Raw genomic sequence first — 461,373 nt, forward strand, 5'->3', positions numbered from 1 at the left:
CTCAAAACTCAATTCTATCAATGATCAAAATAACCAATCTCGAAAAAATCTATCGCACGGAAGAAGTGGAAACCGTTGCGCTGAACGACCTCTCATTCGAAGTAAAGGAGGGTGAGTTTGTAGCAGTGATGGGGCCTTCCGGCTGCGGTAAGTCTACACTGCTGAATATACTCGGGTTACTGGATGACCCCGATGCCGGAAGTTTTTTGTTTAATGGTGTTGAAGTGGCCAAATTCAACGAGCGGAAGCGTGCCGATATGCGGAAAAAAAATATCGGGTTTGTGTTCCAGAGTTTTAACCTGATTGATGAACTGACCGTGTTTGAAAATGTAGAACTGCCGTTGATGTATGCGGGTGTAAAAAAATCGGACCGCAAGGCCCGTGTAGATGAAGTGCTGGAGAAAGTACAGATCATGCACCGCCGCAATCACTTTCCGCAACAGCTTTCGGGCGGGCAGCAGCAGCGTGTGGCCGTTGCTAGAGCCGTTGTGAATAAACCCAAATTGATCCTGGCCGATGAGCCAACCGGTAACCTGGACAGCAGTAACGGAAATGAAGTCATGCAGATGCTTACCGACCTGAACGAAGCCGGCACCACCATTGTTATGGTAACACACAGTGAACATGATGCCCGCTATAGTCATCGTATTATCCGGATGCTGGACGGGCATACGGTTACCGAGAATATTCTGGTATAGCGATGGGGTAATAGGTAATGGTGAGTAGTGAATGGTCGATAGCGACGGAGACCGGCAATGAGAAGGAGCCTGGCGTTCCGGAGCGGTTCTGGTCTGAAATTATTGTAAAACCTGCAGGAATAAAGCAAAACGTGTAACATTTTTCAGCTTTATGGTACTATTAATAAATAGTAGTCCACTTTTAAAATGACATCATGATCAAAGGTTCCTGTACTTTCTTTCTGAGTTGCTTGCTCACCTGTTTTAACCTGACGGTTCATTTTCCGGGGAATGCACAAATCGCAAATACGATTTCTGCTGCCGATAAGGTTTATGGTTTGTCGAAGTTCTGGCAGGAGGTGAATTATAATTTTGTTTATCTCGATAAGATTGACCGCAAGGCATGGGATAGCACCTATAAAGCATTGATTCCCCAGGTTCAGGAAACGAAAAATGATTATGAGTATTACCGGTTGCTGGAAAAATTCTGCGCTATGCTCAATGACGGGCATACTAATATTTTCCGCCCGCAGATAAAGGGATTACAGATCATGCAGAATGCATTCGGCGATCACCTGGTGGTGGTAAAACAGGTTGCAGGTAAGCCGGTCATTGTGCGCTCATGGAAAAAGGATCAATTGATACTGCCAGTGGGAAGCGAAATTGTGGAAGTAAACGGAAGTTCCGCTGAACAGCATATAAGGGAGCAGTTGCTGCCCTATATTTCCAGTTCTACCGAATACGTAAAATGGAAAGGGGCCACCCACTGGATGCTTGCGGGTGCACCCGGTTCTGCCTTCCGTATCAGAATAAAGAAGCCCGATGGGAAAGCGTCGGTTGTAAACCTGGTACATGCAAAGGTAACCGACAGCATTTATTTTCCAGAACTGGGCGCCTATTATGATGAGCAGAAACGGGAATTACTGGAATTTAAAATGCTGGAAGGCGGCGTAGCGTATCTTGGATTGAATGGTTTTTCGAACCGGAAAATCGATACCCTGTTTGATGCTATCCTGCCGCAGCTCTACCAGGCTAAGGGTCTAATTGTGGACCTTCGTTTCAATGGTGGAGGAAGCACCGATATCGGCACGTACATCCTGAAATATCTGATTGCTGATACGGTTTTGGCAGGGGCAAGATATACTACCCGGGAGCACCTGCCGGCGTTTAAGGCCTGGGGAGGCTTTGTTACGGAAAAAGATACGGTTGGCAACGCATGGAATAAAAAGTGCCTGGAGGTCTTCAAAGGCGTATACACCTATAATTTTCCGTATGCACCAGATACATTCACGCTCCATAAGCCCCGTATTGTGGTTCCTACAGTGATCCTTACGGGAAATAATACCGCTTCTGCCGCGGAAGATTTCCTGATTGCAGCAGATGCTCAAAAGCATATGGTTCGTATGGGGGAGCCTAGTTTCGGGAGCACCGGCCAGCCGATGGTTTTTGATATGCCTGGCGGAGGTTCGGCAAGGGTGTGTACAAAAAAAGATACCTATCCCGATGGCCGGGAGTTTGTGGGGTACGGTATACAACCCCATATAACCGTAATCCCCACTGTTCAGGACTACCTGGCGGGCAAAGATGTGGTGAAGGATGCGGCACTGGGTTATCTGCTTAAAAAGATAAAATAGTCTTATACGGGCGGATCTTTTTGAAGCAGAACGGTAATTGCATACGTAAATCATGAATTGTATATAAATCAAACAACGTATCAGGGAATGCGAATGCCTCAAATCAGAACCCATGTTCAAAAATTATTTTAAAACCGCATGGCGGAGCCTTTGGGCAAATAAGTTTTACAGCTTGTTGAATGTAAGCGGACTTGCTGTTGGGTTGGCCGCAGGGATCCTGCTGCTGATCTGGGTGCAGCATGAGTTTGGTTACGACAAATTCCACAGCAGATCCCAGAATATCTACCGGATCAATGTGGAGATTCCTTCGGCTGATAAGCCACTGTTCTGGTCGGCAACACCTGGTTCGCTGGCAGTTATTGCCAAAAAGATACCCGAGGTTCAATCCCTTGTAAGAATATCGGGAGCAGGGCAGGTGCTGTCTGATGAATCCAATAAAAAAATACTAACCGGGAATGTGCTGGCCTGTGTAGACAGCAACTTTTTTTCCGTGTTTGATTTCGGAATATTAAAAGGGAATCTTCAAACCGTGCTTCCCGGGGTGCAGTCGATAGCGCTTACGCGTTCAACCGCCCAGAAATTGTTTGGTACGGAAGATGCACTGGGAAAAACCGTCCGGCATCATGAAACTGATTTTACGGTTTCGGCCATTCTCAAAGATGTTCCCGAAAATTCCACGCTTCGTTTCGACGCGTTGTTCCCGATGGCGCTTTATGCGCAGAACTTTACCCGGAACGGAGGTAACGGCAGCTGGAAAACGATTGATGAGGACATGGGGAATTATAGTTTCGAATCCTACGTATTACTACATCCCAATGCTCATATCCCGCACGTGGAGCAGGCATTTACCGGGTTGTACCAGCAGGCAAGAAACGACGATAATAAAAGCAAATTCCATCTGCAGCGTCTGCAGGACCTGCACCTGGTTGGTAATGATGGCAGTACTGCTGCCTTGCTGATTGTACAGGTGATCTTTGCGGTGGCCCTGCTGCTGCTGGTAATTGCCAGCATCAATTATGTAAATCTGTCTACAGCCCGGGCGCTCACGCGTGTAAAAGAGGTCAGCGTTCGAAAAATTGTAGGAGCCGGGCGGATCCAGCTTTTTTTTCAGTTTGTGACTGAAACCATTTTGTTGTTCTGTTTGGCCTTAATGCTGGCTGCCGGACTTATTGTGCTGCTGATGCCCTTATACAATACGATAGCCGGGAAAGAACTGGTGTTTCATCCGGGAGATGACGGCATCTGGAAGGCGGTTGGCTTGGCCGGGCTGATCACGCTTGTTTTGTCGAGTATTTATCCTGCCCTCTTGTTATCGTCTTTTAAACCCGTTCGCTCGTTAAAAGGAGCATTACCATCCGGTATCGGGATTGCTGCACTGAGAAAGGGGTTAGTGGTTTTCCAGTTTTTTGTGTCGATCGTGTTACTGATCGGCACGGTGGCCATGGGCCGGCAAATGCAATATATAAAAGACAAAAACCTGGGCTTCGATAAAAGCTATGTATTTACAGCGGATTTTCCTACAAACGATGCAAAGCACCTGGATGCCATCAAAACGGAATTGGGTAAAGAGCCGGCGATTCTTTCCGTTGGAAATTCTTCGGAACCGGATATTATGAATGTGACCAGCGGATCGGGTGATCTGGAATGGAAGGGAAAAACGCCGGATATGCAACTAATGATCAGCGAAGTGGCGACAGAGAAAAATTTTCTGCCCACCTTAAAACTGCCCTTCGTTGAAGGCGGCGATTTCTCGGGAACACCTGCAGACAGCAACAAGTATATAGTAAATGAAACGGCCGTAAAACAAATGGGATTAAAGCCGCCCTATGTAGGACAGCCGCTTACGTCTCACGGACGCCAGGGGCTGATAACCGGGGTATTAAAGGATTTCAATTTTCAGCCGCTTACAAAGGCGATAGGGCCGATCTTGTTTCATACATTCTGGAAGGGGAATATATTTTATATACGTACCACCGGTAACGGTGCGCAGGCCGCCATACAGGCGGTGGAGCGGGAGTATAAAAAATATGCGGATGGCCTGCCCTTCCATTATGAATTTTTGGATAAAAAATTTGACGCGCAATACCGGGCGGAGCAGCGTACCGGCATGCTGTTTAATGTGTTTGCGGGCATCGCGATCTTTATTTCATGTTTGGGCCTGTTTGGGCTGGCTACATATACGGCACAGCGGAAAGTAAAAGAGATTGGGATCCGGAAGGTATTGGGAGCCAGTGTGCCGGGTATTGTGGGACTGATTTCCACCGGTTTTTTAAAATTGATATTGGTTGCCGTTGTGCTGGCGATGCCGGTTGCATATATCGGAACCCATCGTTGGCTGCAAAATTTTGCTTACCACGCAAGCCTCCCATGGTTCCTGTTTGCGTTGGCGGCGGTCTTTGTTTTGTTGATCGCTTTTGCAACCATGTGCCTGCAGGCCGTGAGAGCCGCAATGGCTAACCCGGTTAACGCATTGCGAAGCGAATAAACGATGGTATAAAGTGAATGGTATATTAGAGGGCAGGATCAGCAGGAACGCTTACTGCTGGTATCCGGATGCCCGACTCTTAAATCTGGAAAATGATAAAAAACTATTTTAAAACCGCATGGCGGAACCTGGTCCGGAATAAAGCCTATTCCCTGATCAATATCCTGGGCTTAAGTATTGGCATGGCCGCCTGTATGCTTATTATTTTGTGGGTTCAGAACCAGGTCAGTCATGACCAGTTTCATAAAAACCTGGACCGGATTTATGTGGTGAATAACCGCGATATGAACGATGGGGTAAAGTTTGCCTGGGCCTGGACGCCGAATATTATGGGGCCTACATTGAAGAAAGATTATCCGGAAGTGGCCGATGCAGTACGGTACTCGGAGGGCCAGCGGTTCCTTTTCACGGTAGGCGAGAAGAAAATGGTGCCTTCCGGGGCATTTGCCGACCCGGGCTTCTTTTCCGTTTTCTCGTTCCCCTTATTGAGAGGGGAGGCCAAGAATGCTTTAAAGGAAGTGTATAATATCGTGCTGACTGAAAAGCTGGCCAGGAGCCTGTTTGGAACGGATGACCCCATGGGTAAGATTGTGAAACTGGATAGTACGGATCATTTCAGAGTAACGGGCGTTCTGAAAAATCTGCCGGATAATACTGCATTCGATTTTGCCTACCTGCTTCCGTGGGCGTATAAGGATAAATTGGGATGGACAGATAGCTCCTGGGGCAATAATGGACTGAATACCTACGTACTGTTGAAGCCGGGTGCGTCGCAGGCAGTCTTTGATCAGAAAATAAACAAGATCACCACCAACCATTTATCAGAGAACCCCCTGTACAAAAACAGGGAGGTATTTACGCAGCCGTTCAAAGACCAGTGGCTGTACTCCAAACAGGAAAACGGCCGGTACACCGGCGGACGTATTGATATGGTACGGATGTTTACCGCCATTGCTACGCTGATCCTGATCATTGCCTGTATCAATTTTATGAACCTGAGCACCGCGCGGAGCGAAAAACGGGCAAAGGAGGTGGGCATCCGCAAGGTAGTAGGGGCGCAGAAAAAAGGACTAGTTGCGCAGTTTATCGGCGAAAGTGTATTGCTGTCGGGTATTGCCTTTTTGTTTGCTTTAACCATCGTAATCATCAGTCTTCCCGGATTCAGCGCATTGGTGGATCAGCCGTTGCACCTGCCGTTTACGAACCCGTTATTTTGGGCTGCAGCGCTTGCCTTTATCTTCTTCAGCGGTCTGCTGGCCGGCAGTTATCCGGCCTTCTACTTATCTTCTTTTAACCCCGTAAAAGTATTAAAGGGCTTTTTTAAATCGTCTACAGCCGCAGTAAATCCCCGGAAGATCCTCGTGGTCATCCAGTTTACCTTTGCCGTGCTGCTCATCATCTCTACATTTATCGTGATGCAGCAGATCCGGCATGCGCAGGCGCGGGATAACGGGTATGATGCGCGCAACCTGGTTTTTGTGACGATGAATGGTGCTGTGGAGCGAAACTATAAACTTATCCGCAACGAATTGATCAGCCGCGGGGCCGCTGTTTCGGTTACCAAATCCATGAGCCCGATAACCGAACGTTACAGCGATAGCTGGAACTTTACCTGGACAGGAGGCACGGAGGAAGATAAAAAGGTCGATTTTGTAAGAATGGCCTCCGATGCCGATTTTGTAAAAACCCTGGGAACAAGACTGGTAATGGGGCGGGATATTGATATTTATAAATACCCCGGCGACTCTACTGCCATTTTACTGAATGAAACTGCGGCCAAAGTGATGCACCTGAAAGATCCGCTGACGGCGACGCTAAAGGCGGATGATATTGAATGGCGGGTGGTAGGCGTCGTAAAAGATTTTATATACCAGTCGCCCTACGAAAAAGTACAACAGCTGATCGTTTTCGGACCTAAATCCTGGTTCAATACCCTTCATTTTAAACTCAACCCGGCCAACAGCACTCAGAAGAACCTGGATATTGCAGCGGGCATTTTCAAACAGTTTAATCCTGAGTATCCTTTTGATTACAAATTTGTGGATGCAGAATATGCCCGCAAATTTAAGGAGGAGCAGAAAACCGGAACGATGGCGGCATTGTTTGCAGGATTAACAATTTTTATTTCCTGCCTGGGGCTTTTTGCACTGTCTACCTATATGGCTGAAACAAGGATCAAAGAGATCGGTGTTCGTAAAGTACTGGGTGCTTCGGTTTTTCATATTACTTCCCTGCTATCCGCGTCCTTTTTAAAGCTGGTGATCATTTCCTGTGTGGTAGCATCGCCCATCGCCTGGTTTGTGATGAGTAACTGGCTTAAAAATTATCAATACCGCATTTCGATCGGGTGGCCGGTATTTGCAGGGACCGCCTTGCTGGTAATGGTTATTGCACTGGCTACGATCAGCTTCCAGTCGGTAAGGGCAGCCCTGGCCAACCCGGTAAAGGCGCTGCGATCAGAGTAAGGGAGATTTCAGGTTTGAGGTTTACGGTTTCAGGTTGGATCCGTTCTACGTTTGGCGCAGCTGCGCCACTCCCGGTCTCTGCAACATCCTGATCGAAGGAAAGGTCATGAAGCCGCAACCGCATCCCTGCTTTTATATTTAATGTTTTACATTCCTTATTTAAAATCCCGAAAGGGTGCTTGATGCAAAAAACAGGCCGCCAATGACCAGACAAACAGCAGATAGCTAATAACTAAAAACTATAAATCTCAACACGATGATCCGAATGTATTTCAAAACAATGTTCCGGAGCCTTTGGAAGAATAAAACCTTTTCCTTCATTAACATCATGGGGCTTGCCGTGGGTCTTACCAGTTGTTTGCTCATTGCGTTGTATATAAAACAGCAGCTGGATTTTGATGCGTTCGAGGATAAGGGTGACCGGATCGCCCGGGTGCTCATGGAATATAGTTTTGAGGGGAGTGCTGTATCCAATAAAGGCAATTATACAAGTGTAAGGGTGCCGCTGGTACTTAAGCATAATTTTCCCGAGGTGGAAGATGCCGTGATCCTGACTCAGACCAGGCGGATCGTTCAAACCGGTACAAACCTGATTACCGAGAACCGGTTTATGTATGCCGGCGCCTCGTTCTTTAAGTTGTTCAGCTTTAAAATGCTGAAAGGAAATGCCAGTTCGGCACTGGCGGCCCCATTCCAGGTATTATTGACGGCCTCAACCGCAAAAAAATATTTTGGCAATGCGGATCCGATGGGGAAAACCCTGCGACTTACCGGAGACAGCAATCTATACCGCGTTACCGGTGTGCTGGCCGATTGCCCTGCCGCCTCCCAGATTCAGTTTGACTTTCTGGCCTCGTTTTCATCACTGGGCATCAGCAAGGAACATGAAGAAAGCTATTGGGACGCCAACTATACCACGTATATCCTGCTGCGGAACGGACAGGACTTAAAGGGATTGCAGGCCAGGCTACCTGCATTCATGAAAAAAGAAATGGAAGGCGCGCATGCAACGGTGAATTTTTACCTGGAACCGTTTCGAAATGTTCATCTGTACTCCGAATATGATGCGTTTGTACCCAATGTACCCATCCGTTATATCTATATACTGGCGGGTGTAGCCGCATTGATCTTGGTGATCGCCTGTTTTACTTATATCAATTTAAGCACCGCGCGGTCTGCTGAGCGTGCTAAGGAAGTGGGCATACGGAAAGTGGCGGGTGCCGATAAAGGCCAGCTCTTCTGGCAGTTTATTGGAGAATCGGCGCTCCTGTGTTTTATGGCGGTGTTTATTGGCCTCACCGCCGGCGCGGTATTGCTTCCGGCGTTCAGCCGGCTGACCGGTCAGTCCCTTACCCTTGCTTCCTTGTTTTCCTTGCCCATATTGGGTATTGCTGCGGGTATGATCATCCTTGTAAGCTTTACCGCCGGCTGTTATCCGGCCCTGGTGTTGTCTGCCTTTAAGCCTGTTACGGTTTTAAAGGGCGCATTTAAGAATGCAGGACAGGGGCAGTTGCTCCGCAGGTCTTTGATCGTTTTCCAGTTTGTGATTTCGGTCTTTCTGATTGTGTCCACCTTTGTCATCCAGCAGCAGTTATATTATATCCGGCATAAAAAACTGGGCTTTGACCGGGCGCATGTTTTAAAACTGCCGATTCCTTTTACTGCCGAAAATACAGACCTGATCAGATCAGAATTTAAGCAGGATGCAGCCGTATTGCATGTTGCCCGTACCAATAATACACCGGTAAATATGGTGAGCGGGTACAATATGCGCACACCGGATATGCCGCAAAACGCCCAGATAGCAGTAACAGCCAATCCGATCGATCATGAGGTGCTGCCAACAATCGGGTTACAGCTGGTGGCTGGTACCAATCTTACTGAGCAGGATATAAGAGATGTCAGCAACAATGAAACGGAAGGTGAACGGCGCTATCATTTTATCCTGAACGAGTCGGCCGCAAGACAACTGGGATGGAGTCCCCAGGAAGCGATCGGTAAAAAAATGTTCCTGGATGAATCCCGTCCCGGTTATGTGCGGGGAGTGGCAAAAGACTTTAATTTTCAATCGCTGCGCAATCCTATAAAGCCCATTGTACTTTTTTCGGGAGCATTTGGCGGAACTTTATTGATCAAGATAAGCGGAGCGCATATGTCCGAAACCCTTGCCTTTTTGCAATCGAAATGGAAGCAACTGATGCCCGAGCGGCCTTTTGAATACCGTTTCCTGGATGATGAGTACAACGAGCTTTATGAAAACGAACTGCGGTTTGGAAAGCTAATGAATGTCTTTGCCGCAATTGCTATTTTTCTGGCCTGTGCCGGATTATTTGGCCTGTCTGTTTACGCTGCTCAGCAGCGGGTTAAGGAGGTGGGGGTGCGCAAGGTATTGGGGGCGGCAACGGGTAGTATCATCTTCCTGTTGTCAAAAGACTTTATTAAGCTGGCGCTTATTGCGTCGCTAATCGCCTTTCCTTTTGCATGGTGGTTTATGCGCAGCTGGCTGCAACATTACGAATACCGTATTGACATGAAGTGGTGGGTGTTTGCTGCTGCCGCGTTGATAACCCTGGTCATTGCACTGGTAACGGTAAGCGTTCAGGCCGCCAGGGCGGCCCTGGCCAACCCGGTCAAAGCACTCCGGTCGGAGTAAGTGGTTTCGGGTTTAAGGTTCCATATTGGCCTCCTTTTGACGCATGATGTTGGCAGTCAGATCTCCGATCACCAGGGGGCTATGGCTGAAATCTGATAGTTGAAATCTGAAACTCAAATCTCAGCTCTATACTGTAACATTTCTTTGCTGCCTGCGATTATCTATTATAAACCGTGCTTTGAAGGACCGGTGTAATAAACGAACCTACGATTCTTACGGAAACAAAAAAGTTAGTATGAAAAAGAATTTTTTATTATTACTGCTGCTGGTGGGCGTGTGCTGCTCCCATGCGCAACGGTACTCCGGTGTTGCACCGTATCTTACAAAAAATTTCAGTGCGGCTGCTGTAAAAGAGATAAGGGCCGAAACCTCGGGCGGGTCTATATCCGTTGAAGGGGGTAAAACCTCCGGACTGGTGGAAGTGTATGTGGAACCCTCCAACGGCGGTCTGCGAAGAAAAATGTCGGATAACGATATTAAAACCATACTGGACCGGTATTACGACCTTGAAGTAAGCACTTCCGGTAATGTGGTGGTGGCGAAAGCTTCCCGGAGGGACCGTGGCTGGAGCGATCAAACGGGCCTGTCGATTTCGTTTAAGATCTATACGGGAACGAACGTCAACACGAACTTAAAGACCAGCGGCGGAAGCATTCACCTGAGGAGCCTGAAGGGCGATCAGTTTTTTAAAACCAGTGGCGGCAGTTTGCTGGTAAAAGAGGTGGCCGGAAAAATTTCCGGGAAAACCTCCGGTGGCAGTATCGATGTGTCGGATTCCCGGGATGAAATTGATCTGGTGACCAGTGGCGGTTCTATTAAGGCGGATCATCTGGAGGGCCGGATCCGGCTGAAGACTTCAGGCGGATCCCTGAATCTGTCGGACCTTTCCGGCAATATTGAAGCGCGTACGAGTGGCGGATCGGTTACTGCATCGGATATCAAAGGCGATCTGTTTACCAGTACCTCCGGCGGCAGCGTTACCTTAAGAGGGATTAACGGCAACCTGGATGCCAGCACCTCCGGAGGCCGGATCCGGGCGGAGCTTGTAGGTACAAAAGATTTTATAAAGCTGCATACCTCTGCAGGCGGCGTGGATATCGATATGCCGCGTACCACAAATGCACAATTCAATCTCAGGGGAAGTAAAGTAAATATCAGCCGTCTTGGTGATTTTAACGGTTCCATTGAAAAAGACCAGGTAAAAGGCGTAATTGGTGCCGGTAAATTACTGGTGGAGGTTTCAGCTTCCAGTGGCGTCGTTGATGTGAATATGTAATACAGACAGCTTCGGATAAAGCGGCTGCATCGTTGCCGTACATAAGCGTCATTCTGTTCCACCGGAATGACGCTTGCTGTTTTGAAGGCAACACATCGGTTCATGTACAGGATGCCAGAGGCTTTGTAAACCATTTTAGCGGTATACATGCATCGCTATTATAAGCCGTAGACGCCGGGCGATGCTGTTTAAAGGTGTACCAAAACCGGACAGTTTTTTGTTTTAAAAGCGGACATTTCAATCTTTGTTTCTTTGTTAATATATTGATTAGTAGTTTTTTAAATTTACGGCATTATCGTTGGTTCCATTTGTTTGTGGCACACAACAGATGTTAAATATGTTTTAAACAACCAGCCATGTTTAGAAACGATCTTAAAATTACCTGGAGGCAGCTAAAAAAACAGAAGATGTATGCGGCGGTCAAGATTGGCGGTTTCGCGTTGAGTATTGCAGCCTGTTTGCTGATTGCTCTTTATATCCGGGACGAACTAAGCTACGACCGCAGTTACCTGGATGTAGATCGTATATACCGGCTAATTGAACAATACCAAGACAATAGAAAGGTAGAAAAGGGCTGGTCGTTTCCTGCTCCTCTGGCAAAGATCATACGGGAAGATTTTCCGGAAGTAGAAAACACCGCGCGTCTGATGCCTAGTGCGCTTTTTGACGGAGCCGGCAGTAACCAGATACGGTCAACAGCCGTTTTAGAAAATGCCTATGAGGATAAATTCGCATATGCAGATCAAAGCCTGCTGGATATTTTAAAAATACCCATGATATATGGGAGCCGGGCTGCAGCCCTGGCCGAACCGAAAACGATGGTACTTACCAAAACAATGGCTGATAAATATTTCCCCCATCAGAACCCGGTTGGCAAAACGATGATCCTGAATGAAAATAAAGAACGGATCTATAAGATAGGAGGCGTGATTGCAGATTTTCCGGCCACATCGCACTTCCCGTTCCACTTTCTGCTGACACTTACAGGCCATGAGCTTTGGCCGGGCGAACAGGTGGAATGGAGGGCCAACAATTACAGTATATACACCCTTTTGAAAAAAGGGACCGATCCTGCGGTCTTACAACGCAAATTCAAACGGATACTGACCCAATATTATTTGCCGGCTTTAAAGAGCTCCGGGGCAAAGGACCCCGAGGTAATGATACGCGATATGCATATGCTATTACAGCCGTTAACAGATGTGCATTTGAAATCGGTAGACATTGATGACTGGCAATCAAAAGGGGATATCCGTTTTGTATGGCTGTTTGGCGCGGTAGCCGGCTTTATTCTGATCATTGCCTGTATCAATTTTATCAATCTTTCAACAGCCCGGTCGGCCAACAGGGCAAAGGAAGTAGGGCTGCGTAAAGTAGTTGGATCACGCCGGAGCGGGTTGATACGGCAATTTCTTACGGAATCCATCTTGTACAGTTTTGCTTCATTTTTGTTGGGCATGCTGGTGGCCGTTATCCTGCTGCCGTATTTTAATCACATGGCGGCAAAGACGCTGATCATTCCGTGGAGCAGCTGGTGGTTATTGCCATTGCTGGTTTTAGGAACTGTGATCATCGGTATTGTAGCGGGACTTTATCCGGCGTTTTACTTATCCTCCTTTAAACCCGTAAAAGTATTAAAGGGAACATTGGCAGGAGGAAGCAAAAGTTCCTTTTTACGAAACGGGCTCGTTGTTTTTCAGTTTGCCACATCCGTTACCCTGATCGTTTGTACCCTGGTGGTGTACCGGCAAACACAATACCTGCTGAACCGGAATGCGGGTTTCAACAAAGACCAAATACTGCTCCTGCAGGGTACGGGTACCCTGGATGCTAAAAATACATTGCCTCGCCTGAAAAGTGAATTATTGAATATAGCGCAGGTAAAACAGGTGTCCGTCAGTGATTATCTGCCGGTGTCCGGCACCAAACGCGACAGGAACCCCTTTTTTAAGGAAGGCAAAACAAAAGAAGAAACCGCGGTAGGCGGTCAAAAATGGTATGTAGATGTGGATTACATAAAAACAATGGGCATGCAACTGGCTGCCGGCCGCGATTTTTCGAAGGCCCTGGTTTCAGATTCCGCAGCGGCCATTATCAATGAGGCCATGGTAAAAGCACTGGCATTGAAAGGGCCGGCCGTGGGCCAACGCATTACGAATGCTTGGGAAACATTTACCATTGTCGGTGTTGTAAAGGACTTTAATTTTGAAACTATGCGTCAGCAGGTAGAGCCTTTATGCCTGGCCCTGGGCCGGTTCAATCCCTCATCCATAGTAGCGGTAAAACTATCGCCGGAGCAACTAAAGCATACGATTGCCTCCATTACTGCCGTCTGGCAAAAGTTTGCGCCCAATCAACCGATACGATATACTTTTCTTGATGAACATTTTGCCCGTATGTACGCAGATGTACAACGCATGGGAACGATCTTCAGCAGTTTTGCCGTACTGGCCATCCTGATTGCCTGCCTGGGGCTTTTTGCGTTGTCGGCATTTATGGCGGAACAGCGCACCAAAGAAATTGGTGTCCGGAAGGTATTGGGCGCAGGTATAGGGAACCTTATGATACTGCTGTCAAAGGACTTTGTAAAACTGGTATTGATCGCCCTCCTGATTGCCACTCCTTTTGCCTGGTGGATCATGGGGCAATGGTTGCAGGATTTTGCATACCGTATTTCCATCAGCAGTTGGATGTTTCTGTTGGCGGGCATATTGGTCATAGCGGTAGCGCTCATCACCATCAGTTTTCAATCGGCTAAAGCGGCGTTGGCCAACCCTGTAAAAAGCCTTCGAACAGAATAAGTAACGAAATACTTCCGGTAAAAGAACATATATGCTGAAAAACTATTTTAAAACGGCTTGGAGGAATATCAAAAGATCGCCCGGTTACAGCGGTCTGAATGTGCTGGGACTGGCTACCGGTATGGCCGTGGCGCTAATGATTGGCCTTTGGGTACAGGAGCAATACAGCTACGACCGGTTCCTGCCGGATAATGACCGGTTGTACCGGGTGCAGCGGAATTTCGATAGCAATGGCGATACCCTTACTTTCCAGACCACTTCTTTGAAACTGGCAGATGCGCTCCGCAACCAGGTACCGGAAATCGAGTATGTAGCGGAAAGCGACTGGATGGGACCGCATGGATTAATGGCGGGTGATAAAAAACTGTACCTCGACGGCGGGCTTACCGGTACTGATTTTCTGAAAATGTTCCGGTACCCGCTATTGCAGGGAAGCGCGGGCACGGTATTCCGCGATGCATATTCCATTGTACTCACCGAGTCTACGGCAAAAGCCCTCTTTGGCAATGACAACCCGATGGGTAAAACGGTACGCTTCGATAACCTGCACGATCTGAAGGTAACCGGCGTGTTAAAGGACCTCCCGCGGCAGTCGACCGTCCGGTTTAATTACCTGGTGCCCTTTAGCTACCTGGAGCAAACCCATCAGGAGGTACAGCAGCGCAAAACGGGCAGTTTCGCAGCCAACGGCTACCAGATCTTTGTGAAGCTGAAACCGGGTATTTCCTATGAAGCAGTATATCCCAAAATAAGAACCATAGAACACACCGAAAAGGACAATGTAAATGCTATGAGCTCTTATATTACCCTGCAGCCGCTGCGTAACTGGCACCTGTATTCCAACTATGTAAATGGCCAGGATACTGCTGGTTTCCTGGTGTATGTGCGGATGTTCAGTATCATCGGTGTGCTGGTATTGCTGATCGCCTGCATCAATTTTATCAACCTTACCACCGCAAGGTCGGAAAAAAGAGCCCGGGAAGTAGGTGTAAGAAAAGCCGTTGGCTCCAGGCGTAAGGACCTGATATTGCAGTTCCTTACAGAATCGTTGGTACTAACACTACTGGCTCTTGTGCTGGCATTGATAATGGTATGGATCTTACAAAATCCGTTTAACGCACTTACCGGCGGGAATGTTTCCATTCCTTTTTTAAGTGGTTATTTCTGGATGATGATGTTGGGAGGCGTATTGGTGACCGCTGTATTAGCTGGTAGCCGGCCGGCATTTTATCTTTCCGGTTTCCAGGCTGTGAAGGTATTAAAGGGCTCGGTCCGGACCGGCAACGCCGCTTCCGTTTCCCGGAAAGTGCTGGTGGTGCTGCAGTTCAGCTGTTCCATCGCGCTGATCATCAGCACCATTGTTATTTACAGACAGGTACAGCACGCAAAAGATCGGCCCAGCGGTTACCAGCTGAACCGGTTAATGTCCACGAACAGCAATACCGATCTTGATCGCAACTTCACCGCTCTGAAAAATGAATTGCTGCAAAAGGGTATTGTGCAGGGTATGACCAGCGCCAGCAGCCCGGCCACCAATGTATACTGGCATACAGATCTCGATCATTGGCCCGGAAAGCAGGCGGGTGAAACCGTGGAAATGGGCATGATCATTACCGGAGAAGACTATTTTAAAACCCTGGGTATGTCGATCGGGGCAGGACGCGATTTTGCAAATGCCAATGATACAACCAGCGTTGTGTTTAATGAGGCCGCCGTTAAACGGCTTGGTTTAAAAGACCCGGTAGGCCAAACGATAAAGTGGAATGACAATACTTACCGGGTTGTTGGGGTAGTAAAGGATGCGCTCATGTTGTCGCCCTTTGCTCCGCCGGATCCTACCATGTTTGCCATCAGCCCGCGGCCCAATGATGTGCTGTTGTATAAGCTGGCACCGGGCATCGGAACAACAAAGGCCATTGAACAATTGAATACGATATTCAGCAGGTACAGCCCCGCATTTCCTTACGAGTACCAGTTTGAAGACGAAAACTATGCCGGGAAGTTCCGGATAGAATTGCTGATTGGCAAGTTATCCGGCATCTTTGCCGCGCTTGCCATCTTTATTTCATGTCTTGGTTTGTTTGGCCTCGCGGCATATATAGCCGAGTTGCGTACCAAAGAGGTGGGTATCCGTAAGGTACTTGGAGCTTCCGTTTTGCAGATATGGGTGTTACTGTCGCGGGATTTTATCGTGTTGGTCCTGATCAGTTGTTTACTGGCTGCCCCTGTAGCCTATTATTTCCTGAACGGGTGGCTGCAGAAATATCAATACCGGGTCAATATCGGGTTGTGGATCTTCCTGGTGGCGGCGATGCTAGCGGTGGTAATTACAGTAATAACGATCAGTGCCCAGGCGATGAAAGCCGCAATTGCAAATCCGGTGAAGGCACTTCGGTCGGAATAGGCAATAATCAATAGGCAGCGGAGGATCGTAAATAAAAAGTTACACCATAGATTTCTCATTATAAACAGCTCACTTTGATACTCAAAAAAAATGATTAAAAACTATATACGAACCGCCTGGAGGAATCTTGTAAAAAGCAAGGTGTTCGCGGTTACCAATATTATGGGACTTTCCATAGGCATGGCTGTGAGCATGCTGATTGCCGTATGGATCTGGAATGAGCTATCCTATAACAAGCAGATAAATAACTATCAGCGCATTGCGCGGGTGATGCAGCATAAAACCAACAAAGGCGTGATTCAAACGGGTATACAAACACCCTACCCGCTAGGCGATGCCCTCCGGCAGGAATACGGTGACCTGTTTCAGCAAGTGGTGGTGGGTACGGGCATATATGGGCACCCGGTTAAGGCCGGTGAAAAGCAGCTGGACCTCAGCGGAGGTTTTTTTGAACCGGGAGCAGGTGCGTTGTTGGGATTGAAGATGATTGATGGGGTTCAAAACGGACTTGAAGATGTGAATAGCATTATGTTGTCGGCATCTTCGGCCCGTTCTGTTTTTGGCACCACTGCTGCTGTTGGGAAAGCAATTACGCTGGATAAAGACCTGGTAGTGAAAGTAACCGGTGTGTATGAGGACCTTTCGAAAAATTCCGATTTCGGAGCATTGCTGTTCATTGCTCCCTGGCAATTATTCCTGCGTCATACGGACTGGATCCGCACCGCAGAGGATCCCTGGCGCCCCAATGCGTTTGTAACGTATGTGCTGCTGAATAAGGGGCAGGACATACAGAAAGTGTCCCGGCAGATAAAAGACGTTCGGCTAAAGCATGTAAACGCCCGGTTGGCAATTCAGAAACCGGAACTGTTTTTACATCCTATGGAGCGCTGGTACCTCTACGATTCATTTAAAAACGGCGTTAATACCGGTGGGCGTATTCAATATGTGTGGATGTTTGGGATCATTGGTGTGTTTGTGTTATTGCTGGCCTGTATCAATTTTATGAACCTGAGCACAGCACGCAGTATAAAACGGGCGCGTGAAGTGGGGATCCGTAAAACGATCGGATCATTCCGCAAACAACTGATTGTACAGTTTTTTTGCGAGTCGCTGTTGTATGCGGTGCTGGCATTTGGAATAAGCCTGGTATTGGTGGCGCTCGCCATGCCGCTGTTTAACGCGATTGCTGGAAAGCAGCTGCCCCCGGTTTGGAAGGAGCCGCTGTTCTGGGCCGGTGGTGTCTTTTTCTGCCTGCTTACGGGAATGCTGGCAGGTATTTACCCGGCCTTCTACCTGTCGTCTTTCCGGCCGGTTAAAGTGTTGAAAGGAACTTTCAAAGCAGGACGTTCCTCCGCTATGCAACGCCAGGTACTGGTAGTGGTTCAGTTTACGATTTCTATTATGTTGATCATCGGAACCATTGTTGTGTTCAATCAGATCCGGTATACAAAAGACCGGCCGATCGGGTACGACCGGAACGGGCTGGTGATCATAGATGTAAATACTTCCGGGATTCATGACCATCTAGACGTGATCAAAAGACAATTGCAGCAACAAGGAAATATTGTATCGGTGGCGGAAACCAACGGATCGGTTAGCGGCGACTTTTCTACAACGACCGGCATCGACTGGCCCGGAAAGGAGGATGGCACCAGTGCGGAGTTCCCGTTTCTGGGTGTAGGCTATGATTTTGGCAAAACCATCAATTGGCAGGTGGTGGCGGGGCGTGACTTTTCGAGGGATTTTCCTTCCGACTCAGCTGGAGTCATCCTGAATGAGGCCGCTGTTAAATATATGGGCCTCAAGCAACCGATCGGAACGGTAATTTACGCAGATAAAGCACCCATAACCATTATTGGCGTCGTAAAGAATATGATTATGGAATCACCGTTTGCATCCGAACGGCCGGCTCTTTTTTATTTTGACAAAAATGCCGGTGGTTATCTGATGGCGCGGATCAACCCGGCGGCAAGCGCTTCGGCGGCGATTGCACAACTGCAGTCGGTATTTAAAACCTATGTGCCCGACCAGCCTTTTCATTATCAATTTGTAGACGACGCATTTAACCAGAAATTTGGAGATGAGGAACGTTTGGGGACGCTTGGCGGGGGCTTTGCTTTGCTGGCCATCTTTATCAGTTGCCTGGGCTTATTTGGAATGGCTTCTTTTATGGCGGAACAACGGGTAAAGGAGATTGGTGTACGTAAGGTACTGGGGGCTTCAGTACCCGGTTTGTGGAGATTATTGTCACAGGATTTTATACGCCTGGTTTTCCTGGCCTTGGTCATTGCTATCCCGGCGGGGTGGTATTGCATGCATAACTGGCTGCAACACTATAGTTACCGGGTTTCAATTTCCTGGGAGGTTTTTGTGATAGCTGCCTCCGGTGCGGTTTTAATTGCCTTGATCACGGTGAGTTTTCAGGCAATAAAAGCGGCGGTGGCCAACCCGGTGCGGGCGCTTAGGTCGGAGTAGGGAGTTGGCAATAGTGAATGGCGAACAGGCAATAGCGATAGGGAATGGAAGATTATAGATAGTACTTCTCACCCGGATACTCAAACAAAAAAAACAATGATCAAAAATTATATAAAGACGGCCTGGAGAGGGCTTGTGCGCAACAAGGCTTTTTCACTGATTAATGTGCTGGGGCTTTCGGTGGGGATGACGGCCTGCTTTATTATCTATATGTATGTTGGTTTTGAGCGCAGTTATGATACCTTCCATACCAGGGCTGACCGTATTTACAAGGTTGTTGCCGATGTAAAAACACCCACGGAAACGATCACCACCCAGGGGGTTACATCAGCGCCCGTTGCCATAAACCTGAAACAGGACTTTCCGGAAGTAGAAGAAGCCGTACGGTTTGCAGGCGACGGATTCCTGCTGCGCAAAGGAGATGTGTTTTTCCAGGAAAAAAAATCAGTGCTTGCAGACTCTGCGCTATTCGATGTATTTGATTTCCCATTGGTGTCTGGCAATAAAAAGACGGCGTTGAAGGAGCCGATGAGCATCGTCCTCTCGCAAACAACAGCAAAAAAATATTTTGGAAATACAAACCCTCTTGGGCAACAGGTATTGCTGACCGGCGCGGCCATTAATGCCACGATCACGGGAGTAATGAAAGATATTCCCGAAAACTCACAGATACAGGCGGATTTGTTTGTGTCCATGTCCTCCTATCGCCAGATCTATGGTGTTCCAACGGCCGACAGCGAGTGGACCAACCATGGATTTTACACATATATACTGCTGAAACCAGGTGCGGATGCAAAAAAACTTGCCTCAAAATTTCCGGCATTTATGGAGTATCATCATGGAAGGCAGGCCAGGGAGCTGCAAATGCAGGATTATTTAAGTCTTGAACCGTTGCGCGATGTCTACCTCAGGTCAAAGCGAGATGGCTTTGTATCGGGAAGTATCAATAATGTATATATTTTTTCAGTTATCGCTGTTTTTATCCTGCTGATCGCCTGCGTTAATTTTATAAATCTGACTACAGCTCGTAGCGCAGAACGTGCAAAAGAAGTAGGCGTGCGTAAAGTAATAGGAGCAGCGCGCTTTCAGCTGGCCGGTCAGTTTATTGGTGAGTCTGTTATGATTGCCCTGATGGCCTTTGTGGTTTCTGTGTTTTTGTCGTTCATGCTGATCCCTCTGTTCAATCAGCTTGCCGGCAAAATTATCACTCCTGGTATCTTCCACAACCCGCTGCATGTGTTGGAGTTGTTTGTGCTATCTCTTGTCATTGGTGTTATCGCCGGTATCTATCCGTCGTTCGTTTTGTCGTCCTTTAAGCCGGTAAATGTACTGAGAGGACACCTGGTGACGGGAACCCAACGACTCCTGTTAAGAAAAGGATTGGTGGTTTTTCAATTTGCAATATCCATTGTGTTAATGGTGGGTACCATCGTGGTAGCGGCGCAGCTAAAGTATATGCGTAGCCGGGACCTGGGGTTTAACAAAGCGCATACCCTGTTTATAAATACCAATTTTGACAAAAATAAAGACCGGTTTAAACAATCACTTTCGGGTATCCCCGGGGTGTTGTCCTCCTGTTATTCTGCATTTATTCCGGGGGGAGGAAATACCGCTGCCTATTCTGAACTGGAAAATAAGAATGGCGAAATGCAGAAAACCAATATGGATCTCTATTTTGTTGATTTTGATTATATTCATCAATACCAGCTGCAACTGGTGGCCGGGCGTGGATTTTCACCGGCCTTTAAAACCGACAGTACGCAGGCGATGGTGATCAATGAAACGGCCGTCCGTTCTCTGGGTTATGCCAATCCCAAAGATGCCGTTGGCAAAAACTATAGTCAATGGGGGAGCAAAGGGAAAATAATCGGTGTGGTTAAAGATTTTCATTTTCAATCATTGTTACAGCCCGTAAAACCGTTAACAATGCGCTACGATCCCGGTACGTTTACGATGATCTCCATAAAACTTTCTTCAAAAAATCTTCCCGAAACGATAAAGAATATTGAACAACACTGGAGGCAGATTGTTCCCAACCGGCCATTTGAATATGCCTTTTTAGATACGTTTTTTGATGAACAATATCATGCAGAAGACCGGTTCAGTAATTTGTTTTTCAATTTTGCAATACTTGCCATTTTTATTTCATGCCTGGGTTTGTTAGGACTTTCACTATACAGCACCCTTCAGCGTACAAAAGAAATAGGTGTTCGAAAAGTTTTAGGCGCCCGGGCTACCAATATAGTGATGCTGTTATCGTCGGGATTCTTAAAGCTGGTATTGATTGCTTTTCTTATCGCGTTACCCGTGGCGTGGTTGGGTATGAATAAATGGCTGGATGGCTTCGCATATCATATTCATATAACCTGGTGGATGTTTGCTGTGGCGGGGTTAACGGCAGTGCTGGTTGCGTTTCTCACAATCAGTATACAAGGGCTGAAAGCAGCCCTGGCCAATCCCGTGCGGGCGCTGAGGTCGGAGTAAACAATTGTGAATGGTGAATAGTGAATAGCGGGTGGGAGGTCGTACATAACATTTTTCTCTATAAACGTTTCACCCGAGAGTTCAAAAAATAAAAAAATGATCAGAAATTACATCAAAACAGCATGGCGCAACTTATCCCGGAATAAGGGGTTTATGTTAGTTAATTTATTGGGACTTTCCATCGGGATTTCTGCTACCCTGCTGATCCTGCTTTGGGTGAAGGATGAACTTACGTATGACCGGTTTCAGAAGCATTATGACGACATTCATATGGTGGTAGCCAATCGTGATTTTAAGAACCGCGTATTTACCGACTATAATATGGTACTACCTATGGCCCGGGAATTGCAGCAGGCTGATCCCCTCATCAGGAACGCTACGGTTACGACTCAGAACTATGATCTGCTGCTCCATGTAAAGGAGACCAAGCTCCGGAAGGGAGGCCTGACCGTAGGGGATCATTTTTTTGATATTTTTTCCTGGAAATTCCTGAAGGGTAGTCCCGCACATGCACTCAGCGATCCTTCGTCGATTGTGCTGACCGCATCCGCGGCCAAGGCATTATTTGGGAATGAAGACCCGGTAAACAAAACGATCCGGATTGTTGAAGAGAAACGGGATGCCAGGGTTACAGCCATCCTTGCAGATCCTCCGGGCAATTCAGCGTTCCGGTTTGATTTCCTGACGCCGTTTAATTATAATGATCCGGCGACAAAGCAAATGATGGAGAACTGGGTAGGATCAAGCTGGCGGGTGTACGTACAAACGGCCCCCGGTGCAGATATAAAAAGGGTGGACGCGGTTATCAACCGTGTAAAAAAACAGCATGACCCGGGCGATAAGATTAGTACCTATTTTACTTTTCCGATGAAGCGCTGGCATCTTTATGACGAATTTAAAGAGGGTAAAAACGTGGGCGGCATGATTGAATACGTGCGCATGTTCATTATTGTTGCAATCATCATCCTGCTGATTGCCTGTGTGAATTTTATGAATCTTTCCACGGCGCGCTCGGAAAAGCGGTCAAAAGAGGTAGGCATCCGCAAAACCCTCGGATCCGGCAAGTTGAGACTGGTATTGCAGTTCTTTTCAGAGTCGATGATGTTGGTACTGATCGCATTTGTGGTTTCCATAGGAATCGTATTGCTGTTGCTGCCTTCTTTCAATCAGCTGGTAAATAAAAAACTGGAACTCGAGTTCGGGCAACCGGTATTCTGGCTGGGAAGCTTGGCCATCATCATTATAACCGGTATCCTTGCAGGCAGTTACCCGGCTCTATACCTGTCTTCATTCCGCCCGGTGAAAGTGCTGAAAGGTGTTTTTGTATCCAGCGGTAAAACCGCATTGCCCCGCCATATACTGGTGGTATTCCAGTTTATGATCTCCATCCTGCTGATCTCCGCCACGATTATTGTATACCAGCAAATACAGCATATAAAGGACCGCAAGACGGGGTATGACGCCCACAACCTGCTGATGATTACCGGAACGGAGGAAACCGAAAAGAACTTTGCAGTTATCAAGCAGGAGTTATTGCAAAGCAGGACCGTTACCGCCGTTACGCGTTCCAGTTCGCCCATTACGCAGGTATGGTGGAAGTCTGGTGCACCGGACTGGAACGGGAAGCCGGCTGATCTGAATGTGATCATTTCGGGCATACGGACGGATCTCGATTTTACAAAAACAATGGGCATCCGGTTACTTCAGGGCCATGATTTTACCGGTAATCCCGCTGATTCCGCTTCCATACTGATCAACAAAGCAGCTGTAGAAGCTATGGGCCTGGAACATCCGGTTGGAATGGAAATGCGGTTTGGTGATGAAAAATACCAGGTGATCGGTGTTACCGGAAATGTGGTGATGGAATCGCCGTTTCAGCCGGTGGATCCCATGTTGACCTTCTACAAACCCAACGCCACCGGCGTGATCAGTTTGCGTATTGCCGATGAAATACCCGTGAAAAAAGCGCTGACTTCGATTGAAGCGGTATTTAAAAAATATAACCCGGCTTATCCTTTCGAATATCAGTTTGCAGATAACGAGTTCGGACAGAAATTTATAAGCGAAGAACTGATTAGCCGGATCACTAATATTTTTGCGGGGCTGGCCATTTTTATCTGCTGCATAGGACTGGGTGGACTGGCCGCGTATACAGTAGAGCGGCGGTTCCGGGAAATAGGCATCCGCAAAGTGCTGGGGGCAACCATCAGCCAGGTATTATTGCTGATCGGGCGCGAGTTCCTGAAACTGGTGATGATCGCATTTGTAATTGCAGTACCCCTTACCTGGTGGCTGATGTATCACTGGCTTCAAAAGTACACGTATCACATTCATATCAGCATACTGGTATTTGCGGCTGTAGGCGTATTGGTTTTGTTACTGGCGTTATTGGTGGTAGGATTGAATACGTTCCGTGCGGCTATGGCCAACCCGGTGCGTTCGTTGCGAACAGAGTAGCCTGGCTGAATGGGAGTAATGGGTGCGCCGGTAGGGGATGGTCAACCTGGGCCTGCGGTCAAAACAAGTACCCTTTACCACTTGTCACCGGTTCCCGGCCATGAAGTATTAAGACACATTGAAGCATGTTTAAGAACGACATAAAAATAGCACTCCGTAATAGCTGGCGCGACCGGTTCTACTCCGGTTTAAACCTCCTGGGGCTGGCCGTTGCCATCGCTACTTTTTTGCTGATCATAAATTATGTGCGTTTTGAACGCAGCTATGAAGCTTTTCATAAGAATGCCGCAAATATGTACCGGGTTACGGTGGATATGTACAAAGGCAGCGAATACGTTGGTACGGATTGTGAAACCTATCCTCCGCTTGGACCGATGCTGGTGCAAACCATGCCGGAAGTGATCGGCTACGTACGCCTGCAGGATCTGGGAACGGTTGAAGTGCAACACAGAGACAGGGCCGTGTTAATCAGTAAGGCCTATGCTGCAGATGCTTCCGTATTTTCTGTTTTTAGTTACAGTCTTTTACGGAAAAAGCAGGGCGTATTGTCCTCACCGGACCAGTTGGTGATCACGGCCGCCGTGGCTCAAAAACTTTTCGGTACGATTGAAGTATTGGATAAAACGGTACGGGTAAAGGACCGGTTGTTTACCATTGCCGGCGTAGCGGAAGACATTCCGGCTAACACGCATCTGAAGTTTGAAATGCTGTTGCCCTTTGACTACATCAAAACCTTGGGATTTGATCCCGGTAACTGGAACGGGAATAATAATTTTACGTACCTGTTGATGAAGCCCGGTACCGGGCTCAACCGCTTTAATGAAAAACTGCGTCAATTTTCCCATGCCCGGTTAAAACACGAAGTGTTAAAAGCAGAACCGGTAAAAGATATTCATCTCTATTCCAATAAATCCTTTGAACCGGAAGCAAACGGCAGCCATCTTGTTGTGGATTTTCTGATGATGATTGCACTGCTGATTTTGTTTATTGGAGTAGCGAATTATATAAATATAACCACGGCCCGTCTTGTAGAGCGTTCAAAGAATGTGAGCGTTCGGAAAGTGCTCGGGTCATCCCGCTGGTCCCTGGTAAAGCTGTTTTTTACAGAATCGCTGATCATGAGCTCGGTCGCCTTCGTTTTGGCGTTATTGCTGGTGCAGGTATCTATGCCTGCTTATCGCGCCATTACGGGAGTCGGTTCCGGCGGATGGTTATGGCGTAGTGCTGGTTTTTGGATGTTTTCGGGGGTACTGTTTGTGTTGATTTGCCTGCTGGCGGGGCTATACCCTGCATTGCTGGCATCCGCGGTAAAAATAACTGCGGTTACCAGGCGAACATTCACGGGCCTCGGAAAAGGAACCAGGCTGCGTAAGGTGCTGGTGTTGGGACAGTTTACTGCTGCCCTGGCCGTGAGCATGTGTGCGGCTGTAATTTATCAGCAGATCCGGTTTGTAAGAAGCCGTAACCTGGGCATGAATATGGAACAGGTACTGGTGATAAAAGGTCCCCTGATGCCGGCAAGTGATTCCCTGCAGCGGGTTTCAGGTCAGCGGTTCAAGAATGACCTGCGCCGGATCCCGGGTATAAGGATGGTGGCGTTTTCTTCTTCGCTTCCGGGTGCAGATGATAACACCCTGAATACCCAGACCGACGTGCGGCGACTGGCTGCATCTCAAACCACCGGGTATAATTATTATCTCTACGGTGTGGATGAAGACTTTCTGCCCGTACTGAATAACGGCTTGATTGCCGGACGTAACTTCTTTGAAGCACCCGTACAGCACAACGAGGTTATTATCAACGAAGAGGCCTGCCGCCTGTTGGGGTTTGAGACGCCGGCTGCGGCTATTGGTGCAAAAATAAAAGTCAATTCCGGACCTGTTAACGTGGCTACCGTTATCGGAGTGAACCGGAATTACCGTCAACAGTCGTTGAAGCAGGCGCAGCACCCGCTCATCCTCTGGCATGAACAGGGAATCTATGGATATTTTACCGTAAAATTGGTTACGGGTGAAGTGCATCAGGTGCTGCAGACGATTGCCGGCAAATGGAAAGAAGATTTTCCGGGCCATACCATGGATTATTTTTTTATGGATGAAATGTATAACCGGCAGTACCAGCAGGATATCAGGTTCGGAAAACTGGTCAATGTCTTCTCCGTGATTACCCTGTTTATCGCCTGTTTAAGCCTGCTGGGGTTATCGGTATTGAATACGTCCATGAAGACAAAAGAAATTGGAATACGGAAAGTGATGGGGGCCGGTTTTAGTGAGATACTCGCGCTGCTCTCCGTGGATTTCTTAAAGCTGGTGGTGCTGGCAGTGCTGCTGTCCGTTCCGGTTACCTTGCTGGCCATGCACGCTTGGCTACAGAACTTTTCCGACCGGATCAGTATACAGTGGTGGTTATTTCCGTTGATGGGTGCGTTCGTGTTGGGAATTGCCCTGGTCACCATCCTGCTGCAGGCATTCCGGACGATTAAAAAGAACCCGGTGGAAGCCCTGCGAACGGAATAACACCAACGGATCAGAATAAAATTCCTCTTTTTAAAAAAAGATAACAAATGTTCAAAAATTACTTCAAGATTGCCTGGCGGAATATTGTACAGAAAAAAATGTTTTCGCTGATCAATATTACGGGGCTGGCCATTGGTATGGCGGCGGCCTTACTGCTCTTTATTGTGGTGCGCTATGAGCTGAGCTATGATCGTAAGCAGCCGCAATACAACCAACTGTACCGGGTAGTTACCCGCGACCAGTTTTCAGACGGCATTACCTATAATCCGGGAGTACCCGTTCCGGCCCTGGAGCATTTAAGGACGCAGTTCCCCGGCCTGACCTTTGGCGCCATAAATGCTACCTATCAGAGTGCCGTTAATATTATAGATGAAAAGGGTGGCGAGAAGGCGTTTATTGAAAATACCGGCATCTTTTTTTGCGAGCCGCAGTTTTTTAACCTGTTCGAGACCGGTTGGGTCAACGGAAATGCAGCGGTACTGGATGCGCCGAATACCGTAGTGCTGAGCCGTTCCGTAGCAAAAAAGTACTTTGGGAATGAAGAAAACGGCCTGGGGAAAATGCTGAAGCTGGATCATAATATTCTTTTAAAGGTAGCGGGCATCATCGAAGATCCTGTGGCCAATACAGATTTTCCGCTGCAGGTGCTGATCTCCATGAAAACGATTAAACAGAATGCCGGGTTATATTACTATAATGAAAACTGCTGGGGATGCGTATCCAGTAATTTCCAGGTATATGTTCAAATCCCTCCAGGTGTTTCAGCAGCAACAGTAAATCAGCAACTGGAACGTTTCAGCAAAGAACAGTACAGCCGGGAAAACCGGGGCGGTTCCTCCATCAAGATGAACCTGCTGCAACCCCTTTCGGATCTGCATTTCAATTTGCAGTATGAAACCTTCGGTGATCATCGTATCTCCCGGGTTACGCTCGTTACCCTGTCACTCATCGCTGTGTTTATTTTGCTGATGGCCGGAATCAATTTCGTAAACCTCGCCACGGTGCAGGGCATTACAAGAGCCAAGGAGATGGGAGTTCGAAAGGTGCTGGGCGGCAACCGTAAACAGATCTTCTGGCAGATGATGGGCGAAACTGCGCTGCTGGTATTGATTGCCGTGGTTGCTGCGTTTTTACTGGCTTGGGCGGCCTTACCGCATATCCGGCATATTGCATCCATACAGGAACCGTTAACGTTGTTAAACGGTACCAACCTGGGCTTGCTGCTGTCAATAGGGCTGCTGGTAGCCTGTTTGTCCGGCCTGTATCCCGCGTTGATTCTTTCCGGCTTCAAACCCGCAGCCATATTTAATCAAAAAATAATAACATTAAAATCCGGGGGCGTTTCCGTAAGAAAAGTACTGGTCGTATTCCAGTTTGCCATTACACAGGTACTGATGGTAGGAACGATTGTTGCGGTTACACAGATGAACTTTGTACGGAAGGCTGATCTGGGCTTTAATAAGGAGGCCATCCTGTTGTTAAACGGCAGTACCGACAGCATCAGCCTGGCACGACAGGAGGCCTTTGCAGAAGCGTTAAGGAAACTGCCTGGCGTGCAGCAGTTTTCCTTTCAATCGGATGCTCCAACATCAGAAAATAATTCATCTACCAACTTTGCTTTTGACCATCGGCCAGATGAAAAGTTTCAGGTGCACCTGAAGTTTGCCGATACCGGTTATCTGAAAACCTATCAGATGTTGCTCCTGGCGGGCCGGAATTACAGCGCCAGCGATACCATTAAAGAAGGACTGATCAATGAAACACTGGCGAAGATGCTGGGAATAAGGGATGTGAAAGATGCAGTTGGTAAAACATTAAAAATTAGTGGTAATTGGCACCTGATTACCGGGGTGGTAAAAGATTTTAAAGCGAATTCATTAAAACGGGAAGTACAGCCCATGTTTATTTCCACCCAGAAAAGCCTTTACGGCCAGATAGGCATTAAGCTGCGCGCATCGGATCTGCAGGCTGCAAAAACACAGGTAGCGGAGGTCTGGAAACAGTATTACCCGGAATACGCGTATAATGCCGGTTTTCTGGACGAAAGCATTGAGCGGTTCTACCAGCAGGATGCCCAGCTGTCGCTGTTATATAAGATTTTTTCGGGTTTAGCGATTTTTATCGCCTGTCTGGGTCTCTATGGTCTGGTTTCTTTCATGGTGGTACAAAAAACAAAAGAAGTGGGCATTCGCAAGGTGTTGGGCGCTTCCGTTACGGGCCTTGTATTTATGCTTTCCAGGGAGTTCCTGCTGTTGATCGGTATTTCATTTTTACTGGCAGTTCCTGTCGCCTGGTATATGATGCAGGGCTGGTTAAACGATTTTGTGTACCGCATCCCGCTACATGCCGGCTTCTTTATCGCCGGGGCAGCCCTGGCGTTGGTCATTGCATTTTTGTCAGTAGCTTATAAGGCCTTCCGCGCAGCAATGGCCAGTCCTGTCAAAAGCCTGAGAACGGAATAAAAGTAGTGCTTACCGGTGAGTAGTAAGTGGCAGATCGCGGAGAACAACTAAGAACTGGTAACTGATCGCGGCTCGCTGACAACTGACAATTAATAACAAAACGTAAACCTGATACGATGCTTAAGAATTATTTAAAAACCGCATTACGGAATATACTGGGCAATAAATTTTATGCCGCCCTTAATGTAGGAGGGCTGACAATTGGTCTTGTGGTAGGCCTCCTTTTATTATTATGGGTACGGGATGAGTTAAGCTTCGATCGATTTCATAAAAATGAAAAGCAGATTTACCGGATAGGAATAGAAGGGGGCACCGGTATCAGTAAGCGGGTTTTTACCAGCATCATTCCACCGGTCGCTTTTTTTGCGAAGAAAGAATTGCCGGAAGTAGAGGACGGCGTAAGGATAATGAGTATCGGTGATGCGCCTTTTAAATATAAGGACAAGGTATTCATTGAAAGCAATTTTGCGTTTACGGATCCTTCCTATTTTTCGGTATTTGATTTCAACCTGATTCGTGGTGACCAGAGGAATCCTTTCCCTGATATCAATTCACTGGTGATCACCGAATCAACCGCCAGGCGTTATTTTGGAAATGAGGACCCCATCGGGAAGGTGGTTACAATGGGGCTGGATGAGCAATGTAAGGTAACGGGCGTGATCCGCGATTACCCGGCCAATTCATCGTTCCAGTACCATGTACTGTTGCCGATGAACCGGTTTAACGAGCTGAGCTATGTTAGGAAACAAACCTCCTACGACGGGAAAACAGTAGTGCCCTCAATGAATGCGGACTGGTCTTATTTTGGCTTTGCTACCTATTTGTTGCTGCGGCCCGGTGCCAGTGCTGCAGCACTCGAAAAAAAGCTGCAGGCGATCCACGAGCGCAATAAACCAGAGGACAAACCGGTTCCGTATGTTACGCAGCCTCTTGGTAAAATGCACTTGTACCAGATGGATGGTAATGACGGCGGCATTGATGCCGTTCGGATATTTGCAATTGTGGCAATCATGATCCTGGCAGTGGCATGCATGAATTATGTCAATTTATCAACTGCCCGCTCGATGTTGCGGGCAAAAGAAGTGGGGATGCGTAAGATCGTTGGCGCGGGGAGGGGACAATTATTGATGCAATTCGTCATTGAAACCCTGTTACTGTTTGCAATCGCAACCACCCTGGCACTGCTGCTGATATCCCTGCTGCTGCCTTATTTTAACCAGCTTTCAGGCAAACAGGTGGCATTCCGTTTGTCAGATCCTGGTATGGCATTCTGGATACTGATGGTGTTACTGGGCACTCTTGCGGCAGCCAGCATATATCCCGCATTGCTGCTTTCCTCTTTTAAACCCTTGCATGTGCTTAGAGGAAAAATTACCGCAACTATTGGAAAAAGCACCTTTAGAAGAGTATTGGTTGTGGTACAATTTTCCGTATCGATCGTTCTGATCATCGGTACCATGATCATTGGAAAGCAGCTTAGCTATATCCGGAACAAAAACCTGGGTTATGATAAGGCACATATCTTTTCGTTTGGTATGAGGCCGGATATGCAGCAGCACGCGGAGGCTGTTAAGCATGAACTGCTGAAGCAGAAAGCAATATTGGCAGTGGCGGGTGTAGGCAGAGATATGGTGGATGGTGGTTCTGCTACAGGCGATAACGACTGGGATGGGAAGCCGGCGAATTCAAATACCTGGTTCAGCCAGATATTTGCCGATGAACATACCATTGATTTTTTTAAAATGAAAGTCGTCGCTGGTAAGAATTTCACGGGTGCAGTTGCAGACAGTACGCATTTCCTGATCAACGAAACGGCGATGCGGGAAATGGGATTGAAGAATGCTATCGGAAAGCGGCTGCGCATTCAAACGGTTAACGGAACAATCATAGGAGTGGTAAAGGATTTTCATTTTTCGTCGGTGCATGCAAAGATAGAACCCGCCGTTTTTCAGTTTAAGCCGGCAAACTGTTGGAAACTGTATATAAAAACAACCGGCGCCGATGCCGCAAAAGCAATTGCTGCGGCACAAGCCGTTTGGAAGCAGTATAATAATGATATCCCCTTTCGGTATGCGTTTTTAGACGAAAGCTATAATAAACTTTATTTGAAAGAAGAGCAGCAGGAAATGATCTTTACATTGTTTGCCGCCGTTGCGGTGTTTATTTCCTGTCTTGGATTATTAGGCCTGGCAGCTTATACCGCACAGGTAAAAACCAAGGAGATCGGCATCCGGAAGGTATTGGGGGCCGGCGCCGTTGAAATTGTAAGATTGCTGGCAACAGAATTTGTGCTCCTGGTAATGGCTGCTAATATTATTGCAATACCGGTTGCCTGGTATGTGATGCGTGAATGGTTAAACGGTTTTGCCTATAGAACGGTAATGCCGTCCGGCGTTTTTGTTTTTGCCGGTGTATGTGCGGCGCTGGTGGCGATGGCAACCATCAGTTATCATGCATTAAAATCGGCAGTGTCCAATCCTGTAAAAGCGCTGCGAACAGAGTAATATTGGCAGCCGGAATAAACGGCCAAAGGGAATATCCATACTGCTGCAGGACCAACACCGATGACTTATAAATAAGAAACGATGCTCAGGAATTATATGACAACCGCCTGGCGGAATCTGACAAGAAATAAACTTTATTCAATCCTGAATATTTCCGGCCTGGCGATAGGTATGGCTGTTGCCATGCTGATCAGCTTTTGGGTGTGGGATGAGTTGCATTTTAACAGGTATCATCATAACCATGCAAAACTGGCACAGTTGATGCGTACCTATCGTGGTAACGACGGGGCGTTAACTACAGAGCAGGCCTCCTGCATACCGGTTGCAGCGGTTCTGCGCAATCAATACCGAGGTGATTTTAAAAATGTGGCTGCTGCTTCCTGGAATTTTGGTCATGTGCTCGCAGTGGCGGATAAAAGAATAGGCGCTTCAGGCCTTTGGGCAGAGGCGTCTTTTCCAGAGATGTTTTCTTTTAAAATGCGCGCCGGAAATATCAACGCGTTGAACGATCCTTCCGCTGTATTGCTCAGTGCCTCCCTGGCACAAAGCCTGTTTGGTAATGAAACGGCCATCGGGAAAACGATCCGGTTCGATAACAAGGATGATTTCAGGGTGGCGGGTGTATATGAAGACCTCCCCCGTAATACAACCTTTTATGAAACCAGGCTATTGCTGCCCTGGAAGAAATACATCACAACATCTGAATGGATCCGGAAGGCGGTTGCAGATTGGGACGAACAATCGTTCCAGGTGTTTGCAGAATTGGTTGAAGGGGCCGACATGAATGCCGTTTCCCGTAAAATAGAACAGGTGGTGATGGCGCACAAAGCTATTAAGAAGGAACAGGAACAGGCGGGGTTGTTTCCCATGGATCGCTGGCATTTGTACAGCGAATTTGAAAACGGAAGATCGGTTGGCGGCGCGATCCGGTTTGTGTATCTTTTTTCAGTGATTGGCGTCTTTGTGCTATTATTGGCGGGCATTAATTTTATGAATCTTTCCACGGCGCGCAGCGAGCAGCGCGCAAAAGAAGTAGGAGTCCGTAAAACGATTGGCTCCGGCAGGGTGCAGTTGATCCGCCAGTTTTTGGCAGAGTCTGTGCTGACGACTTTTTTTTCCTTCCTGCTTGCTGTTTTGCTGGTACTTTTGGCCATGCCCTTGTTTAATGCGCTGGCCGATAAGCAGCTCTTGTTTCCCCGGCATTCTATAGGGTTTTGGGTGGCTGCCGTGGGTTTTATGATGATTACGGGACTGGTGTCGGGGACGTATCCTGCGTTTTATCTGTCAAGGTTCCGACCCGTAAAAGTATTAAAGGGCCGGTTCATGGAGGGAAAGGCGGCCTCATTGCCACGCAAAGTGCTCGTTGTGCTTCAGTTCTCATTCTCCATAGCGCTGATCATTGGCAGTATGATCGTGTTTAAACAGATCCGGTATGCAAAGGACCGGCCCGTCAACTACCGGAAGGAGGGACTGATAACCGTACAGATGAACACCCCCGATCTTTACGGGCATTACGATGCATTGCGGAATGAATTACTGGCTACGGGCGCTGTGGCCAATATGGCCGCGTCTTCCAGTCCTACAATCGATGTGTTTAGTTTCAGCAACCGGTTTGAATGGAGCGGAAAAGCCCCGGATCTTTTGCCCACCTTTGGTATCATCGGGGTAACCGCTGATTTCGGAAGTACCATCGGCTGGAGCATAAAAGAGGGCCGGAATTTTTTTGGAAACGTTCCTGCCGATACCTTGTCGGTCATTCTTAATGAAGCCGCGGTAAAACAAATAGGCGGAACGGAACAGATGGTTGGCCGGGAGCTTCGTCATAATGACCGGGTATACACTGTCGTCGGAGTAGTTAAAGACATGGTGATGACATCGCCTTACGCACCGCCGGTACCTACTGTTTTTATGAACAACCCTGATTGGGCCAATGTGATTACTGTTGCCATAAAACAGGGTGCACCCTTGCACACGGCATTGGGTAAGATTGAAGCGGTCTTTAAGAAGTATAACCCTCATGCACCCTTCGATTATGCGTTTAATGACGAAATCTATGCCAGAAAGTTTGCGGTTGAACGGCGCATCGGACGGCTGTCTGCATTGTTTACCGCCCTGGCGGTATTTATTTCCTGCCTTGGGGTATTTGGACTGGCGGCTTTTACGGCAGAACAGCGCAAAAAAGAAGTGAGTCTGCGAAAAGTGATGGGCGCAAGTGTATACCAGCTTTGGCGCCTGTTGTCGGCAGAATTTTTCCTGCTGGTGCTTATTGCCTGTTTTATAGCCATTCCCTTTGCGTGGTATTACCTCCATCAGTGGTTGCAGCAGTACGCTTACCGGACTAATTTGCCTTTTTGGATATTTCTTTTGTCCGGTGCAGGAGCATTGTTGTTAACCATTTTTACGGTGAGTTTCCAGGCAATTAAAACAGCGCTGACGAGTCCGGCGAAAGCATTGCGGTCGGAGTAAAGGGCTGTCGATAGGCAATAGTGGATGGTGAATGGCGAATAGGGAATAGGATCCAAAACTTAAATGGCGATTAATGATAAAGAATTATTTTAAAACCGCCTGGCGGAATTTATGGCGCAACAAAGTGTTTACGGCCATTAATATTATTGGCCTTGCACTGGGTATCGGAGTAAGCCTTGTCATCATTCTTTTTGTGATGTATGAGCAAAGCTTTGATGATTTTCATACCCGGAATCTTTACCGGCTGAATGAAGTACAGAAACAGGAGGGGCTGGCTGCGTCCCAGAAAGTGCCTATATCGATGTTCCCGATGGCTTCCACGATGAAACAGGAGTTTCCGGAGATCGTTAATTTCACCCGGGTACGCCGGGCGGAAAAATACCAGGCTACCTATGGCGAAAAGCGCATGGACCTTCCAAGGGCATTTTTTGTGGATAGCGCTTTTCTTGACATGTTCAATTTTAAACTGCTCAGCGGCGACCGGCAACATGCTTTGCAACAGCCCCTAAGCGCTGTTATTACAGCATCTGCCGCCCGGAAGCTCTTCGGTTCTGAAAACCCCGTTGGGAAAAGGATCATGCATTATGGGGGCGACACGGCCAGCCTGATGGTTACCGGTGTGCTCCGGGATATACCCCGGAATTCGCATATGCAATTTGATCTGCTGATTTCTTTTGCTACAGACTACAAACAGCGGATGATGCGCAACTGGGGCGGCAACGGTTGGGTAACCTATTTTGAGCTGGCTCCACACACAGATATCCGGGCACTGGAACGTAAGTTTCCGGGGTATCTTAAAAAATATCTGGCAATGGAAGACCAATGGAAAAATTATGAACTCTTCCTCCTGCCGATAAAAGACATTCATGCCAGGACGGGAGATATCGTACTAGATTTGGTGAACTACCGGAAGTTTGACAAAAAATATACCGACCTGTTTTTTGTGATCGCACTGGTCATACTGGTTATCGCCTGCATCAATTTTATGAATCTTTCAACGGCGCGGTCTGCAGAGCGCGCGCGGGAAGTGGGGGTGCGTAAAACAGCGGGTGCCCGGCGCCTTCAGCTGGGATTGCAGTTTGTAGCCGAATCGGTATTGCTTTGCATGCTGGCGCTGCTGATTGCTGCAGCAGGAGTTGTGTTATTCCTGCCAAAGATCAACTTGCTGATTGACCGCGATCTTAGTCTACAGTTGTTGAATGGCTACACCTGGCTGGCACTTTTATCGGGAGCACTGCTGATTGGGATTATATCCGGATTGTATCCTGCCTTCTACTTATCATCCTTTGCACCGGTAAAAGTGCTCAAGGGATCGGTACAAACGGGAAGGAATAAACCGGCATTAAGGAATGTACTGGTGGTGATACAGTTTTCCAGCGCAGTTTTCCTTATTGTTACAACGATCTTTGCCGTGCGCCAGCTCAACTATATGCAGGAACGGGATCCGGGCTTCAACCGGGAACAGGTGCTTACTATTCGCCTGAATGGAATCACGTATAAAAAATACGATATACTGAAGGAAGAACTGCTGCGCAACAGCAATATCACCGGCGTTACGGGAGCCCAGGACCAGCTGGGAGGGCACCTGGATCAGTCGGGCGTTGGCTTTACCGCCCCCGGGGCGCCTGTGCGGACGATTTCTGCCACAAGACTGATTGTAGACCACGACTACCTGAATCTTTATAAGATTCCCCTGGTTGCCGGAACCAACTTTTCACCGGATCCCTCTTTAAGGGGAAGCGAATATATCATTAATGAAACGCTTGCCCGGGAGTTGATGAAAGAACTTCCACACGCGAAAATAAGTGATCTGCTGGGTAGTAAATTCGGATTCGATTCCCTGGGCAGGATTGTGGGAATCGCCCGGGATTTCAATTTTAATTCCCTGCATCATAAAATTGAAACCCTGTTTCTGTTCAATCAAAAAGATTTTGGTTTTAGTACGCTTTCAGTGAAGCTAAACGGCCGCCAGGCCCGGTCGGTAATGCCTTTCATTAAGTCGGTTTGGGAAAAGTATTGTCCGGATCAGACATTGGAGTACCAGTTCCTGGACGACCATTTTGCAGATTTATACCGGTCCGATAAACAGGTGAGTACGATCATTGCCATATTGGCAGCGCTTGCCATTGTCATTTCCTGCTTGGGATTGTTCGGCCTCGCCTTGTATGCGGCGGAAAGGCGAACAAAGGAAATCGGCATCCGGAAAGTGCTGGGCGCTTCCGTACGGGGCGTTGTAGCATTACTTTCTGCGGGATTTTTGAAGTATGTAGTAATCGCAATCCTGATTGCCTGTCCGCTGGCCTGGATCAGTGTACACAAATGGCTGGAAGGGTATGCCTACCGGATCGATATGGTCTGGTGGGTGTTTTTGCTGGCCGGGCTGCTGGCAGCAGGCATCGCGCTGATCACGATCGGTTTCCAGGTACTGCGCGCTGCAAAGGCCAACCCGGTGAAGGCATTGCGGTCGGAGTAGGGATGTCAATGGCGAATACTTAATAGGGAATGGGGCAATGAATGAAGGTATTATTTGAAACGTTAATAGTTGAACAATGATCAAAAGTTATTTCAAAACGGCCTGGCGCAGTATCCTGAAGCATAAGACTTTTTCAGGCATCAATGTACTGGGGCTGGCTATTGGCATCAGTGCTTCCCTGGTGATCTTTATGATCGTTTCCTATGAATTCGGATTCGATCGTTTTCAAAAGGACCGGGATCGCATTTACAGGGTTGTGTTGGGTGCAACATTTGGTGGCGGAACACAAGGTTTCAGTGCCGGTGTGCCGGCACCTCTTGGTAGTGCCATCGCAGAAGAAATGACCGGAGTGGAGCAGACGGTTCCCGTGTTTCAGTTCCAGGGCGATGCTTCCGCAGATGTGATGATCGGTAAAGACAAAGACGAGAAACTGCAGGTTTTTAAGAAGCAAAAAAATGTTGTTTTTACGAATAGTGATTATATGGGCCTGCTGGGATATCAGTGGATTGCCGGAAATGCTAAAGAGGCATTAAAAGATCCGTATGCCGTAGTGCTAACGGAAAGCAGGGGACGGCTGTACTTTCCCGGCATACCCGCACATTTGCTTGTTGGAAGACAGTTGCAATACAACGAGATCACGGCAACTGTAACGGGTATTGTAAAAGATCTGGATCAGTCTACGGATTTCAAGGCTAAAGAATTTATATCCCTACCAACTGTTGCGGTTACCGGTCTCAGGGACGACTTTATGATGAACGTTTGGGATGACTGGATGGCTTATTCACAGTTGTATATAAAGCTATCAAAGGGATATACAAAGGAGCAGGCCGCAGCCGCTGTGAATGCACTATTTAAGCGACACTATGACCCGGTGAAAAAGCCAGGGAGTACCATAACGCTGATGCTGCAGCCCCTGGCTGATATACACTTCAACAGCCAGTTTCAAAGCTTTGATTCCCGGTTGGCAAGCAAAACAACGCTTTACGGACTGTTGGCGGTTGCCGGGTTTCTGTTGATGATTGGGTGTATTAATTTTATAAATCTTTCTACTGCCCAGTCCTCGCAACGTGCGCGGGAAATTGGAATCCGTAAAACAATCGGTAGTTCCAGAATGCAGTTGGTTATGCAAGTGCTCAGCGAAATATTTTTGGTAACATTAATGGCTACGCTATTATCAGTGCTTTTAACGCCCTGGATCCTGAAACTGTTTGCGACGTACACGCCTGAGGGATTAACAACAGACTTTTTATACCATTGGCCGGTGATGCTTTTTTTGCTGGCACTAACCCTATTCATCAGCCTGGCTTCGGGCATTTACCCCGCACTGATCCTATGTAGCTATAAACCGGTATTGGTTTTAAAGAATTCGGTTGCTGTTGCGGCTCAGTCTAGACATGTTTGGATAAGAAAAATGCTTACCGTGGGGCAGTTTGTAATTGCTCAGTTTTTTGTGATCGCAACCCTGATGGTGGGGAAGCAGATCCGGTATTCGACACATGTCGACATGGGCTTCAATAAAGATGCGATTCTAACGTTTAATATCCCGCGGGATAGCCTGAATGCACACAGGGCTGTATTGATCCATCGGATAAAAGAGGTCCCCGGTGTGCAGTCGGTAAGTTCGGGCTTTTTCTCACCTGCGGATGCGGGTGCTGCTTTTGTAAATGTTTCCTATAACAACGGTAAGGAGACGGTCCATCCTCAGGCCCAGATCCGGTGGGGCGACACCGCCTATTTAAAAATATATGACCTGAAACTGGCTGCAGGAAGAAATGTTTCTGCAAATGACTCTGTAAATGAGTTTCTGGTAAATGAAACATTTACCCGGGAGATGGGTTTTCAACGTCCGGAACAGGCACTTGGCACTTACCTGAGATGGAATGATAAAGAATCGGTACCGGTTGTAGGCGTTATAAGAGATTTTCATGATATGTCGTTGAAATCTCGGATCAGTCCGATGGTATTTAAAAACGGAACTGGTTCCACTTTTCATGTGCGGCTTGAGCCGGCAAATGTGGGAATGCCGTGGGCTGCGACTGTTTCGAAGATACGGGGGGTATACAGGCAGCTATACCCTGAGGAACCTTTTAAATATTCGTTTGTGGATGATATGGTTGCCGGTTTTTATAAAAATGAGCGGGCTACGGAAGGGTTGTTGAAATGGGCTACGGCCCTCACTATAGCAATCAGTTGTCTGGGTTTGTTGGGACTGGTTATTTATACTACGAATAGCCGTACCAAAGAGATCGGGGTGCGTAAGGTATTGGGAGCGCCGGTAAAACAGATCGTAACGCTTTTGTCTAAGGAATTCATAGTACTGGTGGCGCTGGCTTTTTTAATTGCGGCGCCAATTGCTTGGTGGGCGGCTTATAAATGGCTGCAGAACTACGCATACAAAACAACGATGAGTTGGTGGGTATTTGCGTTGAGCGGGTTGCTGATGTTGATACTGGCAGCGGTAACACTCAGTATACGAACAGTACGCGCTGCAAGGGCCAACCCGGTGAAGGCATTGCGTTCGGAGTAGGGATGTCAATAGCGAATAGGCGATGGCGAATACTTAATAGGGAATGGGGCAATGAATGAAGGTATTATTTGAAACGTTAATAGTTGAACAATGATCAAAAGTTATTTCAAAACGGCCTGGCGCAACATCTGGAGAAACAAAATGCATGCGCTCATCCACATCAGCGGACTGGCCATCAGTGTTACCGTTTTAGGTCTTATCACCCTGTATGTGCTGGATGAATACAGCTACGACCGGTTTTACGCAAATGCAGACCGTATTGTACGGGTAATACAGCATACGAAATGGAATGGTAACGATCTGCACCAGGCCACAACCCCGGCTCCGTTTGCACCGCAGCTGCAAAAAAACTTTCCCGAGGTAGAAGCGGCAGTGCGGATCGATCTGGAGGGAGGAGGTGTGATTTCCTATAAAGAAAAAAAGTTTAAACAGGAGGATATTATTTTTGCGGATCCGTCCCTTACGAAGATTTTCTCCTATCATTTTTTATACGGGGACCCGGAGAAGGCGCTTTCAGATCCGCGTTCGATCGTGATATCGGCATCGCTCGCTGAGAAGCTTTTTGGTACGGCCTCCGGGGCAATGATGCAAACAATTTACTTTAACGACCAGCAGCCAGCGCGGGTTACCGGCGTTATCAGGGATATTCCCGCAAATACGCATTTACGCTTTAGCGCCGTGCGTCCGTTTCCCGGCCCTGTAACGGATGGATGGCAGAATTTTCATTTTTATACGTATCTGTTGCTAAGAAGGGGCGTACAGGTTGCAGACCTGGAAAAGAAGCTTCCGGGTTTTGCCGCAGCTACTATGCAGCAGCGCATGCGGGTGAATGATTACAAAATGGCTTTGCAGCCGCTTTCATCCATTCATTTACATTCGCATCTTGATTATGAACTGAGTCAGAACAGTGATGCAGGAAGGGTGTATATGCTTATCGTAATTGCTGTATTGGTACTAGCCATCGCTGTCATCAATTACCTCAATCTTACGATAGCGGGCGCAGCCATTCGTACGAGGGAGATTGCCGTGCGTAAGGTGGTCGGGTCTGGAAGAGGCGGGATCATTGGCCTGTTTATGGCAGAGTCTGTATTGATTACGGGCATTGCCGTGTTGCTGGCGGTTCTGCTGGTGCAGCTGTTGCTTCCGGGTTTTGGCCGTTTTGTAGAGCGGGAGTTGTATATCGGACCATCCGGATGGCTGACCGTATGCGGAGCGATGATCATTGTTACGGCAATTGTCGGCTGTTTGAGCGGCCTGTACCCGTCGTTGTTATTATTGACCCTGAAAACCGCACCGGCGCTTAAGGGAAACGTAACCGTTAAGGAGCGCCTTGGGCTGAGAAAAATCTTTGTCATTTTTCAATTTACCATTGCCGCAGCATTGATACCGGCATCGGTGATCATTTTTCGCCAGCTGCAGTATATGTTGCAGGCAGACCTGGGCTTTAATAAAGAACAGGTGCTTACCTTCCATATCGACAACGTAAAGGTTCGCAACCAGGTACCGGCACTTAAAAATCAATTGCTCCGGAATCCGGCGATTGAGGCAGTGGCCGTAGCTGGCAATCCCATTGGAAACAATGACCTTGGCGGGTTGAGCTATCGCTTTGAAACGCCCGGAGGGGGCTTTTCCAGGGCAACAACCGCTGCCCAGGAACTGATGGTTGATGCGGATTACCTCCCGGCAATGGACATCCGGTTACAGAGCGGCAGAAACTTTTCAGACAGTATCCGTACAGACCAGTATGGCGCTGCACTGATTAATGAATCCCTGATGCGCAAGCTTGGGTGGCAGGAGGCTGTGGGCAGGAAACTGCAGTTCGGCATCGACGATTCAGGACATACCGCTGAGCGTACGATTATTGGAGTGGTACACGATTTTCATACCTATTCCCTGCAGCACCGGGTAGCGTCGCTGGTGATGGTAATGCCCCCGGTTCCGGCAATGCAGGATAACCTTTATGTACGGGTGGCAAAAGGAAAAAGTCGCGAAGCTCTCGCATATATTGCCCAGATCTACCGGCAGTTTGATCCAACGAATGTTACCACGTATCATTTCCTGGGAGACAATTTCAGGCGCCAGTATGCCGCTGAGCAGAAACAGGAAAAAATGTCCCTGATTTTTACAGCAATAGCAGTGCTTATAGCGGGTATGGGATTATTTGGCCTGGTGAGTATTATGGCCGTTCAGCGTACCCGTGAAATCGGCATCCGGAAAGTACTGGGTGCTGGTGTAACGCGTATTGTCCGGTTGTTTTCTATCGGTTTTTTAAAGCTGATCCTGATAGCGACCGTCATTGCTATTCCGCCAACCTGGTGGTTCATGAACCGGTGGCTGGAAACATTCGCATACCGGACACCCGTTCCCTGGTGGCTGTTTATATGTACCGGGGCCTTGATGCTTGTGATTGCGCTGGTCATTGTGAGCGTTCGGGCAATCGGAGCTGCAAGGGCCAATCCGGTGAAGGCATTGCGGTCGGAGTAGCCAATGCTGAGGAATGAATAGTCAATGGGAAAAGAGGGGAGCTGGTGATATTGACTGCGGCTACATAAATAAGGTATTCAATACTCAAATCGACGTGGATAGCGATTAGAGCTATCTAAAGATCGAATAGAGAAATATTGCCGAACACCGTATCCCTGGCCCTTGCCCGGATTTTTAATTGACACAATGTTCCGGAATAGCTGTATCAAAACCGGACAGTTCCTGTTTTAAAAGCGCACAGCCTGCTACTTGTCTCTTTATGTAGTATATTTATTACCAGTTATTTATGTTCGTGGCACCAAGGTTGAAACCCTAGGTTGGATGGAGCTGTTTAAAACCGCTCCGGATTGTTAAAGAAAGCAGGCATGATCAGAAATTATATAAAAATAGCATGGCGGAATATCCGGAAGCATGGATTGTACAGTACCGTAAATATCATCGGGCTGTTTGCCGGCATCCTGTTTTTCTTTTTGATCGGCGCTTATGTGTGGAGCGAGTTGCAGGTGAACCGGCATTTAAAAAATGCGCCACAGCAGTATATCCTTACAAGTGAATGGAAGGATCCTAATATGGGATATGATCTGGCTACCCTGGGACCGCTTGCCAGCCGCCTGAAAAATGATTATCCCAACCTGATTAAAAATTACTACCGGTACGATGGGATCACTGCCATCGTTTCCAGGGGAGAAAAACTGTTAAAGCAGAATGTTCAGATGGGGGATAGCACGCTGCTGAATATGTACGGGTTTAAGGTGTTGTACGGAGATCCCGTAACAGCGCTTTACCAGCCTTTTACAGCTGTCATCACCCGGGAAATAGCATTACTGTATTTTAATCGTACAGATGTGGTGGGTGAAACGCTGGCCATTCGTAGTTTTAAGGATACGGTTCACGATTTTAAAATCACAGCTGTTCTGGATAACCTGCAGGAGAATAGCGTGACGGGGTTAACGCCAACTTATCCAGGCAAGGTCTTTGTTTCCATTACCAACGCAGGTTATTTTGGCCGTGCCGACTTGGACGCATGGCAGAATATCCAGGTTGCCTCATATATCGAATTGCAAAAAGGTGTAAAAGTATCGGATCTGACCGGACCAATCCGGCAGCTGCTTCAACAAAATACATCCGCTGCGATACAGGAAAACCTACGGGTAAACCCGGTATTACTTACCGATTACCACCTGCACCGGAATAACAACGCGGTATTGCGCACCATTTATACGTTAACACTGGCAGGCCTGTTCATTCTCTTAATGGCGGTCGTGAACTTTGTTAATGTAAGCGTTAGCAGCGCCGGTACGCGGATGCGGGAGATTGGAGTAAGAAAGGTGATCGGGGGACGGCGCCGGCAGCTGCTCTTCCAGTTTCTTTCAGAATCTATTATATTGGTGGCCATTGCTACCCTTATGGCCGTTGCTGCCTATCCTGTTGCCAGTGTTTTTTTTGAAGGAGCCGTGGGTAAGCCATTGCCGCCATTGCCATCCTTCCCCTTGTACTTTATTGGCATACCGGTATTGTTTATCCTCTTTACCGGTGTGGCTTCCGGGTTATACCCGGCGTTCCGGCTGTCTGCTGTAAATATGATCCATGCAATGAAAGGAACCTTGCGGTCGGTAGGCGAAAACAAGTTGCTGCACAAGGGGCTTATGGGCTTTCAGTTTGCGGTGGCGCTGATGGTATTGGTGGCTGCTTTTATAATCACCCGGCAGGTGGCATATTTTTTTGGCAAAGACCTCGGTTATAACAAAGCGTTTTTGGTATCGGCACAGGTGCCGCGCAATTGGTCGAAGCCGGGTGTAGACAGGATGATTGCTATCAGGGACCAGTTTGCAAAATTGCCTGAAGTTGCTGCAGTTTCATTATCATATGAAATTCCAAACGGAAACAATGGCGGCCAGGTTCCGGTATATAAGTCCGGAGCGGATTCAGCAACGGCGCTTACCCTTCAGCTACTGTCTACAGATGAACATTATTTGAATGCCTATCAGGTGCCCCTGCGTGCCGGTCGTTTTTTTGATGGATATCACCGCGATTCAGGGCAGGTGGTGCTTAACAAAACTGCGGCAGCGGCATTGGGATACCCGTTGGCTGCTGCAGCTATCGGAAAGCAACTGCGGGTTCCGGGTGACCCTACCATATTTACGATAAAGGGCGTTACAGACGATTTTCATTTTGGGGCCATGTCTGGCAAAATACCGCCACTGCTAATGTTCCATGTTGACTTTAACCCGATCTACCGTTTCCTTTCTTTTAAATTAAAACCCGGAAATATACCGGCTTCTTTGGCAGCGCTTCAAAAGACATGGACTGCATTGATTCCGGAGGCTTCTTTCGAGTACCGTTTTATGGATGAAGACCTGCGCATTTTGTATGCGAAAGAACTACAGTTGAAAAAAGCGGCTTATGTAGCCGGCATACTAACCCTGGTCATTGTATTGCTGGGTGTGTTCAGCATGGTTTCCTTAAGTATCCAAAAGCGGATTAAAGAGATTGGTATACGTAAGGTGCTTGGAGCATCTGCCTCCGGTATCGTTCAGCTTCTTGCCCGGGAGTTTGTGGTGATATTGCTGATTGCTGTGCTGGTTGCGGTGCCCCTGGGTTATTGGTTGATGAGTAGCTGGCTGCAGCACTATGCCTATCATATAAACCTTTCACCGGAAATATTTTTTATGGCCTTTTTGTTCATCGCACTTGTTACTTTTTTGCTCATTGTGGTGCAAACGGCAAAAGCGGCAAGAGCCAATCCGGTAAAGTCGTTGCGTTCAGAATAACCGGGTATCTAATAAAGCATATTTTAACAGATGGCGAATGATTGGTTGAACATGTTTTTAAGTAGTATAAATAGTGATAGGGGTAATATCATTGCAGCATTCCGTTGCTCCATACCTATTGCTTTATGTGTTGAACAAGTAGCCGCCTATATTACCTGCCGGGATCATCAAACCCGGTGGGTAGTTGCAGCGGAAGACGGAGCGTTGCTGATTGGCGATGGGTGGATTCCTGCTTCAGCCTGGCCGGCTACGGAAAGGAAGGGACTGCCCTTCGGAATATTTAATGCCTGCAACGTATGATCAGAAATTATTTTAAAACAGCCTGGCGGAACCTGCTAAGAGGTAAAATGTTTTCCGTTATCAATATTGTCGGATTGGCGGCAGGACTGGCTGTTTGCATATTGATCACATTATTTGTAAAGGATGAACTGAGTTATGACCGGTATAACAAAAAAATAGATCGCATTTACCGCGTGAACACGGATATTCAACTAAATGGAAGCCGGTTTCATGATAATACGACACCGGCGCCGATGGCTATAGCACTAAAAAATGATTTTCCCCAGATCGAGCAGGCTACCCGGCTAAGAAACGCAAGCGGGCTGTTGCTGAAAAAAGGAACGGAGACGCTTGCCGAGCAGCATGCTTTTGGTGCAGATGCAAACCTGTTTGATGTGTTTACATTACCCATGTTAAAAGGAGATCCGCATACGGCACTGCTGGAGCCGCATACCATGGTGTTGTCTGAATCTGCGGCAGAAAAATACTTTAATACTACGGATATTATTGGAAAAACCATTCTAACCAACAACACTACGCCCTATAGGATTACCGGAGTTATCAAGAATACCCCCGCTGCCGCTCATCTACATTTTGATGTGGTATTTTCTTTGGCAGGTGATGAGAACCTGCGGCAGGATACCTGGCTGAGCAATAATTATAATACATATGTACTGGTTAAAAAAGGTGTAACTCCGGAGACCATGAATGCTTATCTGCAGGCCACTGCCCGTAAATACGCCGAACCGCAAATTCAGCAGGTGCTGCACAGCAGCTTTAAGGACTTTGAAGGGAAAGGAGATTATTTCCGCTATTATAGTATTCCACTGGACCGGATTCATTTGTATTCAACACTGAATACTGAAATTGAACCGCAGGGAAATATTCAATATGTATACGTTTTTTCCATTATTGGGATATTTATCCTGATCATCGCCTGTGTAAACTTTATGAACCTCGCCACTGCCCGCTCTTCCAGGCGTGCCCGGGAAGTGGGCGTGCGAAAAGTGTTGGGATCCAACAGGCGGGGGTTGATATTGCAGTTTTTATCCGAATCGATCCTTACCTGCTTTATCTCCCTGGTGCTGGCGGTTATGATCGCCGTCTTATCGCTGCATTATTTTAACGGTATTACCGGCAAGGCCATACCAGCATCCGGTGTGTTGTCCGTTTGGTTAATACCGGTATATTTACTGATCGTCCTGGTGATCGGGTTACTGGCGGGTATTTACCCGGCATTTTACCTCTCCGGTTTCAATCCCGTTCGTGTTTTAAAAGGACGGGTAGGGCTTAAAGGCAGCTGGCTCCGGAATGGGTTGGTTGTGTTCCAGTTTTCTATCGCCGTTTTTCTTATTATTGGGGTGCTCGTTATTTATGCGCAGTTGAACTATATTCGCGAAAAGGATACCGGGTATAACCGGGAACAGGTGTTGGTACTTAAAAATGCGTATGCATTGGGCGATCACGCCATTGCATTTAAAAATGAAGTACTGAAAATACCGGGTGTAACAGCGGCAACCCGTTCATCGGCGGTGCCCACGTTGCAGCTGGGCGATTGGAACAGGAATGCTTATTCAAGGGACGCATCGTTCTCTGCTGTTCAGTCGGTAACCCTGGGCGACTGGCAGGTGGATGCTGATTTTCTCCATACAATGGGAATGCGGCTGGTAGCTGGCCGGAACTTTGCACCGGAGTTTGCCAGTGATTCCGGCGCGGTATTGCTAAATGAAACAGCGGCTCGTATGCTTGGTTACAGCGACCCGGTAAAGGAAGCCATTTATGATATTGGAGACGACAGTACCATTACCCGTCATCCCATCATCGGGGTGGTAAAAGACTTTAGTACCGGCTCTATGCGCTATAAAACAGAACCGGTTATTCTTCGGTTGTCCCGGTATGGCGACCGGTTTTCTTTCAGGATAAAAAGTGGCGATATCCGGGGTGTTGTGAATCAGATTAAACAGAAATATCAGGCTATGGATAAAATGGCCGGGCAACCGTTCCTGTATTCATTTATGGACGATGATTTCAATGCCCTCTACAAATCGGAGCAGCGTACGGGAACGATTTTTATAGCCTTTGCGATCTTTGCCATTGGAATTGCCTGTATGGGATTGTTTGGGTTGGTATCCTATGCAACGGAACAGCGGATGCGTGAACTGGGTATCCGGAAAGTATTGGGTGCGGGGCTTTTTAATATCGTTGGTTTGCTTTCGGGCGACTTTTTAAAGCTGATTGCAGCCTCGCTTTTTATTGCATTTCCGTTGGGAGGATTTTTGATGCACCAATGGTTACGTGATTTTGCATACCGGACAAGGATCGGGTGGTGGTTTTTTGCAGCGTCGGGACTGGTAGCGCTGCTTGTTGCGGGAGGTACCATTGCCACCCAGGTGATCAGAGCAGCGCGCATGAATCCGGTAAAATCGTTGCGAAGTGAGTAATGAATGTGGAAATGTGAGCATATGAAAATGGGCACAACAGTGAGTGATCATAGCATATAAAGCGGCTTCATCGGGAACACATCGGTAGGGAATAGATAACAGTTAATAGGAAGTTATGAATAAAGATCGTAGAGTAGTAAACAGGATTAGCATGAATGGAAATGGCTGACGCCTCAAATCTTAAATTTGAAATCTCAATTCTAAAATATGTTATTACAACTAAGAGGAATTTACAAATGGGTGAACACGGGTATTAACAGAACGTTTTTGCTGAAAGATATCAACCTGGATATTGATGAGGGCGAATTTGTTTCAGTAATGGGGCCATCCGGCTCCGGCAAATCGACCCTGCTGAATGTGATCGGGATGCTGGATGATTTCGATGAGGGCACCTACCATTTTATGGGAGAAGCGGTACAACAGTTAAAAGAAAAGCAACGTACGGCTTTGTATAAACAGTATATTGGTTTTGTGTTTCAGGCCTACCACCTCATCGATGAGCTTACGGTATACGAGAATATCGAAACGCCGCTCTTATATAAGGGTATCAAAACTTCCGAACGGAAGGCCCTGGTTGCCGATATGCTGGACCGTTTTCAGATCGTGGGAAAGAAGGACCTGTTCCCGACCCAACTTTCCGGTGGTCAGCAGCAGTTGGTGGGTATAGCAAGGGCATTGATCGGCAACCCGAAACTGCTGCTGGCAGATGAACCTACCGGGAACCTGAACTCCAAACAGGGGGAAGAGATTATGGAATTGTTTAAGCAGCTGAATCAGGAGGGGGTAACCATTATCCAGGTAACGCACTCTGAGAAAAATGCGGAATATGGTTCCCGCATCATTCACCTGCTGGATGGACATGTGGAGCGGAAGGGCAATAATTAATAGTCAATGGTTAATGGGTGATCGTCAGCAGGAAAGGTTATAGCAATGGTTGCGGAAAATAAAAACCTTCGGCTGATCGCCAACAACTGATCGCTGACGACTGATAACTCAATTCAGAATTCTCAATTCTCAAACTCATGAAGTTTTTTTTTGTTGGATTTTTTTTATCTATGGTTCCGCTGAGCCTCCTGTCGCAGCCGGTCAATTATAGCCTGGAACAATGCATCGACATCGCTCTTAAAAACAACCTGCAGGTAACCCAGGCCGCCAACCAGGCCGGGCGTGATGTGGTGGCACATAACCAGGCCCGCTTAAATATGCTGCCCAACCTCAATGCTTCCGCCGGCCACGGCTGGTCTTTTGGACGGAGTATTGACAATACCACCAACGCATTCGTTGACAATAATATTTATTCGGGAGATTATAATATTTCCGGTGGTGTAACGCTCTTCCGGGGAATGAACCTGCAAAATACCGCCCGGCAGGCTGCCATGACGGCCGCAGCTTCGGGTATGAGCTGGCAACAGCAAAAGGATAATATTACGCTCAACGTAATTCTGGCTTATCTGCAGATGATGAGCGCACAGGATATGCTTGCGCAAACGAAGGAGCAGGCCCTGCTTTCAGAAAAACAGGTACAACGCCTGAAAGATATGAATGCAAAAGGAGCAGTAGCACCTTCGGATCTTTTCGATATGCAGGGGCAATATGCGAATGATGAAGCCATTATCATCAACGCCAAACGCGATGTGGAAACGGCTAAGATCAATATCTGCGCCCTTATGAATATACCCTACGACAGCAGCGTGGTTTTTGAGCGAATGGCGGTTAAGGAGATCCTGGAAAAAAACAGCACCAATGCTGCGGATGCCTATCATACGGCTTTAGACCGCTTTGCCCAGGTTAAAGCGGCAGACTATTCGGTAAAAAGCGCCGTTTACGGATTAAAGGCGGCCCGTTCAAAGCTATTCCCAACCCTGGATTTTGGTTACGGCATGAACAGCCGCTATGCACAATCTTCTGCTGCCAGTATCATGGATCAGTTAAAAAACAACAACAGCAAGAACCTGGGCTTTACCCTGTCTGTACCGATTTTCAACAACCTCCAGGCTCGGAATAATATAAAGCTGGCACGGTTAAACCTGAAAGATGCGGTGCAAAACGACAAGGCCGTGAAAACGCAGCTTCAGCAAAATGTAGAAGGTGCCGCCGTTAATATGAATGCGGCCTTTGACCGCTATAAAAAACTGCAGGATCGCGTAAATGCCCTGCAGCAATCTTACCAGGCAGCGGAGGCCCGTTTTAATGTGGGTCAATGGAACTCGGTGGAATACCTTACTGTAAAAAATAACCTCGACCGCGCCAACATTGACCTGATCGGGGGAAAATATGAGTACCTGCTCCGGGTGAAGATTTATAATTATTACCAGGGGATCAGCGGGGAGTAGCGATTGGAATGTGAAAATGAAGATACTCTTACTGCTCCATGATCTTCCTCCGGCTGATATGCTATAGACCTTAGACGATAACTATCTGACATCTCGTATCTGACGTCTAATAGCCAACATCGTGCATCAAGCATAAAACCGGATCCAACTGCGCTTTAGATAATGTCCTCACTGCCGGCCAGGAAAGCGATAAACGCTGAACTTAATCAACATTCTGGGACGCAGATCACCCATCTGGAAACCGATAGCTGATAGTTGAAGGCTGACCGTTGCCAACAAAGCTCACTTCCCGCCATTAGCTTTCAGATCTGCGAGGCATCCCGCATCCAGCGAAGGTGCGGCGTTCCGCGACAGGAACCCGAATACATCTGTGGTTTCAGAAGCATAATACATCAAGCACTGATCGTTGCTGCAATGGCTGCCATGCTGTGTATCTTTATGAGACGATTGCATGGGAGCGCCCAGGTCTACCAGTCCTAAAAGATGGCCCACTTCATGTTCCAGAACGGTTGCCTCCAGTTTGGTACGGCTTACCTGGCCGAAACCTCCGGAATTTTCGTGAATCTTTTTGCCCATCAGGGCGGCCGAAGTATTCCGGTAGGCGATGCCTAAAGTACTGGCATCTGTAAAGTCACTGTTGCTATAAAGAACATATATGCTTAACCGGGTATCTGTGTTAAAAAGTGTACGGTTATTATTTTCAATTTCCCGGATCTGGTTCAATGAAAGGGTTGCTTCGCCCGGGTTTGGAACTACCTTGGTTGTGATGGTGATGCCGCCGGGCTTATTGAGCCGGGCATTTAAAAATTGCTGCAGCTGGTCCAGTGCGGCGGCATCAGGAGCATAGCCGGTTACATATTGGATTTCCACCGCCAGGGACGTAAAATGATTGCTGGTAAGAAAATCCCTGGAGGAGGCCCCCACCGGCTTATTATAAGCCGTGCCGTCTTTACCGGGGCTATTGATAAAAGAAGCGTCTTTTTTTGAACAGGTAGCGCTGGTAAACACTACAATGCCCAGCGCTATCGCGGTAATAACTCGTTTCATGTGGATGGATTAAAACTTGATGCTAAAAGTACGGGTTTTGCACCACTGTTGAAAGCTCAGGCTCTCTACCGCCGCATATCTGAAACGGGTACGCCGCGTTTTTTCAGCAGGTCTGCTGCAATCTTATCGATCGGAAGCGTCATTACTTCGGCTGAAAAATGTGCCCAGTCTACAAAACGGAAGTTTTCCGTGATGGTGGCCGGGTAAACCGGGGTGCCATTATTTACGGGAAAGGGCAAGGGCTTCAGCGGTTGCACAATATAATAGATGGAGATGAGCTGATGCGCTTCATTAAATGCCGATTGCTGAAAAAAGTCGGTGGTATAGAGGTGATCCACTACGGCTACGTCTGCATTCATTTCTTCTTTGCATTCGCGGATAATACACTCCCTGGTGCCTTCACCCAGCTCCAGCCCACCCCCAGGAAATTTGGTAACCTCCCGGTTATTAAAATAAATACGCTCGTCGCTTACCAGCACCTGTTTTCGTTCGTTTACCAGGATGCCGTAAACGCGGATGTTGAAGGATGTTAATGTCATTCCAGTATTTTTTTTCTAAATGCGAGTACACCCAGTACTACTGCCAGCAGCAGCGAAAGTACGGCCACAATGTAAAAGGCATAAGGGGAATGTTCAAAGCCGCTGGGCACATTCATCCCAAAGATACTGGCGATCAGTACCGGGAAGCTCAGCACAATGGTAGCAATAGCCAGCCGCTTCAATACCTGGTTTTGATTGTTGGCTATAATGCTGGCAAATGTATCCATGGTACTGCTGAGGATATTGGTATAAATATTGGCCATCTCCAGAGCCTGCGAATTGTCTACCATCAGATCTTCCAGCAGTTCCGCTTCGTTTTCGGTGAGCTGGAGAAACCTGGTACGCTGTATTTTTGCGAGCAGCAGCTCGTTAGAGCGGAGCGCGGTCACAAAATACACCAGGCTTTTCTGGATCTTCATCAGTTCCAGCAGGTGCTCGTTTTTGTTGGCGTCATACAATTTCTGCTCAATCACATTCCGTTTCTGATTGATCTCTTTCAGGTACTCCATAAAGTTCTGAATGATCTTTTCGATAATCTTGATCACCATCATATTCTTCTTATCCGGCTGACGGTTCTGAAAGGTATTCAGGAACTTTTTAATAGCGGGATTCTCAAAAGAATTTACCGTAACAATATGGTTGTGGGTGAGGATGACAATGATGGGAATAGTGATGTAAAAGGCATCACTCTCATTGAAAGAATTATTTTCGGTGGGGGTTTTAATGACAATAAGCTTTACATTGTCGTCTTCATCATAACGGCTGCGTTCATCGATATCCAGCGAGTCGGTCAGAAAATCGATCGGGATCTCCAGCTGGTCTGATAGTTCGTCAAACTCCTCCTGTTTCAACGGGGGAACAACATTTACCCAGCTGTCGTTTTCCGGCTCGGATATTTCAACAGTGTGATGATCGATATTTTTAAAGTATTTGATCATAACACTTCAGTGCTTATCTGACCTTCAAAAACCTTTATAGCAGGCCCTTTCAGCCAAATATTGTTAAAGCTTCCATCCGTTTCCCGCCGGTACCGGACTGTAAGTTTCCCACCCAGGGTTTCGATGTTCACCGCGTTGAACCCGTTATCGTTGTGATGAAAGACCAGGGCAGCAGCTGTAACGCCGGTACCACAGGAATAGGTTTCATCTTCCACGCCCCGCTCATAGGTGCGTACAATGAGGTGATCTGGCTCTTTTACTTCAACGAAATTTACATTAATACCCTCTTCTGCAAAATCCTTGCTGTATCTTATTTTTTTTCCTTCTTTAAAAACATCCAGCTGCATTACATCCGGATCGAGCTGCACATAATGCGGTGAACCGGTATTCAGGATCGAATCGGTTTTGTATGCACGGATGCCTTCCACATCTTTCATCTTTAAAGCAATTTCCCCATCCTCGATGGTGGCATCGTGCGGCCCGTCGGCGGCAATAAAATGATAAGTAGTTTTCCGGATACCCTGGTCATGGGCAAACTGTACTATGCAGCGGCCTCCGTTTCCACACATGGAGCCTTCACGCCCGTCTGCATTAAAGTATACCATTTCAAAATCATAGCCTTCTTTTTCATTGAGTAGCATAAAACCATCAGCCCCGATGCCAAACCGCCGGTTGCAGAGGTTTTTGATTTGTGATTCCGTTAATCCGGAGTATGCACCGTTGCGGTTATCTACCAATATAAAGTCATTGCCGGTACCCTGATATTTATAGAATGTCATATTTGTTGTTTTATCGTTCGTTGTTCCTGATGCGTCCTGTGCTGAGTTGTTGAGCCTGCCTGAAATTCCTGTTGCCCTGTGACCGGAACGATCAACTGAGCGTGCAAGATGGTTGGGCCTTGTACTGCAGCGGCTAAAAATTATTTTTAAATGTCTCTAAAAATTTTACAATCAGTCGTTCTACTGCCGCCTTCCCGTCCCGGGTAAATTCTTTTACGATCCGGTTGGCTACAATGGCGTTTAGCGCCAGGCAATGGTGACCGAGCAGTTTTCCCAATCCGAATATGGCAGAAGTTTCCATCTCAAAGTTGGTGATCCGGTGCTGGCCAAAACTGAAATCGGTCAACCGGTCGATTAGCTGCGGATTGCGTACTCCCAAGCGCAGCACTCTTCCCTGCGGGCCGTAAAAGCCCGGGCAGGTAACGGTAATGCCCTGGTGAAAATCAGTTACAAAATGTTTGAGGAGGGAAGGGGAGGCGCCGGTGATATACGGTGTGCTCAATCCCTGCATCTGCACATGGGTAACAAAAGAATGCAGCAATTGGGTTTCCTCGTCGGTTTCCTCCGGGCGGTAAAAATTCAGCAGGTTGTCCAGGCCCAAACCATGGGTGGAGGCCACAAAGCTGTCTACCGGGATATCGGCCTGTAAGGATCCGGAAGTACCCACGCGGATGATATTGAGGGCCTTCAGGTTGGGGCGGATTTCCCGTGTTTCGAAATCAATATTGACCAGTGCATCCAGCTCATTCATCACAATGTCGATATTGTCTGGCCCGATACCCGACGATAGTACCGTAAGCCGTTTGCCGCCTACCACTCCGGTGTGGCTCACAAACTCGCGGTGCTGGCGTTTGACCTCGATGGTATCAAAATATTTGCTAAACTCAGCCACGCGGTCAGGATCACCTACCGTAACCACTGTATCTGCCAGTTCCTCGGGGCGAAGATCCAGATGGTACACCGCACCCCTGTTATTGATAATCAATTCCGATTCTGCGATCCTGCTCATAAAAAAAGGTCTTTAATCTTTGCAAATATTTACCAAAAATATCCTATTTTTGCCAGCCTTCAAAGATTAAATGGCAGGATGGAAATGTTGTATTACCGGTGCCGGCGTTGAAGGATCAAGAATGGTCTCGTGGCCGAGTGGCTAGGCAGAGCTCTGCAAAAGCTCGTACAGCGGTTCGAATCCGCTCGAGACCTCTGGTTAAAAAAGTGAAACCCGCTCTGGCAGCGGGTTTTTGCATGTAATAGCGTTCCATGGCGGGTTGTGCCCTATGGTTAAATCGGATATTTGCTTGTTATTTGATAAGGGTTAAGTGAAAACGGGCCCCGGCGCGACCCGGGAAAACAATGTCAATACGAAGCTTGTTTACAATCTTCACGTGCTAGCTCCCGCAGGAGATGGCCGGGTTAACAGCGTATAATTGTTATAAAGTAAAGATCATTTCCTTCATGATTTATAGAAACTCCTCCGCTGCGGTTGGAGTGACGATGATTTTCTTTTGTAACGGAAGAAAGATCATCAATCTTCCCGTGGCGTCTCCCGCTGGGGACGCCCGGGTTTCAGCGTATGAATATTATAATGTGCAGATCATTTTCAGGGTCCCTTTCAGAAGACCCTGAAATGAAGTGGTGGGTTTGCTGCAGTGTTATCCGAAAGGTTGTTTTTTGTACCGGTTCTTCCCGTGACGTCTCCCGCAGGGGACGCCCAGGTTTCAGCGTATGATTATTATAATGTGCAGATCATTTTCAGGGTCCCTTTCAGGAGACCCTGAAAATAAATAGTAGTCTATAAATTTGGTGGACTAAAAAAATGCTGTTAATCTTGCAACTTATTATGAACTCCCCGGCTTTCAGCAACAGGATGAATCAAAAATCATTGATGTGGAACACAGGCTGCATGTTAAGTGCTTTTGTCTGTTGTTGCAGCTGTTAATCTGATGCCTTCTTTAAAGCCGTTCCCTTTTTAATTTTTTCTTTTTACTTAACCGATTTTTCGTAATGGACGACTCATAAAAATCACACAAAAATGCCGGGCCTGTTGGCGCAGAAACCCGGCTGCATCATAACGTGTTTCCTGTTAAAAGATCCGGTATGCATAGCATACAGGCCACCTTATTGTTTAATGCAAATCAAATGTAATGAAAAAAAAGTTTACGGTTTTTTTATTGCTAACCTCATTGTTGACACTGCTGCAAAAAAACGTTTCTTCACAGGAGCCGCACACGGTTATCAATACGCAGTTTAGCGGCCATGTATACGACTCACTGTCAAAACTCCCGCTTGATGGGGCTACTGTATTGATTAAGGGTACCACTAATCAGTCGCGGGCAGATGAGAAAGGCCAGTTCAAATTGAGAACGGGACAGACGCTGCCGTTTACCATCATTGTATCTTTTGTGGGATATGAAACCCGGGAAATTTATGTTACCGAGCCTGTGGTTACCGTTCCGTTGGAGCGGCGTAAAAATGATCTGGGCGAAGTGGTGGTAGTGGGGTATGGTACCCAGAAGCGCAGCAGTATTACCGGTTCCGTGGCTTCAGTGTCAAAAACAGGGTTATCGCAGCCGGCAGTGGCCTTGGATAACCTGCTGCAGGGTTCTGTTTCGGGTGTTGCAGTAACACAGTCATCCGGTCAGCCGGGCAGTACTGCCACCATACGGATCCGGGGCGGGAATTCTATTAATTTCGGGAACGATCCGCTCTATGTGATCGATGGCTTTATTGTTTACAATAATAATAATCTTACCAATACGGGGGCATCCAGCGGAGGCGGGATCAATGCACTGTCTACCATCAATCCGTCAGACATAGAATCGATCGATGTCCTGAAAGATGCGGCGGCTACTGCAATCTATGGTTCCAGGGGCGCGAACGGCGTGGTAATCATTACTACCAAGAAGGGGCGTAAGGGGCGAACCGAACTGAATTACAGCGGGTATTTCGGCAAGCAGGAGGCGGCCAAAACGCATCAACTGCTGAACGGTGGGCAATGGGCAGCGCTGATTAATGATATCAACAAGAGCGATAACCAGGCCGTAACCTTTACACCGGCGCAGATCCAGGCATTCGGCGAAGGCTACGACTGGCAGCAGGCGGCATTGCGGCGCACTTCAATGCAGAACCACGAGTTGTCCATATCCGGCGGAGATGAAAAATCGCGATTCCTGATTTCCGGTAATTATTTTGACCAGGATGGGGTGATTCTCCATACGGGGTTTCGGCGTTATTCCGGGCGCATTAATTATGAGCGGGAACTGAACAGTAAATTTACCGTAGCAGCCAATGTATACCTGAGCCGGGCAAGTCAGGATAAACTTACGGGTGCTAATTTTGGAAGCATCGGTTTTAATGGTGCCTTCCCTACATTGGTGCTCACACCTTCCATCGTAAAGATCTGGAACGAAGATGGCAGTTACAACAACCAGAATCCATATATTGCTACTCCAACAAATGCCCTCCGCGATATTGAAGCCACCAAAAACGAAACCCTGATCGCCCGCAGCCTGGCGAACGCTTTTGTGGAATACCGGATCATAGAGGGGCTGGTCCTCAAGTCTTCCTTTGGGATGGACCAGCTAACGACCAAACAAAATTATTATGCCCCTTCCTATACTTCGGCGGGTTATTCCGCAGGTGGCATCGCCGCCGTAGGAACCGTACAGGGAAGTTCCTGGCTGAACGAAAATACCCTGACCTATTCGAAAAACATCCGCGACCGGCATGCGTTGAATGGCTTGTTGGGTTACACTACTCAGTATTCAGAAGATGAGAGTGCAGTGGCGGGAGCACAGAAATTTGCGTCGGACCTTACGGGATATAACAACCTTTCCCTGGGAGGGACGGCGGTGCTGCCGGCTTCAGACGCACATGCGGCTGCGCTGAACTCGTTCCTCGGCCGGATCAATTACACCTTTGATGATAAATACTCGATATCCCTGACCCAGCGTGCGGATGGCTCCTCCCGGCTGGGAAAAAATAATAAATGGGGATTCTTTCCTTCCGTGGGCGTATCCTGGAATGCCGTAAAGGAACGTTTCCTGGAACAAAGCCATGCCATCTCCAATCTGAAGTTGCGGGCATCGTACGGACAAACCGGGAATTCTGAAGTACCGCCCTACAGTTCCCTTTCTGTGCTGGCCGCCAGTAATTATTTTTTTAACGGATCGCTGGTTACGGGCGTAGCTCCCGCACAGCTGGCCAATGAGAACCTGAAGTGGGAAACCACTACGCAATGGAACCTGGGTGTTGATGCGGGTTTTTTTAAGAACCGGATTAGCATATCCGCAGATGTGTACGGGAAAAAGACAAGCGACCTGTTGCTGTTTGTTCCTTTTCCTTTGTATACCGGATATAATACGGTATTGAAAAATGCCGGGAGTGTTTCCAACAGGGGTATCGAATTTTCCATCAACACCGATAATATCAGGGGCCGCCGCTTTAGCTGGAAATCTTCAATTGTTTTTGCGGCAAACAAGAACAAGGTGCTAAACCTGGGAGATGGGGTAGATTATTATTACCCCGTGGCACCCACGGGGTTCGTGTCACCGGTCATTGTGAAGGTGGGGCTTCCCGTGTCTACATTCTGGGGATACCGCACGGATGGATTGCTGACGGCTGCTGATCTTGAGGCACATGTACCCAAACTGGCGGGTGTGTCACAGCTGGAAGGCGACCGTAAATACGTAGATGCGAATCACGACGGCGTGATCACCACTGCGGATAAAGTGAACCTGGGAAATGCGCAGCCGAAGTTTACATTTGGGGTTACCAATAACCTGGCCGCATATGGGTTTGACCTTTCGGTTTTGCTCCAGGGCACCTACGGCAATAAGGTATTTAATTTCATCCGGCAAAAGCTGGAAATCCCAACCCTTTCATTGAATGCTTCGGCATCATTGCTGGACCGGTGGAGCCCGGAGCATCCAGAAGGCAAAGAGCCTCGGGCAACGAATTCTCCGGTGCCGCAGGTAATCGACCGGTATATCGAAGACGCTTCATTCTTCCGGATAAAGAATATCACCCTGGGATATACATTGCCCGCCAATCTGCTTACCCGCTATAAGATCACAAAATTGCGATTCTATATTACCGGGCAAAACCTGATCACGGTGACGCCTTACAGTGGTCTTGACCCTGAAGCCAACCTGTATGATGTGGACAATACCAAACAAGGAATTGATTATGGCATCTATCCTGCTACAAAAACCGTTCTTGTCGGATTAAATATCACTATTTGATCATTTAAACAATATACCTGTTATGAATTCCATATTGAAAGTAATCTTCCGGTCTGTTTATTTCATCGCTGCAATAGGAATGACCGGCTGCAATAAACTAAAAGAACTCCCCGAATCGGTGATCACCGAAGATCAGTATTATAAAACCGCAACCGATGCGGTCAGTGCGGTCAATGCGGCATATGGCAGTTTGAATGGCGATCCGGCCGGCGATTTTCCCATCTATGGCCGCAACCTGAACATCCTGATCAGCAACGGATCGGATGAACAGATCTTTAGTCCCTCCAATACGAACCCGGATGTGCGGGCCATTGGAACGATCACCTATGTGGCCGAGAATGACCGGGTGCGGAAAATATGGCAGCAACATTACTACGGGATCAACCGGGCTAATGTGGCTGTTGACAAGATCCCTGGTATTGAAATGGACGAAACGACCAGGAGCCGGCTCATCAATGAAGCCCGCTTTATAAGAGGCCTGTTGTATTTTAACCTGGTGCGCCTGTTTGGAGGCGTGCCGCTGGTGCTGCACAATCCATCATCTACGGATATTGAGGATGTAATGGTAAAACGCGCAACGCCAGAGGAAGTATATGCACAGGTGATAGCGGATTTCACCGCAGCAACGGCCTTACCGGCATCTTATTCCGGAGCAGACAAAGGCCGCGCCACATCCGGCGCTGCCTGGGGCTTACTGGCGAAAGTATATGTTACAAAAAAGAACTGGGAACTGGCAAGGACCACGCTGGAAAAAGTTCTTACAGCAGGCACTTTTACTGCAGCAAGGGGCACCTATGGTTACGATCTGTTTCCCGTTTTCAAAGATGCGTTTCAGAAACCCACGAAGAATGGAAAGGAACACCTGTTCTCCGTGCAATATGAATCGAACCTGGGGGCACGCAATGTGCAGAACTTTCTGAGCGGGTCCAATTTCAATTCTTTCAACCCTAAATCCTTTCCGGGTGATGTGCCGGATGAAAACCTTCCTAAGATCTTCGATGATGCTGATACCCGTAAGGCGGCCAGTTTTTTTACAAAGATGCTGAACCCGGTCACCGGTCAGGAAGTGGATTTTTCACCGGTAACCCGTTATGCCAAATTTATTGATTTCAGTCTGAACCCCATTACCAACCAGGCCCAGAGCGGGATCAATTACCCGGTATTGCGGTATGCCGACGTGCTGCTGTTGTATGCCGAAGTGTTGAACGAACTGCAGGGCCCCGTGGCAGAGGCCTATAAAGCGTTGAATATCGTAAGGGCGCGTGCTTATGGTTTTTATACCGGCAATGGAAGTTACACGGATCACAGCCGGGATCTTTCGGAGCTGGATCAGGCCGGTTTCCGGGAAGCAGTTTTCCTGGAGCGCCGGAAAGAACTGGTACAGGAAGGGAACCGGTGGTTCGACCTGGTGCGCAAAGGCTCGTTGGTTGAGGAACTGAAAAAAATACCGGCAAAAGCGAATAACGTGTCGGAGAAACATTATCTGTTCCCGATACCCCAAGTGGAAATTGATTTAAACAATCTGCTGATACAAAACCCGGGCTGGAGCCGATAGCCCGTAGATTTTTTAACATAAACAGCTTTAAAAAATGAAATTATGAAAATCAGGATTATTGCAGTTTTTACACTGCTGCTCATGACAACCATTTATGCAAGCGGCCAGCAAAGGCCACCGTTTCAAGGCCGGATCGGTAAAACACTGGCCGGCTCCGAAGAGTGGTGGCCGGAACCCGTAACGCCGCCGGCACAGGCGCCCAATGTGGTGTGGATCTTACTGGATGATGTGGGATACGGCGCCTCCAGTAGTTTTGGCGGACTGATTCAAACACCCACTTTTGATTCATTAGCCAATAACGGGCTGCGGTATACCAATTTTCACACTGCGGCGATCTGTGCGCCTACCCGCGCGGCATTGCTTACCGGCCGCAACTCGCATTATGTGGGCGTGGGCGGATTTTCACATGTGGCTATGTCGGCTGGTTTTCCCGGTTGGAGCGGCCGCATTCCCAACGATAAAGGCACCATTGCACAGATCCTGCAATCTAACGGCTACAATACCTTTGCTGTAGGAAAATATGGGTTGACTCCGGATGAAGAAGCCACCGATGCCGGCCCTTTCGACCGCTGGCCAGGCGGGAAAGGGTTTGAACAGTTTTTCGGCTTCCTGGGTTCCCAGACCGATCAGTACGATCCGGACCTGGTGGAGAACAATGCGCATATCAAAACCGATGGCCGGCACCTGAATGATCAGATCACCGATAAAGCCATCGGGTATATTCAAAAACAGCAACAGGCTGCTCCGGGAAAGCCTTTCTTTCTTTATTATGCACCCGGCGCTGTGCATGCACCGCATCAGGTGGCCCCGGAGTTTAGCAGCCGGTATAAGGGCGTGTTTGATGAGGGATGGGACCGGTATCGTGAAAAGGTACTGGCCAACCAGATCCGGCTGGGCGTAGTGCCAAAGAACGCCCAACTGCCCGAGCGCAATAAAGAGATACAGGCCTGGGATCAATTGCCCGCGGAAAAGAAAAAACTATATGCCCGGTTTATGGAAACCTATGCCGGCTATCTTACCTACACCGATTACTGCGTAGGCCGGCTGATCAGTTATCTTAAAGAAGCAAACCTGTTGGAAAATACCGTGGTTGTGGTCATGATCGGGGATAACGGTGCCAGTAAGGAAGGCACGTTCCAGGGAACCTTACAACCGCGGAACCAGATTGGCACACAAACGGAGGAAGATCAGTTCCGGTATAATCTTTCGCGCATTGATGATATCGGCCTGCCCCAGGGTAAGAATACCAATTACCCGTTGGGCTGGGCGCAGGCTACCAACACGCCATTCCGCCAGTGGAAGCAGGACGCCAACGCAGAAGGTGGTACGCATAATCCACTCATAATTTTTTACCCGAAAGGTATCCAAGAAAAGGGGGGCATCCGCACGCAGTACAGCCATGTGATCGATATCCTGCCTACCACATTGGATCTTGTAGGTATAAAAGCACCTGCCGCCATACGAAATGTTCCGCAGGATACTATACAGGGATATTCATTACTGAAAACACTGAATGATGCTGGTGCGACCGCAGATCATAAGATACAGCATTATTATATTTTTGGGGCGCGATCCATTTATGCCAACGGATGGAAAGCTGCTGCCGCCCATCATCCCAATGCCATTGATTATGTAAAAACGAGAACCACCGGCTGGAAGAATGATCCCGGCCGCTGGGAAAAGGACGAATGGGAATTATACAACCTGAATGAAGATTTTAATGAACGGGTGAACCTGGCTAAGAAATATCCGGAAAAATTAGAAGCATTAAAAAAACTGTTTGATCAACAGGCAGAAAAGAACCACCTGTATCCGCTTATCGACTGGGAGGATGTATATGAAAAACGGATTCATAGAAATTATAAACCGGCGGTGTACGGAACAGCTACAGCTACTGCCGGCAAATAAAATAAAAGTGTTATGAACGATCTGAATATACTCGCAAAAAAAATCATCATCAGCATCGGCATAGTATTGATACCACTGGCTTTTATAGCCGGTGGTCTATACCTGCTGCAATTGCTGCTGACACTTTAAATGATATTATATGCATTATAAAATTGAAAATCCCCGGAAACTCACCAGGGATATCCTGATAAGCGCTGGATTGTACCTGCTGCCTGTTGCACTGATGTTGCTCTATTTTTATGCATTGCATGAAAAACCCTGGCATCATAGTACCGCCGAAAACCTGCGGATCATGCAGGAGCATATTCCTGCCTGGCTGCAATCAACATTTACTCATCTCCGCAAATGGGGACTGATTGTTCTGGCGATTGAAGTGGGCATTATTGAAGTGGCTGCGGGGCTTTATGAAAACCGCCGCTGGACGCACAACGAGAAGATCCTGGATCTGGTTTGCTTTGTGGCGCCCAAACTGCTGTTTATTCCGGTGCTTACGTTCTTCAGCCTGAAATTGCTGCCCCTGGTGTTGCCGGCCGCCAAAGATGTTTTTGTGTGGGTACCGTTCTGGTGGGGCGCGCTGATCATTGCAGTGGCCGATGATCTTACCCAGTACTGGTACCACCGGCTGCATCACCAGGTGCCTTTTCTTTGGCGGTTTCACCGGACGCACCATTCAGCTCCCTATATGGGCATGTCGATGGCCAGCCGGCAGAATATTATTTATACGATTTTCTTTTCGCAGATCTATCTCATAGCGATCCTGACCTATCTCGGGCTGGGCTTGCCGGCGTTGTTTGTCGGAGGTGTAAAATCGCTGATCACGCTTTCTGCGCATAGCAGTATCAAATGGGACAAACCTTTTTACACGTACCGGTGGCTGCATCCCATTGGATGGGTGTTGGAACGGCTGATCTCCACACCCGCTACGCACCATGCGCATCATGCCGACTCAACGGATGATGGCATTGGTCATTATAAGGGCAATTTTGGAAATATGTTCTTCATATGGGATATTATTTTTGGTACCGGTATCATTACCCGGAAATACCCGGAAACCTATGGCATTAAATCGTACCAGGAAGAAGAGTGGTATGCGCAGTTCCTCTGGCCGGTGTTTAAATCCAAAAAGCAGGGAAGTGAGTTGGCTAAAGGAGGACCGGTGGTTGCAGAGGAGCCACAGTCCTGAGCATACGACAACGATCCGTTTAACCTTCCCGTGGCGTCTCCCGTAGGGGACGCCCGGGTTTGCAGGAATAACAGGTATCGATAATTTGCAGGGTCCCTTTCTGGAGACCCTGCAAAGAAGCTGGTCGTTTGTTTGGTTGCTGATCTTCCCGTGGCGTCTCCCGTAGGGGACGCCCGGGTTTGCAGGAATAACAGGTATCGATAATTTGCAGGGTCCCTTTCTGGAGACCCTGCAAAGAAGCTGGTCGTTTGTTTGGTTGCTGATCTTCCCGGGTGTCTCCCGCAGGGGACGCCCGTGTTTAAAAACCTATGGTATTTAGTCGCTTATCCACCAGGATGCCATCCACCGGTTTGAGCTCAAAATCCAGCTTGCGTTTTGCTTTCAGTTTGATGATGAACAGGTCCTGTGTGCCCTCCAGCCCGGATTGATCGCCAATGTTTACAAACGTGGGATACAAGGCTTTTTTACCATTACTATGCAGCCGGTCGTTGGTCATGTTTTCCAACTCCTTTATGTTTAACGGAGTGATACCGGCAAACTCGTAGTCCTGTGCATTGTAAGGCAGCGCAAAACTTAATCCGTTTACGGCTTTCAGGTTGATTCCCTTTACAAGAATTTCAATGATCTCGTCTTTATTGTATGTCTTTTTCGATGTGGCGATTTCGATCTTCCCCTGAAGCGTATCAACGGTGGTCATATCGGCACCGCCTTCAAGGCGTGTGGCCACATTGGAAATATCATAGGCATCGATCAGGCCGTTTTTATTAATATCTCCATTGCTGATATAACCTTCAAAGTCGCCGTCGCCGCTTCTTAACCCGGTATAGTTAATATAGGAGGTCAGATCATTGTTATCGATGATATGATCGTTATTGATATCGCCGGGGATATAACTTTCGGATCCAGGTACTTTAAATACGTATAGCTCGCGTCCGGAACCAAAATCACCCACTGCTTCTGTTACGGAAATTTTGATGTACCGGGCGGTTGGATGGTTACTGAAAGGGAAGGTTTTGGTATCTCCGTTCTTTGCCCATTCAAAACTGCCGGCATTGGTCCATTCTGATTTGTTGGTGCTGTACGAAATACTTCCTTTAAGCCATATTCCATTGCCCCGTGTGCGCGGTAGGTATTGTATCTTGTCGAGCTGGTTTACGGATCTTAAGTCGAGTACAATATCAAAAGGAACCGCTTTTGTGCCCCATTTGGTATGCCAGGTATTGCCTTCATCAAAATCAACCAGCTGTGCGATTTCACTGCCTTCCTGATCCGCAGCTGACCCGGTGGCTGTAATATCCTTAATGGCAAATTCAAGCGGGTTCACTTTTGTTTTTGCAGAGAAGGTGGTCCAGGGCGACTGCCCATCTTTATTTACCGCCCGGATCCGGAACTGGTAGGGCGTTTCAGGGGTTAGCCCGTCAAACAGCAGGCTGGTATCCCGGATGGTGGTGTATCGCTGACCGTTGAAATCGATCTCATAAAAATCGGCATTGACCTGCTTTTTCCAGCTGGGCGTCAGGGTATAGGCCTGGCGGTTGCTGTCGATGACCTGGGCCTGCAACGGAGCGGCCAGTCTGCCATGCTGTTTACGCAAAGGATCTACGGGTGTAAAGAAAAATCCATTTACCGTAAGTGTAATCGCATGAGCGGTAATATCGGTGGCTGCCAGCTTTACCAGCAGCTGGGGATTTTTAGTAATAGTGGTCTGAGCAAAAGGACTGCCTGCTGTAGCGAAGCGGTTCAGGTTGGGCGCCACATCATAATAGTAAACGTTTACCTGCTCTCGGAACGCTTCCAGGGACGAAGCCGCTTTAAGCTTCACCATTGCGGCACCTGTTTTTGCAACAATAGCAGCAGGCTTCCGGGTTACATTGATCCGGAACTCCGTAGTTTTATTTTTTACAAAACCGTCGTAACTGCCTTTGGTGGGCAGCACCGTGATGGTGGCGGTATTTTTTTGAACGGCCGACCGGATCTGCGTGGTGGTGCCGGCGCCGGATTTGTAGGCTTCTGTAAAACCGTCATCGTCATACTCGGTAAAGGAACTGCTGCCTGCGGGGTATAGTTCGTAAATACGGGCGGTGCGGTCTATCTGAGTAACATTATTATTAGGGTTGGTCATAGGAATAATGGCACCGGCTTTTACAAATACCGGCAGTTTCCAGATCGGGGCTTCGAAATTGTTCAGCACCCGGTTGCCCTCATAAACGTCGCCGGTAAAATAGTCGATCCAGGTTCCGGCGGGCAGGTAAATATTATTACGGATATCATTGCCTTTTTCATCGGCCTTTGTTTCCTGGTAAATGGGTGCAACCAGGAACCAGGGACCATACAGGTACTGGTACTGGGTGGCCTTGCCATAGGTAAAGGTATTGGGATATTCCAGGAACATTGCCCGGATGATGGGTAAATCGGTTACGGCCTGTTTGGCAATGCTGTAGGTATAGGGCAGCAGCTCTGATTTCAATTTCAGGTAGGTGCGGTTGATGGATGTAACCGGCTCGCCCAGCGCATAAGGGTATTTCTCATTAGCGCCCCAACCATCCATATTCAGCTGCATAGGAGTGAAGGCCTTCCACTGGAAGTCGCGGGTATTTACCTTAATGTTTTTGCCACCGAAGATACCATCCATATCGGAAGTGATATTGGGTTGTCCGGACAGTCCGGACCCCAGGTAGGTAGGAATGTGAAAACGGATGTATTCCCATACACCACCGGTCTGATCGCCGCTCCAGATACCGGCATAACGCTGGGTGCCGGCCCATCCGTCTAAGGAAATAATAAAGGGCCGGGCATTGTTTCCATATTTAGGCATGATCTGCCCTACGTCCGACACGCCATTTAAGCCGAATGAATAGCCGGGCCCAACCCAGGCTACATCGGTTTTCAACACCCGTACACCGGCAATGCCTACTTCTTTGATGATATCGCGCTGCAGCAATGCGGGAATACTGTCCTTGGGATGAAGATCCGATTGTGTCCAGAGCCCGATCTGTACGCCATTTCTCCGGGCGTAATCACCAAAAGCTTTCAGGTTCCGGATATTGCTGTCGAGTGTACTCGTTTGCCCGTAGCCCGCGCCGTATCCGTCGTTGGGGAGGATCCAGCCCAGCGGCAGGTCATGGGCCTTATAACGGTCGATCACGCCTCTTGCGGAAAACGGATAATTGTTTTTTTCACCGTTGAGTGATTCTTTAATGCCTCCGTTGTCCTTCTGGCTTTCTTTATAGCGCTTGCCATCTTCAAAAAGTACTCCGACTGTATCCGCCTTCCAGTAGTCGCGGTTATATGCATTCAGATGCCCTTCGTAAAACCCAAATTTGGGCAGCAGTACCGGGGTGCCGGTCAGCTGGTAAAAATCGTTCAGCAGGGCTACCGGCTCCCGGTCGATCATAAAGAATACATCGAGGTAGTTGGTTTCATGTGAAAGGGTGATTGTGTTTTTTTCTTTTGCACCGAAATCGTATTTGCCTTTTTTAAACGTATACCACATAAAGCCATACCCGTTGGTCGACCAGTAAAAGGGGGTAGGAGAGGCCACGCCGCCATCCGTCCAGCTGTTCTGGTTCTCGATGGAAATAAGTTTGCCTTTATGGGAAAACCGGCCGTTTTGCACACCGCCTCCATAGAAGTATTCAGATGGATTTTCTTTCAGCTTCAGACTGGTCGTTTTTTTATCAAATAACACCGGCGTTAATGTTTGCAATACGGTTTGTTTGCTTTTGATATTGGTTATTTTAAGCAATGCCGTTGCCTTGGTGAATTCGAGGGCTACCGCGTTGGTGGAAATTATTACATGCCCCGCATTATCTTTTACATCCAGCCTTGAAACCGTCTTGCGCGGATGATCTGTAAGGATCGATGCCGGTGGCGTGGCCTCAGGTGCGCGAAGGGCTCCGCCCGAAGGGTCTGTAAACATGCGGAAGATGTTTTCACCATAGAAATCCAGCAGTAATTCCTGCCGGTTGCTCAACCGGATCTTTACGGTGGTTGCATCCACCTTCGCGGCACCGGTAATGGCAACGGTGTCGGCTGCCGGTTTTATGGCAGCGGGTGCGGGAGATTTTACCTGTGCGGTAACTGTAAAGAGCGCGACTGTAGCAATTAGCATCGTAACAGCGCCTTTTTTAAAAAAGGCCATTCCAGACTTCAGGTTCATGATCGCTGAATTATATTAAAAATGATCCGGTAAAAGTAACAAAGCCCCGCCGTAAAAAACGGGTTTATGGAAACGATTGCGCAAGGTACATTGCTGGTACAGGCATCAAGAACAAACGATTGCATTAAGCGATAATCGATCCTGCAGGTGTTTTGGAAAGCTGCTTGTTCCGTTAGCAGGCGGAATTGTATACCGGTATTCCCTGCTTGTTGTAAACCTTGCAGTAAGTATCGATCATATGCTTATAATACCGGAATTTAACAGGAGGGGAGCGGCTCCGGCTTGTGTTTCCCGGGGCAGGGTGGTGTACCGGCATGAGTGAAACGGGATAATATAATGGCAAGCGGACGAATGACTTACACCCGGATCCTACCAGCGCCGATGCAGTGCATGCTGTATTACGCACCGGTTAAACCAGATACCAGCAGTTTATTTACGATCACCCCGATTACGATGGCAATCCCAAAACTCAAGAGGGTGCCAATGAGAATGTATTCGGTCAGTTTGCGGTCCTGCCCGACTTTCAGGTCGCTGAAACGAAAAACGGATTTAGCGGTTACCAGGAATCCGATGGCAACCCATTGCAAGTTCAGGATAAAAATAAGCACCAGTATGCGCTCAATATAGCCGATCATCATGCCGGCATGCTGCAATGATTTTGTTTCAATTACATCAGTCCGGATCTCCGTTGCCGGCGCCCACTTGGATAAGATCAGTTTGATGATTACCGAAACCGGAGTGGTCAGCAATACCAGGCCCGTTGTGGTGATCAGCAGTGCGTTCGTTTGCGCGGCCGTCAGGTGCCATGCAAAAGGTTCCATCCACCAGGCGGCGCATATGATCACAGCGAGGTGCAATACCTGGTCCAGGATAAAAAATGCTTTCCTGTTTTTAGCGGTTTGGAACTGGAGTTTTGCAAGATCGATCAGCAGATGGCTGCCGGCAATAAAGGCCGCCAGCGGCAGGTAGCGGGTATCCATGGTGATGAGCAGGATCAGCGCAAAATGAAGAAGTATGTGCAGGTACAGCTTGGGGCTTTTGTATTTTTTGCGTTCTTTTTCTTCCACCCAGCGGGATGGCTGCAAAACAAAATCGCCCAGTAAATGCGCCAGCAACAATTTTATGAGTAGTATCATGTGTTAAGGCCGGTTATCGTTGTTTGATAAAATGTATTAAAATCCATCAGGAGGTCAAAATGTGCCCGTTTGCGGCTCTGGCTTACGGCAGACTGGTTGATCTTTAATTTTTCCGCGATCTGTTGCTGGTTCCAGTCGGGCTTTTCCAGGAACAGCTGCACGATTTCTGCTGCTGCCAGGCTCCAGTTGTCCATGACCAGCGATGCAAACCGGGCCATAAGGTTCAGCGTGGCATCGGTGTACTCATGACCGGTGGCCAGGGCCAGGGTGGTTTTTTCTTCCTTCATGCCGTCAAATTTGCGGCCCGATCTTACAAAGGCTGTCCCATTCGATTCGGTGATCTTTTCTGTTTGAAAAGATGCGTCTCCCAAACCAATGCTGAGCCGCACATCCAGATCGGGTTTTTGTTTGATCATACTTTTTAACAGCATGCATTTAAAGAGGGCTTCTGCAGGCTGTACCCGGAGCTGAAAGGCATCACCCCGGTAAATTTCCCAGTCGACCGGGGTTTGGCCCTGCTTTTTTAAAAAGCTTTTTAAAATCGGCATCCACTCCTTCGGGTCCGTACTTTCCGAGCGAATAATATCTCCGGTAATGATCGCTATCATACTTCAAATATAAGCAAATAGACTTATAATTTAAATTATAAGCTTAAACGCTTATAAAATTAATTATTAGGGAAAGAGCTTATACTTAAAAAACAATAGTTTGCATAAAAATACTAAAATTATTAGTATTTTGAAAATTTTATTTCCTGTTTCCGGCAGCGGTTTATTTATTGAAAAAGCCCGATCATTCAATATAATATACCATTTCCTCCTCTTTTTTATCATTTATATGGTAAATTAGCCGCGCCATTTTAATTTTAGCGTATATATTCAATTATGTTTCAACTCATCAATAAGACCGCTGTCATAACAGGAGGTGGAAGTGGTATAGGAAAAGCTGTGGCTGTTCTGTTTGCAAAGGCAGGTGCCCGGGTAATAGTGGCGGATTTTAACAAAGAAGCCGGACTACAAACAATCGAAGAAATCAGAGCTTCCGGGGGGAATGCCGAGCCGATGTTCCTGGATGTATCCAGCCAGCAGGAAGTAGCAACAGCTTTCGGTCTGCTGGAAGCGATCGACATCCTGGTGAACAGCGCCGGGATCTCTCATATCGGAAAGGCCGACACTACCGGGGAAGCCGATTTCGACCGCGTTTATAACGTGAATGTAAAGGGGGTTTACAATACCCTGCATGCGGCCATACCCAAGATGAAAGCGCAGGGTAGCGGTGTGATCATCAATATGGCTTCTATCGCTTCCAGCGTGGGGTTGCCCGACCGGTTTGCGTATTCAATGAGCAAGGGTGCCGTGCTGGCCATGACCTTATCGGTTGCCAAAGATTATATCAACGATGGCATTCGCTGTAATTGTGTTTCTCCTGCAAGGGTGCATACGCCGTTTGTGGATGGCTTCCTTGCCAAAACCTATCCGGGCCGGGAAAAAGAAATGTTTGATAAATTATCCAAAACACAGCCCATCGGCCGTATGGCAAAACCGGAAGAGATTGCGGCACTGATCCTGTACCTCTGCAGCGATGAGGCTTCCTTTATTACGGGCTGCGATTATCCCATCGACGGGGGATTCATTAAGCTGAACAATTAAAAGGATTGGTGGTTTTTGGTTGATTATGTAACCTTAAGCAATAAACAATGAATAATAAACAATAAATTGAGCATATGAAATTAATCAGGTACGGACAACCGGGAAAGGAAAAACCAGGCGTGCTTATCGATGATGTACGTTACGATACATCTGCATTTGGAGAAGATTATAACGAAGCTTTTTTTGCAAATAACGGCCTGGAGCGATTGAAGCAGTTTGTGACTGAACAGGCTTCCAGTTTGCCAAAAGTGGAGGCACAGGAACGCTGGGGAAGTTGTGTGGCCCGTCCTTCCAAAATTATTTGCATCGGTCTGAACTATGCCCTGCATGCGAAAGAAACCAATGCGCCGATCCCAAAGGAACCGGTGGTGTTTTTTAAATCCACCACAGCATTGTGCGGCCCTTTTGATGATGTAATCATTCCAAAGAATTCGGTTAAAACAGATTGGGAAGTAGAACTGGCGGTAGTAATCGGGAAAAAAGCTTCCTACGTGGAAGAAGCCGAGGCCTTGGATTATGTAGCGGGTTATGCGCTGCACAATGATTACAGCGAACGCGAATTCCAGATCGAACGCGGCGGTCAATGGGTAAAGGGAAAGAGCTGTGACACTTTTGCACCACTGGGGCCCTTTATGGCTACTTCGGATGAAATTGCAAACCCGAATAACCTCAACCTCTGGCTGAAGGTAAACGGAACCATGATGCAAAATTCCACAACTTCAGATTTTATTTTTAATATCCAGCAGGTGATCAGTCATCTGAGCCAGTTTATGACCCTGCTTCCGGGTGATGTGATTTCTACCGGAACACCGGCAGGCGTGGGGCTGGGACAAAAACCCGAACCCTGGTACCTGAAGCCCGGCGATGTGGTAGAGCTGGGAATTGAGGGGCTGGGCACCTCAAAGCAAACAGCAGTGGCTTATCAGAAGCACTAGAGTTCAATTGTTACATACATAGCTGTATCAAAAGGTTGTTGAAATAGGGGCTTTTCCTAATACAATAAGACTTTTGATACAGCTTTTTTAGGTCTATAACGGCATCGCCGTGCTTGTTCCTGCCGTTTCCCCGGGGGCGGGCGCAGTTCATTCCCTACACCAGCGCCGTCGCTGTTTGAGCCTTCTTCTTTTCCTGCCGGATCTGCTTATCGCCCCACTGCTTCAAATGACTAATAAACGGGATCAGCTCTTTCCCGGTTGCTGTTAGTGCGTATTCTACACGCGGGGGCACTTCATGATAAACATGCCTGCTTATCAGGTGATCCTCTTCCAGCTCCCGTAAGGTTTGCGTAAGCATCTTGGGCGTAATGTTTTGCAAAAGGCGTTTCAGTTCGCCATAGCGCAGCACATTTTTATGTGCGTGAATGTACCATAAAATGCGTCCCTTGTACTTGCCTCCAACCCTTCGGAACGCATAATCCAGGGAGCAGACATAGTCTGTAGAAATTATTTTTGCCATTTATGCTCTTTTTAATCGCTGATAATCAACAATAGTATACTTTTAGTAGATAGGTTACTAAAAAGTGCATACTTGTTTTAAAGATACTATAAAAATAGATTTGCATGCTAAAATGATCAATCAATGAAAGCAATTTTATTACAAGAGGCCGGAGGAGTGGAGCAGCTGCAACTGACAGATCTGCCAGAACCGGTTGTAAAAAAGAACGAGGTGCTGATAAAAACAAAGGCCATCAGCATAAACCCGGTTGATGTAAAAGCAAGGGCAAACAGCAATACGATTAACTGGCTTTTTGGTGCACAGCGTCCCGTCATCCTGGGATGGGATATTTCGGGAGAAGTGGCGGCCACCGGCATTGATGTAACGAAATTCAAAAAGGGAGATGCGGTGTTTGGAATGGTGAATTTTCCGGGAAGTGGTAATGGCTACGCCGAATATGTAGCAGCCCCGGAAGACCAGCTGGCATTGAAGCCATCCGGCTGCACGCATGAAGTGGCCGCCGCAGCTACGCTGGCGGCTTTAACCGCATGGCAGGCCCTGGTACCGGCTAACCCTGTTGGCAAGGGAGATAAAGTGCTCATTCATGCAGGTGCCGGTGGGGTGGGGCATTTCGCGATACAGATTGCAAAATTGCTGGGGGCTTATGTGGTAGCAACTTCTTCTGCAACGAACCGGGATTTCATCCTGTCATTGGGCGCCGATGCACATATTGATTACACAAAAGATAAATTCGACGAGGTGCTGAAGGATATGGATTTTGTGCTGGACACTATGGGCGGCGACATATTGGTACGGTCGGTTGCTGTAACCAGACCTGGCGGAGGCATCATTACCTTGCCTACTCCGAATTTTTCTGCGGAAGCAAAGGCCGCCGCTGCAGCAAGAGAGGTTGACCTCCGGCAGATTATGGTACAATCAAGCGGACGGGATATGCAGTCTATTGCCGCACTGCTTGAGGAAGGAAAACTAAAAGCCCGGGTGGCTGCCGTTTATCCCTTCGGAGAAATGGCAAAGGCCCATCTGCAGGTGGAAACCGGAAGAACGGTTGGCAAGGTGATTGTTGCCTTGTAACGCGGCTAAACCCGGCAGTTGCAACCGGCAAAATAAAAAAGGAGTGGAGGCATCACAAGATGCCTCCACTCCTTTTTTATCGGAACGGCGGGAAATACGATTGTCCGCCATTGAGCTGCTGAATTACTGCATCGATTCCAATACCGCTTCCGTAACACCCGTAAAACTGAACCCTCCATCGTGGAAAAGGTTTTGCATGGTTACATAGCGGGTAAGATCGCTGAACATAACGGAAATATAATTGGCGCAGTCTTCTGCAGGAGCGTTACCTAGGGGGCTCATTTTCTCTGCATAGCTGATAAAATTATCAAACCCTTTTACGCCACTGCCTGCAGTGGTTTTGGTAGGCGACTGTGAAATGGTGTTGATCCGTACTTTTTTCTTAACACCATAGTAATAGCCAAATGTGCGGGTAATGCTCTCGAGCAGGGCTTTGGCATCTGCCATCTCACTATAGTCGGGAAATACACGTTGTGCTGCAATATAGGTCAGCGCAATTACGCTGGCGTGTTCATTTAAAGCGTCCAGATCCCATGCTGTCTTTAAGATGCGGTGCAGGCTCATGGACGAGATGTCAAATGTTTTATGGTTCCAGTCGTAATTTAAATCGGTATATCCTTTCCCCTTCCGCACATTTAAACCCATACCTACAGAGTGCAGGATAAAATCGATTTTTCCTCCAAAATGTGCTGTTGATTGTTCAAACAGGGATTTCAGGTCATCCATGCTGGTAACATCGGCGCCGATCACCGGGGCGTTACCGCACGCTTCGGCCAGCTTGTTGATTTCGCCCATGCGTAGCGCTACCGGAGCATTGGTCAGCACCAGTTCTGCTCCTTCGCGATAGCATTGCTGTGCCGTTTTCCATGCAATGGATTTTTCATCCAATGCACCAAAGATGATTCCTTTTTTCCCTTTTAAAAGATTATATGCCATACAGTTGAATTATGAGCGGTAAAAATAAGAATATAATTCATCTTTTAAGATTTTTATCCGGATGGCAACCGGAATCCCGTTACTCCTGTCTTACTTCTCATTTCTGGTGTCTGCCTTCTCATTTTTTAACGATTGAAGATCCTGGTAATGCCGGATGCCTTCCATAACACCTGCGGCCTGTTGCTCCCTGGCGAAGTATACGTGCCGGCTCTTTTTTAACGACTCCAGTTCGGGGCTGTGATTCGAAACGACGATGCCCCTGGTTTGACCGCGCAGCATATCGATATCATTGCCCCCGTTGCCGGCAGTTATGAAATGATCCAGCGGCAGCTGCCACTTATAGCTCAGGTAGCGGACGGCGTTGCCTTTACCCGCTCTTACTGGTAGAATGTCCAGGTACCGGTTGTCTGTCAGCAATATTTTTGCTCTCAGTTTGCGGTCATCCAGAAATTTGTAAAGATTTGCAAGATCGCCCTCCTTAAAGCGCTCATCCACGTAGTAGCTGAGTTTGTATTCCCACTGGGCATCGGGTTCCTGCAGGTGTAAACCCGGATAGTTTTCGAGCGCTGCTACCAACTCTTTCCGTTTCCATTGATGATTGATGTGGCTTTCCCATCCGGGGTCGGGGAGAAAATTGCGGGTATAGTAAATTTCCGTTCCGGCAGAACAAATGAGGATATCGGGCTCCGGAAACCGGAACTGCTGAAGTGCAGCACGCGTAAGTTCTTTATTGCGGCCGGAAGCGATCCCGAAAATCACTTTATTCTTATGATCATCTACCCATTGTTTTATTTGATCCAGGCCCGAATCATCATCGCCTTCCACAAGCGTTCCATCAAGATCAGAGATAAAGAACAGATCGGCCTTCATCAGCTTTTTACCAAAAGGCAGTTCCTGTGTTTCTTTTAGCTGAGCGGTTGGTTGATATATATCATCAATAGCATTGAGATAGTTTTTTACATGGGCTTCCCAGGAATAATCTTCCTGTCCGGCCCGTATCCCGTTAGCAGAATATCGTTCCCAGAGCGTGGTATCGGCAATGATTTTCTTTAAAGCGTCCGCCACCTCTCTGGTGTCCTGAACATTTACCAGCATACCGTTGCGGGCATTTCCGATAATCTCTTTCGGCCCCCCCGTGGGTGAAGCCACGATCGGCAAACCACAGGCTGCAGCTTCTACAATGGTTAGTCCGAAATTTTCACCAGGGGTGGCATTTACAAATACGCCCTTGCGCTGGGCTGCCAGGCGGTATATTTCGGGCACTTCCAGTGAAGGATCATTTTTTTTTGGTAATGCCATCTTACCATACAGGTCGTATTTGTCCATTAGCAGCAGCAGCCGGGTCAGAATTTCCTGCTCATCTTCCGGCATCTGTGTAATGTCTTTCCGCACCCCCGCAAAAATGGCCAGGTTGGCCATGCTTTGTAATTCTTTGTCCTGGCCGAAACAATCAATGAGGGTATCAAAATTTTTACGTTTGTCGGCGCGCCCGATCGAAAGAATAAGGGGTTTCCCCGGGGCGAAGAGAAAGCGCTCGATCTCTGAGTTTACCCGGTACATGGCCTGTTCCTGTTCCAGGGGCACCGTAAAAGAAGGGAGCCCGATGCGGTAAAAAGGATAAAACACATCGGTATTGATGCCCGGAGGAATGATCCGGAACCGGGCCTGGCCTTTGTTCCGGTAAGCGCTATATTGTGTATCGATTTCGTGTTGGGTGCTCGCAATAATGAGGTTGGCCTGCCGCAGGGTCTTTTCCTCTTCACTGACTCTGCGGACCATATTGAATTTCTGGTTGATCGTTTCTTCCGAAAGCCCGTCCTTTAAAAGGATACTTTTTTTGTTCAGCCCCAATGAATGGCCCGTAGCAATAAAGGGAATCTCGAAGATCTTGCTGATTTCACCCGCGATGTAATTGCCGTCTGCATAATGCCCGTGTACCACATCGGGGTAGTCATCCTGCTTCTCTATAAAACGGATTACCTTGTCTACAAATTCATCAAGGTTATCCCATAAACTTTCTTTAGGTTTGTATAGTTGACCGCCACAGGCGATGCGCACAATACGGGCCTTGGAGGATATGGTTTCTATCTCGTGATTGTATGTTTCTGATACCCGTTTATCTGCAATCCGCCTTGTGAAAAGATCCACCTTCCGGACCTGCGGATGATGAGACAGGGCCTCTAGTAATTCCAGTACATACTTTACCTGTCCGCCCGTGTCTTTATCTCTTCCGATTTCAGGTTGATGATAACGGATCAATCCATGCGGACTAAAGAGTTGTATATAATATTCCTGCATTGTGTATTATTTTAAAAGGGAAGGAGTCCGTACAGTTCCCGGAGGGCGGAAAGCACCGGTGTTCATCCAGGAGGAGGGCGTACTTAATAACTCCCAACCGCTACAGTGCGGTAATCAGACTTAAAACGGTTGAAATATAGTTAATTTTTTAAAAAATGGAGCGGATAACCGATAATTTATATTCAGGGTCAGGATTTAGCGAATGGGAGATCGGAGATGTAACCATGATCCTGCACAAAGATGTATACCATCTTTTTCACCTGATCATTCCCAATCATGACTATATCGCGCATGCGGTTTCAAAAGATGGTATTACCTGGCGAAGAGTAAAGAACGCACTGTTCGTAGGCGATCCGGGAGACTGGGATGATGATATGCTCTGGACCATGCAGGTATATGCGTCCAATAACCGCTTCGAAATGTATTATACAGGATTGCAGCGCAAAGACCGTGGGGTGGTATCCAAAATCGGACTGGCTGTTTCAGATAATTTGTTCGACTGGGAGAAGGTAAACGACGAAGTGTTTCCTTTTGGACCAAGAGCCCCTTATTATGAAACTTATGAGAATAATCCCCGGCTTTGGATGAGCTTCAGGGATCCGTTCCGGTACGACTATGAGGGAAAGACTTTCTTCCTCGTTTGTACACGGTCGGCTACAGGACCGGTTTCGCGGCGGGGGTGTGTAGGTTTGGTACAATTAATGGAAAAGGAGCTGATCTTCCATCCGCCGCTGCACTACCCGCGCATGTATGATGACGTGGAATGCCCCTGCGTATTTGAACTCAACGGAAGGCATTATTTGCTGGGCTCGATCCGCGAAGATATAAAAGTACGTTACTGGTTTGCACCCGACTTTATGGGCGAATATCATTGCTTTCATAACAATGTACTGCTGCCGCAGGGTAATTATGCCGCCCGTATTCAAAAGGACGGTGATTATTTGCTGATCTACAACTTTTTTTATGCAAATGGCAACGTCAATGCCCTGCGTATTTTTCCGCCGCCCAAGCAGCTGGAAACAGACGAACGGGGAAGGCTGGTGCTTAAGAGTTATTACCGCTGGGACCAGATGGTGATTCATACGCTTCTCCAGCGTGAGATGGGGTCCATCATTACGCTGTTCCAAAATCCTACTGCATCTTTTGAACAGGCACATGATAAGTGGACCTGCGGTTCCCGCAGCGGATACGAAGTGTTTGTGATCCAAAAGTCTGCGCCTAGTTTTATCTGGGAAGGAATACTGGCTGTGGAAGGTATGGGAAAATTAGGATTGGTAACCGATATCGATGAGGAAGGATCGGGGTATTATTATAGCTTTGACGTAATCAATAGTGTTGTACATCTGCAAAGCTGGGGTTTTAACGCGGCTAATACCCGGTCGAATTTTGTGTATAATGTTCTCCAGGATAATATTTTTCATTTAAAGGAAGAAAAGGAATTCCACTTCCGGCTAATCCGTTATGGCAATTACATTGAACTGGCCATCGACGGCATTGTAAAGCTGTCCCTGATCGATTATACATATTTTGGAAACGGCATTGGTTTGTATTCGGCTTCCTCGACGATTTCCCTCAGGAGTTCAACACTGAAAAACCTGCCGGTACCAGAGAGCGAATACAGCAGTAATCATTGATCCCTGGAACCTTCAACCGGCACCGGTCCGGGAGTGCATATTGCGGCTCTGGATAACGATTGTTTTGTGTGCTATGTTGTATTATTAAACAATTTTGCATTTAACCAGGCACCCCCAATCAGCAACTTGTGCCCGCTGGCTGATTGCTTTTTAATATGAAGGTTAGGTTTTGGAGCGGGGTTGTTTGCTTTCCAGGTCCGTCAACCGGGCCAGGTATTCTTCCTGGTTGGTGAGCAACTGGTCCAGCTTTTCATGAAGGATGCGCACTTCCAGTTCGGACTTCAGGTTTACCATATAATCCATTTTTGAGCGGACGCGGTCTTTTTCTTCCTGCCGGTTCTGGCTCATCATAATGATCGGCGCCTGGAGCGCTGCCAGGCAGGAAAGAATCAGGTTGAGGAGGATAAAAGGGTAGGGGTCGAAGCCCTTGTTATGCATCCAATATATATTGACAAAGATCCACGCCAGCAGGAAAATGATAAAAGCAATAATAAAGGTCCAGCTGCCGCCAAAACCAGATACGCGGTCGGCCAGCCGTTGTCCCATCGTTAATTGGTTACTGTCGTCTTCATCAATCATATCGGATATGATCGTTTGATTGGTCATGGATGAGATCACACTATCTTCCAGTTCTGAAAGCTGATGGATATCCCTCAGCAGGTATTTGGAGATATATTGCAGTTTGTATTCATTAAGTTCGTTGTAAGGAATACTGTCCGAGCGCTTAAGATCCGGGCGCTCCAGTTTGATGTATTCAAACAATGCTGGGCGCAGCTGCCTGCAAGGGATTTTTTCATTTTCCTTGCTTTGACTGGTTGATGAACCGGCGAATACAGAATCGTTCATACCTGTAGTTTTGATAAAGCTAAGCTTTTGACCGCGGATTTTAAAGTCTTTTAAAGCAGCTTCAGCAGTTGCACGCCATAATAGTTGCCGGAAACGGCGGGTACAAAGAAAATGGCATTGGCCCTGTCTGATCGCTCCTGTTTTTTAAATTTTTTATAGACCCAATAAGCCGTTGTGGTGGCGGCAATCCCAATTCCGGCGCCGGTTCCGGCATCTGCCAGCCAATGCTTGTTTTTGGTCACCCGCAAGGCTGCGGTTGCCGTAGCAGCGCTGTAACCGGCTATCGTATACCATGCCGAACGGTGTCCGTATTCCCTACGCAGGAACTCGGCGGTGGCAAAAGCAAGGGCAGTATGCCCGGAGGGAAAGGAGTGTGCATCGCTTTTGTCGGGTCGTACGACCCGGGTATTATTTTTCAAAGGGTAAACAAGGGATGAAGAAATTCCGGCCGATAAGGCCAGCAGCAGTGCCTGCTCCTGCGGTTTGTGGATTCCTTTTACGCCCATGACCTGCAGGCCAAATACAGCGGCAGCCGGCGCAAAGGCTGTATAATTTTCAGGTTCGAGGAGGGCGCTGGTTTCTTTTAAGGAGATGCGGGGTTCATCCACAAATCGTTCCGTTTTTTGTACGCGTGCAATTGTAGCAATGGTGCCATAGGCTACCAGGGCTGCCGGAAGTATGTAGGAACGCCCCGTAATTTTACGGGAATGGAAACATTGTGGTTTTAAGGCATAGCCGCGGCGCAGGGTGCTGTCTGCCGGCTTTTGCGCCAGGCAGCTGCCGGTGATCAGCAACAGGAAAAGGAGCTGAAAACGCGTCTTTAGATGAAGGTGATTCAATACCGTGATATTTAAACAGGTTTACAAGGATCAGAATATTCTGTGCAAAATACAGTGTTGCTGGTATAAACCGGCAGCTTTTTTCATTAATCTAGATTAAGTGCAACTCCGGGGAAGCCTGTTAAATTTGTATCTAAAACAAGAAATATGGAACTCGGTATCAGTATGTTTGGCGACCTTCATTTTGATCCTGAAACCAATTCGGTTCAGGCGCCGGGTGAACGGTTAAAGGAGATCATCGAAGAAATAAAATTAATGGATGAGGTAGGTCTCGATTACTTTGGTATTGGCGAGCATCACCGTCCGGATTACGCGGTGCCCAGTCCGGAAATTGTATTGGCAGCGGCTTCAACGGTTACAAAAAATATCAAACTGGGGAGTGCCGTATCGGTGGTCAGTTCCTCCGATCCGGTGAAATTGTATCAGAACTTCGCAATGGTAGACCTGCTTTCCGATGGCCGGGCAGAGCTGATGGCGGGCCGGGGGAGTTTTATTGAATCCTTCCCGTTGTTTGGATATGATCTTCGCAATTATGATGCGTTGTTTGAGGAGAAACTGGACCTGCTGTTAAAAATAAACAAGGAACCGGTGATCACATGGCAGGGAAAGCATCGGGCATCATTACAGGAACAGATGGTGTTGCCTCGAGCTACCAACAACCACTTGCCGGTTTGGATTGCTGTTGGAGGCACGCCCTCCTCTGTAGAGCGGGCGGGCCGTTTGGGCTTGCCGTTAATGATTGCCATTATTGGTGGATCGCCGGCCCAGTTTCAGCCCTTTTTTGAACTATATAAAGAAACCTATCAGCAATACGGGCATCCCATGGCGCAATACCAGGTGGGTATTCATGTGCATGGGTTTTACGGAGAAGATAGCGCGGCGCTTAGTGAAATGTATTACCCGCTGTATGCTGCCCAGATGGACCGCGTCGGACGTACAAGAGGATGGCCCCCCTACCACAGAAATCAGTTTGATTTTGGTAAAACCAGGAACGGAGCGCTGGTGATCGGGGATGCCAATGAGGCCATTGATAAAATTTTGTACCTGCAGGAACTGTTTGGTCTTACCCGTTTTGCCACACATATGGATACCGGGGCACCTCAGCATAAGGATATTATGAAATCCATCGAAATTTATGGAACCAAAATAGCACCCAAAGTGCGTGAAGCTTTACGGAAATAACGGGTGATGCCCCCTGATTCCTTACAGCAGATTTATTTGCCTGGTTGGCCCGTGGTATATCAACCTGAACCTGTCTCGTTTTTGCTGAACCTGATTCTGCATCTGCAGTGCTTCCCCGGACGCTGAAATAACGTGAGCTTTCAGGGCAGGGCGAGCAGCATAAAAAGGGAGTTTGATATTACGCAGAAAACGCATAACTGGCAGCGGGCATTTCCAGGTTGGGTTTGTAGTACTTGTTTCGATATTCAATAGGAGTAAGACCGGTTACCTTTTTGAATACATCGCGGAAAGCCTTGGTGTCCGTATAACCTACATCATACATCACCTCGTTTATATTCAGGCGTTTGGTTTCAAATTTTCGTTTAGCGGCTTCAATGCGCACGCGCTGAATATATTCCAGTACGGTGTTGTTGGTTGCCTGCTTAAACCGGCGTTCAAAACTTCTCCGGCTCACAGCGATCAGGGCTGCCAGCTGGTCGATGCTGATGCGTTCTCCAATGTTCTTTTCAATAAAATCCTGCGCTTTTATAATGTCTTCGTCATTATGGTTTTTTTGGCCCTTAAAGATGGAAAAAGCATTCTGGCTATTCCGGTCGATATCAATGGCAAAATATTTGGCGAGAAGAATGGCTGTTTCGCGGTTGGTATATTTTTCAACCAGATAAAGCAACAGGTTCCATATAGAATTGGCTCCGCCGCTCGAATACACTCCGGCTTCATCGGTAATAACCGTGCCATCGGTGACTTCAACATTGGGATATAGTTGCATAAACTCATCGTAATAAGCCCAGTGTGTGGAACATTTTTTATGATCAAGGATACCGGTGGCTGCCAGCAGGAAGGCGCCCAAACAAAGGGAGGCCACTTCTGTGCCCCGGGCATGGATAGCTGTAATAAGGGGTAACGCCGGCTCATTTAATGCCACGGCCTGGCTCATGTCTCCATCAATCAAAGCAGGGATGATCAGGAGGTCCGCTTCGGTTACATCCTTGAGTAAACGGTCTGTAGTTACCGTGTATAGTCCATTGGAAAGGGGAATCGTTTTTTTTAAGCCCACCAGTTCTACTTTGAATTTTGCAGAATAACCGTTGGCTGTAAGAAATTCATTGGCGGTCTGAAAAATTCTTGCCGCCGGTGTAATGGCTTCAATAACCCCGTTGACAGGGACGTAAATACAGATCCGTTTCATTTTGAAAAATTTTCGTAAAGATAAATAATGTATCTGTCGCTAACAACCCCTGTCAATGGCGTATATGCCACCAGTATAAACGCCCCGGTTTCTTGAATTTTGTAGTTGAAAGAATCGCCTGTGATCCGCATAAAATCATATTTAACATTTAACGGGAATTGCCGTGAGGCCATGCTTTTTTATAAAAAATGCCTGGGCGGGGAGTTGCATTTTCAAACACTGGGCGAATCGGTTGGCGCCGAACAGCTGCCCAAAGCGCTGGAAGCCTACATTTTACAGGCATCCTTGCGAAGCACCTATGCTGAAATTGTAGCAACCGATCTGGTACCGGACGAAGGCCTGCACCAGGGTAACAATATTGCCCTGTTGCTGGAATGCCGGAGTTTGAATGAGTTGATGCTCGTATATCAGCGTTTAGCTAAGGGCGGCACTGCCACGCAGCGGGTGATCCCCACAAAATCAGGCAGTTACTATGCATCACTGACTGACCGCTTCGGCATCCGGTGGATGCTGAATTTTACTCCGGAAGGTGCTACCGGACCGTAACGTGAAAGCAGCTGACATAATACTCCTTTATAAAAAGGATTTTTCCTCTGGCCTGGTAATTGGCCAACACCGCATGCAACGCACGTTCCAGCCTTTTGTTGGGCCCTTTGCGGCCATTGAAGCGGATATAAGAAATGTCGAAAGAACTACCATAGTTATGCGAACTCAGGCCGGAAGTGGCATTCCCGTTTACCCGCCGCAGCCGGCTTTGCGAATGCACGGTTCTTGTAAGCGAGGTAACCGTAAATGTACTTTTCGTTTGGGCATTGAAGGAACGGGCGATCTGGTTGAGCACCGCTTTTGCCCTTGGTGTGAGATAAGGGCTGCTATAATCCAGCTTTTGGACCCGGTATCCTTTCCCCGAATTGACCTTTGCCAGCTTTTTTTTGCCTACATAATTCTTAACCTGTGCGCTGCTTTTTAGCAAGGGTACACCATGCTGACGTGCCACATTCAGGTGCGCTTTGTAGCGGGCGCTCTGGGCAAAAATCGGGTACTGCGCAAACAGTCCCCAACACAATATGACCATGCAAATGATGCCGGGCTTCATAAATCGAGGATGTAAACCGCGGCAAAGATAGGGGAAAGCCGGTGCCGGATGTTTATAGGATATCTGCAAAAGTCCTTTGCGGAAGATTTTTAAATACTTTGTGAGGCAGGTTTGTGTTTGGGTTGATAATGGACCAGGCTGTAAGGAAGAGGATCCAGAAATCGACCTGGAGGCTTTTATTCCGGTTATACCACATTTCCAGCTCGCCTTTATAGGGGGCAATCACCCGTTCATAATACTCAACCCGGTCCATCTTGGTGTTAGTGAGTAATTGTTCTTCGTCACGGAAAATGATCGACCCGATACCGGTGATCCCCGGCACGGAGTCATACACCCTGTTCCGGATATCTTCGGGATATGCATTGAATGTTTTGTCAACCAGGGGCCGGGGACCGACAAGACTCATGTCTCCTTTAATGACATTGATGATCTGCGGAAGTTCATTAATCTTCGTCATTCTTAAAAAGCCCCCGATGGGAAGCAGTCTGGGGTCATTTCGAACAGTGATCAGCCCGGTACCCATATTCGGACTGTTTTTAAGCATGGTAGCAAACTTAATAATATTAAAGTATTTGTTTTTATATCCGATCCTTTTTTGCAGATAAAAAATGTAATGCTCCCCTGTCAACAGGAGGATGATGATGATCGGTATCATAAACGGCAGGATAATGACAAATAAGGTTACAGAAACAATAAGATCAAAGAGGCGCTTGAAAAAGGAATACATTGTTTAAAGATTGAAATCTAAAATAGGTTACCATACAGGAGCAAAGGCTCAAATGGCTAATGATTACATTTTTTGATCAAGGTTTATTCCTGTTTCAATATGTTCGAAACCAGGGATCATGGAGTTCAGCGCGGAGACGATATCTTTCTTCTCTGCTTTTGTATCTTCAAATACCTGTCTTAAAGTATATATGATTTTGTCCAGGTCTGCGATTTTTCTTCGTTTCGCATTTTTTACAATGCCGAACGATTGGAAGGAAGTGGCGTCCAGTTCTTCTTCGTCCGTATAAAACTCTTCATATAACTTTTCTCCACTCGTGTTACTCGGGAAAAAATAAACGGGGTAGTAACCATTCCTGATCTGATCGATGGCATTTTTTGCTTCTTCTTCCGATTGGCAGCCCTTCATTTGAAATCCCATTTCCGCCAGGAAAGCAGGAACTACATCGGCAAAATTTACCATACTGGAATCCTCCAGTTTCGGGAAGAAGATTTCTCCCGAATGTCCGAGGATACAGGCGCACAGGCAGATTTGCCCGGATTCATCTGGTGAAACAAAGAAGCGTTTTACATCTGAAGGGCAGGATAGGGGTTGTTGTTTCAGCACACGTTCTATAAAACCAGCCAGTAAACTGCCGTTTGAAAAGGCAACGTTCGCAAACCGTGCGGTGGTGATCTTCATCTTTTCGGAGTAGGCCAGAATAATTTCTTCCATTAGCTTTTTGCTGGCACCCATCACATTAACAGGGTTTGCAGCCTTGTCGGTTGAAACGCAGAAGAAATGCTTGGGAGGGTGCTCCGTCAGCAGTTCAAGCAGGTCTTTTGCCCGTGTTACATTATTTTCAACCATGGCTTCAATAGAAAAAATATCTTTTTCGGAGCGTACATGCTTGTGCGCAGCGAAATTTGCAACAATGTCAAAAGGGCCTTCATGCTCGAAAATTTTCCTGAAGGCCTTGTCGCTGAAGTTTACCGGGTAGGTTTTGAAATTGTCGGGCAATTTTAACCCCGGCCGGCTCCGGCAATCCCGCACCAGTTCGGTAAGCCCGTTTTCATTAATGTCTACGACGATTAATTTTCCGGGATGGTACTGAACCAGGGATCTGATGAAAGAAGATCCGATCGTACCGGCACCGCCGATTACCAGTACGTTTTTGTCCTTTATTTCCGTATGCAATTTTGTGGCATGGGCTTCCATGTCGGAGAGAAACAGGCTTTGAGAACGGCGGGTAATATGTTCTCCAATAAATTGCTCAATGTTGAAGTTTAGAGGCATGTTTTAACCGGTTATTTATATTTTAAATTCGGATGAGGGATATCAGGTACAAACTTACTTAAAAGAAACCTGCTTTGATCTATTACCTTAAATCTGATAATTTTTTAGAACATCAGTAGGTGTCCATCCCAAAGTTTGTTTTGCTTTTTCATTACTAAATGTTAGTGATCCTGTTATTTTTTTTAGTTTCCTGGAATTAATAGGGGCTCCCGCACCTAACAGGTTCCCAGCCATTGCCATTAATCGGGCGATCCAGAGGGGAATGGATGTAGGAGGTTTTTTACCCAGCTGTTTCGATGTCAGCAGCTCAAGCTGGCGGAATGAAGGATGGGTATCATCACAAATATTATAAATTCCGCCCTTATCTGCTACCAATGGAATAAGATGGGCGATATCCTCGACCATTAGAATACTTTTTCGTGCTTTTCCTCCTGCAATACTGAGATATTTTCCGGATCTTATACCCTGTACCATTGCTCCTAGGTTACCTGGAGCATCCGGGCCGGCAATCAACGATGGTCGCAGGATCGTTAATATGACCCCGTGCTCCTTGCACCAGCCTGTTAGAAATTCTTCGGCCTTTCGTTTGCTAAGCGCATAAGGGGATCCTCCGTTCAGGGAATGCTGCTCCGTAATATTTGTTCCTTCATCTAGCCCATATACCGCAACAGTGCTTATAAAAATAAATTGCTCGGGAATTCCGGCTTTTTCCAGGCTGCTGCAAAGGTTTTTAGTACCATTGAGGTTGACATCAAAAAAAAGCTGCTTTTCCTGATCGTTTTTCGGCGTAGTATGAGCCTTGCCTGCAGCATGGATTATAATATTGAATTTTTCAGAAAGAGCAGGTACTTCTGAAGTAATATCAGCGATGAAATCGTTCGATGGACCGCGCCCCAAACTCTTCACGTTATAATGCTTTGCGAGAATAGGCCTAATGTTCTTCCCTAAAAAACCTGAAGCTCCGGTAAGTAACAGATTCATTTCTCAGTGTTTATATTAGATGGAATTCATGATCTTTTTAAGGATCACTTCTTCGGAATAATTTTTTAGCGCGTAATCCCTTGCATTTTGCCCCATCTTTTTTAATTCCAACAACCGGCCCGAATCACATTTGTTAAAAAAATCTAACAGGCCGGGCGTATCGGAATGTTCAAAAGAATATCCGATTGCTGCTTCTTTGATCAGTAATCCAATTTCACTTTCTTTTTCTCCGATAAACAAGATCGGCTTACCAGCCATAAGTACATTGTAGGTTTTTGAAGGAACACCTAATCCATACATACCTTTTGCTAAAGTGATAATGGCGATATCAGAACTATTCAGAATTGTATTTTGATCATCTCTGCTGTAGGCATCCCCAAATTGGACGTTTGCTAATTGATGTTGATTTACATAACGGATCATGGCCGGTTTCATAGCGCCCGTTCCAATAAACTGGAACGCGAGATGGTCATTTTTTATTTTTCTAATGACTTCAAGAAGTTCCATCAATCCCTGGACCCGACCAAGGTTTCCGGCGTATTGAAATACTATTTTTCTCAATATTGGGCTATCTGCCCCGATCACCTCTTCTTTATTTCTGGGATGTATATTGGCTGCATCTCCCCAATTTTCAATAACCAGTAACTGTGGCTGATGTTTGTAAGGCGATACCTTTTCCTGTACTACCTGAAGCATATCTCGTCCCAATACGATCAATTTGTCGGCGCCGGCGTAAGCTCGGTCGAAAAGCCGTTTTAAGATCCTGTAATATAACGTTTCGGGGGAGCGGATCATTCCTGCAGGAATTGTGTTTTCGGGGAATACATCGTGGATCAGAATGATGAGCTTGAATTTTTTAATCTTTCTCAACAGTGCAACTAACAAAATAAAAGGTGCGGGATTGGTTACTGTAAATACGATGTCTCCTTTTTTTGTTTTTATCAGCGTGGTAATAAAAAAACGGAAGCTCAGTAAGATAAATCTAAGCATACGGAAAAAAGGCCGGTCCTTATTACCTTTAAAGCTACTTAACCGGTTTACCTGTATTTTGTTGTCAAGATAAAAATTTTTGTTGGATGGTGATTTTTTTTTGTCATAGACGGGCTCTCCGCAGATCACTTCTACCGAGTATTTTTCTGCGAGTTTGTTTGCAATTTTTGTGAGAATAAAGGATGTAGAAGTTTCCTCTGGAAAAAATAATTCAGAAATGATCCATAATTTTTTCATATCATGTTATTTGTTCCACACAACCCGATTGACATAGTCTGTATAGCTTATGATAATGCGCACTACTTTCTCTGATACGTTGGGCATGGAGTAGTCTGCTACATTTCTGAAATTTCTGTATGCTCCGGTATGTTGAGTCTGAAGCTGTGTTAAGCCCTGCATTACCCGCTCCGGCCGAAGCCCAACCATCATAACGGAGGCTTCTTCCATGGCCTCGGGCCGCTCGTGTGCCTCACGAATGTTAAGCGCCCTGAAATTCAAGATGGAAGATTCTTCAGAAATCGTGCCGGAATCCGATAATACCGCAAAGGAGTACTTTTGTAAAGCATTATAATCGTGGAACCCCAGGGGTTTTAGAAACTGTATTTCCGGCGCTACGGATAGTTGTTTTTTTTCGATCATATTGCGGGTTCTTGGATGGGTAGAAACAATAATCGGATACTTGTATTCTTTAGCGATGGTATTGAGGGATTCAATAAGCAAGACAAAGTTTTTTTCTGAATTTATATTTTCTTCGCGATGGGCAGATACAACGAAATATTGTTCCTGCTTAAGGTTTAAACGATGCAGGACGTCGGATTTTTCTATTGAGGCATGATAGTGATTTAAAACTTCGAACATCGGGGAACCAGTCTTGATGATTCGATCAGGGGACAAGCCCTCCCGCAGCAGGTATTCTCTCGCAATATCACTGTACGTTAGGTTTATATCTGAAATATGATCTACAATTTTCCGGTTTGTTTCCTCGGGTACGCGCTGATCAAAGCAACGGTTGCCGGCCTCCATATGAAAGATAGGGATCTGTCTTTTTTTTGCCGGGATGGCGCATAAACAACTGTTGGTGTCGCCCAGTACTAAAAATGCATCAGGTTTGAGTGATTCCAGGAGCGGGTCTATTTTGATCAGGATATTGCCAACGGTTTCCGCGGCATTACTCCCCGCCGCATTTAGAAAATGATCGGGCTTACGTATACCCAGGTCATTAAAGAATATTTCATTAAGTTCATAGTCGTAATTCTGACCGGTATGGACAATGACATGGTCAATTGCGCTGGATGCATCCAGTGCAGCCAACACCCGGGAAAGCCGGATGATTTCCGGCCGAGTACCCACTACGGTCATCACTTTTAATCGATTCATTGGGTTGCTATATTTTGAATAATTCGAGGTATTGCAAATTTACACGTTTTCGAAAAAGGTATCTGGATCTTCAGCATTATAAAATTCATTGATCCAAAAGACGGTATATAAATCATCGTTCCCGGTATTTTTTATATTATGCGCATACCAGACAGGCATATCCACATACCCCGGCTTGTCTCCCGAAAGAGTGAATTCGAGGGTTTCCTGCGTGCCGATTTTCCGGAGCCGGATCAATGCATTGCCTTTGATCACGGCAAAGCGCTCGATCTTCCGCGTGTGAAAATGATTTCCCCTTGTAACACCCGGCGCTGTAGTGGAAAATGAAATTTGTCCACCTGTGTTTAGCCGCATGAGTTCGACAAATGTTCCCCGGGGATCTGTATGAAGGGAATAGTCTACCGGAAAATGATTGCCAATGTCCATATAACAACGATACGTGTTAAATAAATTTAGCTCGAATTTGGTTTTGAGCTCAGGAATGATGCCCTTTTCCTGGTATTCGGTTTTGAAGCCTTGAACCAGCTGCAGGATTCCCGACACTTTCATTTCAGCTGTATGTGGCAGAATGTAGTCGGGTTCAAAAGCTCCGGTTCTTATTTTTTCTATTATTGCCTCAGCCAGCTCTCCGACGTAAATCAATTTTAAATCTCCATCTACAAGAATTTGGGGCGTTTCGCCTTTTGAAACCTGATGACAAAATGTTGCAATAACAGAATTGTAGAACGGCTTTCCAAAGGGGCCAAATACGTTGGGAATAATCATTCCTGTAAGAGATGCGTTATTGCGCTCAGCCCATTGCGTTAATAATTGCCGCCCGTCCTTTTTTGATTGCCCGTATCGATTTTCCTTTTCTTCCTGGGAAGAAGAAGAAAATAGTACATGCGGTTTTGAACCGGTTCGTTCAAGTGCGTCAATTAATAAATCTACGAGTTTTACATTTGTTTCATAGATGTGTTCAGGATTGTCGTGTCGGTTCATAGCCGCCAAATGCACAATGGCGTCGCATTGCGAAACAAATGCATCCAGCAACATGGCATCGTCAAAATAGTTCCTGTAAAACGGGATGACTTCAAATTCTTCCTTGTAGAGGTTGAGCGTATTGTATAGGTGTTTGCCTATAAAGCCCTCCTGTCCGGTAATGCCTATTTTTTTCATTTAATTGATATCTGGTAGGAAAATTTACAACATTTAAACGGGATAGTGAACCACATTCTGTTCGCCGAGAATGTCTTCTCTGATCACGGGAAGCTTTTTCAAAAGCTCTTTCATTCCTTCTACATCCAGTCTTCGTGTATTGTGTGAGTGATATTCTTCTATTGCGGATTCCTTGGTGTTCCCTTCCGAAAAATATTGCTCATAGTTCAGGTCCCGGGTATCAGCAGGAATGCGGTAGTAATCTCCCATATCTTCGGCTTTTAGCATGTCTTCCCGGTTTACCAGGGTCTCATACACCTTTTCTCCATGGCGGGTACCGATAACCTTTAGGTCACTGTTGGACTGGTACATTTCCAGCAGGGCTTTTGCGAGTGTTTCAATGGTTGCGCCCGGAGCCTTTTGTACAAAGAGATCGCCCTGTTTGCCATTTTCAAAAGCATAAAGCACCAGATCCACAGCGTCCTCCAGCGTCATCATAAATCGGGTCATTCCGGGATCTGTTATGGTCAACGGTTTCCCGGCCTTGATCTGGTCGATGAACAAGGGAATAACCGATCCTCTCGATGCCATCACATTGCCATACCGGGTAGCACAAAAAATCGTTTTGTTGTCGTCCAGGTTCCGGGACCGGGCAACGGTTACTTTCTCCATCAATGCCTTGCTCATGCCCATAGCGTTAATCGGATAGGCTGCTTTGTCGGTGCTCAGTACTACCACCTTTTTTACCTGGTATTTTTCTGCTGCATTTAAAACGTTGTCTGTACCCAGTACATTGGTTTTTACAGCTTCCAGGGGAAAAAACTCACAGGAAGGTACTTGCTTGAGGGCCGCGGCGTGGAAGATGTAATCAACACCGTTTACCACTGTTTCAACACTGGAATAGTCGCGCACATCGCCTAAGTAGAACTTGATTTTAGGATGGTTGTAACGTTTCCGCATATCATCCTGTTTTTTTTCATCGCGACTGAAAATGCGGATCTCTTTAAAGTGATCCGTATGTAAAAAGCGGTTCATTACCGCGTTGCCAAAAGAACCGGTACCGCCGGTAATCAAGAGGGTTTTGTTTTTTAATAACGACATATTCTATGTATTATTTATAATGCTCCAAAACAATAGGAGCGGTTTACATTATTGTTTTACAAGCCGGTTAGTTTTTGATATAAGTCCAGATATTCCTTGTTTTTTTCATTTTTGTTATAGAAGGTCTCGGCGCGGTTCCGGCATACAGCGGACCTGTTGTCGGTGCTGTTTTTAATTATGTTTATTATATTTCTTAATGAACCGAGGTTGCCCTTTTCAACTACATATCCTGTTTCTTCAGTAAGTGTTTCGGGACTTCCTCCGGTATTGTATGTAATGACCGGGGTACCGCAGGCCAATGACTCCAGATTGGTTGTAGGAAAATTGTCTTCATAGGTCAGGTTTAAGTATACATCTGCCAAACTATAAAGCCCCGAAAGCTCCTCAATGCTATCAGTTCGTGTTAATCCAACGATGTTTGAGGGAAGTTCTTTCAACTGTGTTCTGGTTAATCCTACCATAATCAGCATCTCGTTCTTTGAAAGCTGATGGCTAAGTTTAATAAAGTCACTAAGACCTTTCCTGTCGTCCCATCCCGAAGCAACACCTAACATGATAAAGACTCCGGCAGGAATCCGGTATTTGGTTTTTAGTTGCTGGATGTCCCGTTTTTTGAAGATATTCAGATCGATACCATTGTTGATCACCTTGGCCGGATATATGTTTAGAAAACTTTCTGCTACCTGATCTTTCAGCCATTGAGAAGGTGTGACCAGTGTAAGTGAATCTAGGGAAGTAAACAGCGCCTTTTTTTTGATATAATTTTTTTTAGAGTGGTCTGTATAGCTTTTGGGATAGGCGGAATGCAGCGGGCAGTTGAAACACTGGGTTTGCCATTTGTTGCAATTGACCGCCATGTAATGCGAACAATGACCGGTAAATGCCCAGCAATCGTGTAGGGTCCACACCACGGGGATTGCTGATGATGCAAGGAACGTGAATAATATTTCGACGTTGATATAATATCCATGAATATTATGGAGGTGGATGATGTCGGGTTGTATTTTGCGGATCTGGTCAACCAGGGTTTTAGTGGCTTTCTTAGATGCAAAACCATGGTTGTCGAATAAACGGGTTTGCATGCCATGATATATCAGATCCCACTTTGTACCGATTTTTATTTTGTTAGATACACTGGGTCGATCATCGCGACCGTATGCAATATAACTTTGCCAGCCATGTTCGGCGGCAAGTCCACCAATGTTTTCTGCAATTCGGCCCGTAGAGCCTGAATTGATGACAGAATTGATTTGTAACAGCTTGGGCATGATCTACGCGTAAAATGGGATGATATTCAATGAAACATTAGAACCTGATCCGGTTTAGCAGCGTCGCTTTGAGCTGGTTATATCTTGCTAGGTTCAATTGATTGGGTGTGCCATAAATACTTCTTGTTTTATCGGCATTAACCGAAAATATTCCCGATGCCTTTGTTTTATTGGTTATTGAAACGAGATTGGTTTTAATCTTCGAAACTCCATTAGATATGGTATTGTTGTATAAAATCAAGGAGTCGATTTCAGAAGCGCCATTTGTTACAATAAACAAACCGGATTTGGACTCAGGGATGCCAGATGATTTGGTGGACTTCGCCCCGTTATTCAATAGTCTGTTGGCGGAAATAATACAAAGAGTAGCATTGTCCACACTAATGCCGGAGCTGTAATTTTGTTCGCAGGTGTTGCTGTCTATCAGTACGTTGGCACAGCGGCTAATCGTTATTCCCATATCACCTCCGTCTTTTATAGAGTTGTTTTTGATGTGTAAAAAGTTGACTCCAAAACAGGAGATTTGGTCATATGTGCCGCCCGCATGTGCTTGGGCGGCATTGCCTACAAATGAATTTCCTTCTATTATGACATAGGAGTGCCGCTTGTCTGTTACATTCTTAAAGTCAAAATGCAGAGGATATGCATTCTTCATTTCGCTAAATCTGTTATTAGCGATCTTTACAAATGAACAGCTATCCACAAAAGTGACTCCTCCGGTAGCATTGAATGTGTTGTCTGTTAATTTTAACTCAGAGGATGCAAATATTGTAAGAATGGCTCCCATGGGGGACCGGGTATTGTTAAATCTGCAGTTTTGAATTGTTACATCCTTACAGTTTCTTAAAATAAGAGGTGTTTTAATGTTGAAGGTGCAATTTGTGAATCTGATCTTAGCTTTATAGAAGGTAGCAATGTTGCTTATTTGAACTGATTGGTCATTTTGTGTGATTTGTAAATCATTGATTTCGGCTGCAATGTCGGGTGTGGCATTGTAGAACAGGTTGTTTTTTACCTGGTCCCCGGTTAGGATGGTGGCTCCTTCTTCTCCCTGAATTATAAAATCAAAATTAACCACTACTTGTTTATTGATGAGATAGTTTCCTCTGGGTATAAAAACCACGCTGTTCTTTATTTTGCTGGCACTGTTAAGCGCGTTCATCAGGGGAAGGTAATTGTCAAATTGGCCATCTCCTTTTGCTCCGAAATCCAGTAAGTTAATTCTGACTGTGGGTTTGTGGATTACAGGCGCAGCAAAGAAGGTGCCGGAATGTAATGCGAAGAGGAGGATGAGTATAAAGCGTAACGATTTTTTCATGACTGATATATTTTATAAAGGTGAGGATGGGTGCCGGGCTTATTTACGTTTGTCGGATAATCGGGCCGCGGAATTTGTATCGTTTTCGTCTAAATGAAGCGGCCTTAAAGACTGCAAAGATAGCGAGTATAAAGCTTATTGTATAGGCAAAAGAACTTAATAAGTCACCTCTAAGTATAAAGAATAGCATGCCAATTAAAACAAAGTAACTCACCCGGGAAAAGTTATGTTTGCGGTTGGAAATATTCGACCAGTATAGTTTGTCAATGCGTGATGTGAAATAGGCAAGAATAATTGTAAATATTATTATTCCCGGTATTCCAAAATTAATATAACCTTCTGCGAAGTAATTGGCAGATACATTATCAAATTCGAAATGATTCTTTTCAGCTAATAAAACACCTGAACCTACTGGTTTGTCTGGCCATAAACTGCGCGGAACCCAAAATAGAAAAACTCCCAATAACTGTCGTCCCCAGGTGATTAGATTCTGAGACACGATTAAAGCAAAGTTTTGATAGCTGTCAAAATTTCCCGTGGTAAACATTTCGGTGTCAAGGCCCAGTTTCGCTGAAGAATATTTTGAATAAAACCTGAAACTGTTTAGGAAGGGAAAGATCACAAGTAACCCCATGATAAAGGTTAGGGAAAATATATTACTTCTGACAGAAAAGGCACGTATTGTTAGCAGCAGAAGGGGGATATATAATGCGGCAGCTGCAAACCTGGGCATGCCTAGAGGAGAGCAGGTCGCCAATGCTAAAATACTCAACAGAATAATTGTTAAATAATTTTTGCTTTTTGAAGTGATATAATAGAATAGACAAATAATAGATAATGGACGACAAAATTGATATATGATCAAGCTCAGTACCGAAGAACTGGATGCATTTTCTTCCTTATAATCGCCTCCTCTTATGAGCATACTCAATAGACTGCCGTTATTTGCATAAAGCACCAGACTGAATGATATCAGACTGATAATAACCAGTATAAACGATTGTGAAGATGTAAGCTCTCCAATTTCATATCTGTCAACCGATTTTATGGCTTTTTGACTTAAACTTTTCCTTAAAAAAGACATGTAGAAGATTTCATAGGCAATCATTATAGCAATAATTAACAGGTTTGTTGAAAAATAATCTTTTTCATTAAGGAGACGTGCTCCGAAAAAGCTTGCTCCGGAATAAAACTGAAGAATGGGTGCTACGCCGAAAAAGAAAAGACAGAATAAATAGAAAGCTTTATTAAGTGAATAGGGTTGTTTGGTTCTGCTAAAAATTCTGACGGTTGAAAATATTTGTATGAAAACACTTGTTAAATACACTTTCTCTGAAAAGTTGAATGCATTTTCATTGTATGAGATAATACAGCATAAAAAGGATATTAGTATAATCAAAAATAACCGCATATAAACTATTTCAATAGACCTGATTTTTTAAATACTTATCCGGGATTTGCATACAAGCACCCCTGATTGTTTCTTTAACGATCGGGAGACAAATATGTAAATTCCCGCCCATTCAAACACTTTAATGAGACAATAATAGAATATAAAGTCTTTATAGTTGAAGCCGAGAAGCAAAATGAATACCAGTCCCCATGCAACCAGGTCGAGCAGCACTACTAACAGAAAGTAATATTGGTATTTGTCCAATATCATAAGATACGGATAGGCAATTGCATAAAATTGGTACGTAAAAAAAAGAAATACGATTACGTATAGGTGAGGTCTTATTAACTGGTCGAACTGTGGGAAATGTAAAATCAAATACGGTTTTAAAAATAGCAATATTGCTGAAATTGCCAGGAATACAAGAGATAACGCGGAATATAAAATATGAGCCTTTTGGGAATATTTCCTTCCTGACTCAATGTTTCTGCTTAATGCTGACTTTAAACTGGGGGTATAAACCTGGTTAATTCCATTTGAGAAAAGTTGCAGAATTGTAAAGATATTCAGTATGATTCCGATCGTTACTAATTGCTTGGTATCATTAGAGTAAAATTTTACAAAATTGAGAAAGCCTAATCCTGTACTCCAGCCTAGCACTGCAATAAAGAAAGAGTATTTCGCTCTTTTGATAATCATGCCAAAATAGTACTTATTTGATTTTAGAAGGAGTTTATAGAATTTATTGTCAAAAATAGCATATAGAAAAAATATAAAAAGGCCTATAAATCTACCCAAAAAGAATCCAAGTATTTTATCCTTCAAAAGAAGAAAAAAAATCAATGAGAATATAAAGCTGGTAAAAAAGGGAATGGACTTGTAGGTAATTGCTTTTTTATGCTCTAATTCCATTTGGTATATTATAGAAAAGAACCTTATTATGTTAGAAGTAAAGCCATTTGCCAGGATAATGGGCATTAGCAACCACAAATCCAGTGAAAAATAGTTGTCTATATCTGATTTAAAAAGATAATAGAAAAGTAATAGAATAATATATTGAATTATTGAAACATCGAATGAAACCATCAGCCCTTTTCTGCTTTTGTTGTACTTCAAAGAGTAAACGACGTCCGAGTAATATGAAATGTACAACATTGTGCTGAGCGCCTGAAACGAAGTAAGCAGCATTATTTTTAAATACAGATCTGTACTTAAAAGGGAGACAATCAATAACAGCAATATTTGATTGCCACCTTTCGACAGACCTTCAAATAGGGTATAAGATATTCCTATTAATGAATTTTTATTGAGAATATAGCTGAATTTGTTGCTCATGATAATATTTCGTTAACTATCAGGTCTATAGAATTGAGTTCTTTGGTGATTTCCATTTCCTCAAGGTAATTGTCTATATTATCGATGTGCCGTTGATCTATTTTATCACCAATTTGCTCTTCAAATTCCGCAGGCGAATTGCAGTAGTATACGACTTCAGGCGGATACTTCTTGTATAGCTTTTCCGAAAGTCCCCAGTTGGGAACTAATGTCTTCTTATGAAACAGAAGAGCATATATGGCGGTGCTGGAATAGTGATTGATAACGAATTCAGAATTGAGTATGTAGTTTTTGAAATTTACATCCTGAAGAAAAATAATATTATTCCTCTTATTTGTATAACCTTGATGTTGTTTTATATCGATCCTTGGGTGTAGCTTTACAATTAAGTGAAGCTTGTTTTTAAGGAGTATTTCATTTATCGCGTCCAGATGATCGTACCAGTCCTCTGTTCTCCAAATTCCGCCAGCCAGCCCGTCGTCTAAGTAGGCCGCATAATTAATTTCGGGGTTTTGATTTATTGATAGAAGAAAATCTTTCTTGTCAATTGGTTTCTCATGAAAGAACTGAGCAATTTCCGGTGTTCCGATAATTTTTATTTTTTCATCAGGAAAACCCATATTGTCGCGTAAATGCTTTTTGTCGTTTTTTGAATAGACCAGCAGTCTGTCGACATCTAATTCCTTATCGTACTTTGCAAATGTTAAATATCTGGATGGCTCCTTTATGATTCCATTCATTAATTTAAGGAAAGATATTGTTTTACTTCCTTTTTGAGAATGCAGGTAGTTGAGTAGGTATATAAAATTTTTTTTTGAAAATATCCTTTTTCGATTGCTTTTTATTGATTTGTCGAGTTGATCCTTGTATTGAGTGTAGTTGCTGGCATCGACTAGTGCTCCATGCGAAAGATATATGATCTTTATGTTATGCCTTTTTGCAAAATTTACCACCGCACGATCGAATATGAATGATAAATTCAGAACTACTATTACATCTGGGTTTTCCTGTCTTATTACTTTACCAATAAGTTTTGTATTGTAATAGGAGATGTCTCTCATCAATAAATTGCCAATTCTTTTTTCTTTGGAATCAACAGGGTAAAAGAATGATGATGTGTGCACCAGCAGCGTTTCTATATTCCTGCTTTTTAATTCATTGTCGAAGAATAGAAAATTCCTGTATCCTTTGTCTACGGGGTCAATATATAATACCTTATTCATTTGGAATGATATCTTTTAAAGTTACTCGGTCGCCGGTTTTTACATCCCGGGCTACTCTTTTTCCCAATATTTCGTTATAGTACTTAGGGTGTAAACCGTACCCCGGTCTTACGGAGCGTAAATTTTTTTCCGTAAATTGTTCTCCCTTTTGAATGTCTTCAGCAATGTACAGCGACCTTGCAAAAGCTTTTCCTGATTTTTGTTTTTGGGTCAGCTCATAGGTCTCTACACCTATGGCGCTTTCCGCCTCCCGAACTGCCGTTACCATTTCTGTAAATTCTGTTTCATCAAGTGAAAAGGCTGCGTCGGGTCCGCCTATTGCTCTGTCGAGAATAAAATGTTTTTCGATAACGGAAGCTCCCAGCGCAACGGATACAACCGGAACAGTAATTCCCAATGTGTGATCCGACAGACCTATTTTAACGCCAAAATCCCGGGCAAAGCGCTTCATCATTACCAGATTGGCTTCTTCCACAGGAGCCGGATAGGAAGATGTGCACTTTAATAATGTAATGTCATTATTGCCGGCCATTTTACAGGTGTCAACCGCTAGCTTAATGTCTTCAAACTCTGCTATCCCGGTTGAAATGATCATTGGTTTACCCTTAGACGCAGCATATTCGATCAAAGGAATATCAGTAATTTCAAACGATGCAATCTTATAAATCGGGCAGTTTAAATTTTCAAGAAAATCCACAGCCTTTTTGTCAAAGGGGGAGGAGAAGCAGATTAATCCTATTTCTTTGGCCAGCTTAAAAATGGGCTCATGCCACTCCCACGGTAAATACGCCTCCGCGTAAAGGTCATAAAGCCTTTTTTTGTCCCAGAGTGTTCCCCCCTTGATAATAAAATCATCAGTACTGACATCCAATGTAATGGAGTCTGCAGTATAGGTCTGCAGCTTTATAGCGTCTGCCCCTGTACGTTTTGCAGCCCGAACTGTTTCGAGTGCTGTTTCCAGCAGACCGCCGTGATTAGCCGATAACTCAGCTATAATAAATGTATTATTCTTTTTCATAAAGATATTCTAAAGCATATGAACCATTCAGGATTACTTCTTTTTGAAAGGTGAAACCCGCACGTTCAAATGATTTAACAGATGCGATATTTTCTTTTTTTATATAAGCGTATATCACATTGTTTCCGGTTTCACTCAGGTACATCTTGCAGCTGCTTGTTAAAATCTTAGAGGCCAGGTTACGACCTCTGAAATGTTGATCGATCGTAATGCCGATAATAATATCAGTGCCGTTTTTATCAAACCTTACAAGTCCCGCAGGTTTATTATCTATTTTGCAGATATAATAAATGCAATTTTTATCACTTAACTTTTTGTCGAACCAGGTGGAGTGTGTTTCAAAAGCTATAGGCTCGGAATTGAAGGAATTTGCACGAGCCACTGTATCATTTGCCCAGTCAAAAGTGATTTGTTTGTCTTCAGGAGTGATCCTGGTGATTGTAAGCCCTGTGTTCAATTTAGAATGTATAATCACGCTAAGGTATCTGTTATGATACAAACAATGCTCTTTCAATTCAGCTTCTTTTATAAATCCCGTTGCCTCTATTGCTGCATACAGGTGTGGGCGGAGATCAAAGGCATAGGTGTAAATTTTGTGCAGGTTTAATTCCTGGAAAGCAACCCGTTCCAACAGTCCAAGATAAACCGCCCAGTGTTTATGAAATTCGGTTGCTTCAAGTTCCGTTTGCATAATAAAAGATATTTCTGCATTCTGATCGTGCCAGTTAATGTGCACAAGTCCTCCGTAACCGATGCATTGCCCGTCTTTAAGATATGAAAACAATATTTGTTCGGGTTGATCCTGGTTGAAAAGGTTTGCGACGATATTCTGAAAATAGTGCTCCTGATCTTCTCCTGTTAGGGGGCGTTTTTGTCTCAGATGATAGATTTGTTCGTTCCGCCAACGCATGATTAATTCCCTGTCCTCATAGCGGATCGGTACGATGGCATATGCTCCTGCGGAGAACCTGTTTTTGCTTAAGCAAATATATTTTTCAGGAAAGGTCATGCAATAATTTGTACTTTAGTTCGGCTAATTTCCAGTCTGTTTCGTTATCTATATCCTGAGCTTCAAGCTCTGATACCTTTATCGCACCGCTGTTTCCGGTGATCATCGTACTCATTGACTTCAGCATTTGTATGTTAAGCCAGTAAAACTGCCCGGCGTCGTAGTAAGACGGTTCCAGGTCCTGTGTCCGGCTATTTGCGAAGGATTCCTGAAAATATGTCACATGGTTGTCTTCAACTTTTAATGCCCTTTGAATTGGATGACCAAAGGCTATTGTTGGAAAAACCGTGTCAAATTTTCCGGTAGTCATTAGTTGAAATCCTTCTTTCAACCTGCTTTTTTTAATAAGTGGCGTGCAGGGATAAATGCAGCACACATAATGAAATGTTATACCGGATTTCTGATATTGATCTACTACTTCTTGAATAACACTTAAGGTTGTTGCAAAATCATTTGCGTTCTGCGAGCTTCTAAGAAACGGAATAGCAGCCCCATATTTTTTTGAGATTTCAGCAATCTCAATGTCGTCAGTAGAAACCATTACCTCATCGAAAAGCGCTGATTCAACAGCCAATTCTATAGCGTACGCGATTATCGGCTTTTCGAAAAATGGTTTTATGTTCTTCCTTGGAATGCGTTTACTGCCGCCACGGGCAGGTATGATGCAAAGCTTACGCATGGTAGAACTTATTTATAGTGTCAATTACGAATTCCTGTTCCAGGTCTGTCAATGTTGGGTACATTGGCAGGCTTATACAATGCCTGTAATAAGCTTCTGCGTTCGGCAGGTCGCCTTCGTTCCAGCCCTGCTGCCGGTAATAGGGCATAAGATGACAGGGGATGTAATGAATCTGGGCATAGATATTATGCTGACGCAGGTAGTTATATAGCCCCAACCTGTTCTCTACTTCAAGGATATATAAATGATAGGCGTGTCCCTCCACGACTCCAGACTGATTCAACACGAATGGCTTTTCGTTGAATGCGTTGAAATAATTAGCGGCAATAGCTCTTCTTCTTTCCAGCCCCTGGTCGGCTCTCGTTAATTGGCTGATACCCAGTGCCGCCTGTATGTCGGTGAGGCGATAATTGTAACCCAGTTGCTGCATTTCCATATACCATCCCGGAAAATCCGCTGCATTGGCAATGCCGGCTGCGAAATCTTTAGAGTTAATGTACTGGTCATCACCTTTTGTTATACCATGTGATCGTAACCTGTTAAGTTGTTTGAAAAGTTCTAAATTGTTGGTGGTTACCATACCGCCTTCACCGCAGGCTATATGCTTCACTGGATGAAATGAAAATATGGAGAGGTCTGCGAATTTACCATTGCCGCATAGTTGTTTATTGCCCTTACTATCTATAAAATATCCTCCTGGAGCATGGCAGGCGTCCTCAATGATCCAAAGATTGTATTTGGTCGCCAATTGTTTAAAAGCTTCCAGGTTTACTGCTCTGCCGGCAAAATCTACTGGAATAATCCCTGCATATGTTCCGGGGGAAGCTGCTTCCAATAGTTTCTCTACGGAAGATATATCAAGCAGATATGTTTGAGGATCGATATCTGCAAAAACAACCTCGCCGCCGCAATAACGCACACAATTGGCTGATGCAGCGAAAGTAATAGGTGTTGTAATTACTTTTTGCCCGTTTTTTACATTCAGGGCCATTGTGCATAAATGGAGCGAGGCGGTGCCATTAGATGTTGCAACAGCATAGGCGGCCCCTATATATGCAGCGAATTTTTCTTCAAATTCCTGTATTTTAGGCCCTTGTGTCAGATGGGTGGAACGTAAAACCTCTTGAACTGCGTTTAGATCATCTTCGCTGATATACTGTTTTCCGTAGGGGATGGGGCTTGTTATTTTCATATTATTTTTTTAATACTTGTTGTACGCTCATCATAAAACGGATGTCGCTTTATGATGAGCGGAAATGGTATTCGCCCGGGCTATTACTTATTGCAACTTTCCGGTGGTCATGTCTTTACGAGGTTTGTAAATTTATCGCCGGAACGCTTTTCGGATCCGGTTCCTGATGCTGCCAGCAGACTTGCGGTCTTCATTTCCATACCCGTATCCATACCCATACCCATATCCGTATCCATAGGAGTTTTTGGGTTTTGCATCATTGAGGACGATCATCAGGTTGTTCAGCTTTTTATTCGTATAAATATCTTGAACGATATTCAACTGCTCTTTAAAGGTATAATTATAACGCACCACATAAGAGCTGATATTCGCATAAGCCCCCAGGGAGAAGGCATCCGATACTTGCCCTACCGGTGGGCAGTCAATAATAATATGATCGTACTTTTCTTTTAATCCATGAATTAATTCCGCAATTCGTTCGCTGAGTAATAATTCAGAGGGATTAGGCGGTATGGGGCCAGAGCCAATAACATCTAGCCCTTTAAAACCTGGGACAGGAATGATGAGGTCTTTTATCTGAAGCTGGGTATCAATAACAAAATTGGAAATTCCTTTTGCAGTTGTTAGCCCCAGGCCTTTTAACAATTTGGGTTTACGTAAGTCGAACTCCAGCAACACTACCTTTTTACCACTAAGCACCAGGCTGGCGCCAAGGTTGGTGCAGAAAAATGTTTTGCCTTCGCCAGACATGGATGAAGTAGTAATGATAACCTTATCTTCCCGTCCGGAACACGCGAATTTGAGATTACTGCGGATCAGACGGAACATCTCGGAGATCGGGCTTCTGGTGTTTTCTTTTACTACCAGTTCTTCATCGGATTGGGCATGCATGATTTCGCCCAGGATCGGGATATTGGTGCGGGAGAGAATATCTTTTTGGAGACGTACTTTGTCATTCAGAAGATCTGATATGTACATTGTAGCGAAAGGAATGAGCAGGCCTATCAGAAACGCTCCCAGGTATACCAGATTCTTTTTGGGCGACACGGGAATCTTTCCCGCGGCGGTGTTGTCTATTATACGGGAATTAGAAACAGTAGCCGCCAGTGTAATCAGCGACTCTTCTCTTTTTTGCAGCAAGTACTGGTAGATGCTCTGTTTAATACCTTGTTCCCGCTGAATTTCCAATAGCTGGCGTTCTACGGCAGGAACAGTTTTTATCTTTGACTGAAACTGGCCATAATCCTGACTTACCTGGTTTTGGGCAATGGAAACACCCTTTTGTAAGGTGCGAATATTTTCAGAAATACTTTTTCTTACGTCGTTGATATTTTTTTCCAGGTTTTTTATAATCACACTCTCTGGCTCTACGGTGGACAGGGTTTGTTGACGCTTCAGTTGTAATTCATTAAAAGTTTGAATGAGTCCGTTAAGCGTAGGATCCTGTATGCCCAAGGAAGAGGGGACGAGACTGTGTTCATTGCCAGGTTTCCCAATGTAAGATTGAATAGAGTTTAGCATATTGGATTGAAGCTTTGACTCTTCTAATTTCTGGTAAAGCCCTTGTGTTTGGTTAAAATACTGGGTTATATCAGAGCTTACATCAGTGATTGCATTTTTTTCTTTAAAATCAGACACCCTTTTCTCCACCCCTGATAATTCACCAACCAGGGTCCGCAGGCGCTCGTCAATAAACCGGATTGTGTTCTGCGAAGTGATATTTTTGTCGTTGACTGCATCCTGATTATAAACTTCTATCAGCTTATTGATTATATCTTCGGCCCGCGCAGGTACAGCATCTGTTACTGAGATTAAAATCGTACTGGTTTGCTTGCCACTGACATCAATATTCATCCTTTTTGCATAGGAGTCTGCGTAACGAACGGGGTGATTAAACTTTAATATAATATTTGCGTTGTACAGGTTGCCATAAACAGGATTGGGGAATATTGTAAAACGCCCAAATGAAGTAGTTATTTTGTCGCCGAAATGATATGATTGCTTCCAGCTGCCATTCTTTAACGTAAATTCCTTTTTGTCTTTCTCTAAACTGAACCGTAGCTGACCGGATCCGGCTTTCAGCAAAGAATCGTCAGACAGAGTGTCAATTTTAATAATTAGGGGGGCTTTTTCTCCATAGGTCTCTGATGTGCGAATATTGCCTTCCACCAGTTGAGTTGGCTGGAGCGCGGGTAATTGCCGAAAAGCACGCTGCAGCAGGCTCTTGCTTTTCAAAACCCGGATTTCATTATCAACGTTTTTCGTACTATTAAAAATATCTAAATCCTGAAAGGTTTGCATCGCATCGGCCGCTGTTCCGCCCTTTTTGTCATCTTTCACCAGTAACTCAGCGCTGGCCTGGTACACCGGCGTAGTATAACGCAAGTATAAAAATGCGGCAAGTAAACAAATGATAACACCTAATGCAAACCAATACCAATTGCGGGTATATCTGGTAATCTCGGCTTTTAAATTAATTTCCTTGGGTTGTTCAACGGATATAATGGATTCTTCGTTCATCGAGAGGGAGTAAATGGTTAATCATCAAAATTTTAGATATACGGCATCTATGTGTACAGGCATTGCTAACGCAGCAATGTGGCCAGAATCACTGCTATTGCCGAAATTCCCGCAGTAGCAATAGGAATCCAACGATAATTGCTGCCATCGGCCTGTTTGGCCTTTAAATTATTTTCGGGCTGTACATATACGACATCATTCTGTTGCAAATAGAAGTAGGGCGAATTGAAGACATTCTTATCGGCGAGATTGATCCGCTGCATGGTTCGGGTACCATTTTTTTCGCGGATGACCAGTATGTTTTCGCGAATAGCGTAGGGGGTAAGGTCGCCAGCCATGCCCAGTGCTTCCAATACATTTACCCGTTCATCGGGAACGTTAAATGAGCCCGGGCGGGTCACTTCCCCGATTACAGTGACTTTATAATTCAGAAAGCGGATATTTACAATCGGTGTTTTAGCGGTTTTGGCCACTTCTACAGTGATCTTATCCTGCGCTTCCTGGCGGGTTAGTCCCAATACATCTACCTTGCCCAGAACCGGAAGGTTTACCTGGCCGTTTTCATCTACCAAGTACCCGTTCCGCATCGGTTCGGTGCTGCTAGTACTGGTTCCTGCGGCGGGTGCCGCTGTTGGAACCGTTGCAGTGGCCACCGGTACCTGAGGCACAGCTCCGGTACTGAAAAGTTGGTTGTATTCCGGGCTAAGCGTCATAATGGAAATGCCAAGGACATCACCCTTTTCAATCTTTGCGCTCATTTTATTGACAATCTGAGCAGTATCTCCCCCCGGGGGCAGGTTATTGAAATACACAAGATTCCTGTTCGTACTGCAGGACGATGCCACAAATACGCTGAGGAAGATGAGTAATCCACATACTCCTTCCCTGGATTTAAAGGGGGCGTTTTCGAGTATTTTCATAAATATCGAGGGTTTCGAGCATTGAATGCTGCAAAGATAATGTTGCAACTTTTAAGTACCGCTTTTTTTAGAAATGTTTTGTTTTTATCTTGTTATACATACATTTTAACGAAATGTCTGAGAGGGCTGGAAAAATAGCATTGAATGTTTTTAGCTAAAATTTCAGGTTATCCTTCAGAAATTCTTAATTTCGACGCGTATCAAGAAGAAAAAATTATGCCACAAGATCAGGTTAGACAATTTTTGGATTTTGAAAAGCCGATTAAGGACCTTTTGGAAGAAATTGAATTAACAAAAGAGCGCACCGAGAAGACAAAGATCGATCTTTCTGATCAGGTGGCTCAGCTGGAGCAAAAAGTGGCTGAAACGCGGAAAAGCATTACGCGGAATCTGACTGACTGGCAACGTGTTCAGCTGAGTCGCCATCCAGACCGGCCCTATACACATAAATATATCGAGCTGATGACCGATAATTATGTGGAATTGTATGGAGATCGCAATATCAAAGACGATAAGGCGATGGTGGGGGGATTTGCTACGCTTGATGATCAGACGGTTATGATCATCGGGCAACAAAAAGGCTCGAATACCAAAAAGCGGCAGCTGCGTAATTTCGGAATGGCCAACCCTGAGGGATATCGCAAGGCATTGCGGCTGATGAAGCTTGCTGAAAAATTTAACAAACCGGTCATCACCCTGATCGATACGCCTGGTGCTTTTCCGGGTCTGGAAGCGGAAGAACGGGGGCAGGGGGAGGCGATCGCCCGTAATATTTATGAAATGATGCGCCTGAAAGTGCCGGTGATCTGCGTGATTATTGGGGAAGGGGCCAGCGGTGGTGCGCTGGGTATTGGTGTAGGTGATCGTGTGTTTATGATGGAGAATACCTGGTATACTGTTATTTCCCCGGAGAACTGTTCTACTATATTATGGCGTAGCTGGGATTTTAAAATGAAAGCTGCAGAGCAGCTGAAGCTGACTTCTGCTAAAATGCAGGAGTTTGGCCTTATCGACGGCATCATACCGGAGCCGGATGGTGGCGCACATTGGGACTATTCCATTGCAGCGCAGCATCTCAAAAAACAGCTGATTGCTTCGCTAAAGGAATTAAAGCCGATGGATCCTCAACAGCGCATCAACGAACGGATCGAAAAGTTTTCAAAGATGGGCTTTTGGGAAGAATATAAATAGATTTCAGGTGTATGGTTTGCTGCCATGCCCGCTGAAATTCCAAATTCTAAATCTCGAATCTCGAATCTCAAGTCTAAATCTCAACTCATATCTCTTACATAAATGTCATTACAACAAAAATTTACAGGAACGGGCATTGCAATTGTTACGCCGTTTAATGAAGACCGCTCTATCGATTGGGCAAGTTTTGAAAAACTAATCCATTACTGGATTGAAAATAAGGTAGAGTATCTGGTTGCCATGGGTACAACCGGGGAAAGCGCTACACAAACCCGGGAAGAAGAACAGGAAGTATTTGATTTTGTAAAGCAGGTCAATTCCGGGCGGGTGCCACTTGTAGCCGGTGTAGGAGGTAATGATACCCGGGAGGTATTGGAGGCATTTGGAAATATGAAGCTGGATGGTTATGATGCCATTCTTTCGGTATCTCCCTATTATAATAAACCCCGGCAGGAAGGTATTTATCAGCACTATAAAGCATTAAATGATGCAGCTCCCTTGCCGATTATTATGTACAATGTTCCAGGCCGTACCGGTATGAGTGTTTCGGTAGAAACTACCTTACGTATTGCTCATGATTGCAAAAACATCTTTGCAACAAAAGAAGCCTCCGGCAGCTTTGAACAGGTAAACCAGATCATGAAGGGCAAGCCTGCTGATTTTATGCTGATCAGCGGTGATGATGCTATTACGCTTCCGATGATTGCCTGCGGCGCAAAAGGACTGATTTCAGTGATCGCCAATGCCTATCCAAAAGACTATTCTGATATGGTGCGGCTTTGTCTGGCGGGTAAATTTGCAGAGGCACTGCCGTTGCATTTGAAATACCTGGATTTGGTGGATGCGATGTTTAAAGAGGGAAGTCCTTCCGGTGTAAAATATGTGCTGAGTAAGATGGAACGCTGTAATAATATCATGCGGTTGCCGGTAGTGCCGATCAGCCAAACTCATGAGGCGTATATTGATCAGCTGATGGCTGCTGTGGCCGTTTCCTGACAAAGTAATTGATATCGTTTATATAAAGGTCTCCCCTGGGAGGCCTTTTTGTTGGGGATAAGGCGCTTATACTATTTCATCTTCTTCCGTAAACCGGATCCCGTTTTGTTGCAGCTCTGCGAGGATGGGCTCGTAAAGTTCTTTTGAAGTGGGGATTTGTAAGCCGGTTGTCCGGACCGTTCCGTTTAAGATCAGCTTTGTGGCAATACCCAGCGGAAGTCCCACTGTTTTGGCCATTGCGGTACGCATTGCATCATCTCCTTTTACCACCAGCGAACTAGTTATCTGCCGCTGTTGTTCCTGTACCTGGTAGGTTATCTCATGAACCATGATGATCATATCACGGTCGCCGGCCGCCAGCGGAAGTCTTGTTTCCAGCAGGTATTGAAGAATATCTGCAGAAACAGTTGCCTGCGGAGGGATGGGAACCAGGTCCAGTAACCCCAGATAACGGAACATCGTAGCAACGAGCTGCTGTTTCGTTGCCGGAACATAGCGGCTCAGGAAGTCATCAAAGGTGTTGGAGCGGGTATAGAAATTTAAACATGCGGTAAACCATTCCGCAACGGATTTATGGCGGTAACTGTTGATGAGTTCTGTATCGGTAAGGGCAGACAGCCCTGCTTTTACAATGAAACTCCAGGCCGTACAAAAATCAGGATGCCGGAGGGTTGTCCGGATAACGGTAGCTGCAGTCTCCAACCCGTACACCGGTATATAGGCTAAGGAGTTCCGGTTGGGATAGCAGGCCCAGGTTCCCAAAGAAGGGACTTCGAGTGTTGGACAGTTTTCAAAAATCAAATTATAAGGGAGCTCTTTGAGGACCCCGTTCTCTTTGTAAACGGCGCCGGCATATCCGGCCAATGCAATGTTGCGCGGATTCCAGCTGATTTTATAATGCCAGGGATTATTATCATTTTCAGGAGCGATCAGTCCTCCGCAATGAGATTTGAATCCCGTTATATGGCCTCCCTTATTCCGGATGCGGTTCAGGAGTTGCATAGCGCTCATATGATCAATGCCGGGATCTAACCCGGTTTCGCAAAGAAATAAAAGACCGCGGGTTTCAATGGATGCTTTTAACGAAAGCAACGCTTCATCAATATAAGATGCGGTGAGCAGGTTTCTTCCGATATCCAGGCAATCCAGGGCTACCAGAATGTGCAGTGCCGGAGGCAGCATTGAAATAACGATATCGGCTTCAGTGATCAGCGCTCTTCTCCGCACCCCATCTTCTGTATGCAATGCAACGGCCTTACCGCTGGTATGGTTATTGAGTTTGCTTTGTGCCAGCTGCAGGTTGGCTTCGGCAATGGTCAATTGCCAGTGTTCCGCTGCCGCGTGATCCAGCAGGTAGCGGATCAGCACTGTGGCCGATTTACCGGCTCCGAACAGAAGGATCTTTTTCATGTCCTACAAGTTAATCAATTCCTGTGAATCCCATTTCTTTTAACCGATAAAGGGCAATAGGTAGCGCATTCATGAATGCATAAAGATGGCGCTGATTCAGATCTGTTGCATACGCATTGTACCTGCATCTTGTTGTTCATGTTCCTACCGCAGCATGGAGCATACAGGACCGACAGGGATAGTACTTCCAAAAAATGTGGTCAAAAATGACCGAAGCTTCAAACATCCGTATAATAGTTTTTATACGACATTATTCCCAACCAAAAGAGGCGGCTCCAAACCGGAGACCGCCTCTTTAAAACAGAAAAACTGTTCGTTAAAGCTTTGTAATGACTCCGCATCCTACACGGGGGCCGCTGTTGCCGGTGGGCTGAGTTTTATAATCGTCGGTACCGCCATGAACAATGATTGCACGTCCGATAATTTCCTTATCACCCGGCTCAATGCTCCACAGATCAGTGGTTACACTTTTTGTTGCATGGCCGGTTGCGTCCAGTTTGATATTGCCGATATCACCAGCGTGGAAGGCTGCAGAGCCCCATTCTCCATGATTCGATTTGGTCGGATTCCAGTGGCCATGCGAGTTTTCGCCCTTCATACCACAATCTCCGTGTTCATGAAAATGCACGGCTACATTGCTGTCGGCCCGTTCCTTCATATTGATCTCCAGGTCCAGCCGGATCTTTCCGTCGGCGAGCTTGTAAAATTTTGCAGTACCAATGTTCCGGGTGCTGTCGCTGGTCAGCTGCAAATTAGCTGCGGCTACAGGCGTTCCTTCGGGGGCTGTGGCTTGAGGGGCTGCAGGTGCACTTGTGTCTGCCTGGGTAGTTGCAGTGGAGTCGGATCCGCTTTTTTCGGAAGCACTGTTTCCGCAGGATCCCAATACAAGCAGGGCGGCAACACCTGCGGAGAAGAAAACTTTTTTCATAATCATTATTTTTTAAAGTGTTAAGTAGTTCACTATTAATACGCAAAACTAACTGAATTATTGTTATAAAGGAGGTGGTGGTGTACAGATTTGTCAAAGGATAGCATCAACGGGAATGACCGGATTTTTATTTTTGAATGGATTCAGACTGCTCACTGAGATAATAATCATTAATTTTAGTCTTCAAAAAATGCAAAGAGATGGCTATGGCAAATCCATGGAAGGTATTGGGAAAGCAGGAAGTATATGATAATCCCTGGATCCGGGTAACGGAGTTTGATGTGATCAATCCTGGAGGAGGAAAGGGGATCTATGGTAAAGTACATTTTAAAAATATTGCTATCGGGGTTCTGGTATTGGATGAAGCACAGTATACCTGGCTGATCGGGCAATACCGTTTCGCTATTGACGCCTATACCTGGGAGATTCCCGAAGGCGGATGTCCTGAAGGCAGTGATCCGCTGGAAAGCGCGCGGAGGGAATTGCTGGAAGAGGCGGGTTTGGAGGCCCGGCACTGGAAGGAATTGCTGCGGATGCATTTATCCAATTCTGTATCAGATGAGCTGGCGATCGTGTACCTGGCTACGGGCCTGGTTCAAAAAACGCCGGAGCCGGAAGAAACGGAACAGCTCACCATCCGGAAGCTACCACTGAATGAAGCCCTTGAAATGGTGGAAACCGGATTGATTACAGATGCAATCTCTGTTGCTGCTTTTCAAAAGGCGGCGTTGCTGCAGCAAAAGGGCGTTCTGGTATAGGAACTCCATATTAACCGATATACTTATAAAGCATGGCAACACATCAAAACCGGTCACCGGCACCTTCTGCATCATCTGCAGCCACCGACCCTCGTTTAAAAACGGTGCGAACGATCAGTAAGCTGATGGACGAACAGTTTTCGGTTGGGGGCTTTAAATTCGGACTGGATCCTTTGTTGAATTTGATACCGGTATTAGGCGATGTAAGCGGCTACCTGTTGTCGATCGGGTTAATCATCACCATGGCGCAGCATGGAGCGTCGGGCAGGCTGGTAGCAAAAATGGTGGTAAATGCAACCCTTGATGCTTTTGTAGGCGCTATTCCTGTACTGGGCTGGGTCTTCGATTTTGTTTATAAAGCCAATACCCGGAATCTCAGATTGCTTACCGAGCACTATACGGAGGGAAAGCATAAGGGTAGTGCCGGACCGGTTATTCTTACGGTTTTGCTGGTAGCCGGAGCCATTCTGGTGCTGCTGGTAATCCTGGCTGTAAAGCTCCTGCAATGGATTCTGGAGTGGGATCAAAAAACGGCTGAGTTAAAAATCAATTTTTAAAAAGGGTTTTCTTTTCTTTGCGTGGTGAAAGATTTCAGAAAAAAACAACAAAGGCCCAAAAAATCCAGCCTGGTGTATGGCCGGGAAGCCGTATTGCAGGCGCTGGAGCGGGGCGATGCATTGGATCGTATTTATCTTGATCAGCAATTAAAGGACCCGGTAGCGGGTGCGATCCGCCGGCTGGCTGCCGACCGGCAGGTACCGGTAAACTATGTGCCGCCCGCCCGCCTGGCGCATTTTAATGTAGAAGGCCATGAAGGCGTGGTGGCTCAAAAATCAAAGATTATTTACCAGAACCTGCAGGACGTCATTTCTTTTGTAATTGAGAGCGGCCAGGTGCCGTTATTTTTAATACTGGATGGCATTACGGATGTACGGAATATCGGCGGAATTGCACGTACTGCCTGGTGCTGCGGGGTGCAGGCCATCATTATACCCGACAAGGGCGTGGGCGCACTGAATGATGATGCGATCCTTACTTCTGCGGGTGCCCTGGAAAAAATTCCGGTATGCCGGGTAAACAGTTTAATGAAGGCAGTAGATGAGCTGCATCTGAATGGCATTACCGTATTTGCCAGTGCGATGGATGCCACCATCCCAGTAGCTGCAGCCGATTTCAATGTGCCATCCGCTATCGTAATGGGAAGTGAAGAAAAGGGTATCTATCCGGCCCTGCTGAAAATATGCGATACCACGATCTCTATTCCTATGCAGCATCATTTTGAAAGTTTGAATGTATCGGTTGCTACCGGCATCATCCTGTACGAGGCCATGAAGCAACGGATGCATGCATGACCCATTCCCTTAAACCTGTTCGCATTTATATCTACATGATCAAAACATTGTTATGAGCATTTGTACAAAAAGTAACGGATGGCTTTTTCTGATCGGTCTTGCTATATGGGGGTGTACACCCAAAGCGGCTCCTTCAGCCGGCGCCGCTGAAAATGTGTTGTCCCGCAAAGAGCAAAAGGAGGGCTTTGTATCGTTGTTCGACGGGCACTCATTAAGCAACTGGATCGATGGAAATAACCAGTACGAGGTTTGTGAAAACGCCATTGTTAAAAAGACAAAGGGGTATGGTAATTTATACAGCCGGAAAGAATACCGTGATTGCATCCTCCGCTTTGAATTCCTGTTGACACCGGCGGCAAACAATGGCCTGGGCTTTCATCATAAACTGGTGGAAGGTACAAAAGGGTATGACGGAATCGAATTGCAGATCCTGGATAATGATGCCGCCGTTTATAAAGCACTTAAACCCTATCAGTACCATGGATCGCTTTATGGATATGTGCCCGCAATGCGGAAAGGATTGAAACCGGCAGGAGCCTGGAATGTTCAGGAAGTGACGGTACAGGGTTCTAAAATAAAGGTAGTGCTGAACGGGGCAACCATCCTGGACACCGATACCCGGGCATTGCCGGCAGCCGCACTGGCTAAGAATCCCCGGTTGTTGTATGAAAAAGGACATATCGCATTTCTGGGGCACGATTCAGAAATCCGGATCCGCAATATCCGCGTCCGGGAGTTGTAAACCGACGCGCTTTGAATAAGCGGTAATGGGGCTGTTGAAACGTGGCTGCGCAACCTACCGGAGTGTTTTCATAATACAGAAAGAACCATTGTAAGATAACCATTTCATCAATGGCAGCGCCAATGTGGTTTTTCAATGATGGAATGGGCATGGCTGTACGCATTGACTGAAGCGGAGGGTATCTATAGTAAGGCAATGATACCGGACCTGTTTTGCGCGCAGATACGGCTGGTATTTGTCCGGATTTGAGCCGGTAAGTTGAACGGCAGGTGGGGACCGGCAAAAATCATGTTTTCCGGAGGCGCATGAAATGAGGTAATAAAAAAGTATACAAAAGAAGGGAAACTTAAATACATTTGATGTCCAAATACTAAACACCGGATCCCGGCCAACGGGGAGCGGATTACCTCTATTCATCAAACCTTAAAAAATGCGTTATGAACTCTAAATTGGCTCGCCTGGCCCTTTTTGTCTTTTTACTGATGCCACTCTGCCTTACAGCCCAGGTGGTAACAACAATTGAACAGGGGGCATTTTACACAGCTCTTGCAATGGACAGGTCCGGAAATGTTTATGTTACACGTCACAACCTGGCAGTTGACCGGTATGAAGTGGTAAAATATATAAAAGGTACGGGAATTCCCCAGGTGCTCTATAGCGGATTGCAGTATAATAGTGTCGATTATCCATGGGGGTTAGCCATAGCCGGGAACGGGGATGTATATATTGCTGCTTCAAATATCGAAAACAAGATCATTAAATTACCGTATAACAGCAGTAATAACACGTATGGCATGGCAACAACCTTTGTAAGCGGTCATTATTATTCGGCGCTGGCTATGGATCAGAACGATAACCTCTATACGCTCGAATATGCTGCGGGGACTGCCGATTACGCTATTGTTAAATATCCCGCCGGCAGCAGTGCCGGTATCCAGTTGTATCATGGGTTGTTGTCTGGTCCCGGCTTCCAATATCCCACCGGGTTGGCCGTAGCACCCAACGGAGATGTATTTACCACGGAAAGTTTTGATGACGGTACAATATCCAGAGGAGCTGTTTACCGGTTTACAGCGTCCTCGGGTTATGCCACCAGGATCAATATCTCTTCTAATAAATATTCCACCGCTTTGGCACTGGATCCGCAGGGCACTTTATATGTATCCGAATATAATGGCAGCACCTATGTGCTGAACCGGTATATCAATGCAGCCGGCGGGCCGGTTAAAGTACAGGACCTGGAAATGAGTAACGGTTTTTATCCCTGGGGCATTGTGGCGCTTAACAGCCGCAACCTTTGGTTTGCTACCGGCAGTAGCAGCGGCAGTAGCCGGGGAGGAGCGCTAAAATATCTTATAGGTACCCCGGAAATGCAGGCAAGCAATATTACCTCAGACAATGTCGGCAGTTCCTCCATGACACTGAACTGGACCAATGGCAGCGGAGTGGTGAGGACCGTATTTATGGCAAAGGCGTCCTCCGGAACACCAGCACCGGTAAGCGGTGCCGTTTATCCGGCTGGTTCTGTATTCGGATCGGGGACGCAGATCGGCTCCAGCGGATGGTACAGTGTATACCGCGGAACCGGAAATACCGTTACGGTTAACGGCCTGGATGCTTTCACGACCTACCGGGCAATGGTTATTGAAGACAACGGGAATAATTACTACCAGACAATGACCTTCATAAATAACCCGGTCAATATAACAACCGCGGCAGCGCTGCCGGTTTCGTTTGGTGCGGTCAGTGCTTTGGTCAGCGAGGATAAATTAAATGTGAACTGGAGCACGGAATCGGAAACTCGAAACGACCATTTTGAAATACAGGCCTCCGTTGACGGTAAAAATTTTAGAAGCATCGGCACGGTTGCCTCACAGGCTGTCGGTGGCAACAGCAACACCCGCCTGGATTATCAATTTGAAAAAGCCCGTAATATGGTTGGCCTGGCCCTGTTCCCGTTTATAATCGGTCTGCTGGGTTTTGCCGGTAAACGCCGCCGGAGATATGCGCTGGCCGGTGTAGTAATGCTTGCGGTTGCAGTGAGCGTTATTTCCTGCACAAAACGGGAAACAACGGACACCGGGGAAATTGAAAAATTATTTATCCGCATTGCTCAGGTGGACAAGGACGGAATAAGAACGTATTCGAAAGTAGTGGCGGCGGTTCAAAAAAATTAATGTAGACTGGTTGGTCCGTAAGAACGACAACGGCAGGAAGGTATGGATCGTATATTTGCAACAGGCAAATTATTTCGGGTTCCGGATAAAAAACTGATAAAAAACTGATAAAAAACTGATAAAAAATTTTGACAGCAAAAAATCTACTCCTATATTTGCACTCCCAACGGAAATAACACAAGGATCGGTAGTTCAGTTGGTTAGAATGCCGCCCTGTCACGGCGGAGGTCGCGGGTTCGAGTCCCGTCCGGTCCGCAAAAAAGGATTATCAGCAATGATGATCCTTTTTGCTTTTTACCCCACTTTACTTTTAAGGGGCTGACTTTCAGTTTATAATAACAGAAGCCTCTAAAAATCCTTACTACCTTTAAAACAGCTTAACAATTTAAAAAAGTAGACTAAAAGTAGACTAAAATTTAGGCTACCGGAGTCGATTAAAATTGTTCAGGCTATGGCACTCCCAATTAAGCTAATTTGTCGTAAAAACCAGGTTCATGCTGACGGAACCTGCTCCATTTTTGTTCAGTACTGTTGCAATGAAAATCAGAAACCTTTATTTGGAACGGATGTCAAAATTCCACCCATCTATTGGGATAACGGAAGCCGCTGCATTAGTGACCGGCTACCTGCAACGCATGGTGATTACAACGAGCTCAATAATGAGCTAAAAAGACTGAAAAAAATCGTAGAAGACATAGTTACCTATGCCGGATTAAAGAAAATTCCAATTGAGGCCCGCGCTGAGTTTACAAAGAAACATTTTTCGCCGACCTTTGACTTTGATGATATTGAAGCAAAAGAAAAAGAAGCCGCTGACCAACAGGAAACCGAAAAGAAAAACAAGCTCAGTGTCTATTATCAATTTGATGAGTTTATAAAATCCAAGAAACGGAAGGTAAGTAACGCCACCCTCACAGTTTATGGCAATGTAAAGTCCCATTTACTCGCATTTGAAGCATTCCGGGATCAGGAGATCTCCTTTGATAGCTTCGATTTTAGCTTCTATGAAGATTTTGTGGACTACCTGACTTTTGAGCATGTACATATGCGCAGAAAAACGTTGCTAACCGGTCTTAAATTAAATACCATTGGGAAAACGATCAAGCATCTCCGGGGTTTCATTAAAGACCGGATTAAAAGAAAAATTATTAAGCCCATCGACCTGTCCGATTTCAGAATACCGGAGGAAGAAAGCGACGCCATATACCTCACCTATGAGGAGATCGCCAAAATCTATCAAACCGATCTGTCAGAACATCTCTATCTTAGAGAGTACAGGGATTTATTTGTCCTGGCTTGTTTAACCGGGCTGCGGTTTTCAGACTTTTCAACTCTTCGACCAGAGGATCTCCAAAGGGATATGCTCTATAAAAAGCAGGAAAAATCCGACCATTGGGTGATTATTCCTTTACGGCACGAAGCAAAACTGATCTTTACCCGTCAGTTCCGCGATCGCATACCGGAGTTGACAAATCCTGAATTTAATAGACATATTAAGACCATTGGGAAACTTGCGGGAATTACCCAAATAGTAAAATTCTCCTACAAAAAAGGCAACCAAACAATAACGGTGACCAAGCCAAAATATGAGTGGATCACATCTCATACTGCACGCCGTTCTTTCTGTACTAACGAGTTTCTAGCAGGTACGCCGGTTGAACTCATTATGAAGATCAGCGGTCATAAAAGAACAAAGGACTTCTACAGGTATATCCGCATTACTCCAGAGGAAGCTGCAAGGAAGGTTAAAGAATTATGGTTGGCTCGGAATGATATGAAATTGATAAAAGAAACGGTAGCTGAAATAGAATTGCAATATAATTAGAAATAAATATTGTTCGTTTTGAATTAATAAATTTTGGCAGAGCGGTTTCATTGAAAATCGTGTATTTAAATCCTGGGCAATTTACCAGAATTTATTCAACTAATTTAAATTACGGTACTTAATATGTGTTACGCTTGTTTTGTGCTTAAAAACGACACAAAATAAAAAAATGGATTAGTAGTATAGTAGCGCTGTGTTGGAAACGGTTTTAGAGCAAGGGAGTTCAACAATCTTTAAAAAACCACAATTTTCAATCCATAAATAAGTTTTTGTGCAAAAATCTTCTATAGTGTTTCAAGTATATGCCTGTCAATAAGTGAATTTAAACGATGGCCTGTTCTATGCATATTAATAATGATTCTGCGGAGAATACTTTTGTTCATGTAAAAAGAAAGTAAAGACAGTGATTTTATAAAAAGAAGATGACTGTTAACGACTCATTTGCAGGAACCGGATATAGCTGATAAATGCACAAAACCTGTGATATATGTAAGTCTGGCATATAAATATGTAAAGCAAATAACGATCAATTATAGACCTTTAGAGACTTTGACCCCGGGGCATCTGAATTTAAGGCAGTCTCAATTTATGAACATAAAGGCAACTAAAAGCAATCGCTTTTTTGAACCGGCAACAGACGGAAAAGGAAATCTGAAACAGGTAGAAAAGGAAACCATCGGGTTGAAAAAGCCCTGGTCCATGCTTGAAATGAAAAAAACAAAGAAGAAATCATCACAGGGGGTACTAGCTAACTATTCAAAGATGCGTGAGCGGATTCTAAAATTTGTAAGAAGCATACAGCTGTAGCAAATTTATTGAACAGGTGAAGATCTGTTATTAAATAAAAACAAATGTGAACCATAACCCTTTTCCTATATAAAGGTTGCATTATGCAAAAAATGCCTTTATTTAATACAAAAGATAAACTGAGTACGGTGTATAAAATAATGGCTGTAAATTTTATACGTATCGAAAAAGTGGCTCAATTTATAATAGAAGCGCCGGATGATTTTGTTTTTGAAGATGTTTGAAATGAGATACTACATCAAATGTGTAATAATGCAAAGCAAAGGATCAACCATCATTTTATAGCCGTTAAGACGACGTCCTTTAGCAGGTGCTACAAATTCATTCAAAAGAGGGCCTTTACATAAGGCCGGTTGTTAACATACTGTTCACCTGAGGATGTAAAAAAGACGTTTAAAGTCAGCGTCTGAATACATTTTCAAAAAAGTTAAGGGTTTAATAAAAGGAAATATGCATATTCCTGTTCAATTTGAATTTGAAGGAAGAAAAATCTTTGGTGAGCTGAGAAGAAGCAGGAAGATGAATTCCAGACATTACCGGTTATATATTAACAATCGGGAAGTGGGGGATTTTTTTAAAACAGAGCGTTCCGGATGGCAATATACAACCCAACAGGGGTACTTCCCGGTTATAGCCATGCAGCTATTGCCATATGTGGATGAAAGAAAAGACTGATAAAAATTGCTGCAGTTATTTTGGGTATCTGAGTTCTACAGAGTGGGGAAAGCGCTGCGCCTGATCCAGTTAAAAGCGGAAACCTCACTTTTCGCAGCATCCGGCAGATCCCGCGTAATGGCCTGCTCAATGATCCTGCCTTCTTGGAGGCTTGCTCGCCCGGCCAATGATGCGTAAAAGTTGATCAGGTAAAGCACCTGATCGCCATTATTTTTATCAAATCTTCTGCGGCTGGGCTGGCCACTAAAAGCAGGCTGTTCGTTGTTCCAGGTATAGTGGGTGCCCGACAGATCTTGTTTTTGGAAATGCATGGTACATGTTTTAAAATGAAGCACACTGAATACTCACAACAGTTATACTATTAAAAAAGAAGGGGCCGGACGGCCCCTTCGAACATTCATTACCATTTTCTATTAGACCGCTCTTCCCGTTCTTTTGCAGCCGAAACAGCAATTCTCCTGCCATCGACATCCTTACCGTCCAGCTCTTTCATTGCGAGTGTGGCATCTGAAACTGAGCCCATTTCTACGAAACCAAAGCCCCGGCTCTTCCCGGTGGTTCTATCCATAATTACTTTGGCAGAAGACACTTGTCCGAAGCTGCTAAAAAGTTCGCGCAAATCATCGTCAGAGGCATGAAACCCCAGGTTTGAAACATACATGTTCATTGTAAATAAATTTTTCTTTTAAAAAATAGAGGCTAAATGCGGCAGCAAAAAAAGAAGAAGGAGAAAAATAAATGCTATTGGTGCGTAGTAGATATGTAACTGATCCTGACTTGAAGTGATGGAGTATTTATGCCTATCCTTGTAAAGATAAGGCTTTTTAGGCAAATGTGATTTTTTATTTCTAAGGGATTAAGAGAATTAAAGCAGGGATGCCATTTGCATCCTATATCCACCAAATGCCCTGTGCCACAAGGTTGCAGGATTTTATAAACAAATGACTGACATCGCCCGGAAATGGAAACATACCACGCGCGTTGCCTGGTGTGATAAGTTCTATCATATCATTTTTGAGATTTATAGAGCAGATCTCAAATATATCCGTATCCTTTTTACGTTCTTCATCAAATTGTTCTTTAGGAGCTCCGCTGGAGGGAAATCTTTTTATAATATCTCCTTTCCGTAATAACGGCACCTGTGCTGCTGAGATCTTTTTGCTGGTCATATCAAACAATTTATCAAGTAAAAATTTTAATGATGATGGTAGCAGGCACTGGAAAGGAAGTAGTCAAAAGAAAAGGGACCTCGACTGGAAGCAATCTGCAGAAAAGGATACCGTAGTATAAATACAAAGGAATTTTTCTTTTGAGCAACCAATCACAATGCATTTCATTGCTAAGGCGAATAAAACTTTTTGTAATAATTCGTGAATCTCCTGGGTATCTGAATATTCTTTAAAGCCAGGAATAACCGATTTAAACCGAAATAGCTGCGTTTTTAATATCGGTAACAATGTAGTAGAGCGATCCGCTTCTTAATTCATTATAGCCATCCCAATCGTCTAAATGTATCGTAGTGCCGGTTGCCGCATAATTGTTTAACAATGCAATAGCGTTTCCGGTAAAACAGACATTCGTCGATATGTTTTCTTTATCCCCGCCCAGGATGTTAAGTTTGTTGCCTGCATGAAATTGATTTTTAGACATAAAAGTTGTTTTTAAATTATAGTAAATAAAGCGGGTAGAAAAATACGTTTCCTTAAGCCATTACCGGTTTTTTGGCAAAGCGTATAATGCGTAGCCATTTTAATAACAGGATAACCGGGTACACCGGATCTACCTCGTGCCAGCGGTTACCAAAATTTACAGAAGACTGATGTTTATGATGATTGTTATGATACGATTCTCCCAGCATCAACACATCTACCACCAGTAAATTGCGTGATGTATTTCTTAGTCTGAAGTTTATATATCCGTATTTATGTGCAAACCAATTTACCAAAGCTCCATGAAAAGCGCCCATTGTAATAACAACAGGTAACAACAGCCACCACCAGAACGAAGAAGCAAAAATCAAAAAAAATGAAATATAGATCGCTACCCAAAGTATACGTGACAGCGGGGAGTTTGCCCAGCGATCAAAACCGTGCCAGTGGGGCAGGTTCTTTTCAAATCGTTTTTCTATAGGATATCGCTGGTGTACGATCGCTGAATAGATTTTTTTAGTACGCCACATCATGCTAAACATATTGGAAGAAAAATTAGGTGAGTGTGGGTCTTTTTCCGTATCTGTATATGCATGATGCATCCGGTGCATGATTGCATAAGCCCGCGCACTCATGTAAGAAGATCCCTGGGTTAGGTAGGAAAACACGAAAAAGAAGCGCTCCCAGAACCTGCTCATCGTAAAGGAGCCATGCGCCGCATACCGGTGCTGAAAAAAAGTCTGACTGAATAGCGAAAGATACCACAACGCCACAAAAAAAATTAAAATCGTCATAATACTATGATGCGTAAAACAGGAATGCAGAAAACGGTATAAAAAGGAGCCGCTTTTGAATGAGAAGAAGAAGGGGAGCGGGAACCCGTGGATGTTTCGCTGTATCTGTAACCAGCTAAAGATACAACCTTTTGATCATATGGTCAAATAGAATGCAATAGCTGTAGCGATGAGCGATGGATCGTTTCGCCTTTTTAATGGCTATAATGCAACAACAAAAAAAGGCAGAATATTTCTTTCTGCCCCACGTTTTCAATAAGATGGATTTCTTTACTGGTATATAAAACAGATGAAGGGTTAGGCGCTGGGTTGTACTTTCCTGAGAATATTAATTACCTCATCTCTTTTTTTGTTAAGCCGGGTTCCTACCCTGGCGAGTAAGTCATTTTCTTTTCCTTTTTCAAATTTCAAATCGGCATCTACTAAAATCGGATATTTTTCTTTAAGCGTCTTTGACTGACTGGTCCAATCTCCTATCATTTTAAAATTCTCATTGCTTGTGATTTTACCTGTGTACATGACATTTTATTTAATTTGTAACGGAGTTGTTACGTAACAAAGGTCAGGTGTTTTTGGAGCGCTATTACTACACATGTGTTCATTAAACTTACAAATATCACAGGTTTTCTAGGTTTTGCTTACGTTTTAGCTTCAATTGCTTATAAAAAGAAGGAGTTAGTCCTGTGATCTTTTTAAACTGGTTAGATAAATGCGCTGCACTACTATAATTAAGTCTGTAAGAAATTTCTGTCAGGTTCAATTCATCATATAACAGCAATTCCTTTACTTTTTCAATTTTATGCATAATGATAAATTGCTGCAGGTTGATGCCCTTTACCTCTGAAAAGGTGTTGGAAAGATAAGTATAGCTGTATCCTAACTGTTTACTGATATAATCAGAATAGTTTACTTTAGGTAATTCGTCCGCATGGTGGATCATTTCCGTTACAACGTTTTTTATTTTCTCAATCAGGATACTCTTTTTGTCGTCCAGTAATTCCAGGCCATACCTAAGCAGGTTTATTCCAAGCAGATGGCGCTGGCCTTCGGTAATTGTTTCCTGAAGATCAACCACGCCAAGATCTACAGAACCGTGCTGAATGCCCAGTTTTTTCAATTCCTCTTGTACTACCATTTTGCATCGGAGGCTTACCATGTATTTTATATATATCCTCATTGCTACGCTTTACCTGGCTAAGATTCCTCCCCGGCCGGTTTCATCATGTACTCACACTTTATAGAGTTGTTATCCGGGCCTGATTGTGAGGCATGTTATCAAAAGACTCATTTTGAGGAAAAGATCGATGGCATGAATCAGGATTTACCCGGGATCCTTTGTGTGCGTTCCCTCATCAGGCAAATAGCCTGTTCCCTGGTTTCAAATGTATTATTGATGTTAACCAGATTACTGGCCAGTTTATTATATTGCCGGGTCATTAAATAATAAAAAACATGAAGATAATGGATGCCATCAAATACAATGGCTTTCTGCCGTGCAAACTCATCCTGTCGCTTTAAAAACTCCTGCGGCATGTCTGTATAATGCATACCCGGCCGCAAGTGATGTATGATATGGTACCCATCATTCCAGCAGGTGTGATTATAGGGCGTATTAATACAGTTAATTGAATTTGTATAGATGTTTTCAGGATTGCTGCCGTCTATAAACGAATGTTGTGCCCAGTTCCCCAGCATCATTACAAACCGGGCAAACAGCAACGGAAAAACACATACCATTAATGTGGCCTTCAAATTGACAAAGCAGAGCACAATACAAAAAATGATGTATGACCATTCTCCAACGGTTAACCGGGTGTACAATTTTTTCCTTTTATGGCTATATAAATACTGAAAGGTTTGCATCACTCCCAAAAACAGAAAGTTAAAAAAATAGGATAAGAAGCTTTTGAAACTATCCCTTTGGTAGTGCATCGTACTGCTGGAGTCTTCTTCGTTATTGTTTTCAACATGATGCATTCCCATGTGGTGGCTGAAATAACTTTCGGGAGTATGTCCAAACAGCGGGCAAATAATCCAGCTGATGTATCCATGAATTTTTTGCTGATGACCGGGCTTGAACATTTTCCTGTGGCACAGGCAATGGAACATTAAACCGAAGCGGCCCTTAAAATAAAACTGAGAAAAGTAAAAATAGATAAGCGCCACCAGCCACCATGCCCATCCTTTTAACAGGGGGGTAAAAAGCAGCAGTGCAACCGGCAATATGAAAATATGGATCCGGGTAAGCAGATACATAAAGGGAAGATCTCGTTTGTCATTCATAAAGCGGAGCCAGAAATTTTCGTAACGGCTAAAATGGGCTTTAGTTGTATAAACGGGATCCGTTAAGGCGGATAAAATTTTCATTCGTAAATTTTTATTGTTTTTAGACGCCCGATGTATTGGAGTAACCTTTGATTTGAAAAGCTCTCTCACATCGGATTTATCCGTATATTCTATTATTGTTCGCCGTTGGTGGAAGACTTTAGCAGCTGGTTTGAATTTCGCACATTGTGTTGTGTGGAGAATAATAATTGTGCTCCGTTTCAGGCAGACATTTTAAATATGTAGTTAAATATTTTCGTAAGATACTTATTTAAACCGGCATTATTAATATTTACTGGCTTTGCCGGTGTTAAAGAATCGCCATTATCGGGATTGTAATTGTTCTGATTATTTGCAATAGGTCAATAAGGTAACTTATTTATTACCCTGTTTGCTGCGGCCGGTATTCGATAATTGGCTGACCTCTAATGGCTGAGATGGATGCAGGCCTTTTTTTAAAATGAAATTTTCATTAAGCACCTGACTTTGATTTGCTTTTATAGACTACCAGGGTTTATATAAAACATTGATTATAAACAAAGCCAAGACCCACCTGTAATCAATGATTTCTATTTTTCAGAAAAAGCACAAAACGTCATCGCTGTGAAAATATAATGATCAATACCGGTTAAATGAACTACCTTCGGTTCTTTGTATGTTATCCTACACTGGATTTGTCTTCCTTCCCCCATTCAAATATAGTGATTGCTTAACGTAAGACAGGCATCGCCTTCGCACTGTTTGTGAATAGCATTGCCCTATTTTATCATTTTTTAATTTACTTAATTTTGTCATTTAACAATTTACAGCTCATTGCCCCTTTGCTAAAGGCGCTGAGCGACACATGCTATACTACACCCACTCCTGTACAGGAACAATCCATCCCGGTAATTTTGCAAAACAGAGATGTGCTTGCCTGTGCTCAAACCGGCACCGGCAAAACGGCCTCTTTTGCCCTTCCGCTGTTGCAACTGTTGCACCTGCAGGGAGCAACAAAGCAAAATAATTGCCGGGCTTTAATTTTAGTACCTACGCGGGAGCTGGCGCTACAGGTGGCGGAAAGTTTTGGTGTTTACGGAAAGTACCTTTCGTTAAAACACCTGGCAGTTTTTGGAGGCGTATCTCAATATAATCAGGTGAAAGCATTGCGGCAAAAGGCTGATGTTCTTATTGCAACTCCCGGCCGTTTGCTGGATTTACTTAACCAGGGCTGCCTTTCTTTAAGCAATATTCAATACCTGGTACTGGATGAGGCTGACCGTATGCTGGATATGGGCTTTGTGAATGATGTGCGAAAGATCCTGTCCAGATTACCTTTGCAAAGACAAACAATCCTGTTTTCTGCAACCATGCCTACGGAAATTCAACAATTAGCCGGTACGCTGTTGAGCCAGCCGGTAAAAATAACAGTAACGCCACCGGCAACAACAGTTGACCGTATACAACAATCGTTGTATTACACAGAAAAGCGGTTTAAGCCTTCGTTGTTGTTGCAGTTACTGAAAGATGAGCGCATTCAGACAGTGCTGGTATTTGCGAGGACAAAACATGGAGCCGATAAGATTACCCAAAATCTTACTGGTGCGGGTATAAAAGCTGCTGCCATACACGGAAACAAATCGCAATCTGCAAGGCAAACGGCGCTCCTGAATTTTAAAAAAGGGGCAATAAAGGTGTTAGTGGCCACGGATATTGCAGCCAGAGGGATTGATGTAGACCACATGGGACATGTGATCAACTATGAGCTGCCAAATGAACCGGAAACCTATGTACATCGTATCGGGCGTACGGGAAGAGCAGGCGCAGAAGGCATTGCTATTTCTTTTTGCGATTATGAGGAGAAATTGTATTTACGCGATATTCAAAAACTGATCCGTAAAACCATACCGGTTATAAAGGGGCATGCTTTTGATGTACCCTTGATGCACGGAGATGATTTTAAAGCAGCGGATTCGTTGCAGATACCGCGCCGAACAAACCGTCCGGCTAAAAGAAAGGGCCGGTCGCTTATGCAGCATATTTAATCAACAATGCAGTAGTGCCAGAGCTCCTAGCCATATTTTTATTTTAGGTGAAAGCTTTCCGGAAATAAGCCTGCATCATAAAATACAGTGGCATAAAAATGTATTAATGGAAAATATAAAAATCGGAGACACAGTTACACTGCAGTCTCCGTTCGATTCTAAAAGACAATATACCGTGTTAGAAATAAATGGTAATTATGTTACCCTGCACCTGGCTGGGCAGCGCAAAAACCTGGTTATTTATATCAAGTGTATAAAAGGCAAACAATAGATTTAAGGAATAGGGACGATTTTTTTTATGAATTGTATGGCCCCGGGTCATAAAACAGGTTGTTTGGCCAAATTAGTTAACAATTTTGGGGCCGCTCTTTGAGAACTGTTCGTATAAAGAGTAAACACGCTAAAAAGCTCAGCAATATATTAACGAGTTTGCCCTAAAAAAGCGGTATATTCAGGAACTGTAAATTACTCCCATGACCTGTTCTACTTTTTTAGGGATTCGGGTATCATTACAGGAAAAGCCAAGGGATTAGCTCGGCAGCTTTTTTCCCGGGATACGGGACTGAATAACAGGCTTAAAATCTCCAACAAGGCACAGTCCATTTTGGTGCCGGTAAGCGTTGGTATGGATATCAGTTTGCTATTATGTTTATTAACCGCAGAACGAAACAACATGGAACAAGATCCTGTTTTAATAATAACCAGCTTCCGGAAAACTGCGTTTCGATTGTTTGAAGAGCTTTACCACGATTTTAAAGAGCAGGCTGGGAAATTAGACCGTCAAACAGACGAAAATGTATTTCAACAGTTGTGCGGAAGATACGAGCGCCGGCTGCAATACCAATTGGGCCTGGAGGCCAAAGATTTGATACGCACTTATAAACGAAACGACATATTACAGTTACAGCAATCGCTTACTGAGCATATTACGTATTGCCTGTTGGAGTTTAAAAGAAAAGCCGGTAGCCTTTAGAAGGCGCCATTAGCCGGTAATCTCCAGCTTTGTAAATCCATCTCCATAAAAAACGCGGGCCAGATCTTTATTTCGGGTCTTGTCATATTCAGCAATCCTGCTTTCATCTACAATCCGCCAAAAATTTTTCAGCTTTAATTCATTATAGTCTGTTGTTTGTATAAATAGCCCTTTAATTGAAGAACGACTTTTAAACCAGATCTCGAATACGGGTCGGTTTTGTTTTTGTATGGCGCTGCCTATTTGTTCGGATGTCATATAAGTAAATATATTTATCGGGGAGGTTTGTTTATAATGATCAATGGTCTATAAGTGCATAATTATTGTTCAACGATTATGCCTGATAATATGGGCTTCATTCATCCAGCTAAACTGCATGTGAGGCCAGTGCTGCCTTTTAAAAATACATGGTATCAAATTCAAATAGTGATCAAAACACTTGGAGGACTGAAGAAATACCCAACTCCCCCAATTCTGTTATCAGGCTTCCCTATTGAAACCCAACCGTTATTTATGATTGATTTTGGTTAAACTGCGTGAATGAAAGCGGAAAGAGACAGGAATACAAAAAGTCAGAGAAATAAGAACCGTAGAAAATTTAAATTACTTTATGTGCTATTGCGTTGCTGAAGATACGCTATTAATAACATACTACAACAAAAAAAATATATTGCCGGATTACCTGGACTCAAAAAAGGAAATCAGGTATAAAGTTGGAAGATATCAGGTGGAGTTGCTTCAATATGGTTCCCTTTACAAAAAGAAGATTAAATACCTGCATCAGGAGATTGTTTTTCCTTTTTGAATCTTCGTATAATTTTAATTACAACAGGCACCGTAACCAGCACAATAATTGCCATCACTACATAATTAAGGCAAGGGCGTAAAAAGGGCATGGTTCCTATTACATAACCGGCAATTGAAAAACAAAGTATCCATCCTACAGAACCAATAAAGGCAAATAACAAAAAACGGCTGAATTTTTGTTGAATGATGCCCGCAACAATGGGAGTGAAAGTGCGAATCAAAGGAAGAAATGCACCAACAATCAATGCCATGCCGCCATATTTTTTATAAAAGTTTTCGGCTTTTGTTAAGTACTGTTTTTTAAAAAATCCTGAATCTTCTCTGCGATATAAAACAGTCCCTGTCTTATAACCGACAATATAACCCGTAATATTTCCCATTAGCGAAGCTAAAATTCCTAAGCTGCACAGCGTAAAAAAGCTATGGTTCAGCACATTGGTAGCAATCAATACGCCTGCCATAAAAAGAAGCCCTCCACTTGGAAGAAAGAAACAGAAAAAAAGGCCTACCTGCCCATAAATTGCCAGGCAAACAAGTAGTAACCCGCCATATTGAATTAGTGCCTCGGGATTAAACATTTGAATTTAGTTAAACAAACTGCTTTGAAAAGCTACTTAAAATTCTCTTTTGGAGAAAACAAATTTTTGTTTACGGCAAAATTTGACTGTAACAGCACGATATAAAGGCGCAATAATCGTAAAATCAAAATCCATTTTAAACTATATTTAGCCGCGGAAAGCGACCTGCCTCTTTAAATATAAGAGAGCTAATCTCTTTTAATTCCTGTATCGCCCGACTCACTTTCTGCCTCACGATTTCCAGCTGTGCATATCCAACCTCAAAATCTGCATCATACCTTGCCGAGCAATAGGACTTTTGAAGCAGCCTGAAAGCTTCCTGTTCTTTTTGTGTTGCACCCCAAAAATCGGCTGCAATGCCTGGAGCTAAAAAGCTGAGGTATTGATTAAGATGGTTGATGTTATGAATGTGCAGCTCCAGACCGGTTTGGGATTTTATAAAGGCCGTTAATAACAATTCTGTAGCCAAGTGATACATAAAAAGCGCCAACCGGTACTGTTTCCTTACGGTAAAAAGTTCTGCACCGGCAAGGTATTCATTACAGAGATCAAAACACTTTTGAAATGCTTTTTTATCCGTGGCCGGAATAATTCCTACCACGGTTTCTTTTTTCCATTCTTCCAGTTCGGGGTTAGTATTACAAATAAATGGGGCGTTTGATAAAACGGTTAAAGCAAAAGAATCCTTTTCATTGAACCAACGTACAAAAGTGCTTGTTTGCATTACAATACAACTTACCTCAGTGGACGAGTTACATTTTTGTTCAATTTCGTCCTGGTACATTTTGTGCCGCTTATCGTCGCCGGTAATCAATGTCAGCAGCCAAAATGCTGATGTGCGTGCGCCAGTACCGCATTCCGGCATAAATATGTTCTGAGCTGTATTTACTTTTTTGCCTAAAACAAAGATGGTGTCCACCTGCACAATTTTGGTAATGGAGGCCACCACCTTTGTGGCAATGGCTTTATCTACATCAGTCAGATAAAGCGCTTTATGGTTAGCAACGGTTTCTTCGTTCATGGTTAGCTGTTTTTAGTATGCCGGGGTTTACGAAACCATTTTTTAAACCACCAGGTTTGGTGTTTATCCCGCCATTTGGCGTACCGGTCTACCATTTTACCATTACTTTCCCGTGGAAACAGCAGACCAACGGCATCCATTTCTTTAAAAATTTGGCGGATGTCGGCTTCTGAATAATATTCTTGTCCGTAGCCGTGTGCAATAAAGTAATTGATGAGGTGTTCTTTGGCGGCGTCACGACCCTCACGTTTCCAACTGCCGCAGGACAGGTCATCCATAAAATCAGTTAGGACCTCCTGTGGCGTTACCCCCATCAGGCGGCAGAGCAGCAGGAATTGATACGGTAGAATGAAATTAAAATCAGCAAAACGCTCATAGGCCCCGGTTTGCCACTTTAGTTCCGGCATTGGCTTGCGCTGTTTTTGTTTGGGAGTGGGTTTCTTTTTCATAGTTTTTGCATTTGTGCCCTAAATCTCCACCTGCTGCGGCCGCTATCCTAACTTAAAAGGCGATAATTTATTGGGAAAATGAGGTATTTTAGCAGGGCGATTTATTTATCTTTGAAAAACGCCACAAAGGCATAAAAATCAAATCTTATGGAGAAAACAATACATCAGGGTAGAAATGTGAAGCGGTTCCGGGAAATGCTTGGCATAAAGCAGGAAGCGTTGGCTGCTGATTTGGGTGATGACTGGAACCAGCGCAAAATATCGCTGTTGGAGCAAAAGGAAGAAATTGAAGAATCGTTATTGAAACAAATTTCAGATGTATTGAAAGTGCCAGTGGAGGCGATTAAGAATTTTGATGAGGATGCCGCCATTTCTTACATAAATACCTTTAACGATAATAGTAAAGGTGACTTTAATTATAAATGCACTTTTAATCCCATAGATAAATGGGCTGAAGAAATTGCTGAAAACCGGAAGCTGTATGAGCGCCTGTTGCAGGCGGAGAAGGAGAAAATGGAATTGTTGCAGAAGTTGCTGGAAAAGGTGAAGTAGTGTTGCTTCTTTTTCAAATATTTACATTATTTCACAGTGATTAACTTCTTAGAACGCGATAATAGACTTCTATTTTTCTATCAGCCTGAAGACAAGGAATATAACTGGATTAGCGAACGTTTAAATGTAAGTATCCCTAAAAACCAGACAGTTTAAAATTAGAGAGATTTACTAAATTTAAACTGTAAAAAATGAAAAAGACAAGATTCACAGAGACACAGATTGTTTCAGCCTTAAAGCGCCAGGAAGGCGGTATACCGACCAAAGAACTCTGTCGTGAGCTGGGCATATCCGAAGCCACTTTCTACAATTGGAAGAGTAAGTATGGCGGCATGGAAGCCTCAGATGTGAAGCGCATGAAAGAGTTGGAAGAAGAGAATGCCCGATTAAAACGCATGTATGCGAACCTGGCAATGGATAACGAGATATTAAGGGATTTGTTCTCAAAAAAAGGCTGGGCCCTGCCACCAAAAGGCAATTAAGCAAGGAGCTTGTAAAGGAGCGAAAGATACCGGTGAGCCGGGCCTGTAAGATAATCTCATTACCACGATCCCAATATTATTATTCGTCAGTCAAGGACGACTCAGCAGTAATAGAAGCCTTGCAGGAGTTGGCATTTGCCCATCCATCGTATGGCTTCAGAAAGCTCTTTGCATATTTACGGCGCTCAGGAAAAAACTGGAACCATAAAAAGGTTTATCGTGTGTATAAGCAGTTAAAACTTAACAAAAAACGCAAGGGTAAAAGAAGGCTCCCGGCACGTATAAAACATCCCCTGCAACAACCCGAAACGGTAAATAAAGTATGGAGTATGGATTTTATGAGCGATAGCAAGACAGGTAACCGGAAGTTCAGAACCTTCAATGTAATCGATGATTGCAGCCGGGAGGCATTGGCTATTGAAGTGGATACCTCAATATCTTCAAGGCGGGTGATCAGGACACTCAACAGGGTTATCGAAAGCAATGGTAAGCCCATGGCCATAAGAGTGGATAATGGTCCGGAGTTTACCTCAAAGGATTTTGAGCTGTGGGCGAAGGAACAAGGGATTAGTATCCTGTATATCCAACCCGGAAGGCCTATGCAAAACGGCTATATTGAACGATTTAACCGACTTTACAGGGAAGCTGTATTGGATGCATATTTGTTTTTTGACCTCTACCAGGTAAGGGTACTAACACAGGAATGGATGGAAGAATACAATCACAAAAGACCACACGAGTCACTGGACAACCTGACACCGCTTGAATACAAAAAGTTGGCTGGTGAAAAGAAAAATATTCAACTTATAGCTGTCTGAAAAAGGGGGTACTTACAACGATACTTTTCAATACTGTCAAGCTTTATTTTTAGTTCTTTCAGCTGATCGTTCATCTTAGTAAACTCATCTAAAGCACTTTTACTATTCAAATATTCAAGTCTGGCATCTTTCAGCTTGCCCAATCGCTTAGATTTCGCAACTATTTCAGAAAGTTTTTTCTCGAAACCCAACTTTTCTTTCAATAAACGTTGGGATCTATTGTCCAGTATTTTTTTATTAAACTCCTCAACATCGGCCAACTGTTTTATAACAGCGTCTGGCAGGCTGACCATTGCCTCCTTATACAACTGTTCGATACGCTTCTTGGGAATATCGGGGGTAATATTTAAACTTTTTTCAATATTGGAAAGTGCTATTTTAATGGTTGCTGCTTTATTATCGAGTGCTTTAATTTGCAATTTTAATTCATCTGCCTCTCTCACTACTTCATGATAATCTTCTGCTACTTCAAATTTTGATAGACCTTGTTCAAGCTTTTGAATTTTCACCTTTAAATCGACAACATCAATTTCAAAGTCATCATCTTCATTCTGTTCAAAAAAAGACTTTATAATTGTATCTTTTTCAAATGCCTTCCGCATATCCTCAATCTTATCAAACTCATCTTTTAAGTTAAACTTCTTCAAAACAAGTGAAACATCAAGTCCTAAAAGAAAGGCATTGTTAATAATCTTTTGAAATTCTTGCTCTTCAGGGATAAAATTGTCGAAGGAGTTATAGCTGGCTTTTCGGGGACGAATAAACCGTGGTAGCAATGAACGAAAAGTTACGTACTTTGTATTCTCTGGAATTTCGAAAACCCTTGAAGAAAGAAAGTCTGTATATTCTTTGAGCGTTTTCTCTTCATTATTTAAATAAATTACTCCTTGATTATTACACTTGCGTGTAGCAGTAAATAAAATATCGCTAAGTTCGAACTGCAATGAAAACTCCCAGTCATTCAGTTTTGCTTCAAACTCAGGGTTCTTTTGCGAGCCCAAGCAAAAATTAATTAAGGCAATAGATAATGATTTCCCAACGCTATTGTAAGTGTCCTTTTTATTTTTTGTATAGTCATTGTTATGCCTTTTCCCCACAATAAGAGAAAGGCCTATCCTGTTAAATTCAATTGTTTTGAACCCAGGATTATTTGCTGATAGTTTTATTAACCGCATTATAAATTAGTCCTTCAGAATTAATATCAATAGCTCCAATAATAAATAAATAATTTAAAGCTAAAACAACATTATCAAAACCATGATACGAAAAAGCCTTTTTTGTATCATTTTGCTTGCCAACTTTAAACCAAAGCTGATCAACCGATTTTGGCCCATCATTTAGGTATTTCAAAAGATATGCTCCCAGCCCAATTAAAGATTCTGATATTCTAATATGCTTTGATGGTAGAATCATTGAAACAAAGTTTGTTGTTGTTTTAGAGGGGGCTCTTCAAAAATATCACAATAGCTGAAAAAGTAGGCCATTAGAACAAATACAGCATCCTGATAAACCTTCCCTTGTTTAGGATAAGCCTTTTTTGCAATATCAAAAAAGACTAAATCATTTTTACTATCTGAATCTGGGATTTCCTGTATAGCGTCTTTATATAATTTCGAAAACGTATTCTTGAGATCATCCTTAGCAAAGGTGCTGTTTATTTTAAAAAAATCTTTAAGAGCTCCATCTTGATAAGAACCATAACGCAAAAATGTTGCTGCCGGTGAGCTGAGGGAATTAAATACTATTTTTTCTTCGAAGTCAGGATTTACTGGAAAATTCTCGGGTGATGCGCCGTCTTTTAAACTTATTAAATACTCGATAACTTCATTAAGATTTGACACATTTAAGCTTATATTTTCTGCTGTGGGGATTTTGCCAAGTACATCTTCAATATTACTGTGCGGTAATTTTAGAAAGATATCTTCCAAATGTTGGCTTAAAAATGGCTTACATTTTACCCCGGCATGATTTTCTTCTATTTTTGTTAATTCCGGATGTAAGGAGGGATATGTGCCTTGATACTTATCATTTAATACAAAATTAAATTCTAAAATTGGCGTTACTTTGGTATTCCAATATGCGTATAGGCCATTGAAATCGGTCACAAGCTTTTCAATCGTGTCCTTTTCTTTGTGTGAAAGATTTTCCGGAGCATATACTTGATAATACTGCCCCGTTGATTTGATAAATCCATCATTTTTTCTATCACCAAATTGCCCCTGTGGCTTAATCTGAATGAAATCAATATTATGCAGCCTCATTATTTTTGAGAAGAAGTCTTCATAATTTTGCCCATTTCTTTTGTAAATCTCCAATTGAAATAGCTTTCGAGCAATATATAGATCATCAGCAGTTAAGGTTACAAACATTGCAGTTAATTTAGAACATATAAAATTTAAACATACGCCAATTCTTTCCTAGTGTTCATTACACTTGCATTTCTTAAATGTGCATTTTCAGGTACCGTTAATTTATAGGGACGGTTAAGCGCCTCCTGCGAAATTTTAAAACGGGCGGCCAGCTTACGGATCACTTCTTTTGAAAGCCCTTTTTTATAGTTCAAAATATCAGAAATATATCCTTTGCTTATATTTAAAACGGGCACCAGGTCTTTGGCCTTAAGATCATGTTCTTTCATAAGAGATTGCAAAAGTTGTATAGGGTTTAACTCTTCAAAAGTATTATGCACCTCATCCCATTTTTCAATAAGCAGGGTAAGCAATGCAATTTCATCTTTTGTATCCCGGTCTTTATTGCCGGAAAACAACAATTGCTCCAATGCGTTACAATAGTCCCGGTACTGGGTTTTACTGGTAATTACCTTATATTTTAATGCTGCCATAATTGCTTTTCTTTAATAGTCGCTTCTGGTGTATTGTTCATCATTTGCACATAACTTATCATACTGTGCATGCGTGCCAATCCAGCAAATGAATAAATGCATTTGTTTATCTCCAAAAGCATATTTGCCAATCATCCTGTATTTATTACCGCCAATATCAAATACCACTCTGTTGCTGCCATTGCCCAGCAAATCAGCACTGGGAAATGTGGCTAAAATATCCGCCGGATTGTCCCAATCTCCATACTTTACTTTTATAAGCCATTCTGCAAATGAGGTCCTGCTTTGAGCATTATGTCTTACAAAATCTTCTATGGTTTCTTTTCTTATCAGGTGAACTTTCATAGCAAAATTACGTTTTTTTATTTAAAAGTTCACATTTAGAGAACTTTTAAATACTGCAAGCTAACCAATTAAAAACAATAGCACTGCTAAAATACTTAGTTTTATTAAAAGCAGATAAGTAAGTTATACACAGGCCGTTAAAACTTGTTATTCCACCACTTGAACAAAAAACGGTTCTTTTAAAACAAAGCATCATTTAACAGGTAGCTGGTGCTTCTGCCACCCGCAGGCTCTTTCACCAACAGTTGCCGGTTTATCAGGTCCTGGATATCCCGTATAGCTGTGTCTTGGGAGGTTTTGGCAATTTTTGCCCATTTGGAGGAGGTGAGCTTACCGGTAAATCCATCCAGCAATTTATTCAGCATCAGCTTTTGCCGGTCGTTTAAAGTATGCGTGGCCGGCTGTTTCCAAAAGGTTGCCTTCTTCATTACCCCGGCTAGCGTAGCGCCTGCTGCCTCTATGGATCGTTCCAAACAGCCCAGGAACCAATGGATCCATGGGGTTATATCCATCCGGCCTTTTTGGGTTGCCTCCAGTATATCATAATAGGCCTTACGTTCAGCACGGATCTGGGTAGACATGCTGTAAAACCGCTGCCGCGTTTCATCTGCACGGGCCAGCTGCATATCCGTTATAGCCCGGGCAATACGGCCATTACCATCATCAAACGGGTGTATCGTTACAAACCATAAATGGGCAATAGCTGCTCTTAATACCGGGTCTGTTTTATCCGGAGCATTAAACCAATCCAGGAATGCTTTCATTTCAGCCGGAACCTGGTCTGCATCCGGTGCCTGGAAATGCACGGTCTCTCGCTCCATAGGGCCGGATACAACCTGCATAGGATCATCAGGCAGGTTATCCCGCCATTGGCCGGTTACGATCCGGTGCATACCACTGCGCCCTGCTGGGAACAAAGAGGCCTGCCAGCCAAAAAGACGGTCTTCAGTAAGTAACTCCTGATATTGCTGGGTAGCATCCAGCATCATTTCTACAACGCCCTCCACATTACGATCGGCAGGAACTAAACCGGCTATATCCATTCCCAAACGCCGGGCTACAGAAGAGCGCACCTGTTGAGCATCTAATAGCTCACCCTCTATTTCACTGGATTTGAGCACATCTAATGTAAGGGTTTGCAAGGTAGCTTCCTCCCGCAGGGTAAACCCCAGGTTTTCCATCCGCCCTAATAGCCGGCCCTGTTGATGGCGTACGCCTGCCAGCACGGAAGCTATTTCTCCCGTGTTCCATTGAAAATGAGGCCATTGGGTCAATTGATAGATATAAATTCTACGCATTTTATGCAACGAATATATTAAATATTCTCCGCATTAGCAATTTTTATACGCAAAAAACGCGAAGAATAGCGCTGTTGTTCTTCGCACACACTCTGAGTATAATATGAATTTTCATCAATGGCTCGTTGCTTTCTGTAATTTCCTGGCTTTAGATTGAAGCCCCTTGGGCTTGTTTTATAATGCAATAGGCCTATAGCCCGTAGCCTCCTTTTTTCTTTTTCTAATGTTCCGGTAGTATTCCCGCTCTATTTGTGATGTAGCATAGTCCTCTTGTAAATGAGCTTTTCTTTAACCCCTTCAACGGAACGAAGAGGAAATAAGATTTTATAAAATTCTGATTGTTTAAAACTCATAGGGATCGAGAGCACCGGGCATTCAATCTTCATAATAATTCCATAGGACGTCGATTCTTTAAAATACCGCTTAACACCATTCTGCACACCAATTAATAAAAGGTCTGTTTTATTTTCGATGCAGTACTTATATATAAAAACAAACCGCATCACCAACACGAGCAAAACCCTTCTCTTCTATAAAACATAAGGACACCCTGCACCAGCACATTCATATTGTGGCCAGCCGGATTGGCTATTAGCGGCAAGGTGATTTAGCTGCCCGGTAAAATCTAAAACTTCTTTGGGCAATGTTTTCTGCCGGCTGGCGATATGGCTGTTAAAAGCTGCTTCAGTTATTTCCAGTTCCAGTGCGGAGCAAGCCACCCGAAAACGGTAGCTGCGTTTAACTGGTTTGTTTGGCCTGTCGCCTTTGTTTTTTTTCATTTGGTGTATTCAAAGCAGGAGCCAGTGCATATTGGAAACTGGCTAAATAGTTTTATGCTGTATACTATTTCTTAGGCAGGAAGTTCTGATTGCTGAAGGGAGAGGAGAAGGATGGTAAATTTGTAATTAAGAAAGAGGTTATTTGATTAAAGCTACATGCGGCTACGGTGCTTATGTTTCATATGCCCCAATTTCATTAAAGCCGGGGATATCCGTAAATATACCTGCAGCGCCATGGGCGTTCTCCCATAAAATTCGTTCAATGTTGCAGGCGCTTTATAAATGCTCCATTGCCCGCCCACCGCAAACCGGGTATCCCGGCATTCAAACAGGTCATAATTCAATCCGGTGGAAAAAGCATGAATGCCCCATATTGCATGCGCGTTAAAATCAGGAGTCAATACCAATTCTTCAGCTGACTTTTCTGTAAACTCATAGCGTGTATAGATTGCAGCTTTTCTCTTTGTTAAGGAGCCCTCAACCATAAATGCATGCTGGCCGCTGTGATCCTTTTGCTTATTCATGCCCCAAAGCGCTGTGGCGTTTAAAAGGCTGCCGTTGTTTAGTTGAGTACTGAAGATGGCCGAGGCACTGCTTTTATATACATTTTCCTGCGGGTGCAAGGCCTCTGGGCTTTTTAAATATCCCTGGGAAATCTGCAGCGCCCAATGCGAAGAGGGATTGAAGGACAGGCGCCCGCTCCAGGAGTTAAACCTGGGCCTGTCAAATCCGTATCGTTCCTCATCGGGTTCGCTGCCTGTGAACGATGATCCCTCCAGTTTGAATTTCCCGATCCGCACACCTGCGGTAACCACGCCAAAGGTAATATGGGTGGCATCCACCCAATGGTGCGATATGGGAGAGTTGGGATTATCAAGCGCGGAAGGGCGATGCATAAAAGTAACGGGGCCTAATGCCGGCTCCCCCGGGTAGGCCGCATAAATAAAGGCATCAACATTTTTTGTAAAGGAATGGGCATAGCTAACGGATAATTCGGAAAACAGGTCGTGCGGGTGCTGCCGGTCAACCAATGGCTGCCCTTTATAGCTTTCTCCTGTTTGAAACAACAGGGGATATCCACGGCCGCCCTGTATGAGCGGATCTAATGAGAACATGGAGCTAAAATGAAGCAGCCCCTTATTGCCTGCCTTCCGCTGTCCCATTAACATAAACCAGGTGGGTGCATCAAACCGGTCTCCACCTCTTTTTTCGCTGTTATTTACATTTTGACTGTTGGAGCGCATAAATATATTCCCGTGTACCATATACATCCACTTTTTTGAATGGATCATATAACCATATATAGGAGCAGCATCCGGCAGCCATCCCGTACCGGAACCGTTCCTGCTCATAGGAAGGTTAAGGGAAAACGCATGTGTCATGGGAACATCGGTCTGTGGGTGAGGCATTTGTATCTTGTCTCCGGGTATGCTATCCGTTTTCATCCCGCTGGTATCAGCGGTGTTCTTTTCCCGGGGCTTTGAATGCTCATGCTGAGCGTATCCCAACGTTGCAATACTGCATATGATCACCATTAAGAAAACCCGGTTCATGATGCGGATATTTTATCCGGGAATACAACTACGCCCGGAGCTTGTTTATTGCACGTTGCTTCTATACCTGAATTCCAAGGGTTAAAGCACAAACACCCTGCCAATACGCTGGCCAGGTACAGCACCGGTTGCCGGCGGGTTTAAAGCCGTCCGATAACAGGGAAGCCTTCGGTAATGACGCTTCCGGGGAGCAGGGAAAATGGCTCTCAAAAGCCCGCATTGGCAGTTGGTAAAAAGCTACGGTTGTGGGAATGATATAAAAGGAACAATAAAATGTGTAAAATTTTTCCGTTTTTATTAATAGCTTTGTGGTGTTGAAATATTTAAGGCTCCATATTAGTCTGTTCGTGTTGTTTGGGTTGGGATTGTTTTTGGTTCCCAATTCAGGTTCTGCCTGTGCAACAAAAGCAACAAAGGCAGTGCATGCAGCCAGTGTAACCGAAAAATCGCACAAGCCAGAAAAGAAAAACTGTTGCAAAACAAAAACCTGTAAGAACGACAAAAGTCGTAAGCAGCATAATTGTAACGGTAATTGCAATCATAATTCCTGCCATTGCAGCTCTTCTGTTACGTCGCTGAGCTTACCTTTTCCCATTGAATTAAGTACAAAAGACCTTCTTACCCAATCGGATAAGAAAAAAAACGGGTTTAAGCAAGCCCGTTATTCTTCGGGCTTTCTCTCCATTTGGCTACCACCTAAAATAAGCTAAACCGGTGGCTTTACAGCCATCCGTATGTCTTGCCGGGAGCCGTATACCGCTTCGGGAAATGTTTATTTTCAACCACTCTTTAAAAGAAATCAAAATGAAATCAATATCAAAAATGTTGATGATGATCCTTGTATCATTATCGGCGCTAAACGGTTTTGCACAAATCAGGAATACGAAAACGGAAAACGTAAAGATTTATGGTAATTGCGATATGTGTAAAGCCACCATTGAAAAAGCCGGGAATCTAAAAAAAACGGTTAATGTAGTCTGGAACAAAGATACAAAAATGGCTACCCTTACTTATGACAGCGACAAAACAAACCCGGACGAAATTTTGAAACGTATTGCCTTAGCCGGCTACGATAGTGAAAAATTCCTGGCGCCGGATGATGTGTATGCAAAGCTGCCGGGCTGCTGCCGGTATGACCGTGCGGAAAAGCCCGTTGCCAGGAGCAAGGCGGCGGGAATGGATATGAAAGAAACACAGGGCAATCATAACCATGCTGAAATGACGCCATCAGCAACTGCGGCTCCTCAAACTGCATCGCAATTAAAAGCCGTATTTGACAGCTACTTTTTGTTAAAGGATGCTCTTGTAAAAACAGATGCAACTGCTGCCGCCACGAATGCCGCTGCATTGGCTGCATCCGTTAAAGCAGTAGAAATGAACAAGCTTTCCGCAAAAGAGCATACGGCCTGGATGAACGTATTTAATAACCTCGCGGCTCATGCAGGCAGTATCTCAAAATCAAAAGATATGGCTAAACAAAGGGAGGTCTTTGCTGCACTTTCCACAAATATTTATGAGCTGGCCAAAGCCTCAAAGCAGGACGTGCCTGTTTATTATCAACACTGCCCCATGTATAATAACGGCAAGGGCGCAAACTGGCTAAGTAAGGAAAATACGGTAAAAAATCCCTACTACGGTTCGCAGATGTTAACCTGTGGCAGTACAGTGGAAACCCTGAATTAGGATGCCCGTTTCTAGTAAAAAATAGTTTCGATTATGACAAAATATACCTGCCCCATGCACCCCCAGGTACTGAAAGACGAACCGGGCAGATGCCCGCTTTGCGGCATGGCATTGATTCCTGTGGGTAATGCGTCCGTTGCTCATGGACATAAGACCGAACAGGAACATCCCGGGCACGCGCACCGCCATCCGGAGAAAAGAAGCTTTAACAAACATGAGGGGCATCACTCGGGCGATTTCCTGAAGCGTTTTTGGATAAGCCTGGTGCTTACCATTCCCATCCTGCTGCTTTCGCATATGATACAACAGTGGCTGGGGTTTAATATTTCCTTTGTCGGTGATTCATATGTGTTGCTGGTATTGGGAACGGTGATCTATATCTATGGAGGCTTACCCTTCCTAAGGGGAATGATTGGGGAGGTCAGGGCTAAAGCCATCGGAATGATGACGCTCGTTGCCATTGCTATATCGGTGGCCTATGTTTATTCTGTTGCCGTTATTTTTGGCTTACCGGGAATGGACTTTTTTTGGGAACTGGCAACCCTTATTGATATAATGCTTTTAGGGCATTGGCTGGAAATGCGTTCCCAAATGGCCGCATCAAAAGCCTTGCAATCACTGGTTGCTTTACTGCCAAATGAAGTTACCGTAGAACGGGATGGAACGGCCGTTAAAATAAAACTCGAAGACCTGCATAACGGAGAAACGGTGATCATAAAACCCGGCGAAAAAATTCCAGCTGATGGCTTGGTAACGGAGGGGCTTTCCTACATAAATGAAAGCATGCTTACAGGGGAAAGCGTTCCGGTAAAAAGGGGAACAGGCAGTAAGGTGATTGCAGGGGCTATTAATGGAGATGGAGCATTGAGAATAAAAGTAACGGCCGTTGGAAAGGATAGTTACCTGAATAGGGTGATCAATCTTGTACAGGAAGCGCAGGCTGCCAAATCAAATACGCAGAATCTTGCGGACAGCGTAGCCAAATGGCTCACCTTTATTGCCATTGCCGTGGGTGCGGCCACCTTTATTTTCTGGTTTGTCAGCAAGGGCGATATGGCTTTTGCACTGGAACGGATGGTTACGGTAATGGTAACGGCCTGCCCGCATGCGTTGGGTGTGGCGATCCCTTTGGTGGTGGCCATTTCTACAACGCTTTCGGCAACCAATGGGCTGCTCATCCGCAACCGTACCGCATTTGAAACCACAAGAAAATTATCTACCATTATTTTTGATAAAACCGGAACGCTCACTAAGGGCTCTCATGCGGTTGAAAAAGTGATTCCGTTAACGGATGCCTATAATGCCGATGAAGTGATCCGCTATGCTGCCGCCGTACAACAACATTCCGAGCACCATATTGCAAAAGGTATCATGACCACGTTAAAGGAAAAAAAACTTGCCTTGTGGAGGTCGGACCATTTTAACTATATGCAGGGTATGGGCGTACTGGGCGTGGTGAATGGAAGAACGGTCGTAGCTGCAGGGCCAAATTATTTCAGTAAAAATCATTTGTCCTTACCGGAAATTCCTAGAGAAATTAACCAGGAAACGGAAACGGTGGTTTTTATCTTAATAGATCAGCAGGTGGTAGGTATCATTGCGTTGGCAGACACCATCCGGGAGGGTGCGCAGCAGGCAATTAATGAACTGAGGAAAATGAACATCAGATCCTTTCTCCTTACCGGGGACAACGGTAAAATAGCGGGCGCAGTGGCTGAAAAACTGGGAATGGACGGCTACCTGGCCAATGTGCTTCCTCATAATAAGCAGGAGCAGGTGAAAGCATTCCAGGAAAAAGGAGAAGTTGTTGCGATGACGGGTGACGGTGTAAACGATGCGCCGGCATTGGCACAGGCGGATGTAGGTATTGCCGTAGGCTCCGGCACCGATGTGGCTGCCGAAACTGCTGACATCATTCTGGTGGACAGCGATCCCAGGGATGTGGTAAAGCTGATCGGTTTTGGTAAACGTACCTATAAAAAAATGATTCAAAATCTTATCTGGGCGGTTGGCTATAACGTGGTGGCCATCCCTCTTGCGGCAGGGGTGCTTTACCCCAAATTTCTTTTAAGCCCTGCAATGGGCGCTGTACTGATGAGTGTAAGCACCATTGTAGTAGCTATCAATGCAAGTCTTTTAAAAATCAACAAACAATAAAATGAAAAATAGAATCGTATCAATTGTTGCTGTAACCATGGTATTTGCAGTAATCTCCTGTAATCAGGCCTCCAATAAAAATAATGACCAACCCGCAAATAATACAGCCGGGCTTTCTGATGTATCGGCTGCTGCTCCGTCAACAACAACGGATTCAACGGCACCGGCTGCTGGCAATACACCCGGCAGCGGGGACGCAAAAACAACAACGCAGGAAACAAAACGCTTTTCGGTTGCACCCATCGTAACCGCGTATCTGGCGTTAAAAAATGCATTGGTTGAAGATAATGGTAGTGCGGCGGCAGACGCCGGTAAAAAATTATTGGCAACCTTCAAAGGCGTAGATATGAAGGGCATCCCCGCAGATCAACATAAAGGCTATATGGATATTGCGGATGATGCCATGGAAAATTCGGAGCATATCGGTGATAACGCAGGGAAGATCGAACACCAGAGAGAACACCTGGCATCCCTGAGCAAGGATATGAATGATCTGATTGCCCTGTTTGGAGCCCCTCAAAAATTATATCAGGATAAGTGTCCCATGTTCAATGAGGGCAAAGGGGCCATTTGGATCAGCGAGACCAGGGAAATAAAAAACCCTTACTACGGCAGCAAAATGATCAGCTGCGGTTCTGTAAAAAAAGAATATCAGGATGCAAAAAAAGATTAAAGCCATAACGTTGGTTTTACTGATTCTTTTTATTGCCATTCAATGCTACCAGCCCGCCGGCAATGTTCATAAAGGCAAGGTTGCGGCTACGGATATTTCCAGATCTTATAATATACCTGCTGACGTAAAGGTTATATTGCAGAGTTCCTGCTATGACTGTCATAGTAATCATACTAATTATGTATGGTACGACTATATCCAGCCGGCGCGAATGGTGGTTGAAAGCCACATTAAAAAGGGGAAGAAAGAACTGAATTTTAATGAATGGGGCACTTATTCCGACAGGAAAAAGGAGCGGCTGTTAACTGCGATCAAAAAGCAAATAGAAACCAATGAGATGCCGCTCCCTTCTTATACATTGTTGCATAGGAATGCAAGGCTCGGTAAAAAGGAATTACAAACAGTGATTTCCTGGTTCAATCAACAAATCAACAATAATGATTAAAAGAATGCTGAAATGGATATACAAAACATTTTTTCAAAAAAACTGCTGCCGGTAGTGGCAGGTATGATGGTGTCGTCAGGCATTATGGCACAAAAGGTGGTCCGTTATGATTTATATGTGAAGGACAGTATGGTAAACTATGCCGGGAAAGTCAAAAGGGCGATTGCTGTAAACGGACAGATACCCATGCCGACTCTTACGTTTACCGAAGGTGATACCGCAGAGATCGTGGTACATAACCAATTAAAAGAAGGCACATCCCTGCATTGGCACGGCGTATTCCTGCCCAATAAAGAAGATGGTGTACCGTTCCTTACTCAAAAGCCTATAAAGCCCGGGGCTACCTATACGTACCGGTTCCCAATCATTCAAAATGGTACCCATTGGTATCATTCACATTCCGGCCTGCAGGAGCAGATCGGCATGTATGGCAGTTTTATAATGAAAAAACGTGGTGCGGATAAGACCTTCAGACAGGGGATTGACGATTTGCCCGCGGTGCCCGTTATTTTGAGCGAGTGGACCAACCTTAACCCGGATAACATACACCGGATGTTGCATAATGCAAATGATTGGGCAGCCATTAAGAAAAATGCTACCCAATCCTATGCCGAGGCTATAAAGGAGGGACAATTAAAAACCAAGCTTACCAATGAATGGAAACGGATGCTGGCAATGGATGTTAGCGACGTGTATTATGATAAAATCCTGATTAACGGAAATCAAGCTTCGGATCTCAGATCGGTTGACGGCAGAACTTTAAAAGCAGGGGATAAAGTGCGGCTTCGTATCTCCAACGGCGGGGCTTCCTCGTACTTCTGGCTGCGGTATGCCGGCGGTAAAATGACGGTTGTAGCGAACGATGGCAATGATGTGGAACCGGTAGAAGTAGACCGGTTGATCATTGCAGTTTCCGAAACCTATGATGTGGTCGTTACCATTCCCAATGATGGGGTGGCGTATGAATTTTTGGCAACCACGGAAGACCGGACCCAGTCTGCGAGCTATTTTGTGGGCAACGGCATAAAGCAATTGATCTCCCCGCTTCCCCGCTTAAAGTATTTTGAGGGAATGAAGATGATGAACGACATGATGAAGATGAACGGCGACCTGGACGATATGGGAATGAAAATGAGCCTGAATCAGATGGACATGAACGTGGTGATGTACCCGGAAATAACAGGCGAAGCGCACAAGAAAAAGGGCCACTCGCAACATAACCTGAACAAGGACGATGATCCCAATCGTTACAATGCAAATGCCCTGGCGGATATTACCACGCTGAACTACGCAATGCTGCAATCGCCTCAAATAACCACGCTTCCAAACGATGCTCCGGTTAAAGAATTAAAATTTACGCTTACGGGAAACATGAATCGCTATGTATGGAGCATGGACAATAAGATTCTTTCGGAGACGGATAAAATACCTGTAAAAAAAGGAGAGGTGCTGCGCATCACCATCTATAATAATTCGATGATGCGTCATCCGATGCATCTGCATGGTTTTGATTTCAGGGTCATCAATGGCAAAGGCGAAAGATCGCCACTTAAGAATGTATTGGATATTATGCCGATGGAAACAGATACTATAGAGTTTCTGGCGAACGAGGAAGGTGACTGGTTTTTTCATTGTCATATTCTTTATCATATGATGTCTGGTATGAACCGGGTATTTGCGGTAGGTGACTACAAAAATCCTTATCTGCCGGACAAAAAGCAGGCATATAAAGCCTTACAAAGAGAAAGCAACATGGCACATTTTATGGTACAGAATGATTTTGCTACCAATGGCAATGATGGCGGCGCTATGTTGCAAAATGCCCGCTGGTCTTTAGGTACGGAATGGCGTTTGGGCTACAATAGCATGCACGGTTATGAAGTGGAGACGCATTTGGGAAGATATATAGGCAGGATGCAATGGTTCATGCCGTTTATTGGTTTTGACTGGCGGCACCGTAAGATGGGGATGGACGAACATGAAAAGAATTTGTTTGGACAAAAAAACGAAAAAGATACCCGGAAGCAATTCAGCGTAGGTTTTATGTATACACTGCCGATGCTCGTCAATTTCCAGGCCGAAGTTTATCACGATGGTATCGTTCGGTTGCAACTGATGCGGGAAGATATTCCCGTTTCAAAAAGATTAAGAGCAGGTTTTATGGTCAATACCGACCTGGAGTATATGGCTGATCTGCAATACATCATTACAAGAAATATAGGGGTTCGCGCCCACTATGACAGTGATATGGGATTTGGGGCAGGGATTTCGGTTAGCTACTAGTGTCGTTCTACGGGCGGATGTACCTAAAGGGATTGGTCGGTTTTATATAAAACCGATCAATCTCCTCATTAAAAAGCCACAGGCTATGGGCGATTTGATGGAGTTTTAAAAACGGCTCGACCGGTGGTGTCTTCCATTTTTTAAATCGCCTTTTACACGCTCTGCGGAAGTGTTTTTCCGGAAGCCGGTACAGCTAAATTCAAAGAATGAACATACAAGTAATAGTATTTGAACATTAGACGCCAGGGACTAAAACCATTGCTGGTTTCGGGGTTTGACATGACTAAACTGGTGGAGCAGCGGCAAAACCTCGCGGATCCGCCCAAAAGCCAGCGTGAACTATCGAAATTCTATTATCTTATGCGCAACAAGATCTGAAACAAAATTGTCGGCATTATCATACCTGATGTTGATTTTATCAAATAGATGTTTCCGTTCCGAATACGCCTTCATAAACTTATGAACAGGTTCGATTGCAGTTATATCATAATCATTCTTTGTCATCCATTTTAAATTCCAATGTAAACGGACCGGCACGAAGGGTGATCGTGAACACCGGTTTAAGGTGACGGTGCATCCATCAGCTTCGGATACAGGGTGCTGGTAAGGTCTCAGGCTTCCGTGGGCTGTTCGTTTAGATCTGTTTCTGTATGCAGGGCACATACCCAGTTACCGTTTTCCTTTACCCAGGTAGATGCGCACACACACCTGAATGAAGACCGGTCATCCCCGGTGACATATTCAAACCCGACCTGGTAAGCGATGATAGCCGTGTCTTCATTGATCATTTGCGATTCGGCACCGGAAATATCCCCGAGCTTTAATTGCCGGCCAGCGCCGGATTCAAACATTTGTTGAAATGTGGCGGCATCCATTGTTCTTGCGCCGGTACGGCCGGCTACAATGCACGGAAACCGGGTAAGGCTTTCCACAGTTTTGAAATCATGGTCTTCCATGGCCTTCCAGTATTTTTTTTCCAGTTCGAGGAGCTGTTTTTCCATAATGAGTCCATTTTTATGTGTTACAGGATGTGCTTATTTCATTACAAAGATTGCTCCAGATCTGCCGGTTTCAGACGCTTTCGGATATGGCAACGCATGGGTCACTGCCTGCAAGGTGAAAAAATGGCAGTGTTTTTGAGCGCATCTTTCATTATGAACCCTTTAAATCTTTTGCTATGGCAAAATATTCAAAAAAGGCCGGGAGTAAAGTAGAAAGAGCCATGCATGAAATGAAGCATGGTGCATTAAAAAGCGGCAGAAGCGGTAAAAAGGTGACCAGCAGAAGACAGGCCATCGCCATCGGGTTGTCTGAAGCCCGGGAAGAAGGGGCAAAAGTGCCTAAGAAAGCAGCATCCAAGGAAGCTGCGCCTAAAAAAACGGCTTCAAAAAAGACCGCATCGAAAAAAGCAGCACCTAAAAAGGCTGCAGTCAAAAAAGCGGCACCCCGTAAAGCAGCAGCCAGGAAAAAGACCGCCCGGAAAACAGCGGCGAAGAAGACAGTCGCTAAAAAAAGAACATCAAAAAAATAAACCGCTACCGGAATATCCGCATGCTGGTGCGCCGGAAATGATGGAACATACCGTTACTCACAGGTACCTGTGGTTCGCTGCTGCAGGAAGTGGTGCAATGCATATTATTAACCTTAAAAGAAAAAATCATGAGCACATTACAGGACAAACTAAAAGGGAACTGGAATATCGTTAAGGGACACCTTAAACATAAATGGGCGGAGCTCACAGACGATGAATTACTTTATGAAGAGGGAAAAGAAGAAGAGCTGATCGGCCGCATTCAAAAGAAAACCGGCGAAACCAAGGAAGCGATCAATGCATACATTGAAAAAATGAAATTTGATTGAGCGGAAAATTATTAGTGACAATGCCTGGCTGATAAAGCACCTCAATAAATGAGCAGCCAGTGTTTGACAGTAGGCTGTCTCTCCCTGAAGTCAATTCGTAAAAGAACGTTAATGGTTTAGGGTTGAGGAGGGGAGCCTGCCAGGTACTGGTTGCTCATTTTCTGATATCCGTTGCGCGCAAATCTAAAATATCGAATCTTAATTCAATGCCGTTTATGTAAGCGTTTTTTTTGATAATTGCCACAGATACGCTGATGGCGCCTACGGCGCTCCCGCTATGCTATTTTTGAGTACGATTAAAGCCTGTACCAAATCTGCACATCTGCGGCCTTAACGGCAGGCCGGATGTGTATTTTAACTCCGGATCCGTTCTTCCTCCAGGTCAACCTGGTGAATGAGCCGGTTAATAATGTCGCTATGGATCTCCGGATCCTCATGGTGAAGGGTTGCCAGGAACCGGCGTTGCAGATCCAGTAATTCCAGGTAGGCATTTTTTGATGTTTCGGTTATCCTGAATTTCTCAGGTTCCTTGAGTTTGCGCTCCCATTGCTCCACCATATGCGACAGGTGCGGATCGTTCAGTCCTTCCTGCTCTTTTTCTTTCAGAATTCGCAGGGTTTCTTTTAACAGCAGGGTTTTGGCTTTATGTGTACCCTCTTCTTCGTTTAGCGTTCCGGAGAACTGTACGAATCCTACCCGTTTTATAAAATAAGGAAGCGTTAATCCCTGTAATAATAATGTGAGCAGGATAACGATGAAGGTAATAAACAAAATAAGATTGCGCTGTGGAAACGGCGAACCGTTTAATATGACAGGAATGGCCAGTGCTGCGGCAAGCGAAACCACCCCGCGCATACCCGTCCAGCCCATCAGCAATGGCAGGTGCAGGATGCTTCGCCAGCTGCGTTGAGGCGCCACCGGTATCACACTGCGCCGGAACAAAAATGTAGCCATCATGGCGGCATAAGAACTGATGATCCTTGCGCCGATCAGGATGCCGGTAACCAGGGCCCCATAACCAAAGGCTGTGCGTATTGAAATGCCGTCGGCACGCAGCCCGGCCACGACTTCCGGAAGCTCTAACCCAATCAGCATAAACACGATCCCGTTTAAAATAAAGATCAATGCCTCCCAGAAACTGCCCCCCTTAATACGACTGGCGCCGCTCAGGATCGTAAACCTTTTGGTGGAAAGGAATAATCCCCCGGAAACAACAGCCAGCACGCCGGAGCTGTGCATGTGTTCCGCGATCCAGTATAAAAAATAGGGCTCAATAAGGGTGAATACAATATCGGAAGGTGCATCGGTCGGCAGCCGCTTATGGGCCTGCATAAACAACCAGCCAAACAGGAGCCCGATGCCAACCCCACCGATGACCATCCATGAAAAATCGGTGATTGCATCCCGGAAAATAAATTGTCCGGTACCCACCGCTACCAGTGCAAACTTGAAAATGATCAGTGAGGATGCATCATTAAGGAGGCTTTCACCCTCCAGAACGGCCGAGGTTGACTTAGGGATTGCTACAAATTTTGTAATGGCAGCTGTGCTTACGGCATCGGGCGGAGATACAATACCGCCCAGGAGGAAACCCAGTGCAATCGTAAAGCCAGGGATGAAATGGTTGGCTGCAATGGCCACCGCAAATGCAGAAAAAAGGACTACGAGGAATGCGAAGCTGCCGATGATGCGCCACCATTTTTTCATTTCCTTAAAAGAGATCGACCAGGATGCTTCAAACAAAAGCGGCGGCAGGAAAATGAAGAAGATCATATCGGGATCGATTACCACCCGGGGTAACCCCGGAACAAAACTGATCAGCAAACCAGCAACCACCAGCAGCACGGGGTAAGCAACGCGCCATTTTTTTGCCAGCATTTCAATCAGTACAATTGCAGCTACCAGCGCCAACATGAAAGGAAGTTGTTCATGCATATCTGAATATCCGTTTTATGCAAACAAAAATAGGGCATATTGGAACTCGTTTCTTCCCGGGTTTTCCGGAAGGGATCCCGCAAAGTATCAGGTACAGTACATTATCTGCGGAACCACAGATCCCACAGGGGTGTTTATAGCGCTGGATGAGGTTTGCATGGTTACGAACGTTCTATTTTTTTTGTTCTCATAAATATATCGTAATATTGCAATAATAGATGGACGATGGGAATTACGAAATCCGAAATATTTAATAAGCAACAGAACCGGTTGGCCACGATCCTGAAGGCCTTGGCACACCCGGCACGTATCGCCATCCTGCAGCATATTATTAAATCTCAGGCCTGTATTTGTAACGACCTGGTGGAAGAATTGGGCCTGGCCCAGGCCACCATTTCCCAACACCTGCGGGAATTAAAAAATACCGGCATTATTAAAGGAAGTATTGAAGGTGCCAGTATCTGCTATTGTATTGATGAAAAAGTTTGGGCACAGATTGGCAAAGAACTTTCCGGATTTTTTACCTCGTTTACTCCTGCAAAGGGCTGCTGTTAAAATTTTTTAAGGTTATTCATCGTAATAATACGATATTTTAAACAATAAAAAAAGAAGTATGAAACTGTCTGAAATTAAAAATGTATTGGCCGGCCTGGACAATGTTGCGTTTGTATTGCCGGATGGCACCAAGGTGCCGGAACATTTTCATGTGACGGAAGTTGGGGTGGTAAATAAACACTTTATTGATTGTGGCGGAACGTCCCGTTACGAATCCAAAGTTAATTTCCAGCTATGGAATGCACATGACTATGATCACCGGTTAACGCCTGGCAAATTGCTCAACATTATTCATCTCTGTGAGCAAAAGCTTTCCATTAATGACAACCTGGAAGTGGAAGTAGAATACCAGGGCAGTACCATTGGTAGATATGCCCTGGATTTTGACGGCGCATCATTCGTGCTGGTTTCCACGGTTACCGATTGTCTTGCTAAAGATGGTTGCGGAGTGCCTGCAGCAAAACAAAAGGCATCTTTACAGGAACTATCCGTTAACCAGGAATCCTGTTGTACTCCCGGAGGCGGATGTTGCTAAACGAAATCCGCGGAACTAATCATATTTAAAATCGTTCAACAGGATAAAGAACAAATGAAAAAAGTATTGGTCCTTTGTACAGGGAATAGTTGCCGGAGCCAGATGGCCGAGGGTTATTTAAGGTGTTTTGCCGGGAATAAGGCAGCGGTTTATAGTGCTGGTGTGGAAACGCATGGTGTCAATCCAAAAGCGATAGCGACCATGAAAGCAGATGGAATTGATATTTCGGGTCATACATCCAATAATGTTACAGAGTATCGCCACATAGATTTCGACTATGTCATTACAGTATGCGATCATGCGCGGGAAAAATGCCCTTTCTTTCCTGCAAAAACGCAAGCCGTTCATCATAATTTTCCTGACCCTGCAAAATTTCACGGTACGGAGGCGGCAACGATAAAGGAATTTGCGCGCGTTAGGGATCTTATAAAAGCCTATGCCCGGGAGTTTGTGCAAGCCTACCTGTAAGCTTCTCAACAATGGCCGCCTGCTTCTCAAAAAATTCCTTTAGATAAGCTTTTTCCCGGGCACTGACCCGGGAAAAATAAGTATACGATTGTTTCCTGATGCCCGCCTGTAACCACTGTTTTATAAACCTGGTTGTTATTTCATGTACTTCTTTCCCTGCCCGGTATATGGCCTTCTATTTCAGACTTTTGGCTTCATAGACCGGGTGGTGAATTTTTTATGGCGCCCCGAGCCCCTGGTGACGGCGTTGAAATCGACCGTGGCGGCTAATTTCAGGTATTCCTCAAGTCTTCTTTTTATGGCCATCGAAGGGTCTTCGGGACTGGGTGTTATTGGGAGTGGGATCACTGTTTTATATAATGAGCTGTTTTTTTGCAGCGCAAGGCCTTGTTCCATTTGCTGAATAACCGTGGCCGGTAGTTTTTGCGCCTTCATTTTTGCCAGCCCGCTTTCCACTTCCTTTAATGAGGCTTTTAAACCTGCTACATCGATTGGTGCCGGTCTGGAAACAGGTCTGGCTGCCTCCCGGGCCTGCCTGTAAGCTTTAGCAAAATCGGCGCTGTTTAAGTAGTTCGCTATATACATGCAAAGCGCTTTTGCTGCGATACGTTGTCGCCGCTGTTGATCTGCGGCAGGAAGGAGGCTGCCGGAAGCCGGAAGGCCAGACGCTGTGCGTCGATAGAATGCACCGCATTACTTGCGTCTTCTTTTATTGATACATCGACAGGCTCGTGCCGGAAATCGCCGGTGATATTGTCCAGGATATGTTCCCGCGCCGCCTGTACCGATAAGCCGAGTTGTTCGATAATGCTGTCTGTTGTTTTAAACGCAAGAACACTTAGTGAAAAGCAAATAGTGCTGTTTTGTGCTTGTACATATTTTGTGTTTTAAGTCCGGATGCGTCAGCAATAATCTTCTTTGTTTATTGTTTATAGAAATTAAATTCCCCGGTAGTAGTGCCTGGGGCGTAAGCCGGAGGGGCATCCGGAGCCGGGTCACGGGTTTCTGTAAAGGTGCCGCTGATGAGCCCGGTATTCCGGTCATATGTACCCCGAAGCTGATGGGTATAGGGCGGATAACGGAACCGGATGGTAATGGCATTGCTCTGTATTACATAGGTGCCCGGCAGCCGGGTTACATATTCCCAGCCCTGCTTCACCCACTCAACAGTGCCGTTGGCATAAAAGTTTATGGAGCGCACGGAATCTACCCATGCTGCCGTAGGCGTATACCACACCCGTGCGCCGCGCCAGGTAACTGTGGTAATGTATTGTGCAAGGGGCGGTGTTTTGAAGGCTTTTAATGTTGCTGAAATTTGTTGCTGTGCGGCCGGGCGGGTGGAGGTCATGTCCGTAATCGCCGCATCTTTTTTGATACAGGAGCACAGTAATACCGGAATAAGAAGGATCGATGAAATAACCGTTTTCATGATTGATGGCTTTAAGTTTAAAATAAAAACATGTGTTATTGTGGCTTCTCTTCGCATATTTCCCATTTTTTGATGCTCACATCGGAGCTGGCGGTTGCGCCGGCAATGGGCAGGGTTCTTGCGGCTGAATAACAGCTAAAGCCGTATCTGATGTTTAAAAGGAAGCGCTTTTCCACCAACTCCTCACTGCTCAGTTGCCGGTTTGCTGTGTAGTTAACATACCAGATCACGGGGGCTACTACTTTTACAAAATGATCCCATTCCCACCAACGGGATGCATATGCTGTTTCGCTTACAGAAAGCCAGCCACCGGATATGGCCATTGCGCCTCCCAGCCAGTCAAATTCCTTTTTAATGCGCACGAGGTTGTCGTCTTGGGGGAAAGTGCCCGGTATGGTAACGTCGGTTCCTGCATCATTCCTGCCGAAAGATCCACCACCCGGGGGAAAGCTAGCGGCAGTAGTGAACAAAAAACGGCCCTGGTCCAGCATGGCGGCAGCCGTGGCGGCCAATCCCTTGTCGGTTTTCGGGATGTCGAAAATGGTGGCCCGTGCATCCACACATTTTAAGGAAGGGGCCGGGGGAGCCGGCTCCGGCTCCGGTTTTCGTGTATGGCCCTTCATGGTAAATCCCAGGAATTCGGGCTCAAACTCAATGTCTTCCCGGAGGCTATCCGGCAGCGCGTTGAGAATTTTTACCTGGTATTCTTTTTCATCAATGGCGGCTTTTTCCCAGGCTTCTTTTATAAAAGCGTAGTATTTTTCTTTAATCAGGCTCAGTGCTTTAGACCACTCTTCAATGGATCTGCGTTCGCTGATTTTTTGAATGTCTACAAGATAAGCCTTATAGGTGCCGGTTTCATCCTCGTTTAAAACGGCTCTCAAAGCCTCCTGGGCGGGCTTTACAATTTCGGCAACCCGCTCTTCGAAGTCTTTTGGAAATGGATAAGCTTTGTCCGGAAATGCTCCGGTATTGTCTTTTTCGTTGTCCGTTAATGTATAGATGCGTTCGGATTGCTGCGTGGTTCTTAACGGCTCCGTTTTTACATTATAGGGCTTGGAGCAACTGTATAAAAGCGGAAACGCTAACAACAGGAAGTGGGCGATACGTTTCATAATACGTTGTTTTTGATTTCTAGTTGATGCTGTAAAGCTAGGTTGGTCGGCGGTTGCAGGATATCCTGTAAAAAGGGGATTTTTATGGGCATCTTTGAGATATCCCTGAAATAGGGGATGCCGGCGGCAATAGCAATACCGTTTATTTGTAACATGAAGACAATGCAACCTTTCTTCTGCAGGGGAAAAAATATACTGCTGCTTGTTGTTCTGTTACCTTTGACATGCTTACAGGTGGATGCCCAAATCAATAAAGACAGCCTGCGCCATAATATCCGTCTGGCCTCAACCGACAGTCTTCGTATCCAGGCCCTGTATGCATACATGAAGGCTACCCTGAATGATAATACTTCCGATTTTGAGCCCTATCTCAGGGAAATGGTTCGTTTAAGCAAGAAGACCGTTTCCAAATGGGGATTGAGTACCGCCTATATTTTATCATTATCGTATTATAAAAATATCGGGAATTATGAAACCGCATTACGGTATGGTGATTCTGCAGCTGCGCTTTTAAGCCGAGACACCGCTTCAGGCCTGCTATTAAACAGAGGCCATTTATACAATAACAGGGGTAACCTGTATTACAGCATCGGAGACTTCCGTAAAGCGCTTGACGATTATTTTCAGGCGGAAAGGATTTTTAAGCAACAACGGTTCAAAACCATCGCAAGTGTTTATTCCTCGATTGCCAATTGTTTTACGGAGTTAAGCAATGATCAAAAGGCTACGGAGTTTTCCGATCGGGCCGTTGAAGCAGCAATGCAATTTGATGACCCGCGTTTATTGGCTACCTGTTTGATGAATAAGGCTACGATGCTGATGAATATTGACCGGTATGCTGCTGCGGATTCTATTTTAAGTATTGTTTGGCCCGTTGTGCAGCAACTGCGAAACACTAAAAGCCTGTTTGTTTATTACCTGAATAAAGGGGATGTGACCGCATATTATCAAAAGGATTCGTTGAAGGCACTAACGTATTATAAACAGTCTTATGCCTATGCTTCCGAAAACCACGATGTATCGCAGATTGCAAAAGCGCTGGTATCACTGGCGCAGCTCAAAACAGATATGAAACAGGCTGATGCGGTGACCTACATCGATTCCCTGTACCGGCTTGCCGATGAAAACGGGATGAGCAGTTTGAAGGCGGATGCGCTGGGGTTGTATGCCCAATGGAATGCACAAAGAGGCGATTATAAAAAAGCATATGCATATGAACGGGAGCAAAAAGCACTTTCTGACAGTCTTAATTCGGAGGAAAGCCGGCAAAAAATATCCATGCTGGAAGTGCGCTTTCGTATTGAAAACAAAGAGCAGGAAATTGCAAAATTAAAAACGCAGGATACGATCAACCGGCTCTCCATCCGCCAAAAAAGTACGCTCAATTCTATTTTGATAGGAGGCTCTATAGGGTTGGTGATCATTCTGGCGCTCCTCTACCGGAATTACCGCAACCGCCAGAAGCTTCAGCTGCAGCGGATTACAGAACTGGAAACGGAAAAACAGCTTACCGCTACGGAAGCGGTGTTGAAAGGAGAAGAACAGGAGCGTACGCGGCTGGCCAAAGACCTGCATGATGGGCTGGGCGGTATGTTGAGTGGTATGAAACATGCATTTCAGGCGATGAAAGAACATTTGATCATGACACCGGAGAACCAGCTGGCCTTTGAGCGCAGTATGGATATGCTGGATTGCTCTATTAAGGAAATGCGCCGCGTGGCGCACAATATGATGCCGGAATCGCTGGTGAAATTCGGTCTGGATACGGCACTGCGCGATTTTTGTAACGGCATTCAGCAGAGCGGTGCGCTGCACCTGGTGTACCAGTCTATCGGTATGGAGCAGGCGCCGGCCGGGCAAACGACAGCGGTTGCTGTTTACCGGATTGTGCAGGAACTGATCCATAATGTACTTAAACATGCGGCTGCCAGCAATGCCCTGGTACAACTAAGTTATGCGGAAGGAGCGCTTTCGGTTACCGTGGAGGATAACGGCAGGGGGATGGATATTGTGCAGCGCTTACATGCAGGAGGGATGGGCTGGCAGAATATTCAAAACCGGGTAGATTTTTTAAAAGGGACGCTGGATATACAATCGCAACCGGGGCGGGGGCTGTCTGTATTTATCGAAATACCAGCAGAAAATCAGTAAACAAGAAAGGAACTGTTTATGACATATCGTGTATTTATCGTAGATGATCATCCCATGGTGATCGAAGGTATCCGGTCTCTTTTAAGCGATGAAAAGGAAATTGAATGGGCGGGACATGCGATGAGCCTGGCCACCTGCCGTGCCTTTCTCCAACGGCAGGTGCCGGATGTGATTCTGATGGATATTAGTTTGCCAGACGGCAATGGTATAGAGCTTTGCGGGGAAGTCAGGCGCCGGTATCCTTCTGTATTTGTGATCGGGCTTAGCACTTTTAGTCAGCAAAGTTTTATTCACAAAATAATGGAAGAGGGCGCCTCCGGTTATTTATTAAAAAATGCAACCGAGGAAGAGCTGCTGGAAGCGATCCGGGAGGTTGTAAAAGGGAAGATCTACCTGAGCGAAGAGGCTTCCCAGGTCATGAAAAAAGATCGGATACCGGGGGTGGTACTTACCCGGCGGGAGCAGGAAGTGTTAGAGCTGATTGCTGAGGGACTCACCAATGTTGAAATGGCACATCGTCTTTTTGTGAGTGCTGCTACGATCGATACCCACCGCAAGAATCTGCTGACAAAACTGGATGCGAAAAATACCGCCATCCTGGTACGCAAGGCTGTTCAGCTGGAACTGATCCGGTTTTAGGTTGTACAATTATCGAGTTTAACGTTTAACGTTTCAGGCGTGCCCCTCGTGGCGGGTTAGAGCCGTTTTATACTCGATGATTTATGGGCTATTTACTGGTGCCCTTGTGGGACATGTAGATTGGAGGGCTATGGAGTTATTTCAGGTTTATGTTCCTGGCGTGCCCATCTTGGGATAGATTTATATTCCGGATCGTAATCATCTGAAAACTGTAAACCGATAGCTGACCGCTGCAATCTGATCGCTCAAATCTCGAACGTCAAACCGCTACTTGATATACTTTTTCAGATCGCGTTCTACATCCCGTTTTTTAATGCTCTCCCGTTTATCGTATAATTTTTTCCCTTTGGCCAGCCCGATCTCTATTTTGAAAAGCTGGTTCTCGTTCTGGAAAATACGCAGGGGAATCAGGGTGTATCCTTTTTCTTTGAGTTTGGCCTGTATTTTTTTGATCTCCCGTTTTTGCAGCAACAGTTTACGATCGCGGTCCGGATTGTGATTGTTGACCGTGCCATGAGAGTAGGGCGAAATATGCAGGCTTTTCAGCCAGATTTCTCCCTGGTGAATGATGCAGTAGCTATCGTTGAAGCTGGCCTTTCCTTCGCGCAGCGATTTCACCTCGGTACCCAGCAGGGCCATACCGGCCAGGTAGGTGGCATCGATGAAATATTCGTAGTATGCTGAACGGTTTTTTATGGATACCTGGTTGGCCAACGGGGATAAGGTTTAAAAAGTTGTGAAGTGGATCTATTGACGTGCCGCTAACCGCTGCTTTATGCACGGATGCACAAGTGTGCGACGCAACGGGGTCGACCCTTGCACCGCTGCCCGGCTAATATTAATTTTTAAAATGCCGGAGTACAACGGCCAGTTTATGTTTCAGATCTTTCCGGTTTACGATAAAATCAAGAAACCCATGCTCCAGTAAAAATTCGCTGCGCTGAAATCCCTCAGGCAGGTCTTTTTTGATGGTTTCTTTAATGACCCTGGGGCCAGCAAAGCCGATCAGCGCCCCGGGCTCGGCGATATTCAGATCACCCAGCATACCGAACGACGCCGTGATACCACCGAATGAAGGGTCGGTTAAAAACGAAATATAAGGAAGCTGCGCGTCGGTAAGCTGCGACAGTTTGCCGCTGGTTTTTGCCAGTTGCATCAGTGAAAAGGCGCTTTCCATCATACGGGCGCCGCCACTTTTACAGATGCACATAAAAGGCAGGCGGTGCTGGATGCAATAGTCTACGGCTCTTGCAAATTTTTCCCCAGCCACACTGCCCAATGATCCGCCGATAAACGCAAAGTCCATGGCGGCGACCACAAGGCCTTCGCCTTCTACCTTTCCAACGGCCACCCGCATGGAGTCGTCCATATCAGTATTGTTCCAGAAGTCTTCCAGTCTTTTTTTGTAAGGCTTCAAATCGGTAAAGCCGAGAAAGTCTCTTCCGCGGATATTGTCAAACAATTCTGTATATTCTTTATTGTCGAACAGGATATCGTAGTATTGCAGGCTGCTGATGCGGTGATGGTAGCCGCATTTCGGGCAGACATACTGCTGCTCTTTTAACTCCGTTTGCGTGGAAATATAGTTGCATTCCGGGCATTTTGTCCAAAGCCCTTCCTGTGTTTCCCGCTTTTCGGATGTTTTGGTAAGAATACCCTTTTTGATTCTTTTGAACCAACCTGCTTTTTCTTTATCCTGACCAGCCCCGCTCAGGTCGGCATCAAAATCTTCCATCTCTTTGGACATATTCAGTTTCCTTGTTTAATGTTTTGAGGAACAAATATAAGGATTGTTCATTTTTTACCAACCCGGATGCCTCCCGGCAGGAGAAAACCGCTTTCCGGATCAGACGGCGATGCCCGTTTTTTTTGCCAGCCAGCTGTCTTTAACCGGTATGATCCAGTCATTTTCCAGTTCTGCTTTGTTAAGCACCAGGTTGTTGAAATAAAGCGAATCCGGCGTCAGGATCTGGTGCTCCAGGGCATATTTTACCTGCGACAAGGGAAGTATTTCAATCTTGTCGTTTTTGACAAAGGCCAGGTTCTGGCGGTTGAAAAAATCCACTTTAAAGGTTTCTCCCAGTTTTTTTATAAAACGTACCGAGCTGTCGGTGCTGCAGCCGCTTACTTTTATATGAGTTTCGTCGGCCATCAGCACCACAAAGCGTCCAAAGAACAAATGGCCTTCCGCCTTAACATCGTCGGCATGACTCACCCAGGCCTCGGTAAATTCCCGGATCTGGTCTTCCGCATCAAAGGCCTCTGAAAGACTTAACAGCCGGGATGACTGGTAAACCCAAACCCTGGAATAAGGGGAGAAGCTGGAATTTAAAAGATGTTTATATTCTAAATTCATATTTCATTATCTGTTTCAGCTATAACAGGCGGAACGCCTGTTTCGTTCAATTCCGCTATTTTTTTCAATGCCTGAAGTACCGGGTTTTCGTCGCCCTGGGGTGGCTCCTGCCGGGCGCCCGGGCGGTTGTCGAGCTGCCGGATCTCCAGTTCGGTTTTCCCGTTGTTTTCAGTCAGGAGATAGTACATCGTAAAATAATGTTCCGGCCGGTCTTCCAGTCCGGGGCGCGGCGCAAACAGGTTGTAAACGATCTGCCGGTAAGGCTGCATTTCCAGCACGGTGCCCCACTGTTCGAAGACCTGGTCCTGCCATTTTGCGGTAAAACGGATGGGGCTGCCGGGTTGCCAGTCGGTGGTCAGCTCGCTTCCATATTGCCATTGTTTTACCAGTTCCGGCAGGGTGAGGGCATTCCAAACTTTTTGCGGGCGCGCATCAATGGTGATTTTAGAAATATTTGTAACCATAATATTGATTCGGATAACGGTTTATTCCAGTTCGCCGGCAATGATTTCCGCAATATCCAATACCTGAACCTTGTCTTCTTTTTCAGCGTTTTTAACACCGTCGGTCATCATGGTGTTGCAGAACGGGCAGGCCGAGGCGATCACCGAAGCTCCGGTTTCTATCGCTTCCCTGCTGCGATCGAGGTTGACGCGCGTGGTACCTTTTTCCTCTTCTTTAAACATCTGGGCGCCTCCGGCTCCGCAGCACAGTCCTTTGCTGCGGCAGCGTTTCATTTCCACCAGTTCCGCATCGAGCAATTCCAGTACTTTCCGGGGGGCCTCGTAAATATCATTGGCACGCCCAAGGTAACAGCTGTCGTGGTAAGTAATCTTTTTGCCCTTGAAAGCGCCGCCTTCTTTTATCTTGATCCGTCCTTCTTCGATCAGCTGCTGCAAAAATGTAGTGTGATGCATTACCTCGTAATTTCCTCCCAGCGCGGGGTACTCATTTTTAAGTGTATTGAAACAATGCGGGCAGGCTGTAACGATCTTTTTTATATTATAACCATTCAATATCTGGATATTCTGGTAGGCCATCATCTGGAACATGAACTCGTTGCCGGCCCGCCGTACCGGGTCGCCGGTGCACATTTCCTCTTTTCCCAGTATGGCATACCGGATGCCTGTTTTGTCCAGCATGGCTGCAAAAGCCCGGGTAATGCGCTGGGCGCGCTGGTCAAAACTACCGGCACAACCTACCCAAAACAACACTTCCGGGGTTTCGCCCTTTGCAAACAATTCCGCTACAGTAGCTATACTCATTCTTTTATCAATTCAATTGTACACGAAGGTATGATAAGAATGTGGAAATGTGAGAATTTGAGAATGCGGGGATGTTGAAATTTGGGAATTTGAAAATTTGAAAATCAAGGTTCCGGTCCCAGCGGGAATATTGAATATAAAGTGTGGAATGAGAAATGTAAAGTAGTAATCCCGCTTTGGTCAGGCATAATGAACGGGGCTTTACTTCTACATTTAATATTTTATATTGGTTATTTCATATTCCGGTCCCTGCGGGAATATTGAATATAAAATGTAGAATGAAAAATGTAAAAATAGTGATTCTGCCCCCGGCAAGCATTAATGAGCGGTAATGGGCCTTTGGTTTTACATTGATTGTTTTAAATTGGTTATTTTACATTCCCCACAGGGGGATGCTTATATTTGCGCATATTTTATTAATGAGTGTAAGGAAATTTTTTAAAAGAATCTTTAGCTGGGAATTATGGAATTTTAACGTGCTGTATGCGCCGATCAGCCCGGTTTGGCTCTGGTATTGTTTACGCAGCAGGTCTTTTTGGTTTTTTACACCCAGCAATCCTACCATCGCTTTTGGCGGTTTTGAGGGGGAAGGGAAAAAAGAAATGTATGAACAACTTCCCACCGAAGTGGTGCCGCTTACCATTTATATCCGGAACGGTCTTCCTTTTGAAACCGTACAGGCTCAGGTAGAACAATCGGGGCTTCAATATCCTTTTATTGTAAAGCCAGATGTGGGTATGAAGGGCATCCTGTTCCGGGTGATTGAGAATGAACAGCAACTAAAGAAATACCATGACCGGATGCCAGTGGAATATATTGCGCAGGCAAAGGTGGACCATCCGGTTGAAGTGAGTGTGTTTTATTACCGGTATCCCTGGGAGAAAAAAGGCGTGGTTTCGGGTTTTATTCACAAGGAATTGTTGCAGGTGAAGGGTGATGGAAAGAGCACGCTTGAGCAATTGATTCAGCAACATCCCAGGGCCCGCTACCGGTTGGAGGAGATGGAGCACCGGCACCGGCACCGTTATGACCGGGTACTGCCGGATCAGGAGATCTTTTACCTTTCCTATGCCGGTAATCATAACCGCGGAGCCCGGTTTACCAACCTGCATGCGGAGATCGATGACCGGTTACTGAGTGTTTTTGACAGGCTCAGTCATTATAATGAAAGTTTTTTTTACGGCCGGTATGATATCAAAGCCACTTCCATAGAAGATCTTAAGGCCGGAAAGAATTTTATGATACTGGAATTTAACGGGGCAGGAGCAGAGCCCAATCATATTTATGATTGCAATATGCCGCTGGGCGCGGCCTATAAGGAAATCCTCCGGCACTGGAAGGCACTATACACCATCAGCCGATATAATTACAAGCAGGGAGTGCCCTATTGGTCATTCCGAAAAGGAAAAGCATTCCTGCGTGCTTCCCGGAAGCATTTTAAAATATTGGAGCAATTTGATTAAGCCGTTAACTGCCCCGCTGGGAACCGGTATTTTGTTGTTTGCTTACAAACCCCGAGCTTTTGGGTTTTTGTATGAATTTTGAACTGGCAGCCGTGGCTGTACCCCCTTTTTTGTCTTTATTTTTTTTGTCCTTTTGGTTCTTTTGGTTCAATAATGACATGGATGTATCGTTTTCCGTAAAGGTAACCGCAAAATAGCAAATGACCAACTGATCTGCCTGTACCCGCATCCAACCTATTTGATGGAGCGCATTCTGCTTTTTTGCCGGCGAGGGGCGTAAGAGATCTGCACTGAGCGGACGGATCCTTGTCGAATGTGCGAATACACCTTTAGTTTTTTAACCAAAAAGGTCGCCGGGTGCCACCACCTTTCTGGTTATATAAGCGTGTACCGGTATAGCAGGAAATCCGTGTCTGGCTGTTGTTGCTGAAACCCGATCTGTTCGTACAGTTTTTGCGCTGTAAAATTATCGGTTGCGGTTTCCAGCTGTAAAAAATGGGCGCCGGTTGCAGCTGCAAACTCCATGGCTTTGCGGATCAGCGCTTCTCCAAATCCGTTTTTCCGGTAAGCGGCTTCCACGAACAGGTCGTTCAGGATCCAGTTCTTAACCGTTCTTACGGAAGAATAGGTGGGGTAGAGCTGTGTGAATCCAACAGGATGCAACAGGTCGTTTTGTTTTGCAAAGGCTACAAAAATTACTGATTCATGCTGCTGCAACCGTGCCTCTATAAACGCCTTCGCTCTTGGAATATCGGATGTTTGTTTGTAAAATACCCGGTACTGGTCAAAAAGCGGTACCACCAGGAAGGCTTCGCCGGACCGGATTTGCCGGATCTCCATGGATGCCGGTGTTGTTGTTTTCAGATTCATCGGTTCAAATGTAGCAAATTCCGCCGGTGAATCTTTTCCCGGGACTATTTCTGCAGATAATCCGGATTTAATGTAGACAAATGAATCGTCGATCAGCGGTGGGGCTGCTTTCGTGCCCGCAGATTTTACAGCGGTGTACAGAAAAGGCGGTTATGGGGTGCTTACTTTAAGATTTTCTGTGCGGAATTTGTACGGGGATAAAGAAACAAAAGATCGGCAGGAGGCGACCTGCAGGGATTGTTGCCATGATATTAGTCCGCAAACAGCTCTTTTTTTTCGGAGGTGTGGACGCTGAAATAACCCAGGGCCCCGCCGGCAATATTGGACAGTGGGTTACCGGGGTTGGAGCTGTTGCCCTCACCGAGCGCTCCGGCTTTCAGCTGACTGAAATAATCAAAAGTATCTTTGCTGATGCATTGCATTTCGACAATGACGCGGTCGTATGGATCAATAAAGGTTGGGGCATTGCTGTCGGTAAACACATCCAGCAGTTCTAGTGTCATTTTGTTGCCGTTAAACAAGCGGTCGTTTTCAATAAAGATGGTAGTGCTTTCGAAGCCGTCTACTGATAAAATGAACCGGTAATAATTGCCGCTGGCCGGCGGGTCGGTAAAAACGACGGTAGGGATCCGCAGGGTTCTTCCCAGGATGCTCCGTTGTGTAATAAAAAGTGAATCGAATGCCACTTTTGCCGGCATCGTGGAAACGGCACTATAGGTAACCCCTTCTACCTGGGCCTTTAAGGTGTAAGCGGAGCCGGCGCTGGTGGCAATATGTGCAGTATACCGGCCATTGCCCCGGGAATTGAGAATTACGGGTGCACTTCCGTTACCGGTAATAGAAACGATGGCGCCATCTTTTCCTGAGTAAGCATTGGGCGCATCCACCGCCAGGGTTTCGGAAATAAATACAACGGCAGAGTCCTTCTGATCGGTAAGACTGGCCTGTATGACGGTTTTAGGTGCTGTTCCGGCTTCATATTCCGGATAGATCACCTTTCTGCAGGAACAGCAGGCGAACAGCAGCAGCAGGAGCATATAAAAAGGTCGGAGATCAGGTGTCATAAACCGGTAAAACGGGCGCCGGATAGGCGCGGCCGGATTTTTTTTTGTAAAAATAATTCTTTTTCTTTTTTCTGATTTATTTTCTGTATCTTGCACGTGGTGTTTTTCATAGGTTAGCAACGGCCAGCTCTTTTCAGGGCAGGCCTTTTTTGCTTTACAGCGGTTTTGACTATTGAATGTCGTTGCTGAGGCGGGTGTGAGCGGGCCACGAAGACGGAAAGACACAAAGAAACACAAGAAGTATTAAACCTATTTGTTCCTTAAATTTTTATGATGGATGTTAAGCTGCCGCGTCGTTGCTTCTTGGCGTTGCTGCGTGCAATGAGGTGAGTTATGCCACTAAGGCTGAAAGACACGGAGAAGCACAAAGAAATGTTTAGTTGCAGTTCGAACCTTTGGTATGCTGTGATGGTGCGGAAGCAAACGATACCTGACAGCTACCTTTACCGGCAAAGGTACGGTATGATAAAAAGATGGAAATTAAAACAGCCGGAGCTGGTTACCCGCATGTGCATTGCCGGCCTCTTCCCCAGGAGAATCAAAGTTTGAAAGCCCTACACCCAATAGCCGTACTTTCCGGTCTAAAAAATCGGCTTTATCCAGGATGAGCCGCACGGTATCCATCAACCGGTCGCGGTCGTTGAAGGAGGTCAGCAGTGAGTGGCTGCGGGTGCTGATGGTAAAGTCGTGAAACTTGAACTTGACCGTTACCGTGCGACCCTTCAGACCGGCCCGAAGCAGCCGTTCCTCCAGCTTTTCAGCAAGTACTTCCAGTTCCCGGAGCATAGCCGTTTTTGAGGTGATGTCTTCCTGGTACGTGTCTTCCACGCTGACGGATTTTGTTTCCCGGTCTGACTCAACCGGCCGCTCGTCAATGCCTCTTACGATCTGGTAGTAAAATTTTCCTGGTTTGCCAAAATGCCGTACAAGGTCGGCTTCCTGCATCTTTTTCAGATCGGCACCGGTGTGTAACCCCATCTGTTTCATCTTTGCAGCAGTAACCCGGCCTACACCATGAAATTTTTCCACCGGCAATTGTTCCATAAATGCGGCTACTTTAGAAGGCCCTATAAACGTAAGCCCGTCAGGTTTTTGCATACCGGAGGCAATCTTGGCCACGAATTTATTGACTGATACCCCTGCGGATGCAGTCAGCTTCAGCTCATCCTTTATCGCCTGTTTGATCGCTTTTGCAATATCCATGGCAGACCCGATGCCCGGCTTGTCTTCCGTTACATCCAGATAGGCTTCGTCCAGCGAGAGCGGCTCAATCAGATCGGTGTACTGGTGGAAGATGGCATGGATCTGCCTTGATACGGCTTTGTAGGCCTCAAAGCGGGGAAACACAAAAATGGCCTCCCGGCAAAGCCGCTGTGCTGTTTTGGAAGACATGGCCGAATGGATCCCATATCTCCGGGCTTCATAGCTGGCCGTGGCTACCACACCGCCACGCCCTTCCGGCGAACCACCTACCACCAATGGCTTCCCGCGGTATTCCGGGAAATCGCGCTGCTCTACCGAAGCATAGAACGCGTCCATATCAATATGAATGATTTTTCGCTGCAAAACCTGGTTTTCACCGCAAAGTAAGGCTATCATTTCCTGGCCTAATTTTTTATTTTTTTGGAAAACTGGAAATTAATTGTTAGGATTGTATTTTTTTTAAGTTAGGGTCATCTAACAAAATGAATTGAAATGTCGAAAAATTATATACGGGTGATCGGGTTTGCCTTGCTGCTGATGGTCGCAATGATGGCTTGTCAGAAAATGCTGCCCGGAGCGCCGGCCAAAGATCAACTGCTGGATGGCCCCGTAGAGGGACTTACAACGGATCAGCACCTGCAGTTCCTGCGGGGGGATGTAGCGTTTAATGACGAAGTGTTTGTGGCAGAAACCGGCCTGGGGCCTTTATTTGTGGCTACATCCTGTGGCAGCTGTCATGCAGGCGACGGAAAAGGCCATCCGTTTACTACATTAACGCGCTTCGGACAACCGGATACATCAGGTAACCGGTACCTTCAGCAGGGTGGCCCTCAGTTACAACATCGTGCGTTGCCTGGTTTTTTACCCGAGCAGCTTCCCGCCGGAGCCACTTTCTCCCGGTTTATGCCTCCCGCAAATACAGGCCTGGGCTTCCTGGACGCCGTACCGGATGCAGAACTGCTGAAATATGCAGATCCGGATGACGCGGATGGCGACGGTATCTCCGGAAGACCCAACTGGATTACATTGCCCGGCTATTGTTCCCTGAGAACGGGTGCGGTACAACAGAATGGAAAATATATCGGGCGGTTTGGTAAAAAAGCTGCTGTGTATGATTTATTGCAGCAAACAGCCACGGCTTATAACCAGGATATGGGTATTACTTCTGCATATGAGCCGCACGATACCTATAACGGGCACGCCATTGACCCGGAGATCAGTATTGCCAAAGTACTGGATGTGGTCTTCTACCTGAAAACACTGAAAGTGCCCTTTCAACGCAAGCCGGAAAACGCAGTAGTAAAGGCCGGCCGGCAGCACTTCCTGGCGCTTCGCTGCAGCAGTTGCCATGTGCCGGAACTGAAGACCGGTTATTCGTCCATCGCTGCGCTTTCGTACAAAGTTTTTTATCCGTACACCGACCTGCTGTTACACGATATGGGGCCTGGCCTAAATGACGGATATACCGAAGGAACTGCCTTGCCGGAGGAATGGAGAACGCCTCCGCTCTGGGGGCTGGGGCTTTCAATGAATGCGCAGGGCGGAAGCTATTTCCTGATGCATGATGGCCGGGCGGGAAGCATCCGTGAAGCGATTCTCATGCATGGGGGAGAAGCACAGCAAAGCCGTGATCGTTTTCAGCAGCTAACGGAACCGGAGCAGCAAGAACTGATTAAATTTTTAGAAAGTCTTTAAATACGTGCATACAACCATTGCTTTTAACACAGAGATGGATAGCGCCGCCTGGTGACAACCTGCAGGTGCCCGGCCCGTAAAATGATAAAATTAAATTATGAAACGGCAGCAATTTTTACAACAATGTGGTTTTACCTGTTTGGGTATCCTGGGGCTGGGCGCGCTTGCGGAAAGCTGTACCACATCCAGGCATCTGCAGATGCCCATCAACGGCCATAACCAGCTACAGGTGCCGTTATCGGCTTTTATTGCGGAAAAAAAAGATTCTACTCAATATAAACGCTACCTGGTGGTTAGTAATGAGCGCCTGAATTATCCCATTGTTATCTACCGGGAAAGTGCTGCTGATTATACAGCGTTATTACTGCGCTGCAGTCATCAATATAACGAACTAAATGTTGCCGGAGCATTGCTTACCTGTCCAGCGCACGGCAGTGAATTTAATACAAAGGGGGAAGTTGTGCAAGGCCCAGCGGATGCGCCATTACGCGTTTTCCCTGTTAAGGTCGAAGAAAAAAGCCTGTTGATTGATCTGGCATGAGGGCATTACTGCCGGTGTCCGGACGCATACCTCTGCTGAAAATTTTATCAAACCTGTAATCGCCTGCCTGGACAGGCGTCCAAGAAACTTATCGGAATGAAACGTTTTTTTTTATTATTAATATTGCTGACAATGACCGGTATTGCCCGCGCACAGCGGGATACGGCCCTTTTTAAACGGATCGTTCCGGATACCGGCAGTCTCAAAATGAATATGGATGCCGTTTACAACCGGCCCTTTGTGCAGGCAGGAAAATTGCCAGCCATATTAGGAGGTTATGTGGAAGCGAACTCCGCCTACTTCAGTGAAGATGGCGTTTCGGAAGGATTGTCGTTCCAGCTGCCCCGGCTCACTTTGTTTATCGCATCTACCATCCGGAGACGGATCAAATTCCTTTCAGAAATAGAACTGGAGGAGGGCGGACGTGAGATCAATATTGAATTTGCATCGGTGGATGTGGAATTAAACCCATTGCTGAATCTTCGTGGAGGGGTTATCATGAACCCGATCGGCGCCTTCAACCAGAATCATGATGGCCCCAAATGGGAATTTATCAGTCGCCCGGTTGCAGCAACGACCATCATTCCTGCTACCTGGAGCACGGTTGGCTTTGGTGTATTTGGAAAATACGCCCGGGATAACTGGGTATGGGCTTATGAAGCTTATCTGACAAATGGGTTTGATAACAAGATTATTAACAACAATCAAAACCGTACCTGGATGCCCGCTGCAAAAGCCAATGCAGCGCGTTTTGAGGAAAGTTTTAACGGAGCGCCGTTGGTAACTTTAAAGGGAGCGGTGCGGCATCGCCGCTTAGGTGAAATCGGCATTTCCTGGATGGGCGGGGTTTATAATAAATACCGGGAAGACGGGATTGACCTGGATAAAAAGAGACGGGTGGATTTTTTAGCACTGGATTATAATACCCGTTTATCAAAATGGAATACGGCCATTACCGGGGAATGGGTATGGGCCTGGATCGGGGTTCCTCCTACCTATACGCAGCAATATGGCCGCCGGCAGCAAGGCGGGTTTGTCGATCTGGTGCAGCCCATTCTTCAACGGGAGCTGCTGGGGTGGAACCAGGCTGCGATCAATCTTGCTTTAAGAGGAGAATATGCCGACTATAATGTGGGACGGTTTATGGAAACCGGCGGGAAGATCTATGACCAGGTTACGGCCATTGTTCCGGGTATCAGCTTCCGGCCTTCGGCGCAAACGGTGCTGCGAGCCAATTACCGGTATGAATGGCACCGCGATCTGCTGGGAAACCCCGCTAAAAAGATCGCGGGATTTCAGTTCGGGCTCTCCACTTATTTCTAGAAGACGATATCCATAAAATGCACCGGCACCGCTCTATTCCGGCGGCCGCGGTTCCAGGTGCTGTTGTATAAATGCTTCCAGTTCTTTTCCATGAAGATTGATGGCAATGACCTGGTTTTGTTCGTTGAGCACCACGTTAAACGGAAGTGCTTCAATGCCGTAGTCCTTAGCTGCTGCGCTTTTCCAGAATTTAAGATCGCTTACCTGTATCCAGTTGATTTTTAAACGGGCCACCATTTTTTCCCAGGTACGTTTGTCTTTGTCTAACGAAACCCCCACCATTTCAAATTTGTTTTCTTTAACGGAGGCTGCGAATTTTTTATACAGTTCTTTTAGCAGCGGTTGTTCTTTTACACAGGGCGCACACCAGCTGGCCCAGAAATCAATCAGGATCAGCCGGCCTTTTAGCGCATTGAGTGTGAATGGCTGGCCGTCAATCCGGGGCATGCTGATTTCCGGTGCATGCTGTCCGGTTTTTAACAGGGAGCTCTGAGCGATACAGGTACCGGCAACCAGGCAAACGATGAATGTGCTGAAGACCCGGTACATCATTCTTCATTTACGGGGTACTGCTTATCCAGCCAGTCCGTCTTTATATTTTTAGGGATGTTCAGCAGCCATGCTTTTTTAAAGCCCATACCGGTTATTGTTTTGAAAGCCGGCCGGATATTGGGGCACCGGTCAAACGGACAACAGCCGCAATACAGAACGATCTCTTTAGTCCTGGGGATTTTTTTCAGGTAGCGCTTTAACTGCTTCAGGTGCTCCGGCTCATGGGCCGGCCCCATATTAACAGAACCTTTTATAACGGCATCGGGGCCCACTGATACAATCAGCAGGTGATCGTCTGTTTTTTTGCTGATCTGGGCCGCAAGGGTTTGCGTAGCCATTAGCTGCGCTTCGCTCCAAGGCTCTTTTGTAGGTTGCGCCGCGGCCGTTCCTTTTAATAAAAACAATACAATATGCAGGAAAAACACGTGCTTCATAATCCATCTTTTGGTAAAGATACAGGTTTGTGCTCCCCGACCAAAAGGCGATGGGCGGAAGGTATAACAGGACGGCTTCCAAAAAACGGGGATTTTGAAGGCGCAAAAAAAGCGAACCTGCAGCATTGATCCTGGCCGATCAAAAAAAAGCGCAGCCCGTTGGACTAAACTTTTCCTGATCTAATAAGCGCTGCATGCAGGCGCTGCCTATAATGAAGTGCCGCCGTTACATCCACCAATGATAATAATTATGTAGCCCGTCGTATTCAAATCCGCAACGGGGGTAGAGCTTATTGCCGATGGCGTTGGTTTTTTCTGTTTCGAGCATTAACCCGCAGGCGCCGGTTTCTTCGCACCATTGCTTGCAGCGGTCAATTAATGCCACGGATAGTCCCTTGCCTCTGTAATCGGGGTGTACAAACAGATCGCTTAGGAGCCACTGTTTTTTTAGTTTGGTATAGTGGAATAATTTATATAGCTGCACGAATCCCACGGCCTGTTCACCTGCCAGGATCAGAAAGATATCGGATTCATGATTCAGTAGCCGCTCTTTAAGAAAGGCTTTCCCTTTTTCTACATCAGGTTCCTGGCGGTAAAATATCCGGTAAAGATTGAAGAGAACGGCTGCAGCTTCCAGGTCTTCCAAACCCGCTTTTTTGATTTTGTAATCCATTGCTGTTTTTATTTGATTAATGCCGTAAAAGTATGCTTAAACAGGACTACTTTTGTGGTCCAGATTTTAGTTAATAAGTAGTCCAGAATGTTTCCATTAGAAAGTATTATTCTGATCGATAAAAGACGCAAAGTGCCGGTTTATCAACAGATCGTTTACGCCATTGCAGCGGCCATACGGAATGGTGTGCTGACACCAGGAGCGGGTCTTCCCGGCAGTCGTGAACTGGCAGGAGTGCTAGGCGTTCACCGGAAAACGGTGATAGCTGCCTACGATGAACTGCATGCGCAGGACTGGATACAGATCGTGCCGAGAAAACGGGTGTGGGTATCGGAAACTATCCCGTTATTAAAACCTCGGAAATGGAATCATACACCGCGTATTGCATCTTATGCACATTCATTTGCGCTTCCGTTCCGCATGGTAACGCCGGTAACGAAAGCGGGCGTTGCGGACGTCCCGCAAATGATTATTGATGACGGGCACCCGGATGTCAGGCTGTCTCCGATTGACGAGCTGTTGAAAACCTACCGGTCGTATACCTCAAGAACGTTCGCCATAAGGAACGCGCACTCCGGAACGGAGCAGGGCACCCTGCAGTTACGGGAGGAATTGGCTCGTTATCTGTCGGAAACAAGAGGTTTGAATAGCGCAGCAGAAAATCTTTTAATTACACATGGCGCACAGATGGGTATTTACCTGGCTGCCCGGCTGCTGCTTTATCCAAAGGCGGCTGTGATTGCGGGTGCACCCAATTACCCGGTTGCTAATGGAACATTCAAAGAAGCAAAGGCCCGCCTGGTTGAAGTGGCTGTGGATGAGCAAGGCATCGATACCGACGCAATTGAAGCGATCTGTATGAAGCGGAAGGTTGTTGCTGTTTATGCGATTCCGCACCATCATTATCCAACCACGGTAACCTTAAGCCCCGCCCGGAGGATGAAACTGCTTGAATTGTCAAAAAGGTTTGGTTTTGCAATTATTGAAGATGACTACGATTATGATTACCATTACACTTCGTCGCCTTATTTGCCACTTGCAAGCGGGGAACATGCCGGAAACGTGATTTATATCGGCTCGTTTTCAAAAATACTGGACCCTTCCCTGCGCATCGGGTTTATGGTGGCGCCGCGGAATTTTATCGAACAGTGTAAAGCGCTCCGGACCCTTATCGATGTAGGCGGAGATGGATATATGCAAAATGCACTGGCGGCTTTAATTAAAAGCGGGGAACTCAAACGGCATCTTAAAAAAGCAAAGAAGATCTATCATCAGCGGAGAGATTTTCTGGACCAACTTCTGAAAGAACACCTGGGAACGGTTCTTTCCTATACATTGCCGTCAGGAGGCATGGCCATTTGGATCCGGTTGTTACCGGAATACCCCGTAAACCGGCTTGAAGCCATCACGCAGTTAAAGATCCTGAGGATAGATACGGTGCAAAATGCCTTTCGTTTTGGTTTTGCTTCCATGAATGAGAAAGAGCTGGAAACGGCCGTGCATGTCTTAAAGGAGAGTTTAAGCCGCCTGTATAACCCGTAACTGCAGCAAAAATATATAAAGAAGACAAGAGCGTCTGTTGCTACCTGACACCGGATCTTTTTTGCGCTTTTTCCCGCTTCATGCGTTGACGGATATCTGTCTCTACCTGCCGGGGAGGAATGGATTGATACAGGTTGCCGGACGAGGGTTCCATAGAAGGAGCTTTCTTTACCTGGTATTTGTATACGATATTGGCCGATATCCGGTAGGCAAGCGTGGGGAACAAATGATGAAAAAAATAGGCTGCCTGTGTTTTCCAACCGACAGCGATGTCTCGGTTTTTGGATGATGCAGCCGCATGCAGCACGGCATTTACCGCTTTGGAAGTTCGGTCCATAAAACCCATACGGGGAGCACGGCCGCTATAGCTGGCGGCGTGATCCCAGATGGGGGTATTCAATGCCCAGGGATCTACGGATACGATCCGGATCGCTTTCATACCGGCCAGGCGCAGCTCCTGGCGCAGCGCAATGCCCATGTTTTTGATACCGGCTTTGGCGGCCACATAGCCTGTTTGGTAGGGCGTTGGCAGCCTGCTTTCTGCCGACACGATATTGATCAGTTGTCCGTAGCCCTGCTGCCGGAACTGCCTGATGGCTTCATAACTTCCATATAAAGTATCTTTCAGATTCACATCGATAACCCGGCTCTGATCCTTTAATGGTACTTCCCACAAACTTCCCATTGCCGTTACACCGGCATTATTTACCCAAACATCAATCTTCTTCCACCGGGCAACCGTACCCGACCGCAGCAACTGTACCGCCATGGTGTCGCTCACATCCGTTGGAGCAACCCAGGCTTCACCACCGTAACGCCGGATCTCTGTGGCAACGGCTTCAAGGGCTTCCCTGTTTCGGGCGGCAAGCACCACCCGGGCCTTGCATCGGCCTGCTTCAAGGGCTATGCCACGCCCTAAACCGCTCGAGGCCCCGGTGATCACCCATACCTGCTGATCAATCCTTTTTTGTTTGGAGCGACTTAAACGATGTGTGGTACACCCGGTCGCCAGCCATTGCACAAAAGCGAGCATCAATAACAGGTATGGTGATACCAAAGACCGCGGCTTTATGAATACGCGTTCCATTGCAGGGGACTTGCGGCTTCGGCTTCTGAAATTTCTTCTTTGCGCTCCTGTCCAAGCTCCTGGTCTGTTTCCGCTACTTCTTCGATTGTCCGGTCCGTACCCTCGATAGATTCCGTTGCCAGTCCTTCCGTGTCCCGCACATGGTTAATGGGATCTTCTATATATTGCCACTCCTCGCCGAGTTTGGTGCTGATGCCTTCATTCCAGGGGCCACGCATTTCTTCTCCGTTGGACATATTGTAATACTTATTGCTGTGGCGCGGATCACCCTGTAACGTGCCCTGGGGAAAATTAGGTTGCACGGTTTCTAATGCGGCTTCAAACATTTGGAAATGTGCAATCTCCCGGGTCATTAAAAACTGCAGCGATTCTTTTACATAAGGGTCATCAGTAAACTGCATTAAATATTCATAAACAATTTTAGCCCTTGATTCGGCAGCCATATTGGACCGGAGATCCACGGAAAGATCGCCATTGGCATTGATATAGGTGCCGCTCCAGGGGTTGCCACAACTGTCTGATAAAATTGGCGCGCCGCCGGAAAGAACGCCAAACTGCGGATTTACCATGGCTTCATGGATATAGCTTTCCTTGCCGGCCGTACCGTTCATAACCTGCATGATTTCGGAAGTGTCTGCAGCGTTTTTCAGTTCTCCGTTTACACCTGTAAGCAGCAACTGGATGGTGGCACCTACAATTTCAAGGTGGCTAAACTCCTCGGTGGCAATATCCATAAGCAGATCATACTTGTCCGGATAAGCCCGCTTACAGGGAAAAGCCTGTATAAAATATTGCATAGCTGCTTTCAGCTCGCCATTGGAGCCACCAAATTGCTCGAGCAATAATCTTGCAAAACGGGGGTCGGGCTTCGATACCCTTACATTAAACTGAAGTTCTTTTACGTGGTGGAACATAAGAATGCGTTTTATATTTTTTATTACAAACGGGATGCAAAAACAGGGCAGCGGGAAGTACTGCTTTGGAGATGATTGCATTAGTCGGAGCCTTCTGTTTTTACAATTTTGTTATAGATACCAAACAGCAAAAAAGGTGCAACCCATTGCCCGATAAAAAGCGCGCGGTGGTCCTGTTTAAATAGTTTAAAGGTAAGCGAAGTTGCCATTGCTGTTACTGCGGTCCACAGGTATACATCCGACGGGATTTTCGCCGTTTGCTGTTCAATACTCTTTGCGGTTTTTCCTTCTGAATGATTCATAATTGATCGTTTTGAGCGTTTAAAAAATTATTTACGCCGGGGAGCTTTTAAAAGCGCCCAGGCGATGATTACGAGGACAATAATGGTTGCCAGGATAATTACAAACATTTTTTGTCTGGTCCAAATTGCCTGCCATGATAAGCACCGGCGGCGTCGTTACGGATATAAAATCTTGTTGCGCTGCGATATGTGGCAGCGACCCGGGACATTTATATAAAAGTTGGATTTCTGTGTCGCATCTGCTTCCTTCAAATGGGAATACGGTTCTACATAGTGTGGTCCGATTTCCTGAACAACCGTTCCTGGCATTTATGATTGTGTGTAAATGGGTTCGCCGGACGGGGTGGTTAGACGCCTGAACGATTCGGGAAACTGATCTGATGAACGGGCGGCATTCCTGGCCTGGGGCTTGTTGTTAAAAACAAAAGGCGTGTTTCATAAACGATCCGGCCCGCCTGGAAAGCATGGCATTTTCTAACACTTAAAATACAATCTTATGTTGTACACAAACAGACTTGAAAAATCATTTTGCGGTATTATTGAATACGATGATACCAGGCTGTTGGCCGCTGTCATCCATAGGAATGAACCCGGGGAAGGTTGGGGTAAGGAAACGGATGGAGCAGCCGGTGCCGGATATGAAGACGACCCGGAGGATGATGAATCGCATTGGCAGGAGGCAGACGAGGAGGCGGATGCTGAGGGGGGAAGTACAGCGTAAATGACGGCATCGTTAACCAGACCGGAGTAGCAGGATTGCCGGAAAGCTTCGGACAGTCCTTTCATTATAGCGCACTGTATCCGCCTGCTGAGCCGAACTCCGAGCACGGGAAACCTATTAATAAAAAAACAGATGAGCAAACGGATCATCCTAAAATTATTTTTATGAAAACAACCGCTAAGCAAAAGCAAACCACCGGCACTGCAAAGAAGACCAATCCCGGGAAAAAAAGAAAACCCGGAGGTAACCCAGACGGTCAGACCTTTTCGGATGATCCGACGGTTATTGACCAGGCCTTAAAGGACCAGTCGGAGAATAAGACACAGCGTACAAACAGGTCTGCCTCAAAAAAGTAATAGGCGGGTACTTGGTCCGTTTTTAAATGGAATAAAAAATTATATATGAAGAAACAATGGTATGCAGCCGTAGCCGTACCGCTGATCATTTTAACGGGATCCTGTTCCCGGGATGAATCCGGCGATGTTAATCCCAACCCTGTAGATAGCAACTATGTTATCACTACATCGTATATCAATTTAGGAGAGGTAGACGCCGGTAATCTGGCTATAGGAAAGAGCAATAATCCCGTCCTGCGGGACTACGGACAGCAATTAGTAAATGATCATACCCAGGCCCAGGCTGAATTGGCCGAAACTACCCGGAATATGGGATACCGCCTGCCGGCAGAAACGGATCAAAAGCATAAAGAGATGGCAGCCATGCTGGCACAACTGGATGGTCGTACGTTTGACTCAACCTTTATATATAAGATGCTGGAAGGGCATCAGGAAGCGTTGGTCATACAGGAAAATGAAATTTCCGGCGGCCGGAGTCCGGCCCTCCGGAATTATGCATCCCGGATTCTGCCGGTGATTAAAAAACATGAGGCGCTTGCGGATAGTATAGCGCATCATTTATTTCCAATGAAAGAGTAAGGGGTATTGGCGCTTGCGAAGGCATCGCTCCCGTATTAGGTGTGGTCTGGTTGTACTGGTATATCAGTGTAACCAGACCATGCTTTTATAAAGCAAGTTCAATAACAGCTCCGGGTTGTCAGTGGTACCGGGTTTTTGAACGAAATCAGCCAAAACCTGTAAATGGCCTCAGTGCGGCACGGTACACATTTTGGGAGATTTCTTCTGCCGGTTGCCCTCAATCGGATGGATTATGTAAAGAACTCCTGCTCGGCCGTATAATAAGTGGGGCGGCCGCCCATTGTTGTTTTTTGAATCTCGGCCCCGTCCGGACTGTGCTTTTTATGATGGTTGTGCACGTTCATAAAATCTCTGACTTCACCGGATATGGCATCGGGTGCCTGCTTCAGGATCTGTTTTTCTGCATTTTTTAAAACATCTCTGATGGCTTTTGCAAGACGGGTTACGGCTTTTTCGGGTATTTTACCGGCGATGGAGCCGGGTGCTATCCTTGCAGTCCATAAGATCTCATCTGCATATGCGTTACCGATTCCGGAGATCCGCTGCTGATCCATTAACAGCGCTTTGATCTTTGACCGGCTTCCGGCAAGCTGTGCCTTTAGCCATTTTGTGGATAAAGCGTCTGACAGGGCGTCTATGGCTTTCGTGGGCTCCGGGTTTAACGCGAAGTGCGCCGCTTTTTGAAAATCAGTCAGAGCCAGGGTGTGTTCCGGAAACTCCAGGCGTGCAATGCAATGCTTTGGGCGTTCGCTCCCCGCTTCCATCCATACCAGCTGTCCGTGAAGCATCAGGTGTAAGGTTAGTTTTGCATCTTTTCCAAAATCAAACAGCAATTGTTTTCCTAAACGGGAAACTTCTTTTAATTTCTTTCCGGCAAGCACTTCATTAAGCGCTTTTTCCGAAGTCCGCGTTTTCCCCGCTGCATCCAGGTACAGGTGGCGAAGCTTTTTTTTTTGAAGCGCTTTATTGAGATTCCGGCTGAAGACCTGAAGGTCGGGTAGTTCGGGCATGAGATTATAGTTTATGCTCGGAAGCGTTTTTTTGTTATTCTGGTAATCACACCAAAAAATGTGCTAACCTACCGTTTTATATTGGGCTGATTTGATCAGCTAAATTATTAGCCAGTCAGGCTATTTGTGGATTCTTCATATTGGCGGGGAATATTTTCCACATAAATATGATGGCATGGATTGTGTCGCCATACATTCTCTTACATTTAGACTAAACAGCATACGGTCATGGGATTTTAAAAAAAGTTCATTGAAATTCCTGTATTGAAAGCGCATTTCAAAAGGAAACGAGGAAATTCCAGACCATCATTATTGAAGTTTTAACGAACATGCTGATGTTGGAAGTATGGAGGTTTACTGCGGCATGTTGAATGATGGAATGTTTTTTGTAACGTTTTAACAGTTAAAAAATACCTGGTGCGCCGTGATTGGGTGCCGGATGATGGTGTAATTGCCGTCTAAATATTTAAAAGGGTACGAAGTGCGTTTGTAAAATGTCTAATCAAAGGTCTGGTTTGGTTGCGGAAGAGAAGCAGGCCCTGCTGGCGGCTATCGTATCATCATCTCAGGATGCCATTGTAAGCAAAACGCTGAAAGGGGTTATTACGAGCTGGAATCCCGCTGCCGAGCGGCTTTTTGGCTACAAAGAACGAGAAGTATTGGGCAAGCATATCTCGCTGATCATACCGGAAGACCGGATACATGAAGAAGATTTTATCCTGGAGCAAATAGGCAGGGGGCAGCGTATCGAACATTTTGAAACAGTGCGTAAGGCAAAGAACGGAACACTGATCCCGATTTCGCTTACAATTTCTCCTGTATTTAATGAGCGGAAAGAAATCATCGGAGCTTCCAAGATTGCGCGCGATATTTCAGAAATGATTGCGTCCAAACTGGAAAAGGAGCGGCTTTACGAGGAGGTGAACGTGCTGAGCCGGAAAAAAGATGAGTTTATTGCTTTGGCGGCGCATGAACTGAAAACTCCTATTACTTCATTGCGGGGTTTTATGGAAGTGTTGCAGTTGCATGCCACTGCCGACAGTTTACAGGCTGGTTTGCTCGAAAGATGCGTCCGGCAAACGAATAAATTAACAACGCTGCTCAATGATCTTCTGGATGTGTCGCGCCTTCAGATTGGAAAATTGCTGCTTCGTTGTGAAAAATTTGACTTGGTGGCAATGGTGCAGGAAGTACTTTCAGGCTTTACGCACTCGGCCAGGCACCGATTCATTTTTAAAAACAAAAAGCCCGTTGTTATTTACGCCGACCGGATCCGCCTGGAGCAGGTATTGACCAACCTTCTTAACAATGCCGTTAAATATACGCCTGCAGGAGGAACGGTAACCATAAAAATGCGGGAAGCGGCTGGTAAGGTTTATGTATCGGTGCGGGATGAGGGTTTGGGGATTGAGCCGGAACACTTAACCAAAATTTTTAACCAGTTTTACCGGGCCGTTGATCCCGGGGCCAATATTTCCGGCCTGGGAATCGGGTTGTATATCAGTAAAGAAATTATTACGCGGCACGGCGGAACAATCGGGGTTAAAAGCCGGAAAGGTAGCGGATCAGTTTTTGTATTTTCAATTCCAAAGCAATATCAGCAATGATGATCCTACATAATTTTGACACGTGAAAAAGGATGTTTTAATCATAGAGGACGATGAAGACATACGTTACCTGATCGCCTATGTGCTAAAAAAAGCGCAGTACGAAGTCCGGATCGGCGCTTCCGCAGGTGATTTGAGCAGCGAACTATCAGTAAAAAGACCGGATATTATCATCCTGGACATCATGCTTCCTGACGGAAACGGGGTTGAACTATGCAGGAAACTGAAAGAAGACCGTTTAACCCGCCATATACCTGTGATCATTATGTCGGCGCACCAGTTCAGTAATCTGGAAGATGCCTGCGCCGACGATTTTATCAGCAAGCCCTTTAGTATTAAGCAGATTGTAGCTACAGTGGAACGGGTTTCCGGATAAACACGTTGGGGGCAGCAGCTGCTGGTAATATTTGCGGGGGCACGGGAAATTAAATCCATATCCGGATTGCCCTCTGCTAAATAAAAAGGTCCGCTTTCGCGAACCTTTTGCCCGGCAGGTGCTATTTACCGGGGCCTATCCTCAGTTTGAACAGCTTATGGAGTTCGTTTTGATGCTTCTATGTCCTGAACGGTTTTTTTACCGGTTTCAAGCGTTATTTCTTTTGTAGTAATGGCATAGTCATTGGGATGTATATCCGCTCCGTATTCCACGGCGTATGCCTTCGTGAATTCGGCACCCAGGTACAGAATGATGGAGGAGTAATAAACCCAAACGAGCAAAACCACCAGCGAGCCGGCGGCGCCATAAGTACTGCCCACTTTTGTCTGTGAAATGTAGAGCGAGATACCCGATTTGCCCAGCATGAATAACAGGGCAGTAATCACTGCGCCGGCGATAATGTCGCGCCAGCGGATCCGGGCATCGGGCAGCACCTTGAAGATTACTGCAAAAATGAGCGCGCTGGTAGCGAATGTGAGCAACAGGTTGAAAATATAAAATACTACCACTGTCACATCAGGATACCTTGCGCGGAGTCCGCTGCTGATGCTTTCAATAATTCCGGATATGGTTAGTGATACCAGCAGGAGAAACCCCAGGCTGATAATAACGGAAAACGACAGGAACCGGTTCCGGAGCATCTTTAACCAGCCTTTCCGGGGCTTTGCTTTTAATCCCCATATGGTGTTGATGGAGTCCTGGATTTCTCCGAATATGGTGGTGGCTCCAATTAAGAGTGTTATTCCACCAATAATGGCTGCAATCTTGCTTTTTCCCGTCAGGGAGGCGTTTTTTATAATTTCCTGCAGTTGAATAGCAGTGTCCTGCCCTATAAAGCCACGTAAAACCGAAAACACGGCTCCCTCAACGGCTGCTCTTCCTAAAAACAATCCGCAGAGGGAAATGATCATTACCAGCAACGGCCCCATTGAGAAGACTGTATAGTAAGCCAGGGACCCGCTTAGCTTGGTGATTTTATGCGCTGAAAACCCCTTAAAGGTTTCCTGTATCACCTTCCATATCCCTTTTGGGGTGATGGGCTTTCTTTTACGGGCTGCTGCTGTTGATTCCATCATGTTTACCAGCGTTAGAATAAACGATCTGTATCCTTACAGGCCTGCTTTTTCGCGGGTGGGCTTCATGTTGATAAAAGACAATAAATAAGTATGCCAATTCTTGCAGCCATAATGTGCAGGAAGCTGACAGATGCCACCGGGAGCTTTCAGGCGCGGCTTATATTCCCAGCGTATGGATGAGTTCCCGGGCTGCGGCAGCGCCGGCACGATTGGCGCCAATTGTGGATGCAGAAGGCCCGTAACCTACAAGATGTATACGGGGTTCTTTAGCCACCATGGTAGCTAACCTGCCGGCCATGATGATGCCGCCGTTGTTTTCCCTGGGTAAAACAGGCTTTAAATGTTCCAGGGCGCTTTTAAAACCGGTATTCCACAGGATGACATCCGCTTTTTCTTCACGTCCGTCTTCCCATCTTACGCCGTTCACTGTAATCTCGTCAAACATCGGGTACCGTTTCAATACCCCTCTTTTTTCCATGTCGATTACTTCCGGCGAAATGGGTAAGCCGGTAACAGAAACCACAGATAAAGGTGGTAACCCTTTTCTGACCCGCGCTTCCACCATTGCCACGGCGTTGTGACCGGCTACATCATCAAAGGGACCTTCTCTGAATTCGGGGGGGCGCCGTGTTACCCAGGTAGTAGTAGTAACTTTTGAAATCTGATCGAGTAATTGAATCGCGGAAATACCGCCTCCTACCACAATTACGTGTTTGCCTTTAAAATCATCGGCTGTTTTAAAGTCACGGGTATGTAATTGCTTCCCCTGAAAAAGATGGGCGCCCCGGTATTCCGGGATATAAGGATTTTCCCAGGTGCCTGTGGCATTAATAATGCCTGAGGCAGAAAACAAGAGGGTGGGGCTGTCGATGTAAAAACGCTGCTGATGAAGATAAACGGTGTGCACCTTCAATGGCCGGTACACCCGGATGTCCATTTTCTTTTCGTATAAATCATAGTAAAGCGGTACGGCTACATGGGCAGGCACGGCACTGTCATTTGTTTCAATGGCTTCTTTGAACGGCAAGCCCGGCAGATCATGAATGCGGTTAACCGTGCTCAGTGTAAGCGAAGGCCACCGGTATTGCCAGGCGCCGCCGGCACGGGGTGCTTCGTCCACCACCATAAAATCCGGACCAGCCCTCAGCCCCAATTTCTTTAAATGGTACGCCGCAGATAGGCCTGCCTGTCCGGCACCGATGACCGCGATCCTGGTTTTATACCGGATGTTAGTGATCATGAAATAATCTCTTTTACCGCCAACCCAGCCCGGGAGCCACATGCTCCAGTATGGCAGAAAGCACATGTATATTATAATCCACACCCAGGGTATTGGGGATGGTGAGCAGTATCGTATCCGCTTCCCGGATGGCCTCGTCTTTGGCCAGTTCTTCGATCAGCTGATCGGGCTCTGCTGCATAGCTCCGGCCAAAAATTGCCCGTTTATCTGCTTCCAGTACGCCGATCGTATCGGTTCTGTCTGCCTCATGACCAAAGTAGTAGCGGTCCTGGTCGTTTACCAATGCAAAAATCGACCGGCTTACTGAAACACGGGGCTTGTGTGGATGCCCTGCTTCTTCCCAGGCCTGTTTAAACAACCGGATCTGTTCCGCCTGCTGTACATGGAACGGCTTGCCGCTTTCATCAAATTTCAACGTAGAGCTTTGCAGGTTCATCCCGGTTTTCCCTGCCCAAACGGCCGTGGCATCGGAAGCCGATCCCCACCAGATGCGGTTGCGCAGGCCCGGGGAAAATGGTTCCAGGCGCAGCAATCCCGGAGGATTGGGGAACATGGGGTTGGGGTTCGGCTGAGCAAATCCCAGGCCTTTCAATTGCTCAAAAAACTCCAATCCTTTCCTGCGGCCCATATCGGCATCGGTTTCCCCGGCGGCCGGCTCATACCCAAAATAGCGCCAGCCGTCTATCACCTGTTCGGGTGAACCCCTGCTGATTCCCAATTGTAACCGCCCCCCGGAAATTAAATCGGCGGCGCCGGCCTCTTCTGCCATATATAATGGATTCTCATACCGCATATCAATGACGCCGGTTCCAATTTCAATTTTGCTGGTTTTGGCGCCGATGGCCGACAATAAGGGAAAGGGAGATGCCAGCTGCTTGGCAAAATGATGTACCCGGAAATAAGCCCCGTCTATACCGATTGCTTCTGCGGCCACCGCTAAGTCTATAGACTGCAGCAAGGTATCGGCCGCCGTTTTTGTGCTGTAGGCCGGATGATTTGCCCAGTGACCAAACGACAGAAATCCTATTTTTTTCATTGAATCTATTTATTTTTTCTTGGTAAAACCAACCATACAGCTCCTAAAAGAGGAGTTTAGAATGCTCAAATTTAGCAAATACCGGCATCATACGAATATAGTTCCTGGCCGTTTCCCCGGCCGCACCATTTATCCGTAAGTCCCATTCCATGATAAAGGTATGCCGCTTCCGACAAGCATCCACAGAAGTGCCTGCCTCCAGGTAACAACTGCCTGAGCGCTAAACTTTTGAAAAAAACGCTCCGGTTTTTCCGGTGGCTGATCAATAGCGTCCAACCGGGGCAGGTCGGTTTTTGGCATGCAATATGACGTAATAGTGGAGATATGATGCATTATTTTATCAAAAAAACAGAAACTATGAAACGCAAATTGACAATTGGAGCGATGGCCCTTTTCGGGATGATCGGTTTCGCTCATGCCCAGGGTTTTGCCGATGCAAAATTTGGGATTAAAGCGGGTTGGAACAACACAAATATTACCAATGGCCGGGAAGGAATGTTAGATGATAGTAAACGGTTGAATAGCTTCAACGCCGGAGTGATTGGTGCCATCCCTTTAGGGTCTACCTTTGAGATCAGAACAGGCCTGGATCTTACATCCAAAGGAACCGAATCCTCAACAGCGTTGGCAGAAGGTGTAAAGACTACTTATAAAGTAAACCCGTTGTACCTTGAATTGCCGGTGAATGTAGCTGTTATGTTGCCTTTTAATGATAAAGTAAAGGCTTATATAGGAGCGGGGCCTTATGCAGCCGTAGGATTGGGCGGCAAGCTGAAAACAACCGTGCAAACCGGTAACAGTACCACTACATCATCTGAAAATATCGAATGGGGAAATGATAACCCCCTGGATGGCAGCGACCGGAATGGTACGGTTGGATCCGGGCAGTTCAAGCGGTTTGATTTTGGCGCGAATATTATCGGCGGACTGGATTTTGGAAGAGTAGGAGTACACGCACAATATGGAATTGGTCTTACCAATACCGCTCCCGGCGGCAGCAATGATAATAACGCCAACAAAAATAATCAGCATCGCGCCCTTGGCGTAAGCGGGGTCTTTTATTTTTAATAAACCATAAAGGTACTCCGGATGGATCAGGATCACGGCTGCATGAAAGGTAGCTGTGATCTTTTTGATTTTGGGATACAATGCGTACCATGGCTACTGCTCAAATAATTGCTGATACTTCTTTAACGCGGACTCAAGATGAATTCCCTTGCCCAATACGGGCTTAAACAGGTCGCCGGTTTCTCTAACGCGATGCACGGCATTTTTAATGGTAAAATCCGTCATCTTCAGACCGGGTTTTAATTCATTCCAATGCAGGGGCATCGAAACAGTGGCCCCCGGTTTTGGACGCAGTGAGTACGGACAAGCCAGTGTGGCTCCGGGCCGGTTCTGCAGGAAGTCGAGGTACATTTTCCCCTTCCTGTTTTTTACGATCCGTTCCAGGCTTGTAAAAGACGGGTATTGCTGTTGCACCACGCCTGCTATCAAACGTCCGAACATTTGAGATTGGTCGTAGGTGTATTTTGCCCCTAAAGGGATATAGATATGGATGCCGGTGGATCCCGAGGTTTTGCAAAAACAGGGTACGTCGATGGCACTCAATACCTCTTTGATCGTCACCGCCACCCGTATCACCTGGTCAAAACTGTTTTTATCCGGATCCAGGTCGAGCACACAATAGTCCGGATGATCCGGTGATTGAATCCGGCTGAACCAGGGATTCATTTCAATGCAGCCCAAAGCGGCCATCCACAGCAATGTAGCCTCATCATCGCCCACCAGGAATTCTTTATTTTCCCCATCGCTTGTTGTATAAGGGAATGTTTTTACCCAATCGGGAGATTTGCCTTTTACATCCTTTTGGTAAAAGCCGGGCTTGTTGATGCCGTTGGGAAAACGGTTAAGCGATTGCGGCCGGTCTTTCAGGTAAGGAAGCATGTACTCTGCAACCTGGTAATAGTAATTAAACAGGTCTCTTTTTGTGTATCCCTCCTTTGGCCAGAATACCTTGCTCAGGTTGGTAAATTTCAACGCACGGCCATTGATCGTACGCACCTGCGTTTCGTTGGTTGGATTCAGTAAGGTTTTCCGGCGTTGATCTTTAGGTGGTTTCATCAGCACGGCGGCCGGCTGCTGCTGGTCATTAACTTCGTGCACTATTTTTTGGGTATTGGCTTCGGTTTCACGAATAACCTTCCCGGCCTTTTTATCGCCACGCATGCCTTCAAAGGAAGGGTGCCGGAAAACGCCGTCCTCCGTGACTTCCGCAAAAGAGATCTCGCAAACGAGCTTTGGCCTGAGCCAGGTTGGTTTTGCGCCCATGCGCTGCCTGAACCGGGAAGGTTTGTCTACGTCAATTTTTTCACTGAAAGGTGATCGGTCTGTAATAAGGGGCTCAAAGGTTTTCATCATGTCTTTTTGCAGCTTATCAGAAAAGCCGGTTCCAACCTTGCCGGCATAACGCAGCTTGCCCTTATCATACACTGCCAGCAGAAGGGCGCTAAACGTTTTGGAGGTGCCGGCGTTCTTTGTAAAGCCGGCAATGATCACCTCCTGTCGTTTATGAACCTTGATCTTCAGCCACTCTTTGCTGCGCAGGTCTGCTGTATAAACGCTGTCGGCCCGCTTTGCCATTATACCTTCCAGGCCCATTTTTTGAGCTGCTGCAAACATTTCCGTACCCGGCACATGGAACACATTACTAAGACGGATATGATCGTTGCCGGCGGGCAACACCGCCTTTAAGATAACCTGCCGTTCGGCAAGCGGTAGTCCCATCAGGTTTTTGCCATTGTACCAAAGAATATCAAATACGTAAAATGCCAGTTCCGCATCCGCTTCACTGCGCCAGTTCTGCAGGACATTGAAATTGGAACCGCCCTGTTCGTTTAAAGCAACAATTTCCCCATCGAATACAGCATTGAGCTTCCACTTACTGATAATATCATAAATCGGATAAAATTTTTTATCGAAAGATTTATTATTCCGGGACAATAGCCGGGCTTGTCCGTTTTTTATAAAAGCCAGGGTTCGGTAGCCATCCCATTTGATCTCATAAAGCCAGTCCGGATCGTCGAAAGGCTGATCCACGAGGGTTGCAAGCATGGGCTTGATGTCTGCAGGCATTTTGCCGCGTTTGGCTTTTGCCAGCAATGCGGTTGCATCTGCTGCCAACGTCTCTTCAAGGGGCGCACTGGCTGTTACGGAAGAAGCGCGTTTTGCGGATGATGTTTTGGACGCTGACTTTTTTTTTGTTGCGGTGCCCGGCGGCGCCTGGCCGTAAATATTCCTACTGGTTGCTGCTATTTTTTCAATGGTTTTGCCCGACTGGACGGATTTGTCCTTTAATAATATATCCTTTACAGAGGAATACCGGTCGTCCAGTTTCATCAATAACCACGCATTCTCTCCGCGGCCCGGCGCACGAACGAGCGCGAATGCTCCTTTTAATTTTTTGCCGTGGAGCAAAAATTTTATTTTTCCGCTAAGCAAACCATGAAGCAGGTGCTTTTCCTGCGCAGCCTTTGGTTGATCTTCCAGATCCGCATCCGTAAAAGTGCCTTCATCCCAAACCATTACAGTTCCGCCACCATATTGCCCTTTGGGGATGATACCTTCAAAATTGCGGTAATCATAGGGATGATCTTCCACCATCATTGCCAGCCGTTTTATCTTCGGGTCGGTAGACGGGCCCTTTGGCACGGCCCAGCTTTTCAATACCCCGCGCATTTCAAGACGAAAATCATAATGAAGATGTGAGGCTGCATGTTTTTGTACTACAAAGTGCAGCAAATTGCTGTCTGCTTTTTCTTTTCCAAAGGGCTCGGGCGTTTTGGCGGGATCGCGTTTTTGCCGGTATTTTGTGAGCGACATAGGGTCCGTTATTTATGATTTACATGTCTTTTTTTTAAGTATTGCTCCAGGATTTTCCGGTTGTTGGTGCCTGTTGCTTTTATGGCGCCGATCACGGCCTGGCCGGATACGCCCAGTTTGTCTTTGAAGAACTGTATTTCATATTTTTCGGATCCGCTTACGTTACTGCGGTCGCGCCCGTCGCGGATTTTTTTATTGTCTGCCATCGCGGAAGATTTATAAAGTTACACAAGAGTCAGGAACGGCATCCGGTCGTTTGCGGATTGCTCCCTGCACCGGTGGTTCAGCGGAAAGTATACTAGTATGTTATTTCGAAGCGCAAAATTGTTGCCAAAGGTCAAAGGCACCGGTAAAGTAGCCGGATAGCACCGTCATAGGACTGAACTTTCCGGGGGCGGTTGATAAACGTCCGGCTTTTGGTGAAGCAGACCGGCTCCTGGAATTTCGGGAACCGGCCGCCGGTGATGTGGAATTTTTGCCCGGGCGGCGGTGTAAACCGGGCATGGGGTTGCGTGGTTTCCGCCAATAGCCGTACAACTGTGCCGGAAGCATATCCGGAATGGTAATTGTAGCTGAAAACGACAAACCGGCAACTGCCGATGGTATCGCGCCCGGCGGCCGGTAAAAATCAGTAATCATGAAAGCGGAGGAATGGTTGCACAGGATGTATGCCTGGATGATAAAGCACGGACCTGCTGTGCTGCTGGCCCTGGTGGTATTGCTGCTAGGCTTATGGCTGATACGGCTCTTTTCAGCATATCTAAGTCGTGTGATGCAGAAACGGCAGGTCGACCGTTCACTAAAGCCCTTTCTTCAAAGTATGGTGATACTGCTGCTCCGGGTATTGTTGTTACTGGCTGTTATGCAGATAGCAGGCGTTACCATGACGCTGTTTGCCGCGCTCGTAACCTCTTTTGGAGTGGCAGCCGGACTGGCGCTTTCCGGTACCTTACAGAATTTTGCCAGCGGTGTGCTCATTCTTTTTCTAAAACCGTTCAGAGCGGGCGATCATATTATTGCCCAGGGCCAGGAAGGTGCGGTAACTGAAATCCGGATCTTTTATACGATCGTTACCACCTTCGATAACCGGATCGTAGTGATCCCCAACAGCAAACTGTCTAATGAAGTAATTGTTAACGTGAGCGCATCCGGCAATCGCCGGCTGGACATTGAGCTGAAGTTTACAAATGGCGTCGATTATGAACAGGTAAAGCGAGTCATCGATCAGGCCATTGACGATGCTGGCAGCATTCTTCATGAACCGCCCAAGCGGATCGGCATTTCTTCTTTGGAGCCGGATGGCTACAAGGTGATGCTGAACCTATGGGTCAGCGCACATGGTTTTATCGATATCAAGCTCCAGTTCCAGGAAAGGCTGCTGCAGCGCCTGAAACAATCAGGACTGCCACTGCCGGGGATGTAATTACTTTTCCGGTTGATACTGGCTGAGCGCCAATGCGTGCGCTGCAAGTGCGGCAGCGTTTTTGTGGGCAATGCCTTTGATCGCCTTAAGGGGCTGCCATTTACCTTTCTGGAGCTCCAGCACCAGGACATCATTCCGGCTATTGAAGATAACACAGAGCTCTGGTTTGCCGTCTGAGCGATAAAACGCAAAATGATAATGGACATGGCCGATCGCCATTTCGGCAGTGGGTGGTTCCGCCGCCTGGAGTTCCGTTGTTCCGGCCGTTTTTTTCTTTTTGAGCCCTGGTCGTTCCTTTTGTTTTCCGGAATGGCGCAGCTTTATAGAATCCGGGTTGTAATCCGGCACCATCAGCCGGATGGTTCTGCTCAGGTCTGCGCCTAAAACATCTTCTTCAACGGCAAATTGATCCTTAAATTTCTGCAGCACCGTTCCGGAGGAAGTACGCTTTAGTATAAACCGGCCTTTGAGCCGCTGGCCTTGAAAGATAAATGAGAAGGATCGTTGCTTGATGCCTGCTTTTACCTTCTTTTCAACAGCAGCCCGGTCATCTCCTTTGTTAACGGTGTACCGTCCTTTATCGTACACCTGTTTGCCGGGGATTTCTTTGGGAAGGATGGCTCTTAGCCGGATCACTTTTCGCGCAAACCGGGGGTCGCGGGTGGGAGGGTAGTTGCTTACCCAGGCATAATACATACCTCCGACCTCCAGGCAGATGTGAAATTCTTTTGCATTCGGCTGGTAAACGATAAATAGCGGTAAGTCTTTATCAGATCGGGCCATCCTCCGTTGTAAAGCGCAAGAACTGTTCCATATTGTTGACTGATAAATATGGCCGGTAGCGAAGCGGCCTTCTATTGGATCGTATTGCAGCTCAATCTACGGCGGCTGTTGCAGGGTCGCCGGAAGCGAGCGGCAATGTGAAATAAAAAGCACTGCCTTTTCCGGGCCAGCTTTCTACTGCAATTGTTCCGTCGTGCGCCTTTATAATTTCGCTGCATATAAACAGGCCGATGCCGAATCCCGACACGTATTTTGTCTGCGTGTTCCGGACCCGGTAAAACCGTGTAAAGATCAGGGGCTGGTCCTCAAGGCGGATCCCCGGGCCGGTGTCTTCAACAGTCAGTCGCAGCCGGCCGTTTGTTACATGACTTTCGATGGTGATGGCGGAGCCGCCCGGTGCATATTTAACCGCATTGCTGATCAGGTTATGAATAACCTGGGCGATCTTCTCCCGGTCGGCAGCAACCCAGGCTTCTACGGATTTAAAAGAAAGCGTATGGCTGGTAACGGTTGTTTTAAGTTCATCTTCCAATTCGTGTAACAGCTTACGAAAATCAAACCGCTCGATATGCATATGCATGCCAGGTGATTCAAAGCGGGCCGCATTCAAAAAGTTGTGGAGCATACGCGTCATCTTTTCAAGTTGTTTGCCAACAATGGTCAGCATTGCTGCAGTGGGCTGATCGTTGTCGGTTAAGGCCCTGGCCTGGAGTATTTCAACAAAGCCGGTTGCAGAGGTAAGCGGTGTTCTCAATTCATGACTGATGGTACTGATAAAATCATTTTTGCGTTGTTCGTTTTCCTTGATTTCGGTAATGTCAACCAATGAATGAATATAGCCTGCAAAGGAACCATCGGAATGGAAGCGGGGTGTTACCTGCAGCAGTAACCACAGGTAAGAGCCGTCTGCCCTGATCATACGGAATTCGGATTTCCGGCGAAGCTTTCTCCCGGTGTCCAGCTTAAGTAAGTTTTCAAGCCGGGCTTTGTCGTCCGGATGCACGAGATCGGTCCAGCCGGATGCTAGCAGGCTTGGTATCGAACGCCCCGTTACAACGGCCCACAGGCGGTTGAAATACCGATTTGACCCTTGTGCATCGGTTACGTTGATCATTACATCTGTGCCTTCCGCCATATTACGGAAGCGATTTTCGCTTTCCGCAATTTTCATCTCTGCATTTCGGATCTCGGTAATATCCCGGGTGGTGCCGGCAACGGCCTCCACTTCGCCCCGTTCATTAAATACGGGCGTAAAAATATAATCATAGATCCGCCGGCCTAAAACGGCATGCGGAAAGGACACTTCTCCCCGGATGGGTTGTTTTGTGTTTCGGACGGTGTCAATTTCTCTTTCGTGCATTTCTGCATGCCAATCTTCATAGCCGTTTTCCCGCAATCCTTTTCCGATGGCCTCATCCCATGATTTCCCCCACATGGTAAGCAGGGCCTTGTTGGCATAGGTGAACCGGTAGTTCAGGTCAAAAACGTAGATCAGGTCGGGTGTGCTTGCCGTAATGGTTTCGTATAAACGGATTTGCCGTTCTGCTACAAGCTTCGCTGTTTGCATCAAATCCGTAGCGCGGCGGCTTTCCGTAATATCAGTGATCCCCACAAACCATTCAAGGAATTGACCCAGGTGGTCCAGTAACGGAACGGCAGTGAATAGCGCCCAGCCGGTGTGCCCATCAGCGGTTAAAACGCGCTGTTCGAACCGGAATTTTTTCCTTTCCGGAATGCCCCTCCCGATCGCACCGGAAAGTGCGGCCTGTGCATTTAACGGAATGTACTTTTGCACCCAGTCAGCAGCAGGTGTGGCCGTTGTGGCCAGGAAACCGGTTCCTTTAAAACTGAGCAATTGATCCCAGTTGCTGCTCATTCTAAAAACAGCATCAAATGCGGCAATGATACATGCGGTTAAATGGGTTTCAGGCTCCATAAAGATCTATGTGTTTAGAGGCTGCACAAGATAATCAATCCATCGGTAATGATGAATTTTCTCTGTAAATCTTGAATGGCCCTTGCGCGCCTGACGAAATTTTGCCGCAGGTTGCGGTTTTAATTTTAGACGCAAAAAACGCAAGGAATCCGCGAGGAACGCAATGGTGGTATTCGAAGCCTTTGCGAACTTTGCGAAAACCCTTTTCCTCAATAAAATAAACAGTTGCGTTTGCTCCTCTTCTTTTAAGATCTTGCTAATCGCGGATCTTCTCAAAAACGGCTGCGTATCCTGATATGGCGCCTGATTATTTGGCAGATTTAGCCGGGACCCTTTTAGATGGCCCCCCTGTTTTATATATATAACCTCCAAAAAATGGTTTCCATGTGCTGTTTTTAATATAAATTCAATTATGTTTTTAAATTTGCGATAAGAATAACAACGTAACATCCTGTGGAGTACCTTTTCCTGCCACCTCCTTACGATCTTAACGCATATATTAGTCACTTTTGGGTGGGGATATGGGATGTGAATGCACGATCATCCAACACCAGGCATATCATTATTGCCAACAGTTTACTGGAAATTACCTTTGCGTTTGCGGATCATACCCGGCATGCGGAATTGCTGTTTGCCACGGTGCAGGGGCAAACCGATAAGCCGCGGCAGGATGCGGTACCGGGCTTTTATAAGTTGTTAGGCGTATCCATTTATGCGCATGCTATTCCGAATTTGTTTGGCTTGCCGGCCGCTGCGTTGCATAACGAACATCTTTCACTAAATACCTTTTTGTCGTCAAAAGCAGACGCGCTTAGCGAACGCATTGCCCTGGCAAATACGACTGAAGAACGAGTTGGCCTGCTGTCTGATTTCTTTAGAGCGCGGTTAAAAAAGACCGCGTTTAAAGACAAGCTGATGTTGCATGCTATGCATAAAATGAAATTGGATAGTGATGTTAAAATCGCTGAACTGGCACAACGGTCCTGCCTGTCGCAGAAGCAGTTTAACAGAAGATTTAAAGATTTTACCGGGTTCAATCCTAAACTATTTGCAAGAATTATCCGACTTGAAGCCGCGATCAAAAGTTATGTACCCAATGCTCCGCTCACGGACCTGGCTCACAGGAGTGGTTATTACGATCAGGCGCATTTCATTCATGAATTTAAAACGCTAACAGATTTTAGCCCCGGGGATTTCTGGAAGTTAACCGGGGATTAAAGGATGTCCATTTTTTACAATTTTGGGAAAAACAGTCGCGCTACGTTTGCCTAATCATTGATGCAAACGTTTTTTAAATGACATCCAACAGTAACATAAAAATGGCGGGTAGCTTTTACCTGCTTTCAATAGTAACGGGCTTGCTTAGCGTAGCTCCTTCGGTAGATGGGGCAGATTATCTGGTTCAGGCGGCAGCAAATGAATATCAGGTGATTATTGCTGCTGTTTTTCAATTCATCATATCGTTTGCGTATTTAGGCGTAGCGGTCTTATTATATCCCATTATCAAAAAATATAATAACCATTTAGCTGTTGGGTTTCTGAGCTGCCGGATAATTGCCGTAACCCTTTGTTTGATAGCTACAGTATTGCTGTTGGCATTTATAGCATTAAGTAAAGACTGTGAGCAGTATCCGTCTCAGGCCTCAGGAGCATTCCGGGCTATCGGAACTATATTAAAAACCTTAAGAGATTTGATCAATCACGTGTTTATGATAGGGGTATTGTGCATAGGGAATGTACTTTTTTTCTTTTTGCTGATTAAAGCAAAAATGATTCCTGAATGGCTTTCCTGTTGGGGCATAGTGGCCAATATATTGTCGATAGGTGCAAGCGCCCTGGTGTTGTTTAAAGTCGTGGATATTATAACGCCCGTCTATTTAGTGTTAAATGCGCCAACGGTTTTACTGGACCTGATACTTGGCTTATGGCTGATCGTAAAGGGGCTGAACCACGAACATTGCAATGGTAAATGAAAAAAATCTATACAATCGTAGATACATATTGAAGTGCCGGAAAGAGTTGGACTTAGAGGAGTGTTTATCGCCAATCAGGCGGTATGATCCTGAGTTCTCTACTCCAGATATGGTACGGTACCGGGGCGGGCAGGCAATCGTTTCAGCAGCCGCTACCCGTTTGCAGCCGAATACCGGTGCCCTTGACTGCCGGGATCCCGGCATCCGGCCTAAGAACCAGAACTGTGCAGGGGCGCTCAATGATGAACATCACAACAAAGGATGATGTCAATTATGCATTATTTCCATGGGAGTTTAGCCGTCATTGTGTATCTTTGAGGGGTGAGAAAATGGATCGCTATATGTATGCTTTCTGTTTACCTGGTTTCTGCCACCGAGGTCTCCCAGTTACTCAAAATACCCATACTGGTAAAACATTTTGTAGACCACAGGCAGCAGGACCCGGGAATGACGCTTTGGGCATTCCTGAAAATGCATTACGATCACCCGGTTAAAGATGCTGACTATCAAACGGATCAGCAGCTGCCTTTTGTAACCCATTCCGGAAGTCTAACGCTTGTTTTTACCACAGATACTCATTTTTCTCTGGAAATAAAAAAGTGGGTGTTTCCCTTTCCAAAGCGTATCACACCTTATAAAAATGTCTTTTACGATAAGGACGTTTTCAATGCTATCTGGCAACCTCCCCGGGCCTGCTGATCGCTTTTTTGTTGTTTTATTCCTATGAAGGGTATTGAATCATGTGTATTTGAAGCCTTTCAAAAATGTAACCGTATCGCCGGTCTTCATCTGCTGATGCATAGCGTCTGATGATACTTGTTTCCTGCATACCTGCGGATTCCTGCTGCCAGCCGCTCCGTATAAGGGATAAAGCAATTTTTATCACCCATTCTTTCATACTTAAGAAGTAAGAAATTACCATGCTTACTAAAATTATAACCTTTTCCGTAAGAAATAAACTCATTATTGCATTACTGATCCTGGCACTGATAGGCGTTGGTGCTTACCAGGTAACCCAACTGCCGGTGGATGCGGTTCCGGATATTACCAATAACCAGGTACAGGTCATTACAGTGGCGCCGTCATTCGGTGCTACCGATATCGAACGCCTGGTTACATTTCCGATTGAGCAGGCTAACAGCAATATCTCGGGGTTAAAGGAGATCCGGAGCTTCTCCCGGTTCGGACTTTCATTGGTTACGATTGTGTTTGATGATGACATAGATGTCTACTGGGCACGCCAGCAGGTTGCGGAACGGCTGCAACAGGTGCAGCAGGAGATTCCGCAAGGGATCGGAAGTCCTCGCCTGGGGCCCATTTCCACAGGCCTTGGAGAAATCTATCAGTATGTAGTGCGTCCCAAAAAAGGATACGAACAGAAATATTCTGTTACCGAACTGCGCACCATCCAGGACTGGATCGTGCGAAGGCAGCTGCTGAGTGTTAAAGGTGTAGCGGAAGTCAGCAGCTTTGGTGGAAAATTAAAGCAGTACGAAATAGCGGTGCATCCCGACAGGATGAATGCTTACGGCATTACCATTAATGATGTTTTTAATGCATTAAGCGACAATAATCAGAATACCGGCGGCGCTTATATTGAAAAAGGTCCCACGGTACTTTATATCCGCAGCGAGGGCCTGGTAGGAAGTACCGCAGATATCGAGCAAATCTCTATTACCGGCAAACAAAACGAAGTACCGCTTTTTATCAGGGATGTAGCGGAGGTCAAAGCCGGTTATGCCACGCGTTATGGAGCCATGACGTATAACGACAATGGGGAAGTATCCGGAGCCGTGGTCATGATGCTCAAGGGCGCTAATAGCAGCCAGGTGATCAAAGATGTAAAAGCCCGGGTTGCCGAAATACAAAAAACACTTCCGGAAGGGGTACTGATCGAACCCTTTCTTGATCGCACCAAGATGGTGAATCATGCCATCAGTACCGTTGAAACCAATCTCATGGAAGGTGCCCTGATCGTGGTTTTTATCCTCGTGCTGTTTTTAGGAAACATCCGTGCAGGCCTTCTTGTGGCATCCGTGATTCCCCTGGCGATGCTTTTTGCCATTTGCATGATGAATCTTTTTGGTGTTAGTGGAAACCTCATGAGTTTGGGTGCACTGGATTTCGGGCTGATCATCGACGGAGCTGTCATCATCGTGGAATCGGTATTGCACCAGCTGATGCTGCATCCAAAATTGAAACATCTTTTAAAGGTTCCGGCCGGGGAAATGGATGAGGTCGTAGAAGTGTCGGCGGGCCGGATGATGAATAGTGCTGTTTTCGGGCAGGTGATCATCCTGGTGGTATATCTCCCGATCCTTACCCTTCAGGGCATTGAAGGAAAAATGTTCAAGCCCATGGCGGAAACCGTTGCTTTTGCGCTGCTGGGTGCATTCCTGCTATCCCTTACCTATATTCCCATGATGAGCGCGGTTCTTCTAAGGAAACGGAACCCAAAGCCTTCGTTTTCGGATCGCATGATGAAGAAAACAGAAGCACTTTATCTAAAATCATTGTTCAGGGTGCTGCGAATGCCCAAGGCCATCTTTACGCTGGTACTGGCATTGTTTATACTGGCCATTTTTATCCTTAGCAGGTTGGGGGGGGAATTTATTCCTTCGCTGGAAGAGGGCGATTTTGCCGTTGATACCCGGGTATTGCCGGGTAGCAACCTGAATACCACGATTGAAAGCACCCAGAAGGCGGCCCATATCCTGAAAACCCGGTTCCCCGAAGTGGAGAAGGTGGTTACGAAAATCGGAAGCGGGGAAGTTCCAACGGATCCAATGCCTATGGATGCATCGGATATGATGGTGATCCTGAAAGACAAGAAAAAATGGACCTCCGCCAAAACCTTTCCTGAACTGGCCGATAAGATGACCCGGGCGCTAGATGATGTGCCGGGCATTACCGTTGGATTTCAGTACCCGGTACAGATGCGGTTCAATGAACTGATGACGGGTGCCCGGCAGGATGTTGTATTAAAAATTTTTGGAGACAACCTGGATTCCCTGGTTCAGAGCGCGCAGAAAATAGGCCGGATCATTGAAACGGTTAAGGGAACACAGCATCTGTATATTGAGCCCGTATCGGGGCTCCCGCAGGTGGTCATAAAATACAACCGGCCTGTAATTGCGCAATACCGTCTTTCAATAGCCGATGTAAACCGGATCATCAATGCTGCATTTGCGGGGCAAAGTGCAGGTCTTGTTTTTGAGGGGGAGCGGCGCTTTGACATGGTCGTACGTCTTGACGCCCGTGACCGGAAAAATATCAATGATATCCGGAACCTGCTGGTTCCGACACCTTCCGGCAACCAGATCCCGTTATCGCAACTGGCCAGTGTGCATATTGAGCAGGGGCCGAACCAGGTTCAGCGCGAAAATGCGCAGCGCCGGATCGTGGTTGGCTTCAATATCAAGGACCGGGATGTACAAAGCATCGTGGAAGAACTACAGGCAAAAGTTGAGAAATCCATAAAGCTTCCCGCAGGATATTCGATTAAATACGGAGGCTCATTCGAAAACCTCAATAATGCCAGACGGCGCCTGATGATCGCGGTGCCGATCGCATTGGCCCTCATCTTTATACTGCTGTTCCTGGCATTTAAATCTGTGAAGGAAAGTTTACTGATCTATACCGCCATTCCGCTTTCCATTATCGGCGGCGTCTTTCTGCTCGCACTTAGGGGTATGCCTTTTAGCATTAGTGCCGGGGTTGGATTTATTGCATTGTTTGGTGTAGCGGTGCTGAACGGGATTGTGCTTATTTCCGAGTTTAACCGCCTGCATAAAAGCGGTATCCGCAATATTGTGAGAATCGTAGCAGATGGAGGTGAAAGCCGGCTAAGACCGGTGCTGATGACAGCGTCGGTGGCTTCACTGGGTTTTATACCGATGGCGCTTAGTAACGGAGCGGGAGCCGAAGTGCAGCGGCCTTTGGCAACCGTAGTGATCGGAGGGCTGATGATTGCTACATTGCTTACACTGTTTGTGTTGCCGCTGCTGTATATCACTATAGAAAAAGGATTTAAAATGAAAAAAGTAAAATACAAAAATGGTCTGCCCATATTGATTTTGTGCACCTTGTTCCTGGGAGGGACTGTAAATGCGCAGGTGGCCGTTACATTGGATGAAGCCATTCAACTGGCCCTGCGGCAGAACCGGGAGCTCAAACAGGAGCAGCTCCGCTCCGATTACGCCAAAGCATTAATAAAAACATCTTCTGCCGATATTCCGCATGCCGGCATCACGATGGATTACGGGCAGCTGAACAGTGCTTATAACGATACACGGGTGGGCATTGCGCAAAGTATTGCATTTCCGGCTGTTTATAAACGGCAGAAAAACCTGTATACCGAAGAATGGAAAAAAAGCGAACTCAACGTTTCCCTGCGGGCGTTTGAGCTAAAAAAAGCTGTTAGTCTTACCTATTATAACCTGTTGTACTGGAAGGCAAAGGAGCAACTGCTGGAGGAGGCGCTTCAGCTCTATTCCGATTTCCAGGATAAGGCAGCGCTGCGCCTGAAAGCGGGAGAAAGCAACCTCCTGGAAAAAACCACGGCCGATAACCAGAAGGCGGCCATCAGCATCCAGTTGCAGCAGGTGCGGCAGGAAATACAAACCCTTCGTCTGCAGTTCCGGTGGTTATTAAATACGGAAACAGATTATCTCCCAGCCGATGACCGCAAAGCAGTAGTTGTAATGACTGAAACAGATATGCATCCCCTGCTGAAGCTGCTGGAACAACAGCGGGTGGTAGCGGAACAGCAAACCGCACTGGAAAGATCCAGGCTGCTTCCGGGCCTGGAGCTGGGTTATAACCTGAATAGTTTCAAAGGGATCGGCCCGGATGAAAAACTGTATAATGCAACGCCGCGTTTTCATTCGGTTCAGGCAGGTATATCGGTTCCGTTGTTTTCCCGCGGACAGAAGGCAAGAGTGGAGACCTCAAAAATGGCGGTACAAATAGAAGCTCATCATTTTGAGAATGCACAGGCCGCTTTAAAAAAACAATATGAGCAGCTTTTGCAGGCCTATAAAAGCAACGAGGAAATCGTCCGTCAGTATGAAACATCGGAGCTGAAAAATGCACAGGTCATTGCTGAAACTGCAAAAAAACAGTTTTTAAACGGAGCCATCAATTACCTCGAATTTGTGGTGCTGCAGAACCAGGTCGTTTTGCTAAGGAGCAACTATGCAGAAGCCCTTTGGAAACTGAATGAAAATGCTATTGCGCTTCAATATATCACTGTAAACGAATAGAAACGAAGTAAAAGGGCGTTGTCCCTGTGATCATTAAAAACAAACGCATGAAAACAAAAATATTGATCTATATATCCCTTGCCCTGGTATGTTCAGGAATGCTGACCGCCTGTGGCAGGAAAGAAGAAACAACGCAACCAGCAATGGTTCCCAAAGATGAATACAGGGTTACACTGACGGACGCCCAATTGCGGAATGCGCCGGTTGAAACCAGACAGCTTGCTGCACAGCCGGTTGCTGCAGTGCTGAAGCTGAACGGAAAAATTGATGTTCCGCCGCAGAATATCATTTCCGTGAGCACGCCATTGGGTGGGTACCTGAAAAGTACCCGGTTGCTGCCTGGTATGAAGGTCACAAAAGGCGCAGTGATCGCAATCGTAGAAAATCCGCAGTTTGTACAATTGCAACAGGCTTATTTGGAGGCGAAATCAAAGTTGCATTTTGCCTCCCTGGACTACGATCGTCAGAAATTACTGAATCAAAGCCAGGCCAGCAGCGATAAAATAATGCAGCAGGCGCAATCTGAAATGAACAGCCAGCAGATCCTGATGAATGCCGTTGCCCAGCAATTACAACTGGTTAATATAAGTCCTGCAAGCGTTACCCCCGACAATATCCGCAGAAGCATCCCGGTTTACAGCAGCATCAATGGCTATGTTAGTAAAGTAAATGTCAATATCGGAAAGTATGTAAATCCTTCAGACATTCTTTTTGAATTAGTGAACCCGGATGATATCCACCTGAATCTGAAAGTTTACGAGAAAGATCTTGAATTCCTCAGGCCCGGGCTGCGACTGGTGGCCTACACCAATACCAATCCCGACAAAAAGTACGAGGGGGTGGTACATCTGATAAGCAGGAATGTAGATGCCGGCGGGCTGGCGGAAGTGCATTGCCATTTTGAAAAGTATGATCGCGATCTGATCCCCGGCATCTATATGAATGCCGAAGTTCAGACCGAAACAACCCTTACGCACGTACTACCAGAAGAAAGTGTAGTGGAGTTTGAGGGTAAAACCTACGTTTTTATTGAGGAAAAGACTAAAACATACCGGTTAACGCCGGTTACGGTCGGTACTATGGAAAAAGGATTTATACAGGTGCTGAATGATCAGGATTTTTCGGGGAAAAATATCGTAACAAAAAATGCCTATACGTTGCTGATGAAGCTAAAGAATACCGAAGAAACAACCGAATAAAAAACGGATCCGGCGCTTTCGCTCTTTTTTAAGAGGAACGCTAAAAGAATTTTAGAATGCGTTAAATTTAGTATAATGAAAAAGAAACCTGTTTTAAAAAAAATCATCATCGCCTTACTGGTATTGCTCGGGGTAATACAGTTTTTTGGTGCGGAGAAGAATCGTACGGCCGTGGTTTCAGAAAATGCCCTTGAGAAGCATTATGCAGTACCCGCACATATACAAACATTGCTGAGGACCGGTTGTTACGACTGTCATTCCAATAATACCGAATATCCCTGGTATAGTAAGATACAGCCGGTGGGGTGGTGGCTTGCCAATCATATCAGCTCCGGAAAAAGGCATTTGAATTTTGACGAATTTAATACCTATCCGGCTAAGAAAAAATTACGTAAACTGGACGAGGTGACGGAAACGGTCAATAAAGGCGAAATGCCCCTGACTTCCTATGTGCTGATTCATCGCAAGGCTAAGCTGTCGGATGTGGATCGGAAGGAAATTGAAGCATGGGTAAAAGAAGTTAAAAAGCAAATTCAGTGAGATAATTGTAAGGCACAACAAAAATGAATGGTTATGCTGGAATTCGTAATAATAAAGAATACTGATGCACTATAATATTCCGGAGCATTTAAAGGGACTGACAGCGCACCAGATCCTTGCTTCAAGAAAGCAGTACGGTTACAACCAAATGGGAGGGGTGCACAAAAGCAGCGGACTTGAATTATTGATCGGAATACTGAAAGAGCCCATGCTGATCCTGCTTTTTGTCGTTTCGATCATATATGTGTTGACCGGGGATTATGGAGAAGCCGCATTTATGTTCCTGGCGATCATTGCTGTTTCGGCCATTTCCTTTTACCAGGACAATCGCAGTAAAAAAGCGTTGGAGGCGTTGGAAAAACTGAATGAGCCGTTGAGCGTGGTGATCAGGGACTCGAAAATGGTACAGATACCCACACATGAAATAGCGGTAGGAGATCTCTGCATTACGGAGGAAGGAAAAATGATTAACGCCGACGGTCGGATTGTGCATAGCAACGATTTTTCGGTAAACGAAGCCTCACTCACCGGGGAAAGTTTATCTGTGTTTAAAAGCAGTGATACAACGGACAATAAGGTGTATAGCGGAACCATTGTGGTTTCCGGATTGGCCATTTTTGAAGTGGAAAAGATAGGCGATGAAACCCGTATTGGTAAAATTGGTACTTCAATAGCGGGGATAAAAGAAGAGATATCCCCCCTGCAGCTGCAGATCCGGAAGTTCGTTAAAGTGATGGCGGTCACAGGCGTAATCATCTTCCTGATGGTCTGTATCTTCAATTATTATCATACCAGGGATCTTGTTGAAAGCCTGCTTAATGGTCTTACGCTGGCCATGTCTGTACTTCCTGAAGAAATTCCGGTTGCCTTTACCACTTTTATGGCACTCGGCGCCTGGAAACTGATGCGGGAAGGTGTTATTATCAAGCGAAGCGCCATTGTTGAAACACTGGGCAGCACAACGGTGATCTGTACAGACAAAACCGGAACCATTACTGAAAACCGTATGGAACTGAAGTGCCTCTATGATTATGCCTCAGGCGAAACCTTTAGTGTGGATGGATTTGACGATGACCGGCTGAAAACGCTGATCAGTTATGCGATGTGGAGCAGTGAGCCCGTGCCGTTTGACCCGATGGAAAAAACACTGCACCGGGTATATGAGCAAACACGGCAACCGGATTTGCGCAAGGGGTATCGGCTTTTTTATGAATATCCCCTGGAAGGAACGCCTCCGATGATGACCCATCTCTTCGAAAATGCTGATAAAAAACGGATCATTGCAGCCAAGGGCGCGCCGGAAGCAATTATCGCTGTTTCCCGGCTATCGGAGGACGCAAAAACCAAGATAAGAAATGTTGTTGAAGCGTTTGGACAAGAAGGCTACCGCGTGCTGGGTGTTGCCCGATCGGATTTCGAGGGGAATGCCTTTCCGGAAAAACAGCAGGAATTTGAGTTTGGATTTGTTGGGCTGGTTGCATTTTATGATCCTCCCAAAAAGGGCATTAATGAGGTGTTTCGTCATATTTATGAAGCAGGTATCAAAGTAAAAGTGATTACGGGCGATAATACCGGAACAACAAGAAGTATTGCTGCGCTGGCCGGAATTCGCAACACCGAAGCAACCGTTGAAGGAAAAAAGATCATCGGATATACGGAGGCGGAACTGATGCAGGTGGCTGAAGAAAAAGTACTGTTTACCCGTATGTTTCCGGAGGCGAAGCTGGCAGTGGTTAATGCGCTCAAAAAGAGGGAAGAAGTGGTGGCAATGCTGGGTGACGGTGTAAACGACGGCCCTGCGCTTAAAGCGGCGCATGTGGGGGTGGCCATGGGCGATAAAGGAACGGAGATTGCAAAGGCTGCAGCTTCATTGGTGATTACGAATGACGACCTGGGAAAGCTGGTTACCGGCATTGCAGCCGGCAGACGGATTTATTCCAATATCAAGAAGGCGATCCGGTATATTATTTCAATTCATATCCCCATTATACTTACCGTGTCATTACCCTTATTTCTTGGATGGGTATTTCCCCAGATATTTACTCCGGTTCACGTCATTTTCCTGGAGCTGGTGATGGGCCCTACCTGCTCTATTGTATATGAGAACGAACCGATGGAAAGAAATACGATGCAGCTGCCACCAAGGATTATGACGGATACGTTCCTGAACTGGAGCGAGCTGGTGATGAGCATTGTTCAGGGTGTGGCAATTACCGCGGGTGTGCTGTTTGCGTATCAGTTAACCGTCCGGAACGGGGGCGATGAAGAAAAGACCCGGGCCATGGTTTTCAGCACGTTGATTTTTGCCAATATCCTCCTAAGCCTGGTAAACCGCTCATTCTTTTATAGTATGTTTGAAAGCTTTAGAAATAAAAACCCGCTTTTTTTGATCATTAACGGAATGACATTGGGACTGCTTTTTGCGATGTTGTATTTTAGTCCACTGTCTGTTTTTTTTAAAATTACCGGGTTAAGCCTTCCCGAACTGACTGTTGCTGCGCTGATTGCCGCGGTGTCAGTTTTGTGGTTCGAATTTTATAAATTGATCAAAAGAATCCGCTTGAGACAAGAGGAGCCATGGAGCAGGTCATGACAGATTTGTGAGGGCCGCACCTTCATGCATGCAGTGTATTCTTATAAACTTTTAATATGGAGTTACTCGAACAGATCGTGGAATTTAAATCCTCCCCGGGGTTAATAGCGGAATTATATAAATACGGGATCCAGAAAAATTATAAAGCCGGAAGTATTATCCTGAATGAGCACGCTTCTGTTCGCTCGATCCCGATTGTTACCAAAGGAATGCTAAAGGTAATCCGGACGGAAGAAGACGGCCGTGAAATCCTGTTGTATTATATTAAGGCCGGGGAGAGCTGCATCATGTCTTTTTTGGGCGGACTGCACAACGAAACCAGTAAGGTCAAAGCCGAGGCGGAAGATGATGTTGAAATCCTCTTCCTGCCCATTGAAAAAGTGTCTCTGTTCATTAGAGAGTACCCGCAGTGGCTGGATTATATTTTTCGACTGTACCACAAACGTTTTGAAGAACTGCTTGAAGTTGTGAATGCAATGGCTTTCAAAAAGGTGGATGAACGGTTACTGCTACTGCTTCAGAAGAAAAAAGAGCTGACCGGAAATAAAGTAATAAATATTACACATGAACAGCTGGCCAACGAACTGGGAACGGCTAGAGTGGTGGTGTCGCGGCTGCTAAAACAGCTGGAAGAAAACGGGATGGTTCAGTTGGGCAGAAATAAAATTATACTTATGTAACCAAAGTAGCTGTACAGGTTTTGGAATTGCTGCAGTTTTGCTGTATCAATTTCAGGCATTAATGATTATAGCGGGTTATTTAGCATCTGTTTTTATTGGTATTTCCCTGGGGCTCATTGGTGGCGGCGGCAGTATTCTTACTGTTCCGGTATTGGTGTATTTGTTTGGGATCGATCCGGTGCTGGCCACAGCGTATTCACTTTTTATCGTAGGCATTACCAGTGCAGCCGGCTCTTTTTCTTACCTGGAAAAAGGATGGGTGCATATCAGGGCGGCTGTTGTATTTGGGATTCCGTCTGTAGCCGCAATTTTTTTTACCAGGGCCTGCCTGCTTCCGTTGATTCCGGAGGAGCTTTTTAGTACCCCGGATTTTAAGGTTACGAAAGGTGTTTTGTTGATGTCGCTTTTCGCAGTGCTGATGTTAGTCGCTTCTTATAGTATGATTAAAAAGGGAAAAGACGAAAAAAAACATCGCATGCAACAGCAGCCGAACCGGTATCCCCAACTGGTTCTGCAGGGTGTTCTTATCGGCGGCGTTACCGGGTTAGTGGGTGCAGGTGGCGGATTTCTGATTATTCCTGCCCTGGTACACCTGCTGAAATTGCCAATGAAAACGGCTGTAGGCACATCGTTAGTAATCATTTCAGCCAATTCATTGCTGGGGTTCCTGTTTTCCTTACCCCATATCTCCGTGCAATGGGGACTGCTGGCCGCTATCACATTCATTGCAATAACCGGCATCCTGATTGGCAGCTATCTCTCCACGAAAATTGATGGTAAAATATTGAAACCGGCCTTTGGCTGGTTTGTGCTGGCGATGGGGGTGTATATTCTAATGAAAGAAATTGCTTTATAACAGGATCCAGAAGGGATGGGCATATGGTTTTAGATAATGTAACAAAAGTAACCGTACAAGATAAATAATCGTCGGACATTTACCACATCAACGTATAGCATCATTAAAATAATCAGTATGTTTTTTCAACACATTTTCGACAGGAGTTTGGCACAGAGCAGCTACATAGTTGGTTGCCAGGCAACAGGAGCGGCGATCGTAATCGACGCAAAAAGGGATATTGACGTGTACCTGGAAATCGCAGGCCAAAATGATCTTCGTATTACACATATTACGGAAACACATATCCATGCAGATTTTCTTTGCGGCTCAAGGGAACTTGCTGCTGTTACAGGCGCGGCCATGTATCTTTCAGATGAAGGCGGTGAAGCATGGCAGTACGGGTTTCCGCACCAGGGCCTGAAAGACGGTGATGTTATCAAAGTGGGCAACCTCGCTTTAAAGGTCATGCACACACCCGGTCATACCCCCGAAAGCATCAGCTTCTTGCTGACAGATATGCCTGCTACAGACAGGCCTGTGATGGTTTTTACCGGTGATTTTGTTTTTGTGGGAGATGTTGGCCGGCCTGATTTACTGGAGAAGGCGGCAGGGCTTATCGGCACAAAGGAAACCGGCGCCCGGCAACTCTTTCAGTCTTTAAAGAAATTTTCAGATTTACCGGAGTATGTTCAGGTATGGTCGGCACACGGTGCCGGTTCGGCCTGTGGTAAGGCTTTGGGCGCCGTGCATAGCAGTACCGTGGGGTACGAAAAGATCCGGAACTGGGCATTCCAGTTTGGCGAATCAGAAGCAGGTTTTACGGAGGCGCTTTTAACGGGTCAGCCCGAACCGCCGGCCTATTTTGCAATGATGAAACAGCTGAATAAAATAAATCGTCCCTTGCTGATAGAAGTTCCGCAGCATCCAAAGCTATCGGCCGGGCAATTTATTGCAGCCTACAAAAAAGGGATTAAGGTAATCGATACGCGCAATAAGGCAGATTTCGCCAGGGGATTTATTCCGGGAAGCCTGAATGTCCAGGGAAATAATTCTTTTTCCACCTGGTGTGGCTGGCTGTTGAATTACCAGGAACAGTTTATGCTTATTGCTGATGATCATCAAATGGGAGACCTGACCCGTAAGCTGATGCGGATCGGTCTCGATAATCTGTATGGCTATATTTCAAACATCGATGATCTGGGCATCGAACTTCAAATCGCGGATACCATCTCCCTCGACACCTTTAAGACATATATTGGTAAAGCTGATGTGCAAATCGTGGATGTACGGGGCGTAACCGAATACGACGCCGGACACGTAGAAGGTGCCGATCATGTTTTTGTTGGAACGCTTCCGGATAACCTGGATAAAATCAGTAAGGAGAAGCTGGTGGTCGTCCATTGCCAGGCGGGTGACCGTTCTGCCATTGCTTATTCCATACTGGCCAGGAGCGGTTTTAAAAACATAAAAAATTTCTCGGGTGGAATGAAAGAGTGGTTGGATGCCGATTACCGTTAAGTAGATATGGAGCATTAACGTTTAAAAATTATATAATTATGGGATTTTTTTCATCCTTGCTTGGAAAAACAGACAACAGCAAGTTAACAGCGTTCATAAAAGCGGGTGCTTTTCTGGTAGATGTACGAACGCCTGCTGAGTTCTCAGCCGGAAGCGTTAAAGGCGCGGTAAACATTCCGTTGGACAAGATGCAAAGCCGGTTAGCGGCATTTAAAAACAAAAAGTATATCATCGTCTTTTGCAGGAGCGGCGGCCGCGCCGGCCAGGCTAAATACATACTGGAGCAAAATGGGTTTCAACAGGTGATGAATGGCGGAACCTGGCAAATGGTAGAAACGCTGGTACAAAAAAATTTGGAAGTATGAAAAAGAATATAGGAACAACAGACAAAATTGTGCGCCTGCTGGTGGCAATAGTGATTATTGCCGGTTATTGGACCAACCTGATTTCAGGCGTTGCAGCCATTATGCTGGGGATACTGGCCGGCGTGTTGCTGCTTACAGTATTTATCGGTTTTTGCCCATTGTATGTGCCGTTCGGGATCGACACGAACAAAAAGAAAAAGCAATGAAAAAATACGGGATGCACTGGAACGTTGTAAGAGTGCTTCGATTGGTGTCTGGTGTCTTTATCATTTTCGCCGGGGTTCAGGTCAGTGATGGCTTAGTGATGACTGGCGGGGCGCTGCTTTCTTTGATGTCTTTGCTGAATATCGGATGCTGCGGTACTTCGGCATGCTATCGGTTGCCCCGGCAAAAGAACAAAAAGGGAGAATCAATTATATATGAAGAAATTCGTTAGGAAACAATTGCCAGCGCTCATTGGCGTGATGGTGGGAGCAGCGGCCGGTTATTTCTATTGGAAATATATCGGGTGCCGCTCGGGAACCTGCGCCATCACTTCCAAGCCATTGAATAGTGCGATTTATGGCGCAATACTAGGTGGGCTTCTATTTTCAACATTCAAAAGAAATAAAGGACATGACATTTCAGGAAATGATCAGCAGTGATAAACCGGTGCTGGTAGATTTTTTTGCCAGCTGGTGCGGGCCTTGTAAAATGATGGCACCGATTTTAGAAGAAGTAAAACAGCGGATCGGCAAGAGCGCGCATATCATTAAAATTGATGTGGATAAAAGTCCGCAGGCGGCGGCAGCCTACCAGGTGCGCGGCGTTCCCACGTTAATACTTTTTAGAAAAGGAGTCATACAATGGCGACAATCGGGGGTTTTGCCGGCCGGTGAGCTGGAACAGATCATTAATGAAAACAGATGATAAGGATGATGGAAGCGATACAACAACCATGGCCCTGGTATGTGGCGGGGCCGCTGATCGGCCTCACGGTGCCGGTACTTTTATTAATTGGAAATAAATCGTTCGGTATCAGTTCATCGCTGCGGCATGTTTGTGCAGCCTGTATTCCCTGTCGTATCCCGTTTTTTCAGTACGACTGGAAAAAGGAACTATGGAATCTGCTTTTTGTATTCGGAATATTTTTAGGCGGAGCAATCACCGTAGGCCTGTTATCAAATCCACCTGGCTTCCAGGTTGATGCTGAACTGCTAAAGGAATTGTCGGGATACGGTCATGTCGACTACGACAATTTAGTTCCTGAAGCAATTTTTAGCTGGCGATCTCTGTTTACCTTACGGGGATTTATAATAATGGTTGCGGGCGGATTCCTGGTAGGCTTTGGAACACGATACGCCGGAGGCTGTACCAGCGGGCATGCCATAATGGGCTTATCAAATTTACAACTGCCCTCGCTGGTGGCCACCCTCTTCTTTATGGTTGGCGGATTTATTATGGCCAACCTGGTTTTACCGCTGATCCTTTCGTTATAATAAAAAAGAACTGAATATGAAGCAACAAGACTCCCCGGATAAATCTGTTGATGCGCGTTCACAGGACGCGATGTGTTTCAATCAAAGTGCATTAAAGCATAAATGGTATCACAATGTGAAATACCTGGTTGTGGGAATGCTGTTCGGGATCGTGCTGGTGAAAGCCGAAGTAGTCAATTGGTTCCGGATACAGGAAATGTTCCGCTTACAATCGTTTCATATGTATGGCGTCATCGGAACTGCGGTAGTTACTGGTATTGTTTCGGTGTGGCTGATAAAAAAATTTAATGTTAAAACCATTTATGGGGAGCCGGTTAAAATAGCATCAAAAACGTTTAATAAGGGTCAGATCTATGGTGGTTTGATTTTTGGCCTGGGCTGGGCCATGACCGGAGCTTGCCCCGGGCCGCTTTTTGCTCAAATCGGAACGGGTAGCACAGTTGTTGTGGTTACGCTTTTGAGCGCCGTTGTAGGCACCTGGGTGTATGGATTGGTAAGAGAAAAATTACCGCATTAAATTGGAACGTCTGTAGTTTGAATTCAACGAAATCAAGCCCTGTAATATAAGGCAGCAAGCGGGAAGCGCTCCCTAATGCCAGCAAACATAACTGCAAAATTCCGTAATAAAGGCCTACTTCTAGCGTGCTAGAAATATGGGAGCCACCTGCTCCTGGATCGCCTGCTCCGCAAAACTCTTTTGAAAAAAGTTGGAAACCGCCGATCGCCCAAATGATCCGGCTATGATGACTGAATTTTTATGACACTCCACCCAGGTTGTAAAAAGTTGTTTATGCTCCCAGTGTAGTTTTTTTATTTCCACGTTTTTGAAATGTGCATTAACATATTCTTCCAGCAATGCTAAATCGGGAATCGCATCACTATTTTCGTCTTTGATATACACAAAACTTGCCGGTAAATGACTGTATTGAGGAAATATTTTGCAAAATGCTGTTAGCGCATGCATGCATTCCTCTGAACCATCATATGCACCGATAATCTGTTCAACGCTTATTTTTTTTTCGGGAACCGTCAATACCGGGCAATCTGTCCAGCGCAGCAGTTCCAGCATATACATATTTGGCTGTTTTGCTTCAATATTTGCACAAAGCATTTTCTGGCTGACGATCATAAGGTCGGCAAACCTGCTTTCTTTTTCCCAGAATTCCCGGTTCCAGTCGGCAGCGGTTTTTTCATCAACCAGGTACTGGATGTGGTTTGCTTTACATTGATTGACAAAACGCTCGGTTACCTGGGGCGGAATTCCATTTTCGGCATCCGGCAGTTCGTTATTAATATCCAGGGGATAGCTGGCGTAGCGAAGCTCAGTTATTTCAATGGTGGAAAAAAAGATGCCCTTTGCCAATACGGACTCATGTTGCTGTATCAACTTAATGAACTCAAAAGCTTCATGCGAATAATTATCGCCGTCGCAAACAAAAAGTATTTTCTTCATCAGAAAGGTATGATTAGATGATGGTTTTAGGAATTGTTTAGGATTACTTTCAGTGCTTTTTGGGAAGCGGCATGCTGAAAAGTGTCGTATGCGTTCAGGATATCGTCCAGCCTGAAATAGTGGGTGATAAGCTTTTTGGCATCGATTTTTTTCGCGGTTACCGTTTTCAATAGCATCGGAGTAGTAACGGTATCTACAAGTCGGGTTGTGATGGTTATATTTTTTGACCACAGGGTCTCCAGGTGCAGGTCCACGCTTTTTCCATGTACTCCGATATTAGCGATTGTACCGCCCGGCGCGATAATGGATTCACAGAGCTCAAATGTTGCTGGTATTCCAACCGCCTCAATAGCTGTGTCTACACCTGTATTTGCGGTGAGCGCCATCACTTTTTCTATCCCGTTTCCCAGCCGGTTGTTGATGGTGTGGGTGGCGCCAAATTGCCGGGCGATGGCCAGCCGGTTGTCGTCCGGATCCATCATGATAATGGCAGACGGTGTGTAAAACTGGGCGGTTAAAAGAGCCGCCAATCCGATGGGCCCTGCGCCTACAATCGCAATCGTACTGCCTGGCTGCACTTTTCCATTTAAAACACCGCACTCAAAACCTGTTGGTAGTATGTCGCTTAGCATTACAAGGGCATCCTCGTCGCTTCCTTCGGGAATCGGATAAAGGCTTGAGTCTGCATACGGAATTCTGACATACTCGGCCTGTGTGCCGTCAATTAAATGCCCCAGTATCCATCCGCCATTTACGCAATGCGAATACATCCCCCGTTTGCAGTAGCTGCATTTGCTGCAAGCGGTGATACAGGAGATTAAAACCCGGTCACCTTTCTTGAAATTACTGACGGCAGCGCCGGTTTCTGCAACGATGCCCACTCCTTCATGACCGAGTATACGTCCCTCTGCTACCTCGGGTACATCTCCTTTTAAAATATGAAGATCGGTTCCGCAAATGGTTGTTTTGGTGATGCGTACAATTACGTCTGTGGGCTCAAGAATCGTAGGTTTGGGTTTTTCTTCCCATGATTTATTTCCCGGCCCATGATAAACTAATGCTTTCATTTCAATATTTTTTTTCTGCAATCTAATCGCATTTACTTGCAGATACCCATGATAAGGGTCAAGAGGCGTAATGATTGTTATCATCAGGATGAAGCTGCATACGCATGAACTCTTTTTGATAGCAGTCAGCATTGGAAGTGATGATTATCATTGATTTTGCTATGTGACGGGAGATACATTTGGAGCGGAATTTCAATGACGTTTAAGGGTATGTCAATCACTGAGCTTTTAAAATGGTAGTTATGAAGAAAGTATTATTTATCGCGGATGCTTCTTTTTTAGATTGCAATGCTTTGGACGTTGCTTGTTATATTGCGGGAAATACAAAGGCGTCTATAAAGGGACTATTTTTCGAAGATACCGATGCGTCAGATGGAACCGTGTTGCCGGATTTGAGCGCTGCTCCCTGTGGAGATATACTGGGAGCTCCGGACACCATCGGTTTCGAGACCATTACCGAAATTCAGGCGCTTAATATCCGGCGTTTTAAGGAGTACTGCACAAAAAGGAATGTAGGTTGTACGGTTCTTTGTTTGGGGAAGGGGGATTTGGATAATGCTTTGATAGAGAGCCGTTTTTCTGATCTTATTGTTGCGGGAAAAAAAACGGCTTTCCCCGATGATAAAGGCCGTTTTCCCTCACCCATGTTAAAGGAGCTATTACAAAAAGCCGAATGCCCGGTATTGATTTCGTCTGAATCGGTGAGGTATATTGAAGAAATTATTCTGGCCTATGATGGGTCTGCATCGTCCGTATTTGCCATCCGGCAATTTGCCTATCTGTTGTCTTTTTTTGACAGTAAACGCATGATTGTAGTTCAGGTTGGCGATATGACCGAAGTATCGTACAGACGCCAAATTGGCGAACTATTAAAGGGATATTATTCACAAATAGGGTATGAGGTATTGCAGGGGAAAGATCCGGCCTTTGAATTGTTTAATTTTTTGAAAAGGAGAGATCATTGCTTTGTTGTTATGGGCGCTTATGGACGCGCCTATTTGTCGCAGTTGCTTAAAGACAGCACCGCAACACCGTTGATTCAATTGCTGAAGCAGCCCGTTTTTATTACACATTGCTGAAGCTGTCTGGATGTTGGCATGATGAATGTAAATCGAACAAATGATTGGAATCATTTTCCTGAGTGTTGCTGGAAGGTAGCTTTGCATATGAAGCGTGTCTGAAAACGAACCTATACGTTGTTTAAGACGGGGCCGGTTAAATGTACATCGCTTTCAGAAGTTAGAAAAATATTTCATAAATCAATATAAAAAAAATGAAAACCATTATTGCAGCCACAAATTTTTCTGTTGCCGCCAACCATGCCGTTTCTTTTGCTGCAGATGTAGCACGGCAGCTGAAAGCCCGCCTGTTGATTTTTAATGTGGTGGATTTGCTGCCGGCAACCACAGATGCTCAGGTTCCCATAGATTTTTATGAAGTTGCGGAAGATGAAGCCGATAAACTATTGTCGGAACTGGTGTTGGAAATGAAAAAGAAAACCGGCAATGAGATTAAAATCGAAGCGGTTTATAAAGTAGGAACAGTCGTTAATCAACTGGATTCCCTGTGTGCGGATGAGGATCCAATAGCAGTATTCATTGCCTCTGAGTTTGTTACGGTGTTTGAGCGCGTTTTATGGGGAACGCATTCTATTCCCATCGTAAAACGGAGTACCTGCCCGGTTGTTGTGGTGCCGGAAATGGCAACCATGAGTACGTTTAAAAAAGTTGCCATTGCGGTTGACCTGGAGGGACACGATCCTATTCAATGGCAGGTTTTGCGGGATTGGCTGAGGCCCTTTGGATCCGAGGTCGACATCGTGGCGGTGTCGCCTACCGGTGAGTTGTCTTCAAGGGAATTGCCCCTTACAATTGATGTGCAGCAGCAGTTGGGCAGTTTCAAGATCAATTATTTTTTTCTCGCCAATAGTGACGTGGAAGATGGTATAAGAACCTATGTGGCTAAAAATAAGCCGGATTTATTGATCATGTTCGTTCAGAAACATGGCATCTTTCATAAAAGTATAACAAAGCGCTTTATTTTATTGCCCCCGGTGCCGATTATGTTCCTTTCATCTAAAGTTGCGGTAAATGCGCAATGAGCTAAATGGTACGTGCTGATGTTGGGGAGGGATACAGGGCGCAGATAATATAAAATTAATGTGTAAAAATTACGGATGAAATATATTAGGCATTTTTCTGAGATTGGGGTCGCTGATACCGGTATTGTGGGGGGTAAAAATGCTTCCCTCGGGGAGTTGTATAATCATCTGTCTCCGCTTGGCATTAAAGTTCCCGGAGGCTTTGCCACTACCGCTGAAGCTTTCCGTCTTTTTATACAGGAAAATCAACTGGCATATCCCCTAAAGCAATTATTATTGAAGTTGGACCTGGCAGCTTACGATAACCTCGCAGAAGTAGGAAAGGCTTGCCGGGGCTTGTTGCTGGCTGCCAGTCTCCCGGACGCCCTACAGGAGGAATTGCTGGCAGCTTATAGGGGCATGGATGCATCGATGACGGCATCTGTTGCGGTAAGAAGCAGCGCTACGGCTGAAGATCTTCCTGAAGCTAGTTTTGCCGGGTTGCATGAATCGTTTTTGAATATACATGGTGAACAGGCGTTGTTGCAGGCTGTAACCAGGTGTTTTGCGTCACTATATACCGATCGGGCGATCAAATATCGTATTGAAAATGGCTTCCCTCACAGTCAGGTGGCATTGTCGGTAGGTGTACAGAAAATGATCCGCTCCGATTCATCCTGTTCAGGTGTTTGCTTTACGTTGGAACCTGAAACCGGTTTTTCAAATGTGGTGCATATTTCGGGTGTATGGGGCCTTGGAGAAAATATGGTGCAGGGAACCGTCATACCTGACGAATTTCTGGTTTTTAAACCAACGCTTAACGCAGGCAAAAATGCGCTCTTGCAAAAGACCCTGGGCAGCAAAGAAAAATGGATGCGGTTTAGCGATGATAAAAGCACCGCAGGAATTGTGAATACAGACACTCCTGAAGATATGCGGGGTGAATTTGTTTTGAAAGACAAAGAGGTACTTCAACTTGCGCGTTGGGCTGTAACAATTGAAACACATTATGAAAGGCCTATGGATATAGAATGGGCTAAAGACGGACTTACCCATGAATTATTCATATTACAGGCAAGGCCGGAAACCGTCCATAGCAAAAAACGCGAGCCCGTTTTTAATGAGTACCGGTTAAAAGGCAATTATCCCCTTATTACCAAGGGCATGGCCATTGGTGGTAAAATTGTTTCAGGCACAGCCCGTATACTCAATACTCCTTCAGAGGCAACGCGGCTGCAGCCTGGGGATATACTGGTTACGGCATTGACCAGCCCGGATTGGGACCCTTTTTTAAAAAAAGCGGGTGGTATCATTACCGACAAAGGTGGCCGCACCAGTCATGCATCGATCATCGCAAGAGAAATGGGTACTCCTGCTGTGGTTGGTTGTGGCGATGCAACACAGAAAATTACGGAGGGAATGCAGGTCACCATCAGCTGTGCGGAAGGAAAGGAGGGCTATATATATGCAGGCCGGGGTGAGTGGACGGAGGAAGTCATAACGCCGGGCAGCATACGGATGCCGGGCCAGGTTGCACCGATGTTGATCATAAGCGATCCGGATAAGGCTTTTCTTTGGTCGTTCTATCCCAATAAAGGGATTGGCCTGTTACGCATGGAGTTTATTATCAATAATGTGATCCGCATTCATCCTATGGCCCTGGTGCAGTATGCGGCGTTACAGGATGTTAAAGAAAAGGAGCAAATTGAGCGGTTGACAACCGGGTATAAAGATAAGCGTCAGTATTTTGTTGAGAAGCTGGCTGAGGCGGTAGCAACGATTGCAGCGGCCTTTTATCCCAAGGATGTGATCGTGCGAATGAGCGACTTTAAAACCAATGAATATGCGCATTTGCTGGGTGGCAGCAGGTTTGAGCCGCGGGAAGAGAACCCGATGCTGGGTTTCCGGGGAGCGTCGCGTTACTATCACCCTTTATACAGAGACGGTTTTGGGTTGGAGTGTGCGGCAATGAAAAAAGTGAGAGACGAAATGGGGCTGACCAATGTGAAGCTGATGATCCCTTTTTGCAGAACAGTAGATGAGGGAAGAAAGGTAGTGGCGGTAATGAATAAGGAAGGACTGGTGCAGGGGATGAATGGGTTGGAAATATACATGATGGCGGAAATACCATCCAATGTACTGCTCGCTGCTGAATTTGCCCGGATCTTCGATGGTTTTTCGATTGGCTCTAATGATCTGACCCAGCTGGTTTTAGGAGTAGACCGGGATTCGGAAATCATTGCACCGCTCTTTTCCGAAAGAGATCCCGCAGCTATGAAGATGATCGCGGAAATGATACATCAGGCGAGAAATAAGGGAAAGAAAATTGGCCTTTGCGGCCAGGCGCCCAGTGATGATCCCGGCTTTGCCGAATTCCTGGTTAAAGAGGGCATAGACAGCATTTCGTTTAACCCCGATGCGTTGCTGAAGGGTATTGCCAATATGGTAGATGCTGAGCGAAAAAAAATGTCCCTGTCGGAATAGCAATCATGATCGTTGTTGACCCGCGTCATTGCTTCGAACCCCTTTGTCCGGCTATTTTTACGGGGCTATCGCCTTAATCAACGCGTTTAAAATAAATTTTAATCATAAAAAAGGAGGATTTTATGTCTAAACAATCATTAATCAATTTGAAGGAAGTTTTTCCCGGAATTGTCGACGATTTTTTTACTCCCTGGAGTGAGTGGTTCCGGAGAAATAATCTTTTTAGCCAGGACACTGTACCGGCCCTGAACGTTGCCGACGAGAAAGACCAATACAAGGTGACAGTAGCGGCACCTGGATTGGAAAAGGGTGATTTTAACATCGATGTGGATGACAATGTACTAACCATTAGTGCCAGCTCGGAAAAAGAGCACGAGGAAAATGAAAAGAAATACCGCCGTAAAGAGTATAGCTATTCTAGTTTTTCCCGTACGCTGACCCTTCCTGCAGATGTAAAAGCAGATGCCATTGAGGCGTACTATGATAAAGGCATACTTACACTGGAGCTGCCTAAAAATACGGATGGCGAGCAGCGGGTTGAGAAAAAGGTGGTAGTAAAATAGCGGGGGAACCGGCTTGCTTCTATTGTAATATTAACCCGGTATTTAATAGCAACGCTGCAATATAAGCGGCTGTCTCAAAAGTCCGTCATTTCGAGCGTAATGTAGTGAAGCCGAGAAATCTCCCATACATAATTTCCAGGCAATGAGATTTGTCCGCTTCGCTTCAGTCGAAATGACGGTTTTGGACTTTTGAGACAGCCACTTCTGCATTAATTGCTATCCCTCTTTATAAAAACGTAGAAGATTGATTTGTCGTTTATGATTGCACCCGGAAGTTAAGTTCAAAAGTAGTTCCTGTATCCAACTGACTATTACAGGTAATCGTACCGTTTAACAACTCGACATATTTACTTACAATATGAAGCCCGAGTCCCGTTCCCTGGATATTCGTTGCATTGGCACCGCGAAAAAAACGCTCAAACAAATGATGCTGATCGTCCGGGGAAATGCCAATGCCCTGGTCCGCAACTGATATTTTCAGGTTCGCTGGTGTAAGGCTGCTTCGGAGTTCGATCACGCTTCCCTCGGGCGAGAACTTTATCGCATTGGAAAGCAGGTTTATCAAAATGTGTTTCATTAAGGATGGGTCCTGCTCTATTTCAGGATCACCTTCATGCTGATAACGGATTTGCTGGTCTTTCTTTAATAGACCGGTTAATTCATTTGCAATCTGCTGCAGGTGTTGGCTGATGTCGAAGATGTTTCTTCTTAACTGGATTTTGCCCTCTTCAATCTTTCCCACCGAAAGGAAGTCGTTTAATATATCGGTAAGCATATTCACCGAAGAAACAATGCGTTGTATGTGTTTATCTCTTCGAAGCTGGTCTTCCTTTTCAGTATACTTTGATATCAGATAGGCTGATGAGAGCACCGTGCTGAGCGGTGTACGGAATTCGTGGGAAGCAATTGAAACAAATCTTGATTTTAATTCACTCAGCTCTTTTTCCCGCTGCAACGCAATGATCAGTTCCGTTTCAGCGTTCTTTCGTTTAGAAATATCCATGGCGATAATCAAATACCCCTCGATTTCTCCCTGGGTATTGCGCATTGCGGTAAAGGTTTGAGAAACAGGCAAGAGGCTTCCGTCTTTCTTTTTATAATGTAGTTCGGCCTCAACGGATGTTTCCTCATTTGCTTTGTCGAGCAGGCTGGCCAATGATTTTTCGGTTTCATCCAGGAATATGGCCGGTGTCTTTTTGGCGATTAGTTCTGTATGGTGATAATATAATAGCCGTTCGGCAGCTGGGTTCATCATATTGATAATGCCGGTATTGTCTGTTACTATAATGCTGGCTGCAGCATGATTCCAGATGTTTTTTAAGAAGATATTGACCCGGTTTAACTCCGTGTCCTTTGCTTCCGTTTCCGCGATGAGTGCTGCTAATTGTTTTACAGTACTTTTTAGCGTTACGGTTCGTTCTTCAACCTTTTGTTCCAGTGCTTCATTGAGCTGTTGCAGGGCTTGTTCCGCTTCTTTTCTTTTGGAAATATCACTTAAGAATGCAATGACATATTTGCCCTGATCGGTCTGATAACTTCCCAGGCTTACTTCAACCGGAAATTCCGTACCATTTTTCCGGATGGCGTATAGATCTAACCCCAGCCCCATAGGCCTGGTTTTAGGATGTTTGTTATAATGATGAACATGGGTTGTATGTCGCTCATGATAGCGTTCGGGGATCAGTTTTTCAATCTTCTGACCAAGCAATTCGTTTTCCGAATAGCCAAATTGTTTGAGAAGGAAGGGGTTTGCCAGTACAATGGTGCCCTGTTCATTCGCTACCATTATACCCAGTGAAGCATTGGTGAACAGGACGTCGAAACCAATGCCGGTATCCTTATTCATAACTGTTGATTTGGTAGTTTGAAGGTACTAATTATTTTTTAATAAAATAAAATATTAATGTGTTTATAATCAATTGAATGTGATCGAATACTTGCGGCGGTTAACCAATTTAAATGGGAATAAAGATGATGATAATCAGCAAAAAATTGACCCTTGTCATTTATTTGGCCCGCTTTTCGGGCTTATATTTATATCAGATTCAATTCAATTGCGGTCGGAAAGTAAGAAGTTCAGATATACCTGTTTAAAGAGCAGTAAACTGGATATTTTAAAAGCAGAAAAAAAACTGTTAGCTTAACCAGGATACAACTGAATTGAAGTAGCTGCCACAGAATAAAAGTTGCAAAAGGCTATAACACTGTGGTCATCGTTTTAAGGCGGGCTGAAAAGCCTGCCTTTTTTTCCGGCCAACCAGTCTAAAACCTGCAACTATTTAAAGACATAAATGCTTTTGAATGATTGAGGGTCATGCACGCCGGATATTTGCCGGTTCTTGATTTCAATTGTCTATCCCCGGTTGATTATTAAGTGACAAATTCAATGACCCTGCTGTGGCATTAATTGTGTGCAACAAACAACGGGTATTTCATTTCTTTCATCAATACATCAGCCATACTGACCCGGAACCAGCGGCTGACGGCTCCCCGGCTATATGCCCCCAGCGCTATAAATGCTCCGTTTTTTGCCTGTTCGAGGTATTGAGGGATTTCTGTTTCCGGAGTGCCTTTCAGAACCGTGTATTGTACTTTTGGAAAATGACGTTTCAGGAATTCTTTAAGCAGTTTATGGTCAGGGAGATGAAATGTTTCATCTACGGTGTTTACCGTAACTATGGTGGTTGGTAATTGTTTTAATGCATCCAGTGTATAGCTCAACATTTTGATCGCATGTACAGACGAAGGGGCACCATCGTATAATAATATCAGTTTATTGATAGGATTAAATGTATGCGGTACCAGAACAACCGGGCAATGTACACCACTTAAAAGATCCCGGATAAACAAACTTGGCGTTTTTTCGGTATAGGATGTAAAGGTTTCGGTACTGTCGATTAATAACAGGTCGGCAAAAGTGCTTTCGTGTAAAAGTTCTTGTATTGCAACGCATTTATCCCGGTGAATCGAATGGTTTATCGCGGCGTCCCGGCAGGCATTTTCAAAATCTGCTAGTGACTGGTTCCGCGTCTTTTCGTCTTTTTGGTCGTGTTTTTTTCGTTTGGCTTCAAAATCTCCTCCCTGTTTCAACAGCTCCGTCACTTTGTAACTGTGATGCATAAAGTCGTCGAGGAAAATACCGGTTAAATGTGCATTGTTCTGCTTCGCGAGTTGGATGGCGTAGTCTCTTGCGCTTTCTGAATATTTAAGACCATCAAATGCCACAATATATTTTTTCATAAAAGAAAATTTTCTTTTGGCTGCGTGACGAACGCCGGCCTCGTATTTTATGCAAAGCTATAAATGCTTCTATAGCTTAGCAATGAGCATCATTAATGCCCCGGCTGATTGTGGTCATATTGACAAGGCACAGGCATCCGAGTGATCTGCGTCATTTAAAATATCTATTGGCTGTTTTAATTTGTAATCAAATTTGAAGGACTTTATGACAAGGTGGGGCGTATTCGCTTTTGGGGTTTTTGATTTAGTGAGTAATCATGTCAGGCCCGGGATTAATAAATAATAAGATTTGGAACGTTTTTGGCTTCAGGATGTAAGGGTGCTTTTAACGCAGTTGGGTAGCAGTTGGGAAGGCCTGAGTGCGCGTTCGGTAAGCACGCTTCAGAAGCAGCAAAAGGCCAGGGAGAAAATTGGTGACCGGAAACCATGGGTAAGCAACTTGCTGTTACTGGCGGCTCAGTACAAGAGCCCCTTGGTAATGCTCTTGATTTTTGCTGTTTTTCTATCCATTTCTTTACAGGAATATTCTGAAGGCGTCATTATCGCCATTGTATTATTACTTACAGGGGGCTTGAGTTTTTTCCAGGAACGGACTGCTGGAAAGGCGATTGAGCATTTAAAACAGTTAACGCGTATTAAGGCTTGTGTAAAAAGAGACGGCATTATCCGGGATGTTTATTTTGAAGAAATAGTGCCGGGCGATATTGTATTGTTGAATGCAGGAGACATTATTCCGGGTGATGCCTGTATTTTGGAATCGAATGACCTGCATCTAAACGAAGCGGCGCTTACCGGGGAGTCTTTCCCTGTAGCGAAATTTGCTGGTAACTGTTCGGTCACAGGGCCGCTGTCGAAAATTTCCAATGCTGTTTTTAAAGGCACAAATGTTACCAATGGATCGGCAACGGTTCTTGTTGTAAATACCGGCAGGAATACAGTTCTGGGAAAAATAGGTCGTTCGCTGCAGCAGGCAGAAGGGCCCACTTCCTTTGAAAAAGGGATCTACAAATTCGGCTATTTGCTGATGTACCTGACTTTTGTTATTTCCGGGATTATACTTATTGTAAATGTATTGCAAGGCAAGCCGATCTTTGATTCCGTTTTGTTTGCCCTCGCTTTGGCGGTAGGGCTGACGCCGGAGTTGCTTCCTGCAATTATGACCATTACCCTGTCTGCAGGGGCCAAACGCATGGCCCGTAAGAAAGTGATTGTTCGGAAGCTAACGGCACTACAAAATTTGGGTGAAATGGATTTGCTCTGTTGTGATAAAACAGGAACCATTACCACCGGCATCATGGCTCTTAATAATGCCGTAGACATCGAGGGGGCGCAGAGCGCAAAGGTTTTGTTGTATGTATATCTGAACGCGTTCTTCCAGTCGGGCTTTTCCAATCCGATAGACGAAGCGATTATGAAAGTCACCGGCTGCGATGTAGCGGACTATCGGAAGATTGGCGAAGTACCCTACGATTTCCATCGCAAGCGGCTGAGTATCCTGGTCGGAAATGAGCATCAATGTATCATGATCACAAAGGGCGCCGTCCACAATATTGTTGGCGTTTGCAGTATGATTGAGACGAGAACCGGAAAGATTGCGCTTGACCATGCCACGGCCCGCCAAATTGAAAACGCTTTTGAAACCTTCAGTTCCCAGGGATACCGTACCCTGGGCGTCTGTTATAAAAACCTTGCTGCAGATTCCAGGCTTTCAAAAGATGACGAGGCTGACATGGTTTTTTTGGGATTAATAACGCTGTCTGATGTTCCTAAAAATGGTATTGCGGAATCGATTAGCCGGTTGAAAGCGATCGGAATCGGCCTGAAAATCATCACCGGCGATAACCGGTTTGTTGCAGGTCATTTAGCCACACAGATCGGGGTGAACACCGAATCCCTGATTTGCGGAGGAGATATGGAACAGCTGTCTGATGACGCACTTCGTGAAGCGGTGAACCGGACGCATGTATTTGCAGAAGTCTTGCCAGAGCAAAAAGAAAAGATTGTAAAATTGCTGCGCCAAACCGGGCATGCTGTAGGATATTTAGGAGATGGTATTAACGATGCCAACGCTTTAAAAACCGCCGATGTGGGGATTTCCATCGACAACGCGGTGGATGTAGCAAAGGAGGCTGCGGATATAGTATTGCTGGATCGGGATATTGATGTGATCCGGCAGGGAGTGGAGGAGGGCAGAAGAACGTTTGGTAATACCATGAAGTACATTTATATTACTATTAGCGCAAACTTCGGTAATATGCTCAGCATGGCGGTGGCTTCGCTGGTGCTTCCTTTTTTACCAATATTACCAGTACAAATTTTACTGAACAACTTTTTGAGCGACTTGCCGGCCATTGCCCTGGCCTCAGACAATGTAGACAAAGAGACGCTGCTCAAACCCGCAAAATGGAACCTGAAATTTATCAGCCGTTTTATGTTTGTTTTTGGACTACAGAGTTCAATATTTGACTTTATTACTTTTGGAGTGCTGTATTGGTATTTTTATACGGCTCCCGCGCTATTAAGAACGGGCTGGTTTATAGAAAGCCTTTTGTCTGAAATCGCTATTTTGTTCGTATTGAGAACCCGGCTTTTTTTCTTTAAAAGTAAACCATCCAAAGCCTTACTTGCATCAAGTGCATTTACGCTTTTGTTGTTTTTATTCATCCTTTGTACGCCGGTGTCCCGGAAGTTTGCATTCTATTCCTTACCCGCAACGATCCTGGGGATTATCATCCTGATTGTAATTGCCTATATGACCGCCGCTGAAATGACTAAAAAATGGATGATGAATAAAATCCGGTAGCTGGGTTTTTTATCCCCTCCTTATACTTTTTTGAATTTGGTGTTAAATATGCTGATTAGCGTCAAAGTTTTGATCAACCACAATCATCGGAAGCAGGATTCCTATGTTCTAAATTTAGGGTTAAAGAATCATGCAATGAACACGGAAATCCAGGTGGAATTTTTAAAAGATAAAATCAGAGAATTGGGTACGGCGTTGTTTTACGACCAGAGCGACCAGGTGCTCCTGTGCCCGACCTCCTTCATAAAAACATTTGATTTTGACCTGTGCGGTAATATCTGTTTTTTTGTAGAAAGGCCCTATGTCGATATTAATGGTATGCATACGCAGTTTCCGGCGCAACTGCATTTTCATAAGAAGGGCGTTGAGTGGAGTATTGATCTTAACGGTACTGCTTCTATTGACGGGGATACAAATGCATTACAAAGCAGGATTTTAGTCAGGTTTAAGATCTTACAGGCAAAGTGCTTTTATGTTCGTGGGCAATATTCCTCGGCTGTTTCCAACTTAAAACGGCACATCGGCTATTTTATAAAAAAACTTTACCAGGATACGCCCGGCTGTTTCGAGATGGCCTTCGAGTAATGGTGCGTTTTGATTCAATGATTTTGAATCCGCATGAATACCGCCAGGTCTTGCAGGGCCTAATAAATATTAGTGCTGTTGTTGACGGCGATCATTGTAATCCGGTTGCTGTAGCGCTCAACTTTACCTGAACGGGTTTTGTGTTCGGAAAAATGGGGGGCTTATTGGTGGGTATATGTAGTTGTTGGGTAATTAAATCTTTAATGTATTAAGTTTAAACGATGTTCCAGGAATTAAGCAACGATCAAATTGAAAGCGTATTACAGCGGAGGATTTTCGGTCATCTCGGTTGTCATGCGGATGGACTGACATATATTGTGCCTATTTGTTATGCCTACCATCAGGGTTGTATTTTCGGCCGGACGGCTGAAGGGTTAAAGCTGAAAATGATGCGTGAAAACCCGGATGTGTGTTTCCAGGTTGAGCATGTTGAGACCATGGCGAAATGGGAGAGCGTGATTTGCTGGGGCAAGTTTAAAGAGCTAAGTAAAGCAGAGGACCGGCTGAACGCCATTCGTGTGTTGCAGGGGCGGGTTGCCGCCAAAGTGGAAAGCGACGACTTGCTACAGTCTTCTTACTGGCCGTTTGCTATTTCCGATTCGGATAACGATGGAGTGCTCTTTTGTGTGGAATTGAAACAAATGACCGGCCGTAGTTCCATTTGTAGAAATGAAGCGAATAGATGGAGAGGGCGATTGCCGGATACCCGTGAAAACTATTTCGAGTCGTTGTGATGGAGCCGTATTTACCCCTGGCAGGTATGCAGTTCCCGTTACATGCCGTTCAATAAATTTTGCCTGCCGCGCGCTACATTAGAATGATCTGAGATTATACCTGCACAGATTTGACCCAACAGCAGCCCGTTGAAAACTGAACCGGAGAGGGCTTTTGTGATAAAGAATCAAACCGCCGGGAACCACAACTTTTATCACCAATCAATATGACGAAGTTCATTGTATGACGAGGGGTTCTGGTGATAGATTTGAGTATTATTTCACTTAAATGAACGGATATCATGCAAGCATATTCAAATATAGACAGAGAAAGACTAATGGCATTTATAACGAGCACATTCATTATCCTTTCCATGTTATTTTTTGGTCGCCACGTAATCAGGGATGCTTTTGTTCAACTATTTTGGAAGTTATACGACCTGGTTGTTAAGGAATAAGCAACCAAGATGCTGATGCAACAAAATCAACTGTATTCTGTTAAAAGCAGCGCTGCTTTCCTTGGATATAAATTGAAGGTAATGCCGGTAAATACGAAATTAAAACCCGGAGCCTGCAGACAAAATGTCTTTCTGGGGTGTTTCATCTTTGTTTTTCTGTTGTCGGGTGGTTTGGGTCATAAAACGGATCCCATAGCTGCCGGAACCCGGGTTGACAAAGCATATACGGCCGGTTATAAATTTGCCACAAATGTTACCGGGAGTGTTTCCTCCAAAACCCGTTTTCGCCAACCCCCTGTGTTATGTTATCATCAGGTGAGGAATTGGGTGGCCTCGGATGCAAAGGCCGACCGGTCCTATATCGTGCCGGTAAAAACTTTTCATGAGCAAATGAGCATACTAAATGACTCCGGGTACAGGGCTGTTTTACCCGATCAATGGATTGCTTACCGGCAGCGTAATGAGCCGCTACCGCAAAAAACCTTTATTCTTACATTTGACGATGGAACCCGGAGCCAGTTTGATCATGCGCTTCCCGAACTGGACCGCCTCGGTTATAAAGCCGTTTTTTTTATTATGACAGTCGCCATGGATAAAAACCGCTATATGACCCGCAAGCAAATACGCCGTCTGGCAGAGGAAGGGCATGTGATCGGTTGTCATACCTGGGATCATCATGATGTTCGGTTTTACAAAGAAGCAGATTGGCAGGTTCAGTTGGTGCAGCCGGCCCGTTTGCTTGAAGCGGTAACTGGCAGGCCGGTTCGGTACTTCGCCTATCCATTTGGGAGCTGGAACGCGGCCGCTGTTAAACAGCTTATAAACAATAATTATAAAATGGGCTTTCAGCTTTACGGACCGTTGGATCGGGAAACCCCCGAGTTTACAGTTCGGCGTATCCTGGTGGATGGGGGCTGGAGCGCAAACCGGTTGATGAAGGCGATGGCGCAGTTTAAGGCCCAAAATCCATAGATATGCGATTACCCGCCACGATAAACGCAATGGTATTGTATCAGCAGGGAAAGCCCCTGCAATACACCACACTGCCCATGCCGCAACCTCAGGAAGGGCAAGTGCTGGTAAAGGTGTTGGCCTGCGGTGTATGCCGCACCGATCTGCATATCACGGACGGAGCGTTGCCGGATCCCAAGCTGCCGCTTGTGCCCGGTCATGAAATTGTTGGATATGTAGTGCGCGCCGGGCGTGAGGTGCAGCAACTGAAAGAGGGCGACTGGGTTGGAATTCCCTGGTTGGGGCACACCTGCGGAGCATGCAGCTATTGTTGCAGCGGCCGGGAGAATCTTTGCGATCGGGCAATTTACACAGGATATAATATAGACGGTGGGTATGCTACCTACACTGTAGCCTGGGAGCAGTTTTGTTTTCCATTGGTAGAAAGCTTTCATAATGCGGCGGCGGCACCTTTGTTATGTGCAGGACTGATTGGTTACCGGTCTTACCGGAAAGTGCCGGATACCGCTCGTCGGATCGGATTTTACGGTTTTGGAGCAGCCGCCCACTTGTTGTTGCAGCTGGCGCGCTTTGAGGGTAAAGAAGTGTATGCTTTCACCCGTGCCGGTGATACGGGCGGCCAGCAGTTCGCCCGCGATTGCGGTGCCACATGGGTTGGGGATTCTTTGCAGGACCCGCCCGTGCCTTTAGACGCAGCAATTATCTTTGCCCCTCAGGGTGCGCTGGTTCCAAAGGCCCTGGCCGCTATCGATAAATCGGGGGTTGTGGTATGCGCAGGCATTCATATGTCTGATATACCATCGTTTCCGTACCATCTTTTATGGCAGGAGCGTGCGATTTGTTCTGTAGCCAATTTGAAACGTAATGATGGGCGGGAATTTCTGGCATTGGCATCCAAGGTTCCGGTAAAGGCTTCCGTTCGGTTTTTTGAGCTTCGGCAGGCGAATGATGCGCTTGATGCGCTCCGTAATGGTAGTTTGCAAGGTGCTGCCGTGTTGGTGATGCCGCAGGGTGGCCAGGCTGGTTGGTAGCTGCACCCGGGCGCCGGCAATTTTTAAGGAGCCCTATTGATATTGTATATAAATCGGAGCCGGGTATAAAGCAAGCACTTCCGCGGGCTGCATGATTTGATGATACCCTTTGGTAAGATCATTCCGGTAAAAAAGTTTAAAACCGGTAAACTGAACCGGTTCTTTTGTGATAACACCCTGGTAGCTGTCGATCTTTTTTGCCGGAAACCCAAACCCATCCATATTCATTACAATTTGTACCTCCGGCCGGGTAATAATATTTCTGTAGTTGGTGACCATTTGGGAGGTAAAGCGGTGAACAACGAGTATTTTTGGACCACAATGGATTTTTCTAACTAAACCAGCCAGGTAGGTGGCCGCATGATTAATATCAACGGCATCAAAACTTCCAATGACGGAACAGGGTACCTGTCCTGTTTTCATCGAATATTCGGGATCTATGCCCAGGTGTACATCTGGTAATTGAAGGTAGGGCATCAACGGCGGAAGTTCGTCCTGTATGTTGCTTTGCCCGACCTGGACATCAAGAAACAAAAGGCCTTTCAATTGCCTGGCCAGGGCCAGGGCCTTATCGATTTCTGTGTGCGGCATGCGCAGCCGATACATTCCCGACGGCCCCGGTTGGCGTTGGGCGGTTACGGCAACGTAATGTATGGCCGGCAAAACCGGAATTCCGGGATCCGCCTGCTGCCATTTTTGAACCTCGTTTTTGAGCCTTTGAATCATTTGCTGTTCTGGCAATTCACCAAGAATGCCCATGCCTTTTGAATAAAAATTTCCATAATAGGCCACAATCCGGTGAAAAGGAAGAACCGCGCCCGCCAGGGGTAATGGAGCTTTTGCCGGCCAGTTATGGGTGGGTTTCTGGTGTGCCAGGTCCAGCAGCAGCGCGTTGTAGCGCGACGTGTCCAGTCTTTCAGGGATGGTATCCGGGGCGGTGCCTAATCTGGCAACGGATGTCTGTGTGGTAGCTGGCTGATCGGATCCTCGTGCATCAGGCCGGAATTTATGGTCATACAATAGCAGGAAACAAAGCAAAGCGATCGAAATAACGGCAACGGATTTCAGGGAGAAATGACGATTATTGGGCCGATTTATTGATTTCATCATCGTAGTATTTAAAGAGTAAAGTTGCAAAACCGGGTTTTGCAAATAAATGAGTGGGGTTACAAAAGGTTATGATCGTTGTCAAGCTGATAAAAGAGGAGCCTGGATAGATGTCTGTATGGCCAGCGAAGGCCTCCCGTCGGGTGACCGTAGGATCGGTATAGCAATGATTGTAATCTTTATATTGATGACGGATATTAGCGGTGTGCGCGCTGTCCGGCAGTACCTTTAAAAGATAAAGAAAACAGAATAACCCTAAAGAGTGTTTGTAAAAAACCGGATTTTATGAAGGAAAGCGGGAAATGGCTCACCATTTTATCAGAGCTTAAAATGGATAACGTACTGCTCAAGAACCGGCTTTCAAAAGCCATTAGCGGGAAGGTGCCTTCTGGTTTTGTTGAGCAGGCAGAACTGTTCCAACAGCAGTTTGTTGACAAGGACCAGGTGATTGACCTGCTGCGAAGGGATGTTATCCTGCTGCAGGAAGAAATATACAGGAAAGGGATGACAGAGGCAAATAGCATACAACATGCCGTTTTGGGAAAAGCGGCAAAGCAGTTGCAATTCGAATTTCAAAAAATGAAATCTTCATTTATTAAGGTTCTTAATGAGCATCATTTTAATTGAACATGGTTTCAAGCTTCGCGTAATTCAATATCCGGATCTTACGTCCCTCCAGGTTAATTAAGTTTTCCTCTTTCAGTTCGCTCAGCATACGAATTAACGATTCTTTGGCCACACCAGCTATCGCTGCCAGGTTTTCGCGCGACAAATCAATGTGAAAACTTTCGTCCTGGTCCTTATTGTATTTCCGGTTCAGCGTGACCAGGGTGTCCGCCACTTTTTTTCGTAAGGAATTGTAAGCAACAGCCAGCAATTGTTCTGCTTTTTCATCCACATTGCGGGCCAGTATACCCATGAATTTTTTCATTACCGCAGGATTACTTCCGAGTAATTCTTCAAATTCGGATCGGGGGATAATTGAAAGCTCAACATCTTCCATGGCTTCAGCCGTTTCATGATAGGTTCGCCCTTCCATTAGCGGCAGATATCCCAGGAAATCGCCTTCTGCATAGAGTCCCACAATGAGTTCTTTTCCGTCATCGTTGCGCTTGAATGTCTTTACTTTTCCTTTTTGAATATAGTAGATGCGGGAAGGATGGTTGCCTTCTGCGTAAATGATCTGCTTCTTTTTATACCGGTTAATATTCCGGTCCTTTCTGAGTTCTTCAAGATAATCTTTACCGTAAGTAACCGAGATGAGTTCATTGACGCCTTCCAGGTTGCCCTGGAATGGCCGTTTCAACAGTTCCACCTTTTTTAAACGTATTTCGATTGCATTCAGTAACTCGATGCTGTCAAAGGGCTTGGTAATATAATCGTCTGCTCCCGATTCCATTCCTTTCCGGATCTCATTTCTTTCGGATTTTGCAGTGAGAAATATAAACGGAACGCTTTGCAGCTGGGCATGTTTCTGTACCAGGTGCAGCACACCATAACCGTCCAGTACCGGCATCATAATGTCACAAAGGATCAGGTTGGGTAGTTCTTTGAGGGCTGCGTCGATACCTTCTTTGCCGTTTGGAGCAGTAAAAACTTCGTAGCCTGCAAGCTCCAGAATTTCGGTCATGTTTTCCCTGATTTCGGGATTGTCTTCGATAAGCAATATCTTTGTCATTATACAGATGTTCTTAATGTCCAAAAATTTCCCAAAGGTTAAGTGGGCGTGAGATTAATTTAAAATTGGCTGATCCAAATCCTGTCTTTATAAATAATCAAAATACGATGGTCCGTCCGACATTCAAGAGGGGATTTTAACCAGGAGAGCTCCGATGAGCACCTGGACAAAACCGATCGTATAACCGTTTTTCTGATATCCTTTGGTATAACAAATATACCAAAAATAAGCCGTTAGTTTATGTTTTTTTAATATTTGATGAGTGCGTTTGTTTGCCGTGATCCTCGTTTTATGCATCCTGTTGTGCCTGTAAATGAATAGCAAACAGCAGTTTTGCCGGTTATCCCTGGATTACCGGATTTCAATTTCATCAACCACATTGGTAACTCCCGGAGAGCACCATGCGGCATTCTCAATCAACGATCGTTCCTGCCAGGTTCCGACGGATCCTTTAAGGATTACTTTTCGGCCGGAAATATCGATATCTATTTTGTTGGATTTAATGTCGGCATTCCGGGTTAACGCCTTTTTGATCTGGTCTTTTACCAATGCTTTGCTGACAACAGGTTTAACGGATAGCAAATTATACACCTCTTTAACCCCAAGCAATGGTTTAACGGCATTGTATGCTTCTTGTTTTTGGTATTGCCATTCTACCTGGCCTTCCAGCGTTACATACCCGTGTTCCACTTTGACCTTGATTTTGTCCTGTGGAATCAGGCTATTCCAGCGAAAAGCGTTTATAACCGCCTGACCAATTTCCGTGTCGTTGCTGTTGTCTGTAGCAGAAATTTCAACTGAAATATTGATTGCAACTGCTTTTACATTTTTAACCCTTTTTGTAACCGATTCGGCCTTCCATTTCTTGATGTATTGATTTACATGACCGCTTAGGGTTACAACCCCATCCGTTACTGCCACACCGATTTCTTCGGCGTTAAGAATGGGTTCCCATCGAAGTGCTGCTATGACATCCTGCTGGATTTTTTTATCTGATTTCATTTTTGTACGGTTTATAAATTAGAAAATGTAGTTGCTTTCAGGCCTGAATAGTCTGGCTTTTTTGGCAGAAAAATGGAAAGTATCCCTTCATTCAAATGATGGTTAATCCTGTTTGGATGTACTTCCGGCGGTAAGCCGATGGTGCAGGAAAACCCAGAATGTTTTCTTCCCCTTAATGCCTGCGCTTGTACAACCGGTATGTTTTCTTTTAATATTTTAATAATGAGTTGATTGTGTTTTGTCTTTAGGAGAAAATCTATTTTTTGCATACCAGGTGCTGCAACTGTAATGCAGTACAGATCTTTTTCATCAGAAACTTTTAACGCCGGTATCACGGTTTGGCCAATGAAGCCGTTTGTTCTTAACCATGCAGTCCACGGAAGAAAAAAATGATCGATAACCCAGGGCATAAAGTTGCGTTTTTGAAAAAAGGAATCTTTAGACATAGCGGCCGGCATTTGCAGGAAAACGGGATCAACACATTATTTTTCGGTGGCTCTAAAATACGGGTTTACTAAAAGGGATTGCAATGATCAAAATCATTGATTTGTTTGACGGATATTAGCTATCGTGGGCAATAAATGGTTGAAATCTTGCCGGAAGTATGATGTTCCTTCAGGCTGTCTGCTGATACGGGTTAGAAAATGATTTGACCGCGCTCATTGACTAAGAAATCATGCAGGCCTATTTTTGACATACTTTAACGACGCAACCGGGTAATGTATGTACCCGGATATTTTCGTCTGGGTAAAATACTTTTATGAAAACGATACTGGTTCTCGTTGATTTTTCCAAGGCAGCTTTAAATGCAGTTAACTACGGCGTAGAAATAGCCATAGCCAGTAAAGCCAGCCTGTTGCTGTTATATGTATGTGATTTGCCTGTTAACTTTACCCAGGTGCCCGTTTCCCTGGTTATGGATGATGATCGTCTGAACGCCGAAGCAGAACTGATAAAATTAAAAGTAAAAATTCACCGGAGAACACATGGCGCGCTCAGTATCTTTAGTGAAGTGCGCAACGGTAATTTTTTTCGGAAGTGAAATCGTTTGTGAGCACGTCAGGCCCTATATGGTCATCATGGGCAGCCAGGGAACCTCCATGGGCAGAAAAACTGGTGTTTGGGAGGCATACGGTCTATGAAATGCGGCATCTACCCTGGACATTGCTTGCAGTACCCTACAAGACAAGGTTCTCAGGAATAAAGAAAATTGCTCTTGCCTGGGATTTCCGGAACCCGATGAGTATGGTATCTGTTGAAAAAGCGAGTCAGCTTGTGCTGGATTTTGGTGCGGAATTGCATATCGTCAGCGTGGCCGGCGGGAAGGATGCTTTATCATTTGATAGCGAGGTGCTGAAATCAAAAATCGGTTTTCGCGCCTTACTCCCGTAATTCACTACCTCGAAGGCAAAAAAGTTGCGGGAAACATAATAACCTATGTTGAGAATAACGGATTCGACTTATTAATGATCTTTCCTAACGAATACTCCCTGCTCGAAGATCTGATATTCGCTTCCCATACCAAAAAATTTGTTCTTCATTGCAGTGTGCCTGTTGTGGCGTTACATCCGTAGTTAACGTATGCGTTGCGGACTGTTCCATGAAAGATGTTTACGGTGAAACAGGCGAAACAGCGGCAGAAGTACTGATGCCTGTAATCTTCGGGAATGATGCATGTCATTAAAATCCAGCGCCCGGCAGCATAGCTTTGAATGGTAAAATAAATATCATGAACATGAACCTTGCTCAACAGCGATCCATCGCCGATATTCAGTCGGACTTTAGAAAGCGGTATCCCTATTTAAAGCTTAATTTTTACAAGCATCCCCATTTGCAGGGGAAGGGTCGCGGCTCAACGATAAATTAGATGCGCAATCGCCGATCATAACCACAGAATCCTCAACAGGAAACCTGCCGATCAGTTTAGAAGCTGATCAGACAGTGGCGGACTTCGAATCTGCGTTTTTCCAAAAGACAGGTATCGCTGTACAGGTTTTGCGGCTGGCCGGTACCGTTTGGATACAGACAACAGAAACGGACGATTTAACCCTGCAGCAGCAGAATAAAAAGGGATATGAAGATAGCACGCGCATCGTAGCTGAAGAAGCGAAGGATTATGGTTTACAGGACGATGATTAGCCGTTATGGAGTAGATGGAAATAATATATAATAATTACAGCGGGCTGACGCAGCTGATTTTTAATGGTAAACAATAATGGCGCAGATGACGATTGAATATAAGACTGCAGACAGTGCATTGGAGCTAATCAAAAGCGGGGACCGCGTCTTTGTGCATGGAAGTGCTGCAACTCCCAGGTTTCTGGTAAACAAATTACTGGCAAAAGCCGGAACACTCAAGAATATTGAACTGACCTGTATTAGTACATACGGCGAGATTGACTGGAATCGACCGGAAGTAATTGATAACGGCTTTTTTATAAATTCATTATTTGTGTCTTCAAACGTTCGGGAATGGGTGAACGGGCCTAATGGGAATTATGTACCCGTTTTTTTAAGCGAAATCCCGAACCTGTTTGAAGAAGGTTTTTTGAAACTCAATGTTGCCATTGTACAGGTTTCACCCCCCGACCGGCACGGCTATTGTACCTTAGGGACTTCTGTCGATGCGGCGCTTTGTGCGGTAAGAATGGCGCCGGTGGTAATCGCACAGGTAAACCCGCAAATGCCAAGAGTTATGGGAGACGGTGTGATTCATTATTCTGAATTTACGGCGATGGTTTGGCAGGATAGTTCGCTCCCCGAGGTTGATTATAGCCTGGATACAGACGAAACAGCAGTCAGAATCGGCAAGCATGTAGCTTCTTTAATTGAGGATGGAGCGACTCTTCAAATGGGCATTGGGACGATTCCGGATGCGGTGCTGAAGCAGCTTTCGGGGCATAAAGGGCTTGGTGTGCATACCGAAATGTTTTCTGACGGGCTGGTGCCGTTGGTAGAGCAGGGGGTGATTACCAATGAATATAAAAAAGTGCAACCGGGCAGAATTGTTACCAGTTTTATTCTTGGCACACGAAAGGTATATGACTTTGTAAACGACAATCCATTTGTAAACTGTATGGATGTTGCTTTTGTAAATGACAGCGACGTCATCCGCAGAAATCCAAAAGTGGTGGCCATTAACAGTGCTATTGAAATTGATCTTACCGGCCAGATCTGTGCCGATTCGATCGGTACCTACCAGTATTCGGGAATTGGCGGGCAAATGGATTTTATGCGGGGCGCTTCTTTGTCTGTGGGCGGGAAGCCCATTATTGCAATGCCATCGGTAACACGAAATGGTGTTTCCCGAATTGTATCTTTTTTAAAGCCCGGTGCCGGTGTTGTTACTACAAGAGGGCATGTGCACTTTATTGCTACCGAGTTTGGTATTGTAAATCTGTATGGCCGGAATATGGAACAGCGGGCCCGGCTGCTGATTAGCATTGCACATCCGGATCACCGGGAGCAGTTAGAGCAGGCTTACTATGAACGATTCCAGAAATTGTATACTGCAGTAAAATAAAAACTGCTTGATGCTTCATGCCTGCAGGTTACCGGCTTGGCTTAAAGAATGATGGGCGCATTTCTTTTAAATGCGTTGTTTTTAAGTTGATAGATATATTCAAAATGCTTATAAGCAGTAGTAGCAGGGCGATCCATTGAATGATTGTTCGTGTTTTCATAAACGGAAGGTTCAGTAGCAATACCCCGATCAATACAGCACATAAGCCTTCTGCAGATAACAGGTACCGACTTTTTAGTTCTTTTTTTTGAAGCAGGGATTGGATCATCTTTAAACCGCCCCAACAGATGGCCCAAATGCCGGAGAAATATGCGAACAGGAAAAAGTTTAGTAATGGATTAAACAGCATCAGTATGCCGAACAAGCTATTTAGTATACCCTCGGCAAGCATCCAGTCGGATCGGTTAAACAGGGCGCCCTCAATGTAGTATAAAATTATGAGCAGTAGTCCGTTTAGTAGAATGCCGATCCCTGAAAGCTTGATCAGTTGAAGATAGCTGTTCCATGGATAAGCGAAGATATAAAAGCTTATGCCAATCAACAGAAGACTTGCAGCGAGGGGTATGATCCATAGCGGCAGCTTATTTATCCCGGATTTAATGGTAGTTGAATGCATATCGAAGTGTTATTTGAGTAAAACTGAAGTCTTGATTTTTTTTCGTTGAGCAAGCTATGTTTTATCGAAGTGGTGATCAATGAGGGGCATTGGAACGGCTGATGATACGGTCATGGTTGTTGGACTGCCCCTAATGAACCAAACTGTGTTTTAATAAGCATCATTTGACAGGTTGATCGTTGTCATAGGTATTGCACCGAACGTGGTCGTATTTTTAATTCACAGGTATGTTGAAAGTATTGTTTATATCCAACGGTATTGATATTGAGCGTGGAGCATTTGAGTTTGTAAAGGAAATGAATCGAAGAGTGCCAGTGTTTTTGTACGAGGTCTTTTTGCCAAAACGTTCCCCGGGGGATTGGTTGCTGCGTGCGGACCCCTTTTTCCTGCTTCCCCCTTATAAATCTCAGACGCAGGAGCGGCTGGTTATGGCTGCCTGCAGGTTTTCAGATTTATGCCGGGAGTATGATATCCGGCATTCCAGCTATTTGGGGAAGGGCGAGGCCCCGGTATCTAAACTTGAAAATGAAAGCCGGTATGCGGATCTGCTGGTACTTGGCGATGCACTTTTTCAACAGAGAAGCACGTCATACAGGTGGCCGCATCTAGCTAAAATACTACGCTATTGCGAATACCTGGTAATCGTCGTTCCCGACCATTTTCAATTTTCCAACGGGAACGTCATTGCTTTTGACGGAAGCGCTTCCGCGGTTTATGCCCTTAAACAGTTTTCTTATTTGTTGCCTGATTTGGTGGCCACACGACAGTTCTTATAAATGTTGGCCTTAGGCATTATAAAAATGAAAGGCAGAACAGAAGCGATTTAAACAACCTTGCGATGAATCATTATCCTTCGCTTGATTCGGCTTATTTGAAGCTGAACACGGACCTCGAATTGACGGAATGGATGGCCGGCCAGCAGTCGGTGATACGCATTGTCGGTGCCTGTGGCCGATCGTGGGGAGCGCAACTGGTTATAAAGAGCTTTATTTCTGTATTGCTTAAGGATAAAGGCGTTCCTCTGTTTGCTGCGCATAGATAAAGATTACAAAAATCAAACCGGCTTAAAATTTAATTTATGGAGAATCTTCTTTTAGTGATCAATGATGGCACTTTAAATGATAAACCTCTGAGGTTTGCCTGTTACCTGGCGCAGATAACCCGGTCCCGGCTTCAGGGGATACTGCTGACAAACACTTCTGAGAAGGAGCTGTATCCGGAAGAAATGATAAAAAAGAAAAGCAATGCGTCAGCGATGCTGGTTCAAATGCAGCATGTCGGAAGTGATAACGAGGAAGATATCCAGTGTTTCCGGCGGATTGCGAAAAAGAAGGAATTGCTTATGATATAAGATGCCTGAAAGGCGATCCGCTTCGCGAAGCTGTGTCAGAAAGCCGTTTTGCCGATCTAATGGTAATAGGAGGAACATCCTCACCCGACGCAGAAGACGATGAATATCTTACGCCATTTGCCTGGTCGTTACTCCAGGTTGCCGAATGCCCGGTTGTGGTTGTTTCTGATCAGACACCGGATATAGAAGAGATTGTATTGACTTATGATGGCTCTGCCTCTTCGTTATTTGCCTTCCGACGATTTGCGCACCTGTTTCCTTGCTTTGAAAGTAAGCGAGTTATTGTGGTGGCTGCAGACCGGTTCCGGAGTTAAAACATGAGCGTTGATAAGGGACCAATGGAGGAATTTTATTCGCAGATTACCTTTGAGATGCTATATTCCAGGGACTTTGACAAAGAACTGTTTGACTTCTACCAGCGAAGACGTAATTGTTTTATAGTAATGGGTGCTGCCGGAAGAACAAGTCTTTCAAGGTTGATGTCAGATGGAAAAATGTATTTAAACCGGGAGGTGATGGAACATCCGTTTTTTATTGCTCATTTCTGACAAACTCTTTTTTTATTTATGCAAAGCCCGGAACAAAATAATAATCAGGCAATTGCCTTCATCTTTCAACAGATGGCGCGCTGTTATCGCTACCTGGGCGGAGAGCCATTCCGGGCATCTGCCTATGAAAAAGCGGCAGCGATGCTATCGAATATGCAAGAAGATATTGCTGACTATGCCCCGGATCTAAAACGCCTGGAAGCCCTGGGTAATATTGGTGTCAGTATAGCAAAGAAAATAACAGAATACCTGCAGACAGGGAAGATCGGGCTGCTCAGTCGACTGAAAAAGCGGGTGCCGTACGAGTTGCTGGAATTGATGGATATTGCTGGCTTTGGCCGGCAACTCTAAGAGTGCTGTATCATCAATTTGGTATAAAAAACGAACATGAGCTGGCGGAAGCTTTAAACAGTCACCGCCTCGATGGAGTTAAAGGGATCGGTAAACGAAGGATTGAACGTATGAAAGTGTTGTTGGCGTTAACGAGAAGCGGGCAGCCGATGTTATTAAAGGATGGCCGCCGGATTGGAACGGCGCTTGTGAATTTGATTAGAAAAATACCCGGCGTACAACAGGCTGAACTTTGCGGTAGCATTCGCAGAAAAAGCAAATTCATAGGCGATATTGATATACTGGTGATTGCAGCGCCTGAAGACCGGTTGGCTATTGTACAACGCTTTATTACATCCAGGCATATTCTGAGGGTATTGGTTAAGGGAGCCAATAAAGCGAGCGTATTATTGCGGTACCAAAACATTCAGGTAGATATACGGCTCATGCACGCGTATGAATATGGTGCGGCCTTGCTTTATATGACGGGTTCACGGGAACACACCATTCGCCTGCGTACGATCGCCAAACAGAAAGGCTATACGATGAATGAATACGGGATTTTTGAAGTTGCAACGCACAGACGAATTGCCGGGTTAACTGAGGAGGAAATGTATCGTGCGTTGGGGCTGAAGTACATTCCTCCCGAGTTTCGCTTAAACAACGGCGAAATTGAGGCCGCCGCTTTGAGTGGCCCAGGTGTTGCCGTAAAATAATAAAATAATTGGTGCTGGCCGGCCCGGGTTGAAAGTGTGGAAAGGGCTTTAGCCGGAAGGTTCCTATCGTGGTTTCAACGAAGTAAATATGCGGATAAAGAAAAGATACGAACTGAATGTGATAATTACAAGAATCGCGGGGAGCTTAATGATTCTGTGTGCGGTACCCATAACAGCAGTAAATGCACAGCAGCGTTTTGCTGTCAGACCATTATCAAATCCTTCCTGGGTGGATGCATTTTATCGTCAACAGGAGGGCCGTTTATATTGGTCGCGATCCGGAATTGAAACGGGTGATACAATGCGGTCTGAATTGGTCAGGATATTTAAGGAAAATGCGGTCTTCCAGGGGCTGGATTCACTGAAATACCTGTCCATGTTGCCGGATACTGCTGCAGATCTCGATTCAGCTGCAATCCAGGTATATGACCGCATGATTACCGATGCTGCGTTGTCCTATTTTATGGACCTCTACCGGGGTGACCCGAAAACACGGACAAAAGTTGGAAGCGACGAGATTTCCGGGAAATATGAACTGAGCGATCGTCAATACATCACCGATCTTTTATACAAGGCAAGTAACAGCAGCGCGCGGTTGAGGGAAATGGTACAGACGTTGGAACCATCACAACCGCTTTACCTGACGTTAAAAAATGAGTTACAAACGCAACTAGAGTCGGGCGACCGGAAAAAAGTTGCATCGCTGGCCATCAGTCTCAATAACTTCCGCTGGTTTCTGCATTTCAGGTTTCAGCATTTTATGGTGGTTAATATTGCCGCTGCAAGTTTATGCTATTTTGAACAGGATTCGGTGAAGTTGACGATGCGGATTGTGGCCGGAAAGCCGTCAACAATGACGCCGCGGTTTGTGACCTATTGCAATGAAGTAATTCTTTATCCATATTGGAATGTGCCCCGAAGTATCGCGGTTAATGAAATCCTTCCGTTTTGCAGGAAAAACCTGGTTGTATTGGAAGTACTGAGGATGCAGGTGATTGACAGCAAGGGGGCAGTTGTTGATCCGAAACGGTTGGACTGGAAGAGGTTTACGGCGAAGAACTTTCCCTATCGTTTCCGCCAATCTACGGGTTGTGACAATGCATTAGGTGTTATTAAGTTCAATTTAACCAGTCCCTATAGCGTATACCTGCACGATACCAATTTGAAGTCCGCTTTCAAGGAAGCGAAAAGGTATCTGAGTCACGGTTGCATCCGGATCGAAAAGCCGCTTGAGCTGGCAAATGAAATACTGGACGATAAGCTTGACGAACGTTTTCTGAATGCCAGCATCAAAGGTCAGCAGCCTGTAACAAAGAAGGTTGGGAAACCGGTTCCTGTTTTTGTTTTGTATATGACGGCAGATGACGCCGCAAACGGCACGGTGAACTATTTCGAAGATATATATAATTTGTTGTAGTTGACACCTGTGATTGTTTTGACATTTTTTGACAGGTTGAATTGCCGGTATTTGGGTGTTGATAAGGCTCAAACAGGCCGGTGATGAGCGTCATTGAAATGGGGTTGCACCAAAACTAAATTTGTTGAAAGCGGTTGAGATAAGGCTTAACGGCTGTATTTTAAAAACATTTAAAACAAAAGTTATGAAAAGTGACGTTCAAATTCAAAAAGACGTAATGGAAGAATTGAATTGGGATCCGATTCTACGTGCTGCTGAAATCGGAGTGTCCGTAAAAGAGGGGGTGGTGACGCTTGGTGGTCAGGTTAGCACCTATTCTCAAAAACTTGCAGCAGAAAAAGATGCAAAAAGGGTTTCAGGCGTAAAGGCAGTGGCTGAAGACATCCAGGTTGGTATTTCTCCCGCCTATCGTAAAACAGATGCAGAAATTGCAGAGGCAGTATTGAGTGCTTTAAAATGGCATTCGGCTGTACAGGAGGAGAAAATCAAAATCAAAGTTGAGGATGGCCTTGTGCAACTTGACGGAGAAGTGGAGTGGGAGTACCAACGTAGCAATGCCCAATCTGCAATAGAGCATTTGGCCGGCGTTCGCAGTGTGCTGAATTTGATTACTGTAAAGCCTAAGGCTACGACCTCGGGTATTCTGCAAAAAATTCGGGATGCATTCGAGCGCAGCGCGACGGTCGATGCAGAGCGAATTGGTGTCGATGTTTCCGGCGGTAAGGTTACCCTGCATGGGAAAGTGCGCTCATTTGCGGAAAAAGAAGATGCTGAACAGGCCGCCTGGAATGCCCCGGGCGTTTCCAGTGTAGAAAATGAACTGGAAATTGATTTGGTCGAGTTTGCCTTTGATTAAAGACTGTTGGCGGAAGGTAAGTTTCTTTTACTGCTTAGGTGCATTTGATTTTCCCGTAATTGATAGCGGGTATCCGGAACGTTTGTTTCACAAGTTGAATCCCGGTTTAGTGTTTTATATCGGTCAATGAACCATAAACCCTTATTGTCATCCAGGCAGGCTTCGTTAGGGGTCTGCCCTTTTTCAGCGCCAATGCCAGGCAGCAATGACAGAACCTGTCATCATACAACAACAAATTAAGCTAGTCAGGCCACCACTATACGGTTGCGGCGGATTGAGGCCCCGCATCTTTAAAAAATAAGAAGAAGGATAACTAGATATAGCTGAAACCTCCTTTATCCACCGGTTAGCCGGTAAATAAAGGAGGTTGAACGATGAGCCTTGTAGCGGATCTGCGTTTTATAGTGTATTGCACAGCCGGGTACGCGGCGTCAGGTTTTTGATTCTTGAGGCTCAACTTCAAAGCTGAGCTTGGCAACAATGCGGTATTCCGTAATTTTATTGTTTTTTACTACAGCACTGTGATCCTTAATGTATACAGCGCGGATGTTTTTGACGGTTTGGGAAGCTTCATGTACTGCCTGCAATGCGGCATCCTCCCAACTTTTGGTAGAACTGGCCATTAATTCCAGTACTTTAACGATTGCCATAAAAAGAATTTTCGATTTGAGAATTTGATGATATTATGCGTAGCTCCTACGCCGTTTCCTGCCTTGTTGCTTTTGGCCGCCCAAATAACCCCTCCGTTTTAGCGGTCATTTTTTTGCAGGCGGCCATTATTTTCTTTCTGGCGTCACTACCCTTTTCCGGGGCGAATAGGCTGCCTAAGGTAGCGCCGACGGCCAGGCCCGCAGCAACTGCTGCCAATGTTTTACTAAAATGATTCATGATTTTTTTTTATTGTTAATAACTTTCAAGTTAACCTGAATGCCTGCTGGTAAAAATGATGCGACTCATCGGGAGGGATGATGTCGGTCAATTTATTGCTGATCCGGTGATGGAGCGCAGTAATCATGACCGGCGATGATTGCGGTCATTTATTTCGTCTGGATATTTCCTGTATTTTATTTCCATTATTACACTAAGATTTCACTTTTGTGAATACCCATGGAAAGTATAAGAGAAATGGCTACAGGCCTCAGGCCCGGTTATCACTTGTGAAGGGAGGCGTTGAATACTTTGATTTATTGCATCATTTAATCCTCACGGCAGAACAGAGTATTCATATTCAAATGTATATTTTTCGTGATGATGATACGGGTAAAATGGTTTTGGAATGGTTGAGCCAGGCTGCCGCCAAAGGAGTACATATCTACCTGCTTATTGACGGGTTTGCATCACATGTATCTTCTGATTTAATGAATCGCATGGAAGCAGCCGGGGTGCAACTGGTACGGTATGCTCCGCTGTTTAAAAACGGAACGCTTTATTTCGGCAGGCGACTGCATCATAAGCTCGTGGTAGCCGACGGCTACCGCGCGCTGGTGGGGAGCAATAATATCGACGACGATTATTATGGCCGCCCGCAGCATCCTGCATGGCTGGATTGGGCATTGCTCGTAGAAGGACCAGCTGCGGGGGAGCTGGAGCGGATATGTGTACAGCTGTGGAACAAAGAGGCAGCCGCTAATCAGCAACTGCGCCTGCCTGCGCAGGAGATGAAAAACCTTGAGATGGGAGTCTCGGGTATTTCGGTAAGAGTTCGCCGGAACGACTGGGTGCGTAATCGCAATGAAATCTGGAGGAGTTATTTTAATCTGCTGAGTGAAGCCAGGAAGGAGGTATATCTTGTCAGTAGTTATTTCCTCCCCGGCAGGCGTTTGCGCAGGCAAATGAAACTAGCCGCACGCAGGGGAGTGAAAATTAAAGTAATTACTGCAGGCCGCTCAGATGTGTTGATAGCCAAGCAAGCCGAGCGCTATCTTTATCCATGGCTACTTCGCAATCGTATAGAAGTGTTTGAGTATCGTGATAGTATCCTGCACGCGAAGATCGGAATCAGAGACGGCCGGTGGCTCACCCTGGGCTCTTTCAATATAAATAACATCAGTACTTACGCCGGTATTGAATTAAATCTCGATGTGCGCAACCGTTCCTTTGTTCGTCAGGCGCAGCAGGAATTAGAACAGTTGATCGCTGCCCATTGCACGCCGGTCAGCGGGGATGATTATCGCCATCAGAAACGGTTCATAAGATTTATACAGCAGCTTTCGTATAATCTTATCCGGCTTCTTCTCTATGTCAGTACTTTTTACTTCAGACGAGCGCATTTTAGCAAACAATAAGCTTCGATTTGCTGGGTGAAGGAGGTGGGTAGCGGAGCCCGCCTTTGAGCGGTCGAGTCAGTCGCCGGTGATTTAAAGCAGTACTGTCAGTTGCTTAGATGATGAAGGTCATCGGTCTTTGGCGTCGCAAGCGATAATTTCGAAGGAGATAAATTAATGGCGTGAAGCAAATCAAAAATATAACCTCTGCGATGCCTCAAGTTGTTTCCATGAAACGGTTCCTGGGCGAAGCCGGCGATCTGGCCCGGTTTGCCGGAAGGTTCTTTCGTCAATGTTTCCAACCTCCTTTTGAAGCGGCTGCATTTGTCAGACAGTGTTTTGTAATTGGTTACCGTTCGCTTGGCCTGGTGAGTCTTACCACCTTTATTATGGGATTGGTGTTAACAATGCAGTTGCGCCCTTCGATGGTAGCCTATGGCGTTGCGTCGCAGATTCCTGCAATTGTGGGTATTGCAATTGTACGCGAGATCGGCCCCGTGATTACGGCTTTAATATTTGCAGGAAAAATCGGCAGTAGTATTGGTGCAGAACTGGGTTCTATGAAGGTTACAGAACAAATAGATGCGATGGAAGTAAGTGGCACTAATCCATTTCGGTATTTGGCAGTGACCCGGATTTGGGCGGCAACGTTGATGTTGCCCGTATTGGTGATGCTGGGTGATGCGATTGCTTTGTATGGGGCGTATCTTGGCGTGAATATCCGTGGAGTTACAAGCTTTAACCTGTTCTGGTCTGAGGTGCTCGATAGCCTTACATTCAGTGATGTGTTGCCGGCGTTTATTAAAAGTTATTTTTTTGGGTTCGCTGTGGGCACCGTTGGCTGCTATAAAGGATATAGTAGCCGAAAGGGAACGGAAGGGGTCGGACGTTCCGCTAATTCGGCGGTGGTCGTTTCATCGGTGGCAATTTTCATAATTGATTTGCTTACCGTGCAAATAGCAGACGCGATGGGTCTTAACTAAAAAACGGGGCATGCGTATGGATACTCAAGCAGAGCAGCAGTTGTCAGATCAGGCACCCGTATTGATCGTAAGTCACTTATACAAGTCGTTTGGAGCGAATGATGTGCTGGTCGACTTCAACCTGGAGCTTAAAAAAGGGGAAAGCGTAGTAGTGCTGGGCAGATCCGGGTCGGGTAAGTCCGTTTTGATAAAATGCATTATCGGTTTGTTAAAACCGGATCAGGGCGATATCGTCGTTTTAGGCGTACATGTACAAAATGTAAAGGGTGGTAGCTTGGACCAGCTAAGGGCAAAAGTAGGCTTCCTGTTTCAAAGCAATGCATTGTATGACTCGATGACGGTGCGGGAAAACCTGGAGTTTCCGTTGCGCCGGCACTGGATGCGTCTCTCGGCCCGGCAGGTCAGTGAACGGGTATCGGAGGCATTGAACGACGTTGGTTTGGCACATACGAAGGAAATGATGCCCGAGGAGCTGTCCGGAGGGATGCGTAAACGGATCGCGCTGGCGCGTACATTGATCCTGCGGCCGGAGCTGATCCTGTACGATGAGCCTACAACAGGCCTGGATCCGATAACCGGTAAAGAAATTATTGGTTTAATGATGGATATACAACGGAAATATAATACAACATCGCTGATTATCTCGCACGATATGAATTGTGTAAAGACCGCGGGAAAAAGAATTGTGATACTGATCGACGGGAAATGTTACGCCGACGGGGATTATGCATCGTTCTGCCGGAGCAGCGACGCCAAGGTTAAACAATTTTTTGAATAAGAAATGGCAAATCGAACTTCTGATAATATAAGACTGGGGGCTTTTGTATTGAGTGGCCTGCTGGTACTGGTTTTACTGCTGTATATGATTGGCAGGAATGAACACCTTTTTGGAGCAACCTACGTATTGAAGGCACGTTTTTATAATGCGCAGGGGCTTATGAAAGGCAATAATGTCCGCTTTTCCGGAATACAGGTGGGAACCGTAAGGAGGATTACGATAGAGGCGAACACTCAGATAGAAGTAGTAATGTCGGTCGATAAGAAAATGCGACAGGTGATCCGCAAAGATGCCGTTGTATCGATTGGTACAGATGGTCTGGTGGGGGACAAAGTGGTGGATATTACGCCGGTTACCCTGAGTGCAACTCTTGCACTGGATGGAGATACGCTGAGGACGAGGGCTTCGGCAAACCTGGCTACGATGTTAGACACCCTCGATCATTCAAATAAAGATATTTCGGTAGTGGCATCGGAACTGAAGATAGCAGCGCAGCGTATGAACAGGAGTACTATATGGTCCCTGTTGGAGGATCCTACAATTCCCGACGGTGTAAAAGCAACCCTGTCCAATATCCGGCAGGCCAGCAGCCGGGTTTCAGTTATAGCTGGAAGGCTGGATCAGATCGTAAAGGATGTTCAGAAAGGACAGGGGGCGGCCGGAATGATCTTAAATGATTCCCTGCTGGCAGGTAATATACGCCTGGCGGGCAATAAGATCCGGTCGGCCAGCGAAACTGCCGACTCCCTGATGAAAGGGCTTAAAAATATAGCAGATGGGGTACAGGATGGGGTTACAAAAAAGAACGGAACAGTTCATACACTGCTTTATGATACGGCAATTGTGCAGAAACTGAATTCCAGCCTGGATAATATTCAGAAGGGAACAGATGGGTTCAACCAAAATATGGAAGCGCTGAAACACAATTTCTTATTGAGAGGATATTTTAGAAAACAGGAAAAGCAGAAGCATAAGAAAAAGTAGGTGGCGCTTTGATAAAGAGAAATGGCTTTCCCGCTGGCCTGTAGGAATTAAATAGGTTTTGCAGATTTTTTCATGCAGGATATGGCCTCGGTATCACTCACCTGGGTAAAATCATTATAGAAGGCACCTACTCCGGAAAATACTTCAGGACTAAGTACCGTTACCACTTCATCGGCTTGTTTTGATAATTTCTGTATGGCATTTTGTGATGCTACCGGAACAGCTATGATGATTTTACGTGGGTTGCTATGGCGTAAAAGATTTATGGTAGCCAGCATGGTGCTGCCTGTGGCGATACCATCGTCAACGACGATCAAGGTTTTCCCCTCCAGTTTTTCAGGGGGCCGCTTTCCCATAAGCTTTTCATGCATTTGGTTTAACGCAATGCGGATACTTTTCAGTTCCTCCTGGATATATTGTTCGGAAACATTTTCATGTGGGACCAGGAAGTAGTCAGTCAAACTAGCCGCACCGATCGCATATTCTTTGTTCAAGGGATGCCCTATCTTTTTGGTAAGCACAACACTCATCGGAAATTTCAACTGCTTCGCTACGATGCAGGCAACGGGTATCCCGCCACGCGGTATGGCCAATACAATACCCGGCTCATTCTTATATTTTTTTAACTGAACCGCTAACAACGATCCTGCTTCTGTTCTGTCTTTAAACATGCTAATATATTTTAGGCATCACTGCCGGCTTTAAATATTTTTCAAACCAGGCTAGTGCGAGTTTGGCCACTTCATTCAGCTTGCCCGGCTCCTCAAATAAATGAGTGGCGCCATCTACAATTGCCAGCTCTTTAGGGCACCTAAGCTCATTAAAAGCCTGTCGGTTTAATTGCAACACAACGGTGTCAAGGCTTCCAATGATTAGTAACACTGGAGCCTTTACATGTTTCAACGTGTCTTCCGGTGCAAGATCAGGACGACCACCTCTTGAAACGACCGCCCCAACCTGGGTGAGCTCGGCCGCCGCTTGTAGTGCAGATGCGGCACCGGTACTGGCGCCAAAATAGCCGATGCGAAGCCCCTTAGCTACAGGATGCTTTGCAAGCCACTCTGTTGCGCCGGCTAATCTTCTGGAAAGTAATTGGATGTTAAAACGATTGTAATACGCGCTGTCTTCCTGTGGCGTAAGCAGGTCAAAAAGCAGCGTTCCATACCTTCTTTGATGAAGAAAGGATGCGACCTGCTGGTTGCGCTTGCTGTAACGGCTGCTTCCGCTGCCATGGGAGAAGATGACCAGACCGTTTACCTCTGGTGGTATGAACAGGGTTCCGCTAAGCCTGGTCTTATCAACCGGTATCTCTATTTCTTGATGAAACAGATTTTTCATGTGCCTGTTTTAATCGGTAATTACGATCGGTGTTCGTGCGTTTCTATTGATCTCATATTCTGCCAGCTGCGAAAGCCGGTCATCGATCTGCTTTTCATTTATCTTCATTTTATGAAATATCGGGCAGACTTTTTCCATATCCAGTTCCTTTGCGAAGGCGGCGGCGGTTCCATAAGCACTTATTTTAAAATGGTTGATAAGCTGTATGCTGGCCAGGATGCACGCATCGCGCACTTTGACATTCGTACATAACTGAATTTTTTCATTTGTCTCCTTTATACAGATTTCCATAATTGGGTCAACAATAATCGAAGCATCGGTGGCTGATTCCTCCATTATGTCTTCAAGATCCTGCTTGTGTTGGGTAATAAAAGCGTGATATTTTTGAAGTATCGCTTTTAATTGCATAGAATTTGCCGTTGCAATCCAATTCTCCAGACATTCTTCCAGTTGTACTTCGGTTGATAGTAAATTCTCCAAACCATTAATAAGCAGCTGGTGAAGTGAAGTGATCTTTCTGTAATAAGGTTCCATTTTTTTTATATAAAAGTAGCCGCCATAGCACACCGGGAAAAATGATGCCGGTCAAAGCATGTGTGACCATTGTCATTGTTTTGACTGGTGGTAACAAAGTTATTTTGGATGTAGAATTGAAAATGACATTATCCATGGGTACCTATTTTACAAAACGTCCGATGCTGGATAGCCAGGAGGTGGTGAATCTTGTTAAACAAAAGGCTTTTCCGTTGAAAAGCAAGGCCGACCTGAATCCACTTATCGAGCGGATCGGCGATGCCCGGATCGTGATGCTGGGAGAGGCAACGCACGGAACCCATGAGTATTACCAATGGCGGGCTCATATTTCCCGGAAACTAATCGAGGAAAAAGGGTTTAGTTTCATTGCCGTGGAAGGCGATTGGCCGGATTGTTACCGGCTGAACCGTTTTGTGAAGGGATATGATACAAATAGTAAGAGTACATTCCAGGTGTTGCATGCTTTTAATCGCTGGCCTACATGGATGTGGGCTAATTGGGAGATTGTGGCGCTGGCTGACTGGATGCAGCTGCATAACAAACGGTTGGCTAAAAGTAACAAAATTGGGTTTTATGGCTTGGATGTGTACAGTCTTTGGGAAAGTATGGACAGCATCATACAATATTTGAAAAAGACGGATCCGGCTGCTCTGAAAATAGCGGAGGAGGCATTTCGCTGTTTTGAACCCTACAGAATAGACGAAGGGCGCTCTTATGCAAAATCTACCCTTTTCGTGCCGGAGGCCTGTCAGCAGGAGGTAGTTCGCTTATTGCAGGAAATTCAACATCGGCTTCCCCGGTATAACACGGATCACGAGCATGTATTCAATGTGGAACAGAATGCTGTGGTGGTGAAGAATGCAGAGACCTATTATCGGGCTATGATTAAAGGAGGCAGTCGTAGCTGGAATATCCGGGACCGCCATATGGCGGATACCCTAGACCGTCTGCTGCTTTTTCACGGTTCGGGCTCGAAAGCCATTGTTTGGGCACATAATACACATGTTGGAGATGCCCGGGCAACAGATATGACGGAAGATGGCCTGTTCAATATCGGGGAGCTTGCCCGTCTTCGGTATCAAAAGGAAGTGGTGTTGGTTGGTTTTGGTGCTTACAAAGGAACCGTAACAGCGGGGCACAGCTGGGGCGCGCCCATGCACAGTATGATTATTCCGGAAGCGGAAGCAGGTAGCTGGGAGTATTTGCTGCACCAATCAGGGGAGGAAAATAAATTATTGCTAATGGATGATTTTATTAATAATAATGTGCTGATGGAGAATCATATTGGTCATCGCGCGATTGGTGTGGTGTATAACGCACAATACGAGCGATATGGGAACTATGTGCCAACCATTTTGCCACTTCGATATGATGCCTTTATTTACCTGGATGAAACGCATGCCCTGCATCCGCTTCATATGAAGCCTGACGGAAACCAGATGCCGGAAACCTATCCATTCGGAGTCTGAAACTAAAACAGTAAAAGGATTGCTGCGTTTCTCGCCAGTTAGTGTGTTCCGGGGGATTGAGAACATACCGGTTCAGATGGTATATTAAAATATATAATTTTTAAAGTATGAATACTGAAAATCTTGCAAGTAATGCGCTTTCCATTTTACGGAAGGAAAAAGGAAATACCTGTATATCGGTTATACTGCCCGCGGGCCGTTTTTTAAAGGGAAAAGGCCTGGTTAAAAATGAGGTAAACGATGCGCTGGCTAAAGTACGGCAGTTGTTGGATGATGAGGGCCGGGAAATGGAGATAAAGGCGCTGATGCGATACGCGGATGAATTACTGGAAACTGTTGATTTTACAAATAACAGTGAAGGCCTGGGGCTGTTTATATCTTCCGGAGTTAAACTGGCTATAAGATTTCCATTTCCGGTGGAGGAAAAAATATTAGTAGCCGATCATTTTGAATTACGGGAATTAATGTATGAAGCAAGTCTTGCAACTCCTTACTACATATTGTTGCTCAGTGAGCAGGGCTGTCGCTTGTTTCAGGGAACCTGGAATGCAGTTTCCGAGATAAAAGATTCGCATTTTCCGATGCTTTATACAGATGACTATATATATGCTAAACCCGCACATAGCTCGTCGTATGCCGGGTATGCGCACGTAAAGGATTATGAAAGGGATAAATCGGAATTAGAAGCCATACGTTTAAAGGATTTCTTCCGTCATTTGGATGCGGCACTGGGTACTTACCTGGTCAATAATACATCGTTGGTCGTTTTTGGTGTAAAAAAGGATTTGTCTCTGTTTGTTCAGGTGAGCGGTCATTTGAAACAAGTTATCGATAAAATTGAAGGTAATTATAATCACAACACTCAAAAGGAGCTAGGCGGTCTTGCCTGGCGTGTAATGCAACGGCATTTTGAAGAGAATGCAAAGAAAATGCTGGATTTATTTGAGGAGAAAACCGGAAAGAACCTCGGTCTTTCAGGTATTCAGGATATCTGGATTGCGGCACGGGAAGGGAAGGGGCTAAAACTGCTTGTGGAAAAAGATTACAGGCGTCCGGCATTTCTCACAGAGAACGAGTACCATCTATATTTGCATCCTCCAAAAAGAATAAAAAGAGCATTACCGGACGCAGTTGAGATGATTATCGAAACTGTTTTAGAAAAAAAAGGGGACGTTTGTTTTGTTGAAAACGGGTTCCTGAAACAGCACCATAGGATTGCGCTGATGTTGCGGTATTGAGTGGATATGCAGTTCCGGCTAAATGCGCCGGCGCAATTGATTCCGGATATACAAGACAAAAAAAGAAAGCCATGCCAAACAGGAGAACGGATCCCATGCCTGAACGAGTATCTCCCATGCTTTGTAAGTTAGTGAAGACGCTTCCTCTCCTGGAAGCCTATTTGTATGAGATTAAATGGGACGGTTATCGCGTGATATCGTTTGTCCGGCAAGGTGATGTGCGTATGGATTCGAGAAGCGGGCTGAATTACACCGCCCGATACCCTGAAGTTGAAAAAGCATTAAGGGCGTTAAAACATGATGTAGTTATCGATGGCGAAGTAGTGGTGTTTGATGATGAGGGAAAACCCGATTTTGAAACGCTGCAACAATACAATGGTGAGCATACACCCATCAGCTATTGTGTCTTTGATTTGCTCTGGATAGACGGGCAGAACCTGGAACAACATCCACTTACTGAAAGGAAAAAAATCCTAAGGAAGCTCGTAGATAAGAAAGCAGCCTTTAAATTCAGTAAAAGCTATAATGATGGGGCGGCATTATATAAACAAATGAAGTCTTTGGGTCTGGAAGGCATTGTGGCGAAGCGTAAAAATAGTTTATACAGGGAAGGTGAACGCGGTAATGACTGGTTGAAGATTCCAACGCGGAAGCGACAGGAGTTTGTAATAGGTGGATGGGCCGAATCTACAAAAGGCCGTTCCTTTAAAAGCCTTCTGTTTGGAGTTTACGAAAATGGCCGGTTTACCTGGATCGGCCGTAGCGGAGGCGGCTATAAAGAAAAGGAGATGGCAGGGATCCTGGAAAAGCTTAAAACATTAGAGACAGGAGCAACACCCTTTGTTAATCCAGTGCTGGATGCGGGGGGAGCGGTTTTGCATTATATACACCCGGAACTCGTTGCTAATTTTGAATTTGCTACCTGGACAAAAACGGGGCGAATCCGGAAACCGGCCACATTTTTGGGATTCCGGAATGATAAAAGGCCAACAGAGGTTGTCCGGGAAATACCTGTAACCGCTAATGCTATCCGTAATGAGGCTGGGGAGATTAAAATTAAGTTACAAAAGACATCTTAATGGTTGATTGCATGTCAGATTTGCTGAAATGTTTCGTTGCGCATTTTCCTGTATACAAAAAAACCAATGATCATTGGCAACCAAAATGATAATGCCCTGTATAATAGTGTGATTATCAATGCTGAGCTGAAATGTACGCCCAGCCTGGAAAAGAAATAACTCATTCCTCCTTCGTATATGATGAGGCCCCCGGGAGATATCGGCAAGAGCGAGACAATCCTCGTTAGTAAAAACCCTGCAGATACCGTAAGTATATTGATCGGCAAACCCAGGCCATGAAACAGCGCCAGGATCGTAAAAGCATCTGAGAGAAAAATGAGCAGTTGTAACCCCACAGCCCGGTATACAACATGTGCGTGCTCCCGAAAAAATTTGCTTGGACGTTCCACAAGTTCTTTTGTAGTAAAAAATGTTTGGAGCTTATTCCTGAGTTTTGCTAAGATTTTAGCGGATGCTATTTTTCTTTGAAAAATACCTATTGCATGTTGGTTGGAAAGGATATTTACGCTCAGACCAAACAGAAAATATACAACAAAGCCGATGCCCCAGATGATATATAGTGTGCCGGGAATGTTTAGCAGAAATATACTGAGGATTACTGTCAGAATAATAATGATTTCTATGGAAATATAGAAACTAATGAGCTCAACGGAGATAAGCGAAATAATGTTATTGACAGCAATTCCGTTTTTATGCAGGTAATTAAACAAAAAAGTATTGCCGCTTATTCCGGCGCTTGGAATGGTTTGATTGAAAAATAAGGTGATAAAGCTTATTTTGAATAATTTCCAGACCGTTTGACGGACACGAATATGAAACCCGAGTAATAGCTGCTGATACACGATTGCCCCAAAAAAATAGGTGCCAATTTGTCCAAGAACAGCAAATAGCAACCAATAAGGTTTGATCTTCCCGAAAAGCTCAATATCTGTTTTTATCTCGCTAAAATAATATACGGCAAATATGGAAAAGAGGACAACCAGTCCATAGAAGATGATGTTTCCTGTTGAAAATAATTTTTTCTTTTCTTGTTGCTTAGCCATGAGTTCAACATATTTTACAATGAGGCCAAATTCGCCAGCTAAGCCGGGCGGGAAAGACTGTTATGAAACCGTATAAGGAAAATGACGCGCTGGAATACTGTTTATTTGATATTTTCGATGGTAATAATTTTTTTCCGGGTTTATTATGTACTGCTCCTGATCACAATTCATATTGATATCCAAGGTTGATTACCGCAGCACCGGTTCTGTTTCTTCCGTTGACACTGTTTTTCTGAATGACAACAAAGCCATAATTCCCGCCCACTTCAAGAAAAATGCTGCCTGTGACAATTTTATAACCTAAGCCCAGGTGTCCTGTTATGCCGGTATTGAAGCGATGGAAATCTCTGCTGATATGATTCTCATTGTCGAATGACTGCGGAGCCTGGCCGAGTGGCTGCGTTTTTTCTTTGTCGAGATAGACCATGCTGTACCCCGTTGTGATATTTTTTGCATTCAAAAGATAACTGGCAAAAGGCCCCGCTGCAATGTATGCGCGCCATTTGTTCTTTTGAGGAATAAAATGATATTTGATGAATATAGGTAAGATAAAATAGGTGATTCGTGTTTCTCTTTTATAATCTGCGTAAAGGAAAGACGGCACTGCCCCGGGCGCAAACTGTGGCGCCGTAATATCCGGCGTCTTAAAGGCCTGTACTCCATTTTTTTTACCGCCCTGGATCGAGTATTCCAGCTGCGGTTGGATGGAGAGGGATTTGTTGGCCGTGATTTCGACATGTAGTGCAGCATCCTGATAGGGTAACGTGCGATATCCGGAACTGACAGGGTTATTTGATCCCGCAGCGGTTAATTTGGGGATGCTGACACCGGGTTTGAAAGCGATTTCGATATTTCTTTGCGCATTGGAAAAGCTGGTTATTGCGATGAATATTATAATAAGAATATGCTTTTCCATTTCATCAAGTTTTAATTGCGATATGAGCCCTGGTTTGATAGAATTGGTACAATGTTCTGTATTTCATTGTCATAAAGTTATCACCATATTTAAGGGTTTTCAATGATGTTAGTCACCATGGTGTATGATGTTAATAGGAACGCCATTTTATAGCTTTTGAACCGGGGGGCGCAAAAAGAACCGATGCGGCGGGTAAATTACAGGCGCCACTCATTATAAAGTCTGTCAACACCGGTAAGTGCATAAAACACAAAGAGGCCGTCCTTCATCTGTTCCGGGCGGCCTCTTTAAAAATGTACTTTAAGATTGGGTCTGCAGCCCAAAGATTATTTTTTCAGCGGACCCAAATGTTTGTATGTATTGATGAGCAAACCTGTGGGTGTGGTTTTTGAGTCAATAAAAGCAAGCTCCCGCGCGTCAACGCTGTCGGACAATAAACGTTTGCCCCGGCCCAGCAAAACCGGGTAAGTGATCAGTATTACTTCGTCAGCCAAACCCTGGTCGAGTAATACAGAAGTGAGCGTAGAACTTCCCACAATAATCAGGTCCGGGCCGTCTGTTGATTTGAGATCACGGACTGCGTTTACGACATCAGCGCTTAAACTTTTTACGGGCCCCCAATCCAAGCGCTCCGGACGGTTGGTTACAATGTATTTTGTTGCGGCGTTAATTGCATTTGCCATAGGAAAATCGCCTGCATTCGGCCAAAAGGCACTGAATATATCATAGGTGTGCCGGGCAAGCAGCAGGTCGAAATTGGATCCATATGCTTCAAGGAGCATTGCCGCCCCGGCAGGACTTCGGTATGGTGTTGTCCATGCGCCATAGGTATACGCTCCATCATGTTCGATTACGCCATCCAGCGAAATATGCTCGAAAATTCTGATCTTTCTCATTTGTCTAATCATTTAATTTGTTGTCCAAAATTAAAAGAGATATGCCTGCCGTTTAAGGTACAATTGTGTCAAACTGAGGGGGCTTTTTACCGTTTGTATATGTATTAGGGGGCATTTGGATCGTTCTAATATTCCCATTTCCAGTGTTTGATTTCCGGTAAATCATCAAAATAGGTGCTGATATATGCTTTGTGATCGTTTAATTTTTGCTCGCAATAGGCGTTGAAGGTATCTCTCTGATATACCATCGCCGGAACACGTCTGACGGCCTCCATTGCCAGTTGATACCGGCTCATGTGATTTAACACTGTCATGTCAAACGGGGTAGTGGTAGTACCTTCTTCCATATATCCCCGTACGTGAAACCTTGAGGGATTGGGGCGCCCATGAACCAGGTCGTGAATAATGCGGACATAACCGTGAAATGCGAATATCACCGGGGCATTATCTGTAAATAGCTCAGTAAATTGTTCGTCGCTTAAACCATGGGAATGATACAGCACCGGCGATAAAGCCATTAGGTCAACAATATTTACGAGCCGCACTTTTAGGTCTGGAAGCTGGCTGCGCAAAATTGAAACAGCGGCCACGGCTTCCAGTGTAGGAACATCCCCGGCGCAGGCGATGATCACATCTGGCTGGGCTCCGTCATCATTTCCTGCCCATTTCCACACAGAGGCACCACGTGCGCAATGCTCCACTGCCGCTTCCATGGTCAGCCACTGCAATTCAGGCTGTTTGCCGGCCACAACGAGATTTGCATAATCTTTACTGGAGAAACAGTGATGCATTACTGCTAAAAGGGTATTGGCATCAGGCGGAAGATAAATGCGGGTGACGTTACTTTTCTTATTAATCACCGTGTCAATAAATCCGGGTCCCTGATGGCTGTATCCATTGTGGTCCTGGCGCCAGGAATGCGATGTTAACAGATAATTTAATGAGGCTACCGGTTTGCGCCACGGCAGTTCTTTACTGGTTTTTATCCACTTTGCATATTGGCTGAACATGGAATCAATGATGGTGATAAAAGCTTCGTAGCAGGAGAAAAGACCGTGTCTGCCTGTTAAGAGATATCCTTCCAGCCAGCCTTCACAAAGATGTTCGCTCAATACTTCCATTACCCGGCCTTCGGCGGAAAGATGGTCGTCTGTATCCAGTGTTGTTTCAAGAAAGCAACGGGTTGTCTTTTCAAAAACAGCTTGCAACCGGTTTGAAGCTGTTTCATCCGGGCAAAATAGCCTGAAATTCAGGTTTTCCTGGTTTAGTTCGAAGATGTCCCGCAGGTAATTGCCAAAATTACGCGTACTTTCTGCTTCTTTGGTTCCCGGATGAGTAACGTCAACCGCGTATTTTTTGAAATCCGGGAGCTTCAGTTCTTTAAGGACCGAGCCTCCGTTGGCGAGGGCAAGCATGCCCATTCTTTTTTTTCCTACAGGTGCAAGGCTTTGTAGTTCAGGAACCAGCTTTCCATTTTTGTCAAATAATTTTTCGGGAGCATAGCTTCGCATCCAGGTCTCCAGAAGTTGTAACTGTTCCGTATTTGTTTTTACGTCGGTCAGCGGCACCTGGTGCGATCTGAAGGAGTCTTCGATGGGGTGATGATCCCACTCTTTTGGGCCTGTCCAGCCCTTTGGCGACCGAAGGATGATCATGGGCCAACCTTTGATAACGGGTTCATTCATGGAACGGGCCTGTTGTTGCAGGGTTTTGATCTTGGCATAAGCCTGATCAAATGCCGCTGCCATTGCATGATGCATGGGATAGGGATCGCTTCCCTCTACGAAAATCACCTCATACCCATAGCCGGTAAATAATGCCTGGAGCTCGGTGTCTGATTTCCTGGCGAGTATCGTAGGACTCGCAATCTTATACCCGTTCAGATGCAGGATGGGAAGAACCACGCCGTCGCGTAGGGGGTTTAGAAAGCTTATCGATTTCCAGCTGCCCTCAAGAGGCGCGGTTTCAGCTTCTCCATCGCCGATGATGCAGGCAACAATAAGGTCTGGATTGTCAAATGCAGCTCCAACAGCATGTACCAATGCATAACCCAGTTCGCCTCCTTCATGTATAGATCCGGGTGTGTGCGCACTTACATGGCTCGGAATGCCCCCCGGTGTTGAAAACTGCCTGAATAGTGCTTTTAAACCATGTTCATCCATCGATATTTTCGGATATATTTCAGAATAACTCCCCTCAAGGTAGGTGTTGGCGACGATCGCCGGAGCCCCATGGCCGGGACCACATATGTAAAGAATATTAGCATCCGTATCCTTTATGAGGCGGTTCAGGTGTAGATAAATAAAGCTTAATCCCGGCGATGTTCCCCAATGGCCCAGTAACCTTGGTTTAATATGCGTTGCCTTTAATGGCTCGCGCAGCAGCGGGTTATCCTGTAAGTATATTTGTCCGGCCGCGAGATAATTGGCTGCCTGCCAGTACCGGTGCATGTTTTGTAATTGTTGTTCAGTTATCATGACTTATAGCTTTAAAAAAAAGAAAGCATATGTTTTGCAATCATATAGGCTTCATCTGTTTTTACCACCCGTACTTTTACCGCAGAGCCGGCCGATGAGATGAGCTCACCGCTATTGTTATTGCCGGCATGGATCCTGATTCCCAGATATTCCAAACCATCGCAAACCCGGTTTCTGATAACGGCGGCGTGCTCGCCGATGCCCCCGGTGAAGATCAGGGTGTCAATGCCGTTTAAAGCGGCTGCCATCGCCCCGATCATTTTTTTTATATTGTAACAGAACAGATCAAGGGCTTCTGCCACCTGGCTGTTTTCCGACTCCAGGCCCAGCAGTATTTCCAGGTTGGCACTTACTCCTGATACACCCTTTAGTCCTGATTCATGGCTCAGGACCTGCTCCAGGTCGGATGCGGTCATTTTCTTTTGTCTTAAAAGGTATAGCAGTACTCCCGGATCGATATCGCCGCATCTCGTGCCCATCATTAGTCCTCCGATTGGGGTCATTCCCATCGTAGTATCCACACATTGACCATCTTTAACAGCGGCGAGGCTGGAGCCGTTGCCCAGATGTGCAATGACTATTTTGCCGCTGGCCTCACCGGCAACCGTTTTTTGAAGATGGTGCATCACGAATTCAAATGAAAGGCCATGAAACCCATATTTTTGGATGCCTTCTTTCCATAATGACCTTGGCAGCGGATAGTATTTTGCACGGGGAGGGATTGAATTGTGAAAAAAGGTATCAAAACAAGCAATGTGTTTAACCGCCGGAAATGCATCCATAAATATGCTGATGACATCGATCTCATCCGGGATATGGGTTGACGCCAGCGAACGTATGGATATCAGATATTCTAGAAAATGATTGTCGATACGCTCCGGCCGGCGATGGGCCGGGCCGCCCTGCACCATTCTGTAGCCAATCGCATTTACCGGGATTTCGTCAAGCAATAGCCATTGAACAAACAACTTGGCAGCTGCCGCAAGGTTGGAACAGCGCTCCTTTGTGTTTTTCAAAACCCGTTCCTTTTCTGTGGTTACCAAAAATGGGCTTTCGTCGTTGCCGATGTCCTGTATACTCCCCTTTAATACCAGGCTTAAACCCGAATCAATTTTAAAGATATTGATCTTCAGGCTGGAAGAACCTGCATTTACGGTTAAAAAATATAAGTTCTCGATGGATGTCATGTTTTGCTCCGGTTTTTAATGAGCCATTTATGAGACGGGGCGCTGGAAATTCCGCCAACAAAGAGAATCAAAAAGTTATTATCCCGAAATGATCTATATCATTGGACGGGATGTGTTCAATCATTAATCAGCGGGCCTTAAAATTACTAATTTGTATGCGTTATCAAATGCAATTTAACAATGAAAACCATTGTTGCAGCAACAAATTTTTCGGAAGTTTCGAACCATGCGGTGGCTTTTGCGGCGGATGTAGCCAGAATGATTAGGGCCCGCCTGGTCATTTTTAATGTAATCGGCCTCCTGCCTGCGATGTCAGACGCGCGGTTACCACTGGTAGCCTGTGATGCCACTATTGAACAATCGGAACAGTTACTGCAGCAATTGTTGTTAAAAATAAAAGCAAAAATCAACAGTGAAATAGAGGCGAAGACGCTGTACAAAGTGGGCTCAGTGATTAGCGAGTTGGATGCATTGTGCCGGCGCGAGGAGCCGTTTGCTGTTTTTATTGCGTCTCAGTTTGTTACCGCATTTGAGCGGATTATACTGGGTACTTATGCCGTTTCCATAGCAAAGTACAGTGCTTTTCCGGTTGTTGTGGTGCCGCCATCCGCCACGATGAATGGATTTAAAAAAGTGGCGATCGCCATCGATTTGGCTCAAAATAGTGCTGTGCAGTGGCCTTTTCTAAGAACCTGGTTGGAACTGTTTCATTCACAGGTGGATATTGTATATGTAAGTTCCGGTGTAGCTGATCCGGCGAAGGAAACAATAATGACAAGCATTGTGGATGTGCAATTAAGAAATTTTGATCTGCATTATTGTTTTTTAAAAAATGACAAGATTGTCGATGGTATTAAAGAATATGTAGCGGAAAACAAACCGGAGCTATTAATCATGTCCGTTAAAAGGCATGGACTTTTTCATAAAAGTGTAACCCGGCCTTTTATTGAGACGCCAAAGGTTCCTGTACTTTTTTTATCTCCAAAATTCCGGGGAGATATGATGTCTTCTGGTTTGGAAGAATCGGCTACAGGTATTTCTTAGAGTAAAAAAAGGGATGAATCCATTTACACGAGCATTTCTGTTATGACTGATCAGCCACCGTTAAATACTGAAAATTTCTGGAGTCGCACTGCTGAAGACCTTTTCACGCAGCTTTCCTGTACAAAGGATGGTTTAAGCAGTGGGGAAGCGGCTGACCGGTTAAAAAAATATGGTCTCAATTTAGTAAAAGAACGTAACCGGTCTTCTGTTTTACTACTGTTTTTAAGGCAATTTAAGAGCCCGATAACGATCATGCTCATCATAACAGCAGTTTTATCTGCTTTTTTAGGCGACGTTTCAGATATGATGATCATATTGGTGATCGTGCTTTCCAGCAGTTATCTGAGCTTCTGGCAGGAAAAGGGAGCCGACAAGGCGGTGCGGGAACTGCTCCGATTGGTGCAATTGCGTTTTTCTGTTATCAGGGACGGATGTAAACAGGAGGTTCCGTTTGAACTGGCTGTTCCTGGCGATATTGTTGCTCTTTCGGCTGGCGATATTATCCCCGCTGATTGCCTATTACTGGACTCAAATGAGTTGTTTGTTGATGAGGCTACATTTACGGGAGAAACATTTCCTGTTGGAAAAAGAAAGGGAAGCGTTGCATTGGATGCTCCATTGATGAACCGGGTAAATACACTTTTTATGGGTTCGAGTGTTGTAAGCGGAAAAGCCAGGGCCCTGGTCATACATACCGGGGTAAATACCGAGTTTGGCAAAATTGCTAATAGTCTCCAGACAACTTCTCCCGAAACAGATTTTGAAAAAGGTATCCGGCGGTTTGGATATCTGCTCATGGAACTTACATTGCTGCTGGTGCTTTCCATTTTTGCAATCAATGTATTGCTTCATAAACCGGCACTGGATTCTTTTTTATTTTCACTTGCGCTTGCGGTGGGGCTAACACCTCAGTTGCTTCCGGCCATTGTTAGTATCAATCTTTCTACGGGGGCGTCAAGAATGGCTGCTCAGAAAGTAGTTGTAAAGCGCTTGTCGTCTATCGAGAACCTTGGAAGTATGAATGTGCTTTGTTCTGATAAGACCGGTACACTCACAGAGGGAAGGGTGGTGTTGAAAGAGACCCTGGATGCCAAAGGGAATGGTAGTCAAAAGGTAGCGCAATACGCCTGGATCAATGCGGCACTGCAACAGGGATTTCACAATGTCATTGATGATGCGATAACAACGACTTTAGCCGGGGACGGCAAACAGTATAAACTGATAGGAGAAGTTCCCTATGATTTTATTCGTAAGCGTTTGTCCGTTCAGGTTTTGGATGATGAGGGAAGCTTAATGGTGACCAAGGGTGCTTTTAAAAATGTACTGGACTGTTGCAATAGTGTTGAAACTGCCGACGGAATTGTGTCCATTAATAAATTCGCAGCGGAATTACGCCAACGCTTCGAAATGCTCAGTGCCGGAGGAGTACGTATACTGGGAATTGCTTACCGGCGGTTTTCGGCCTCATTTGTAGCAAAGAAAGAGGATGAAATAGAAATGGTGTTCCTGGGGTTTGTTACTTTTTTCGATCCGCTTAAAAGTGATATCGTTGAAGTTTTGAAAAAAATGAATGCATCGGGCGTTTCCCTGAAAATTATTACAGGTGATAATGCCTTCGTAAGTGCCCGGGTTGCGGCGGATATCGGGTTTAAATCTGTGGCGCTACTCACCGGCATGGAGCTGCGCGAAATAAGCGATGCGGCGTTGCTTCACCGGGTTCGCCGGGTTGATGTATTTGCTGAGATGGAACCCAATCAAAAGGAGCGCGTCATCCGGGCTCTCAAGAAAACGGGATGCGTTGTGGGGTATATGGGAGACGGTATTAATGATGCATCTGCATTACATGCAGCAGATGTGGGCATATCGGTTGATTCCGCAGCTGATGTAGCCAAGCAGGCCGCTGATATTGTATTGATGGAGCGGGATTTGGGAGTTTTATTAAATGGAATTATTGAAGGGCGGAAAACCTTCGCAAATACAATGAAGTACATATTTATTGCTACAAGCGCCAATTTCGGTAATATGTTTAGCATGGCCGGCGCTTCATTGTTTTTGCCCTTTTTGCCGTTACTGCCGAAACAAATATTGCTTACTAATCTTCTTACTGACTTTCCGGAAACAGCAATTGCCCGCGATAATGTTGACCGGCAATCAATAAAACACCCCCAACGCTGGAATCTCTCATTTATCCGCCGATTTATGATTGTATTTGGGTTGCTGAGTTCTGTTTTTGACTACCTTACTTTTGCAGTGCTTATATTCTTACTGCATGCCAGCGAAAAGGAATTTCAGTCGGGATGGTTTACCGAATCCGTTGTATCGGCGGTGATGGTGCTGCTCATAGTGCGTACCCGACGTTCTTTTTAAAAAGCAAACCCGGGAAATTACTTGCGCGGGCCGTTATTGCTGTTATGCTGGGTGCACTGATATTGCCTCTTACTCCTGTCGGCTTTTTTTGGGTTTTGTAGCATTGCCTTTTTCCTTTTATAGTTGGATGGTGCTGATTGTGGGAGGGTATGCAATTACTGCAGAATATGTAAAACGAAGATTCTATCGTAGAATTATACAGAAATAACCAGGATGCCAATTGGTATTTTTGTAATTGGGGGAAGGTAAAGGCACTGTTACTGGGATTGCGCTCCGGATTTTTTAATTTGAGGCTCCGGAACGATCAGGAACAGGTATACGGCTACTAAGAAACTCATGATTGCGCACGTCCAAAATGCTGTTGCCGCACCAAATTGAAACCAGAGCCACCCGCTAAGCGTACTGGCTAATAAGGTACAAATGCTTTGCAAACCTGTATAGGTTCCAATGGCCGTTGCAGTATCGTCCTTGCTGGAAATATTGCTGATCCATGCTTTTGAAATGCCTTCGGTTGCTGCTGCATACAGACCGTAGAGAAAAAACAGCAGACCGTACCAATACCAGTTACCCGGGCGCGACATTCCTGCATATACCACTGTAAAGAGCAGTAACCCGGTAATAAATATTTTTTTTAAACCTATGCGGTCTGCCAAAATTCCAAATGGGAAGGCAGCGGCTGCGTATACAAGATTGTAAAAAATATATACTCCGATAGTTTCAGTATCACTTGTTCCGCCCTGTTTGATTTTTAAAAGCAGGAATAGGTCAGAACTGTTACATAAAGTAAAGACCAATAATCCTGCCAGTAATTTACGGTAGCTGGACGGACTGCTGTTCCAGTAACGCAAAAAAGAAAAGAAGGCCGAGATGCTTTGTTGATCCGGGATGATGTGGCGTTGTCTTTTAGGTAAAAAGAAAGACTAATTGCAAGCAGACCTGGGAGAAAAGCGATCAGGAATAACGTTTGGTAATGGTTGGGATAAAAATACAGGTACAGTAATGCCAATAGTGGGCCGGCTACGGCGCCCAGTGTATCCATTGAACGGTGAAACCCAAAAACACGCCCCTTGTTGTCGGATAAGGCTTCGTCAGACAACAAAGCATCTCTTGCTCCCGTACGGATGCCTTTTCCCAGCCGGTCCACCGTACGGGCTATGAATATCCAGAATGGATATGTCATTATTGCCATCATTGGCTTTGAAATGGCACTTAATGTATAGCCCAGACGGATAAATGGCGTACGCCTGCCGGTATAATCCGATAGCTTTCCAAAATATCCTTTGCTTAAACCGGCCGTGGCCTCAGCCACTCCTTCCAAAATGCCTATTAATAGTACTGAGAAGCCGATGCTTCTTAAATAGATGGGCATAATTGGGTAAAGCATTTCACTGGCTACGTCCGTCAGCAGGCTGATAAAAGATAATATCCATATCGTGTGCGTTAAATATTTCATTTGCCTGTTGCCGGTAAGTTGTTGCTGGTTCTTTATTAAAGTTACGCTTTTCTGTGTTTTGTATATGTCTTTAAAGTTCCGGGCTTTTTAATTTTACTGTGCACCTGCGGTATATAAACCATTCGAGTACTACTTTTCTGCTGACGGGATGCACAACCCATCAGCGCCAGGTTAGGATGAGGACGGTGAACAAAACGGGTGATTGCTGTCATTTTTTTGTGGAATATGGAACTATATATTTGAACTCGTAATGATAAATGCTAAAACAAGCCCGGTATTATAATATGAATTTTTGAATGCTGTAGTATTAAATAGTTAGCAATGAAGACAATTATCGCAGCTACCAATTTTACGGATGCCTCCAATCATGCTGTTGCTTTTGCTGCAGATGTAGCATGTATACTGAAGGCCCGCCTGATTATTTTTCATGTGATCGATGTTGAACCGGCTACGGACGTATTATTTCCTGAAGACTTTTTTGAAGTTGCAAGGAAAAAGGCTGCTGAGTTGCTCGCGGTGTTGTTGCTGGAAATGAAAAAAAGAACGAACGGTGTGATCGAAATAAAAACAAATTACAGAATTGGAACCGTTGTCACTCAGTTGGGAATTTTGTGCAGTCACGAAGCGCCACTCGCCGTTTTTATTGCTTCTCAGTTTGTTTCGTCTTTTGAACAGGCGCTTTGGGGTACGCATGCTGTTTTTATTGTAAAACACAGTGCTTATCCCGTTGTGGTTGTCCCGGCAAATGCATCTATGAATGGTTTTAAAAAGGTGGGAGTGGCACTGGATCCAGATGGTAATGATTCTATTCAGTGGTCCTTGTTAAGAGATTGGCTAAAGCTCTTCAATGCGGAGGCGGATATCGTCGTGGTATTGCCTCATGCTGCGTTGTCTGCAGCCGAAGAACTCCAGGCAATTGATGCGAGGGAACAACTGAATGGGATTATGGTTCGCACCCATTTTGTGACCAATGATGATGTTGAAGAGGGGATTAAAGCACATATCGCAGCAAATGCCCCGGATCTGCTAATCATGTTTGTGAAAAGGCACGGAATCTTTCATAAAAGTATAACAAGGCCATTTATTCTGTTACCCCCGGTTCCGATAATGCTGATTTCCTCTAAGGTAACATATGAACAAGAGTTCCCGGAAGAGGAAGCCGCTGAATGATTGGTTGCATTTCCATGCCACGGAAGCCGGAAGTGCCATGTAATCAGCGTTCCTATGAAAAATAGCAACGTAAAAGTAGGGTGGATAATGACATCAGCGCGTGAGAAAGCGCTTAAATACGTACCTGTTTTTGTTGGATAATTGTAAATACTGCATTTTATGAAAAAGGATTTTAAGGGTGCATCACTTCTTTTCCCGTTCCTGTTATCGTGTTTGTTCCTGTTTATTGGTTGCGGAACTTCTGTTCGGTTAACAGCTTCCTGGAGCAGTGGCAGTAAGGAGGCGCGATTGTCTAAAATATTAGTGATGGCTATTGGGAAAGATCTGGAGAAAAGAACGCTGGGAGAGACGTCCGTAAAAAAGGAGTTGCAGCGAAACGGCATTGCCGGATTAACGAGTATTGAAGAATTTGGTCCTGATTTTGCACGACAACAGGATTCAATAAAGATACGGCAGGCGCTGTTGAGCAAACAATTTGACGGTATATTGACGATAAGAGTGCTGGACATTCATGAGCATGACCGGTGGGTACCGGGTGATGATTATTATGGTCCCATCAGTTTTTACCATCGGTTCTATAGCTATTACTACAAGGTCTGGAAGCATTATATAAACCCGGGCTACTTTGTTACGGATGTAGAGGTTCTGCTGGAAAGTAATCTTTATCGCGTGTCAACAGGCGTGCTTTTGTGGTCGGGGCAATCAAAGGCGTTCAGCAGGAACCCAACTCCAGCCATGGCTGCCCGTTATGCGAAAAATATTGTCGAGGATATGCTTCAGAAAGGAGCGATTTCCAGGTAGTAATACCCCTGGATAAATAGCGATCGGTTGCTTTACAGTGCCGCGATCGTTCAGTAAAGCTTTAGGCGAGTTGTCAATTTTTCATTCATGCTGCCGAAAGCCAGTTCAAACTACCGTATATAACAACGAACCGGTATCGCCGGTTTGTTGGGGCAGATCCGCCGGAATTGTGATTCTTGGATGTACAAAACTTTTTATTATAAAGAATATTTACAGGTGTCCTGGCCCTGCCACCTTTCCAGCACTGTTTTGATACTGATGATTAACGGGATCCGTTGATCTTAGAAATACTTCGGAATTTTAGCAAAACCTGGTAAAGCACTGTTATATGCGCTGTAAACAGTAGTATATTTTATTCTTTGCTCAACTCGCCAAAATTGGATGTAAACACCCAAACTACTGAGCTAATGAATGCTGAATCTCCGAACGGACCTGCCGTTCATTGAGCAGACCTTTACAGGCTGGTGCAATCTGCATATGAATTGCTATTATTAAATGGCGACTGGAAACCTTGAAATATTGCGCACTATTAAAAAGAGGCGTTACGTTCTCAAAACATTGTTCCAAAAAGGGAAGGCTGGATCATTTATTGAGGCTATGGCATTATTATTAAAGGGAGTAATCTCCGCAATTGCCGTGAGGGATTAAGTTAAGTAAGTTTGTCGGCGATTGTGAAAAGGTGATTCAGGAAAATGAAGAAAGATGCCCCGATAGTTTGCATAGAACGCCGGCAATTTAACCCTTGCACCATCCTGTTTATAATTTGCATTGATACCCAATATATATAACAGCAGCGCCCGTTTTATTCTTCCCATTGCTGCTGTTCTTCTGAATATCAACTAAGCCATAATTTCCACCGGCCTCTATGAAAGCACTACAGCCACCCGCAATTTTATAATCGACACCCAAATGGCCGCTTATGCCGGTATTAAAGCGGTGTAAATCGCTGGTAATATTATTCTTGCTGTCAAATGACTGTGCTACTGGATTCAGGGGCTCCGCTTTGTATTTATCGAGATAAATGATGCTGGTGCCCTTTGTAATGTTTTTAGCGCTTAGGAGATAGCTGGCAAAAGGTCCTGCAGCAATATATGTGCTCCATTTCTTTTTGAGGTTTAGGTGGTATTTGGCGAGTATGGGTAACATAATGTAATGCATTTCTGCCCGGCTTTTGTAATCGGCGTAGAGAAAAGCAGGGGCCATGCCGGCCGGGAATTGCTGGGATATTTCCGTGGGCGTTGTAAAAGCCTGTATCCCACTTTTTTTGCCCCCCTGAGGAGAATATTCCAATTGTGGCTGAATAGAAAAATAGCGGCTTGTATAGAATTCAGCATGGATTGCGGCACTTCCGGCCAATAGCGAACGGTACCCGAAACTTAAGGGATTATCCGAATTTCCGGAGGTTAGATTGGGTATTGTAAGACCCGCTTTGACGCCGATTTTCATTTTTATTTGTGCAAAGGTGAGGCTGGTAACAGCGGTAATTGCCAGTGCAAGAATAAATTTTTTCATTCTAATTTTTTTATACTGTGTGCTTCAAGAGGCAACAGGAAACCATCGGGGCGATTCGGGGCGGACAACTAAAATGCGTCATCATGCCATATATGTGTGCCGCCGAATCAGCAAATGATTTCGACAGCAACTGCTTCAAACCGAATGGCTGGATGTGGAACCACTAGTTAATATGAACGGGCATCTGATCGGATCCCCTGATCTCTCTAACCCTTTTTTAGTAATGTCTGGCAGTTCTTGTGGACGGCCCCTTTTGCATCGCAACATTCGCCGCTTTTTAGCTTTATGGTTTTCCCGTCTTTCATTTTGCAGGTTCCATCGGGTGAAACGTTCATATGATTGATCTCCTCTTCTTTAGTTATGGGCGTTTCTTTACCATCTTTGTAGTGAAACATTTTTTTGCCCTTCATGATACAGCACTCAGCCAGGGTTTGTTTTTGTTGTGTTGTTTTTTGAACAGCTTCCGGCTTCTTTTTTGATTCCTGCGCTGTTGCAGCCGAAGTAATGAAGAACAACGCCATCATTGCCAATGTTACTTTTTTCATTTCTTTGTTGTTTTTGTTATAAACAATGGATCACCGGTAAAATTATCGATGCTGATCCGGCGAAATCAATGATGTTAATCACGCTCAACTATGACATGGGTTAAAAATAGCTGTTCGACCCGACCCGGCCTGTCGGGCTATTACGGGTATTGTAGCCAGCTTGGTTTGGGATCTTGCTGGCCACTTTTGCAGCAGTTATCGAAACATGGCTGTGCAGGCATTTAAGCTGCCAACCATGAAAGCGCCGGTGTATTTTTGTGTATAGCCGGCAAAAAGTGCGGGCGCATAAAACCTGGCTAAGATCGGGTTGATTTTGAAAGGGATACGAGCCTTGCAGGTAACGTACCTAGTCCGCGTTTAATTTTCTGAAATAGACCATCAGGTGTTTTCGCATTTGGGTTCTGAATGTTTCCAGTGTTCCGTCTTTAAGGGTATTTACCAGGTCCTGGTGGGTTACGGGCTCTTTTTCTTCAATTTTGTTCTTTGAATAGGCATCCGAGGATTCACTAAGTTTGGCGTATACATGGTCAAAGATCGGGAGCAGCATTTTTTGAAAGCGCATAATTGTTTTATTGCCCGAAAATTTATAGAGCATTGAATGAAATTCGATATCATATTTTACTATTTCGAGCTTATGAGTGGCTTTCTGTTCATTTTTAATGATATCATTTAGCTTTTTGAAATCAATATTATGCCTGCGTAAGAAGAGCAGGTCGCCAAGCCCGACCTCAATGACCAGTCGCATTTCAAAAATTTCATTTAGCGTGTCTTCATCCAACAGTTGGGGAGTGAGTATGCGGCCTACAATATTAAAAACGTCAGGACGAGCAATCAGCATGCCCCGGTTTTTGCGTGATTCAATAATGCCCAGGGTCCGGAACCGGGAGAGCGCCTCCCGTATTGCGGTGCGACTTACACCCATTGCCTTGGCCAGCTCCATTTCTTTAGGTAATGGATCTCCAGGTTGAAAATTTTCGGTACGCAGGTATTCCTGTAAACTCATTTCGATCTTGTCGACCTGGCTTAGGTTTTCTATGCGTCGTAGTTTTTGTATTGACATCTTATTTTCTAAGGATTTTGATTGCGAAATTATAAAAATTACTTAAACTTAATGGGAACGAATAAGACCGGAAAAGCCGGAACGACAGGGTTATAAGGAATAATCATAAGCGCTGCGTGATTCATAACGGGTTTTTGGAATGAGCTCCTGAAAGCTGCAACGGCTGCTGCACCGCTGCATAGTATCTGGGCGCATTGCTTTTTTATAAAGCGGTATTCGAAGAAAGTGCAACTGCAATACCTTTCGAATACCGCCTGTTTTTAAGCCACCAGCGCTCATTGCTCCTTTTAAAGCAGAGCGAATCTGGCTGCGGGATATCGGATGATCAAAAATTATGGTCCATGTTGAGGGATTAAAAACTTTCGTATCCGGGCGTTTGTACCAGGAGCCGGTTGTTGGTTAAGGTATTCCGGTCTACCGGCCATAACAGTTTGTAAGCCTGGTCCGATGGGATATTGGTATTGGCAAAAACATACGGATCTCCCATTCGTCTCAGGTCATACCAGCGCTTTCCCTCGAAAATGAACTCGAGGTAGCGTTCGTTTAACAGGGCCTCCTTCGGATTGGCGTCAATTGGTTGGTTGGGAAAACCCAGTGTTGCTGCGTTATAATTGCTTCCATATGCCCGGGACCGTACTGCGTTGATTTCGGCGGCAGGATTTTCACCTAACGCAATCTTGGCTTCGGCAAGCAGCAGCAGGAGGTCCGCATACCTGTAAACCGGAAAGTCGTTTGTGAACTGACGTACGCCGGCGTTTTGTTCCCCCTGGTATTTATTGACAAAGGCACCGGCAATCCGGTAAACGCCGTTTACAAGGTTATAGGCACCCTGTATGCTAACCCATTTCCGGGAATCAAGGTCGCTGAATTTCCGGTACGCTGCAATTTTTACAGGAGCGCTTAACAGGCCGCCCCAGTTATCGGTTGTTACGTTAAATTTCCGGTTCCCAACGGAGTCGTAAAAATTGGCAATCAGCCCGGACTGGGGAAAAAACGGGTTTGCAAAGGGCAGCTGCGCTTCGTCCAGCTTGTATTTCAGCGCAAATAGTATTTCATTATTGCCCTTGTTAGCCGGTGAAAATACACTGGCATAGTTGGGCTGTAATGCTAATTGCGGAGCATGTGTCTGGATGTCGGTAAGGGCTGTTTTTGCAATAGTAGCATCGGCTGCGCCGCCACCGCGATAACTGGTCCAGAGATAAACTTCGGATTTAAGCATTAAGGTGGCGGTCTTTGACCAGAATCCCTTTTGGCTTTTAAACGTGTAATCATTACCAAAACTTGCAACGGAACTTTCAATATCCGATTTAATCTGCGTCATTACCGAGTCCTCTGGTGCAGCAGCTTTTGCTAATTCAGAAATGTCGATATTCAGCGTTGGGGTTGTTTGCAAAACGGTCTTCCCCCAGCTACGTAATAGATGGAAGTAGTAGTAGGCCCTCATGCCATAGGCGATGCCCAGGTAATAGTTTTTGGTGCCGGCATCCATTAACGGTACCGTGTTGATCTTATTGATCAGCAGATTGATTTGATTGATATTGAAATAAAAGTTGGCGTAGTTGGCCACGCCGGCGTTGTCCTGGTTGAGGTTGTTGGTCCACATACGTTCCAGGCCGGCGGTAGACTCCCCGGTAAAAGCAGAGCTGGATCCGGGGTCTGTTCCAAAAATATCGGCTCTCATTTCTCCCAGTAAGATAAGCTGGTAATTGCTGCTCCTGAGTGCAATATGCATTCCGGTAACAAATACATCGACCTGATCCGGGGATTTCCAGAAACTGGCATCGCTGTAAGTACTAACCGGGGTGAGATCTAATTTTTTATTACAAGCTGTGAAGAACAACAAAAACATGCAATAACATGTGATGCCAATAAAATATTTTTTCATAATAGATGATTTTAGCTATTGCTGAGTTTAAAGCGTTAATTGAATGCCCAGGACGTATGATTTGGGAGTAGGGTAGGTACCCGTATAAATCCCTGTGATGGTATTGGTGCCTGGTGTTACGGGGGGCTCGGGTGTGGGACCGCTGAACTTGGTAAAATAGGCAAGATTGCTTCCTGTTACGTATATCCTTGCTGCTGTAAAAAATTTTGTCCTGGAAACAATGGATTGGCCTAGGTTGTAGGCAAGGGTCACTTCACGTAAGGCCAGGTAGTCGCCGCTTTCATAAAACCGGGAATTGTTGCTATTCAGGGCAACAGCGGCATTATTGCTCCGGGTGTAGTTTTTTTTGCCCAGCGGGGCAGCCACCTGGTCGGCATAATATACTTTGGGAATATCGGTATCGGTGTTTGTTGGCGACCATGCCTGTTTTTGGAGGTCAAAATAATTGAAGGTGCCCTGGTAGTTGCCCAGTGTTCTTGCAACAAGATCGTTATAAATGGTATGGCCGAGTGCATATTCAAAGCGACCGTATAAGGAGATGCCTTTATAGCCGGCAGAAGCCCAGAAGCCGCCCGTCCATTTTGGATAGATATTGCCCACGCGTACCTGGTCTCTGGAGTCAATTGTATCATTCCGGTCGACATCCAGCCAGTTGACATCACCCGGAGTAATCTTTCCACTTCCATAGGTGGATCCGGGCCCGCTGATGTTGGCAATAATATCGATCCGGTTATTGGCAATCTGCCGGATCTCCTCATCGTTTTTAAAGATCGATACCTGTTTATACGCATAAATATCTCCCAGGGTACCTCCTTCCTGAAGGCCGCCAACCCAGATCACCCGTTGCGTATTGGGGTCGTATACCTGTAACCCGCCCTGCCGGTTGTTTTGATTTCCGTTATACGGTAATTTTTTGATCTTGTTCTGTACATAGGAGGCATTGCTGCCCACATCTATTTTCAAGCTATTGTCTTTGTTAACCAGGTTGGCGGTAACGGAGAGCTCGTATCCTTTATTTTGAAACACACCGAGATTGGTTCTGAAGCTACTGAAACCGGTATAGGTGGGAAGTTGTAACTGGGTGAGCAGATCGCTGGTGTTGCGTATATAATAATCGAATAAGATGTTGATCTTGTTCCGGAATAAGCCCAGATCCAGTCCTGCGTCAGCCGTTGTACTTTTTTCCCACCGCAGGTTGCTGTTGACCAGGCCGGTATAAGAGAATCCGGAAGCACCGTTATAAAGACCTTGCGAACTATAGCTGCCCTGCACCTCATACCGGCCTAAACCTGCCACGTTCCCGTTTACGCCATAGCTAAAGCGGGGTTTAATGATTGAAACGATGTCTGACAGGCCGCTGTTTTTGAAGAAGGGTTCATGATGCAGATTCCAGCCGGCAGACATACCTGGAAAAAAGCCAAACTGATGGCCTTCTGCTAAACTGGAAACGCCATCCTGACGGAATACCAATTGCAATAAATACCGGTTATTGAAATCATAGTTGAGCCGGCCAAAAGCGGAAAGAATACGGTATTCCGATCTTGTGGAGTAATTAGCACCCGCAGCAAAAGCCGTAGCTGCATTAACCGTATAAATATCGTCGGTAGGCGACTTGGTCCCCGAAACCTGCATATCGAAGTTCCGGATACCATAGTATTCCACACCCAGCATGGGGTTAATTGAGTGGTTGCCAATCTGTTTGGTATAATTTAAAATGGCATTGTATTGCTGCTGGAAGAACCTGGAGTAAGCGGCGTAGGATGGCCGGGTGGTACTACTGTAAGTAGGTACGGGCTGGAAGATATTGGTGTATAGCTGGGTGGCTTTTGTGAATCCTTCCGATAAGGATTGATAGAGGTATCCGGCTCCCGTAGCCTGGAGATATAAGCCCCGGGTAATGTCCCATTTTACGGCCGCATTGGCGGTAACCCTTGTAACCTCATTGTTCCTGATATTTTTGTCCAGCCAGTAAAGAGGGTTGCCGTCTGAAATGGAGTTGCCAGGATTGGGCATTGTTTTGGCGCTGTCTATCCAGGGGTTGAATGTGGGCCAGATGGCCATGCTCCGGTATAGTGTATTCACATCTCCTCCGATGGTGCCATATTGGGAGGAAGTGGAAATGGTGGTTCCGGTAGTTATCTCCAGGTTGGGCTTTATTTTATAAGAGCCATTCAGATCCAGTGCATAGCGCTTATAGTCCGATCCTATAATGATGCCTTTTTCCTTATAATAATCAAAGCTTGCAAAATATTTGCCCCGGTCATTACCGCCAACTACATTAATATAATGGTCGTGGGTTTGTGTATTCCGGAATACGATGTCTTCAATTTCACCGGAATGGTCTTTAAAAATTATGGTGCCACCATATGGATCCCCTACGGTGTCCCATCCCATATTCAGTAAATAAGCCGTGGCTGAATTATAGGGCCGGATATCAAAAGATGATAAGTTGGCGCTGTCGGTAAAGAGGCCGTAGCCCCGGCCCTGGTTAACTTCTGTAAGTTTTCTGCCGGAATTTAGATTGCCCGTCCGGTTGTAGTAGATATAATCTTTGGCATTCATGTAATGATACAGGTCCCTTCTTTTATTGTAGCCCGCTGTGTATTTATAGGTGATTTCGGCTTTGCCGTTCTTTCCCTGTTTGGTAGTAATAAGGACAACGCCATTATTCGCTCTGGCACCATAAATGGCCGTTGCTGCAGCATCTTTTAAAAGTTCGATCGATTCGATATTCTGAGCCGGAATATCGTTGTAGTCCCTGATTACGCCGTCCACAACAACGAGCGGACTTCCGGGGCTGTTAATGGATGCACCTCCTCTCAGCATGATCATAGGAGTGGCGCCCGGTTGCCCGGTTGAGTTGACCACCTGTACACCGGGAATGGTTCCCTGGAGCGCATTGGCAACATTTGAGCGGGGGGCGTTTTGCAACACTTTGTTATCCAGCTTGGATATGGCGCTTGTTACATTGCGCCTGTTTTGTGTGCCGTAACCCACCACCACTACTTCTTCCAGTTTTGAACTGCTAGCCTTCAGGTAAATGGTTGGCATGGTTTCACGGAGCACCTTCCACTCCTCGGTGTCGTAACCGGTATAAGAGACCTCCAGGACCTGGTCAGCTATGGCATGAATCTGAAATTTCCCGTTTTCATCACTAACGGCTGTTGTCGTGCTGCCTTTTAGATGAATGGTGGCACCTTGCAACGGACTGGAAGTAGCTTGATCCAGAACCGTTCCTTTAATAGGGGCGTTTTGTGCCATTACCCCGGAAGTGGCAATAGCCAGCAAAAACAAAAATCCCGTTTTTAAGTAAGCTTTTAGCATAATCGTTCATTTTCTCTTTGGTATTAATATGTATGACATAGTAAATGTAAATATTTTTTAAATACCGTTATATTTTAGTCCGATTTTTTTTGGCCGGAGCGGATATTGCCGGTTGCTGATGCTCTTTCTAAAAAGCTGTTGGGTTTTTAGGCGGTTGTATGCTTTTGGCAGGGGAAGATGGCGATTGTTGCTGGTTTTTGCTGTAATGCAGTAAGGGTCTATGTTTTGACCTGTTTATCTTGTTGTGGAAAGGGTTGGGAAAGGCCTGTTTTCAAAAAAGTAAGGAGGTGTTCGTTTCCTGGAGGTGTGGTCGGGGTGCCGGGTATTGCGTGTTTTATAAAGTGTTTTTAAGGCTGAAAATTTATTTGGATGGAAAAACGGGGTTGTTTATATTTGTTTAAATATGTAATACATAAAAGTGGTTTAGCGATGCCTTGCCAGGTGGTACCGGCACATGGCCTTCACCGGGCAACCAGGTTGTTCGATTTGGAAAATAAAAACAAACAGTTCTTATATAACGATGAAAGAAATATTTAAAGGTTTATGGTCGGCCATGTTTACACCGACTGATGAAGCAGGTTTGCCGCAAATGGAACAATTGGAGAAGCTGGTTCATTTATTAATTGCTCAGGGCCAGGATGGCTTGTATGTGTTGGGTTCCACCGGGCAGGGGGTCTTGTTCACCGAGGCGCAACGAAAAATGGTATTGGAAATGGTCATAAAAACAGCAGGGGGGCGTGTGCCGGTAATGGTGCAGGTGGGCGCACTTACTACTGCGGAATCCATAAGACTTGCCGTACATGCAGCGGAATGCGGAGCCGATGCTATATCATCGGTTGCTCCTATTTATTTTTCCGGTTCGGTTGCGAATGCCTTGCAGCATTACCGGAAGATTGCAGAAGCCACAGATCTGCCTTTCTTTCCCTATCAGCTTGGTAACAATACCATGGGGGATATACCCAGTTTTATTGAACAACTGCTGCAGATTCCTAATGTAGCTGGTATGAAGCTCACCACGGGACAGCTTATGGAAATAAGCGCCATTCACCTGCAGGCAGGCGACCGGTTACAACTGTTTAGCGGTGCCGATGAACTGATGTGTCATGCCAGCCTTTGTGGTGCAAACGGAGCAATCGGATCTTTTTATAATTTATGGGGTGTAGCTTGCAAGAGAGTATTGGAAGCATTTAAAGAAGGCGATTTTGGACGGGCTAAAAATTTCATGCTTGAATTTCAGAAGACGATCCTGTATGTATTGCCCAATATCTGGACTTTTTTCAGAAAAGCAATGCAATTGAAATACGGGATTGATATCGGCCCCACCAAGGCTCCGCTGGGTCTAAACCAGGAAGAATGGTCGGATGCGGAAGTGCTTGCTTTATCAGACAAAATTGAGGCAGCCGCCGGTATAACGAATACGGGCAGCCAATAGCCGTATTGTACAGGCTCCTCGTATACCGTAATTTTTATTATATTAACTTCTATCAAACTTGCCTTATGTTGTACCTTCTATTCAATTCATTTAAAAGCCGGTTGTTTATCCAACCGGTAACCGGTGTACTGTTGATATGCGCGCTGTGGAGTGCCTCCTGCTCCGTAAACCGGAATAGCTCCCATGTTTCTCCGTTGCGCCAAGTGGTGCTGAAACTGGCGCCCGGACCGGATAACCCCCGTAACAGCGAGGGCTCATTCGTAACGTTGAAAGATGGCCGTATCCTGTTTGTCTATTCCCGGTATACCGGTGATAATTCCGGTGATCATGCGCCTGCTTACCTGGCGGGCCGGTATTCGTCTGACGGTGGCAAAACCTGGTCAGACAAGGATGAAGTGATCGTAACACAGGAGGGCAATATGAATGTGATGTCGGTTTCTTTACTACGGTTGCAAAACGGAACCATTGCCCTGTTTTATCTCAGGAAGAATTCGACGGTAGACTGTATTCCCGTGGTGCGCTTTTCCACGGATGAAGCAAGGTCCTGGACGGAACCCATTGATTGTATTACGGATCAGAAAGGCTACTTCGTGCTGAATAACGACCGGGTGATCCAGCTGAAGGATGGCCGGCTGATGATGGCCGTAGCCCGGCATTCCCATCCTGCGGATGCAAAGTGGCAGGAATCCGGGGCATTATTTGCCTATTACTCCGATGATAACGGGAAAACCTGGGTGTCGGGAAAACAGGTAAATACTCCTAAAGGAATCATTACACAGGAACCTGGCCTGGTTGCGTTAAAAAACGGACAGGTTATGATGTATATCCGCGCCAGCGGCGGCACCCAGTATGTTTCCTATTCCCGTGACCGGGGCGTTACCTGGAGCGAGGCGGTACCGTATCTTTTAAAATCGCCCCTTTCACCCGCCACCATTGAACGGATCCCTGCCACCGGCGATCTGCTGGCCGTATGGAATAATAATGATGGTACGGATCCGGTGACCAAAGGCAAACGCACTCCCTTAACAGTGGCTGTTTCAAAAGACGAGGGAAAGTCGTGGCAGAAGATCACCAATATTGAAACAGATACGGACGGATGGTATTGTTATATCGCGATCCATTTTTACAAAAAGTCCGTGCTGTTATCCTATTGTGCCGGCAGTCAGAAGGCACATACCCATTTGTCTGTCACGGATATTTCCCGTTTTAATTTGAGCGATCTCTATAAAAGATAGATCATGCAGAACCGGAGGCAATTTCTGGGAACAATTGGTTGGACAGGTATGGCTGCCCTGAGCACCACCGGGTATCTTTTTGCCGGAACGGAAAGAACTTCTTTAAGTGATGCGGCGCTTATTGCAGCCATGTTCAAGCAACGGGATCCCGTAAAATGGCTGTTTACGGGGGATAGCATTACACAGGGAGCCAAACACACGCATGGCATGCGTGCTTATCCGGAGATTTTTGCCGAACGGGTACGATGGGAAATGGGCCGCCCGCGAGACATGATGATCAACACTGCCGTTAGCGGGAATACGACTGCTGATGTTAAAAGCGATTTTGAATGGCGGGTAGGGCAGTATCATCCCCAGGTGGTCTTCTTCATGCTGGGAACAAATGATGCCGCCATACAAAAGGGAATTGCGCCAGATACTTTTAAGGCAAATATGACGGATCTTATAGAACGGGTACGGAAATTACATGCCATTCCGGTGCTCCTGAGTCCGAACCGGATTGTGGTATCAATGGCACAGGAGCGTGCGGCGCTGGGCGACTATGTTGCCGTGCTGGGCGAACTGGCGGCTTCGCAATCGCTTGTTTATGCAGATGTGTGGACGGCATGGGACACGGAATTGCAGCGCAAATACAAGGGCCGGCAAAATGACCGCCTGCTCAACGATCCGCTGCATCCCAATGGTTATGGCCATCAGGAGATAGCAGGGCTGCTGTTCCGTACGCTTTCCGTATACAACCCGGATATGCCAAGCTGTGGAGGACCTTATTATGAAAATAAATGCTGGTAAGCGGATGGAATTAAAAGGCAAAGAAGAGGGGCCGCATGTACTGATCATTGCCGGTGTGCATGGGGATGAGTATGAGCCGATGATCACCATCATGGAATTGCACAAAAGGCTGGTCAATGCGTTGAAAAAGGGACGGGTGACTTTAATTTGCTGTGCAAATGAAACGGCTTACCTCGCAGGCCAGCGAATGGGTGCCGATGGGTTGGACCTGGCAAGGATTTGTCCCGGAACGCCGGCCGGAACCGTTTCGCAACAGGCTGCATTCGGGCTTTCTGAGCAGATCCGGAATTGCGATTACCTGGTGGACCTGCATACGGGTGGCGCTTTGTTTGATCTGTTCCCGTTAAGTGGTTATATGCTCCATGCCGACCCGAAGGTGCTGCAGGTACAGCGGCAAATGGCAGCCGCTTTTAATTTGCCGCTGGTTTGGGGTACGGATGCTGCTCCAGACGGAAGAACCTTATCGGTTGCCAGGGATGCGGCCATTCCCGCGATCTATGTGGAATACGGAGGCGGTAACGTGGTTCAGGAACCGGTTATTGAAGCCTATACAGAAGGTTGTTTGGGTGTGCTGGATCATTTGAATATGCTGCGGGAGGAAGCAAGGGAAGAGCGTGCCTCTAAAGTGGTGTATACCGTGGAAGACGCCACTCCGGATGGAGGCTTTTTGCAGGGGAAAATGTTGTCTAGATTTGACGGGGTCTTTTTGCCAAAAGTGCAGCCGGGCAGCATGATAAAGAAAGGCGATATATGGGGTGTTATTTACGATCCGCTGTTCCGGCGCCAATGGACAGTGGAGGCTGATTGTGCAGGACTGGTACTGTTTGTGCGCAGGCATCCCCGAGTATACCCGGGGGATTCCCTGGGGGGAATTTTACTGCTTGATAAATAAAAACAATGGAAGAGAAAAAAGATGTTGTTTTAATTACAGGAGCCGCCGGCGGCATCGGGCGGGCGGTCGCAAAAGTATTTGCAGGAAAGGGATTTGCTGTAGCGATGACGGATGTAGATGCAAGCGGCCTGCGGGAAACAGAAATGCAGGTAGCATCCCTTACAAAAGAATACATGAGCCTGGCGGGTGATCTGCAGCAGATTGAATTTTTAGAGCAATTGGTGGATGCCTGCCTGGCCCGTTGGAGCCGGATGGATGTACTGGTCAATAATGCCGTGTGGCGTTCGGTGGAAACCTTAACGACGATTTCGGTTGAAGACTGGGAGAAAACCTTGCGGATCAATCTCACCGCGCCGGCGTTCCTGTCGAGGATTGCCGCCAGCCGGCTTATAGAACGGAATTTGACCTGTGTAATCGTAAATATTTCCAGTATCATGTCGGCATTGGCGGGGGGGTATGCACCGGCCTATACGGTTTGCAAAGGAGCGATTGAAAGCCTTACGTATGAGTTAGCCGTTTTGTACGGACCAAAGGGATTCAGGGCTGTAGCGGTAAGGCCGGGTAATGTAGCTACCGTATTAAGCAACGGTTATGAAAACGAAGCACAACAAAATATCAGTGCGCAAATGATATCGGAAATTAACGGAAGAACGCCCTTGAACAGGGCTGCAGATCCGGAGGAGATAGCGGCTGCGGTTTTTTGGGTGTCTTCCTCCGAAGCCGCATTTGTTACCGGAACTTGTATTACGGTAGACGGTGGTTTATCGCATAATTTCAACGCTTATTTTATAAAGCAACAATTAAAGGCAAAAGAATTTTGAAGGGTATTTGGAAATACGAGGCATTGCTTCCCGAAATTGCTGTAAAGCATCGCATCACCATGGGGGAAGGAAATACGCCACTGGTATCGTCAAAGAATATTGGTGCGCTTTTGGGATTGGATGCGCTTTATTTTAAATTGGAGAGCTTAAATCCAACGGGATCATACAAGGATCGTTTTGCAGCAGTGGTACTGTCGGCATTAAAATCGCGGGGCACTTCTTTTTTCCTGGCCACATCCAGCGGCAATACCGGAGCCGCCCTGGCTGCCTATGGTGCTGCAGCATCGATTCCCTGTTTTTTGGCTGTTGTGGATGGGGCACCTGCAAGCAAGCTGGAGCAAATGGGCATTTACGGCGCCCGGATCTTTATGGTGAAAAATTTTGGTCTTACGCAATCGGTTACGGAAGAACTGATGAAGGAACTAAAGCGGCTGGCTATGGCGCATCATACAGATATTGCCATCAGTGCCTATTGCTATGCCCCTGCAGGAATGTCGGGTGTGCAAACGATCGCCTACGAAATAGCGGAGGAGCTGCCCGATGTGCATGCGGTGTTTGTTCCCGCCGGTGGTGGCGGTTTAACACTGGCGATGATCAAGGGCTTTCAACGCTGGAAAAAATTGCATAAAGTATTTAAAACACCCACCGTTTTTTGTGTGCAGCCCCAGGGTAATGATACAATTGCCGGAGCCCTGATGGATCGGCAAAAAACGGTAAAAGGACTGGCCCGGTGTACGAGCAGCATCAGCGGATTGCAGGTGCCGAACCTGCTGGATGCCAACCAGATCCTGGAGGCGGCAAAACGCGCAAAAGTAAGGGGGGCGCTTGTTTCAGACGCGGAGGTATACGAATGTCAGCAACAGCTGGCCGCAATGGAGGGCATCTATTGTGAGCCCGCAGGAGCGGTTGCGTTGGCTGGTTTAAAAAGGGCGGTTCAATCGGGACAGATCCGTAAAATGGACCGGGTGGTCTGTTTAGTTACCGGTCATGGGTTTAAGGATGTCCGGGGACGTCTTTTCCCTGCAGATAACTATATCCGGTTTGAACATACGGCCGAATCTATAAACTTTATCAAAAAATATATTTAAACAATGCATATAAAAAAAGAACCGCTGTCGGGCGATGCGATCCCCAAGAGTCATTTGCCTTTTTCACCGGCCATCAAAAGCGGCGATTTCCTGTTTATTTCCGGTCAGGCCTCGGTAGACGGAGAAGGGAAAATAATAGCAGGAAGTTTTGAAGAAGAATGCCGGCGCTCCTTTGATAATCTGAAAAAGATTGTGGAAGGCGCAGGGTTAACCATGGATCATATCGTACAGGTGCGGAATTATGTTGCAGACCAGGAAGATCTTGCTGCATTTAATGAGATCTACCGTAGCTATTTTTCAGCGCCCTTTCCTGCAAGAACGACATTGATCGGTTGTTTGGGAACCATTTTGAAATTTGAAGTAGAAGCTATTGCACGTTATGAATAGGGTGCTGCAATCCGATTAAGAAACAGGTTAAGGCAATTAAAATATTAGGATGAAAAAACGGGTGGCACTGGTCGGCATTTATCACGAGTCGAATACCTTTAATAAACGGCTGACGGTTTACGAAGATTTTGTAAACAGTCGCTTATTGAAAGGTGCAGCCATTATTGAGCAGTATAAAAATGCCTATCATGAGATCGGCGGATTTATCGAGGCACTGGATAAGGACGCAATAGAGCTGGTTCCTGTTTTTTATGCAGAGGCAACACCGGGTGGAACGATTGGTGCCTCCGCTTATCTGCAATTGAAGCAGGAATTATTGCAATTGCTGGAGGCTGTGCTTCCCGTAGATGCGGTACTGGTAGCGCCGCACGGAGCCGGAGTTTGCGAAACCTGCCCGGATATGGATGGCGATTGGCTGCTGGCCGTGCGTCAATTGGTAGGACCAACAACTCCCGTTGTGGGTACCCTGGACCCCCATGCCAATGTAAGCGTGCAAATGATACAACAAACGACGGCCTTGATTGCATATGCTACAAATCCGCATTTAGATCAGCGCCAAACCGGCATAAAAGCAGCGCAATTGTTAAACCGGATATTGCTGGAAGGTTTAAAAGTGCAACAGGAATTACTCCAGTTGCCGCTTTCAATCAGTATTGAACAGCAAAATACGAATACGGAGCCCTGCCGGTCCTTATACCGGGAAGTTCAGGATATAGCCACCGCTGAAGGAGTTATACAGGTGAGCATTATTCTCGGATTTCCCTACGCAGATGTATACGAAATGGGCACCGCTGTAATTGTGGTTACCAGGCAGGGCGAAAATGCTACGCAGTTGTTTCCGGAATTAAGTGCCTGTTTCATGAAACGCCTTCCGCAGTTTCGAGGGGAAAAACTGAATCCTGAAGAACTCCTTGAGCAGGCCCTGACAGCGGAACGGCCGGTGTTATTACTGGATATGGGCGATAATGTAGGCGGAGGTTCAGCCGGAACAAGCATGTTCCTGATGGATTTGTTAGAAGCCGCTGGTGCAACGAAGGCGGTGATCTGTATGCACGATCCGGCAACGGTAAGGGCTGTTTCCGGCTTGAAGGCTGGAACAAGATCAGCGATCGCCTTTCATAGGCTGAATCCGTTAAACCGGGAACAAGCTTATAAGGTTACGGTGCTTGATCATCGCGATGGATCTTTCCGGGAACCTGCCCCCCGGCATGGCGGACAGGTACAATATGATATGGGGAAAGTGGCGTTGCTGAAAACGGATCAGGGGAATCTGATTGTTGTGACCACGTTTCGCGTACCGCCTTTTAGCAGCAGGCAGTTGAGCAGTTTGGGAATTGTACTGGAGGAGCTGAACTGGATTATTGCCAAGGGCGTCAATGCGCCTGTTGCTGCTTACCGGGATATTTGCCCGGTTATGCTACAGGTAAATACGCCCGGTGAAACCTGTGCAGATGCAACCCGATTTGATTTTAAAAACCGCAGGAAACCACTTTATCCATTTGAAACAATTACCGGTAATGAAACAGGAAACCTTGCAGGAATTTAATGGACCAATGGCTGTTTGGCAGCATCCTTTTTATACAGAGGGCCCCGTGGTGGATGCTACCGGTACACTGTTCGTAACCAATTTACAGGGCGGCCAGATTTTACGCATCACGCAGGAAGGAATTGCAGCAGAATGGGCACGTGCTTCTTGTCCGAACGGTCAAATGATTGCTGCCAACGGAGCGCATTGGGTTTGTGATAGCAAAGACGCCTGCGTAAAGTGTTTCGATCCTTCCGGTAAATGTTCAGGTGTTTTAGCCGAAGGAATGGTTTCGGGTCATCTCATACAATGTCCGAATGACCTGGTTAGCGACGGCGATGGTGGGTTCTTTTTTACCGATTCGGTGCGGCATACCGGCATTGTATGTCATGTAGACCGCCATCGCAAAAAGCGGGTCATTGCAGCGCATCTCGATTATCCGAACGGGATCGCATGGCACCCGGGGACTAACCAGCTTTTTATAGCAGAAAGTTATCAAAACAGAATCCTTGTGGCAGACCTGAACCGGGGATCATCAGTTCCCGTTGTTTTTAGTGATCTGCCCCGGCATCCTTCGGGTAAGGCAATCGCTAACCTGCCGGACGGGCTGGCTTTTGACTGCTTTCATAATTTATGGGTAGCGCATTATGGGATGGGCTGCATCCAGATCCTGGACCAGCGCGGTGTATTAATCCGGAAGCTGGCAACGGAATTTCAACTCACGTCCAATCTGTTTATACAGGACCAGCTGTTGCTGGTTACCGGAGGGGCAGGGGAGCCCGGCCCGGGCTTTGTACAACGGTTAAAAACCAAAGAAGGTGAACTATAGAAGCATCGGGAAATTTGAAATATCTGCATTAACATTGGGAACGGTTTCCCTGGGCATACCCTATGGGGTGTTCAGCGGTCAGCAGCAGCCCGATATTGATGCGGCAGGCCAGCTGCTGCGCACGGCATTACAGCTTGGAATCAGGTCTTTTGATACAGCAAGAGAATATGGGATCGCCGAACAGCTGCTGGGTGCACTGGTAGCAGAAGGAGTACCCCCTGGCACGGCCATTGTCAGCAAGTTTAAAATAACAAGTGCAGCTGTTGCCGATCCTGCGCTTGCAAAGCAGCAGGCATATGATAGCGTGCGCGCTTCACTGCGCTGTTTAAACCTGGATCAGCTGCCTATTTGTTTGTTTCATATGGTGTCTGGTTACGATCCCGGCGCCGTTTGCGCAATGGTACCAGAAATCATAGAATCCCTGGTGCAGGAGGGGCTGATCGCTTACGGGGGTATATCGCTGGATCATCTACTGGAATTAAAAAGATTTGCGGCACTTCCGGCAATCAATGTATTGCAGATACCCGTTAACATCTGGGATCAGCGTTTGGCTGATGATCCCATTTGGGATGCACTGGCGGCTGAAGGAAAGATTGTTTTTGCCAGAAGCGTTTTTCTTAAAGGGCTGTTGCTGCGGCATCCGGGAGAACTTACCGGCGATTTGAAGGCCGCGGCTTATTTTATTGAACAATTGGGCACCTTCGCAAAAGCCTGCGACATGAGTGTTGCCGAATTTTGTTTTTGTTATGTGCGCGATCTGCCGGGGATTACCAGTATCGTATTTGGAGCAGAAACCCTGCAACAGCTAAAAGAGAATACGGGGCTGTTGACCGGCCGGAAAATTCCCGCTGAAGTATTGGAGAAGGCCAAAGCCTGTTTTCGCAATGTTCCCGAAAATTTACTGGCTCCCAGAACATGGAAATTATAGAAATATGAAACAATTATTTAGTCTTGAGGGCCGGGTAGCAGTGGTTACAGGCGGCGCCGGTCTTTACGGAAAGCCCGTTTCACTGGCCCTGGCTCAGGCCGGGGCGCAGGTGATCATTGCTTCCCGGAATTTTGAGGAATGCAATGCATATGCGGCAGTGCTGCAGGAAGCAGGCTTGAAAGCCGCCGGCCTGCAGCTGGATCTGAAAGATGAAAGATCGATCATCAGTTTTGTGGCATCGGTCATCCGTGATTTTGGAAAAATTGATGTATTGATTAATAACGCGGTTTCCCGGGAAGGGTTTAAAAACCTGGACGAAATGAGCAAGGCCGAATGGGAAGGTGCACAGGCCGTTAACTCCACAGGCCTGATGCTGCTGACAAAAGAAGTATTAAAGGATATGTGCTGTAGAAAAGCCGGTAATATCATCAATATTGGTTCCATACAAGGCGCGGTTGGTCCAAATTTTCCGGTGTACGGGGAAACGGGGATGACAAGTCCCGTGAACTACACCTATGATAAATGGGCAATGGTGGGGTTTACAAAATGGGTTGCTAACTATTACGGGAAATTTAATATTCGATGCAATTGCCTGAGCCCGGGTGGTTATGGCCCGGGGGTGAACGAAACGTTTGGAGAAACGGAGTTTACAGAAAATTATAAGCGGCTGACGCCGTTGGGAAGATTTGCCAGTGATGAAGATATCAAAGGCCCGGTCATTTTCCTGGCGGCTGATGCGTCGGCCTTTGTGACCGGTCATAACCTGCTGGTAGACGGGGGCTGGACGAGTTGGTAGTTTTAATAATGATTTATGCAAGGATTGATCTTAAAAATTAGTTGGATGGTGATGTTGTTGCAGACCGGTGCTATACAGGCACAAACGGGAAGGATGCTGATAAACAAACAGGTTGCCCCCATTCCCGACAAAGAAGGGTTTGCCGGGATGTTTGCCGGCTTAAGCAACGGAACGCTTATTGCCGCTGGTGGTGCAAATTTTCCGCACGGGCGTCCCTGGCAGGGTGGGGCGAAGGTTTGGTATGATCAGATCTACCTGCTGCATGCAGAGAGCGGGCAATGGATCAAAGCAAAAACCAAATTGCCCGTAAAGCTGGCTTACGGGGTATATGGCACCTATCGAAACAGCCTGATTATTGCCGGGGGAAGTGATTCCGAAAAGCACCACCGGGAAGTGTATCGTTTACGTGTTGAAAATAATGATGTGGTCATAGACACACTGCCGCCGATGCCCTATGCATTGGCCAATGCTGCAGGTGCTGTGGTGAATGATATTTTTTTTATAGCGGGCGGTATGGAAAATCCGGACGGAAGTCCTGCACGGCTCTTTATTGCTTTGGATCTGAAATGCAATAAATGGACCAGGCTGGAGCCCTGGCCAGGCCCGGAACGCATCAATGCTGTAGCAGCTGCGTTTGATCGCCAGTTTTATTTATTCAGCGGTATCCGGCTTTTGGAAAATAAAGAGCGGGAAGTGCTGGCAGATGCATACCGGTTTGTGCCGGCATATAAAAAAGGAGTTTTTACCGGAGGGCGGTGGCAGCAATTGCCCGCAATGCCGCGGGGAGTGGCCGCAGGCCCGGGACCGGCACCGGTTGCCCGGGAACGGTACATTATTTTCCCCGGCGGATTGGATCAGCAAACCGCACAACATAAAGATCCGCTGACGCACCCGGGTTTTTTAACCGGTGTGATGGCCTTTGATACGCGAGTAAAACGATGGCAGGCTTGGGGCGATCTTCCAAAAACCGAAATGAGATTGACGGCGCCTGCCGTACAATGGAATGATGCCTGCTTTATTATTAACGGGGAAACAGGCCCCGGTGTACGAACAAATACTGTTTTATGTTTCCCGCTACAATAACAACGGGGAACTTCAAAATAAAGACGGATTAAAATAACGATTAAACAAAGTTGACATGAGCAGGTATCAGCATTCAAAACAATTATTAGAACGTGCCGCAAAAGTGCTTGCAGGAGGGGTTTCGTCAGAATTTAGAAAATATAATCATCCGCACGCGTTGTTTTATTCGGAGGGAAAAGGAAGCCGGATTACAGACGTAGATCGTAACGTGTACCTGGATTTTACACTGAGCCAGGGGCCCCTGATCCTGGGGCACTCGCATCCGGAAGTGTTAGCAGCCATCGGGTCTTATTCAGAACGGGGACAACTTTATGCCGGCCAGCATATACAGGAAATTGAGCTGGCCGAAAAACTGGCGGCCCTGATTCCATCCGCTGAATTGATCCGCTTTTGTCTTGATGGTTCAACAGCTGTTCAAACGGCCTTCCGTGTGGCCCGGGCTAAAACAGGAAAACAGAAGTTTTTGCGTTTTGAGGGACATTATCACGGCTGGCTCGATGATGTAGCCTGGGGTATTTCTACTCCGTCGCCGGAGGCATTGGGCAGCAGGGAAGAGCCGGCAGCCCACCCCTGGTCGGCGGGTATTGCCGCAAATACAAGAGACGAATTTATTATATTGCCCTGGAATGATCTGGAGCTGGTAAAGAAGACCCTGGAACAGCAACATCAGGAAATTGCGGCCGTCATCACTGAACCGGTGATGTGTAATAACGGATGTATTCAACCGGTGGAAGGATTCCTGGAAGGCCTTAGGGCACTCTGCGATCATTATGGAATTGCGTTAATCTTTGATGAGGTGATCACCGGCTTCAGGCTCGGTCTGGGCGGCGCACAAAGCTATTTTAATGTAACGCCCGACCTGTCGGTATTTGCAAAGGCGATGGGAAGCGGTTACCCGGTGAGTGCCGTTGTTGGCCGGCGTGAATGGATGGAGCCGATTGAACAGTCGGTGGTGATTCATGCCGGAACCATGAATTCCAGTTGCCCGATGATTGCTGCAGCCCTGGCTACTGTACAGGTATTGGAACGAGACAAGCCCTACCGGCGGATGTTTGCCCTGGGGCAGCGGCTGATGACCGGATTGACGGAAGCTGCCCGTGAATGTAAGCAGAACTTATTCGTAAACGGCCCCGGGCCCATGTTTAATACCTGCTTTACGGATCTGGAAAAAATGCGGGATTACCGCGATACGCTGAAAACCGATAAGCCAAAATTAAACCGGTTTGTTGCAGCCATGCACGACCGCGGCATCCGGGTTATTGGCCGGGGGCTTTGGTATATCAGCGCCGTTCACACAGAAGAAGAAATCGATACTGCTATACAGGTAGCCAAAGAAGTACTAGCGGAATTATAAAGAGATGTTTGAAAATCGTCTTGGCAGCAATCAGCTGGAAAGATTTAAAATAATAGAACGTTTATGAAGGGTTCGGGTAAAACAATGGCGGCAAAAGCCTGGATGGTGGTGGGACTCCTGTTTGTGATCGCAATGCTTAACTATATAGATCGAACCATGATCACAACCATGCGGAGGTCCATCGTAGATGCAATTCCGATGACAGATGCAGAGTTCGGTTTGTTAACAGCTGCATTTCTTTGGGTATATGGCTTGTTTAGCCCGCTGGCCGGTTTTCTGGCCGACAGGTTTAGCCGGAGCAAAGTGATCCTGGTGAGTTTGCTGATCTGGTCGCTGGTAACCTGGATGACCTCCTTTGCAACCTCGTTTCATGAATTGTTGCTTACAAGGGCATTAATGGGATTAAGTGAAGCCTGTTATATTCCGGCGGCATTGGCATTAATAATGGACTATCATAAAGGAAGTACCCGGTCGCTGGCTACAGGGATTCATATGGCGGGTATTATGGCCGGGCAAAGCCTGGGCTTTTTGGGGGGATGGATCGCTGAAAATCATCAATGGAATACCGCTTTTTTCGCTTTTGGCGTTTTTGGAATGGCATACGCCCTGGTATTGTTATTTATTTTGAAAGATGCTCCGCGTGAGCCGAAGCCTGATGAAGAAAAGCGCGGATCCACCCCGGGATTTATAGCTACCCTGAAGCTGCTTTTCGGGCAAAGATCGTATATACTGCTGGTTATTTTCTTTGCACTGGTCAGTTTGATGGCCTGGCTGGTAGTGGGATGGCTGCCTACGTATTTTCAGGAAAAATTTCAACTGTCTCAAACCAGGGCGGGTATCTATTCCACGGGCTATGTTTTTACTGCCGCTATTTTCGGTGTACTTGCCGGTGGGGTATTGGCCGATCAATGGAGTAAGATCAATAAAAGAGCCCGGGTATGGGTGCCGGCAATCGGCTTGTGTATAGCAGCTCCGGCAATTTTCCTGGCCAGTTATACGTCCCTGCTTTTTGTGGCGGTTGGATGCTTTGTTGTATATGCATTTACCAAGTCCTTCACGGATACGAACACGATGCCCATACTGAGCATGATTGTTGACGCGGAATACCGTGCTACCGGCTATGGGATTCTTAATTTTTGCGGAACACTGATCGGTGGTATCGCTTTATATTTTGGTGGAGCGCTGCGGGATGCGCATATTTCGTTAGGCATCATCTACCAGTCAGCCGCCTTTCTGATTGTGCTGGCGGCACTGGCTTTAATGGGCATCCGGACAAAAACATAAACAGAAAGACCGGGTACCCGAATTGTGCTTGCCGGGAGTGTTGGAATGGAAGATGGCGCCATGCTGCGATCCCTGTCAGGTTAGGGAATACGGGCATCACTGGTTAACTTTGCCACAAAACCGATACAGGGCTGCCTTTAAACAGCAACTGTTTTTTGTTATAGTAAATGCCGATAAATACGAGCGATTCTAAACTGGATAAAAAATGATGCAACCCGGTAAACGGTTCCTGATCAACCGTCGTCAGTTTCTTACTGCTAATTCAGCACTTGGTGTTTTTTTTCTTTTACAGGGAGTGCCGCTTCAAACGTTTGCCGGCAAACAGTCAGGAAAAAGGGCGCTTGAGTTCAGGCATTTTCCCAATGCCCTTTATGCGTTTGTGTGGCGCAACTGGGGATTGGTACCTTTGGAGCGGATGGCGGCAACCGTGGCCGCTAACCCGCGGCAATTGGAGGAGATCGCCCGGTTTATGGGATTGCCGCCGGCGCCGGAAGTTACAGACGAACAATGGCAGCGCAGCTATTTAACGGTTGTGCGCCGGAACTGGCACCTGCTGCCCAATGACCAGTTGCAAACGCTGATGGGCTGGGATGAAGCACAAATGGATTTTACATTAAAAGAGGATGATTTTTTTTACATCAAGCTGGGCAGTCTCAAACCCGAATGTTCACCGGTCCGTTATCAGCAGCTGGCGAAAATTCCGGAGGAGGTGAAGCGGCAATTTTCGCGGCTTTTGCGGCAGGCCTTTCCAAAGGGATTGCCGAAAGTACAGATGCCGTATTTTCATTTTATAAAGGAGCTGTCGGCGCCGTTTAAAGCGGAGCGCATGCCCGGGGAGCCTGCTTCCACAGCGGGTTTTACTCCCAGGTTAACCTATCCTTATTTTGCGCTGTTTGGCGATCCGCTATTGAATACATCGATCGATTCTTACCCGGATGCTTACCTGCAACGGCTTGCAGCATCCGGGGTGGATAGTATCTGGATGCATATTGTGCTTAGTAAGCTTACGCCGTTTCCCTGGGATCCCTCTATCAGTGAACATTGGGAGCAGCGGTTAAAAAACCTGCAACGGCTTTCGGACCGTGCCCGGGCGCACGGTATCGGTATTTACTTATACCTGAATGAGCCGCGGCATCAACCTGAAGCTTTTTATAAAAAGTACCCGGGGCTGCGCGGCCAGGGGACAGCGCTTTGTACCAGTCACCCCGAAGTGCAGCGGTACCTGGAAAATGCCATAGCACAAATAGTGGAACATGCGCCTTCAATCGCGGGCTTTTTTTCTATCACCGCTTCTGAAAACCCTACCAACTGCTGGTCGCACGGCCAGGGAGGCGCATGCGCGCGATGTGGCCCGGCAGGGCCCGGAACCGTGATTGCTGCTTTGAACAATACCTATATCCAGGGTATTCGCAGGGGCTACGAAACCGCTTTGGCTGCCGGGAAAGTAGCGACGCGGCCCCAACTGATCATTTGGGATTGGGGCTGGCGCGAAGACTGGGCAGGGGCGATCATTCCAAACCTGGTAACTACAGGCAGTTTGTTGATGAGTGTAAGTGAATGGGAGCTGGATATTGAACGGGGAGGGGTCAGAAGTAAGGTGGGCGAATATGCGATCTCGGCGGTTGGACCGGGTCCGCGGGCAAAGCGCCATTGGAAGCTGGCGAAGGAGCATGGGTTGCGTACGATGGCAAAAATACAGGTCAATAATTCCTGGGAAATAGGCGCCGTACCTTATATACCCGCTTTGTACAATGTAGCCGGCCATATTGACCGGCTCCGGACCGAAGGTGTGTCCGGACTGATGCTGGGCTGGACGCTTGGAGGGTTTCCTTCTCCGAACCTGGAAGTAGTTGCATTAATGGGGAATGATAAAAACCTGCCGGCAGCAGATGCTGTACGGCTGGTGGCGGAGAGAAGGTTCGGTGCGGCTGCTTCGGTTATAACCCATGCATGGAAGCAGTTCAGCGAAGCGTTCAGCAAATTTCCGTATCACATAAGCGTGGTTTATACGGCTCCTTTACAGGTAGGACCAGCTAACCTGTTATGGCAGGCGCCTACGGGCTACAAGGCTACAATGGTGGGACTGCCTTATGATGATATCAATAGCTGGCGCTCCATTTATCCGCAGGAGGTCTTTACCCGGTTGCTACAGGAGTTGGGCGATGCCTTTGCCGGAATCGTGCAACAGGTGGAGAAGGCTTCTGAAAAAATAGCATTGTCTCCGGAGGAGCAGCAAGCCGTGTTCTCGGAATGCCAGATTATAGAAACCATTTCCATACACTACCGGAGCATTGCCAACCAGGTTGAATTTACGGTATTGCGGAATGGGCTTACAGAAGCAGCTACCGACCGCCGGAATATCAAGGCCCGGCTTGCTGCATTGTTAAAGCAGGAAGCGGTACTCGCCGGACGGATGGCAGCCTTGCAAATCAGCGATCCGCGCCTGGGGTTTGAAGCTTCGAACCATTATTTCTATACGCCGGCCGACCTGTATGAAAAAGTGCTGAATTGTCAATACCTGCTGGAACATTGGCTGCCAACAGTGCCGGAATGAAACCGGGCAGTCGAGGTAAACAAGGCCCGGATGGGGTATTGACGGATCGTACATAGGATGCATCTCGCCAAAAAAACGATTATCCGAAATGCCTGGATTTAAGCACCACGTCGTCAGGAGCAGATGACTTCAGCGTCCCAGTAACAAACCAAAACCATACCCGGCTTCTCTGCCCGGTATAGGCTTCAACCGGGGGAAGCAGTATTTACATACCAACTATTACACCATGGTTTCCGAAGCCTGGAAGTTCAGAGCCATTGCGATCAACAAAAGCCGGTTGCGGTCTGTAAAGCAATTATACTTAAATTTGTGCAATCGATTTCATTTGTTTTCCGGAAATCGGTAAATTCTTTTGCGGTCGGTTGCTTGCATAATAAAGCTAAAGCTCGAAAAGCTTTAGAAGCTGCCGCCGCGGCTTTGAAATGCTTGATCGGGAAATGAAGTTTTGAAAATTGACGATGAGGATTGCTTTAGTTGTAATAAATCTGTTATTAGGGTGTTTTGCTTGGGCTCAGGATTTTGTGTTTGCCCCATTGGACCGGAGGTTTGAATTGCTCGAAGACCAGGTGCGCTACTTGTCACAATTTCCTGACGGAAGACTGGTTGTTTTTACAGAAAGCACCATTAATGTATTTAACGGCGGTGGTTTCAGAACCATTGATGTGGATGAGAAAGATGTGATCCATATTGCCAAATATACGCCCTATCAATATAAAGGTTACCTGGCCGAAGGGCGGCTGTGGGTGAAGAACCAGAACCGGCTGGTTGTTATAAACATTGCCACAGAAAAAGGGCAAACGAATCCTTTAGGATATCTGAAGAAACTGGGGTTTCCCGAGCCTCCCGCAAACTTCTTCGTAGATACCTATGGCGATATCTGGGTGCTGACAAAGGCAGATCGGTTGTATCGCTACAACAAAAGGCATAAACGGGTGTCCGTTTTTTTGCAAACCGTATCCGGCAGCGGCTTTAAGGAGGATGAGCTATTTGATATTGCAAGACTTCCGGACCGGGTATATCTCTTTTACAGGTCGGGCGTTATGCGTTGCCTGGATGAAGTAACGGGCCGGGAAATGTACCGGGAGCATTTTCAAAAGGAGGCCGAGCCGGATTACCTGACGCGGCTGTGGGTGAATGTGGTGGGGCCGTATTTATACCTGGTTCGGAATGGTTTCAGCAAGGGTCAGTTAGTGCGGTTTGATACCCGGAACCACCGTTCAACGGTGTTGCTGGAAACAGACCGGTACTGGCTCAATAATCTTATGGCAGACAGCTCCGGAAATTTCTGGATCCCTGCAAAAGTGGGCATGTGGTATTTCCGGTCCGGGTCCGACACCGGCAGCTATTACCCGGATCTTTCCCTCACAGACGGGCGCAGGGAGGATAACGAAGTATATACACTTTTGTACGACAAACAGGGTGGCCTTTGGGCTGGCACGTTTAACAAAGGCCTTTACTATTACCATCCGGCAAGGAGCCGTTTTTCAAATGTTGGTAAAGGCTTTTTCCGGCAGCCCGGCACGGATGATCTGCGCATTTACAGCATCCTGCGGTTGCCGGACCAGCTTTGGCTGGGCGCGTTGGATGGATTATATGCAGCCGGCTGGAAAAACGGCGCTTTAGCCGGTACGTTTGAGCAGAAAATGCCCGGTTCGGATGTCCGCGCCCTGTATCGTTCAAAATCGGGGATGATATGGGTGGGAATGTCGAACGGCTTATATGCATTCGATTCCCGGGGGAATCCGGCTCGCCACCTGGATATTCCCGTAAGTTATATTTCGGAAACGGAAGACGGAAAACTTTGGATTTGCACCCTTAACAATGGTCTTTACCTCTACGATCCGGTGTTAAGGAAAAACAGGTTGATGTTTTCCGCCGCCGTGGTAAGCAACGTTAAGCAGGTGATTCCCTGGAACCGTTATTGGGCCGGCATTTCGGCAAGGGGACTGTTCTTTATCGACAGGGAAACGTATGCACTCCATTTTGCAACGGATAGCGTAAACAACAATACGCGCAATTACCCGGCGGTAAAGGATTATTTCATTTGCCTTTTTACAGATGATGAGGGGTTACTTTGGATGGGTTCCTTTGGGAGTCTGTATGTTTGGGATCCTGTAAAGAAAAAACAATACCAGCTTGGAACCAGTGAAGGGCTGATCAGTAAGAATATTAAGGCCATTACCCAGGGGAAAGATAAAACGTTTTGGCTGACCACTTCCAGGGGCATCAGTAATATAAAAAAAATAGCGACCGATACCGGGTATCATTTTATGATACAGAATTATAACCGCTATGATGGTGTGATGGAGCATACTTTTTCCGAGCGCGCCATATATGCCGACGATGCACATACAGAGCTCTTTTTTGGTGGAATAGACGGCCTGAATATTTTAAATGAAAAGGCTGCGGTTTCAACCAGCGAAATATTATCGCCGGTACTGTATGGCTTTAAATTATTCGGGAGGCCGGTTGTGGAGGGAACAGCCTATGATGGCAGGATCATTTTGGAACAATCTGTAGCAAGCTCCCGCAGGATTGTTTTAAACCATAACCAGAATTTTTTTAGCATCAATTTTTCGGGCCTGAATTATATCAATCCGCTGAAAACCTATTTCAGGTACAGGCTGGAAGGGGTGGATGAGGACTGGCGTATTGAAAAATCGGGTTCGGGCATCGGAGAAGCAACATATACCCGGCTTCCGCCGGGAACCTATTTATTTAAGGTTTTGGCCAGCGCCGATGGCATTGTGTGGGGAGCGCGGCCGAAGTTGCTGGAGATCGTGATCCGTCCCCCGTTTTGGCTGACAGTTTATGCAAAACTGATCTACGCGGTTTTAGCACTTGTTGCCGGCTGGTTTTTATATCGCTATGTTAAAGAACGCAACGCGTTGAAACGGCAAAAGCAGCAGCAGGAGGCGATCGAAGATGCGAAGGCTGCCTTTATCACGAATATAAGTCACGAATTAAGAACGCCGTTAACTTTAATTGTAACGCCCTTAAAATCGCTGATAACACGGGTGCCGGATAGTGAGGTAAAGGACGACCTGCAGCGGATCAGCAATAATGCAGATTTGCTGCTCGATCATATTAACCAGTTGCTGGCGTTTAAAAAAATAGATGAGGCCGCAGAAGTGCTGCAGTTAAAATATGTGACCAGTCTTGTTTTTTTAAAGGAGTTGTTTGCCGTATATGAATTGCAGGGAAAGGAGAAAAAAGTATACTTTGATGCCGTGGTAACAGATGCTACCACTGAAATGTGGATCGATACCTCAAAGGTAGCGCGTCTGGTCACCAACCTGTTATCGAATGCATTTAAGTTTACACCGGCAGGAGGGCGGGTGCGGGCAACAGCAGGCCTTAATACGGAAACCGGTATGCTGGAGATCTGCGTGGAGGACAGCGGAGTAGGGATATCGGGGGAAGATCAGGACCGGATTTTTGACCGGTTCTATCAGTCGGTCAATCAGATCGATGGTAATACCGGCAGTGGTATTGGCTTATATATGGTAAAGCAATACGCAGCAATGCATGGAGGAACAGTTGCCGTTGTCAGCAATCCGGGCGAGGGAAGCCGGTTTGAGGTGCGGTTGCCGGTGAGGGAATATAAACCGCAGGCCGACATAAACGGGCCCCAAACAGGCGATAAAAAGAAAGTGCTGATCGTAGAAGACTATGAAGGCCTAAGGGCATTTTTGGAGAAAGAACTGGAGGGTGTCTATACGGTAATTACAGCGGGAAACGGAACCGAAGGCCTGAAGATGGCGCTGGAGCACCAGCCGGACCTGATTGTAACGGATATGATGATGCCGGGGATGAGCGGCGATGAGCTGTGCAAAAGCATCCGCAGCCAGATCGCCATCTCGCATACGCCGGTCATTATGCTTACCGCCCGGAGTTCGGACCAGGCAAGGTTTGAAAGCTACGAATCAGGAGCGGATGCATACCTGGTAAAGCCTTTCGATATGGAACTGCTGCGGCTGCGCATTCGCAAGTTATTGCAGATGTTCGACGCACGCCGGCAGCTGTTTAACACGGAAAAAGAGGTTAAAGTAGAACAGATTACTACCAACCCGCTTGACAAGGAGCTGATGGAAAGGGCTATGCAATGCGTACAGGCAAATTTGTCAAACCAGGAATATTCAGTAGAAAAATTCAGTGCCGATATGCATATGGATCGTACCGGTCTGTATCGCAAACTGATGGCGTTAACCGGGCAGTCGCCCACCAATTTTATCCGGACGATCCGGCTGATGAAGGCCGCCGAACTGCTGGCGGAAAAGAAATGGTCGATCACGGATATCGCGGATGAAGTGGGCTTTAACAGCGTTTCCTACTTTTCCAAATGTTTCCATGAAAAATTCGGTAAATCGCCCAGCCAGTATATCGAATAATAAAGCCTGGTTCAAAACAAAACATGTATTCCCCAGCGATGCAGGATAAAGCTGCCGCATGGGGCTTTCACCCCTGCACCAACAGTAAGGCAGGAGCGGCAAAGCCACGCACATTCCGGTTCCCGGCGTGATTGTGTAAAACGGGCAGGTCCAGTAATGAAGCGCCGTTATCAAAAGGGGGTGTTATTTCGATCGGTACGCACACCATTGCCGCCAGCTTAAGCAACCGCAACATTTACACAAGAATCCGCTGCAAAGCGTTGTGGCCAGGCCAGCCTTTTGGCATGGAGGAGATCCATTATAACAGACTCGTGTTACATAAATGCCTGCCTGCAATTTGGTATATGGGTATGCCCGGAACCTGCCGCAAAGATTGCAACAGCAATGTAACCGATTCCGGAAATTTTAATGCCCATCGGTTTTTCAGCACGGCAAAAGGACGATCCGTAATAGGCGAAAAATGGAAAAAGAAAGCGGCGCTCTCCGGTATCTTTTTTATGATGTGCTTTCGTGGCTGATCCGGAAAGAAGGTGGTTTTGGTGTTTATTATTTGATAATCATTGTTTTATGAGTGGCTGTGCAACATCTGTGATAATCATTTTTCAACATTTCTTACAATTGTTTCAACATCTCTTAAAGCCTTTTTTGAATGCGGGGTATAATTTCGTTCCGGCAGTAGCGATTGTTGAACCTGCGAAAAGATGAATTGCTTAGAGACCGGATGTGCTCAATACCGGTTTTTTTTAACCTCAAAATGTAATCGGTTACATTTTGAGACGCCGATTCAGATAAAGCTTGCAACGACCGGCTCCTTTTTAAATACTCAAATTCAAAATGATGCTTGCTTCTTTCATTGCCAATGAGAAATCAGACTGCTTCCCCCAGTCAGCAAAACGTTTATTGCTGCTGCTGTGTTTTGGGGTATTCCACATCCTGCCGGGCTTTGCCCAAACACCGGTAATAGTGACCGGAAAAGTGATCGGTGATCAGAATGAGCCCGTGGGCGGAGCCAGCATTAACGAGGAAAATACCCGGAATACAGTGGTCACTTCAGCGAACGGCCGGTTTAGGATTGTTGTTTCCGGCAACGCTGCCCACCTGGTCATCAGCGCTGTATCGCATATCACGAAAACGATTGCCGTTGCCGATAGCGCCCGGGACCTGCTCATCCAGCTGAGCATCAACCAGCAGTCGATGGAAGATGTGGTGGTTATCGGCTATGGCCGGCAAAAAAGAGAGGGAATGGTGGCGGCAATCAGTCAAACGGGAGCCAGGGAACTGGAGCGCACGGGAGGTGTAACCAGCCTGGGAGCAGCACTTACCGGAAACCTTCCCGGGTTAATCACCGCCCAGGGATCGGGCACACCGGGGGAGGAGGATCCCCGCTTTATCATCCGTGGGGTCAGCAGTCTCAATGGTTCCGACCCGTTGATCCTGGTAGACGGGGTGGAGCGTACCATTTCCAACCTGGATATCAGTTCAGTGGAATCGGTAACCGTTTTAAAGGATGCTTCGGCCACGGCGGTATTCGGTTCCCGCGGTGCCAATGGCGTGATCCTGGTGACCACCAAAAGGGGAAAAGTGGGAAAAGCCGATATCCGTGCCACGGTTAATACCATTATGAAGCGTCCCTCCAGGTTACCCGCCAAACTGGATGCTTACGATGCGTTCCGGGTAAGGAACGCGGTTATCGAATACGAGTTGCCACGGGCGCCGGAAGCCTGGGCCGATATTATGCCCGGGGCCATCATGGATAAATACCGCAATCCAGCCAATGCGGCGGAGGCAGAGCGGTACCCCAATGTCGATTGGATCGGCGCATTGTTTAAAGATCATACCTGGTCGCAAAATGCCAACCTGAACATACAGGGCGGCACCCGTTTTGTAAAATATTTTTCCAGTGCCGATTATACACGGGAAGGAGATATCTTCAAAGTGTACGAAAACCGCAGAGGATACACGCCGGGCTTCGGGTTTAATCGCATCAACGTACGCAGCAACCTCGATTTCCAGATCACGAACAGTACGGTATTTAAAGTAAACCTGGCAGGCACCTATGGTGTACGTAAAAGCCCTTATGCCGGCACCGATCAGCCGAGCGTATGGAGCGCGGCCTATTTTGCATCGCCCGCCGCTTTCTTACCCGTTTATTCGGATGGCGCCTGGGGGTATTATGCTCCCAACGAGGCCACTTACCAGAACTCAGCGATGTTATTAAGCAAAAGCGGCATTCAGTACCTTACAACCGCCCGCATCACAACGGATTTTACATTGGAACAGAACCTCGATATGCTTGTTAAAGGGCTGAAGTTTAACGGAACCCTTTCCTTTGATAATTCCTTTGTTGAACGGAACCGGGGGCTGAATGATGCAGACGACATGCAACGCAAATGGATCAACCCTCTTACCGGAATTACAGAATACCGGTTTGCCAATGATAATTCCACCAACTTCGATTTTCAGTCCTTCGATAAATGGGCTGCGAGCGGAGGCACGGTTGACGGCGCATACCGCAGGGTGTTTTACAGCCTGCAATTGAACTATACCCGGCAAATTGCAAGAGCGCACCAAATAACGCTGATGGGATTAATGAACCGTAACCAATACTCAACCGGGAGTGAGATCCCTCATTACCGTGAAGACTGGGTGTTCCGTACCACGTATGGTTTCCGCAATAAATATACGGTCGAATACAATGGCGCCTACAATGGTTCGGAGCAATTTGCACCGGATAAACGCTTTGCCTTCTTCTCTTCGGGTGGCCTGGGCTGGATTGTAACCAAGGAACGGTTTTTAAAAAATCTGAAATTTCTTGATCTGTTGAAACTACGCGCTTCTTATGGTACCACCGGTAACGATAATATCGGCAACTCCCGGTTTCTCTACCTTACCGAATGGAGCCGCGGCGGTAATGCCATAATGGGTATTAACCAAGAGGGAGCTGAATCCAGTACCTATACCTGGTACCGGGAGACCCGGGTAGGCAATCCCAATGTGCAATGGGAGGAAGCCACCAAGTACAATATCGGCGTAGACCTTGAACTGCTCAAAGGATTTATTACCGGTAAGTTCGACCTCTTTTGGGACCATCGTACCAATATCCTTTTACAGGGCGGAGCCCGCGCCGTTCCTTCCTATTTCGGAGCGCTCAATGGCGCCCCCCCGGTAAACCTGGGCGAAGTAAAAAATAAGGGATATGAATTGGAGCTGCATATCCGGAAAAACCTGGCCCCCAACCTGCGTGCCTGGTCCGACCTGATCATGACACATGCTCAAAACAAAGTGATCGAAGCCGATGATCCGGCACTCAGGCCGGCGTATCAGAACCAGGCCGGCTATGAAGTGGGCACCTGGAGGGGAAAAGTGAGCAACGGCTATTACAATACCTGGGATGCGCTTTATGGAAGTGCTTTGTATAATGCGAATGATAACTATAAACTTCCGGGCAACCTGTACCTTGTTGATTACAATGGCGACGGTATTATTGATGATAATGATAATATTCCCTGGGGGTATGGCGACTGGCCGCTGAACAGCTACAATGTCAATTTTGGGATCGACTGGAAAGGGCTTTCGTTGTTCATACAGTTTTATGCGGTCAACGATGTAAACCGTGATGTAGCGTTCAACAGCCTGAATAATAAAAATCTTACTGTTTACGACAACGGAAGCTACTGGTCGCCCTCAAACCAGGATCCTACCCAGCCCATGCCGCGCTGGTCAACCACACCGGCAGGCTATTACCGGGGCAATTTTAACCGGTACGATGCTTCCTATATACGCTTAAAGAACGCGGAAATCGCCTACACATTTACCAGCAAATGGGGCTTTATAAAAAGAACCGGCTTCGACAATATCAGGCTTTACCTCAATGGTAACAACCTGGTTACCTGGACAAAAATGCCCGATGACCGGGAACAGAACATCGGCGGTGCCTCGTACCAGGGAGCGTATCCCACTATGAAGCGCTTTAACCTGGGAGCTAATATCACTTTTTAAAACGATGATCATTATGAAAAAGTATATAAAAACCATCTGCTGTATCGGCGCTATTACCGTATTGGCGGCACTGGGGTCCTGCAAGAAATACCTGGACCGGGAGCCCGGTTCGATCATTTCCAGTGATGAAGCGTTTAAGAATTTTTCCAATTTCCAGGGATTTACAGAAGAACTCTATCAATGCATCCCGGATTTTACCAATGCCTACTGGACCAATTCCTGGAACTGGGGCGAGGATGAAATACAGTCAACCGCGCAATCTTTTCACTTTATTGTAAAAGTAGATAACGGAGATTTTTGGGGATGGCAAAGAGGTTTTGACAGCTGGGGCGCCGGGTTTATGGACGGTTATAGCTGGAATACCGGTAATGACCGGATGACCAAAAAGTTATGGCCGCTGGCCTGGTATGGCATCCGCAAATGCAATCTTGGCCTGGAGAATATGGATAAGCTGACGGATGCCACACCCGAAGAGAGAGATCTTATAAAAGGCCAGTTGCTATTTTTCAGAGGATGGTTCCATTTTATGCTGATCCAGTACTTTGGCGGGCTGCCCTATATTGATAAAGTGCTGCCCAGTGATGAAAAGCTGATGTTGCCCAGGCTTAAATACCAGGAATGCGCCGACAAGGCTGCAGCTGATTTCCGTGCCGCTGCCGATCTGTTGCCGCTGAACTGGGACAACACTGTGGCCGGGCAAAGAACAGCCGGTAAGAACCAGCTGCGCATAAATAGAATAATGGCATTGGGCTATCTGGGCAAGAACTACCTGTGGGCCGGCAGCCCTTTAATGAACGGGGAATCGACCGGTAACGCATCATATAATACGGAGTATTGCAAAAAAGCAGCCGCCGCATTTGGAGAGTTGTTGAACTATACAGAAAGCGGCCAGGTAAAAAACGGGTCGCAAACCTATGGCTTGCTGGCCTTTTCAAATTATTACAAGAACTTTTACACGAATTTTGAAAACTGGGCCATGCCAGGCACAGGAGTGGGGCTGAATAATGCCGCTGCTATAGAGGCGATATTCAGAGGGCCTTACTGGTCGGCAAATTCATCAAACTATGGAACCAGCCGTCAGTACCAGCCCCAGTTCCTGATCGGGGAAGGCGAGGTTAAGTTCTTCCCAACGGCCAATTACGTAAATTATTACGGGATGGCCAATGGCCTGCCGATTAATCCCGCTAACAGTGCATCGGTTGCCGATGCTGCATCGGGTTATGATCCGCAATATCCCTGGAAGGGGCGGGATCCCCGTTTTTATAACGACATTATTTACGACGGATGCAAGATGGTGGAGGCCGGCATTCCCAATCCTTCCGAGGAAAAATACCGTTATGCCACCTTATACACCGGTGGCGATTACCGCGTACCCATTACTACCAGCAGCCGTACGGGCTACCTGCTGTTCAAATTCATTCCCCGCACAGGAAATAAATACGATCTGGGTACCAGCTATAATAAATCCCTGAACGTGCACCTTCCTTATATGCGGCTGGCTGATGTGTATTTAATGTACGCAGAAGCGGCATCAGAAGGCTATAATGCGCCCACCGGTAAAGATCCTTCATTTAATAAAACAGCGGTCGATGCCATCAATGTGATCCGCGACCGGGCCGGCGTGGGGCATGTAGCCGCGCAATTCCTCGCTTCCCAGGATGCCTTCCGGAACGAATACCGGCGCGAACGTGCCGTGGAATTATCGTTTGAAGGGCACCGGTTTAACGACCTGCGCCGCTGGCGGTTATTGATACAACGTCCGTATACATTGAAAACATCGCTGGAGTTCGACCGGTCCGGTACATTTTCCACAAGCAATTCAAAGAACAACAAGGTCGCAAACCTGCGGGAGCAGGTGATCCTCGAACGGCAGTTTTCCGAAAAGCATTACTGGCTGCCTTTAAGAAATGTAGACGTTATGTTATATGCAGAATTCCCTCAAAACCCCGGCTGGTAACGTTGATCCCCTAATAAATAAACATGAAACGAATGAACTATAAAAAAACAGGGGTGGTATTGTTCGCACTGTTTGCATTTTTACCGCTTTTGCTGAATGCCCAACCGGCGCCGGAGATAACGGTCAAAGCCATCGTTTATGGCGCAGGAAACCTTCCGCTGGCAGCGGCCCGCGTGAATGCCGTAACAGATGATGCTGCGGCCGTAACAACAGATGCCTCCGGTGCATTTACGATTGTTGTACCGGAGCATACCGAACTTGCAATCGCGGCTGCCGGGTACAAAACCAGGTATGTAAAAGCCGTTCTGGGCATGCGGGAAATCATACTTGATGAAGCTGCGGATGTGCCGGTGCTGTTTGGGAAAAAACAAAAGGAAGACCTGATCACCGGAGTAGAAGTAGTGAATGTGCAAGCGCTGATGAAGAAAAATTATTTTACATATAGTCTCGATGGAATGGAAGCGCTGGTGCCGGGGTATAACGGGAACAGCCTGTGGGGAATGGGCAGTTATCTGACATTGGTTGATGGCATTCCCCGCGATGCCAATAACGTAATGCCCACAGAAATCGACCAGATTACCTTTCTTAAAGGCGCTGCCGCCGTAGCACTTTACGGAACACAGGCCGCCAGGGGAGTAATTATGATTACCACCAAACGGGGAGAAGCCAATACCCGCAAAACCAGTATTACAGTGAATGCCGGGGTAAATGTTGCCAAAAGCTTTCCCCGGTACCTGGGTGCGGCCGAGTACATGACCCTGTATAATGAAGCCCGTGTTAACGATGGAATGACGCCGCTGTATAGTCCATCCGATATTTATAACTTCGCATCGGGTAATAACCCGTATCGCTATCCCGATCTGAATTTTTATAATCCCCGCTATATAAAGAAAACCTATAACCGGTATGATGCTACTGCTGAAATTTCAGGCGGCAATGAACGGGCCAGATATTATACCAATATTAATTATTATACCGGCGGTTCGTTCCTGAATTTCGGGGAAGGAAAAAATAATGACCGTACCAGCCGTTTTAGCGTACGGGGAAATATCGATGTCAACATCAACCCGTTTATCTATAGTAAAATAGATGCGTCCGCCACATTTTACGACGACCGGAGTCCCAATGCTGCATTCTGGCAGGGCGCAGCAACGGTTCGCCCCAACAGGTACGCGCCGCTGATCCCGCTTAGCTTTCTCGAAAAGGAGGATGAGGCTTCCTGGGCCCTGATACGCAACAGTAACTATATTATCGATGGTACGTATTTCTTTGGTGGTACACAATTGGATCAAACCAACCCGTTTGCGGCAATGTACGGGGCCGGCTACAGTCAATTTGTGAGCCGTCAGTTCCAGTTCAATACTTCAGCGGGAGCGGATCTGCGTAATCTGTTAAAAGGATTAAAGTTTCAGACAGATTTTGCCATTGACTATCGTACTGCTTACAGTCAGTCGTACAACAATACCTATGCAACCTACGCACCGGTATGGAACAATTATTCGGGCAAAGACCTGATTACATCTTTGACCAAATATGGCGAGGATGCTTCAAGCGGGGTTCAGAACGTAAACGGAACTACATACCGGCAAACCCTGGCATTATCCGGGTATTTCAGCTATGACGATATCCTGGCAGGCGACCATCACCTGACGGGGCTCCTGGTGGCGAACGGGTTTCAGCAAACCACATCCGGTGTTTATCACGCGCTGGGCAGCGTAAACCTGGGCTTGCAGCTGGGTTATAGCTACAGGAATAAATACATGTTCGATTTCAGCGGTGCACTGGTGCATTCAGCCAAACTGCCGGAAGGAAAACGTAAGGCATTTTCTCCAACGGTTTCACTGGGCTGGCGCATCAGCAGGGAAAATTTTATGAAGGCGGCAACCGCCGTTGTGGATGATCTCAAACTGGTGGCAAGCGCCGGCAGGATCAACACCGATCTGGATATTCCCAACTATTACATGTATGCCGGCTATTACCGGTTAGATGATAATTCACCCTGGTGGGGCTGGGACGGGGGTGGATATTCCGGGCGTGTTACGGAAGCAAAGGGTGGCGCCAATCCGGGTATGACCTATCCCCGGCTTGAAAACCTGTCGGCGGGCTTTGAAGGATCTTTCTTTAAAACGTTCCTGAAACTGCAGGGCAGTTTCTTTGCAAACAAAATGAAGAACATGCTGGTAAGCGCCACTACCATGGCCTCCGTTATTGATCCCAGCTGGTTCGTGGCCGGTAACTCCGTTTTTGGCGCTGCGGTGAACAGGGATGCAGAACTGCGCACCGGTTTTGATTTTGGCGCTACGTTCAACAAAAAAATTTCCGCCATGCATTGGACCTGGGGCATCAATGGTACGTATTACACCACAAAGGCGGTTAAAAGAACAGAGATTGCCAATGAGCCATACCAGTACCGGCAGGGCAAGGTGCTGGATGGTATCTGGGGATATGAAACCCTTGGTTTTTTCCAGGACGCCGGTGATATCTCCCGGTCTCCCGTACAGTCGCTGGGCGCCCAGGTAAAGCCCGGGGATCTTAAATACAGGGATCAGAACGGGGATGGGGTTATTAACACAAACGACCAGGTATTGTTAGGCCGCGGAGGATGGTATGGCGCGCCGCTTACCATCGGCACCCATCTTACGGTACAGTGGAAAAAACTGAGCCTCTTTGCCTTGGGTGTGGGCCGCTATGGGGCGGACGGGGTTAAGAACGGCTCCTACTACTGGATCGGCGGCGAAGATAAATATTCCGTGGTGGTGCGAAACCGCTGGACGCCGGAAACGGCTGCAACCGCTACCTACCCAAGGCTTACCACGCAGAGCAAGGCCAATAATTTTGTTACCTCCGATTTCTGGATGTACAAAGACAACCGTTTTGATCTGGCCCGGGTGCAGCTCTCATATGATCTTAGCGATGCAGTAAAACAAGGGCACTTTGTAAAAGAACTGGGCTTGTATATCAGCGGAGCCAACCTGCTTACCATTTCTAAGGAGCGGGCGTTGATGGAAATGAATATCGGCAGCGCTCCGCAGGCCCGCTTTTATAACCTGGGGGTAAAAGCCCTGTTTTAAATGATAAGAAAACTTACGTAATTGATAAAGGAAGTAATTATGAACAAGATAACAGGGATAACGCTTGCTGCGGCCATCCTGCTGGCAACCGGTTGTAAAAAAGATCTTTTTGAACCGGCCATTGAGAACAACCGCCAGGTGGACGATCCAAACGCGCTCATGCCCAGTCAGGCAAGGTTCATGTACGGCCTGCTGGGTAATGCATATACCCGCATGCCCAATACCAGCTGGTATCACTCAGATGTAGCTACAGACAATGCGGTTTCCAATGATTATACCAATGAATACCTGAGGATCGCCCAGGGGCAATGGTCGCCGCTCTTTATCCCTTTTGGTTTCAACCGCTGGGCCAACAGTTATGCGGCCATTCAATACATCAACCTGATGCTGGAAAAAGTAAGCGCCGTAAACTGGTCGCTCGATGAAAAAATTGCAGCTATGTTTGCACGCCGGATCACCGGCGAGGCCTATGGGCTGCGGGCCGTTTTTTACCAGGATCTGTTGAGACTGTATGGGGGAGAGGGCGCCAACGGTGAATGGCTGGGAGTGCCGTTGCTGCTGAGTGCACAAACACCGCAATCCAACATGAACCTGCCCCGGGCTACCTACCAGCAATGTTTACAACAGATATATAAAGACCTGGACTCGGCCACGGCGCTGTTGCCGTTTGATTACGGCGACATACCGGATGGCGGTACGGTACCTGCCCGGTTTGGCGATATAAGCCGCACCGATTATAACCGGGTATTTGGGAACAATTTCAGGGGCGGACTGATCAGCGGCCGTATCGCCCTGGCGGTAAAGGCCAAGGCCTCCATTATTGCGGCCAGCCCGGCTTATAAAGGAGGAACCACCACTACCTGGGCCGATGCAGCCAATGATGCGGCAGCCATTCTAGACCTGGTAAACGGGGTCAGTGGTTTGGCGGTAAACGGTCTTGCCTGGTATGGCGGAACCGATCCGGCTGTTGCAGAGATCACCGGTTTAGCGGTAGGCGTTAACCCTCCGGAGGTTCTTTGGAGAAATAGCTGGACGGATAATGATGCCGGCATTGAGCGGGATAATTACCCACCCACAATGTTTGGCAATGGGCGGATCAACCCCACACAGAACCTGGTAGATGCATTTCCGGCGCTGAACGGGTATCCCATAACGGATCCCGCAAGCGGTTATAATCCTTCGGATCCTTATAATAACCGCGATCCCCGGTTAAAAACATTTATCCTGGTAAATGGCGGTACATTAGCAAACAGCGCTACAGTGATCAATACCGCTGCAGATGGTACAACAAATGACGGGCTGAACAAAGTGGCTACCGCTACCCGTACCGGTTATTATCTTAAAAAACTTTGCCATAAGAATGTAACCTTTACCTCGACCACCACCAGCGGGCAGCGCCACATCAAGCCGATTATCCGCTATACGGAAGTATTCCTCAATTATGCAGAAGCGGCCAATGAAGCCTGGGGGCCGTTGGGTACCGGCGGGCATGCCTATTCCGCATACGACGTAATAAAAGCCATCCGCAAAAGGGCGGGCATCGGTACCGCCAATGGCGACGCCTACCTGGAATCGGTTAAAAACGACAAGGATAAAATGCGTGCGCTGATAAGGAACGAGCGCCGGTTAGAGCTTTGCTTCGAAGATATCCGTTTCTGGGACCTGCGCCGCTGGGGCGCCAACCTTGGGGAAACGGCAAGAGGCGTAAGCATTACCAATACCAGTAACTACAGTTTTATAGATGTGGAAACCAGAAAGTTTGAAACGTATATGACCAGCAATCCCATACCCAACAGTGAAGTGCTGAAGTTTAATGCGCTGGTTCAAAACAAAGGATGGCAATAAAACAAAAATGAACAATGATGGAGCAGGATCGCATAACTTTAAAAACAGCATGGATGAATAAAAAAATAATACTACCCTTTTTATTGCTGGCGGTGTTCACTTCCTGTAATAAAGACCGCGATTTTCCGGATTATAATTATCAGACGGTCTATTTCCCCTACCAATACCCGGTAAGAACCATTACGCTGGGAGAAGACCTCACCGTAGATAATACACTGGATAACCGGCATAAGTTCCAGGTATACGCGGCAATGGGCGGTGCCTATAAAGCAAGGAATGATATAAACGTTTCGTTTGTGATTGATGAAGCGCTGGTGGGGACTGGGATGTTGTTCAGCCCTGGCGGTAATGCTATACAGCCATTGCCCGCTCATTATTATCAACTGGCCGGGAACCGTATCACCATTCCCAAGGGCGCACTGGCAGGCGGGGTAGAAGTGCAGCTTACAGACGCTTTTTTTAATGATCCCGGGGCTGTTAAAAATACGTATGTATTGCCGGTAAGAATCACAGGTCTTGTAAACGCCGACTCCATCCTTTCTTCCAGGAATTTTACCCTGTACGCCGTAAAATTCGTAAACGAGTGGCATGGGAATTATCTGCGCCGCGGCACGGATATGATGACCGGTGACGTGAACAAAACCGTAACCCGTCATGCGCTCTACGTGGAGTATGATGAAGTAAACAAGCTAACCACAAGGTCGCTCAATGAACTGGAATTCCCGGTGACGTTTAAGGATCATAATAACAACAGCTTTTCCTGTACGCTGGTGCTGAAATTCGATAACTCAGGAAATTGCACGATTGCTTCAGGCACAACCGGGTTTACGGTTGCCGGAACCGGGGCTTTTATAAAGAAAGCAGAAAAAAACAGCTGGGGTAATAAAGACCGGGATGCGCTTTACCTCAATTACCAGGTCGGCTATAAAGATATTACTGTAGGTTCGGGGGCTGACTCAAAAATGATCAGCGGCAGCATTGCTACAAAAGACACATTGGTAATGCGGGACCGGGCGGTTACAATGGAAACCTTCACCCCGGTAGTTAAATAGCAGTTTAATCTTTTATATCGTTATATTATGTTAGGTTCAGGTAAAAAAATATTGGCGGGCTGCGCCGGGTTGGCAATGCTGGCCTCATGCGCTAAATTCAGTCAGCTTACGTATGAAGCGGATATGCCGGAAACGATCCTGGTACAGCAGTCCATCGATTCACTGGCTGGGCTCAAATCCTATATCAACCCCGGTTCAAACCCCGGTTTTAAACTCGGTGTGGGAGTGTCGCTCGATAATTATGTAAATAAAACAGTGATGTACCGGTTGGTCAACAGCAATTTCGATGAACTGGTACCGGGGTATGAATTGAAGCATGGAGCGGTCGTTCAGGCCGATGGAAGCCTGAATCTTACAAAGGTGATCAAACTGCTACAAACCGCTAAAGATGCAGGTATGCAGGTATACGGACATACGCTTACCTGGCATGCCAACCAGAATGCAACCTACCTGAACGGGCTCATCACCGGGGCCAGTGGTACAACCGCAATCGATTTTGAAAAAGATGATATCGGGAGAACCTACCCGATGACGGGAAACAGCACGGCTGCCGTAGTGCTCGATCCGAAAGGAAGCGGCGGTAAGGTATTGAATGTTGGTACTGCTGCCACACCGGCAAATCAATCGTTTCCCAAAATCCCCGTTACCCTGCCTGCGGGTATAAAGCTGGGCAATTGTCAATCTGTAACGCTTGATTTTCTCGCTACCGGATCTACAGGCCTGTTTGGCAGTGGCGTGCGATTGGGCCTGGAGGGTACAAGCCCTACCGTTTACAGCACTCCCTCCGGTTTTGGAGCTACTGACAATGTTTGGGCTGTAGGCAAAATTGTGCTGCCCATCGCAAACCTGAATCTGACGGCAGCCCAGAAAGAGCTCAACAGTTTTACCTTGTTTTTGGGGTCCGGAACCGGATCCGGTAATTACTACATCGACAATATTGTTTTAAAATGGAACGCAGAGAAAACCCCTGAGGAAAAGAATGCCATCATCACCGGGGCGCTCACAAATTTTATCGGGGCAATGGTAGATACCTGTAAATTTTATGTAAACGCATGGGATGTGGTGAATGAACCGATGGATGATGCCAGTCCTTATGCATTAAAAACCGGTGTTGGAAAAACATTGGCCGCAGACCAGTTTTACTGGCAGGATTATATGGGCAGGGATTATGCGGTAACGGCATTTAACCTGGCCCGGCAGCATGGAAATGCCACAGACAAATTGTTTATCAATGATTATAACCTGGAGTATAACCTGGATAAATGCCGGGGCCTTATTGAGTATGTGCGGTATATTGAAAGTAAAGGCGCAACGGTTGACGGGATCGGCACCCAGATGCATATAGATATCAATACCAGCAGGGAGCAGATTGCAGCACATTTCCGGTTGCTGGCTGCAAGCGGAAAGCTGGTTAAAATAAGTGAATTGGATATTGGTCTGGGGGGCGTAAAAATGGCCAATGCAACAACCGCGCAATACGCGGCCCAGGCAGAAATGTACCGGTATGTTCTTGAAACCTATTTTGAGTTGGTACCCGCGGCACAACGTTATGGCATTACCCTCTGGAGCCCGCTCGACAGTCCTGCAGATTCCGGCTGGCGGCCGGGAGAACCGGTGGGCGTATGGACCGGGCAGTATACCCGTAAGCTTGCCTATAAAGCCGTTGCAGAAGCCCTTTCCCGGAAATCCGGCAATTGAGAAAGCGGATAACGGCATTCAAAAACTGTATTATAAATGGATAAAATGATGAAGCGCTATAAGTACAAAGCCGGTTGGGGCCGGTTTGCAGCATTGTTGTTTCTTGCCTGCATTTTTTTTAAGGCATGCCGGAAGGAAGATGCCACCAACAACGGGCAGGGTAATACCTACGCAAAATTTGCAACAGCTGAGACTACCGCAAACGGTGCTTTGGACAGCATACCGGTTGGGATCCGGTGGTCGCAAACAAAATGGAAGCTTTCTGCTGCACCCGGCGGATTTATTACCGGTTTTTCAAGGGAAACAGGTGGCGGAGTCGAGCAGCAGCGCATCCTGGGCGAAGCATTTGTTCGGTTACAACCCAATCTTACCGAGGAGCGCCGTACACAGGAGATTTTTATTGAGGACCTTACCACCGGGAAAGAAGAGAAAATGGTGATTGTTCAATCACCCTATTCCGGTGTGAACCGGTTTGTTTTAAACCCCGGTATCCGGTATCAGAAAATTACCGGTTTCGGGGGGATGATGAATGCCTCCTGGGCCGGCGCTTCACAGCTTTCTGTTGCCGATATTGACAAGCTGTATGGCCCGGATGGGTTGGGGCTCAATATCGGGCGGCTGATGCTTTATCCCAACCCCGCCGACTGGAGCCGGGAGCTGGCCATCGCTAAAAGAGCGCAGCAGTACGGAGCCCTGTTGTTTGCATCACCCTGGACGCCTCCGCCCTCCATGAAGTCGGCCAATGTAAACAGCAATCAGAACGGGGAATACCTGCTGCCTGCAAATTATGGCGCATTCGCTGCGCACCTGAAGTCTTATGTAGATTATTATAAAGATCAGGGTATCCCTGTTTATGCTGTTTCCGTTCAGAATGAACCCGATTATAAAGTGGGATACGACGGGTGCTCTTATACGCCGCAGCAGATGCTCGATTTTGTTAAAGGGTACGGGCGCGCGGTTGGCACCCGGCTGATGACTGCCGAAACCGTGCAGTTTAATAAATCCTATACAGATCCTTTATTAAACGATCCGCTGGCGGTGAACAATTTTGATATTGTTGCCACGCATTTATATGGGTTTAACTTCAAAACAACTTCCGCAGATTACCCGCTTGCAAAACAGCATGAAAAAGAAGTATGGGTAACCGAGCACCTGTTTAATGAAACCGCAAAGGGGCCCGACTGGCTGTGGGAGCCCTCGTTAAGAACAACGCTGGCCCAGGAAATTCATGATTGCATGGCTTCCAATGTAAATGCATATGTGTACTGGTATTTAAAAAGATATTATAGCTTTATGGGTGAGGACCGGGATGCCAACAATCCTGCCGACTGGTATACTGCGGCCAATGGGGCGATCACAAAACGCGGGTATATCATCGCCCATTATGCAAAGTATGCCACCGGCAGAACACGCATCGCGATGACACCTTCTGCTGTAAGCCCGCTGCTGGCAACGGCATACGCCGGAGCGGATGATTATACGGTTGTACTTACAAATCAGGGCGACCGGCCTGTCATCATGGAACTGGCAATACCTCAAAGTATGGCAGCGGCTGCTGCGGTGGAAACAAATGCCATCAATAATATGACCCCTGCAGCCCTTTATATTACAAAAGATAAAAAGAACCTCAGGCTGCAGATGTCTGCAAACAGCATGGTGTCCGTTAAGATGCAGTTGTAAAATCAGGGCAATATATTGGAAGAGACAGGATGGAAGAAATGGTGCAGGTAAAAATGAAAAACAACAGGAAATCGTATCATGGTAAGAAAATATGCACTTATAGCATGGGCTGTACTGCTTTCCGCAGCAGCATATGCACAGGAGTTGATTGTTGAAAAGAAAACGGCCACCGTTTTCCCGGTTGCAACAAATGATGGCGCCGCCTTTATTTACATAGATGCAGGAGAAGACAGCCTTGTACATAAAGCGGCACGTTTGCTGCAGGATGATATTGAGCGGGTGACCGGCAAAAGACCGGTGGTAACGAGCGGGCTTGGCGGGTCTTTAAAAAATGTAATCATGATCGGTACTGTGGAGCGGTCGGCAACCATTCGTACGCTGGCTTCCCGGGGAAAAATAAATACCCGCAGCCTGGAAGGAAAATGGGAAGCCTTCCAGCTGCAGACGGTTCGCAATCCGGTAGCGGGTGTGCAAAACGCCTTGGTGATTACGGGGAGCGACCGGCGCGGCGCGGCCTATGGTGTGGCTGAGCTTTCGGCAAAGATGGGGGTCTCTCCCTGGTACTGGTGGGCCGATGTTCCGGTAAAAAGGAAGCCGGAACTGTTTTTTAAGAACGGTATTTACCACTATCCGTCGCCGTCCGTAAAGTACCGGGGTATCTTTCTGAATGATGAAGCGCCGGCATTGAGCGGATGGACAAAAGAAAAATTTGGCGGGTTCAATCATAAAATGTATGAACGGGTTTTTGAATTGCTGATCCGTTTAAAGGCCAATTACCTGTGGCCCGCCATGTGGGGAAATGCTTTTAATGACGATGATACCCTGAACCCCGTGCTCGCCCATCAATGGGGCATTGTAATGGGAAGCTCCCATCATGAGCCGATGTTGCGCGCGCAAACCGAATGGAAACGTTATGGGAAAGGTGCCTGGAATTATGAAACCAACGAGGCGGGGCTAAAGACTTTTTGGAAAAAGGGCATTGAAAATATGCGGGATCACGAAAGCATTGTTACAGTTGGTATGCGGGGCGACGGGGATGAACCGATGACACAGGGCACGGCGATTCAATTGCTTGAACGGATTGTGGCCGATCAGCGGAAAATCATCACACAAGTAACCGGTAAGCCGGCCTCGGAAACGCCGCAGTTGTGGGCTTTGTATAAGGAGGTGCAGGATTATTATGACGCCGGTATGCGTGTGCCCGGAGATGTAACCCTACTGCTCTGCGATGATAACTGGGGCAATATCCGCCGATTACCCAAATTGGGGGATCCGCCAAGAAAGGGCGGGTACGGGGTCTATTATCATTTTGATTATGTGGGCGACCCCCGTAATTATAAATGGATCAACACCAACAATCTTGCAAGGGTTTGGGAGCAGATGCACCGGGCTTATGCATACAATGCCCGCCAGATATGGATCGTAAACGTGGGCGACCTGAAGCCGATGGAATTGCCCATATCGTTCTTCCTGGATTATGCATGGAATGTGCATCGCTGGAACGAAGACAACCTGTTTTCCTATTATACAAAATGGGCCGGGGAGCAATTCGGAGGTGCGCATGCGAAGGAGATCGCAGAAGTGCTGGAGCGGTATGCAGAGTACGCATCCCGGAAGAAGCCGGAATTACTGGATGCCGCAACCTATAGCATTGAAAATTATAATGAAGCAGCGCGTATTACAAACGACTGGGATCAGCTGTTAAAAAAAGCCGAAGCGTTAAAGCATAAACTGCCGCAGGAGCAGGGTGCTGCCTTTTATCAGCTGGTCTTACACCCGGTGCAGGCTTATAGCAATCTTCAGCACCTGTACACCGCTGTTGCCCGGAACCGGTATGATGCAAAGCAGGGTAACGTACAGGCCAATAAATATGCAGACGATGCAAAAAGATTTTACAGGAATGATTCCTTAATTACGCTGGAGTATCATCAGCTCAATAATGGCAAGTGGAACCACATGATGTCGCAAACCCATATAGGGTATACCTACTGGCAGGAGCCCCGGGTGCAAAAAATACCGGAGCTGGTATATGTGCCGGATAGAGCGCGGGCAGCCGCCATAACAACAGGGGCCGCGGTTACAGCGGCGGCGCCGGTACCTGCAGGAGGGAATATTTTTTATGAAAAAGATGGATATGTATCCATCTCAGCCACCCGTTTCACCAGGAAAACAGATGCCGCAGGGGTGCAGTGGAAAATAATACCGGGCATTAGCCGGGAAGGCGATGGCATCACCACATTCCCGGTGACCAAAGAGATTGACCGGCTCTCCAAAGAAACACCGCATCTGCAGTATGATATATATACCACCAGTGCGGGCAACGCAACGTTACAGGTCTATTGCTCCCCAACACTCAATTACCAGGATGCAGAGAGGGGCTTGCAATATGCGGTTTCCATTGATGACGCGGTACCGCAGATCGTTTCCATTAATAAATTTAAGGTAGGTAGCCGGGAATGGGCGCAAACGGTTTCGGATAATATCAATATAACAGCTACGGACCATAAAATCCTTGGCAAGGGAAAACATACGGTGCGCTACTGGATGCTAAGCCCGGGCATCGTATTGCAAAAACTGGTGTTGGACCTGGGTGGGTTAAAACCTTCTTATCTGGGACCTCAGCCAACGATTGGTTCAAACAAAAAACAGATCTTTAGGTAAAGTCCTCTTCCATGTTACTAAATAAAAAAAACATATGAAACGAATGCTACCAGCGGTTTATATGCTGCTGCTCAGTTATTCCTTGACGGCCCAGGAAGCCGTGCAGCCCGCAACAGCGGGATTTGACCAGTTACGGGAAACCGTGCCCAAAGGAAAGGTGGATACGGTTCACTATCCCTCCCGCACCGTTGGCGTTGAACGGAATGTAACGGTTTACACGCCGCCGGGGTTTTCAAAAAACAAAAAATATCCTGTGCTGTACCTGTTACACGGCATTGGCGGTGATGAGTACGAGTGGCTGAATGGAGGAACGCCACAGGTAATCCTGGATAATTTGATTGCCGGTGGGAAAGCTGTTCCGATGATTGTGGTGATGCCAAACGGCAGGGCTATGAAGGATGACCGTGCCGGTGGTAATGTGATGGAGCCTGCAAAAGTACAGGCATTTGCCACTTTTGAAAGAGACCTGTTGGATGATCTGATCCCTTTTGTTGAAAAGAACTATCCCGTCAGGACAGATCGTGAAAGCCGGGCAATTGCCGGTCTGTCGATGGGGGGCGGACAATCGTTGAACTTTGGGTTAGGTAATTTGGATCGGTTTGCCTGGGTAGGAGGGTTTTCTTCGGCCCCCAATACAAAGCCTCCGCAAGACTTGCTGCCCGATCCCGGGAGGGCAAAAGCGCAATTGAAATTGGTATTCATTTCCTGCGGCGCCAGCGATGGTTTGATAGGTTTCAGCAAGCGCACGCACGAGTACCTGGAAGAAAAAGGTGTTCCGCATATTTATTTTATCGAACCGGGCGGACATGATTTTAAGGTTTGGAAGAACGGTTTATATATGTATGCACAGTTATTGTTCAAACCGGTCGACCCGTCAACGTTTGCAGCCTACCGTAAAATGTCGGTTGAGCCCATCGCAGGTACCCATGCCGGTATGGGTAGCCAGCCCGGGGAAAAGGCGCCTGGCGCAGCATCGCCCGTAATAGAAGATTTCAGACCCTCTTTACGCAATCAGCCGGGGCAGGCGTACCCGCAGGTAAACTCACAGCGTTATGCCCGCTTCAGGATTATGGCACCCGGCGCCGATAGCGTAAAAGTAAATCTTGGACTGGGCGGAAGCGGTGGTACGGTTTTGAAAAAGGCCGCGGACGGAAGCTGGATGGGCACTACGGCCGGTCCCATGGATGAAGGGTTTCATTATTATCATGTAACCGTCGATGGCGGCGTATTCAATGATCCCGGAACTTTAAATTTCTTTGGATCCACCCGTTGGGAAAGTGGTATAGAAATACCCGCGCAGGACCAGGATTTTTACGCCCTGAAAGAAGTGCCGCATGGCCATGTATCACAAATATTGTTCCCTTCTCCAAGTACGCATACGTCCCGCAGAGCATTTGTGTATACACCGCCGGGCTACGAAAAGGATATCCATAAACGTTATCCCGTATTATACCTCCAGCACGGATGGGGCGAGGATGAAACCGGCTGGACCAACCAGGGGCTGGCGCATTTAATAATGGACAACCTGATCGCTGCAGGAAAAATAAAGCCCTTCATTATTGTAATGACTTATGGCATGACCAATGAAGTAAAATGGGGAAGGATGAATGAATTTAAAATTGAACATTTTCAAACGGTTTTAACAGCCGAACTGATCCCGTATATTGATCAACATTTCCGTACACTAAGTAACCAGCCCAACCGGGCCATGGCAGGACTTTCCATGGGAGGTATGGAAACAAAAGCAATTACCCTGAACCGGCCCGATCTTTTTTCTCACTACGCGCTTTTAAGCGGCGGCCTGTATGCCCCCGGGGATATTAAAGACCGGGCAAAACTGAAATTGATTTTCCTGAGCGCCGGCGGGCGCGAAAACCCCGACCGGGTAAAAAAAGCGGCAGACGATTTAAAGGCTGCCGGCATTCCTGCCGTTTCATATATGTCCCCCGGAACAGGCCATGAATGGCAGTCCTGGAGAAGAAGTTTGTATGAGCTGGCGCCTTTATTATTTAAAAACTAAGGACGTTGTTGTTCCGTGCACTTCTGGCAGATAACAGTATACCTTACATAAATTTATTTCAATATGAAAAAACGAACATTGTATTTGTTGCTTTTAAGTATGGCCATCGCTGTTGCCGGTAATAGCGGGGCGCAGGACAAAAATTTTCATATTTACTTATGCCTTGGGCAGTCGAATATGGAGGGCGCTGCCCGGCCGCAGGTGCAGGACAGTGCGGGCATCAGTGATCGCTTTAAAGTATTGGCGGCGGTAACCTGCGATAACCGGGGACGAACAATGGGCAGCTGGTACGCGGCGGTACCACCCCTTACACGTTGTTATACCGGCCTTGGCCCGGCAGATTATTTCGGAAGAACAATGGTGCAAAACCTTCCGCCTGAAACAAGGGTAGGCATGATCAATGTTTCCGTTGGCGGATGCCGGATCGAGTTATTTGACGAGGATAGCTGTGCGTCTTATGCAGCAAGACAACCCGGCTGGATGAAAAATATGATTCAGGAATATGGCGGAAATCCATACCGGCGATTGGTAGAAATGGCTAAGCTGGCGCAGAAAGACGGTGTGATCAAAGGTATTTTATTGCATCAGGGGGAATCAAACACAGGCGATACCCTGTGGCCGCAGAAGGTAAAGAAGGTATACGAAAACCTGTTAAAGGAGCTGGGGCTTGCGGCAAAAGAAGTGCCCCTGCTGGCCGGTGAACTGGTACCTGAAGACCAGAACGGAGCCTGCGCCGGCATGAATAAAATCATCCGCACCCTGCCTCAAACCATTCCTACGGCCCATATTGTTCCGTCTGCTGGTTGCGAAGGTGTCGGTGACCGGCTGCACTTCAGCGCCGCGGGTTACCGGAAGCTGGGCAAACGGTATGCCGCGGTAATGCTCGGGTTAACGGGTAAGAACATTGCAACAGAATAAAATAAGACAGGATGAATGATTCAGGGAACATAAAAGTAGGGCAGAGGCTGCTAGGTATGATATGGGCAGTGGCCATCCTGTTTTCCTGCGCGGGCAGTAAACAGATGATCACTGCAAAACCCTCAAACTGGGTGGGCTCCTGGGCTGCAGCACCACAACTCGTAGAAGCCCATAATATGCCTCCACCGCCTGGTTTGGCCAATAACACGATCAGGCAGGTCGTACGTGTATCAGCAGGTGGCGAAACGCTGCGCCTCCGTTTTTCCAATATATTCGGCAAACAACCGGTTACGATCAATAGCACAGCGATTGCCCTGGCTGGGGAAGGCGGCCGCATTGAAGCTTCCACGCAACAATTGCTGAAATTCGGCGGCAACGGATCGGTAACCATACAGCCCGGAAGCGAGGTGTTTTCCGATCCCTTATCTTTTAAACTTACACCCGGCGTAAGGCTGGCCGTTACGACCTGTTTCGGCCAGGTAGCGTCCGCTGTCACGGGTCACCCCGGCTCGCGCACCACCTCCTATATCCTTAGCGGCAACCATGTTACTGCTGTTGACTTTAAGAACGCCGTTAAAACCGATCACTGGTATGTGATCAGCGGCATAGATGTAATTGCCGCTCCGGGCGCCTTTGCCATAGCGGTTTTAGGCAATTCCATTACCGATGGACGGGGTTCTGGTACCAATAAGCAAAACCGGTGGACGGATATTTTATCTGGAAGATTGTTACACAACGCGGCCACAAAAGACGCTGCGGTGCTTAACCTGGGTATCGGAGGTAATTGCGTGTTGCGGGGAGGCCTCGGGCCCACAGCGTTAAACCGGTTTAACAGGGATATCCTTTCACAAAGCGGGGTTAAGTACCTGCTGATACTGGAAGGGATCAATGATATTGGCGGCATCAAAAATGCGGGAGAAGCGCCCGGAATCGCACAGGAACTGATAGCGGCCTACACGTTGATGGCGGATAAAGCCCACGCGAAAGGCATTAAAGTATATGGCTGTACCATCCTGCCTTTTGAGCAATCTTTTTACGATACCGTTTTCCGGCAGCAGGCAAGAGATGTGGTAAACGAATGGATCCGGACTACCGATAAATTTGATGCGGTGATCGATTTTGATAAAATCATGCGCGATCCGGATGATGTGAAGAAAATATTGCCTCACCTGCATGATCACGACTGGCTGCATCCGAATGAAGCCGGGTATAAAAAAATGGGCGCAGCGGTTGATTTGAAATTATTCACCAGGTAAATAATAATACGATTTTGTTTTCGATATAAAAAAACACTTATTAAATTGAGTATAATGATGAAGTTTAACTTGTTCCGGTTGCTGCCGGTGATATTCGCAGCCTTGCTGATGTTTTCGCCGGATGCATCCGCCCAAAAGAAAAAAAATGGACCGGCGGCGATGGGCACCGGCGTTCCGGTCTTTACCCGTTTTTCCTATACCGGGAACGATGCCGTTTATGCCGGTAATCCGTTGAAGGAGGATGAATTTTATAGCCCGGTTCTCCAGGGCTGTTACCCCGATCCCAGTATTTGCCGCCGGGGTGATGATTATTTCCTGGTAAATTCATCCTTTTCCATGTTCCCGGGTGTGCCCATTTTTCATTCTACCGACCTGGTCAACTGGAAACAGATCGGCCATGTTCTGGACCGGCCCTCGCAGCTTAAAGTGGATAAGGCCGGTATTTCGGCAGGCATCTATGCACCCTGTATCAAATACAATCCCCACAACCAGACTTTTTATATGATCACCACGCAAATTGCGGGCGGCATCGGCAATATGGTGGTTAAAACAAAAGATCCTTTTAAAGGCTGGGGCGAAGTAAAAAAACTCAATTTCCCCGGGATTGATCCGTCGATGTTTTTTGATGATGACGGCAAGGCCTACGTGGTACATAATGATGAGTATGCCGACCGGTCTAAGATTTTGTACAACGGACATAGGATCATCAAACTATGGGCGTATGACCTGGAGAAAGATGAAGTAATCCCGGGCTCTGATGTGGTGCTGGTGGATGGGGGAGTCGATCTATCCCAAAAGCCCATCTGGATCGAAGGACCACATATGTATAAGAAAAACGGAAAATACTATTTGATGTGTGCCGAGGGCGGTACCGGCGACTGGCATAGCGAAGTGATTTTTATGAGTGATAGCCCCAGGGGACCATTTGTGCCTGCACCGAATAACCCCATTCTTACGCAACGGTATTTTTCTAAAGAAAGAAAAAATAAAGTAGACTGGGCGGGTCATGCCGACCTGGTGGAAGGTAAAGACGGTAAATATTACGCCGTTTTTTTGGGCATCCGTCCCAATGCCAAAGATCGCGTAAACACCGGCCGGGAAACCTTTATGCTGCCGGTAGACTGGAGCGGTACTTATCCCGTTTTTGAAAATGGACTGGTACCGCTTAAGCCCAAATTGAAAATGCCCGATGGTGTCCGGAACCAAACCGGCCGGAGCGGATTTTTTCCCAACGGTAACTTCACGTTCACAGATCTTTTTACAGCACCGGATCTGGACCACAGGTGGATCGCGATGAGAGGCCCGCGCGAGGATTTCATTACGATTGTTCCAAAGGGCGGGGTAAGCATCAGGCCGTTTGAGGCGAACATTAAAGCCGTAGCGCCGGTTTCTGCTTTATTCCACCGACAGCAGCATGCCAGTTTTGAAGCCACGGTAACGATGACCTACACACCGGGGTCTCCTAAAGATCTTGCGGGTATCGTCTGTTATCAAGGTGAAGCCTTTAACTATGTATTTGGAGTTACCAAAAAGGATAACGGGTATTACCTGGTATTGGCGAAAACGGAGCGGGAAAAACAGGCAGGTCCTCCGCGTCCGGGTGGTACTGTGCGGTCAACCGTCATCGCCAGCACAAAAATTGATATAAAGAAGCCGCTTCAGTTAAAAGTGGCCGCTTCTCAGCAGGATGAATATACGTTTAGCTATGCAACAGGCGGTATCAACTTTCAAAATGTCGGAGAGCCGGTATCGGGCGATATTCTTTCAACCAACGTCGCGGGCGGCTTTACGGGTGCTTTGATTGGTTTGTATGCTACTTCGGGCAACGACCTGCAGCCCTGATCCACTCATTTAATGGTAAAAAGAACGCATATGGAATGCGTTTCGCGGCCGGTAAAAACAGGGCGTTCTATCCGGAAGAAACGCAGCCACGCTACAAACTAAAAAATCCACGGATGAAAAATTTTTTTAGCGCGCTCCTTTTTTTAATAGCTTCTTTTGGGGGGCTTTATGCACAGGTAAAAGAACAGGCAGCCAACCCCGTCATTTTTGCCGATGTCCCGGACATTTCTATCCTGCGTGTAGGTAAAAACTACTATATGAGCAGTACGACCATGCACATGAGTCCGGGCCTGCCTGTTATGAAATCTACAGATCTCGTAAATTGGAAAATAATTGGTTATGCATACGATACCTTAAACCGTGTGGGCGTGGATGCAATGAATCTTGATAACGGCAAAAGTACATACGGCCGCGGATCATGGGCCAGCAGCATTCGCTATCATAGCGGTACTTATTACCTATCTACTTTTGCACAAACCACGGGAAAAACCTATATCTATTCAACCAGGGATATAGAAAAGGGGCCGTGGAAGGCGGTGGCTTTTAAGCCCATGATGCATGATCATTCATTGTTTTTTGACGACGATGGTAAAATTTACATGTTATATGGCGGGGGTAAATTAAGATTGGTGGAACTGAAAGATGACCTTAGCGGTATTAAGGAAGGAACCGATCGCGTGGTCATTGAAAATGCTACATTGCCTGCGATCCCGGAAGGAACCCGCGGTGGCCTGCCGGCAGAAGGTTCGCAGTTATTTAAAGTGAACGGCAGATATTACCTGTTTAATATTGCCTGGCCTCCGGGCGGACAGCGCTCTGTAATTATTCATCGTGCTGATAAAATTACCGGCCCCTGGGAGGGAAGGGTTGGCCTTCAGGATAAAGGCGTGGCGCAGGGCGGATTGATTGATACGCCCGAAGGGCGATGGTTTGCCTACCTGTTCCGGGATTATGGAGCAGTGGGGCGGATACCTTATTTGGTGCCGGTAAAATGGGTGGATGGCTGGCCGGTAATTGGAGACGAAAACGGTAAAGTGCCGGATACATTGGATCTTCCGGCAAGTAAAGGATTCATGCCGGGCATTGTTGCTTCTGATGAGTTCACCCGTAAAAAAGAGGAACCGGCTTTGCCCCTGGTTTGGCAATGGAATCATAACCCGGAAAACAGCCTGTGGTCGGTGAATGCAAGAAGCGGATACCTGCGTTTAACCGCCGGGCGGGTAGAAAATGATTTCCTCCAGGCTAAAAATACACTAACACAGCGCACGATCGGGCCGGTATCTTCAGGCATTACTGCGCTGGATGTTGCCGGAATGAAAGATGGTGATTTTGCCGGTATTTGTCTCTTGCAAAAGAACTATGGTTTACTGGGTGTCAGGATCAGCGGTCATTCAAAAGCTGTTGTAATGATAAATGCAACAACCGGTAAACCGGAAGAAGCGGCGCGCATACCCTTAAATCATCAAAAAGTATACCTGAAAGCGACCTGCGATTTTACCAATAAGAAAGATTTAGCCAACTTTTTTTATAGCCTTGACGGACAAAAATGGAATCCAGTAGGCACACCATTAAAAATGGCCTATACCATTCCTCATTTTATGGGATACCGGTTTGGTTTGTTTAATTACGCTACTAAGCATATTGGCGGACACGCCGATTTTGACTATTTCCGGATCGATACACGATAGGGTGGCTTTCCGGCAGTGAAGCTGCGAACTAAAAATACATACGAATGAAACTTTTTAAGAAGAACGGGTTCCTGCTATCGCTGATGCTTTGCGGGATAGCCGCAAGCACACAGAACCCTATCGTGCAAACCATGTATACCGCTGATCCCGCCCCGATGGTTTACAACGACAGGCTTTATGTGTATACAACGCACGATGAAGATGAGTCTACCTGGTTTACAATGAATAACTGGAAAGTATATTCAACCAACGATATGGTGAATTGGACCGATCACGGCATTATATTGTCGTACTCGGATTTCGAATGGGGAAAAGGCGATGCATGGGCCGCACAATGCGTTGAAAAAAACGGCAGGTTTTACCTGTACACGCCCATGATCTCGAAAGTTAATAATCGCGGAGCCATCGGGGTGGCTGTCGCCGATAGTCCTTTCGGTCCCTTTTATGATCCTTTGGGTAAGCCGTTGGTGCAAAGCGACTGGGGGGATATCGACCCGACTGTTTTTATCGACAATGATGGGCAGGCGCATATGTATTGGGGCAATCCCCAATTGAAGTATGTAAAACTCAATGAAGACATGATCTCTTACTCGGGAGCTATTATAGAAGTGCCGATGACGGAAGCCGCTTTCGGAAAACGGGAGGGGGATCCCAAAAGACCCGCAAAGTATGAAGAAGGACCGTGGCTGTATAAACGGAACAGCCTTTATTATCTTTTTTGGCCGGGAGGGCCGTTGCCGGAATTTATAGGCTATTCTACAAGCAAAAGCGCCCGGGGGCCCTGGACCTATGGCGGCATTATCATGCCTGCGGAGGGCAAATCATTCACCAATCATCCGGGAGTGATCGATTTCAGAGGCAAGACCTATTTTTTCTATCATAACGGAGCCTTGCCCGGGGGGAGTGGTTTTAACCGGTCTGTTTGCGTAGAAGAATTGAAATTTAATAAGGACGGATCGATAACGCCCTTTAAAATGACGGGCGGAATTCAAAAGGGTATTGCTACGCTCAATCCTTACCAGCTGGTTCAGGCCGAAACCATATCCTGGTCCGAGGGAATGAAGGCGCTGCAAAATGAAAAAGTAGGAGTTTTTGTTATGGCAACGAACAACGGCGCCTACAGCAGCGTTCAAAATGTAGATTTCGGCAGCCGGGGCGCATCAGCGTTTTCTGCCCGGGTGGGCACCACGCATAACAGCGGCGTTACAATGGAAATAAGGCTCGATAGCCTGCAAGGGCCGTTGGCGGGGATACTAAAAGTTCCAATGACCGGCGGCAGCGACCGCTGGGCCTTGCCGGAGATAAAACTCGATAAAAAAATAACTGGCGTTCACAATATCTACTTCGTTTGTAAAGGAAAAGCGGCATCCGGTATCCTTTATTTCGACTACTGGCGGTTTATTTGAGTTTGGATTTTCCGGCAAGGGACCGCATCCTGCTGGTTGTTTTTCTTCGTTCGGGCGCAATTCATCTGGGGCCGGCTATGCATTAAGGGTTTGCAGTTCATCTCTGAACGGTTAGCAGATGTCGAAATAATTGTAATGTGCAATAAAACAGGGATTTATGATTTGTTGATCAATGATTTCAACATTTGTTACAATGATTTCAACATTTGTTAAACAGGATTTTTGACGGGCGCTCTATTTTTGGAATGGAACAAGTGACAAACAACAGGACTCCCGCGGGAGCATTTTTTTAAGTTAAAATTGTAATCGATTACATAATACGAGGCTTGCAGTGACAAAAACCCGTTTGAGGCCATTGGACAAAATGCTTGCAGTTAAAAGGCGTCAGGGATGGAAGGGTGGTTGTAACCGATTGACATCCGGTTTATTTTAAACGTTCCGGCCCAGGTTTTTTTACACACGCTTTCTGAACAGGTAATGATGATAACGAAAATGCAGCGCAGGATATTTTTCCCATAAAGCAGAATGAGCTATGCGAATTTCCCCAAACCTTCGGGGCGGGCACTACTTTGAAAAAGAATAACCGGATAAAGCCGGCACGGGAAAGTGTTCATTTTATCCGAAAGGAAATGAAAATTTTTTGTCAAAGCTGGCATTCGATCAAATCAATAAATAGTTACGAATGAAAAAAGTACTTCGAAAACAACGAACGATTTGCGGTTTCTACGCTACGCCGGCAACCCGGCTGAAACGCTTGCTGTACCTGCTGGCCTTACTCGTTGCCCCATGGATTGCTTCAGCGCAAACCATCCGGGTGAGCGGAAGGGTTACCAATGCGGAAGGCGGGCCGGTATCCGGCGCTTCCATCCTGGTAAAGGGAACCTCCGTTGGCACAAATGCAGACAAAAATGGAGCGTTTAGAATTGAAGCACCGGCAACAGGCGTGTTGGTGGTCAGCGCTGTTTCCTATGCGCAGCAGGAAGTGCCCGTTTTAAACCAGTCCCAGGTTACGGTCGTACTGGAAGCGCTGCAAAAGCAAATGGATGAGATCATCGTGGTGGGATATGGCACACAGCGGAAGGAAGCGGTTACAGGATCCGTGGCATCCATCGGCGGTGATAAAATGAGGGAGGTGCCGGCACCCAATATCTCCCAGGCATTGCAGGGGCGCCTGGCGGGCGTGCAAATGAACCAGACTTCTACTAAGCCGGGAGCTGCCATGCAGATCCGGATCCGCGGAACGCGCTCGCTAACGGCGGATAACAACCCGCTCATTGTGTTAGACGGAATCCCTTTTCCGGGGTCTGTCGCAGACCTGAATCCAAATGATATAAAAAGCATTGATGTGCTTAAAGACGCATCCGCAACGGCCATCTATGGTTCAAGGGGCGCAAACGGTGTGATACTGATTACCACCAATAAGGGTCAAACCGGAAGAAAGGCCACCCTTTCTTATAATCCGTATTTTGGAGCGCAAACGGTATTTGCCAGGTACCCCATGATGAATGGAAGCGAGTTTGCAGCGCTGCGAAAAGCGGCCGGGCTTTTTACCAACGGGGTCGATGAGGCAGATGATGTAAATGTAGACTGGCAGAAGCTTCTGTACAGAACGGGCACGGTAAACAGCCATGATATAACCCTTACCGGCGGTGCTGAATCGGGCAGCTACAATGTAGGGCTTGGGTACTACCGGAACCAGGGTGTGATCCCAACGCAACGTTACACGCGATATTCGATACGGTCAGCTGTGGATCAGCAGGTTGGCAAATATTTTCGCTTCGGGTTTACAACCAATAATAATTACAGTATAAACGAGAGCGACCAGCTGGGGTTATTTGGCGCGCTTGCCAATTCGCCGCTTGCCAATCCGTACAAAGAAGATGGAAGCCTGAAACGCACGGTAAAAACCTCCCTGGGGGAAAGCTATGTACTAACAAGATCTATTGTGGAGCGCCTGCAGCGGGAGGGGCTTTGGCTGAATGAGACCAGAGGGTTTGCAACCTATAACGCATTGTACGGGGAAGTAAAAATTCCCTGGATCCGGGGGCTGAAATATCGGATGAATCTTGGGCTTGATTTTATACAGAGTAACAACGGCAATTTCACAGGTGAGGGTATCAATGCCATAAATCCTGCTACGGTGTCCACTGCCGGTATCAGCAATGCGCATACCTATCACTGGACGTTGGAAAATTTGCTTACATACGACAAAACAATTGCACAAAAACACAATATTAACCTTACGGCGCTTTATTCTACAGAACAGCAGAAATACAATCGATCCTCTATGTCGGCAAAAGATATCCAGGCGGAAGATTTCCAGTTTTATAACCTGGGCCGTGCTGATGGGGAAATTACGGTAGACCCCAATAACCAGGGCTATTATATGTGGGGGCTTATGTCATGGATGGGCCGTGTGATGTATGCTTATGACAACCGGTATATGATAGCGGCCACATTGCGTTCTGATGCTTCTTCGCGGCTTGCCAGGGGGCATCAGCGGCATACCTATCCTGCGATATCGGCGGGCTGGAATCTGTCAAGCGAACGCTTCATGCAAAATATAAGCTGGCTGAATGCATTGAAACTGCGTGCCGGTTATGGCCAAACCTCGAACCAGGCCATTAACCCATATGCTACCCTGGGGCAATTAAGTACCCGGCCCTATAATTTTGGCGACGACACCTATGCCACCGGTTATTATGTTACGCAATTGCCGAATTCCAACCTGGGATGGGAATACTCGGAAACGTATAACTATGGCCTGGATTTCAGGTTGTTTAACAACCGGCTCTCGGGTACGATTGAGTACTATGTTACCAATACAAAGGATCTTTTATTAAGCCTCGATCTGCCGCCTACTTCGGGGGTTAGCAATTATACCGCGAATATAGGACGTACGCAAAACAAAGGACTGGAGTTTAGCCTGAATGGTACCATTATTGACAACCGGAACGGATGGACATGGGATGCCGGCTTCAACCTGTATGCCAACCGGAACAAGCTGGTGGCACTGGCCTCCGGACAAACCCGCGATGTGGGGAATGCCTGGTTTGTTGGCCATAATATTAATGCCATTTACGACTATGAAAAAATTGGTTTATGGCAGGAGGGGGACCCCTACCTGAATATATTGGAGCCTGGTGGAAAAACAGGAATGATCAAAGTAAAATATACCGGCGGGTATAAAGAGGATGGCACGCCGGAACGGGCGATTGGTGCAGACGACCGGCAGATCATGGATGTGGATCCCAAGTTGGAAGGCGGCTTTAACACACGCGTGGGCTATAAGGGTTTTGACCTGAGCCTGGTGGGATTGTTTAAAAGCGGCGGGCTGCTGGTGAGCACGCTGTACGGATCCGGGGGGTATTTAAATACCCTCACCTCCCGGAATAATAATGTGAAGGTGGACTACTGGACGCCGGAAAATACCGACGCAAAATATCCCAACCCGGCAGGGCCGCTTAGCGGCGATAATCCCAAATACGGCAGTACGCTTGGATACTTTAACGCCTCGTTTTTAAAACTGCGCACCATCTCCCTGGGGTATGATTTTAATCACAGCCTGTTGAAAAACACCGGAACAAGATTGAGAACCTACTTCACCGTTCAGAATCCGTTTGTTTTATTCGCTCCGTACTACAGGGAATCGGGCATGGACCCGGAAACCAATTCCTATGGAAATGAAAATGCGGCGGTAGCCTCCTATCAATCGAGAATTCTTACGATTGGTACCAATACACCGGCTACAAGAAATTATATATTGGGTTTGAACCTGACATTTTAAAAATCAGAACACATGAAACAGATGCGGCTACAAAAAATATGGGGTATCCTCTTGGTTAGTGCTGTACTTGCCGGCTGCTCCAGGATACTGGACGAACAACCCCGCAGCACCTTTACTCCCGAATATTTCAAAACCGAAAAAGGCGTAAGGGGAGGCATTACGGCGCTTTATGCCAATTTGCGCTGGGTATACGGACAGGCTTATTATTACAATGCATGTCTCACCGGTACGGATGAAGCTACCTGGGCGCAGAGTGCAGACGGTAATTTTAAGGATATGGATATGTCGGGTGCAGGCAATATTACCCCCACCAGTTTTCCTACCAGTATCGTGTGGGACAATACATTTGCCAGCATCAATACGGCGAGCGGTATTATCGAAAACGCAAACTCCGTGGGCCTTTCCGCTGCATTGATAGCAGAGGCACAGTTTTTTCGAGCATTTGATTATTTCCTGTTGGTGCAAACCTACGGCGGCGTTCCGCTCGACCTGGGAAGCGGGGAACTGCGCTTTAATATCAATCCTGTACGCGTATCAACGCGTAACACGGTTCCGGAAGTATATACAAAGGCCATTTTCCCCGATCTGAAAGCAGCGGTGGATCAGCTGCCCGATGCGGGACGTGTAAAGGGGGGCGCTACCAAAACGCTGGCCCGTTTGTACCTGGCGAAGGCGTATCTGACTTATGGCTGGTGGTTGCAGAATCCCGGCAATATACCTACCTATCCGGAAGCAACAAGGACTGATCCCAACGGGCATGATGCGCAATGGTATTTTCAGCAGGCCTACGACATGGCGGCGTTTGCCATCGATAATCCAGGCCCTTTTGCCTTGCAGCCAACTTATTATGATGTACATCTTGGCTCGAACGACCGGAATAGTGAAATGCTTTTATACGCCGATCATACGGAAACCAGTGAGCTTTATAATGGCAGCAGTCTTACGTATGGCAGCGGCGGTGCGCCAGACAACTTCGCAGTCTGGATGATGACCTGGAACTATACCAATATCCGGAGCAGCTCCAGCGCCTCTTCATGGGCTGCCGTCAGCTCGGTACAGCGTGCTGCCACGCAGGATCTGGGCCGGCCCTGGACACGCATGGCGCCCCCGATCGATGTATTTACAAAAACCTTTGCCGATAAAGTAAACGACTCCCGGTACGACGGTACCTTTGTTACCACCTACCGAGGAAACTGGGACAAGGCGGGCATCAGCGGGCCGCTGTATAATGCAAACTTTATGCAGGTGAACCCGGGCGAAGCAATTTTAACGTTTTTGAATAATGAGCCGGCAACAGCAATCGATTATTCCAATTCGGTTTATAAAAGCAATGTAGGAGCCGGTGTATTGCCTGGCCGGGCCGATTTCGTAATATCACCTGAAGGCATCAGCCGGTTGCGGCACCCCGGCCTTTGGAAATTGGGCACTTACAGAACAGACAATGGTGGTGGTTTGGGCCAGCCCAATGCAGCGTCAACCCGCCCCTTTAATATTGCTGAATTTTCAGAATTATACTTCGTTGCTGCTGAAGCCGCAGTTAAGGGTGCTGCTGTAAAGCCCGGCAAGTCTGCCAGGGAATTAATCAACGTGATACGCGCAAGGGCCGGTAAATGGCGGTTTGACAACAATGGCAATAAGGAAAAGATTGCGGATAACAGCGCCGCAATGACAGCTGCAACACCCGCAACCATCGACATCGATTATATCCTGGCAGAACGCTCCCGTGAATATTTCGGTGAGGGATACCGGTGGTATGACCTGGTACGTACACAAAAATGGACAGCCCTGTCCGCTACCTACCGGATCGGGGGGGTAAATGCAACAGATCATACGCCTGCAACGGTTACGCGTAATATTCAGCCCTTCCATTATCTCCGGCCGATTCCGCAGGGTCAAATAGACCGGATGCAACTGTCAGATGCCGAAAAGAAAGCCTATCAAAATCCCGGGTATCAGTAATATACCGGGCCTGGTTCGGATAAGTACCGGTGTTCGCTGAGGGAGCTTGCCCGGGTATTTGCCTGCCGCCCGGCAACACCGTGAAGAAGAGGGAAAGGTGAAAAATAAATGGATATACAAACAAAAAATTTAAATAAGTAAGTTATGAGCGTTTTATTCGGTAGTAAAGAATATTTCAAGGGTATTCCGCAGATAAAATATGAGGGAACCGGATCTGATAACCCGCTGGCATTTCGCTGGTATGATGAAGACCGGGTGGTGGCCGGAAAAACGTTAAAAGAGCATTTCCGTTTTGCCTGTGCCTATTGGCATTCATTCTGCAACGACGGTAATGATCCCTTCGGACCCGGAACACACCTGTTTAGCTGGAATGCAAAGGCAGATCCGGTGGATCGTGCAAAGGAAAAGATGGACGCGGCCTTTGAATTCATCACTAAGATGCGGCTGCCGTTTTATTGTTTCCACGATGTGGACCTGGTAGATTATGGCAGCGATATCAGGGAGAACGACCGCCGCTTGCAGGCGTTGGTGGACTATGCCAGGCAGCAGCAGGCCGCAAGCGGAGTAAAGTTGCTATGGGGAACTGCCAATGTGTTTTCCAATCCCCGCTATATGAACGGGGCCGCCACCAACCCGGATTTTCTTGTATTGTCGCATGCGGCAGCACAGGTAAAAACAGCCATTGATGCCACTATTGAGCTGGGCGGTGATGGATATGTATTCTGGGGGGGAAGGGAAGGTTATATGACCCTGCTGAATACGGATATGAAACGGGAGAAAGCACATTTGGCGCGCTTCCTGCATATGGCAAAAGACTATGCAAGACGCAATGGTTTTAAGGGTACTTTTCTCATCGAACCCAAGCCCATGGAGCCAACCAAACACCAGTACGATTACGACAGCGAAACCGTGATCGGCTTTTTGCGCCAATGGGACCTGCTGGATGATTTCAAAATAAATATAGAAGTCAACCACGCTACCCTGGCGGGCCATACCTTCCAGCATGAGCTACAGGTTTCGGCCGATGCGGGGGTGCTGGGCTCGCTGGATGCGAACCGGGGTGATTACCAGAACGGGTGGGATACAGACCAGTTTCCCAACAATCTTAATGAACTTACAGAAGCCATGCTGATCTTTCTGGAAGCCGGCGGGCTGCAGGGAGGCGGCATCAATTTCGATGCAAAGATCCGCAGGACCTCTACCGACCCCCAGGACCTGTTCTATGCGCATATTGGCGGTATGGATGCTTTTGCCAGGGCATTGATCACTGCGGATGCCATATTGAGCAGTTCCGGTTATAAGCAACTGCGTAAAGACCGGTATGCATCCTTTGATACAGGAAAAGGCAGCGCGTTTGAGAAAGCTGCTTTAACGCTCGAGGAGTTACATGCCTACGCTATTGAATCCGGCGAGCCGCCGAGGGTTAGTGGTAGACAGGAATACCTGGAGAATATGATCAACAGGTATCTTTAGATTGCAGTTGCTGGTTTCTTGTCGATCAGGTACCGTCCTGCGTAATACGGATCATTAAAACGACTGCTATCGCATGCGTTACCCAATTATTTTAAGTCATTTCAATGTTATGGAGTATTGATATGGACGCATTGTCCATAAAAAGATCAGCGGTGCACAGCTGTGCAACAACAGCGCGGAGAGCTGGATTCCGGGAGCATCGGTATAAAAGGGGTATGATGCAGCTGTATTTTATCTTTATTTTTAACAAGCACGCCTTCTATGTCTAAAAAGAAAGAGATTACTATTTATGACCTTGCAGACAGCCTGAACATCTCGGTTGCAACGGTTAGCAGGGCATTAAAAGATGATCCTGTTGTAAGTAAAAAAACCAGGAAGAAGATTTTCGAACTTGCTGAAAAAATGGGGTACAGGGCCAATCATTTTGCCCGGAACCTTCGTGTGCGCGAAACCAATACGATTGGTTTTATGATTCACGAGCTGAAGAGTAACTTCAGCAATGCCGTATTGTCTGGTGTAGAAAAGATCGCCACTGAAGCCGGTTATGATCTGATCATTGCTCACTCGGCCGAACGGTATGAAAAAGAGGTAGCGAATGCCCGGAATCTTTTCAATAAACGGGTAGACGGTATTATTGCATCATTGGCATTCGATACCCGGAATTATGACCATTTTAAATGGTTTTCGGATAAGGGCGTACCGGTTGTTTTTTTCGACCGGGTGGAGCGGGTGCGGGGCAATACGGTTGTTGTGATTGATAATTACCGGTGCGGTTACGAAGCTACCCGGCATTTAATTGAGCAGGGTTGCCGGCGTATCGCGCATGTAACTTCCAACCTGGCCCGGAATGTTTATACCGATCGTTTCAAAGGATACAGGGCTGCATTGGATGAGGCTGGACTGGCTTTTGAAGACCACCTGGTGATGGTTGATAATTTAAGCGAAAATGCTGGGATCAGCTCCGCGGAAAAGATTTTGGGAATGCAGCCGATGCCAGACGGTGCGTTTATAACCAACGACTTTGTTGCGGCGGCCTTTATCAAAACATTAAAGGAAAACCAGGTAGCCGTACCGGGGGATATAGCCGTAGTTGGATTTAATAATGACGCCATTGCGCATCTGATAGAACCTTCGCTCACTACCGTAAACTACCCGGGTATCGAAATGGGAGAGGTGGCCGCCCGGGCGCTCATCAATCATTTAAAGGGGGCAAGCGATATAAGACAGATCGATACGGTGATCATCAACTCGGGTCTGATCGTTCGGCGATCATCCTTAAAGAAAAAGCCCCTTATCGGGTTGGGTAAAAAATAAATCTCCCGGTTGGCGGGTATCTATCATAATGAATCATGTATGAGATCTGAAAACAGAATTGCGGTAATAACGGGTGGAGGTTCAGGCCTGGGCTATGCCATAGCCTCCGCATTCCTTCAAAACGGCATTGAAACCATTATTGCCGGGCGCGATGCCGGTAAACTGCATACGGCCAGAAAAGCCCTCGGAGCCTTATGCCACGCACGAACACTTGATGTAACGGACCTGCAAGCCATTCCCGCATTTGTTGATGAGGTGGTAAAAGCGTTTGGGCACATAGACATCCTGGTAAATAACGCCGGGATCAATATGAAGAAGGATATGGAAGCCGTTACCGATGAAGAATTCCAAAACGTGATGTGCACCAATGTAAATGCCGTGTTTGCGTTGAGCCGTGAGGTGATCCGGTACATGTTGCCGGCCGGAACCGGGTGCATTATCAATATCAGTTCTATGGCCGCCCTGTATGGTATCCCCAGGGTAATTGCATATAGTGCCGCCAAAGCGGCTGTTGACGGAATGACAAGAGCAATGGCCGTGGAACTCGCGCCTGGGGGGATCCGGGTTAATTCCATAGCGCCCGGGTTTATATATTCAGCCATGACGGATAAAGCGTTGAACAGCGATCCGGATCGCAAGGCGCGCGTATTTGCCCGCACGCCAATGGGAAGGATGGGTGAGCCGGGTGATGTGGCCGGTGCAGCGCTTTACCTGGTAAGCGATGCTGCAAAATATGTAACCGGAGTTGTATTACCCGTCGATGGCGGCAATAGTATAGGGTTTTGACGGCATCCGTGATAACAGTCTTACGTTCGGCCCCTGTTTGGGCAGGTGCAGGTCTGCAAAAACAACAAGCGGTTAACGGTAATAAAATAATTGATAGCTTTAAAAAAAACAGGATCTTCTATGAAAAGAAAATGGTCTCTTTTAATAATAGCTGCTTTGATCAGCGGCTGTGCAGGCAACCGGAAGATAGGTCGTGCCCCGGCAAGCCTGAAAGAAGCCTTTAAAAATGATTTTTTAATCGGTACAGCGCTTAGCGCAGGTCAGATCGGGGAAAGGGATGCCGGTGCCCGCGTATTGGTACCGCAACAGTTTAACGCCATTACGCCCGAGAACGTCATGAAATGCGAAGCCATACATCCGCAATGGAACCGGTATGATTATAAACTGGCGGATGAATACGTAAACTATGGAAGCCGCCGGCAAATGTTCATTGTAGGACATACGCTTATCTGGCATAGTCAATTGCCCGGTTTTGTGCACCGGATTAAAAGCCCTGATTCGCTCCGTTTATTTATGCAGCAACATATCCATACCATTGCGTCGAGATACGCCGGCCGGGTAAACAGTTGGGATGTAGTGAATGAAGCGCTGAACGAAGACGGCACGCTGCGCCGGTCGGTCTTCTTTGAAAAGCTGGGCCCTTCTTATATTGCGGAAGCATTCAAACTCGCTGCGGAAGCAGCGCCCGGAACGCTTTTGTATTATAACGATTATAATATCGAGCAGCCGGCAAAACGCAGGGGCGCAATTGAATTGATCAGGAAGATACAGGCCTCCGGCGCGAGAATTGACGGTGTGGGTATACAGGGGCATTGGCACCTGGGACAGGTACCTTTCAGGGACCTGGAGCAAAGTATCGCCGATTTTTCCGCATTGGGCATTAAAGTAGCGATTACAGAACTGGACATTAATGTACTTCCAAGACCCAAAAATATGAGCGGCGCGGAGGTAAGTCAGAAATTTGCGTCGGACCCGGAAATGAATCCCTATCCCAATGGGTTACCGGCAGCCCTGGAGGAGCAGCTGGCAAAGGATTATGAACAGCTGTTTAAAATATTGGTAAAGTACAAGCAGCAGATCAGTCGTGTTACTTTTTGGGGAGTGCATGATGGGCAGAGCTGGCTCAATAACTGGCCCATACCCGGAAGAACCAATTACCCGCTTTTGTTTGACAGGCAGGGCAGGCCCAAGCCGGCCTATTACAGGGTATTGGCCGTTGGAGAAAAATAACCGGTCCGGTTCAAAACTTTTTAAATAAATAGCATGACTACAAAACGAATTGCCGGAAACGGGCATCTTTCTGTAATGGAAAAGGCAGGCTATAGCCTGGGTGATCTGGCTGCCAACCTGGTGTTTCAGACATTGATGACCTACCTGGCCTATTTTTATACAGATATCTATGGGTTATCGCCCGGGCACGCCTCACTGGTGATGCTGATCGTGGGCCTGGTTGCCGCCTTTGGCTTTAACCCTGTCATTGGGGCATTGGCAGACAGAACGCATTCCAGGTGGGGGAAATTCCGTCCCTGGATCCTTTGGACCTCGGTTCCCCTGGGCCTTATAGCTATACTGGCTTTTAGTACGCCCGACTTTTCCTATAAAGGGAAACTAATCTATGCCGTTGTTACCTATACGCTATTACTGTTGTTCTATGCCGCAAACAACCTTCCCTATTCCGCATTAAGCGGCGTTATTACCGGCAGCATGCAGGAACGCAACAGCCTTTCATCTTACCGCTTTGTTGCGGTTATGTTTGCCCAGTTCTTTGTTCAGGTATTTATGTTGTCTATAATCGAAAGGGCCGGTGGCGGCAGTAAGGCGGCCGGCATAGAAAAAGTAATGACCTGGCTGGCCGTTATCGGAACGGTAATGCTGATCATCACCTTTCTGACCACAAAAGAACGTATTATTCCCAAGCCTGAACAAAAGTCTGGTTTGAAACAGGATCTGCAGGACTTATTAAAAAACAGACCCTGGATCATTATGCTGCTCCTTACAACCCTGGTATTTGTGACACTGGCGATGAAAGGCGGCGCCTACGTTTATTATTTTAAAAACTATGTAGACAAAGAACGGCTTACCATCTTTCTGCGTCCCATTCTTCAGTTTCTGTCGGAAATCGGGATGGATTTTTTTGGAGAAGATCCCGTGTCTGCGGGGTTTGGTTTATTTAATGCCGGTGGAATTATTTTTATGATTGTGGGCATTACACTATCCAAACGTTTTGCCGACAAGTATGGGAAGCGGGATGTGTTTGGCATTTGTCTTTTTATTTCAACCCTGTTTATCCTGGCATTTGTTTGCTATCCGCCCCGGTTTATAGGGCTGATGTTCATCTCCCAGATATTGCATGGTTTTTTTTACGGGCTTACCATTCCCCTGTTATGGGCAATGATTGCGGATGTTGCAGATTACAGTGAATGGAAGAATAACCGCCGGGCCACTGCTATTATTTTTTCTGCGATGATGGTGGGACTGAAAGTAGGCCTGAGCCTGGGAAGTGCGTTGCTTACATGGATACTGGACCTGTATCAATATGTTCCTAATGGCGGTGCGCAACCCGTTGCTGCGGTTAACGGGGTAAAAATGCTTGTAAGCGTTTTTCCTTCGATCCCGTTTTTAACAGGAGTCGGTTTGCTATGCTTTTACAGGATTGATAAAAAAACAGAGGCGCAAATTGAAAATGACCTCCGACAAAAAAGAAATTCATAAAATTAAACCTGAATCATATGCCGGAAAAACGTGTTGACCATATCAATTTTGAGGAACTGGAAAAGAAAGCCATTTCCCGGCCGTTGCTAAAACACATATATACCGCTGATCCGTCGGCGCATGTTTTTAACGGCAAGATTTATATTTATCCTTCGCATGATATAGATGCAGGCGATGCCTTTGATGACCTGGGAAGCCACTTTGCTATGGAGGATTACCATGTGATCTCAATGGACAGCCCTGCCTCGGAGGCTATTGACAACGGGATGGCCTTGCATATAAAGGATATACCCTGGGCCGAAAAACAGTTATGGGCGCCCGATGCCACCGAAAAAGACGGGAAATATTACCTGTTTTTTCCGGCAAAAGGCTACGATGGCATTTTTAAAATCGGTGTAGCCACAAGCGCTTCACCTACCGGACCTTTTAAGCCACAGCCGCAGGCCATTAAAGACAGCTTTTCGATAGATCCCGCTGTCTTTAAAGACGATGACGGTTGTTGCTACATGTATTTCGGCGGCATATGGGGCGGTCAGCTGCAACGCTGGCGGAGCGGTAGCTTCAACGCGGAGGATTCTGAAAATCCCTTCGCGCATTTGCCAAAAGATGATGAGCCGGCCCTATGTGCAAAAGTGGCAAGGCTTACCGGTGATCTGCTGGAATTTGAGGAATCGCCGCGGGATGTGATCATTACCGATGTGGATGGCACTTCTTTATTGCAAGGTGATCGCGAAAGAAGATTTTTTGAAGCCAGCTGGATGCATAAATACAACGGGAAGTATTATTTCTCCTGGTCAACGGGCGATACCCATTTTATTTGTTATGCCATAGGCAACCATCCTTACGGGCCATTTACCTATGCCGGAAGAATCCTGAACCCGGTAGTCGGGTGGACCTCGCACCATTCCATTTGCGAATTTAAAGGAGCGTGGTATTTGTTTTACCATGATAGCAGTTTAAGTAAGGGTATAACCCATCTACGCAGTATCAAGGTGGCAAAAATGGAATACGATGAACACGGGTTTATAAAGACGATAGATCCTTATAAGGACTTAACGGTGCCCGGGTAGCCGTATAAAGCGTCTTTGGTCAATGGATATTGCTCTTTTTTTTTGTGTGGTTGGTTCGCTGTTTTTTGAATTGCCGGGAAAAGAAAAGCCGTAAATTCGATAAATGATTTTGATAAAATGATATCGAGCGGTTATAACTTAAGTTCTGTTTTAACCGGCGTAAAAAAAAGAATATTCACAATCTCAAAAAGATGAAATCCATATACCTGACACTTTTTTTGTCTTTTGTTTTAGGAAATAGTGCTCAAGCGCAATGTAACTGTACAACAGACGTAAAGAACAATAACGGAACGGTCGCCACCCGGATTTTAATCCTCAGTAATGGTCATGGTAAGTCCCTGAGTTTTCGCTGTGTGAGTGTCAGACGGGAATATTACAATAACGAGCAAGGGCAGGAAGTAGAAAAATCGGTTATAGATTGTATTTCCAAAAAATCAATAAATCTAAGGCTTGCTCCTGATTTCCGGTATTATAGTTCCGGAATCCAGGATGAAAAAATCGCGATCAGCGAATTGCAAAAGCGCTTTTTTGCCAAAGCAAAAGCCGATCCGTATAAATTTTATCAGTTGGACTTTAACGAATCAAAGCAAATTATAATGATCAGTGAATATTACCTGCCGGTAAAAGAAAAGAAATAAGCCTGGTTGCTCCGCTATCGGTTAGCGTTTCCCCTTCCAGAATTGCCACCATTGCTTTTTCCTGTACCGCACTATCTGAATTTCGCCAACTACTACTGCCTTTTTTTTGATGACCAGGTCTTTCACCGGAAGCGCTCCTCTTGAGACGGTTATTTCGGTGTCGCTTTCCCAGCCATTTGCTTTTACGACCAGCATGATTTCCTGTTCCGGGTAGTTGTCCGGAAGCACAATTTCAAAGTTTCCCAAGCTGTCGGTTTCCGTCTTCGTGCGGGTTCCTTTAACATAGACAGTAGCCGAAGGCACCGGCTTTTCCGTATACGCTTCAATTACGACCCCCGCTATGATATTTGTTGAACTGTCGGTTTGAGCAACGGCTGACCGGCGGCGATTACTAATTGTTGAATTGTTGCAGGCTGACATTCCGGTATCAATGTCATAGGAGATAACCTGCCCCGGGCAGATGGTCTTTTCCGTGCCAGCAGATGCGTGCCCGGCTGCCGCCAATAACAGGAATAATCCACCAATTCTATAAAAAATCGGGTTGGTAGTTGTCTTCTTGTTTTCAATGATACGGTTGAGCTGACGGTGTGTCAATCTGCCGCAAACCGGTTCATTTTTTTGATTTAAATAGGAGATGATCGCTTCTTCGTTCCAATCGGCGAAGTCTACCACCGTTTTGATACAAACGGCGCAGTGCCTTCCCTTTTCTTCCTTAGGCATCGATGCCCAGGTATTGTTGAAACAAGGGTTGTCAATAGCTAATTGGTATTTGTTGCTCCCCATTGCTTTTTGATGCAAAAATAAAAAAATCATAAATCTGGAAAAGCGGTTTGTTATATTTCGCTCCGCAAACTGCACCGCCAAGCAAAATGAAAAAGCCCATTTGTGCAAACCTTTTAGACGGATGCCCCGGGGCGGGACCTGGATAAGAGTTGGCGCATTGTAGAAAAGGTTCCCCGACTTTTAAAATGCCTGTCCGCGAGTAAGCGAAGGAGGTCGTATCAGGCCGGGATAATGAACCGGAATTCGGTACCCTTTCCCGGCTCGCTGTGTACATCAATGGTGCTATGATGTAGTTCCAGTATCTTTTTTACAATCGCCAGCCCGATCCCCATGCCTTTTTTGGGAGCGGTTTCTTTATAAAGCTGCTTGTAGCGCTCAAATATGTACACCTGATCTTCGGGTGCAATCCCGATACCGGTATCGATGACCTGCACTTTTACGCCCGCTGCTGCTTCTGATAAAATGATCCGGATGCTGCCGTTATCCGGAGTGAATTTAAACGCATTGTCCAGCAGGTTTTGAAATACCCGCTCGGTAAGTGCGATGTCTGCAAAGACCTGCGGCAGATGGTGGGCGGCATCCAGGCTCAGAAGGATACCGCGCTCTGCTGCTTTTAACTGATAAGCCATTAAAATATCCGAGGCTAGTTCATTGATTAAAAAAGGTTCCTTTTCCGGTATAACAAGGTTGGCTTCCAGTTTTGCGTACTGAAAAAGCTGCTCCACAAGCCCGGATAGTTTTTGGGCGCTCGCATGCATTACAGACAGATAGCGTTCCCGGCCAGCATCAGTAAGTTCGTCTTTTTTGATCATCAGGGTTTCGATATAACCCTGCATAATGGAAAGGGGAGTGCGCAGGTCGTGCGATACATTGGCGATCAACTCCTGCCTGAATTTATCGGTAGCGGTTATTTTATCGATATTGCTTACAATGACATCGGCCATTTCATTGAAGGTGCCGGCTAGCATTCCCAGCTCCCCTTTGACGTTGCCTTCGATACGGGCGGAGTAATCGCCTTCTTTAAAGCGTTGCACAACAGCGGCCGTTTTGCGGATGCTGGCAGTTATGAGGAAGAATGTAGCGAGCCCAACAATTAACGCTACTACCAGGGCGGAAAAAAAAATAGCAGCACCCAGGCGGAAATACAGATGATTGTTTAGAGAGGCAAGTACTTCCCCTTGTTTTTCACTGGCCAGCACTGCATATACATACCCCGATAGCCGCCCGTTTTCTGCAATCGGTGCCACCGAAAAGATGGCAGGTTCACCGGGCTGTTTGGGGTTGTCGCCCATCGGCCGGGCTTCATTCTTTGCAGCGAGCCATTTTTTTACAATGGCCATATTTACCTGGCGGATTTGTACGGTTGTGTCGGGCACTACAAAGTCGGTAATATGGCCTGCCGTATCCAGCAGGTATATTTCCACACTGGGATTGGCCACCATGGTGGAGTGGATGATGTCATGCGTAACAGCAGTATCCGGCCTTCCGTTTTTGATGGGTTGCGTAAAGGTAGCCAGGTGACGGGCCAGGTCTCCATACAACTGCTGGTGGGCTGCTGTATAGTAAGACCGCGAGAACCGGGAAGCGATGAATATAAATACCAGGCCGAGCACCACGAGTACCGTGGTAAATACGGCAGCGATCTTCCAGAACAACAAATTACCTTTGATGTATTTTCTTTTTGCCATCACAACTCTTCATTAAAGCGGTAGCCAATCCCCCAGGTTGTTAAAATATATTTTGGTGCAGACAGGTTGGCCTCTATTTTCCCACGCAAACGGTTGATATGACTATTTACCGTATGCTCATAACCTTCAAAGTCATATCCCCATACCAGGTTTAGCAGCCGCTTGCGGCTGTAGCTTTTTCCAGGGCTGGAAGCCAGCAATGCCAGTAGCTCAAACTCTTTAGGTGAGAGGTCCACACGGAGGTTGTTAAGCGTGACCTTCCGTTTATCCAGGTCTATTTCCAGCTCGTCATACCGCATCACGGCGGATATATAGCTGCCCTGCTCAGCTGTGGTACCTTCTTCGTTTCTTCTGAAGATAACCTTCACGCGGGCGATAAACTCTCTTATGCTGAACGGCTTGGTAAGATAATCATCTGCGCCGGTCTCCAGTCCCATTACCTTATCAATTTCTTCTGAACGGGCGGTGAGCATCAGGATGGGCGTGTGCCGGTCAGTTTGCCGGATTTTCCTGCATACTTCCATGCCGTTGAGACCGGGTAGCATCAGATCCAGGATAACCAGATCAAAACGAGCCTGCATTGCTGCCTGCAACCCATCATTACCGTTACCAATGGCGGTGATGGCGCACCCCAGGTCTGTTAAATGGATATGGAGTAACTCAACGAGCTCCGGATCGTCTTCAATAATGAGTACTTTTTGCATATTATGTGTTGCGGATACAAATTTCTGAAAAAAACGGTTCGAAAAACGCCTGTGATACTTTTGTTATAACTCTGTTACGGCTTTGAGAACTTGTTTGGATTGTTTTGTGGTCTAAAATAAGTCAGATATGAAAAAGAACATGACCCGTATGGTAGCCGTTGTATCCTTAATGACATTCACGGCATCCTGCAACAAAGGCGACGATATGCCACCGGCGCAGTCAAGGACCATTACCATTGAAAACGTATTGGATAGCAAACCCCTTGTTGAATCCGGTTCGTTTAAAGGCAGCGGAATACCACCGGTAATTCTTCCCGGGCAGTCGGTATCCTTTTCGTTTTATGCTGCAAAGAATCAACGGCTCACATTTGCAACAATGTACGGATGGAGCAACGATTTGTTTTTTGCGCCCGAAAACCCCGGTATTCAGTTATATGATGGCAGCGGGAATCCTGTAACGGGCGATGTTTCGGCGCAAATAAAACTCTGGGATAACGGTACCCGGATCAACCAGGCTCCGGGGGCTGCTGTCATGCATCCCGGTACAGCAGAGGCCAGCGTCAAAAATGTTAAAGAGGTAAACGGGATGGACGACTATGGCCATACCTACCTGGCTGCATCGCAATTGATGCAGGTTGTATTGAACTATGAAGGCAATTCTAAATTTACACTTACTATTAAAAACAGCTCCGGTGGTACGGTCAATGAAACACCTTTTAGCCCGGGAGTATGGGCGGTGTCCTATGTGGCCGGAGGAAACTTATTACTGCCGGAACCCGTTTATTCAGCCGGCAAGCTTTCCATGAACGGTCTGACCAATATTGCGGAAATGGGTGATATTACCCCGCTCAGTAACTACCTTACTCAGCAAACCGGTATTTTTACCCCGTTATCACCGGTATTAGTAGTGGTTTATGAAGGTGCTGTAAACCCCTTTTACAAAGTTGGGGAAAGCGACCGGGGAGAAGGCCTGAAAGAGCTGGCTCAAAAAGGGAATGCGGATATCCTGGCAGCGGCATTAAAAACCAAACCGGGCGTAAGAAATGTGTATGTATTAAAAGATGCGGCCAACACCGTATTGCTGCCAAAGATCAATGGTGCCATGGGGGGCAAAGTGTCACAGCAACTGTCGTTGTTGCCGGGCGACCGGATAGCACTTGCAACTATGTATGGTTTTTCCAATGACTGGTTTTTTGCCACAACAGGAAATGATATAGACGGCGCTCAGAACGGCAATGTGTCTGCATCTGTTGGTTTGTTTGATAATGGAACGGCGATAAGCCAGTACCCCGGTGCCGGCATTACCCAGGCAAATTTGGCCGGTACACCTTTGGCGGAAAGCAAAAATATTCAGGCGGTACCCAATCCCAATGCGTATAATACCTTACCATCTGTTGCCGGCATCGTTGAGGTGACCCTTCAATAATACTAAAAAATTATAAATAAAATGCGTATCCAAAAGAGCAGATGCAAAGACAAATGCCTGTATTGTATGGCGGTCCTGTTTTGGTTGGCTGTACTTCCATCCTGTGGTCAGCAACAAGCCTCTATCGAGCATTCAAAGGCATTTATTGAAATGGCCGGCGGAAATAAGATGCCCGGTACTGATAAAAATAAAAATGTAAGAACCGATACCGCTACTTTTGCCGCGGGGTGCTTTTGGTGTGTTGAAGAGCAATTCAGGCAACTAGACGGTGTGCTAAACGTAACATCGGGGTTTACCGGCGGGCATACGGTCAATCCAGGTTACGAGCAGGTGTCTGATGGTACGACCGGTCATGCAGAGGCCTGCAATATTATCTACGACCCTGGAACGATTTCCTATGACGCGCTGCTGGCTGCTTTTTTTGTAGCGCATGATCCCACGCAGTTAAACCGCCAGGGTAATGACATCGGTACGCAGTACCGGTCGGCTATTTTTTATCACAATGAAATGCAGCGAAAACTGGCCGTCTACTACATTAAAAGACTCAATGCGGAAAAAATATATCCGGCTCCGGTTGTTACCGAAGTAAACCCTTTCTCCGTTTTTTATAAAGCGGCGGCGGATCATCAGAATTATTATGCCAATAACAAGGAGCTGCCGTATTGCCGGATGGTGATTCAGCCAAAGCGGGATCGGTTCCGGGCGGTTTTTAAAGATCGGCTAAAGCAATAATGTAATGTAAAAAAGAAATTGATATGAAGACGATCACGATGCAAATGATTTGCATGATACTGCTCTGCTGTAGCTGCAATGCACAGCCGGGCGGTGCCGGAAGGCGGGAAGTAAACCCATATTATTCCCGGACAGATACCACACATCTGAATGTAAGTAATAAAGAGTGGAAGCGGATTCTTAATCCTGATCTATATGCCGTGGCAAGGGAGCAGGCTACAGAAGCCGCATTTACCGGTAAATACTGGAACAGCAACACGAGGGGTACCTATTACTGTGCCGTTTGCGGAAACAAACTTTTTCGGTCAGATGCTAAATTCGCAAGTACCTGTGGCTGGCCCAGTTTTTTTAAAACAGTGCGGTCAAACAGTGTACTGTATAAGCAGGATGATTCGCATCATATGCACCGTGTTGAAGTGGAATGTGCGCGTTGTAATGCCCACCTGGGTCATCTATTCGACGATGGACCGCCGCCTGCGTATAAACGGTATTGCATGAACTCCATTTCCCTGGATTTTGAGCCGGATAAATAATTGAGTGGCGAAAATAGAAACAGGGTTGCCTCAAAAGTCTGTCATTTAAATCCCACCCGTTGTAGGACGAAGAGGAACGGAGCAATTTCATTATTATCTAAAAATCAAATACAGAAGATTTTCCGGCTTCCCTTCGTTATGTTCGAAATGACAGACTTTTGAGACAGCCACATTGGAGCAGCCCGTATTTTTTTGTCGCTTTTGAAACATCCGGGCGATGTCTTTCGGGGTTGCCATTTTACCGGATTTATGGCGTATGCTGGAGTTTCGTAAATCGAAGTTGTCAAACCGGTTGCCCGTTATATCGTTGCTGCCGGCAATTCAAAGGAGAACAGGACCGACGCTTCAAAATATGTAATATTTAAACTGCTGCCATTTTTTTTGAGATAGTCTTTGCAAAGGGCAAGGCCCAGCCCAACGCCTTTTTCATTGGCGGTGCCATAATTGGAGGTAAACGGGCGATCATTTACTGGTTGATTTGTTTGGCTATTTGTTCCTGGCGGGGTTTTATTTTCGATGCTGAATTGAATATGAGAAATTTTATCGGATAAGATGATGCAAATCGAATTTTGCGGCGGAGAAAATTTTATCGCATTATCAAACAGGTTTCGTAAAACCAGTAAAATATGGTTTCTGTCGGCGTTGACCAACGTAAATGAAGTAGGTGCAATTATTTCAAAAGACAAGGCCTTTTGTTGTGCAATCGTTCTGTAGGTTGCCACAAGTTCTGTTGTAACTTTGGCTAAATCGAAATGCGTTGAATGAGTTTGTACTTCGTTCATTTGCAACCTTGCCCAATGTAAAAGATTATCAAGAAGGTTTTTCAGGTGATAAAAATTATCTTTGCTTTCATCAATGATTAATTTTAGCTCATCACGGGATAACTCATCCATTACATGGGATGAAAAAAGCCCCAGGATGCTGTTAAAGGGCGTTCTCAGGTCATGAGCAACAATTGAAAACATCGTATTTTTTATATTGTCAGAGGTTTCCAGTTTGGAAATAGTGTTTTTAAGTAACTGGGTACGTTGCTCTACTAATCGCTCCAGCTTTTCATTTTGATCTTTCGCTAATTGATAATTTTCAGCTTCTATTTTTCGTTGATTATCGAGTATTGCATGGTATCGCTTACCTAAGGCAAAGGCGAGCAGCAAAAATTCGACCATAACTCCGGCCTCCAGTATAAGCCGGCTGTATGACCGGTATTCTAATATACCTTCCAAACTCAGCACATAAAACACGGCAGCTGTAATGATTGCCAGCCAGGCAACGGTAAAATAGGCCGTTGGCTCTTTGCTTTTTTTTGCTATTATAACTCCACAGGCAAGAAGTGTTAAGGGTATTACTAATCCAAGTATTTGTGAACCTGTGGCAGCAACCGCTTTAAGTCCCAATAAGCTGATTACTAACAGGCATATAGCAGCAATAAGCAGGGTATGCGCAACAATAAAAAGCCTTTTTGTTATTATTTTTAGCTGGTATACCTTGTTGGTAATTAAGATTGATGCAATAAGCGCCAAGCAAAGAAATACATGCGGGTATTTATTAAAAAGAATCCGGGCATCTGTTCCTAAAAAATAAATATATCCGCCCAGGTATCCGAGTATATATAATCCGAAACATACTATATAAAGGCAGTAGTACAGGTATGAACGATCGCCAATGCCAAAAAATAAAAATAGATGAAATGCAAAAAGTATTAAAAAGGCCCCTACAAGGCTTGCTTCAACGGTCTTGGCCGTTGAATTCTCCAGATGCAGGAGGCCGTTTGCAGTTGCTAATTTTAGGGGCACCAGCATTATATTCCTGGTTTGTATTCTGATCCAGATAGTTCTGTTTATTCCATTATTTACAGTTTTGGGAATGGGGAAAATGTAATGATTTGTACTGATTACACCCGGTGAAGGTTTTCTGGTTGATCCCGCCTGTAATAGTTGCCAGCCAGTGTCGCCGGGCATAAAACAATCAATTTTTTCAAGGGAGGCCGCATCTATGATAAGAAACTCAGCGGAATCAACGGTTGATTTGAATGCGCAATGAATCCAAATGGCGGACGGGCTATTGCCGAAGTTTAATATATCGGTTGTGCCCTTCTTAAAAAGACCGTTTTTATAGGCGCTTTGTATATCGATTAAAGATAGAGCACCGCTTCTGTCTTCGTAATAACTTAAGTTTCTGCCGGTATTTTGATTATAGTTGTGCTGTGAAAGATCAATCAGCTGAGTATTGCCGGCGATGGGGAATAATAAAAATATAATTAGAATAGTTCGCATGAAAACAAGAGGGCATTTTACATCAGCTGTTACCCAGGTTGTTGCCTGATCCGATGCTGAATGCAGGTGCAAGTGCAAAGGTAATCAATCATTAACGAAGAAGCGCACTAATTCGAATGCCGGTTAAATGGCAAAATTAATTTCAGGTTCATGAAGTATTTTATCGCTCAGTTAATTCCCTGAAACAATACCTCACAGGTCCGGCCGGTTATATAATTTGAGTTAACAAAAATAAATACCGATAAAGAGTTCCGGCTAACCGCATTTTACGCCCGGGGGCGGGATTTGTTTTTCCATGCTTTGCGGCCAGATAAAATCGCAGATATGCCCTTAAATGGGATAGCGCCATAATAAAGTTCGTCTGCGAATGGAGAAAACGAGGAGCGCGTAAGGCAACAAACAATATTAATAAGTAGAGCAACGAGCTGTTAGGTAAGTTTTGCTTCTAAAAGAGGTGTCAGGCAATGCCTATACAACATTTATGTCTTCCCTACAGAAGTTGTTTGCTCGCTTGCAGGATTGGTTTGAATAGTGGTGAGCAGGCCGTTTTGTGTAAGGAAGGGGGCAAATATTGTAAATCAGTTTTATGACAAGCATTTTTGTGCCTTAATTATTTTCGTACGAGATGAATGTGTCATCACGTAAATCAACAGGGAAACGTTTCATTTTGAGCAACTCAATTGAATGACACTACTTCAATACAAAAAGTGCTTGGCAAAGGTTGTTTGATGAGTACAGGATCAATGAACCATAAGCGGCTTGCTAAAAACGCAAACAGTGTCTGGGATAATGATGAATATCCTGTTGAAAATGTGGTCGCGGCAGTGGACCAATCTTTGGCCCAGAGTGATCGTAAAGGCAAAGTGTCTTTTACGAATCTGAAACCTTCAACTCATATGCTACGTATCCAAAAGGGGAGTGGATGGTGGCTGATGGAGCCACTTGAAGTATCTTTGTTCCGAAATCGAACGCTGAAAGTTGCTCTTGTAAAAACGGTATCGGTTTCGGGTAGAATCATTGGGCACCAAAATGAATATATACAGGATGCGCCGGCGCTGGAGGGTATAAGGGTTGTAGCGACCGGCCAGCGGGGCGAGTGATTTACTGTTGTGACCGATGAGCACGGTAATTTTTCGTTTAATTTACCCACCGCAATTTTTTCATTTTCAGCGGAGCCGCAAAACGGCAGCCAGTTCATCTCAAACCAGCCTCAGTCGTTAAAAGTAAGTATTCAAAACAATCCTTTCATTATTTTCAATCTCGTTGATCGTTCGAGAAATGTAGATGTCAAGCAATTTTAAACTACCGAAAGGAACAAAAAAGCTCAAAATTTAAGTAGTAGTCTTAAAATTTTGAGCCTTAAAAAATCGGTTTATAATGCAACCAGTGTAAAGATAGATAACAAGAGCGTATATTTTTAACAGATCCCCTATTTAGGCTATGAAGACTATATGTCGGGAGTTTCTTTTCCTGTTGTAACGGATGGTGCCGGTTCTATTCCTGTTCAGTGCGTCGGCCAAAAGTATCAGATTTCGGGGAACGATTCGCTGAATGCAGGCGGGGTAGAGGATTTGTGGGAATTTATATTTTGGAGACGCCTGCATGTGCATAAAAAGGCCTTGTAAATCGATTGATGATTATCAGGCGAAGTTCAATTTGCTATGAAGGCTTTGTGTCAAAAAGTGTCCTTTTCTAAAGCTGCTTTGGCGCCGGCCACTTTTTGCACGCTTTTCCGCTCTTGTACCACCAGGTATAAAATTTTGAAATCTCCTGCCATACGCTTGGACTTTATTTCATTTTCGATCGTTCTGGTCGATCTTCAGCCAAAGTGCAGGTTATCCGCTGAGCCGAAAAAGTTTGAGATGCTTCAGGCGATTAGATAACCCCTTACTTTTTTCGACATCCAATGTTCTTCCTCAATTAATATCAATCGGCTTTTTCATTCGTCAATAATTTTTAGAGCGATGAAAAAACGGCCAGTAACCGGGCCGTTCAGTCCAACCGGCCGATATCTATCCATAGCTGAGAACCCAATATAGACCAGGGCTGTTTACAATACCGAAATCCAACGTACAAAAATATCAAATCTACATCTGCGAATAGTGTTTGGCATTTTGATCGTGAATGCCAGCTGATTCATATAAAAGCCTATTTTGAGCTGTTGACTCAAGATTGTCTTTCCGGATATTAGATGCAGTAAATAGATTTGTTGCGAGCTAAAGGGGCGCTCCTGTGTCATGAGCCGGAGCGCTTCCAGTTCCTGTACAGGCAGTTTACCGGGCGCCAGCGGATTTCTGTGTCATTTGAACATACTTAGCAATCGGGAAGATGGCTTTAAGCGCATCCAAAGCCGCTTGGAGTTTCTTGTCTGCAAAGGCTGTGTACATGACCATGCCTTTGCGGTAACAGTAGCAGGTATTTCGCCCAATGGACTATTAGCATAGCAAACTAAAGGATTTCTTCTTCTATTAATTTACGGATATTCATATAATTTTCATGTCTTTCTTTAGCATTGATGTTATAAGAAAAGAGTATGGCGCAATATTTTTTTTGATTGTCGATCCAGGGATAACTGCCAAACAATCCAGGGCTGGAAATATAATTTCCGTCACTGCCCACCCATTCGCCGAATCCATATCCCAACTTACCTCCCCCTGCCGGCGAATAAGTAATGCTTACTTCTTTTGAGATCCGGTTTGCCTGCATTTCGGCAATACTTTTTTCTGATAATATGCGGTTGCCCTTATAAAGACCTTTATTCAGGAGCATTTCAAGAAAATGCATGTAATCTCCGGCCGTGCTGAAGGCGCCGCCTGCAGGTAAGGGGGTTTTTTTATTTCCGAAGTCTGTGTTTTTCATTTCCAAAGGCCCTGCAATGCGCTCTGTAAATAAGGTTTCAAAATCCTTTCCGCTGATTTTCTCTATCACTGCCCCTGCAATCTGAAGTCCGGCATTGCTGTAATGGAATGTTTTCCCAGGTGCGCCTTCCATTGGCAATGTTGCAATCCGGGCAATCGCCTCTTCCATACTGTTGAGTTGGCGCATTGCAGCGAGATCTTCTTTCAGCGATTGTGTTTTAATGCCTGTAAGATGGGATAAACATTGACTGATGGTTATATGCCCTTTGCCACTTTGAGTCATCACGGGAAGATATTTGCCTACTGTATCACTCAGTTGAAGTTTGCCTTCGTCTACAAAAGTCATGACCAACGCAGCACTCAGCCATTTGCTGCAGCTGGCAATTGGTATTTTTGAGCCGGTTGTAAAGTCGTTGCCATTCAGCTGATTTCCGCGCCGCTTTGCCAAGAGATTTTCAATGCGTTTTTGGCGGTCCGACATTTTATTGACCCCCTTACTATAAATAATATTTCCATCTTTGTATACCAAGAGGTACAACCTGCCGCCCATATCCGGTGCTTTCGCCGCCAGCCAGGCGTCTATTTTGGGTGATGATTGCTGCGCAACTGCTTTTTCAATTCCTGCACAGGCCACCAGAAAAATTATTATAAAAACGTATGTTCGCATATCTGTTTGTTTTTATTGATTACTCACAATGATCAGACCTCGGGTTCATGGGATCTCCGCATTTAAATTCATACTTATCCTGTTTAAAGCGTGGGGTAGGATTATCCGTTACTTCCAGTGGCGGCAGGGTTTGTCCGTTATAACCCGGCATGGTTACCTGAGCTGCCGAGCCGTTACCCAACGCTGTGTTTTTTGCAGCAGGATTTTGATTAAATGAATAATCCATAAGTGCATCCAGCAAACGATACACCGCATGATAATCGTATGCATCGTAGGCCGTTCTGGAACTGGGAACCGCGTGGTCTGCAACATAATGATAACCATTAATTACACCCGCTTTTACATACACAAAATCCTTTTCACTGTTGGGGATACTGATGTGCTTGAAAATGTCAATGGCCATTCGGTGATCATTGACGTTGTCATCATCATACACCTGCGTAATGAATTGGGTATTGGCAGGGAAATTTTCGAGCTCCGGGTCTGTGATCTGGTAGCTGTACCATGGAGCCATTGTAAAAATGAAACGTCCTTTGGCGCCCCATCCTTTTTCCGTAAAGGCTTTGTATCCAAGTCCAATGGAAGCGCCACCACCAAATGAATGCCCTGCAAAACCAACTTTGGTAAGATCCATTTTAGGTCCGTATAATTCAACGGCTTTATTAAAGCCCGTCCATAGCGTATTGTAGCGGTCGGTCACACTAACGCCAAAAGTAGGATATGGTACAAACACAAGGATATAGCCTTTCCTCGCTACAAATTCGTATAGACCACGGTTATATTCCTTACTTTGGCCGCCGTAAGGATGGGAATAGAAAATTACTGGGCGTGGAATACTCATGTCTGACGGATAAAAAACGGTGGCCTGTGCGGCCGGGTATCCGGGATTGAAAAAGTCCTGCTCACCGGCAACGTGTGTCCCGTTAGCACCATAACCGGAAGAGGGACGGGAAATGGGGCCATCAAGATCGTCATCAACAACAACAGGCGGGGCCGTATCCTTATTACAGGAAATCAGGGAAGCGACACAGAGGCAACTCAAAATGCAAAACATGTTCATAGCACTACTTTATAATTTTTGACTGGAATCATTTGGTAGATCAAAAATAGACGAATTAAGTACCCGGATCCTGCGTCATAGTAATCAAGCAGGCACAATATGGAATGAAATATCAGTATTGCATTATGATTGAAGCCATTTTAAAAACTCAGACGCTTTAGCCTTGCTTACGACAATGGTTTCCGGCACCTCGCATTTCATCTTAATGGATAGCTTTCTTCCGAAATGCTGATGAACAGAAAGAATTAATTCTTTGTTGATGATGAACTGGCGGTTGGCTTTGAAAAATAAAGTAGTTGGGAGCTGCGCTTCCAGCTCGTCCAATGTTTCATTTATGAAATATAACTTGTCTCCAGCTGCGTATATCCGCACAATGCCTCCTACGGCGTATATGAGCCGGATTTCAGTAACCTTAAGCGGAATGATGTTGTCCCTGTAGTATACAAGCAAGGCCGATTTTGGCTGCGTTATGATTTGGTCGGCGGCTTTTTGTATGGATAGGGCCGGTTTGGCCGGAGGCTGGAAATGGCTTTTTAATTTTTGCAGCTTTTGTACTGCTCGCACCAATTTTTCCTCATCAATGGGTTTTAAAAGATAATCGATACCGTTTGCGGTGAACGCATCTATCGCGTATTGGTCATACGCCGTGCAAAAAATGGCAGGGCAGCTAATATCGGCTTGTTTAAAGATTTCAAAACTCAATCCGTCCGAAAGCTGAACATCGGAAAAGATCAAATCCGGCATCGCATTTTTCTGAAACCAGTCCAGTGAAGATTTAACGGAGCCCAATATTGCCGGTACACAGGCACCCGGAATGCCATTTTCAATAATTTTTTTTAAGCCATTGGCTGCTTTCGCTTCATCTTCTATAATAACAATATTCATAACCGGAGACATTAGGCAATAAATGAACACTTACCCGAAAATACCCATCCACGTTTTCTATACAAATACTTTTGCCTGCCAGTAACCGGTAGCGATCTTCGATAATTTTAAGACCCATTCCGGTTCCTCGCTCCACCGAAGACTTTAGCTGTAGCTGGTTTTGAACAACAAGCAGCCCGCCCTCATTTTCCACATAGATTTCAATTTTAAGCGGGTTTTCCACATCCACTATATTATGCTTCACTGCGTTCTCTATCAATAGTTGAATGGTAAGCGGTGGCAGTTGACTGGATAAATACGTTTCATCAATTTCAATTTGAACCAAAAGTGCTCCCTCAAATCGTTCCTGCAAGATATGCAGGTATGCATTGGTAAAATCCAGTTCTTCTCTTAGCGTTGCAAGGGGTTTGTCGTTTTTGTTCAACTGGTACCTGAAAACCTCGCTGAAATTCAATACGTATTTTTTGGTTTCCTGATCCTGGGCGATATGAAGCAGCGTGTTCAACGCGTTAAATAAGAAATGTGGATTGATCTGCTGTTGCAACGCATAAAGCCTCGCCTCCAGTTGGTCTCTTTTGGCGTCCTCTGCCTGTTGCCTTAACTTTTGTGACTGATCGGAAATATACAATATATAAGAAATGAAAAACAGGAACAAAGAGAAAAGTATTCCACGTGCTAAAAGAAATCGTATTTTGCCATATTCCTGTACATCTTCTATACTCGAAACCAAATCTATGTTTATCCAGTGTACTGCCACCCAATACAGCAACAGGGAAAGCAACATTCCCACAAGTATCGAGCTGAGCATTTTAAAAGCAAACGTTTTGAAAGAGGACCTGTAAATGATCCATTGGACGGCGATCCAGCACAAAAATGAGAATAAAAATGATATAAAGGCCGTATCCAATCCTCTGGCATAACCTGTGACATACTTTCTTGGCATAAGCGCAAACACGGCCAGGAAAAGGCAAATGCATATGCCCGTTGCCAGTCTGTATTTTCTAAATATGCTGCGATAACTCATTTATGATTTGAAAGTTCCATAAAGAAAAGTAATTTTGAAAACATGCAGCCATTTTCTTCAATGAAACGGGCAAAATCGTTTTATAGGTGGAAAAAGAATAAGACCTGCAGGTTTGGTAACTCTTTAACCGCAAAGGCGGTGTTGTCCGGTGTATTAAGACAACTCCAAATATTGTTCTGCTTCAAGATTGGAGTTGGTGGGTTCTTTTGAACAATGTTTCCGGAAGGGTTGTGCGATAATAATGATCTGCAGTGGCTGTACACACCACCCTTCGAAAGGTAAAGCTTTTGCTACCCGTACTTCATCCTTCTTGCTTGCGAACTTTTTGCGCGTTTAGTTGTACTTTACAAGCAAACAACTATATGGACAATAAATTTCTTTCCTTCCTGGTTCCGGAAAATGAATTTGCGGAACTTTCGGTGGGAGACCTGTCAAAGGATGCGTTGCTTGAGCTGCTTTTGGGCAACGGGATACTACATGTGGCGGATTGGAAGGGCGAGGAAAATGAAGGCGGGATAGGAACCTTTGTACAACTGCGCGCTGCGGCGTTAAAGCCTGGTTTGCAGGTTGATTTAAGAAACGCTTATGAAAAAGCACATCGAACGGGTAAAAGCCCTGGAGACTTCATTCCGGCGCTCCTTAAGGAAACGACCGCTGTACTAAAAAAAGAAGGCCTGGAGATGATACTCCTCGACCGAGGCAACGATAGCTATTATATTGGCGTGATTGAACAAAAAAACAGCAAGACGATTCAGCGCAGCAGTACTGATTTCTGGAAGTTCCGGCCTTTTGGTAGCCAGACCGGGGAGGTGCTGTACACGGTCTATTGTCGTTGTGGAAGCATGAACGTGTGGCAGCTTAAACGGGGTGAGAAGCTTACCGATGATGTCTGCCAGGATTGCGGCACTGTATTGTTTGATGCACAGGGGAATTCGGATTTCGAGGTCATAAGGGACTATATCTAGTTGTCGGACCCAATCCTGACTTTTATAGATAACGGTACTAAAGCCGGCAGCCAGGAGCGGCTTTAGATTGTTGCCCGGCTATAACGGCCCTGTCTGATTAAATTTTAATCAAGGAGCAGCAACCCCTTTACTGACGTTCTTTACAGTCTATTGGATGTTCGTATTCAGCCCGTAAAAAAGCATTAATCCGGGCTTCCAAGTCGTTGTTACCGGTGCCCATATTTTTAGGATCGCGATCCGGATAAATAAATAATTCTACCGGGTTAACAAAAGATCAGCAAATTTGGCTTTTGCGCCGGTGTTTCGGAATCCTTCTGCTTCCGAAAGGGTTGGGTTCTATAACCAGAACAGGCGTTTGTCTGAAATGGCCGGATTGATTTTTTAGACCATTGATAAAGATGAAGTGCTTTTTATGTATATTTCGTTAATGAAGTTCATGAAATGAATTGAACCGCATACTTACCTCTTCAGATCCTTCCCCTAATTGAAGTGTCACAATTCAAGCCTTGTTGAATGTGTTCCTTTTTGAAAAAAATATCAGCCATAAACATATAGACATGAGCGAAAACTCAGCCAAGGAAAAATTAGTAAACCTAAGTAAGGAAAGTAAAATCAAATTTACCCTGTCATTATTCATAAGAGCTAAAGACTTATATAAACTCTTTGAGAAAGAGATTGAAGATGATAACTATGATTATGCCCAACGCTTTAAAAATGGAAGTATACAACTTACCGGGTTTTCAGACTATATTTTAAATCGGATTTTCACTGGTAATGAATTGAATCCTGCGGATGTTGAGCGTTTCAATACGTTCAGGAGCCTGGCTCCCGAAGAAGATGCATATAGTGGTTATCAGGCAGCAATTGCTGTGAATATTGTCTTGATTGCACTCAATATTATTAAAATGGTAAAGGGAGAGAAGGTTGACGTAAAATCAACAATAGATTATATTTTGGATTTAATCAATAACCTGAAATCAGAAGCATTCTTTGTCAATGACCCTGATGGAGACGATGAAGAATGCGAAAAATATCTTGAGCAATTTTATGATAAAGAAATGCTCGTAGAAGACAGGTTGCTAGGGTTAATTGATAGCATGTCACAAAATGACTTAATGGTGTTTAATGCGGAAAATATGATCCATTAAAAGGTGATATAGGGAGTGTTTGGGTTTCGCATAATCCCGGTTAGTGGCTAAATGCTTTCCTGATGGCGCCGGTTCCTTCCCTGGTCAGCGCCGCCGGGCAAAAGTGTCAGATTTCGGAGAATGATTCGCTGAAATGCAGACGGGGTATTGGATCATGGAAATTGCATTTTGGAGACGCCGCATGCCAATAAAAAAGGCCTTGTAAATCGACTGATTACAAGGCCTTTGAGTGCCCCAGGCGGGACTTGAACCCGCACGGACATTGCTGCCCACAGGATTTTAAGTCCTGCGTGTCTACCAATTCCACCACCAGGGCGAAAAAAAAAGTTATCAATTATCCGTTAGGAGCTATCAGCAAATCATTCTAATAACAAATAACGTATAACGAATAACTTTTTTAAAGAGAGCGGAAGACCGGGCTCGAACCGGCCACCCCGACCTTGGCAAGGTCGTGCTCTACCAAATGAGCTACTTCCGCGTGAATAAGAACTTTTTGTTTTTTCTTAAGTATTGGCTTGTTACTTAAGGGGTTGCGAAGATAAGGGATTTTTTTAAACTACAAAAAAAATCGGTAACTTTTTTTTTATTTATACTTTGGAGTATACAAAGTGCTCTCCTGAACCTGAACAGCCGGCTTTTCAAAACGCTTGGTGTAAAGACGGTAGCAGCCTCCCCAGGTAAACAGGATCAGGCATGCAAAGGTCAGGTAAAATAAAAAGGCAGAAGTAGAAACCCAGCTGAATTTGAAATCCTTTTTCTGGCTTTGCTTTAACTCTTCCTGGTATTCCTGCTCTTTTATCTGCTCAACGTCGAAATTATGTTCCATTCTGTATCAGTAATATTGTGTCGCAAAAATAAGGATCTATTCATTAATTTGTCACTTCTTTGTCAACAATTTCGGAGAACTTTTTTTTCCCTTTTACAAAATGCGCCCATGCAATGTTCTTTTTCAGCAATCCCTGCAGCGGAGTCCTTTTGTTTTTAGGAAAGATACTTTTCTTCTTATCCATCAGCATCCATTTTACAAAAGAAAGATGCGCACTGGCAACCGCCACAAAATAACCACCATCTCCGCCGAAAAGGCTTTTAAAGGCTGAAGCACCATCCAGTACCGCTCTTAAGAAAATAACGTACAGCCGCCGCCATCCATACATGTTCTTGTACATCATGATATGGTTATTCCGGAAATTAAGATAGGTCTTTAAGGAATTGCCTTTGGGAAGCGTGCCGCCGCCTACATGGTAAACGACGGATTGGGGACAGGAGCGGATCCCGTAGCCCAGCAGCTGAATGCGCCAGCAGAGATCAATCTCCTCCTGGTGGGCAAAAAAGTACGGATCGAAACCTCCGGCTTCATGAAATACGTTGGCGCGGATAAATAAGGCCGCCCCGCTGGCCCAGAAGATCGGTGAAGCATCATCATATTGCCCTTCGTCTGTTTCCGTAAAATCAAAAACCCGGCCTTTGGCAAAAGGGTAACAAAAATGATCCATCCAGCCGCCGGCCGCTCCCGCATATTCAAAGTACCGGGGATGATGGTAGGAAAGGATCTTGGGCTGACAGGCGGCCAACGAAGGATCGGACTCCAGCATGCGCACCAGGGGATCGATAAAACCCGTAGTAACCTGTACATCGGAGTTGAGTAACAGGTAATAGTCGGCTGTTACCTGCTCCAGCGCCAGGTTATACCCTTTGGCAAACCCGTGGTTCTCTTTAAAACGGATGATGCGCACGCCCGGGAAATGCTGTTCTAAAAACAGAACCGAATCATCCGTAGACCCATTATCGGCCACCACCACCTGCAACGGGGCATAAGCGGTTTGTACCACACCCGGAAGGAATTGCTCCAGGTATTTTTTACCATTCCAGTTGAGAATAACAATAGCGACGGACGGTTGCATCATGGGGTGCAAAGATTCAAAAATAATGCAAGCAAATCATCATCAAGCCCTTTTATCTTCGGCCGGAGCCTGCTTTTTAACAAAAAGGTGGTAAAGCTGAATCACCGCGATCAACCCGTTAGAAATAATAATGGGCCATTTCCAGCCCAGCAGGACGCCATAAATCACAAAAAAGATACAACCGGAAAAATTAATGATCCGTATGGCTTTTAGTTGTTTTGGAATAAATGAAATCACCAGCAGGGCCATGGCTAAATAACCGATATACTCAACGGGGTCAGGCATCATGTGGATTATCTTTCTGCAAAAAACGGACTTCTGTTTTTATTTGCATAAAGTTATTGATTTGTAGCATTATTTTTGTTGCAACTTATTCCGGTTTCCGTCAATCTGTTTAGAAACGGCGCGTCGTTCAGAGATGATTGGCCGGTAATATATAACCCAGTAATATATGAAGTACGTATTACCTCTTTTGATGATATTCCTGTGTTCCCGGTTAGGGGCGCAAACCGGGGGTGTGGCGGTGTATAAAGACCCGAGGATCGACCTGCTGCTCAAGAAGCAATCGGAAGTGAACAATTTGTCTACCCGGAATTCCTCCAAACGAAGAACGGCGCCCGGTTACCGGTTGCTGGTGATCAGTACCAATAATAAAGCGGAGGCCATTGCTGCGCGCACAAAGATCTATGCTAATTTTCCAGAACTAAAACCCTATATGTGGCACCAGGCGCCCTATTTTAAGGTAAAAGTGGGCAATTTTACATCCAGGCAGGATGCGCAGGCCTACCAGAAACGGCTGGGTGGTTTTTTCCCGGGAGGTGTCTTTATCATGAATGATATAGTGGAAGTAAACCCGGATAATACTGAAAGCGAGGACTGATGGTTGACCGCGATGCCAGGGATCCCGCAGATGAAACCATTTCTCCTGTTGTGAGGTTTAACCATAAAGGCAGCAAGATGACCGTAATATACACGACGCATTTCAATAGCAATCCATTGCGATCTTAACGTATTCTTTGCTTGGCGGTTAAATCATAAACATCGAGCTGCGCAACGGCCCATAAGGAAATGCATAACACGATGTGCTGCTTTGAAAAGGCCCTTTTTCCTGCCTTTCTGTAGCCTGTTAACGCAGTATGCGGTACCTGTTTTTTCCAATGACCGGATTATCAGTTATTTTTGCCGGATGAAGGATAAAATACAATTGCTGGCAAAACAGTTTGCACCGGAGTTGATTGAAGTGCGCCGGTACCTGCATGCACATCCTGAGCTAAGCTACCAGGAATTTGAGACCTCAAAATATATACAGGCACAGCTAAAAGACCTGGGTATCCCCTTCGAAGTAAAAGCCACTACGGGGGTGATCGGGTTGCTGAAAGGACGCAATCCTGAGAAAAGGGTGATTGCCCTGCGGGCAGATATGGATGCGCTGCCTATTCAGGAATTAAATGAAATAAGCTACCGCTCGGTTCACGAAAATATCATGCATGCCTGCGGGCATGATGTTCATACCGCCTGTTTATTAGGTGCTGCAAGGATTCTGAATGCCTTAAAGGATCAGTGGGAGGGTACGGTGAAGCTGATCTTCCAGCCTGGCGAGGAAAAAAATCCAGGCGGCGCCAGCCTGCTGATAAAAGAAGGTGTGTTGGAGCACCCGGCCCCCGCAGCCATATTCGGATTGCATGTGCACCCGGGGCTTGAGGTGGGCAAACTTAGCTTCCGGGGCGGAAAAGTAATGGCCAGCGCCGATGAACTTTATATTACGGTAAAGGGAAAAGGAGGCCATGCCGCAGCACCAAACCTTTGCATCGATCCGATCCTGATCGCGTCCCACCTGGTGGTGGCACTGCAGCAGGTGATCAGCCGGCGTAATAACCCGCAAAACCCAATGGTATTATCCATTACGGCGATCAACGGAGGTACTACTACCAATGTAATCCCCGATGAAGTTAAACTAAAAGGAACCTTCCGCGCCATGAATGAACAGTGGCGGTTTGAGGCCCACGACATCATGCGGAGTATTGCCAAAGGCGTGGTGGAGGGGATGGGCGGAAGCCTTGACCTCCATATTGATGTGGGCTATCCCAGTGTATACAATAATGAAGCACTTACCGAACAAGCTGCTGAACTGGCAGTGACTTATGCCGGCCAGGCACAGGTGGGTGAAACGGAAATCCGTATGGGAGCCGAAGATTTTGGCTATTATACACAACAAATACCCGGTTGTTTTTACCGGCTGGGCGTGATGAACGTAGCGCGCGGGATCACTGCCGGTGTGCATACGCCCCTTTTTAATGTAGATGAAAATGCGATTGAACTGGGTATGGGCGTCATGGCCTGGCTGGCTGTTGCCACGGATTTAACAAAACGGAAAGGTTAATCGGCGGCCTCCTTGCATCATTCAGAAAAAGAAATCATGATTAAAGCTACAATCTCCGGTGTGTTATTTACAATCTGTGCTTTAACAGCGGCCGGGCAGTCGAAAAGCGATTCTTCAAAAACAGCGCGTGATTTTTTGATTGAACAGGAGGAAGCGCATGGAAAGCACCCGGACAGCCGGAATAAAAACAGAATCGAAAAGACCAACCCGGAAAAAGAGGGGAATCCTGTAACAACAAAGCCAAAGGTAAAGCAAAAGAAATGCTGGTTTAGACGGAAGCATAAAAAGAGTGCCAGCCCCTCCGCCAAAGAAGCGTTGGAAAACAGGAACACAAAGGATCCAAGAATCGATAAAGGCCCGGAACCTAACAAAAAAGCAAACTCATCGGCGATCAAAGACGCAAAAAAATAAGGGGGGTGGAGGTCAGTACCGCCTGGTTTTCTGATCTGCCGTAACGATCATATCGTGAATAGCTGTTACTTGTCCTATACTGCGCCCAACCGGACGAAATGCTCCGGCCGATGTTGCGGGTTGGGTTTCGGTGGTTCTTGCCATGGACAATAATGTGGGCGTATAGTTATCGTTACCGGTGATCTTGCGTATCGCATATTTAAAACAGGCTTCGTTTGGATTCCCAAAATCATAACGCAGGTCGTCCAGTACCTGTAAGTTTGTGCTGAGCCCGTCATAGTAGCTTCCGGTTTGGGAGCCGTTGATCTGGTTTTTGTTTTTGGTTTCAAAATTGGCCATATACACACTATAATTCCCAAGACGGATCTCAAAGAAACCAACGGGCTTTCCATAGGTTTTTTTTCCATTGTCGCTAAATACAGCCCCAATCAGGTAAACATTGTCAAAATACGGTTTTAAACTATTGATCAATAACTCGCTGGCTGAAGCTGTAGCACTGCTTACAATAAAGTACAGGTTTTTAATAGTACTGTTACTATTGAAGGGGCCCTTTTTGTTTATGAAGGTTGTGTTTTCTGCAACAGAATAATCTACGTCAAAATAGGTGTATCCCTTAAGAACGTTATTGGCATCGTATACCTGTTGGTTCTTTAATAAAGTGGCCTGTCTGTTTTGCATAATTTGGTTGTAGTACTCAGCAAATAATACCTGGTTGTTCGCATTGGCAGGAGCCAGGAGGTTTCCCAAATATGCTGCTGTTTTTACAAGACCGCCCCCGTTATAACGGAGATCAACGACGATGTCCGTTATATTGCCGAACCTGCCAAATGCGTCATCCAGCGCCGGCTGGGCATTGCCCAGATCAGTAAAAGACTGGAAAGCGATATAACCGATTTTCTTTCCTCCAATATCCAGGGTAGTGTCTCTGAACACCGGGTTGAATGTGTAAAGTGTTTTCTGTACCGCAACATCTCTGCCCGACGCTGTGGCGGGATTATACACCGTAACGGTAATGCTCGAGGCATTAAATGCGGCATTGATTCTGGATTGATCCGTTTCAAGTCTCCAGCTGTTGCCATTGATTCTTGAAATGATATCGCCTCTTCTAAGCCCGGCCTGGTAGGCGGGTGAGCCTTTGGTTACATAACGTACCAAACCAACGAGACTGTCTTTATTGGTGTAGGGGATAGGGTTTTGCGGTGTGGTTGCTTCAGACACGGGCATATAACCCAGGATAAAACCCAGGCTGTTTTCTTTTCCGTCCAGGGTCATTTTTATATCTTCTGCGCGGATATTGTTAGCAGCTGTGAAGCTCAATCCCCCGGAGTAGGCATCGCTTGTTTTTATAATATAAGAAAACTTACATTCAGAATTATCATTTACAGGGTTGCCGGCGCTGTTATAAGAAATTTTTTGTTCGTAAGAAAAACCGGTGGCTGGATTGGTTGCAAACCTGCTGATCGCAAACATTTCATCATTCAGACCGGTTATGGTATCTGGGGAGACCAGTTGCCTCGGGTTGAACGAACCCGTGCCGGGCAGGGTATTGTTCCAGTAGTAGATTTGTTTGGCGTATAAAAAAAGCGAATCTGCCAGTAGTTCGGGACTAATACCTGTTTTAACCGGCGGAATCATATCTTTTTTTGAAGGACAGGCGGTTAATGTAAGGAGGCAAATGGTAGCGGCAGTCAGGCGTTTGCTGAAATACATGAGCGCTTTTTTTTTGAAAAGATAGGGATTATTTTTCGCTCTTATTTGAAATTTTCATCATTTTATGTTGTTGTGGGGTGCCATTTCTGCAGCCAACAATCTGCGTTAAAGAAGAATTGCTATCTTTCGCGCTTGTGCCGTATAAGCCGATTACCTGAGCATATTGTCGTAATATTGCTTTTTGAGCTGGACGCCCGGTTGAAGAGTGGCAGCCCTTGGACTTGCCGTCTCAGTGGCGGCGAGTAGTCCCGGGTTGTCGATAAGATCTAAAGCCTTCTTTGTACATTCTTCCGTTTTATCTCCCCAGGCTTTATCTACGCCGTCATAAGCGGAATAGCCCGGTGTGATACCGCTAAACGGTACCGGTTGATCCTGGCTGTTCTTCGTCATAAAGGAAACGGTCCAAAAAGTGACTTTTTTAAACAGATCGATGGGGAAGAAACCGACCGGTTTGCCATAAGTATTACCATCTCCTATAAGTTTCATATTCCCGTTGAAGTAGGGCTTCAGATCATTGATCAGCAACTCGGCGGATGAGGCGGTTTGTGCACCGATAATGACGTATAAATTAGTAGGGTTGATCGAAAACCCTTTTGAAAGATCAGTTTTATTAAAGTTGATGGTATTGGATTCTGGTTTATAGTAGGTGGCGCTGTAGGAATGCCGGGTGCGCATCAGCGTATAGTTGCCCGCCTGCAGGTCTGTGTTGTAGTAATACGTATACATTTTATTTCCGGTGCTTACGGTTGCGGGCGCCAGGCTGTTGGCCAGGAAGTCCTGTGTACGGGTGAAGCCGCCATTATTGTATCTAAGGTCCAGGATAATGTTCTTGATTCCTGCGTTTTTAAAGGATGCCAGCGCGGCTTCAATGGCGGCGCGCGAGTCTTCCAGCCGGTCGAAAAATTTGTAGACCAGGTATCCGGCGTTTGTGCCCCCTGAGGACCGTAATATATCCGAGTATAAAACAGAAGTTGGGACGAAGGATTTTATCGACAGATCCAAAGGAACCTGTGTACCGTCCGGCTTTTGAAACGTAATACGTGCTGTCTTTTTTGTTTGGTCATAAAACATATTATTTAATATGTCTATGCTGTTGACCGTTAAGGTCGTATTGTCTACCTTGATCAGTTTCCATCCCCGTTGTACTCCTTGCTGACCGGCTTCGGAATTTGGAAATACATAGGTTACGAACCAGCCTGTAAAACTGCCTGATCCGGACATGCGGTTACTCCAACCCCGTTTTACAAAGAAACCATAGCTGCTTTCCGGTTGGGTGGCCTTATTGGCTGCTTCGCTGTCGTAATAGTCGGTGGCGTAACTGTATTTTTTATCCCGATCGTAGGCATTGGTGTTTCTTACTGCTTCGATAGTAGCTTCTGCCGTTTCAAGATCCGTGCTTTTAACATATTGCCGGGGGTTAAAAGATCCATAACTGGTGCTCCGGATCTCATCCCATAAATAAATCTCTCTTGAGAACAGATATACCGAGTCGGCAACCCGCTGCTGTTCGGTACCATCAGGTTTTACATCTACATCCTTGTTTTTATCCCCACAGGAAACGGCTAATACCAGGCAAACAATCGTGCCAACGTTTAATACACGCATAGGGTCCGGAATATTTACGAAAAGATAGGGATAGTTATTTTTTTTTATGTGAAAATTTTGATAACCTTTTGAAACACCTGTTCGGGGGTTATTTCCTGCATACAACCCGCTTCGCCATGAACCGGGCAGGGTTTATTGCCAAAAACGGAAGAAGGGCGGCAGGGAAGATCGGTCTGAATCACGTGATCCGGGTCTTGTCCCCAGCCATAAAAGCCCAGCCAGGGATGGGTGCCCCCCCAAATGGAAACCACCGGGACGCCGTAAAGCGAGGCCAGGTGCATATTGGCAGAGTCCATTGTCAGCATTACATCCATCTGGGCGATCAGCCGCAGCTCTTCGGTAAAGGAATACCGGCCGGCAACCACCCGGATGTGCTCATGTCCTTCAGCCCATTGTTCCAATACCGGTGCTTCGGTCTTGCTGCCAAACAAAAAGATCCTGTGTTCAGGGGCTTGTTGTAATAACCGTACCACCTGCTTCATCTTTTCCAGGGGGTACATTTTGGCCGCATGCTTTGCAAAAGGCGCAATGCCGATCCACAATTCCTCACGGCTGGTTTCTGATTCCTGATTTCTGATGGCTGATGGCTGGTTGGAGATTGCTACCGGCATTCCCAGTTTTGCAAACACATCTGCATAGCGCTGAAACGTGGTTTTTAGCGGACGCAGTTTCTTATTACGGGGCCTTGTCAGTTCTTTTTTTTCGTTGCGGCCCTTGTCGATCACAGCTACCGGAACGCCGCCCAGGAACCGGCGGATAATCTGGGTGCGCAGCACATCATGCAGGTCGGCCACTGCATCAAAGCGGAGCTCTTTTTTTAACCGGCGGGCCAGCTTAATCAGTCCGCCCAGTCCTTTGTATTGATTCCGGATATCCGCACCATAGAAATGAAGTCGTTCTACGCCTTCGAAAAGGGGCTGATGGAACGGTATGGATACAATCGTAACTTCCAGTTGCGGGTGTTGCGCCAGCAATAGCCGGAGCACCGGAACAGTCATGGCTACATCGCCCAGCGCAGAAAACCGGAACACCAGTATATGTTCGGGAACGGTTCTCATTATTTTTTTTGCTGGTAAAGTACCGGGTTCAGACTTTCATCATTGTACATTTTCATTTGTTTGTATACTTTCATGTACTTTTTACCGGCAGCGATATCATCAAGTAACTGGTCAATAGCGGTGGAAAGGTCCTCCCGCTGGGCCAGCAATACGTTTAGCTTGGCGCTACAGGCCGCGCGGTGCCCTTCGGAAGCATCTGCGCGGGTAGCCTCCTGTTGCATATGATAGATCTTGAGCTCCAGGATCGACAGGCGGTCGATGGCCCAGGCCGGGCTTTCGGTGTTGAAGCCAGCACCTTTCACCGGAACTACCTGGCTGTATTGTTGCAGGAGCCAGCTGTCGATATATTCCACCATATCGGTACGGTGTTGGTTCGAGCTGTCGATCCGTCGTTTAATCTCCAATGCCTTCACCGGGTCGATCTGCGGATCTCGGATGATATCTTCCAGGTGCCATTGTACGGTATCAACCCAGTTTTTTTCATACATCAGGAACGCGAGGGTGCCTTTTGCATAAGGGTTCTGAACCGGGGTGTCTACATCATCCGTTTTATGATAATCGGTAATACTTTGCTGAAAAATAAGAATCCAGTCTGCCGTGCGCATGATCAAATTTATTTTGAATTAAAATCTCCCGCAAATGTAAGCTACAGGGGGCAGATTGGGATTTGAAAATGTGGAAATGTGATAATGTGCGAATTTTAAATACGGTCACAAATTTCAAATCTCAAATGACAAATATCAAAACGCAGTAGTGCAGATTCCGTTACCATTCGCAACGTTCTTTGGAATCTTGGCATTTGAAGCTTGGAACTTTGAATTTCAATTAGGCTTCTTCATAATTCAGGTCCTTATGAAAAGTTTCCGGCAGGGTGATAACGGCGATGGTGGAGGCGATCATTACGATAACCGCAGTAATAATTGCACCGTTTACATAGCCGATGGTTCCGATTCCGCGTATTTCTTTAAACAGGAAGAGGATCAGCGGAAGCAGTCCCCTTACAAAATTAGGAACGGTAGTAGCCGCCGTAGCCCGGAGGTTGGTACCGAATTGTTCTGCTCCAACGGTTACAAAAATGGCCCAGAAACCGATGCTGAAACCCAGGAAGAAACAAAGGGTATACATCCACCCGGCGCTGCCATTCCATTGTGTGGTAAAATAAAGAAGGATTGAAAGCATGGTTAGTGCGTAATAAATGTATAGCGCTTTTTTCCGGCTTTTCAGCCATTGGCTTACCAGCCCGATGGTGATATCGCCCAGGGCGAGACCAATATAGGCATACATGATCGACCGGCCGGGGTCAATATCTTCCTGGATGCCGAATTGGCGGCCAAATTCACTGCTGAATGTAATGAGCACGCCAATTACAAACCAGGTGGAAAGGCCGATAAAAATGCTTTTCAGGTATTTACTGAAACGTTCCCTGCTGTTGAACAACATAAAAAACTGCCCTTTTTTTACATTGCTTTCGCTCATGCGGTGATACATACCCGATTCCAGCACCGAAATCCGGAGCAATAATAAAAGAATACCCAGTCCGCCTCCTATAAAATAACAGGTACGCCAGTGAAATTCTTCCTTTATGAAAAAGGCAACGGCTGCGCCCAGCACACCAAAACCGGCAACAATAGAGGTGCCGATGCCACGCTTTTCCTTGGGCAGCAATTCGGCAACCAGGGTAATGCCGGCGCCCAGCTCGCCTGCCAGGCCAATGCCGGCCAGGAAGCGGATGGCCGTATATTGTTCAACAGTTTGAACAAAACCATTGCAGATATTGGCGATGGAATAGATAAGGATAGAGCCAAATAATACTTTTACCCGTCCCTTCTTATCGCCCCAGATTCCCCAGAGAATACCGCCGATGAGCAATCCGGCCATCTGGGCCGAAAGGATCCATTCGCCCTTGGTGGTAATTTCGTCGGCGGTTAATCCCAGTTCTTTCAGACTGGGAATGCGGATGATACCAAAGATGAGGAGGTCGTAGATATCAACGAAGTAACCCAGTGCGGCCACAATTACGGTCAGACTGAGGATGGATGCCTTTTTTTCTTGGTTCATATGGCGTTGAATGATTATTGGTTTTGATCCTGGAAATAATTTACGGCGAGTTCATAGCCTTTTAATCCCAGCCCGATGATACTACCGGCAGCCTTGGCGCTTACGTGAGAGATCTTTCTGAAATCTTCCCGGGCATGTACATTGCTGATATGTACTTCCACCACCGGTGTGCGGATGGAAGCGATGGCATCGCCGATAGCAACGGAGGTATGCGTGTAGGCCGCCGGGTTCAGGATGATACCGTCTGCTTCAAACCCGTATTGCTGCAGGGCATTTACCAGTTCGCCTTCGATATTGCTCTGGAAATAATCAAAGCGGATCCCGGGGTATTTTGTCTTTAGCTGATCAAAAAAAGATTCAAAACTGGAGCTGCCGTAGATGCCCGGTTCCCGCTTGCCCAACAGGTTGAGATTGGGGCCATTGATGATAACAAGATGCATGGATGATATTTTAATGGGCTAATATAAACATTTGGAAGAGGAAACCATCTATTTGGAATTGAAATTTTAGCAGCGGGAACTAACCGCAATGGCCGCAAAACACCCCGCGATGGACGCAATGAAAACCTGCACAAATCTTAGTGCCGCTTCGTGAACCTTGCGGAACCCTGGCGCTCTTTGTGTTCAAACGTTAACCGCAATGGCCGCAAAACACCCCGCGATGGACGCAATGAAAACCTGCACAGATCTTAGTGCCGCTTCGTGAACCTTGCGGAACCCTGGCGCTCTTTGTGTTCAAACGTTAACTGCAATGGTCGCGCAAAGCACCCGCAACGGACGCAAGAGAACCGGTGCAACTCTTAACGCCCCTTCATAAACCTTGCAGTGCCGGCTGCGCTCTTTGCATTTAAAACGCTGCCGCGGTTTTGTTTTTTGGTCGGGTTCGGCTATTTTTAACCAAACCTTTTTATAATGACCATTCAAAAAATCGGACTGTTGGTGGGGAGCCTGCGGGCGGCCTCTTATAGCCGTAAAGTAGCGGAAGAACTCATTCACCTGGCGCCCTCAAACCTGCAGTTGGAAATCGTGGAAATCGGCGACCTGCCGCTATATAATGAAGACCTGGAACAGGCGGTTCCTGCATCCTGGCACTGTTTCCGGGAAACCATCCGTGCAAAGGACGGCGTGGTTTTTATAACCCCAGAATACAACCGTTCCGTTCCCGGCCTGTTGAAGAATGCCATAGATGTAGGCTCACGTCCTTACGGAAAAAGCGTATGGAACGGGAAGCCCGGGGCAGTGATCAGTGTTACACCGGGCGGACTGGGAGCTTTTGGCGCCAATCATCACCTGCGCCAGTCAATGGTATTTTTAAATGTGCCGATGATGCAGCAGCCGGAAGCTTACCTGAGTCATATAGCGGTCTGCTTTAACAACCCCCAATCGGAGGAGCGGGAGCGTCTTGACCAGTTTTTAAAAGGGTTCCTCGATGCCTATGCTGCATGGGCGGTTGAAACCGCACGAAAGGAAGCTTAATATCACAACTGGAATAGGGCCCTGAGCTCTGCGGCATCAATGGGTTTCATCTTGCCACCCAGGATCAGCCGCAGCTGCCGGCGGCGGAGAGCTCCTTCAAAAAGCAGGAGTTCTTTTTCCGTCACCGGCTCCAGCGCCGGTACGGAAGCAGGCCTCCCATGTGGATCCAGGCCTACAAAAGTGTAATAGGCTTCATTGCTCTTATACCGGTAACGGTTAACCAGGTCCTCGCCATGCACCAGCATATGCACTTCCATAGAAGAGTTGAAGGCACGGGTCACTTTGGCTTCAATGTGCACAGCGTTACCCAGTTTAATGGGATTTTCAAAGGAGATATTATCAACCGATGCTGTTACTACAGGAAGGTTCGCATGTTTCTGCGCGGATAAAGCAGCGGCAATATCCATCCAGTACATCAGGCGCCCCCCCATCAGGTTGCCAAACGTATTGGTATCATTCGGCAATACCAGTTCCGTCATCACAATCAGGCTGTCTGCAGGATTCTTTGCCATTTTTAATTTTTTGCAAAAGTAACGGGATACAGCTAATTTAGAAAACCCGGCCCAAACGGTACGGAGCACCGACAATCCACTGGGGGTGTGTTTTACCGGTAAAAACCAAACCATCGGCAAGGCGCTGGCATCAGATCCCGGAATTAGAGGCCCCGTGCCCTGACACTTTCTGTTGTTCAAACGGTTGCGCCGGGTCAATTTTTTTTCAAACGGAACAGGCGTCGACCTTACCTTTGCCGGATATTCTAAAAGGTTATATGCAAGAGAAACAATTACCGGTATCATTCGATAATACGGAATTTGCGTTTAAATATAAATCGGATCGTGAGCTAAAAAAGGCAAGGCTGTTGTTTTCGATGATGGGCCAGCCTATGCTGGTAAAACTGGGCACCCGGATCACGCCCTGGGCCATCAAAAATAAACTGCCGGTTAAGGGGCTGATACGGAGCACAATCTTTAAGCAGTTTGTAGGAGGCGAAACACTGGAAGAAACCGCAAAAGTGGCCACCCGCTTAGGGCAGTACCAGGTACAGGTGATCCTGGATTATGGAGTAGAGGGGGGAGAAGACTCCGAAAAAGAATATGACCATGCTGCGGATGAGTTTATCCGGGTCATTGATTATGCCGCTACACAAACCAATATTCCCTTTATGAGTGTGAAGGTGACAGGTTTTTCGAGGTTTTCCCTTTTGGAAAAGATCGACGGGCAGATGACGGCGGCCAGCGGAACCCTGATCAAACGTTACCTGCAGGTGATCGACCAGCTCGGTACGGCTGAAAGAGAAGAATGGCACCGGGTACGAACCAGACTGCTGCGCATTTGCGAGCGGGCCGCAGAGAAAAAGGTAGGCGTATTGATCGATGCCGAAGAAACCTGGATCCAGGATCCCGTGGATGCCCTAACCATCCTGATGATGGATTCCTTTAATAAAACAACACCGGTGATCTATAATACCGTGCAATTATACCGGCATGACCGGCTGCAGTTTCTCAAAGACTGTTATGAGGCTGCGGCAGAACGGAATTTTTTACTGGCGGTAAAGCTGGTGCGCGGTGCTTATATGGAAAAAGAGCGGGCCCGGGCGGCAGAACGGGGTTATCCGTCGCCGATACAGCCGGATAAAGCCAGCTCCGACCGCGATTATAATGCCGGTGTACAATTCAGCCTGGAGCGCCTGGACCGCATGGCACTGGTAATTGCCACCCACAATGAGAAAAGCAACCTGGACGCTGTGGCCTGGTTGCAGCAACACCAGGTGCCGTTCAATCATCCGCATGTACATTTTAGCCAGCTATACGGCATGAGTGATAATATTACGTTCAACCTGGCTGCTGCCGGGTGCAGCGTTAGTAAATACCTGCCGTTTGGCCCCATTGAAGATGTAGTGCCCTACCTGATGCGGCGCGCGCAGGAAAATACTTCGGTGAAAGGACAAACAGGGCGGGAGCTGGGATTGATCCAAACCGAATTGCAACGCAGGCGGGAGGGCTGATCCTGCTGCATGCCGGAAACAATCGGCTTATCCATCGATTTTAAAGTTGCATATCGTTCGCGCAAGACAGGTTACACCTGTGCCACATGCCCGGGCGGCCTTCCACTATAATTATATACGCGATTGCCGGATGCCCGGACTTCACCGGAGCCGCTGAGCACATTGCTGATTCACTTCCGGAGATGCCCGGAAATAAAGTTTTAAACTTATTGCTGGACTAACGCTGTCTCGATGTTGGCTTTTTTCAGGACAAGTCAACTTTGTGAACCGGATATTTGTGAACTTTTTTTGTTCACAAATATGGAGTTCACAAATTCTGTAGCGCATATATCGATGAATCGCTTCTGATCGCTGGTGTTTACCGGTTTACCGGATGGGCGCCCGGTATAAGCGGGCTGAAGCGGACAATCAGCTGCCACATTAAACACAGTTTACAGGGCCGGGTTGCCGCCGGATCAGCAGCCGGAGCGATACAGATCACGGATCCGGATGGAGCAGGCATTGAAGCAGACAATGGCCATGCGATGCCGGTTTTGCAGATTTTTTTGCTGAAATTATGTAATCGATTACATAATTTGAAAAAAGTATTATATTTATCCCTGAGTGCAGACAGATTGCCTGCTTTGGGCCGGCATTTCTTTTAAAAATTCAATTTTAAATCGTTATGGAGCAAAATCGTTATGATGCAATTGTGATTGGTTCCGGTATCAGCGGCGGATGGGCGGCTAAGGAACTGTGCGAAAAAGGGCTGAAGGTATTGTTGCTGGAACGTGGTAAAGATGTAAAACATATAACCGACTATGTACATGCAGGGAAGGCCCCCTGGGAATTTGAACATCGTGGCGATATGACATGGGCGCAGAAAAAACAGTACCCCAACCGCATTCGTGGCTTTGGCCCCAGCGAAATCAATCTTGATTGGTGGGCCAATGATGCAGAAACGCCTTACACCGAAACCAAACAGTTCAACTGGTTCCGGGGATACCAGGTAGGAGGCCGTTCTTTATTATGGGGTAAGCAGACCTATCGGTGGAGCGACATTGATTACGAAGCCAACGCCAAGGACGGAATTGCTGTTGATTGGCCGGTACGCTATCATGAAATTGCTCCCTGGTACGATCATGTAGAACGCTTTATTGGTGTGAGCGGCAGTATTGAAAATCTTCCGCAATTGCCGGACGGGCAGTTTCTGCCGCCGATGGAAATGAATATTGTTGAAAAAGACATTGCGGCCCGTATCAAACAGGCGTATCAGGATCAGCGCCGCATGATCATCGGTCGCTGCGCCCATCTTACAGAAGCGCTGCCGGGGCGTAATAAGTGCCAGTACCGCAATAAATGCCACCTCGGATGCCCCTATGGCGGTTATTTCAGCACGCAATCCTCCACGCTTCCGGCCGCCATGAAAACAGGTAATCTTACACTGCGGCCCTGGAGCATTGTGACCCGGATCCTTTATGATAAAGACGAAAAACGGGCAACGGGAGTGGAGGTGCTGGATGCCGAAACCAATAAAACTTATGAATACAAAGCAAAGATCGTTTTCCTGAATGCTTCCACGCTGAATAGTACCTGGGTATTGCTGCACTCGGCTACGGATGTGTGGCCTGGTGGCCTGGGCAGCAGCAGCGGGGAGCTGGGACATAACCTTATGGATCATCACCTGGGCTCCGGTGCAGGCGGCCGTGTAGAGGGGTATGAAGATAAATATACCTATGGCCGCCGGCCCAACGGCGTGTATATTCCCCGCTACCGCAACCTGAACGATGAAAAGCGGGATTATATCCGGGGGTTTGGTTACCAGGGTGGCGCCGGCCGCGGAAGGGGTACCCGGGCAGCTGAAGAAATAGCGGTGGGCGTTGCTTTGAAGGAAGCGCTAACCGAACCCGGCAACTGGAACGTATGGATTGGCGGCTTTGGTGAAGTATTGCCTTATCACGACAACGTAGTAACATTGGATAAGAGCCGGAAAGATAAGTGGGGATTGAATGTATTGGCGATCGATTCGGAATTAAAAGAGAACGAAAGAAAGATGCGGAAGGAAATTGTAAGCGATGGGAAGGAAATGCTGGAAAAGGCTGGTATAAAAGACGTGTATGGTTTTGATAACGATGGCATTATGGGGCAGGGCATCCATGAAATGGGCACTGCGCGTATGGGACACGATCCCAAAACCTCCGTACTGAATAAATGGAACCAGGTATGGGATGCACCCAATGTATTTGTAACCGACGGATCGTTTATGACCTCTGCGGGCTGCGTAAATCCCTCACTTACCTATATGGCATTTACGGCGCGGGCGGTAGCGCACGCGGTGGATGAATTAAAGAAACAGAACCTTTGAGCGTTTATAGTGCCTCCCGGTCTGCATCTGATGGTTTAAAGTAGGACCACGAGTACGTCAAGCCATGAAAAAGTTCGAAATAATACAAGCGCTTCGTGTGTCTTAGTGTCTTCTTGCTTGTGGCCAACACATCTGCCGTAGCGCCCCTGCTCATTGCGCCGTTGCGTGAAATCGGGCTTAAGGCCTGCGGCAACATGCCTACACCCGCCGGTCATCGGCCTTCCAGTTTTGGATTTGCTGTTTGATCGCATGGGAAGATAATCCTTCTTTCAATGTTTTTTCAATCAGCGGTTGCAATTCTTCATCTGAAGCAAACCGCAGTGCAGCAATTTGCGGAAAGGATAACTGCTGTTCCAGCGGATCAAAATTTTTTCCGCTCAATACCAGATACCGGTACCGCATTTCCAGGACTACAATCCGGTTCTGCAGGGTTAATGCATAATGCTGGCGCAGCATAAAGGACAGCCATCCGATCAGTAAAACCAGCAGGGCTATAAAGATCCATACGGCCCTGAACGGCGGATCATTGAAAACCTGGTAAAGAGCCCCGGCCTCCAGTACCAGTATAACCGGGTAAAAGACAAAGTGGTGTGGCGGGTAGTAGCGTACATGATTACTGAATTGCTGAATGGGCATAAACGAATTTTGCTGTTAAGATAACGGAAATTATACCGTAACCACAAAAATGCGGGGAAATAAAAATTTAACATTCCGGTTTTGATTTTGTAAAAAACTTATCTCTATCTTTGTTCTGTAATAAAAATAATTACAGAATGATCAATGGGCGTTTTGCAACGGTAATCCATATTCTGACATTGCTGGGCAGGGAAGAAGGAGAAGTGGCTTCCTCCTATATTGCGGGCAGCATTAATATTAACCCGGTATTGGTGCGGAAGGAGATCAGCGCATTAAGGGATGCAGGATTTGTGGTAACACAGGAGGGGAAGAACGGCGGAAGCCGGCTGGCCATGTCGCCTTCGAAGATCCGTCTTTCTGATCTTTATAAAGTAGTGTATCAGGAGGGGCTGTTTGCACATTCCAAGAACCTGCCCAACCAGCATTGTGCCGTAGGCCGGCGCATCAGCAGCATTATGGATGATCTTAATGCAGAGGCAGAACAGGCCCTGCTAAAAAAGCTGCACTCCATTACCATCCGGGATCTGCTGGACAAGGTATAATTTTTTTAATCTAAACTGTAATAAAAAATAATACATTTAATAAATAAAAACAACAGCGCATGAAAATCGTTATTATCGGGGCTACCGGATTTGTGGGTAGCGCTATTTTAAAAGAAGCCGCTCAGCGGGGACATACGGTTACAGCGTTGGCGCGTAATACGTCAACCATCAGCAACACCGGGGGACCGGTGAAAACAATCGACATCGATGTAGCAAATGAAACAGCACTGGCAGCGGCGATCCGGGGAAATGACGTGGTAATCAGTGCTTTTAATGCCGGGTGGACGAATCCCAACCTGTATAACGATTATCTTTCGGGGGCACAGCATATTGAAGCGGCCGTTGCCGCCTCAGGCGTGAAACGCCTGATCGTAATCGGCGGTGCCGGCAGCCTGGAGATTGATGGCACGCAACTGGTGGACGGTCCGGATTTCCCCGAAGCATATAGGGCCGGCGCAAAGGGCGCCAGGGACTACCTGACACAGCTGAGAGCGAATAAGCAGCTGGATTGGACCTTCTTCAGCCCGGCAATCGAAATGAATCCGGGTATTACCACTGGTCGTACCGGCCATTACCGGTTGGGTACTGATGCTCCGGTTTTTGACGCAAACGGAAGAAGCTCCCTGTCTGTTGAGGATGTTGCAGTGGTGATACTCGATGAAGCGGAAAAGCCGGCCCATACCCACCAGCGGTTTACTGCTGGGTATTGATCCGGAAACGCAGGAATACGTAATGCCGGAGGCTGTCTCAAAAATCCGTCATTTCGAGCGTAATGTAGTGAAGCCGAGAAATACATAATTTCCAGGCAATGAGATATCTCCGTTTCGCTTCGCCTCAGTCGAAATGACGGTTTCGGACTTTGAGACAGCCACCTTTAGTTTGATGAACCCGCTCCATATAGCCGGGAGTTGTAACTTTGAAAGAAATGCCGGCAATGAAGCAATGCTTATTATTAGCGGGAATGTTAAGCAGCGGAATTGGGCTGTACGCGCAGGACTCTGTTCGGGTAAAAAACCTTATCATGGAAGGTATCCGCTTACATGACCAGAAACAATATGCAGCAGCCATCAAAAAATATGATACAGTGCTGAATATCGATCCTGTTAACCTGGTGGCGCAGTATGAGAAATCCTATTCGCTGATGGCCTCAAAAAATTATAAGGAAGCAATGCTGTTAAGCCAGGCCATTATTGAGCATAAAAATGCGGAGCCGGGGATGATCGGCAATGCATACAGTACCTGGGGCGCTGCACTGGATGAGGTTGGTGATCATAAGGGGGCACTGAAAATATATGACGAGGGCATCAGGAAACTGCCGGATTTCAATATGCTCAATTATAATAAAGCGGTTACTTATTTCCGGATGAATGAAATGGAGCAGGGGATCGGCGAATTAAAGCAGTCGTTGCTCAAAAACCCACACCATCCGGCCTCCCATTTTATACTCGGGCAAATCATGTACCACCGGAAGCATAAAATTGCTGCGCTGATGCCTTTTTTAGCATACCTCTTATATGATAACAAAAGCAAACGCGCGGAAGCGGCGCTGACCAATGTACGTGCCATTATTGAGGGTGATGAAAAGAAGCCGGATTCCGGGAAGCATACCGTTGAGCTCGACGTTCTGATACGAGCAGGACGGAAGCGGGTAACAGCAGATGACGACTTCAGTTCCATGGAACTGCTTCAGGAACTGGGTGCAGCATCGGCCATGACCGAAACAAAAGATATGCTTCCGGCCGACCGGTTTGCGTACCTGCTAAAGCAGGCAATCAGGAGATTGGCAGAAGCAAAGGGGCATACCGGTTTTTACGGAACCTTTTATATGCCATTTTTCACCGGCATGCACCGGAAGGGGCTTACGGAAAGTTTTGCTCATTTGATTTTCTTCCCTTCAGGAAATGTGATGAACGAAGTGTGGATCCAGGACCACCGGGAACAAATGGAACAGCTGGGCGCATGGACGCAGGCCTATCAATGGCCGGTAATGAAGACAAGGATGCCTTAAGGAGTTGTTTCGGGCTTGAGGACGTTGGCTCCAGGGGTATCTGCTTTACACTCGATAATCCGTTGGTTATTCGGATTTCAGACATCAGAAACCAGATTTCAGAGATCAGACATTCAGGCATCAGATTTCAGAGATCAGATATTGGATAGAGGTCGGTTTTGGCTACCCGTTTCTGTTATATCCTGTTTCCTCGAATACCGGCCGGGAGAAAATCACCGGGCTGTAATGGCATTTTCGCTTCCACAGCCGACATTTTGTTGCTATTTGTTATTTGCCATTTGCTATTTATTATTTCAAATTCCCAAATGCACAGGTTTCGCACGGACCCCACAGCAGATTTCCGGGATGGCGTTAGAATGATTATCTTGCAGTCATGCAGCAATACTTAGATTTATTACAACATATTCTGAATGAAGGCGTTGAGAAGACCGATCGCACGGGTACAGGTACCATCTCCACCTTTGGGTATCAAATGCGTTTTGATCTTCAGCGGGGCTTCCCGATGGTGACCACGAAAAAATTGCATTTGAAAAGCATTATATATGAATTGCTTTGGTTTTTAAAAGGTGATACGAATATTGGTTATCTCAAAGAACATGGAGTCCGCATTTGGGATGAATGGGCCGATGAGAACGGCGACCTGGGGCCGGTATATGGCAAGCAATGGCGGAGCTGGGAAGGAAAAGATGGCAAAGTGGTGGACCAGATTACCGACCTGATCCGGCAGATCAAAACGAACCCGGATAGCCGCCGTCTGATCGTTAGTGCCTGGAATGTTGGGGAGCTTTCAGAAATGGCGCTGATGCCCTGTCATACTTTATTCCAGTTTTATGTGGCGGCGCCAAAGGCGGGCGGAAAACCGCGGCTCAGTTGCCAGCTTTACCAGCGCTCGGCCGACGTATTCCTGGGCGTGCCCTTTAATATTGCATCCTATGCCCTCCTTACCCTCATGATTGCACAGGTATGTGACCTGGAACCCGGTGAATTCATACATAGCTTCGGGGATGTGCATATTTATAACAACCACCTGGAACAGGTAAAACTGCAATTAACACGCACTCCTTACCCCTTACCGCAAATGAAGATCAACCCGGAGATAAAGGACATTTATGGTTTTTCGTTTGAAGATTTTGAATTGATCAATTACCAGGCACATCCCGGTATTAAGGGAGCGGTAGCGGTCTGAATAATAAATCTAAAATTATAAATATTGAATGTAGAAGGTAACCCATGGAGAACGCTCGAAAATTTGATCTGGAAGATCGATTGGTTAATTTTGCGATTCTCGCGCTGAATGTCTGTGACATTTTGCGCCTACAAAAGCCGTAAATAATCTTGAGCATCAGTTGTCAAAAAGCAGTACTGCTCCGGCATTGATGTACGGAGAAGTTCAGGCGGCCGAATCGCAAGCCGATTTTATTCATAAAATGAAATGTGCATTGAAAGAATTACGTGAAACAAAGATTAATCTCAGAATTATTAATGAAAAACCCGTTGTTGAACATCCATCGGTTGCACAGCGCTGCAGGAATGTAACGAATTAATTGCGATTTTTGCTGCCAGTGTATCTACCGCTCAAAAGAACCGGGCACGATAGTTTTATATTTTTAATTGGATATTTAATATTCTACATTTTATGATTATCTCTTTAGTAGCCGCTGCATCCAACAACAATGTCATTGGTAAAGACAACAAACTCCTGTGGTCCCTGCCCAATGATATGAAACATTTTAAAAATGTAACCTGGGGCATGCCCGTGGTAATGGGGCGGAAGACCTTCGAATCTTTTAAGCAGCCCCTGGCGGGCCGGAAGAATATTGTACTCAGTACGAATAAAAACCTGAAGATCGATAATGCCATCGTAGCCCGCAGCATGCAGGACGTGGAGTTGCTGGTAAAAGAAATGGATGTAAAGGAGCTGATGGTGATCGGGGGGGGAGAGATCTACAAATTATACCTGCCCAAGGCCAATCGTATTTACCTTACGCGGGTGGATACAGCCCTTGAGGGAGATGCCTTTTTCCCCGTGTTTGACCAGAATGAGTGGACTCTGAAAAGCAAACAGGCGTACCAGGCCGATGAAAAACATTTATTTGATTATACATTTGAGCTTTGGGAACGCAATTGAATATAAAAGATCCAATGATCAAAATCCAATGACCAACGTAAAATTTAAAGTTCCGCTGTTTAATGAACGTTCCGGTGCGTCCGGGGGAACAGCCTGAGTTTACATTTTACATTTAAAATTCTGCATCCTACATTTCCATGGTATATTCTCCCTTAATTGCCGCATCGAAATATTTCAGGTATTATATCCATGCTTCCAACAGCAAGGGGCACGGCATGCATTCTCCGTTCGTGTTTGAATTTATCACCAAAGTGATGAATGATTTTACCCCGTACCCCGAGTACGACCGGATCGAAACCCTCCGGAAGACATTGCTCAGTGATCCCTCCGTAATTACGGTGGAAGATATGGGCGCGGGATCTGCAAAAACACGAACCAACACCCGGAAGATCGCCTCCATCGCAAAAAATGCCGCCAAGCCGGCAAAATACGGGCAATTGATGTACCGGATGGTCCGTCATTACGGCGCAAAGCGGATCCTGGAGCTGGGTACTTCCCTGGGGATCACGAGTGCTTACCTGGCGGCCGCCGATGCTGAGGCCCGGGTGATCACGCTGGAAGGAGCGCCGGCGGTAGCACAAAAGGCACGTGAAAATTTTGCGGCATTGGGACTAAAGAATATCGAGCTGGTAGAAGGAAATTTTGATAACACATTGCCGGCTGTCCTGGATCAGCTGTCAAAAATTGATCTTGTATTCATCGATGGCAACCACCGCCAGGAGCCTACCGAACGTTATTTCCGGCAGCTATTGCCTTATATACACAACGACACCCTGCTGGTATTTGACGATATTCACTGGAGCCGGGAAATGGAGGCGGCCTGGAAGCACATAGTGGCACAGGATATCGTAGCCTGTGATATCGATCTGTTCTATATCGGCATTATTAGTTTCCGCAAAGAATTTAAAGAAAAACAGGCGTTCACGGTCCGGTTTTAGAGCTCGTGATCATCGGCATAAAACTTTTCAATCCGTTTATCAGGAATAAACCAGATAATTGCTACAATGGTATACAGGGCGATACTGAGCCAGGTTGAAATAAAACTGGCCCCAATACCCGCCAGGTACAGGATCCCTGAAAATTTTCCTTTGGCATCGGAACCTACAGCCTGTGAAAGCCTACAATCCGGCCCGCCGGCCTTTATCAGTTCTTTCTGAAGAATCAGGTAGGCCACGGCTGCCATGGCCAGCACAATACCATATACCGCAACGGGCAACGGCTCCATATAATTTTTATCCATCCATGCCGTTGTAAACGGAAAGAGCGATAACCAGAACAACAGGTTCAGGTTTTTCCACAACACGGCTCCGTTTATTTTATCGGCCAGGTGGAACATATGGTGATGATTGTTCCAGTAAATGCCTACATAAATAAAGCTTAATACATAACTCAGGAAGGTAGGCAGTAACTCCAGCAGCGATTTGAGGGTATGCCCGTCTTCCGGAGGCCGCAGCTCCAGTACCATTATAGTAATGATGATCGCCAGTACGCCATCGCTAAACGCTTCAAGTCTTGATTTGGTCATAGATATCAAATAAAAAAGGTGTATAAATATAAACAGAATTTATACACCTTGAAATTTTTTACAAAACCGGCTTATTGTAAAGCAGCCAGTGCCAACGCATAATCGGGTTCTGTGGTGATTTCCGGAACCTGTTCGGTATACACCACTTCGCCGTTTGCATTAGCCACTACTACTGCCCGGCTCAACAGCCCTTTCATCGGGGAATCGGCAAATGTAACCCCGTAGTCATCGCCGAAATGTCCTCTGAAGTCGGAGAGGGTTTCCACATTACTGATGCCTTCCGCCGCACAAAAACGGTTGAGCGCAAAGGGCAGGTCCTTGGAAACATTCAACACGACCGTATTGTCCAGTGCAGCTGCCTTTTCGTTAAACTTTCTCACAGATGTGGCGCAAACGCCGGTATCCACGCTGGGAAAAATATTCAGCACAATTTTTTTACCGGCATAATCCGACAGTTTTTTCTCTGCCAGTCCGGAATTTACAAGCGTAAAATCTTTCAGTTTGCTACCTTTTTCAGGCAAATTGCCTGCTGTTTTAACCGGGTTTCCTTTCAATGTAATTTCAGCCATAATATAAATATTTATTAATAGATCGCATGTGTACAGGGGCACAAAGAAAATAAATTTATTTGTGAAAGCGGCGGCCGGGGAAAAGAAAAAGGAACAACTGCCCGGCTTACTGATTGCTTCAATAACTATACCGCCTTTTAACAGTTGTGGCCTTGTATTTGTTGAAGTGCTGTTTATATGTGTTGCGGTACATGGTTCTTGGGAAGGAAAAAATAAATCAACGAAAGCCTTCGGTTTTACGATTTTAATTACTAACTTACTTACTATAACCCTTGTTATGATCATTGGAGTTTTGCGGGAACCTTCTTTTGAAACAAGAGTGTCATTGCTGGCGGAGGCGGTGGTGCCGCTGGCCAAAAAGAACCTTACCGTTTATGTGGAAACCGGAGCGGGAGCGGGTGCTTTTTGTACCGACACCGACTATGAAAAAGCCGGTGCACAGATAAAAACAAGATCGGAGGTGTTGGCTGCTTCAGATGTATTGCTGGCGATTCATCCGGTTGAACGCCCCCCGGCTTTCTCCCGTTTGCCTGCAGCACAGCGGCACCCGGTTTTTATCGGGGTCTATCAGCCCTTGTCCAACCCGGGCATGATCGGCAGCTGGGCGCAGCAGGGCGACACGGTATTTTCCCTTGACCTGCTACCCCGCACTACACGTGCACAGGCAATGGATGTACTCAGTTCACAGGCCAATATCGCAGGCTATAAGGCCGTGCTGCTGGCGGCAGGAATGTATCCACGTTATTTCCCGATGTTCATGACAGCTGCGGGAAGCATTGCGCCGGCAAAGGTATTGATCCTTGGTGCGGGTGTGGCCGGGTTGCAGGCAGTGGCCACGGCACGCCGGCTGGGTGCGGTGGTGGAAGTTTTTGACACGCGTCCATCGGTGAAAGAAGAAGTGATGAGCCTGGGGGCAAAATTTGTTGAAGTAGAAGGCGCCGCCGACGCCAGCAGGGCGGGGGGCTATGCGGTGGAACAATCAGCGGAGTATCTTCAAAAACAACAACAGCGGATTGCAGATAGTGTTGCAAAATCGGATATAATTATTACCACGGCGCAGATTCCCGGAAAAAAGGCGCCGGTACTGATCAGTGTGGATATGTTGAATTCCATGCGGAAAGGATCTGTAGTCGTTGATCTGGCGGCCGCTACCGGGGGCAATACGCCCCTCACCAAAAACAACGAAACGGTTTTGTATAACGGCATTACCATCGCCGGTCATTCAAACCTGGCGGCTACTATGCCCGCCGATGCCAGTAAATTGTATGGAAAAAATATCCTGAACTTTCTTCAGTTGCTGATCGATAAGGATGGTTCCTGGATCATGAACCTTGAAGACGAACTGGTGAAGCGCTGCTGTGTAATCCATGAAGGAAAAATACGCAACGAAAAAATGAAGACGGATGATCCCGTTCCCCGATCGGAATCCACTACCTAAGCACCCCGTATTTTTTAGAACGCAGGATTTTTATTTGGATTTTTAGGATTTAGAATTTAACAATAAAAATTTTAACCAATGAGCCTGTTCAGCTGGATCGCCGAAAATCAACAACTTATCTATATCGTTATCCTCATGATCTTCGTTGGTATCGAGGTGATCGGGCATGTGCCCAGTGTATTGCACACGCCGTTGATGAGCGGTGCCAACGCTATACACGGGGTTGTGCTCATCGGCGCCATCATCGTAATGGGCCGGGCCGAACCCGGCAATTACCTGGCCCTGGTGCTCGGGTTCCTGGCGGTCGTTGTGGGTACGCTGAATGTGGTAGGCGGTTTTGTGGTAACGGACCGGATGCTGGAAATGTTTAAACGGAGGAAGCCTAAGCTCTAAATTCTAAAATCTAATACAATGACCTGTTATGCTGGGAAAAAAAATATGATTTGGAAGAAAGAACAGAACAGTTTTCGATGCGGGTACGGGAATTTTGTTTATGACTAAGGATTGATATATTTAATAGGGTTTATATTTCTCAGGTACTTCGGTCTGCAGGATCGGTAGCGGCAAATTATATAGAGGCTAGCGAAAACTTGGGAGATAAGAATTTAAAGTATAAGATCAGGATTTGTAAAAAGGAATCTAAGGAAACAAAACTCTGGTTGAAGCATCTTCTGATCTATGATCAAACAGAATTGGAGCAGGAGCGGGCGGATCTGATCCAGGAAGGTGAGGAGTTGATGAGGATCTTTGCCGCTATTTTACGAAAATTAGGAAGCTAAACAGATCTTAAATTAGTATTTAGAATTTTTAAAATTAGCATTTAGTGAATATGCTCGCGCTCTGCTACTTACTTGCTTCGATAACATTCATAGTGGGTTTAAAAATGTTATCCAATCCGGCAAATGCCCGCAAGGGGAATCGCGTGGCTGCTGCCGGAATGGGGATTGCTGTGCTGGGAACGGTGTTTTTATACCAAGATGGTGCAGGACAACGACTGGGGAATTACGGCTGGATCTTCGGCGGCATTTGCGTTGGCGCACTGATCGGAACACTGGCTGCCAGGCAGGTTAAGATGACGGCCATGCCGGAAATGGTGAGTATGTTTAACGGGATGGGCGGGCTTTGTGCTGCATTGATATCGGTTGTGGAGTTTTATTATCTCGTGGCTTCAGAGAACCAGGCCCCCGGAGATACCTATGGCGGGCCGGTTGTTTCAGGGCACCTGGTTATCATACTGCTGGGATTGATCATCGGGTCGGTTTCCTTTTCAGGAAGTATGATTGCCTGGGGAAAACTGAACGGTAAGATCAAAGACCGCTCTTTCAGAGGGCAGCATATCATCAACCTGCTCGTACTACTGGCCATTGCAACCGCCGCTGTATACCTGGTAATGCAGTTCCAGCCTTTGTTAAGCTGGTTGTTTGGATTGATCCTGGCGTTGGCGCTGGTATACGGACTGCTGTTTGTGCTGCCCATCGGCGGAGCCGATATGCCGGTGGTCATTTCGCTGCTGAATTCGTTTACCGGTGTGGCCGCAGCCTGCGGCGGGTTCTTATACAATAATAATGTAATGCTTACCGGCGGGATACTGGTGGGCGCTGCCGGAACCCTGCTTACCATTTTGATGTGCCGGGCAATGAACCGTTCGTTGGCCAATGTGCTGATCGGGGCTTTTGGCGGCGGCAATTCGGGAGTATTGAAGGCCGGAGCGGAACAGGGGGCTATTAAAGAGATCAGTATACCGGATGCGGCTATTGTAATGGGTTATGCCAGCCGGGTACTGATCGTTCCCGGTTATGGGCTGGCAGTGGCGCAGGCCCAGCACGCCTGCCATGAGCTGGAACGATTGCTGGAAAGCCGGGGTGTGGAGGTACTATATGCCATTCATCCCGTTGCGGGCCGCATGCCTGGTCATATGAACGTATTGCTGGCTGAAGCAGATGTGTCTTACGACAAGCTCCTGGAAATGGAACAGGCGAACGAACGATTTCCACAAACAGATGTAGTACTGGTGCTGGGCGCCAATGATGTGGTAAACCCCGCTGCCAAAACGGATCCAGCTTCGCCGATCTACGGCATGCCCGTATTGGAGGTGGAGCAGGCCAAAACGGTGATTGTTAACAAACGAAGCATGAAACCCGGTTATGCCGGGATTGATAATGCGCTATTTTCCGGGCCTAAAACCTCTATGCTGTTTGGGGATGCTAAAAAAGTGCTGCAGGACCTGGTAACCGAACTGAAAAACAGCTGAGCCTGCGCTTCCATTGAAGCGGATGGTGATTTTCTGCCGGGAAAGAGGGGTTATTGAAAAATAAAGGGGATTGATAAAACTGTTGCTGCGTTGTAAATCCTGCCTCCAGGTTCCGGTAGATCGGAACAGAAAAATGTTGCTTACCCAACAAGCGCGCCTGAAGGATAAGTTCACCGGTTTTTATACTTTTGCTTCGTGCAATTACCATCCGCTTTATTACAGTCTTTACAAGGCCTTCCGGGTTTTGATGAACCGGCATTTATAAACACACATCAATCGGGCGCCCAGGTTACCTCCGTGCGGATCAATCCCCTTAAGGTTTCGCAGGTGCCGCTTGCCGTGGAGCATGCACCCATTCCATGGTCGCGGTACGGTTATTATTTGTCCAAACGTCCTTCCTTTACCTTCGATCCCTTATTCCATGCCGGTTGTTATTATGTGCAGGAAGCCAGCAGCATGTTTTTGGAGCAGGCACTGCAACAGGCCGTTGATCTTACACAGCCGGTAACGGTACTGGATCTTTGTGCCGCTCCGGGTGGGAAAACAACCCATCTGCAATCACTGATATCTGAAGGTAGTCTGCTGGTAAGCAATGAAGTGATCCGCAGCCGTGCGGCCGTATTAAAGGATAATGTGATAAAATGGGGGGCGCCCAATATTGCGGTAACCAATAATGATCCTGCTGATTTTTCGGCATTGCCCGGCTTTTTTGACGTAGTAGTGGTGGATGCTCCCTGCAGCGGTAGTGGTTTATTCCGCCGCGATGAGGCCGCCATAACAGAGTGGAGTCCGAATAACGTGGAGCTTTGCAGTCAGCGACAGCAGCGCATCCTGGCGGATGTATTGCCGGCGTTAAAAGAAGACGGTGTATTGATCTACTCCACCTGTTCCTACTCCCCGCAGGAAGATGAAGCGATCCTGCAATGGCTGAATACGATGGGTATGGAGGGGGTGGAACTGGTTACGGAGCCGGGATGGAATATCGTTGCCGTAAAAACGGGGAATAGTTTCGGGTACCGGTTCTGGCCGCATCGTCTGGAAGGAGAAGGGTTTTTTATAGGCGCATTCCGGAAAAGAGCCGTTTCTGCGCAACCGGAAAAATACCGGCCTAAAACAAAACCGCTTGCTTCAAAGGATACTGCGGCGTTGCGCCCATGGATCCTTATGGAAGGGCAGCAGTTTGTGGTGTTCGGCGAACGTATTTATGCCTGGTCTGCAAGTCTTTTTGAGGCATTGGATCGTTTGGCAGGGAAAATGAAAGTACTGTATTCGGGGGTGCTTGTGGGCACGCTGATCCGTGATAAACTGATCCCGGATCATGCATTGGCGCTGAGTAAACAACTGCCGGACACGATTGCCGGCAGCGGATTGTCTGAAGAAAATGCCATTCGTTACCTGCAGCGAAAAGATTTTACACTGGAAACGACGCAAAAAGGATGGCAGCTGGCCTCATGCTGCGGTCATCCGCTGGGATGGATGAATGTGCTGCCCAACCGGATCAACAATTATTATCCGAAAGAATTGCGGATATTGAAGGAACAGGCGCCGGACATATAATATAACAGTTGAATTAAACTACGGCATATATGAATCAATCGTTACCCTTTTTAACCAAACTGGCACTGGTGCTTTTTTGCATGATCAGCCTGGGCTATCTGCTGATGCTGGGACAAACTTTATTGGCTCCCATGTTCTTTTCTTTTTTAATGGCCTTGCTGTTTTTGCCGGTGGCCGTGTTCCTGGAGCGGAAATGCCGGTTCCGGCGAACCCTGGCCACAACCCTGGTGATTGTACTGATGCTGCTGGTATTTGCCGGGGTGATCGCTTTTTTTAGTACCGAAGCCCGGTCGTTTACGGAAGACTGGCCGCGATTGAAGCAGAACGGCATGCAGGCATTTGAAACAACGCAGGACTGGATTCGTTCAAAGTTTCATATCAACGCAAAAAAGCAATGGGATTATATCAACCAGGGTGCGGAGAAGTTGTTTTCCCAGAGTGCAGCCATTGTAAGCACCACATTGTCGACCGTTTCGGCTACATTTATTTTTGTTGGTTTTACGGTACTATTTACTTTTTTTATTCTTAATTACCGGAAGGTATTGTACGCGTTCCTGCTTTCTGTGTTCAGTGATGCACATAAACAGCGGGTGGAGGAAATTGTACGACGGGTAAAGACAATTATCAAAAAGTATATCATCGGATTACTGATCCAGATGCTGATCGTTTCTGCAATGCTGATCCTGGTGCTGTCACTTATCGGCGTTAAGTACGCGGTTCTGCTGGGCTTTATGGGCGGAGTCCTGAATGTGATCCCGTATCTCGGAATCATAACGGCGCTTTTATTTAGCTGCCTGGTCACTTTTGCCACGGTGGGGAGTGGAAAAGTGCTGCTGGTGGTTATTGCTTTTATCATTGTGCATGCTATTGATGGTAATATCGTGATGCCCCTGGTAGTGGGCTCTAAAGTAAAACTAAACCCCATGATCGCGTTTATCGGTATCATCGTAGGAGAGATGCTCTGGGGAATCTCCGGTATGTTTCTCTGTATTCCGTTCCTGGCCATATTAAAAATCATTTTTGACCGGGTAGATGGTCTGCATGCCTGGGGAATGCTGATGGGAGAAGAGGGTGAGCTGGACAGAGGCATGCGGCGTATTGTAATGGCCCGCGAAAGAGGCAAAAAATAGAGGTTGGGTTTTGGTAGCAACGCGCAAAGGCATCCTTGCTGTGGCGCTTTGCGAACCATTGTCCATTGCGGTTTAACTGTTACCGCAACGCGCACAAAGAATCCGCGAGGGGCGTTAGGAATATCCTTGCGGCATTGCATTACGGGCCATTACGTTCATTGATTACCCTCATGCAGTTTGCGTTCCAATACTGTTCCGTGGTTCAATTTTCATCAGTTTGAACAATTTTGATTAACTATTGAGACATTTTGAAGTATTTAATTGTATTTTTTTGGGGAATTTCGCCGGAAGGTCTGATTAAACAGCCCGCCATATGATGGATTGCTGATCGCTGTTCCGCGATCCGGTTGCGCCCATTCTAAACGGCAGGTCTATTCAGTAATGACCGCTTAAAACAATTTTAAACGAAATCTATAGTTCTATGGTTCAGCTATCAGGAATCCGATCGCGTCTTTTATTAATGATCCTAATGTTTTGGGCAGTCGCCGGCCACAGCCAGCAAAAAGCACCTGCTTACCCGCTGATCACCCATACCCCTTATTTTAGTATTTGGAGTAATACAGACCAACTGAATGAATCAGTAACCACCCACTGGTCGGGAACAGAACAGGCGCTGCTGGGTGTAATTAAGGTAGACGACCGGTTTTACCGCTTCCTGGGCCGGGAACCACAGCAATTTGCGGCGGTCGTTCCCACCAGCGATGAACAGGCGTACACCGTACAATATACCGAGCAGCAACCCGGTGAAGGCTGGAACACACCGGGTTTTGACGACCGCAGCTGGAAGACCGGCGCGGCTCCCTTTTCCGACGACCGGTCGGTTGCCAAAACCTATTGGGGCTCCAACGACCTTTGGGTGCGGCGTACCTTCCAGATTGAACGCCTGGTTGACGATGAACTGTATCTCAAGATCAACCATGACGATAATATTGATGTGTACCTGAATGGCACGCTGATTTATCATAAAACCGGTTGGGTCAACCGTATGACCTATCTGGATCTCAATGATGTTCTGAAAGCAAACCTGAAGACCGGTAAAAATCTGTTGGCAGTACACCTGCGCAATACGGCCGGCGGCCGGCACCTGGACCTGGGCATATCCCGGAATGTGCCACCTCCTTCCGCTGAACAGTTGCTGAAGGCCACCCAGCAGAACGCCACAATAAAAGCCATGCAAACGGTCTATGACTTCAAAGCCGGTGGTGTAGATCTGAAGGTCAGTTTTATATCTCCGCTTTTGATAAAGGAGATCGACCTCATGGCCCGCCCGGTCTCTTATATCACGTATGCCGTAAAATCAAACGACGGCCGGGAACACGATGTAAAAGTATACCTGGGTGCCTCTTCCAATATTGCGGTTAATGAGGCTTCACAGGAAGTAATGGCTAATGTGGTGAACAGCGACAGGCTAAAAATGCTGCAGACCGGCACTACCAGTCAGCCGGTGCTGGCAAAAAAAGGAGATGATCTCCGGATCGACTGGGGGTATTTTTATGTTGGAGCCGATAAAGGCATCACCACACAATACATCACCGGCAGCCCGGGGGAGGGCATAACCCGCTTTATTCAAAAAAGTGCGGCGGCCGAACGCTCGGGTATCCGTGGGAAAAACCTGGTGCTGAATACCGTACTAAACCTGGGAAAGGTAAACACAGGCAGCCGGGAACAGTTTATGTTGCTGGGCTATGACGAATTGTATTCCATCCAGTATTTTCATAACAACCTCCGGCCCTGGTGGAATAAGAATGGCGGCAAAACATTTACATCCGTGATGGATGAGGCAGCCGTTACGTATAAAACCGTTATGCAAAAAGTCGATGATTTTGATAAGGTCGTGCATGCTGATGCGGTAAGAGCAGGTGGCGAAGACTATGCGAAGCTTTGCGACCTGGTTTACCGGCAGAGCATTGCGGCCCATGCGCTTGTTGAAAGCCCGCAGAAAGACCTGTTGTTTTTATCCAAGGAAAATTTCAGCAACGGATCCATTAACACCGTGGATCTGACCTATCCTTCGGCGCCGTTGTTCCTGATGTATAACACCGCTTTGCAAAAAGGCATGATGAACGGGATTTTTTATTACAGCGAAAGCGGAAAATGGACCAAACCCTTTGCGGCACATGACCTGGGCACCTATCCGCTGGCAAACGGTCAGACTTATGGTGAAGACATGCCCGTGGAAGAGGCCGGTAATATGATCATCCTGATGGCAGCCATTGCAAAAGTAGACGGGAATGCTGCCTATGCAAAAAAGCACTGGAAAACATTAACCACCTGGGCCGAATACCTCGCTAAAGAAGGGTTTGATCCGGCCAACCAGTTGTGTACGGATGATTTTGCCGGACATATGGCACGGAATGTAAACCTGTCTGCAAAGGCGATTATGGCCTTGCGCAGTTATGCCATGCTGGCCGACATGCTGGGTGAAGCATCAACCGCCCGGAAATATAAGACGCTGGTAACGCCCATGGTGTCTAAATGGATGAACCTGGCCAATGACGGCGACCATTATACCCTGGCCTTCGAAAAGAAAGGAACCTGGAGTCAGAAATACAACCTGGTTTGGGATAAGGTATTAAACTTTAACCTGTTTCCTCAATCTGTATACGATAAAGAGATCCGGTATTATTTAAAACAGCAGGAACTACAGCCCTACGGACTGCCGCTGGATTCCCGGAAAACCTATACCAAGTCTGACTGGATCATGTGGACGGCCACCATGACGAATAACCGCAGCGATTTTGAAAAGTTTATCGCACCGCTTTATCGCTATGCCACAGAAACCAAGAGCCGGGTGCCGATCAGCGACTGGCATGAAACAAAGGACGGAAAACAGGTGGGCTTCCAGGCGCGCAGTGTAGTGGCCGGTTATTATATGAAGGCTTTTGATTATAAACTGAACAACCGGTAGGAAGTACAGGATATTTTTTAAGCGGCATATGTTTACGGGATATCGATAGTGTATGCATCAACAAGTTTGTTTAAAATTTAAAGCAACCGGTAAAGAAAAGCAAACCGGTTGCTTTGCCTTTAATACATGCAGGTATGAGTGATAACCGATACAGGATACTAAAAAAAATGGTGAGCCTGGTCATCGCCCTTTGTTCTTTTTATGCATCCGGCGCACAGGTGCAGGCAACGGGTTACCTGAACAACAGGGCTCCGCTGCAGCCGCTTCAGTTTTTGGAACTGCCGATCGGATCTATTGCGCCGGAAGGATGGCTGCGGGAAATGCTGGTGCGGCAAAAGAACGGGGCAACCGGCAAGCTGGATCAATGGTATCCCCAGGTAATGGGCGCCCGCAACGGCTGGCTGGGCGGGGATGGTGATCAATGGGAGCGGGGACCGTACTGGGTCGACGGACTGCTGCCGCTTGCGTATCTGTTAAAGGACAAGGAACTGATTGCAAAAGTAAAACCCTGGGTGGAATGGTCGCTAAACAGTCTGCAGCCGGATGGTTATTTTGGTCCGGCAAAAGATTATCCGGCAGAAAAAGGAATTCAACGTGATAACAGCCGGGATTGGTGGCCCAAGATGGTAATGTTGAAAGTGCTGAAACAATATTATGATGCAACGGGCGATCAGCGGGTCATCCGTTTGATGACGGCCTATTTCCGCTACCAGCTGAAAAATCTGCCCCAACAGCCGCTGGACCACTGGACCTTTTGGGCCCGGTACCGCGCGGGCGATAACCTGATGGTAGTGCTTTGGCTTTATAACATTACCGGGGATGCCTTTCTGCTGGATCTGGCGGATCTGATCCATAAACAAACCTTTGATTATACCCAGGCATTTTTATATACCGACTTTCTAAGCCGGCCCGGCAGCATTCATTGTGTGAACCTGGCACAGGGGATCAAAGAGCCGGTGGTCTATTACCAGCGCAAACCGGAGGCGCTCTATCTGGAGGCCGTAGATAAGGGATTTAAAGACCTGCGTACGTATAACGGATTGGCAAACGGGTTGTTTGGCGGAGACGAAGCCCTGCATGGCAACGACCCGGTTTTTGGTTCCGAGCTTTGTACCGCGGTTGAAATGATGTTCTCCCTCGAAAGTATTTTAAGGATCACAGGTGCGGTAACCTATGCAGACCATCTGGAAGAAGTGGCTTTTAATGCGTTGCCCGCCCAGATCGACGAACAGTTTATGAACCGCCAGTATTATCAGCAAACCAACCAGGTAATGATTACCCGCCATATGCGGAATTTTAGCGTGGACCATGATGGCGCAGATATTTGTTACGGGTTGCTGACGGGTTATGCTTGTTGTACTTCCAATATGCACCAGGGATGGCCGAAATTTACCCAGAATCTTTGGTATGCCACTGCCGATAAAGGCCTGGCGGCCCTGGTTTATGCGCCTTCATCGGTTACGGCAAAAGTGCAGATGGTACCGAGGTTAGGTTTAAAGAGCAGACCACGTATCCCTTTGATGCGTCGATCCGTTTTGTGCTGGAAACAAAAAAACGCAATGGCATTCGTTTTCCTTTATACCTGCGGATACCGGCCTGGTGTAAAGAGGGATCTGTTAAAATAAACGGCACTCCCTGTCAAAATGGAAAAGGCAATACCGTTGTAAAGATCGACCGCGAATGGAAAAGTGGCGATGCGGTAACGCTGGAGCTACCCATGCGGATCCGGAAAAATACCTGGCAGCAAAACTCGGTTTCCATCCAGCGGGGACCGCTTACCTATGCCCTGAAGATCGCGCCGGAAAAGAAGCTGGTCACCAATACGCAGGACCCGGTTGAAAATGGGAGCAGCTATTATGAAATACGTCCGCTGACACCCTGGAACTACGGTTTGCCCGATTTTTCAGAAACACAATTGAACGAACATTTCAAAGTAGAACAGTCTGCACTCACAGATAACTATCCCTGGACGCTTGCAACGGTACCCATATCCATTAAGGCCACCGGAAAACGCTTCAAGCGCTGGCAGCTGTATAACGAATCGGCGGGGCCGCTGCCTTATAGTGTTACGTACGGGCTGCACCTGGATCCGGAGGATTCCATAACCCTGGTTCCTTACGGTGCTACGCAGTTGCGGGTGGCGCAGTTCCCGGTATATTAATGTTCGTTGTATTTTCGGCTATGGAATACGGTTATGCAGGAGACGCTGCATACTATTAAAATCGGTTTATTCATATGAAGATTTGGAAGAACGTTTTTTTTGCAGGATTCAGTTCCGCAGTGGTTGCAGGTACCTTGTTTTCACAGCCTCGTCAACTCGTTCAATATGTAAATACCTTGCAAGGCACCAACTCATCGCATGAGCTAACCCACGGCAATACGTACCCAACGACTGCATTACCTTTTGGAATGCATACCTGGACGGCCCAGACCGGGCGCAATGGTGATGGCTGGAAATATCAATACTCAAAAAATACCATCCGGGGGTTTCAGCAGGCGCACCAATGCAGTTCCTGGACCAATGATTATGCGGTGTTTTCCCTGATGCCGGTGGTCGACAACCTGGTTGTGAATGAACAGGACCGGGCGGCGGTATTCCGCCATGAAAAAGAGATCGCCCAGCCACATTATTACCGGGTGGCGCTGGAAAACGGGATCACTACCGAAATGTCGCCCACCGAAAGAGGCGTACATCTGCGGTTCCGTTTCCCGCAAGGACATAAAAGTTTTTTGGTATTGGATGGATATACCGGTTTAAGTGGCATAGAGATCCATCCCGCCGAAAATACGATAACAGGATATGTAAATAACGGCCATGGGTTTCAAAAAGGATGGAAAAGTTTTTTTGTGATCCGGTTCAACCAGCCTTTTACAGCATACGGAACCTGGGAAAACCGCGGGGATAGCATCAGTGCTGGCAGTAAAAAAGCGGAAGGAGCCGGCCGGGGTGCTTATATCCGCTTTGCAGACGGTGTTACCGTGCAGGCAAAAGTTGCTTCTTCCTATATCAGCCCGGAGCAGGCCGCACGCAATCTTGAAAGAGAACTGGGCGCCGACCGGACACTGGAGCAAACAAAGGAAAAAGCCGCAAAGATCTGGAATGCACATTTGTCGAGGATCCTGGTGGAAAGCGATTCCGAAGCAGACAAGGCAACCTTCTATTCCTGCTTTTTCAGGGCCAGCCTGTTTGCACGTAAATTCTATGAACTGGATAAAGACGGGAATCCTTATTATTTCAGCCCTATGACGGAAAGATCCATAAAGGGTACCTGTTTACAGACACAGGCTTCTGGGATACATTCCGGGCACAGTTCCCATTAAATGCGCTGTTGCATCCCACCATGCATGGCCGTTATGTAAGTGCCCTGCTGGACGCACAGGAGCAATGCGGCTGGCTACCTTCCTGGTCCTTTCCGAATGAACAGGGAAGTATGATCGGCAACCATGCCATTTCCCTGCTGGCTGATGCCTGGGCAAAAGACATCCGCACCTTTGATCCGGTAAAAGCGTTGGATGCTTATGCACATGAAGCCAATCATAAAGGTCCCTGGGGACCGGCCAACGGCCGGGATGGATATAAAGAATATAATGAAATGGGATATGTGCCTTATCCAAAGTACCGGGAGGCTACGGCTAAAACGTTGGAGTATGCCTATGACGATTTTTGCGGGTACTATCTGGCAAAAGCTGTTGGAAACAAAAAATACATGGACCTGTTTGGTGCAAAGATGTTTAATTACAGGAACGTTTATGAACCCGTCAGGGGATTTATGCTGGGTAAAGATGCGGAAGGCAACTGGATCAAAAATTTTGATCCCACAGAATGGGGTGGTCCGTATACCGAGGGGAATGCCTGGCACTGGGTATGGTCCGTATTCCATGATATGGCCGGGTTGAAGCAATTGCTGGGGGGCGACCAGCGCTTTACCGCCAAGCTGGACTCCGTCTTTTCCGTGCCCAATACCGTTAAAGTGGGTACCTATGGCGGCCTGATTCATGAGATGACGGAAATGGTAATGGCCGATATGGGACAATACGCGCATGGCAACCAGCCCATACAGCATATGGTATACCTGTACAATTATGCCAATGAGCCCTGGAAATCCCAGTATCATGCCCGCGAAGTCATGAAGCGGCTGTACAGCGCTTCGGAGAATGGTTATCCCGGCGATGAAGACCAGGGGCAAACCTCCTCCTGGTTTGTACTAAGCGCCCTGGGACTTTATAGCGTTACACCCGGAACGAATGAGTATGTAATCGGCAGTCCCTTGTTTAAAAAAGCCACCATTACCCTTGAAAACGGAAAACAATTTATCATTGAGGCGCAGCAGAATTCGGAAAAAAATGTGTACATCAGCAATGCACTGCTTAACGGCAAACCCTATACAAAAAATTTCATCACCTACCAGGATCTTGTAAAGGGCGGCCGCCTGTCGTTTATAATGAGCGGAACGCCCAATAAGAAAAGAGGGCTGGCTAAAAGCGATCAGCCGTTTTCGGTTTCGGGGGGATTATAAGAGGGGATAGTGTTCCCGGCGGATTCTGCGGGCAAGCGCATGGCCACGTAAATCAGCGAAAAATCAGCAGGAAAGTATAGACCGCAGGTGGCAAAAAAATGATAACGAACCGGTATCCGCATTATTTTATCAATTTCCTGGCGGTGCAGTGAGGACACTGCCCGGGGTGTGGGAATGCATTCCCTCTTGGAAAATCAGCGGGTTTTCGTAATTTACGGGTTTGTTGAACGTAAATCACCAATCAAATAAATTACGGGACACTATTTGAAATGGAAGCATGGATCACCGATCAAAAAGAACTGCAACCGGCCATACTGCTGGTTGATGATAATGAGGAAATACTGGATTATCTTGCCGCAGACCTGAAGGACCACTATACGGTATTAACGGCACGCGATGGCCGCGAGGCCTGTGCGATCCTGGATACCACATTGGTGCAACTGGTCATCAGCGATGTAATGATGCCACATATGGACGGGTTTGAATTTTGTGAAAAAATTAAATCCAGCCTGGAATACTGTCATATTCCATTGATCCTGCTTACGGCAAAAGATACCCTGCAATCGAAAATCCAGGGATTGAAGACCGGGGCCGATGCGTATATTGAAAAACCGTTCTCGCTGGAATACCTTTACGCCCAGGTGGAAAACCTGCTCGAAGGCAGGGCCCGCCTGAAAGCGTTTTATGCAAAATCACCCATGGCACATATCAGTAGTATGGCGTATTCAAAAATGGATATGGAGTTTTTGGAAACCCTGCATGCGCTGATCGTTCGAAACCTCGACGATCCTGACCTCGACGTAGAACAGTTGGCGCAGGGAATGAATATGAGCCGCCCTACCTTGTACCGCAAGATCAAATCCATTTCCGGCCTGGCACCTTATGATATCATTAACCTGACCCGGTTAAAAAAAGCAGCAGCCCTGATTGGTGAAGGGAACCACCGTATTAACGAGGTAGCCGAACGGGTGGGCTATAATTCTTCGAGCCAGTTCAAACGGAACTTCCTGAAGCAATTTAAAATGACTCCCTCGGAATATATTGAAAAAGTGGAGAGCGCTTTCAATAAGAACAAAGACCTTTGATGTTTATGTACCTGTATCTGCGCCGGCGGCAGCCGGCAGTGTTAGTATAAAGCTGTTCAGATCATTTTCTGCCCTGTATTCCAATGTTCCCTGGTGCAGTGCCGCCAGTGAGCGGGCCAGGGACAAGCCGATCCCGGCACCTGGTTGCGGGCCACCTTCTTTTGACCGAAAGAACGGGGTAAAGATCTTGCCGCGGATGTCTTCCGGAATCAGGCTGCCATCGTTGGATACCGTAATGATCACGTTCTTTAAGGTTGCGGAGGTTGCAACAGACACCTCACAACGCACCAACTGCTGTCCGTACTTGATAGCGTTATCCAGTAAGTTGCTGATGATTTTCGTGCAAGCATCTTCATCGGCGTATAAAGGAAGCACTGCTTCGGTGGTATGAAACTGGCAGACCATGCCCTTTTTTTCGGCGGCCGGTCCAAAGCTTTCCCAGATCGTTGCTGTTAGCTCTGCAATATTAATTGTAGCCAGGTGGAGGTCATAATTTCCCGACTCAACCCGCCGGAAATTCAGGAGTTGGTTGGTAAGCGTCAGCAGGCGTTCGGTATTGCGGTTCATTACGGATAATTCGCGTTCGGCCTCCGGCATTTTTCCTGCCATTTTCAATAGCTTATCCATAGGTGCTTTTATCAGTGTAAGCGGCGTGCGGATCTCATGCGCAACGGTTGTAAAAAAATCTACTTTGGCCTGGTTGAGCTCTCTTTCCTTATTCAGGGAAAAGAGCTGCATTTGCCGCCGCTGCTTTTCTTCCTGCCGCCGGTGCAGCAGTTTCAGTATACTGAAGAGTAATAATATGGTAACGATCACATAGAGTGTGTAGGCTGTCCGCGATTTCCAGAAAGGCGGCCGGATCTGCAGCCCGATGGATTTTTCATTGGATACCCACAGTCCGCTGCTGTTGGTGGAACGTACTTTAAGCAGGTATTTGCCCGGAGCCAGGTTATTAAAGTGAATCCTTCGCTCTGTACCAATTATGTTCCAGTTCTTATCCAGCCCTTCCAGTTTGTAGGCGTACTGCAGGTTATCCGGGGAAGTATAGCTGAGCGCTGCAAAATCAAAACTGAAAGTGGCCTGGTTATAATCCAGGACAATATCGCGCGTATTTAAAATAGAAGTACGGAGCGGGGAGCCGGGAGCCCCGGGCTCTACGTTCTTATTGAAAAGCTGCAGTTTTGTAAAATAGATAGTGGGAATATGGTGATTCGTGTTGTACTGGTTGGGATTAAATTGGATCAATCCCTTTACACTGCCAAAATAGAACATACCACTGCTGTCTTTATAGGCAGAACGGTGGTTGAACTGTTCGCTCACCAGTCCGTCGGTCTTTTTGAAGACCTTAATAGCCCCCGTTCTGCCATTGATGCGCACCAGCCCCATTGAGGTACTGGCCCAGATATGATGCCCCCGGTCTTCCAGGATCGCATATACCATATTGCCCGGTAAACCCGTACTGGTATTGAATAAACGGAAGGTTTTCCGGAGCAGGTCAATACAGTATAGCCCATTTTCGGTACAGATCCATAGTTGCTGCCGGTGATCTTCATAAAGGTTGAGGATGCGGCTTTCTTTCAGGAGGTCTTTTCCCCCGGTTGTCAGTGAAAGCCGCACCGGTTGTTGACGGCTATTGAGGTAAAACACACCTTCATGATGCGTGCCCAGCCATAAATGGTGCTGATGGTCTTCCATGATCGCGGAATAAAAAGCCTGGGTCGGAATGCGGTTGAAGGGAAGGAACTGCTGCGTACGGGTATCATACCGGAACAGCCCGTTGGCCGTACAGATAATGATATGCCCGGCCTTTGTTTTGTAGATGATATTGATGTAATTGCTGCCGATGCCTTTACCCGTACCATCTGTTTCAAAATGCGCCCGTATTTGTTCCCGCTCCAGGTCCATGATGTAAAGCCCGTGTTCAAAAGTGCCGATATACAGATAGCGCCCGTCTGCCAGTAATCCGTGAATATTTGTGGAGGCGATGGCCGGCTGCATCTTCTTTTCAATAAAGTTTTCAAACTGCCGGGTATGCCCGTTAAGTTTGATCAGTCCTTTATCCTCAGTGCCGATCCATAGGTTGCCATTGCGATCTTCAGTGATTTCCCGGATCACATTACCCGCGATCCGGTGTTTGCCTGGCGAAGGAAAATCTTTTTCAAAATGAAGGGCTGCATTCGGATGATAGTTGATACCTCCAAAATAGGTGCCGGCCCAAATACCGCCTTCGGTATCCTTGCACAGGGAATAAACGGCGTTGTCGGAAAGCGCATACGGATGGTGCGCAATCTTCTGGATATGCCGCGCCGTGTCGTACCGGCTGTTGTATATAAAAAGGCCGGACTCCGTAGCAACCCAGTATTCGCTGTCCCCGGTTTGAAGAATGCCCCGTACAAATAATTTTTTCCCGTTAAAAGTTGTCAGCCGGCTTGCCGCCCAGGTGCCGGTAGCGGGGTCAAACCGTTTTAACCCTTCCCGCGAAGTTCCGACCAGCAGGATGCCATCACTGCCTTCATAAATTTTTTCAATAGAGTTGTTATGCCCGGCCCCGGGGATGGGAGGCAGTATTTCAAAGCGATCCGTCGTTGCATGATAACGCGCCAGCCGTCCCTCGCCATAGCCCACCCACACTGTTCCATTGCGGTCGCAGAGAATGGAAGAACTGTTTTTGATGATTCCCCTGCCGGTTGCTGTAACCTTCTTTGTAGCAAAGTGGTATTGATAAAGCCCGGTGTCTTCTGCAAACCAAAGCCGTCCGCTGCCATCATCCTGGATGGCCCGTATCGTTTTGCCGGAAGAGCCTGGAAGCTTTTCGAAGTTTTCACCACTGGCGTTAAAAGAATAGATGCCTTTTTCAGTACCCACCCAAAGTGTTCCAGCTTTGTCTTCGTGCAGGTAAAAGATCGCGTTACTGCTTAATGAATGGGTGCCTCCGCTGCGGTAGATCTTAAACGCGTATCCGTCGAACCGGTTCAGTCCATCCGGGTGCCAAACCACATAAAGCCTTTTCTGTCCTGCAATGCGGCAATCACCGAGTTATGGGAAAGCCCCTGCTCCACCTCATAGTGCCGGAAATAGATGGATTGGCCACGCCCGCATACGGCCGTCAATGTAAGCAAGCACCATCCGATAATACGTAGCAGGTTCATCAAAAAAAAGATTGAAAAATGAATGCAACCGCTTTCTGCAATGACCAACTACCGGTACCTCTGAAGCCCGGTAGCAGCGTTGCTCATTACAGGAAGCGGCGTAAATTAATAAGATCTGCGTAAATATTAAAAAATGAGACGATTTGAAATGTTTTTGATCAGAAATGAAGGAAGGTATTTTTAGCGGCCGGTTAATTTTGACCTCCGGTTGCCGATGATTAAATAAACTGAATTTCTTGCATATGAAAGGGATCACTCCTTTAGGGATTGTGGCGATACTGCTTATACTGCACGTTTGTTCCATAGTGTTATTTCCGTTTAAAAGGCTGCAGCCTGGTCATGAGCGCATTTCGGGGTGATATTTTGTTCCGGGATTCAGTACAATAAATATGTTGAATGATATGATTAAGTCAGAACCTGCGATTGCTGTTTGGAAGCATTCCCTTACTGCCCGTACGGGAAAAATAACAGACGCTTAAAACCGGCCAGCCTGGAATTTTCGCTGTAGTCCCGCAGACGGCCTGGCCCGGGAATGCGTTACCGGCAGGCCCATCATAAATAGTGGTGATCCGTCCAACACTCCGCAGCCCGGCCCGTGGTTTGGCTTGTAAATAATGCTAAAAATAAAATACATACAAATGAAAAGATCTGGTTCCTTATTATTCAAATGGCTGTTTGGCCTGCTGGCGGTAATGGCGATGGCGGTTGCCTGCAAGAAAAAAGGTATGGTTGATACCACAGGCGGAACGCCTTATAACCCGGCAGAAGAGGTGCTTGTAACAGATTTCTTTCCCAAAACAGGGGGCAGCGGCCAGCAGCTCGTTATTTACGGGAAAAATTTTGGGAACAACAAGTCCATCGTCTCTGTCAAAATAGGTGGCAGAAATGCAACCACCATTAATGTGCACGATGATGCCATTTATTGTATTGTTCCGGATAAGGCGTATACGGGTGAGATACAGGTAAGCGTAGGAACGGGTACCGGGCAGGCGGTGGCTGTGGCAAAAGAAGCGTTCAGTTACCAAAAAAGAATGGTGGTAACTACCCTGGCCGGTAAGAAAGATGAAAGGGGCAATTACGATATAAAAGACGGCACTTTTGATGATTGTGGAGGCTTTTTAAATCCTTCATGGCTCACCTTCGATCCAAAAGATCCCAACCTGCTATATATAGGACAGGACGGAGGAGATATAAGACTGCTGAACTTTAACAGTAAAACAGTGACTACCCCGATCACGCGAGGCATGGGTGGTTGGGAGCGCATCCGGACAATTGCTTTTACGCCGGATAAGAATTATATGATTATTGCCAATGACCAGGGCGATGTGAATGGCAAGAGCACCTCCATCTTATCCCGGGCAACTGGCTTTAAAGACCCGCAGGTGCTCACTTCCTACAAGCAATGTAACGGGGCCTCTATACATCCTGTAAACGGCGAACTGTATTTTAACAGCTATGAAAAAGGACAGTTTTACCGGTTTGACCTGAACCGGTATTTGGCAAATCATGACCTGGGTATTAAAGATTACCAGGAGCTGTTTAAGATTCAGGACAATAGCTGGGAGTTTAATATTAACATTGCGCCAACCGGAGACTATGCGTATATCATCGTCATCAACCAGCAATATATATTAAGAACCGATTATGACTGGAATAACAAAACCTTTACGCAGCCCTATGTAGTGTGCGGGAAGCCGCGTTCGGCGGGGTGGGTTGATGGGGTAGGCACAACAGCCAGGTTATCCAATCCTTATCAGGGCGTATTTGTTAAAAATCCGGACTACGCGGGAAAAAAAGATGAGTATGATTTTTATTTCACCGAGCAATACAATCATGATATCCGTATCCTCACGCCTCAGGGAAAAGTGACCACTTTTGCAGGAAGGGGCAGTTCCAGTATTAATCCTGATCCGTTTGGCCATATTGATGGCGGGCTTCGCACAGAAGCCCGGTTTGACCGGCCGGAAGGGTTGGCCTATGACTCGGTAAACCATGTGTTCTATGTGGGCGATTGGATGAATCGTTGTATCCGGAAAATTTCATTAGAAAACTAAAAGATGATTGCTATGAAGAAATCGCTGATAAAAAAAATTACTGTTTTTTTCCTGCTGTTTTTTACCGTGATGACGGCCTTTTCCCAAAATGAACGGATGACGATTCATGGGAAGATAAGCGACAGGGAAAGTGGGGCGCCTTTGTCGGGAGTAAGCGTTTCGGTCATTAACTCGGCCGGGTTGGGTACGTTTTCAACAAAAGAAGGTTTATTCACCATTAAAGTGGAAGCCTACCATAAATTATTGTTCTCGTATGTGGGCTACGACACGGTGGAAGTACAGATAACCGATCAGGATAACGTGAATGTTTTGATGCAAAAGTCGAGCGCCAGCGTTATGGACGAGATCGTGGTTACCGGTACCCGCCTTGAGAAAAAAATCAATGTTACCGGCGCCATTACCACGGTGGATATGGACGCCATCCGGAAATCGGCCCCAAGCGCCAGCATCGTAAATTCACTGGCGGGCAATGTACCGGCATTATGGCGATGCAAACTTCCGGGCAGCCCGGGAAAGATATCTCGAATTTCTGGATCCGGGGCATCTCTACATTTGGAGCCAACAATAACGCCCTGGTGCTGATCGATGGATTTGAGAGAGACATTAATGAAGTAAACATTGATGATATTAAATCCATTTCTATACTCAAAGATGCTTCTGCTACCGCAATGTATGGGTCTAAAGGAGCCAATGGGGTGGTTTTGATTACCACAAAGCATGGGATCATGGTAAAACCAATATAAACGCCAAAGTCGAATCCTCTTATAACACCCGTACCATCACTCCTGAATTTGTGGACGGAAACACCTACGCCCATTTAATTAACGAAGCGCAGATAACCCGGAATCGTGCACCCATATATAGCCCTGTTGAGCTGGAGTTATTACGTTTAGGCCTGGATCCGGATTGTATCCGAATGTGGATTGGTCGCGTCAGTTATTAAAAGACGGAGCGATGACCTATAACGCGAATCTTAACCTGAGCGGAGGCGGTACTACGGCCCGGTATTTTGTGTCCGGTGCCTACCTGGATGAGAAGGGTATGTATAAAACAGACGATGCGATAAGAAAGGATTATAACACGAATGCTGATTTTAAAAAATGGACATACAGGCTCAATACCGATGTGAATGTTACCAGAACGACAATCTTGAAACTGGGTGTATCGGGCTCCCTGAGAAAAAGGAACAGCCCCGGTTTGGGGGATGCGGATGTGTGGGGAGAGCTGTTCGGCTATACCGCCGTTCGCACGCCCATCTATTACTCCAACGGATATGTACCGGCTGTGGGTACCGGCAATAAAACCAATCCCTGGGTAGCGGCCACCCAAACAGGTTATAATGAAACCTGGGAAAATAACATTCAAACAAATCTAACGGTGAACCAGGACCTGAACTTTATAACAAAAGGGTTGAAATTTGAAGGTAGTTTTGGCTACGATACTTATAATTCCAGCACGATCGAACGCCGCAAATGGCCGGAGCAATGGAGGGCAGAGCGGTATAGAGATGCTGCGGGTAACCTGGTTTTTACCAACATGTCTGGCCCAAGCGAACTGCAACAGTCAAGCAGCTCTAATGGCAGCCGCAGGGAATTCCTCATTGCGTTGCTCACTTATGGGCGCACTATAAAGAATGACCATAATATAGGGGTGGACCTGCGATATACACAGGAAGCCAATACCTTCACACAAAACCTGGGAACGGATATTAAAAACGGGATTGCCAAGAGAAACCAGGGCGTTGCAGGCCAGGTATCCTACAACTGGAGAAATAAATACTATGCAAATTTTAATTTCGGCTATACCGGATCGGAGAATTTTAGTCCCGGGCACCAGTTTGGTTTCTTTCCCGCGGGTTCAGTGGCATGGAATATTGCCGAAGAACGCTTTATTAAAGATCACTTAAAATGGATCAATTTCTTTAAGCTCCGTTATTCTTATGGTAAGGCAGGTAACGATAACCTGGGGAATAACCGGTTCCCGTATTTATATACGATTGCAGAAGGGCTGGGCGGATATGAATGGGCCGAATATGGCAACAATAAGAACTACGGAGGCTTAGGGTTTACCCAGGTGGCGTCGCCGTATGTGACCTGGGAAGTGGCGACCAAACAAGACGTTGGTCTGGATTTATCGCTTTGGAATGATCAATTTTCTATGACCGTTGATGCCTTTAAGGATGAGCGTACGGGCATTTATATGCAACGGAACTTCCTGCCTGGTTATGTTGGTCTTACCAGTGTGCCAAGTGCAAATGTGGGCGCTGTGCGTTCCATGGGTGTTGACGGGAATGTTACCGTGAAGCATAATTTTAATAAGGTAACTGTAACCCTGCGTGGTAATGTAACGTACAGCAAAAATGAAATATTGGATCGGGACGAGCAGCAAAGTGTATATCCCTACCAGATGCAAAAAGGATACCGTGTGAATCAAACGCGAGGGTTAATTGCATTAGGACTGTTTAAAGATTATGAGGACATCAGAAACAGCCCTACACAAACGTATGGTGTTTATCAGCCCGGCGACATTAAATATAAAGATGTAAACGGGGATGGCGTCATCAATGATGATGATATCGTTGCCATAGGCTCAACCAGCACCCCGAATTTAATATATGGCATGGCTGCTTCCGCAAGCTGGAAAGGGTTAGATGTGGGTGTACGGTTTCAGGGTGCGGGACAATCCAGTTTCTTTATCTATGGAAAAACCGTGTATGCATTCAGTGAAGGCGAATGGGGCAACATCCTGAAAGGTATGGTTGAAGACCGGTGGATATCGGCAGCTATTTCCGGAGATCCGGCAACCGAAAACCCCAACGCATCCTATCCAAGGTTAAGTTATAACGGAAATGGCAATAACTATCGCAATTCCACTTATTGGCTGCGTAACGGGGCCTATTTAAGGATTAAAAATGTGGATATTGGCTATTCGCTGCCTAAACAAATGCTCAACCGGATTCATATGAGCAGTTTGCGTGTGTATTGTTTGGGTACGAATTTATTAACCTGGGCGCCTTTCAAATTATGGGATCCGGAAACAGCAGATCCAAGAGGCGAAACCTATCCTTTACCCAAGTCGGTTACTGTTGGACTAACAATCGGTTTATAATATAAAACGTATTTTGATGAAAAAAATAACAACCATATCCGTTTTTGCTGCGGTGGTGACGCTGTTGATTTCCTGTAAAAAATATTTAAATACCGATCAGTATTTTAAGGATCGGATGACTTTAGATAAATCATTTAATAATGAAAAATATATTGAAGAATGGCTGGCAAACTCCTACTCCTATATTACCGAGATTAATGCCGATGTGGCCAGTAAAGGCTACGAGCCATTCAACTTTGGCGATGATATGTATTACGGCGACAGGGATGGAGCGTATGACCCGCAGAATGCCAACTCTTTGAATTATAATAAATTTAGTCTTGGCAATTATCATGAGGGCGATGTTCAGTCCTGGGCCAAATGCTTCCAGGGAATCAGGAGCGCTTCTATATTTATACAAAATATTGACCGGTCTACTGTAATAGACGCGGCCAGAAAAGCGGATTACAAAGCGCAGGCCCGGTTCTTACGCGCTTATTGTTACTGGATTTTACTCAGGAAGTACGGCCCTGTTCCCATTCTTCCTGATGAGGGCGTGGATTATACGGACAGTTATGCCGATTTAGCGTTGCCCAGGAATTCCTATGAACAATGCGCTGAATATATTGGCAAAGAAATGGTGCTTGCCGCCAGGGATCTGCCGCAAAACCGTGGTCAATTGGCCATTGCCCGGCCAACCAGGGGCGCCGCATTGGCAACCCGTGCCAAAGTATTTCTATATGCGGCAAGCCCCTTGATGAATGGAGGTAAGCTGAGTATGGACTATAAAGCACAATTGGTAGATGATAAAGGAACGCCGCTGCTTTCACTTACTTATGATGAGCAAAAATGGGCGCGGGCAGCCGCTGCGGCAAAAGATGTGATGCAGCTGGGTGTTTATTCTCTGTTTGTTTCGCCCTATAAGTCGTCGGGCACCATAACCCATCCTGCCACCATAGCACCTCCCTATAACGCAGCGTATTCGGAAAAGCCATGGCCGGAGGGATGGGCTGATATCGATCCGTTTGATTCTTATCGCGCTCTTTTTGATGGCGAAGTGCCGGCCTCTTCAAACCCGGAGCTGATCTTTACACGCGGGCAGAATCAATCCTCCGAGGGGATCAACGTAATGGTAGTGCACCAGTTACCACGTATAGCCTCCGGTTGGAACACACATGGATTAACATTAAAACAATGCGATGCTTATTATATGAACGATGGTGCCGATGTGCCGGGGAAGGGTATGGAGTATGGCAGCGGGGATGGCAGCCAGCGGGTAGGAGGTTTTGTAACCGATCAGGATGTTGCAGATGGGAGATATAAACCCCTGGCCTCCGGCGTGTCCTTACAATTTGCGAACAGGGAACCGAGGTTTTATGCTTCGGTAGCCTATAACGGCAGTGTATGGCATCTTACCAATGAGTCGCAGGTCAATAACAGGGAAAAGCAGGTTTTTTATTATCGTGGATCCGGTAATGGCTATACCAATACCATGTTTTGGCTGAGGACTGGTATCGGGGTAATGAAATATGTAAATCCGCAGGATACCTATGAAAATGGAAATTTGGGTAAAGTGGTGCCAAAGTATGAGCCGGCCATTCGCTATGCCGATATATTACTGGCCTACGCCGAATCTTTAAACGAATTGAACGGTTCCTATTCGATACCCAGCTGGGATAGTTCGACGGTTTATACCATTGCCAGGGATGTAGATGAAATGCGCAAAGGCATCAGGCCGGTCAGGATCAGGGCCGGGTTGCCCGATTATCCCGGTGCCATCTATTCAAGCAGCGCTCAACTACGCACGGCGATAAAGCGTGAGCGGCAGATTGAATTGATGGGTGAGCAGCAACGGTATTATGACTTGCGCAGATGGGAAGACGCAGCTATTGAGCTAACCGTTCCTATATATGGCTACAATACACTGATGACCGCAACTCAAAGAGATTTATTTCATCAGCCGGTGGCTGCTTTTGCACTCCAAAGCACCTTTGCCTCTAAAATGTATTTCTGGCCAATTGCCATCGATGAACTGAGGCGTGATGCCCGTTTAACGCAAAACCCGGGCTGGCAAACTTATAAATAATTAAAACAGCTATGAATGAACCGTTCATTATAAAATTTCATTTTATTACAAAAGGAATGAAAACTTTATACCGGATAAGTTCCATTCGGCCAAAATCAATAAAATAGTTACGAATGAAAAAGATCGCTGCATTCCTGTCTGTCCTGTTTCTTTTGGGAAGCATAGCCTGTAACAAGGATTGGGTTTCCGAACAATTTAAACATTATGTTTCTTTTAAAGCTCCCATTAATGGCGATGATGTTACGCCCATTCATATCCGCTACAAGCCGGACGGCGCTGTTAATTATCAATTGCCGGTAATCGTTAGTGGTTCAACGAACAACGACAATGATTTACTGGTACATATCGGGGTAGATTCCGATACCCTGATCGCCTTCAATAATGCGAATTTTCAAAACCGAACAGATCTCTATTACAAAGAGCTGACAAGTCAGTATTTTACGATTCCTGGTACCGTGTCCATACCAAAAGAGGCCAATACCAACACGATAAACATCGGGTTCTCTCTTAAAAATATTGATCTGGTAAACAAATGGATTCTCCCGCTGACCATTCAGCCTTCGGATGGTTACACACCCAACCCGAGAAGGAATTACTCGAAGGCATTATTGAGGATCGTTCCTTTTAATGATTATTCGGGGGTGTATAGCGGTACGGCCCTCAAAATTTATTTGAAAGGAGAGGAAAACGGATCAGCAATCGTGAAGAGCGAAATAGAAGCTTATGTTGTTGATGAAAATTCAGTATTTTTCTACGCCGGCACTGTAGACGAAAACAAAACCGACAGAAGATATTATAAAGTATACGCCCATTTTGATGATCAGACCAAGGAAGTTACGCTTCGTTCTGATAACCCTTCGATGAAGTTAAATGTAAATCAAAAAATTTATTATACGGTTGAAGATGTTAAAGATGAGCTTCAGCCCTACCTGGTTCACCGGTATGTGACCATCAATAATATTGATTACAATTTTACCGATTATACATCTGCAGCCAATGCGTCCATCGATTACACGGTTCGCGGATCGCTGATTATGGAAAGAAAGATCAATACACAGATACCGGACGAAGATCAGGCCATCCAGTGGTAAACGCTACTACCGGAAGTGAACCTGCAGGTGGATATTGATATTCGGTTTGATACCTGATTAAGTTTTAAAAGCGTTTTGAAAGATTATATGTATTGTTTACGTCTGCAGACCGAACCGTTTAACAGCATTCCCGATATCATTAGGAGGTTGAGGGGCTGCACAAAGCTGGGAAAGCAGGCCGTCACAATGCATGATTTTACGAAAACAGTGATATGAAAAAATATAGAACGATTGCTTTATTGTTGGCGGTATTTTATTTTTTGCGGGTGCTCGGCCAGGAAAAATCAACCGCGCAGTTTTGGGGCGTTTGGGAATTAAAAGAGCGAAAAGTGCCGGGGCAATCTGATTTTACACCCGTAAGTCCCGGGCAATACAAATTGTTTACCAATGATGGTACTATGCAGTTGTTCCAGGTTACCGGAAAGGGAACAGTGATTACCTCTTATGGCACTTACCGGTTGTTGACGGACTCAACATTTGAAGAATCATTTACAAAATCGATCTATTTTAATAATCCCAAGCCGGGTATTACCGGGTATAAATTTTTAACACCCGGAAAATTGAGTTCGAGGTTTGGCAGGCCCGTGCGTATAGTGAGGAAATATGGGCGCGGATCCCTTATGCAGGTGATACAAAATAAAGGTGGCCTGCCTGTCAGAGGCTTGCTTTTTGAATAGCGTGGAATATTGTCTTTCTCTTTTCTTGTTTCCTGAAAAGAAAGGGATACGCTTCGTTTGTACATTTGTGCTTTACCTTGTTGTCACACCATACGGGTAAGAACCGGTACGGTGTCCTCTTATTATGTAATCAAAAAATGAAAAGAACGGTGGCCTGCCTGCGGATAATCTTTTTAGTGATCCTCTGTTTGGGACTGTGTTTTCCCGGAGCTGCACAATCCAAACGACCCAATATCGTACTGATCCTGGCTGATGACCTGGGCTATTCGGACCTGGGTTGTTATGGCGGCGAAATTGCAACGCCTAACCTGGACCGGCTGGCGGCAAACGGCATCCGGTATGCCAGTTTTTACAATACTTCGCGCTGCTGTCCTACAAGGGCGGCCCTGCTTACCGGTATGTACAATCACAATGCCGGTATCGGCGAAATGACTACCAACCGCGGGCTGCCCGGGTACCAGGGGGCGCTGGCGGTCGGTACCGTAACGCTCGCAGAAGTATTGAAGGCGGCCGGTTATCATACGGCTATGGTTGGCAAGTGGCATGTAAGCAATACACTGGAACAGCCCACTGCCGAAGCCCAGCTCCGCTGGCTCAATCACCAGGATATCCATCCTTATTTTTCACCGGTGGAACAATATCCCGTCAACCGCGGGTTTGAGCGGTATTTCGGAAACATCTGGGGAGTGGTGGATTATTTTGATCCCTTCAGTCTGGTAAGCGGCACCACGCCGGTAACCCGGGTGCCGGATCATTATTATCATACGGATGCCATTAACGATACTGCCGCTCAATACATCCGTTTATTGAGCCGGGAAAAAGCCCCGTTTTTTCTATACGTGGCGCATACCGCACCGCACTGGCCGTTGCAGGCCCTGCCGGAAGACATCCATAACTATGAAAACACCTATACGGCTGGTTGGGACGCCATCCGGAAACAGCGTTATCATAAAATGGCGGCGCTGGGATTAATTGACACTTTTATTACCAAACTTTCACCGCGCGAAGCCGGCACTCCGGACTGGAACGATAACCCGCATAAGGACTGGGAGGCCCGTGCCATGGCGGTGCATGCAGCGATGGTAGACCGGATGGACCAGGGCATCGGACGCATTATTACGGCATTGAAGCAGGAGGGGCAACTGGAAAATACGTTGATTATTTTCCTGAGTGATAACGGTGCCAGCCCGGAGAATGCAATGGCCTACGGTCCGGGTTTTGACCGCCCCGGTACTACCCGCAAAGGCGAACGCATCTGCTACCCGGTGAATAAGGAGGTGCTGCCCGGACCACAAACGAGCTTTACTTCTATCGGAGCCGCCTGGGCCAATGTAGCCAATACGCCCTACCGTTTTGCAAAAGCATCTTCATTTGAAGGCGGAGTGCGCACCCCCGTGATCGCCAGCTGGCCTAAGGGAATTACGGGCAAAGGCCGCATTGAGCGCACCACCGGGCACGTGATCGATTTTATGGCCACCTTCCTGGAGCTGGCATATGCCCGTTACCCGGCGCAGTATAACGGGCATGTCATAAAACCCATGCAGGGCATGAGCCTCGTGCCTTCATTCAACCAGAAGGCGGCCCCCGCATCGCGTATCCTTTTTAATGAGCATTTTGGTGCCCGTTACGTGCGGGATGGCAACCGGAAACTGGTTGCAGCACCGGGCAAGCCCTGGCAGCTTTTTGATCTGCAACACGATGCCACAGAACTGCATGACCTGTCTGCCCGCTTTCCGGAGCAGGTGCAACGCCTGAGCGCACTTTGGGAGCAATGGGCTCAGCAAAACCATGTCTTTCCTAAAAAGAAGTAAACAGCGGCTTTCAACGGATGCAATAGTTGCAGGAGCCTTGGTTTTTACGTGCGCAATCGTTTCCACTACCATTGGATTTAAGAGGAGAATGATGTATTTTGCCTCCTACTCAATTCATTGTCATGCGTTATCTTCTAACAACAGTCTTGCTAAGCACTTTTAGTATGTTATCGGCACAGGATGTCAGCCTTGCCCTGCAGAAAGCTCCTCCAACGACCACCACGGAAAAGAACACGGGTTGGCAGGTCCTGAAAGGAGGCACCCGTGTCGGGTTTCTCAATAGTAATAAACGATACCCGCAAGATCGGGTGCCGGAAGGGACTCCCAAAAGTATGGAAACATTAGTGGCCTGGAAAGGAGAGCGGGTGCATACACAGTTGGGCGTATGGTCTGCAAAAGAAGTTCCGGTAACAGCGGCGGCGGGCGCGCTCAAAACAAAAAATGGTGCAGTAATTCCCGCTGACCAGGTTCAGATCGGGTTGATGGGTTATGTAATGACGGATGAATTCCGTAATGGCTGCGGGCACCGTAAACCGGAGGATTTTGATTCTTCGCTGGTGGCCGATGCCATTCATTTTGAAAAGACCAGCGGCACGGTAAAGCAAAACCAGGTACAACCCATCTGGGTAAGTGTGGATATACCTGCCGGTACAAAGGCCGGTAATTATGAAGGTCTGATCACCGTAAAAGCGGATAAGGAATATCAGTTAAAGCTGATGATAAAAGTACTGGATAGAACCCTGCCTGCTGCTGCAGACTGGGCGTTCCGGCTGGATCTGTGGCAGCACCCGGCGGCCGTGGCCCGGATACACAACGTGCCCTTATGGAGCGATGCGCATTTTGAACTGATGCGTAAGTATTACACTATGCTGGCAAAAGCCGGGCAAAAATACATCACTGCCAGTATTGTGAACGAGCCCTGGGGACATCAAACCTATGATGACTATCCCAGCCTGATCCAATGGACTAAAAAGAAAGATGGCAGCTGGAGCTTTGATTACAGTCTCTTTGATAAATACGTAACATTTGTAATGAGCACCGGCATCAACCAGCGCATCAACTGTTACAGCATGGTACCCTGGAAAGTGGCCTTCCAGTACTACGATGAAAGCCTGGGACGGGATACTGTATTTGCCGGAAAGATCGGCTCGGAGGAATACAATGCCTTCTGGACGCCGATGTTGAAAGATTTTACCCGCCATCTTAAGGCAAAGGGCTGGTTTGGTAAAACCACCATTGCCATGGATGAGCGCCCGATGGATGCGATGAAGGCCGTGATCAAATTGTTGAAGGGTATTGATAAAGACTGGAAGGTTGCTCTGGCAGGGGACTATCATGCCGAAATTGAAAAGGATATTGATGATTATTGTCTTGCTTCTGCACACCAGTTTCCCGCAGATGTACTGACGGCAAGGACACAGCGCGGACAACTAAGTACCTGGTATACCTGCTGCACCGAAAAATATCCCAACGGGTTTACGTTTTCGCCGCCGGCGGAACATGTATGGGTAGGCTGGTATACAGCGGCAAAAAATATGGAGGGCTACCTGCGCTGGGCTTATAACAGCTGGGTAGCAGACCCGGTAAACGACAGCCGTTTCCGAACCTGGCCTGCAGGAGATACCTACCAGGTATACCCCGGACCCGCAACTTCCATCCGTTTTGAAAAAATGATCGAAGGGGTTCAGGATTTTGAAAAGATCCGCATCCTGAAAAAGCAATACCAGGAGAGCGGTAATACTGCCAGGCTGCAACAACTGGAAGCAGCGCTGGCAACATTCGAAATTTCAAACCTGGCACACCAATCTGCAGCAGATATGGTTTTAAAAGTAAAGCCGTTGATTAATTAGCAGAGAACTGTTTCTGGTTTAACGTTCAAGGTTTAAGGTTGGCTCCGTATTTATGCTTGTTGCGAGATGATAGATATTAGACGTTAGATATTTGATACCAGGCACCAGATGTCTATCGTCTAATATCTGGGGCCTGGCGTCTATAAAATATCGATCGCAGATAGAGCATGAAGCAGTAACGGCATCTTTACTTTTATATTTAATATTTCTTATTGGTTATTTTACATTCCCGAAGGGTAGTTCCAGCTTGGCTCGTTTTTTATACTCGCTGCTTACTACTCACTTTTTTCTACTCCTGCAGATATTAAACGGAGCACAGATCATGGAATAGGAGCGGTATCTTCATTCCCATATTTCCACATTTTCACATTTTCAAATTACCAGACAACATCTTCTTCATCATAATATCCGTCTGCTCTTCGTTCCCCAGCCTGAAAATATGTTTATCGAAGGCCACAAATCCGTTCTTCTCATAAAAGCGGATGGCGCGCCGGTTCTCCTCCCAAACCCCCAGCCAAAGGTATTCCAGGCCTTTATCTTTGGCCACCTGGAGGGCTTTGTCATAAAGCAGCTGACCTACTTTTTTACCAAGGAAAGCCTGGAGCACATAGATCCGTTCGATTTCAAGCGATTTGTTATCTTTTATTTCGGTTTGAGCGCTGCCGGTATTTAATTTTAAATAGCCAATCACCTGTTGATCCAGCAGGGCAAAATAAAATTCGCAGTGGCTGTTTTCCAGTTCGCCGGTAAGTTTTGCTGCTGAAAATCCTTCTTCCAGGTATTTCCGCATGTTTTCTTCTGTATTCGATGCGGCAAATGTTTCAGCAAATGTTTCCCGGCCGATCCGTTGCAGCCGGGGCACGTCGCCGGGAGCTGCTCTTTCGATTGTTATTTGTTTCATTACACAGGTGTTGATGTCAACGATAAAGCCGTCTTCAAACGCCCATCCGGAGATGCGCCTTTAAAGACGGCTTTATTTAAATTGTTTTACTTAATGATCTTAAAGAACCGTTTCCAACGGGGGCCGTTCTCATAACTGAACCAGATCATGGCCGCCTTTCCTACCACATGATCTTCGGGCACAAAGCCCCAGTAGCGGCTGTCCTGCGATTTATGTCGGTTATCGCCCATCATCCAGTAATAGTCCATTTTAAACGTGTATTTGTTGGTGGCCACGCCGTTTATTACAAAACTGCCATTGGGATTTTCAACCAGGTTGTTTTTTTCATATACCTGTATGGCCCTGCGGTATAGAGCAATATTTTCCGGTGTAAGGGTAATCGTCGCGCCCTTTTTGGGGATCCAGATGGTTCCGAAATTATCCCGGTTCCATTTGAAATGCACGGTGTCAAAGGGAAATGTACCTTGCTCCGTATAGTTGGCAGGGAAAATATCTTTAACAATACTATTGGGGTCTATCACGGAAAGTTTTCTCAGAATATCCAGTTCCGGAAGGGTAAGATTGATGCTGTAGTTGCCCCCGCTCATCATGCCAAAATCCGGGCCGGAGCCTTCCATATTCAGCCGGATGCCGGACTCACGCAGAAAATCGGCATCAATAGGCGCATTATTCTTGGTCCGGAAGGAATAGAAAGTGGCAGAGGTGGGGGGCACATAGCCCGGTTCGTTATTGATGTACACAATACCATCCACGATCTTCAGCGAATCGCCGGCAACTCCGATACAGCGTTTAATATAGTTATCGGTTTTATCAACCGGGTGCACGGCCAGGGGCTGAAATTCAGGATTGTTCAGTACCTGGTCGCGCCCATAGGCCCGCACCAGTGAATAATAAGGCTGAAAAGACTGGTATCCTTCTTTATTGATGACGGTATCTCCTTCGGGAAAATTAAATACCACGCAGTCGTTCCTTTTTACCGGCGACGCAAACCAGCGGATATAGGGTAACTGGATTAACGTAGTATACGATTTGGCGCTGCTTCCCGGCAGGTAGTTATGTACAAACGGCACGGAGAGCGGAGTATTGGGGATCCGCGGTCCGTAGCTGAATTTACTTACAAAAAGATAATCGTTAATCAGCAGTGTTTTCTCCATGGAGCTGGAAGGAATTACATAGGCCTCAAAGATAAAGATCCGGATAAGGGTAGCGGCAACAACGGCAAAGATGGCCGCATCCACCCATTCTCTCCAGGCCGGTTTCTGGTGGTGCTTCACACCTTCGGCCTTAATAAAACGGGCGTCCTTATTACGCGCGAGCCAGGGAAAATAAAAAGGAGCAAATAAAGCCGCAAAAAAATGATCGGCGAACGAGAACCGGCAAAATACTTTTGCAAATTCGATGAAGATACCCGGGGTGATGAACCATCCCACTACCGGGATGAACTGCCAGAACACCCAATGTTTCGGCCGCCCCGTAATTTCCTGCATCACCCAGGTGTTATAAAAGGGAATATAGGCTTTCCAGGATGCCTGTCCTGCTTTTTTAAACAAAGGAGCCAGGCCGAATGAAGGAAGAAATACCAGGAGGATACTGATCAGATAGACAACAATTAAATGGTGCAGTGGCATCGATTCAAACTATTTTAATCAACAAATTTATTGTAAAGGGGGCAGATTGTTCCCTTTTACCCTACATAATTAACAATTTAACGGCTTCTAATAAAAGAGGCTGCCCCCAAATATATGGAAACAGCCTCTTGCTATAGCAAAAATCTTTATTTGCGCTTCTTAACTGCCGGCTTTTGGGATGTACCTCCCTTTTGATAAGTGTCGGCGAGCTTAACCGCCTCGTAGGCGTTTACGATACCGCCGGTTGTAGAAAGATCGGCGAGGGAAACCACTGTGCCGGTTTCGGGATTGGTAACTTTCTCGGCAGGTTTTACTACAGATTTTTCAATGATCTCTTTTACCTGCAGGGCCGTAAGGTCCGGGTAATAGCTCATGATCAGCGCCGCCAGGCCGGTAACTACCGGGGCCGCCATACTGGTGCCCTGCTGATTGCCATACGTATTGCCGCCCGGCAGGGTGGAGTAGATCTGTACACCGGGCGCAAAAACGTCTACTTCTTTTTTTCCGTAATTGGAGAAATTAGCCACCAGGCCGCTTTTGGCATCCGGCCCGCTGGCACCCACCGTAATCCAGGTGGAGGGCCTGCTTTTATCCAGGTAATAAGCTGAGGGGAAGTTGAAGGTGGTATCATTATTCTGCTTGTCGTTCCCTGCAGCATGGATCAGCAGCACGCCTTTATCAACGGCATATCTGACCGCATCATCCACCCATTTTTTTTCGGGGGAGAAGCCTTTCCCAAAACTCATGTTGATGACGCGGGCGCCATTGTCAACAGCGTAACGGATGGCCAGGGCTATGTCTTTGTCATGCTCATCACCATTGGGTACGGCCCGTACCGCCATGATCTGTACGTTATCGGCCACACCGTCCATTCCCAGGTTATTCATCCTTGCCGCGCCTACGATGCCGGCAACATGAGTGCCGTGCATGGCCGATTCCTCATCTACGGTAAGATTGTTATTACCATAGAACCGGTCTTTGATATCGTTATAGTTGTCTTTTACCACCTCATCGCGATAGGCTTCAGGTGCCTGCTTTTTGTTGTTCATTTTTTCCACGTCCCGCTCCACTACTTCAATCAGGTCTTTGTTAGTCAGATCGTCGCTGTTATTATCCTTGCTAAAAGCGGTCAGGAAGGCTTTAAACTGGTTGGCATTAACGGTGGTGGCCCGGTAGCCCGATAGGTCTTTTACCGTATATTTTTCTTTTTTCAGATCGATGCGGATGATCTCATCGCCGATCTTCATCATTTTGAGCGCTCTTTCCAGGAACAGGTCATCCGAGCCGCTCTCATCGGGTTTAAAAACATCGTTCTTGGCGCGCACCCAGGTTTTGTAAGCTTCCTGTTCGGCGGCGGGAACCTGGTCGGCCGTCTTGCCATCGTATTTGTTCTTTAATCCCCAGTAAACCCTTGCGGCTTCATAGGAATCTTTAGTCACATTTGCTTTCCCGTCGCGGCTGCCAATAAAATTCCAGCCATGTACATCATCAATATAACCGTTTTTATCATCGTCAATCCCATTGCCGGCAATTTCGCCTTTATTGATCCACAAAACGGAGCGAAGATCCTCATGGGTGGTGTCGATGCCGGAATCTATGATACCGGCAACCACGGGTGTGCTTTTTTTGTGCTTTGATTTCAGGAAATCATAGGCCTTGTCCAGGCTGATGCCGTAATAGCCGTCTGTTTTCAGATCTTTGAGATGCCATCCTTTCGGAACATCGGATTGGGCATAACCTGTCATCAGCAATGAACTACCCAACAGGGCCAATCCGGCTTTTTTCAACAATTTCATCATGTATGGTCTAAATTGTGTTTCGTAATGCAAAAGCTGCAAATTTAACGGATCTCCTTTAAAGATTATCTTAAAAGAGGTCTCCTTAAAGGCAGGGTCCGCTACTGTTATTTACGATGCGGCCCGGTTTTGAACCGTTGCACTTTTAATGTTCTTTAAGTAATATTTATCAGTTAAGGTCAAACCGGATGCCCTGGGCCAGTGGCAGGGCAGTACTGTAGTTAATGGTATTGGTTTGCCGCCGCATGTAATTTTTCCAGGCATCGCTGCCGCTTTCTCTTCCGCCTCCGGTTTCTTTTTCGCCACCAAAAGCCCCGCCGATCTCGGCACCGGAAGTGCCGATATTTACATTGGCGATGCCACAATCGCTTCCCGCGGCAGAAAGAAATTGTTCGGCTTCCCTTAGGTTTAAGGTCATGATAGCGGATGAAAGTCCTTGCGGAACGGCATTCTGAAGTGCAATTGCTTCCTCCAGACCGTCATATTTTAACAGGTACAAAATGGGCGCAAAGGTCTCTTCTTTTACTATAGAAAAGCCAGATTCAACCTCTGCTACACAGGGTTTTACATAGCAGCCGCTGCTGTAGCCGTTTCCCTCCAGAACCCCGCCTTCCACCAGAAACTGTCCTCCTTCCTGCCGGCACCTTTCTATGGCCTGCAGATAAGCTTGTACGGCAGCCTGGTCGATGAGCGGCCCCACGTGGTTGGCGGGATCCAGCGGGTCCCCAATCCTAAGCTGGCCATAAGCCTGCTTTAATTTCTCCTTTACGGTTTCATAAACGGAAGTATGAATAATCAGGCGGCGGGTAGTGGTGCAGCGCTGCCCGGCAGTACCAACTGCACCAAACAAGGCCCCCGTTATAGCGATATTGAGGTCAGCGTCCTTCGAGATGATGATGGCATTGTTGCCGCCGAGTTCGAGCAGGGAGCGCCCCAGGCGCCCGGCTACCGTTGCTGCCACGGACCTGCCCATACGGGTAGAGCCGGTTGCGGAAACAAGGGCCACCCGGGTATCTCCGGCCAGCCATTCGCCTGCGGCTCTTTCCCCGGAAATTAAATTGCAGACTCCCTCTGGTACATTGTTGACTTCGAATACTTTAGCAATAATTTGTTGGCAGGCGATGGCGCAGAGCGGGGTTTTTTCCGACGGCTTCCATATACAGGTATTGCCACAAACCCAGGCCAGCATGGCGTTCCAGCTCCAAACGGCAACGGGGAAATTGAATGCAGAAATAATACCCACAACTCCCAGGGGATGGTATTGCTCATACATGCGGTGACCGGGGCGTTCGCTGTGCATAGTGAGCCCATAAAGCTGCCGGCTGAGCCCCACCGCAAAATCGCAGATATCGATCATTTCCTGTACCTCGCCCCAGCCTTCCTGCAGGCTTTTTCCCATTTCATAGGATACCAGTCTGCCAAGCGCATCTTTGGATGTCCGCAGGGCATCGCCGACCTGCCGTACTACTTCGCCCCGCCTGGGTGCCGGCCAGCTACGCCATTCTTTAAAGGCCAGCTGTGCCTTTGCAACAACTTCGTTATAGGTACCCTCCGGGGTGGCGGCTGTAGAACCGATAAGCAGACCATCTACGGGAGAGTAAGAGGCGATATCGTCGGAGAGCGGCCCCAGCCATGCACGGCCCGTGCTGGTGCCCGGGTTGCTTTTTTCAATGCCCAGTGTTTTTAAAAAATCCATAGTTGTGATTTTGATCCGGGAATTTACGAAAAATAAACGGAGGGCAGGGCCCTATTGCGCTTCGCGGTTAAATTTCTACTGCGAAGACGCGAGGATCGCCAGGGAATTGGTAGGTCAATGCGCCAAACACTTTGCCAACGCTGCGAAAAACCTTACGATTAAAACTTAACGGCGATATGCGGAAGATATTCTGCAAGGGCAGTTGTTATTAAATCGCTTTGCCAACTTTGCGGATCCTTAGCCTCCGTTGCGTTTTAAATAGCTAATCGCAATGGTCTCAAAGCACCTGCAATGGATGCAACGAAAACCTGTGTAAATCTTATGCCCCTTGTGAACCTTGCGGAACCCTGGCGCTTTTGCGTTCAAACTTTAACCGCAACGCAAGGCATCCGTAAAGGGCACAAAAAAGTTGCTGTCAAATCGCTTTGCGGACGCTTAGCCTCCGTTGCATTTAAAACGCAACTGCGATGTGCACAAGCTTAGGATCGCCAGGGAGCATTCCTCGCGGTTACACCGAAGCACTTCTTTAAATTCCCGCTGATTTCATGTAAGTTTGAAGTATTTACCAAATATAAAAGCAAGGGATCGATATGAGTGAAAAACGTATACGGATATTAGTGGCGGGCTGCGGAAATATGGGCAGTTCGCATGCAGCCGCCTACCACCAGATGGATGCATTTGAGATCTGCGGACTGGTATCCCGGGGCCATAGCAACCGGGAACTGAATGAAAAGCTGGGAGGGCATTATCCGCTTTATTCCGATTACTATGAAGCGCTTGCAGAAACAAAGCCAGACGCGGTCTGTATTGCCACTTATCAGGATACCCATGAAGCATACGCCATCAAAGCCCTGGAAGCGGGCGCCCATGTATTCATCGAAAAGCCGCTGGCCGATTCCGTTGCCGGCGCCGAACGGGTGGTAGATGCGGCCAAAAAATACCAGCGGAAACTGGTGATCGGTTACATCCTGCGGCATCATCCTTCCTGGAAAAAATTTATTGAACTGGCCTCAGGTTTGGGCCGGCCGCTGGTGATGCGGATGAACCTGAACCAGCAAAGCAGCGGGCATGCCTGGCAGGTGCATAAGAAATTCCTTTCCAACATGAGCCCCATCGTAGATTGTGGCGTGCATTATATTGATGTGATGTGCCAGATGGTCCGCTCCAAACCGGTGCAGGTAACCGCCATTGGCGCGCGTCTTTCCGATTCCGTTCCGGAAGATAATTATAACTACGGCCAGCTGCAGCTCCGTTTTGAAGATGGCTCCGTAGGCTGGTATGAAGCAGGATGGGGGCCCATGATCAGCGAAACGGCTTTTTTTGTGAAGGATGTAATCGGGCCGAAGGGTTCGGTTTCGATTGTTGCAAAAAATGCAGGCGGAGCGGGGGCTTCTTCCAATATTGATGCGCATACCAAAACAGAATCGATCTTATGGCATCACGCCGATATTGATGCCGACGACCGGTTTACAAAAAAGGATGAATGGATCGATATGCAGGATGAGCCCGATCACCAGGAATTGTGCAACCGGCAGCAACGGTATTTTTATGATGCAATCGTTAAAGATGCAGATCTTACCGACCATATGAACGATGCGGTAAACAGTTTGCGGATCGCATTTGCATGCGATGAATCGGTAAAAACCGGGCAGGCAGTGTTGCTTTAAACGAAAATAGTGTTGGCTGTCTTTTACCTGTCCGTATGCACATAAAAAAGAGGCCGTCTCAAAAGTTCGTCATTTCGAGCGTAACGCCGTGAAGCCGAGAAATCTTCAATATATATTTCAGTTAACGAGATTGCTCCTCCCGATAGCAATCGGGACCGCTTCGTCCCGCAAGGGCGGGATCGAAATGACGGTTCTGGACTTTTGAGTTCGTATGTTTGAAAAAATCATGACTCGAGTATAGAGTAAATTTAATTACAAAAACTCAAAGTCATGATTACAAAGTCAACTAAAGGTAAAGATTTTACCGGTCAAAACATTTATGTAGAAATTGATACGCATCACAAAAGCTGGATGGTTAGTATTTATAGTGATGCGTTTGAATTGAAGACATTTAGTCAGCAACCGGGTGCGGATCAACTTGAAAAGTTTTTAATGAGTAATTATCCAGGAGCCAACTATCACCTGGCCTATGAAGCAGGTTTTTGTGGGTTTTGGATACAACGAGCCTTTCAACGCAAAGGGATCTGCTGTAAAGTGATACATCCAGCAGATGTACCTGCCAGCGATAAGGAGAATAAGCGTAAGACGGACAAAGTGGATAGCCGTAAAATAGTTAAAGGGTTAAAAAATGGGGGATTTGAATGAGGTGCACATTTCAACACAGGATCAGGAAGCTGACCGTTTAATGGTCAGAACCCGATCCAAAATTGTCCAGGATATAAGGTTAACTTCGGCAATCGTATTATTAACAGAGTTGGGAGCTATAACACGTTTTAAGAACATTGATCATTTATGCAGCCATTGCGGATTAACGCCCATTACTCATAATAGCGGAGCAACGGAAAGAATCGGAGGTATAAGCAGAAGATGAAACGCTTTTATTAAGACCATTTTGACAGAGTGCTCCTGGATGGCCATCAGAAAGGATCCGGCGTTGTTATTATATTACAAACAGCTGCTGCCCGGAATGAACGGGAATAAAGCCATTATTAAAGTTGCCCGGAAGTTACTAAACCGGATCAGGTATGTTCTTGTAAATCAAAAAGAATATGTAACGGGAATCGTTGGATAAGAAGCTTTTTATTTTTTAGTTTTATAGGGTTAGGATATATTTTATGGCTTATAAAAACTCAGGTCTGCCATTAAATGCAGGAGGCTGTCTGTGGCTTGTAAACAAGATCACTCTTTTGAGTTTGCATTTGGCAACCTGTAAAAAATAATACATGAAATTGCAGCTTGTGTAACAATGTCTGCTAAGAAAAGATTGTTTTTATAGGGCCTGAAAAAGAACTGCACCAGCTAAAAGCTGATGCAGTATTGAAATTTTAACACTCGATACTTGGTTTTCAACATAGAAGACCGCTTCTTTCACTTTTTGCTATAACGGTTATTTCTTACCCAGGTCCTTAATCCGCAGGTTCCGGAATTTAACATAGGAACCATGACCCAGGAACCCGATATGTCCGGCCTTATTCAGCAATCCCGGGTGCTTCTTATGATCCGGCGTATCGGTATTGTTTTTACTGGCCTTGGCAATATCACCATCAACGATGGTCTTGCCATTCAGGATTACCGTAATATGGTTGCCTACGGCTCTTACTTCCTGGTAGTTCCATTCACCTACCGGTTTGAGATAGCCTCTTAAAGCGGGGATGATTCCGTAAACGGAACCATGGTACTGGTAAGGCTGCAGCTCTTTATAAATAGGTGCTTCATTATCCAGGATCTGTAATTCCATTCCCTCATAAGCGGCATCGCCGGTTAACGGAGCACGGATGCCCAACCCGTTGTTGGCGCCCGGTGTTAACTGGAATTCAAAACGCATCACGAAATCACTGTATTCTTTTTCTGTATACACATTGCGATTCGCTCCTTCAGGAACGGCAATGGTGGGGTCGCAGACAATGGCACCGTCCTGGGCAAAATAGCCTTCGGTATTACCGGTCCAGCCATTCATATCTACCCCGTTAAACATGGGCACAAAACCTTCCTTTTTTTCCTGTGCGCTCAGCACATAGGGTTGGGGACGGGGAATTTCACGCACATATACATCGCGGAATTCAAGCCGGGTCCCATGGGCCTGCAGTTCAATGGCCTCTTTGCTGAATATGGGAATACTGCGATCCCAGTAGTTTTCCAGTATGGTATTATTGGTAACCAGCTGGCCGTTCAGGTAAACGGTTACTTTATTGCCTGCCATTTTAATGCGGAAAGTATTCCATTCATTGATCGGGTTGTCGGCAAAAACCAGCGGAGTGCTCCGGTTTTTCTGGTTGTTGTACAGTCCTCCCGAGCCTACCTGTGCACCTACATCAGTGCGTGAGGGATCCCAGGTTTGCACCTGTGGCGATCCTCTTAAATATACACCACCATCGCCTTTTGCTTCCATGCGCCAATCTACAAACAGTTCGAAGTCTTCATACATTTTATCTGAAACCAGGTTGTCGAACCCTTTGCCGTCAAATACGAGTACCCCGTTTTCCACCCGCCAGTCTTTACGCATTTGTGCATCGGCTTTTTGCTGTGCCTCTGCCAGTTGCTGAGGTGTCATCTTTGCTCTTGTGAGCGGATTGCCCACCAGGCCTTTCCAGCCGGAGAGATCTTTACCGTTAAACATAGATACATAGCCCGGCTCTTTCGGAAGCCCGGCCAGTTGTTTTACCCATGCCGCTTTCTGATACGTCGCTTCGCCATCCTTATTCAGGGAGATCGCCTTGTTTACAATGCCTTCCACCAATGGTCCGTACAGATCGGTATGATCCGTAACAATTGCCATTACCGCCTGTACAGCAGCCTGCTGCAATGCCGCATCATCCAGGTACTTTGATACAAACACGAGGGATAATAATGAACTGTTGGCGGAAATTCCTTTGAGAATATTTGTTTTTTGAGCATTGCCGGAAGCCAGGTCCATGGCCTTGCGGAACATTAGTACTTTCTGATCTACCGGGTTTTTTGAACGGTTGATGCCGGCAATGAAACTGTTAAGCGCATCGTTTTTAAAACCAGCATTCGCCGGATCTTTTGCGATGGCATAAAGTGCGTCCAGCGCCGTAAAATCGCTCCAGGAAGCAAGGGCCTTTAATGCAGCAGCTTTCTGTTCCTGGTTGCCGTTATTAAAGTCGCTCAACACCACTTCCAGTGCTTCTTTGCCGCCGATATCACCCAGCACGGAATAGTAATGGGTTTTACGGGCACCGGCACCGCTCATCAGTTCTTTTACGGCTGCTACCTGTTCTGCCTTTGTTTTCTTTTCTTTAAGGGCAGCAAATAAAGACTGTTGCAGGGCATCGGTTTCTTCGTCATTGGATGCTTGGTTCAGCAGTCCGGCAATCTTTGATTCATCTCCGGGGGCTGCTACATAAGGCAGGGCCTTTATGGCGGCAAGCCGTACTGCAGCATCACTATTAGCGGCATCTGCAAAAACAGCTCCGGCATATTTTTCACCACCGCGACGCGCCACAATATCCATCAGGGCCGTGCGTGCGGTACCGGAAGTTTGCGGCATCAGGGCGGCGGCCTGGCTGGCGACATCGGCACCTTTGATGGTCAGTAACGCATTTTTTGCCGCACCGGCAACGGTCGCATCGCCGGTTTTGATAAGATTCAGCAGCGGGGCAATGGCTTTTTCCTCACCCGCACGCGCAATGGCTGTAATGGCCGCCAGCTGTACCTGTTGATTATTGGAGCCCAGCAGGCTGGTAAGTAATGGCAATGCCGACTGGTCTTTATGTGCGCCAAATACATAGAGGAGGTCTGCCTGCTGACCAGGATCGCCGGCTTTTTTAACCGCATCCTGTATCTGGGCAGCTGTTTGCGCGTCATAGGATTGTTCCAGCAGACCTACAGCGGCTGCGCGATATTGTTTATCAGACGATGAAAGCGCTGCAAGCAGCTCCGGGCGGGCGTTTTCACCGGCTGTTTTATAAAGCAGGGCCAGGACCGCATTTTTGAACTGGGCCGGCAGTGCCTGCATGGTCAATAATTCACGGGCCGTTTTTTCAGCAGTAGCTTTGCCGGTGCCTTCTGCAGTCTTATTAAGATAACGCAGATAGGAGTTAACGGCATTGGATGCCTCTGCTTTATAGTTCACTTTTTGAGCAGCGGCTTTCAGGGTGGCAGCGGACTGGGGATCGCCTATCGTGGCCAGGGAATACAACAATACCTTTTGTGTATTTACATCCTGCGCGGCGGGGTACAGCTGTTGCAGTTTTTTTGCAGCAGGAGCATACCTCATATCACCCAGTGCCTTGATCAATGTGATCTGCTGACTGCCTTTTGCACCGGTTAATGCATATAATAAGGCGTTGGCCGCGCTCGTCGTGTTTACCCGCACCAGCACCCGTGCAGCAGGATCGCTAAGCCGTTTATTCAGCAGGTACCCTTTTACAACAGGCACCACTTCATCTCCAGCAACATATTGCAGTTCCTGTAAAAGGAAATCCTTTACCTCATCGCTTTTGGCGGCTTTGATTCCGTTTGTAAGTGCCAGAGCGGCTGTACGTTTTGCGGCACGATCGGATCCTTTGCCAAGGTATTTTGTCAATCCGCTGATGGCATAACGGGCTGCTTCATCGGTCCGTTTGCCGGGCGGCTGCACATATGCAATAATTTTCCGGTATCCCGGTTCCCCGATGCTTACCAGTTCCTGCATGGCGGCGTCCAGCGCCGCTGTATTTTGCGGCGGCAATTTCATTAAAAGATCCGCCACTTTTGTTTCGGTGGTTCGTACATCTGCTTTTTGCTGCGCGGAAGCCATGCCCGCCAGTAATAGAACTATAAAAGTTAGTATTGTAAATTTTTTCATCTTCTGGTTTTTTAGGATCATCAAATGGACCAAGGTCCGCGCATGGGTTGATTCATGAGTGCATTGGCTGCGGCATCGTTTACGAATTCCAGTTTTACCGGGTCAAATTCCAGCGAACGCCCCAGGCGCACGGCAATGATCGCCAGGTTCACCAGGGTAGATGAGCGGAAGCCATTGTCTTCATTCAATGCAAATTTCTGGCGGGTTTTTACAGCCTGTGCAAAGTCACCCAGCTGTGGTTCCGGATCTGGCAGGGCTGCCAGCTTTTTATCTAGGTCGGGGATCGTGGTACGGAAGCCGTTAAACACTTTTCCTTTAGGTCCTTCAATATAAGCAGCATTGGTATCGCGGTTCTCGCCATCCAGGATGATCTTGCAACCATCTTCATACGTCAGTTCAATACGCTTCCAGGTGCCGGCTGCATCGGGGTCCTGTTCAGGAGCATCAACATCGATCCTTACCGGACTGGTATGATCCTTTCCTAAAAAGTATTGCACCGGGTCCAGATAATGTTGTCCCATATCGCCCAGGCCGCCACCGTCATAATCCCAATAGCCACGGAAGGTCTGATGCACACGGTGCGGGTTATAGGGCTTAAAAGGTGCGGGGCCCAGCCATAAATCGTAATCCAATTCCTGGGGTACGGGCTGTACGTCGAGCACGGTTTTCCCGATCCAGAAGAATTTCCAGTTAAAACCGGTGGCTGCATTTACGGTTACTTTCAGTGGCCATCCTAACAAACCGCTTTCCACCAGCTTTTTGATAGGTTTTACGGTAGTATTCATCCCGTAAAAATTATCTTTAAAACGGAACCAGGTATTGAGCCGGAACATGCGTTCATTTTGCTGAATCACTTCCCGTACGCGTTTGCCTTCGCCAATCGTACGGGTCATAGGCTTTTCGCACCATACATCCTTCCCGGCATTGGCCGCATCCACACTCATAATGCCGTGCCAGTGCGGGGGCGTTGCAATATGCACAATGTCGATGGCCGGATCCTGCAGCAGCTCCCGGTAATCGTGATAGGTTTTGGTGCCTTTGGGCGATTTGCCCAGGGCATCGTTCAGATGCTTTTTGTCAACATCGCAAATGGCGACCAGGCGCGCACCGGGATAAGCAATATGGCCCTGCCCCATGGCGCCTACACCAATGATTGCCTTTGTAAGCTGGTCGCTGGGCGCAATATGCCGGCCTCCCAGCACGTAGGAGGGCACAATGGAAAATGCCGCAAATGAAGCAGCACTGTTCTTAATAAATTTTCTGCGATTCATATGAATGTTTAATGGCTTTAAGAAGTTAGTAAACCGTTAATGCTGGCTAAAGATAAGTCTGGCAATTAAATAACTAAAATAATCAGCGCTGTTTTTTTGTATCTTTTTAATGAAGAAACCAGTTTGATAAAAATTATTAATATACAATGGAATCTTTTTGAAAATAATTGTATAAGTAGTGCAATGCTCCTGCATTATAATGAATATCAGGATCGCATGGTTTGGGCATTGTTACAGCATAATTCCGGTACTGCCTGTGGAAACCAAATGGGCCGTTCCGGGTGTGTGGGGTGGCCGTTGTTATTGACGGCGCCGTACGCCGATCTGTTTTATAAAAATAAGTTGTCGCGGGCAGGTTTGTAAAAACAGAAATCATTGTGCGGTGTACGGCAATAACGGGAATGCCGGTTTATTATTGCAGCATATAGCGGCGTAAAAAAAGCGCCGATCCGGAGATTGGCGCTTTGGAATATTCAAATAAAACGATCCTTAATAATGCCAGCGCACAAAGGCTTCCATCGCTGCATAGTGTGTAAGCCCAAGGTCGGCGTAAATAGCCGCCGTATTGGCATTCCGTTCTTCAGCGCGCTGCCAGAACTCACGGTTATCCGATCCCTGGAAGGGAACCATGTCTTTTTGCGACTGGTGGATAAAGATCCCGAACCGCTTTTTTCAATACCTGTTCGGGGCTCATCGGAATGGCCATCTCAATGTCTTCAATATTCCATTCCTGCCAGGCACCTTTGTACAACCATAACCAGCAGTCGCTGATCCATTCATCGCCTTCCTCACGGAGCCGTTGCAAGGCTGCAACCACGGCATTGAAACATACCAGGTGTGTGCCATGCGGGTCAGCAAAATCGCCTGCGCAGTAGATTTGTTGTGGTTTTATTTTGCGCAGCAATTCCATCGTGATCTTGACGTCTTTTTCGCCAAGGGGTTTCTTTTCGATGGTGCCTGTTTCATAAAAAGGCAGGTTCATAAAATGAATATTGCTGTCGGGGATGCCTACATAACGGCAGGTGGCACTGGCTTCACCCCGGCGGATCAATCCCTTGATCTCCCGGATCGTGGGCGTATCGATCTGGTTTGGTTTTTTCCCGGCCACATATTTACGTGTTTGCGCAAGGATCTTTGATGGTTTGTCGGAGTCAATCTTTGCAATGCTGTTAAAGCCCACTGCAAAATCCAGGAAGCGGGTTACAAACTCATCGGTTACCGCGATGTTGCCGGAGGTTTGATAGCCTACATGTACGTCATGCCCCTGGTCGTGCAAACGCTGAAAGGTACCACCCATACTGATGATGTCATCATCCGGGTGCGGAGAAAAGATCAGCACCCGCTTGGGGTAGGGTGTCGAGCGCTCGGGATGCGATGGAATGACCGCATTGGGCTTTCCGCCGGGCCAGCCGGTAATGCTGTCGCGCAGCATATAATATACTTCCAGGTTGATTTCATAAGCATTGCCTTTCTCTACCAGCAGGTCGCTCAGGCCATACTCATTATAATCTTCATTGGTTAGGGAAAGCACCGGCTTTTTCAGGTGCAGTGCCATGTTGATCACGGCTTTTTTAATCAGTTTGGGGGTCCATTCTACTTCCCCGGTCAGCCAGGGCGACTTCAGGCGGGTTAGCTCCGATGCTGCGGGCTCGTCTACGATAAAGGTTACATTAGGATGGCTTTGCAGCAGGGATGCCGGCACGTGTTCGGTTTCATCCTCTTCCACAGCGGCCTTTACCGCCTTTGCTTTTCCGGCGCCCCAGGCCATCAGGATGATCTGCTTTGATTTCAATATCGTGCTGATGCCCATGGTAACTGCCATGCGCGGTACTTCGGAGATATTGGCAAATTCGTAGGAGTTGGCGATCCGGGTGGAATTGTCGAGGTTGATCAAACGGGTCTTTGTATAAACACCGGACCCGGGCTCATTGAAACCGATATGCCCGTTATTGCCAATGCCCAGGATCTGCAGGTCGATACCTCCGGCTTTTTCAATCAGCTGCTCATATGCGGAGCAGGAGGCTTTAATATCCTCCTTCTTTACTTCGCCATCGGGGATATGAACGTTTTTGGGATTGATGTCTACATGATCAAACAAATGCGTTTGCATAAACCGGTTGTAGCTCTGGATGGCTTCCTTACTGATGGGATAATATTCGTCGAGGTTGAATGTAACCACGTTTTTAAAGCTCAGTTTTTCCTCTTTGTGCATCCGTACCAGCTCCGCATACAGGGTTTTGGGGCTGGAGCCGGTAGCCAGGCCAAGCACACATTTTTGTTTCAACTTCTGTTTTTCGCGGATCAGGCTGGCAATGGTCTTTGCAATGGCCAGTGAACCGGCTTTCAGATCCGGGAAGATCTGCACTTCTACCTTTTCCAGCGTATCTAAATGATTTTGCTTAGCAGTTTGTGACTTAGGCATTTGATATTTATTTTATATTGATTTATTGATTGATAGAATTGGATAACAAAGGCAATGGTTATTTGCCAAAATAAGTGGCGCCCCAAAGGTCGTAGCGCTTCTTCTGGACCTCCAGCCGCTTTTTGAAATCTTCAAAGTTACGGTCTGCCTTCGGTTTCCACAAGGCCTCGCTTAACGCGCTCATCCTGGGAAACAACATGTATTCCGCTTTTTGTGGATTGCCGACGTATTCCGTCCACAGGTTGGCCTGCCCGCCCCAGATCAATGGACGTTCGTCTGCCGTAAGACTGTCGGGAACCACCTTCCAGTTGTATACTTTTTCAATGGGCAGATAGTTGCGGTTGTTGGTAATGGTAACAGAATCTTCTTTGGGTGACTGCTGGTAGTCGAAATACACATAGCTGTTCGGGGTCATGATCACCTGGTGTTTCTGACGGGCTGCTGTGATGCCGCCTTTTTCACCTCTCCAGCTCATTACAGTGGCGTTGGGAGCTAAACCGCCTTCCAGGATCTCATCCCAGCCAATGATCTGCCGGCCTTTTGCATTGATGAATTTTTCCATCCGCTGAATGAAATAGCTTTGCAGGTAATGTTCGGGACTATGCTCTTTATCGCCTTTGATACCCAGCTCCCGGATTCTTTTCTGGCAGTTCGGGCATTTTTCCCAGTTCTTTTTGGGGCACTCATCCCCGCCGATATGCACATATTTTGAAGGGAACAGTGGTAATACTTCATTCAGCACATCTTCCAGAAACTTAAAAGTGCTCTCTTTCCCGGCGCAAAACACATCTTCATAAACGCCCCATGCCTGCTGCACCTGTTTCCCGGATTTATCGCCGGACCAGGTGCTTTGTTTGGGGAAATAGTCAAAAGTGGGTTTGTCCGGGAAGCAGCTCAAAAAAGGATAAGCGGCAATGGCGCCGCCACCATGCCCCGGCATTTCGATTTCCGGAATTACCGTAATATATCTTTTAGCGGCATAGGCTACAATTTCTTTCACCTCCGCCTGGGTATAAAAACCGCCATAGCGCTTGTTATCGTTTCCTTTACCGGGATAATTGCCAATAATGGTACCGTTGCGCCAGGCGCCAACACGGGTTAGCTTCGGATATTTTTTGATTTCAATTCTCCATCCCTGATCTTCGGTAAGATGCCAGTGGAAATAGTTCATTTTATGGAGGGCTATATAATCGATGTATTTTTTTACAAATGCTACAGGGAAGTAATGGCGTCCTACATCCAGCATCAGGCCCCGGTATGCCACATCGGGGGCATCCGTAATGGATACTGTGGGAACAGACAGGGTATTGCTTTTTTCAACCGGCAGCAGTTGGATCAGGGACTGGGTTCCGTAAAAAGTACCGGCTGCTGAATTGCCGGCGATCCGGATCGCCGTTTCATCGGCTTCGAGGGTATATCCATCTCCGGAGGCCGATTTTGTAGTTAACAGGATGCCTTTTGTTCCTTTGGAAACAACGGGCAGGGTAAACCCGTAACAGGATTTAAGGTAAGTATTGAAAAGCGCCGCAATATTTTTATCATCTTTTGATATGGCCACAATTGGAGTAGAGCGGTTAAGCATAAAGCGGCCGTTTTTTACCACAAGGGACTTCGGCTGGGGGATAATGCTTACTTCCTGGGCCCGGAGACTAAAAAGGGTGAAACAAGCAACAAAACATAAAATGACACGCATACTTAAGTGATTGAGTTTTGTGCGCCAAGTTAAGGATTTTTTGAGTTAGAAATTAAGAAGGTGCAATGCAAACGATTGTCTTATTTTCGCGTTTTATCTGGTTTATATAAATCGTACAATTTAGGGAGTTTATACAGGATGACGAATATTGAAATGATCGGTTTGTTTTTTGCAGCCTTTGGAAACCTGGATCACCGGGCCATGAATGCCTTGTACAGTGAGGACATCATTTACAGTGATCCACTTTTTGGAATGCTGGAAGGAGAAGCGGTAAAGGATAAATGGGAAATGTGTGTTGGCGAGATCCGGGATTTCCGGTTAACGGTTATCAAAACAGAAGAAATTGATCATGAATATGCAACCTGCCGGTGGAAGGCGACCTGGTACGCCTCCCGGTTCAGAAAGCAAATCGTTTTCGAAGCCAAATCATTTATGCGGTTCTCCGGCGGCCGGATCATTGAGCACAGCGATGGCTTCAGCCTTACCAAATGGATTGCCCAGGCTTACGGATGGAAGGGGCAATTTTTTGGATGGCTCAATTTTATGAAACGGCGGGTGCAAAGGGAATACCGGCAACGGCTGATTGCCTTCTCCAACTCCAGGCTACAGATGCAGGCCGGCGATCAACGCAGGTATCGTTCTGATTCGTTTGATCAATAGCTTGGTTCCTTCCCCGGGTCTCCCTTAAGGGGACCCGGGGAGCCTGTCTTACCCGACTTCCCTCTCGGGATACGTCCCGGGAAGACGAAACACGGGTGTACGGTTCAGGAAGCGTTATGGCAGTACAAGCATCGGGGATTTATGTTCCCGGGGAGCCTGTTTTCCCGGACGTCCCTTGCAGGATACGTCCCGGGAAGACGAAACACGGGTGTACGGTTCAGGAAACGTTATGGCAGTACAAGCATCGGGGATTTATGTTCAGAGATGCATGGGAATGATTAATTTCGAAAAAAAATCAGGTGTATGATCAACAGGAAGCGTTTTCTTCAGCTTGGGCTCCTTTCCGGAGTAACCTCTTTATTTCTGAAACACAGTGGCGGACAGGTGGTGACTCAAAACGGACCGGTGGTCATATCTACCTGGGATGCGGGCTTGGCCGCCAATAAAGGGGCCTGGGAGGTGCTCTCAAAGGGGGGGAGCGCCCTGGATGCGGTAGAGAACGGTGTAAAAATAACAGAGGCTTCGCAAAATTGTTGTGTGGGACTGGGCGCCAATCCAGACAGGGATGGTTTTGTGACCCTCGATGCCAGCATTATGGATCATCAGTTCAATTGCGGCAGTGTGGGTTTCCTGGAGCGGATCAAACATCCGATTTCTGTGGCTCGCAGGGTGATGGAAAAAACACCGCATGTAATGCTTGTAGGTAGCGGGGCGCAGCAGTTTGCCGTGGCGGAGGGATTTCCACTGGAACCGCAGGAGCTGTCGGAGGATGCACAGAAAGCGTATAAGAAATGGCTGGAGAACTCCAAATACGAACCGGCCATTAACCGCGAAAATAAAGGCCATGGCCCTTTTGCGCCCGAACGGTTCGACAACGGCGAATGGAATCACGACACCATCGGGATGCTGGCCATGGATGCAGCGGGCAATCTCAGTGGCAGCTGTACCACCAGCGGTATGGGTTTTAAAATGCGCGGCCGGCTGGGCGATTCACCCATCATTGGTGCCGGGCTGTTTGTGGATAACGAAGCAGGTGCCTGTGTGGCCACCGGACAGGGTGAGGATGTGATCCGCGTTGCGGGTTCCCATAGTGTGGTAGAAATGATGCGGCAGGGATACGGACCGGAGGTGGCCTGCCGGAAGATCATTGAGCGCATCGTAAAAATTAAAAAAGCAGATGCGCAGAAAATACAGGTGGCATTTATCGCCATCAATAAAAATGGGGTGGTGGGCGCCTATGCCATACATAAGGGGTTTAATTACGCCATCAAAACAAAAACCAAAGAAGTTCTGGTAGATGCGAATTATTATTTTACAAATGGCAAATAGCAGCAAATCTCAGATAACAAATAGCAAATCTCAAATAACAAATCACTTCTCACTAATAACAGTTCACTCAACACCCCATGGCACATATATATAATGACTTCACCATTGAGATTGCTACCACCGATTTTGAATCAACAAAGAATGCTGTTGCCGGTGGGGCCGATCGTATTGAGCTTTGTGCCAATCTGGGTGAAGGTGGTACAACCCAGTCGTACGGCGTGATCAAAACCTGCCGCGAAAAATTTGATCTGCCTATTTATCCCATTATACGGGTAAGAGGGGGCGATTTTTTATATACGGATGATGAGTTTGAATGCATGCTTACGGATGCGATCAACTGCAAAGCGCTGGATTGTGACGGGGTGGTGATCGGTTTTTTAAAAGCCGATGGAACGATTGATACAAATCGTACAGCAAGGATCGTTGAGGCCGTTTATCCCCTGGGCGTTACCTTTCACCGGGCATTCGACCGGTGCAAAGACCCGCTGGAGGCCCTGGAACAGATCATTCAAACAGGATGCGAACGGATCCTTACCAGCGGACAACAGATCACGGCGATACAGGGCGCGCCCCTCATCCGTCAGCTGAATGAGCAGGCAGCCGGCCGGATCATTATTATGCCCGGCAGCGGGGTTCGTGCCGATAATGTAAAAACACTTGCGGCTGACACCGGTTGTACCCAGTTTCACAGTTCGCTCCGGGAAATGATTCCCTCAAAAATGAAATTCAGCACACCGGCTTTTGTAAATGATGCGGAAAGCATCGGTCATTCCGGTGTTAACCCTATTGCTGTTGCGGCTTTTAAAAAAGCACTGAACTAATTAAACCGGCTATTGCAATTATGATTTACAGAACTATTTTCCTGCTGATTTGCTCTAATGTTTTTATGACATTGGCCTGGTATCATCATCTGAAGAATGAAAACTGGCCCTTGTGGAAGGCGATCCTGCTCAGCTGGCTGATCGCATTCTTTGAGTACTGTTTAGCCGTGCCGGCCAACCGTATCGGGCAGAAAGCCGGCATAAACCTGTTTCAACTAAAGATTACCCAGGAAGTGATCACGCTTGCGGTGTTTACTGTTTATGCTGTTGCGTTTGCCAATAATGCGTTTCACTGGAAATACCTGGTTAGTTTTTTATTGATGATCGGTGCGGTATACTTTGTATTTGCGGATATTAAATGAATCGGCAACAGCGGTGCTGAAACACAGTTTTTTTATTTGCGCTTGACGCAGATGGCCCGGAATAGCTTCTCATAACAGACCGGTATCTATTTTAGTAAAATGACTGTTCCCTTAAATAGTTATGGATACATAAAGCTTGAACTGCGCCCTGGGCGATGTCCTTCTGTCCGGCCCGGAAATTGGTAGAACTAATTTTGATGCCTGTTTATTACGAACCGTAAACGCAGGGTATCGTGTTTTTTGAGTTGAGGCGATACGACCTTCAGACCACCGGCTACGGCGCCAAGAATCCCATTCGGTATCTCGGTGTTTCTGCGGCGGCAATACTCCAATAAAAAAGGCTGCTTCTTTTCAGAAACAACCTGTAATTTATTTTATCACCGTCCGTTATTTTGAAACACTGCTAAATGATGCAGCGATCTTCTTAGAAGCAACCGTTGTGTTTTTGGTTGTTTCCTGCTTCACAGGTACCGGTTGTTTGGCTACATTTCCCTCTACCTGTGCAAGCGTAGGAGCGATTACCAGTGATACGATCGACATCAGCTTAATGAGGATGTTCATAGATGGGCCGGAAGTATCTTTAAACGGATCACCCACGGTATCTCCGGTTACGGATGCTTTATGCGGGTCTGATTTTTTATGAAACATTTCCCCATTGATCTCTACGCCTTTTTCAAATGATTTTTTGGCATTATCCCAGGCTCCGCCGGAGTTGTTCTGGAACATCCCCAACAGTACGCCGGAAACGGTGGCACCCGCCAGGAAGCCACCCAGCGCCTCGGCACCAAACCCCGGCAAAAAGCCGATGATGATCGGAGAAACGATTGCGATTGCGCCCGGCACAACCATTTTTTTAATAGATGCTTCTGTAGAGATGGCAACGCACTTGTCATATTCAGGGGTAGCTTTTCCTTCCATAATTCCGGGAATGGTGCGGAACTGCCGTCTTACTTCTTCTACCATCGCCATAGCCGCTTCACCTACTGCACGGATGGCCAGTGCCGAAAAAATAAAAGGAATCATGGCGCCCAGGAACAGGCTGGCCAATACGTTGGCTTTATAAATGTCGATGCCGGTAATGCCGGCAACCCCAACAAATGCGGCAAACAGTGCCAGGGCGGTTAAGGCTGCAGATGCAATGGCAAACCCTTTACCCGTGGCAGCAGTGGTGTTTCCAACAGCATCCAGCACATCGGTTTTTTCACGTACTTCTTTGGGAAGTTCGCTCATCTCGGCAATACCGCCTGCATTATCAGCAATCGGACCGAAGGCATCGATGGCCAGCTGCATGGCAGTAGTAGCCATCATGGCTGCTGCGGCAATAGATACACCATATAAACCAGCACATTTGTAAGAAGCAACGATACCGGCGGCTAAAACCAGAATGGGTAAAAAGGTGGACTCCATGCCCACGGCTAAACCTCCGATTACATTGGTGGCATGCCCGGTGGAAGATTTTTTAATGATAGAGTTTACAGGGCGCTTGTCCATCGCCGTATAGTATTCGGTAATGATGGTCATTAAAGCACCTACAGCAAGCCCCACTACAATGGCTCCCAATACTCCATTTTTTGTAAATACAAAACCGCGCAGTTCCATTTGCTCCGGCAGGATCCAGTAAACCAGTCCGGCAGACGCCACTGCTGTTAATATAATGGAGCCCCAGTTGCCCATGTTCAATGCTTTCTGAACCGTTTTGGTGCTGATGCCTGCGTTCTCACTGATCTTTACAAAAAAAGTTCCGATGATGGAAAACAGGATTCCGGTGCCGGCAATCAGCATGGGCAACACAACCGGGGAATAGCCACTCAGGAAATCGGCGCCGTCAGCTACATTGATCTGCTGTCCGAGAACGATGGTGGCCAGTACGGTGGCTACATAAGAGCCGAAAAGATCGGCACCCATACCCGCTACATCACCTACATTATCGCCTACATTATCGGCAATGGTTGCAGGATTACGGGGATCATCTTCCGGGATGCCTTTTTCTACTTTACCAACCAGGTCGGCGCCCACATCGGCGGCCTTGGTATAGATACCTCCACCCACACGGGCAAACAGCGCAATGGATTCTGCACCCAGTGAGAACCCGGTGAGAACTTCAATAGTAGTCAGCATTTCTGAGGAATTCAGGTCGGCATCAGGTGCAAAAAAATGTTTTAGAATAATATATAAACCACCCAAACCTAAAACTGCCAGGCCGGCCACACCAACGCCCATTACGGCACCGCCGCCGAAAGAAACATTCAGTGCTTTGCGAAGGCTGGTTCTGGCAGCATTGGCCGTGCGCACATTAGCAAAAGTGGCCGCCCGCATGCCGATATAACCGGCAACGGCGCTCAATACAGCCCCGATAACAAAGGATACGGAAATCATCCAGTGAGAGTGTGGGTTGGCATTTGCCAGTACGCCCAGTAAAATGGCAACAATCACCACAAAATAACCGAGGATCTTCCATTCAGCCTTTAAGAAAGCCATGGCGCCTTCGGCAATATGATTGCTGATCTCTTTCATTCTTGGTGTTCCTGCATCTTGTTTAACAACCCATCGGAATTTTAATAAAGTGTAAATGAGGCCGATGATGGCCATAAGAGGTACTAAATAGATCAGATGTTGCATATAATTTTTTCTACATTAATATATTAGGCATAAGCAAGTGTGCAAATATAAGTGTTGCATTCAAAAAGCGAAATCTTATTTTTTATGATACAATTAGACATTTTTTGAGCTGATAACCGTTTTTATTTAAACTTTTAAATCATTTATAAATCTTTTTTGAAAGCTTTGAAAAAGAAGGGTAAAAGAATGTGTATTCCGGTAAAATATGTCCGGTCATTGCCTTATGCAACGGGTGGTAGAAGCAGAAGGGAGATGAGGGTTTTTCTATAATAGTCGTCCGAAGGCTTTGCCGATATTTTCGATGATATCAACGGCGGTCATGGCGTCCATTCCCTGTTCAGTAGCCGCAAAATCACCAGCCAGTCCGTGCAAAAAAACACCCATAATGGCAGCGTCTTTTGAGGTATAGCCCTGGGCTACCAGGCTGGTGAGCATTCCCGTAAGTACGTCACCGCTGCCGCCCTTGGCCATACCGGCATTTCCGGTGATGTTAAAAAAGCCGGTGCCATCGGGCAGGGCCACCAGGGTCCGGTGTCCTTTTAGTACTATTACAACGTTTAATTCCACGGCCTTAGCAATGGCTACCTCAATTTTTTTAAAATCATTTTCCTGCATGCCAAACAGCCGGGAAAATTCTTTGGGGTGTGGTGTAAGTATGCTATCCGGCTGCAGGAGGTTTAAAAGTTCAGGGCTTTCTGCAATAATGTTTAAAGCATCGGCATCCAGCACCAGGCGGCTGGTTTTCCGTTCGAGCAGTTCCCGTAAAAAAAAGCGGGTTTTGATGGTTGTTCCGATGCCGGGTCCGACCCCGATTGCTGAGAACGGGTCTGGTACATAATCCATGTGGGTGATGCTGACAGCATCCCCATCGGGCAATACCATGGCCTCCGGTGCGCCTGTTTGAATAATGGCTACGCTCTTTTCCGGTACATGTACGCTTACGAGCCCGGTACCGGACCTCAGGCAGGAGCGGGTACTAAGGAGTGCCGCCCCGGTTTTTCCATAGCTGCCGGCAATGATGAGGGCGTGGCCGAAATTGCCCTTATGCGCAAAAGCGGGGCGTGGCCGGTAGATCCGTTGCACCAGCGCCTGGTTAATGATATGAAAAGGCGTGCTCACCAGGTCCGGGAAGGCAGGATGCAGATTGATGTCCATCAGGTGTACCTGCCCGATAAAAGCTTCATTTTCCGCAACCAGGAAGGCCATTTTAAGTGCCTGGAAGGTGAGCGTATGCCGTGCCTGTACAACGCTATGATTAAGGGAAGACTGATCACAGAACAACCCGCTGGGGATATCGATGGCAATGACCGGAGCCGGGGCACTGTTTAAATGAGCCACCAGCCGGGCTGCCAGGCCGGTGAGCCCCCGGTTCAGCCCGGTTCCGAAAAGCGCATCCACAATGATGCAGGATTCCGGTATCACCGGAAAATCTTGTTCCGACCGGACCTGATATATTGGAATGGCCGAAAGATGATGCAGGATGTTGAAGTTGGAAATAAAGTCCTCCGACCCTTTAGCTTCCGATTCAAGGATAAAGACTTTTGCTGTTTTCCCGGAATTATAAAGCAGCCGGGCAATCGCCAGGCCATCACCACCATTGTTTCCTTTTCCACAAAAAATATAATAGACATCAGCCAATGTGTTTTGCAGCAGCCAGCGGGTGCAGGCATTGGCGGCACGCTCCATCAGTTGCAGAGAAACGATGGGCTCATGTTCCATGGTAAATTCATCCCACTGACGTATTTGTGCGGCACTTAGTAATTTCATGGCGGATTCTAAAGATAGGAATCTTTAAATAAAAATGCGGGGCAAACCGTCCCCGCATCTATAATTATAACTAAAAAAACAAGATCCTAAAAATCAAATTTCAGGCGGATGCCCATACCGGTATAATTGAGCTTCTGATCAGACACGCTCTTCATGGGAACCTTCAGAAAGGGTTCAATGGCCACATTATTCTTTGGAGTGATTCTTTGTTTATATCCCATGGACAGGTTATAGAACCCGATAAACGGGGTACGTTCTTTTTGAGATGCTTCAGGAGCGGCATCAGAGGTGGCATATTCCATTACCCGCATATTTTTGTCTTCCTTCAGAATGCCCTCATTGTTTTCTACTGATACCCGCACATTGGTGCTGGTAACATAGGTGTATTTGGTATTATCTTTTACAACCACCAATCCGGAAACACCGGCACTGGCGTAAAGATTTTTTGAAATGTTGTAACTGATGTCCACCGGAATATCAAATCCGCTTACGGCGCCTCTTACAGTTTCCAGCTGAGGCTGGGAAGTGGCTGCGTCTGCATTCACCAGGCTCCTGGCCGCAAAAAGTGCGTTGTTTCCGGAATTGGCCAATGAAGCATTGGACGGCGGTGCTGTTACATCAAAGTCTCTTGAGGCGGTTAATTTATTGTGTGCGACACCGGCGCTGACCTTTATCCGGTCGTTAACAGCGTAGCCCAGGGAGATTCCGTATCCCACATTCATATCTGTTTCTCCAAACATCGGGGAAATATAGAGGCTGGGGATCCATTTTTTTGAACGGTCATGTTCCCGGGCGGGCATGGGCGGCTGCATTGCCATTGGGAACGTATTGCCCGGACGGCTTGTTTCATGATAAGGTGCGGGCCTTCCGGGCTGAGAACGTTGAACGGTTGGATTGTTGGCCGGCGGTGCTTGTTTTGCCGGTTCCTGACCGGCCGGTGTTGCTACCGGCGGAGCGGGACGATCCGGTATTGCGGATATCTCCTTTAAAGGGTCCTGTTGCGCGATCTGGTCCTGCTGACCTGCAGAGAAGGTGCTGGTTGCGCCAGGTGCATCTTTTGGCAATGCTCCGTGATTCTGAGGTAATGGTTCGCTGGCTAGCGGAAGATCCGGCCGGGAAAGGGTGGGGCGGTTTTCGGAGGGCAAGCCCTTTTTTTCAGGGTGTGGCTGCCCGCCTTTTGCCAGGTCTTCAGGTAACTTATTATGCGTGGTGATAAAATAGTTGGCAATTAAAAATACGCCCGCAAGAACCGCCGCCGCAACAGCAATCCTTTTCCATAAAGGAACGACCCGGGCCGGTTGAGCCGGAGCCGTCTGCAGATGCTGCCGGGAAAATTGTTCCCAGGCACCCGGACGATACTCCTCCTCGTGATTCCGGAGCTGATCCTTGATATGTTTTAAAAAATCATCCTGATGTTCTTCCATGACTTTTTATTAAAAATGTTTTATATAAAGCGTTTTTAATTTACTCTTTGCTCTTGAAAGGTATACCCGGCAGACATTTTCTGAGATCTGCAGTAAACGGGCAATTTCTTCATGGCTAAATCCTTCGATTTCGTATAAATTAAAAACGGTTTTTTGGATTTCAGGCAGTTGATTCAGCAAGGACATAATATCTTTTACCTCGCTGGCATGCACCCCGGAGGGCGGTTGTTCCGGAAAGTGGTTTTCGGACGGCTCCTCCTGTAGAAAGTTCATTTTCTTCTTTCTCAAAAAATCGATTGCGGTCCTGGATGCGATCTTGGCCACCCAGCCTTTAAATGACTGCCCGATATCCGACGAAAACCCCGGTGCTTTAAATGTATTCAGGTTGTTAAAAATTTTTACGAAAGAGTCGTTCACAAGCTCCTCCATTACATGATAATCATTTACATAACGCCTCACCACGCCTTTTATAAAGCCATAATAGCCTTTATAAAGCGCTTCTTTATGCGGTACTGAGTCTTGCTCACATTTTTTCAGCACCAGTTCCAGTTCGGCGTCCTGTATTCCCAATTCCCTGTTTATGTTTTACACTCTTCTTTTAAATATAACAAAAATCAGCCAACCTGTTTTTGACAACGGCAGACTGATTTTTTATGGAAATGTATGGGTATACTAATAATAATGCGCCATTAACTCTACAATAAGTTTGCCGTTGGTAGTGTGCATCGATTTAAAACCTGTTGTCCAGATAGTATATTGATTTCCATTAAATAAATTCTTTACGTCCGATGTTGCCAATACAGTGTTTGTGCCGGCAGCCTTTGCCTCAAATTTGATGTCCCTTCCGGATTTAAAGCTCACAAAGGTACTTACATTTTTATATCCGATGTTTTGAGCAATAGGGGTGGTATTTCCCTGTATGTAAAGATCGATGGCGCCGGCGTCCGGGCTCATGTTGGCTAAACGCAGCAATACCGAGTCACCCTTGGGTTCCATCACACTGTCGCGCACCAGTATGGCGTCCATTTTGCTTAGCGTGTCTACTATAAATACAGAGTAGCGTTTGCGGGGTTCGAAGGTCAAGTTTTTCGATATCAGGGTATTGGATCCCCCCCTGTTGAACACAAAAAGCTTCCGGTCGCCGGAGTATACACGGGTATAATTCGTCCGGTAGGTATAATTAAATTCATTGAGAAGCCAGCGCTGGGTTCCTTCAAACTGGATATCCAGCGGCATTCCCAGCGGAGCGCCGTTAACAATGCTTACTGCTGCTGCATTTTGAAATTCGGGGCTATCATAGTAACTGTCACGGTGCTTTAAGCAGGAACTTAAAAACAGGATGGTTAATAATAAAAGGCCGCCCAGAGAAACTTTTTTCATCATTTTCATATTTTGAGAGATACAAATTTTGTTCTGATTATGATAACGCAGTAATGTGAAAAAACGCAACAATGAGTTCGAAAAATCTGCCGGTAACAGACAGGTTACCCAAAAAACGCACAATAACTTGTTGCGGATCAGGTTTTAGAAAGTTGCTGCTTTTTAATTTAAAAGATCACCAGAAAACGGTGTACAGGGCTGCCAGGATGCCGCAGATCAGCACCGAACCCATCAGGAATTCCGGTGAAACCCGGAAAAGCCGCTGATCCAGTTGGATGGAGGGCGCTGCAGTGGTCTTCCGGGCTGAGGAAAGGCTGATGCATACCATAAGGATTACCACGCAAAAGAAAGTAATGGTCATGCGGTCGAGAAAGGGATAGTCGGGAAAGGCGCCCCGGGTCCAGGCGGGCAGAAACTTCAGTACGGTAGAGATCGGGATGGTAAGTACCGCACCGGCAAGAGCAGCATTAGCGGTCGTGCGCTTCCAGAACATTCCCAGCAGAAAAATGGCCAATACCCCCGGGGAGAAAAAGCCCACATATTCCTGGATAAACTGGTAGGCCTGGTCCAGCGATTTGAGGGCAGGTGTTACTATTGCAGCCAGCACCATTGCGGCAATAACAGCCCAGCGTCCAACACGCACCAGCTTTTGTTCCGATGCTTCCCTGTTAAAGAATTTTTTATAGATGTCCAGCGAAAAAATAGTGGAGATACTATTGGCTTTTCCGGCGAGAGATGCCACAATGGCCGCAGTAAGTGCAGCAAAAGCAACACCTTTCAATCCTTCCGGAAGCAGGTTCATCAGTGTGGGATAGGCATGATCCGGCTTTATGATGCCCGCAGCGTCGGCCATTTCCGTATGAAACATGCCGTTTTTATACAGCACGAACATGGTAATGCCCGGTAACACCGCAATAACAGGGATCAGCAGCTTCAGGAAGGCCGCAAAAAGGATTCCTTTTCGTGCCGTCTTCAGATCAGCCCCCAGTGCGCGCTGTACGATGTACTGGTTGCAGCCCCAATATGCCAGGTTATTAATCAGCATGCCGCCAATAAGTACGGACATGCCTGGCAATTCATAATAATGCGGATCGCCTTTTTTAAAAATCATATGAAAATGAGTGGGCGCTTCTTTGCGCAGAACGCCCAGGGCTTTCCAGATACTGCCGTCGAAACCAAACCGGTCGGCCAGCAGGGAGAGTGCCAGGTAAGTGGTTATGAGGCCGCCTATGATCAAAACGATAACCTGAACTACATCGGTATAACCGATGACCTTCATACCACCCAGGGTCACCAGCACAGAAAATACGCTCAGCCCTATGATGGCCGCTTCAAAACTCAGGTTACTGATGGAAGAGATGGCCAGGGCTCCCAGGTAAATAATCGAAGTAAGATTTACAAACACATATACCAGCAGCCAGAAAATGGCCATAATGGTACTTACTTTATCATTGTAACGTACCGAAAGAAACTGGGGCATGGTAAAGATCTTATTCTTCAGATATACCGGTATAATAAAGATGGCTACAATGATAAGCGTTGCTGCTGCCATCCATTCATAGGAGGAAATGGCCAGGCCCAGGGCAAATCCCGATCCGCTCATGCCAATAAAATGTTCGGCGGATATATTAGACGCGATCAGTGAAGCGCCGATTGCCCACCAGGTGAGTGAGCCTTCTGCAAGAAAAAAATCCTTGGAGCTGGGAGTGGCGGATTTTTTACGCCGGTACACATAATAACCATAGGCAGATACGGCTACAAAATAGATCAGGAAAACAAGATAATCCAGTGGTTGTAATTGATGCATCAGCGATCGTTTGGCAAAATGGATTCGGAAGAACAATACGGCATGGAGCGGTTGGGCCGGTAGCTGTTTTTGACGGTCGGGGTCAGCCCGAAATAGTTCCCGGGACCCGTTGAAATTTTAACAACCGGGAACAGCGGATCCATCCGCTCCCGATACCCGGAAACAGGCGGATCCGGGTATCTGTCAGAATTTTAATGTAGACGGAAGGTGACTTTTTACCAGGGTTTCATAATAGGGCTGCAATTTTTCCCAATCCGGCGGTTCAGGATTTTTAGAATACAGGTCGTAAGGATTGAACATTTTTACCCATTTCAGCATTTTTTTATCATGATCGTCGGTCAGGTACTCATAAGCGCCTTCCCGGTGCCAGGCATAAAAAGAATGATAACGAAGCATATACAGCCCTTCTTCCGGCAAATGATCTTTCATGATCTGGTAAATATATTCATCGTGTCCCCAGGACATGGTTACATTGCGCAACCCGCATCCCGCTTCATATATTCCCAGTTTGGTACTGTACCGGGGATTGTCGTAATCCGGATTTTCTTTAAAGAATTCGGGATAAACGATTTTATCCGAATAGGCGCATCCTATCGGAAACGTATCGCCAACAACGGCCCATTGGGGCTCGCCAAAAAGGCAGAGTACCTTGCCCATATCGTGCATCAGCCCGGTAAGTACCATCCAGTCCGGATGCCCGTCCCTGCGGATGGCTTCCGAGGTTTGTAACAGGTGCTGAAACTGGTCCAGGTCAGTATCCGGATCGGAATCGTCCACCAGCTGGTTTAAAAAATCAAACGCATCCCAGACGGTCATCTCTTTCCGGTTAAATTTCAGGAAATCGGCCCGTTTTTTCATTACAAAATCATGGGTTTGGAAGGTATGGTTTAACCGGTAGAATTCTTTTACCGTTTCCCGCTGCGGATCTTCATAATTGCGGTATTCATCGGTGCCTTTTGATGTTGCAATGGTTTCGGGATCCGGGTATCTGCGCAGCAAATCATCTTCCCATTCGTCAAGACTGGCCAGGGGGGTATTCTTCGCGTTTGTTGTACTCATGATGGCGGTTTAAAAATTAATAAATTTCGAATCGTTTAGTGCTTCTAAACTAGTCAATTTATTTTAAACAGCCGGTGAAATTTAGGATTTTACCGAGGGGGGCGGTAATTTTTAACAAACTAAGAAACCGGGTACGGGCCTGCCCGGAGATCGCTGGCTGGTACATTTACCTGTAATACCTGTAACATATAAATGGCTATAAATGCTAATGGATCCGTATTTTTAAATCATGGCTACCATGAAACACCAGTCGATGCCTGTCATAGGCCGGTATATCGACCCGCTAACTGATTTAGCCCGCCCGGATGACCAGTCGGACGGTGAAAAAATACCGGAAATTTCAGCACCCGCATCAATTAGCATAGCGGTTTAGCCGGTAAAATTTAGCGTTCATGTGTTTTAGGACTCCGTCGGGCAATTTCGAGTGGCGTTTTTAACCCTTTGAGCTTCCTGCTGCCGGGGGCTATGCGTGTCGCCTCGAAATTCCCCGGCATTTACTCCAAAAAGCGTACCTTTGCAGCCCTTGAAAATGAGGGTATCAGCATGAAGAATATACGGAATTTTTGTATTATAGCACATATCGATCACGGGAAAAGCACCCTGGCAGACCGCCTGTTACAGTCGACCAATACGATCAGCGACCGCGAAATGATGGACCAGGTGCTGGATGATATGGATCTGGAACGGGAAAAGGGCATTACCATTAAGAGTCATGCCATCCAGATCAACTACCGGTCCAAAGCCGGTGAAAACTATGTGCTGAACCTGATCGATACACCCGGGCACGTGGATTTCAGCTACGAGGTGAGCCGCGCCCTGGCCGCTTGTGAAGGAGCGCTCCTGCTGGTGGATGCCACGCAGGGCATTCAGGCACAAACCATCAGCAACCTGTACCTGGCCATCGATAACGACCTGGAAATTATTCCGGTGATCAACAAGATTGATATGGACGGAGCGATGATCGACGAGGTGAAAGACCAGATTATTGACCTGATTGGCTGTAAACCTGAAGATATATTGCTGGCCAGCGGAAGAACCGGTTTGGGTATCGATGCTGTGCTGGAAGCGATTGTTGAGCGAATTCCGGCGCCCAAGGGGGATCCTGAAGCGCCCTTACAGGCCCTGATCTTTGACAGTGTTTTTAACAGCTTTCGCGGAATCATCGTTTATTACCGGATTCTGAACGGCGCGCTGAAAAAAGGAGATAAGGTAAAGTTTGTAAGCACCGGTCAGGAATATGAAGCCGATGAAATTGGCATTCTGAAACTGAAAATGACCGAGCGCAATGAAGTGCTTGCCGGGGATGTGGGGTACATCATCACCGGTATTAAAAATGCCAAGGAGGTAAAGGTAGGGGATACCATCACCCTGGCCAACAATGCCAACCCGGTGGCCATTAAAGGGTTTGAAGAAGTGAAACCGATGGTATTTGCCGGCATTTACCCGGTGAATACAGATGAGTTTGAAGAATTACGGGATTGTATGGAAAAGCTCCAGCTGAACGATGCTTCCTTAACCTTTGAGCTGGAAACCTCGCAGGCGCTGGGTTTTGGTTTCCGTTGCGGCTTCCTGGGAATGCTGCATATGGAAATCATACAGGAGCGGCTGGAACGGGAGTTTAATCAAACTGTTATTACTACCGTACCGAACGTAAGCTTTATTGCACATACAACAAAGGGTGAAAAGATCATTGTAAATAATCCGACAGAGTTCCCGGATCCGGTAAAAACCGACCGGATCGAAGAACCTTATATTAAGGCGCAAATCATTACCAAGCCGGATTATATCGGTAATATCATGACTCTTTGCCTCGGTAAACGTGGTATCCTGATTAACCAGAGCTACCTGACCACAACACGTGTGGAGCTGATTTTTGAGATGCCGCTGACGGAAATCGTATTTGACTTTTACGATAAACTGAAATCCCAGACCCGGGGATATGCATCCTTTGATTATCATCCGCTGGGATACCGCGAAAGCGATATCGTAAAAATGGATATTTTATTGAATAGCGATAAAGTGGATGCGTTGAGTGCACTGATCCACCGCAGCCGTGCACATGATTTCGGCAGGAAGCTGTGTGAAAAATTAAAGGAGTTGTTGCCGCGTCAGCAATTCCAGATCGCGATACAGGCGGCTATCGGCGCCAAGATCGTGGCGCGGGAAAATATCTCTGCCATGCGGAAGGATGTTACTGCAAAATGTTACGGAGGAGATATCAGCCGGAAACGGAAACTACTGGAAAAACAAAAAGAAGGAAAAAAGCGGATGCGCCAGATTGGTAACGTAGAAGTGCCGCAGGAAGCGTTTCTGGCGGTGCTGAAGCTGGATGATTAGACCCGCAAAGACTGGTCATCAGGATCAGCTTTCAGTTGTCGGCCGGTATCAAAATGCAAGGCCAGCAGCCTAAGATCTAACAGCAGATGACTCGCAAATTAAAAATGTCTTTACGTATCGATGTCCTGTTTTAAGAACGGGCAGTGGTATTAAAAAATAGGAATAGGAATGAAGAAGACTGCGGTTATTGTTGCAGGAGGTTCAGGAGTGCGGATGGGGGCTGAACTGCCCAAACAGTTCTTACTACTAAAGAACAAGCCTCTTTTGTATTATACGATTGATACGTTTTTAAAGACCTATGAGGACCTGGATATGGTGCTGGTATTGCCGGAGGCGTATACTGATATGGGCCAGGAGATCATCGATGCCTATTTTGATAAAGACCGTGTGCGTATTACCATTGGTGGTGCCACCCGTTTTGAGTCGGTAAAGAATGGCCTGAAGCTGGTAGAAGATGAAGCGATTATTTTCGTACACGATGCTGTACGCTGCCTGGTTTCACCGGAACTGATCCGGCGGTGTTATGAACAGGCGGTTGAAACCGGTAGTGCCATCCCGGTTGTTGCTGCCAGTGATAGTGTACGGTTGCTTACCGAAGACGGCAGTGATGCGCTTGATCGCGGCAAAGTTGTACTGGTGCAAACCCCGCAGGTATTTCACAGCAAATTGCTGATCCCGGCTTTCTCCATTGAACAAAAAGAAAAGTTTACAGACGAAGCTTCCGTAGTGGAAGCTTTTGGCATGAAGGTTTCGCTGGTGGAAGGAGAAAAGAATAATATAAAGGTCACGCATCCGCCCGACCTGGTGATCGCGGAACAATTGTTAAACGGAAGTCAGGTTTAATGCTGATAAAGCCGGTAGAGCCAGGCCATCAGCAACAATCCCCCGCAAAGCGTAGCTGCAATACTTACAAACAACAACAGCCCGAAACTGATGATCTGTGCCCATGTTTCTGAAGCCAACAATTTTTGGTTGATGTAACGGTACAGGTAAAACCCCGTCAATAACATTAAGGGCAATACACAGATCGTAATCAGGAGCTGGAAGGTTGTCATCACTGGAACCTATGATGTTAAGGATTCAGGAGCAGTTTTCCTGTTCGATGACCGGTCTTTATAGCCTGGAGCGCGGCTTTCGCATCGGATAATACATATACTTTTTCTATCGTGACCTTTAAAATGCCCCCAGCAAGTTGTTGCAGAATCTGCTCCAGCCGGCTGGCATTCGGTCCTCCGAAAATCATTTTTGCAGATACCTGGTGCTGCGCCGCCTTGTCTTTCGAAGGTGGTTGTACCAGGCTGATGAGCCGGCCGCCCTGCTTGAGTACGGAAAAAGAATCTTCCTGAGTTTTGCCGCCAACTGTATCCAGTACCAGGTCTATTTCCCCTGCCAGCCCCGTAAAGTCCTGTGTTGTATAATCAATAAATACATCCGCACCCAGGTCTTTAACGCGTTGTTCATTTGTGCCCGAACCGGTGGCAATTACATAGGCCCCGGCTGCTTTTGCGAGTTGTACGGCCATCGTACCAATTGCTCCGGAAGCCCCATGAATGAGGATCTTTTCACCGGCTTTCAGGTGGCCCTCTTCCAGGATCGCCTTGGAAGCCGTAAGTGCCGCTACCGGAATGGCTGCTGCTGCTTCAAAAGAAACCGTTTCCGGCTTTTTTACGATATCGGTTGCTTTTACTACAGCATATTCGGCATAACAGCCGCCAAAAGTGCCCAGGTTGCCGCAAACCGCGTCGCCGGGCTGAAAACCGGTAACGCCTTCTCCCGTAGCCTCAACAATACCAGAAAGCTCAGAGCCTGGTATTACCGGTAGCTGAACGCCAACTTCTTTCCCATATACTTCGATCACTTTTTGATCATAGGGATTTACTGCAGCGAAGCCCACTTTTACCAAAATTTCTCCGGCCTGAGGTTGGGGAACCGGCAGCTCCTTGAATTGAAGGTTATCGATGCTTCCGAAATGTTCAAGAACGATCGCTTTCATCTGTTTGTATTTGTAAGTATGTTTCTTTTTTCCTCTTTTTTAACACCCGGGCCATTGCAGGCGGTCCGATACTGAAAATCTTATTGGATTTTCAGCTGGGAGGCCGGCGCATACAAATAGCCGTACTACTTTATCCGGAGGCTGCCAGAGTAGCGCCGGCTTAAACGGCGAATAACTCCTTATGGCCTACACCCAGCCGTATCTTAGCATTCAGCATAATGCCGGATCCCGGAAGATCCGTTGCCCGGTAATATTCGGAAGTTTGGGCAGATATGCCCTTACTTCTCCAGCCAATGCTTCATCGTATGCCATAATACAGGGTGGTACTGAAACTTCCCTCTAAGTTAGTGCTTCTCTTCCAGTTCGGCTATTTTTTTCCGGATCAGCCGGCGGTCGCTTTCAGATCGTGCCATTCGTTTTGCGGTTTGCAAAAGTTCCCGGGCTTTGTGGGAATCAAGATGCTCGTATAGTGTTCCTAATAGTACAAAATAGAAATGATTATCGGTCAGTTTTAATTTTTCGGCTTCAGCAATGGCTTCTTCAATGCTGTTGGCCTTAGCCAGGGCATAGGTACGGTTCAATGCGGCTATGGGGGTGTATTCCAGCATCAGGAGTTTGTTGTATAACTGCAGGATGGCTTCCCATTTTTCTTTGCTGTCTTCGGGGTGGGTATGCCAGTATGCAATGCCTGCTTCCAGGTGGAATTTACTCACCTGGTTACCGCTGGCGGAGTTGTTCAGATAAAAAATGCCTTTTTCAATCAGGTCTTTGTTCCAGAGCCGGGTGTCCTGGTCTTCATAAAGAATCATTTCTCCATTGCTGTTCGTCCGGGCTTCAAAGCGGGAGGCATGAAAGCACATGAGTCCCATCAGTGCATTTGCCGCCGGGGTATTGGTGAACGCGTTTCCCAGCAACAGCAGGCAAAGACGCATCGCTTCCATACAACAATCTCTTTTCAGAGGATGATGTCCCGAAACGGAATAATAGCCTTCGTTAAAGAGCAGGTAAAGGGTGGTTAATACCGTTTCCATCCGCTCTGCTACCATCTGAACCGTAGGCGGGGCAATAGCGATTTTTTCTTCCCGCAGCTTTTCCTTGGCGCGTTTCAGCCGTTTATAAACCGTTTCCTTGTTGGTTAAAAAGGCATCGGCTATTTCCTGTACGCCAAAACCGCAAAGCAGGTTTAATGCCAGGGCGATCTGTGCTTCCTTTGAAACCGAGGAGTGACATACGGTAAAAATCATAGCCAGCTGGCTGTCGCTGATAGCAGTGGAGGAGAGGTCGATATCTGTTCCGGTATTCACAGGCTGGTATTTCAGGTCTGCGACAATCTTCTTCTCAAAAAGCTGATGACGTTTTAAGTAGTTACGGGTTTTGTTTTTGGCAACGGTATACAACCAGGCTACCGGATTTTCCGGGACCCCCTTCATCCCCCAAAGTTCTGCAGCCGTAAGAAAAGTATCGCTTACGATATCTTCTGCCACTTCCATATAATCGATGCCAAAATGATTACAGAGTACAGCAATGATTTTGCTGTACTCTGTACGGAATAAGTGGGGGAGCAGGTCAGATTTTTCCATGATCGTATATTAATGCAGCCGATATGCAAATATCCGGATGCAATGTTTGCTGTATAACATGTGGGGTTGATTTTTATTCAGCAACTGAAGCACTGCTTCATACCCCGGCGGCTATTTCCCCGTCTACCTGTTTACAGGACACTGATTTCGCGGACCTCCACGGAGCCTCCGATCTCATAAACCGGGCATCCCAGCGCAATTGCTGCGGCCTCATCAATGGTTGAGGCCTTTACAACAATATAACCTCCCAGGCTTTCTTTGATTTCGCAAAATGGTCCGTCGGTAATTACATTTCCGGGCCGGATCACCCTTCCGCCGGTTTCCAGCCGGTTGCCGCGGTCGGCCAGTTTGTTCTGTGCTGCAATACCACCGATCCAATCCATCCATTTTTTGGTCATGGATTGCAACTCCTCCGGGGAGCGTTTAACATATGCTACATAATCGGCACGGAACAGGAATAAAAAATCTTTCATAAAAGAATGTTTAAAAGTTACAGAGATTGTTATGCAAACTGACCCACTTTGTATGTACCTACGGGTGCACCAAAGGCTATATTAAAACGATTATAAGTGTTAATCGTCGTTACGGCCAGGGTCAGGTCCACCAACTCCTTTTCGGTAAAATGTGCTTTTGCGTTATTATATACATCGTCTGGCACCAGCGTACTGCTTAATTTGGTTAATGCTTCTGCCCAGGCCAGTGCAGCCCGCTCTTTGTCGCTGTAAAACGGGGCTTCCCTCCAGGCATCCAATACGTACAGGCGTTGCTCGGTTTCCCCGCCCGCTCTCAGGTCTTTCGCGTGCATATCCAGGCAAAAGGCACAGCCATTGATCTGCGACACCCGGTAATAGATCAGGTGTAAAAGCTGCTGATCGAGTGTGGTTTGCTTCAGGTACCTTCCCAGGGGATATAAGGCGGCCAATGCATCTTTTCCGGTTTCGGTGAATTTGATTCTTTGTTCCATGGTTTCAATTTTTAATTCCCGCGGAGCGGGACGGTTATTAAATGATTACACCTTCATAACAACCGGTTGGTATGAAATTGGACAAATCCTGAAAATTATTTTTTAAAAATTTTTAAGGGCCACCGGAGACGGTTCCATTTTACAGAATAATAAGGCTCGGGAACAGCGCCGAATTTTTTGTAAAAAGCCTCGATGCCCGGAATGCTGCTGCCTTCAAAATCAAGAATCAGTCCCGATCCGGAAAATTCCCGGATCAGCTGATCGTATAAAAAATAATTGGCGTTCCGCTTCCGGCCGCTGAGGGTGGTAGCCGAACAGAGGTTGTAAATCCGCTGGTGGTCGCAAAAAAAGAGGCTGATGGCAAGAAGCGCACCTTTTTCATCTTTTACCGTCCGGGTAAAGCAATTTCCTGAGGGACTCAACACTTCTGCCAGGTTCCTTAATGGTATATAATCGCGGTTAACTAGCTGCATGCGCTGCTGATATCCTTGCTGGTAGGCGTTGATTGCATTAATAATATCCAGTTCAGCATCATAGATGAACTGCTGTTTCAATGCGGGTTTCAGGCTGTTGTGCACCAGGCTTTTGGAATAACGCCGATGGATTTCGGCATAAGAGGCTTGCAATGGCAGCACATAATTCTTCCGTTCAAAACAGGATACGCTTTCAACCGGTGTATTCAGCCAAACGTCACCAAATGCATATAAATGCATAGCCTGCTGAAGAAATAGCTCTCCTGCTTCCATAACTTCCGGATGCTGGGTGTAAAATCCCAACTGCTGGGTAAACCGGGGTTGTGCCAGGTATCGGATCCCGTATTTTTTTTTTGCGGTAAGAGGCATTACTACCGAATAATCTTCGTTGATCAGGGCGCCCCAGTTGGGAGCAAGATGATCAAGCCAGGTGCTGAGCGCATAGATCCGGTACTGGCTGCTTTTTTTTACAAAAGCGTCCCAGCGACCGGCGTCGATCGCATCCCTGTTATAAAACCGGATATGAGCCGTATGGGTGCGCACCATTATTTTCCTTTTCCCTGTAAAAGGATCCGAAAAGTATGCAATAAAATCTTAAGGTCCAACAGGAGCGAGATGTTTTCAATGTACATCAGGTCGTAGCGGTTGCGCTCGATCATTTCTTCGAGGTTCTCGGCATAGCCAAATTGCACCATTCCCCAGCTGGTAAGTCCGGGCCGGGCCTTGAGCACATATTTATAAGTAGGAAATTGTTGTACGATCTGATTGATGAAATAGGCCCGTTCCGGCCGGGGGCCAACCAGGCTCATATCCCCCTTTAAAATATTCCAGAGCTGCGGAAGCTCATCAAGCCGCCATTTGCGCATAACCCTTCCCCAGCGGGTGATGCGGGGGTCATTTTTGGAGGAAAGCAGGGGAATGCTGGTTTCGGCATTGGTGTGCATCGACCGGAATTTATAAAGTATAAAAGGCTTTCCTTTATACCCGATCCGCTCCTGTTTGTAAATAACGGGGCCCGGGCCGCTGCACTTTACGCGCAGGGCTACAAAAAGATATAAGGGCGATAAAAGAATCATTCCCCAGAAGGCGAATGCTACATCCAGTACGCGTTTAATATTCGATTGCCAGTTACTGAGCAGGGTATTGGGGATGTGTACAAGCCCCCCGCCAAGCACATTGCCTATTTTTACGGAGCCGGAGAGGATATCCAGTGTTTTGGGCACCAGGTTGATTTCTACATCTTTTTCACTTAACCGGGCCACCAGCTCTTCTACCGGCAGGGCTGCGGAGGAGCTGTTGTTAATGATCACCATCTTTACATTATGCTGCGTAATAACGGTTTCCAGTTCCGGCAGGTTTCCCAGCCGTGGCAGGAAAACGACGTCTGTCTGTGAAGCCGGTACGGGGTCAATATAGCCTATATAATGAAAAGCGGCTTCCGACAAGCCTTTCCCCGTACTGGTAACAATCGTATTTACGGATATGGCCTCACTGAGGAGCAGGGTGTTAAAAACAACGGACCTGTTTTTAATCTGCCGTTTCACCACTGTCAGGATGATGCCCCGGAAAATACAGGTGATGGTACAATGTAAAAAGATCAGCCGGAACAGCAAGTGCAGGATGCCGATGTATAAATGGTATTTTAATTCCGGGAAAATAAAGATCAGGAAGGCGCTTCCGATGGCGGAGCAAACCAGGGTGACCAGGAACTCTTCTGCCCTTGATTTTTTATACAGGTTGCTGTAACTGCCCGCCAGCGTAAACAACAACAGCCACAATACCGGAACAATAAAAAGTGTTACCAGCCAGTCTGCAGGTTCCAGATTGCCGGTGCCTCTGCGCAGCAGGCTGATAAAGATCAGCCAGGACAGGGCCGCGCCTGCATAATCAGCAAGCAGGTACCAGGAAGCGGAAATACTTTTAGGGTGTTCCACTACTGCTTGATTGTGTTATTGCCGATTTTTTCGAGGATCTGGTGTGCCACGTCCATGGCCTTTAGGCCATCGATCTCCGATACTACAGTTTGGGTATTGTTTAAAATAGCATCCCGGAATTCTTCCAGTTCTTTTTTTATGGCATTAACCTCCGGAACGGGCGGGTTTGCCATCGCAATGGTTTTTTTACCGCCAGGCGTATCGATATCAAATGCAAACACATTTTCGTCTGCAGCCTCTTTTAATTTAATGATCTCCGTTTTCTTATTCAGGAAGTCGATACCAATATAGGCATCTTTCTGAAACAGGCGCATCTTCCGCATTTTTTTCATGGAGATGCGGCTGGACGTAAGATTGGCAACACAGCCGTTATCAAATTCGATCCGTACGTTGGCAATATCCGGCGTTTCTGTAAGTACCGCCACGCCGCTGGCAGAGATGCGTTTTACATCGCTTTTTACAATACTCAGGATAATATCAATATCATGGATCATCAGATCGAGGATCACACTCACTTCTGTTCCCCTGGGATTAAACTGTGCCAGCCGGTGTACTTCGATGAACATAGGTTTCAACGGTACGTTCCTCAATGCCAGGAATGCGGGGTTGAAGCGCTCCACATGCCCTACCTGTAGCTTTATATTGGATTCTTTTGCCAGCTTTACCAGCTCCCGTGCTTCTTCCATGGTATCGGCAAAAGGTTTCTCCACAAACACGTGACGGCCGCGCTTAATGGCTTTTTCGCACCACTGATAGTGAAAGGTGGTGGGCGTTACAATGTCGATCGCATCGCAAAGCTCCAAAAAAGCATCCACGTCAAAAAAACGTTTGATGTTATATTTCTCAATCACTTCCCTGGCTGTATCTTCGTTTGGGTCATAGAAACCGACCACTTCCACGCCTTCAATCTCCAGCCAGTTGTTCAGATGAAATTTTCCCAGATGGCCTACACCAACAATCCCTATTTTTAACATACGCGGTTTTGAGTTTTCAAAGATAATTAATGCTTCTTATATGTTTGCTTTGTGTGCAGCACTTTGGCTGCCGCCTACGCATAAAAAAAAGCGCTGATCCAGCGCTTTTTTGTTGACCCATAAGGATTCGAACCTTAACAGACAGAACCAAAATCTGTAGTGCTACCGTTACACCATGGGTCAATCCGACCGTTATACTGACAGGTGTCAGATTTGGGATTGCAAATATAGGAAATCAAACGATTGTAACAATATGTTTTGTCATATTTTTTTTGATTTTTTTATTTGTGCCTGGATTTTAAACGCGGGTTGGTTTATTGAAATGTAATCAGTTAAATTTGTTTCTATTCAATTCATCTTTAAAACGATTATATGAAAGTTACTGTAGTAGGTGCCGGAGCCGTAGGTGCCACCTGTGCCGACAACATTGCCAGAAAAGAATTAGCATCGGAACTGGTGCTGCTCGACATCAAGGAGGGGGTGGCTGAGGGGAAAGCCATCGATATGATGCAAACAGCCGGATTGCTGGGATTTGATACCAAGATCAAGGGCGTTACCAACGACTATGTAGCTACCGAGCATTCCGATGTGGTCGTAATCACTTCCGGACTTCCCCGTAAGCCGGGCATGACACGTGAAGAGTTGATCGGCGTAAATGCGGGGATTGTAAAAAGTGTTACTGAAAATATTTTAAAGTATTCGCCGGATACCATCATTATTGTTGTATCCAATCCAATGGATACCATGAATTACCTGACCCTGCAGACCTCTGGTTTGCCCAAGCACCGTGTACTGGGCATGGGCGGGGCTTTGGATTCTGCGCGCTTCCGGTACTACCTGAGCCAGGAACTGGGATGTTCGCCCGGAGATCTGAATGCAGTGGTGATCGGCGGCCATGGCGATACCACCATGATTCCGCTGATCCGTCATGCTACCTGGAACAGCACGCCGGTTACCAACTTTTTAACAAAGGAGCAGCAGGATAAAATTGTGGCCGATACCATGGTTGGAGGAGCTACGCTCACCAAGCTGATCGGTACCTCGGCCTGGTACGCTCCCGGAGCCGGAACCGCCGCCATGGTGGAAAGCATTTTGCGGGACGAAAAAAAGCTGATCTCTTGTGGTGTGGCCCTGGAGGGCGAGTACGGCCAGAGCGATATTTCGCTGGTGGTACCGGTAATTCTTGGCCGCAACGGTTGGGAGCGTATCCTTGATTTTAAATTATCGGAGGAAGAACAGGCCGCCTTTAATAAAAGCGCCAACGCCGTGCGAAACATGAACGATGTATTGAAAACGCTTTAACCAGATATGAGCAATCTGCGATCCCGGCTTACAAAGGCCGGGATTGTTGTTTATAGCCTGTTCCGGACTTTTTATAGTCTGAATGGTTAATTTTGCGTCAACTAAAGCAAATCGCATGCGCCTACGTATACCACTTTTTGCCCTTTTATTACTCCTGGCCCGGGTAACGTCCGCACAGCAGTTTGGGCCGGAATTTAATGTGAAGGAATACGCCGACTTTTTATCCATGGCTTTTTATGAAAGCAGTATCCCGGATAAAGTGCAACGGGAGCAACAAAAAGAACCGTATAAGCTGGTGTATAAATCACCGGAGGTAGGGATGAAGAATCTATGGTGGTTATATACCAACGAACAAAACCAGGCCGTGATCAATATCCGGGGAACGGTGGGAGATATGGTGAGCTGGCTGGAAAATTATTATTGCCCGATGATACCGGCAACCGGATCCCTGCAGCTCGATCCTGCTACCCGGTTTGATTACAAGCTTGCGGAAAGCAAGGATGCATATGTGCATGCGGGCTGGGCCATTGGGATGGCCTACCTGGTGCGGGATATGACACCGAAGATCAAAGAACTGTATGAAAAGGGAGTACGCGATTTTTTTATTTTCGGGCATAGCCAGGGCGGGGCGTTGAGTTATCTGGTGAGCTCTTATTTTTATTACCAGCGAAAGGCCGGGGCATTACCCGGCGACATCCGGTTTAAAACTTATGCCAGTGCGGCGCCCAAACCCGGCAATCTGCAATACGCTTATGATTTTGACTTTATCAATAAGGGGGGATGGGCCTATACCGTGGTTAATGCCGCTGATTGGGTGCCGGAAACGCCTTATAGTATTCAGCGGGTCTCCGATATGAATATGGTAAACCCGATCGTGGATATCCCGGGAGCCCTGAAAAAACAAAAGTTCCTGCTGCGCCTGGTAGGAAATATGTATTATGGAAAACTAAACCGGAGAACCTGGAAAGCACAAAGAGCATATACTAAAGTTTTGGGACATAAATTGTATAAACTGGCTATAAAAAAGGCATTACCTGGTTTGAAAGAACCCGAATATGCGCCTTCTATGAGCTATATGCGCGCGGGTACACCGGTTATCCTGATGCCGGATGCCGGGTATTATCAAAAATATGGTAAAGACGGTGCCGACAAATTTGCGCATCATCATTTTGCACCCTACCTCTATTTGTTACAAAAGCAATACGGAAAGTAACGAAGTACTTGTGGATTGCTGTATTATTTTTCGATTTTATAACACCAGCGGAACAGCTTGCCTTCAAAGTCGAAGGGCGTTGTAGCCCGGGTAATATCTTTTATTTGGTCTGTTTGCAGGTTGCCGGTATCCAGTACAAATTTCCGGGCATTGGTACTGAAGTACAGGATGCCTCCCGGAGCCAGTATGCGCAGGCAATCATTAATCAGGGACACATGATCCCGCTGGATGTCGAGGATATCGTTCATCCGCTTGCTGTTGCTGAAAGTAGGTGGATCCATTACGATCAGGTCATATGATCCGGCAGCGATCTCCTTGATATAACGGAGCACATCGGCCTGCACAAATGAATAGGCGGGTTGATCCAGGCCATTCAGTTGCATATTTCTTTCGGCCCATTGTATATAGGTATTGGAAAGATCAACGGTGGTGATGGCAGCCGCATTGCCTGCAGCGGCATACACAGAAAAAGAACCGGTATACGCAAAAAGGTTCAGCACCCGCCGCCCGTTGCTTTCCTGCATCACCATTTTGCGCGTCAGCCGGTGATCCAGAAAGAGGCCGGTGTCCAGGTAGTCTTCCAGGTTCACAATAAATTTTAAACCCTGTTCGTGTACAATGAACTCGTTTTTCTTCGAGTCAGTTTTTTGATATTGTCCCTGCCGTCCGGCTTTTCGCTGGCGCAGCTTGGTATGAATCTGTGTTGTTGGGATTCCGGTGATTGCTGAAATGATTGCGATGGTTTGCTGCATCCATTGATAATGCGCGTCTTCCTCCATTTGGTGCCGGCGCTTGTATTCTGCTACATAGGCATGCCCCTCATACAGTTCAATGGAGACCGGAAATTCGGGCAGGTCGTGATCATATACCCGGTAGCAGGTAATACCTTGTTTTTGTGCCTGTTTTGAAAGATGCCGGTAAACCTTGGTCAGCCGGTTGCGGAACATGATAAATTTTTCTTCGCTCAAATTTGATTTTTTTGCGAAATTAGCCTTTTACAGGAATGCAATACGCAATTGTTGATATTGAAACAACCGGCTCCTATGCAGCAGCCAGCGGCATTACAGAAATCAGCATCCAGGTGCTGGATGCTGATGGAGCCGTGCAGGAGCGTTTTGAAACCCTGGTAAACCCGGTGCACCAGATCCCGGGCTATATTCAGGCCCTTACCGGTATCAGCAATGAAATGGTGGCGGAGGCGCCTTTGTTTGAAGCGATCGCTGAGCGGGTGTATGCATTGCTGCAGAATAAAGTTTTTGTGGCCCACAGTGTTAATTTTGATTACTCATTTGTGAAAAGCCAGCTGGAGGCCTGCGGGTACGACTTCAATACAAACAAACTTTGCACGGTGCGGCTGAGCCGTAAGCTGTTACCGGGCCATGCATCTTACAGTTTGGGCCGGCTTTGTGAGGCACTGGGTATCGGGCATTACAATAAACACCGGGCGGGGGGAGATACGGATGCAACAGTGGCTCTGTTTCAGTTATTGCTGCAAAAAGATACGGAAGGGCATATCCTGAAGAGCCTTAAAAAAACGTCTAAAGAACAGGCATTGCCTCCCAATGTGCCTAAATCCGATTTTGATCAGCTGCCTTATACGCCGGGGATTTATTATTTTCACGACGATAAAGGCAAAGTGGTGTATGTGGGTAAGGCCAAGAATATCCGGTACCGGGTAAGCAGCCACTTCAGTAATAATTCTACAGGAAGGCAGCGGCAGCATTTTATGCGCTATGTACATCACATCAGTTTTGAGGAATGTGGAACGGAACTGATGGCGGCGGTAAAAGAATCTACCGAAATCAAACGGCTCTGGCCCCGGTTCAATGCTTCGCAAAAAAAACGGGAAGACCTGTATGGCATTATTTCCTATGAAGACCAGAATGGTTATTTACGTTTGGGTGTAGACAAAATGGCCCGGGGCAAGCCGCTGCTGAATTCATTTCATCACCTCGAAGGCGCCAGGGCTTCGCTCCGGCAGCTGGTTCACGACCATCGGTTATGTCCCCGTTTATGTTTTATCGATGAACAGCTGTTCGACGAAAAAATGCACCGGTTGCTTTGCGGAGGTGCCTGCGAAAAGAAGGAGACTCCGGAAAACTATAACCGGCGGGTTTTGGAGGCAATGCAATACCTGCAGAACCTTCCTTCTTTTGCGATTGTTGACAAAGGAATTCATCAGGATGAGCGGTCCTGTATTCTTGTTTGGAAGGGCAGTTTTTATGGGATGGGCTTTATTTCCGGTGAGGTGCAGATTGAACGGCCGGAGCAATTGCGGGAATACGTAACGCCCTATAAAGAAAACAGTACCATCACCAACATGCTATTTGCGTACGCCAAAAGATATCCGTCGAAAATCATCCGGTTTGAGCAGGCCGGCTAACCGGATGTTACTATTTTTGCAGATGGTTATTGTAAGAGCCACTTATATTAAAAATTAAATAGATTAACGATGATGAAAAAAACGGCATTGCTGTTGCCATTTGTATTGATGATGTTAGCGTTCCAGCCGGTTAAGAAAAAGAAAGTAATCTTTTTTGGAGATTCGATAACCCAACAGGGGGCAGGTCCCGGCGGGTACATTATGCGCATCGATAGTATGAGCAGGGTTGAGAAACTGGCCGACCAGTTTGAATTTGTTGGAAAAGGGATCGGCGGAAACAAAGTATATGACCTGTTTCTTCGGTTTCAGCCCGATGTGCTGGACCAGCAGCCGGATATCGTTTTTGTATATGTAGGCATCAATGACGTGTGGCATAAAACATCCGCAGGTACCGGTACCGATTTTGATAAATTCGGAAAATTTTATGATGCCATCATCTCTACGTTGAAAAAACGGGGAATTCAGCCGGTTGTATGTACTCCTTCGGTAATTGGAGAACGGAATGATTTTACCAACCAGCAGGATGGAGATTTGAACCTCTATGCCAAATGGATCCGTGAGTATGCTGCTAAAAACGATGTGCCACTGGTTGATCTTCGCAAACTGTTCCTGGATTACCTGAAAGAAAACAACCCGGAGAATAAGGAAAAAGACATCCTTACCAGGGACCGGGTGCATCTCAATGACAAAGGCAATCAGTTGGTGGCGGATGCTATGTGGAAGGTACTGAAGGGCCTGAAGTAACCCTCGGGCATGTAAAATATTGAATGTCCAATTTTAAATGTAAAAGTTCAGATTACATTACTGCTCAGAATTTGAGGATCTGAAAATGTGGGAATGAAGGTGCCGCTCCCGTTCGGCGCCAGGTATCCTGATGGAATCGGAACCAGGAATCTGCATTGAGCAATCACAGCTGATCACTGATTGCAGGGCGTAAAACAGATCTAACCTGGAGCTTTATAATATTGTTCAGGTTATCGGAGATCCCTTTGCCGCATATTGCGGATCCTTTACGGCTGTTGCGGTTGGGCTTTTGCCGCTTTTACATTTAAAATTGGATATTTTACATTTTTATATTTCTATAATACGATCTCCGCCAGGTAATAATTCTTTTTGCCTTTCTGCAACAGGATATAGCGGTTGTGTAAGAGATGCGCTGTAGTCACTGTCAGCTGAACATCGCTTACTTTTTCGCGGTTGAGGCTGATGCCTCCGCCCTGAACCAGTTTCCGGGCTTCGCCCTTGCTGGGAGCTACCTTTGTTTCCGCCAGCAAGGATACAATGTCGATGCCCCGGTCCAGGTCAGATTTCGAAATAACCGCTTTAACAACACCTTCCAGTCCTTCCAGGTCTTCAATGCCCATTTCAGCGGCCGGCCGGCTTTGATTGGCGAACAGTTTTTCGGTAGTTACAACGGCTTTTTCATATTCTTCGGTGCCATGCACAAAGCAGGTGATCTCTTTTGCCAGGGTTTTTTGAAGCAGGCGTGCGGCCGGATTCTGGTGGTGTTGCCCAATCAGGCCACTGATGGTTGGCTCGTCCAGGAATGTAAATATCTTGATCCAGGTGGCTGCGTCTTCGTCACTGGTATTGAGCCAGAACTGGTAGAACTGGTAGGGAGAAGTTTTTTCAGGATCCAGCCATACATTCCCTTTTTCTGTTTTCCCGAACTTCGTGCCGTCGGCCTTGCGGATCAACGGACAGGTAAAGGCAAAGGCCTCTTGTCCTGCCTTGCGGCGGATGAATTCGGTACCCGTGGTTATATTGCCCCACTGGTCGCTTCCGCCCATTTGCAGTTTTACGCCTGCGGTGGTATATAAATGATAAAAGTCATACCCCTGCATCAGCTGGTAGGCAAACTCGGTGTAGCTGATACCAACCTCGCCTTCAAAACGTTTTTTTACACTATCCTTAGCCATCATGTAATTGACCGTGATATGCTTTCCGGCATCCCTCAGGAACTCCAGGAAACTGATGTTTTTAAACCAGTCATAATTATTTACCATAAGGGCCGCATTGGGATGGGCAGGTGAGAAATCAAGGTACCGTTCGAGCTGACTTTTGATGCCGGCGATATTGGCAGCCAGGGTTTCTTCGTTCAATAGGTTCCGTTCTTCGCTTTTACCACTGGGATCGCCGATCATGCCAGTGGCGCCGCCCACCAGGGCCACCGGACGATGCCCCGCGCGCTGCAGGTGTACCAGCAACAAAATGGGCACCAGGCTGCCGATATGCAGGCTGGTTGCTGTAGGATCGAACCCAATATACCCCGTGGTCATTTCCTTATTCAGTTGTTCTTCTGTACCTGGTATGATATCCTGGATCATACCCCGCCATCTCAATTCCTTTATGATATTCATAATATTGTAAATCCTTTGATAGGGGTGCAAAGGTACGCCATCCGGGCTTAAGAACGAATGTTCAAATATGGTTTTATAGGGTTGAACGAATAAATGGGGGAACTGGTCTAAAAAGCACTATTTTTAAATGCTTTATACCTAATTTCGTTGCAGGTAATGATATACTTATCGGAAAATTGTGGACCCTAACTAAATCGAATTATAAATGAAAGCATTGAAGCCATGCTTTTTATTGCTGCTTATAACGGCTGCCACTGTTACCCGCGCCCAGTTCCGGAAATATTCCAATGAGTTTCTGAACATTGGTGCCGGCGCCCGCGGACTGGCAATGGGGAGCGCTCAGGTAGCGAGTGTAACCGATGGCACAGCAGGATACTGGAACCCGGCGGGCCTTGTAAATGTTCAGGATAATGTACAGGTAAACCTCATGCACGCAGAGTATTTTGCAGGTATTGGTAAATACGACTATCTGAACGTAACCCTGCCTACTACCAGTTCTAAACGTACATTGGCGATTACCGCACTTCGGTTTGCAGTGGATGATATCATGAATACCCTGTTCCTGGTGGAGCCGGACGGATCATTGAATTACAATAATATCAAGTCTTTTTCATCGGCGGATTACGGCTTTTTATTGTCTTATGCGCAAAACCTGAAGCGTACAGAAAACAAGCATATAAATTTTGGCCTGAATGCAAAAGTGATCCATCGCAGTGTGGGTAGTTTTGCCAAAGCCTGGGGGTTTGGCCTGGATGCGGGACTACAGATCCTGCAGGATAAATGGCGGTTTGGTATTGTGGGCCGGGATCTGACCACCACGTTCAACAGCTGGGCCTTTAGTTTCACCGATCAGGAAAAAGAGGCGCTTTATCTGGCAAAGAACGATATCCCTGTAAAGTCAACCGAATTAACATCCCCCCGCCTGATACTGGGAGGTGCCCGTGTGTTTCCGCTTGGTAAAAAATCGGGTTTGCTGGCAGAGGCCAACCTCGATCTTACTTTCGATGGGAAACGGAATACCGTTGTAAGCGGGGATCCCGTTAGTATTGATCCCAAACTGGGATTGGAATACAATTATAAGGACGTGATTTTTATAAGAGGCGGGGTAAATAATTTTCAAAAAGGACTTTCAGACGGCGATACCCTTAATCTGAAAAAAGTATGGATCTTCCAGCCGAGCGTGGGAGTTGGTTTCCGGGTTCAATCCTTTATGATCGACTATGCTTTTACCAACCTGGCGAACCAGTCGAACCCGCTGTTTACCCATATATTGTCTTTGAAGATGGATTTCCGGAGAAAAAGAAACGATCATCAATAAGTGGCGACAAATGAAAAAATTGCTTACGATAGGATTACTGATTTTTTCCATTGCAGCCCAGGCCCAGCAATTTGGCAATGAATGGATCGATTATAATAAAACCTATTACAAATTCAAAGTAGCCGCCAACGGCCTGTACCGGATTCCTGCGGCAACACTTGCCGCGGCTAACCTTGGTGCCGTAGATGCTGCGCATTTTCAATTGTGGAACAATGGGGTGGAAGTGCCGTTGTTTATATCCATAAGTTCCGGGCCCCTGGGAGCGGGTGATTATATTGAATTCTGGGGACAGATGAACGACGGGAAGCCCGACAATCCGCTGTACCGGACACCGGACCAGCAACTTTCAAATGCGAAAAGTTTGTTTTCCGATTCTTCAGCCTATTTTTTAACGGTGAATACCGCCGGAGGAAATAAACGATTAACCAATACTCCCAACAATCTGCCGGGCGGGGTAACGCCGGAGCCCTATTTTATCTACAGGGCAGATACATCGTTTGCCGAGCAGTTTCATTATGGTGCTTCGGAAGGGTCGGGAGTTGGCACGTTGTACATGGCGTCCTTTGAAGGCGGTGAGGGCTGGGCTTCTGTAGAGATCGGCGAAGGGCAGTCCAGAACTTACCAGAAGAATCTTTATCCATATACCGGTTCAGGCGCGCCGGACGTGATGCTGCAAATGAATGTAATGGGCAGCAATGTGGCCACGCGGAGGGCCCAGTTAACGGTGAATGGCAATATGGTATTTGACCAGGTATTGTCTAACTTTGGCTTCCTGAAACTGTCAAAAACGCTTCCCCCCAGCGTACTGAACGGTGGTAATGAAACCTTTTCGATTACCAATACGGCCACCGTTCCCAGCCGGATGCGGGTGGCTTCCATAGGGGTCACCTATGCGCGGCAATTTAATTTTGGCGGTGCCAGTAATTTTCGTTTCAGTCTTCCGGCACGCGGTACGGGCTACTACCTGGAAATAACCAATTTCAATTTTTCCGGGGGTGCACCGGTGTTGTATGACCTGGCTAACGGCAAACGTTATATTGTGGATGCCACCAATCCTGCTTTATTAAAAGTGTTTTTGCCCGCTGTGGCAACTACCCAGGAACTGGTATTGACCAGCCAGGCTGCTTCAAACTTGCGAACAGTGCCGGTGTTGGAGCCGAGAACCTTTGTAAATTATGCGGCTACGGCAAACCAGGGCAATTACCTTATGATTACAGAGAAGTCGCTTTTAGCGGGCAGCAACGGCACACAGCCGGTGAATGATTACCGCAATTACAGGGCTTCCGCAGCCGGCGGCGCATATAATGCTAAGGTGTACCTGATCGATCAGCTCACAGATCAGTTTGCTTATGGAATTCAGTACCATTCCCTGAGCATCCGGAATTTTTTAAGATTTGCAAGAGCCCGGTTTGCATCCCCTCCACGGCAGGCATTTCTTATCGGGAAGGGCGTTTCTTATGTTGCTTCCAGAACCTATCCATCGTATGACCTGGCTCCACAATTGCCGCAGCTGAACCTGGTACCTACTTTTGGTTATCCTTCGTCGGATGTATTGTTAAGCGCAGAAGGGAGCAGTTCGCAGCCACTGACACCCATTGGAAGACTGTCTGTGGTAAATGGTGATGAAATCACCCTTTACCTGGGTAAAATAAAGGAGTACGAGCAGCAGCTGACCACGGCCTCCCCGGGCATCAGTGAAAGCGCCTGGAAAAAGAACGTAGCCCACCTGGTTGGAGCCAGCGATGATGCTACTATCAGTTTGCTGGACGGGCTGTTACAAAATCAGAAAACGATCATCCAGGGGCCATTGTACGGTGCGAATGTATCGGATTTTGTAAAAAGCACCTCCGGAACTATTCAAAATACCAATAACGACCGGCTGCGAAGTTTGATTAACAACGGCATCGGACTATTAACCTATTTCGGGCATTCGTCTTCTACTTCGCTGGATTATAACCTGGAAAATCCATCCAACTATACCAACCGGGGCCGGTATCCGCTTTTTAATATGATGGGCTGTAATGTGGGGGATATCTTCGGGTATAGTACTGCCCGTTTAACCGGATTGGAAACCATCTCTGAAAAATACCTGCTGGCAAAGGATGGTGGCAGCATTGGTATGATGGCTGGTACCAGCGTCGGGTATGTATCTACGCTCGATGTGTACAATACCTTATTGTATACGATCCTTTCCGGGAAGGATTACGGCAAAACGATTGGAGAACTGATGTTGAATACCATTGCAGAAGTGTTTAAACGGCCAACCGGCGAAAACGAATTCCTTCAGCGGGCCCAGTGTGAAGAATATACCCTGAATGGCGATCCGGCCATCCGGCTTTATCAATTCGATAAGCCGGATTATGCACTTGAAGACGCCTCGATTGCTATTACACCTAATTTCATTTCGGTTGCAGAACCCGAATTTACCGTAAAAGCAAAGATCAATAACCTGGGAAAGGCGGTTGATCGAAAAGTGATCGTTGAGTTAAAACGAACCTTTCCCAATCAGTCTGTACAGGTTTTCAGAAGGGATACACTGGATCTTATCAGGTATGCTGACTCTATAACCTATACCTTGCCCATTGATCCGACAAGAGATAAAGGGGCTTCAAAGATCACTGTTTCTGTAGATCCGGAGAATACCATCGAGGAGCTTAACGAAGGGAACAATACCGTTACAAAGGATATCTTCATTTATGAGGATGAGTTGCGGCCGGTCTATCCTTATGACTATGCTATTGTAAGCCAGGCCAACGTTAAATTAACCGCATCTACCGCCAATGCGCTTACTGCATCCCGTACCTATATGATGGAGCTGGACACAACGGAATTGTTCAACTCGCCGCTGAAGATCTCAAAAACACAAACTTCTGCCGGAGGCATTGTTGAGTTCCTGCCGGACGCAAGTCTGCAAAACAATACCGTATACTACTGGCGGGTGGCTGCCAAACCCGATAACAGTGATCAGCCGCACTGGAACAGTTCCTCGTTCCTGTATTTAAACGGAAGTTCGTCCGGGTTTAATCAGTCGCATTATTACCAGATGCAGCATTCCGGTTTTTCACAGCTGATGCTTAAAGAAGGCGACCGTGCCTTTCATTTTGATTCAACCATAGCCGGCCTTACCACTACAACGGGCTTTTTCCCCTATGCCAGCGCGGCTACCGATATGGAAATGCGTATCAATGATTTTGCAGTACAGCGGTGGATGTTAAGTCCTTTTAGCGGCGCCGACAATGTAAATGATTATACCCTGCGCTTTTATGTGATCGATAACCGGAAAATGAAAGTATGGGAGAATGTAGACCTGGGCACCTCCGGTATGTATGGAAGTGTAAGGCCTATTCCTGCCCAAAGCAATACCATTCCCACCTTCTTCCAGTTTAAGGTACGCACAGCGCAGGAACGGAAGAACGTAATGGATTTTATTGACCTGATACCGAAAGATTTTTTTGTCGTGATCACCAACAGCCCTATGCTGCCCAATGTACTGCCTTCCGAATGGCTGGCTGATGAATCGGTATACGGGACCGGCAATACCCTGTATCATAAACTGGTGAAAGAGGGTGTTACTGTTCTGGATCAGATAAAAACCGATGCTCCTTTCATTATTTTTCTGCAAAAAGGATCGGGCCGTGCGCTGAAACAAAGACTTGGTGCTGCAAAAGAGGATAAGCTGGTAGAATCTGTTTCGGTAAACACCTTGTTTCACGACGGACGTTTGGAGACTCCGGTATTTGGCGTTGCAAAAGCCTGGGATAAGCTCATATGGGATGGTAACAGTGCCGAAACCAGTTCCAAGGACCAGTTATCATTTGATATATATGGCATCAGTAATTCAGGCGCAGAAGTATTGCTGAAAACCGTAAATGGGATTACTGCAAATAAAACAGCGGATATTTCAGATATTAATGCCCAGCAATACCCGAAGATCAGATTGAAGGCGGCAATAGCGGACACGGTTGATTATACGCCCTATCAGTTGAAGTCGCTCCGCTTATTGTATACACCGGCACCCGAAGGTGCTATTGCACCTAATCTTTATCTCAATGTAAAAGATACGCTGGAAGTTGGTGAGCCGCTGAATTTTGCCGTGGCGTTTAAAAATATCAGCAGCACGAAGTTCGACAGCATAGCGGTAAAGCTGAGCATCCGGGATAAAAACAATGTAGAAACCATTGTTCCCGTTCCCAATCAAAAGGCACTGTTGGCGGGTGATACGATTAAATTGTCGGTTCCGTTGCCCACAAAGAACTACAGAGGAAACAATACCTTGTTTGTAGACTTTAACCCCGGCCCCCTGCAGCCGGAGCAATATGCATTCAACAACTTCCTGTATAAGAATTTCTTTGTGAAAGGCGATTCCACCGGCCCTTATATGGATGTAACTTTTGACGGCGTGCATATTTTAAACAAGGACATTGTATCCAGCAAGCCCGATGTACTGGTGAAGCTGACCGATGACGCGAAATGGCTGTTGTTGGATGATCCCAGCCTGATCCAGGTGCAATTGCTTGATAAGACCCGCAGCCGTACCTATACCTATAAGACCGGTACAGACACCCTGCAATTTACACCCGCAGGCCAGGGGAGTGGCAATACGGCTACGATGAACTTCCGGCCGCGCCTCGAAGACGGAGACTATGAATTGCAGGTAGCTGCAAAAGACCGGAGCGGCAATGAAGTAAGCCAGATCCGTTATAAAGTCGGGTTTCAGGTGATCAACAAGCCGATGATCTCCAATATGCTCAACTATCCCAATCCCTTTACCACGGCAACGGCCTTTGTGTTTACCTTAACAGGTTCCGAGGTTCCGCAAAATATCCGGATCCAGATCCTTACCATCACCGGTAAAATTGTACGAGAGATTACCACGGCCGAATTGGGACCCCTGCGCATTGGTAGAAATATAACCGATTTCCGCTGGGACGGAACCGATCAATATGGTCAGAAACTGGCCAATGGCGTTTATCTTTACCGGGTAATTACCAATCTGAATGGAAAGTCGCTCGAAAAGTACAAGGCTAAGGACGATAACACGGATAAGTACTTCAATAAAGGGTATGGCAAAATGTACCTGATGCGATAAGCATATGCATGATACGGAATTGCATTTATAAAGTTCGCCTGGATGGAAATCTCTGACAACCGGTTTACAAATTCATTTGATTTTTTGAGGTTATTGGGTGCAGTGGGTGTCATTTACCTGCATGCGTATCATCTTCTGCATTTACAGGATGATATCGGCCTGGATCAAATATTGCACAGGCAGCTTAATCTGACTGTAATGATGCTGGGGATTTTTTTTACGGCAAGCGGCTATCTGATCGCAAGAAGTGTGGAGCGGTCCTCCTCCCTGAAAAACTATCTCTGGAAGCGGATTCTTCGGGTGCAACCCCTGTTAACACTTGTTTGCCTGCTAACGGTGTTTGTATTAGGCCCGCTTTTTACGGAATGGTCTATAAGCGCTTATTTTAAAAGCGGAAGCTCCTGGTCGTACCTGCGGACCATTTTTCCTGCACTGGGAATACAGTTTCAGCTGCCGGGCGTTTTTGAGCGAAATATCGGGGAACGGGGAGTGAACGGTTCACTATGGACGCTCATTATTGAAGAACGGGTTTACCTGGCTATGGGATTACTGTTCCTGATCCGGCGCCGCCGGAGCCAGTGGTTTACGGCATTTGTTGCAGTTTTAAACATCCTGTACCTGCTCAATCACTATAAAGCGGGAGGATTCCATTTCAATGTGCTGGATAGTTATACCACGCAGTACTACGTGCTTTTTTTTAATGGAGCCCTGTGCTATTTTCTGAAGATTCCTTTCCACAGGATCAATAGCTTGCTTATGATTTCTGCCGTTGCCATCGTTTACTTCCTTTTCCGGCATACCATCGAAGCTACATTATATCTGTTGCCGCTCCTGATCCTGCTGATCGGAAGCCGGAAAACCGTATTTTCCGGAACGGCAAAATGGGGGGACATTACATATGGGCTGTACGTGCTGTCTTTTCCTGTACAGCAAATGCTGATCCACCTGTCGCAAAACAGCATTCGGCCTCCCGTATTGTTTGTGCTTACCCTCGCTATCTGTATACCGCTGGCCTACCTCTCCTGGCATTGTCTGGAGAAACAGTTCTTAAAGCTCCGGCATCTTGTTCAGTAATGCTGCCGGGTTCAGTTGCCTTAAAACATATTTCCCGATCACATCAAATTCAAGATTCACAATGCTGCCCGTGTCAATCAGGCGCATATTGGTATGACTGATGGTGTAGGGGATGATTGCTACCGTAAATGCCGTTTCGGTTACATTAAAAACGGTCAGGCTGATGCCGTTTAAGCTGATGGATCCTTTTTCAATAACCAATGGAGCGAACTTCGGGTCAAATTCAAAAGTATATTCTGTACTACCTTCTTTTGAAACGATTTTTCGGCAAACGGCCGTTCCATCTACATGTCCCTGCACGATATGACCGTCCAAACGGCCATTCATTACCATACAACGTTCGAGGTTCACCAGGGTGCCGGGCTGCCAATCCCCGAGGTTACTTACCTCCAGCGTTTCCGCTATGGCTGTTACCTGGTGCCGGTTTTCTTCAACGGCTTCCACAGTTAAACAAACACCATTATGACTGATGCTCTGATCTTCCTTTAATTCCTTCGATACCGGGCTTTCAACCCAGAACGTAATATTGGAACCGGTTTCCTGCCGGGAAATAACGGTTCCCATCGCCTCAATTATTCCTGTAAACATGGGTCAAATTTCCGGGAAGAAATTGAAAATTCAGTATCTGGCACTGAAATTTGGTATTTTATATTTTTTGCCTATCTTTGCATCCCGATAATTAGGATTGGAACTAAAAACTACCAAAGGAGGTATAAAATATTTATGTTAATCATTGATTCTAAAGACTGCGAAAACATTGACAAGGCTTTAAAGAAGTACAAGAAGAAATTTGAAAAGTCTAAAACCTTGTTGCAATTGCGTGAGCGCCAGCATTTTACAAAGCCTTCGGTAAAGAGCCGTGGCCAGCGTTTGAAAGCAATTTACAAACAGCAGATCGCAAGCGGTAAAATAGAATTATAAAATAGTTGATATTTTATATAATATTGTAACCTCAAGTGCTTACTTGAGGTTTTTTTTATGCCTGACCGTATTGTTGATCATATTGAACCGTTCGTCGGTTATCTGAAGTTTGAAAAAAGGTATTCACACCATACCATAACGGCTTATACAACGGATCTTCAGGAGTTTTGTGATTTTATTGAAACCCTATACGGCAATGTGCCGCTTGGCGAAGTTTCCTATGCCTTTGTACGGAGCTGGCTGGCCCGGCTGATGGAGCAGGGCATCACCTCCCGCAGCATTAACCGCAAGATCTCTACGCTGAAATCATTTTTTAAGTATCATATAAAAATGGAAACGATCGGGGAAAACCCGATGTTTAAGGTCATTGCGCCCAAGGCCAGCAAACGGCTTCCAGCCTTTGTAAATGAAGCGGATATGAAAGTGTTGCATACCACGCTAGCCCAATCTGCGGAGGACTGGAAAAGCCTGAACGCAAAAATGCTGATCGGGCTTTTTTATGGTACAGGGATGCGGTTGAGCGAGCTGATTCAGCTGAAATGCGGGCAGGTAGACGGATCCCGGAAACAGGTAAAAGTACTTGGGAAAGGAAATAAAGAACGGGTGCTGCCGCTGGGACCGGCACTGATTGACCTGGTGCAGGAGTATGAAACACTGAAACGCAAACAATTTGCAAACCTCCCGGACGAATTGCTGGTAACGGAAAAAGGTAAAAAACTTTATCCGAAATATGCCTACCTGCTGGTAAAACAATACCTGTCGTCCATCGCCACGCTTGATAAAAAAAGCCCGCATGTGCTCCGGCATAGTTTTGCCACGCACCTGATGAACAACGGCGCTGAAATCAACGCTGTAAAGGAATTACTGGGTCATGCCAGTCTTGCGGCCACCCAGGTATACACACATAATTCCATCGAAAAACTAAAGGACGAATACCGGAAGGCGCATCCGAAAGCACGGTAAGACATCGCTGTAAGCTTCGTGTAAATTCTCATAAAAATTAGCATTTAATTTTAGGAATCGCGTTGTTTTTTGTTTAACTTTAGATTAAAGAACAACAGGTCTTTGAAATAGGAAAATATCGATTATTCACTTTTAAATTCAACTATCATGAATGTGAACATTCAAACAGTTAATTTTAATGCAGACAGGAAGTTGATTGAAGCAATCAGTCACAAAATGGACAAATTAGCTACCTTTCACGATCGCATTATTGGTACGGACGTCTATCTGAAACTGGACAATATCGTGCATAACATCAAGGATAAGATAGTAGAAATCAGGGTGCAGGTGCCCCGCCATAGTTTTTTTGTAAAAACCACCAGTAAATCTTTTGAAGAGTCGTTTGAAAATGCGTTTGATTCCCTGGTGAACCAGGTAAAACGCCGTAAGGAAAAAATGATTGCATAAACCATATAAACTCATAAAGAAATAATTTTATTATCTATATTTTTTCAGCCCCGCTCCGGAATAACCGGAGCGGGGCTTTTTTTGGGCGTGCAAGCCGGCCGGCGATGGAAAGAGTGACCACGAAAAAATGCTAAAGCACGCATTTTTAGCATGTTGGATGTTATTTTTAGGCTTCTTTATCAGAGTTTGGCATAGTTTTCTATATAATTAAAATAGATTTTTAATTCGGACTTTTAAAACGTATCTATTATGATGAAAAGAATGATGCCTTTTGCTGTAATCGCAATGATGATACTGGTTGTTGCGTGTCGCAATACGAAGAAGGAGGACAGTGCCGGTGCGATACCGGTACAGGACACATTGGGTTTAGCAGAATACCAGAAATGGAAAATGGAAAATGAAGTACGCAACCGGTTGCAGCAGGAACAGCAATTGGAAAATGCGGCTCCCGCAGCTACCTCGCGTTCTTCTGCCGTTTCTTCCCACAGAAGTTCCAGAAGCAGCAGTAGCAGAGGAACTACCTACAGGAGCGGCGGTGGTGGCGGAGATTATAATTCCGGCTCTTCCGGTACGGTAGCACAGGCTCCGGAGCCTCAGAGAAGGAAAGGTATGAGTCATACTGCTAAAGGTGCGATTGTAGGGGCGGCTTCCGGTGCCATCATCGGTGCAGTGGCCAACAGGAAAAACCGTTTAGGTGGCGGTGTGGTTGGTGGTGTAATCGGTGCCGCAACCGGTGCCGGTGTGGGAGCCATCGTGGATAAGAAAGAGCGCCAGCGCAACGGCTATTAACAGTTTAAAAACATTGCAACGGTCCGGTAAAACCCGGGCCGTTTTTTTAAAAACCTGCCTAAATTGTTGGCAGCATATTTGTTTTATCTGTACATGATTTAAATTTAATACCTTTAATTATGAAAAAAACATTTGGAATCGTATTCGGTATTGCTTTGCTGGCCGCTTGCAACAGCTCTGAAAACCAGTCTGCAGAAACTACGGCGGATTCATCAGGAACTGCAGTTGTAACTGTTGATACCAATGCGGTAGCACCTCCGGTAGCCGTTCATTACACAGAAGGAGATGTGATGCTTAAGGATGGGAAAACCTATGTGTACACCAATGGAAATTGGGTGGTTGCTGAAAAAGAAATCAAACTGGACAACGGTATCGTGATTGCTCCAAACGGCGAAGTGAAAAATAAGGATGGAAAGGTGGTAGTGTTGCAGGAAGGGGAATATGTAAATAAGTCCGGCAATTTCTTCGACCGTGCGGGTAATGCAGTAGAAAATGCCTGGGATAAAACCAAGGAAGGTGTATCCAAAGGAGCCGAGGCAACCAAGGACGCGGCAGAAAGAGCGGCAGAAGCCACAAAAGAGGGCGTTGAAAAGGGTGTAACGGCTACCAAGGACGCAGCGCATAAAACCGGTGAAGCCATTAAGAAAGGTGCACAGAAGGTAGGCGATAAGACCAAAGAAATCGTAGAAGATATTAAAAAATAAACATCACGATCTTTTCGATTATGTTTTGATGAAGGGGCCGGACTACCGGTCCCTGTTTTTTTGATCCGGAACCAGCGAGTGATCTACCACGCCCTGCGGTTGAATTGCCCTATGTGTTTAAGCGCCCGAAGGCCATCATGAAATTCCTTAAAAGAGGATTTGTCCTACTGTACCTTTAGGGCCGGCCAGGTAAACGGTTTTTGTTGCCGCGTTTATAAAAATAGTATTGAACGGTTTGTCTGAAACGGGCTTCCAGTTTAATCCGCCGTCTGTTGTGACGTCCACACCATTAAGGCCGCAGGTGATCCAGGTAAGTTGGTTGAGCGGCGCCACAGCACTCCGGTAACCTCCGGGTCCGTGTTGCGGCAGCCGGAAGGTTTTGCCGCCATCGGTACTAAGCAGGAGCACACTGTCGCGCCGGTCGGGATGCTGAAAATCGCCCCCTGCGATCATCATCCGGGAATCCAGGACCGCAATGCTATTAGCTCCTGCACTGGCAGTTCCCTGCAGCAACGGAAGCACGGTAACGTTCCTGTCGTCAAATAATCTTGATGCGGTTCCACCACTTACCATCCGTATCTTTTTTCCGGATACGACTAGGTTGCTGCCGCTGGCTGCGAAAAATGCTTCGCCTGGCAGGGCGGCGGGTCCCGGCAGTTGTTCCCAGTTGTTGCCGGCATTGGTAGTTCTTGCAATAAAGATGTTGCCACGGACAGGATCTCCGATCACATACCCCATTTTCCGACCGGTAAAAGTCATGGCATCAAGGAACATGGCCGTATCCCGGTTTTCATACACCGTTTTCCAGGAATGACCGCTATCAGTTGTTTTGAGGATATAGGCAGGGCTCGCAATACCCATCAGGATTGCTGTGTTTTCGTCCAGTACAGCGATATCCCGGAAATCCCGGTTCTCAAAACCCGGAACCTGCTGCCATTGCCAGGTTTGGCCTCCATCAGCAGACCGGCCGGTATAGCCGTTACTGCCGCTGACCCAAATGGTATTTTTAAAACCTCCGATTCCCCGGAGATTGGTTCCGTTCCCCGTGCTGATGATTTCGAGATTTTGTGAAGCCGAGGCAAAGCTGCCGGTGCATAAGAAAAACAATAACAGGTTCCTGAACATTGCAGATGGTTTTAAAACTTAAAGATACCGCCATTCCGGTTCAAAAAGATAACGGTTGCCGGGTAGTTGATCAGCCAGCCGTAAAATAAGATGAATTAAAAATTTCTATAAATTTATTAATCAATTAATAATTAATTGTTTAAAATATTTTATCTGAAATTTATAAGCATGTGTAAAGGCCATGGTGCCACTCTTCCCTGTCCGTTAAAGCAGTTGGAAAATTAATATCCCGTTACGCATTAACATGAATTGGTGTTGATTT

The 461,373-nt window shown here is 46.6% G+C and carries 385 protein-coding genes and 5 tRNA genes; 227 read left to right on the forward strand and 163 right to left on the reverse strand.

Features of this window, described 5'->3' with window-relative positions; all coding sequences use genetic code 11:
- The first annotated feature begins 20 nt into the window (after positions 1-20).
- The 23 genes from LL912_RS01585 to LL912_RS01695 all read left to right on the forward strand — a co-directional run bounded on the left by LL912_RS01585 (position 21) and on the right by LL912_RS01695 (position 49,067).
- Positions 21-698: an ABC transporter ATP-binding protein gene (locus LL912_RS01585; RefSeq protein ID WP_235551803.1), complete on the forward strand. Its 678-nt coding sequence runs from the start codon at positions 21-23 to the stop codon at positions 696-698.
- A 194-nt stretch (positions 699-892) separates the two neighbouring features.
- Positions 893-2,311, forward strand: a complete 1,419-nt coding sequence (locus LL912_RS01590; protein WP_235551804.1) for a S41 family peptidase — start codon at positions 893-895, stop codon at positions 2,309-2,311.
- A 112-nt stretch (positions 2,312-2,423) separates the two neighbouring features.
- Entirely contained in the window at positions 2,424-4,796 is a 2,373-nt protein-coding gene (locus LL912_RS01595) for an ABC transporter permease (protein WP_235551805.1), read from the forward strand.
- Positions 4,797-4,888: 92 nt separating this feature from the next.
- Positions 4,889-7,261, forward strand: a complete 2,373-nt coding sequence (locus LL912_RS01600; protein ID WP_235551806.1) for an ABC transporter permease — start codon at positions 4,889-4,891, stop codon at positions 7,259-7,261.
- Positions 7,262-7,517: 256 nt separating this feature from the next.
- On the forward strand, positions 7,518-9,914 hold the full coding sequence (locus LL912_RS01605; RefSeq protein WP_235551807.1) for an ABC transporter permease: 2,397 nt from the start codon (positions 7,518-7,520) through the stop codon (positions 9,912-9,914).
- 235 nt (positions 9,915-10,149) lie between these two features.
- A complete protein-coding gene (locus tag LL912_RS01610; RefSeq protein WP_235551808.1) occupies positions 10,150-11,190 on the forward strand; it encodes a DUF4097 family beta strand repeat-containing protein in 1,041 nt (346 codons plus the stop codon).
- A gap of 356 nt (positions 11,191-11,546) precedes the next feature.
- The gene (locus LL912_RS01615; protein ID WP_235551809.1) at positions 11,547-13,991 is read left to right on the forward strand and encodes an ABC transporter permease; all 2,445 of its coding nucleotides are present in this window, start codon (positions 11,547-11,549) and stop codon (positions 13,989-13,991) included.
- Positions 13,992-14,022: 31 nt separating this feature from the next.
- A complete protein-coding gene (locus LL912_RS01620; RefSeq protein WP_235551810.1) occupies positions 14,023-16,395 on the forward strand; it encodes an ABC transporter permease in 2,373 nt (790 codons plus the stop codon).
- Positions 16,396-16,485: 90 nt separating this feature from the next.
- Positions 16,486-18,870 carry an ABC transporter permease gene (locus LL912_RS01625; protein WP_235551811.1) on the forward strand — a complete coding sequence of 795 codons (2,385 nt, stop codon included), beginning with the start codon at positions 16,486-16,488 and terminating at the stop codon, positions 18,868-18,870.
- A 96-nt stretch (positions 18,871-18,966) separates the two neighbouring features.
- A complete protein-coding gene (locus tag LL912_RS01630) occupies positions 18,967-21,354 on the forward strand; it encodes an ABC transporter permease (protein ID WP_235551812.1) in 2,388 nt (795 codons plus the stop codon).
- Positions 21,355-21,450: 96 nt separating this feature from the next.
- Positions 21,451-23,811 (forward strand): ABC transporter permease, encoded by a 2,361-nt coding sequence (locus LL912_RS01635; protein ID WP_235551813.1) that lies wholly within the window; start codon positions 21,451-21,453, stop codon positions 23,809-23,811.
- Between the two features lie 125 nt (positions 23,812-23,936).
- Positions 23,937-26,327 (forward strand): ABC transporter permease, encoded by a 2,391-nt coding sequence (locus LL912_RS01640; protein WP_235551814.1) that lies wholly within the window; start codon positions 23,937-23,939, stop codon positions 26,325-26,327.
- 47 nt (positions 26,328-26,374) lie between these two features.
- Positions 26,375-28,789, forward strand: coding sequence for an ABC transporter permease (locus LL912_RS01645; RefSeq protein ID WP_235551815.1), 2,415 nt, complete (start codon positions 26,375-26,377; stop codon positions 28,787-28,789).
- A 116-nt stretch (positions 28,790-28,905) separates the two neighbouring features.
- Positions 28,906-31,293, forward strand: a complete 2,388-nt coding sequence (locus LL912_RS01650; RefSeq protein WP_235551816.1) for an ABC transporter permease — start codon at positions 28,906-28,908, stop codon at positions 31,291-31,293.
- A gap of 81 nt (positions 31,294-31,374) precedes the next feature.
- Entirely contained in the window at positions 31,375-33,759 is a 2,385-nt protein-coding gene (locus LL912_RS01655; protein ID WP_235551817.1) for an ABC transporter permease, read from the forward strand.
- 73 nt (positions 33,760-33,832) lie between these two features.
- Positions 33,833-36,232: an ABC transporter permease gene (locus LL912_RS01660; protein ID WP_235551818.1), complete on the forward strand. Its 2,400-nt coding sequence runs from the start codon at positions 33,833-33,835 to the stop codon at positions 36,230-36,232.
- Between the two features lie 76 nt (positions 36,233-36,308).
- Positions 36,309-38,759, forward strand: coding sequence for an ABC transporter permease (locus LL912_RS01665; RefSeq protein WP_235551819.1), 2,451 nt, complete (start codon positions 36,309-36,311; stop codon positions 38,757-38,759).
- A gap of 90 nt (positions 38,760-38,849) precedes the next feature.
- Positions 38,850-41,243, forward strand: a complete 2,394-nt coding sequence (locus tag LL912_RS01670; RefSeq protein WP_235551820.1) for an ABC transporter permease — start codon at positions 38,850-38,852, stop codon at positions 41,241-41,243.
- A 365-nt stretch (positions 41,244-41,608) separates the two neighbouring features.
- The gene (locus LL912_RS01675) at positions 41,609-44,014 is read left to right on the forward strand and encodes an ABC transporter permease (protein WP_235551821.1); all 2,406 of its coding nucleotides are present in this window, start codon (positions 41,609-41,611) and stop codon (positions 44,012-44,014) included.
- A gap of 30 nt (positions 44,015-44,044) precedes the next feature.
- Positions 44,045-44,314, forward strand: coding sequence for a hypothetical protein (locus LL912_RS01680; protein WP_235551822.1), 270 nt, complete (start codon positions 44,045-44,047; stop codon positions 44,312-44,314).
- Positions 44,311-46,734 carry an ABC transporter permease gene (locus LL912_RS01685; protein ID WP_235551823.1) on the forward strand — a complete coding sequence of 808 codons (2,424 nt, stop codon included), beginning with the start codon at positions 44,311-44,313 and terminating at the stop codon, positions 46,732-46,734. The genes LL912_RS01680 and LL912_RS01685 overlap by 4 nt, the downstream gene beginning before the upstream one ends.
- 207 nt (positions 46,735-46,941) lie before the next feature.
- Positions 46,942-47,619, forward strand: coding sequence for an ABC transporter ATP-binding protein (locus tag LL912_RS01690; RefSeq protein ID WP_235551824.1), 678 nt, complete (start codon positions 46,942-46,944; stop codon positions 47,617-47,619).
- 137 nt (positions 47,620-47,756) lie between these two features.
- Positions 47,757-49,067: a TolC family protein gene (locus LL912_RS01695; protein ID WP_235551825.1), complete on the forward strand. Its 1,311-nt coding sequence runs from the start codon at positions 47,757-47,759 to the stop codon at positions 49,065-49,067.
- Between the two features lie 282 nt (positions 49,068-49,349).
- Here LL912_RS01695 and LL912_RS01700 read toward each other — a convergent pair whose 3' ends face one another.
- The 5 genes from LL912_RS01700 to LL912_RS01720 form a co-directional block, all read right to left on the reverse strand.
- Positions 49,350-50,114 carry a M12 family metallo-peptidase gene (locus LL912_RS01700; protein WP_235551826.1) on the reverse strand — a complete coding sequence of 255 codons (765 nt, stop codon included), beginning with the start codon at positions 50,112-50,114 and terminating at the stop codon, positions 49,350-49,352.
- 65 nt (positions 50,115-50,179) lie between these two features.
- Positions 50,180-50,653 carry an NUDIX domain-containing protein gene (locus tag LL912_RS01705; RefSeq protein ID WP_235551827.1) on the reverse strand — a complete coding sequence of 158 codons (474 nt, stop codon included), beginning with the start codon at positions 50,651-50,653 and terminating at the stop codon, positions 50,180-50,182.
- On the reverse strand, positions 50,650-51,591 hold the full coding sequence (locus tag LL912_RS01710; protein WP_235551828.1) for a magnesium transporter CorA family protein: 942 nt from the start codon (positions 51,589-51,591) through the stop codon (positions 50,650-50,652). Before LL912_RS01710 ends, LL912_RS01705 begins: the two co-directional genes overlap by 4 nt.
- Positions 51,588-52,370: a diaminopimelate epimerase gene (dapF, locus tag LL912_RS01715; protein WP_235551829.1), complete on the reverse strand. Its 783-nt coding sequence runs from the start codon at positions 52,368-52,370 to the stop codon at positions 51,588-51,590. Before dapF ends, LL912_RS01710 begins: the two co-directional genes overlap by 4 nt.
- 133 nt (positions 52,371-52,503) lie before the next feature.
- Positions 52,504-53,379, reverse strand: a complete 876-nt coding sequence (locus LL912_RS01720; RefSeq protein ID WP_235551830.1) for a nucleoside phosphorylase — start codon at positions 53,377-53,379, stop codon at positions 52,504-52,506.
- A 123-nt stretch (positions 53,380-53,502) separates the two neighbouring features.
- Here LL912_RS01720 and LL912_RS01725 point away from each other — a divergent pair.
- The 5 genes from LL912_RS01725 (at position 53,503) to LL912_RS01745 (ending at position 62,259) form a co-directional block, all read left to right on the forward strand.
- A tRNA-Cys gene (locus LL912_RS01725) sits at positions 53,503-53,573 on the forward strand.
- A 941-nt stretch (positions 53,574-54,514) separates the two neighbouring features.
- The gene (locus LL912_RS01730) at positions 54,515-57,613 is read left to right on the forward strand and encodes a SusC/RagA family TonB-linked outer membrane protein (RefSeq protein ID WP_235551831.1); all 3,099 of its coding nucleotides are present in this window, start codon (positions 54,515-54,517) and stop codon (positions 57,611-57,613) included.
- Between the two features lie 22 nt (positions 57,614-57,635).
- A complete protein-coding gene (locus LL912_RS01735) occupies positions 57,636-59,168 on the forward strand; it encodes a RagB/SusD family nutrient uptake outer membrane protein (RefSeq protein WP_235551832.1) in 1,533 nt (510 codons plus the stop codon).
- Positions 59,169-59,210: 42 nt separating this feature from the next.
- Positions 59,211-61,076, forward strand: a complete 1,866-nt coding sequence (locus LL912_RS01740) for an arylsulfatase (protein WP_235551833.1) — start codon at positions 59,211-59,213, stop codon at positions 61,074-61,076.
- A gap of 139 nt (positions 61,077-61,215) precedes the next feature.
- Entirely contained in the window at positions 61,216-62,259 is a 1,044-nt protein-coding gene (locus LL912_RS01745; RefSeq protein WP_235551834.1) for a sterol desaturase family protein, read from the forward strand.
- A 298-nt stretch (positions 62,260-62,557) separates the two neighbouring features.
- On the opposite strand, the gene LL912_RS01750 is transcribed toward LL912_RS01745, so the two are convergent.
- From LL912_RS01750 to LL912_RS01760, 3 genes are all read right to left on the reverse strand, one after another.
- Complete coding sequence (locus LL912_RS01750; protein WP_235551835.1) at positions 62,558-66,418, reverse strand: TIM-barrel domain-containing protein; 3,861 nt, start codon at positions 66,416-66,418, stop codon at positions 62,558-62,560.
- A gap of 398 nt (positions 66,419-66,816) precedes the next feature.
- Positions 66,817-67,554, reverse strand: a complete 738-nt coding sequence (locus LL912_RS01755) for a DUF3307 domain-containing protein (RefSeq protein WP_235551836.1) — start codon at positions 67,552-67,554, stop codon at positions 66,817-66,819.
- Positions 67,551-68,162, reverse strand: a complete 612-nt coding sequence (locus tag LL912_RS01760) for a SatD family protein (protein ID WP_235551837.1) — start codon at positions 68,160-68,162, stop codon at positions 67,551-67,553. The genes LL912_RS01755 and LL912_RS01760 overlap by 4 nt, the downstream gene beginning before the upstream one ends.
- Positions 68,163-68,438: 276 nt before the next feature.
- Here LL912_RS01760 and LL912_RS01765 point away from each other — a divergent pair, with 276 nt between their 5' ends.
- On the forward strand, positions 68,439-69,203 hold the full coding sequence (locus LL912_RS01765) for an SDR family NAD(P)-dependent oxidoreductase (RefSeq protein WP_235551838.1): 765 nt from the start codon (positions 68,439-68,441) through the stop codon (positions 69,201-69,203).
- Between the two features lie 74 nt (positions 69,204-69,277).
- On the forward strand, positions 69,278-70,138 hold the full coding sequence (locus tag LL912_RS01770) for a fumarylacetoacetate hydrolase family protein (protein ID WP_235551839.1): 861 nt from the start codon (positions 69,278-69,280) through the stop codon (positions 70,136-70,138).
- A 154-nt stretch (positions 70,139-70,292) separates the two neighbouring features.
- On the opposite strand, the gene LL912_RS01775 is transcribed toward LL912_RS01770, so the two are convergent.
- The gene (locus LL912_RS01775; RefSeq protein ID WP_235551840.1) at positions 70,293-70,658 is read right to left on the reverse strand and encodes a winged helix-turn-helix transcriptional regulator; all 366 of its coding nucleotides are present in this window, start codon (positions 70,656-70,658) and stop codon (positions 70,293-70,295) included.
- Between the two features lie 123 nt (positions 70,659-70,781).
- On the opposite strand from LL912_RS01775, the gene LL912_RS01780 reads away from it, so the two are divergent.
- Positions 70,782-71,729 carry an NADP-dependent oxidoreductase gene (locus LL912_RS01780; protein ID WP_235551841.1) on the forward strand — a complete coding sequence of 316 codons (948 nt, stop codon included), beginning with the start codon at positions 70,782-70,784 and terminating at the stop codon, positions 71,727-71,729.
- 123 nt (positions 71,730-71,852) lie between these two features.
- On the opposite strand, the gene LL912_RS01785 is transcribed toward LL912_RS01780, so the two are convergent.
- A complete protein-coding gene (locus tag LL912_RS01785; RefSeq protein ID WP_235551842.1) occupies positions 71,853-72,665 on the reverse strand; it encodes an enoyl-ACP reductase FabI in 813 nt (270 codons plus the stop codon).
- 90 nt (positions 72,666-72,755) lie between these two features.
- Complete coding sequence (locus LL912_RS01790) at positions 72,756-74,963, reverse strand: HAD-IIB family hydrolase (RefSeq protein ID WP_235551843.1); 2,208 nt, start codon at positions 74,961-74,963, stop codon at positions 72,756-72,758.
- 155 nt (positions 74,964-75,118) lie between these two features.
- Between LL912_RS01790 and LL912_RS01795 the strand changes: the two genes are divergently transcribed.
- Positions 75,119-76,597 (forward strand): glycoside hydrolase family protein, encoded by a 1,479-nt coding sequence (locus LL912_RS01795; protein WP_235551844.1) that lies wholly within the window; start codon positions 75,119-75,121, stop codon positions 76,595-76,597.
- 162 nt (positions 76,598-76,759) lie between these two features.
- On the opposite strand, the gene LL912_RS01800 is transcribed toward LL912_RS01795, so the two are convergent.
- Both LL912_RS01800 and LL912_RS01805 read right to left on the reverse strand, forming a co-directional pair.
- Positions 76,760-77,443: a DUF1003 domain-containing protein gene (locus tag LL912_RS01800; protein ID WP_235551845.1), complete on the reverse strand. Its 684-nt coding sequence runs from the start codon at positions 77,441-77,443 to the stop codon at positions 76,760-76,762.
- Between the two features lie 50 nt (positions 77,444-77,493).
- A complete protein-coding gene (locus tag LL912_RS01805; protein ID WP_235551846.1) occupies positions 77,494-78,282 on the reverse strand; it encodes a phosphatase PAP2 family protein in 789 nt (262 codons plus the stop codon).
- Between the two features lie 147 nt (positions 78,283-78,429).
- Here LL912_RS01805 and LL912_RS01810 point away from each other — a divergent pair, with 147 nt between their 5' ends.
- Positions 78,430-79,464 carry an Atu2307/SP_0267 family LLM class monooxygenase gene (locus LL912_RS01810; protein WP_235551847.1) on the forward strand — a complete coding sequence of 345 codons (1,035 nt, stop codon included), beginning with the start codon at positions 78,430-78,432 and terminating at the stop codon, positions 79,462-79,464.
- Between the two features lie 178 nt (positions 79,465-79,642).
- Here the strand turns inward: LL912_RS01810 and LL912_RS01815 are convergent, their stop codons facing one another.
- A complete protein-coding gene (locus LL912_RS01815; protein ID WP_235551848.1) occupies positions 79,643-80,653 on the reverse strand; it encodes a GlxA family transcriptional regulator in 1,011 nt (336 codons plus the stop codon).
- A gap of 120 nt (positions 80,654-80,773) precedes the next feature.
- Here LL912_RS01815 and LL912_RS01820 point away from each other — a divergent pair, with 120 nt between their 5' ends.
- Positions 80,774-81,199, forward strand: a complete 426-nt coding sequence (locus LL912_RS01820; protein WP_235551849.1) for a VOC family protein — start codon at positions 80,774-80,776, stop codon at positions 81,197-81,199.
- On the opposite strand, the gene LL912_RS01825 is transcribed toward LL912_RS01820, so the two are convergent.
- The 18 genes from LL912_RS01825 to LL912_RS01910 form a co-directional block, all read right to left on the reverse strand.
- The gene (locus LL912_RS01825) at positions 81,186-81,749 is read right to left on the reverse strand and encodes a DUF5715 family protein (protein ID WP_235551850.1); all 564 of its coding nucleotides are present in this window, start codon (positions 81,747-81,749) and stop codon (positions 81,186-81,188) included. The genes LL912_RS01820 and LL912_RS01825 overlap by 14 nt on opposite strands.
- 52 nt (positions 81,750-81,801) lie before the next feature.
- A complete protein-coding gene (locus tag LL912_RS01830; protein ID WP_235551851.1) occupies positions 81,802-82,476 on the reverse strand; it encodes a sugar transferase in 675 nt (224 codons plus the stop codon).
- Between the two features lie 63 nt (positions 82,477-82,539).
- On the reverse strand, positions 82,540-83,751 hold the full coding sequence (locus LL912_RS01835) for a polysaccharide biosynthesis protein (protein ID WP_235551852.1): 1,212 nt from the start codon (positions 83,749-83,751) through the stop codon (positions 82,540-82,542).
- 87 nt (positions 83,752-83,838) lie between these two features.
- A complete protein-coding gene (locus tag LL912_RS01840; protein ID WP_235551853.1) occupies positions 83,839-84,732 on the reverse strand; it encodes an NAD-dependent epimerase/dehydratase family protein in 894 nt (297 codons plus the stop codon).
- Between the two features lie 15 nt (positions 84,733-84,747).
- The gene (locus LL912_RS25805) at positions 84,748-85,959 is read right to left on the reverse strand and encodes a glycosyltransferase family 4 protein (RefSeq protein ID WP_255785544.1); all 1,212 of its coding nucleotides are present in this window, start codon (positions 85,957-85,959) and stop codon (positions 84,748-84,750) included.
- A gap of 6 nt (positions 85,960-85,965) precedes the next feature.
- The gene (gene wecB / locus LL912_RS01850; RefSeq protein WP_235551855.1) at positions 85,966-87,099 is read right to left on the reverse strand and encodes a non-hydrolyzing UDP-N-acetylglucosamine 2-epimerase; all 1,134 of its coding nucleotides are present in this window, start codon (positions 87,097-87,099) and stop codon (positions 85,966-85,968) included.
- A gap of 39 nt (positions 87,100-87,138) precedes the next feature.
- Positions 87,139-88,257, reverse strand: a complete 1,119-nt coding sequence (locus LL912_RS01855; RefSeq protein WP_235551856.1) for a polysaccharide biosynthesis C-terminal domain-containing protein — start codon at positions 88,255-88,257, stop codon at positions 87,139-87,141.
- A 33-nt stretch (positions 88,258-88,290) separates the two neighbouring features.
- Entirely contained in the window at positions 88,291-89,337 is a 1,047-nt protein-coding gene (locus LL912_RS01860) for a polysaccharide biosynthesis protein (protein WP_235551857.1), read from the reverse strand.
- A gap of 56 nt (positions 89,338-89,393) precedes the next feature.
- Complete coding sequence (locus tag LL912_RS01865) at positions 89,394-90,605, reverse strand: glycosyltransferase (protein WP_235551858.1); 1,212 nt, start codon at positions 90,603-90,605, stop codon at positions 89,394-89,396.
- Positions 90,606-90,642: 37 nt separating this feature from the next.
- On the reverse strand, positions 90,643-91,923 hold the full coding sequence (locus LL912_RS01870; protein WP_235551859.1) for a right-handed parallel beta-helix repeat-containing protein: 1,281 nt from the start codon (positions 91,921-91,923) through the stop codon (positions 90,643-90,645).
- A 43-nt stretch (positions 91,924-91,966) separates the two neighbouring features.
- On the reverse strand, positions 91,967-93,250 hold the full coding sequence (wzy, locus tag LL912_RS01875) for an O-antigen polysaccharide polymerase Wzy (RefSeq protein ID WP_406603589.1): 1,284 nt from the start codon (positions 93,248-93,250) through the stop codon (positions 91,967-91,969).
- Between the two features lie 1,397 nt (positions 93,251-94,647).
- A complete protein-coding gene (locus LL912_RS01880; RefSeq protein WP_235551861.1) occupies positions 94,648-95,874 on the reverse strand; it encodes a hypothetical protein in 1,227 nt (408 codons plus the stop codon).
- The gene (gene pseI / locus LL912_RS01885) at positions 95,867-96,892 is read right to left on the reverse strand and encodes a pseudaminic acid synthase (RefSeq protein ID WP_235551862.1); all 1,026 of its coding nucleotides are present in this window, start codon (positions 96,890-96,892) and stop codon (positions 95,867-95,869) included. The genes LL912_RS01880 and pseI overlap by 8 nt, the downstream gene beginning before the upstream one ends.
- Positions 96,879-97,901 carry a GNAT family N-acetyltransferase gene (locus tag LL912_RS01890; protein WP_235551863.1) on the reverse strand — a complete coding sequence of 341 codons (1,023 nt, stop codon included), beginning with the start codon at positions 97,899-97,901 and terminating at the stop codon, positions 96,879-96,881. Before LL912_RS01890 ends, pseI begins: the two co-directional genes overlap by 14 nt.
- A complete protein-coding gene (gene pseF, locus LL912_RS01895; protein WP_235551864.1) occupies positions 97,888-98,580 on the reverse strand; it encodes a pseudaminic acid cytidylyltransferase in 693 nt (230 codons plus the stop codon). Before pseF ends, LL912_RS01890 begins: the two co-directional genes overlap by 14 nt.
- Positions 98,573-99,772 (reverse strand): UDP-4-amino-4,6-dideoxy-N-acetyl-beta-L-altrosamine transaminase, encoded by a 1,200-nt coding sequence (gene pseC, locus LL912_RS01900; RefSeq protein ID WP_235551865.1) that lies wholly within the window; start codon positions 99,770-99,772, stop codon positions 98,573-98,575. Before pseC ends, pseF begins: the two co-directional genes overlap by 8 nt.
- 132 nt (positions 99,773-99,904) lie before the next feature.
- Positions 99,905-102,292, reverse strand: coding sequence for a GumC family protein (locus LL912_RS01905; protein WP_235551866.1), 2,388 nt, complete (start codon positions 102,290-102,292; stop codon positions 99,905-99,907).
- 65 nt (positions 102,293-102,357) lie between these two features.
- Positions 102,358-103,212, reverse strand: coding sequence for a polysaccharide biosynthesis/export family protein (locus LL912_RS01910; protein ID WP_235551867.1), 855 nt, complete (start codon positions 103,210-103,212; stop codon positions 102,358-102,360).
- A 216-nt stretch (positions 103,213-103,428) separates the two neighbouring features.
- Here LL912_RS01910 and LL912_RS01915 point away from each other — a divergent pair, with 216 nt between their 5' ends.
- Positions 103,429-104,403 (forward strand): acetyl-CoA carboxylase carboxyltransferase subunit alpha, encoded by a 975-nt coding sequence (locus tag LL912_RS01915; protein WP_235551868.1) that lies wholly within the window; start codon positions 103,429-103,431, stop codon positions 104,401-104,403.
- 102 nt (positions 104,404-104,505) lie between these two features.
- Complete coding sequence (gene dapA, locus LL912_RS01920) at positions 104,506-105,399, forward strand: 4-hydroxy-tetrahydrodipicolinate synthase (RefSeq protein WP_235551869.1); 894 nt, start codon at positions 104,506-104,508, stop codon at positions 105,397-105,399.
- 66 nt (positions 105,400-105,465) lie between these two features.
- On the opposite strand, the gene LL912_RS01925 is transcribed toward dapA, so the two are convergent.
- Both LL912_RS01925 and LL912_RS01930 read right to left on the reverse strand, forming a co-directional pair.
- Positions 105,466-106,809, reverse strand: a complete 1,344-nt coding sequence (locus tag LL912_RS01925) for a saccharopine dehydrogenase C-terminal domain-containing protein (protein WP_235551870.1) — start codon at positions 106,807-106,809, stop codon at positions 105,466-105,468.
- Positions 106,810-107,125: 316 nt separating this feature from the next.
- Positions 107,126-107,737: a superoxide dismutase family protein gene (locus LL912_RS01930; RefSeq protein ID WP_235551871.1), complete on the reverse strand. Its 612-nt coding sequence runs from the start codon at positions 107,735-107,737 to the stop codon at positions 107,126-107,128.
- Positions 107,738-107,943: 206 nt separating this feature from the next.
- On the opposite strand from LL912_RS01930, the gene LL912_RS01935 reads away from it, so the two are divergent.
- The 9 genes from LL912_RS01935 (at position 107,944) to LL912_RS01975 (ending at position 116,073) form a co-directional block, all read left to right on the forward strand.
- Complete coding sequence (locus LL912_RS01935; RefSeq protein ID WP_235551872.1) at positions 107,944-108,495, forward strand: NUDIX domain-containing protein; 552 nt, start codon at positions 107,944-107,946, stop codon at positions 108,493-108,495.
- 32 nt (positions 108,496-108,527) lie between these two features.
- Complete coding sequence (locus LL912_RS01940; RefSeq protein WP_235551873.1) at positions 108,528-109,052, forward strand: DUF4112 domain-containing protein; 525 nt, start codon at positions 108,528-108,530, stop codon at positions 109,050-109,052.
- Between the two features lie 24 nt (positions 109,053-109,076).
- The gene (gene rlmB, locus LL912_RS01945; RefSeq protein ID WP_235551874.1) at positions 109,077-109,847 is read left to right on the forward strand and encodes a 23S rRNA (guanosine(2251)-2'-O)-methyltransferase RlmB; all 771 of its coding nucleotides are present in this window, start codon (positions 109,077-109,079) and stop codon (positions 109,845-109,847) included.
- Between the two features lie 52 nt (positions 109,848-109,899).
- Entirely contained in the window at positions 109,900-110,589 is a 690-nt protein-coding gene (locus tag LL912_RS01950; RefSeq protein ID WP_235551875.1) for a 3-keto-disaccharide hydrolase, read from the forward strand.
- Positions 110,590-111,026: 437 nt separating this feature from the next.
- Entirely contained in the window at positions 111,027-112,766 is a 1,740-nt protein-coding gene (locus LL912_RS01955; RefSeq protein ID WP_235551876.1) for an NHL repeat-containing protein, read from the forward strand.
- Positions 112,767-112,947: 181 nt separating this feature from the next.
- Positions 112,948-113,021, forward strand: a tRNA-Asp gene (locus LL912_RS01960).
- Between the two features lie 196 nt (positions 113,022-113,217).
- Positions 113,218-114,591, forward strand: coding sequence for a site-specific integrase (locus LL912_RS01965; protein WP_235551877.1), 1,374 nt, complete (start codon positions 113,218-113,220; stop codon positions 114,589-114,591).
- 588 nt (positions 114,592-115,179) lie between these two features.
- Positions 115,180-115,398: a hypothetical protein gene (locus LL912_RS01970; protein WP_235551878.1), complete on the forward strand. Its 219-nt coding sequence runs from the start codon at positions 115,180-115,182 to the stop codon at positions 115,396-115,398.
- Between the two features lie 450 nt (positions 115,399-115,848).
- The gene (locus LL912_RS01975; protein WP_235551879.1) at positions 115,849-116,073 is read left to right on the forward strand and encodes a hypothetical protein; all 225 of its coding nucleotides are present in this window, start codon (positions 115,849-115,851) and stop codon (positions 116,071-116,073) included.
- Positions 116,074-116,108: 35 nt separating this feature from the next.
- Here the strand turns inward: LL912_RS01975 and LL912_RS01980 are convergent, their stop codons facing one another.
- From LL912_RS01980 to LL912_RS02015, 8 genes are all read right to left on the reverse strand, one after another.
- Positions 116,109-116,384 (reverse strand): hypothetical protein, encoded by a 276-nt coding sequence (locus LL912_RS01980; protein ID WP_235551880.1) that lies wholly within the window; start codon positions 116,382-116,384, stop codon positions 116,109-116,111.
- 89 nt (positions 116,385-116,473) lie between these two features.
- The gene (locus LL912_RS01985) at positions 116,474-116,740 is read right to left on the reverse strand and encodes an RNA recognition motif domain-containing protein (RefSeq protein WP_008582790.1); all 267 of its coding nucleotides are present in this window, start codon (positions 116,738-116,740) and stop codon (positions 116,474-116,476) included.
- Between the two features lie 223 nt (positions 116,741-116,963).
- Positions 116,964-117,242, reverse strand: coding sequence for a hypothetical protein (locus LL912_RS01990; protein ID WP_235551881.1), 279 nt, complete (start codon positions 117,240-117,242; stop codon positions 116,964-116,966).
- 250 nt (positions 117,243-117,492) lie between these two features.
- On the reverse strand, positions 117,493-117,723 hold the full coding sequence (locus LL912_RS01995; protein ID WP_235551882.1) for a hypothetical protein: 231 nt from the start codon (positions 117,721-117,723) through the stop codon (positions 117,493-117,495).
- 52 nt (positions 117,724-117,775) lie between these two features.
- A complete protein-coding gene (locus LL912_RS02000) occupies positions 117,776-118,516 on the reverse strand; it encodes an acyl-CoA desaturase (protein WP_235551883.1) in 741 nt (246 codons plus the stop codon).
- Positions 118,517-118,813: 297 nt separating this feature from the next.
- The gene (locus LL912_RS02005) at positions 118,814-119,035 is read right to left on the reverse strand and encodes a hypothetical protein (protein WP_235551884.1); all 222 of its coding nucleotides are present in this window, start codon (positions 119,033-119,035) and stop codon (positions 118,814-118,816) included.
- A 97-nt stretch (positions 119,036-119,132) separates the two neighbouring features.
- The gene (locus LL912_RS02010; protein WP_235551885.1) at positions 119,133-119,693 is read right to left on the reverse strand and encodes a helix-turn-helix domain-containing protein; all 561 of its coding nucleotides are present in this window, start codon (positions 119,691-119,693) and stop codon (positions 119,133-119,135) included.
- 137 nt (positions 119,694-119,830) lie between these two features.
- Positions 119,831-120,883 (reverse strand): fatty acid desaturase family protein, encoded by a 1,053-nt coding sequence (locus LL912_RS02015; RefSeq protein WP_235551886.1) that lies wholly within the window; start codon positions 120,881-120,883, stop codon positions 119,831-119,833.
- 746 nt (positions 120,884-121,629) lie between these two features.
- Here LL912_RS02015 and LL912_RS02020 point away from each other — a divergent pair.
- Together LL912_RS02020 and LL912_RS02025 are read left to right on the forward strand one after the other, a co-directional pair.
- Positions 121,630-122,865, forward strand: a complete 1,236-nt coding sequence (locus tag LL912_RS02020; RefSeq protein WP_235551887.1) for a DEAD/DEAH box helicase — start codon at positions 121,630-121,632, stop codon at positions 122,863-122,865.
- Between the two features lie 673 nt (positions 122,866-123,538).
- Positions 123,539-123,838 carry a hypothetical protein gene (locus LL912_RS02025; protein ID WP_008582816.1) on the forward strand — a complete coding sequence of 100 codons (300 nt, stop codon included), beginning with the start codon at positions 123,539-123,541 and terminating at the stop codon, positions 123,836-123,838.
- A gap of 9 nt (positions 123,839-123,847) precedes the next feature.
- Here the strand turns inward: LL912_RS02025 and LL912_RS02030 are convergent, their stop codons facing one another.
- The 4 genes from LL912_RS02030 to LL912_RS02045 all read right to left on the reverse strand — a co-directional run bounded on the left by LL912_RS02030 (position 123,848) and on the right by LL912_RS02045 (position 126,693).
- Complete coding sequence (locus LL912_RS02030; RefSeq protein WP_235551888.1) at positions 123,848-124,096, reverse strand: hypothetical protein; 249 nt, start codon at positions 124,094-124,096, stop codon at positions 123,848-123,850.
- A 509-nt stretch (positions 124,097-124,605) separates the two neighbouring features.
- A complete protein-coding gene (locus LL912_RS02035) occupies positions 124,606-125,223 on the reverse strand; it encodes a DedA family protein (protein ID WP_235551889.1) in 618 nt (205 codons plus the stop codon).
- 136 nt (positions 125,224-125,359) lie between these two features.
- Positions 125,360-126,244 (reverse strand): HEPN domain-containing protein, encoded by an 885-nt coding sequence (locus LL912_RS02040; protein ID WP_235551890.1) that lies wholly within the window; start codon positions 126,242-126,244, stop codon positions 125,360-125,362.
- Positions 126,245-126,246: 2 nt separating this feature from the next.
- Positions 126,247-126,693, reverse strand: coding sequence for a hypothetical protein (locus LL912_RS02045; protein WP_235551891.1), 447 nt, complete (start codon positions 126,691-126,693; stop codon positions 126,247-126,249).
- 147 nt (positions 126,694-126,840) lie between these two features.
- On the opposite strand from LL912_RS02045, the gene LL912_RS02050 reads away from it, so the two are divergent.
- Both LL912_RS02050 and LL912_RS02055 read left to right on the forward strand, forming a co-directional pair.
- A complete protein-coding gene (locus tag LL912_RS02050) occupies positions 126,841-127,245 on the forward strand; it encodes a helix-turn-helix domain-containing protein (RefSeq protein WP_235551892.1) in 405 nt (134 codons plus the stop codon).
- 191 nt (positions 127,246-127,436) lie between these two features.
- A protein-coding gene (locus LL912_RS02055) for an IS3 family transposase (RefSeq protein ID WP_406603590.1) occupies positions 127,437-128,545 on the forward strand; the annotation gives its coding sequence in 2 pieces (ribosomal slippage) (positions 127,437-127,689 and positions 127,689-128,545; 1,110 coding nt in all).
- On the opposite strand, the gene LL912_RS02060 is transcribed toward LL912_RS02055, so the two are convergent.
- The 8 genes from LL912_RS02060 to LL912_RS02095 form a co-directional block, all read right to left on the reverse strand.
- Positions 128,527-129,720, reverse strand: a complete 1,194-nt coding sequence (locus LL912_RS02060; RefSeq protein ID WP_235551894.1) for a hypothetical protein — start codon at positions 129,718-129,720, stop codon at positions 128,527-128,529. The two genes, LL912_RS02055 and LL912_RS02060, sit on opposite strands and share 19 nt — an antisense overlap.
- Positions 129,692-129,958 (reverse strand): ABC-three component system middle component 6, encoded by a 267-nt coding sequence (locus LL912_RS02065; protein WP_235551895.1) that lies wholly within the window; start codon positions 129,956-129,958, stop codon positions 129,692-129,694. The genes LL912_RS02060 and LL912_RS02065 overlap by 29 nt, the downstream gene beginning before the upstream one ends.
- The gene (locus LL912_RS02070) at positions 129,955-130,914 is read right to left on the reverse strand and encodes an ABC-three component system protein (protein ID WP_235551896.1); all 960 of its coding nucleotides are present in this window, start codon (positions 130,912-130,914) and stop codon (positions 129,955-129,957) included. The genes LL912_RS02065 and LL912_RS02070 overlap by 4 nt, the downstream gene beginning before the upstream one ends.
- Positions 130,915-130,940: 26 nt before the next feature.
- Positions 130,941-131,387 carry a helix-turn-helix domain-containing protein gene (locus LL912_RS02075; RefSeq protein ID WP_235551897.1) on the reverse strand — a complete coding sequence of 149 codons (447 nt, stop codon included), beginning with the start codon at positions 131,385-131,387 and terminating at the stop codon, positions 130,941-130,943.
- A 12-nt stretch (positions 131,388-131,399) separates the two neighbouring features.
- The gene (locus tag LL912_RS02080) at positions 131,400-131,732 is read right to left on the reverse strand and encodes a type II toxin-antitoxin system HigB family toxin (protein WP_235551898.1); all 333 of its coding nucleotides are present in this window, start codon (positions 131,730-131,732) and stop codon (positions 131,400-131,402) included.
- A gap of 179 nt (positions 131,733-131,911) precedes the next feature.
- Entirely contained in the window at positions 131,912-133,030 is a 1,119-nt protein-coding gene (locus LL912_RS02085; protein ID WP_235551899.1) for a Fic family protein, read from the reverse strand.
- Between the two features lie 530 nt (positions 133,031-133,560).
- A complete protein-coding gene (locus LL912_RS02090) occupies positions 133,561-133,809 on the reverse strand; it encodes a hypothetical protein (RefSeq protein WP_235551900.1) in 249 nt (82 codons plus the stop codon).
- Between the two features lie 152 nt (positions 133,810-133,961).
- Positions 133,962-135,362, reverse strand: coding sequence for a hypothetical protein (locus tag LL912_RS02095; RefSeq protein ID WP_235551901.1), 1,401 nt, complete (start codon positions 135,360-135,362; stop codon positions 133,962-133,964).
- An 804-nt stretch (positions 135,363-136,166) separates the two neighbouring features.
- Between LL912_RS02095 and LL912_RS02100 the strand changes: the two genes are divergently transcribed.
- The 6 genes from LL912_RS02100 to LL912_RS02125 all read left to right on the forward strand — a co-directional run bounded on the left by LL912_RS02100 (position 136,167) and on the right by LL912_RS02125 (position 142,981).
- Positions 136,167-137,045 (forward strand): DUF3347 domain-containing protein, encoded by an 879-nt coding sequence (locus LL912_RS02100; RefSeq protein WP_235551902.1) that lies wholly within the window; start codon positions 136,167-136,169, stop codon positions 137,043-137,045.
- A 33-nt stretch (positions 137,046-137,078) separates the two neighbouring features.
- Entirely contained in the window at positions 137,079-139,202 is a 2,124-nt protein-coding gene (locus LL912_RS02105) for a heavy metal translocating P-type ATPase (RefSeq protein ID WP_235551903.1), read from the forward strand.
- Between the two features lies 1 nt (position 139,203).
- The gene (locus tag LL912_RS02110) at positions 139,204-139,875 is read left to right on the forward strand and encodes a DUF3347 domain-containing protein (RefSeq protein WP_235551904.1); all 672 of its coding nucleotides are present in this window, start codon (positions 139,204-139,206) and stop codon (positions 139,873-139,875) included.
- Positions 139,859-140,320, forward strand: a complete 462-nt coding sequence (locus tag LL912_RS02115) for a heme-binding domain-containing protein (RefSeq protein WP_235551905.1) — start codon at positions 139,859-139,861, stop codon at positions 140,318-140,320. The genes LL912_RS02110 and LL912_RS02115 overlap by 17 nt, the downstream gene beginning before the upstream one ends.
- 12 nt (positions 140,321-140,332) lie before the next feature.
- On the forward strand, positions 140,333-142,603 hold the full coding sequence (locus LL912_RS02120; protein ID WP_235551906.1) for a multicopper oxidase family protein: 2,271 nt from the start codon (positions 140,333-140,335) through the stop codon (positions 142,601-142,603).
- A 228-nt stretch (positions 142,604-142,831) separates the two neighbouring features.
- A complete protein-coding gene (locus LL912_RS02125; protein WP_235551907.1) occupies positions 142,832-142,981 on the forward strand; it encodes a hypothetical protein in 150 nt (49 codons plus the stop codon).
- Between the two features lie 233 nt (positions 142,982-143,214).
- On the opposite strand, the gene LL912_RS02130 is transcribed toward LL912_RS02125, so the two are convergent.
- Positions 143,215-143,604: a nuclear transport factor 2 family protein gene (locus tag LL912_RS02130; protein ID WP_235551908.1), complete on the reverse strand. Its 390-nt coding sequence runs from the start codon at positions 143,602-143,604 to the stop codon at positions 143,215-143,217.
- A 176-nt stretch (positions 143,605-143,780) separates the two neighbouring features.
- Here LL912_RS02130 and LL912_RS02135 point away from each other — a divergent pair, with 176 nt between their 5' ends.
- Positions 143,781-144,134 (forward strand): DUF6496 domain-containing protein, encoded by a 354-nt coding sequence (locus tag LL912_RS02135; protein ID WP_235551909.1) that lies wholly within the window; start codon positions 143,781-143,783, stop codon positions 144,132-144,134.
- A gap of 128 nt (positions 144,135-144,262) precedes the next feature.
- Complete coding sequence (locus LL912_RS02140) at positions 144,263-144,463, forward strand: CsbD family protein (protein WP_231003003.1); 201 nt, start codon at positions 144,263-144,265, stop codon at positions 144,461-144,463.
- 354 nt (positions 144,464-144,817) lie between these two features.
- Here LL912_RS02140 and LL912_RS02145 read toward each other — a convergent pair whose 3' ends face one another.
- Positions 144,818-146,398: a Na+/H+ antiporter gene (locus tag LL912_RS02145; RefSeq protein WP_235551910.1), complete on the reverse strand. Its 1,581-nt coding sequence runs from the start codon at positions 146,396-146,398 to the stop codon at positions 144,818-144,820.
- A 225-nt stretch (positions 146,399-146,623) separates the two neighbouring features.
- Here LL912_RS02145 and LL912_RS02150 point away from each other — a divergent pair, with 225 nt between their 5' ends.
- Genes LL912_RS02150 through LL912_RS02160 form a run of 3 tightly spaced genes read left to right on the forward strand, consistent with a single transcriptional unit; the run spans position 146,624 to position 147,956 of the window.
- Positions 146,624-146,953: an ArsR/SmtB family transcription factor gene (locus LL912_RS02150; RefSeq protein WP_235551911.1), complete on the forward strand. Its 330-nt coding sequence runs from the start codon at positions 146,624-146,626 to the stop codon at positions 146,951-146,953.
- Between the two features lie 58 nt (positions 146,954-147,011).
- Positions 147,012-147,488 (forward strand): DUF6428 family protein, encoded by a 477-nt coding sequence (locus LL912_RS02155; RefSeq protein ID WP_235551912.1) that lies wholly within the window; start codon positions 147,012-147,014, stop codon positions 147,486-147,488.
- Positions 147,489-147,542: 54 nt separating this feature from the next.
- A complete protein-coding gene (locus LL912_RS02160; RefSeq protein WP_235551913.1) occupies positions 147,543-147,956 on the forward strand; it encodes an arsenate reductase ArsC in 414 nt (137 codons plus the stop codon).
- A gap of 180 nt (positions 147,957-148,136) precedes the next feature.
- On the opposite strand, the gene LL912_RS02165 is transcribed toward LL912_RS02160, so the two are convergent.
- The 3 genes from LL912_RS02165 to LL912_RS02175 all read right to left on the reverse strand — a co-directional run bounded on the left by LL912_RS02165 (position 148,137) and on the right by LL912_RS02175 (position 150,500).
- Positions 148,137-148,541 carry a hypothetical protein gene (locus LL912_RS02165; RefSeq protein ID WP_235551914.1) on the reverse strand — a complete coding sequence of 135 codons (405 nt, stop codon included), beginning with the start codon at positions 148,539-148,541 and terminating at the stop codon, positions 148,137-148,139.
- Positions 148,542-148,878: 337 nt separating this feature from the next.
- Positions 148,879-149,385, reverse strand: a complete 507-nt coding sequence (locus LL912_RS02170) for a hypothetical protein (RefSeq protein WP_235551915.1) — start codon at positions 149,383-149,385, stop codon at positions 148,879-148,881.
- A gap of 35 nt (positions 149,386-149,420) precedes the next feature.
- A complete protein-coding gene (locus tag LL912_RS02175; RefSeq protein ID WP_235551916.1) occupies positions 149,421-150,500 on the reverse strand; it encodes a hypothetical protein in 1,080 nt (359 codons plus the stop codon).
- A gap of 219 nt (positions 150,501-150,719) precedes the next feature.
- Here LL912_RS02175 and LL912_RS02180 point away from each other — a divergent pair, with 219 nt between their 5' ends.
- Both LL912_RS02180 and LL912_RS02185 read left to right on the forward strand, forming a co-directional pair.
- Positions 150,720-152,651: a tetratricopeptide repeat-containing sensor histidine kinase gene (locus LL912_RS02180; RefSeq protein WP_235551917.1), complete on the forward strand. Its 1,932-nt coding sequence runs from the start codon at positions 150,720-150,722 to the stop codon at positions 152,649-152,651.
- A gap of 18 nt (positions 152,652-152,669) precedes the next feature.
- On the forward strand, positions 152,670-153,290 hold the full coding sequence (locus LL912_RS02185; RefSeq protein WP_235551918.1) for a response regulator: 621 nt from the start codon (positions 152,670-152,672) through the stop codon (positions 153,288-153,290).
- Between the two features lie 267 nt (positions 153,291-153,557).
- Here LL912_RS02185 and smpB read toward each other — a convergent pair whose 3' ends face one another.
- The 5 genes from smpB to LL912_RS02210 form a co-directional block, all read right to left on the reverse strand.
- On the reverse strand, positions 153,558-154,004 hold the full coding sequence (smpB, locus tag LL912_RS02190) for an SsrA-binding protein SmpB (RefSeq protein ID WP_235551919.1): 447 nt from the start codon (positions 154,002-154,004) through the stop codon (positions 153,558-153,560).
- 124 nt (positions 154,005-154,128) lie between these two features.
- The gene (gene accD / locus LL912_RS02195; protein ID WP_235551920.1) at positions 154,129-155,037 is read right to left on the reverse strand and encodes an acetyl-CoA carboxylase, carboxyltransferase subunit beta; all 909 of its coding nucleotides are present in this window, start codon (positions 155,035-155,037) and stop codon (positions 154,129-154,131) included.
- A 99-nt stretch (positions 155,038-155,136) separates the two neighbouring features.
- Positions 155,137-155,646 (reverse strand): hypothetical protein, encoded by a 510-nt coding sequence (locus LL912_RS02200; protein WP_235551921.1) that lies wholly within the window; start codon positions 155,644-155,646, stop codon positions 155,137-155,139.
- On the reverse strand, positions 155,643-156,110 hold the full coding sequence (locus LL912_RS02205; RefSeq protein ID WP_235551922.1) for an SRPBCC family protein: 468 nt from the start codon (positions 156,108-156,110) through the stop codon (positions 155,643-155,645). Before LL912_RS02205 ends, LL912_RS02200 begins: the two co-directional genes overlap by 4 nt.
- Positions 156,111-156,131: 21 nt before the next feature.
- Entirely contained in the window at positions 156,132-156,911 is a 780-nt protein-coding gene (locus LL912_RS02210) for a (Fe-S)-binding protein (protein ID WP_235551923.1), read from the reverse strand.
- Positions 156,912-157,330: 419 nt separating this feature from the next.
- On the opposite strand from LL912_RS02210, the gene LL912_RS02215 reads away from it, so the two are divergent.
- Positions 157,331-158,374, forward strand: coding sequence for an ATP-grasp domain-containing protein (locus LL912_RS02215; protein ID WP_235551924.1), 1,044 nt, complete (start codon positions 157,331-157,333; stop codon positions 158,372-158,374).
- Positions 158,375-158,378: 4 nt separating this feature from the next.
- Here the strand turns inward: LL912_RS02215 and LL912_RS02220 are convergent, their stop codons facing one another.
- From LL912_RS02220 to dinB, 4 genes are all read right to left on the reverse strand, one after another.
- Complete coding sequence (locus LL912_RS02220) at positions 158,379-158,603, reverse strand: hypothetical protein (RefSeq protein WP_235551925.1); 225 nt, start codon at positions 158,601-158,603, stop codon at positions 158,379-158,381.
- Between the two features lie 146 nt (positions 158,604-158,749).
- The gene (locus LL912_RS02225; protein ID WP_235551926.1) at positions 158,750-159,244 is read right to left on the reverse strand and encodes a GNAT family N-acetyltransferase; all 495 of its coding nucleotides are present in this window, start codon (positions 159,242-159,244) and stop codon (positions 158,750-158,752) included.
- Positions 159,245-159,495: 251 nt separating this feature from the next.
- Positions 159,496-160,308, reverse strand: coding sequence for a DUF4249 domain-containing protein (locus LL912_RS02230; protein ID WP_235551927.1), 813 nt, complete (start codon positions 160,306-160,308; stop codon positions 159,496-159,498).
- 480 nt (positions 160,309-160,788) lie between these two features.
- Positions 160,789-161,907: a DNA polymerase IV gene (gene dinB, locus LL912_RS02235; RefSeq protein ID WP_235551928.1), complete on the reverse strand. Its 1,119-nt coding sequence runs from the start codon at positions 161,905-161,907 to the stop codon at positions 160,789-160,791.
- A gap of 96 nt (positions 161,908-162,003) precedes the next feature.
- On the opposite strand from dinB, the gene LL912_RS02240 reads away from it, so the two are divergent.
- The 3 genes from LL912_RS02240 to LL912_RS02250 all read left to right on the forward strand — a co-directional run bounded on the left by LL912_RS02240 (position 162,004) and on the right by LL912_RS02250 (position 165,070).
- Positions 162,004-163,206, forward strand: a complete 1,203-nt coding sequence (locus tag LL912_RS02240) for a di-heme oxidoredictase family protein (RefSeq protein ID WP_235551929.1) — start codon at positions 162,004-162,006, stop codon at positions 163,204-163,206.
- 97 nt (positions 163,207-163,303) lie between these two features.
- Positions 163,304-163,747, forward strand: a complete 444-nt coding sequence (locus tag LL912_RS02245) for a Rieske (2Fe-2S) protein (RefSeq protein WP_235551930.1) — start codon at positions 163,304-163,306, stop codon at positions 163,745-163,747.
- 96 nt (positions 163,748-163,843) lie between these two features.
- Positions 163,844-165,070, forward strand: coding sequence for a hypothetical protein (locus LL912_RS02250; RefSeq protein ID WP_235551931.1), 1,227 nt, complete (start codon positions 163,844-163,846; stop codon positions 165,068-165,070).
- A gap of 33 nt (positions 165,071-165,103) precedes the next feature.
- Here the strand turns inward: LL912_RS02250 and LL912_RS02255 are convergent, their stop codons facing one another.
- The 3 genes from LL912_RS02255 to LL912_RS02265 all read right to left on the reverse strand — a co-directional run bounded on the left by LL912_RS02255 (position 165,104) and on the right by LL912_RS02265 (position 166,729).
- Entirely contained in the window at positions 165,104-165,622 is a 519-nt protein-coding gene (locus LL912_RS02255) for a TlpA family protein disulfide reductase (RefSeq protein WP_235551932.1), read from the reverse strand.
- Entirely contained in the window at positions 165,619-166,056 is a 438-nt protein-coding gene (locus tag LL912_RS02260) for a rhodanese-like domain-containing protein (RefSeq protein ID WP_235551933.1), read from the reverse strand. Before LL912_RS02260 ends, LL912_RS02255 begins: the two co-directional genes overlap by 4 nt.
- Positions 166,057-166,282: 226 nt before the next feature.
- Positions 166,283-166,729, reverse strand: coding sequence for a GNAT family N-acetyltransferase (locus tag LL912_RS02265; RefSeq protein ID WP_235551934.1), 447 nt, complete (start codon positions 166,727-166,729; stop codon positions 166,283-166,285).
- 87 nt (positions 166,730-166,816) lie between these two features.
- Here LL912_RS02265 and LL912_RS02270 point away from each other — a divergent pair, with 87 nt between their 5' ends.
- The gene (locus LL912_RS02270) at positions 166,817-168,271 is read left to right on the forward strand and encodes an aminotransferase-like domain-containing protein (RefSeq protein WP_235551935.1); all 1,455 of its coding nucleotides are present in this window, start codon (positions 166,817-166,819) and stop codon (positions 168,269-168,271) included.
- 40 nt (positions 168,272-168,311) lie between these two features.
- On the opposite strand, the gene LL912_RS02275 is transcribed toward LL912_RS02270, so the two are convergent.
- The 3 genes from LL912_RS02275 to LL912_RS02285 form a co-directional block, all read right to left on the reverse strand.
- Positions 168,312-169,358, reverse strand: a complete 1,047-nt coding sequence (locus LL912_RS02275; RefSeq protein ID WP_235551936.1) for an SDR family NAD(P)-dependent oxidoreductase — start codon at positions 169,356-169,358, stop codon at positions 168,312-168,314.
- Entirely contained in the window at positions 169,340-170,272 is a 933-nt protein-coding gene (locus LL912_RS02280; protein ID WP_235551937.1) for a manganese catalase family protein, read from the reverse strand. The genes LL912_RS02275 and LL912_RS02280 overlap by 19 nt, the downstream gene beginning before the upstream one ends.
- A gap of 80 nt (positions 170,273-170,352) precedes the next feature.
- A complete protein-coding gene (locus LL912_RS02285; protein ID WP_235551938.1) occupies positions 170,353-170,574 on the reverse strand; it encodes a hypothetical protein in 222 nt (73 codons plus the stop codon).
- Positions 170,575-171,070: 496 nt separating this feature from the next.
- Between LL912_RS02285 and LL912_RS02290 the strand changes: the two genes are divergently transcribed.
- The 3 genes from LL912_RS02290 (at position 171,071) to LL912_RS02300 (ending at position 172,230) form a co-directional block, all read left to right on the forward strand.
- A complete protein-coding gene (locus tag LL912_RS02290) occupies positions 171,071-171,295 on the forward strand; it encodes a hypothetical protein (RefSeq protein ID WP_235551939.1) in 225 nt (74 codons plus the stop codon).
- A 164-nt stretch (positions 171,296-171,459) separates the two neighbouring features.
- Positions 171,460-171,651, forward strand: a complete 192-nt coding sequence (locus LL912_RS02295) for a hypothetical protein (protein WP_235551940.1) — start codon at positions 171,460-171,462, stop codon at positions 171,649-171,651.
- A gap of 45 nt (positions 171,652-171,696) precedes the next feature.
- Entirely contained in the window at positions 171,697-172,230 is a 534-nt protein-coding gene (locus tag LL912_RS02300) for a DUF4142 domain-containing protein (RefSeq protein ID WP_235551941.1), read from the forward strand.
- Positions 172,231-172,460: 230 nt separating this feature from the next.
- On the opposite strand, the gene LL912_RS02305 is transcribed toward LL912_RS02300, so the two are convergent.
- On the reverse strand, positions 172,461-173,240 hold the full coding sequence (locus LL912_RS02305; RefSeq protein ID WP_235551942.1) for an Fpg/Nei family DNA glycosylase: 780 nt from the start codon (positions 173,238-173,240) through the stop codon (positions 172,461-172,463).
- A gap of 494 nt (positions 173,241-173,734) precedes the next feature.
- Here LL912_RS02305 and LL912_RS02310 point away from each other — a divergent pair, with 494 nt between their 5' ends.
- Together LL912_RS02310 and LL912_RS02315 are read left to right on the forward strand one after the other, a co-directional pair.
- Complete coding sequence (locus LL912_RS02310) at positions 173,735-174,847, forward strand: PAS domain-containing sensor histidine kinase (protein WP_235551943.1); 1,113 nt, start codon at positions 173,735-173,737, stop codon at positions 174,845-174,847.
- Between the two features lie 22 nt (positions 174,848-174,869).
- Positions 174,870-175,223 carry a response regulator gene (locus tag LL912_RS02315; RefSeq protein WP_235551944.1) on the forward strand — a complete coding sequence of 118 codons (354 nt, stop codon included), beginning with the start codon at positions 174,870-174,872 and terminating at the stop codon, positions 175,221-175,223.
- A 155-nt stretch (positions 175,224-175,378) separates the two neighbouring features.
- Here LL912_RS02315 and LL912_RS02320 read toward each other — a convergent pair whose 3' ends face one another.
- The 3 genes from LL912_RS02320 to LL912_RS02330 form a co-directional block, all read right to left on the reverse strand.
- Positions 175,379-176,359 carry a YihY/virulence factor BrkB family protein gene (locus LL912_RS02320; RefSeq protein WP_235551945.1) on the reverse strand — a complete coding sequence of 327 codons (981 nt, stop codon included), beginning with the start codon at positions 176,357-176,359 and terminating at the stop codon, positions 175,379-175,381.
- A 157-nt stretch (positions 176,360-176,516) separates the two neighbouring features.
- A complete protein-coding gene (locus tag LL912_RS02325; RefSeq protein WP_235551946.1) occupies positions 176,517-177,599 on the reverse strand; it encodes an NAD(P)-binding domain-containing protein in 1,083 nt (360 codons plus the stop codon).
- Positions 177,600-177,612: 13 nt separating this feature from the next.
- A complete protein-coding gene (locus tag LL912_RS02330) occupies positions 177,613-178,635 on the reverse strand; it encodes an LLM class flavin-dependent oxidoreductase (RefSeq protein WP_235551947.1) in 1,023 nt (340 codons plus the stop codon).
- A gap of 357 nt (positions 178,636-178,992) precedes the next feature.
- Here LL912_RS02330 and LL912_RS02335 point away from each other — a divergent pair, with 357 nt between their 5' ends.
- Positions 178,993-179,703: a porin family protein gene (locus LL912_RS02335; RefSeq protein WP_235551948.1), complete on the forward strand. Its 711-nt coding sequence runs from the start codon at positions 178,993-178,995 to the stop codon at positions 179,701-179,703.
- Between the two features lie 93 nt (positions 179,704-179,796).
- On the opposite strand, the gene ligD (LL912_RS02340) is transcribed toward LL912_RS02335, so the two are convergent.
- Together ligD (LL912_RS02340) and LL912_RS02345 are read right to left on the reverse strand one after the other, a co-directional pair.
- The gene (gene ligD / locus LL912_RS02340) at positions 179,797-182,517 is read right to left on the reverse strand and encodes a DNA ligase D (protein ID WP_235551949.1); all 2,721 of its coding nucleotides are present in this window, start codon (positions 182,515-182,517) and stop codon (positions 179,797-179,799) included.
- Positions 182,518-182,525: 8 nt separating this feature from the next.
- Positions 182,526-182,723: a DUF3606 domain-containing protein gene (locus tag LL912_RS02345; protein WP_235551950.1), complete on the reverse strand. Its 198-nt coding sequence runs from the start codon at positions 182,721-182,723 to the stop codon at positions 182,526-182,528.
- A gap of 210 nt (positions 182,724-182,933) precedes the next feature.
- On the opposite strand from LL912_RS02345, the gene LL912_RS02350 reads away from it, so the two are divergent.
- Both LL912_RS02350 and LL912_RS02355 read left to right on the forward strand, forming a co-directional pair.
- Complete coding sequence (locus LL912_RS02350; protein ID WP_235551951.1) at positions 182,934-183,083, forward strand: hypothetical protein; 150 nt, start codon at positions 182,934-182,936, stop codon at positions 183,081-183,083.
- A gap of 71 nt (positions 183,084-183,154) precedes the next feature.
- Entirely contained in the window at positions 183,155-183,940 is a 786-nt protein-coding gene (locus LL912_RS02355; RefSeq protein WP_235551952.1) for a mechanosensitive ion channel family protein, read from the forward strand.
- On the opposite strand, the gene LL912_RS02360 is transcribed toward LL912_RS02355, so the two are convergent.
- Positions 183,941-184,723 (reverse strand): hypothetical protein, encoded by a 783-nt coding sequence (locus LL912_RS02360; protein ID WP_235551953.1) that lies wholly within the window; start codon positions 184,721-184,723, stop codon positions 183,941-183,943.
- A 91-nt stretch (positions 184,724-184,814) separates the two neighbouring features.
- On the reverse strand, positions 184,815-186,659 hold the full coding sequence (locus tag LL912_RS02365; RefSeq protein ID WP_235551954.1) for a PAS domain-containing sensor histidine kinase: 1,845 nt from the start codon (positions 186,657-186,659) through the stop codon (positions 184,815-184,817).
- Positions 186,660-187,112: 453 nt separating this feature from the next.
- Between LL912_RS02365 and LL912_RS26050 the strand changes: the two genes are divergently transcribed.
- The 17 genes from LL912_RS26050 (at position 187,113) to LL912_RS02450 (ending at position 203,624) form a co-directional block, all read left to right on the forward strand.
- Positions 187,113-187,877 carry a helix-turn-helix domain-containing protein gene (locus tag LL912_RS26050; RefSeq protein WP_235551955.1) on the forward strand — a complete coding sequence of 255 codons (765 nt, stop codon included), beginning with the start codon at positions 187,113-187,115 and terminating at the stop codon, positions 187,875-187,877.
- A gap of 77 nt (positions 187,878-187,954) precedes the next feature.
- Positions 187,955-188,632, forward strand: coding sequence for a DUF4386 domain-containing protein (locus LL912_RS02375; protein ID WP_235551956.1), 678 nt, complete (start codon positions 187,955-187,957; stop codon positions 188,630-188,632).
- Positions 188,633-188,977: 345 nt separating this feature from the next.
- Positions 188,978-189,331 (forward strand): hypothetical protein, encoded by a 354-nt coding sequence (locus LL912_RS02380; RefSeq protein ID WP_235551957.1) that lies wholly within the window; start codon positions 188,978-188,980, stop codon positions 189,329-189,331.
- A gap of 221 nt (positions 189,332-189,552) precedes the next feature.
- Complete coding sequence (locus tag LL912_RS02385; RefSeq protein ID WP_235551958.1) at positions 189,553-193,896, forward strand: CusA/CzcA family heavy metal efflux RND transporter; 4,344 nt, start codon at positions 189,553-189,555, stop codon at positions 193,894-193,896.
- Between the two features lie 47 nt (positions 193,897-193,943).
- Entirely contained in the window at positions 193,944-195,095 is a 1,152-nt protein-coding gene (locus LL912_RS02390; protein ID WP_235551959.1) for an efflux RND transporter periplasmic adaptor subunit, read from the forward strand.
- A gap of 75 nt (positions 195,096-195,170) precedes the next feature.
- Entirely contained in the window at positions 195,171-195,635 is a 465-nt protein-coding gene (locus LL912_RS02395) for a heme-binding domain-containing protein (RefSeq protein WP_235551960.1), read from the forward strand.
- 64 nt (positions 195,636-195,699) lie between these two features.
- The gene (locus LL912_RS02400; protein WP_235551961.1) at positions 195,700-198,228 is read left to right on the forward strand and encodes a cation-translocating P-type ATPase; all 2,529 of its coding nucleotides are present in this window, start codon (positions 195,700-195,702) and stop codon (positions 198,226-198,228) included.
- Between the two features lie 56 nt (positions 198,229-198,284).
- On the forward strand, positions 198,285-198,908 hold the full coding sequence (locus LL912_RS02405; RefSeq protein WP_235551962.1) for a Crp/Fnr family transcriptional regulator: 624 nt from the start codon (positions 198,285-198,287) through the stop codon (positions 198,906-198,908).
- Between the two features lie 37 nt (positions 198,909-198,945).
- The gene (locus tag LL912_RS02410) at positions 198,946-199,764 is read left to right on the forward strand and encodes a sulfite exporter TauE/SafE family protein (protein WP_235551963.1); all 819 of its coding nucleotides are present in this window, start codon (positions 198,946-198,948) and stop codon (positions 199,762-199,764) included.
- Between the two features lie 117 nt (positions 199,765-199,881).
- A complete protein-coding gene (locus LL912_RS02415; protein WP_235551964.1) occupies positions 199,882-201,264 on the forward strand; it encodes an MBL fold metallo-hydrolase in 1,383 nt (460 codons plus the stop codon).
- 38 nt (positions 201,265-201,302) lie between these two features.
- Entirely contained in the window at positions 201,303-201,629 is a 327-nt protein-coding gene (locus tag LL912_RS02420; RefSeq protein WP_235551965.1) for a rhodanese-like domain-containing protein, read from the forward strand.
- Entirely contained in the window at positions 201,626-201,835 is a 210-nt protein-coding gene (locus LL912_RS02425; protein ID WP_235551966.1) for a YgaP family membrane protein, read from the forward strand. The genes LL912_RS02420 and LL912_RS02425 overlap by 4 nt, the downstream gene beginning before the upstream one ends.
- Positions 201,832-202,065, forward strand: coding sequence for a hypothetical protein (locus LL912_RS02430; protein ID WP_235551967.1), 234 nt, complete (start codon positions 201,832-201,834; stop codon positions 202,063-202,065). The genes LL912_RS02425 and LL912_RS02430 overlap by 4 nt, the downstream gene beginning before the upstream one ends.
- A complete protein-coding gene (locus LL912_RS02435) occupies positions 202,049-202,273 on the forward strand; it encodes a DUF6132 family protein (protein ID WP_235551968.1) in 225 nt (74 codons plus the stop codon). Before LL912_RS02430 ends, LL912_RS02435 begins: the two co-directional genes overlap by 17 nt.
- The gene (gene trxA / locus LL912_RS02440; protein ID WP_235551969.1) at positions 202,245-202,538 is read left to right on the forward strand and encodes a thioredoxin; all 294 of its coding nucleotides are present in this window, start codon (positions 202,245-202,247) and stop codon (positions 202,536-202,538) included. Before LL912_RS02435 ends, trxA begins: the two co-directional genes overlap by 29 nt.
- Before the next feature lie 5 nt (positions 202,539-202,543).
- Entirely contained in the window at positions 202,544-203,107 is a 564-nt protein-coding gene (locus LL912_RS02445) for a YeeE/YedE family protein (protein ID WP_235551970.1), read from the forward strand.
- A 16-nt stretch (positions 203,108-203,123) separates the two neighbouring features.
- Positions 203,124-203,624: a DUF6691 family protein gene (locus tag LL912_RS02450; RefSeq protein WP_235551971.1), complete on the forward strand. Its 501-nt coding sequence runs from the start codon at positions 203,124-203,126 to the stop codon at positions 203,622-203,624.
- Positions 203,625-203,744: 120 nt separating this feature from the next.
- Here LL912_RS02450 and LL912_RS02455 read toward each other — a convergent pair whose 3' ends face one another.
- Positions 203,745-204,560 (reverse strand): hypothetical protein, encoded by an 816-nt coding sequence (locus LL912_RS02455; protein ID WP_235551972.1) that lies wholly within the window; start codon positions 204,558-204,560, stop codon positions 203,745-203,747.
- A 26-nt stretch (positions 204,561-204,586) separates the two neighbouring features.
- Positions 204,587-205,627, reverse strand: coding sequence for a zinc-dependent alcohol dehydrogenase family protein (locus LL912_RS02460; protein WP_235551973.1), 1,041 nt, complete (start codon positions 205,625-205,627; stop codon positions 204,587-204,589).
- 242 nt (positions 205,628-205,869) lie between these two features.
- Between LL912_RS02460 and LL912_RS02465 the strand changes: the two genes are divergently transcribed.
- From LL912_RS02465 to LL912_RS02480, 4 genes are all read left to right on the forward strand, one after another.
- Positions 205,870-206,706: a universal stress protein gene (locus LL912_RS02465; protein ID WP_235551974.1), complete on the forward strand. Its 837-nt coding sequence runs from the start codon at positions 205,870-205,872 to the stop codon at positions 206,704-206,706.
- A gap of 194 nt (positions 206,707-206,900) precedes the next feature.
- Positions 206,901-207,728, forward strand: a complete 828-nt coding sequence (locus tag LL912_RS02470; RefSeq protein ID WP_235551975.1) for a universal stress protein — start codon at positions 206,901-206,903, stop codon at positions 207,726-207,728.
- 75 nt (positions 207,729-207,803) lie between these two features.
- Positions 207,804-210,191, forward strand: a complete 2,388-nt coding sequence (gene ppsA / locus LL912_RS02475; RefSeq protein WP_235551976.1) for a phosphoenolpyruvate synthase — start codon at positions 207,804-207,806, stop codon at positions 210,189-210,191.
- Between the two features lie 122 nt (positions 210,192-210,313).
- The gene (locus LL912_RS02480) at positions 210,314-210,754 is read left to right on the forward strand and encodes an Hsp20/alpha crystallin family protein (RefSeq protein ID WP_235551977.1); all 441 of its coding nucleotides are present in this window, start codon (positions 210,314-210,316) and stop codon (positions 210,752-210,754) included.
- A gap of 256 nt (positions 210,755-211,010) precedes the next feature.
- Here LL912_RS02480 and LL912_RS02485 read toward each other — a convergent pair whose 3' ends face one another.
- Both LL912_RS02485 and LL912_RS02490 read right to left on the reverse strand, forming a co-directional pair.
- Complete coding sequence (locus LL912_RS02485; RefSeq protein WP_235551978.1) at positions 211,011-212,600, reverse strand: sensor histidine kinase; 1,590 nt, start codon at positions 212,598-212,600, stop codon at positions 211,011-211,013.
- Positions 212,601-213,157: 557 nt separating this feature from the next.
- Positions 213,158-213,994, reverse strand: coding sequence for a universal stress protein (locus LL912_RS02490; protein ID WP_235551979.1), 837 nt, complete (start codon positions 213,992-213,994; stop codon positions 213,158-213,160).
- Between the two features lie 289 nt (positions 213,995-214,283).
- Between LL912_RS02490 and mgtA (LL912_RS02495) the strand changes: the two genes are divergently transcribed.
- From mgtA (LL912_RS02495) to LL912_RS02515, 5 genes are all read left to right on the forward strand, one after another.
- Positions 214,284-216,797 carry a magnesium-translocating P-type ATPase gene (gene mgtA, locus LL912_RS02495; RefSeq protein ID WP_235551980.1) on the forward strand — a complete coding sequence of 838 codons (2,514 nt, stop codon included), beginning with the start codon at positions 214,284-214,286 and terminating at the stop codon, positions 216,795-216,797.
- Positions 216,798-216,932: 135 nt separating this feature from the next.
- Positions 216,933-217,382: a hypothetical protein gene (locus LL912_RS02500; RefSeq protein WP_235551981.1), complete on the forward strand. Its 450-nt coding sequence runs from the start codon at positions 216,933-216,935 to the stop codon at positions 217,380-217,382.
- 221 nt (positions 217,383-217,603) lie between these two features.
- The gene (locus LL912_RS02505; RefSeq protein WP_235551982.1) at positions 217,604-218,116 is read left to right on the forward strand and encodes a pyridoxamine 5'-phosphate oxidase family protein; all 513 of its coding nucleotides are present in this window, start codon (positions 217,604-217,606) and stop codon (positions 218,114-218,116) included.
- 518 nt (positions 218,117-218,634) lie between these two features.
- Positions 218,635-219,525 carry a polysaccharide deacetylase family protein gene (locus tag LL912_RS02510; RefSeq protein WP_235551983.1) on the forward strand — a complete coding sequence of 297 codons (891 nt, stop codon included), beginning with the start codon at positions 218,635-218,637 and terminating at the stop codon, positions 219,523-219,525.
- A 2-nt stretch (positions 219,526-219,527) separates the two neighbouring features.
- Positions 219,528-220,556, forward strand: a complete 1,029-nt coding sequence (locus tag LL912_RS02515) for a zinc-dependent alcohol dehydrogenase family protein (RefSeq protein WP_235551984.1) — start codon at positions 219,528-219,530, stop codon at positions 220,554-220,556.
- Positions 220,557-220,589: 33 nt separating this feature from the next.
- Here LL912_RS02515 and LL912_RS02520 read toward each other — a convergent pair whose 3' ends face one another.
- Positions 220,590-221,666 (reverse strand): hypothetical protein, encoded by a 1,077-nt coding sequence (locus tag LL912_RS02520; protein WP_235551985.1) that lies wholly within the window; start codon positions 221,664-221,666, stop codon positions 220,590-220,592.
- 282 nt (positions 221,667-221,948) lie between these two features.
- Here LL912_RS02520 and LL912_RS02525 point away from each other — a divergent pair, with 282 nt between their 5' ends.
- Positions 221,949-222,290: a hypothetical protein gene (locus tag LL912_RS02525; RefSeq protein ID WP_235551986.1), complete on the forward strand. Its 342-nt coding sequence runs from the start codon at positions 221,949-221,951 to the stop codon at positions 222,288-222,290.
- Here the strand turns inward: LL912_RS02525 and LL912_RS02530 are convergent.
- From LL912_RS02530 to LL912_RS02540, 3 genes are all read right to left on the reverse strand, one after another.
- Positions 222,283-223,341 (reverse strand): response regulator, encoded by a 1,059-nt coding sequence (locus LL912_RS02530; RefSeq protein WP_235551987.1) that lies wholly within the window; start codon positions 223,339-223,341, stop codon positions 222,283-222,285. The two genes, LL912_RS02525 and LL912_RS02530, sit on opposite strands and share 8 nt — an antisense overlap.
- A 351-nt stretch (positions 223,342-223,692) precedes the next feature.
- Positions 223,693-224,343 (reverse strand): BON domain-containing protein, encoded by a 651-nt coding sequence (locus LL912_RS02535; RefSeq protein ID WP_235551988.1) that lies wholly within the window; start codon positions 224,341-224,343, stop codon positions 223,693-223,695.
- Between the two features lie 11 nt (positions 224,344-224,354).
- Positions 224,355-224,789: an Hsp20/alpha crystallin family protein gene (locus LL912_RS02540; RefSeq protein WP_235551989.1), complete on the reverse strand. Its 435-nt coding sequence runs from the start codon at positions 224,787-224,789 to the stop codon at positions 224,355-224,357.
- 314 nt (positions 224,790-225,103) lie between these two features.
- Between LL912_RS02540 and LL912_RS02545 the strand changes: the two genes are divergently transcribed.
- The 5 genes from LL912_RS02545 to LL912_RS02560 all read left to right on the forward strand — a co-directional run bounded on the left by LL912_RS02545 (position 225,104) and on the right by LL912_RS02560 (position 227,866).
- Positions 225,104-225,385 (forward strand): universal stress protein, encoded by a 282-nt coding sequence (locus LL912_RS02545; RefSeq protein ID WP_235551990.1) that lies wholly within the window; start codon positions 225,104-225,106, stop codon positions 225,383-225,385.
- Between the two features lie 203 nt (positions 225,386-225,588).
- Positions 225,589-225,735 (forward strand): hypothetical protein, encoded by a 147-nt coding sequence (locus LL912_RS02550; protein ID WP_235551991.1) that lies wholly within the window; start codon positions 225,589-225,591, stop codon positions 225,733-225,735.
- 38 nt (positions 225,736-225,773) lie between these two features.
- Positions 225,774-225,917 (forward strand): hypothetical protein, encoded by a 144-nt coding sequence (locus LL912_RS26140; RefSeq protein WP_406603596.1) that lies wholly within the window; start codon positions 225,774-225,776, stop codon positions 225,915-225,917.
- 367 nt (positions 225,918-226,284) lie between these two features.
- Positions 226,285-226,482, forward strand: a complete 198-nt coding sequence (locus tag LL912_RS02555) for a hypothetical protein (protein WP_235551992.1) — start codon at positions 226,285-226,287, stop codon at positions 226,480-226,482.
- An 85-nt stretch (positions 226,483-226,567) separates the two neighbouring features.
- A complete protein-coding gene (locus LL912_RS02560; protein ID WP_235551993.1) occupies positions 226,568-227,866 on the forward strand; it encodes an acetyl-CoA hydrolase/transferase family protein in 1,299 nt (432 codons plus the stop codon).
- A 28-nt stretch (positions 227,867-227,894) separates the two neighbouring features.
- Here LL912_RS02560 and LL912_RS26145 read toward each other — a convergent pair whose 3' ends face one another.
- Complete coding sequence (locus LL912_RS26145) at positions 227,895-228,482, reverse strand: DUF308 domain-containing protein (protein WP_406603591.1); 588 nt, start codon at positions 228,480-228,482, stop codon at positions 227,895-227,897.
- Between the two features lie 227 nt (positions 228,483-228,709).
- Between LL912_RS26145 and LL912_RS02565 the strand changes: the two genes are divergently transcribed.
- The 9 genes from LL912_RS02565 to LL912_RS02605 all read left to right on the forward strand — a co-directional run bounded on the left by LL912_RS02565 (position 228,710) and on the right by LL912_RS02605 (position 233,700).
- Positions 228,710-229,258 carry a hypothetical protein gene (locus LL912_RS02565; protein ID WP_235551994.1) on the forward strand — a complete coding sequence of 183 codons (549 nt, stop codon included), beginning with the start codon at positions 228,710-228,712 and terminating at the stop codon, positions 229,256-229,258.
- A gap of 62 nt (positions 229,259-229,320) precedes the next feature.
- On the forward strand, positions 229,321-229,524 hold the full coding sequence (locus LL912_RS02570; RefSeq protein WP_235551995.1) for a hypothetical protein: 204 nt from the start codon (positions 229,321-229,323) through the stop codon (positions 229,522-229,524).
- A 36-nt stretch (positions 229,525-229,560) separates the two neighbouring features.
- Positions 229,561-229,833 (forward strand): hypothetical protein, encoded by a 273-nt coding sequence (locus LL912_RS02575; protein WP_235551996.1) that lies wholly within the window; start codon positions 229,561-229,563, stop codon positions 229,831-229,833.
- A gap of 59 nt (positions 229,834-229,892) precedes the next feature.
- Positions 229,893-230,147 (forward strand): hypothetical protein, encoded by a 255-nt coding sequence (locus tag LL912_RS02580; RefSeq protein WP_235551997.1) that lies wholly within the window; start codon positions 229,893-229,895, stop codon positions 230,145-230,147.
- A gap of 3 nt (positions 230,148-230,150) precedes the next feature.
- A complete protein-coding gene (locus tag LL912_RS02585; RefSeq protein ID WP_235551998.1) occupies positions 230,151-230,381 on the forward strand; it encodes a hypothetical protein in 231 nt (76 codons plus the stop codon).
- An 18-nt stretch (positions 230,382-230,399) separates the two neighbouring features.
- Positions 230,400-230,732: a hypothetical protein gene (locus LL912_RS02590; protein WP_255785545.1), complete on the forward strand. Its 333-nt coding sequence runs from the start codon at positions 230,400-230,402 to the stop codon at positions 230,730-230,732.
- A gap of 2 nt (positions 230,733-230,734) precedes the next feature.
- On the forward strand, positions 230,735-231,427 hold the full coding sequence (locus tag LL912_RS02595; RefSeq protein ID WP_235552000.1) for a hypothetical protein: 693 nt from the start codon (positions 230,735-230,737) through the stop codon (positions 231,425-231,427).
- Between the two features lie 148 nt (positions 231,428-231,575).
- Entirely contained in the window at positions 231,576-232,844 is a 1,269-nt protein-coding gene (locus LL912_RS02600) for a L,D-transpeptidase family protein (RefSeq protein WP_235552545.1), read from the forward strand.
- 124 nt (positions 232,845-232,968) lie between these two features.
- Positions 232,969-233,700: a BON domain-containing protein gene (locus tag LL912_RS02605; protein WP_319941307.1), complete on the forward strand. Its 732-nt coding sequence runs from the start codon at positions 232,969-232,971 to the stop codon at positions 233,698-233,700.
- 431 nt (positions 233,701-234,131) lie between these two features.
- Here the strand turns inward: LL912_RS02605 and LL912_RS02610 are convergent, their stop codons facing one another.
- Both LL912_RS02610 and LL912_RS02615 read right to left on the reverse strand, forming a co-directional pair.
- Complete coding sequence (locus LL912_RS02610; protein WP_235552001.1) at positions 234,132-234,350, reverse strand: dodecin family protein; 219 nt, start codon at positions 234,348-234,350, stop codon at positions 234,132-234,134.
- A 46-nt stretch (positions 234,351-234,396) separates the two neighbouring features.
- Positions 234,397-234,588: a YtxH domain-containing protein gene (locus tag LL912_RS02615; RefSeq protein WP_235552002.1), complete on the reverse strand. Its 192-nt coding sequence runs from the start codon at positions 234,586-234,588 to the stop codon at positions 234,397-234,399.
- Between the two features lie 269 nt (positions 234,589-234,857).
- Between LL912_RS02615 and LL912_RS02620 the strand changes: the two genes are divergently transcribed.
- The 4 genes from LL912_RS02620 to LL912_RS02635 all read left to right on the forward strand — a co-directional run bounded on the left by LL912_RS02620 (position 234,858) and on the right by LL912_RS02635 (position 238,709).
- A complete protein-coding gene (locus tag LL912_RS02620) occupies positions 234,858-235,985 on the forward strand; it encodes a phospholipase D-like domain-containing protein (RefSeq protein ID WP_319941324.1) in 1,128 nt (375 codons plus the stop codon).
- Between the two features lie 191 nt (positions 235,986-236,176).
- Complete coding sequence (locus LL912_RS02625) at positions 236,177-236,947, forward strand: MlaE family ABC transporter permease (protein WP_235552004.1); 771 nt, start codon at positions 236,177-236,179, stop codon at positions 236,945-236,947.
- A gap of 16 nt (positions 236,948-236,963) precedes the next feature.
- Positions 236,964-237,725, forward strand: coding sequence for an ABC transporter ATP-binding protein (locus LL912_RS02630; protein ID WP_235552005.1), 762 nt, complete (start codon positions 236,964-236,966; stop codon positions 237,723-237,725).
- 3 nt (positions 237,726-237,728) lie between these two features.
- Positions 237,729-238,709 carry an MlaD family protein gene (locus LL912_RS02635; protein ID WP_235552006.1) on the forward strand — a complete coding sequence of 327 codons (981 nt, stop codon included), beginning with the start codon at positions 237,729-237,731 and terminating at the stop codon, positions 238,707-238,709.
- Between the two features lie 47 nt (positions 238,710-238,756).
- Here the strand turns inward: LL912_RS02635 and LL912_RS02640 are convergent, their stop codons facing one another.
- Genes LL912_RS02640 through LL912_RS02650 form a run of 3 tightly spaced genes read right to left on the reverse strand, consistent with a single transcriptional unit; the run spans position 238,757 to position 240,581 of the window.
- Positions 238,757-239,380 (reverse strand): phosphoribosyltransferase, encoded by a 624-nt coding sequence (locus LL912_RS02640; protein ID WP_235552007.1) that lies wholly within the window; start codon positions 239,378-239,380, stop codon positions 238,757-238,759.
- Position 239,381: 1 nt separating this feature from the next.
- Complete coding sequence (locus LL912_RS02645; RefSeq protein WP_235552008.1) at positions 239,382-240,047, reverse strand: dienelactone hydrolase family protein; 666 nt, start codon at positions 240,045-240,047, stop codon at positions 239,382-239,384.
- A 9-nt stretch (positions 240,048-240,056) separates the two neighbouring features.
- Positions 240,057-240,581, reverse strand: a complete 525-nt coding sequence (locus LL912_RS02650) for a YciE/YciF ferroxidase family protein (protein WP_235552009.1) — start codon at positions 240,579-240,581, stop codon at positions 240,057-240,059.
- Between the two features lie 134 nt (positions 240,582-240,715).
- On the opposite strand from LL912_RS02650, the gene LL912_RS02655 reads away from it, so the two are divergent.
- The 3 genes from LL912_RS02655 to ligD (LL912_RS02665) all read left to right on the forward strand — a co-directional run bounded on the left by LL912_RS02655 (position 240,716) and on the right by ligD (LL912_RS02665) (position 244,367).
- On the forward strand, positions 240,716-242,050 hold the full coding sequence (locus LL912_RS02655) for an erythromycin esterase family protein (RefSeq protein WP_235552010.1): 1,335 nt from the start codon (positions 240,716-240,718) through the stop codon (positions 242,048-242,050).
- A gap of 107 nt (positions 242,051-242,157) precedes the next feature.
- Positions 242,158-243,288, forward strand: coding sequence for a baeRF3 domain-containing protein (locus tag LL912_RS02660; protein WP_235552011.1), 1,131 nt, complete (start codon positions 242,158-242,160; stop codon positions 243,286-243,288).
- Between the two features lie 71 nt (positions 243,289-243,359).
- Positions 243,360-244,367, forward strand: a complete 1,008-nt coding sequence (gene ligD / locus LL912_RS02665) for a non-homologous end-joining DNA ligase (RefSeq protein ID WP_235552012.1) — start codon at positions 243,360-243,362, stop codon at positions 244,365-244,367.
- A gap of 14 nt (positions 244,368-244,381) precedes the next feature.
- Here ligD (LL912_RS02665) and LL912_RS02670 read toward each other — a convergent pair whose 3' ends face one another.
- From LL912_RS02670 to LL912_RS02690, 5 genes are all read right to left on the reverse strand, one after another.
- A complete protein-coding gene (locus LL912_RS02670) occupies positions 244,382-245,410 on the reverse strand; it encodes a lysylphosphatidylglycerol synthase transmembrane domain-containing protein (protein ID WP_235552013.1) in 1,029 nt (342 codons plus the stop codon).
- A gap of 160 nt (positions 245,411-245,570) precedes the next feature.
- Complete coding sequence (locus LL912_RS02675) at positions 245,571-246,326, reverse strand: porin family protein (RefSeq protein ID WP_235552014.1); 756 nt, start codon at positions 246,324-246,326, stop codon at positions 245,571-245,573.
- Between the two features lie 326 nt (positions 246,327-246,652).
- Entirely contained in the window at positions 246,653-247,222 is a 570-nt protein-coding gene (locus LL912_RS02680) for a dihydrofolate reductase family protein (RefSeq protein WP_235552015.1), read from the reverse strand.
- Positions 247,223-247,347: 125 nt separating this feature from the next.
- Complete coding sequence (locus LL912_RS02685) at positions 247,348-249,699, reverse strand: phosphoketolase family protein (protein WP_235552016.1); 2,352 nt, start codon at positions 249,697-249,699, stop codon at positions 247,348-247,350.
- Between the two features lie 11 nt (positions 249,700-249,710).
- On the reverse strand, positions 249,711-250,886 hold the full coding sequence (locus LL912_RS02690; protein WP_235552017.1) for an acetate/propionate family kinase: 1,176 nt from the start codon (positions 250,884-250,886) through the stop codon (positions 249,711-249,713).
- A gap of 180 nt (positions 250,887-251,066) precedes the next feature.
- Here LL912_RS02690 and LL912_RS02695 point away from each other — a divergent pair, with 180 nt between their 5' ends.
- Both LL912_RS02695 and mgtA (LL912_RS02700) read left to right on the forward strand, forming a co-directional pair.
- Positions 251,067-251,930: a universal stress protein gene (locus LL912_RS02695; protein ID WP_235552018.1), complete on the forward strand. Its 864-nt coding sequence runs from the start codon at positions 251,067-251,069 to the stop codon at positions 251,928-251,930.
- Positions 251,931-251,972: 42 nt separating this feature from the next.
- The gene (gene mgtA, locus LL912_RS02700) at positions 251,973-254,297 is read left to right on the forward strand and encodes a magnesium-translocating P-type ATPase (RefSeq protein ID WP_235552019.1); all 2,325 of its coding nucleotides are present in this window, start codon (positions 251,973-251,975) and stop codon (positions 254,295-254,297) included.
- Positions 254,298-254,554: 257 nt separating this feature from the next.
- Here mgtA (LL912_RS02700) and LL912_RS02705 read toward each other — a convergent pair whose 3' ends face one another.
- Complete coding sequence (locus LL912_RS02705; RefSeq protein ID WP_319941308.1) at positions 254,555-255,145, reverse strand: MFS transporter; 591 nt, start codon at positions 255,143-255,145, stop codon at positions 254,555-254,557.
- Positions 255,046-255,750: an MFS transporter gene (locus tag LL912_RS02710; RefSeq protein WP_235552021.1), complete on the reverse strand. Its 705-nt coding sequence runs from the start codon at positions 255,748-255,750 to the stop codon at positions 255,046-255,048. Before LL912_RS02710 ends, LL912_RS02705 begins: the two co-directional genes overlap by 100 nt.
- Before the next feature lie 321 nt (positions 255,751-256,071).
- Here LL912_RS02710 and LL912_RS02715 point away from each other — a divergent pair, with 321 nt between their 5' ends.
- Positions 256,072-256,920, forward strand: coding sequence for a universal stress protein (locus LL912_RS02715; RefSeq protein ID WP_235552022.1), 849 nt, complete (start codon positions 256,072-256,074; stop codon positions 256,918-256,920).
- Between the two features lie 159 nt (positions 256,921-257,079).
- Positions 257,080-257,721, forward strand: a complete 642-nt coding sequence (locus LL912_RS02720) for a hypothetical protein (protein WP_235552023.1) — start codon at positions 257,080-257,082, stop codon at positions 257,719-257,721.
- A gap of 756 nt (positions 257,722-258,477) precedes the next feature.
- Here the strand turns inward: LL912_RS02720 and LL912_RS02725 are convergent.
- The 5 genes from LL912_RS02725 to LL912_RS02745 form a co-directional block, all read right to left on the reverse strand.
- Positions 258,478-259,233: a porin family protein gene (locus tag LL912_RS02725; protein ID WP_235552024.1), complete on the reverse strand. Its 756-nt coding sequence runs from the start codon at positions 259,231-259,233 to the stop codon at positions 258,478-258,480.
- Positions 259,234-259,439: 206 nt separating this feature from the next.
- The gene (locus LL912_RS02730) at positions 259,440-259,778 is read right to left on the reverse strand and encodes a DUF6799 domain-containing protein (RefSeq protein ID WP_235552025.1); all 339 of its coding nucleotides are present in this window, start codon (positions 259,776-259,778) and stop codon (positions 259,440-259,442) included.
- A gap of 346 nt (positions 259,779-260,124) precedes the next feature.
- A complete protein-coding gene (locus LL912_RS02735; RefSeq protein ID WP_235552026.1) occupies positions 260,125-260,838 on the reverse strand; it encodes a FadR/GntR family transcriptional regulator in 714 nt (237 codons plus the stop codon).
- Between the two features lie 352 nt (positions 260,839-261,190).
- Entirely contained in the window at positions 261,191-262,723 is a 1,533-nt protein-coding gene (gene nanU / locus LL912_RS02740; RefSeq protein ID WP_235552027.1) for a SusD family outer membrane lipoprotein NanU, read from the reverse strand.
- 27 nt (positions 262,724-262,750) lie between these two features.
- Entirely contained in the window at positions 262,751-266,047 is a 3,297-nt protein-coding gene (locus tag LL912_RS02745; RefSeq protein WP_235552028.1) for a SusC/RagA family TonB-linked outer membrane protein, read from the reverse strand.
- A gap of 520 nt (positions 266,048-266,567) precedes the next feature.
- On the opposite strand from LL912_RS02745, the gene LL912_RS02750 reads away from it, so the two are divergent.
- From LL912_RS02750 to LL912_RS02825, 16 genes are all read left to right on the forward strand, one after another.
- Positions 266,568-267,479 carry a dihydrodipicolinate synthase family protein gene (locus LL912_RS02750; protein ID WP_235552029.1) on the forward strand — a complete coding sequence of 304 codons (912 nt, stop codon included), beginning with the start codon at positions 266,568-266,570 and terminating at the stop codon, positions 267,477-267,479.
- A 65-nt stretch (positions 267,480-267,544) separates the two neighbouring features.
- Positions 267,545-268,714 (forward strand): sialidase family protein, encoded by a 1,170-nt coding sequence (locus LL912_RS02755; protein WP_235552030.1) that lies wholly within the window; start codon positions 267,545-267,547, stop codon positions 268,712-268,714.
- 3 nt (positions 268,715-268,717) lie between these two features.
- Positions 268,718-269,503 carry an SGNH/GDSL hydrolase family protein gene (locus LL912_RS02760; protein WP_235552031.1) on the forward strand — a complete coding sequence of 262 codons (786 nt, stop codon included), beginning with the start codon at positions 268,718-268,720 and terminating at the stop codon, positions 269,501-269,503.
- 4 nt (positions 269,504-269,507) lie between these two features.
- The gene (locus LL912_RS02765; RefSeq protein ID WP_235552032.1) at positions 269,508-270,395 is read left to right on the forward strand and encodes a succinylglutamate desuccinylase/aspartoacylase family protein; all 888 of its coding nucleotides are present in this window, start codon (positions 269,508-269,510) and stop codon (positions 270,393-270,395) included.
- A gap of 5 nt (positions 270,396-270,400) precedes the next feature.
- Positions 270,401-271,216, forward strand: coding sequence for an SDR family NAD(P)-dependent oxidoreductase (locus tag LL912_RS02770; protein ID WP_235552033.1), 816 nt, complete (start codon positions 270,401-270,403; stop codon positions 271,214-271,216).
- Positions 271,213-272,304: a pyridoxal-phosphate dependent enzyme gene (locus tag LL912_RS02775; protein WP_235552034.1), complete on the forward strand. Its 1,092-nt coding sequence runs from the start codon at positions 271,213-271,215 to the stop codon at positions 272,302-272,304. The genes LL912_RS02770 and LL912_RS02775 overlap by 4 nt, the downstream gene beginning before the upstream one ends.
- A 3-nt stretch (positions 272,305-272,307) precedes the next feature.
- A complete protein-coding gene (locus LL912_RS02780) occupies positions 272,308-272,691 on the forward strand; it encodes a RidA family protein (protein WP_235552035.1) in 384 nt (127 codons plus the stop codon).
- A 49-nt stretch (positions 272,692-272,740) separates the two neighbouring features.
- Entirely contained in the window at positions 272,741-274,237 is a 1,497-nt protein-coding gene (locus tag LL912_RS02785) for a M81 family metallopeptidase (protein WP_235552036.1), read from the forward strand.
- Positions 274,209-275,045, forward strand: coding sequence for an SMP-30/gluconolactonase/LRE family protein (locus tag LL912_RS02790; RefSeq protein WP_235552037.1), 837 nt, complete (start codon positions 274,209-274,211; stop codon positions 275,043-275,045). The genes LL912_RS02785 and LL912_RS02790 overlap by 29 nt, the downstream gene beginning before the upstream one ends.
- A complete protein-coding gene (locus LL912_RS02795; protein ID WP_235552038.1) occupies positions 275,035-275,973 on the forward strand; it encodes an aldo/keto reductase in 939 nt (312 codons plus the stop codon). The genes LL912_RS02790 and LL912_RS02795 overlap by 11 nt, the downstream gene beginning before the upstream one ends.
- 4 nt (positions 275,974-275,977) lie before the next feature.
- Complete coding sequence (locus tag LL912_RS02800) at positions 275,978-276,769, forward strand: SDR family oxidoreductase (protein ID WP_235552039.1); 792 nt, start codon at positions 275,978-275,980, stop codon at positions 276,767-276,769.
- 45 nt (positions 276,770-276,814) lie between these two features.
- Entirely contained in the window at positions 276,815-277,852 is a 1,038-nt protein-coding gene (locus LL912_RS02805; RefSeq protein WP_235552040.1) for a hypothetical protein, read from the forward strand.
- Between the two features lie 55 nt (positions 277,853-277,907).
- Entirely contained in the window at positions 277,908-279,206 is a 1,299-nt protein-coding gene (locus LL912_RS02810) for an aspartate aminotransferase family protein (RefSeq protein WP_235552041.1), read from the forward strand.
- A 63-nt stretch (positions 279,207-279,269) separates the two neighbouring features.
- A complete protein-coding gene (locus LL912_RS02815; protein WP_235552042.1) occupies positions 279,270-280,490 on the forward strand; it encodes an MFS transporter in 1,221 nt (406 codons plus the stop codon).
- A 205-nt stretch (positions 280,491-280,695) separates the two neighbouring features.
- Positions 280,696-283,044, forward strand: a complete 2,349-nt coding sequence (locus LL912_RS02820; RefSeq protein ID WP_235552043.1) for a hypothetical protein — start codon at positions 280,696-280,698, stop codon at positions 283,042-283,044.
- Positions 283,045-283,619: 575 nt separating this feature from the next.
- Positions 283,620-287,435, forward strand: coding sequence for a hybrid sensor histidine kinase/response regulator transcription factor (locus tag LL912_RS02825; RefSeq protein WP_235552044.1), 3,816 nt, complete (start codon positions 283,620-283,622; stop codon positions 287,433-287,435).
- A gap of 67 nt (positions 287,436-287,502) precedes the next feature.
- On the opposite strand, the gene LL912_RS02830 is transcribed toward LL912_RS02825, so the two are convergent.
- Complete coding sequence (locus LL912_RS02830) at positions 287,503-287,670, reverse strand: hypothetical protein (protein ID WP_235552045.1); 168 nt, start codon at positions 287,668-287,670, stop codon at positions 287,503-287,505.
- Positions 287,671-288,269: 599 nt separating this feature from the next.
- Between LL912_RS02830 and LL912_RS02835 the strand changes: the two genes are divergently transcribed.
- From LL912_RS02835 to LL912_RS02945, 23 genes are all read left to right on the forward strand, one after another.
- Positions 288,270-291,434, forward strand: coding sequence for a SusC/RagA family TonB-linked outer membrane protein (locus LL912_RS02835; protein WP_235552046.1), 3,165 nt, complete (start codon positions 288,270-288,272; stop codon positions 291,432-291,434).
- 13 nt (positions 291,435-291,447) lie between these two features.
- On the forward strand, positions 291,448-293,391 hold the full coding sequence (locus LL912_RS02840) for a RagB/SusD family nutrient uptake outer membrane protein (RefSeq protein WP_235552047.1): 1,944 nt from the start codon (positions 291,448-291,450) through the stop codon (positions 293,389-293,391).
- Positions 293,392-293,423: 32 nt separating this feature from the next.
- The gene (locus LL912_RS02845) at positions 293,424-296,462 is read left to right on the forward strand and encodes a SusC/RagA family TonB-linked outer membrane protein (RefSeq protein WP_235552048.1); all 3,039 of its coding nucleotides are present in this window, start codon (positions 293,424-293,426) and stop codon (positions 296,460-296,462) included.
- 39 nt (positions 296,463-296,501) lie between these two features.
- On the forward strand, positions 296,502-298,307 hold the full coding sequence (locus LL912_RS02850) for a RagB/SusD family nutrient uptake outer membrane protein (protein WP_235552049.1): 1,806 nt from the start codon (positions 296,502-296,504) through the stop codon (positions 298,305-298,307).
- Between the two features lie 53 nt (positions 298,308-298,360).
- Positions 298,361-299,359 (forward strand): DUF5627 domain-containing protein, encoded by a 999-nt coding sequence (locus LL912_RS02855; RefSeq protein ID WP_235552050.1) that lies wholly within the window; start codon positions 298,361-298,363, stop codon positions 299,357-299,359.
- A 27-nt stretch (positions 299,360-299,386) separates the two neighbouring features.
- Positions 299,387-301,057 carry an endo-1,4-beta-xylanase gene (locus LL912_RS02860; protein WP_235552051.1) on the forward strand — a complete coding sequence of 557 codons (1,671 nt, stop codon included), beginning with the start codon at positions 299,387-299,389 and terminating at the stop codon, positions 301,055-301,057.
- A 45-nt stretch (positions 301,058-301,102) separates the two neighbouring features.
- A complete protein-coding gene (locus tag LL912_RS02865) occupies positions 301,103-302,737 on the forward strand; it encodes a glycoside hydrolase (protein ID WP_235552052.1) in 1,635 nt (544 codons plus the stop codon).
- Between the two features lie 78 nt (positions 302,738-302,815).
- On the forward strand, positions 302,816-305,398 hold the full coding sequence (locus LL912_RS02870) for a glycosyl hydrolase 115 family protein (RefSeq protein ID WP_235552053.1): 2,583 nt from the start codon (positions 302,816-302,818) through the stop codon (positions 305,396-305,398).
- 34 nt (positions 305,399-305,432) lie between these two features.
- A complete protein-coding gene (locus tag LL912_RS02875; protein WP_235552054.1) occupies positions 305,433-307,418 on the forward strand; it encodes an alpha/beta hydrolase in 1,986 nt (661 codons plus the stop codon).
- 63 nt (positions 307,419-307,481) lie between these two features.
- Complete coding sequence (locus tag LL912_RS02880; protein WP_235552055.1) at positions 307,482-308,336, forward strand: sialate O-acetylesterase; 855 nt, start codon at positions 307,482-307,484, stop codon at positions 308,334-308,336.
- Positions 308,337-308,347: 11 nt separating this feature from the next.
- Entirely contained in the window at positions 308,348-309,592 is a 1,245-nt protein-coding gene (locus LL912_RS02885; RefSeq protein ID WP_235552056.1) for an SGNH/GDSL hydrolase family protein, read from the forward strand.
- Positions 309,593-309,646: 54 nt separating this feature from the next.
- Positions 309,647-311,434 carry a glycoside hydrolase family 43 protein gene (locus LL912_RS02890; RefSeq protein WP_235552057.1) on the forward strand — a complete coding sequence of 596 codons (1,788 nt, stop codon included), beginning with the start codon at positions 309,647-309,649 and terminating at the stop codon, positions 311,432-311,434.
- 113 nt (positions 311,435-311,547) lie between these two features.
- Positions 311,548-313,122 carry a glycoside hydrolase family 43 protein gene (locus tag LL912_RS02895; RefSeq protein WP_235552058.1) on the forward strand — a complete coding sequence of 525 codons (1,575 nt, stop codon included), beginning with the start codon at positions 311,548-311,550 and terminating at the stop codon, positions 313,120-313,122.
- 44 nt (positions 313,123-313,166) lie between these two features.
- A complete protein-coding gene (locus tag LL912_RS02900) occupies positions 313,167-314,528 on the forward strand; it encodes a glycoside hydrolase family 43 protein (protein ID WP_235552059.1) in 1,362 nt (453 codons plus the stop codon).
- A 682-nt stretch (positions 314,529-315,210) separates the two neighbouring features.
- Complete coding sequence (locus LL912_RS02905; protein ID WP_235552060.1) at positions 315,211-318,315, forward strand: SusC/RagA family TonB-linked outer membrane protein; 3,105 nt, start codon at positions 315,211-315,213, stop codon at positions 318,313-318,315.
- A 12-nt stretch (positions 318,316-318,327) separates the two neighbouring features.
- Positions 318,328-320,274, forward strand: coding sequence for a RagB/SusD family nutrient uptake outer membrane protein (locus tag LL912_RS02910; protein WP_235552061.1), 1,947 nt, complete (start codon positions 318,328-318,330; stop codon positions 320,272-320,274).
- A 144-nt stretch (positions 320,275-320,418) separates the two neighbouring features.
- Positions 320,419-321,747, forward strand: a complete 1,329-nt coding sequence (xylA, locus tag LL912_RS02915; protein WP_235552062.1) for a xylose isomerase — start codon at positions 320,419-320,421, stop codon at positions 321,745-321,747.
- A gap of 261 nt (positions 321,748-322,008) precedes the next feature.
- On the forward strand, positions 322,009-323,061 hold the full coding sequence (locus LL912_RS02920) for a LacI family DNA-binding transcriptional regulator (protein ID WP_235552063.1): 1,053 nt from the start codon (positions 322,009-322,011) through the stop codon (positions 323,059-323,061).
- Positions 323,062-323,100: 39 nt separating this feature from the next.
- Positions 323,101-323,847, forward strand: coding sequence for an SDR family NAD(P)-dependent oxidoreductase (locus LL912_RS02925; RefSeq protein WP_235552064.1), 747 nt, complete (start codon positions 323,101-323,103; stop codon positions 323,845-323,847).
- Positions 323,848-323,967: 120 nt separating this feature from the next.
- Entirely contained in the window at positions 323,968-325,077 is a 1,110-nt protein-coding gene (locus LL912_RS02930; protein WP_235552065.1) for an endo-1,4-beta-xylanase, read from the forward strand.
- 33 nt (positions 325,078-325,110) lie between these two features.
- Complete coding sequence (locus tag LL912_RS02935) at positions 325,111-326,559, forward strand: MFS transporter (protein ID WP_235552066.1); 1,449 nt, start codon at positions 325,111-325,113, stop codon at positions 326,557-326,559.
- A gap of 17 nt (positions 326,560-326,576) precedes the next feature.
- Entirely contained in the window at positions 326,577-327,629 is a 1,053-nt protein-coding gene (locus LL912_RS02940) for a glycoside hydrolase family 43 protein (protein WP_235552067.1), read from the forward strand.
- 191 nt (positions 327,630-327,820) lie between these two features.
- On the forward strand, positions 327,821-328,267 hold the full coding sequence (locus tag LL912_RS02945; RefSeq protein WP_235552068.1) for a hypothetical protein: 447 nt from the start codon (positions 327,821-327,823) through the stop codon (positions 328,265-328,267).
- 21 nt (positions 328,268-328,288) lie between these two features.
- On the opposite strand, the gene LL912_RS02950 is transcribed toward LL912_RS02945, so the two are convergent.
- The 3 genes from LL912_RS02950 to LL912_RS02960 all read right to left on the reverse strand — a co-directional run bounded on the left by LL912_RS02950 (position 328,289) and on the right by LL912_RS02960 (position 331,442).
- Positions 328,289-329,080 (reverse strand): carboxypeptidase-like regulatory domain-containing protein, encoded by a 792-nt coding sequence (locus LL912_RS02950; protein WP_235552069.1) that lies wholly within the window; start codon positions 329,078-329,080, stop codon positions 328,289-328,291.
- 188 nt (positions 329,081-329,268) lie between these two features.
- Positions 329,269-330,738: a HAMP domain-containing sensor histidine kinase gene (locus LL912_RS02955; RefSeq protein ID WP_235552070.1), complete on the reverse strand. Its 1,470-nt coding sequence runs from the start codon at positions 330,736-330,738 to the stop codon at positions 329,269-329,271.
- A complete protein-coding gene (locus LL912_RS02960; protein ID WP_235552071.1) occupies positions 330,738-331,442 on the reverse strand; it encodes a response regulator transcription factor in 705 nt (234 codons plus the stop codon). The genes LL912_RS02955 and LL912_RS02960 overlap by 1 nt, the downstream gene beginning before the upstream one ends.
- A 127-nt stretch (positions 331,443-331,569) precedes the next feature.
- Here LL912_RS02960 and LL912_RS02965 point away from each other — a divergent pair, with 127 nt between their 5' ends.
- The 3 genes from LL912_RS02965 to msrB all read left to right on the forward strand — a co-directional run bounded on the left by LL912_RS02965 (position 331,570) and on the right by msrB (position 334,133).
- Positions 331,570-332,868 (forward strand): spondin domain-containing protein, encoded by a 1,299-nt coding sequence (locus tag LL912_RS02965; RefSeq protein WP_235552072.1) that lies wholly within the window; start codon positions 331,570-331,572, stop codon positions 332,866-332,868.
- Positions 332,869-332,934: 66 nt separating this feature from the next.
- On the forward strand, positions 332,935-333,600 hold the full coding sequence (gene msrA, locus LL912_RS02970; protein ID WP_235552073.1) for a peptide-methionine (S)-S-oxide reductase MsrA: 666 nt from the start codon (positions 332,935-332,937) through the stop codon (positions 333,598-333,600).
- Between the two features lie 23 nt (positions 333,601-333,623).
- Positions 333,624-334,133 carry a peptide-methionine (R)-S-oxide reductase MsrB gene (msrB, locus tag LL912_RS02975; protein ID WP_235552074.1) on the forward strand — a complete coding sequence of 170 codons (510 nt, stop codon included), beginning with the start codon at positions 333,624-333,626 and terminating at the stop codon, positions 334,131-334,133.
- Positions 334,134-334,432: 299 nt separating this feature from the next.
- Here the strand turns inward: msrB and LL912_RS02980 are convergent, their stop codons facing one another.
- Positions 334,433-336,406 (reverse strand): sensor histidine kinase, encoded by a 1,974-nt coding sequence (locus tag LL912_RS02980; RefSeq protein ID WP_235552075.1) that lies wholly within the window; start codon positions 336,404-336,406, stop codon positions 334,433-334,435.
- A 728-nt stretch (positions 336,407-337,134) separates the two neighbouring features.
- Here LL912_RS02980 and LL912_RS02985 point away from each other — a divergent pair.
- Positions 337,135-337,506, forward strand: coding sequence for a hypothetical protein (locus LL912_RS02985; RefSeq protein ID WP_235552076.1), 372 nt, complete (start codon positions 337,135-337,137; stop codon positions 337,504-337,506).
- A gap of 1,348 nt (positions 337,507-338,854) precedes the next feature.
- Here LL912_RS02985 and LL912_RS02990 read toward each other — a convergent pair.
- The 4 genes from LL912_RS02990 to LL912_RS03005 form a co-directional block, all read right to left on the reverse strand.
- Positions 338,855-339,931, reverse strand: coding sequence for a serine hydrolase domain-containing protein (locus LL912_RS02990; RefSeq protein ID WP_235552077.1), 1,077 nt, complete (start codon positions 339,929-339,931; stop codon positions 338,855-338,857).
- A 19-nt stretch (positions 339,932-339,950) separates the two neighbouring features.
- Positions 339,951-340,991 carry an alpha/beta hydrolase gene (locus tag LL912_RS02995; protein ID WP_235552078.1) on the reverse strand — a complete coding sequence of 347 codons (1,041 nt, stop codon included), beginning with the start codon at positions 340,989-340,991 and terminating at the stop codon, positions 339,951-339,953.
- A gap of 123 nt (positions 340,992-341,114) precedes the next feature.
- Positions 341,115-341,876, reverse strand: a complete 762-nt coding sequence (locus LL912_RS03000) for a LytR/AlgR family response regulator transcription factor (RefSeq protein WP_235552079.1) — start codon at positions 341,874-341,876, stop codon at positions 341,115-341,117.
- Entirely contained in the window at positions 341,851-342,684 is an 834-nt protein-coding gene (locus LL912_RS03005; protein ID WP_235552080.1) for a sensor histidine kinase, read from the reverse strand. Before LL912_RS03005 ends, LL912_RS03000 begins: the two co-directional genes overlap by 26 nt.
- Before the next feature lie 578 nt (positions 342,685-343,262).
- Between LL912_RS03005 and LL912_RS03010 the strand changes: the two genes are divergently transcribed.
- Positions 343,263-343,865 carry a DUF6630 family protein gene (locus LL912_RS03010; RefSeq protein WP_235552081.1) on the forward strand — a complete coding sequence of 201 codons (603 nt, stop codon included), beginning with the start codon at positions 343,263-343,265 and terminating at the stop codon, positions 343,863-343,865.
- 557 nt (positions 343,866-344,422) lie between these two features.
- The gene (locus LL912_RS03015) at positions 344,423-345,013 is read left to right on the forward strand and encodes a hypothetical protein (protein ID WP_235552082.1); all 591 of its coding nucleotides are present in this window, start codon (positions 344,423-344,425) and stop codon (positions 345,011-345,013) included.
- Between the two features lie 230 nt (positions 345,014-345,243).
- On the opposite strand, the gene LL912_RS03020 is transcribed toward LL912_RS03015, so the two are convergent.
- The 5 genes from LL912_RS03020 to LL912_RS03040 all read right to left on the reverse strand — a co-directional run bounded on the left by LL912_RS03020 (position 345,244) and on the right by LL912_RS03040 (position 347,202).
- A tRNA-Leu gene (locus LL912_RS03020) sits at positions 345,244-345,329 on the reverse strand.
- Between the two features lie 89 nt (positions 345,330-345,418).
- Positions 345,419-345,491, reverse strand: a tRNA-Gly gene (locus LL912_RS03025).
- Between the two features lie 105 nt (positions 345,492-345,596).
- The gene (locus tag LL912_RS03030; RefSeq protein WP_235552083.1) at positions 345,597-345,839 is read right to left on the reverse strand and encodes a hypothetical protein; all 243 of its coding nucleotides are present in this window, start codon (positions 345,837-345,839) and stop codon (positions 345,597-345,599) included.
- 43 nt (positions 345,840-345,882) lie between these two features.
- Positions 345,883-346,917 carry a glycosyltransferase family 2 protein gene (locus LL912_RS03035; protein WP_235552084.1) on the reverse strand — a complete coding sequence of 345 codons (1,035 nt, stop codon included), beginning with the start codon at positions 346,915-346,917 and terminating at the stop codon, positions 345,883-345,885.
- A 39-nt stretch (positions 346,918-346,956) separates the two neighbouring features.
- Positions 346,957-347,202: a uroporphyrinogen decarboxylase gene (locus LL912_RS03040; protein WP_235552085.1), complete on the reverse strand. Its 246-nt coding sequence runs from the start codon at positions 347,200-347,202 to the stop codon at positions 346,957-346,959.
- A gap of 163 nt (positions 347,203-347,365) precedes the next feature.
- Between LL912_RS03040 and LL912_RS03045 the strand changes: the two genes are divergently transcribed.
- The 3 genes from LL912_RS03045 to LL912_RS03055 all read left to right on the forward strand — a co-directional run bounded on the left by LL912_RS03045 (position 347,366) and on the right by LL912_RS03055 (position 349,705).
- Complete coding sequence (locus LL912_RS03045; RefSeq protein WP_235552086.1) at positions 347,366-347,794, forward strand: SPOR domain-containing protein; 429 nt, start codon at positions 347,366-347,368, stop codon at positions 347,792-347,794.
- A gap of 306 nt (positions 347,795-348,100) precedes the next feature.
- Positions 348,101-349,294, forward strand: coding sequence for a M20 metallopeptidase family protein (locus tag LL912_RS03050; protein ID WP_235552087.1), 1,194 nt, complete (start codon positions 348,101-348,103; stop codon positions 349,292-349,294).
- A gap of 36 nt (positions 349,295-349,330) precedes the next feature.
- Positions 349,331-349,705: a hypothetical protein gene (locus LL912_RS03055; RefSeq protein WP_235552088.1), complete on the forward strand. Its 375-nt coding sequence runs from the start codon at positions 349,331-349,333 to the stop codon at positions 349,703-349,705.
- 12 nt (positions 349,706-349,717) lie between these two features.
- On the opposite strand, the gene LL912_RS03060 is transcribed toward LL912_RS03055, so the two are convergent.
- The 6 genes from LL912_RS03060 to aroQ all read right to left on the reverse strand — a co-directional run bounded on the left by LL912_RS03060 (position 349,718) and on the right by aroQ (position 356,576).
- Entirely contained in the window at positions 349,718-351,415 is a 1,698-nt protein-coding gene (locus tag LL912_RS03060; RefSeq protein ID WP_235552089.1) for a S41 family peptidase, read from the reverse strand.
- 150 nt (positions 351,416-351,565) lie between these two features.
- Positions 351,566-353,020 carry a S41 family peptidase gene (locus tag LL912_RS03065; RefSeq protein ID WP_235552090.1) on the reverse strand — a complete coding sequence of 485 codons (1,455 nt, stop codon included), beginning with the start codon at positions 353,018-353,020 and terminating at the stop codon, positions 351,566-351,568.
- Between the two features lie 44 nt (positions 353,021-353,064).
- Positions 353,065-354,078 carry a glycosyltransferase family 9 protein gene (locus LL912_RS03070; protein ID WP_235552091.1) on the reverse strand — a complete coding sequence of 338 codons (1,014 nt, stop codon included), beginning with the start codon at positions 354,076-354,078 and terminating at the stop codon, positions 353,065-353,067.
- Positions 354,078-354,683 (reverse strand): DUF4254 domain-containing protein, encoded by a 606-nt coding sequence (locus LL912_RS03075; RefSeq protein WP_235552092.1) that lies wholly within the window; start codon positions 354,681-354,683, stop codon positions 354,078-354,080. The genes LL912_RS03070 and LL912_RS03075 overlap by 1 nt, the downstream gene beginning before the upstream one ends.
- Before the next feature lie 220 nt (positions 354,684-354,903).
- The gene (locus tag LL912_RS03080; RefSeq protein ID WP_235552093.1) at positions 354,904-356,136 is read right to left on the reverse strand and encodes an MFS transporter; all 1,233 of its coding nucleotides are present in this window, start codon (positions 356,134-356,136) and stop codon (positions 354,904-354,906) included.
- Between the two features lie 14 nt (positions 356,137-356,150).
- Complete coding sequence (aroQ, locus tag LL912_RS03085; RefSeq protein ID WP_235552094.1) at positions 356,151-356,576, reverse strand: type II 3-dehydroquinate dehydratase; 426 nt, start codon at positions 356,574-356,576, stop codon at positions 356,151-356,153.
- 471 nt (positions 356,577-357,047) lie between these two features.
- Here aroQ and LL912_RS03090 point away from each other — a divergent pair, with 471 nt between their 5' ends.
- The gene (locus tag LL912_RS03090; RefSeq protein WP_235552095.1) at positions 357,048-357,611 is read left to right on the forward strand and encodes an NADPH-dependent FMN reductase; all 564 of its coding nucleotides are present in this window, start codon (positions 357,048-357,050) and stop codon (positions 357,609-357,611) included.
- A gap of 2 nt (positions 357,612-357,613) precedes the next feature.
- On the opposite strand, the gene LL912_RS03095 is transcribed toward LL912_RS03090, so the two are convergent.
- Complete coding sequence (locus LL912_RS03095; protein ID WP_235552096.1) at positions 357,614-358,123, reverse strand: acyl-CoA thioesterase; 510 nt, start codon at positions 358,121-358,123, stop codon at positions 357,614-357,616.
- A gap of 257 nt (positions 358,124-358,380) precedes the next feature.
- Here LL912_RS03095 and LL912_RS03100 point away from each other — a divergent pair, with 257 nt between their 5' ends.
- Positions 358,381-359,616 carry a proline dehydrogenase family protein gene (locus tag LL912_RS03100; protein WP_235552097.1) on the forward strand — a complete coding sequence of 412 codons (1,236 nt, stop codon included), beginning with the start codon at positions 358,381-358,383 and terminating at the stop codon, positions 359,614-359,616.
- A 664-nt stretch (positions 359,617-360,280) separates the two neighbouring features.
- On the forward strand, positions 360,281-361,960 hold the full coding sequence (locus LL912_RS03105) for a GMC oxidoreductase (RefSeq protein WP_235552098.1): 1,680 nt from the start codon (positions 360,281-360,283) through the stop codon (positions 361,958-361,960).
- A gap of 198 nt (positions 361,961-362,158) precedes the next feature.
- Here LL912_RS03105 and LL912_RS03110 read toward each other — a convergent pair whose 3' ends face one another.
- On the reverse strand, positions 362,159-362,596 hold the full coding sequence (locus tag LL912_RS03110; RefSeq protein WP_235552099.1) for a DUF6526 family protein: 438 nt from the start codon (positions 362,594-362,596) through the stop codon (positions 362,159-362,161).
- Positions 362,597-362,733: 137 nt separating this feature from the next.
- Here LL912_RS03110 and LL912_RS03115 point away from each other — a divergent pair, with 137 nt between their 5' ends.
- From LL912_RS03115 to LL912_RS03140, 7 genes are all read left to right on the forward strand, one after another.
- Entirely contained in the window at positions 362,734-363,138 is a 405-nt protein-coding gene (locus LL912_RS03115) for an RrF2 family transcriptional regulator (RefSeq protein WP_235552100.1), read from the forward strand.
- A 59-nt stretch (positions 363,139-363,197) separates the two neighbouring features.
- Positions 363,198-363,848 (forward strand): NAD(P)-dependent oxidoreductase, encoded by a 651-nt coding sequence (locus LL912_RS03120; protein WP_235552101.1) that lies wholly within the window; start codon positions 363,198-363,200, stop codon positions 363,846-363,848.
- A 311-nt stretch (positions 363,849-364,159) separates the two neighbouring features.
- Positions 364,160-365,146 (forward strand): tetratricopeptide repeat protein, encoded by a 987-nt coding sequence (locus tag LL912_RS03125; protein WP_235552102.1) that lies wholly within the window; start codon positions 364,160-364,162, stop codon positions 365,144-365,146.
- A gap of 373 nt (positions 365,147-365,519) precedes the next feature.
- A complete protein-coding gene (locus tag LL912_RS03130; protein WP_235552103.1) occupies positions 365,520-366,332 on the forward strand; it encodes a thymidylate synthase in 813 nt (270 codons plus the stop codon).
- A 190-nt stretch (positions 366,333-366,522) separates the two neighbouring features.
- Complete coding sequence (locus LL912_RS26150; RefSeq protein ID WP_455011046.1) at positions 366,523-366,690, forward strand: four helix bundle protein; 168 nt, start codon at positions 366,523-366,525, stop codon at positions 366,688-366,690.
- 92 nt (positions 366,691-366,782) lie between these two features.
- A complete protein-coding gene (locus LL912_RS03135) occupies positions 366,783-367,274 on the forward strand; it encodes a dihydrofolate reductase (protein ID WP_235552104.1) in 492 nt (163 codons plus the stop codon).
- Positions 367,275-367,411: 137 nt separating this feature from the next.
- Complete coding sequence (locus LL912_RS03140; protein ID WP_235552105.1) at positions 367,412-368,212, forward strand: O-methyltransferase; 801 nt, start codon at positions 367,412-367,414, stop codon at positions 368,210-368,212.
- On the opposite strand, the gene LL912_RS03145 is transcribed toward LL912_RS03140, so the two are convergent.
- Positions 368,209-368,799 (reverse strand): TMEM175 family protein, encoded by a 591-nt coding sequence (locus tag LL912_RS03145; RefSeq protein WP_235552106.1) that lies wholly within the window; start codon positions 368,797-368,799, stop codon positions 368,209-368,211. The two genes, LL912_RS03140 and LL912_RS03145, sit on opposite strands and share 4 nt — an antisense overlap.
- Positions 368,800-368,870: 71 nt before the next feature.
- Positions 368,871-369,368 (reverse strand): thiol peroxidase, encoded by a 498-nt coding sequence (gene tpx, locus LL912_RS03150; protein ID WP_235552107.1) that lies wholly within the window; start codon positions 369,366-369,368, stop codon positions 368,871-368,873.
- Between the two features lie 277 nt (positions 369,369-369,645).
- On the opposite strand from tpx, the gene LL912_RS03155 reads away from it, so the two are divergent.
- From LL912_RS03155 to LL912_RS03200, 12 genes are all read left to right on the forward strand, one after another.
- Positions 369,646-370,806, forward strand: a complete 1,161-nt coding sequence (locus tag LL912_RS03155) for an NAD(P) transhydrogenase subunit alpha (protein ID WP_235552108.1) — start codon at positions 369,646-369,648, stop codon at positions 370,804-370,806.
- A gap of 78 nt (positions 370,807-370,884) precedes the next feature.
- Entirely contained in the window at positions 370,885-371,199 is a 315-nt protein-coding gene (locus LL912_RS03160; RefSeq protein WP_235552109.1) for an NAD(P) transhydrogenase subunit alpha, read from the forward strand.
- A 134-nt stretch (positions 371,200-371,333) separates the two neighbouring features.
- A complete protein-coding gene (locus LL912_RS03165) occupies positions 371,334-371,585 on the forward strand; it encodes a four helix bundle protein (protein ID WP_319941325.1) in 252 nt (83 codons plus the stop codon).
- A 104-nt stretch (positions 371,586-371,689) separates the two neighbouring features.
- Positions 371,690-373,057, forward strand: coding sequence for an NAD(P)(+) transhydrogenase (Re/Si-specific) subunit beta (locus tag LL912_RS03170; RefSeq protein ID WP_235552110.1), 1,368 nt, complete (start codon positions 371,690-371,692; stop codon positions 373,055-373,057).
- Positions 373,058-373,252: 195 nt separating this feature from the next.
- Positions 373,253-374,614 carry an RsmB/NOP family class I SAM-dependent RNA methyltransferase gene (locus tag LL912_RS26055; protein WP_235552111.1) on the forward strand — a complete coding sequence of 454 codons (1,362 nt, stop codon included), beginning with the start codon at positions 373,253-373,255 and terminating at the stop codon, positions 374,612-374,614.
- 29 nt (positions 374,615-374,643) lie between these two features.
- Entirely contained in the window at positions 374,644-375,744 is a 1,101-nt protein-coding gene (locus tag LL912_RS03180) for an AI-2E family transporter (protein ID WP_235552112.1), read from the forward strand.
- A gap of 469 nt (positions 375,745-376,213) precedes the next feature.
- Positions 376,214-378,652, forward strand: coding sequence for a glutaminase family protein (locus LL912_RS03185; protein ID WP_235552113.1), 2,439 nt, complete (start codon positions 376,214-376,216; stop codon positions 378,650-378,652).
- A gap of 134 nt (positions 378,653-378,786) precedes the next feature.
- The gene (locus tag LL912_RS26155) at positions 378,787-380,277 is read left to right on the forward strand and encodes a beta-L-arabinofuranosidase domain-containing protein (protein ID WP_406603592.1); all 1,491 of its coding nucleotides are present in this window, start codon (positions 378,787-378,789) and stop codon (positions 380,275-380,277) included.
- Positions 380,181-380,813 carry a hypothetical protein gene (locus LL912_RS26160; RefSeq protein ID WP_406603598.1) on the forward strand — a complete coding sequence of 211 codons (633 nt, stop codon included), beginning with the start codon at positions 380,181-380,183 and terminating at the stop codon, positions 380,811-380,813. Before LL912_RS26155 ends, LL912_RS26160 begins: the two co-directional genes overlap by 97 nt.
- 74 nt (positions 380,814-380,887) lie before the next feature.
- Complete coding sequence (locus LL912_RS25825; protein WP_255785547.1) at positions 380,888-381,973, forward strand: glycoside hydrolase domain-containing protein; 1,086 nt, start codon at positions 380,888-380,890, stop codon at positions 381,971-381,973.
- Entirely contained in the window at positions 381,922-383,169 is a 1,248-nt protein-coding gene (locus LL912_RS25830; protein ID WP_255785578.1) for a GH92 family glycosyl hydrolase, read from the forward strand. The genes LL912_RS25825 and LL912_RS25830 overlap by 52 nt, the downstream gene beginning before the upstream one ends.
- Before the next feature lie 269 nt (positions 383,170-383,438).
- The gene (locus LL912_RS03200; RefSeq protein ID WP_235552114.1) at positions 383,439-384,254 is read left to right on the forward strand and encodes a response regulator transcription factor; all 816 of its coding nucleotides are present in this window, start codon (positions 383,439-383,441) and stop codon (positions 384,252-384,254) included.
- Between the two features lie 3 nt (positions 384,255-384,257).
- On the opposite strand, the gene LL912_RS03205 is transcribed toward LL912_RS03200, so the two are convergent.
- The gene (locus tag LL912_RS03205) at positions 384,258-387,251 is read right to left on the reverse strand and encodes a two-component regulator propeller domain-containing protein (protein WP_235552115.1); all 2,994 of its coding nucleotides are present in this window, start codon (positions 387,249-387,251) and stop codon (positions 384,258-384,260) included.
- Entirely contained in the window at positions 387,227-387,403 is a 177-nt protein-coding gene (locus LL912_RS03210) for a two-component regulator propeller domain-containing protein (RefSeq protein WP_235552116.1), read from the reverse strand. Before LL912_RS03210 ends, LL912_RS03205 begins: the two co-directional genes overlap by 25 nt.
- A 638-nt stretch (positions 387,404-388,041) precedes the next feature.
- On the opposite strand from LL912_RS03210, the gene LL912_RS03215 reads away from it, so the two are divergent.
- The 9 genes from LL912_RS03215 to LL912_RS03255 all read left to right on the forward strand — a co-directional run bounded on the left by LL912_RS03215 (position 388,042) and on the right by LL912_RS03255 (position 400,059).
- Positions 388,042-389,457, forward strand: coding sequence for an IPT/TIG domain-containing protein (locus LL912_RS03215; RefSeq protein ID WP_235552117.1), 1,416 nt, complete (start codon positions 388,042-388,044; stop codon positions 389,455-389,457).
- 12 nt (positions 389,458-389,469) lie between these two features.
- Complete coding sequence (locus tag LL912_RS03220) at positions 389,470-390,039, forward strand: carboxypeptidase-like regulatory domain-containing protein (RefSeq protein ID WP_235552118.1); 570 nt, start codon at positions 389,470-389,472, stop codon at positions 390,037-390,039.
- Complete coding sequence (locus tag LL912_RS03225; RefSeq protein ID WP_235552548.1) at positions 389,946-390,200, forward strand: TonB-dependent receptor plug domain-containing protein; 255 nt, start codon at positions 389,946-389,948, stop codon at positions 390,198-390,200. Before LL912_RS03220 ends, LL912_RS03225 begins: the two co-directional genes overlap by 94 nt.
- Before the next feature lie 163 nt (positions 390,201-390,363).
- The gene (locus tag LL912_RS03230; protein WP_255785548.1) at positions 390,364-392,565 is read left to right on the forward strand and encodes a SusC/RagA family TonB-linked outer membrane protein; all 2,202 of its coding nucleotides are present in this window, start codon (positions 390,364-390,366) and stop codon (positions 392,563-392,565) included.
- Between the two features lie 16 nt (positions 392,566-392,581).
- Positions 392,582-394,630, forward strand: coding sequence for a RagB/SusD family nutrient uptake outer membrane protein (locus LL912_RS03235; RefSeq protein WP_235552120.1), 2,049 nt, complete (start codon positions 392,582-392,584; stop codon positions 394,628-394,630).
- 113 nt (positions 394,631-394,743) lie between these two features.
- The gene (locus LL912_RS03240) at positions 394,744-395,721 is read left to right on the forward strand and encodes a DUF4973 domain-containing protein (protein ID WP_235552121.1); all 978 of its coding nucleotides are present in this window, start codon (positions 394,744-394,746) and stop codon (positions 395,719-395,721) included.
- Positions 395,722-395,933: 212 nt separating this feature from the next.
- Positions 395,934-396,398, forward strand: a complete 465-nt coding sequence (locus tag LL912_RS03245; RefSeq protein WP_235552122.1) for a lipocalin/fatty acid-binding family protein — start codon at positions 395,934-395,936, stop codon at positions 396,396-396,398.
- Between the two features lie 137 nt (positions 396,399-396,535).
- Positions 396,536-398,209 (forward strand): arylsulfatase, encoded by a 1,674-nt coding sequence (locus LL912_RS03250; protein WP_235552123.1) that lies wholly within the window; start codon positions 396,536-396,538, stop codon positions 398,207-398,209.
- A gap of 122 nt (positions 398,210-398,331) precedes the next feature.
- Positions 398,332-400,059, forward strand: a complete 1,728-nt coding sequence (locus LL912_RS03255) for a DUF4091 domain-containing protein (RefSeq protein WP_235552124.1) — start codon at positions 398,332-398,334, stop codon at positions 400,057-400,059.
- A 364-nt stretch (positions 400,060-400,423) separates the two neighbouring features.
- Here LL912_RS03255 and LL912_RS03260 read toward each other — a convergent pair whose 3' ends face one another.
- From LL912_RS03260 to amaB, 4 genes are all read right to left on the reverse strand, one after another.
- Positions 400,424-400,960 carry a GNAT family N-acetyltransferase gene (locus LL912_RS03260; protein ID WP_235552125.1) on the reverse strand — a complete coding sequence of 179 codons (537 nt, stop codon included), beginning with the start codon at positions 400,958-400,960 and terminating at the stop codon, positions 400,424-400,426.
- Between the two features lie 86 nt (positions 400,961-401,046).
- Positions 401,047-402,588 carry a signal peptidase I gene (gene lepB / locus LL912_RS03265; protein WP_235552126.1) on the reverse strand — a complete coding sequence of 514 codons (1,542 nt, stop codon included), beginning with the start codon at positions 402,586-402,588 and terminating at the stop codon, positions 401,047-401,049.
- A gap of 146 nt (positions 402,589-402,734) precedes the next feature.
- Positions 402,735-404,387: a S8 family peptidase gene (locus LL912_RS03270; protein WP_235552127.1), complete on the reverse strand. Its 1,653-nt coding sequence runs from the start codon at positions 404,385-404,387 to the stop codon at positions 402,735-402,737.
- Positions 404,388-404,553: 166 nt separating this feature from the next.
- Entirely contained in the window at positions 404,554-406,080 is a 1,527-nt protein-coding gene (gene amaB / locus LL912_RS03275; RefSeq protein WP_235552128.1) for an L-piperidine-6-carboxylate dehydrogenase, read from the reverse strand.
- Positions 406,081-406,670: 590 nt separating this feature from the next.
- Between amaB and LL912_RS03280 the strand changes: the two genes are divergently transcribed.
- The 3 genes from LL912_RS03280 to LL912_RS26165 all read left to right on the forward strand — a co-directional run bounded on the left by LL912_RS03280 (position 406,671) and on the right by LL912_RS26165 (position 408,618).
- Entirely contained in the window at positions 406,671-407,747 is a 1,077-nt protein-coding gene (locus tag LL912_RS03280) for a Gfo/Idh/MocA family oxidoreductase (RefSeq protein ID WP_235552129.1), read from the forward strand.
- A 270-nt stretch (positions 407,748-408,017) separates the two neighbouring features.
- On the forward strand, positions 408,018-408,392 hold the full coding sequence (locus LL912_RS03285; RefSeq protein ID WP_235552130.1) for a hypothetical protein: 375 nt from the start codon (positions 408,018-408,020) through the stop codon (positions 408,390-408,392).
- A 40-nt stretch (positions 408,393-408,432) separates the two neighbouring features.
- Complete coding sequence (locus LL912_RS26165) at positions 408,433-408,618, forward strand: transposase (RefSeq protein WP_406603599.1); 186 nt, start codon at positions 408,433-408,435, stop codon at positions 408,616-408,618.
- A gap of 516 nt (positions 408,619-409,134) precedes the next feature.
- On the opposite strand, the gene LL912_RS03290 is transcribed toward LL912_RS26165, so the two are convergent.
- From LL912_RS03290 to LL912_RS03310, 5 genes are all read right to left on the reverse strand, one after another.
- Complete coding sequence (locus LL912_RS03290; RefSeq protein ID WP_235552131.1) at positions 409,135-412,554, reverse strand: family 16 glycoside hydrolase; 3,420 nt, start codon at positions 412,552-412,554, stop codon at positions 409,135-409,137.
- A gap of 20 nt (positions 412,555-412,574) precedes the next feature.
- On the reverse strand, positions 412,575-413,825 hold the full coding sequence (locus LL912_RS03295) for a Gfo/Idh/MocA family oxidoreductase (RefSeq protein WP_235552132.1): 1,251 nt from the start codon (positions 413,823-413,825) through the stop codon (positions 412,575-412,577).
- Positions 413,826-414,314: 489 nt separating this feature from the next.
- Positions 414,315-414,455, reverse strand: coding sequence for a hypothetical protein (locus LL912_RS03300; protein WP_235552133.1), 141 nt, complete (start codon positions 414,453-414,455; stop codon positions 414,315-414,317).
- Positions 414,430-416,247 carry a glucosamine-6-phosphate deaminase gene (gene nagB / locus LL912_RS03305; RefSeq protein WP_235552134.1) on the reverse strand — a complete coding sequence of 606 codons (1,818 nt, stop codon included), beginning with the start codon at positions 416,245-416,247 and terminating at the stop codon, positions 414,430-414,432. Before nagB ends, LL912_RS03300 begins: the two co-directional genes overlap by 26 nt.
- 58 nt (positions 416,248-416,305) lie before the next feature.
- Complete coding sequence (locus LL912_RS03310) at positions 416,306-417,940, reverse strand: beta-N-acetylhexosaminidase (RefSeq protein ID WP_235552135.1); 1,635 nt, start codon at positions 417,938-417,940, stop codon at positions 416,306-416,308.
- 138 nt (positions 417,941-418,078) lie between these two features.
- Here LL912_RS03310 and LL912_RS03315 point away from each other — a divergent pair, with 138 nt between their 5' ends.
- The 4 genes from LL912_RS03315 to LL912_RS03330 all read left to right on the forward strand — a co-directional run bounded on the left by LL912_RS03315 (position 418,079) and on the right by LL912_RS03330 (position 421,112).
- Positions 418,079-418,600, forward strand: coding sequence for a nuclear transport factor 2 family protein (locus tag LL912_RS03315; protein ID WP_235552136.1), 522 nt, complete (start codon positions 418,079-418,081; stop codon positions 418,598-418,600).
- A gap of 303 nt (positions 418,601-418,903) precedes the next feature.
- Positions 418,904-419,929: an isoaspartyl peptidase/L-asparaginase family protein gene (locus tag LL912_RS03320; RefSeq protein ID WP_235552137.1), complete on the forward strand. Its 1,026-nt coding sequence runs from the start codon at positions 418,904-418,906 to the stop codon at positions 419,927-419,929.
- Positions 419,930-420,006: 77 nt separating this feature from the next.
- Positions 420,007-420,750, forward strand: a complete 744-nt coding sequence (locus tag LL912_RS03325; RefSeq protein ID WP_235552138.1) for a copper homeostasis protein CutC — start codon at positions 420,007-420,009, stop codon at positions 420,748-420,750.
- A gap of 20 nt (positions 420,751-420,770) precedes the next feature.
- Complete coding sequence (locus LL912_RS03330) at positions 420,771-421,112, forward strand: DMT family protein (protein ID WP_235552139.1); 342 nt, start codon at positions 420,771-420,773, stop codon at positions 421,110-421,112.
- A 387-nt stretch (positions 421,113-421,499) separates the two neighbouring features.
- Here LL912_RS03330 and LL912_RS03335 read toward each other — a convergent pair whose 3' ends face one another.
- The 7 genes from LL912_RS03335 to LL912_RS03365 all read right to left on the reverse strand — a co-directional run bounded on the left by LL912_RS03335 (position 421,500) and on the right by LL912_RS03365 (position 431,168).
- Entirely contained in the window at positions 421,500-423,731 is a 2,232-nt protein-coding gene (locus tag LL912_RS03335) for a sodium-translocating pyrophosphatase (RefSeq protein ID WP_235552140.1), read from the reverse strand.
- 264 nt (positions 423,732-423,995) lie between these two features.
- Positions 423,996-425,498, reverse strand: a complete 1,503-nt coding sequence (locus LL912_RS03340) for an NAD(P)H-hydrate dehydratase (protein WP_235552141.1) — start codon at positions 425,496-425,498, stop codon at positions 423,996-423,998.
- Between the two features lie 86 nt (positions 425,499-425,584).
- Positions 425,585-426,922: a hypothetical protein gene (locus LL912_RS03345; protein WP_235552142.1), complete on the reverse strand. Its 1,338-nt coding sequence runs from the start codon at positions 426,920-426,922 to the stop codon at positions 425,585-425,587.
- 9 nt (positions 426,923-426,931) lie between these two features.
- On the reverse strand, positions 426,932-427,492 hold the full coding sequence (locus tag LL912_RS03350; RefSeq protein WP_235552143.1) for an RNA polymerase sigma factor: 561 nt from the start codon (positions 427,490-427,492) through the stop codon (positions 426,932-426,934).
- A gap of 102 nt (positions 427,493-427,594) precedes the next feature.
- The gene (locus LL912_RS03355; RefSeq protein WP_235552144.1) at positions 427,595-428,305 is read right to left on the reverse strand and encodes a DUF4397 domain-containing protein; all 711 of its coding nucleotides are present in this window, start codon (positions 428,303-428,305) and stop codon (positions 427,595-427,597) included.
- A 172-nt stretch (positions 428,306-428,477) separates the two neighbouring features.
- Positions 428,478-430,109: a sodium/sugar symporter gene (locus LL912_RS03360; RefSeq protein ID WP_235552145.1), complete on the reverse strand. Its 1,632-nt coding sequence runs from the start codon at positions 430,107-430,109 to the stop codon at positions 428,478-428,480.
- A gap of 183 nt (positions 430,110-430,292) precedes the next feature.
- Positions 430,293-431,168: an inositol oxygenase gene (locus tag LL912_RS03365; protein ID WP_235552146.1), complete on the reverse strand. Its 876-nt coding sequence runs from the start codon at positions 431,166-431,168 to the stop codon at positions 430,293-430,295.
- Positions 431,169-431,711: 543 nt separating this feature from the next.
- Here LL912_RS03365 and lepA point away from each other — a divergent pair.
- On the forward strand, positions 431,712-433,505 hold the full coding sequence (gene lepA / locus LL912_RS03370) for a translation elongation factor 4 (RefSeq protein ID WP_235552147.1): 1,794 nt from the start codon (positions 431,712-431,714) through the stop codon (positions 433,503-433,505).
- Positions 433,506-433,673: 168 nt separating this feature from the next.
- Positions 433,674-434,348, forward strand: coding sequence for a 2-C-methyl-D-erythritol 4-phosphate cytidylyltransferase (locus tag LL912_RS03375; protein ID WP_235552148.1), 675 nt, complete (start codon positions 433,674-433,676; stop codon positions 434,346-434,348).
- Here LL912_RS03375 and LL912_RS03380 read toward each other — a convergent pair.
- The 9 genes from LL912_RS03380 to LL912_RS03420 form a co-directional block, all read right to left on the reverse strand.
- Positions 434,345-434,560 carry a hypothetical protein gene (locus LL912_RS03380; protein WP_235552549.1) on the reverse strand — a complete coding sequence of 72 codons (216 nt, stop codon included), beginning with the start codon at positions 434,558-434,560 and terminating at the stop codon, positions 434,345-434,347. The genes LL912_RS03375 and LL912_RS03380 overlap by 4 nt on opposite strands.
- 17 nt (positions 434,561-434,577) lie before the next feature.
- Positions 434,578-435,498 carry an NADP-dependent oxidoreductase gene (locus tag LL912_RS03385; RefSeq protein ID WP_235552149.1) on the reverse strand — a complete coding sequence of 307 codons (921 nt, stop codon included), beginning with the start codon at positions 435,496-435,498 and terminating at the stop codon, positions 434,578-434,580.
- 344 nt (positions 435,499-435,842) lie between these two features.
- Positions 435,843-437,078, reverse strand: a complete 1,236-nt coding sequence (locus tag LL912_RS03390) for an RNA polymerase sigma factor (protein ID WP_235552150.1) — start codon at positions 437,076-437,078, stop codon at positions 435,843-435,845.
- A 131-nt stretch (positions 437,079-437,209) separates the two neighbouring features.
- Positions 437,210-437,551 (reverse strand): YciI family protein, encoded by a 342-nt coding sequence (locus LL912_RS03395; RefSeq protein ID WP_235552151.1) that lies wholly within the window; start codon positions 437,549-437,551, stop codon positions 437,210-437,212.
- Positions 437,552-437,580: 29 nt separating this feature from the next.
- Entirely contained in the window at positions 437,581-438,042 is a 462-nt protein-coding gene (locus LL912_RS03400; protein WP_235552152.1) for a carboxymuconolactone decarboxylase family protein, read from the reverse strand.
- A gap of 95 nt (positions 438,043-438,137) precedes the next feature.
- A complete protein-coding gene (locus LL912_RS03405) occupies positions 438,138-439,061 on the reverse strand; it encodes a hypothetical protein (RefSeq protein ID WP_235552153.1) in 924 nt (307 codons plus the stop codon).
- The gene (locus tag LL912_RS03410; RefSeq protein WP_235552154.1) at positions 439,061-440,449 is read right to left on the reverse strand and encodes a sugar transferase; all 1,389 of its coding nucleotides are present in this window, start codon (positions 440,447-440,449) and stop codon (positions 439,061-439,063) included. Before LL912_RS03410 ends, LL912_RS03405 begins: the two co-directional genes overlap by 1 nt.
- Complete coding sequence (locus LL912_RS03415) at positions 440,449-441,423, reverse strand: Gfo/Idh/MocA family protein (RefSeq protein WP_235552155.1); 975 nt, start codon at positions 441,421-441,423, stop codon at positions 440,449-440,451. The genes LL912_RS03410 and LL912_RS03415 overlap by 1 nt, the downstream gene beginning before the upstream one ends.
- A 112-nt stretch (positions 441,424-441,535) precedes the next feature.
- Positions 441,536-441,606: transfer RNA gene (locus LL912_RS03420), tRNA-Gln, on the reverse strand.
- Between the two features lie 189 nt (positions 441,607-441,795).
- Here LL912_RS03420 and mdh point away from each other — a divergent pair.
- Positions 441,796-442,725, forward strand: coding sequence for a malate dehydrogenase (gene mdh / locus LL912_RS03425; protein ID WP_235552156.1), 930 nt, complete (start codon positions 441,796-441,798; stop codon positions 442,723-442,725).
- Positions 442,726-442,840: 115 nt separating this feature from the next.
- Positions 442,841-443,938, forward strand: a complete 1,098-nt coding sequence (locus tag LL912_RS03430) for a lipase family protein (RefSeq protein ID WP_235552157.1) — start codon at positions 442,841-442,843, stop codon at positions 443,936-443,938.
- 23 nt (positions 443,939-443,961) lie between these two features.
- Here LL912_RS03430 and LL912_RS03435 read toward each other — a convergent pair whose 3' ends face one another.
- On the reverse strand, positions 443,962-444,906 hold the full coding sequence (locus LL912_RS03435) for a class I SAM-dependent methyltransferase (RefSeq protein ID WP_235552158.1): 945 nt from the start codon (positions 444,904-444,906) through the stop codon (positions 443,962-443,964).
- A 35-nt stretch (positions 444,907-444,941) separates the two neighbouring features.
- Between LL912_RS03435 and LL912_RS03440 the strand changes: the two genes are divergently transcribed.
- A complete protein-coding gene (locus LL912_RS03440) occupies positions 444,942-446,321 on the forward strand; it encodes an exonuclease domain-containing protein (RefSeq protein ID WP_235552159.1) in 1,380 nt (459 codons plus the stop codon).
- Positions 446,322-446,390: 69 nt separating this feature from the next.
- Entirely contained in the window at positions 446,391-447,065 is a 675-nt protein-coding gene (locus LL912_RS03445) for an SGNH/GDSL hydrolase family protein (RefSeq protein ID WP_235552160.1), read from the forward strand.
- 335 nt (positions 447,066-447,400) lie between these two features.
- Here LL912_RS03445 and tyrS read toward each other — a convergent pair whose 3' ends face one another.
- The gene (gene tyrS, locus LL912_RS03450) at positions 447,401-448,681 is read right to left on the reverse strand and encodes a tyrosine--tRNA ligase (protein WP_235552161.1); all 1,281 of its coding nucleotides are present in this window, start codon (positions 448,679-448,681) and stop codon (positions 447,401-447,403) included.
- 205 nt (positions 448,682-448,886) lie between these two features.
- Between tyrS and LL912_RS03455 the strand changes: the two genes are divergently transcribed.
- From LL912_RS03455 to LL912_RS03465, 3 genes are read left to right on the forward strand one after another with little or no spacing between them, the layout of a single operon-like run.
- Complete coding sequence (locus tag LL912_RS03455; protein ID WP_235552162.1) at positions 448,887-449,999, forward strand: putative type IX sorting system protein PorV2; 1,113 nt, start codon at positions 448,887-448,889, stop codon at positions 449,997-449,999.
- A 10-nt stretch (positions 450,000-450,009) separates the two neighbouring features.
- On the forward strand, positions 450,010-455,088 hold the full coding sequence (porU2, locus tag LL912_RS03460; RefSeq protein ID WP_235552163.1) for a putative type IX secretion system sortase PorU2: 5,079 nt from the start codon (positions 450,010-450,012) through the stop codon (positions 455,086-455,088).
- Positions 455,089-455,130: 42 nt separating this feature from the next.
- Positions 455,131-456,162: an acyltransferase family protein gene (locus LL912_RS03465; RefSeq protein WP_235552164.1), complete on the forward strand. Its 1,032-nt coding sequence runs from the start codon at positions 455,131-455,133 to the stop codon at positions 456,160-456,162.
- On the opposite strand, the gene LL912_RS03470 is transcribed toward LL912_RS03465, so the two are convergent.
- Positions 456,136-456,750 (reverse strand): riboflavin synthase, encoded by a 615-nt coding sequence (locus LL912_RS03470; protein WP_235552165.1) that lies wholly within the window; start codon positions 456,748-456,750, stop codon positions 456,136-456,138. The genes LL912_RS03465 and LL912_RS03470 overlap by 27 nt on opposite strands.
- Before the next feature lie 135 nt (positions 456,751-456,885).
- Between LL912_RS03470 and rpsU the strand changes: the two genes are divergently transcribed.
- From rpsU to LL912_RS03495, 5 genes are all read left to right on the forward strand, one after another.
- Positions 456,886-457,083, forward strand: coding sequence for a 30S ribosomal protein S21 (rpsU, locus tag LL912_RS03475; RefSeq protein WP_018626743.1), 198 nt, complete (start codon positions 456,886-456,888; stop codon positions 457,081-457,083).
- 57 nt (positions 457,084-457,140) lie between these two features.
- Positions 457,141-458,046, forward strand: a complete 906-nt coding sequence (locus tag LL912_RS03480) for a tyrosine-type recombinase/integrase (protein ID WP_235552166.1) — start codon at positions 457,141-457,143, stop codon at positions 458,044-458,046.
- 147 nt (positions 458,047-458,193) lie between these two features.
- Positions 458,194-458,493 (forward strand): HPF/RaiA family ribosome-associated protein, encoded by a 300-nt coding sequence (locus tag LL912_RS03485; protein ID WP_235552167.1) that lies wholly within the window; start codon positions 458,194-458,196, stop codon positions 458,491-458,493.
- Between the two features lie 249 nt (positions 458,494-458,742).
- Positions 458,743-459,282, forward strand: coding sequence for a YMGG-like glycine zipper-containing protein (locus tag LL912_RS03490; RefSeq protein ID WP_235552168.1), 540 nt, complete (start codon positions 458,743-458,745; stop codon positions 459,280-459,282).
- A 119-nt stretch (positions 459,283-459,401) separates the two neighbouring features.
- A complete protein-coding gene (locus LL912_RS03495; protein WP_235552169.1) occupies positions 459,402-459,986 on the forward strand; it encodes a DUF6799 domain-containing protein in 585 nt (194 codons plus the stop codon).
- 147 nt (positions 459,987-460,133) lie between these two features.
- Here the strand turns inward: LL912_RS03495 and LL912_RS03500 are convergent, their stop codons facing one another.
- Positions 460,134-461,111, reverse strand: coding sequence for a WD40/YVTN/BNR-like repeat-containing protein (locus tag LL912_RS03500; RefSeq protein WP_235552170.1), 978 nt, complete (start codon positions 461,109-461,111; stop codon positions 460,134-460,136).
- Positions 461,112-461,373 lie beyond the last annotated feature (262 nt).

Origin of the sequence: Niabella agricola (assembly GCF_021538615.1) — a bacterium.
Lineage (GTDB): Bacteria > Bacteroidota > Bacteroidia > Chitinophagales > Chitinophagaceae > Niabella > Niabella agricola.

Bases quoted from the DNA above. Each gene is read 5' to 3' on its own strand.
- LL912_RS01585 (WP_235551803.1), top strand. From the start codon at position 21: ATGATCAAAATAACCAATCTCGAAAAAATCTATCGCACGGAAGAAGTG.
- LL912_RS01590 (WP_235551804.1), top strand. From the start codon at position 893: ATGATCAAAGGTTCCTGTACTTTCTTTCTGAGTTGCTTGCTCACCTGT.
- LL912_RS01595 (WP_235551805.1), top strand. From the start codon at position 2,424: ATGTTCAAAAATTATTTTAAAACCGCATGGCGGAGCCTTTGGGCAAAT.
- LL912_RS01600 (WP_235551806.1), top strand. From the start codon at position 4,889: ATGATAAAAAACTATTTTAAAACCGCATGGCGGAACCTGGTCCGGAAT.
- LL912_RS01605 (WP_235551807.1), top strand. From the start codon at position 7,518: ATGATCCGAATGTATTTCAAAACAATGTTCCGGAGCCTTTGGAAGAAT.
- LL912_RS01610 (WP_235551808.1), top strand. From the start codon at position 10,150: ATGAAAAAGAATTTTTTATTATTACTGCTGCTGGTGGGCGTGTGCTGC.
- LL912_RS01615 (WP_235551809.1), top strand. From the start codon at position 11,547: ATGTTTAGAAACGATCTTAAAATTACCTGGAGGCAGCTAAAAAAACAG.
- LL912_RS01620 (WP_235551810.1), top strand. From the start codon at position 14,023: ATGCTGAAAAACTATTTTAAAACGGCTTGGAGGAATATCAAAAGATCG.
- LL912_RS01625 (WP_235551811.1), top strand. From the start codon at position 16,486: ATGATTAAAAACTATATACGAACCGCCTGGAGGAATCTTGTAAAAAGC.
- LL912_RS01630 (WP_235551812.1), top strand. From the start codon at position 18,967: ATGATCAAAAATTATATAAAGACGGCCTGGAGAGGGCTTGTGCGCAAC.
- LL912_RS01635 (WP_235551813.1), top strand. From the start codon at position 21,451: ATGATCAGAAATTACATCAAAACAGCATGGCGCAACTTATCCCGGAAT.
- LL912_RS01640 (WP_235551814.1), top strand. From the start codon at position 23,937: ATGTTTAAGAACGACATAAAAATAGCACTCCGTAATAGCTGGCGCGAC.
- LL912_RS01645 (WP_235551815.1), top strand. From the start codon at position 26,375: ATGTTCAAAAATTACTTCAAGATTGCCTGGCGGAATATTGTACAGAAA.
- LL912_RS01650 (WP_235551816.1), top strand. From the start codon at position 28,906: ATGCTTAAGAATTATTTAAAAACCGCATTACGGAATATACTGGGCAAT.
- LL912_RS01655 (WP_235551817.1), top strand. From the start codon at position 31,375: ATGCTCAGGAATTATATGACAACCGCCTGGCGGAATCTGACAAGAAAT.
- LL912_RS01660 (WP_235551818.1), top strand. From the start codon at position 33,833: ATGATAAAGAATTATTTTAAAACCGCCTGGCGGAATTTATGGCGCAAC.
- LL912_RS01665 (WP_235551819.1), top strand. From the start codon at position 36,309: ATGATCAAAAGTTATTTCAAAACGGCCTGGCGCAGTATCCTGAAGCAT.
- LL912_RS01670 (WP_235551820.1), top strand. From the start codon at position 38,850: ATGATCAAAAGTTATTTCAAAACGGCCTGGCGCAACATCTGGAGAAAC.
- LL912_RS01675 (WP_235551821.1), top strand. From the start codon at position 41,609: ATGATCAGAAATTATATAAAAATAGCATGGCGGAATATCCGGAAGCAT.
- LL912_RS01680 (WP_235551822.1), top strand. From the start codon at position 44,045: ATGGCGAATGATTGGTTGAACATGTTTTTAAGTAGTATAAATAGTGAT.
- LL912_RS01685 (WP_235551823.1), top strand. From the start codon at position 44,311: ATGATCAGAAATTATTTTAAAACAGCCTGGCGGAACCTGCTAAGAGGT.
- LL912_RS01690 (WP_235551824.1), top strand. From the start codon at position 46,942: ATGTTATTACAACTAAGAGGAATTTACAAATGGGTGAACACGGGTATT.
- LL912_RS01695 (WP_235551825.1), top strand. From the start codon at position 47,757: ATGAAGTTTTTTTTTGTTGGATTTTTTTTATCTATGGTTCCGCTGAGC.
- LL912_RS01700 (WP_235551826.1), bottom strand. From the start codon at position 50,114: ATGAAACGAGTTATTACCGCGATAGCGCTGGGCATTGTAGTGTTTACC.
- LL912_RS01705 (WP_235551827.1), bottom strand. From the start codon at position 50,653: ATGACATTAACATCCTTCAACATCCGCGTTTACGGCATCCTGGTAAAC.
- LL912_RS01710 (WP_235551828.1), bottom strand. From the start codon at position 51,591: ATGATCAAATACTTTAAAAATATCGATCATCACACTGTTGAAATATCC.
- dapF (WP_235551829.1), bottom strand. From the start codon at position 52,370: ATGACATTCTATAAATATCAGGGTACCGGCAATGACTTTATATTGGTA.
- LL912_RS01720 (WP_235551830.1), bottom strand. From the start codon at position 53,379: ATGAGCAGGATCGCAGAATCGGAATTGATTATCAATAACAGGGGTGCG.
- LL912_RS01730 (WP_235551831.1), top strand. From the start codon at position 54,515: ATGAAAAAAAAGTTTACGGTTTTTTTATTGCTAACCTCATTGTTGACA.
- LL912_RS01735 (WP_235551832.1), top strand. From the start codon at position 57,636: ATGAATTCCATATTGAAAGTAATCTTCCGGTCTGTTTATTTCATCGCT.
- LL912_RS01740 (WP_235551833.1), top strand. From the start codon at position 59,211: ATGAAAATCAGGATTATTGCAGTTTTTACACTGCTGCTCATGACAACC.
- LL912_RS01745 (WP_235551834.1), top strand. From the start codon at position 61,216: ATGCATTATAAAATTGAAAATCCCCGGAAACTCACCAGGGATATCCTG.
- LL912_RS01750 (WP_235551835.1), bottom strand. From the start codon at position 66,418: ATGAACCTGAAGTCTGGAATGGCCTTTTTTAAAAAAGGCGCTGTTACG.
- LL912_RS01755 (WP_235551836.1), bottom strand. From the start codon at position 67,554: ATGATACTACTCATAAAATTGTTGCTGGCGCATTTACTGGGCGATTTT.
- LL912_RS01760 (WP_235551837.1), bottom strand. From the start codon at position 68,162: ATGATAGCGATCATTACCGGAGATATTATTCGCTCGGAAAGTACGGAC.
- LL912_RS01765 (WP_235551838.1), top strand. From the start codon at position 68,439: ATGTTTCAACTCATCAATAAGACCGCTGTCATAACAGGAGGTGGAAGT.
- LL912_RS01770 (WP_235551839.1), top strand. From the start codon at position 69,278: ATGAAATTAATCAGGTACGGACAACCGGGAAAGGAAAAACCAGGCGTG.
- LL912_RS01775 (WP_235551840.1), bottom strand. From the start codon at position 70,658: ATGGCAAAAATAATTTCTACAGACTATGTCTGCTCCCTGGATTATGCG.
- LL912_RS01780 (WP_235551841.1), top strand. From the start codon at position 70,782: ATGAAAGCAATTTTATTACAAGAGGCCGGAGGAGTGGAGCAGCTGCAA.
- LL912_RS01785 (WP_235551842.1), bottom strand. From the start codon at position 72,665: ATGGCATATAATCTTTTAAAAGGGAAAAAAGGAATCATCTTTGGTGCA.
- LL912_RS01790 (WP_235551843.1), bottom strand. From the start codon at position 74,963: ATGCAGGAATATTATATACAACTCTTTAGTCCGCATGGATTGATCCGT.
- LL912_RS01795 (WP_235551844.1), top strand. From the start codon at position 75,119: ATGGAGCGGATAACCGATAATTTATATTCAGGGTCAGGATTTAGCGAA.
- LL912_RS01800 (WP_235551845.1), bottom strand. From the start codon at position 77,443: ATGAACGATTCTGTATTCGCCGGTTCATCAACCAGTCAAAGCAAGGAA.
- LL912_RS01810 (WP_235551847.1), top strand. From the start codon at position 78,430: ATGGAACTCGGTATCAGTATGTTTGGCGACCTTCATTTTGATCCTGAA.
- LL912_RS01815 (WP_235551848.1), bottom strand. From the start codon at position 80,653: ATGAAACGGATCTGTATTTACGTCCCTGTCAACGGGGTTATTGAAGCC.
- LL912_RS01825 (WP_235551850.1), bottom strand. From the start codon at position 81,749: ATGAAGCCCGGCATCATTTGCATGGTCATATTGTGTTGGGGACTGTTT.
- LL912_RS01830 (WP_235551851.1), bottom strand. From the start codon at position 82,476: ATGTATTCCTTTTTCAAGCGCCTCTTTGATCTTATTGTTTCTGTAACC.
- LL912_RS01835 (WP_235551852.1), bottom strand. From the start codon at position 83,751: ATGCCTCTAAACTTCAACATTGAGCAATTTATTGGAGAACATATTACC.
- LL912_RS01840 (WP_235551853.1), bottom strand. From the start codon at position 84,732: ATGAATCTGTTACTTACCGGAGCTTCAGGTTTTTTAGGGAAGAACATT.
- LL912_RS25805 (WP_255785544.1), bottom strand. From the start codon at position 85,959: ATGAAAAAATTATGGATCATTTCTGAATTATTTTTTCCAGAGGAAACT.
- wecB (WP_235551855.1), bottom strand. From the start codon at position 87,099: ATGAATCGATTAAAAGTGATGACCGTAGTGGGTACTCGGCCGGAAATC.
- LL912_RS01855 (WP_235551856.1), bottom strand. From the start codon at position 88,257: ATGAAAAAAATAGGCATTACCGGACAGGAGGGCTTTATAGGCAAACAC.
- LL912_RS01860 (WP_235551857.1), bottom strand. From the start codon at position 89,337: ATGTCGTTATTAAAAAACAAAACCCTCTTGATTACCGGCGGTACCGGT.
- LL912_RS01865 (WP_235551858.1), bottom strand. From the start codon at position 90,605: ATGCCCAAGCTGTTACAAATCAATTCTGTCATCAATTCAGGCTCTACG.
- LL912_RS01870 (WP_235551859.1), bottom strand. From the start codon at position 91,923: ATGAAAAAATCGTTACGCTTTATACTCATCCTCCTCTTCGCATTACAT.
- LL912_RS01880 (WP_235551861.1), bottom strand. From the start codon at position 95,874: ATGAATAAGGTATTATATATTGACCCCGTAGACAAAGGATACAGGAAT.
- pseI (WP_235551862.1), bottom strand. From the start codon at position 96,892: ATGAAAAAGAATAATACATTTATTATAGCTGAGTTATCGGCTAATCAC.
- LL912_RS01890 (WP_235551863.1), bottom strand. From the start codon at position 97,901: ATGACCTTTCCTGAAAAATATATTTGCTTAAGCAAAAACAGGTTCTCC.
- pseF (WP_235551864.1), bottom strand. From the start codon at position 98,580: ATGCGTAAGCTTTGCATCATACCTGCCCGTGGCGGCAGTAAACGCATT.
- pseC (WP_235551865.1), bottom strand. From the start codon at position 99,772: ATGAAAATAACAAGCCCCATCCCCTACGGAAAACAGTATATCAGCGAA.
- LL912_RS01905 (WP_235551866.1), bottom strand. From the start codon at position 102,292: ATGAACGAAGAATCCATTATATCCGTTGAACAACCCAAGGAAATTAAT.
- LL912_RS01910 (WP_235551867.1), bottom strand. From the start codon at position 103,212: ATGAAAATACTCGAAAACGCCCCCTTTAAATCCAGGGAAGGAGTATGT.
- LL912_RS01915 (WP_235551868.1), top strand. From the start codon at position 103,429: ATGCCACAAGATCAGGTTAGACAATTTTTGGATTTTGAAAAGCCGATT.
- dapA (WP_235551869.1), top strand. From the start codon at position 104,506: ATGTCATTACAACAAAAATTTACAGGAACGGGCATTGCAATTGTTACG.
- LL912_RS01925 (WP_235551870.1), bottom strand. From the start codon at position 106,809: ATGAAAAAGATCCTTCTGTTCGGAGCCGGTAAATCGGCCACAGTGCTG.
- LL912_RS01930 (WP_235551871.1), bottom strand. From the start codon at position 107,737: ATGAAAAAAGTTTTCTTCTCCGCAGGTGTTGCCGCCCTGCTTGTATTG.
- LL912_RS01935 (WP_235551872.1), top strand. From the start codon at position 107,944: ATGGCAAATCCATGGAAGGTATTGGGAAAGCAGGAAGTATATGATAAT.
- LL912_RS01940 (WP_235551873.1), top strand. From the start codon at position 108,528: ATGGCAACACATCAAAACCGGTCACCGGCACCTTCTGCATCATCTGCA.
- LL912_RS01950 (WP_235551875.1), top strand. From the start codon at position 109,900: ATGAGCATTTGTACAAAAAGTAACGGATGGCTTTTTCTGATCGGTCTT.
- LL912_RS01955 (WP_235551876.1), top strand. From the start codon at position 111,027: ATGAACTCTAAATTGGCTCGCCTGGCCCTTTTTGTCTTTTTACTGATG.
- LL912_RS01965 (WP_235551877.1), top strand. From the start codon at position 113,218: ATGGCACTCCCAATTAAGCTAATTTGTCGTAAAAACCAGGTTCATGCT.
- LL912_RS01970 (WP_235551878.1), top strand. From the start codon at position 115,180: ATGAACATAAAGGCAACTAAAAGCAATCGCTTTTTTGAACCGGCAACA.
- LL912_RS01975 (WP_235551879.1), top strand. From the start codon at position 115,849: ATGCATATTCCTGTTCAATTTGAATTTGAAGGAAGAAAAATCTTTGGT.
- LL912_RS01980 (WP_235551880.1), bottom strand. From the start codon at position 116,384: ATGCATTTCCAAAAACAAGATCTGTCGGGCACCCACTATACCTGGAAC.
- LL912_RS01985 (WP_008582790.1), bottom strand. From the start codon at position 116,740: ATGAACATGTATGTTTCAAACCTGGGGTTTCATGCCTCTGACGATGAT.
- LL912_RS01990 (WP_235551881.1), bottom strand. From the start codon at position 117,242: ATGACCAGCAAAAAGATCTCAGCAGCACAGGTGCCGTTATTACGGAAA.
- LL912_RS01995 (WP_235551882.1), bottom strand. From the start codon at position 117,723: ATGTCTAAAAATCAATTTCATGCAGGCAACAAACTTAACATCCTGGGC.
- LL912_RS02000 (WP_235551883.1), bottom strand. From the start codon at position 118,516: ATGACGATTTTAATTTTTTTTGTGGCGTTGTGGTATCTTTCGCTATTC.
- LL912_RS02005 (WP_235551884.1), bottom strand. From the start codon at position 119,035: ATGTACACAGGTAAAATCACAAGCAATGAGAATTTTAAAATGATAGGA.
- LL912_RS02010 (WP_235551885.1), bottom strand. From the start codon at position 119,693: ATGAGGATATATATAAAATACATGGTAAGCCTCCGATGCAAAATGGTA.
- LL912_RS02015 (WP_235551886.1), bottom strand. From the start codon at position 120,883: ATGAAAATTTTATCCGCCTTAACGGATCCCGTTTATACAACTAAAGCC.
- LL912_RS02025 (WP_008582816.1), top strand. From the start codon at position 123,539: ATGGAACAAGATCCTGTTTTAATAATAACCAGCTTCCGGAAAACTGCG.
- LL912_RS02030 (WP_235551888.1), bottom strand. From the start codon at position 124,096: ATGACATCCGAACAAATAGGCAGCGCCATACAAAAACAAAACCGACCC.
- LL912_RS02035 (WP_235551889.1), bottom strand. From the start codon at position 125,223: ATGTTTAATCCCGAGGCACTAATTCAATATGGCGGGTTACTACTTGTT.
- LL912_RS02040 (WP_235551890.1), bottom strand. From the start codon at position 126,244: ATGAACGAAGAAACCGTTGCTAACCATAAAGCGCTTTATCTGACTGAT.
- LL912_RS02045 (WP_235551891.1), bottom strand. From the start codon at position 126,693: ATGAAAAAGAAACCCACTCCCAAACAAAAACAGCGCAAGCCAATGCCG.
- LL912_RS02050 (WP_235551892.1), top strand. From the start codon at position 126,841: ATGGAGAAAACAATACATCAGGGTAGAAATGTGAAGCGGTTCCGGGAA.
- LL912_RS02060 (WP_235551894.1), bottom strand. From the start codon at position 129,720: ATGCGGTTAATAAAACTATCAGCAAATAATCCTGGGTTCAAAACAATT.
- LL912_RS02065 (WP_235551895.1), bottom strand. From the start codon at position 129,958: ATGATTCTACCATCAAAGCATATTAGAATATCAGAATCTTTAATTGGG.
- LL912_RS02070 (WP_235551896.1), bottom strand. From the start codon at position 130,914: ATGTTTGTAACCTTAACTGCTGATGATCTATATATTGCTCGAAAGCTA.
- LL912_RS02075 (WP_235551897.1), bottom strand. From the start codon at position 131,387: ATGGCAGCATTAAAATATAAGGTAATTACCAGTAAAACCCAGTACCGG.
- LL912_RS02080 (WP_235551898.1), bottom strand. From the start codon at position 131,732: ATGAAAGTTCACCTGATAAGAAAAGAAACCATAGAAGATTTTGTAAGA.
- LL912_RS02085 (WP_235551899.1), bottom strand. From the start codon at position 133,030: ATGCGTAGAATTTATATCTATCAATTGACCCAATGGCCTCATTTTCAA.
- LL912_RS02090 (WP_235551900.1), bottom strand. From the start codon at position 133,809: ATGAAAAAAAACAAAGGCGACAGGCCAAACAAACCAGTTAAACGCAGC.
- LL912_RS02095 (WP_235551901.1), bottom strand. From the start codon at position 135,362: ATGAACCGGGTTTTCTTAATGGTGATCATATGCAGTATTGCAACGTTG.
- LL912_RS02100 (WP_235551902.1), top strand. From the start codon at position 136,167: ATGAAATCAATATCAAAAATGTTGATGATGATCCTTGTATCATTATCG.
- LL912_RS02105 (WP_235551903.1), top strand. From the start codon at position 137,079: ATGACAAAATATACCTGCCCCATGCACCCCCAGGTACTGAAAGACGAA.
- LL912_RS02110 (WP_235551904.1), top strand. From the start codon at position 139,204: ATGAAAAATAGAATCGTATCAATTGTTGCTGTAACCATGGTATTTGCA.
- LL912_RS02115 (WP_235551905.1), top strand. From the start codon at position 139,859: ATGCAAAAAAAGATTAAAGCCATAACGTTGGTTTTACTGATTCTTTTT.
- LL912_RS02120 (WP_235551906.1), top strand. From the start codon at position 140,333: ATGGATATACAAAACATTTTTTCAAAAAAACTGCTGCCGGTAGTGGCA.
- LL912_RS02130 (WP_235551908.1), bottom strand. From the start codon at position 143,604: ATGGAAAAACAGCTCCTCGAACTGGAAAAAAAATACTGGAAGGCCATG.
- LL912_RS02135 (WP_235551909.1), top strand. From the start codon at position 143,781: ATGGCAAAATATTCAAAAAAGGCCGGGAGTAAAGTAGAAAGAGCCATG.
- LL912_RS02140 (WP_231003003.1), top strand. From the start codon at position 144,263: ATGAGCACATTACAGGACAAACTAAAAGGGAACTGGAATATCGTTAAG.
- LL912_RS02145 (WP_235551910.1), bottom strand. From the start codon at position 146,398: ATGCATGAACAACTTCCTTTCATGTTGGCGCTGGTAGCTGCAATTGTA.
- LL912_RS02150 (WP_235551911.1), top strand. From the start codon at position 146,624: ATGGGAATTACGAAATCCGAAATATTTAATAAGCAACAGAACCGGTTG.
- LL912_RS02155 (WP_235551912.1), top strand. From the start codon at position 147,012: ATGAAACTGTCTGAAATTAAAAATGTATTGGCCGGCCTGGACAATGTT.
- LL912_RS02160 (WP_235551913.1), top strand. From the start codon at position 147,543: ATGAAAAAAGTATTGGTCCTTTGTACAGGGAATAGTTGCCGGAGCCAG.
- LL912_RS02165 (WP_235551914.1), bottom strand. From the start codon at position 148,541: ATGTATATAGCGAACTACTTAAACAGCGCCGATTTTGCTAAAGCTTAC.
- LL912_RS02170 (WP_235551915.1), bottom strand. From the start codon at position 149,385: ATGAAAACGGTTATTTCATCGATCCTTCTTATTCCGGTATTACTGTGC.
- LL912_RS02175 (WP_235551916.1), bottom strand. From the start codon at position 150,500: ATGAAACGTATCGCCCACTTCCTGTTGTTAGCGTTTCCGCTTTTATAC.
- LL912_RS02185 (WP_235551918.1), top strand. From the start codon at position 152,670: ATGACATATCGTGTATTTATCGTAGATGATCATCCCATGGTGATCGAA.
- accD (WP_235551920.1), bottom strand. From the start codon at position 155,037: ATGTCCAAAGAGATGGAAGATTTTGATGCCGACCTGAGCGGGGCTGGT.
- LL912_RS02200 (WP_235551921.1), bottom strand. From the start codon at position 155,646: ATGAATTTAGAATATAAACATCTTTTAAATTCCAGCTTCTCCCCTTAT.
- LL912_RS02205 (WP_235551922.1), bottom strand. From the start codon at position 156,110: ATGGTTACAAATATTTCTAAAATCACCATTGATGCGCGCCCGCAAAAA.
- LL912_RS02210 (WP_235551923.1), bottom strand. From the start codon at position 156,911: ATGAGTATAGCTACTGTAGCGGAATTGTTTGCAAAGGGCGAAACCCCG.
- LL912_RS02215 (WP_235551924.1), top strand. From the start codon at position 157,331: ATGAGTGTAAGGAAATTTTTTAAAAGAATCTTTAGCTGGGAATTATGG.
- LL912_RS02220 (WP_235551925.1), bottom strand. From the start codon at position 158,603: ATGCGGGTACAGGCAGATCAGTTGGTCATTTGCTATTTTGCGGTTACC.
- LL912_RS02225 (WP_235551926.1), bottom strand. From the start codon at position 159,244: ATGAATCTGAAAACAACAACACCGGCATCCATGGAGATCCGGCAAATC.
- LL912_RS02230 (WP_235551927.1), bottom strand. From the start codon at position 160,308: ATGACACCTGATCTCCGACCTTTTTATATGCTCCTGCTGCTGCTGTTC.
- dinB (WP_235551928.1), bottom strand. From the start codon at position 161,907: ATGATAGCCTTACTTTGCGGTGAAAACCAGGTTTTGCAGCGAAAAATC.
- LL912_RS02240 (WP_235551929.1), top strand. From the start codon at position 162,004: ATGTCGAAAAATTATATACGGGTGATCGGGTTTGCCTTGCTGCTGATG.
- LL912_RS02245 (WP_235551930.1), top strand. From the start codon at position 163,304: ATGAAACGGCAGCAATTTTTACAACAATGTGGTTTTACCTGTTTGGGT.
- LL912_RS02250 (WP_235551931.1), top strand. From the start codon at position 163,844: ATGAAACGTTTTTTTTTATTATTAATATTGCTGACAATGACCGGTATT.
- LL912_RS02255 (WP_235551932.1), bottom strand. From the start codon at position 165,622: ATGATGTACCGGGTCTTCAGCACATTCATCGTTTGCCTGGTTGCCGGT.
- LL912_RS02260 (WP_235551933.1), bottom strand. From the start codon at position 166,056: ATGAAGCACGTGTTTTTCCTGCATATTGTATTGTTTTTATTAAAAGGA.
- LL912_RS02265 (WP_235551934.1), bottom strand. From the start codon at position 166,729: ATGGATTACAAAATCAAAAAAGCGGGTTTGGAAGACCTGGAAGCTGCA.
- LL912_RS02270 (WP_235551935.1), top strand. From the start codon at position 166,817: ATGTTTCCATTAGAAAGTATTATTCTGATCGATAAAAGACGCAAAGTG.
- LL912_RS02275 (WP_235551936.1), bottom strand. From the start codon at position 169,358: ATGGAACGCGTATTCATAAAGCCGCGGTCTTTGGTATCACCATACCTG.
- LL912_RS02280 (WP_235551937.1), bottom strand. From the start codon at position 170,272: ATGTTCCACCACGTAAAAGAACTTCAGTTTAATGTAAGGGTATCGAAG.
- LL912_RS02285 (WP_235551938.1), bottom strand. From the start codon at position 170,574: ATGAATCATTCAGAAGGAAAAACCGCAAAGAGTATTGAACAGCAAACG.
- LL912_RS02290 (WP_235551939.1), top strand. From the start codon at position 171,071: ATGTTGTACACAAACAGACTTGAAAAATCATTTTGCGGTATTATTGAA.
- LL912_RS02295 (WP_235551940.1), top strand. From the start codon at position 171,460: ATGAAAACAACCGCTAAGCAAAAGCAAACCACCGGCACTGCAAAGAAG.
- LL912_RS02300 (WP_235551941.1), top strand. From the start codon at position 171,697: ATGAAGAAACAATGGTATGCAGCCGTAGCCGTACCGCTGATCATTTTA.
- LL912_RS02305 (WP_235551942.1), bottom strand. From the start codon at position 173,240: ATGCCCGAACTACCCGACCTTCAGGTCTTCAGCCGGAATCTCAATAAA.
- LL912_RS02310 (WP_235551943.1), top strand. From the start codon at position 173,735: ATGTCTAATCAAAGGTCTGGTTTGGTTGCGGAAGAGAAGCAGGCCCTG.
- LL912_RS02320 (WP_235551945.1), bottom strand. From the start codon at position 176,359: ATGATGGAATCAACAGCAGCAGCCCGTAAAAGAAAGCCCATCACCCCA.
- LL912_RS02325 (WP_235551946.1), bottom strand. From the start codon at position 177,599: ATGATCACTAACATCCGGTATAAAACCAGGATCGCGGTCATCGGTGCC.
- LL912_RS02330 (WP_235551947.1), bottom strand. From the start codon at position 178,635: ATGAAAAAAATAGGATTTCTGTCGTTTGGTCACTGGGCAAATCATCCG.
- LL912_RS02335 (WP_235551948.1), top strand. From the start codon at position 178,993: ATGAAACGCAAATTGACAATTGGAGCGATGGCCCTTTTCGGGATGATC.
- ligD (WP_235551949.1), bottom strand. From the start codon at position 182,517: ATGTCGCTCACAAAATACCGGCAAAAACGCGATCCCGCCAAAACGCCC.
- LL912_RS02345 (WP_235551950.1), bottom strand. From the start codon at position 182,723: ATGGCAGACAATAAAAAAATCCGCGACGGGCGCGACCGCAGTAACGTA.
- LL912_RS02355 (WP_235551952.1), top strand. From the start codon at position 183,155: ATGAAAGCGGAGGAATGGTTGCACAGGATGTATGCCTGGATGATAAAG.
- LL912_RS02360 (WP_235551953.1), bottom strand. From the start codon at position 184,723: ATGGCCCGATCTGATAAAGACTTACCGCTATTTATCGTTTACCAGCCG.
- LL912_RS02365 (WP_235551954.1), bottom strand. From the start codon at position 186,659: ATGGAGCCTGAAACCCATTTAACCGCATGTATCATTGCCGCATTTGAT.
- LL912_RS02375 (WP_235551956.1), top strand. From the start codon at position 187,955: ATGACATCCAACAGTAACATAAAAATGGCGGGTAGCTTTTACCTGCTT.
- LL912_RS02380 (WP_235551957.1), top strand. From the start codon at position 188,978: ATGCTTTCTGTTTACCTGGTTTCTGCCACCGAGGTCTCCCAGTTACTC.
- LL912_RS02385 (WP_235551958.1), top strand. From the start codon at position 189,553: ATGCTTACTAAAATTATAACCTTTTCCGTAAGAAATAAACTCATTATT.
- LL912_RS02390 (WP_235551959.1), top strand. From the start codon at position 193,944: ATGAAAACAAAAATATTGATCTATATATCCCTTGCCCTGGTATGTTCA.
- LL912_RS02395 (WP_235551960.1), top strand. From the start codon at position 195,171: ATGAAAAAGAAACCTGTTTTAAAAAAAATCATCATCGCCTTACTGGTA.
- LL912_RS02400 (WP_235551961.1), top strand. From the start codon at position 195,700: ATGCACTATAATATTCCGGAGCATTTAAAGGGACTGACAGCGCACCAG.
- LL912_RS02405 (WP_235551962.1), top strand. From the start codon at position 198,285: ATGGAGTTACTCGAACAGATCGTGGAATTTAAATCCTCCCCGGGGTTA.
- LL912_RS02415 (WP_235551964.1), top strand. From the start codon at position 199,882: ATGTTTTTTCAACACATTTTCGACAGGAGTTTGGCACAGAGCAGCTAC.
- LL912_RS02420 (WP_235551965.1), top strand. From the start codon at position 201,303: ATGGGATTTTTTTCATCCTTGCTTGGAAAAACAGACAACAGCAAGTTA.
- LL912_RS02425 (WP_235551966.1), top strand. From the start codon at position 201,626: ATGAAAAAGAATATAGGAACAACAGACAAAATTGTGCGCCTGCTGGTG.
- LL912_RS02430 (WP_235551967.1), top strand. From the start codon at position 201,832: ATGAAAAAATACGGGATGCACTGGAACGTTGTAAGAGTGCTTCGATTG.
- LL912_RS02435 (WP_235551968.1), top strand. From the start codon at position 202,049: ATGAAGAAATTCGTTAGGAAACAATTGCCAGCGCTCATTGGCGTGATG.
- trxA (WP_235551969.1), top strand. From the start codon at position 202,245: ATGACATTTCAGGAAATGATCAGCAGTGATAAACCGGTGCTGGTAGAT.
- LL912_RS02445 (WP_235551970.1), top strand. From the start codon at position 202,544: ATGATGGAAGCGATACAACAACCATGGCCCTGGTATGTGGCGGGGCCG.
- LL912_RS02450 (WP_235551971.1), top strand. From the start codon at position 203,124: ATGAAGCAACAAGACTCCCCGGATAAATCTGTTGATGCGCGTTCACAG.
- LL912_RS02455 (WP_235551972.1), bottom strand. From the start codon at position 204,560: ATGAAGAAAATACTTTTTGTTTGCGACGGCGATAATTATTCGCATGAA.
- LL912_RS02460 (WP_235551973.1), bottom strand. From the start codon at position 205,627: ATGAAAGCATTAGTTTATCATGGGCCGGGAAATAAATCATGGGAAGAA.
- LL912_RS02465 (WP_235551974.1), top strand. From the start codon at position 205,870: ATGAAGAAAGTATTATTTATCGCGGATGCTTCTTTTTTAGATTGCAAT.
- LL912_RS02470 (WP_235551975.1), top strand. From the start codon at position 206,901: ATGAAAACCATTATTGCAGCCACAAATTTTTCTGTTGCCGCCAACCAT.
- ppsA (WP_235551976.1), top strand. From the start codon at position 207,804: ATGAAATATATTAGGCATTTTTCTGAGATTGGGGTCGCTGATACCGGT.
- LL912_RS02480 (WP_235551977.1), top strand. From the start codon at position 210,314: ATGTCTAAACAATCATTAATCAATTTGAAGGAAGTTTTTCCCGGAATT.
- LL912_RS02485 (WP_235551978.1), bottom strand. From the start codon at position 212,600: ATGAATAAGGATACCGGCATTGGTTTCGACGTCCTGTTCACCAATGCT.
- LL912_RS02490 (WP_235551979.1), bottom strand. From the start codon at position 213,994: ATGAAAAAATATATTGTGGCATTTGATGGTCTTAAATATTCAGAAAGC.
- LL912_RS02500 (WP_235551981.1), top strand. From the start codon at position 216,933: ATGAACACGGAAATCCAGGTGGAATTTTTAAAAGATAAAATCAGAGAA.
- LL912_RS02505 (WP_235551982.1), top strand. From the start codon at position 217,604: ATGTTCCAGGAATTAAGCAACGATCAAATTGAAAGCGTATTACAGCGG.
- LL912_RS02510 (WP_235551983.1), top strand. From the start codon at position 218,635: ATGCCGGTAAATACGAAATTAAAACCCGGAGCCTGCAGACAAAATGTC.
- LL912_RS02515 (WP_235551984.1), top strand. From the start codon at position 219,528: ATGCGATTACCCGCCACGATAAACGCAATGGTATTGTATCAGCAGGGA.
- LL912_RS02520 (WP_235551985.1), bottom strand. From the start codon at position 221,666: ATGATGAAATCAATAAATCGGCCCAATAATCGTCATTTCTCCCTGAAA.
- LL912_RS02525 (WP_235551986.1), top strand. From the start codon at position 221,949: ATGAAGGAAAGCGGGAAATGGCTCACCATTTTATCAGAGCTTAAAATG.
- LL912_RS02530 (WP_235551987.1), bottom strand. From the start codon at position 223,341: ATGACAAAGATATTGCTTATCGAAGACAATCCCGAAATCAGGGAAAAC.
- LL912_RS02535 (WP_235551988.1), bottom strand. From the start codon at position 224,343: ATGAAATCAGATAAAAAAATCCAGCAGGATGTCATAGCAGCACTTCGA.
- LL912_RS02540 (WP_235551989.1), bottom strand. From the start codon at position 224,789: ATGTCTAAAGATTCCTTTTTTCAAAAACGCAACTTTATGCCCTGGGTT.
- LL912_RS02545 (WP_235551990.1), top strand. From the start codon at position 225,104: ATGAAAACGATACTGGTTCTCGTTGATTTTTCCAAGGCAGCTTTAAAT.
- LL912_RS02550 (WP_235551991.1), top strand. From the start codon at position 225,589: ATGGTATCTGTTGAAAAAGCGAGTCAGCTTGTGCTGGATTTTGGTGCG.
- LL912_RS02560 (WP_235551993.1), top strand. From the start codon at position 226,568: ATGACGATTGAATATAAGACTGCAGACAGTGCATTGGAGCTAATCAAA.
- LL912_RS26145 (WP_406603591.1), bottom strand. From the start codon at position 228,482: ATGCATTCAACTACCATTAAATCCGGGATAAATAAGCTGCCGCTATGG.
- LL912_RS02565 (WP_235551994.1), top strand. From the start codon at position 228,710: ATGTTGAAAGTATTGTTTATATCCAACGGTATTGATATTGAGCGTGGA.
- LL912_RS02570 (WP_235551995.1), top strand. From the start codon at position 229,321: ATGAATCATTATCCTTCGCTTGATTCGGCTTATTTGAAGCTGAACACG.
- LL912_RS02575 (WP_235551996.1), top strand. From the start codon at position 229,561: ATGGAGAATCTTCTTTTAGTGATCAATGATGGCACTTTAAATGATAAA.
- LL912_RS02580 (WP_235551997.1), top strand. From the start codon at position 229,893: ATGGTAATAGGAGGAACATCCTCACCCGACGCAGAAGACGATGAATAT.
- LL912_RS02585 (WP_235551998.1), top strand. From the start codon at position 230,151: ATGAGCGTTGATAAGGGACCAATGGAGGAATTTTATTCGCAGATTACC.
- LL912_RS02590 (WP_255785545.1), top strand. From the start codon at position 230,400: ATGCAAAGCCCGGAACAAAATAATAATCAGGCAATTGCCTTCATCTTT.
- LL912_RS02600 (WP_235552545.1), top strand. From the start codon at position 231,576: ATGATTCTGTGTGCGGTACCCATAACAGCAGTAAATGCACAGCAGCGT.
- LL912_RS02610 (WP_235552001.1), bottom strand. From the start codon at position 234,350: ATGGCAATCGTTAAAGTACTGGAATTAATGGCCAGTTCTACCAAAAGT.
- LL912_RS02615 (WP_235552002.1), bottom strand. From the start codon at position 234,588: ATGAATCATTTTAGTAAAACATTGGCAGCAGTTGCTGCGGGCCTGGCC.
- LL912_RS02625 (WP_235552004.1), top strand. From the start codon at position 236,177: ATGCCTCAAGTTGTTTCCATGAAACGGTTCCTGGGCGAAGCCGGCGAT.
- LL912_RS02630 (WP_235552005.1), top strand. From the start codon at position 236,964: ATGGATACTCAAGCAGAGCAGCAGTTGTCAGATCAGGCACCCGTATTG.
- LL912_RS02635 (WP_235552006.1), top strand. From the start codon at position 237,729: ATGGCAAATCGAACTTCTGATAATATAAGACTGGGGGCTTTTGTATTG.
- LL912_RS02640 (WP_235552007.1), bottom strand. From the start codon at position 239,380: ATGTTTAAAGACAGAACAGAAGCAGGATCGTTGTTAGCGGTTCAGTTA.
- LL912_RS02645 (WP_235552008.1), bottom strand. From the start codon at position 240,047: ATGAAAAATCTGTTTCATCAAGAAATAGAGATACCGGTTGATAAGACC.
- LL912_RS02650 (WP_235552009.1), bottom strand. From the start codon at position 240,581: ATGGAACCTTATTACAGAAAGATCACTTCACTTCACCAGCTGCTTATT.
- LL912_RS02655 (WP_235552010.1), top strand. From the start codon at position 240,716: ATGGGTACCTATTTTACAAAACGTCCGATGCTGGATAGCCAGGAGGTG.
- LL912_RS02660 (WP_235552011.1), top strand. From the start codon at position 242,158: ATGAATACTGAAAATCTTGCAAGTAATGCGCTTTCCATTTTACGGAAG.
- ligD (WP_235552012.1), top strand. From the start codon at position 243,360: ATGCCAAACAGGAGAACGGATCCCATGCCTGAACGAGTATCTCCCATG.
- LL912_RS02670 (WP_235552013.1), bottom strand. From the start codon at position 245,410: ATGGCTAAGCAACAAGAAAAGAAAAAATTATTTTCAACAGGAAACATC.
- LL912_RS02675 (WP_235552014.1), bottom strand. From the start codon at position 246,326: ATGGAAAAGCATATTCTTATTATAATATTCATCGCAATAACCAGCTTT.
- LL912_RS02680 (WP_235552015.1), bottom strand. From the start codon at position 247,222: ATGAGAAAGATCAGAATTTTCGAGCATATTTCGCTGGATGGCGTAATC.
- LL912_RS02685 (WP_235552016.1), bottom strand. From the start codon at position 249,699: ATGATAACTGAACAACAATTACAAAACATGCACCGGTACTGGCAGGCA.
- LL912_RS02690 (WP_235552017.1), bottom strand. From the start codon at position 250,886: ATGACATCCATCGAGAACTTATATTTTTTAACCGTAAATGCAGGTTCT.
- LL912_RS02695 (WP_235552018.1), top strand. From the start codon at position 251,067: ATGAAAACCATTGTTGCAGCAACAAATTTTTCGGAAGTTTCGAACCAT.
- mgtA (WP_235552019.1), top strand. From the start codon at position 251,973: ATGACTGATCAGCCACCGTTAAATACTGAAAATTTCTGGAGTCGCACT.
- LL912_RS02710 (WP_235552021.1), bottom strand. From the start codon at position 255,750: ATGAAATATTTAACGCACACGATATGGATATTATCTTTTATCAGCCTG.
- LL912_RS02715 (WP_235552022.1), top strand. From the start codon at position 256,072: ATGAAGACAATTATCGCAGCTACCAATTTTACGGATGCCTCCAATCAT.
- LL912_RS02720 (WP_235552023.1), top strand. From the start codon at position 257,080: ATGAAAAAGGATTTTAAGGGTGCATCACTTCTTTTCCCGTTCCTGTTA.
- LL912_RS02725 (WP_235552024.1), bottom strand. From the start codon at position 259,233: ATGAAAAAATTTATTCTTGCACTGGCAATTACCGCTGTTACCAGCCTC.
- LL912_RS02730 (WP_235552025.1), bottom strand. From the start codon at position 259,778: ATGAAAAAAGTAACATTGGCAATGATGGCGTTGTTCTTCATTACTTCG.
- LL912_RS02735 (WP_235552026.1), bottom strand. From the start codon at position 260,838: ATGTCAATACAAAAACTACGACGCATAGAAAACCTAAGCCAGGTCGAC.
- nanU (WP_235552027.1), bottom strand. From the start codon at position 262,723: ATGAAAAAATATTTTATTGGCATCACATGTTATTGCATGTTTTTGTTG.
- LL912_RS02745 (WP_235552028.1), bottom strand. From the start codon at position 266,047: ATGCTAAAAGCTTACTTAAAAACGGGATTTTTGTTTTTGCTGGCTATT.
- LL912_RS02750 (WP_235552029.1), top strand. From the start codon at position 266,568: ATGAAAGAAATATTTAAAGGTTTATGGTCGGCCATGTTTACACCGACT.
- LL912_RS02755 (WP_235552030.1), top strand. From the start codon at position 267,545: ATGTTGTACCTTCTATTCAATTCATTTAAAAGCCGGTTGTTTATCCAA.
- LL912_RS02760 (WP_235552031.1), top strand. From the start codon at position 268,718: ATGCAGAACCGGAGGCAATTTCTGGGAACAATTGGTTGGACAGGTATG.
- LL912_RS02765 (WP_235552032.1), top strand. From the start codon at position 269,508: ATGGAATTAAAAGGCAAAGAAGAGGGGCCGCATGTACTGATCATTGCC.
- LL912_RS02770 (WP_235552033.1), top strand. From the start codon at position 270,401: ATGGAAGAGAAAAAAGATGTTGTTTTAATTACAGGAGCCGCCGGCGGC.
- LL912_RS02780 (WP_235552035.1), top strand. From the start codon at position 272,308: ATGCATATAAAAAAAGAACCGCTGTCGGGCGATGCGATCCCCAAGAGT.
- LL912_RS02785 (WP_235552036.1), top strand. From the start codon at position 272,741: ATGAAAAAACGGGTGGCACTGGTCGGCATTTATCACGAGTCGAATACC.
- LL912_RS02790 (WP_235552037.1), top strand. From the start codon at position 274,209: ATGAAACAGGAAACCTTGCAGGAATTTAATGGACCAATGGCTGTTTGG.
- LL912_RS02800 (WP_235552039.1), top strand. From the start codon at position 275,978: ATGAAACAATTATTTAGTCTTGAGGGCCGGGTAGCAGTGGTTACAGGC.
- LL912_RS02805 (WP_235552040.1), top strand. From the start codon at position 276,815: ATGGTGATGTTGTTGCAGACCGGTGCTATACAGGCACAAACGGGAAGG.
- LL912_RS02810 (WP_235552041.1), top strand. From the start codon at position 277,908: ATGAGCAGGTATCAGCATTCAAAACAATTATTAGAACGTGCCGCAAAA.
- LL912_RS02815 (WP_235552042.1), top strand. From the start codon at position 279,270: ATGAAGGGTTCGGGTAAAACAATGGCGGCAAAAGCCTGGATGGTGGTG.
- LL912_RS02820 (WP_235552043.1), top strand. From the start codon at position 280,696: ATGATGCAACCCGGTAAACGGTTCCTGATCAACCGTCGTCAGTTTCTT.
- LL912_RS02830 (WP_235552045.1), bottom strand. From the start codon at position 287,670: ATGTTGCGGTTGCTTAAGCTGGCGGCAATGGTGTGCGTACCGATCGAA.
- LL912_RS02835 (WP_235552046.1), top strand. From the start codon at position 288,270: ATGATGCTTGCTTCTTTCATTGCCAATGAGAAATCAGACTGCTTCCCC.
- LL912_RS02840 (WP_235552047.1), top strand. From the start codon at position 291,448: ATGAAAAAGTATATAAAAACCATCTGCTGTATCGGCGCTATTACCGTA.
- LL912_RS02845 (WP_235552048.1), top strand. From the start codon at position 293,424: ATGAACTATAAAAAAACAGGGGTGGTATTGTTCGCACTGTTTGCATTT.
- LL912_RS02850 (WP_235552049.1), top strand. From the start codon at position 296,502: ATGAACAAGATAACAGGGATAACGCTTGCTGCGGCCATCCTGCTGGCA.
- LL912_RS02855 (WP_235552050.1), top strand. From the start codon at position 298,361: ATGAATAAAAAAATAATACTACCCTTTTTATTGCTGGCGGTGTTCACT.
- LL912_RS02860 (WP_235552051.1), top strand. From the start codon at position 299,387: ATGTTAGGTTCAGGTAAAAAAATATTGGCGGGCTGCGCCGGGTTGGCA.
- LL912_RS02865 (WP_235552052.1), top strand. From the start codon at position 301,103: ATGATGAAGCGCTATAAGTACAAAGCCGGTTGGGGCCGGTTTGCAGCA.
- LL912_RS02870 (WP_235552053.1), top strand. From the start codon at position 302,816: ATGGTAAGAAAATATGCACTTATAGCATGGGCTGTACTGCTTTCCGCA.
- LL912_RS02875 (WP_235552054.1), top strand. From the start codon at position 305,433: ATGAAACGAATGCTACCAGCGGTTTATATGCTGCTGCTCAGTTATTCC.
- LL912_RS02880 (WP_235552055.1), top strand. From the start codon at position 307,482: ATGAAAAAACGAACATTGTATTTGTTGCTTTTAAGTATGGCCATCGCT.
- LL912_RS02885 (WP_235552056.1), top strand. From the start codon at position 308,348: ATGAATGATTCAGGGAACATAAAAGTAGGGCAGAGGCTGCTAGGTATG.
- LL912_RS02890 (WP_235552057.1), top strand. From the start codon at position 309,647: ATGATGAAGTTTAACTTGTTCCGGTTGCTGCCGGTGATATTCGCAGCC.
- LL912_RS02895 (WP_235552058.1), top strand. From the start codon at position 311,548: ATGAAAAATTTTTTTAGCGCGCTCCTTTTTTTAATAGCTTCTTTTGGG.
- LL912_RS02900 (WP_235552059.1), top strand. From the start codon at position 313,167: ATGAAACTTTTTAAGAAGAACGGGTTCCTGCTATCGCTGATGCTTTGC.
- LL912_RS02905 (WP_235552060.1), top strand. From the start codon at position 315,211: ATGAAAAAAGTACTTCGAAAACAACGAACGATTTGCGGTTTCTACGCT.
- LL912_RS02910 (WP_235552061.1), top strand. From the start codon at position 318,328: ATGAAACAGATGCGGCTACAAAAAATATGGGGTATCCTCTTGGTTAGT.
- xylA (WP_235552062.1), top strand. From the start codon at position 320,419: ATGAGCGTTTTATTCGGTAGTAAAGAATATTTCAAGGGTATTCCGCAG.
- LL912_RS02920 (WP_235552063.1), top strand. From the start codon at position 322,009: ATGTCTAAAAAGAAAGAGATTACTATTTATGACCTTGCAGACAGCCTG.
- LL912_RS02925 (WP_235552064.1), top strand. From the start codon at position 323,101: ATGAGATCTGAAAACAGAATTGCGGTAATAACGGGTGGAGGTTCAGGC.
- LL912_RS02930 (WP_235552065.1), top strand. From the start codon at position 323,968: ATGAAAAGAAAATGGTCTCTTTTAATAATAGCTGCTTTGATCAGCGGC.
- LL912_RS02935 (WP_235552066.1), top strand. From the start codon at position 325,111: ATGACTACAAAACGAATTGCCGGAAACGGGCATCTTTCTGTAATGGAA.
- LL912_RS02940 (WP_235552067.1), top strand. From the start codon at position 326,577: ATGCCGGAAAAACGTGTTGACCATATCAATTTTGAGGAACTGGAAAAG.
- LL912_RS02945 (WP_235552068.1), top strand. From the start codon at position 327,821: ATGAAATCCATATACCTGACACTTTTTTTGTCTTTTGTTTTAGGAAAT.
- LL912_RS02950 (WP_235552069.1), bottom strand. From the start codon at position 329,080: ATGATTTTTTTATTTTTGCATCAAAAAGCAATGGGGAGCAACAAATAC.
- LL912_RS02955 (WP_235552070.1), bottom strand. From the start codon at position 330,738: ATGGCAAAAAGAAAATACATCAAAGGTAATTTGTTGTTCTGGAAGATC.
- LL912_RS02960 (WP_235552071.1), bottom strand. From the start codon at position 331,442: ATGCAAAAAGTACTCATTATTGAAGACGATCCGGAGCTCGTTGAGTTA.
- LL912_RS02965 (WP_235552072.1), top strand. From the start codon at position 331,570: ATGAAAAAGAACATGACCCGTATGGTAGCCGTTGTATCCTTAATGACA.
- msrA (WP_235552073.1), top strand. From the start codon at position 332,935: ATGGCGGTCCTGTTTTGGTTGGCTGTACTTCCATCCTGTGGTCAGCAA.
- msrB (WP_235552074.1), top strand. From the start codon at position 333,624: ATGAAGACGATCACGATGCAAATGATTTGCATGATACTGCTCTGCTGT.
- LL912_RS02980 (WP_235552075.1), bottom strand. From the start codon at position 336,406: ATGCGAACTATTCTAATTATATTTTTATTATTCCCCATCGCCGGCAAT.
- LL912_RS02985 (WP_235552076.1), top strand. From the start codon at position 337,135: ATGAGTACAGGATCAATGAACCATAAGCGGCTTGCTAAAAACGCAAAC.
- LL912_RS02990 (WP_235552077.1), bottom strand. From the start codon at position 339,931: ATGCGAACATACGTTTTTATAATAATTTTTCTGGTGGCCTGTGCAGGA.
- LL912_RS02995 (WP_235552078.1), bottom strand. From the start codon at position 340,991: ATGAACATGTTTTGCATTTTGAGTTGCCTCTGTGTCGCTTCCCTGATT.
- LL912_RS03000 (WP_235552079.1), bottom strand. From the start codon at position 341,876: ATGAATATTGTTATTATAGAAGATGAAGCGAAAGCAGCCAATGGCTTA.
- LL912_RS03005 (WP_235552080.1), bottom strand. From the start codon at position 342,684: ATGCTCAGCTCGATACTTGTGGGAATGTTGCTTTCCCTGTTGCTGTAT.
- LL912_RS03010 (WP_235552081.1), top strand. From the start codon at position 343,263: ATGGACAATAAATTTCTTTCCTTCCTGGTTCCGGAAAATGAATTTGCG.
- LL912_RS03015 (WP_235552082.1), top strand. From the start codon at position 344,423: ATGAGCGAAAACTCAGCCAAGGAAAAATTAGTAAACCTAAGTAAGGAA.
- LL912_RS03030 (WP_235552083.1), bottom strand. From the start codon at position 345,839: ATGGAACATAATTTCGACGTTGAGCAGATAAAAGAGCAGGAATACCAG.
- LL912_RS03035 (WP_235552084.1), bottom strand. From the start codon at position 346,917: ATGATGCAACCGTCCGTCGCTATTGTTATTCTCAACTGGAATGGTAAA.
- LL912_RS03040 (WP_235552085.1), bottom strand. From the start codon at position 347,202: ATGATGCCTGACCCCGTTGAGTATATCGGTTATTTAGCCATGGCCCTG.
- LL912_RS03045 (WP_235552086.1), top strand. From the start codon at position 347,366: ATGAAGTACGTATTACCTCTTTTGATGATATTCCTGTGTTCCCGGTTA.
- LL912_RS03050 (WP_235552087.1), top strand. From the start codon at position 348,101: ATGAAGGATAAAATACAATTGCTGGCAAAACAGTTTGCACCGGAGTTG.
- LL912_RS03055 (WP_235552088.1), top strand. From the start codon at position 349,331: ATGATTAAAGCTACAATCTCCGGTGTGTTATTTACAATCTGTGCTTTA.
- LL912_RS03060 (WP_235552089.1), bottom strand. From the start codon at position 351,415: ATGTATTTCAGCAAACGCCTGACTGCCGCTACCATTTGCCTCCTTACA.
- LL912_RS03065 (WP_235552090.1), bottom strand. From the start codon at position 353,020: ATGCGTGTATTAAACGTTGGCACGATTGTTTGCCTGGTATTAGCCGTT.
- LL912_RS03070 (WP_235552091.1), bottom strand. From the start codon at position 354,078: ATGAGAACCGTTCCCGAACATATACTGGTGTTCCGGTTTTCTGCGCTG.
- LL912_RS03075 (WP_235552092.1), bottom strand. From the start codon at position 354,683: ATGCGCACGGCAGACTGGATTCTTATTTTTCAGCAAAGTATTACCGAT.
- LL912_RS03080 (WP_235552093.1), bottom strand. From the start codon at position 356,136: ATGAACCAAGAAAAAAAGGCATCCATCCTCAGTCTGACCGTAATTGTG.
- aroQ (WP_235552094.1), bottom strand. From the start codon at position 356,576: ATGCATCTTGTTATCATCAATGGCCCCAATCTCAACCTGTTGGGCAAG.
- LL912_RS03090 (WP_235552095.1), top strand. From the start codon at position 357,048: ATGACCATTCAAAAAATCGGACTGTTGGTGGGGAGCCTGCGGGCGGCC.
- LL912_RS03095 (WP_235552096.1), bottom strand. From the start codon at position 358,123: ATGGCAAAGAATCCTGCAGACAGCCTGATTGTGATGACGGAACTGGTA.
- LL912_RS03100 (WP_235552097.1), top strand. From the start codon at position 358,381: ATGCAAGAGAAACAATTACCGGTATCATTCGATAATACGGAATTTGCG.
- LL912_RS03105 (WP_235552098.1), top strand. From the start codon at position 360,281: ATGGAGCAAAATCGTTATGATGCAATTGTGATTGGTTCCGGTATCAGC.
- LL912_RS03110 (WP_235552099.1), bottom strand. From the start codon at position 362,596: ATGCCCATTCAGCAATTCAGTAATCATGTACGCTACTACCCGCCACAC.
- LL912_RS03115 (WP_235552100.1), top strand. From the start codon at position 362,734: ATGATCAATGGGCGTTTTGCAACGGTAATCCATATTCTGACATTGCTG.
- LL912_RS03120 (WP_235552101.1), top strand. From the start codon at position 363,198: ATGAAAATCGTTATTATCGGGGCTACCGGATTTGTGGGTAGCGCTATT.
- LL912_RS03125 (WP_235552102.1), top strand. From the start codon at position 364,160: ATGGAAGGTATCCGCTTACATGACCAGAAACAATATGCAGCAGCCATC.
- LL912_RS03130 (WP_235552103.1), top strand. From the start codon at position 365,520: ATGCAGCAATACTTAGATTTATTACAACATATTCTGAATGAAGGCGTT.
- LL912_RS26150 (WP_455011046.1), top strand. From the start codon at position 366,523: ATGTACGGAGAAGTTCAGGCGGCCGAATCGCAAGCCGATTTTATTCAT.
- LL912_RS03135 (WP_235552104.1), top strand. From the start codon at position 366,783: ATGATTATCTCTTTAGTAGCCGCTGCATCCAACAACAATGTCATTGGT.
- LL912_RS03140 (WP_235552105.1), top strand. From the start codon at position 367,412: ATGGTATATTCTCCCTTAATTGCCGCATCGAAATATTTCAGGTATTAT.
- LL912_RS03145 (WP_235552106.1), bottom strand. From the start codon at position 368,799: ATGACCAAATCAAGACTTGAAGCGTTTAGCGATGGCGTACTGGCGATC.
- tpx (WP_235552107.1), bottom strand. From the start codon at position 369,368: ATGGCTGAAATTACATTGAAAGGAAACCCGGTTAAAACAGCAGGCAAT.
- LL912_RS03155 (WP_235552108.1), top strand. From the start codon at position 369,646: ATGATCATTGGAGTTTTGCGGGAACCTTCTTTTGAAACAAGAGTGTCA.
- LL912_RS03160 (WP_235552109.1), top strand. From the start codon at position 370,885: ATGAGCCTGTTCAGCTGGATCGCCGAAAATCAACAACTTATCTATATC.
- LL912_RS03170 (WP_235552110.1), top strand. From the start codon at position 371,690: ATGTTATCCAATCCGGCAAATGCCCGCAAGGGGAATCGCGTGGCTGCT.
- LL912_RS03180 (WP_235552112.1), top strand. From the start codon at position 374,644: ATGAATCAATCGTTACCCTTTTTAACCAAACTGGCACTGGTGCTTTTT.
- LL912_RS03185 (WP_235552113.1), top strand. From the start codon at position 376,214: ATGTTTTGGGCAGTCGCCGGCCACAGCCAGCAAAAAGCACCTGCTTAC.
- LL912_RS26155 (WP_406603592.1), top strand. From the start codon at position 378,787: ATGAGTGATAACCGATACAGGATACTAAAAAAAATGGTGAGCCTGGTC.
- LL912_RS25825 (WP_255785547.1), top strand. From the start codon at position 380,888: ATGAAGATTTGGAAGAACGTTTTTTTTGCAGGATTCAGTTCCGCAGTG.
- LL912_RS03200 (WP_235552114.1), top strand. From the start codon at position 383,439: ATGGAAGCATGGATCACCGATCAAAAAGAACTGCAACCGGCCATACTG.
- LL912_RS03210 (WP_235552116.1), bottom strand. From the start codon at position 387,403: ATGAACCTGCTACGTATTATCGGATGGTGCTTGCTTACATTGACGGCC.
- LL912_RS03215 (WP_235552117.1), top strand. From the start codon at position 388,042: ATGAAAAGATCTGGTTCCTTATTATTCAAATGGCTGTTTGGCCTGCTG.
- LL912_RS03220 (WP_235552118.1), top strand. From the start codon at position 389,470: ATGAAGAAATCGCTGATAAAAAAAATTACTGTTTTTTTCCTGCTGTTT.
- LL912_RS03225 (WP_235552548.1), top strand. From the start codon at position 389,946: ATGCAAACTTCCGGGCAGCCCGGGAAAGATATCTCGAATTTCTGGATC.
- LL912_RS03235 (WP_235552120.1), top strand. From the start codon at position 392,582: ATGAAAAAAATAACAACCATATCCGTTTTTGCTGCGGTGGTGACGCTG.
- LL912_RS03240 (WP_235552121.1), top strand. From the start codon at position 394,744: ATGAAAAAGATCGCTGCATTCCTGTCTGTCCTGTTTCTTTTGGGAAGC.
- LL912_RS03245 (WP_235552122.1), top strand. From the start codon at position 395,934: ATGAAAAAATATAGAACGATTGCTTTATTGTTGGCGGTATTTTATTTT.
- LL912_RS03250 (WP_235552123.1), top strand. From the start codon at position 396,536: ATGAAAAGAACGGTGGCCTGCCTGCGGATAATCTTTTTAGTGATCCTC.
- LL912_RS03255 (WP_235552124.1), top strand. From the start codon at position 398,332: ATGCGTTATCTTCTAACAACAGTCTTGCTAAGCACTTTTAGTATGTTA.
- LL912_RS03260 (WP_235552125.1), bottom strand. From the start codon at position 400,960: ATGAAACAAATAACAATCGAAAGAGCAGCTCCCGGCGACGTGCCCCGG.
- lepB (WP_235552126.1), bottom strand. From the start codon at position 402,588: ATGCCACTGCACCATTTAATTGTTGTCTATCTGATCAGTATCCTCCTG.
- LL912_RS03270 (WP_235552127.1), bottom strand. From the start codon at position 404,387: ATGATGAAATTGTTGAAAAAAGCCGGATTGGCCCTGTTGGGTAGTTCA.
- amaB (WP_235552128.1), bottom strand. From the start codon at position 406,080: ATGGATTTTTTAAAAACACTGGGCATTGAAAAAAGCAACCCGGGCACC.
- LL912_RS03280 (WP_235552129.1), top strand. From the start codon at position 406,671: ATGAGTGAAAAACGTATACGGATATTAGTGGCGGGCTGCGGAAATATG.
- LL912_RS03285 (WP_235552130.1), top strand. From the start codon at position 408,018: ATGATTACAAAGTCAACTAAAGGTAAAGATTTTACCGGTCAAAACATT.
- LL912_RS26165 (WP_406603599.1), top strand. From the start codon at position 408,433: ATGGTCAGAACCCGATCCAAAATTGTCCAGGATATAAGGTTAACTTCG.
- LL912_RS03290 (WP_235552131.1), bottom strand. From the start codon at position 412,554: ATGAAAAAATTTACAATACTAACTTTTATAGTTCTATTACTGGCGGGC.
- LL912_RS03295 (WP_235552132.1), bottom strand. From the start codon at position 413,825: ATGAATCGCAGAAAATTTATTAAGAACAGTGCTGCTTCATTTGCGGCA.
- LL912_RS03300 (WP_235552133.1), bottom strand. From the start codon at position 414,455: ATGGTTCCCTTCCAGGGATCGGATAACCGTGAGTTCTGGCAGCGCGCT.
- nagB (WP_235552134.1), bottom strand. From the start codon at position 416,247: ATGCCTAAGTCACAAACTGCTAAGCAAAATCATTTAGATACGCTGGAA.
- LL912_RS03310 (WP_235552135.1), bottom strand. From the start codon at position 417,940: ATGCGTGTCATTTTATGTTTTGTTGCTTGTTTCACCCTTTTTAGTCTC.
- LL912_RS03315 (WP_235552136.1), top strand. From the start codon at position 418,079: ATGACGAATATTGAAATGATCGGTTTGTTTTTTGCAGCCTTTGGAAAC.
- LL912_RS03320 (WP_235552137.1), top strand. From the start codon at position 418,904: ATGATCAACAGGAAGCGTTTTCTTCAGCTTGGGCTCCTTTCCGGAGTA.
- LL912_RS03325 (WP_235552138.1), top strand. From the start codon at position 420,007: ATGGCACATATATATAATGACTTCACCATTGAGATTGCTACCACCGAT.
- LL912_RS03330 (WP_235552139.1), top strand. From the start codon at position 420,771: ATGATTTACAGAACTATTTTCCTGCTGATTTGCTCTAATGTTTTTATG.
- LL912_RS03335 (WP_235552140.1), bottom strand. From the start codon at position 423,731: ATGCAACATCTGATCTATTTAGTACCTCTTATGGCCATCATCGGCCTC.
- LL912_RS03340 (WP_235552141.1), bottom strand. From the start codon at position 425,498: ATGAAATTACTAAGTGCCGCACAAATACGTCAGTGGGATGAATTTACC.
- LL912_RS03345 (WP_235552142.1), bottom strand. From the start codon at position 426,922: ATGGAAGAACATCAGGATGATTTTTTAAAACATATCAAGGATCAGCTC.
- LL912_RS03355 (WP_235552144.1), bottom strand. From the start codon at position 428,305: ATGATGAAAAAAGTTTCTCTGGGCGGCCTTTTATTATTAACCATCCTG.
- LL912_RS03360 (WP_235552145.1), bottom strand. From the start codon at position 430,109: ATGCATCAATTACAACCACTGGATTATCTTGTTTTCCTGATCTATTTT.
- LL912_RS03365 (WP_235552146.1), bottom strand. From the start codon at position 431,168: ATGAGTACAACAAACGCGAAGAATACCCCCCTGGCCAGTCTTGACGAA.
- lepA (WP_235552147.1), top strand. From the start codon at position 431,712: ATGAAGAATATACGGAATTTTTGTATTATAGCACATATCGATCACGGG.
- LL912_RS03375 (WP_235552148.1), top strand. From the start codon at position 433,674: ATGAAGAAGACTGCGGTTATTGTTGCAGGAGGTTCAGGAGTGCGGATG.
- LL912_RS03380 (WP_235552549.1), bottom strand. From the start codon at position 434,560: ATGACAACCTTCCAGCTCCTGATTACGATCTGTGTATTGCCCTTAATG.
- LL912_RS03385 (WP_235552149.1), bottom strand. From the start codon at position 435,498: ATGAAAGCGATCGTTCTTGAACATTTCGGAAGCATCGATAACCTTCAA.
- LL912_RS03390 (WP_235552150.1), bottom strand. From the start codon at position 437,078: ATGGAAAAATCTGACCTGCTCCCCCACTTATTCCGTACAGAGTACAGC.
- LL912_RS03395 (WP_235552151.1), bottom strand. From the start codon at position 437,551: ATGAAAGATTTTTTATTCCTGTTCCGTGCCGATTATGTAGCATATGTT.
- LL912_RS03400 (WP_235552152.1), bottom strand. From the start codon at position 438,042: ATGGAACAAAGAATCAAATTCACCGAAACCGGAAAAGATGCATTGGCC.
- LL912_RS03405 (WP_235552153.1), bottom strand. From the start codon at position 439,061: ATGGTGCGCACCCATACGGCTCATATCCGGTTTTATAACAGGGATGCG.
- LL912_RS03415 (WP_235552155.1), bottom strand. From the start codon at position 441,423: ATGTTAAAAATAGGGATTGTTGGTGTAGGCCATCTGGGAAAATTTCAT.
- mdh (WP_235552156.1), top strand. From the start codon at position 441,796: ATGAAAGTTACTGTAGTAGGTGCCGGAGCCGTAGGTGCCACCTGTGCC.
- LL912_RS03430 (WP_235552157.1), top strand. From the start codon at position 442,841: ATGCGCCTACGTATACCACTTTTTGCCCTTTTATTACTCCTGGCCCGG.
- LL912_RS03440 (WP_235552159.1), top strand. From the start codon at position 444,942: ATGCAATACGCAATTGTTGATATTGAAACAACCGGCTCCTATGCAGCA.
- LL912_RS03445 (WP_235552160.1), top strand. From the start codon at position 446,391: ATGATGAAAAAAACGGCATTGCTGTTGCCATTTGTATTGATGATGTTA.
- tyrS (WP_235552161.1), bottom strand. From the start codon at position 448,681: ATGAATATCATAAAGGAATTGAGATGGCGGGGTATGATCCAGGATATC.
- LL912_RS03455 (WP_235552162.1), top strand. From the start codon at position 448,887: ATGAAAGCATTGAAGCCATGCTTTTTATTGCTGCTTATAACGGCTGCC.
- porU2 (WP_235552163.1), top strand. From the start codon at position 450,010: ATGAAAAAATTGCTTACGATAGGATTACTGATTTTTTCCATTGCAGCC.
- LL912_RS03465 (WP_235552164.1), top strand. From the start codon at position 455,131: ATGGAAATCTCTGACAACCGGTTTACAAATTCATTTGATTTTTTGAGG.
- LL912_RS03470 (WP_235552165.1), bottom strand. From the start codon at position 456,750: ATGTTTACAGGAATAATTGAGGCGATGGGAACCGTTATTTCCCGGCAG.
- rpsU (WP_018626743.1), top strand. From the start codon at position 456,886: ATGTTAATCATTGATTCTAAAGACTGCGAAAACATTGACAAGGCTTTA.
- LL912_RS03480 (WP_235552166.1), top strand. From the start codon at position 457,141: ATGCCTGACCGTATTGTTGATCATATTGAACCGTTCGTCGGTTATCTG.
- LL912_RS03485 (WP_235552167.1), top strand. From the start codon at position 458,194: ATGAATGTGAACATTCAAACAGTTAATTTTAATGCAGACAGGAAGTTG.
- LL912_RS03490 (WP_235552168.1), top strand. From the start codon at position 458,743: ATGATGAAAAGAATGATGCCTTTTGCTGTAATCGCAATGATGATACTG.
- LL912_RS03495 (WP_235552169.1), top strand. From the start codon at position 459,402: ATGAAAAAAACATTTGGAATCGTATTCGGTATTGCTTTGCTGGCCGCT.
- LL912_RS03500 (WP_235552170.1), bottom strand. From the start codon at position 461,111: ATGTTCAGGAACCTGTTATTGTTTTTCTTATGCACCGGCAGCTTTGCC.